Source organism: Lederbergia citri, from assembly GCF_018343625.1.
Taxonomy (GTDB): Bacteria; Bacillota; Bacilli; order Bacillales; family Bacillaceae_C; genus Lederbergia; species Lederbergia citri.
In genome coordinates this window covers 218678-680050 of the sequence record NZ_JAGYPG010000001.1, presented here as the reverse complement: position 1 = coordinate 680050, position 461373 = coordinate 218678, and the positions used below count along the sequence as shown (strand labels likewise).

Below are 461373 nucleotides of genomic sequence, written 5' to 3'. Positions count from 1 at the left end.
ACGATGGAGAGCTTATGAATGGATTACCTGAATGGATTTGGAGACCAGACTCATTGCTTGATCAAACTTTTATTTTGCACGGAATATCCGCTCTCGTTTTGAATCAAACACAGCTTTTGGAAGAAAAAGTGGTCTATGAACAAATTGGTAGAACACCACGACAAAAGGACGCAGAAAGCAAAAAGATTTTACACCAAATAATAGATGAAACATTGTATTAATTTCAGATTGTGAAGGATTGTACTTAAAGTAACGGGGGCGATTGTTGAAGAATTAGGGTTCCTTGCAAACAATATTAAAAAATGATATTCTGAAATTGAATTATTTTTGTTCGGTGTAAAGGATTGTATTAGAAAAAACTTTTCGTCTTGATGATCACTGAGAGCAAGGATAGTAAACATTGGTGTGCTAACACACTAGGAGGCAACAAACATGGAAAAAGGTAAAGTAAAATGGTTTAATGGCGAAAAAGGTTTCGGATTCATCGAACGTGAAGGTGGAGAAGACGTATTCGTTCATTTCTCAGCTATCCAAGGCGAAGGGTACAAAACATTAGAAGAAGGTCAAGAAGTGACTTTTGATGTTGAGCAAGGTCAACGTGGAGCACAAGCAGCTAACGTTCATAAGGCTTAATAATAATGCCAAACATAGACAGACTCTTTTTTAGAGTCTGTTTTTTATTTCTCTTTAAAAACAAAAATCCCCACTCATTTAGGGCCCTGAGGTCCTAGATATCTTAATTGAATAAGAAAAAGTGACCGGATTTGAGTTTCTTGAAATAAAGTACTTCCTTGAAGATATCGGGAAGACATATTGTGCTAGTTTATCTAATAACCATAAATGGATCAAAGCCCATATTAAGAGTAGCTATTTTTTCGTCAATTAAAGTAGACACTTTTATATCATTTTTATATAAGGGATTATCCTAAAGCTATAAAAAAATTCTAGTTGTTATTTTCATGTCAAAAAAGTAGGCAGTTTTGCGTCAACCGTTAGTATCGTCAGAAGAAGAGGTGTATTTATCTTGCTTACTTTCCTTTTCTAGTTTACATAATATAAATTATCATGAGTTGAATTAAAATATTAATTTTTGTTTCATATCAAGAGTATACTTTTAATAGTGAGACGAAATGCGAAATTGTTTAGAATACGTATTTCCAAAAATGTTTCATGAATTTGCATTTAATCTTCAAATTCCTGATTAAATAAATATTTTTATAACTTTATTGTAATTATTATCTTGGATTTTCTATTTCCAATAGCTTCTTTTTCATTTTCAAGCCACCGCGAAACCCAGTCAATGATCCGTTCTTTCCAATTACTCTATGACAAGGAACCAACAATAAAATCGGATTAGCTCCTATTGCAGAACCTACTGCACGAACAGCTGTTTGTTTATTTATAGCACTCGCTATGTCAGAATATGATTTTGTCTCACCATACGGAATTTGGCAAAGTGCATTCCATACATTTTGTTGGAATTCTGTGCCCTTTAAATCAATTGGTAAAGTAAATTTTTGGGTTTTACCTTCTAAGTATTCAGTGATTTCTTTCTTATATTCCTCAAGTTTCCTATCATCCTCGGTCAATTGGCAATCAGGAAAGTGTTTATTAGACCATTTAGTCAACTCAGCAAATGGTTCGTTATTTGTGCCGACGTAAAATAGCCCTATTGATGATGCTGCAATATAAATTTTCCAATCCTCATTCTCTAGTAAAGACCAGTACAGGGTTGGTTTATTAATAGAATCCATATTCTATCTCCTCTCTCATTATTGAATAGAAATAAATACACTACTCATTCCCTAAGGTGAATATGATTCCGTCTCCTTCCCCACTTTTCTTTTTAATACGAAATTAAATTCTGTTCCACCTATTAATATACCATCTTACAGAACTGATTTATAATCCGTTTTATAGTCAGAGTTTGACTATTCAAATCAATATTAATTATAATGGGCTTATTCAGTAATACCTAAAAAGGAGACTTGTCATGGATCATCGATCATTACTTCTTCTCGGCCTGTTAATGACTGATAGTCAGCATGGATACCAAATTCATGATTTTATAGAAAAAAATCTTCCATTTATATCGAATATGAAAAAAGCAACTGCCTATTCCTTACTCGACAAATTGAGTAAGGAAGGTTTAATTGATGTTACCGTAGAGTTTGACGGAAATCGACCGCCAAGAAAGGTTTATTCTATCAATGAGTTGGGTCGAAAACAGTTTTATCAATTACTTGTCAAAAATGTATCCTCTGCAGAGAGTATTTTTTATGAAAGTGATATTGGATTAATGTTTCTTGATTATTTACCATTACAAGAAGCCATTCAATCATTGCAAGAAAAATATGAAATGTTAAAAGACAAATACAATTCTATCACCCATTTATCCATTCACGAATGTAGCAGCGGTGTTATGATTGCCATGAATCATAAGAAAAGAATGCTTGAAGCTGATTTATTATTTATAAAAGAAACCATTCAACAATTATCAGAGCGTTTACAACAAGAAACGGAGTGAGTTCGATGTCTGGCACAAAAAAATCTTTACCTATATTATTTGCCGTCATGTTTTTAGTCATGGTCGGATTTGGGATTATTATCCCCGTACTCCCCTTTTATGCTGAAAATGTTGGAGCCTCCCCTACGCAATTAGGATTTTTGATGGCAGTTTATTCACTAATGCAGCTCATTTTTGCTCCGATGTGGGGTAGAATTTCTGATAGAATTGGACGAAAACCTGTTATTATGATCGGGATTTTCGGCCTTTCCGTTTCATTCTTCTTGATGGGTCTATCATCTCAACTTTGGATGCTTTTTGCAGCAAGAATTATCGGTGGATTTTTATCTTCCGCTAATATGCCTACCGTAATGGCTTATGTTGCTGATATTACAACTCCTGAAGATCGTGGTAAGGGAATGGGAATGGTTGGTGCGGCAGTTGGACTCGGATTTGTGTTCGGTCCTGCGATTGGTGGTATCTTTTCTAAAATTAGCTTAAGTATGCCTTTTTATATTGCTGGGACTTCTTCCTTCATCACCTTTTTTCTCGTCTTGTTCTTACTTCAAGAATCGTTAACAAAGGAAAATAGAAACGAAGTTCATTCGGAAAATGCATCGTTATGGCAATCATTTAGAGGATCGCTTTCCATATTATTTATTTTACAATTATTTATTTCGCTGTCTCTTTCTGGTTTAGAGGCAACATTTGCTTATTATGCTGCAAAAAAAGCAGGATTAGGGACAGTAACTTTAGGATATCTCTTTATGATCATGGGAGTTGCTGGCGCTATTGTTCAAGGCGGCTTAGTTGGAATCTTAACTAAAAAATATGGTGAAGGCGTTGTTATTCAAATAGGAATTATCGTCTCTGCTATCGGTTTTGGTCTAATACTACTCATTGATAGCTTTATGACTGCTGCAATTTTCTTAACTATTTTCGGTATAGGAAATGGCGTAATCCGTCCTAGTATTTCGGCTTTATTAACGAAAAAATCGACATCTGGCCATGGTAGTGCTACCGGATTATTATCTTCGTTTGATTCATTAGGAAGAATAGTAGGTCCTCCACTAGGAGGTTGGCTGTTTTCCGTTGCAATTGGCCTCCCTTACATTTCAGGGATTATTTTATCGATCGTTGCTCTTATTTTGTATCAGATGTACACGTTAAAGTCTAAAAAAATTGCTTCAACGAATTGACAGAAAGTTTTGTTTCACATATAGTAAAATTAATTGAAAACGGAAGGGTGAAATTTTATAACATGTGGAACTAATCCTATTTATTGAAAACAATCGAATGAAGGCATTTTTTATTAACAGAGCGAATTCTGTTTTATTGATGTTGCTTTCATACGAGATTTTTCAGAATAGGATTGGATCTCCATGTTTGCCGTAAAGGGACTATTCTCTTTATTTGGTATGCACCCGTGCCTCCTATTCTGAAAAACAATAGGAGGCATTTTTGTGTCTCCATCTTTATAGAAATGGAGATGTATATGATGTTATTAGAAGTGAATGATCTAAAACTATATATTAAGGATCGCTTGTTAATCGCTATTGATCACTTGATGATCCAAAACCGAGATTGTATAGGACTTGTCGGAAGAAACGGCAGCGGGAAAACGACACTATTAGAGCTTTTTGCCAAAAAACAATTTCCTGATGAAGGTAATGTAAACTCATATGGCGAATATGTACTGCTTCCACAGTTAAAACATACAAATACAACAAAGAGTGGCGGCGAGGTGACTCAGGAATATATAAACCGTGCACTTGCTAAAAGACCTGAAATACTTCTGGCGGATGAACCTACAACGAATTTGGATACCTTTCATATTGAAAAATTAGAGAATCAATTGAAGAGATTTCAAGGAGCAATTGTAATCGTTTCACATGACCGCGCTTTTCTCGATTCTCTCTGTACAAAAATATGGGAAATTGATGATGGAAAAATTAATGAATACAAAGGAAATTACTCAGATTACATCTCACTAAAAGAGTTGGAACGTAAACAACAGGAAAATGCTTATGAGCAGTATGAAAGAAAGAAAAAACAATTAGAAGAAGCATTGATTTTAAAAGAACAGAAAGCCGCTCGTGCTACTAAAACACCAAAAAAGGTCAGCCCATCCGAATCAAGGATTACGGGAGCAAAACCTTATTTTGCAAATAAACAGAAAAAACTAAGAAAAGCTGCTAAAGCAATTGAAACGAGATTGGATAAGTTAGAAAAGGTCGAGAAAATAAAAGAATTACCACCGGTAAAAATGAAGCTTCCGAACGAGGAATCATTTAAAGGGCGTACAGTTTTAAGGTTTGATGATGTATCCGGTTCTTTCCCTAATCGAATACTTTGGGAAAAAACTAGTTTCAACATAAAAGGTGGAGATAAGCTGGCCATCATAGGAAAAAATGGCAGCGGGAAAACCACACTTATCAAGAAAATTATGAACAAGGAAGATGGGATTTCTATCTCACCTTCTATGCAAGTTGGTTATTTTAGCCAAAACTTAGATGTATTAAATACAGAGGAATCGATCCTGAAAAATGTACAGTCGACTTCTACTCAAGATGAATCCTTTATTAGAACAGTACTTGCAAGATTGCGATTTTTTAGGGATGACGTATATAAAAAGGTAAATGTTTTAAGTGGCGGTGAAAGGGTTAAGGTGGCATTCGCAAAATTATTTGTAAGTGACATCAATACGTTAATTTTAGATGAACCGACCAATTTTTTAGACATTGAATCAGTGGAGGCACTAGAATCACTTCTTCAGGAATATGAAGGCACAGTCATTCTTGTTTCACACGATCGAAGGTTCATTCAATCCATCGCCAACAGAATTTTACTAATAGAAAACGAAGAGATTCATGTTTTCGATGGGACATACGAGCAGTTTCAACAATACAGCCCAGCAGAAATACGAAACACTAAAGAAGATGAATTGCTTTTATTAGAAACCAAAATTTCAGACATAATAAGCCGATTAAGCATCGAACCATCGGATGAATTAGAGCAGGAATTTCAAGCGTTAATTGCAGAAAAAAACAAAATCAAGGGATGAGGCATTATCACCTCATCCCTTCTTCTAAACTAAACTTTAAACTGCTCTTAATTTTGAAATGATAAATATTTCCTGGGAGTACCGTAGTTGTTAATGGTTCGTAATTGTTCGAAATTGGATACGTATTCGATGAGGATCGGCGCATCAAGGAGCCACGGAACATGTTTAAAAAGTTCATAATCAGATTTAATGACATGAGAAATCATTTCGGGCAAAAATGAATTTAAGTGATTAAAACGACTTTCCGCTTGTTTTTCATCATATTCCCCACCACTTATATAAACCCTTCCAGTTAATACATATTCACCAAGTTTTGAAATCCATTCGGCAGTAAATATATCTTCACAGTTTTTATATACACTTACATTATATTTTGTACCAATCGTTAAATGTCTGGAATTGCCTGTTTCCGAAGTGCTTAGAGTATATTTTCTTCCTTCTACCGGTCCATAAGAAGTGGCAGGTGGTGTAATCATTACGGTAAACTGATCGGTTTGCAGCTTTTCCATTATGCAGCTCCCCTTTGTACTTAATTATTGCATTATATGGCAAATGCCTATATTAGGTGATTTAACTTCGGTATTTTTTATCGTCTGGTTGTAAAGAACAATAAATTCAAGTATTTCGAAATCAACTTCCAAAATAGATGATTCCACTAGCGTTAAGTGACGTTTATATGAAATTATAAAAACAACATTCGGCTTCGTTAATAATCATTAATCTATCCATTATTTTACAAAACGGAACCAGCCAAAATCAAATGTGCTTCCTGGTAAAAATATAAAAGTTACTTTTTGATTGCCTGTTATTTTTTCTATTTCAAACATCCGTTCTTCATATCCATCAGACTTCTTAAATTCTATAATTTGAATATTTTCTCCTTCTTCACTCGCATATCTTACATGAATAGTATTTTTATCAATAGGAGATCTGCCAGAAATGATCAGTTTCGTCACGCCTTCTTTTGTAAAATCCATTTGTTCAAATTCTAATGAAACATTATTTCCAATTCCTTCAACACGAGTTTCTATTCTTTCAAACGTATCGCCGTATATATTGTCGCATTCTGAAGCATGATTTAGTTCAAATGCTTTATTCTTTTTTTCAAAAGAGAATCCTTTAATATGTACCTTCTGATGAAGCACAAAACATACGGATGTAATACCTCTCAGTTTTCTTCTCAATTTATAGGTTTCCTCTTGATATACATTCCATTTCGAATCTTTTTGATAAATAACATCTGCCAATAGCTCACTTTCGTCCTTATCGGGTATGCCCTCCCAAATTTGCAAAGAGTCCTCTTCATTGGATAATGCAAATATAGGAATGGTAATTGTATCGGAACCATATAAACCAAAATCAATATTGTGAAATCCTACTTGAGTTTCGCCATCTCTACTTGTAGCTACTCCTCTTTCATTTCCGTTTCCAATTTCTCCTTTGCTATAGTCATAGAGTCCTGCAGAAATAAATCCAAATGGATCTTTATAGGCAGTACCAATATTAACTGCAGTAAACTCTAATTCGGATATCAATTTAGTTTTGCTTGTGCCATTCTTGCTTGTACAGCGAACTCGGAATTCTCCATCTCCTAAAGCTATTACCTTCGCGATATGACCATCAGCTTTTATTTTAGCAATATTTGATTCTATCCCAGCATCAGTCACGACACTCCACTCAATAACTTTATAAGAAGTATCTACTGGGTATAATTTAGCCTGTACATCAATCTCTTTTCTAAATTCATTTAATGTTTGTCCGCAATCACTTATGATCTCAATTTTTCGCAGTGGTATTTCATCCTGTTTTCCCATCACACAGGCCGTTTCTTCGTTTTTCGTAGTTGCTGTTATCCCTTTTACCAATTTATCATTACTTGGAATGGACTCAAATTCTACTGTTTGGCCTTGTACACCTAAAGAAGTTACCTCGATTTTTATTTTTCCTGGCTCTAAGGTAGAACCAATAATGGCCATTAATTTACCACTAAATAATCTTCTGCTTATTCCTTTATATGAATCATAATCAGTGCTATCCCCATTATCTAAACCTAATAAGCGCCCCGCTCCCGATACATCGACTGAGATGCGATTATTTGCATTTTCTACTCTTTGTCCATTTTCATCTTCCACATTAATTTCTACAAAAGCTAAATCAATCCCATCAGCAATAAGCTTTTCTTTATCTGCGATTAAGCAGATCTTTTTTGCATCACCAAAAGACTTTCTTATATCTTCTGCAATAATATCTCCTGATTCATTGTAGGCAATGGCCTTTAGTTTCCCTGGTTCATAAGGAACCTTCCACCATCCGAAAAGCTCCGTACCTTTATTGTAATCAATATGATGGGTACCTATAGTGCGGCCATTTAATTGTAATTCTACTTTTGGCGCATTCGAACAAACCCGAACATCAATTATTTGCCCTTCATTAAAATCCCAATAAGGAAAAAGATGAACCATTGGAGCTGTCTTGTAATCTGTCCACGCTGCTTGATATATGTAAAAAGAATCTTTTTTAAATGTAGCTGTATCGATTTGTCCAAAATATGAGTTTTTTGTATGGTAAGGAGTAGGTTCTCCTATGTAATCAAATCCTGTCCATAAAAACTGTCCTAAAGAAAAAGGTGTATCTCTTTCTGCTATAATACATGCTTCTGCTGATTTTGCTCCCCAACTCGTAGAACTGTTTCCAAGAGCGGAACATTGTTCATCATCATCTGCTAGAATGGACTGTTCATATGGAAAATGATATATCCCCCTACTTTGTACAACGGAAGCCGTCTCACTTCCATAAATAATCCAGTCCGGATGTTCCTCGTGATGCTTTTTATAATATTTTTCAGCATAATTATATCCTGCAACTTTTACAATATCTGCACATTTCTGGGCGTTCTCCCATGGCATATAATTAGAACCAATCGTTACAACGGCATTTCCGTTAGGATCATATTCCTGTACGGTATCCATGAGCATTTTGGTTATTTCTTGCCCTCTTTCATCTGCATGAGTATCATAAATCTCGTTTCCGATACACCACTTGATCAAACTCGGATGATTACGATCGCGCAATACCCAGCTTTTTACATCAATTGCTGCCCAATCTTTAAAGAACCTTGCATAATCATAAGGTGTTTTTGATCTCTCCCACATATCAAAGGCTTCTGAAACGATAAAAAATCCCATCTCATCAGCTAAATCCATCAGCTCTTTCGCCGGCATATTATGTGCTGTGCGAATAGCATTTACTCCCATTTCTTTTAGGATCTTAAACCTTCTTTTTAGAGCTGTTTTGTTAAAAGCAGCACCCAATGCTCCTAAATCATGATGCTCGCATACACCATTTAATTTCATTTTTTTACCATTTAATATTAAACCTTTCTCTGAATCAAGAACGATATCCCGGAATCCAATATTTTGTGTTGCTGTTTCAATTATTTCATCTGTACCTTCGTCATTAAAAACTGTTTTTAATTGAGTATGCAGCTGATAAAGATTTGGATGATCCGGACTCCATAAAAAAGGATTCTTTACGATTAGAGTTTGCTGACTTTGGGAATGCGAACTATTTCCAAACATTATCTTCTCTATAGATGACGCCACTTCTTGATCTTTATATGTAATCGTATGTGACAGTTCAACATTACTAGTAGTATTTATGTCCGTATTGACTTCCACCTGCCAATTATTTTTCTTTTGTGTGATGCTGACATAAATGCCATCCGTAATGATATGATTTTCGTCTCTTACTTTTAACCATACGTTCCGATAAATACCAGCACCAGAGTACCATCTACTATTAGGACTTTGATAAACTACTTTTACAAGAATTTCATTTTCTCCATCTATAACAGTATCTGTGATCTCTTGTTCGAATGAAGAATAGCCATATTTCCATTCCCCCACATACTGTTGATTTACATATACAGAAGAATCCATATAAACCCCATCAAAACATAAGAGCACCTGCTCTTTCTCTTTCGTATAAGTAAATCTCTTTCGATACCAGCCAATACTGTTTTCATATAGATTCAATGTATTATAAATTAAATAATCATGGGGGAGGTCAATTGGTGAAAAATCCAAATTTGTAGAATCCGTAACTTTTAAATCACTTTTGGCAAATTCCCAACCATCATTAAATAGTAGTTTTCTATTCATGAGATTATGTACCCACTCTCCATTCGATGAATATGCTTTCACCTTATCATTGCATAATGATGTTTTATCTTACTTTCTATTTTTTATTGGCTATAATATTTCGAAGACTGGCTTTTCCTCGATAAAATGCACGGGTATACTTGGAAAGAGAGTTTGAATTTTTTGGGCTATATATTCCATCCCCGCTTTTTCACTTTCAGCATGGCCGAGGAAAATTAATGCTTTTTTCAAGCCTTGCTGCACTGCATCTCTTACGTATTCTGGCGTTTCCCATTCAGGACCTTCTCCTGAAATAAGTAAATCAATTTTATCTTGATGAAATAAAGGAATGGAATTTTCATTTCCTCCCCTATATCCAACCGAAATCCCAACACGCTTACAACCAAGTGACAAATCACCCGCTACGCGTACATAAGGAATTTGTAACTTATCTTTTACATAACTTACAATTTCTTTTAACGGCATTTTTGGAAGGGCTAGGATCGAAGCGGCTTTATAATCCTTTTCTATATACGTCTCCCAATTTAAACGTTGAATTAATCCCGATGTAATACCATCAGGCTCGTACATATGTATATAATCATGGAAACGAAAAATGGCTATTTCGGATTGTTCTATTAATCTCTTTTTTTCAAGAAAAACCGGATCACTTGTCCATTTACCGGTTCTATCTAAATGACTATAATACAATCCTTCATGAGTAATCAGTAGATTTACACCCAAGTCTATTGCTTGTTGAATCACATCATGGGTTGCCAAAAAAGTTGTTGCAATTCCTTTTACTAACGTTTCTTTGTTTCCTGTTAAAAGGATATCCACTGTTCGAGCTAATTCTGGTACAGGCTCCATTAATTTATCTAATACATTCTGAATAGTAACTTTCATGAGTTATTACCTGCTTTCTTAGGTTATTTCGTATAATTCAATTTGATTTCATCCATCACCTCTCTGCTATTTAAAGTTAGTAGATAACTTACAACGCTTGCTATCAAAAAACAGAGGAAATTAGTTGTTATATGTATTAAAAATAACGATATGATTAAAATCCCAATATTTCCTGTGGTGCTTTTCAACTTTTTAAAACTATAGTAGATCGATAATTTATAAGTATCTCTTATTCTAAATTTATACTTAGCTGTTATTGGGAATACGTACAGTAAAAAACTAATGAGGAAAAAGAGAGCTGCTAAAAATACAATGGTCATAATTTGATTGAACTTCGTATTTTCCTGATAAAAATATTGGAGATCGATGATTAAGATAAAGAATGCGGTAAGCAAGGGTAACCAAACCTTTAATGCATCTTTAAAATTAAGCTTGTATCCAAGGAAAAAGTCTTTTGTTGGAGAAATTTCTCCTTCACGTACTAATTTATCCATCACATAGCACAATGCTGTAATAGCTGGTCCAGTTGGAATAAGTGCTAAGAAAATGAAAATAATATTTGAAATGATAGGTTCCAATGTTATGATGGCAAAGAAAAAAATAATATTGCAAAAAATAAAGTATATATTAGTCAGCGTGAACCAATAAATGTAATTGGAAATAATGAAAAATAATCCTTGACCAAATTCTCTGCGCTTATACATGCTAGTTCACCTTTCTAAAATTCATTTTTAAGTACTACGAATCGATAAAATGCATGTAAACTACCTGCAAAAACAAAACAGGTTTTAGCAGGTAGTTTTAGAAACTTTTATTCTTACTTTTTGTAAACTTTATTCGCTAATTCTACGTAATCTTCCATTCCCATATTCTTTAACTCATTGATATAATCATCCCATTTTGACAAATCGCGGTCACCCAAGATAAATTCATAAGTTGCTGTATTAACAAAGTCTTTTAAAGGTGTACTTAATAAGGTTGATTGTTCAAGTTCCATTTCATTGTACAAAATAGGCGGATCCGGTAAAATAAGCTCTTTTGTCTCATGCATCGCTTCTTGGAATTCGATCTCTTCTTCACTAAACATTGAATGGAGAAGTTCTGTCGTACCACCGTATGCAAAATTTCCTCCCGAGAATCCATAATCAACATTCAGTGCTTTCGTTCCCTTTGGATTTAGACCGACATAATTTACATCATCTGCAAGTACACGTTTTCCATCGGAACCTTTCGTATAAGTAACTCCTTCTACACCCCATTTAGCGAATTCTTGTCCTTCATCGCTGTACCATAACCAGTCAATAAACTGTAATAATGCTTCAAAATTAGGATCATCTTTTGCCTTTGCTGAAATCATAATACCATTTTCTAATTTAGAGCCTCCCATTACTTGTCCAACAGGTCCGCCTGGTACAATTATCTTCTTGATAGCGAAATTGCCTTCACCTAAAATCTCTTTCATATCTTTGCGATAATCAACAATGGTTTGTGAGTTCGTACCAATGACAAAAGACTTTCCATTTACAAATTTCTTTACTGCTTGATCATCATCTTGCGTTACACTTTCTTTATCAAGTAACCCTTTATCAACTAAACCATGGAAATAAGTTAGCATTTGTTTGTATGCTTCTGTTGCTGGCCCAAAAACAAACTCATCATTTGCTTTATCATAATTTAAAGCAGATCCTAATCCCCAACCTGCAGATGTACCAAAACTCGTAGCAGCAATATTTAGTGTACTGCTAAATGTCCAACGATCAGAAAAAGGAATGATATCAGGGTATGCTTGTTTCATTGCAACTAATATTTCTTCAAGCTCATCCCACGTGGTCGGCATATCAAAACCTAGTTCTTCTACAATGTCTGTCCTAATCGCTAAAGTATAATCAGGCCAAACATCCTCATGAAGACCAGGTAACACATAATATTTACCATCATCATGACGGAGCCCTTCTAAGAATGGCTCTATATTCCATTTTTCTACTTTATCCTTATAATTAGGCATTAAATCCACATAATCACTTATTGGAAGAATCGTACCAGAAGCGACAAAAGGAGTTTCTTCACCTGGGTACGTTTTCGGTATAATATAAGGTGCATCTCCACTACTTATTAGCAAACTTCTTTTTTGAGCATAATCACTCATCGGAATGATTGTCATGTCTAGATTTACATTTGTTCTTTTCTTTATTTCCTCTAATAGCAGCCAATCTTTTTTATATGGATAATTTGGATGATCACTAAACGTCATTGTAAAGGTTAATTCATCTTTTGCTTTAAATTGATCTCCTAGTCCATAATTATCTACTGCATTCTCACTTTTTGGCACTTCAGCTTTTTTGTTTCCTCCCGTTTTTTCCGAATTACTACAGGCAACTAATAAAAAACTTAAGATTGTTAAACTAGAAATTAAAAACAAAAACTTCCTTATACGTTTATCCATCACATTCTCCCCCTCGTAATTATTGACACGCTAAAGGAATAAAGCTGGTTAGTTATGAGTGAACGCTCCACCTCCTTAAAAAATGTTAAAACTATTTATTAAATTTTAAAGATCCTTAACCTTTAACAGATCCAAGCATTACGCCGGATACGAAATATTTTTGTACATAAGGGTAAACACATAGTATTGGAAGTACTGTTAAAACCATTGTAACCGCTTTAATATTGGCAGAAATTTGAGTGAGATTATCCGCACTTGTTGCTCCTGATGAAAGACTGCCTTCTGCTCCTTTAATGAGATTACGCAAATAAATTTGTACCGGAAATAGTTCTTTATCATTGAGGTAGATAAAGGCTGGGAACCAAGAATTCCAATTCCCTACAGAATAAAACAGGATCATTGTTGCAATAACAGGTAATGAAAGCGGCAGTACGATTTTTAGCAAAATTCCATACGTACTCGAACCATCCATAATAGCCGCTTCTTCAAGTTCCTCTGGAATGTTTTGAAAAAAGGTTTTCATAATCAGCATATTAAAAACACTGATCGCACCTGGAACGACAATGGCCCACATTGTGTTTCCAAAACCAAGCGATTTAACTAATACATAGTTTGGTATTAGTCCACCACCAAAGAACATCGTAAATACGGCAAACATTGTAAAAAATTCTCTTCCCATAAGACGTTTTTTCGATAAAGCATATGCAAACATTGTAGTCATAACCATCTGAATTGCTGTCCCAACAACCGTATATACAACGGTGTTTTTGTAATTAATCCAGAACATTCTATCTTTGACGATAATTTTATATGTATCGATGTTGAATCCTTTTGGCCAAATATTAACTTTTCCAGCATTAATATTGGCTTCTGAACTAAAGGATTGCGCAACAATATTTAAAAAAGGATAAAAAGTTAAGGCGACAATAAGTATTAATAGAGTGACATTAAAAACTCTAAATATTTTGTACTGAATCGATTCTTTCAATCTATTTCCTCCTTTCTTACCACAGACTATTATCCGTAAGTCTTCTTGAAATATAGTTAGCTGAAAACACTAATATCAGGCCAATTATCCCTTCAAAAAGACCAATGGCGGTTGCATAACTAAAGTTGCTTGATTCTAGACCTACTCGATAAACATACGTTGCAATCACATCAGATGTCTTATAGTTTAATGGATTGTATAAGAGTAATATTTTTTCGAATCCAACCGCTAATAAATTTCCGATATTTAAGATTAATAACGTAATAATTGTGGGCAGAATTCCAGGAATGGTAATATGAATCGTTTGTTTCCATCGATTCGCACCGTCAATTTTAGCCGCTTCGTATAATTCTCCATTAATTCCTGTAAGAGCAGCTAGATAAAGTATTGCCCCCCAACCTAGGCCCTGCCATATTTCAGATCCAATATATATCGTTCGAAACCAGTCAGGTTTTTGAATAAAACTGATTCTTTGTCCCGTAAAAAATTCGATGATATTATTAATCGAGCCATTGACGGCAACCAATTCCAAAATCATACCCGATACAATAACAACTGAAAAAAAATGTGGTAAATAAGATGCCGTTTGTACAAATCTTTTAAATTTCATTGATTTTAGCTCATTCAATAAAAGAGCAAAAATAATGGGGGCCGGAAAAGTGATAAGTAGGGTCAAACTACTAAGGATAAGTGTATTTTTAAACACTTTTAAAAAAGTTGGATCAGCTATGAACATTTTGACGTAGTGTAAACCTACCCAATATTCTCCAAAAATGCTTCCGCCGGGGACAAATTTACGAAAGGCAATAATATTCCCAACCATTGGTCCATATTTAAATACAATTAAATAAATAATTGGGAGTACTAATAATGAATAGAGCTGCCAATCTTTTCTTAGAGTTCTAAGAACAATTACTAATCTACTAGTACTTTTGTTTGGTAAATGAACTTCGGTCTTTCTAGCTATCTCCTGCACATACATCCCTCCAAAACAACACTAAATATGTCCCTATGACCAATCAAGCGCTTTCATAAATTATTTCAATATGTAATTAGATCCTTATAACCCTTCTATATATTTCGTAGTACTAACTTACTAGTATGTTAGTATCACCAAACTTTTCTAACCTACTAGTATGTTAGTAATGAATATCATATCTTTTATCTTGTAAATAATCAATACATTTCATAAAATTTTCTATTCATGTGTTTAAAATTCATCTTTTTTGTTTGACTCCATTATCTAGCGAATCCCATATTCCCCATAGATACATTATCCCTAATGCTCTATCGTATAAACCATATCCTGGCCTGCAATCCTCATCCCAAATATGTCTCCCATGGTCTGGACGAGCATACCCTGTAAACCCATAATCATAATAAGTTTTTACAATATTAACGATATCAATAGAGCCGTCCTTCTTACGATGGGATGTTTCAATAAAATCACCATTTTCATAGACTTTTATGTTTCTAATATGTGCGAATGGAATGCGATCTACAAATTCTCTAATGATTGCTGGTATGTCATTTTTTGGATTCGCTCCTAAAGAGCCGCTACATAATGTCACACAATTAGATGGGCTGTCAACAAGTTTTAGAAACCTTCTAATATTCTCATGTGATGTCATAATTCTCGGCAAACCAAAGATTTCCCATGGTGGATCGTCAGGATGAATAGCCAGTTTAATATCATGAGATTCAGCTGTAGGGATAATTTTTTGTAAAAAATACTCTAAGTTATCCCATAATTGTTCTTTGGATACTTTACTATAAGCCATAAAAAGTTGCTTTAACGATTGTAACCTTTCAGGTTCCCAACCTGGCATCGTATACTCTGAATTAAGAGCAATTTTTTCAACCAATTCTAATGGATCCATACCTTTAACCTTAGCTTTTTCATAAAATAAGGCAGTAGAACCATCTCCCAATTGTTTAAATAAATCAGTTCTTACCCAGTCAAACACCGGCATAAAATTATAGCATATTACTTTTACTCCAACCTTCGCCAAATTTTCTATCGTTTTCTTATAGTTTTCAATATATTGATCTCTTGAGGGCAGTCCAAGCTTTATATCATCGTGAACATTAACACTTTCAACAACATCTAAATGAAATCCTAACTTTTTTACTTGTTGCTGCACCTGCAAAATTCGGTTTAATGGCCACTCTTCACCAGTAGGGATATCATGAAGTGCCCAAACAATTCCTTCAACTCCGGGAATTTGTTTTATATGACGTAAACTTACGCTGTCGTTGCCTTCCCCAAACCACCTAAATACCATCCTCACACATATTCCTCCGTTCGTGCGTCAATCATCAAGCAAAAAATATGCTGAATAAGGGCTTTTTAGCTAGCCCTTATTCAGTGACAATTTTATATCAATATATTTTTCTTTTTTTCTCGTCAGCGATTCCAGATTTTCGATAAAAATAAGTATTTATCTGGTCACGCCAAGCTTTCGCATTATCTAATTGAAGAATTAAACGTTCCTGAACATTTGAATATCTGGCTTCATCAATTTTACCTTTCAACGTGCTCCACTTCTTTATTAATTTATCCACTTGCTCGACTCCCTTAAAGTGAGTGTCATAAATATGTTGAATGACAGTTACTCCTGTTTTTAACTTATGACCATAAGGGACATGATGGAAAAATAACAATAATTCATCTGGACATGTATCCAAGGAATTATATATTTCTTTATTAGGCGAGAAATATTGATTTGCATATCCCGTTCCTGTATCAATTGAACGATCTACGCCAATCCCATCTCGATCAGCAAAATGATAAGTTCCCCAGACAGAATATTCGTACCCATCAATATTTGGTCCGTAATGATGACCAGGATTAACCATCCAGCCTATCCCTAAAGGAGCAGTGTAATTTTCATAAATAGACCATGACTCTAATAACATGGACTTTATTTGTTCAATTATGAATGGATCTTCACCAAAAGTCATACGAATCCATTCTTCAGTAATTGCTTCAGATGAAAGATCTGGATTCCAAATGAGCCGTCCGTAACCATATAAATTTGCTTGAGCAAGCGTATGGCCAGTCCAGTTCTCATCATCTCCAATATTTGACACTGCGCAAATCCCACTATATTTAAAACCGAATAACGAGCCATCAACTATACTTTTAACTTTTGACCCTTTACCTTTTGCATATGTATCATATTCCAACACTTCTTTCCAGAGCGGAACGAGAAAACATAAATCTTTTTGCTGTCCAGTATATTCTTGTGTTATTTGAAACTCCAGCATTTGATTCGTTTTTTCTAGTGCACCAAATAAAGGAGATACCGGTTCCCTAACTTGAAAATCCATTGGACCATTTTTCACTTGTAAAATAACATTATCAAGAAATTCACCATCTAACGGTTTAAAGTGATCGTATGCTGCTTTCGCTCGGTCTGTAGAACGATCACGCCAATCTTGCAAGCAATTATAGACAAAGCACCTCCAAATCACGAGTCCACCATATGGCTTTAGAGCATTAGCCAATAGATTTGCTCCATCAGCATGGTTTCGATTATATGTAAAAGGACCTGGCCGATGTTCTGAATCGGCTTTCACTACAAAACCACCAAAATCGGGAATGAAGTTATATATTTCCTCCGCTTTGTTCTTCCACCATTTTATAACATCGGGATCAAGTGGGTCTGCAGTTTGCAACTGACCAATTTCGATGGGACTAGCGAAATTGATACTCAAAAATATTTTTATTCCATAAGAACGGAAAATATCTGCAATATTAGCCACATCTGGTAAAAACTCGTTCGTAATTAACTTTGTTTCTAACTTCCAAACATTCACATTATTAATGGAAATCGCATTAATTCCAACTGAAGAAAGAAATCTGGCATAATCTTTAATTCTCCCAAGATTTTTTGTAATTCTATTGTTTTCATAAAAAATCGATTTTCCAGAGTAGCCTCTTTCTATGCTGCCATCCATATTATCCCATTGGTTCAACATTCTTAATTGGTTTTTTGGTGATTCGACTATATCTAAATGTTCTATTGGTTCCCTAAGTTGAAGCAATCTTAGTAAATGATGAACAGCATAAAGAACTGCTTTATCAGACTTTCCAACTAATAAAAGGCTTTCATTTTTAATAGTCTTAATGATGTAACTCTCTTCATTCAATTCTTCCATTCTATTAGTATCTAATTCTTTGAATTGATTATGTATTTCATCATAAATCCCAATAATAATTGAAGCTTCCTCAACTCTTTTTTTATAAAGAGTCGGCTCATTATCAAACATAGAGCGAATCCCTAAATTTAGTTCATTGAGTGCAGAGTTTAAAATTGGAGAGTTTCCTATAACTACAATACTTTGAAAACGTGATTTATTGTTTTCAAGCCATTCTCTATCTTCAATTCTTTCATATTGTAGCCAGCATGCATAACTTTTTTCATTAATTATTGTTTCCATCCAATATTCTCCTCCCTGGATTATTTCTAGTGAAAATCAGACTTTGTATGTATTCTAATCAAAATTTCTACTCGAAATTATGGCTATTATAACACTAATTATTCAAAAAGCATACTAGTATGGTAATTTTATCATAAAAAAAGATGCATACTTATTTGCACACATCTTTTTCTATGCTTTAACCCATTAACGCTACCATCAATGCTTTCTGAACATGAAGTCTGTTTTCAGCTTCATCAAACACATATGATTGTGGGCCATCAATTACTTCAGCGGTAACTTCTTCCCCACGTTTTGCAGGTAGGCAGTGAAGGAAAATGGCATCATTTTTAGCAAAAGATATTAATTGACTATTCACTTGATAAGGTTGAAATGCTTGTAACCTTACTTCTTGTTCGTCTTCCCATCCCATACTCGTCCATACATCCGTGTATACCGCATCTGCCCCACTAACTGCTGCTTGTGGATCATTTAGCACTTTAATCGCTGCGCCAGTTTCTTGCGCGATGTCTTGCGCCAGTTTTGTTATTTCTTTTTTAGGTTCATATCCTTCTGGTGAAGCGATTGAACAATCTACACCGAGCTTTGCACAAGCAATCATTAAGGAATGTGCGACATTGTTACCGTCCCCTACATAAGCTAGCTTTTGTCCCGCATAGGTCCCTTTCACTTCGTACAGAGTCATTAAATCTGCTAGCGCCTGGCATGGATGAAAATCATCTGTTAATGCATTAATGACGGGTACACTTGAATTAGCAGCTAATTCTTCAACTGCTTTATGTTCATACGCTCTGATCATGATTCCATCCACATATCTAGAAAGAGTTTTTGCTGTATCCTGAACAGTTTCTCCTCTTCCAAGTTGAATATCAGAACGGCTTAAGAAAAGGGCATGACCGCCAAGTTGGTTCATTCCCACTTCGAAAGAAACACGCGTTCTCGTAGAGGATTTCTCGAAGATCATGGCCATTGTTTTTCCTTTTAAATATGGATGGGGTTCCCCTTGTTTTTGCATTTTTTTTAATCCGATAGCAACATCGATTAATTGAGTGATTTCGTCTGTTGAAAGATCTGATAAAGTCAATAAATGCTTCCCTTTTAAACTATTTGCAGTTGTAGTTACCATCAAATCACCCTCTCTTTTTTAGTTAATTGTAAATGCCATTCCTGCATAGACATTGGTTTTTCAATATTTTGCTTAAAAGCTGATATAGTCGTAAGCAATGTTTCCATTTCAGTTATGACAGGTATTTGCGAGCTAGATGCAGCCATACGTTTCTCTTTTGAATCTCTTTTAGATCCAAGACTTAATAAAATGGCTCCGTTGCTTTGTTTTAACCAATCCGCAAATGAATAGTGTCCATTTGCGACGGTAACACCTTCTCTTGATAATATTTCTTGTATAAGAGGAAGCTCTTTTTCATCTACATCTAAATAAACTTCTAATGTTGGATTACTTTTGTAAGAATTCCACTTGATTGCTTTTGCTAACGCCTCATCAAATGTTTTTCCAAATGCAATCAGTTCTCCTGTTGATTTCATTTCCGGTGTTAAAAGAGGATCGACTCCGTCAAGCTTCCCAGTAGAAAAAACAGGATTTTTTATAGCGAAATATGTTTGGCTAATTGGGTGGCCGTTTACTTTTCCGCCAGTCAAAATGTTGATGCATTCTTCTATGATATTGACACCTGTCATTTTACTAATAATTGGAACAGTACGAGATGCCCTTGGATTAACCTCTAATACGTAAACCGTTCCTTCAAAAATGACAAATTGAACATTAAAAATTCCTTTAAACTGAAGTTTTGTTGCTATTTTTTGCGTATATTCCCGCGCTTTTTGTTGATAAAATTCACTAATGGAAACGGGTGGTGTTACTGCCATGCTATCTCCGGAATGGACTCCAGCTTTTTCTATATGCTCGAAAAAACCTGGAATAAATATATTCTCTCCATCTGATAGTACATCTACCTCCATTTCCGTTCCTTTATAATAAGCATCAATTAATACAGGGTAGGAAATGTTATTAAGATGCACCCGTAGTTGATGCTCGTCTTCAATAATTAACATTCCTTGACCACCTATGACATAGGATGGCCTTAATAGAAGAGGGAAACCAATTTCAGACGATTGTAACATCAACTCGTCTTCACTCAACGCAGTTAATCCAGGAATATGAGGTATATCTAATTCTTTTAAAAGAGTATAAAAACGTTGACGATCTTCAACTATATCAATATGTTCTTGGGATATAGAAAGTAAAGTAACTCCATTATCCTCCAACTCTTTTGCCAGATTAATGGAAGTCTGTCCTCCAAATTGTAGAATAACCCCATCAGGTTTTTCAAACTCCAGTACATTTAACACATCTTCAGCACGGAGAGGCTCGAAATATAGGCGATCCGCAATTTGAAAGTCAGTGCTTACAGTACCAGGATTATTATTGATTAAGATTGCTTCATAGCCAGCTTTTTTTAAGGCAAGAACACCGTGAACTGTACAGTAATCAAACTCAATGCCTTGGCCAATTCGGACTGGACCTGAACCGACAATAGCGATTTTAGGTTTTTTATTGCCTGAAATAAGGTCGCCTTCCCCTTTCCATGTCGAGTAAAAATAAGGTGCTGCTGCAGGAAATTCCCCTGCACAAGAATCAACCATATTATAGACAGGCCTAATGTGATACTCTAGTTGCTTCTCTCGAACACTGTTCAAATCAGTACTCCAAATATAAGCAAGCCACTCATCTGAAAAACCTAATGTTTTTAATTCTTTTAATAAATGAGATGTAATTGTGTCCAGGCTAACGCTTTTTGCTTTTTCTTCATAACTCACCAATAATGCCAACTGATTTAAAAAGAATGGCTGTATTTGGGTTGCATGATGGATTTCTTCTGTAGTTACCCCACGTCTCATTAGTTCTAGTATAGAAAAAAATCGTCTATCATCTGGTAAGGTTATAGAATCCCATAATTGATTGTCACTTAAAGATGAAATTCCATTTAACTCAAGTCCTATTGTATTAATTTCAAGTGATCGGACCGCTTTTTGGAGTGCAGCAGGAAGATGGCGTTCTATTGCCATAATTTCACCTGTTGCCTTCATTTGAGTGCCTAGTTTTCGGTCTGCTTCTATAAACTTATCAAATGGCCATCTTGGCATTTTTACAACTGTATAGTCAACAACTGGTTCCGAGCTTGCAAAGGTTGTACCTGTTACTGGATTAATCAATTCATGCAAATTGTAACCAAGGGCTAGTTTTGCGGCCATTTTTGCAATAGGGTATCCTGTTGCCTTAGAGGCAAGAGCCGACGAGCGGCTTAATCGCGGATTTACCTCGATTAAATAATATTGAGAGCTATTAGGGTCCTGAGCAAATTGAATATTGCAGCCTCCAATAATTTTTAATGCTCTAATTATTTTTATGGCAGAAGCATACAGGGCTTCATATTCTTTATCCGTTAATGTTTGTTGAGGTGCTACAACAATGGAATCACCTGTATGGACTCCGACCGGATCAAAATTTTCCATACTGCATATGGCGATACAAGTATCATTAGCATCACGAATCATTTCAAACTCTAATTCTTTGAATCCAGCAATGCTTTTTTCAATTAAACATTGTGTTATCGGACTTGCTTCAAGCCCCTTTTTAACAACAGAGATCAATTGATCTTCATTTGAAACGATACCACCACCGCCGCCGCCTAACGTGTATGCAGGACGAATGATAACTGGGTAACCAATCTTGTTTGCAAAATCTATTGCTTCCACGACAGTATGGATAATGGAGCTGTCAGGAACTGGTTCACCTAATTTCTGCATTAAAGCTCGAAATGCTTCACGATCTTCCCCTTGCATGATTGATTCCGGCGTCGTACCAAGTACTTTAACGTTGTACTTATCGAGTACGCCTTGCTCATATAATTGAACAGTTAAATTCAAGCCAGTCTGACCGCCAAGAGTACCTAATATAGCATCTGGCCGCTCTTTCTTGATAATTTCTGTAATGGATTGAACAGTCATTGGTTCAAAATAAACAATATCTGCAAATTGTTCATCCGTCATAATGGTTGCTGGGTTATTATTAACAAGTACGACTTCAATCCCTTCTTCTTTCAATGCCATACATGCTTGTGTTCCAGCATAATCAAATTCTGCTGCTTGACCAATGACGATTGGCCCCGAACCAATAACCAAAACTTTTTTTAAACCATTTAGCTTAGGCATATATGTTTTCTCCTTTTGTTAGCTTCAGCTGATTAGTAAATGCGTCTTTGATGATCATTTCAAGTTTTGGATTTTTTCCATCGGGATGGAATTGATATGTCGCTATTGGATAGTTTTTATGGGAAAGTCCTTCAATGGATCGATCTTGAATCGATTGAAACGAAATTGAAAATCCTGAATCCTTAAGACCTTCTTCTGTAACTTCATATCCATGATTTTGATTCGACATATACACTTCATTTGATTCCATATGCATAATAGGATGTTTGAAGCATCTATGTCCCCACTTCATCTTTTCAATTTTGGCACCAAATGCTTCTGCAAGTATTTGATGTCCTAGACCAAACGCCATCGTAGGGTAATGTTTTGATATTTCTTTGTATTCTGGATAAAATTGTTTCCAGTTTGAAGGATTCCCTGTACCACCTGAAAACACGATGCCATCGGGATTCATTGTTTTTATTTTTTCTAAAGTAATATCAGTTGGTACAATCGTAATCTTGTAATCTTCTTTAGAAAACCATTTAATTAAAGAATTTTTCACTGAAAAATCGATTAAAGCAATATGAGTTTTCCCTTTTGGATTAATGATTTCATAACTTAAGGGAGCTATCCCGTTATTTTGTGTAGTCGGATAGCTGACATCAACCTCATTTGCTTTCATCGAAACTGGTGTCTCGCCAACTTTTATGATTTGCTTAATGATTGACCGAGTATCCATTCCCATCATGACCGGTATACATTTTTCTTTAAAGATACTTAACCATTTATTTAATGATGATGAAGATCCCCTATATTCTTGTTGAACCACAAGACCAGCAATCTGTAGATCCTTGCTCTCAAATTTTTCTTGATCCATAAAACTATTTAGGATGCTAGGATATGTTGCTAGAACAATTTTTCCTTTCACAGCTGGATCTGAGATGAATTCTGAAAAGTTCCCCATTCCTGTGAAAAAGATCATTTCTCCAGAGCATTCCGTTTTCTGGCCGTGCCAATGGCCGGTATATGTAACTCCATTAGCCATTGTAATCATACCTTCCATCATGCACCTTCACCTCGTTGTATTTTTATTTCAGTAATCGTATTTTTATACATTGCAGTCAAAAAATTATTAGCATGTTACTGTTTTCGTATTGAGTAAAGTACCTTCTATAATCGCAAGTACAGCATCCATTTCTTCATATGTGACCGTAAGAGGCGGTAAAAACCTCATAACATTTGGGCCAGCAACGAGAGCAAGCAGACCATTTTCCCTTAATAAACTAACCATAGAACCAACTTCATTCGAAAATTCCACTCCAAACATTAAGCCTTTATGGCGAATGCCTTTGAAGTTTTCCAATGAAGATAATATTTCATCAAGCTTCGAAGCGAAGTAATCACTTTTTTCAGTCACTTCATTTAGAAATTCATCTTCAAAAATAAGATTTAATGTCGCATTAGCAGCTGACATAGCAAGTGGATTTCCTCCAAAAGTCGACCCATGGCTGCCTGGATTAAATGCAGTTTTTAAATAGTCCTTACCAATCATCGCACCTGTTGGGAATCCATTTCCAAGACCTTTTGCAGAGGTAATGATATCAGGAGAAAGATTATAATGTTGATAGGCAAATGGCTTGCCTGTACGCCCTATTCCTGTCTGCACCTCGTCAATAATGAGGATGGCCCCATATTCCTTGCATAATTGTTCGACAGTAGTCAGAAATTCCTCATTTGCGATGTGGACCCCACCTTCACCTTGAACAACTTCAAGCATAACCGCAGCAGTTTCGTTATCCATTTCTTTTTTTAGCTCATTTACATCATTAAATGGTAGATGAACAAATGTTTCAAGCATCGATCCAAACCCTTGTTTCACTTTATCTTGACCTGTAGCTGCCATTGTCGCAAATGTTCGTCCGTGAAAGGATTGGAGGAATGTAATGATTTTTGATTTACCTGTAAATTTGCGAGCTAATTTAATTGCAGCTTCATTTGCTTCAGCCCCACTATTACAGAAAAACACGGAGCCTTCTATAGAATTTGAAGAAAGCTTTTCAGCCACTTTTTCTTGAAGTGAGCTTTTAAATAGATTTGATGTATGCCATATTTTATGTAGTTGATTAGTCGTAGACTCTACAACTGCTGGATGACAATGTCCTAGATTACATACACCAATTCCCGATGTAAAATCCAGATATTCTCTTCCATTAGAATCCACTACTTTACATCCAGAACCAGAGACGATTTCAACGTCCCATCTTGCATAGTTTTCGAATAAATGGGTCATTCTATTTCACTGCCTCCAATTCACTTTTAATTGTTGTACCGACTATACTTGCACCATCCACCAACGGCTTATGGCCACTGACAATCATCGCTTCCCTCATTCCGCCTTTAAGACTATGAATAGCAGCCATTACTTTTGGTATCATACCTCCGGAAATGGTGCCATCATCGATAAATCCTAGAATTTCAGAATCAGTCGCTTTTTCAATAATCTCATTATCTTTCAACACACCTGGAACATCCGTTACAAATATGACTTTATCTGCATTAATAGCAACGGCTATTTCGCCGGCAACTGTATCGGCGTTGATATTATAATAATCTTCATGATTCATTCCAATTGCAATTGGAGAAATGACTGGAACCATTCCAATCGACAATAAATTTAATAAAAATTGTTTATTCACAGAAATTATTTCTCCTACTAAACCCAAATTCTCTAAGTCTTGCGGTTTAGCATACATCAATCCACCATCAGAGCCAGTTACACCGATAGATGAAATCCCATGTTTGTGAAGCTTGCGAACTAGTTTATTCGTTATCGTACCGGATAAAACCATTTCGACTACTTCCATAACTTCGTGAGTTGTTTTTCTTAAGCCATTTACAAACTCAGAATTAATTTGTAAATGGTTTAGAAGATCATTAATGGCGGGGCCGCCCCCATGAACGATAATGGGATGGTAACCATTTTCCTGCAAGCTTTTAATTCCTTTAAAAAAGTCATCGGATAAAGTGTCAATCATGCTTCCACCGCACTTAATGACGATGATTTTTTCCATTTATAATGACCTCCCTTTCATTATGTGCGATAGCTGGCATTGATGCGCACATAGTCATACGTCAAATCGCAGCCCCAAGCTTTTCCGTGACCTGAGCCAATATTTAAGTTGATGTTTATAACAACCGTTTCGTTTTTCAAATAATCACTTAACGTTTCTTCAACATAATTAGTAGGTTGACTATTTTCTAAAAGCGAATAAGGTCCGATGGATATATTTATGTTTTCAGGATCTAACGTCATCCCGCTTTTTCCAATCGCCATCATGACTCTCCCCCAGTTGGGATCAGAGCCATAAACCATCGTCTTGACAAGATCGGAGCCAACGACGGTTTTTGCAATCTTCCCTGCTTCATCGTCGGATATCGCTCCATATACATTTACTTCTATTAGTTTTGTTGCACCTTCACCATCCCTGGCAATCATAATGGCAAGGTCTTCACAAACTTTTTCAAGCAGTTGGACAAATTGATCCCATTCTTCATTACTAGGTTCTAGTGGTGTGTTTTCGGCAAAACCGCTTGCCATTACGACAACCATATCATTTGTAGACGTATCACCATCAACAGTTATTCGATTAAATGTTTTATTTGTTACAGCACTTAAAGCGGACTGTAAATGGTCGTGGGAAATATTTGCATCGGTCGTAATGAATCCAAGCATTGTTGCCATATTTGGAGCTATCATACCTGATCCCTTTGCAGAGCCGGCCATCGTAATTTTTACACCATCAATGACAGTTTCATAACATGTAGTTTTCATACACGTATCTGTCGTCAAAATGGCTTCGTTAAAATCAAGGGCAGCTTGTTGGTTTTTTTGCGGGACAAGATGAGCAATACCAGGAATAATTTTCTCCATTGGCATTTTTTCTCCAATCACCCCTGTCGAAGCCACGGCAACATGATGAGGATTAATGGATAACAGATTCGCCACTGCATTTTTCATTGAATGTGCATCAAACAAGCCCTGATTTCCTGTGCATGCATTGGCATTACCACTGTTCACAATGATTGCTTGAAGCTTCCCCTCTTGATCCAAGTTTTCTTTCGTTACTTTTAGAGGAGCCGCCTTGATTTGATTTAATGTATAAACAGCTGCCGCTTCAGCTGGGACTTCGCAATAAATTAAGCCCATATCGTTGCGCTTACGCTTCACCTTCGTATGTATTCCAGCAGCTGAAAAACCAAGTGGAGTAATGATTGTTCCTTCTTCCACTTTTACTATTTGCTCTTTACCCGTTATTTGCACTTTAATCACTCCTCTGTTGATGTTTTTTAATTTTTTTCATGGATATACAGGACTGAATTTTAATCCAGCAGTTTCTTCAAAACCAAATACTAAATTGGCATTTTGCACTGCTTGACCGGCAGCCCCCTTCATCAAATTGTCTATAACTGAAACGATTGTAACTCTTCCCGTACGTTCATCAAACGAAATCCCAATGTCACAATAATTTGACGCAGTTACTTCTTTTGTAGCTGGAAATACGCCAATATCCCTCACACGAACAAAAGGTTTATCCGTATAAAAATCTTTATAAAGCTGCCATATTTCCTCCTCAGTTAAGTTTCCTTCAGCTGTGCCATAAATGGTACTCATTATCCCTCTTGTCATCGGAACTAAATGTGTTTGAAACGTTATTGGAGAGTTGTAGTCAAATTGCTTTAACATTTGCTCAATTTCAGGGATATGCTGGTGATGATTCACTTTATATATTTTTAAATTTTCATTAAGCTCACTATATATATTTCCTAGACTAATAGTTTGACCTGCACCTGATACTCCTGATTTAGCATCTACTATGACAGATCCTTCTTTTAGCATCTTAGCTTTCGCTAATGGAGCGATTCCTAAAAGGGTAGCAGTCGGATAACAACCAGGATTGGAAATAAACTGACTTCCTTCTATAGACGAATCATTTAACTCTGGCAATGAATATACTGCTTTATCAATCCATTCCTTCGAAGCTGCTTTCCGCTTATACCAAAATTCATAGTCTTCAGTATTTTTAATTCGAAAATCACCCGTTAAATCAATAACAATGCATCCTGCAGATAATAATTCAGGCGCCAATTGAGATGCAACACCAGTCGGGACCGCCAAAAAAACAACATCCGTATCTTGTGCCATTTTTATTGGATTAATTTCTTCTAATGTTGAAGGAATAATCCCAGTTAAATGCGCATAGTGCTTATGAATGTCTTTCCCTTGTTGCGAAGATGTGTATAAAGAAGAGATTTCAAAGTGTGGATGGGAATGTATAATGCGCAGCAATTCCGCTCCTCCATACCCTGTTGCACCTACAATACCTACTCTCATTCGTTTCACTCCTAAAGTGTCTGACAAGTTCGCCACTTGCATATTAAAGTATAAAGTTTTACTTATTGATTATGTGAAAGCCGTTGATTCATGAAATATTTAGATGTTTTCTATTATACTGTGAATAAAAATAAATACAATAGTATATTTATAAATTTTTTTATAAAAAATAAGCCTTCTTAAACGAAGGCTTATTTTATTAATTTTGTTCTTCTTGTACCCCGATTTGGACATTTCTAAACAATGCTTTTGCTGATCCACTTTTTGCTTCATCCATTACAAAGGATCCATTGGAATAACGGTCACTATATCTAATATTTGAGCTATTAATGACTTCTTCTTCATCTTTCTCGGTAACGAGTGTTAAATCTTCACGATTGCCTACTAATTTCATCCCGATGATTCGGTGTGGGTTATTTTTCAATTCACGCAATAATACTACTCCTCGTTTTGCGCGGCTTGCTTTTTCAAATTCAGACAACTTCATTTTCTTAACTGCACATCGATGAGTAGCAATAAGGATTCCGATATCAGCTTCATCAGCAGTAAAAATTTCTGCATTAACGACATAATCATGATCCTTTAAGTTAATCGCTTTTACACCAGCTGCTCTTGCGCCAACTTGATTAACTTCATCCTCTGAGAACCATAGACCGTATCCAATATGAGTCGCGATGAATATTTCTTTCGTCCCATCAGAAATATGTACATCTACAACTTGGTCATCGCCTTTCAGGTTAATGGCAACGAGTGGGCGTGAGTATCGCTGGGCTTTATATAAATCCATTGAGCTTTTCTTAACCATCCCTTGTTTAGTAAAGAAAATCAGGAACTCATGTTCATTAAATTCCTTTACCGGAATAGCTTTAATGATTTCTTCGTCACGTGCAATCGGCATAATCGCAGCTACATGCTGTCCTAGATCTTTCCAACGAATATCCGGGAGTTCATGAACAGGCATGTATAAATAATTACCTTTATTCGTAAACAATAGCAGCGTGTCAGTTGTATTGATTTCTTGCATGAATAAAAGCCAGTCCGATTCCTTCATTGCAAGTTCCTGTCCATTTGAAGCGGAATAGGAACGAACGCTCGTTCTCTTGATATACCCTTCTTTCGTCACGGTTACAATGACATCTTCACTAGGAATCATGACTTCTAGATTAATCTTAATTTCAGAAACTTTTTCCTCAATGATTGTGCGCCTTTCGTCTGAGTACTTTTTCTTAATCTCTTTAAGTTCTTTTTTTACTAAGCTTAACAGTTTCTTTTCACTTTCTAAAATTCCTGTTAAATATTCAATCGTATTGATTAACTCAGTTGCCTCTTTCTGGAGCGCGGTAATATCTGTATTCGTCAGGCGATATAATTGGAGGGAAACAATTGCTTCCGCTTGTTTTTCTGTAAAAGCATATTTTTGTATGAGATTATCTTTAGCATCTCGTTTATCTTTTGAAGCGCGTATTGTCGCAATCACTTCGTCAAGGATAGAAAGTGCCTTCATCAATCCTTCTACGATATGATGTCTTTCTTTTGCCTTTTCTAGTTCATACCTCGATCGATTTGTTACAACTTCTTTTTGGTGACCGATGTAAGCATCAAGCAAGTCGAAAAGACCCATTAATTTTGGCCTGCGTTTATCAATCGCTACCATATTGAAATTATACGTTACTTGGAGATCACTATTTTTAAATAAATAGTTCAATACTCCTTCGGCATCTGCTTCTTTCTTCAACTCAACGACAATTCTAAGACCTGTTCTGTCCGTTTCGTCACGTACTTCGGCAATTCCTTCAAGTTTTCGATCTAGACGAAATTCGTCCATTTTTTTTACGAGATTCGCTTTATTCACATCATACGGTATTTCCGTAATGACAATTTGCTGGCGACCTCCACGAATGGTTTCTATTTCTGTTTTTGATCGTACAACTATTTTTCCCCGGCCTGTTTCATAAGCCTTTTTAATACCATCGATACCTTGAATAATCCCGCCAGTAGGAAAATCTGGTCCTTTTAAAACCGTCATTGCATCATCTACATTACAACTAGGGTTTTCAATTCGCATAATAACTGCATCAATTACTTCCCCTAAATGATGGGGAGGAATGTCAGTCGCGTAACCAGCGGATATACCAGTAGAGCCATTTACGAGCAAGTTAGGGAATCTGGCAGGTAATACAGTTGGCTCCGATGATGTATCATCAAAATTCGGAACAAAATCTACAGTCCTTTTATCAATATCTCGCAATAATTCTGAAGCTACCTGTGAAAGACGAGCTTCTGTATAACGCATTGCAGCTGCTGGATCACCATCAACACTTCCATTATTCCCATGCATTTCTACAAGCATTTGTCGTACTTTCCATGGCTGACTCATTCTCACCATTGCATCATATACAGACGTATCACCATGCGGATGATAATTACCTATAACATTACCGACTGTTTTTGCTGATTTACGAAAACCTTTGTCAGCTGTATTTCCTTCCATATGCATGGCATACAGTATACGCCTTTGTACAGGCTTCAGTCCGTCCCTCGCATCAGGGAGCGCCCGATCTTGAATAATATATTTACTGTAACGACCAAAACGGTCTCCGATTACTTCTTCAAGCGGTAAATCTTGAAATTTTTCCTGTGAACTCATGAGAACGGATATCCCCCTTCCGTTGTCAAATTATCATTATCTAATATACTTTGATCTTCTTCTAGCCCAAATTGAACATTACTTTCTATCCATTTCCGACGCGGCTCAACTTTATCTCCCATAAGAGTAGTTACTCTTCTTTCTGCTCTAGCCCCATCATCAATCATGACACGAATTAATGTTCTAGTTTCAGGATTCATTGTCGTCTCCCAAAGCTGGTCGGCATTCATTTCTCCAAGACCTTTATAACGTTGGAGCATGTAGCCTTTCCCAACTTTTTTTGTAACACTACCAAGCTCATCATCTGTCCAAGCATATTCGATCACTTCTTTTTTACCGCTCCCTTTACTCACTTTATAAAGTGGGGGAAGCGCGATATATACTTTGCCTGCCTCGATCAACGGCTTCATATATCGATAGAAAAAGGTTAATAGCAATACTTGAATATGAGCTCCATCCGTATCGGCATCCGTCATAATCACAATTTTGTCGTAATTGACATCTTCCAAGCTAAAATCAGGTCCTACACCAGCACCAATTGTATGAATAATTGTATTTATTTCTTCGTTTTTAAAAATATCTTGAAGCTTAGCTTTTTCTGTATTGATAACTTTACCACGTAAAGGAAGTACCGCCTGAAACTTCCGGTCTCTACCTTGCTTTGCGGATCCTCCGGCAGAGTCACCTTCCACCAAATACAATTCATTTTTCTGGGGATTACGTGATTGCGCAGGAGTTAATTTACCAGATAAAAGAGCGTCTGTTTTCCGGCGTTTTTTCCCACTTCTTGCCTCTTCACGTGCTTTACGGGCAGCTTCACGTACTTGTGCCGCTTTAACTGCTTTTTTGGCGAGCAACGTGCTGACATCATGGTTTTCAGCAAGAAAATAAGTTAAATGCTCTGTAATGACAGTATCAACCGCCGACCTTGCTTCTGCTGTTCCGAGTTTCCCTTTTGTCTGCCCTTCAAATTGAAGAAGTCCTTCTGGAATTCTGACAGAAATAATCGCGGAAAGACCTTCCCTAATATCAGAACCTTCAAGATTTTTGTCTTTTTCTTTTAATAAGCCGGTTTTTCTTGCATATTCATTGAAGATTCTTGTCATTGCCGACCTGGCGCCTACCTCGTGGGTTCCGCCATCTTTTGTTCTGACATTATTAACAAAGGAAAGCATGTTTTCTGAAAAGCCATCGTTAAATTGAAAAGCAAATTCAACTTCTATATCATTTGCTTCCCCTTCAAAAGAAGCAACTGGATGCAAAACATCTTTCTCTTCATTTAAATATTCGACAAATGCTTCAATTCCATTTTCATAATGAAATACGTCTCGTTGATCATGGCGAAGGTCGATTACTTCTATTTTCAGGCCTTTTAGTAGAAAAGCGGATTCCCGTAATCTTTCACATAGTAAATCATAGTTAAAAATAGTTGTACTAAAAATAGATTCATCCGGCTTAAAATGAATTTTAGTGCCTGTTTGCTTAGACGTTCCGATTTTTTCTAGAGTTGTCGCAGGCTTCCCGCCATGATGAAATTTTTGTTCAAAAATAAATCCGTCCCGCTTTATTGTGACGGTTAGCCATTCAGAAAGAGCATTTACTACAGATGCCCCGACACCGTGAAGTCCGCCACTTGTTTTATAGCCGCCTTGTCCAAATTTTCCACCAGCATGTAATACCGTAAAGATTACCTCAGTCGTCGGTTTACCAGTTTGATGCATACCGGTTGGCATTCCACGACCTTTATCTTCTACACTGATACTATTATCTTTATGAATTTTTACAATGATTTCATTTCCGTAGCCGCCTAGTGCTTCATCAACTGAATTATCCACGATTTCGTAAACTAAATGGTGAAGTCCTCGTGAATCGGTTGATCCAATATACATTCCAGGGCGTTTTCTTACGGCTTCTAGTCCTTCTAATACTTGTATGGAATCATCATTGTAATCAATGCTTGTTATATTTTTTGCCACTAATATACCCCTTTCAACAACATAAACAATAACAAAACAGGTGTTCTCCCTTTATTTATTTTATCAAAAATAAGCGCGTATGTCTTATTCTATAACCGTTTAACTGTTTTTTGCAAATGTACTTATTAATAATTCAATAAAAAACAAGCACTTTATAAGTGCTTGCATTAATTAAAATGTTATTTTGTTAATGCATGTTCGACCTTTATACAACGATCCATAATAACGGTATATCCTTTTTCTTTCAAGTACTGATAAGCTTCTTCATTCTCTATCCCTAATTGGGCCCAAAATACGTCTGCATCAATTTCAGAAAATTCCTTTGCGATATCAGGCAGAAATTCCGGTCTTCTAAATACATTTACTATATCTATATGCCCATCTATATCCTTTAAAGAAGCGACAGCTTTTTCTCCGAATACTTCATCGATTTGAGGATTTACTGGAATAATTTCATATCCAGCATTTTTCATTGCCTCAGATACCATATAGGAGGTTCTTTCTGGATTATCACTTATTCCAACGACAGCTATTCTTTTTGCTTTTTTTAAAATTTCACCGATTTCTTGTCGGCTTGGATTTTCAATCGCCATTTAAAATCTCCTCCATTTGGAAATGAGTGTTAATTATATCGTAAATCAGTGGATGATTTGTTGCAAGTCCTATACTCACTAACTCACTATGCAAAAATAGTTTTATCTTTACAGAATCTTCATGGTACAATGAATGAGCAAGATTTAGGATAAAGGAGCAATGTATATGCAATATGCAATCGTACTATTAGCAGCTTATTTAATAGGATCAATACCTTCAGGATTAATTGTAGGCAAGGTATTTTATGGTATAGATATTAGACAACATGGCAGCGGGAATCTCGGAGGTACAAACACTTTTCGTACATTAGGTAAAAAAGCTGGAATAACCGTAACGCTAGCTGATATTTTGAAAGGGACTATCGTTATCTTTCTACCAGCATTATTTGGGATCGATCTGCATCCACTTATCGCAGGGGTTTTCGCGGTATTAGGACATATGTTTCCAATCTTTGCAGGTTTCCGTGGTGGAAAAGCAGTTGCCACTTCAGGTGGTGTTCTTTTAGGATACGAACCACTACTATTTATACTATTAGTTATCGTGTTTCTTATTAGTTTGAAATTTTCAAAATATGTATCGTTATCTTCCATCTTGGCAGGATTGTTTGCAATTATTTATTCCTTATTCACAAGAGATTTACCACTTATTCTAGTAGCTATTGCGCTTGCGTCATTTGTAATAATAAGACACCGGACCAATATAAAACGGATAATGAATAAGACTGAACCTAAAGTTAAGTGGATTTAAAAGTAGATAATAAATTATAGAAAGATTGATTGCCCGTGAGTCGAAAAAGTAAATTCGTAGGAATCGCATTGATTTTTTTATTACTGACTGGGATTATTACTTTACTTATCTTTCAAAAAAATCAATCTACACAATCTATTCATAAGAGCAGTAGTAACCAAAATCAAAGGAATATTCACATTAAACAAAAGGAGTATGAAACAGAAGCCGTTATTGGCGGAATTGGAGATATCTTAATTCACGATTATGTCTATAATGATGCTAAAACTAAAAATGGCTACGATTTTAATCCGATGTTTGAACCCGTAAAATCGCTATTACAACGGCCGGACTTTCTTATCGCTAATCAAGAGTCCATTCCTGGCGGTACGGATATTGGGATCTCTAGCTATCCATCATTCAATAGTCCACATGAAATAGTGGATGCATTAATGAATGCCGGAGTTGATATGGTGACAACTGCCAATAATCACTCACTCGATAAAGGTGAACGAGGCATTTTAAGTGCTATCAAACACTATGAAAAGATGAAATTTCCTTACACAGGGACATTTAAAAGCCCTGAAGATAAGGCAAATATGAGAATTATTACTGTAAATGGAATACAAATTGCAGTACTTGCTTATGCAACCCATTTTAATGGCATTCCAATTCCTCAAAAGAAGGAATACCTTGTTAGTCAGATTGATCCAAAACAAGTTGTTGCAGATATTCATGAAGCTAAAACAAAATCAGACTTAGTTTTATTAGCCCTCCATTGGGGCGATGAATATGTAAGGCAGCCTAATCAAATTCAAAAAGAACAAGCGGCTCTATTTATGAACGCAGGAGCAGACATTATTTTAGGACATCACCCTCATGTACTTGAACCGATGGAATGGTTTAATAAACCCGATGGAAAAAAAGGACTTGTTGTTTATTCTTTAGGAAACTTTTTATCCGGACAAATATGGGATTATAAAGACATTGGAGGAATGGTTGAAATTACCGTAAAGAAGAAAGTTAAAGGGAATGCCTCCAATACTACGATTGAAAAAGCAGTCTTAAACCCAACATTTTCAGCTAGCACGCATTTTCAAACATATCGAGTATACCCACTTGATGTCGCAAATAGCAAAGGGCTTACTGCACATAACAGCGAAGAAATTCAACAGTTTTTCTACAATAAAAAATAACGGCTGGTTCTAATTCAACCGTTATTTTTTTTGTATTCATATAAAGGTTCATCGAGTTTTTCATTGTAATCTACGTATAAATCATGACCATCAAAATACCATGCATCTCGAGACTCGATAAAATAATTTATCCCATCTTTCTCTTCTAAAACCCCTGCATCAATCGGCTCTTCTTTATTTACACCTAAAGAAAAACCTTGTTGAATTGGACTTGATCCACCATATCTCACATAAAAACGGACATAATCTCCTTTTTTCAAAAACATTTCATTATGAAACCATTCCGCAGCCTGACCAGTCAAGTGAATTTGCATAATAAGAACCTCCTAATCCTTTACGATTTATGTAAAAGAGAAAATGATTTCAATTGATCTTCTAAACCTTCCTTAAATAGGATTTCTAACTGCTTCTCACCAAGCAAATCAAAATGGGAATAACCGTCTTTTCTATGATGGATCCATTCTTCTTTCAATCCATATTGTTTGCCCCATTCTGAAAGCATTTGGATATCTTTGCAACCTGCTTTCGTAACGGTGTTCACATCCGGAAACCGATCATCTAGCCAATAATGAGTTAATAATGCAATTTTACCTTGATCAATATCACGTTTCCATTGAAGTAATTCTTTTCTAGAAATCCCAAACGCCATTTACTTCTCCTCAGTTTCGTCAAGCTTTTTAGACTTCATATAGACCTCATGCCAATCTGGATATAACTTACGAAGTGAAATTGGTTTAAAATTTTCCTTTCTAACACAAACATGCTTAGTAAATCCAGTAACTGCCAACTCTCCAGTTGCTGATAAAATTTCATAACCATACGTCGTTCTTAATCCATTATATTCATCAATCCACGTTTTAACTGTTACTTTCTCACCGTATTTAACCGGATGTATATATGTAACTTGAACATCAATTACCGGCGCTAAAATGCCATCCTTCTCCAGATCCGCATACTTAAAACCTAGCTCTTCTATTAATTTTGTACGCCCTATTTCCATCCAAACTAAATAATTTGCATGATATACAATGCCCATTTGGTCAGTTTCGGCGTAACGAACTTCTATTTGCGTTTCTGATATAACCATTGTTCTATCCACCTTAGATGCTTTAATATATGTTCATTTTATCACATTGTATAAAATGGTGGAATTAATATGTTTATATAAGAAAAGCGCATGCGCCTTGATCATCGACGGAAACACGATGAGCCTATAAGGCGCATCGATGTTGACTTATCGTAGGGAGATGGACAGGAAGTTTGTTAGTCGATAGGCGCTCGAGCTGGACAGCACAAGCCTAAGTTTAATAAGAGACTTATAAAAAAACTAATACTTTCCTTACTAATAAAAAAGGAAAACCGGCATATTTGCCGGTTGAATTTAAAAATCTTGATTTTGTTGATCCGCAGCCTCGTCTTTTATTTCTTCACGCATCCCATCGATAGCTTCACGGCGTCTTTCATTTTTTGCTTTAATATGTTCTTCTTGATCATGACTGTCAGAGAATTCCATCGTTGCTTCAGCTTTTTCCATATTTTCTATCGTGTTGTGAACCATTTCTTGAAGTTTTTCAACATTATCACTGCGATCATCAGGTTTTGGTTTGCGATCGAACTCCATAAGTTACATCCCTTCTCTAGATGATTTTTTCTTGGTGATTATTATTCCCCTTTTGTTTGAATAATATTGGGATGCTGCCCAGATTTATCTGCCATTTTTTTACCTTTGTTTGCATCTACGGCAACTGGCTTTTCTCCCAAATGATCTGGAGTAAAATTCTCTTGACCTCTCTTCGGATTACTCATGTATTCTCCTCCCTTCCGTTTTATTATTTCCGGAAAGAAAGGATTTATGATAAATTAAGCTCTTCTCATATGCTTTTCATCTAATCTGTTTTCAATAGTCTCCAATGCTTTCGAATCATTTAACAACGCTTGTTTATTTTCTTGAACAAGATCTAAAAAGGTTTTCTTGCCACGTCTTCTCATTTTTTTCACTCCTAATTAAATTCTATTATTATTATTGTCCAAAAAAGATAAAGATTAAACCAAATTTTCTAACTTTTTTTAAAGTAAAAACACTTTGCCAACTTAGTTAGCAAAGTGTTTTATTAAAGATATTTTTGATTTGGTACTTATATAAACTAGACGCTCATTGCTTTATTCAGCTAACTTACCACGTAGTACCATTTGTAGAATACCACCATTGCGGTAGTAATCAATTTCAACTTCTGAATCAAAGCGTACAAGTACTTCGAATTCCTTCTTAGAACCGTCTTCAGCAACAGCAGTCACTTTAATGATGTCACGAGGTTTTACAGTTTCATCAACATGAACATTGATGACTTCTTTACCTGTTAATCCTAAAACTTCTGCGTTTTCGCCTTTTTTGAATTGTAATGGAAGTACACCCATCATTGCAAGATTTGAACGGTGAATTCTTTCGAAACTCTCAGCGATAACTGTTTTAATGCCTAATAGGTTTGTACCTTTTGCAGCCCAGTCACGTGAAGAGCCCATTCCATAGTCTTTTCCTGCTAGAACAACAAGGCCTGTACCGTCTTCCTTATAACGCATGCATGCATCATAAATTGACGAAACTTCACCTGTTGGCCAGTAAGTAGTAAAACCACCTTCTGTTCCAGGAGCAACTTGATTTCGGATGCGGATATTAGCAAACGTACCACGCATCATTACTTCATGATTACCACGTCGAGAACCATATGAGTTAAAATCACGAGGCTGTACTCCTTTTTCAAGCAAGTATCTACCTGCAGGTGTATCTTTACCGATGGCACCAGCCGGTGAAATATGGTCAGTTGTAACCGAATCACCAAACTTACCTACTACACGTAATCCAGTTAAAGGTTTTACTGTTTCTAATTCATTAGATAAATTTTCGAAGAACGGTGGATTTTGAATATATGTTGAGTCGTTATCCCATTTATAAAGTGGATCATTACTCGTTTTAATTTCATTCCAACGTTTATTATCGTCAAATACGTGTTCGTACTCTTTACGGAATAATTCCGGAGTAACCGTATTGTGAACAGCTTCAACAACTTCTTCTCTTGATGGCCAAATATCTTTCATGAATACATCATTGCCATCTTGATCTTTTCCAAGCGGCTCATTATTCAAATCAATATCGACTGTTCCAGCAAGTGCATATGCAACGACAAGCGGAGGAGAAGCCAAATAGTTACCACGTACGAGTGGATGAATCCTTCCTTCGAAGTTCCTGTTTCCAGAAAGTACTGAAGTGACAAGCAAATCATTTTCCATGATTGATTTTTCTATTTCATCCTTCAAAGGACCAGAGTTACCGATACATGTTGTACAACCATATCCAACAAGGTCGAAACCTAGTTTAGATAAGTATGGCATTAATCCAGCATCACGAAGGTATCCTGTTACAACTTTTGAACCAGGAGCAAGTGATGTTTTTACATATTTCGGTACTTGCAATCCTTTTTCTACCGCTTTTTTCGCGAGTAATCCCGCACCAAGCATTACATAAGGGTTTGAAGTATTTGTACAGCTTGTAATAGCGGCAATTACGACTGCACCAGTCTTCATAACAGCTTCGTCGCCGTTATTAAAGCTAACTTTTACTTCCTTTGTAATTTCTGCAGGTTCTAGACCAAAGCCTTGATTTCCTACAGGTGATTGTAAAGCTTCTTTAAATGCACTTTGCATTTTTGAAAGAGGAATTAAATCTTGTGGACGCTTTGGCCCTGAAAGATTCGCCTCAATTTCTGATAAATTAAGTTCAACAATATCTTTGTATACTGGATCTTCTTTATCAACGCTAAAGAACATATCATTTTCTTTTAAGTATTTTTCTACTAGTTGAATTTGCTCTTCAGGACGTCCAGTTAGACGCAAATAATTTAATGTTTCATCGTCAACCGGGAAGAATCCACAAGTAGCTCCATATTCAGGCGCCATATTGGCAATCGTTGCACGATCTGCAAGTGGCAGGCTTGCAACTCCCGGACCGTAAAATTCAACAAATTTCCCAACAACACCATGGGAACGTAGAACTTGAGTCACTTTAAGAGCCAAGTCTGTAGCCGTAGCACCATTTGGCAATTCACCTGTTAATTTAACCCCTACAACTTCTGGAATTGGGAAATATGATGGCTGACCAAGCATTCCAGCTTCAGCTTCAATACCGCCAACTCCCCATCCTAAAACACCAACACCGTTGATCATTGTTGTATGTGAGTCAGTTCCTACTAATGTATCTGGGTATGCTTCAAAGTCTCCATTTGGAGTTTCAATTGCATGAACAACATTAGCAAGATATTCTAAGTTTACTTGGTGTACAATACCAGTAGCTGGTGGAACTGCACGATAGTTATCAAATGCTTTTTGAGCCCAGCTTAAAAACTCATAACGCTCCGCATTTCTTTCAAATTCAAAATCCATGTTCACTTGCAATGCTTCAGGCGATCCATAAGTATCAACTTGAACAGAGTGATCGATAACTAGATCAACAGGAATTTCAGGATTGATTTTTTCGGCATCTCCGCCAATATCGGACATTGCTTTTCTTAAAGAAGCAAGGTCAACTACTGCTGGAACCCCAGTAAAATCTTGTAGGATTACACGAGATGGTTTAAATGGAACTTCACCATTATTTTCCTCTTCCGATGCCCACTTAGCTAAATCTTCAACGTGTTCCTTTTTAATGACACGTCCATCCATTTGTCTAAGTACAGATTCAAGAAGAACTTTGATGGAATATGGCAAACGTGATACTTTAGCAACTCCTGCTTCTTCGAGTGCAGCTAAACGATAATAATGATAACGTTTGCCAGCAATATCGAAAGAAGAACGAGCACCAAATACATCGTTTTTAGGTTGTGCCATGTAAATTCCCCCTTTTCAAAAAGTAATTTCAAAAATGAAGTATAAAATGAGTCATACTAGCCATACTTTCTTTCATAATAATAATATGACAATTTACCTCATAAGTAAATTATAAGAAAGTTATGGTTTACAATAAGAAAATCTTATCGAGCCTTTCGGACATACAGTAAAACTCCAACATCCATAATACCAAAAATATCAATTAAAGAAAAATATTTATGTTTTCTATCTTTTATAAATCTACTTATAATAAGGAATCTCTCTATTTTTTTCGTGTTCTTATAGGATAAATATGTTTAGCCTTGAATATATCAGGCAATAATATAATCAAGCTCAAAGAAAGTAACAATCCTAAAGGAGATGAATGAACAATGGGCTTTTTATTATACCTTATTGTAGGTGGCATCATTGGTTGGCTTGCGGGATTAATATTAGGCAAGGATATCCCAGGAGGAGTAATTGGAAATATCATCGCAGGTATAATTGGAGCATGGCTTGGTGGAGCAATATTTGGTGATTGGGGACCTGATGTAGCAGGTATCGCGATAGTCCCAGCATTAATTGGATCTTTAGTTCTCGTCTTTGTTCTAAGCCTAATTCTAGGATCTATGGCTAGAGGACGTAGAAACACTTAATAAATTTAATAATAATTGTAAACTCAAAAACGGGAGGCAACTCCCGTTTTTTATTCTTTCATATAAGTAATGCGTATAATTTTTTATCGGGCTGTCTTAAAAACTAAGGTCATCAGTGTCTAACTTCAGCGCCTTGCGACTAGCAAACTTCTTTTCCTTTACTTATCGATAGGCCTTTATATGTCTAACTGCAAGCTCTTCGAGTTCAGAAAACTAGCGTCAATAAAAGTTAAAGAGAGACTTTTGACGTTTGCACTCATCGTGTATCCTTCTCAGTTGATTGTCCTGAAGTTTGTACGTCAAAAGGCAAATCGCTTGCGCTTTCCTCATAATTTTTAAAAATTTCAACATAATACATAACGTCTTCAACATATTGATCACTATGATTATAGGCAAATATGGCTTTACGGATATCTCCGTTCGCAGCCCCACTTTTTGCTAAATAATTTGCCGCACTAAATATTGCGTCTTCTATATTCCAAGGATCGGCTATCCCATCACCATTCGCATCGATTCCGTAGCCATTATATTTCGCAATGGTTTCTGGATTCATTTTTTCTTCATCAGGAATATCCCCTTGTCCAAGATCGGTACAGGTTGGATGTGACCAACCTACAAAAGTGCAAGGCATGAACTGCATATGACCTTCAGCACCAACTGGAGATAACATAGGATCCATGGTAGAGAAGATTGTTTCGACTCTATGGATTGCTGCAAGCAAATACCACGGAACACCAAATTTTTTTTCAGCAGCTTTATAGATCGGCATATATTCTTCAGGAATTAAGGGTTTTTCCGGTTCAGTTTGTTCAGGCTTATTAGAATAAATCCCAACAATAAGGAGAAAAATGATTGGTAAAAAAAATATTAGCAAAACAATTCTTTTTCTTTTTGATTGATTCTTGTTGGTTTTTATTTTTTTACTCATTTTTTTCACCAATTATTTCTCCTTCCAAGAATGTCAACTATCGTTTATAGATTGACTACTATGCAAATAATGGATAGCTTGATATAGATGTGCGAAGGTTTTCATGCGTGAAAAATCTAACCCTAAGCTTATGCTTGTTTGAGCGATTTCGGGCCGCATTCCGGTAATAATCATGGATATATCCAATAATCGAAAAGTTTCTTTAAGCTGGAATATTTGATTTGCTACCATCGTATCAATTACTGGGACTCCCGATAGATCTAGAATTATCCATTCTAACTCCATTTCACTTGCTTTATTCAAACTCGATTCAAGAATTTTAGCTGCTCGATATGTATCAATTTCTCCAACTAAAGGGATTATTCCTATATGTTTATCTATTTTAATAACAGGGGTGCCCAACTCAAGGATTGTTTCTTGTTGTGAGGAAAATATGTATTCATACTCATCCATATATTTTTTAGTGACTAACTGTATTGCTTCGTCAAATTTCCTACTAATCGTACGAACCCAATTAATCACCATTTTACCTGAAACTTCATTTTCATATTCTTCAATAAAACTTTCAATATATGAATAATATATACTTCTAAATATCGATGAGTTAACAATGACATCATAAAGAGGAGTTCCAGTATGTGATCTATTTGAAGCAAGAGAGGATGACCATTCATTTAAAGAAGTTTCTTTTCCAAATAAACTATCCGTCAATGCTATAATAAACTCTTTATTCATTGAGCTTATTTGTTGATATGCTTCTGAATCTTTTGACTCTGCATATATTCCGGTCCCACTGGTATACGCTTGAGCAATCCAATCAGAAGACATGTTCGATACATTAATATTTAAAAATTCATATATTTTTTTCTCAATATGAATATCCATTATGATATTACCTTCCTCTCCTCAAATATTGCTACAAATATAAGTATTATTTTTATTATGAGAAATACATGACTTTTTAGCAAGCTAAAAAGGGATTTGTCTAGTACAAAAACTCGAGCGTCTGGGTTAATAAACGTAGAAAGCTACAGGATATGAGTGATGAACAATGAAATTAGGATACTCGGTGTTTTTTTTAGAACTCTGTCGAGAAAAAGAAACAAAGTGATTACGGGCACGCCAAAATACAATTATTTGTAAAGAAAACTAAATATTTCCCAGAAAAGTACTACAACGCTTCCCTTTTTTATTTTTTCAGAACAAAAGCGCAAGTGCCTGTTAGGCAACGTACAGGCCCACAGGATATGGGTCCGTCGACGTCGCCACAGGACGTGGCGGTTTTTAGTCGACGTTCCTATATAGGGTTCTAACGAGATAAAGGAAACACGATGAGCCACGAAAAGCGGAAGGCGCCTGATCAGCCCCGACAAGCAAATGTTCTGAGTCAAAAAAGTCGCTCTTTGACTTTATTGACTCAGGTTATTTGACCTCGAGGGGTTGGCGCCCGTAGCTGGACATTAAAGGCGAGTCGATGTTGACTTATCGTAGGAAGAAACCGAAAGTTTGCTAGTCGCTGGCTGCTTGCGCTAGACGGGAACTACATTCTTTAAAGTTATTCACAAGGTTCCTATCTATAATTTCCTCGACAAAAAAAAACACCATTGACTTTTTGCCAATGGCACTATTTCTTATTCATCTAAAAAGAGAATAATTTTACCTGCATCCAGCTCTTCAATATAACGATCTGCGAGTTCCTCATTTCCCATTGATAAAAACATATTTCGCAAATCCTCATTATTGCCTACGAGAGCTGAAGCAAAAGGACCTGCTGCGATTAATGGCCCTGTACCAGGGATGGCCATTCCTGGTACAGCTATTCCTCCTCCTATACCAGCAAAGAATCCTCCCAAAACACCAAATGCCCCTTCATTTGCAGGTTGTTGTTCATCAATATCCATTTTTTCCGTCAGGTAATCCGTTTTACCCTCATCTTTTGCCAAAACGGAAAATTTACTTCGGTCTATTCCTTGTGCTTCATATTTTTTTATTTCATTTATTACTTCTTGCTGACTGTCAAAAATCCCAATGATTCTTGTTTCCATAAGTGGATGCCTCCTTATTTGTTATAAATTACCCTTTTTTCAATTTTTAAAACAAGGATAATAATTGTTATCCATTTAGTAAAAACATTTATTTTCACCTCTTGTCTACACAATCTTTTTTTCCAGTCATAGAATATTTACCAAGGAGGTGTTATGATGGGTCTCAAATTTGGTGAAAATAAAGTCTCATTATATCTCGCTTGTATTTTGGCTGCTTACGCTATAATTGGTTTGGTCGTTCTTTCTAGTGTAGCAAGCCTATTAGGTGCCTTAGCCAGCATCTTGCTAACAATTGCAGTTATTGCAGTTGTAATATTCGCCTTAGCAATCATAATAACAGGGATAATTACATTATTTTCTTCTTTTAAGGGGTAATATGAGAGCGGTCAGGATATTCCTGGCCGCTCTATTTTTGAATAAGAAGCTTCATAAAGATTTAACATATGTTTCTTTAAAAACATGGTATGGTTAAATATATATTGTTAGAAACGAGGTATACTATTGGGAGTCACAAGTATTGCAGTATTATTATCAGGTATCATGTTCGTATTGTTCACTGCTGCCGTTATCATTTTTATTGTTTTTCTTAAAAATCAAGAAAAAAATCGTAATAAAGAGTAAAAGACCTGCCAAAAAAGAATCAGGTCTTTTACTCTTTAATTTTTCCATTTTCGAAATAAAACGATATTCATCGAAGCAGATGCTAGGAAAATAAAAGCAAGGATTACTCCGATAATAGGATAGCCCAATTTAAAGGCATAATAGGCAAAGACTGCCAGACTTACTAAAATAAATAAGCCAAAAATAAGAGTTGCTACGAAATATGTGCGTTCCAATACATCACCTTCAACCTATAAATTGAAATTCAGTCTTACTGCCATTATGGTCAGCCATCACTTCAAGTCTTGCATCAATTCTTTCTTTTAACTCTGGAACATGAGAGATAATTCCTACAAGTCTTCCACTGCTTTGGATGTCCATTAAAGCCTCAATCGCTTGATCTAGAGATTCAGGATCCAATGTACCAAAGCCCTCATCTATAAACATTGTTTCAAGTGATACCCCACCCGCATATTCTTGAACAATATCAGAAAGTCCAAGTGCAAGAGCAAGTGCTGATTTAAAACTTTCTCCACCTGAAAGAGTTTTTACATGGCGTTCTTGTCCAGTATATTGGTCATATACTAGTAGTTCTAATCCACTTTGAATATTTCCTTTTGATCTATCTTTCTTACGCAGTAATCGGTATCTACCATTTGTCATTTTAATAAGTCGTACATTTGCAGCATCTAATATTCCATCTAAAAAAGAGGCGAGAACAAAGCGTTCAAAGGAAAGCTTATACGTGTTTTGTCCTCTAGTAATGTCAGATAAGTGACCCACTAGTTCATACTCATTTTCTAAATCTTTTATTTGCTGATTAATAGTTGTAACAGCTAACTGGATTTCTTTATTTTTTTCTTTCTGTACATTTAAATGAGAATGTTGTTCTCCCAATGAATGAAAGAGGCGTTCACATTCTTCTAATTCCATTTGCAGTCGTTCTAAATCAGGTTTTTCCTTCTCTTGCAGTCGCAAATTATAATCAGATAGCCTATCTGTTACTGATCTTAATTCCTCAAAATAATTTCGAATGAAAACCTCAAGTTGGTTTATTTCATCAACATTCCTTTTTGCTTGATTATAATGTTTAAATGAACTGAAGTTCTCCTCTTCTAATTTTTCTAAAAAGATTTTTCGTTCTTTGTTTAATGCTTCTGTTACTGATTTGATATTATCTTCATGGTTTTTAATCGTACCCTTAGAAACAGCTACTTTTTCACTAATTTGCGAAAAATATTCCCTTGCCATTTTTAAAGAATGATCAATTTTTTGGATTTCTGTTTCAATGGAAATAACTTTCTTTTCATATTGATCTATTTCTCTAAGTTCTTCAGGTATAGAACGGCTTACATTTTCAAATTCAAGTACTTGTTCCGAATACAATATAGATAGACTACGTTCCTTTTCTTGTAATTGTTCTACCTTTGCCCTTCCTTCTTCTATTACGATTTTTAAATCCGTAATATTTTTTTCAATAGAAGGTATTTGTTTTATTTTCAATCTTGCTTCATTCAAAGTTTCTTCCGTTTTGGCCACTTCTAGCTCATAATCATGCAAAAAAACATCTTTCTTTTGAAGAGTAAAATCAGGGATCATATTCAAAGTATTTTCAAACGTTTCATTCAATTGATTTGTTAATGACTCTTCTTCTACATTCATTTTCATCCAATCTCGTTCAAGATTAGAATGGTATGAAAGAGCGGACTCAACATTTTCCTTAGCTGAATTAATATCATTTTCATTAAACTGAATATTCGTTTCAACTGCAGGGTTCGGATGATCAGACGAGCCACATACAGGGCAAGGTTGACCATTTACTAACGATGCAGCAAGATGTCCAGCATGCCCTGTCATCCATTGTTTTTCCAATACCTTTAATGATTCCCTCGCATCATCAACAACTTTTTTAGCATGATCAACCTCTGACTTCTTGATTTTTATCTTCTCTTCTAAAGAAGTTTTGTTTTCTATAATACTTGTCAGCTTTCGTAAAGATTGTAATCCTTCTTCTAAATTCCTGACTTTTTTATCAAATTCAAAGGTTTGAATTTGAAGCTTTTCCAGCTCTTTTAACCGGGTTTCTTGCTCTTTTATTTCATCTGCCTTTTTTTCTAAAATCGATTTGTCCTTCGATATTTGAGTTTGGCATTGCTTCAAATCTTCTTCCACTTTTTTAACTTGTGACTTACGAGATGCATAAGATAAAACATGTTCTCGAACATTTTTAAGCATTGTTAATTCAGTAATTAATTGCTCTCTTCTACTACTCTGATTTTCTTCTAAAGTAAGCTGCTCATCAGCTTTTTCAAGCTCAGCTTCAAGTTGGACTAATTGATCTTTCTCTTGAATTAACCTTGAATTGAATTGATCTAAATCACATTTTAATCTTTGACATAAATCTTCTTGATGTTGTAGTTTATTCGCTTTATGAGCCAAATCAATTTCATTTTTCTTTAGGTCAATTTCTTGTTCTTTTTTTAATAGGGTGTTTTTTTGTTCAACAAGTTGATCAAGAATACTTATTTGCATTATTAAATCTTCTGCTGAATCTACATTTAGTTTAGCGTCATCTCGTTTTATTTTTTGCTTCTCCATATTTTTCTTTACAATTTCAAATTCAGCTTCCAATTGTGCTATTAAGTCACCTAATAGAAGTAATATATATGTATCGTTAAGTGGTTCTTCACTTAAAGCTTCGTCTAACAGTTCATTATCTTTGTATACGATATTTTTTAAGTGGCGATTTCTCTCCGCAACCCCAAACTCAACTTCCCTTTTCAGGCTACTAGCATATTCCCTTAATTTTTCCTCGATTTGCTTGAATACTTCCGTATGAAAAAGCTTCTGCAAGATTGCTTCTTTTTCTTTACTATCAGAGATTAACAGTTTACGAAATTCTCCTTGAGGGATCATTAAAATCTGACGGAACTGATTGGCATCTAGTTGAATAATCTCCTTGATTTTCTCATCCGTTTCTCTAACATTTGCTGCTAAAAGCTTGCGTTCACCAGTAGATTCAATGATATATAATTCTGCTTTTGCATTGACGATTGTAAAGCCATCCCCTCGGCTTTTTTTCTTTTCTTGCTGAGGTGATCTCCATATGTAGTACGTATTGCCTTTTAATGAGAATTCGAGTGATACCTCCGTTATGAGATCGTCCTCGGCAAATTGGCTCCGTAAATCGGCTCCAACACGGTCATCTCCACTGGCTCGACCGTATATCGCAAAACTAATCCCATCAAATATCGTCGTTTTGCCTGAACCAGTTTTGCCTGAAATAACGAACATGGTTCGATTTTCAAGCTTTGTAAAATCAATTATTTCAGTATCTGCATATGGGCCGAAAGCTTGCATCATTAATTTTAGCGGTCTCATACAAGAACCATCCCTTTTCTAACATCGTCGATCATTTGTGCCATTAAACGTCTTTTTTCATCCGAAAATTCACTAGTCGTCATTTCATTATAAAAATCATTAAATAAATCCAATTCGGATTTTTTTTCAAATCCTACATTCGTAAGTGAATGTTTTTTTAATAAGTCATATTGTTCAATTCTTTTTTCTAAATGCAACACATTTGGATAAATATGCCTAAGCTTATTTATCGGATCAATCAAAGCACCTTCATCGAGCAACGTTACCTTTAAATAGTCATCTGCTTTTTGATTTTGATAGAAACTAGGGTCCAATAATTCCTCTAAATAGCCGCTAATCTCCCTCATATCTTTCTCAGGGACTAGGTTTTTTGTCTGTAATACATATGATCCATTTTGATTCATTTCAATTACAGATACACTCTTTTGATGGTTCACTTCTGAAAAAGAATATTTTAATAAAGATCCTGAATAGCGTACTGTTTCGTGTTTAATTGCATCCGGACTATGTAAATGTCCTAACGCTGTATAGGAGAAAGGTGAAAAATGTTCAACTGAAACACACCCAGATCCCCCGACTGATAAGGTACGTTCAGAGTCACTTGTTTTTCCCCCTAATACAAAAGCATGTCCAACAAATATATTCGGTTCGTTTGGATTTATAGATTCTTCAATTTCTGAAACAATTCGACGCATCGCCTCGTCATGTGATGAAATGGATTGATCTTGAAAATATTGTTTAATAATTCCTGGCTCAGTATAAGGAACACAATAGAAATTAACTCCGTTTATATGTATTGGTTTGAAGCTATCTTGAATTTTGCCATTTATATAAAGCTTGCTATGTTTATACCATGAAGATCCAAAAGATAGTCTCTCTGCACTATCATGGTTACCTGATATCGCTATAATAGGAGTCTTTAGTTCCACATTTATTTTAAATAACATTTCTTCCAGAAGACTGACTGCTTCCGTTGGAGGCACCGAACGATCATATAGATCTCCAGCAATAATAATCGCTTCAGGTTGTTCTTCTTCAATTAATTGCACAAATTGATTCAGGATATATCTTTGCTCATCGGTCATGTATACGCCATGCACAAGCTTTCCTAAATGCCAGTCGGCAGTATGTATAAATTTCACCTGAATTCCCCCTTTAGCATTTTTCTATTATTATACCAAACTAACAATAGAGGTGGCGTTATACAATTTATATAGTTGAAAATGCTGTTTCTCTATATGAATTCTTTACGAAAACAGGAACTCCCTGTCTCTAAGTTATTAGTAACTTGTCATTATGTTTTTTATTTCGTTATAATGGTTTATATTGGTTCTTTTTTAAAATGAGGTGAAATGAAAAGTGCTTTCCGGTTGGTTTGTATGGTTTATTCTTTTTTGGGTCTTTATTCTTATTTCCTTAATGGCAATAGGCGGTTTTTTTATGTTTCGAAAGTTTTTAAAGAGACTGCCTAAAGAAGATGGAAAATCAGATATGGATTGGGAAGAATTTTACGTTAAAAAAACGCAAAATCTATGGACGCCAGATAAAAAATCGCTTCTAGATGAATTGGTCAGTCCAGTTCCTGAATTATTCAGGGATGTAGCTAGACAAAAGATAGCTGGTAAAATAGGAGAAATTGCACTAAAAGAAAAAGTAAAAAAAATCGACCTCGATGTGTTAATCAGAGGATATATTTTAGCAACTCCTAAACGGGATCATAAGTTTTTAAAGAAAAAATTAGCAGAAATGAATATTGATGTTACACCATATGAACATTTATTTTTATAGAAGCTATAACAGGTGATGAAGATGAAGTATTTGGCAGTAGGAATAGGAGGAATAATCGGGAGTTTATTACGGTTTCTTATCAGTTCTATTCATATCGGATTGCCAAATCACTTTCTGCCATTTGATACTTTAATCGTTAATCTCGTTGGTTCATATTTTCTTGGCTTACTAACAGGATTTTATAGTCGTTTTCCAAAACTTCCTTCTTACCTTCATCTCTCTATAGGAACCGGGCTAATCGGTTCCTTTACCACTTTCTCCACATTTAGTACAGATATCGTTCAATTAGTGATTGAGCATCATTATGTACAACTATTTATTTATTTTGTCAGTAGCTTTATCGGAGGACTCGCATTGGCATTAGTAGGAATAGTTAATGGTTCAGGGAAAACATGGAAGAAGGTATCCAAAACATGATGTTTCTTTACGTGGCGATTGGCGGCTTTTTTGGAGCCATTGCTAGATATGGAGTAAGTCAGCTTATAAAGCAAAATACTTCAAATTTCCCGTTTGCAACCTTTTTTGTAAATACAGTCGGATCTTTTTTACTTGGAATTATAATTGGTTCAGTCTTCCCCTCAAGTATGCGCTTATTTTTTGGAGTAGGATTTTTAGGATCTTTTACTACTTATTCCACCTTAATCGTAGAGAACGTAAAATTGATTTTAGAAGGCAAATATAAAATTATGTTCCTTTATTCTTTTTTAAGTTATATTATCGGATTTGCATTGGCTTTTCTTGGTCTTATCATAGGAATTTCTTTAGAAAAATGAAAAAAGCAGCTTTGCGGCTGCTTTTTCTAAATGGTTACTACAAGTTTTTTATATTGTATTAACATTGCAATGCGCCAAGGAACAATCATTCCAAATGCCAAGATCCAAAACATGCCACTTAATTGGCCAACTTCGATTTGTTGGCTTAATATAGACTTGGCAACTATTCTCACAAGCAATAGCCCGATTAGAATAAAGGCAAATGCTTTAGAGCGTTTAAGATACACCGCATTATCTCTCACTTCAAATTTTGACGTTTTTATTAATAAAATAGAAAATAGCATTCCTACGACAATTGCTTCAACAATCTCCATGCTTGTCACCCGAAAATAAGGGGATATAAACATAAGAGCACCGGTACTCATAAAAACGGGAGGAAGGATAATTTTCTTTGCAGATACCGGTTTATGAGATGCCTTCATTCGTATAAAAATGACTCCTATGCTCATCATTACCGCTAAAATTGAGGGTATTAATATTTTCAATTCCATCATCCCTTAAAACTTCAATATATTTAACGTAAACATTATACACAAAGATTCTTCATGTTGAAATAAAATACTTTTCCATATTTAAAAGCCTACGAAATCACCGAAAAAATAAGAAAAAATACTGATAATCAGCGACAATCCATCAAAGAAAAGCAGGATACCAACAAAAATCATAATGTATCCACCAATCTTAGTGATTTTTACATTATGCTTTCGAATCCAGTTCATGCGCCCTATAAAGAAGGATAGGATAAAAAATGGAATGGCAAATCCTAGTGTGTATGCTAGCATATATAGCACACCAGAGCCTGGGTTAGTAGCCGCTAGTGTAATAACCATCATCAAAATAGGGCCAGTACATGGCGTCCAACCAGCGGCGAATGCCATACCAATTAAGGAAGATCCAACATATCCTGCAGGACGGTGTTTAAATTCAATTCTACGATCCTTCATCAAAAATTTTGGAGAAAAAATACCAGTAACCATTAATCCAAAAAGGACAATAAAAATCGCACCAATTTGTCTAATTAAATTTTGGTAATCCAAAAAAAATTGGCCTATAAATGAGCTTCCAAACCCTAAAAAAATGAAAATCACAGAAAATCCCAATAAGAAGAAAATGGTATGCAACATACTTCTTCTACTCAGCATTGCCTGCTCATTTTTGAGTTCGCTAACAGACATACCTGTTATATAAGATAAAAAAGCTGGATATAACGGTAGGCAGCATGGCGATATGAAGCTTAAAAAGCCCGCTCCGAAAGCCAATAGCAAATTAATATCTCCAGTCATTCATTTACAACTCCTAAACTAATTTGTATCCATTCTACCAAATTTATAACATATAAGTTCACATTAGGATTGTGAATCTTCTGTGTCGAAGAAAAAAATTGTTATAACATTTGAAAATATGTTATTATCTGGTATAATACTTTTAATAATAGTTTTTTGAAACGTTTCTATAAATTAATCGTACTAATGTATACATAGATTATAAAACAACCTTAGATGTATATTTAAACACCTTGGAACTATTAATTAGTCCGAACATGGAAACAAATATCATCATAGAAAGGATAATAGACTATGTCAAATAAACAGCTGCTTGCAAAAATTGAAAATAAGCGCCAACAACTAATTTCAGTCGCTGCTCAAACTGGTTTGACATCGGCATTGTCTCTTCAGTATAGTATGGAACTTGATACTCTGATCAATCAGTACTATCATTTACTATTGAAAAAAGCTACTTGAAACCATTGATGTATCGAATCTTTTAGGATATAAAAACGGATCCCCTTACTGTTGGCATCCGTTTTTATATCCTTCTCATTTTATTTCATTATAGATATAATCTGATCTGTTTTTTCTAGGATGTCTCATACCCATTTGCATCATAGCGTTGATATTTTATAGTTTTACCCATCTGATTTAACTACTTTTTTTATTATGAAAAAATACCTTTAAGGAGTAGGTATTTTAATTTCTCTCATTTGGAACTAAACGACCCATAGAAGAAAATTTTCATTGTTTTAATGAAATATCTTCATCAGTAATTTCATCATTTGGCTAAGAAATAATCTTAATTGATTTAACTTTCCAGTCCATAATTTTTCTAGAAGCCATTCCTATTTCATTCTGTAACCGCTTAATCCTAGCCATTCCAATATTAAACTCCTCAAACCTATTTTTAATTTCATACAACATCTACAATCGCACATATAAAATCTTTCCCATTCATTAAAATATAAAAAGACATCCAAGTTAACGGATGTCTAAGAAAATAACTATTCTTCTTTTAGTTTTAAATCCATAATCTCTGCATATTCTTTTACTTCTGGACTAAGCATTTCAATAGTTGATGCATCAAGAACTAGTTGTGCCATAGGCTCATCATCATTTGTTTTGAAATCAGCTACATTCACTGTATACATAGCAATTTTATTACCGTTTAATATTATATTGATTCCAACTGTCTTAGCACCTTTAATAGCATCTTGTTCTAAAAAGTCATAAGTTTGATTGGTAGCATGCTGAAAAGCTAGTCCAGGTTGTAAGCTGTCATTCATTTCAATAATTAGTGTAATATGTTCATTTACATCGATAGCATCTGTGACATCCACGTTCTTCGCATACTCATACATGCTTGTATCGATTTCTTGTCCTTCTACTGAATCATCAGTTTCCACTGTTTCTTTTTGTGGTTTTTCTTCTGTTTGTTTTAATGCTTTTTGTTTTTGTTCTTGTTCTTTTGGTTGATCATTAGAACACCCAGCTAATACTATTAAAGCTGAGAATAATAATACTATCAGTTTATGCATTTAGTCTCCCCCTAAAAATAGTCACAAAGTACATTATCTAATAACCAAAAAGATTTCGCAAGGATCCAATTCTTACCTAGTCTTAAATAAATTTAAAACATCTCATTAAGGGAGATGTGTTATAAACTAATACCTTCTGAGCAACAGCAGGAATAGCTTTCAGGTAGAAAAATGATATTTTTTAAATTTTAATTCCTTTTTTACTTCAACTTGATTTGCTTTTGGAGTTTATTAGTTATTGTTTCCTTAGTACATTCTGAACAATTATAGTCGTACTCCTTAACTACATCTTCTAATAACAACAAAAAACCACTTTCCTTGGTTTTTCCAACATAAAAAGTGGTTTTAAGAAAATATTAGATTGATAAATCAATGTTAATTATTTCATCTGCTTATTCATTGCAGACATCATCTGATTGATTTTCTTCTGCGATGGTTTCATACCCATTTGCATCATCATCATTTTTAACATTTGTTCATTGATTGGTGGGTTTTTCTTTAAATAATTCATCATATATTTACGGGCAATAAAGAAGCCAAGTGCCACTCCTGCCAATATCCCAATAAATGCCCAGAAAAAATACCAAAACATCCTAGTTTCCTCCTTCAAGTTGTCTACACTTCAGTTTACTAAATACCCGAATATTATACAATAATGTACCACGTTTTCATACGAATTTTCGTTCTTTTATTGGTTTTACCCAACCATATTGATCATTCTCAATATCCATCGCTAAAAATCGGCCATTAAATTTCCTTAATGCTTCAAAAAAAATAGATTCACATGCATAGCTTCCCCATGCTTTTAATTGCAAGCAGTGTTCACCTATCGATAATTCTGCTCCTTCGTAGACACTGGTATTCTCGGTGCAATAAACCTTTCCCTTTATATAAAATTCTTGATTCTCGACTGAGTGTGCTAGATGTCTATGTAGATCTAAATAGGGCAAAGGCTTCGTAATGTATTTTATTTGTTTTTGAACAATTTCTTTCATGTCTCCACGTAATTTTCGTTCGGCTATGAAAAGTTCAACAAACTTACGTTCTCTGCCATAAAAGAATTCCGCAAATTCATCCTCTATTAAATAAATCAGATAGATTCTCATCGTAATAACACTCCTCAGTCACCTTTTTCTCCTATTGTAGACGAGGTATTATAAAATATTTGTCTAAAGTTGTATGAATAATCTAATATAGTATGGTTATTCTTTAATTATTTCATATTTCCTGCATATTGCCATAAAAAAAGAGAGGAAATTTTAGTTCCTCCCTTTTAGAAAATTATTGTTCTAATAATTTTTCCACTTTGCTAACTACATTTTCAACCGTGAATCCATATTCTTCAATCACTTTTTCACCTGGTGCAGAAGCTCCAAATTTATCGATTGCTAAAGTATCTCCTTCATCACCAGTATATCTCTCCCAACCGAATGATGAACCCATCTCTATAGCTAATCGTTTTTTAACAGATTTCGGGAGAACCGATTCTTTGTATTCTTTTGTTTGTGCTTCAAATCGATCCCATGAAGGCATACTCACAACTGACACATTGATTCCTTTTTGGGCAAGGGATTTTTGTGCCTCTACCGCTAGATTCACTTCAGATCCCGTTGCAAGTAAAAGTGCGTCTGCTTTGCCTTCAGTCGGCGAAATAACGTAGGCGCCTTTTTCTACTCCTTCTTTCGCATTTTTAGAAGTTCTAGGCAATGTTGGCAAATTTTGACGAGTTAAAATCAATGCAGTTGGTTTGTGACTTGACTCGATTGCTAGGCGCCAAGCTTCTGCTGTCTCATTTGCATCTGCTGGTCTAATGATCGATAAACCAGGCATAGCTCGTAAGGATGCAAGCTGTTCAATTGGTTCATGTGTAGGACCATCTTCACCAACGGCGATGCTATCATGTGTTAATACATATGTGACTGGAAGTTCCATTAAAGCTGCAAGGCGAATAGCAGGACGTAAATAATCAGAGAAAACAAAAAATGTTCCACCGTAAACTTTCAGACCACCATGTAGAGCAATTCCATTCATAGCGGCTGCCATACCAAATTCCCTTACGCCAAACCAAATATTTTTACCTGAAAAGTTTTCGGCGCTTAAATCTGTTTCACCTTTGATCATTGTATAATTGGAGCCGGCCAAATCTGCAGCTCCGCCAAATAAATGTGGGAAGTTTTTCGCGATACCATTCAAAGCTTCGTTGCTTGACTTCCTCGTTGCAAGGCTAGTGCCTTCTTCGAATACAGGAAGATCTTTATCCCAACCTTCTGGTAGTTTTCCGGATATTGACGTTTCAAGTTGTGAAGCTAGTTCTGGATGGTCATTCCTATACTTAGAAAATAGGGTTTCCCATGCAGCTTCCTTATCTTTACCATTTTGAATAGCCGTTTTTTCAAAAACGTCATAGACTTCAGATGGAACGTAAAAATCCTCCTCAAAAGTCCACTTATAATATTCCTTAGTCAGCTTCATTTCATCTTCACCAAGAGGAGCACCATGAACAGCTGATTTTCCAGATTTATTTGGTGAGCCATATCCAATAATTGTTTTTACTTCAATTAAGCTTGGTTTCGAAGTCTCTGCTTTTGCCGCTTCAATTGCTTTGGCAATTTCCTCCATATTGTTTCCGTCTTCAACCTTAATATAATGCCAGCCATAAGCTTTGAAACGTTCACCTACATTCTCAGAAAATGATTTATCCAACTCTCCATCAAGCGTAATATCGTTGGAATCATATAATAAAATCATTTTTCCAAGCTGTAGATGACCAGCAAGTGATGCGGCTTCTGAAGCTACGCCCTCCATCAAATCTCCGTCGCCACATAATGCATATGTATAATGGTCGACAACATTATAATGATCTTTATTATAAATCGCCGCTAAATGTTTTTCAGCCATAGCCATACCAACAGCCATTGCAATCCCTTGACCTAAAGGTCCTGTAGTTGCTTCTACACCTGGAGTATAGCCATATTCCGGATGTCCTGGTGTTCTGCTTCCCCATTGACGGAAGTTCTTTAAATCTTCAATTTCGACTCCATATCCTGATAAATGGAGCAAACTATACAACAACATAGAACCGTGACCAGCGGAAAGAACAAATCTATCGCGATTAAACCACGCAGGATTTTTAGGGTTATGGTTCATAAAACGTGTCCATAAAGTATATGCCATTGGTGCAGCACCCATTGGTAAACCAGGATGACCAGAATTGGCCTTTTCAATAGCATCAATGGAAAGAGTTCTAATTGTGTTCACTGCCAGTTGATCTACTTTTTCAAACATTGACAACAACCTTTCTATCTAAATTTACATATATCTATAATAATGATAAATGTTTGATTAAACAACTATTATTAAAAAATTGAGAAAGTTGCACTTATCGCTACACATTTTAAGAAAAAGCTCAAGCGGATTGAAGATGAAAGAAGGCTAAGGACGCAACGTCCTGTTACAGGCAAGACATTGCCGTCCTGTAGCTTCGCCTACACATATATACATCGCAACGCATTCCTGACCAACATCCTGCATCCCTCCGACAAGCAAATGTTCGGATACATAATTTTGAAACGTAACCAATTATTTGACCTGAGGGCTAGACGCTTGAGTTATACATTTCATAAAAAAGATTAGTGAAGTTTTTTCCTTGCTTGGATTTCTTTTACTTTATCCGGAGTTACATCTTCACCAGTTACATCAAATACTCGTACATTTTCAATTGTATTCCGCATGGAAGAACGAAAGGTTTTTAAGTATTCAGAGCGCAAACTTGTTTGTTCCTTTGCTTCTTTTTGGGTAAGACCTTGTTCTTTCGCTTTTTTGGCTAATTGATTTATTCTTAAAAGTTTTTCTTTTGACAGCATTAAAAAAACTCCTTATTTAAAGGTTTATTATTTTAGGCTTGATAACCTAAGATTAGCATTATGGTACTAAAAAAAGGGCGAGACTACAAATCATCTGCCCTTTTCGAACTATTTTCACTATGTACAGCATACTCTTTATATCTTCTATGAACAGTAGCTTTAGATACGTCGTAACCAAAGCCTCTCATCGTAGCTGCGATTTCACTGAAAGTCAGTCCATTATTCCTTAACCTGATAATTTCTTGTAAAGGGACCTCTTTTCTTTCCCTTCCTTCAATATTCCCTCTTCTTTTTAAATTCTTTTCTGGACGATATCCTCTTTCGATTGCTTTTTTCATGCCGCGCTTAATTTTAATATTATGTAATTTTCTTTGATACTCTTCCACCATGCTAACTATATTCAAAATCATAGAATCAGTTTCGGACAGTTGCAATTCCCCATTATGTGAAAGATTATATAAAATAACTTTTTCTTTAAATAGTGTGTGTAGTAGTGCAATTTTTGCATTTCCTCTTCCTAGTCTTGTTTCATCTTGAATCAATACTGCATCAATATCATCAGATTTAATTTTCTCTAGCAATGTCATAATGCCTGGCCTATTAAGGTCGTACCCGCTTGATTGATCGCATATAACCGATGCGACTTCAAATCCCCAAGTCTTAGCTGCAGCAAGCAACTCTTCTTCTTGTCTACGTAGTGATGTTTCCTGTGTTTCTTTTTCCGTACTGACTCTGCAATAAATAATTGCTTTCATGTACTCACTGCCTCATTTCTCTTTAAATGCATATTCAACCTTATCATTTGTAAATTTTATATTAGATCCGGAAATGACGAGTAGATCTCCACTTTTGATTGAAGTCGTTTTTAATTGATTTTCCTTCTCTAATAGTTTCATAAAATCAGTCGTGCTCATACCAAAACGTTCACTATTTTTTTGAGAGATGGACCATAGTGTATCTCCTTTTTGAACGGTAATGACGAGATCTGTATGATTCTTTTCAGTACCGCTAAATAATATATAAAATCCCATTAATATTGTAATAATGAAAAATAGAATTGCATAAGAGTATTTCTTCCATAATGAAACCATATATATTACCTTCTTTCGAATGTGCGTTCTTATTTACAATTGATTGTAATACGAACGGATGTTTGTTGTCAACTAAAATTCGAACTTATGTTTGTATACATAGGTAGTCCATGATATAATGAGGTTAAGTTATTATTGAGATAAGGGAGAGTGACAATAATTGATAAAATTATCGAAAAGACAACAAGATATTCTTGACTTTATAAAGCTTGAAGTTAGATCAAAAGGGTATCCACCTTCCGTTCGTGAAATAGGGGAAGCTGTAGGACTAGCCTCTAGTTCTACTGTTCACGGGCATCTTGCTCGACTTGAGAATAAAGGATTAATTCGACGTGATCCTACAAAGCCTAGAGCGATAGAAATCATTCAGCCTGAAGAAGATTCTATTCCTCGTCAAAAAACAGTCAATGTACCATTAGTTGGTAAAGTAACAGCAGGTTTGCCGATTTCTGCAATTGAAAATATTGAAGAATACTTTCCTCTCCCTGAACAACTTGCACCAGCAGACGATCATGTGTTTATGCTAGAAATTGTTGGTGAAAGTATGATTGAAGCAGGTATATTAGATGGCGATTATGTAATCGTACGCCAACAAAGTACAGCAAATAATGGTGAAATCGTAGTAGCTATGACAGATGAAAATGAAGCAACTGTAAAAAGATTTTTTAAAGAAAAAGATTATTTCCGCCTTCAGCCGGAAAATTCGAATATGGAACCGATTATTTTACGAGAGGTTTCTATATTAGGAAAAGTGATTGGACTGTATAGACAAGTAATACATTAATTGTAGAAAAATAGAGCCAGAGTTTTTGGCTCTATTTATTTTTACTAGCTTCCACTGCTTCTCCCCAATAATAATCACTGATTACTTCAGCAAGAGCATCCACTGTTCTATTTAGTTCCTCGAGAGTATTATCAATACCACCAATTTCTACTACTAAATTATGCTCAAATAAATCTTGGTTGTAGATGCCATTTCCTTCAGCTTTCGATTTATCATAGACCCCTCTAGAAATACCAGGATATTTCTTTTCAAGCAATTTATGCAGTTTAGATGCAAATTCAAAATTTTTCCCATAGTTCGGATGTGCCGTGCCAACGACGAAATATAATTTTGCGTATGGCTTTCCATTTATTTCTTTTGTCGTAACATTTTTTCTAGCTGAATCTCGATGAATATCAAACATTAGTTGAAGTTGTTTGTTTTGTCCCATTGCTTCTACAACACTTTCCCTTGCAACTGTATAGGATTGATAATATTTCATTCCTCTTTTCAAGAGCTTTTCTTGGACATCTGACGTATCTACCAAAGTTTTAATTCCTTTTTCTTGAAGCTTTTCCCCTAACCTTTTTCCTAGGATCGTCACATTTTTTTCTTTACTTGATGGATTATTAGATTCTGGAAGTAGTGGAAGAAACGATTCCCACGTATGTGTATGGTAAATAAAGGCGATATAATCATTTGTTAACTCTTTCTTTTCCTCATTAGGTAAAGTTTCCGGTTCATCTGTTACATTCTCTAGTCCAAAATCTTGGGGAGGAGGTGATTCAATCGGTAGATTTGTAAAATCTGTCCCTTGGCCAGCAATAAGGATTTTCGGGCTTGATGCGTGCAACCCAGGAATCTCTGTAAATAAAAATGTTTTCATATCAGCAAGATTAATATTAGTTAATATTTCTAATGCTGCTTTTCCAAGTGATCTATCAGGTTGAGTTGGCAATATGGAATGAAGCGAGTGATTTTCTATGGACATGATGTAAAGAAACGAATCTGTTCGAGATGATTCGGTTCCTCCTAAGGAGAACGAACTAATTTTCAGACTAGAAAAAGCAATTACGGAAATAATAAAAAATACAGCTATAACTGATAGTGAGGATCTTGCCGCAAATTTAATCATCGTCTCATCCTTTTATGAATTGTAACTACACTTCATTTATATGAAAAAAATAATAGACTATGAATAAAAATGGAAAAAAAATGATAGAAGAAAAAATGTTGGTAATAAAGGAAAGACAATAAAAATTAAAGGCAAATTGGTCGTAAGGGGAAAGGACAAGAAGTTTACTAGAATATGGCTACTAACGCTAAATGTATTTCATAAAACAAAATCAAAATGTATAGTTTTTTGGCAAGCAAAAAAACCTTGTGGCTCTAATTAACCACAAGGTTTTTAAAATGATATATCAACCGGTATTAACCAATCCTGCTGCTACTCCATTAATCGTAAGCAGTACTTCCGTAACGAGATCATCTGATGGATTTTCAGTTTCTCGTAATTTCTTAATGAGATCCACTTGTAAAAAGTTTAAAGGATCTACATAAGGATTGCGTCGATGGACGGATTCTTGAATATTTGGCGTATGGGCCAATAATTCTTCGTTACCAGAGATTTGCAAAAGAACTTTTCTCGTTGTGTAATATTCATCAGAGATATTTTCAAATATCCGTTTTGCAATCGCTGGATCCTCAACTAAACTTAAATATTCTTTCGCAGTAGCCATATCTGCTTTCATTAATGCCATTTGCAAATTATTAATTGTAGATCTAAAGAATGGCCAATGTTTATACATCGTTTGCAGCAATTCAAGATTCGACTCATTTAGATTTAAGAATGATTCGAGACCTGTACCCGCCGCATACCACGCAGGAATCATTTGCCTTGATTGTGTCCAAGCAAAAACCCAAGGAATCGCACGGAGATCTTCAAAGCGTTGACTATTTTTTCTACTCATTGGTCTTGAACCAATATTTAAAGCTCCTATCTCCTTTAATGGAGTAGCCTGATTAAAGTAAGTTAAGAAGTCATTATCTCCAAATACGAGAGATTGGTATTTTTCCAATGCATGCTTTGAGATTTCCTCCATCGCAATTTCCCATTCTTTTTTGCGTAAATATGCATGATCGTTTGCAGATGCAACTTTTGAACAAGCTTCTAGCAAGGCAGATGCCGCCTGTTCTAAATTACGATATGCAATATCTCCCAATAAGTATCTGGAAGAAAGAACTTCTCCTTGCTCAGTAATTTTTACGCCATCACCAAGCGTTTCAACAGGCTGAGATAGAATACTTGTATTTAAGGAGCCGCCACCACGACCAAGAGAACCGCCACGACCGTGGAAGAATTTCAAACGAATATTAAACTCTCTTGCCATATTATGAATTTCTTGTTGAGCTTTAAACAGCTTCCAATTCGCCGTTAATGTACCGCCATCTTTACTTCCGTCGGAGTAACCGAGCATAATTTCCTGGTGATTTCCGCGCTTAACTAAGTGATTGCGATAAACATCCATTTCAAACAATGATTTTAATATTTTTGGTCCTGCAACTAAATCATCGATTGTTTCTAGCAGCGGAGCGACATGCAGATCACTTTCCAATCTACCGTCTGAGAAAAGGCGATAAATTCCTGCTTCTTTTGCTAATAAAAGAACTTCCAATAAATCACTTGCAGATTGGGTCATACTAATTAAGTAAACCTCTATAGAACGTTTACCGAATTCCACATGAGCTTTTCTAATAAGTTTAAAGACATTCAATATCGACAGCGTTTCTTTGGAATAGCCCTCTTCTAGCAAAAGTAGAGGCCTTGGATCACTTAAAACTTTCTTAAGGATAGCTATCTTCTCTTCTTCCGGAAGTTCAGAATAATTTTCCGTAATATTAACCGCTTTTAATAATTCATTTACAGCCGCTTCATGTTCACCGCTATGATTTCTTATATCTAAAGTAGCTAAGTGGAAACCAAACAATTGAACTTGCCTAATTAATTTTCTAATCGTTTTCAGCTTTCTATCAGCTGGTTGGTGACTTTCAGCGCTTTCTCTTATTTGAACTAAATCGTTTAATAGTTCATCTGAATTTTTATATCCAAGTTCCGATTTTCCAACTTCATGGAGTCTTTTTAAAATAATTGCAAATTTTCTTCGATAGACTTCAGATTCAATTGGCCATCTTTCATCTTCAGTTAAGTATTTCGGTTCTTCTCGTTCAACAGATGCTATTAATTCATCGCTGACTTGGATTCGTTCGGTGGATTGACTAAATCTTTTCATCAATTCATTGATTGATTCATTATATTTCTTTAAAACAAGACTTCGCTGCATTTGCAAAGTTTCCCAAGTAATCTCTGGAGTTACGTTTGGATTCCCATCACGGTCTCCACCAATCCATGATCCAAAACGAAGAAAGTTAGGTACTTTCCAATGAAAATCCGGGTTATTATTTTGTAGTTGCAATTCTAGTTCTTGATGTACGGAAGGCAATGTATCAAATAAAGTTTCATCGAAATAATAAAGACCATTTTTTACTTCATCTAAAACTTTTGGCTTTCTATGTCGTAACTCATCTGTTTGCCACAAAGCCGTTACTTCATTAAATAAACTATCCTCATAGTTCCTTCGTTCTTTCTTTGTCACCATCGGACTATCAAGTTTCTGTAGAATTGACGAAATTCTCTTTTGAATTTCTAGTACGGTCCTTTTTGTCGCTTCAGTAGGATGTGCCGTAATGATTAGTTCTATCGATAAATCATTTAAAACTTGTTGAAGCTCCTCATTCGATAGATTTAATTCTTTTACTTTGGAAACTGCATTTTCCAATGAAAAGGGTTGTCCGCCTACATCTGACAGCTGGTAATCTCTTCTACGACGTATTCTATGATTTTGTTCAGCTATATTAATGAGATGGAAATAAATAGAGAAAGCCCTGATAACATGCTGACGAGTGGGTGGCTCAAGTCTACTGATCATATTTTTTAATTCTGAATAAGTTTTTTCATCATACTGTTTTCGCAAGCTCTTTGTTAATTCACGTATGTCTTCAACTTTATTAAAAAGTTCTATACCGCCGTGATGAACTAATATTTCGCCTAGGATATTGCCTAGCTTTTTTACATCACTTCGCAATTGAGCGTTATGATCAACTGTGTTGTTCATATTATCTCCTCCTCTTCCCAAAACACGACAATTCAAATTCATTTCTAAAATCCATTAATAAAGGATTTAATAAAACCAAAGACAGTTTATCTCCCCAAGGGGTATAAACTGTCCCTGCCAGATGGATTATGTACCACTTGAAAGTACATAATATTTTATCATACGTAATTCTGCATATCAAATGATACCTGTCGATATTTACAGAAAAATAGGCAGTTAATTTCGGAGCTAATTTCAATTAATACATACTCATATACTGTTCCCTTTCCCAAGGGTGGACTTGCGTACGGAATATGTTTTACGATGACTTATAGTATTTTTGTTTATCCATTTACTTTATATAATGAAGTTTCAAGTTTATTCTTGTCAAACACTTTTATCTCTTATAAAAAATATCGGGGTAAATTTTTTGGTGTTAATTTATCTCATTAAAAGTTAATACCTCCATACTGCAACCTCTTCCGATGAAAGATTAAAGGATCGGCTGCAGCTGATGATTATTTTTAATATCTTTCCACATCTACTTTCTGGGTAAACAAAAAAAGCACCTCTTTAGATGCTGTAAATATATTTTACTTATCTTTTGAACAATCTTCGCAGAAACCCGTCAAGACATTTTCATTTTATAGAGGACCGCCACATTCACGACAAGGTGATATGTTGCTTTTTGCTCCTATTGACTAATTATATTTTCCTGAAAATATTTTATTATTTCCTCTGCAACAATTTTATTACCCAATTCATTGTAGTGGATATTGTCGAACCAACCTTCATTAACTGTTTTTGCTTTATCCTCTGTAGCTCCCCAAATTTTTGACGTTCTGATGCGTGTATCCCAAATACCATTCTCTTTCCATTCTTTTTTAAATCTATCATTAACATCTATTAAGTCCAGATTTAATTCTGTTGCCAATTTCCTTTTAATGTTGTCAAAAGAATCTATTACTTTGTTTCGATCAAAACTAAAATAATCTGGGTATGGAACATAAACGTTTGTCATCAAAATAGGGATTCCTTTTAATTCGTTTTGGATAATATTAATTAACTCTCTTGTATACTTTTCAAAGGTATATTCATTATAATATTTGCTATCATTTAAACCGAAGCAAATAATATAATAATCTCCATCTACCTTTTTCCAACCTTCACCTACCCATCTATCTTTTGTTTTTTCTCGCTTACCACTGGTTAAGATATCTGACGTGCTTCTCCCACCAATCCCGAAATTAGTTACTTTTATATCTAATTCTTTTTCAATAATGTTTGCCCATTTCTTAGTAGGTGTTTCGTCAAAATAGGAAATTCTTGTGTTGCTATCACCTAATAAAATCACACTTATTTGTTGACCATTTACTCCGTTTGAATTGTTAGTTGCTGCATCAACCTTAAAATTGTTAGGCGTCATCTTATTGTTCCAGAAAATGAAACTTATTACTAAAATGCATACGCAAAATAAAGATAAAAGTAATGTCCTGTTGTTTTTTTTCATTTTATTCCCCCTGCATTTTATCATACAAAACATTACTTTATTTTCCAATATTTTCTTGATATTTTAGTGTTTTATTAAGCAATCAATTCAAATTTATTACTGAATAACCGTATCGATTTGCGATATTAAAAGTAACCCCTTCAGTATCAACTATCATTTAGTAAAGTTTTCACTGTCAATAATGGTTACAGACTTATCGATAAAGTCATTCAACTTCACATTTACACCTTTAACAGATTGATGGTAATCGATAAAAACATAAGCATCCTTTTTATCCCTAACTATTTTTGCATTTGTTGCTGGTGTAGGACAAATAGCTTCTATACCCAAAGAAAACTCTACGTTATACACATGCTATCCTACAGAAGCAGTGTAGATATGAAATACATTCAAGAATGTTTAGTTCATGAAAGTATGCAAATAACAGCAGATGTTTATTCTCACGTTTCCAAAAAATCGATAAAATAAATGCTGCCCGATTTAATGAAAACATGGACAGCATTTCATAGTAATTATTTTTTTTACTCATTTTTTGGGGTGAATTCGGAGTGTTAGGTAATATTACAATTAACTGTACGACTCACCCCGAACCTAAACCTTATATACCAAGGTTAATACATCCTCATGTACTGTTCCCTTTCCCAAGGGTGGACTTGGGTACGGAACATATCCCATTCAATTTCTTTCGCCTCGACAAAATTCTCAAAAATATGTTTGCCTAGACCGGCTTTAATGACCTCATCTTGTTTTAGCTGTTCGAGCGCTTCGTGAAGATTTGACGGAAGATCGATAACCCCTTCTTCCATTCTTTCATCTTTATTCATGTTATATATATTTTTATCAACAGAGTGCGGTGGGGTTAATTGATCTTCAATCCCGCTCAATCCCGCTTTTAATAACACCGCCATTGCAAGATACGGATTTGCTGTAGGATCCACACTTCGAACTTCTATACGTGTACTTAAACCCCTTGATGATGGAATTCTCACAAGCGGACTCCTATTTTGTGCAGACCATGCTATATAACATGGGGCTTCATATCCCGGCACTAGCCTTTTATAGGAATTGACAGTTGGATTTGTAATGGCTGTAAAACCTGGTGCATGTTTAAGAACTCCGGCTAAAAACTGATAAGCCGTTTCACTCATTTTCAACTCACCATTTTCATCGAAAAATGCATTTTCTCCATTTTTAAATAAAGACATATTAAAATGCATTCCTGATCCCGCTACACCAAATAAAGGCTTTGGCATAAAGGTTGCATGCAAACCATGTTTTCTGGCGATTGTTTTAACTACGAGTTTAAATGTTTGGATTTGGTCACAAGCTTTTACAGCATCCGCATATTTAAAATCTATTTCATGTTGTCCAGGTGCTTCTTCGTGATGAGATGCTTCTATTTCAAATCCCATTTCCTCTAATTCCAACACGATGTCACGGCGACAGTTTTCACCAAGATCCGTTGGAGCAAGGTCAAAATAACCGCCGTTATCATTCAAATCTAACGTAGGATCGCCATTTTCGTCTAACTTGAATAGAAAGAACTCAGGTTCTGGTCCTAGATTAAAATTAGAAAAACCGAATCTTTCCATTTCCTTTAATACTCTTTTTAAATTGCTGCGAGGATCCCCTGGAAATGGTTTTAAATCAGAACCATATACGTCACAAATCAATCGAGCCACTTTTCCACCTTTTTCTGCAGTCCACGGAAAAATAACCCATGTATCTAGATCAGGATAAAGATACATATCAGATTCTTCAATTCTAACAAATCCTTCAATTGATGATCCGTCAAACATCATTTTATTATCCAATGCTTTTTCCAACTGACTGATCGGAATTTCTACGTTTTTTACGGTGCCTAAAATATCCGTAAATTGCAGCCTAATAAACTTCACGTTTTGTTCTTCTGATAGTTGTAATATACTTTCTTTTGTATACATGCCCATTTTTCCCAGTATCCTCCTAATTGATGAACGTAGTCCATCGTAAAAAATGTACTTAAAAATTTTACAAAAAAAATCTAAAAAAAGACAGCATTTTTTTGCTGTCTTTACTATATATTCCTTATTTAAGATGGATTAAACCTTTTTCGATCAAACGATTTAACGCCATCGTAATGGCAATTTTTACATGTGCATACGTTAATCCACCTTGAACATAAGCTGTATATGGAGGTCTAATGGGGCCATCGGCTGATAATTCGATGCTGGCACCTTGAATAAATGCCCCTGCCGCCATTATGACATCATCTTCATAGCCCGGCATATAACTTGGGTATGGCGTTACATATGAGTCTACTGGTGATGCGTATTGAATGGCTTGACAAAATTCAATCATCATTTGCTCATTATCGAATTGGACAGACTGAATTAAATCCGTTCGTTTTGCATCCCATTTTGGCAACGTAGATAACCCTACTCTCTCCAGCAAAGCGGATGTAAAAACAGCACCTTTTAACGCTTGGCCTGTTATATGAGGAGCTAAGAAAAAGCCTTGATACATTTCAAGTAAACTATATAATGAAGCCCCTGCTTCGGATCCGATACCCGGAGACGTCATACGGTAGGAACAAGCTTCCACCCATTTTTTCTTTCCTACTATATATCCACCTGTTTTAACAATTCCGCCGCCCGGATTTTTAATAAGCGAGCCTGCCATTAAATCAGCACCTACATGGCATGGTTCAAAATCCTCGACAAATTCTCCATAGCAGTTATCAACGAAAACAATTACATCAGGGTTTATCTCTTTCACGAATTGAACCATTTCTTTAATGTTTTCAATCGTGAATGAAGGTCTATTAGCATAGCCTTTTGAACGTTGGATGCCGATTACTTTTGTGTTTGGCTTCATCGCATTCCTAACCGCCGAGAAATCAATTTCCCCTGTTTCCGTTAGCTCGACGCAGCTATAACCAATTCCAAATTCCTTTAAAGATCCATTGTTTTCTCCACGAATACCGACTATCTCTTCTAACGTATCATATGGCTTACCTGTAATATATAAAAGTTCGTCTCCTGGACGTAATACTCCAAACAAAGCAATGGAAATGGCATGCGTTCCAGAAATAATTTGCGGTCGCACTAATCCCGCTTCCGCTCCAAACACGTCTGCATATATTTTTTCCAATGCATCTCTGCCGATATCCCCATAGCCGTAGCCTGTTGAAGGGGTAAAATAAGTATCACTTACCCGATTGTCTTGGAAGCTTTTTAACACTCTGTATTGGTTGATCTCGATCATCCGGTCAATTTCCCGATGGATTGGTAAAATTTGATTTTCTATTTCTTCAATGATGGATTGTAATTCATTGCTATAATGTAATCTATGATTCATGTTGCAATACCCCTTTAAAGCTCAAATAATTTTAAAGATCCCATTACTGGATGATCTTTATGCACATACCCTTTGCACTTATAAGCCTGATCTTCCTCAAGAAATATAAGTTCACGTAAAATTGTATCATTTTTTAATACCGATAGAAGCCTTCCTTCATTGGATGGAATGACAACTTGATAGTAATGCATACTTAAAACAGCCATGTCTTCAATTTTTTTCTTTAAGTGATTTCGATCATTTTCATCAAAGGCACTCATAATAATATACTCACCGGAACTAGGAACAAAATCAGAATGAGTTTCATCTGCTTTATTGTATACGGTAAGTTGAGGTAACTGATCCATTTCTAATTCCTTCAAAAGCCTTTGAACGGTTTTTTCATGGTTTGTGTAATCAGGGTTGGAACTGTCAACTACATGAAGTAATAAATCAGCGCCTTTTACCTCTTCTAAAGTCGACCGGAAGGCGGCAATTAATGAAGTAGGCAAATCCTGAATAAACCCGACTGTATCCGTTATGATTGTAGAATAACCACTTGGAAGAACGAGTTTTCTTGTCATTGGATCTAGAGTAGCAAATAATTGGTTTTCTTCAAGGGATTCCGCCGTTGAAAGACGATTGAACAATGTTGATTTTCCCGCATTTGTATAACCGACAATAGCAATTTGGAATGCCTTATTTCGTTTTCTTCTTTCCCGATATCGCTCCCTCTGTTCCACGACGAGCTGCAATTGCTTTTTAATTTCATTAATTCTACGGCGAATATGGCGCCGATCCGTTTCAAGCTGAGTTTCTCCAGGACCCCTCGTACCAATTCCTCCACCCAGTCTCGAAAGAGCTGTTCCCTGTCCAGCTAATCTCGGCAATAAATACTGAAGCTGTGCATATTCAACTTGTAATTTACCCTCTCTAGAACGTGCCCTCTGTGCAAATATATCTAAAATAAGTTGCGTTCGATCTAAAACTCTCCCTTTTAAACTATTTTGCAGATTACGAAGCTGGCTAGGAGTCAATTCATCGTTAATAATAATAAGATCGGCCTCAAGCTCCGTTTCTAATTGTTGTAGTTCTTCTAATTTTCCTTTGCCAATATACGTAGCAGGATGCGACCTGTCGAGTTTTTGGGAAAGGGTGGCAATGGTCTTACCTTGGGCCGTAGCCACTAAAGAATCAAGCTCTGCCATTGAATATGTAAATCGATCATCATTTTCTTGAAGTTGGCAGCCGACAAGAATTGCCTTTTCTACATTGTTTTCCTGCAAGAAAATCCCTACTTTCTTTCAATTGCCCTAGCCTCATCATATCAAAATGTATTATAGAAAACGAATCAAAAAAACAAAAGCGAAGCGCCTGATCAGCGACGTCCTGTTGCTGAGGCAAAAAAGTCGCTCTTTGACTTTATTTCCGCTGGATTATGACCGCGAGAGATTGAAGCCTGCAGCTAGACACTTGGCGAGCGCGTACGAATAAACCGAAAGTTTGATAGGCGCTGGCTGCTTGAGCTAGACGGGAACTATATTCTTAAAAGCTCACAACAAAGTTTCAATCTATATTTTCTTGGAATAAGAAAGGCTGTTCTAAAAAGAAAGAACAGCTGAATTTATATCATATTGGTCTCAGGAAAAATAAAATCTTCGCTTATGAGAGATGATAAAGCCGTTCGTTCTAAATGATGTTCATTAAGAAGCCGCATTGCTTGTGCTCGTATTGCTTTTTCAATGACATTGCGCACATAACGGCCATTTGAAAAGGTATCGCCTTTTATCCCTCTAACATATAATAGATGATCTTTTAATTTTGTCTCCGCGTCCTTACTGATCGTATATTCTTTTTCATCGAGCATTCTTTTCCCGATTTCCATTAATTCGTTCACTGTATAATCTGGAAAGTGAAAAACGAGTGGAAATCGTGATTGTAGTCCAGGGTTTAAACTAAGAAAATAATCCATTTCTCTAGAATATCCGGCAAGAATTAAAATAAATTCATTTTGTTTGTCTTCCATATGCTTAACTAATGTATCTATCGCTTCTTTTCCAAAATCTTTTTCACCACCGCGACCAAGTGAGTAAGCCTCATCAACAAAGAGAATTCCCCCTGTTGCTTTTTTAATGAGATCTCTCGTTTTTTGGGCGGTATGGCCAATATATTCTCCGACGAGATCAGCGCGTTCCGCTTCAATTAGATGTCCTTTCGGAAGGACATCCATTTTTTGAAATAACTTGCCGATTAACCGTGCCACAGTTGTTTTTCCAGTCCCAGGATTTCCTTTAAACATCATATGAAGGACTTGCTGACCTGCTTTTAAGCCAGCTTCTTCTCTCTTTTTATTGATATATATCCATGCATAAACTTCTTTCATCATTTTTTTTATTTGTTCCATTCCAACGAGCGTATTCATTTCATTTTCAATTTCGTTTAAAACTGCATGTTCATGTGATAATGGTTTAGACGGTATCGGTTTATTTTGAACTTTTATTTTTTCTCTTTTGTTTACGTTTAACATGATGCTGATTTGACCATTATTTTTCATACGTATTGGCTCACTCATCCCCATCACCTCACATTCAAAACCAGTATACGCCCAGAAATGAGATTGGTTCCATTTTTTATTTTTTGCTCATCTAAACTATGTATGTTGATTGGCGCTTCAGACACTTGCTTTCCGCGGGTAACGAAAGGCGAATGGCGCCTGATTAAAAAAGAAAGACTAAGGGCTTAACGTACTGTTGCAGGCTCAGTCAGAGACGTCCTGTCGCTTTACATCCTTGTACGTTACAACGCCTTCCTGACTGCATCCAACCGCCCATTGACAAGCAAATGTTCTGAGTGAAAAAAGTCCGTTTTATGACTATTAATTACACGGGTTTATGACCTCGAGAGTCTGGCTCCTTACAGCTAAACATCAATCGGGAGCCTCATCGGAGCATGTTCGCCTGTAGTGCTCCGGTACTCTTTTTCCCGCAGGATTCTCACGCCATCAGCTCCAACAACTTAGTTGTAAACTCAAGTCCTATCCAATAAAGGGAGCCAAACTATGCGTTCTACATTATATTCAAGATGTGAATAGGAAATGAAATAAACCGCCAATTCTACTATTATGAACATCACATCATCAAAGTGATGTCCATTTTAAGTAGAAAAGACGGTTTCTTTTTACGAAATGGTATTACTCTTCATAATTGATTTGTACGTTCCGTTGAGGAGAAAAAGTAGAAATTGCATGTTTGAAAACAAGCTGCTGCTTGCCCTCGCTTTCAAACAATACAGTAAAATTATCAAAGCCCTTTACATTTCCTCGAAGCTGAAAACCGTTCAATAAGAAAACAGTTACAGGTACTGATTCCTTTCTTAGTTGATTAAGGAATTGATCTTGAATATTAATTGGCTGTTTCATCATTATGGCCTCCTCTTTTATCTCTATACTTATGTATTCGATTTTAATTGCAGCTTTCCTGCAATGAAATCAATAATCTCTCTTGTTTTTTTCAAGTGTTCCCTTTCTTCAGTCAAATCAAACCATGCTATATCCATTTTATTTCGAAACCAAGTAAATTGTCTTTTTGCGTAATGACGTGTGTTCTTTTTTAAAAGAATGATCGCTTCGTCTAAAGATACTTTTCCATCTAAATAATCGTAAATTTCCTTATATCCGATTGCCTTTACAGATTGAGCATCTCTGGAAATGCCATTTTTATAAAAATGTTCGACTTCAGACAAAAGACCTTCTTCCATCATCATGTCTACCCTTTTATTAATTCTTTCGTATAATATTTCTCTATCCATTGTCAGTCCAACTAAAGCTGTATTATATAAAATGGTCTTCTTTTGTTCACTTTGCAAATCCGTCATTGTCTTGCCAGTCTGCTCAAAAATCTCTATAGCTCTTATCACTCTTCTTACATTATTCGGATGAATTTTTCGAGCGCTCTCTGGATCAATGGATTCAAGTTTTTTATGAAGTTCCAATGGTGTTTTGTCTTGCAAATTTATCTGTGGGCGATCACTTTCACTTTCGGAAAAATGATAGTCGAATATAACCGACTGGATATAGAGGCCGGTACCACCTACTATGATTGGTAGTGCATTGCGATTCGTAATCTCAGTAATTTTTTCCCTTACTAATGTTTGAAATTCAGCCACAGAAAAAGTTTCGTCTGGTTCTTTAATATCGATAAGATGGTGGGGTATTCCTTCCATTTCTTCAGTTGTGATTTTTGCAGTGCCAATATCCATTCCTTTGTACACTTGCATGGAATCTCCACTTATAATCTCACCATTAAAACGTTTTGCGATTTCTATACTTAATTTTGTTTTTCCTACTGCTGTAGGGCCTACGATAACGACTAATTTTTGCATTTCTATGCCAACCTCTTCATCATGACTTTTACATACGCATCAGCCTTATCTTACCAATTTCTATTTAAACTTGAAAGCTTGCAGTCGTCAATGCATGATTCAACTCTTCTTCATATTCATTAAACTGATGATCATTCCATTGATATATGTCTGCCATAATATCTAAAACATGCTGTTTCCACTTTTCGATTTCATCGATATTAAAATATAGCCATCCAGTTCTTCTAATGAAGAAATCGACTGGTTTTATCGTCATTTCATAATGAATTGCATACATCAAGCGAGCATAAATGATTGGTGGCAACTGTTTTCCTTCCTCAATAAATGAATAAACATCCTCCACATTTGAACCGTAAAAAGTGGAAAGCTGAACCACTTCGTCTTCCGTAAGACCAAAGGTTTTTGCCTTTTCCTTTTGGTGATTAATAAATGCATCTAGCTTTTCTGAACCACCAACTTTTCCTCCTGAGATTGGCAACGATTTTGTTTTTGAAGGTCCATAGTGACTCGAACCTTTTTTGTTAAGTTCATTGGCAATAAGAGTGACGGTCGTCTCGGCCATTTTTCTGTAGCCTGTCAATTTACCACCGGCAATTGTAATAAGCCCGCTCTCTGAAACCCATATTTCATCTTTTCGAGAAATTTCAGATGGATTTTTTCCGTCTTCGTATATCAGTGGCCTGAGACCAGCCCAACTTGATTCGATGTCTGTATGAACAACGTGAAGCGTTGGAAACATATATTGAATACATTCTATTAAATAATTAATATCTTCTTTAAGGGGCTTCGGATTTTCTATATCCCCATCGTAAAAAGTATCGGTTGTTCCCACATATGTTTTTCTGCCACGTGGAATGGCAAAGATCATTCTTCCATCAGGTGCATCAAAATAAACAGCTTGTTTTAAAGGAAAGATAGATTGATCAAATACAATGTGCACTCCTTTTGATAGCTGTAAATGTTTCCCTTCTTTAGAGTGGTCGAGAGTTCGCAATTGATCGACCCATGGACCTGTTGCATTAATAATAATTTTCGCTCGAATAGTATATTCTTTACCAGAAACTAAATCCTTAATCTCAGCTCCACTTACTTTTCCTTGTTCATCATAAAGGAGCTTTTCGACTTTTGCATAATTCATCAAGTCAGCACCATGCTCACTTGCAGCTTTAATGACTTCTATTGTAAGTCTAGCATCATCTGTACGATATTCTACGTAGTAACCACCGCCTAATAATCCCTCTTTTTTGATCAGCGGTTCCTTCGCTAATGTTTCTTCACTGGATAAAATGGTCCTGCGTTCATCTTTTTTAACTCTTGCTAAAAAATCGTATACTTTCAATCCAATTGAAGTCGTGAACTTTCCAAATGTGCCTTTTTCATAGAAAGGAAGGAGCATCCATTCCGGAGTCGTCACATGTGGACCATTTTCATATACTATTGCTCTTTCTTTTCCGAGATCGGAAACTTCTTTTATTTCAAGTTGTTTTAAATATCGCAACCCGCCATGGACTAGTTTTGTTGAACGACTGGACGTTCCTGCAGCAAAATCTTGCATTTCAACGAGTGCTGTATTCATTCCTCTCGTTGCCGCGTCGAATGCGATTCCTGCTCCTGTTATACCACCGCCAATGACTAATACATCGTACTGTGTTTTCGCTAATTGATCTAATTGCTTTTCCCTATTAAGTCCTGATAATTTATTCACATTCATCCTTCCTTTCAAATGAATTGTGGATGAAAGCATTACTTAACGCTTAAAATGTGTGGCAGCTTTAACAGCTATTTCCCAGCCAGCGTATAAATCAGCTGCAGCTTCCGCATCCATTTTTGGTTGGAAACATTGATCCAACTTCCACTTTTCAGTAATTTCCTCTTTATTTTCCCAGAACCCAACAGCTAAACCTGCTAAATATGCTGAACCAAGAGCTGTCGTTTCATTAATCTCTGGTCGCTCTACAGCTGTTCTCAAAAGATCACTTTGGAACTGCATTAAAAAATTATTCGATACAGCCCCACCATCAACGCGCAAAGTCTTTAAAGATATACCCGAGTCTGCTTCCATCGCCATTAATACGTCTTTCGTTTGATAGGCTAATGACTCTAATGTGGCTCTTATAAAATGCTCTTTCGATGTACCTCGTGTTAGCCCAAAAACCGCACCTCTTACATCACTGTCCCAATAAGGTGTACCTAGACCGACAAATGCAGGCACAACATAAACTCCATCAGAGGAATCGACATTTAATGCGTATTGTTCACTTTCTTTAGCTTCTCTGATTATTCTCAAACCATCTCGCAGCCACTGAATCGCTGAACCTGCAACAAAAATGCTACCTTCTAATGCATATTCAACTTTTCCATCTAAGCCCCACGCTATCGTCGTCAATAATCCATTTTCAGAAACGACAGGTTCTTCTCCAGTATTCATTAACATGAAACAACCTGTTCCATAAGTGTTTTTCGCCATCCCTTTTTCAAAGCATGCTTGACCAAATAAAGCTGATTGTTGATCACCCGCAATACCTGCTATTGGAATTTTTTGGCCAAAAAAATGATATGTTGCAGTATGAGCATATATTTCCGATGATGGCCGCACTTCGGGAAGCATGATTTTGGGAACATCCAATAAATTCAATAATTCTTCGTCCCATTTAAGGTCAAAAATATTATACATTAACGTTCTGCTGGCATTGGAGTAATCAGTCACGTGAGCAGCTCCACCTGACAGCTTCCAAATAATCCACGTATCGATTGTTCCAAATAAAAGATTTCCTTCGTTTGCTTTTTCTCGTGCCCCATCAACGTTGTCAAGAATCCATTTTACTTTTGTTCCAGAAAAATAAGGATCAATGAGCAGCCCAGTTTTTTTTCTAAAGACTTCATCTAAGTTTCTTTCTTTCAAACTTTTACAGATTTTTTCAGTTTGCCTTGACTGCCATACGATGGCACGATAGATCGGCTTTCCTGTTTCTTTATCCCATACAACAGCTGTTTCACGCTGATTTGTTATTCCAATCCCTGCTACTTGGCTTGGTTTAACTCCAGCTTCTGTTAAGCAAGTGGCAATTACAGACAAGACAGATCCCCATATTTCATTCGCGTCATGCTCGACCCAACCAGGATGCGGAAAAAATTGAGTGAATTCTTTCTGAGAAATATGCTTTATTTTTCCTTCTTTAGTAAATAAAATAGCTCTTGTACTCGTTGTCCCTTGATCAAGTGACAATATGTATTTCTCCACCCAGCACCCACTCCTATCATCGTTTAGAATACTATTAGTATAACAAAATTAGGTAATTTATGTTTATATTTACTTTTTGTTTACATAACAATATTATTGTATATTTAATAAAAAAAGACCTTTTAAAGGTCTTTTAAGTCAATATAATAATATTCCTATAGAAACAAATATGACAACAAGAATAAGAACAATATAAATCCATGATAGGGATTTTATATTCACACTGATTGATTTCGATTCATATTCGTGAGATCTTGCAATTTCGTTCTCAAGTGTGTCTCCTTCTGTTTCATATTCTTTCATTTTTGCACTAATATCTTTTCCAACGAGCAATGTTCCAACAAGTGCAGCAATACAAGTAAAAATTACTGCAATAATTAAAAATGTTGTCAACTCTTCTCCACCTTTTACATAATTCTCTTAAACATTTTTTCTATTTCATTTGTTGAAAAATGAATGATGATTGGCCGTCCGTGCGGGCACGTAAATGGATCTTCTGTTCTGCGTAATTCATTTAGTAAAGCTTGTATTTCATCATTTCGCAAATATCGATTCGCTTTTATGGAAGCTTTACAGCTCATCATAATGGCTGCCTCTTCCATTATTTTTTTTATATCTATTTTTTTCATCGTCAATAGCTGTTCTATCATTTCCTCAATTATTTCAGCTTCCTGACCTTTCGGAAACCAGCTCGGATGGGATCTGATCATATAGCTATTCATACCGAAATCTTCTAAGAAAATTCCAATCTGTTCTAATTCCTGCTTGTATTCTTGTATTTTAATAATTTCATCCCGGGAAAACTCTAAGTGTAAGGGGACAAGCATTTCTTGTACTTCTTTATCGACTTCTCCCACTTTTTCTCGGTAAAATTCATACTTAATTCTTTCCTGTGCAGCGTGCTGGTCAATCATATAAAAACCTTGATCGTTTTGAGCAAATATATAAGTACCATGCATTTGTCCAATTGGATATAGCGGAGGAATTCTATTATTGTCCTTTTGAGGAGGACTCTCTATTATTGGTTCCTCTACCTCGATACTGTCTTCAATGTAAGCTTCATTAGCAATAAACCCTGGAGAAATCTTCTTTTCTGCAGGCTCGTATAATTTTTTCATTTCTTCCGTTGGTAATAACGTTTCTTTGTTATATTGCTGCACTTTAGGTTGATTCGGAGTTTTGAAAGTATTTTTTTCAGTAATTTGACTGTTATCCAATTCTAACGTCGTTTGTTCTGAAATAGGTATTGTTCTTTTGATTGATTGAAGATTACTTGACGGTATCAATTCTCGCTTTTTAAAGGCTTCTTTTATTGTTGTAGTAATTAGCTCATTTAGCTCCGTTTCTTTACTTAGCCGCACTTCCATTTTTGCAGGATGGACATTTACATCTACAAGAATCGGATCCATTTCTATTGATAATAAAACGATAGGAAAGCGATTGATAGGCAAGAGTGTATGGTAGCCTTCCAACACTGCTTTAATAAGCGAGTAATTTTTTATAAATCTTCCGTTTAACATCGTAGATAAGTAGTTTCGCGATGCACGTGTGACCTCCGGCAAAGATATGAATCCGGAGACTTTAAAATCTAGGGACTCCGCTTGAACTGGAATCATCTTTTTAGCTATTGATAATCCGTAAATGGCTGCCAGAACTTGACGGACATCTCCATTTCCATTCGTATGAAGTAAAAGCCGTTCATTATGGCGTAATCTGATGGATACCTCTGGATGGGCCAAAGCAATACGATTTACAATATCAGATATATGACCAATTTCAGTATGAATTGTTTTTAAATATTTTAAGCGAGCAGGTGTATTAAAAAATAAATTTGTAACTGAAATATCGGTTCCTTTTCGAGAAGCTGCCTTTTCATGAAGGACCAGCTTGCCGCCTTCAAGAATTACTTTTGTTCCATCTTGACCTGCTTTTGCCGACATTAATTGTAGATTAGACACGGAGGCAATACTTGGCAGTGCTTCTCCTCTAAACCCGAGTGTTCTAATTCGGAACAAATCATTTTCATCTTTTATTTTGCTTGTGGCATGTCTTTTGAAAGCTAGAAGTGCATCTTCTTCACTTATGCCATTTCCATTATCTATTACTCTGATTTTGCTTAAGCCTGCTTCCTCTATATCTATTTCTATTACTGTACTTTTTGCATCAATAGAATTTTCGAGCAATTCCTTAACGACAGAGGCTGGGCGCTCCACTACTTCACCCGCCGCGATTTTATTAGATAAAGAATCATTTAATTCTATTATTTCGTGCATGGCCCACCCTCTCCTTCGTATCTATTATTTTAGTTTCTTTTGTATCTCATACAGGTTATTCATCGCCTGCATCGGATTCATTTCCATAAGGTTTAATTTCCGGATTTCTTCTAGGATTTTACGTTCTTGATCGGAACATTGTCCTTTTACTGGTTCAGCAAAGAACACGAGTTGTTCATTAACATGTTCAGGATTAGTTTCAGTCTTTACGTCCCTTGCCTGTCCATTCTCTAACTCACTTAAAATTTCCGTTGCACGTACAATTAATTCTTTAGGAAGATCCGCAAGTTCCGCAACATGAATACCATAGCTTTTATCAGCAGGACCATGTTTAACTTTATGAAGGAAAACTAATTTTCCTTGCTGCTCTACTGCACTTACATGGATGTTTTTAAGTTGAACTAGTTTTTCTTCAAGAGATGTCAACTCGTGATAGTGCGTGGAAAAAAGAGTTTTAGCTCCAATTCTATCATGGATATATTCGATAATGGCTTGTGCAAGCGCCATCCCATCGTATGTAGATGTACCTCGACCTATCTCATCAAATAAAATCAAGCTATTTTTTGTTGCGTTTGCAATTGCATTTTTTGCTTCTAGCATTTCTACCATAAACGTACTTTGTCCAGAAATTAAATCATCCGCAGCTCCAATTCTCGTAAAGACTTGGTCAAATATTGGAATATCGGCGTTTTCTGCAGGGACAAAGCAGCCAATTTGTGCCATGATCGCTGTCAACGCAATTTGTCTCATAAATGTGCTTTTTCCTGACATGTTCGGGCCAGTAATAAGCAACATTTCACGTTCAGAATCCATCCTACAGTCATTTGGTACGTATTCTTGGGAACCCATTACTTTTTCAACGACAGGATGACGGCCATTCGTAATATGAATAAGACGTTGATCATTAAAGGATGGTCTAACGTAATGCCGAGCCTCACTGACAGTTGCGAAGCTTTGATACACATCTAATTCACTGATGATTTTGGCAGCTTGTTGAATTCTTGGAATATATGTTTTGACTTTTTCACGAATTTCCATAAATAAAGCATACTCAAGTTCAATACACTTTTCCTCAGCTTGGAGAATAAGAGCTTCTTTTTCTTTTAGCTCAGGAGTAATAAAGCGTTCCGCATTTGCTAGAGTCTGCTTGCGCTCATAACGACCTTCTTCAAGCAAGTGTACATTTGCACGAGTCACTTCGATATAATAGCCAAAAATTCGATTGTAGCCAACCTTTAACGATTTGATTCCCGTTTTTTGCCTTTCCTCTTTTTCAAGTTCCGCGATCCATTGTTTTCCGTTTCTACTTGCATCCTTATATGTGTCCAATTCTTCATGAAAACCATCTTTAATGATCCCACCTTCCTTTATGGAAAGAGGAGGCTGGTCAATTATGGATTGTTCTAGAAGGTCGGTCAAATCTTCGCATGGGTCTAATTGGTCAGCTAATTTTTCTGCTTCGCTATGTTCCAGCTGTTTAACTAACGAAACAATCGCAGGAATTTGCATTAACGATTTTTTCAGTTGAATAAAATCTCGTGCATTCGCATTCCCAAACGCTACACGACCAGAGAGCCTTTCAAGATCGTATACACCTTTTAAAAGCTCACGTAGCTCCTGACGTTCAAAATAACGTTGTAAAGTTGTTTCAACTAAATTTAGTCTTCTTAAAATATCAGCTTCGTTTATTAATGGACGATCGACCCATTGTTTCAGCATTCTTCCACCCATCGCCGTTACCGTCTCATCTAATAACCAAAGTAGTGTTCCTTTACTGCCTTTTCCTCTGATTGATTCTGTTAATTCAAGATTTCTTTTTGAATAATAATCAAGTTTCATATATTGATTTACTTCGTATTCAGAAAAAGGCTGCAAGTGGTCCAAACTGCGCTTTTGAGTTTTCTTTAAATAATGTAAGAGTCGGTTTGCAGTTATTTGAAGCTTCTCATTTGAAAGGTTGGCTAATATATCGTTAGATTCATGGTCATTGTCGATATTTTTTTCTATCGAAATAATTGCCTCTATACGTTCCTCTATTTTTTTTCTAAGATTGCTGTCAAAATTTGAATCTACTACAACTTCTTTCGTCCCAATTGTAGCTAACTCATTTAATAAAATTTCTTCGGACCCTGTTAAAATGGTGGCTTTACTTTCACCTGTAGATAAATCATTATAGGCAATCCCGAAAGTTGCTTCATCAAACATCGTAATAGAGGAAATATAATTATTTTCCTTCTCAAGCAACCCTTTTCCTTCCATAACGGTACCAGGTGTAATGAGCTGTACAACTTCACGCCTGACAACACCTTTTGCTTGTTTCGGGTCTTCTGTTTGCTCGCAAATGGCTACTTTATAACCTTTTTGGATTAAAACCTCGATATATCCAGCAGCTGCATGATATGGAACGCCGCACATAGGTATGCGCTCTTCTGTTCCTCCTTCTCTACTAGTTAACGTAATTTCTAATTCCTGAGACGCCTTTAAGGCATCCTCAAAAAACATTTCATAAAAATCACCTAGTCGAAAAAATAAAAAGGCATCTTGGTAATTTGCCTTTACTCGCAAATATTGTTGAATCATTGGCGTATATTGACTCATTTTTACATAATTCCTTTCCGTTCAAACCTCTATCTCGATTAGTATAACATATTCATAGATATCACTTCACGATGAAGTTCAAGGATTTTTACATCTAGGTTGCGAATTAAGACGGATTAACGAATAAATTCAGATTTTTTATTTTTTATCGCAAATGAAGCCGGAATTCGTGATTTCAGTCAGTGTTTTTTCTTTTTGATCGCGAATTAAGCCGGGATTCGCGATTAAACTTAGTGCTTTTCTACTTTGATCGCGAATCAAACCGGGCTTCGCAATTAATCTTCATTGTTTTTTCTATTTATTCGCTAATTAAGCAATAATTCACGATCCCGTAACATTTTTTAAGCACATTCAATGAATTTATGTTTTAAACGATTTCACTATTAGTGGGTGCTTAATCTCCATTTTAAACATTCCGATATTGTTTAAATCCGTTCTTCCATAAAAAAAGCTACCCTCATTGGATAGCATTTTACACCGGTTTTATTTTCCATATATCTGAAGCATATTCCTGAATCGTTCGATCACTTGAAAAATATCCGGAATAGGCGATATTCGTTATACTCATCTCCTGCCATGCCCATTGATTGCGATATGTTTGTTCTACAAGTTTATGGATTTCAATAAATGATTCGAAATCTTTTAGCACAAAATAGGGGTCACTATGGGAAAGAAGATTATAATATATATCCTTAAATTCAATATCATGAGTTCCAAATTCACCATGGTGTAACTGATCTAAAATTTTTCTGACTCTATCATCTTTGTTATAAATATCATTCGGGTTATATCCGCCATTCTGATAAAAATGAATAACCTCTTCGGCTGTCAAACCAAAAATAAACATATTTTCTTTTCCAACTAAATCCATTATTTCAATATTGGCACCGTCTAAAGTGCCTACAGTCAGTGCTCCATTCATCATCATCTTCATGTTGCCGGTACCTGATGCTTCCTTACTTGCAGTAGATATTTGTTCGCTAATATCCGCAGCAGGGATGATTTTTTCTGCAAGGCTTACATTATAATTTTCTAGAAAGATTATCTTTAGCTTCCCTCGAATATCTGGATCGTAATTGACCATCGTCGCTACTTTATTAATCAGTTTTATGACCTCTTTTGCCAGATGATAGCTTCTTGCTGCTTTTGCGCCGAAAATAAAGGTACGCGGTACTATATCCAAATCTGGATTGCTTTTTAAATCATTGTACATGGAAATAATTCGAAAAACATTGAGGAGCTGACGTTTATATTCGTGAAGTCTTTTGATTTGCACATCGAAAACGGATTGATGATCTACTAATAATCCCGTCCGTTCGTATATCAAGTTTGCCAATTGCAGTTTATTTTTCTGTTTCACAGCATACAACTTCTCTAAAATAGAGTGGTCCTTCAAGGATTTTAAAAGACCAATCATCTGTTTCGGACGCTGAATCCACTCAGGACCTATAATCTCTGTTATTAGATTCGCTAACTCTGGATTCACCTTTAGCAACCATCTGCGGTGAGAAATTCCGTTCGTTTTGTTGTTAAATCGATCTGGAAATACAGTGTAAAAATGCTTCATTTCTTTATTTTTCAAGATTTCAGTATGGATTCTTGCAACCCCATTTACACTACAGCTTCCTACAATTGACAATCTAGCCATGTGGATTCGTTCATCAGCAATAATAGCCATATCTGGAATTAGTTCCCGGAGTTTATGATGGTTAAACCAGATATCCCTACAAAACCGTTCGTTAATCTCATTAATAATCATATAAATACGAGGAAGGAGCTGCTTTAGCATTTCCTTCGGCCACGTTTCCAGTGCTTCGCTCATCGTTGTATGATTCGTATAAGCCATTACTTTTGTTGTAATATTCCAAGCCTGCTCCCATCCAAATCCTTGATCATCCATAAGAATTCTCATAAGTTCTGGAATAGCTAGACTAGGGTGAGTATCATTAATTTGAATCGCAACTTTATCCGGCAGATGAATCAATGATAATGACTGGGTCTTTTTAAATTGTTTTATCATATTTTGAATACTCGACGAAACAAGAAAGTATTGTTGTTTTAAACGCAATATCTTTCCATCATAAGTAGAATCATCGGGATACAAATATCCAGAAATTTGTTCAATCGAATGCTCGTGATCTAGATCACGATTAGATTCGCCTTTATAATCATCATTAATAAATGGTTCCGCACTCCAAAGGCGCAATGTGTTAATAACTTTGTTTTGAAAGCCTACAATGGGGATGTCGTAAGGAACTGCCATCACTTTATCAGTATTTTCATATTTAAATTCTAAATTTCCATCACTCTTTTTAAACATATGGACAATTCCACTGAAATGAATGCAGACTGCTTCTTCTTCTTTTCTGGTTTCCCATGCATATCCGTCGTTTAGCCAATAATCAGGAAGTTCTATTTGATTTCCGTGAATAAACCGTTGTTCAAAAAGGCCGTATCGATATCTTATTCCGTAGCCATGCCCTGAATAATGAAGGGATGCTAAGGAATCAAGAAAGCAGGCTGCCAACCTGCCTAATCCTCCGTTGCCTAAACCGGGATCCCGTTCTGTTGCGTATATATGTTCAGGATTGAATCCTAGTTTTTTCAGCGCTTCATTTGTAATGTCTAAAATCCCAAAATTAAGTAGATTATTTTCAAGCAATCTACCGATTAAAAACTCCATCGACAAATAATAAACTTGCTTACCCTGTATCTCTTCATATTTTTCATTCGTTTTATGCCAATGGAGATTGATTTCTTCATTAATTATAGAAGTTAATGCATCATATACTTCTCCATTTGATGCATCTTTTATTTCCTTCTCTTTTCCCATCTGAACTGTATATTGGATTTTTTCTGCCATTTCATCAACAGTAAACTGAGGCAAGGCCTCCTCACCTCCTCATGCATATTGCACGTCTAAACTATCATACAATTTCATGTATTCTTGGGCTGAATTTTTCCAGCTAAATTGACTTTTATTTACATTTCTATTAAGAGCCGCCCATAGCTCTAGATTATGATAAATAGTTAATGAATAACGTAAAACGGTTAATAGTTCATGAGCATTGTAATTGGAAAAACTAAAACCATTTCCTTCAACTGTTATTTCATTGAAAGGCTGTACTGTATCCTTCAATCCTCCAGTTTCTCGGACAATAGGAACCGTTTTATATTGCAAGGCAATAAGCTGAGCTAATCCACAGGGCTCAAACTTAGATGGCATGATAAAAAAATCTGCAGCAGCATACAACTGCCTCGCTAAATCTTCATTAAAAGTCAATAGTGAAACTACTTTTTCAGGATAACGATGAGCCATATCGGCAAAATAGGCTTCAAATCCTTCATCGCCTGTTCCTAATAAGATAAATTGAACGTCCTCTTGAAGAAATTCATCTAAAATATGCATGACAAGGTGGAGCCCTTTTTGTTCATCAAGTCGTGTAATCATTATATATAAAGGACTCTCACCATTAACTGGAAGACCAAGTTTCTCTTGAAGAATTATTTTATTTTCTGTTTTTCTAGCACGAGAAGAACGATATTTTACAGGCAGTGCTGGATCTGTTAATGGATTATATTCTTTATTATCGATTCCATTTAAGATTCCTACCAAATCGGCCGATCTTTCTATTAAAATAGGATCGAGTCCTTCCCCATAATAAGGATCTTTTATTTCTTCTGCATACGCAGGACTTACTGTTGTAATCTTATCAGCATGGAACAGAGCACTTTTTAAACAATTTAACATCCCATGCCATTCCATTCCTCCAATATGCTCTGGTGGCAATTGAAAAAAATCATGAAAGGTTTCAATTGGCATAATACCTTGATATTTTAAATTGTGAATCGTAAATATCGTTTTCAAATCTTTTATTGGCTGTATAATTTTTGCAAGTGCCACAGCCATTCCAGCTTGCCAATCATGCGCATGAAGTATATGTGGTTTTTGTTCAAGATGGTTTAAAGCTTCGATCACCGCTCTACTAAAAAAGACAAAGCGTTCACCATCATCGTAATAGCCGTATACACCTTTGCGAGAAAAATAGTAATCATTTGAAATAAAATAATACGTAATTTGATTATATGTTAACGTATATATCTTCGCTTCTTGATTACGCCAACCTAGCGGAACTCGGATGGAAGTATAAAAATCCATTTTCGTTTTCCACTCATCTAGTATTTCATCATATAAAGGAAGCATTACCTGAACATCGATTCGTTTATTTTCCTTTAATGCTTGAGGCAACGAACCAATTACATCAGCTAATCCACCTGTTTTTATAAATGGAGAACATTCTGAAGCGACAAATAATACATTTTTCATACGTTGACTCCTTCCGCCGGTTGTAGCGACTTACATTTCTATTCTTTTAGCTACGACATATGGTTTATCTTTTGAACCTATTAATCTTTGGTTTGCTTTTACGTGAACATCTTTATCGAGAATGACATTTTCCAAATAAACTCCTGGTTCGATTGTGCAGCGCTGCATGATAATGGAATCCTTTATTTTTGCTCCTTCTTTTATATTCACACCTCGGAAAAGGATGCTGCCCTCCACTTCTCCATCAATAACACACCCGTTTGCAAGGAGCGATCTTGTCACATTTGCTTTATTGCGATACGTGGCAGGAGGTGAACTTCCAACCTTCGTTCGTACAAAAGGTTTTTTGTAAAACAATGCTTTATAGTTTTCTTCATTTAAAAGATTCATATTATGACGATAATAACTTTCAATTGTATTGATAAAAGCGCTATATCCTTTATACTCATACGTTTGAACCTTTAGCTGTGAAAGGTTTTCTTTAATTCCATGAGTAAAAAAGGTATCTCGGTGATGAGCAATACATTGATCGACTATTTTCAGTAACATATCTTTATTGATAATATAAACACCAGTAAACAACATTGGGTTCGATCTATCGTTCGTCATATTTTTGACCCATCCCATGTCGTCGCTATCAACCCGGAAACAAATTTCATGTTCCGGCTGTTCATGATCAATTCTTGTAGTAACAAGAGTTACATCAGCATCGCGCTCTAAGTGATAGGCAAAAGCATCCTTATAATCCATGTTAGCTAGAAATAAACTTCCACTAATCAACACATATGAAGACTTTCCTCTGTTAAAATAGTCTCGGTTATTATGAAAAAATTGTAAATCACCTTTTGAAATATCGGATGGGTCATTCCAATCAGGAGGAAGAATAAATAAGCCACCATTTCTTCGATCTAACTCCCAATTTTCACCAGTGCCCAAATGATCCATTAATGATCTATATTTACTACGAGTAAAAATCGCGACCTCTTCAATATTGGAATTCACCATGTTAGATAGAGCAAAGTCTATTAAGCGATAACGACCCGCGAAAGGAACAGAGGCGCCGTTGCGAAAATAAGTTAGTTCATGAAAAAAATGATGCTCATGTTCCAAGTTTATTAATCCCATCATCGTGTTCATTCTTCTACGCCTCCTTTATTTGTTCAATCACTTTGTATAAATTTTCTGCATCAATGACTATTGGTTCTTCGTTTTTTTCAGTACGTAAATACGTACCTTCTGGAATTTCTGTGTCTTCCATTACTATGACACGCTCTAAAATGGAATTTTTACCTACCGTAACCCCTGGATGTAAAATCGATTGATGAATATAACTACCTTCTTCGATGACAACATGTTGAAATAAGACCGAATGTTCGACAGTCCCATATATCCAGCATCCTGAATTGATCAGTGAATGTTTTACTACTCCTGTGTCTCCAATATACTGTGGTGGGAAGTCGGAATCATTAGAATAGAGCCTTTGGTTTTTATTCGATAACGATAAACTCCAATCTTCATCTAATAAGTCCATATTAGCTTCCCAATAACTTTGTACCGTTCCAACGTCTTTCCAATAACCATTAAAACGAAAAGCATATAGCCTACGTTGATCAGCAAGCATAGCGGGGATAATATCTTTGCCGAAATCGTGACTCGAATATTTATTTTTAGCATCTTCCAATAAATAATTTTTTAAGGTTTTCCAAGTAAACATATAAATTCCCATAGAAGCTAAGTTGCTTTTTGGCTCCTTTGGTTTTTCGTCAAATTCGTATATTCTTAAGTCTTCAGTTGTATTTAATATCCCAAACCGAGAGGCTTCCTCCCAAGGAACCGTAATCACGGAAATGGTTACATCAGCGTTTGATCGTTTATGTTCCTCAAGCAAAGCATTATAATCCATTTGATAAATATGGTCGCCGGAAATGACTAAAACATATTCAGGGTAATGCTGATCGATAAAATGGATATTTTGATAAATAGCATCCGCCGTACCCGAATACCAGTTTCCCCCACTCTGTGCAGTGTAAGGTGAAAGAATCGTCACCCCGCCATCTTGGCGATGTAGGTCCCACGGCTTCCCGCTACCAATATGTTTATTTAATTCAAGTGGTGAATATTGAGTCATAACACCTAAAGTGTCTATTCCCGAATTCGTACAGTTACTCAATGTAAAGTCAATAATGCGATATTTTCCACCAAAGTGTACTGCAGGCTTTGCAACCTCCTTTGTTAACAATCCTAATCGTTTACCTTCTCCACCAGCTAACAGCATCCCTACACATTCCTTCAATTTACGTCCTCCTTAATCGTAGTTATTTCACGTCTAAAAACGGTGATGGCTAAAGGTGGTACTTTTATTTTTATATGATGTGGCAATCCATGCCATTTTTTTGGAAAACTAAAATGATCTCCTTCATTCAATTGTCCCGATCCCCCAAAATCGCTTATATCAGAGTTGAATATTTCTTTATACTTGCCTGGGACCGGAACGCCAACTTTATAGTCGTATAAAACATTAGGTGTAAAGTTACAAATAATAATTAATTCATCTATTGGAGACCTTCCACATCTTCTAAAAGCTATAATGCTTTGATCTATATTATGAGGATCTATCCACTCAAATCCTTTTGACTCATGATCTATTTCGAAAAGAGCAGGATTTTTCAAATAAAAATGATTTAATGCTTTTACATACTCAAACATTCCATGATGCAAAGGATATTCAAGTAAATGCCAGTCTAGCTGCTCTTGATCTTTCCACTCTGCATATTGGGCAAACTCACCCCCCATGAATAACAGCTTTTTACCAGGGTGAGCCATCATATAGCCGTAAAGTAATCTTAAATTTGCAAATTGCTGCCACTGATCCCCTGGCATTTTATCGAGCAATGATTTTTTTCCGTGGACAACTTCGTCATGCGATAACGGAAGCAAGAAATTTTCTGAATGTGTGTACATAAACGAAAATGTCAGTAAATTGTGGTGCCATTTTCGATGGATGGGATCTTTCTTCATAAATGTGAGCATGTCATTCATCCAGCCCATATTCCATTTATAATTAAATCCTAGTCCACCTAAATAAGTTGGTGCTGTGACGAGCGGTAAATCCGAACTATCTTCTGCCATCATTAATACATTTGGATGATAAGAAAATACTATTTCATTCAATTTGCGAATAAACGCGTATGCTTCAAGATTTTCTTCTCCCCCGTAAGAATTATAAATTTTTTCGTCCCCAGCTTCGCGGTCAAAATTGAGATAGAGCATACTTGCTACCGCATCTACACGAATGCCGTCCAAGTGGTATTCTTCAACCCAAAATAATGCATTGGAAATTAAGAAACTTTGAACCTCTGGCCTGCCAAAGTCAAAAGTTAATGTTCCCCATGATCGCTTTTCAGCTTTTCTTGAATCTTTATATTCATAGATAGGCGTACCATCAAATTCTCTTAGACCGAAATCATCTTTGCAAAAATGACCTGGCACCCAATCAATAATTACACCAATCCCGTTTTGATGGCACACATCAATAAAATATTTAAAATCATCACGGGACCCGTATCTTGATGTAACAGAAAAATATCCAGTTATTTGGTATCCCCATGAAAGGTCAAAAGGATGTTCTGCAAGCGGAAGCAGCTCGATATGAGTAAAACCTAGGGACTTTACATAAGGAACCAATTCTTCTGCAAGCTCACAATATGTATAAAATTTCCCATCTTTTTTCTTTTTCCATGATCCTAAATGAACTTCATACACAGAAATCGGAGATGAAAAAGCTTGAAATTCTATTTTTGCCTCTTGCCAATCTAGATCATTCCATTCATAAGTCGAAGATGCAGGTATGACTGACGCATTTGCTGGGCGCAACTCTGATTGGAAAGCGTATGGATCGGATTTTAAAAGAACTTCATCTCTTGCTGAAATGATTTTGTATTTATAAGGAGTTCCGCTTGGAATATTAGTAAAAAAACCAACCCATAAGCCTTTATTTGTTATACGTGTTAATGCGTATTGATTCCCGGTCCATTGATTAAAATCTCCGACAATATAGATGTTTTTTGCATTCGGTGCCCATACGGCAAATCTATAACCTTCTTTTCCTTTCCATACAATTTTGTGGCAACCTAAAATTTGCTGACTATGATAATGAGTCCCCTGGTGAAATAAAAAGATGTCATCCTCGGAAATGTTGAAATACAAAATGCTGTCTCCTTTCAAAGCTTTAACAACTCCATTATAGGAGACAAATGATTGATTTTAACTAAGATTCCTTCGACAGTTCTTTGAGGGAAATAAGTGATTATGTATGTGTTTGTCGATTAAATTATTTAAATATAGTGTTGCAATTGTAGTGGAAAAGTTATGTTATTTTTGGGTACTTTAAACATGTTGCTTACGTGAATAAGGCTTCAACATATACTGCAAATACATAGCTTTGAAGGAGTGTCATAAGTGGAAACAAATATAGCATGGATAGATGATTTACACCTTATTACATTAGAAACGGATAAATTCCTTATGGATAACAAACCACCTGTAATTTATTGGGAAAAAGAAGATAAATATTATCCTTTAAATATAGAATTTGTATCGGACACATCGGCTGTGATTATTCGTTATTCGGAAATACTGCCTATTGGTGAGGTATTGGAATTAAGATGGGGCGAGGAGGTGTTTCCCGTTTATCCAAGAGGAATTGTCCGAACACAATGGTTTGATGAACATTATGCCGCCATTGATGAATTATTAGGGGCTAATTGCCAAAATAACTTCACCTATTTTTCAATATGGACACCTTTAGCTACGTCTGTAACATTATATTTGAATAATATGGCAAAAAAGTTAAATCGACAAAACAAAGGGATATGGACATGCCAAATAGAAGGAAATTGGCATGGTTTTGCTTATGAATATGAAATAAACGTTAACGGAAAGATATTGCGTGTAAACGATCCTTATGCAAAATCGATGCTTGCCAATAGTGGAAAAGGGGTTGTCATAGATTTCTCCAAAACCGATCAAATTACAGCTAAAAGACCTTATATTCCACATTTACAGGATGCGATCATTTATGAATTGCACGTACGAGACGCTACGATCCAAACCGAAAGCGGGACTGAAAATAAAGGGAAATTTCTCGGTTTAAGCGAATCAAGAACAACAAATCAAAATGGATTTTCAACAGGACTTTCCTATATAAAGGAATTAGGATGTACGCATATTCAACTGTTGCCCATTAATGACTTTGCTCGTGTAAACGAACTTGATCCAAATAATGATTATAATTGGGGCTACGATCCACTTTATTTTCAGTCATTGGAAGGAAGTTATTCCACCTCACCCAACAACCCCATTTCTAGAATCAATGAATGTAAAAAGATGATTAATACTTTCCATCAGGCTGGAATTTCGGTCATACTGGATGTCGTTTTTAATCATGTTTTTATAATGGAAGAATCTCCTTTAGAAATGCTTGTTCCGGGCTACTATTTCCGATATCACGAGGATGGAAGTGTAAGTAATGGGACTGGAGTTGGAAATGATTTAGCTACGGAGAGATTTATGGTACGAAAACTAATGCTTGATACGATTGATCTTTTTCTTTCAGAATATCAAGTATCAGGCTTCAGATTTGATTTAATGGGTGCCATTGATATCGATACGATGAAAGTGATCATTTCTCGTTGCGAAAAAGAATTCAGCCCTATAATGCTCTTGGGAGAAGGATGGGAGCTTGCAACAGCGCTGCCTACAGATAAAAGAGCGACTTCGAGGAATTCCCATCAACTACTCGGAATTCGTTTTTTTAATGATTATTTTCGAGATACATTAAAAGGAAGTGTGTTTAACGTAGCTGATACTGGTTTTGTAAACGGATCGGGAAGATATATCGAACGATTACCACATCTTGTAACAGGATCATCGTTAGAAGAAATGGGAGAACCTTTTGTATCTAATGTCCAACAAACAATCAATTATGTAGAATGTCATGATAACCATACTCTTTGGGATAGATTATTATTAACAAACGGAGAGGAAAATGAAAAAACAAGAAAAAAAATGCACCAACTTGCTACTGGCATCGTTTTATTAAGCCAGGGCATTCCTTTTATACACGCTGGTCAAGAATGGTTTAGAACTAAGCAAGGTATTGAAAATAGTTATATCTCTAATGATACAATTAATCACTTAGATTGGAAGAAAAGAGAATTAGAAGAGGAACACATTCATTTTATTAGAAAGCTAATGACATTAAGAAAAAAGTTTGATGTTTTTCGACTTAGGTCGAAAGAAGAGATTAGAAGGAGAATCCATATATTAAATGTGCAAAAACCTGTATTTGGGTTTATCTTATTTGGAATTAACGAAGACCTCTCTATTTATATAAATCCGACTAAGGAAAACTACCCAATACAATTACCTTCACTAGGAATATGGAAAATAGAAGCGACAAATGCTGATGAAAGGTCTGATGATGTTATTACAGGAGAATTTTTCTCTATTCAGCCACATGAGTTAATAGTTTTACGAAAAAATAGAAACATTATATAAAAGAAAAAACCGGGAAGGTTCTCTTCCCGGAAGTTATTCTGTTTCGTTGGCGACAAGGAAATCAGGATTGATTTCTTCAGCTAATTCGCTATCAGTCAATTCTTCAGTCCAATCTTCTTCATCGTCATCATCATCATCACTTGGCCGTTCTTCTGGGTGAACACTCACTACAATTTTTGTTTCTCCAATGACTTCAACTAGAAATTCTCTTTCATTGCTTACGATGATCTTATTTCCTTTTTTAGAAATCACCGCTTCTAAACAATTAGGCTGTTGGAGAACTCGAGCCGACACTATTTTATCATCTAAGAAATCTGGGTCTTGGTAGTGCAGGTCTATCACATCTTTATAATCGACTCTCTCCGTTGCTACTGATGTTTTTGTGTTATCGTGGTGGGAATACCAAACATTCATATCATAAGAACCGCTTACTTCGACTTTTTTGCCGACTTTGCGCGCTTCATATTTATGGTTGATAATCCAGCAGCCTAAAATGCTCGAAGGATGATGCTGCGGCGTAATTGCATTGTTGGAATTTGTATATTTCTTTCCCTTCGCCACGACCGCTTTTGTAATTATTTCTCTATATTCTGCCATTCGAGCGAACCCTCCTCAATTATTTTCCCTTCATCGTATGCATTGCTCTAGACGAATGTGCTAATTACGTGAAGGCTAATTCACTAGGTCGACCTACCATATTGTATGTAAGGGAATAGATTTTGTTTTAATCTTACCTAGTTTTGGGCGCAAAAACTAAAACAGTAGCAGCTGATCAGAGACGTACGCAACTTGTTTGGATTTTGTAAGCAAAGAAAAAGCCATTACCCATGATTGGATAATGGCTTCATAGCTTATGAGCAGCTGGAATCACTATATTTGATTTTTGAACCTGTTTCTCCCGTGAGCAAGTCGCCGCCAGTGGAGACTAAGATTTCATCTGTCACTTTATTGGAGATTGCTGCTGCGACCAATTGCAGTAAATCATTTACATCTATTTGTGATTGTTTAAACTCCTGTACAATTGGTATTTCGTCTAGCTCTGCTTCTAGCTTTTCAAGTTTTTCTTCCGTTAATTGCAATGCTCTTTCTTTACCGTAGTGTTGAAAATTAATCGCTTGTTTTTGTAGACTTTTAATGCTGGCAATCATTTCACGAACGGATTGGTTTTCGTTAATTTGAGCCTCTGCTCGTTTAAAAAAATCTACCTCTTCTGTCTCTGCAATCATTTTTGCCAATTCATGGGCTTGTTTCAATATATCTTCTTTCGTGTATTTCCCCACGTTATATCACCTCTGCTGATTCGAGTTCTTCAACCATCTCTCCGTCTAACGTCCATGTTTTTGATTCGTTAATTTTAACCTTTACTAATTGACCGATTGCTGATTTTGGTCCTTTAAAATTTACTAGTTTACTTTTTCTAGTGTACCCTGAAAGGATTTCGGGATTGTTTTTACTCTCACCTTCAACGAGCACTTCTACGATTTGACCTTCATATTTTTTCATCGCTTCACGAGACAACTCATTTACAAGGTCATTTAACCGCTGAAGACGTGCTTTTTTCACTTCCATGGATACATTATCCTTCATTTTCGCAGCAGGAGTGCCTTCTCTAGGAGAGTAGATAAATGTATAAGCAATTTCAAATCCTACTTCACGATAAAGAGACATTGTTTCTTCAAATTGTTCGTCTGTTTCATTAGGAAAACCGACGATAATATCTGTAGAAAGTGATACATCAGGAATAGCAGCTTTAATTTTTCTTACAAGTTCAAGATACTGTTCTCTCGTATACTTACGTCCCATGATTTTTAATATATCACTTGAGCCGGATTGGACAGGTAAATGAATATGTTCCACCATATTTCCTTTTTTCGCAAGAACTTCAATTAAATGATCGTCAAAATCTCTAGGGTGACTTGTTGTAAAGCGTACTCTAGGAATATTGATTTTTCTCAGATCATCCATTAAATCACCAAATCGATAGTCTCGATCTTCAAAATCTTTTCCATATGCATTTACATTTTGTCCAAGAAGTGTAATTTCTTTATAACCGTGGGCCGCTAATTGGCGAACCTCTTGGATAATATCTTCAGGGAGTCTGCTTCTTTCTTTTCCTCTCGTAAACGGAACGATGCAATATGTGCAAAATTTGTCACAGCCATACATAATATTTACCCAAGCTTTAATATTACCTCTACGGACTTTAGGTAAATTTTCAATGACGTCTCCTTCTTTAGACCATACTTCAACTACCATTTCCTTTGACATATACGCTTCATGTAAAATATCAGGAAGGCGATGGATATTATGAGTTCCGAAGATCATATCGACGAATTGATGCTTCTCTAATATTCTATTTACGACAGACTCTTGCTGGGACATACATCCACAAACACCCAATAATAAATCTGGCTTTTCCAATTTCAAAGATTTCAAATGGCCCAATTCACCGAATACTTTATTCTCAGCGTTTTCTCTGATAGCACAAGTATTTAACAAGATAACATCCGCATCTTCAACGGTCTCAGTAGGCTCATACCCTAGACCCATGAAAATTCCTGCCATTACTTCTGTGTCATGTTCATTCATTTGGCAGCCATAAGTACGAATATAAAATTTTCGTCCTATGCCCATACCTTGAAATTTTTCATCTATTTCAAAATCATTATGATACTTGACTTCTTCTCTTCCACGTCGTCTCGCGTCCTTCAGGGACGGTGGAGTGTATACTGTTTGAAAATATTGACTATAATCCTTTTCCTTTTTCTGAGCAGGATTGTTAGATTGATTAATTTGTTGACTTTCTAAACGTTGTTTCTCGTTCATGAAAATCCCCTTTCCTATTATACAAAATCGATGAACGAAAATGTTTCTATTTAAATGTATCCATTCTATTAGTATATAGCCTTTTATTTTTTAATACAACATAAGGGAATATTTGTTGCATAAAATTCGAAAAGACTTGATTGCAAAAAAGCAATCAAGTCCGATTTAAACATTTTTTCCATTAGTTTTTATCTAGGTTCGACAATGAGCTTGATGGCAGTTCTTTCTTCTCCATCAATAATGATATCTGTAAAAGCAGGGATACAAATTAAGTCAACACCACCTGGGGCGACAAATCCCCTCGCAATCGCTACTGCCTTCACTGCTTGATTCAATGCCCCAGCCCCGATTGCTTGAATTTCTGCACCGCCTCTTTCACGGAGAACACCTGCCAGCGCGCCCGCCACAGAATTTGGATTGGATTTTGCTGAAACTTTTAATATTTCCATTTCTTGTTCCTCCTTGTCATTTCCCCATAGCGATTGCCTTGTCAATCTCAATCGCAGTTAACCTTTCCATTGTTACTATATTCAGGTAATTTATGAACTATTCCGGTTTGTCCAAAACACGTTAAAGGAGAAACAAGATTATTGTTTTTTATTCATTATACATTGGCTGATCATCATTGATTAAGATTGTTTTAATGTTTACTGCCTTACCAGATTGATCATCAATATTAATTATACAAGCGCTTAATTGCTTCCTCCCGCTCTTTGGTACTTCAAAACGAGCAGGCAATGCTGTAATAAATTTTTTTATTACCGCTTCTTTTTCCATTCCAAGAATTCCGTCATACGGTCCTGTCATCCCTACATCTGACATATAAGCAGTCCCGTTTGGCAGAATTCGATTGTCTGCCGTTTGGACATGCGTATGTGTACCGATGACGGCTGACACTTTCCCATCTAAATACCAACCCATTGCTTGTTTTTCGCTCGTTGCTTCGGCATGAAAGTCAACGAAGATAATATTCGTTCGTTTTTTGGCTAACGTAATGAGTTCGTCCGCTTTAGTAAATGGACAATCTAGCGGCGGCATAAATGTCCTTCCTTGCAAGTTAATAACCGCAACTTCAATAGAATTTAATCTTATAAAGATTAAACCTTTCCCAGGGGTATTTTCAGGAAAATTAGCTGGACGTACTAAATACTTTGCTGTATCAATAAATTCAAAAATACCTTTGTTATCCCATGCATGATTTCCAAGAGTTACGACATTGGCACCGGCTTCTAAAAATTGCTTGTAAATTTGCTCTGTAATCCCTCTTCCACCTGCGGCATTTTCTCCGTTTACTATTGTTACATGTGGTCGATATTTTCTTTTTAATAATGGAAGGTAATCTTTAATCATTTCCCTGCCCGGCGATCCAACTACATCGCCAACAAATAATATATCCATATTAATCCCTTTCTAACTTTAAGTTTACTGCCATATATATTCTAGCATTTTTATGAACAAAAGCGTAAGCGCCTGTTTAGCGATGGACAAACTTTTTAAAAGAAACACGGTGAGCCACGAAAAGCGGAAGGCGCTTGATTAGGGGCGACAATCAAATGTTCTTTAGACAGGGACACCTGGTCTCGAGGCTACTTGACCTCGAGTACCTAGCGCTTGAGCAGGACCATAGCGAGCCAATATTGACATACGCAAACAGAAACCGAAAGTTTGCTAGTCGCCGGCTGCCTGCACTAGACGGGAACTATCTTCTTAAAGAATCCACAAAGATTCAATTTTATCATTTCCTAAGAAAGCACAAAAAAGCAGTGTGAGATCACACTGCTTATTTCGCATATTCAACGGCTCTTGTTTCACGAATGACGGTAACTTTGATATGCCCAGGATAATCGAGGTCATCCTCAATTCTTTTACGGATATCACGAGCAAGTCTATGTGCTTCCAAGTCATTAATTTGTTCCGGTTTCACTATAATGCGAACTTCTCTACCTGCTTGAATGGCAAAAGACTTTTCTACACCATCATAAGACTCGGAGATTTCCTCCAGCTTTTCAAGGCGCCTAATATAGTTTTCTAGCGTTTCACTTCTCGCACCTGGTCTAGCAGCTGATAAAGCATCTGCTGCAGCGACAAGAACTGCAATAATAGATGTAGGCTCAGTGTCACCATGGTGAGAAGCAATACTATTAATTACAACTTCATGCTCTTTATACTTTGTGGCAAGCTCAATACCGATTTCAACGTGGCTACCTTCCACTTCATGGTCAATCGCTTTACCGATATCATGAAGAAGGCCTGCACGGCGGGCAAGAGTTTCGTCTTCTCCCAATTCCGCTGCAAGAAGTCCAGATAGGAAGGCTACTTCCATGGAGTGCTTAAGAACATTTTGCCCATAGCTTGTCCGGTATTTCAAGCGTCCGAGAATTTTAATTAAATCAGGATGCAATCCATGAACTCCCACTTCAAAAGTTGTTTGTTCACCGATTTCACGAATATGTTCATCCACTTCCCGTCTTGCTTTATCCACCATTTCTTCAATGCGAGCTGGATGGATCCGGCCATCTTGAACAAGTTTCTCCAAAGCTATCCGAGCAGTTTCACGCCTAATTGGGTCAAAACCGGAAAGAATGACAGCTTCTGGTGTATCATCTATGATGAGATCTATCCCTGTCAATGTTTCAAGTGTTCGAATGTTTCGGCCTTCACGACCAATGATCCGGCCTTTCATTTCATCGTTAGGCAGATTCACGACGGATACAGTTGTTTCCGCAACATGCTCTGCTGCACAACGTTGAATGGCAAGGGAAAGAATATTCTTAGCTTTCTTATCCGCATCTTCCTTTGCTCGCATTTCACTTTCTTTTATCATGAGGGCCGATTCATGTGCTAATTCCTTTTCGACGCCTGATAAAATAATGGATTTTGCATCTTCACGAGTCAAGCCTGAAATGCGTTCTAGCTCACTTTTCTGCTTGCGGATCATCTCATCCACTTTGCTTTCCATCTCTTCAATATGTTGTTGTCTTTCATTAAGAGATTCCTCTTTCTTTTCAAGCATATTTTCACGCTTGTCAAGAGTTTCGTCTTTCCGGTCGAGGTTCTCCTCCTTTTGCAATAAGCGGTTTTCTTGTTTTTGCAATTCGGTTCTTCTATCCCGAAGTTCACGTTCAGTTTCAGTTCGAAGTTTATGATTTTCATCCTTCGCTTCCAACAGGGCTTCTTTTTTCATAGATTCTGCTTCGCGCTTTGCATCTTCTAAAATGAGTTCTGCAGAACCTCTTGCACCTGTTATTTTTGCTTGAGCAAATGTTTTAAAGATGAAATAGCCAACAACTACACCGACGATAAGGCTAAGCAAAATGGAGATGATGAGTATGAGTGTTTCCATAAATTCACCCCCTCTTGCTATTAACTTGTATCATGTTTCTAACATGTCGGCTGGTACATTGTTACATAGGTTTCAATATACAGAGCCAAGCTCAAAATTTTCATGCGAAAAAAATGTAAAATATACAAGTTAATTTTATAGTTGTGGCGTTTCATTGTCAAGGGATGACCGTTTTATTGGATGTTTATTTTAATTCTTAGCATTAAATAAGAGAATTAAAAAGAAAAGCAAAGCCGTTTGAAAGGGCTTCGCTTTTATAAAAACAATTAATCATTTAATAAACTAAATTCTTCTTGAGAGTCATCTTCTTCTGGCGGAGCGATTTTTTCTTCATCCAGACCGTAATGTTCACGAATTTTGAACATAATTTCGTTTCTTAGCTCAGGATTCTCTTTTAAAAATTGCTTAGCATTCTCACGACCTTGTCCAAGTCGTTCTTCATTATACGAATACCATGAACCGCTCTTTTGAACAATATCAAGTTCAGAACCCATATCAATAATTTCGCCTTCACGAGAAATTCCTTCACCATACATAATATCTACTTCTGCCACCCGGAATGGAGGAGCAACTTTATTTTTAACTACTTTTACTTTCGTTTTATTTCCAACGATGTCCTGCCCTAACTTAAGTTGTTCAGCACGACGAACTTCAAGGCGAATGGAGGAGTAGAACTTCAATGCGCGTCCCCCTGGTGTTGTTTCGGGATTTCCGAACATAACTCCAACCTTTTCACGAATCTGGTTAATAAAGATAGCGATTGTATTCGATTTATTTATCGCACCTGAAAGTTTACGAAGGGCCTGGGACATTAAGCGTGCTTGTAATCCTACATGTGAGTCTCCCATTTCCCCTTCTATTTCAGCTTTCGGTACCAACGCTGCTACTGAGTCAATAACAATAATTTCAATTGCACCGCTTCGAACAAGTGCTTCCGCAATTTCGAGGGCCTGCTCACCAGTATCTGGCTGGGAAAGAAGCAACTCATCAATATTAACACCCAGCTTTTGTGCATAAACTGGATCGAGCGCATGTTCTGCATCTATAAATGCGGCTTGTCCTCCATTTGCTTGCACTTCTGCAATTGCGTGAAGGGCAACAGTTGTTTTACCAGAGCTTTCTGGTCCATATATTTCAATGACACGTCCACGTGGATATCCACCAACTCCTAAAGCAACATCAAGAGCTAGAGATCCACTAGGTACAGTGGAAATTCTGCGGTCAGTCTGCTCACCGAGTTTCATAATAGACCCTTTTCCAAATTGCTTTTCAATTTGTTTTAATGCCATATCTAATGCTTTCTGACGATCACTCACTAAATTTCCTCCTTATATACTAATATTCTATCGAATGAAGTGTGTTTCATATCAAAAGCTAACTTAAGTATACAGCTTTTCATTCACTTTGCCAAGCAAAAAGCGAACATTTATTCGATTGTTTTTAAACAAAATAATAGTTCATAATAAAATATTGATTATAGGAAAAACCTATTTTAAAAGAGGTTTCCACTATAAAAACTTTTTTTATTCTTTTGAAAAAAAAATAGAGAGCACATAATGCACTCTCTATTATTATCTATTCTTTTAATTCTTGCAATAAATAATGGCAGCCGTACATAACGGATCTCTTTTGATTGCCATTCCTGGAACCTGCTAAATTAAGCAAAAAAGCTTTTGACGGTTTGTTATCGATGGAAATTCCTATCCATACTGTACCCGCTGGGTGACCTTCTAGTGAATCAGGCCCTGCCACCCCTGTAAAGCTAATACCGATATTGGTTCCAAGAATGCTTCTAACATTTTCCGCTAATTCTATTGCACATTCTTTACTAACAACACCATAATGATCAATGGTCTCTTTTTTTACATTACAAAGTTTCATTTTTGCATCGTTGGAATAGCAGACAATCCCGCCTATTAACATTGTGCTGACCCCAACGACTGATGTCATTTCAGCTTGAAAGAGCCCACCTGTCAAACTCTCTGCACATGCAATAGTCAATTTCTTCTCTTCCAAAACTTTAAGAAGTTCTTTCATAATGGAAGTTTGGTCATACCCATAAAAATACTTTCCTACTCTATCATTAACCTTCTTTTCCATCTCATCAATCATTTTATGAGCTTCGTTTTCTGATTGATGTCTTGCGGTAATCCGTAATGTTACTTCGTTATCTCCGGCCAGTGGTGCCACTGTTGGGTTTGTTTGAGAATCTAGTATATCTTCAATCTCTACTTCAAGCTGCGATTCTCCGATTCCAAAATAGCGTAATACCCTAGATTCAATTCTCTCCCGTGTTTCTAATTGATCCAATATAGCTAGACGTCCGTATTTACGGAACATCGGCTGCATTTCATGAGGCGGGCCAGGAAGGAGCATATATGAATAAGATTGATTATGTAAAAACATACCCGGTGCCATTCCATGTTCATTCGGGAGTACCTTGGCTCCCTCGAGGACGAGTGCTTGCTTTTTATTATTTTCAGTCATCGTGCGACCAGTTTTTTCAAAGTATGAAAGGATTGTTTTCATTGCATCTTCGTCTAGCACAAGACTTTTCCCGATATGTTTAGCAATAGTTTCTTTCGTTAGATCATCTTTTGTTGGACCTAACCCGCCGGTAAATATAATTAAGTCCGCTCTTTCTTCCGCATGTAATATAGCTTTTTCTAGTCGAGATGGGTTATCCCCAACGACAGTATGATAATAAACATTAACACCAATTTCAGCTAGCTGCTCTGAAAGATATTTTGCATTCGTATTTACAATCTGCCCTAATAAAAGCTCTGTTCCAACCGCTATGATTTCTGCGTTCATATAACAAATCCTTCCTAACTATTTTGAATTAATAAATATAGTTCGATTTTTATAGAAGTATTCGTAACCAGACCAAACTGTAAATATTAAAGCTACCCAGAGGGCAATATCATCAAGTGGAATTCCAATGGCCTCAAAAAAAACATTATGCAGCAATAAAAGGGAGATTGCTATAATTTGTGCCCAAGTCTTTATTTTCCCTAGCATTGCAGCTGCTACCACTTCACCCGTCCCAGATAAAATCATCCTAAGTCCAGTCACTGCAAACTCTCGACTAATAATGATAATGACAATCCAAGATGGGGCAAGATGCATTTCAACTAGGACAATTAAAGCAGCAGAAACGAGAAGCTTATCAGCTAAAGGGTCTAAAAATTTCCCTAAATTCGTAACTAGGTTATATTTACGTGCATAATAGCCATCCACCCAATCAGTCACTGAAGCTAATATAAAAATCAGTGCTCCTATAAAATGGGAAAGCTCAAGTTCTGTTCCAGGCAAGCTAATTATCCCCCAGTTAAATGGGACTAGCATTAAAATTAAAAAAATCGGAATTAAAATTACCCTTGCCACTGTAATTTTATTTGGCAAATTCATGTTTGTACCTCCTCAAGCAACATACACTGAATTAGTGAAAAAATTACCGCCAATAAGGCGGTAATTGAATCCTATTCCTTTTTTTGGAATTGGACATAGATGTTTTGTACAACATTCTGTTCAGGAGATAACTCATATTCTAATAATTCTTCGTTAACATAAATCTCAGTTTTAGTTGAATCTCCTGCTCTCACATAAACTTTAGAATCGTTGGTAAGATCAAATTTTTGACTGGCACCATCTCTCAATTCACCTTGGAAAAGAACTTCGTTATTTCCATTGGCTATTTTCACCCAACTTCTACCTGGGTTCGTAGCTTTCACTTCTACTTCAAACTTATCTGCATTTGATAAAGTATAAGTAGTATTATTACCAGATGTGCTGTCCACGCTAATTTCTTGCTTTGCAGGTTCCTCCGTAACAGGCTCCTCTTCCTCTGGAGGCGAAGTTGTATCGTCCTTCTTCTTATCTGGTGGAGTTTTAACATCTTCCGATTCTGTTATATCAACTGCTCCATTACCGTTATTATTATTTACGGAAGATTTTTCACTTGTGTCCAAATATTTAATAACCAAAAACCAGATTAAAACTAAAATAGCCAAAACAAATATAGCCGTTATAATTTTAGGGAACATTTCCATTACTTTGGAACTGTTCGGAGATACTGACCGTCTAGACTGAGTTCGAGAAAGCTGTTCTGTTAAATTATCCTCATATGCTAGAGGAATTTCACTCTTATATTCATCAAAAAGTAAATCGGGCTCAAGTCCCACAGCTTCTGCATATTGTTTAATAAATGCCCTGGCATAAAATTTTCCAGGCAAAGTATCATAATTTCCTTCTTCGATAGCAACTAAGTATCTCTTTTGAATTCTTGTTACATTTTGCAATTGATCTAAAGTAATGCTTTTTTCTTCACGAGCCATACGAAGCCGGCTTCCTAATTCCGTCAATGAAAACACCTGCCAATCCTAAAAATCAAAACCGAAGTTTGGTTCGGAAAATAAGTTATGGTCTTGCACAATTTCATATGTAATTTCTTCCTCATCATTATTTCTTAGTTCAATAATATAATCGAAATCTTCAATGGAAAATTCGGAATGCTGAACAAATATATCAGGATGTTCAATTACTTTTACAGCTGGAAGCTTCATGATTTCCCTAACTAACCGCCAATGTCGTTCATCAGCTCTCCTTCTTGAAACAATTCCATCTAGGATGAATATATTATCAGCATTGTACTCATCTTTTATTAATTCTTTACGTATTGTTTGCTTTAATAATGTTGATGATACAAAAAGCCATTTTTTATTGGCACATACACTTGATGCAACTATAGATTCCGTTTTCCCGACACGTGGCATACCTCTAATACCAATTAATTTATGACCTTCTTGTTTAAATAATTCGGCCATAAAATCAACCAAAAGTCCGAGTTCATCGCGTACGAAACGAAATGTTTTTTTATCATCCATATCACGTTGTATATACCTACCGTGCCTTACTGCGAGACGATCTCTAAGTTTAGGTTCACGAATTTTTGTTATTTTAATCGTTTCAACTGTCTTCAAGATTGATTCAAGTCGTAAAATTTGATTTTTACTACTTGCACGGATTAAAAGTCCACGCCTTCCACTGTCAATCCCGTTAATGCTAACGATATTAATCGAGAGCATCCCTAATAATGATGAAATATCCCCAAGTAAACCTGGACGATCAATCATAATTTCATATTCTAAATACCATTCTTTCCTGTCCATTCAAACATCCCCTTGAATTTGGCGGACTTCATGTCTCTTCATCATAGTTGTCTCGATTATATCATAGCCCATATTAAATAAACATGAAAGAAAAAACATAAAAAAAATCGTCAAATTCTGACATAAAAAAAAGACTGCCTCATTTATAAGGGCAAATCCTTTAGACCCAAGTAGGATTCAAGCCGCTTGTAAGACAGTCTGAACTTATATCTAATGTGTGCTATTATTTTCGACAAGTTTCACCATAATACTTGCAATCGCTCTTTGTTCATCTTCAGAAGCAACAGACCATAAGTCAGCAAGTACTCTTTCTTGTTCATTTTTAGGATCAACTTGCTTTGCAAGATAATCGCCTACTTGGTGTGCCAGTTGATTGATTACTTTATCTGACATCCCTTGTTCTTGAGCATTATCTAAGCGATCGCCAAGGAAGTTCTTCCACTGTTCCCAATTTTCAAGTACTGACATGTCATTTCCTCCTTTGGAATTAACGTTCAAAGTTATTATGCACACGGAAAACTAACATTATTCAGTACTGTTTTTCATTTTTAATCAATTTTTATGTATACCAACCACCATTAACACCAATTACTTGTCCAGTAATATATGAGGATTCTTTCGACAATAAAAAGGCAATAACATCAGAAATTTCTTCTGGTTCTGCCAATCTGCCGACCGGAATTTCAGATGCAAGCACTTCAATTTCTTCCTCGGAAAACCTTTGTAACATATTTGTATTGACAGCTCCTGGTGCTACACAATTTATTCTTGTCCCCGACCTCGCAATTTCCTTGCTAAGTGCTTTCACGAAGGCAATTTGAGCACCTTTTACGGTAGAATATATTACTTCACAAGCTGCACCTGTCTGACCCCAAATAGAGCTAATGAGAACAATACTGCTTTCCGGAGTCTTCATTAATTGTGGCAGGAGCTTCTGTATAATGATTAACGGGCTTTTTACATGTAGCTGTAGCATTTCATCAATAGTATGTTCACTTAAATCGGTAAATAATCCATATGGTGCTGTGCCACTTGAACAAACGATTGCGTTAAGATGGAAAATCGAACTGCAAACAGTTTGGACACCTGCTTCAGTCGAAAGATCGGCGCAAATTGGAATAAGTTCTGTATTGTATGTTTTTAGTTTTTTAAGAAACTCCATCATTTTTTGTTCGTTTTTATAGTAATGTAAATATAAATTCCAACCTTCTCGGGCAAGCTTTATAGCTGTAGCTGCACCTATTCCCCCGCTCGCTCCGGTTATTAACGCAAATTTTTTCATCTTTTGTTTTCTCCCATAAAAACAGCCCGGTTTAATCCGGGCCGATTTCTTTAATTTAATATTGATTCCACTAAATAATAAAATCGGCTTGAAAGGGAATTGAACCCACTTGAAAGGAATGAAAATAACCGACTGTTAGACAATAGAATCAAATTGAACGGCTTGTTGTGACTAAACAATTGATCATTAAATTCGAGGGAAACTATTACGGTTGTCATGTTGCGATTTCTTTCGTCAAGAGGATGAGATTTTACTTCCTTACGATTTTCACTAAAAGCTGTCTCCCAATCACCAATCATTCGAATTGCTCAATCTATTTTTTGGGAACTACTTGGCAAACAGTCATTCGATTCTCATCGATAAATTGATTGGCAGATTCCTTTATATAATCAAAGTGTAATTCTTCCAATACTTGAACCGTATCAAAAAGATCCATGCCATTAAACGCATATCTCGTAAATTGATTTGCAATAAATTCTGGAGAATTCATAGATCGCAAAAATCCCCCAATACGCTTTTTCTTTGCACGTTGTAATGCTTCGTCTGATAAATATTGACCGTTTTTAGCTTCAAGTAAAATCGATTGCAAACGTTCAGTTAATGCGTCTGGATCTTTTGTGTCACTCCCGACATACGCAAAACCAAATCCCCGCTCCAACGTATAGTTATATTGAAATGTATCGTCTATTAATCCGCTTGTAATGAGCTCCTCATAGTTTTCAGAGCTTTTACCAAATAATAATTCAAAAATAATATTGATCGCAAGTTCATGTTTTAGCATTTCCCTGCCATCTAAATCAACTTTCTTTCCTTTTATACCAACATAACATTTCGGTGTTTGGACATTCATTTTTAGCTCTTGTTTTTTATTATGAACAGAGTCTGGTTCTTCCTCGAAATACCTCTGAATTTCTGGAGCGTCGCTATATTTCTTACTAGATTGATTCTCACGGATAAGATTTATCATTTTATCCGGATCCACAGGTCCCACCAAGAAAAGCAACATATTACTTGGATGATAAAAAGTATTGTAGCATTCATAAAGAAGGTCTGCCGTAATATGAGAAATGGATTCAACTGTTCCAGCTATGTCAATCTTTACAGGATGATGATGATACATGTTTTCAATTGTACCAAAGAAAAGCCTCCAGTCGGGATTATCATCATACATTCTAATTTCTTGACCAATGATTCCTTTTTCTTTTTCTACTGACTTTTCCGTAAAATAAGGCTCTTGCACCATATTTAATAGTGTAGTTAGATTCTTTTCCACTTCATTCGTACTGGAAAATAAGTATGCTGTTCTAGTGAAAGAAGTGAAAGCATTTGCCGAAGCTCCTTGTTTACTAAATTGCTGAAATACATCGCCCTGCTCTTTTTCAAACATTTTATGTTCTAAAAAATGGGCTATTCCATCCGGGACGCGAATATATTCGTCTTTATTCAACGGTTTAAATTGATGATCAATGGATCCATAGTTTGTCGTAAAAGTAGCGAAAGTTTTATTGAATCCCATTTTTGGAAGAATGTATACTTGCAATCCATTATCAAGTTTTTCATAAAAAAGCTTTTCTTGAATTTGATCGAATTCAATTGTCTTCATGCCTGTTCACCTTCCATTCCGGAAAGAAAATAAATTGTATCAAGTTCAACTTTATTGGCTACTGCGATAATATCATCATGTGATGTAGAATTCGTTTTTTCAATCCAATCATTCATTTTAACATCAGTTCCGGCAACGATATTATGATAAAAGACCTCTATGACACCTCTGGCTGAGTCAATCGTTTCTAGAAATTGATTTTGTATGACTGCCTTCGTTTGTGAAATTTCCTCTTCAGTAAAACTGCCATCTTTCATTAATTTCAACTGATCTTTTATAATAGTAACTGCTTTTTCATAATTATTGGAGTCAATACCTGACATGATCATTAATAATCCTTTATGGCTTTCCACTCTACTGGCTGCATAATAGGCAAGGCTTTCCTTTTCACGTACATTCATAAAAAGTTTAGAATGCGGAAAACCTCCGAAAATACCATTAAACATTTGCAGTGCAAAATAATCAGAATCCCCATATCTGATATTTGTGCGACAACCCATGTTTAGCTTTCCTTGATTGAGGTCTTGTGTTTCCTTTACTTCTTTCACATTAGAGACTTCATTGTCTTGTACTCTTACGTGTGGTTGAATCGTTCTTTCCTGATATTGAAATACCGAACAAAAACTTTCCACTTCGTTAGGATCAATATCTCCAATAATGTATAGATCCATCTTATCCTCGGCAAATGCTCGTTCATAATATTCGTATAAAGTCGCGCCTGTAATGTCATCTACTTGATCTTCACTACCAGTTGCCTGAATCGAATATGGTTCACCTTTACACATTTCTTCAACTAGGCGAACACTTGCATATCGCATTTTGTCATCATAAACTGATTGAATCCGTCTTTTTAGACTCCTTTTTTCTTTCTGCATTGTTGCTTCATCAAAAACACGATCTGTCACATTAGGATTTTGAATAACTTCTTTTAAAAATTCGATAGCTTTTTGCAGCAGCGGAGTTTTATCTTGTAAAAATTTCTCATTTGCAATCTCTATTGTAAAAGAGATTATATGGTATTCACCTTTTTTAGCTACATCAGTATAAAATGAAGCACCGTAAAGATCATCCAAATAGGAGCGAAATGCGCTCGTAGTGCTATACTTTTTCGAATTGCTTTGAAGTACATTAGGCAGCAATGCCCGAAATGTAGCCGTATCTTTCTGAAGAGGAGCTTTCATTTTCCATACAACGGTATTCGTTTTGTACTTGTCAGTTGGAATAATATGAAGTGTGTATCCAGACTTTTCCACTATGTTTTCCTTAACAAGTTCCATATAGAATCCTCCATTACTCACGAATTTCAAACCAATTTATGAAAGTGGGACAGATTCTTTTGTGAACAGTCCCACTTTACATAATATTATTATAGTTCTTTCCGTAGCTTCCTTATAGTTTATGACTTCATAAGACTCTTTATTCAATAGGAGCTCGCTATCTTTTCCCTTTTATATATGGAGTTCCCGACGCTTTTGGAGCATCTGCTCTTCCGATAAATCCTGCTAATGCCAAAATAGTTAACACATATGGTGCGATAAATAAAAATACGGAAGGTACGTTTTGAAGAATTGGAATTCTTGACCCTACTATACTTAGGCTTTGTGCAAATCCAAAAAATAACGCTCCGCCCATCGCGCCCAGCGGATGCCATTTTCCAAAAATCATCGCTGCCAAAGCCATAAATCCTTGACCAGTAATCGTTGTATGACTAAAATTTCCGGTAAAAGACTGTGCATAAACGGCACCGCCCGCTCCTCCTAATACCCCCGATAGAAATACTCCAATGTATCTAAGCCGTGTCACACTAATCCCCATCGTATCCGCTGCCATTGGATGTTCTCCAACTGTACGGATTCTTAAGCCAAATGGTGTTTTATAAATGACATACCATACTACAAATGACAGAAGAATGGTTACATATGCTACGTAAGAAACATTGGTAAAAAAGATCTTTCCGATAATTGGAATATCACTTAAAAGAGGTATATCAACCTTGCGAATATTCTCTACAATCATTTCGGTCTGGCCTTTGCCAAATATTTTTTTGACGAGAAAAATTGATAGTCCAAGTGCTAAAAAGTTGATTGCTACACCACTTACAACTTGATCGGCTCTAAATGTAATGGATGCAACAGCATGCAATAGTGAAAAAATCCCTCCAAAAAGCATCGCAACAACAATAGCAAGCCATGGGGTTGCTGCACCGAAAATATCGGCCGTATAGTAATTAAAAAGAATACCGCTAAATGCACCTATTACCATTAAACCTTCCAATCCGATATTAACAACACCTGAACGTTCCGAAAAAACTCCACCAAGTGCGGTGAGTATGAGTGGTGCAGCTGCCAATATAGATGAGGAGATAATAAGAGATAGTAATGTTGTGATTTCCACTTATTTCACACCCCTTCGGAAACGCCCTATCAGCCATTTGATCATGTAACTTGATGCTACAAAGAAAATAATAAAGGCAATGACAATTTCCACTAGTTCTTCTGGAACATTTGCATTAGGCATTTGTAGTGCTCCAACTTTCAAACCACCAAATAAAAATGCCGCTAGAACGACTCCGATCCCAGTATTTCCGCCTAATAAGGCAACAGCAATTCCATCAAATCCTACTCCGGAAAAGCCTGTGTGAATAAAAGCATTCCCAAAGGTACCTAATCCTTCCATTGCGCCAGCAAGTCCTGCGAATGCGCCTGAAATGACCATAGATGAAATAATATTTCGATTGACGCTCATTCCAGCATATTCAGCTGCATGATGATTATATCCAACCGCACGAAGTTCAAATCCCGCCTTCGTTTTTTCTAACAGGAACCACATGATAAATGCCGCTATAAATGCAAGGTAAATACCATTATGCAAAGTAGAATAATCTGTTATCCGTTCAAAAAATGGCGAATGAAGTGAAGCAGAATCTGGAATAATCGCTGTCGAATCCTTATGATCTGATAACACATAGCGAATCATATAATTCGTCACATATAAAGCGATATAGTTCATCATTATCGTTACAATAACTTCATGAACCCGGAGTCTAGCTTTTAAGAATCCTGGAATAAATCCCCATACCGCACCTGCTAATGCAGCAACAATGATGGCTAATGGCAAATGGATGATTTTAGGCAGATCAAAAGATAAACCAACCCAAATAGCAGCTACCCAACCAACTAACAATTGTCCTTCAACCCCAATATTAAATAGGCCTGTCCTAAATGCAAAAGCAACAGCAAGTCCTGCAAAAATGTATGGTGTCATCTGTCTTAATGTTTCACCAATTAAATAAGATTCTCCAAATATTCCAGTCCATAAAGCGGCGTATCCAGCAATTGGATTATAGCCACTTACAAGCATAATGATGGCTCCTGTAATAAGACCAAAAATTACTGCAATGACTGGAACTAATATATTTGTTAAACGATTAGACATAAGTATCACCACCTGCTGCTTCTCTTTTCATACCGGCCATTAATAACCCAAGTTCTTGTTCATTCGTTTCGTCAGCATTTACTATTTTAATGATATTCCCTTCGAAAATAACTGCAATTCGATCACTGACGTTTAGTATTTCATCCAATTCAAATGAAACGAGTAATACAGCTTTGCCGCTATCCCGCTGTTCAATAAGGCGCTTATGAATGAACTCAATTGCTCCTACATCAAGACCTCTTGTCGGTTGGGCAGCAATCAAAAGATCGGGATCACGATCTACTTCTCGTCCAATAATGGCTTTTTGTTGATTTCCACCCGAAAGAGCACGGGCATGAGTAAACGCACTCGGAGTTCGAACATCGTACTCTGATATAAGCGTATTTGCTTTCTTATATATTTCTTTGAAGTCCAAAACTCCATATTTTGAAAAAGGTTTCTGATAATACGTTTGTAATACCATGTTTTCACCTATGGAATAATCAAGGACTAGACCGTGTTTATGTCGGTCCTGAGGTATATGCCCTAGACCAGATTCAGTGATTTTTCTAGGTTTGAGGTTCATAATTTCTTTGCTGTTTAATTTAATCGATCCGCTCTCACCCTTACGCAGTCCTGTTATCGCTTCAATAAGCTCGGCCTGACCATTTCCATCTACTCCGGCAATCCCAATGATTTCTCCTGATTTTAGTGACAAATTAAGTCCATTAACTGCAGAAACACCACGATTATCGTTTACGAATAAATCTTTTATTTCAAGAACTGTTTCCTTCGGATTTGCTTTCGTTTTTTCGGTTGTAAATAACACCTCACGGCCAACCATTAAATTAGCAAGTTCATTTGTATTCGTATCTTTTACATCTACAGTGCCAATTCCTTCTCCTTTTCGAATTACGGTTACTCTATCGCAAATTTCCATAATTTCCTTTAACTTATGGGTGATTAAAATAATCGATTTGCCTTCTTTAATTAAGGTTTTCATAATTTGACTTAATTCTTTAATTTCTTGTGGAGTAAGCACTGCAGTAGGTTCATCGAATATTAATATATCCGCACCTCTATATAACGTTTTCAAAATCTCTACTCTTTGCTGCATACCAACAGAGATATCTGCTATTTTAGCTCTTGGATTAACAGATAATCCATATCTTTCAGAGATTTCTTGTACTTGCTTTTCTGCACTTTTTATATCAATTGATATACCTTTTCTTGGTTCTTTACCGAGTATGATATTTTCAGTTACAGTAAATGGTTCAACTAGCATAAAATGTTGATGAACCATTCCAATGCCTAAATCATTCGCAATGAGGGGGCTTGTGATCTCTACTTTTTTGCCATTTACTTTAATTTCTCCCCGCTCAGGTTGATATAATCCAAATAATACGTTCATTAATGTTGATTTTCCCGCACCATTTTCTCCGAGCAATGCATGAATCTCGCCCTTCTTTACTTGTAACGTGATATTATCGTTCGCTACAATGCCTGGAAATTCCTTGCGAATGTTTAACATCTCAATCACATAATCCATCCTGATCCTCCTTATTAGAATAGCGTAAGCGCTTTGCTTATCGACTTTATATACTTCTTAAATTAGAGGGGAAGGGATAAGAAGATTGCCAGTCTACGGCTGCTTGTGCATATCAAATAAGCACCAATTTACATTCTTATTCCCCTAATAAATAGTCATTCTCTTTCGGATAGAATACCACTATTCCCTATAAATCAATCCACTTTTATTCACAAAAATACGGGCTGGCCATAAAAGCCAAGCCCGATAATTGTTAGCTTATTTCTTTTTCTTTTCTAATTTATCAGGAACTGTTACGTCGCCGTTTTTAATTTTCCCTTCATATTCTGCAACTTTAGCCAACACGTCATCAGTTAAATGCTCTTTTGAATCAGAGATTTTGATTCCGTTTTCTTCCATACCATATTCAAGAATTTCTCCACCAGGGAAATTTCCATCTTTTGCTTTTAAAGTAACATCTTTAACAGCAACATCTACACGTTTAACCATCGAAGTTAAGGTGATGTTCTCTGTTTTGTCTCCGATTTTAACATCTCCTTCAGGATGTTGATCGCGGTCTACCCCAATTACCCATACATCTCGATTTGGATCCTTTTGTTTTAGGTTTTTCGCTTCAGTGAAAACACCTAGACCCGCTCCACCAGCAGCATGATAAATGATGTCTGCTCCTGAGCTATATTGTGCAGCAGCAATTGCTTGTGCCTTAGAAGAATCAGTAAATGTTCCAGCGAATTGAATATCCACTGTAGCGTTCGGATTTACTTCTTTTACTCCAGCTTCAAATCCAGTAGCAAACTTATTAATTAGATCACTTTCAATTCCACCTACAAAACCAATTTTATTTGATTTTGTCATCAAACCTGCAACGACACCAACGAGGTAGGATCCTTCATGTTCTTTAAACGTAATGCTAGCAACATTATCCTTATCCGGAACTACTGAATCTACAATAACGAAATGGCTTTCTTTACGCTGATCAGCAATTTTAGCAATTGCATCCGTTAATTTAAATCCTACACCATAAATGATATCAAATTTATCTCTTACTGCAGCATTTAGATTTGTAGAGAAATCAGCTTCATTTTTAGATTGATAATAGTTATAGCCATTTTTCCCTTTTTCTAAATTATTATCTTTACCGTATTCTACAAGTCCTTCCCAGGCAGATTGGTTAAAAGATTTATCATCTACTCCACCTTCATCCGTTACCATTGCAGCTGTAAAATTTTTATTTTCCTGCGCTCCATTGGTCCCTTCGTTTTTCTTGTTGTTATTATTGTTATTGCTGCTCCCACAAGCTCCTAATAACATACCAACTGCTAAAATAAGTGACAGCAATAATCCAATATTTCTCTTCTTCACGTAGAGAACCTCCTAATATTTTGATATTAGCAAAGCGAATAACTATGTATCTTTATAATGCCTGCCAATCGCTCATAATATAACATTTTTTATAGATTAAAGTAAATAAGAAGATGTGTAATCTATAAAAAATTCCATTATTAAAAATACTTAGTTATGAAGTATGTTCTTCTGCGGGTTTTGGCACGAGTACAGCACGAGGCTTACTGCCTTCATAAGGTCCTACTACCCCTCTTGCTTCCATTTCATCTATTAGTCTTGCCGCTCTCGTATATCCAATTCTAAATCTACGTTGAAGCATTGAAACGGAAGCAGTTTGCATTTCAGCAATTAACTGAACAGCTTCTTCATATAGTTCATCTTCTACTTCGGAAGATACTTCGGGAACATCCTCTGGAATCATTTCTTCTTGATAATTAGCCTTTTGCTGAGCAATGACAAAGTCAACAACATTCTCAACTTCATCATCAGATAAAAATGCTCCTTGCACTCGGACAGGCTTAGTAGCACCTACCGGTAAAAATAACATATCTCCCCGTCCAAGTAATTTTTCAGCGCCACCCGAATCCAAGATTGTTCTTGAATCTGTTGAAGATGAAACAGCAAATGCAATTCTTGATGGGATATTTGCTTTTATGACCCCTGTAATAACATCAACTGATGGCCTTTGTGTTGCAATGATTAAATGGATCCCGGCAGCCCTTGCCATCTGTGCAAGCCTTGTAATCGAATCCTCTACATCATTTGATGCAACCATCATTAAATCCGCTAATTCATCCACAATTACGACAATATAAGGAAGTAATGGTCTAATATCTTCTGATTCTAAATTGTACCTTCTCATATGCTCGTTATAGCCTTCAATATTTCTTGTTCCAGTATGGGAGAATAGCTCATATCTTCTCTCCATCTCATTAACCACTTTTTTGAGAGCTTGGGATGCTTTTTTTGGATCTGTTACAACAGGTGCCAATAAATGGGGAATTCCATTATATACATTCAACTCCACCATTTTTGGATCAATCATCATCATTTTTACTTCATGGGGCTTAGCTCTCATTAAAACACTCGTTATGATTCCATTGATACAAACACTTTTCCCGCTGCCAGTAGCACCAGCTACGAGCAAATGCGGCATTTTATTTAATTCGGCAACAACTGCTTGTCCAGTAATATCCCTGCCAAGTCCAATCTGAAGTTTAGCTTCTGGTTTATCATGTTCCTTTGACTCTAGTACTTCCCTAAGGGAAACTACTGCTACCTCTGTATTCGGTACTTCTATTCCGATTGCCGATTTACCAGGAATTGGTGCTTCTATTCGAATTCCTTTGGCGGCAAGCGCCAGTGCGATATCATCACTTAAGCTCACAATTCTACTAACCTTTACTCCTGCTTCCGGGTGAATTTCATATTTTGTCACGGCAGGACCGAGATGAACTTGAGTCACCCTCGCTTTCACGCCAAAGCTTTGGAATGTTTTATTTAGCTTTGTTGTATTTTCATGAATCATTTTATACTCACTGCTTTGATCTGTGATCCCTGGCCTAGATAACAATGATAACGGTGGTAATTTATAGTCTTTGTTTTCATGTTCTGTAAAAACAATCGGTGCTGCCAATTCCACTTCTTCCTCAATATTTTCCTGCATAACGATGTCTTCACTAACATCCGTTTCATCCTCAGGATATGCTCTTTCAGTAAAACTAGATATTATCGGTTCAGCTATATTTTCATGATCATCAAGCGGAGCATGAATTTGAGGACTAGGAATAGGTTCCTGTTGTTTTTCACTCGTATTAACCGCTTTTTTATTTTTCTTTTCCTTTCTTTCCGCTTTCCATTCTTTTAAATCAGTCATAAATATTGACCATTGGGACTTGAAGAAATTTCCGATCCATTTCCCTATGCTTCCCATCACTTCACCAATTGATTTGCCGGTTATAAGAATTAATGATATAAGCATAAGGAAAAAGCTAAATATTTTTGTTCCTAAAGAACCGAAGATGAAATAAGTGACGGTTGTCAAAAGTGCGCCGATCATTCCTCCGCCTAATTCCTTAGTCGACGTATTGCCCTTCATAATTTGGAAAAAATCATTGTACGTATTAGCAATGATACTAAACCCTTTTATTTTTTCATTTTCAATTTTCAAATCAAAAAATTTAATATGGGAAAGCAGTAAAAAACAGGCGATAAACAAGTAAATACCGACTATTCTTTGCCCAAAAATGGGCGGAAGCTCTCTCTTTACGATCATATAAACAGCCATTACTAAAATAGCTAATGGACCAACGATATGCCACTCACCAAATAAAAAATAAAATGGAGAATTAATAATTGAGAGCTTATCACCATTTACAATTATAATTAAGCATAAGGCAACGAGTGCGATTCCAGTTATTTCATATTTAAGAATCCGATTCATTTTTTTAGAAGTACGCCTTCTTCGTTTTTTCTTTACCATTTAATCACCTTGTCTGCGCTATAATATTAGTATATTATACCATATTTTAAACGGTAAAAAGACTGAGGAAACCTCCTCAGTCTTTTTAGAAGATTAAGCCGTTTTTTTATTGGCGCTTTTTAGTCCGACTTTAGAAAAATCTCTTATAAAATATCGAGTCATCATTGTTATTCCGAAAACAGTCAAATAACTATATAAAGCAATCCATGCGCCATAGCTTCCAAAATCAAAAACAAACACCATAATATAGGAAAGTGGTACAAATAAACCCCAAGCATGAATTAAAGATGCTCTTAGTAAAAAGGTCGTATCTCCAATCCCGCGTAAACCTCCTGCAAAAAAGTTAGCAATCGCATCAAATAACTGAAGAAAAGCGGAAATCATTATTAAACTAGCCGAAAGCTTAAAAACCGCCGGTTCATCAGTATAAATTTTCGAGATAGATTCGGCAAAAAAGAATTCAACCGTTCCCAGAAGGAGGATGAACATTGCTCCAATTTTCGCTGTTTCAATTCCTAGTTTTTTTGCCATATGTGGTTGATTTCTTCCAATTTCCTGTCCAACTAAAATGGTAGCTGTTGAACCAAATGCTGCTGCAGGCATAAAACCTAAGCTCATGACACTTAACGATATTTCGTTGGCAGCGAGTGCATTCGTTCCAAGCCTTGTGACGAACGCTGTGAATACAAGCATCGCCATACTTTTAGAAAATTCTTGTGTCCCTAATTTAAAGCTTTCAAAAAATATGAGCTTTGATTCCAATAAGTCAAAGACTGGCTTAAATCGGATGAAAAATCTGTCTTTAAGATTTTTGAAAAAGGCATACGTAATAAGTGAGAAAGCTGAAAGTTCACCTAAAAATAATGCAATACCCGCACCTTTTAGTCCTAGTTCAGGGAACCCTAAATTTCCATAAGTTAATGTATACGTGAAAAAGACCATGACCGCATTTCCTAATATTGATGCATACATAGGTGTTTTAGTATCACCAATTCCTCGAAAAAAGCTAAATAATGTAAAAGTTAAAATTGAAAATAACATCGCATAAAAACGAATTTGTAAATAAGGACTTCCTTCTTTCACCATATTTTCAGGACTTCCCATCAAGCGCAAGATTCCCTCTGCTCCAAAAAATCCAACTATAATCGTGACAATTCCTGCAATGAAACCAAATATTAGTGCCAGAAAGGTTCGATCCAAACCTTTTTTCATCGTATTTGAACCATAATTTTGTGCAACTAAATAATTTACAGTATGACCGATTCCAGAAAACATTGCCCACGCATTATACATAATGACATTTGAAACACCGACTATTGCAATTGCAAGGGCACCGAGATTCCCAACCATAATTAAATTTATCATTCCAGTAACTGTCATCGATGCAAAAGAAGCAATGGACGGAATGGCAAGCAATAATATTCTTTTCCAGTTTTTCATATGAAGTACTCCTATTTCTTTATGTCTATTTCTTCTCAGATTATATAATTTAATCATATAACTATCGAAATGAATAGATGGAAAATTATATTTTTTTGTAAGATAAAATAAACCTTGTTTAAAAAACAGATTGATTCTGGTTCATTTGCGCATTTAATGCTTTACCTTCAGTTGAATCAACCTTGCTCATACTATCCTGATAAAACAACAAAAACACTTTCTGGTTCTGCCAAAAAGTGTTTTTTCTTCAATTAAGACGGTTATTCATATAACGGAATGAAGGTACCAGGTGATAATTCTGCTTTTAGATAATCTGCAGGATCGCTGCTCATGATTCTAATCAGTTTATACATGTGACCACTCTGTTCAACGATCATCGGAATTCCATTTCTTGTAATGGGAATTTGTCCTGAAAAAACTTCATCATTTTCTTGAAATATAAGTTCAGGAGGAACGATTGTATGTAGGATCATTGTATCAACCCTTCTTTCCCTTTTTGGGTAATCAATTCATTTAGTTTTCCCAATGCCTGTCCGATGCCGCCAACTTCATTTATCAGACCGTACTTTACAGCATCTGGACCGATTACATTCGTCCCGATATCTCTCGTTAAATTCCCTTTCGCAAACATTAAGTCTTTAAATACTTCTTCTGTAATATTAGAGTTTTTCGTCACAAATTTCACTACTCTTTCTTGCATTTTATCCATATATTCAAAAGACTGTGGTACACCGATGACTAGCCCGGTTAATCTAATCGGGTGTATGGTCATTGTAGCTGTTTCTGCTATAAAAGAATATGAGCAGGAAACAGCTATAGGAACACCTATTGAATGCCCGCCGCCTAAAACGATGGAAACTGATGGCTTGGATAAAGTAGAAATCATTTCGGAAATGGCTAGCCCTGCCTCCACATCTCCTCCGACTGTATTTAGAACGACGAGCAGTCCTTCAATTTTTGGATTTTGCTCAATAGCTACAAGCTGTGGAATAATGTGCTCATATTTTGTTGTTTTATTTTGCGGCGGTAATTGCATATGCCCTTCAATTTGGCCAATAATCGTTAAACAATGTATATTAGCATCTTGAGACATTTGTGGTACATTCGTTTGCCCCAGCTGTTGGATTTTTTCTAGAATACCCTCCGGTTTTCCGTCTTGTTTTTCGTTAGTATCATCTTCATTTTCGGTTTTAGACATATTTTGATTAAGCATAGCAGCCTCCTACTTTGAATGAATGAATTATCCATAGTATGAACTGCCTATAAGTTTTCAATCCAAAAAAACAGCCCCAGATTTTCTGAGACTGTTTTCCATTTTTTTCTATTGAACTTTAATGTGTTTCCACTCTATTCAAAAATCTTTAACAATAGCTAAAAAAATATCTTATTTAAAAGTTAGATTTCCATAATAATTGGAAGAATCATTGGTCTTCTTTTCGTTTTCTCGTATAAAAAATAATTTAGTCGATCGCGTATGTCTTGTTTAAAGGTTGACCAATCGAATGAATTTCCTGCGATTGCCTCTTCGGCAATAGAACGAACGATTTCACTAGCCTCTTCTAATAATTGTTCTGATTCACGTACATACACAAATCCACGGGAAATAATTTCCGGACCTGATGCAATTTTTTTCTGCTTCTTATTAATCGTCACGACAATCGTGAAAATCCCATCTTGAGATAATAGCTTTCGGTCACGAAGCACGATATTGCCGACATCTCCAACACCGCTGCCATCAATTAAAATATTTCCGGATGGAACTCGATTTCCAGTAGTCATTTTGCCATCTTTATATTCAATGACTTCACCATTTCCTGATATAAATATTTGCTCTTTGCGTAATCCGACTTCTTGAGCTACCTTTGCATGCGAAAACAGCATTCTATATTCGCCTTGAATCGGGATAAAATATTTAGGTTTCATTAGGTTTAACATTAATTTCAAATCTTCTTGGCTTCCGTGGCCAGATACATGGACTTTACGATTGGCCGAACTTACAACAGCTCCGGCACGATAAAGCATGTCCATCGTTTTATAAATACTTGTCTCAAGTCCGGCGGAAGGCGTCGCAGTGATTAAAACAGTATCGCCTTTTTTAATATTAATCTGTTTATGATTTCCTTTAGCCATTTTTTGCAGGGCTTCAATCGGCTCTCCCATGAGTCCAGTAGAAATAATAGCAATTTCGTTATCCTCGTACTTTCCGACTTCTTGAATTGGGATTATTAATTCTGGATCGGCAAGAGAAATATAACCTAGTTTTAGAGCAATTTCAAAGCTTTTCTCTATACTTTTTCCGACTACAGCCACTTTTCTTCCATTTTCGTATGCAGCATCAATCGCTTGTTGGACTCTAATAAAATTTGAAGCAAAACATGCCACAATCATTCGTCCAGGAGCAGTATGAAATGCATTTGAAATTTCTCGGGCGGTTACAGATTCAGAGGTGGTAAAGCCCGGATGTTCTGCTTCTGTACTATCCGATAAAAGGCATAAAACTCCTGAATCACCAATGCTGGCCATTTTACCAATATCGGAACGATATGATCCAGTCGCTGCTTGGTCAAATTTAAAGTCACCCGTATGAACGATTTTGCCTTCCGACGTATGAATACAAATTCCTAAAGAATCAGGGATGCTGTGGGTTGTATGGAAAAAAGTTACGGATGCAAAATCAAAATTAATTTTTGAGTTCGACCTTACAGTGTGAAAATCTGCCTGAGATGTCATATTATGTTCTTTCATTTTTTCTTTTGCTAATGCCACCGTTAATTTCGATCCGTAAATTGGAGCATTTATTTTCCGCAGCACATAAGGCAATGCTCCAATGGCATCTTCATGCCCATGAGTTAAAAATATTGCTTTGATTCGATCTTTTTGTTCTTCTAACCATGAAATATCTGGAATCACTACATCAATTCCTAACATTTCATTTTCTGGAAACATGAGTCCGGCATCGATAATAAAAATCTCCGAGTCTACTTCGATGACATACATGTTCTTGCCGATCTCACCCACACCTCCGAGTGGGATGATCTTGATGACCTCATTTTTTATTTTTGTCAAATCGATGTCCTCCTATTGTTTTTTCCCGATCTACATCAGTCAGTCTCATTATACTTGAATATGAAATCCTTGTTCAACTTTTACAATATATATAAGCAATAAAGAAGCTGATTCCGAAATGGGAACCAGCTTCTTGTTTCGAAAAAGATCCTGCTTATTTTATTTCTTCGACCAAATTTGCTAATACTGCTCTTTCCTGTTCAGTAAGTGGTACTAATGGAAGTCTGACAGAACCTACATCAAACCCAGTCATTTGAAGAGCTGTTTTAACTGGAGTTGGACTAGGTGCAGCAAATAATCCTTTCATTAAAGGAAGTAAACGTCTATGCAAAGAAGCGGCATCTTTATGATTCCCTTCTTCGAATAGTCGTATCATTTCCTGCAATTTAGGTCCAATTACGTGACTGGCAACTGACACAACCCCACTACCACCAATGGCCATTACTGGTAGTGCCAAACTATCGTCACCACTGTAAAGTAGAAAATCATCATCCGTATTGGAAATAATTTCAGCCATTGCATTAAGATCTCCACCTGCTTCTTTAGCAGCAATAATATTATCGACTTTGGCAAGCTCAATCATCGTTTCTGGGGCGATATTTACGGAAGATCTGCTTGGTATATTATAAATCATAACAGGTAATGTAGTAGATCTGGCTATAGAGACGAAGTGTTGATACAACCCGTTTTGATTAGGCCTATTATAATATGGAGCTACTAACATAATCGCATCAACACCTATTTCTTCGGCTTTTTTAGTAAGCTCAATAGATGCATACGTATTATTGCTGCCTGTTCCAGCAATTACAGGCACCCTTCCATCTACGGCATGTAAAATATGCCTAAACAAAGCGAGTTTTTCCTCCGTAGACAAAGTTGGAGATTCACCAGTCGTACCTGCAACTACAAGCGAGTCAGACCCATTAGTAATTAAATGGTTGACTAACTTCGTTGTTTTTTGGAAATCGATATTTCCTTTACTGTCAAATGGCGTAACCATTGCAGTTGAAACTCGGCCAAAATGGACCATTTTTTTACACCTCAATCTTATCGTTCATATTCCAACATATCATAATGCAGTTCAAAAGTATCATGTAATGCGTTAACAGCCACTTCTAGGTCATCTCCATGTACAAGTACCCAAATTGTCGTATGGCTATCGGCAGATTGTAAAATTCGTATGTCTTTTTCAGATAATGCTGAAACAATTTTTGATGTTACCCCAGGAACCCCCGCAATACCTGCACCTACTACCGATACCTTTGCACAGTTTCTAATGACAGATGGTCGATGACCTTGTCTTTCTAATATGGCTATAGCTTTATCGATGGTATTATCAGGTACAGTATAAACTACTCCACTTGGAGAAATATTGATAAAATCTACACTGATATTTTCATTTGCCATTGCTTTAAAAACATCTGATTGCAGATTGTATTGATCTTTTCCGGCTGTTACTTTGATTTGTGAAACATTAGGAACATAAGCAATTCCCGTTACGAGCCTTTCTCGTATTTCAGCCGTTAGATTTTCTCTAGTCAATGTAGTAACAAGAGTTCCAGGTGAATTTGTATAAGTAGACTTTATTCTGATTGGAATTTTTGCTTGCATTGCAATTTCTACCGCACGAGGATGAATGACTTTTGCTCCTTGATAAGCCATATTACATACTTCATTATAAGTAACAATAGATAAAGGGCGAGCTTTTTTGACAATTCTAGGATCAGCCGTCATCATTCCATCAACATCGGTAAAAATATCAATCCATTCTGCTTTAAGAGCTGCTCCAAGTGCCGCTGCAGATGTATCGCTGCCACCTCTTCCGATGGTTGTGATATCACCATTTTTCGTAGCTCCTTGAAAGCCTGCAACTACAATCACATCATGTGTAATTAATTCATCTAGTAATCTTTTGCATTTCATTTCCAATATTTTTGCATTTGTATGGTCATTGTTTGTGACGAAACCAGCTTGTGCCCCCGTCATGGCTATTGCATTTAAACCATTTTCTTTTAATTCTTGAGTGAATACTACGCTTGAAATGGTTTCACCGCAAGAGAGCAAAACATCTTGCTCTCTTTCAGATAATAATGTTTTTTCCCCCCCGATAAGCGACAACAATGTATCGGTGGCATACGGAGAACCTTTTCTTCCCATTGCCGAGACTACGACAACCACTTTATATTCTTCATCAATTGCCTGTTTAATATGAGCTTGTGCCTGGAGTCTCGTTTCTAAACTTTGTACAGAAGTTCCTCCAAATTTTTGGACGATGATTTTCATGCTTCCACCTTGCTAGAAACTAATCCTAATTTTATCAAGCTTTCAGCAATTTGAATCGTATTAAGAGCAGCACCTTTTAATAAATTGTCTGATACGATCCACATATGGAATCCGGTTTCCTCATCTAAATCTTTACGGATTCTGCCGACAAATACATCATCTTTGCCTACTGCCATAGCAGGCATTGGATATACTTGTGACTCAGGCTCATCTTGGAGTGTAACTCCCGGAGCATTTTGTAAAACATGTTTAATATCCGAAACATTTACTTTGTTCGTTCCGATTTCAATATAGACTGATTCTGAATGTCCAGTTTCAACAGGAAGTCTTACACATGTTGCTGCTACTTTTAATTCTGGCATGCCCATTATTTTCTTTGTTTCATTGATCATTTTCATTTCTTCATATGTGTAGCCATTTTCTGTGAATTTGTCGATTTGAGGAATGACATTAAAGGCAATTTGGTAATGCTTATCCAAACTGCTTACTGGTAAAATAGCTGGTTCCACTTCTTCTTTATTAATAATTGCATTTGTTTGTTTGTTAAGTTCATTAATGGCCGCAGCACCTGCACCCGATACAGCTTGATACGTAGATACAACTACTTTATTTAAACCATAAGCTTCCCTGATTGGTTGAAGCGCAGCGACCATTTGAATTGTGGAACAGTTTGGATTTGCAATGATGCCATTATGTCCATGAAGAGCATCCTCATTAACCTCAGGAACGACTAGCGGGACTTCTGGGTTCATTCTAAAGGCACTCGTATTATCGATGACAATTGCACCACGTTTCACTGCTTCAGGTGCAAATTTTTCTGATATACTTCCACCTGCACTAAAAAGGGCAATATCTACACCTTCAAATGATTCAGGCACGGCTTCTTTTACCGTAATGACTTCGTTTTTAAATAAAACTTCTTTTCCCGCTGAACGAGCAGAAGAAAGTAAAGTTAATTTTCGAATAGGAAAATTTCTTTTCTCCAATTGTTTTATGATTTGTTGGCCAACTGCACCGGTAGCACCCATTACAGCTACATGAAAACCGTCTTTATATGACATTTATATAACTCCTTCCAGCCAAAGAAAGTCAATCTTTGTTGTTTTATTATTTTCACTAATTAATACTATCATATTATCACATAAAGCCTTGCTACCGGTAGAATTTTAAATAAAAAAGGCTATGAAAATAACTATCAGGTAAGGTTTCTTACCTGATTCAGTCTTTTATTCTTTACTATACTCTCTAATGACGGGCTGCAATTGGTATCCATCTATTGCAGCTTCAACTGCTTTGGACAGGTATTCCATTTTTGCTACCATGGATGTTGGTTTATTTATTGGGTCATCCTGTCCAAATGGGATGAAATAAATATTCTTAGCAGACATTAGTCTCATTAAATTAATACCATTCAACCCTAATGCATCGTTTGTCGATATTCCTAACACAACTGGATTACGGTTTCTTAAAGTTGCCTTGGCGGCCATTAACACTGGAGAATCTGTCAAAGCATTGGCAAATTTGCTCATTGAATTTCCTGTTAAAGGTGCAATCACCATACAGTCAAGAGGCATTTTCGGACCAAGAGGCTCAGCATCGACCATCGAATCTATAACTTTTCGTCCAGTTATTTCTTCAATTTTTGCTACCCAATCCTCTCCATCTCCAAATTTAGTATTTGTATTTTTTAAAGTAAATGTAACAACTGGGATAACCTCTGCTCCTTGTTCCATTAATCTTTCTAATTCAGGGATAACGGCATCATATGTGCAATGGGAGCCAGTCATTCCAAAACCGATTCTTTTTCCAGCTAAACTCATTTTGATATCTCCTTCCGTTTTTCAAGATCATCCGCAAGCAACTGCGAAAGTACATTGGCAAGTATTTGCCCAGCTGTTTTCGGCGCAACAATTCCGGGCAATCCAGGAGCAAGCAAAGCTTTTATTCCACGTTTTTCAGCATATCTAAAATCAGTTCCTCCAGGTTTGGAAGCTAAATCGATGATCAATGTATTTGTCGGCATATTCGCGATAATTCCTGCATTTAAAATCATGTGAGGCACTGTATTGATACATATATCGAGATCGCTTACTTCGTTTTTCAAATCATTAAAGTGGAATGGTACTAGGCCCATTTCCGTAATTCTTGCTAAGTGAGCGCTCTTTCTAGCACCTACTTTTACCTTTGCGCCTAAAAGCGCAAACGTTCTGGCAACACTCATACCAACACGGCCAAGTCCTAAAACCGCTATGGATGAATTATGAATAGTAATATCTGTGTTTTGAATAGCCATCATAATGGTTCCCTCTACTGTTGGTATTGAATTGTAAATGGCTACATCATCCCGTTCAAATAGCTGCACTAATGTTCTTTTTGAAAGATTCGTTATATGGTCGAGATAGCTATTGCTAATACCGGAGTATATCTTACAGTAAGAAGGCGTTTTATTAAGAATTTGTTCTGTCAAAATAACTTTTTCACTAGAAAAGATTGTTTCGATTTCTCCTTCAAGGCTCGTTCCAGGTACAGGAAGAATTACAGCATCCATTATTGAAAAATCAACATCCTCCAATTTTTCTTTAACTGCTCCTGTAAAAGATTGAGCCAATTGTTCGAAGCCAATTAAATATAATTTTGCATCTAGTTCAGTTAACTTGCGAATGATTTCTAATTGTCTTGCGTCTCCACCTAAAACGGCAATGTGCATATCTGTCAACATCACATTTCTTCACCTTCTTTTTTATGCATGGCAGAATAACACCGCACCATTAGTGTATGTAGGATAAATTCCCATGTGCATGAACATAGAATTCAGAATGAAATTATTATGATAAGGAAGGCGTAAGGCGCCCTCCTATCGACGACAAGCAAATGTTCTGATACGCCAAAAGTTTGTACTTTGGCTTTCAGGTTATTTGACCTCGAGCCGATGGCGCCTAGAGCTAGACAGGACGAACATTTGCACCTAAGTAAAAATTAACACTTTCATATCTTTGAACAAAAAAAATAGGCGATAACATCGCCTATAAAAGATTCAATTATTTTCAGGCACTTCAAGAATAATCATATCCGTACCAATTGTTCTTATATAATGCCAGGGCACTTTAATTTCGTTCGTCCCTTTTCTCATCCCCCATTTGCCCGATGGAATAATTAAATGGTTGATTTCTCCTGTCTTAGAATTGATCTCAAGATCCGTTTGTCCGAGAACACCTAATCGCTTTGCTTTTTTGTAATCTACAATTTCTTTTCCCCCTAGTTCACTTAGACGCATTTATCCTCCTCCTCTAACTAGCCGTTTTAATCATATATAAGTTGTCTATCTCATTTTTAGAACTAGAAAAACCCTTATCTCTTATGACAAGGGTTTAATGAATTCGTTTTGGTATTCGATTATCTGGACTGATTAACGCAATTGTATAATCATCTGTAAAAATTTGTTTTGCTATTTTGTTCACACTGTCTATAGTAACTTGATCGATTTCTTCAATCATTTCATCAAGTGTTCTATGTTTTCCTAATAATAATTCATTTTTACCGTTTCTACTCATCCTGCTATTTGTACTTTCAAGACTAAGCATTAAATTCCCTTTCAATTGTTCCTTGCTGTTTTGCAATTCTTTTGAAGTAATGCCATCTTGCTTTAATAAATCTAGAGTTGAATGAATAGTGCTATATAATTCATCCATTTGATTGGCGGCAGTACCTCCATAAATAGTTACTAAACCACTATCTTTGAATGAAGAATGATAAGAAAATACGGAATAGGCCAAACCTTTTTCTTCACGAACTTCTTGAAATAACCTTGAAGACATACTTCCGCCGAATATGTTATTCATTACAATTAAATCGTATATATCTTTATGTCCAATCGGTAAACCCTTAAACCCAATACATAAATGGGCTTGTTCAGTATCCTTTTGTCTTGTAAATTTATTTGCATAAAATGAAGGTTTAGACTCGGCAGCTTGCTTCTTTCCTCTTTCAAAAGATCCAAAATATCGTTCAACAATATGAATGAAGTCTTCCGTTACATTTCCTGCTATAGAAATCACGACATTTTCAGGTGTATACATATCATGAATATACTCCCTCAATAAATCGCTATTAAATGTTTCAAGCGTTTCCTCTGTTCCAAGAATTGGAAATCCAAGAGGATGTGTATCAAAAGCAGCTTTGCTTAATAAATCATGAACGATGTCATCTGGAGTATCCTCATACATTTTTATTTCTTCTAAAACTACATTCTTTTCTTTGCTTAACTCTTCACTATCAAACGTAGAATTAAAGAACATGTCAGCTAAAGTATCTAATGCATATGGAGCATGGTTATCAAGTACTTTCGCATAATAGCAAGTATATTCTTTAGATGTAAAAGCATTTACCTGCCCGCCTATTGAATCAAATGATTCAGCTATTTCCCTAGCAGTTTTTGTTTCCGTTCCTTTAAAATACATATGTTCTAAAAAATGTGAGATTCCGTTATTATGATGGTTTTCATCTCGTGAACCTGTTCCAATCCAAATTCCTATCGCTACTGACCTTACCGTTGGAATTGTTTCTAGGACAACTCTTACTCCATTTTGGCATATATACTTTTTCATCATAGCAATTCCTCCTAACATGGTGCAAAAACATGCCAAACGCCAATAATTAAATAAAAGGCTTATGGATTCTTTCTCTCTAGTTCCATGTTTTGTGGCCCATTCAATTTTATAATTCTTTCTTCGTCCATTAGTTTGGAAACTGTTCCAATCCTAAGATTACGGGATTTAATTTCTGTAATTAAACTTTGTAAAGCCTGATCGGTTGGTTTTGTTGGATGCATCAATATCATTGCACCCGGGTGTACCTTAGACGTAACTCTTTGAATCAAAACCTCTTTTGGCGGTTTCTGCCAATCAATCGTATCAACGGTCCACATCACGGTCCTTAGCTTCAGGGAGTGCGCAATATCAATCGTTTCTTTTCGAAAAGCCCCCGCTGGCGGACCGAACCATGTTACCTTATTACCCGTTGTTGCCTCAATGATCTCATTTGTCTTTAAAAGTTCTTCCCTTGTTTGTGCTTCACTAATCAATTGCATATTTGGATGGCTGTATGAATGGTTTCCTATTTCATGCCCTCCATCAGCAATCATTTTTGTTAAGTCAGGGTTTTCCTTTGCCCAACGTCCTTCCAAGAAGAAAGTGGCATGCACCTTATTTTTTTTCAAAGTGGCAAGCATAGATGGGATATACTCATTTCCCCAAGCAACATTTATTAAAAAACTGACCATTGGTTTTTCAGGATGTCCTCTATATATTGGAGAGGGGGATAAATCCGAAAGATGGACTTTTGGTGGAATTTGAACGAAAACTAGTTTCCTTTCATCATATTTTTTATCTTTTTTCATGTTTTGATATGATGCTTCAATATCTACCTTTACCCCATTATATCCGGGCATCGCTTTCCAAACTCGATCTATTTTAGCATTTTGCGGTTCAATTTGATAATATTCAGCGGCCTTTAAGATTAAATCATATAATTCTCCTTCTTGCTTACTTACGATAATACTGTCATTCTTTAACTCCCCTATATACATATTAGTATAAGGATTAAATATTGCAGATAATGATAGAATAGCAATCAGCGCAAAGGCTATCAAGTTTTTTGTACTAACCATGTCCCTACCTCCCTCTTTTTAAACTATGAAAGAGATGGACAAGATAGACCTATTGCGCCAATAACAGACGTTTCATGATAATTGAAAGACTATAGTGATTAAACTCAAAGGATTTATTTATAACTATCAGAATCAATTTTAAAAACATAACAACTAGAGCTCCAAGGTTTTTAAAATACAAGTGGAAAACCAAAATTAATTAAAAAGAGAGGGGCCTCTTAAAAGTCATTAACTACGACTTTTGGGACAGCCCCTCCGCATTTTGTTATTCCTTATTTTGTTGTTCTTTTTGCTCTTTCAAGACTGCTTTTCTTGAAATGTTTACTCTGCCTTGGTTATCTATTTCAGTAACTTTAACGAGAATTTCGTCTCCAATGGAAACTACATCTTCAACTTTATTGACACGCTCTTCCGCAAGCTGGGAAATATGAACCAATCCGTCTTTTCCTGGGAATAGTTCAACGAAGGCGCCAAATTTTTCGATTCGTTTTACTTTTCCTAGATAGATCTGTCCTACTTCGACTTCACGAACAAGATCTTCAATGATCTTCTTCGCCTTTACATTCATCTCTTCATCCGCAGAGGCGATAAATATTTTTCCATCTTGTTCAATATCGATTTTTACGCCAGTTTCTTCAATAATTTTATTGATTTGCTTACCGCTTGGACCGATGACATCTCTAATTTTATCTGGATTGATTTGTAATGTAAGAATTTTAGGTGCATATTGAGATAGTTGTTTTCTCGGTTCCTTTATCGTTTCTAGCATTGATTCTAAAATATGCATACGTCCATGTTTTGCTTGCATTAAAGCTTCTTCAAGAATTTCTCGGGATAAACCTTCGATCTTAATATCCATTTGCAAAGCTGTTACACCCTTTTCAGTACCAGCAACTTTGAAATCCATATCACCGAGATGGTCTTCCATTCCTTGAATGTCAGTTAAGACAGTGTAATGTTCACCTGACTTAACGAGACCCATCGCAATTCCTGCAACTGGAGCTTTAATTGGAACTCCCGCATCCATCATAGCAAGCGTACTGGCACAGATGCTCGCTTGTGAAGTGGAACCGTTCGATTCCAATACTTCCGAAACAAGACGAATCGTATATGGGAAATCAACTTCATTAGGTATTACAGGCTCTAATGCACGTTCCCCTAATGCACCATGTCCAATTTCACGACGGCCTGGCGCGCGGATAGGACCTGTTTCACCAACACTAAAGTGTGGGAAATTATAATGGTGCATAAAACGTTTTGATTCCTCTATTCCAAGTCCATCAAGAATTTGCACATCACCGAGAGCACCTAGTGTACAAATACTTAGTGCTTGAGTTTGTCCACGGGTAAATAAACCGGAACCGTGAGTTCTAGCCAATAATCTAACTTCAGAAGAAAGAGGTCGAATTTCATCTGGTTTTCTTCCATCTGGACGAATTTTCTCAACCGTAATTAAACGACGAACTTCTTCTTTAACAAGGTTTCCTAAAATTTGCTTTACTTGTTTGATTGTATCATCTTCAATATTTTCACGTTCAGAGAAATCTTCAATTACTTTATCTTTTACTGCTTGAATTGCATCCTCACGAGCATGTTTTTCTTCTACTTGAATGGCCTCAATAAGTGCTTTTTCACACATATTACGTACTTCTGCGTCAAGATCTGCGTCTACTTCATAAAGTATAACTTCTCTTTTTTCTTTTCCAATTTTACTTACAATCTCTTCTTGAAATTGAATAAGCTTTTTAATTTCCTCATGACCATACATGATTGCCTCTAACATGATTTCTTCTGGAACCTCATTGGCACCTGCTTCAACCATATTAATGGCATCTTTAGTCCCTGCAACTGTTAAATTAATATCACTATTTTCCATTTGCTCAACAGTAGGGTTAATAATAAATTCTCCATCTATTCTACCTACTACTACGCCTGCAATTGGACCTTCAAACGGAATATCGGATACGCTTAATGCAAGAGAAGATCCAAACATAGCTGCCATTTCAGAAGAACAGTTTTGATCAACACTCATGACAATACTAACAACTTGAACTTCATTACGGAAACCATCTGCAAAAAGTGGACGGATTGGACGATCAATTAGACGACTTGCTAAAATAGCTTTTTCACTTGGACGTCCTTCCCTTTTGATGAAACCACCCGGAATTTTACCTACTGCATATAATCTCTCTTCGTAGTTAACCGTTAAAGGGAAAAAGTCAACTGATTTTGCATCTTTAGATGCTGTCGCGGAACTTAAGACAGCAGTATCTCCATATCGAATTAGGGCTGCTCCACTTGCTTGTTTGGCTAATTGGCCAATCTCTACTGTTAGTGGTCTCCCCGCCCAATCCATGCTAAATGTTTGTTTTAATTGTTCCATACATACTTTCCTCACTTTCATACGAATCGATCCATCTCTTATATTGTGGACTTGTACTAATAATTTGTTCTTGTCATTTGTTGGAATCAATGCAGCCGGCCGATTACTGAACATTAGACATAGGCACGAACAAAAGCGCAATCACCTTGCTCACGGACTACAGCCCCACAGGATGTGGGTCCGTCGACGAAGACATAAGGACGTGGGGTTTTTAGTCGACGTTGCTTTTGGGCCTTTGACTTACGCAAAAGAAAGGACAAAAAGTTGGCTAGTCGATAGGCGCTGGAGCTAGACGATTACAAACGAATTCGTACTCATGTCCAATGTTCAGTTCTGCCACGCATTGCTTGACAGTCCTAAGGAGTATTGCCTCGGGCAGCAACAATGAAACCTCAATGAAACCTCTTACTAAAAATTACTAACAAAAAAGCGGGAAAATTCCCGCTTTTTAGATGGCTATACGGATATTATCTACGTAAGCCAAGACTGTTAATTAATTCACGATAGCGTTGCACATCTTTATTACGTAGATACGTTAAAAGATTACGACGACGGCCTACCATTTTCAATAAACCACGACGAGAATGATGATCTTTTTTGTGCACGCGAAGATGATCGTTCAATTTGTTGATTTCTTCAGTTAAAACCGCAATTTGAACTTCCGGAGATCCGGTATCACTTTCATGAATCTTATATTGGTTGATGATTTCATTTTTACGTTCTTGAGAAATCGCCATCCTGTTCACCTCCTGTTTTCCTATCCCCTGTTACCTAGCAAGCGTTGGTGAGTCGCCTTGCCAAGCAAAGGTTCTTGATACTGTATTAGAATACATCTTTCCTAGACAAAAATCAAGTTTATTTGTCCAACTCATAAAAGTATTCGATTGCTGTTTGTACATCCTTCGAAATTTGCAATTTTAATTCTTCGATACCATTAAATTTTTCTTCATTCCTCATGTAAATGTGCCACTCAACCTGTACTTCTTCTCCATAAATAGATTCGTCAAAATCTAAAATATGTACTTCAATAGAAAGCATGGTTTCACCAGGTACTTTGAATGTAGGGTTATATCCTACACTACATACACCGTTATACCACCTTCCTGCAACATTGAAACGTACAGCATAAATTCCTATTTTCGGAACGAGATAATCATTTTCCAATTGAATATTTGCTGTTGGAAATCCTAATGTTCGTCCACGCTTTTCCCCGTGAACAACTGTCCCTTTCGTAACATAAAATCTTCCTAATAAATCTTTCGCTTTGATCATTTCACCATCATGTAAAAGCTGCCGAATTTTCGTGGAACTTACTTTTTCATGATGATCTTCCAATTTATCTACAGTTGTTACATCAAAAAATCCTTTACCATGAATTGGCAATGTTTCCATCGTTCCTTTCCCAAACCTTCCGTATGTATAATCAAATCCGCCTACAACATGCTTTGCATTTAAATTAATTAAATATTCTTTAACAAAAGTTTCGGGCTCCAAGCTTGAAAAAGCAGAAGTAAACCTCACCACAAATAAAAAGTCTATCTCAAGGGTTGAGATTAAATCTATTTTATCCTTAAGAGGAGTAATATATTGAACTGTCTTTCTTTCTTTTCCTAGTACAACGGAGGGGTGTGGATCAAATGTCATCACAGCACTTTTCCATTCATTTTCAATCGCAATTTTGCGTGCGGTAGAAATGACCTCTTGATGTCCTTTATGAACTCCATCAAAAAATCCTAAGGCTATCGCCATAGGGGGGAAATCGTCTTTACTATATTGATGTGGATGATTAATCATAATAACTTTCAATTTTTTCACCTGCTATTCATTTCGTATAACTTTCACTGGCTTTATAAAAGTTTCGTTATCAGGATGTACCTGATAAATTGCATAAGCTTTCTCTTCATACATCATTACAACCTGCCCCTGTGCTGGCCAGTTGCTTGGCCGTGGAAGAACTGCTCCATTTTTAATCTTTACCACTAAATTACTATCTAATGGAAAAAAGGACAAGTGCGAAATACCTTTTTCCAATGGATATATAAAACGAAAGATTTGATCTTCTTGGATCAACTTTTCCAATTGCTCAAAAGATAGACAATCACTTGCTTTTATTGCCGCCGAAGCCGTTCTTGTCAAGGAAGACATATGTGCAGGATAGCCTAATTTTTCGCCTATCATGACAGCTAATGTTCGAATATACGTTCCTTTGCTACAATGAACACGAAATCGAAAAGAAACGGTGCCGTTCCTATTTTCTATCGAATCGTCAAGTAATGCTAACTTATAAATATGCACGGTTCTAGAAGGTCGTTCCACGGTTATACCTTGACGTGCATATTCATACAATCGTTTTCCGTTTACTTTAACAGCTGAAAACATCGGTGGCGTTTGCTTTATTGTTCCGATAAAAGATTGAAGGATTTTTTCGATTTCGTCTATTGAAATATTTCGCTCTATTTTTTTTTCTTCTACTATTTCCCCGGAAGCGTCTTCTGTTGTCGTTGAAAAGCCTACTGTCACTTGTCCTTCATACACTTTACCTGCATCCGTTATGTACTCGGCAATTTTAGTTGCTTTCCCTAAACAAATGGGAAGAACACCATCTACATCTGGATCTAATGTTCCTGTATGTCCCACTTTTTTCATTCGCAGCAGTTTTCGTACTTTAAAGACACAGTCATGAGATGTCATACCTTTCGGCTTCCATAACGGTAATATTCCGTCCATACTCTCGCGTCCCTCCTTTTTGGTTAAGTTAACTTTTTTTCCCTCAATAAATCAACACTGATCTTTAAGATAAAAAAGCCGTCACCAGTTTGAGCTAAGACCAATCACCAAATCTATAAATAGGTAATTCGTACAAAGCGTATATGGGACGGCTGAATAATTTAACTCGCTTTAATCTTCTTTAATTTGTTTAAGTAAAGATTCAATTCGATTTCCATATCCAATAGATTCATCAAATTCAAAGGAGATTTCCGGGGTTTTGCGAAGTCGGATTCGTTGACCAATTTCTGTTCTAATGAATCCTTTCGCTTTATCAAGGCCTTTTAACGTATTGGCTTTTTGCTCTTCATCCCCAAGAACGGATATATAAACAGTTGCTTGCTGAAGATCTCCGGTGACATGTACATCCGTTACTGTAACAAAACCAACACGAGGATCTTTAATTTTTCTACTGATTATTTCTCCCAGTTCTTTTTTCATCTGTTCTCCGACACGATTGGCACGCAAACTCATAAAAAACACCTCTCATTACAGCCACTCAAATGTTGTGCTAATTCTTTCCCATTCTGGAAAAGAATCAAGAAAACTAAGGGCATGATTTAGTTCACGCTCTAAAGCCTGTCTAGAAGATGATACAGTTGTGATGGCAATTTTTGTTAATTGCCATACGTCTTGATGATCAACTTCAGCTGCTGCCACATTGAATTTCTGTCTAAGTCTAGTCAAGGTACGCTTTAAGACGGCCCTTTTATCTTTTAATGAATGGACATGAAATATCCGGTATTCACACTCTACGAAACCGATCAAGTGCGCTCAATTTCTTCCATCAAGAATGCTTCGATAATGTCTTCTTCTTTTACATCATTGAAGTTCTTAATTGTTATACCACATTCGTATCCTTGGCTAACCTCTTTAACATCATCTTTAAAGCGTTTAAGGGCGTCAATTACACCTTCATAAATGACGATGCCGTTTCGGATTAATCTAACTCCACTGTCACGAGTAATCTTACCGTCCGTTACGTAAGAACCAGCAATTGTACCGATTTTCGATACCTTGAATGTTTGTCGAACTTCTGCTTGTCCGATAATTTTTTCCTCAAATTCTGGATCAAGCATTCCTTTCATCGCAGCTTCAATTTCCTCAATTGCTTTATAAATCACTCGATGGAGGCGAACTTCTACTTTTTCTGAATCAGCAGCTCGTTTGGCATTCACATCAGGTCTGACATTGAATCCAATTACAATTGCATTTGAAGCTGCAGCAAGCGTAATATCAGATTCGTTAATCGCACCTACCGCAGTATGAATGATTTTTATATTAACGCCTTCGACATCGATTTGCTTAAGCGCTGCAGCAAGGGCTTCTACAGAGCCTTGTACATCCGCTTTAACGATGACGTTCAGATCTTTCATTTCACCTTGCTTCATTTGTTCGAATAACGTATCAAGGCTGACACGGGAGCTTTCGTTTCTTGAAGCAAGCAATGCTTCCTGAGCACGAATTTCTCCAATTTGACGGGCCGTTTTTTCATCATCAAATACTACAAAACGGTCTCCCGCCTGTGGTACCTCATTTAATCCTGTAATTTCTACCGGTGTAGATGGTGGTGCTTCTTTTACTCTTCTACCGACATCATTTACCATTGCTCTTACACGACCAAACGTGCTTCCAACAACAATCGGATCGCCGACCTTTAAAGTACCGTTTTGTACAAGTAATGTTGCGACGGATCCGCGCCCTTTATCAAGTTGGGCTTCAATAACAGTCCCGATTGCATTTCGGTTAGGATTTGCTTTAAACTCCTCTACTTCACCTACGAGTAAAATCATCTCAAGCAAGCTGTCGATCCCTTCACCCTTTAACGCAGATATAGGAACAAAAATTGTATCTCCGCCCCAGTCTTCAGGAATAAGACCATGCTCAGTCAATTCCTGCATGACACGGTCAGGATTGGCAGTTGGTTTATCCATTTTATTTACTGCTACGATGATAGGAACCTCTGCTGCTTTTGCATGGTTGATAGCCTCAACCGTTTGTGGCATTACACCATCATCCGCTGCAACAACTAGAATAGTGATATCCGTTACTTTAGCACCACGAGCACGCATTGTCGTAAATGCAGCGTGACCAGGAGTATCTAGGAATGTTATTTTCTTCCCGTTGGCAACGATTTGATAAGCACCAATATGCTGAGTAATACCCCCAGCTTCTCCTGCAGTTACTTTTGTATTACGAAGTGAATCCAGTAACGTTGTTTTACCATGGTCAACGTGACCCATAATCGTAACAACAGATGGGCGTTCAACTAAGTTTTCCTCATTATCTTCAGTAAAATACACTTCTAGGTCTGTAGCATCGATTTGGATTTCTTCTTCTACCTCTACCCCATAATCTGTACAGATTAATTCAATCGCATCTTTATCGAGTTCTTGATTAATCGTGGCTATAACACCTAAAAGGAATAATTTCTTAATAAGTTCAGTTGGTTCACGATGAAGCTTCTTTGCAAGCTCTCCAACTGAAAGTGAACCGCTAAACGTAATTTTTTCCGGAAGCTCTTTTTGTTTTTGAGGAGCCGGCTGATGTTGCTGCGGCTTCTGCCTCTGTTTGTTGTTTTTATTATTTATATTTTCTCTGCGATTTTTATTTGTGTTTTTATTATTGTTTTTTTGTTGTTGGTTTCTATTCTGATTATTTCCGGTACCATTTTTCATATTATTATTATTTTGCCCCATCTCGTTATTGCGTTGTTTCCCAGCCGGTCTTTGTTTAGGTGCTGAGTTTGTATGAGTGTTTTCAGAGCGGCGTTGGTGATCATTCGTGTTTTTTGCCTGCTTTGGTTTAAACTCTTTAGACTGTCTCGTTTGATTACTATGAGGTTTCTGAGCGGTTTGCTGGCTATTCGGTTGGACTTTACGCGGTTGACTTTGTTTTTTTGAATCGATTTGTGTATTCTTGCCATTTTGTGTATTCTTGCCATTATAAATAGAATCCAGTTTTCCGACAGTTTCTGCATCAATCATAGACATATGATTAGAAACTTCTATATTCAAACTTTTTAACTTCGAAATTACATCTTTACTTGATGTATTTTGCTTTTTTGCGTATTCATATACACGTATTTTACTCATAGGTTCACCCCCGTTTTATTCATCGAGCATTGAAGATAGCTTTTTTGCAAAGCCTTCTTCCAGGATGGCGACAACTACTCTTTCGTCCTTGCCAATCGCATTTCCAAGTTTTTCTCTTGATTCTACATAATGAAAAGGAATGTCATAATAAGTGCACTTATCCTGTATTTTTTTTGAAGTATTTGAAGAGGCATCTTTGGAAATTAATACAAGCTTTGCTCTTCTGTTTTTGATTTCCTTAACGACCAATTCTTCTCCGGAAATAATTTTCCTCGCTCGATTAGCCAATCCAAGCAGTGACATCCATTTTTCTTGCTTCATTGTTTAGGCTTGCTTTCTTTATCTAATAATGAGAGAAGTTCTTCATAAACAGAATCATTGACTTCCGCATTTAACTGGCTTGCGAAAATGTTTTTCTTTTGTGCCGTGAGTATAGCATCACGGTCTAGGGAAACATAAGCGCCTCTTCCGGATTTTTTACCAGTTAAATCTACGGACACTTCTCCGTCCTTCGAGCGAACAATGCGTATCATTTCTTTTTTCGGTTTCATTTCTCCCGTAGCTAAACATTTTCTCATGGGAATTTTTTTTTGAACCGCCAATCTCATTCACCCCTATTCGATTTCTTCATCATTTAAATCGAATGTGTCACTTGATTCATCTTCATCAAAAAAGAGAAGAGATGCATCACGTGGATATATGCCAGCTGCCCGAGCATCAGATTCACTTTTTATATCAATTTTCCAACCTGTCAGTTTTGCTGCAAGTCTTGCATTTTGTCCACGTTTTCCAATGGCCAATGATAATTGATAATCTGGTACGATGACAGTAGTCGCTTTTTCTTCTTCGTTAATTTCTACATCAAGTACTTTTGAAGGGCTTAGTGCATTTGCTACAAAAACAACTGGATCAGACGACCATTCAACAATATCGATTTTTTCACCTTTTAATTCATTAACAATCGCTTGGACCCTTGCCCCTTTAGGACCGACACAAGAACCTACTGGATCAACCTCAGGATTATCTGTGCTGACTGATATTTTAGAGCGGTCTCCAGCTTCACGAGCTACAGATTTAATTTCAACTGTACCATCATAAATTTCCGGAACTTCAATCTCAAATAATCTTTTCAATAAACCTGGATGTGTTCGAGAAACATATATTTGTGGACCTTTTGTCGTCTTTTCAACTTTCGTAATATAGACTTTAATTCGATCATGAGGTTTATATGTTTCATTTGGCATTTGCTCACTTTGAGGCAATAAAGCTTCTATTTTTCCTAGACTTACATAAATGAATCTCGGATCTTGCCTTTGTACAATCCCTGTCATTATATCGTCTTCTCGGTCAATGAATTCCGAGTAAATAATACCTCTCTCCGCTTCACGTACTCGTTGTGTTACAACTTGTTTCGCAGTCTGAGCTGCAATTCTTCCGAAGTCTTTCGGTGTTACCTCTAGCTCAAGGATGTCCCCTGTTTCATATCCAGGGTTAATCTTTTTAGCTTGATCAATAGATATTTCAAGTCTTGAATCAAATACTTCATCAACGATTTCCTTGCGTGCAAAAACTCGCATTGTTCCGGTTTCCAAATTCAAGTCAACACGGACGTTTTGTGCTTGATTAAAATTCCTTTTGTAAGCTGAAACAAGAGCCGCTTCGATTGCTTCAATCAATACATCACGACTAATTCCTTTTTCTCTTTCCAGAATAATGAGAGCATCCAATAGTTCCGAGCTCATTTAGTGGTCATCCCCTTTAATTCACTTTTTACCTTTGTATGAATCAAACATGTATTTTTGGACTTTGTTAAACTTTGTACGTACATTGATCTCTGTTCCACTCAACATAGTAGAAAAATCAAAAGTGTGGTTTAACTAATCCATTTTTAAAAAACTACGGCTAATCTAGCTTTTGCAACTTTATCAAATGGAATTTCAATCGTTTTAACCCGTGTTTTGATTTTTATTTCTAGTGTAATGACTCCTTCATTAAAATCAATCAGCTTACCTTCAAACGTCTTTTCGCCTTCAATCGGCTCATATGTTTTAAGATGTACGTTCTTACCAATTGAAGATGTAAAATCTGATTCTTTTTTCAACGGGCGTTCTGCACCTGGAGATGATACTTCTAAGAAGTAATTATGAGGTATTGGATCGATTTCATCTAGAATTACACTTAGTCTTTCACTTACAATACCGCATTCTTCGATGTCTACGCCATTTTCCTTATCAATAAATAAGCGGAGGAACCAATTTTTTCCCTCTTTTACATATTCAATATCGACAAGGTCAAGCTTCATATCTTCAATAATGGGAGTTACGAGTTCTTCAACGATTTCTGTTACTTTACTCATAATGACCTCCAAGATGAGAGTTTCAATAGTTTTCATTTTTAGTGTTGAAATCGAAAACCGATACTTGGCTTGCTGTTAGTTCCTACTCTATCTAGCTGCAATGCCTTCCGCTTTTCTTGTTCAGCTGAAGGCGCCAGCCCCTCGAGGTCAAATAACCTGAGTCAATAAAAGTCAAAATACGGACTTTTTTTGACTCAGAACATTTGCTTGTCGGGGCTGATCAGGCGCCTTCCGCTTTTCTTATAACAATACGAAAGAGTGGGGGATGCCCACTCTTTTTGTCAACGGAGAGTTATTCATAGTATTTCCATTAAAAATATACCATATCCATCATGGTTATGCAAATTATACAAATTCACTAAAAAAGAGATAGTTGATTTTGATCAGGCAATGATTCTAGACAACCATGTTTTTCTAGGTATTCAATAATGGTCTTTGAAACCTTTCCTCTTTGCTGCAAGTCTTCTTTCGAAAGGAATTCGCCATTTTCTCTTGCTTTTACGATGTTTAACGCAGCATTCGTTCCTAAACCTGGTATTGAATTAAACGGAGGAATTAAGGCGTCTCCATCAATAATAAACTGTGTGGCACTTGATCGATAAAGATCTACGCGTTTAAATTTAAAATTTCTTTCACACATTTCCAAAGCAAGTTCCAACACAGTTAGTAAGCTTTTTTCTTTTGGAGAAGCGTCTAGACCCTTCATATTAATTTCCTCAATTTTAGCTCGGATTGTTTGCGAACCTCTAACCATTGCTTCTAAATCAAAATCTTCTGCTCTTACGGTGAAATAAGCGGCGTAATAATACAATGGGTGATGCACTTTAAAGTAGGCAATCCTTACAGCCATTAATACATATGCAGCTGCGTGAGCCTTTGGAAACATATATTTTATTTTTTTGCACGAATCGATATACCATTCAGGAACACTGTTCTTCCTCATTTCGTCTTCCCATTCCGGAGTGAGGCCTTTCCCTTTTCGGACTGATTCCATGATTTTAAATGCAAGTGAAGGCTCAAGCCCTTGGTATATTAAATAAACCATAATATCATCACGACAACCAATAACCTCTGATAGTGTACAAGTTTTGTTATGAATGAGTTCCTGTGCGTTACCAAGCCAAACGTCTGTACCATGTGACAAGCCAGAGATTTGCACAAGCTCCGAAAATGTTGTCGGTTTAGTATCTTCTAACATTTGGCGAACAAATCTAGTTCCAAATTCAGGTATACCGAGAGTACCCGTTTTACACATAATTTGTTCCTCTGTTACACCTAGAGATTCCGTCCCGCTAAATATTTTCATTACTTCGGGATCATCGGTTGGTATCGTTTTTGGATCAATCCCGCTTAAATCCTGCAGCATTCTTATAACAGTAGGATCATCGTGACCTAGAATATCAAGTTTTAATAAATTATCGTGGATCGAATGAAAGTCAAAATGGGTTGTTCTCCATTCTGAACCACTATCATCAGCCGGATACTGAATCGGTGAAAAGTCAAAAATTTCCATATCATCCGGAACAACAATAATCCCGCCTGGGTGCTGCCCTGTCGTTCTTTTTACACCAGTACAGCCTTGGACTAAACGATCGATTTCGGCACTTCGCAAGTGAAGATTATTATCTTGCGCGTATCCTTTTACGTAGCCGAAAGCCGTTTTTTCCGCAACGGTTCCAATTGTACCAGCACGATAAACATAATCTTCCCCGAAGAGAACCTTTGTATAATTATGTGCTTGAGGCTGATATTCACCTGAAAAATTCAAATCAATATCCGGTACTTTATCTCCCTTAAAACCAAGAAAAGTTTCAAACGGAATATCGTGGCCATCTTTTTTATATGCTGTTCCACATTGTAGACAATCTTTATCAGGCAAATCAAATCCTGAACCAACCGATCCATCATCAAAAAACTCCGAGTGCTTACAATTCGGACAAACATAATGGGGTGGCAGTGGATTTACTTCGGTTATTTCTGTCATTGTAGCAACGAATGAGGATCCAACTGATCCCCGGGAACCTACTAAGTAGCCATCATCCAATGATTTTTTTACAAGTTTATGAGATATGAGATAAATAACGGCAAACCCATGTCCAATGATGCTGTTTAATTCTTTTTCTAATCTTGCTTCTATAATTTCTGGGAGTTGATCACCATAGATGCTTTTTGCCATCTCATAGCTCATCGTCCGTATTTCCTCTTCAGCACCTTCAATTTTCGGTGTATAAAGATCGTCTTTAATTGGTTTAATGACTTCAATCATATCCGCAATCAAATTCGAATTTTCGACAACTATTTTCTTTGCGTCCGCTTTTCCTAAAAAGGAAAATTCAGAAAGCATCTCGTTTGTCGTTCTAAAATGGACATCTGGTAATTCATGCCTATTTAAAGGATTTGCTCCACCCTGTGAGGAAATTAAGATTTTCCGGTAAATTTTATCTTCTTCATTCAAATAATGGACATTTCCAGTGGCGACGACAGGAATATTTAGTTTATCTCCCATGCTGACCATATTTTTAATAATATCCTCTAGGTCGTTTTCATTTCTTACAAGCTCCATTTCAATCAATGGGGCATAGACAGATTTAGGATGAACTTCAAGATAATCATAAAAGGCTGCTGCTTTCTCTGCTTCAGCTTGACCTTTTTGCATCATTGCTTCGAAGACTTCTCCTTTATCGCACCCAGAACCGATAAGAATCCCCTCGCGATGTTTTTCAAGTACCGATCTTGGGATTCTAGGAACCCGATAAAAGTAGTTCATGTGAGAAATAGATACGAGCTTAAATATGTTTTTCAATCCTATTTCGTTTTTTGCCAACAACGTACAATGGCTTGGTCTTGCCCGCTTATACGCATCGCCTTCACCCATAAAATCGTTGAATTGATCATGATATTCTATGCCCTTTTCCTTGGCATCTTTTAACATTTTTAAAAATAAAAATCCAGTCGCCTCGGCATCATAAATAGCGCGATGATGCTGTGTCAATTCAATATCGAATTTTTTTGCCAACGTATTTAAACGATGATTCTTAAATTCAGGATATAGAAATCTAGCAAGCTCTAACGTGTCGATTACAGGATTTTTTGATTTTCCAATTCCTATTTTTTGGAACCCAGTGTTTAAAAAACCCATATCAAATGTTGCATTATGAGCCACATAGACGGCATCTTCTGACCATTCGTAAAATTTCTGAAGCATATCGTCTACTTCCGGCGCATCTTTAACCATATCATCGGTAATACCAGTTAATTCAATTGTTGTAGCAGATAAAGGATGATGCGGATTAGCAAAGCTTTCGAATTTATCTACAACTTCACCATCTCTGATTTTGACTGCTGCAAGTTCTATAATTGTATCGTAAATGGCTGATAGACCAGTAGTTTCTACGTCAAACACGATATATTCAGCTGTTTCGAGAAGTCGGTGATCACTATTGTAGGCAATCGGAACGCCGTCATCAATTAAATTTGCTTCTAATCCATAAAGGATTTTTATATCATTTTTTTTGCCTGCACTATAAGCCTCGGGAAAAGATTGTACGACGGCATGATCCGTAATCGCAATCGCTTTATGCCCCCATTTCTTTGCTTGGGCAACATAGTTCGATATTGAAGTTACAGCATCCATTTGACTCATAGGAGAATGAAGATGCAATTCAACACGTTTTTCGCTTTCTCCTGCCAAATCTTTACGTGTTTTTGGCTTTACTTCGTTAATATCATTAGCAATCATGACTAAGTCGCGAACAAATGTATCATTTTGTACGCTCCCACGTGCTTTAACCCACATTCCCTTTTTAACCATATTGAGCATCTCTGCATCTTCTTTATCTCTTGAAAACATTTTTACTAATATGGAATCTGTATAATCAGTCATTTTAAACGTTAAAAGGGAACGTCCGCTCCTAAGTTCTCTAATTTCAGCATCAAAAATATATCCTTCTATCGCAATTCTTCTTTCTTCATCAACAATATCTTCAATCTTTTTGATTTCATCATCGTTTTTAATGGTAAGACCAATGATAAGTGGTCCTGAGGATTCACCATTATTTTTTTCTTTTTCCGCATCCGTCCGTTGCATATCAACAATGGCTTGTCTAGCCCTTTCCTCATCTTCTTTTCTATTTGCCTCAATGATTCTTTGGACTTCCTCGGATTGCTGTTCTTCACTTACCTCTGTATCAAATTGGAGTGGAGGAAAGCCAAAACTTTTGTATACATTAAGAATGATTCCACCATATTTTGACTTTAACGTCTCAGCTTCTGTGTGATTTCGTGTGCGGATAATCAATTTGTTCCCATTTATTGTAGGAGTTTGTTCGTTTAATAAGGTTAATAGCATAGGAGAGATGCCGTCTATTTCCTGAACGCATCCATTCCAATAGTCTATAATAAGTTCCTCAGTAGGAACGGTATCTTTTGTTTCAACTACAAAACTAACAGAAGCAATATGTTGAAAAGATTTTTGAAGATGATTAGAAAATGTAGAAAACACATTATGCGGAATGATTTTTTCAAACATGAAGGAAAAATGCCATTGTTTTTTAGATCGATCTATTATAAGCTTTGATATTTCTGCATTATTAAAATATTGAACAAATGCATCATCAGTTAAGCCAAGTTGTTGCAGAAGCAACTGAAATCTCTCTTTTTTTTCGGCGGGATTCATTGCCACATCTGCCTCCCATGAAGGAAGGGCCTGGGTCATAACTATATTAGTCAAAGATAAATCCGAACAATAAGTTAGTTAGTGTATATACCCGCTCCGGAAATATACTTCGCTTAGAAAGATTATTTTTCGGTTTTAGGTTTGTTTGTTTTAGTTATGTCCCGGCCCCTATATTTTTATTAATTTGCTTTTTTAAAACTAGTAAGTTGATTTCCGTTCCAATCAACTGAACGGCTTTTCAAAAACAATTTTACTAAACCAATTATTTTAATAAATTGTTGATTAGTGGCAGCAATTCAGCTTTATCCACTTCAAATGATTCACCTGTTTTTCTTACTTTTACTTCAACGATACCTTCGCTGGCGCGTTTTCCAATCGTAACACGGATTGGCAGACCAATTAAATCTGAATCTTTGAACTTAACACCAGGTCTTTCTGAACGATCATCTAGTAAAACATCATATCGATTTGTTTTACATAATTCATAGAGTTCTTCAGCGAGGGATACCTGGTCTTGGTCTTTCATATTAACAGGGATTACATGAACATGATAAGGTGCAATGTTTGTTGGCCAAACAAGGCCATTTTCATCATTAAACTGTTCTGCAATAGCAGACAATGTACGTGAAACTCCTATACCATAACAACCCATAATATAGTGTTGAGCTCGTCCGTTTTCATCTAAATAATTTGCATCCATTGCTTCGCTATATCTGGTCCCTAGTTTGAAGATATGCCCGACCTCAATTCCGCGAGCAAACCGTATCGTTCCATTTCCGTCTGGTGAAGGATCACCTTCCATGATAAATCTAAAATCGGCATAATTTTCAACTTCGAAATCTCTGCCTGGATTTACATTTACGAAATGGAAGCCATCTTCATTGGCTCCGCAAACAGCATTGACTAATGCCTTTACTGCGTAATCCGCATATACCTTTATTTTACCCTCTAAGCCGCTAGGACCTAGAGAACCAGTAGGACACCCTAATATTTCTTCGGTTTCCTTTTGATCACAAAGTTCAACAGTTTTAGCATTCAATACATTTTTCACTTTAATGTCATTGACATCGTGATCTCCACGAACAAGTATCATTACAGGTTCATCGTCTATTTTAAAAACTAATGACTTTATGCAATTCTGTGGTTCAACATTAAAAAATGATGACACTTCAGCAATCGTTTTTTGATTTGGAGTGGCGATTTTTTCTAACTCTTTTTCTTCCTCTGCAGGTCTTACATACTCAATTACACACTCGGCCATTTCAATATTAGCTGCATAGTCGGATGAATCTGAATAAGCAATTGTATCTTCGCCAATTTCTGAAAGAACCATAAATTCTTGCGTATCCTTTCCGCCAATAGCTCCCGAGTCTGCTAGTACTGCTCTAAAATCCAGACCACATCGCGTAAAAATATTCATGTAAGCTTTATACATTTTATTGTACACATCGTCTAAGCTTTCGGCAGATGTATGGAATGAATATGCGTCCTTCATAATAAACTCACGGCCACGCAATAAGCCGAATCTTGGTCTTTTCTCATCTCTAAACTTCGTTTGAATTTGATAAAGTGTGAGTGGAAGTCGCTTGTACGATGGAACATCATCATTTACAATACTTGTAATAACTTCTTCATGAGTTGCCCCTAATGCAAAGTCTCTTCCATGTCGATCATGCATACGCATTAATTCATCACCATAAGTATACCAACGTCCGGATTCTTGCCAAAGTTCAGCAGGTTGCAATGCAGGCATTAGTAATTCAGCCGCACCTGCATTGTCCATTTCTTCGCGTATAATTCTTTCAATCTTATCCAACGTTCTTTTTGCAAGCGGCATATACGTATAAACTCCACTTGCGGTTTGTCTAATGAAACCCGCTCTAAGGAGGAGCTGATGACTTTTAATGTCCGCATCAGCAGGTACCTCACGAAGAGTAGGGATTAATGTCATACTTTGTCTCAAACTTAGCACCTCATCTTATAACACTATATTTAATTAATAAAAAAGCGCTGAATATCATTCCATGTAACAACAATCATTAATACCATCAATAGTGCGAATCCGATAAAATGAACCATTCCTTCTTTATGACGATCAATAGGCTTCCCTCTTACAGCTTCTACACCGAAAAATAAGAGTCGCCCGCCATCAAGCGCCGGAATCGGCAATAGATTCATAATTCCTAAATTTATGCTTAATAGTCCAGTCCATTTCATTAAATAAAGAATACCTGCTTTTGCAACTTCTTCTGTGGACTTATATATCCCTACTGGCCCCGAAAGCATATCAATGGAAAATTTGCCAATAACTAATTGTCCGAGCAATTCGAAAATTTTTATTGTCCAATGATAAGTCTCTACAAAACCGCTAACAGCAACTTTAGAAAAAGATTTATCCAAATATGATTGGACACCGATTAAACCTATTTCTCCTGTATCTTCATCAATTCGTTTCGGAGTTACAGGGATGTCCAACGTTTTACCGTTACGTTCTACTGTAAAAACAAGCTCCTCATCTGGATGTGCGCGGACAATCGTTGTCATATCTGTAAAAGTATTCACTTCTGCCCCATCGATACTTAATACAAGGTCACCTTGTTTTAATCCAGCTTCTTGTGCGGCGCTATCTGAAAGCACATTACCGAGCTTAGCCTCTTCCAAAGGTACTCCTTGGATAATACCAATCATCGTAAACGCGACAATTGCCAATATAAAATTAAACAATGGACCTGCAAAAATTGTCATAGCTCTTGCACTTAATTTTTTTGAAGCAAATTGACGATCCCATGGAGCAATCTGTGTTTCAACCTGATCTTCAACAACAACCGCTTCTCGAGAAACGGCAAATGTTTGAAGGTGATCCTCATCCCCTTCTTCATATCCTCTAATGAAAAGACGATGTTCTAAATCAGCCTTTTCAACTTCAACCATTTTGACATTTGGATAACGATTTTTACCAGATAAAATAATTTTATTGACCTTCTCACTATGATCAAATTGGATAGCAATCCGATGTCCAGGTTTTATCTCCGGTATATCCGGATCCTCCCCGGCCATTCTTACAAACCCGCCTATAGGCAAAAGACGGATCGTATAAACCGTTTCACCTTTCTTGTATGAAAAGATTTTCGGACCAAACCCAATCGCGAACTCTCTTACAAGTATTCCTGCACGCTTTGCGAAAATAAAATGTCCCAGCTCATGAAAAAATACGAGAGCCCCAAAAATAATGATAAAGGAAATAACGGTATTCAATTACACAACCTCCTTTAAGAAAAATGCTCTTCGTTAAACTAGTGAGTTAACAAAACCCCGTGTTTCTGAATCAACCTCTTGGATCGTGTCAAGGTCGGGGTTATTAATAATAGTATGGCGTGCAAGTGCGTTTTCAATCAAGTCTTCAATAGATAGAAACGATATTTTCCCTGAAAGAAAAGCGTGTACGGCTACTTCATTTGCCGCATTTAAGACTGTAGGCAACGTTCCCCCTGCTTTTCCCGCCTCATATGCAAATTCTAAACACCTAAACCTCTCAAAGTCCATTTCTTCAAAATGAAGCTGTCCAATTTTAGCCAAATCAAGACGATTGTCTGTCTGATAATGGCACCTTTCTGGATACGTAAGAGCATATTGAATGGGGACTCTCATATCAGGTGTTCCTAATTGTGCAATTATACTGCTGTCATCATATTCAACCATAGAATGGATAATGCTTTCACGATGTAAAAGAACATCAATATTTTCGTACGGTTTATCAAATAACCAGTGCGCTTCTATGACTTCTAACCCTTTGTTCATCATTGTAGCAGAGTCTATCGTTATTTTGGAGCCCATCGACCAATTTGGATGATTTAACGCTTGTTCTAATGTAACATTTTTTAGTTCTTCACGCTTATAATCTCGAAAACTTCCGCCTGATGCAGTTATGATAAGGCGCTTTACACTCGTCCACTTTTCCCCTTGCAAACATTGATAAATAGCAGAATGTTCACTATCAACGGGAATAATGGGAACATGATTTTCCTTAGCAAGACTCATAACCAGATGTCCAGCTGTCACTAACGTTTCTTTATTAGCAAGCGCGATTGTCTTTTTTTCTCTAATCGCTTGCAACGTTGGATTGAGTCCCACACTTCCGATTACTGCATTTAAAAGTACATCTGACTTATGATAAACAGCCGTTTCCATTAATCCTGATGAACCATACCCAAAAGTAATCTCTTTTGGATACTCAGTTTTTAATTTATCAAAGTCATCCTTATATTGTACGGAAACAAATTCCGGTTTAAACTCAGCAATTATTTTCCTTACAAGTTCGATATTTTCCCCTGCAGAAATCGCTAATAGCTTAAATTTATCTGGATTATTCCGTATAACATCAAGAGTTTGTATGCCAATCGAACCTGTTGCGCCAAGCAAACTTATGTATTTCATTGTTTCGCTCCCCGAAAATATTATCTGTATTAAAATATTAAGAAATGGAGTAAAGGCAATACAAATAACCAACTATCACAGCGGTCAAGAATGCCTCCATGACCTGGAAATAGATTTCCGGAATCCTTTACCCCATAATGCCGCTTTAATGCAGATTCTGCCAAATCACCCATTTGTCCAAAAATAGAAATGATAATCGTAACAATTATTAATTGCAAAATTGGAATTTGAATATTAGAAAAGAGAATGAATAAAATGGCGACAACTAGTCCAGATACTATCCCGCCAAAAAATCCTTCAACAGTTTTATTAGGACTGATCTCCGGCCATAATTTACGCTTACCAAATCTCCTTCCAGCAAAATAAGCTCCTGAATCTGTTACCCATACAACAAATAGCGCATAAAAAAGATAAACGAGCCCTTCTTCTCGAATTTGAACAAAATAGAAGAACCCAATACCTATATATAAAACGGATAAAAGGATAAATCCTACGTCATCAAATGTAAAATGATTTTTTACAATAACTGTATAGGATAAAAATATTAAGACAGCTGCAAAAGCCAATTCGATTTTTGACAGCCCTGTAATATTAATAGCTTCAAAATATTGATTTGGCAATAAAAAGATCCATAGTAAAAGAATAGATATTAAACCATGGAACGAAAAAATCGAAAGTTTTCGCATTTGAAAAAGTTCATATAATCCGATAGATGCCATTATGTATGCTAGGAATAAGAAAGGAATTCCACCTAGTATAGCAATCGGTAGAAATATAGCAATCAATATCGTTGCTGTAATGATTCGTTGTTTCATTTTTTGGACTCCTCGCTATGTATTCCTCCATATCGTCTTGATCGACGCTGGTATGCTTCAACCGCCTCGATTAAATGCGCTTCTGTAAAATCGGGCCAAAGAACGTCTGTAAACCATAATTCCGAATAAGCTATTTGCCAGAGCATAAAGTTGCTAATACGAAGCTCACCGCTAGTTCGGATTAATAAGTCTGGATCAGAAAGAAAGTGAGTCATCAAATAGTTTGAAAAAGCTTCGTCATTAATATCACTTATATCCAAATTTCCATTCTTCACATCTTTGGAAATTTCTTTGACTGCATCCAGAATTTCTGCTCTTCCTCCATAATTCAATGCAAAATTTAATTTAAGTCCTGTATTAGCGGAAGTTTCTACTATAGCTTTTTCAACAGCCCGCCGTGTATGTTCAGGAATTCTATTATTATTTCCAATCATACAAACTTTTACATTTTCTTCAATCAATTCAGGCAGAAAGTTCCCAAGAAATTCTTCAGGCAACCCCATTAGATAATCCACTTCGTGTTTAGGGCGTTTCCAATTTTCGGTAGAAAATGCATAAAGAGTCAAAGTATCAATGTTTAGCCGATTGGCTAGCATTGTTATCTTCCTTACAATTCTCATACCTTCATGATGTCCTGCTATTCGGGGAAGAGCTCGTTTTTTTGCCCACCTGCCATTCCCATCCATTATGATAGCAATATGTTTTGGAATCGGTAGTTTTAACACCTGTTCTATTCTTTCATCTATAGAAACAGTTTTTCGCGAACTTTTCCAGAAATTAATTTTATTTAACATGAAAAGATCCTCCATCAGAGTTGATCCTTATATTCGAAAGACCATAATTCCTATTATAAAGAAAATATTACTTTTTGGATAGAGAATGATACAGAAAGTATAAATATCATACATTTTTTTACAAAACGATTAGCTTATATTGGCCGAGTCATAAGATTTTATCTAGCCAATTTTATTTTCTTTTATCATAAAAAAAGAAAAATCTCCCTTCATTATAAAGGGAGAGAGTTCTCTTCAATGAAATCTATTATTAAACAGCTAATATTTCTTGCTCTTTTTCTTTCGTAATTTCATCAATTTTCTTAATATGGTCATCTGTCAATTTTTGAATATCGTCAGAATATCCACGTAAGTCATCTTCAGTGATTTCCCCATTTTTTTCTAACTTCTTTAATTCTTCGTTGCCATCACGTCGAATATTGCGAATCGCAATTTTCGCATCTTCGCCTTCTTTTTTAACTACTTTTACTAGTTCTTTTCTACGCTCTTCTGTAAGTTGAGGAATGGTTAGTCTGATTAATGAGCCATCATTTGAAGGTGTAAGGCCAAGATCGGATTTTAATATCGCTTTTTCGATATCTCCGAGAACGGATTTATCATAAGGTTGGATTACAAGCAATCTAGCTTCTGGTACAGAAATGGAAGCCATTTGATTAACAGGTGTTGGAGCTCCATAATAATCGATTGTCAGTTTGTCAAGCAAGGATGCACTTGCTCTACCAGCACGTATACTTGCTAGTTCACGAGAATACACTTGAATTGCTTTTTCCATTTTGTTTTTCGTTTCAGAAATTACTTGCTTTGCCATTATTCCTTCCCCCTCACTAATGTTCCAATTTGTTCACCCATCACTGCACGTTTAACATTTCCTTTTTCTGTGAATGAAAAGACGATCAGTGGTATATCATTGTCCATACATAATGAAGAAGCAGTAGAATCCATTACCCCTAACCCTTCTTTTAGAACATCCAAATATGACAGCTGATCATATTTTACCGCATCTTTATTAATTTTTGGATCATCATTATAGACGCCATCGACATTATTTTTCGCCATAAGTATAACCTCGGCTTCTATTTCAGCTGCTCTTAAAGCTGCTGTAGTATCTGTTGAGAAATACGGATTACCTGTACCTGCAGCAAATATAACGACGCGATTTTTTTCTAAGTGGCGTATTGCTCTTCTACGAATATAGGGTTCCGCAACTTGGCGCATATCAATGGATGTTTGAACACGAGTTTCAATTCCAAGCTGTTCTAAGCTATCTTGTAATGCTAATGAGTTCATGACAGTTGCAAGCATACCCATATAATCCGCTGTTGCTCTGTCCATTCCCATTTCACTGCCTACTTTTCCGCGCCAAATATTACCTCCACCTACGACAACAGCTATTTCAACACCTAATTCTGCTACTTCTTTAACTTGTTCAGCTATTGATTTGATGACTGTAGGATTAATACCGAAGCCTTCGTTTCCAGCCAACGCTTCACCACTAAGTTTAAGTACAACTCGTTTATATTTAGGGTTACTCATAAGAACCTCCGTATATAGTTATGTATTATTTTTCTAGTCATCGTTGAGACAAGCAGTTGATTCCACTCCAGGCACTCACATTCCAGAGTCTATCCCGTTAACCGTTTTTTCCGCAAGAGTCTCGTGCCTTTCACTCCAATCAACAAAACAGATAAGTAAACAACTAGATTTAAAAAGCTTTCACTTAAATGTATCTACTTTTATGGAAGTTTCCATTCCACTATGCAACTAAAATATCTGTAAAAAAAGGGAACACTGAATGTTCCCTCCATTATTACTTCTTAATTTGACTCATAACTTCTTCTGCAAAATTCTCTTGGCGCTTTTCAAGGCCTTCCCCAACTTCAAAACGTACAAATTCTACAACTTTAGCACCATTTGCTTCTACAAATTGGCGAACTTTTTGGTCTGGATTTTTTACGAATGTTTGATCAAGCAAGCAAATATCTTCGAAGAATTTACGTAGACGGCCTTCTACCATTTTTGCGACAATATTTTCTGGCTTTCCTTCATTTAATGCTTGTTGTGTAAGTACTTGACGCTCACGCTCTGTTTCTTCTTCTGATACTTCATCTCTTGAAATATATTTTGGATTGATAGCTGCAATATGCATTGCTACATCTTTTGCAACAGCATCATCTGTAGTTCCTTCTAATACAGTTAGAACTGCAATACGGCCACCCATATGCAAGTATTCACCAAATGCACCATTGTCTGCTTTTGTTTTTAATTCAAAACGACGTAAAGTGATTTTTTCACCAATTTTTGCGATAGCCGCATTCACATATTCTCCAACTGTTTGTCCGTTGCCCATTTTTTGCTCTAAAGCTTCTTCAACAGAGGAAGGCTTATTTGCAAGTAGGTGTTCAGCCAATTCTTTTACTAAGTTTTGGAAATTTTCGTTTTTCGCAACGAAGTCAGTTTCCGCATTTACTTCAAGGATAACAGCGTCGTTACCTTTGCTCATAATAAAAGTAGTTCCTTCGGCAGCAATACGATCTGCTTTTTTCGCAGCAGAAGCAATTCCTTTTTCGCGCAAGAAATCAATAGCTTGTTCCATATTTCCATTTGTTTCTGTCAACGCTTTTTTACAATCCATCATACCTGCGCCTGTTTTTTCACGCAATTCTTTAACCATTTGTGCAGTAATTGCCATTTGTCTTGTCCTCCTAAATGATAGTTTGAAAAAAGGTGATAAGCGTCTAACACTCTTATCACCTTTTATCGCAATGATACAGCTCTGTCAAATCCCAGGGCTATAGCTCTTTAATATGTTAGACGTTTGCAGTTTCAGCTGCTTCTTCTGCTTCTTCATCCTGTTTTGATTCGATTAATGCATCAGCCATTTTAGCAGTCAATAGTTTAACTGCACGAATTGCATCATCGTTAGCAGGAATGACATAGTCGATTTCATCAGGATCACAGTTTGTATCAACGATTCCGACGATAGGAATATTCAATTTGCGTGCTTCTGCAACTGCAATTCTTTCTTTACGAGGATCAATAATGAACATTGCATCCGGAAGAGTTTTCATGTCTTTAATGCCGCCCAAGAATTTTACAAGACGGTCATATTCTTTCTTAAGCATCCCTACTTCTTTCTTAGGCAAGACTTCGAAAGTTCCATCTTCTTCCATTTTCTCGATTGCTTTTAAGCGATCAATTCTTTTTTGAATAGTTTCAAAGTTAGTTAAAGTTCCACCAAGCCAGCGATGGTTAACATAATAATGTCCAGCACGCTCCGCTTCTTCTTTAACAGATTCTTGAGCTTGTTTTTTAGTTCCAACGAAAAGTACTTTTCCGTTGTTATCTCCAAGCTCTCTCATAAAATTATAAGCTTCTTCAACCTTCTTAACAGTCTTTTGAAGGTCGATGATATAAATACCGTTACGCTCCGTAAAAATGTATTTTTTCATTTTTGGATTCCAACGGCGAGTTTGGTGACCAAAATGTACACCAGCTTCAAGCAATTGCTTCATTGAAATTACTGACATAGTGTTTTTTCCTCCTTGGTTTTTTTTCCTCCGCCCCGATCATTTTTTGTGCAGTCTGTCAAAATAAACAGCACCCTGCAACAAAATCACGGAACGTGTGTATTAACACCATCAATCAATATAGCATAAAAAAAGTATGCTATCAAGTATTACCTATGATTTTTATGAAACTTAAGAAGAAGCTCAACTTCTGTTTTTCCTTTTTTTAATTGTCTAGCTATTTCGCTGCTGGACAATCCCTGTTGTGCCAACATTTCCACTTGTTCTGCAAACGTTTTTTCAATATCTTCTTGAACACTCATCTTTTTATTTGAATTTTGGTATGCTTCCGAAGCCAGCATCCTCGAATATGTTTCGGCAGTTAGTGGTTCTTCTTGCTTCACTATTTCTCTAGATTCCTCATTCTGTATATTTACTTGATTCGTTTGCATCTTATCCTGTTGAAATTTTGAAATAAATGACTGATTTTCTTCTTTTAATTCAAAAAGGAATGCTGATAACATTTCTTCTGATTCTTGTTGTATTTTACGTTGGTTTTCTTCCATCTCTTTGAAACGATTTTGACGCTGATATAAAAGAACGACAGCAAAAATCAAGAAAATATTCAACATAAATAAGATAAAGATTAGTATGCCGGTCAATATTATCCCTACCCGTTGTAATCAATTGTTTTTCCTTTATAAGGGTGAGCTTGCTCTACCTTTTTTGCTTTTTTTTCTTTGTTATTTTGAGGTTGGTGGTTTTGGTTATTTTGATGGGAAGAAGAATCATCTCTTAATAACAATTTTTCTTTTCGATCTGTTTCTATTATCCCATGACGCTCTCGGTCAACTTTTTCTTCCATTTCCCTTGTCGCTTGATCTAAGATGATTTGGCCTCTCTGTTGGAGTTGCTCGGAGATTTTTCCCGCTTCTATCGTTCTCGGAAGGGCAACTTGCATTTCGATTGATTTAAGGCTCACTTTTATATACCTCCGTTATTTAAGAAGCACACCTTTTAATTTAACAATCGCCTTTGAATGAATTTGAGAAATTCTTGAAGTTGATAATTGTAGTATTTCTCCAATTTCCGTAAAAGTTAATTCTTCCTTATAAAATAGACTTAAAACAAGCTGCTCTTTTTCATTAAGATTTAGAAGTGCCTCTTCTAGATCCTTTAACCATTCACTTTTCACTAGCTGCTCTTCTGGAGTGAGGGTTTCATCATCCTTAATATTATGGCTTTGGCTTTCATCATCTTGATCGTAAATTTGCTCATCCATTGACAATACACTTGCAAAAAAATGCTCATTTAATGTCCTGTAAACTTCATCTTCAGTAAATCCACTCTCGGATGCTATTTCTTCTATAGAAGCATGACGCATTAATTTTTGCTCTAGCATTTGTGTTGCCGCTTCTATTTTTTTTACCTTTTCTCTCGTACTCCTTGGGAGCCAATCTTCTTTTCGAAGTCCGTCTATAATAGCACCCCTAATTCGAAAAGATGCATATGTATCAAACTTTAGATCTCTAGAAATATCATATTTATTTAAAGCATCTAAGAGTCCCAAAAGCCCTAAGCTTTTAAGTTCTTCTCTACTAACATTTCTTGGCAATCCTACTGATATGCGTTGAACATGATATGAAACTAAAGGCATATATTTTTCTACAAGCATATCTCCTGCTTCAGCATCGCGAGAATGAGTCCAAAGCTCCCAATATTTCTTTTCTTCCATCGTTGGTGAGTTTGACAATTTGCTTCCTCCTCACAGTTACAAGCGATTTTAGTATGCTGATTAGATTTCGATCACTTCTTGATAAACTGTTTTTATTTTCAGCATACATGTTTCTGTATCGAATTCTATCGTCCTGCCACTATGTCCCCCGGTATCCTCGGCAATGAGTTGAATGTTCAATGATTTTAACTCTTTCTTTACCGCCTCTATATTACGTGGACCAATTCTCATCTGATCATTTTGAGATGAAAAATGAAACATTTGCGCTCCACCGGCTATCTTGGCTTTAAGTCTTGTCATACTCGCGCCTTTAGAAATAAGGATACGAGTTAACTCTTTAAGAGCAGTATTAGCAAATTTTGCCTTATTAAATGCCTTATCACCACGAGCAAGAATGGAATCAGGCAACATAATATGGGCGAGTCCTGCAATATTCAATTGCTTATCATACACAACTACTCCGACGCATGATCCTAGCCCAGAAGTTCTTATTTTGTCAGGTGACTTAACTATCTTCATGTCTGCAATTCCTACCCTAACTACCGAATCAATCATTCATGTCGACTCCCAATGTATTAAATATGACCGAAAATGATTCAGGATCAGGAAGCAGGAAAAAATGTCCATTCACACAATCTGAATTTGTATTTTCATCATTTAATGCTGTATCAATTACGATCGCATAATCTTGTGAATGTGACAATTCAATCAATCCATAGCTAATGATAGCACCAGCCATATCAATACTGATCGATGGAACTGAAGGATGTAAGGCCAGACCTGTGAAATCTGATAGCGATGATAAATAAGAACCCGACAATATATTTCCCAATTCTTGCATAGCGGAAAGCCCCATTTCAGAATAAGGAGGATTATCAAAAGAAAATATCGAGTCTCCGGTTAATCTCTGAACGTATTTTGTAGCTTGTTCGATTGGAAGGATAAAAAACATACTACCTGATGCATCACCTTCCACCCGCAAAAATACTGCCGTAACAATCGTATCATGTCCTCCAGCCATTTCTAGCATTTCATCGAATGTAACGATTTTGACTGACGGAACTTTCATATCAATATTTTTTCCTACTAAAACAGAAAGGGCTGTAGCTGCATTCCCAGCCCCAATATTACCAATTTCTTTTAATATATCTAATTGAAAGGGTGTTATAACTTGTTTAAGCTCCATAAATCTCATCCTTAAAAGAAAGGGGATTTACGATATTTTCGAGATTTAACAATAGAACAAGCCGTTTGTCCAAGTTTGCGACCCCACTAATGAATTCAGCCGGTGCTGCTCCGGCAACGTCTGGACATGGTTCAATGACAGACTCCGGAATATCTAAAACATCATTAGCTTCATCTACAATCATGCCTACAGTCATATTTTTATAGGAAACAATTATAATCCTTGTGCGGTCAGTATACTCTGTATCTCCAAGATTAAAATGTCTTTTCAAATCAATAATCGGGATGATAACACCGCGTAAATTTGTTACTCCTTTTATAAACGGAGGGACATTTGGAACCCTAGTAATATGTAACATCTTTTCAATTGCAGTGACATGTTCGACTGAAATAGAATATTCTTTATCGTTTAGTAATAAAACAATTACTTTTCGATCCGCTGCTATCACATTATTCATAGTATCAGCTCCTTACAATTATTTGATTAATGCATTGCAATCAATGATGAGAGCTACTTGTCCATCACCTAAAATGGTCGCGCCTGAAATGGCAAATACTTCTGTTAAATAATTTCCAAGTGACTTAAGCACAATTTCCTGCTGCCCTATAAATGAATCAACGATAAGAGCAGCCATTTTTTCGCCTTTACGAACGATTACGATTGATATAAACTCATCTAAATCATTTTCAATAGGAAGTCCAAAAATTTCCTTCAACGACACAAGTGGAACTACTTTCCCTCTGAAATCGATGACTTGTTGATTATGGGCTACCATAATATCTGATTTTTTAATAATTGCTGTTTCAATAATGGATGATAATGGTATTGCGTATTTTTCAGGTCCAATTTCAATCAGCATAGCGGAAATAATCGATAGCGTTAGTGGTAATTGAATGGAAAATGTTGATCCTTTACCTTCCACTGAATTGATAGACACATTTCCACCCAAGGATTGAATTTTAGATTTTACTACGTCTAATCCTACTCCACGTCCTGAGATGTCGGAAATCGTTTCTGCTGTCGAAAATCCCGGAGCCATAATCAACTCAAATGCTTCTGTATCTGTAAGCTCAGAAGCTTCGTTTTGTGAAATAATACCCTTTGAGATTGCTTTATCAATTATTTTATTTCTATTAATGCCCGCACCGTCATCTTCAATCTCAATGAATACGTGGTTGCCACTATGATAAGCTTTCAATTGAATAGTTCCTGTTTCCGGTTTTCCATTTGCTCTACGTACTTCAGGGCTTTCAATTCCGTGATCAATTGCATTCCTTAATAAATGAACGATAGGATCACCAATTTCATCAATTACCGTTCGGTCCAATTCGGTTTCGGCTCCGCTAATTTCCAATTCGAGCAGTTTGTCCAAATCCTTTGCCAGCTGTCTAACCATCCGTGGAAATCGATTAAATACATTATCAACAGGTACCATTCTCATATTTAAGATAATGCTTTGCAGATCGCCAGAAATACGCGTCATTCTTTCTACCGTTTCAGCTAAATCAGAATTCTCAATATCTTGGGCAATTTGTTCTAAACGCCCTCTATCAATGACAAGCTCTTCAAATAGATTCATTAGCATATCTAGACGCTCTATATTTACCCTAATAGTTTTATTAGATGCTTTATTTTGCTTCTTCTCTGAAGCTTCCGGCTTTTTCGAAGGTGCCGATAAGGAATCCTCTATTTTCGTTTCATTATTATTTGATTCTACTGGAATATCATCGTCCATGTTTTCATTGATTGATAGAGGATCGATTAAATTTGTCTCTACTGAATCAATTTCCGAAATTTTCATGATTTTCTTACGAAGATCTTCCCCGGATTCTTTCGTTATCAATGTTACAGTGAACTCTGAATCAAATTGTTCTTCCTCTAATTGTTCAACTGGCGGGTTAGATTTTATAACCTCGCCACATTTCTCCAATACTTCAAAAACCATAAATACACGGGCAGTTTTTAATAAACAATCAGGGCGCAATGAAATTGTAAGTTCGTAACAATCAAAACCTTGTTCCTTGGATTGCTCGATAACTGTTTTTTCATATTGGTCATATTTATTTTTTAGATATGCAACAGATTCTAATGCAATAGCGATTTCTTTTTTGCCATTTTCATTCATATTCGCTGTTTTTCCTTGTTCTATTTGTTCCAACTTGGAAATAACGGCACTTACATCACGAGTTCCATCACCGCCTGAAGCGATTGATTCTACTATCTCTTCCAAATCGTCTACAGCAAGAAATACTATATCTAGTAAATGGGAAGTTACTTTCATTTTTTCATTTCTAATTCCATCTAAAACATTTTCCATAATATGGGTAAGGTTAGCTAAATCTGTATACCCCATTGTAGCTGACATACCTTTTAACGTATGAGCTGCTCTAAAAATATTATTCACGATCTCAAGATTGTGCGGATCTTTTTCTAATTCAAGCAGATTTTGATTTAGTGTTAATAAATGCTCTTTACTTTCATCGATAAATACATCTAAATATTGATTCATATCCATAAGCTCACGTCCCTTTTTTCATATAATTCAAGATTGAATCGGCTATATCATTAAGTTTCACAATAGCATCGACTTTGCTAGTAGCAATGGCTGCATTTGGCATTCCAAAAACAATGGAACTTTCTTCAGATTCTGCTATCGAGAAAACATTATTGTCTTTCTTCAATTCTACCAAACCAGCAGCACCATCAGCACCCATTCCTGTCATAATTACAGCAATTTTATCGAAATTCGCTAAATTATGAATGGAATTGAACAAGACATCAACGGATGGACGATGTCCATTGACAGGAGGACTGTCTAATATTTTTACTCTTTCCCTTGCCGCTGTTTGTACAATCGTCATATGTCTTCCACCGGGAGCTATGTATGCTGTTCCTTCTTTTAATGTTTCGCCATCTTCTGCTTCTTTGACGTCTATTTCACAAATGGTGTTTAATCTATCTGCCAACGATTTAGTAAATTTCGGCGGCATGTGTTGAACAATAACAATAGATGCATTCAACCCTTTAGGTAATTGTGTTAAAACCGCTTGCAAAGCTCGAGGACCGCCAGTTGATGTCCCAATGCATATAATCTTTTTTTTATTTCGCTCTATACGTGATGTCATACTATTACTTCTCCTCTAAACGGGGTTAAAAGAAGAATCGTCGAAGTCTATTAATAAATGAATCATTTACTCTATTTTCATACTCTATATTATTTTCATTTAAATACGAATGGACGATTTTTTCTAATTTTACCGAAATACTAGATTTAGGGTAAGCAATTGAAAACGCAGTCTGATTAATTACTGCTTTCCTAACGTGACTGTCTTCCGGCAAAATTCCCAACATGATTACCTCTTTATGTAAAAACTTATATACTGTTTGTTTTAATCGCTCCAGTGTTTCCAGTCCTTGCTTTTCAGTATCAGCACGGTTGCAAATCAAGAATAAATTTCCTGTAGCTCCTTCTAGGCATATAAATTTCATCATCGAATATGCATCTGTAATGGCTGTCGGTTCGGGTGTTGAAATGACAAAAATATCATCCACCGCTAGTAAGAGCTTTAATGAAGCTGAAGTTGCACCTGCTCCCATATCAAAAATGATATAGTCATATTGTTGCTGCAGCTCTCTTAAACCGTCGAGAAGTCTGACTAACATCCTTTCGTCAATTTGGATCGTTTCATTTAAGCCATTCCCTGCTGCGATATACGATACCCCTTCATGTGTATCATTTACAATATCATTGAGTGTGGCTTCTTCATGTAAAAATTCCGATAGAGTTAGCCGCGATGGTTGTCCGAGAATAATATTTACGTTTCCCATGCCTAGATCAAAATCAAATAATAACACTCGTTTGTTCATTTTATTTAATAACAAAGCAATATTAATGGAAATATTAGATTTCCCAACACCGCCTTTTCCACTTACGACGGCAATCGTTTTAGCTTGGCTCTTTGCAAGGCTTGTCATTTTCAATCGCAACTTTTCAGCTTGATCTTTCATGATATTTCATCCCTAAGAATATATTCCGTGATTACTTCAGGAGTTGCAGCGATAATATCATCTGGTACGTCTTGTCCTGTCGTTATATAAGCAGCTCCTATTTTGTATTTGCATATTAAGTTATACATAACTCCATAGGTCCTAGTCTCGTCAGCTTTCGTAAAGATAAATTTGCTAAATTTCATATCTAAAAAATTTTCTACGATTTTTTCAATATCCTTTTCTTTCATCGAAATCGACAGTACTAAATATGTTTCAATATACTCTTCATTTCCTAAAAGCTTTTTCAAATCATGGATATATTGTTTTTCTTGATAATTGCGTCCTGCCGTATCAATAAGTACAATGTCATATTCGGAAAATTTATCCACAGCAGAACGAAAATCTTTTTCTTCATAAATGATTTCAACAGGGATATTTAGTAATTGCGCGTACGTTTTTAACTGTTCAATAGCCGCAATTCTATATGTGTCTGTCGTAATAAGAGCAACCTTTTTATGATGTTCAAGCACGGCTTCTGCAGCTAATTTAGCGATTGTCGTCGTTTTCCCAACACCTGTTGGGCCGACTAAATTAATAAATTTCTTCTCATACGATATTCCACCAAAGGGAACGAGACTTAATTGGTCGATCAATTCTGAAGTGCACCATGCAAACAGTTCAAATTCTTTCGGTTCCGATTCTGAGTTGCGCCATTTCTCCAATAAAGCATCACCAATATTCCACAAGTACTCATCTTTTATTTCTTCTTCTTGAAGCATAAACAAATATTTTTGAATGACTTCCGGATATTGATTGTAGCTGTAATGGTTATTTTTCTTCATCGCTTTAATCTCAGATTTTAACTCAGTAATCTCCGATAATACATCTGGTTCCAATTGTTTTGTCTTTTTACTTGTATGAGTTGTTATAGTTTTGTTAGGAATTGGACTTTTTCTGTTTTTGTTTTTTCGCGTTTGTTGAATATGGACTGGCTGTTCATCTAATGCTGCTATCACTTCAATGCTTTTCTTTCGAAAAAGTCCTAGAAAACCACCTGTAAAAATTACCTTTGAATTTAGTATAACGGCATTTTCACCTAACTCAGTTTTCACTTTTTTCATTGCTTCCGGCATAGTCGGAGCAACTATTTTTTTTATATTCATTCAACACTCACCATCCCACTGCTTTGAACTTCTACGTTCGCCTCTAATTCGTTATAGGAAAGGACAGGAACATGCGGAAAGTACCTTTCAGTTAATTGCCTTACATACATTCGAACAGCAGGTGAACAAAGCAAAATAGGCGCTTGTTGCATTAATGATTGCTGTTCAATTTGAGCAGCAGTGGCCTCTAGAATAGATTGGGAATCGTCAGGATCCATCGATAAGTAATTCCCATGTTCTGTTTGCTGTACACTGTCTGCAATTAACTTTTCCACTTTACCGGAAACGGTAATTACCTTTAACGTAGAATTATCGTCTGCATACTGGTTTGTTATTTGTCTAGCTAAACTTTGTCGTACATACTCCGCCAGTAAATCTGTATCTGTACTCATTCTCCCATAATCCGCCAATGTTTCGAATATAATAGGCAAATTTCGAATCGATACATTTTCTTTCAAAAGTTTAGCCAAAACCTTTTGAACCTCACCAATTGTAAGTGGATTTGGAGTGACCTCTTCCACAAGAATTGGAAATGATTCTTTCAGATGGTCGATAAGCTGCTTCGTTTCTTGTCTTCCTAATAGTTCATGCGCATTCGCCTTTAATACTTCCGTTATATGAGTAGAAACAACTGATGGAGGATCAACGACAGTGTAACCTAATATTTCCGCTTGCTCCTTCACTTCTTCCGTTATCCATTTCGCAGGGAGTCCAAATGAAGGTTCAATCGTATCAATCCCTTCCAGCATGTCTTCACCACCGGGACTCATAGCAAGGTAATGATCTAACAGGAGCTCGCCTCTTGCCATTTCACTTCCTTTAATTTTCAAACGGTATGCATTTGGCTCAAGCTGTATATTATCCCGAATTCTTACTACAGGGATAACAATCCCTAACTCCAATGCCAACTGTCGCCTAATCATTACAATACGATCTAGTAAATCCCCACCTTGGTTAACGTCAGCAAGAGGGATTAGACCATAGCCAAATTCAAATTCTATTGCATCAACATTAAGGAGATTGATTACACTTTCAGGACTTTTTAAATCTTCTGTCTCTGTATCTTCGAGTTGATCTAATAGGTCTTCTTCTTGTTTTGCAGGGACTCTGGAAAGAACAAATCCACCAATTCCTAGTGCCGCAGCAATAGGAATTGTTAAAATGTCATTAATTGGCGTTGCCAAGCCTAAAAGGAAGATCGTTCCTGCTGCAACATATAGCATTTTCGGAAAGGCAAACAACTGTCCAATGATATCAGAACCAAGATTTCCTTCAGAAGCTGCTCGTGTAACAACAATACCTGTAGCAGTTGATATGAGGAGTGCAGGTATTTGACTCACAATTCCATCCCCAACCGTAAGCATGGAGTATTTCACCGCAGCTTCTCCAATCGGAAGACCTTGTTGGAGCATACCAATTATAATTCCAAATAAAAGATTAATAATAACGATAATGATTCCGGCTATGGCATCTCCTTTGACGAATTTACTTGCTCCGTCCATCGATCCATAAAAATCAGATTCTCGGGAAACCTTTTCTCTTCGTTCACGAGCCTCATGCTCTGAAATAATTCCAGCATTTAAATCGGCATCAATACTCATTTGTTTTCCAGGCATTGCATCTAATGTAAAACGTGCAGCTACTTCTGATACACGTTCGGCACCTTTCGTGATAACGACAAATTGGATAATGACCAAAATGAAGAACACGACTAATCCGACTAATACGTTTCCACCGACAACAAAAGTCCCGAACGTTTCAACAACACCGCCAGCATCACCTTTTGAAAGGATCGATCTTGTTGTTGAAACATTCAGGCCCAATCTAAAAAGTGTCAAAAGTAATAATAATGAGGGGAATATTGAAAATTGGAGAGGCTCTTGCATATTCATAGATGTTAATAATACTAGAAGAGCAAGCGAAATATTGATGATAATTAATAAGCTTAATAGCCATGGAGGAAAAGGGATAACCAACATAGCAACAATTAATATGACACTTGATAGAATTGCAAGATCTTTCACTTTCATAAATATCTCTCCACTAAAAACTAGATTTTATGTTTAATTCTATAAACGTATGCAAGAATTTCCGCCACTGCCTTGAAAAACTCATCCGGTATTTTTTGCCCAATATCGAGTTGATCATATAAAGCTCGCGCTAACGGGCGGTTTTCAACCATAATAATATTATGTTCACTAGCAATACTCTTTATTTTTTGCGCCATAAAATCTATACCTTTTGCTATGACGACAGGCGCATCGTCTTTTTCGTCATCATATTTCAACGCGATTGCATAATGCGTTGGGTTTGTAATAATTACATCTGCTTTGGGGACTTCCTGCATCATTCGTGACATTGCCATTTCACGTTGCTTTTGTTTCACTTTTGACTTAATTAGCGGGTCCCCTTCAGTATTTTTAAACTCGTCTTTAATGTCTTGTTTCGACATTCGAATATTTTTTTCGTAATCATACCTCTGATACAAATAATCAAAAATAGATAAGAATAATAGTGCGAGCGATGCGGCAATTCCCATTTGCATTGTAAGACTGCCTACTGTTTTTAACGCAGAAGCAACGGATTTATGTGATAGAATAAGAACCTCATCTATGCGAATCCATAAGACAAAAAAAGTAATTGCTCCTACAAATCCAATTTTTAATATTGATTTCAATAATTCTACGATTGCTCTAATTGAAAAAATCCGCTTCATCCCTTTAATCGGGTCTAACTTTTCCAACTTGGGTTGCAATGGCTCGCCCGTTACCATAAAACCGACTTGCATAAGATTGGAGGCAATCCCTGCAACAAGTGCAATCAACATGACTGGGCCAAGTAAAAAGATAAGTTCTTTCAATATATCCAATAAGATCAATTGTATATTGTCTTCCGATACTTCCATCAATAAAAACGTGTTAAAGGAGTGGCGAAATGTATCTACCGCTATTTTCCCCATGCTAGATGAAAAGAATAGTAGAAACAAGAAAACAGCTAGTAATCCTATCGCGGTATTAACATCTTGACTTTTTGCCGTTTGCCCTTTTTTTCGGGCATCCAGTCTCTTTTTCGGAGTTGCCTTTTCTGTCTTTTCTCCTGCAAAAAATTGGAGATCCAGATTAAGTTGTTTCATCCCGCGCCTCCTATAAACCTCATCACATCTCTCATGACAATTAACATCGTTTCAAATAAATTTTGCACAACTCCAAACATAACTCCTAGTACGATAAATAAAATGATGAAACTTACCGCAATTTTGATTGGAAATCCAACGACAAAAATATTTAATTGTGGAACCGTTCTTGCCACAATTCCTAATGCTACATCAACAAGAAAAAGCGAGGCGACAACTGGGATAGACATCTGAAAAGCAATCATGAACATCATGCTGAATGACTTAATGATATATTCTGCCAATGAGCTATTTCCAAACGGGATAAATACTTGATCAATCGGAATAGATTGATAACTGTAAAAAATTCCATCCATAATGAGATGATGACCGTTTACTGCAAGTAAAAAAAGCAAGGAAAACATATATAAATATTGTCCAATAAGAGGACTTTGCGTTCCTGTCTGCGGATCAATTACATTGGCAATGGCAAATCCCATTTGAAAATCAATAAAACCACCTGCAATTTGTATGGCTGAAAGAATCATATACGCTGTAAAACCAATAAGAAGGCCAACCCCTGCTTCTTTCAGAATCAACAAGAAATAGGTTCCTGTAATGTCGATTGATTGCACATCTATGGTGTAATACATCAACAAAGATAAAAAAAAGGCAAAGCCGATCCTATATGTAGCCGGAAGAGTTCTATATGAAAATAATGGCAGCGTAACAAAAAATGTAGAAACCCTCATAAATATAAGCATAAAAACTGAAATATTTGGAACTAAGGCTTCCATTCAATCAACCTACAAACCGAGTTAAATTTTGTAATATTTCAGAGGCATATGAAAGCAGCCTGCTCAACATCCACGGTCCTAAAATGACGACTCCAACTAATACAGCTACAATTTTCGGTATGAATGCCAATGTTTGTTCTTGAATCTGGGTTGTCGCTTGAAAAATACTGACAGCAAGCCCAACGGCCAAAGCAATAAGGAGCAATGGGCCAGCTACAACTAGTATTGTATAAACTCCTCTTTCCGCGAGTGAGATGACAGCTTCAGCACTCATATGATCACTCCATTAATCTACAACTTTACGAATTTCTTACTTTTCTTACCCAAAGCTTTGCAATAATGATTTAACGACTAAATACCACCCATCAACGAGAACGAAAAGTAATATTTTAAAAGGGAGTGAGATCATGACTGGCGGTAGCATCATCATTCCCATTGACATTAAAATACTCGCAACAACCATATCAATAACTAAAAAAGGAATAAATATCATGAAACCAATTTGAAAAGCAGTTTTCAACTCACTTAAGGCGTAGGCGGGTACAAGTACAGTTAATGGTATATCCTGAATAGTTGCTGGCCTTTCCGCTTTTGTATAGGAAAGAAAAAGTTCTAAATCCTTTTGCCTCGTATGCTTACTCATAAATTCTCTAAATGGTATTGCCGCTTTTTCATAAGCCTGTTCTAGGTTTATTTCATCATTAAACAGCGGGGTTAAGGCTTGTTCATTTACTTGACTGAAAGTAGGCGCCATAACAAAAAAAGTTAAGAATAAGGCTAGTCCAACCAAAACTTGGTTAGGCGGCATCTGTTGTGTCGCAAGAGATGTTCTAACAAAAGATAAAACAATAATGATTCTAGTAAATGAAGTCATCAAAATTAAAATACTTGGAGCGATTGATAAAACAGTTAGCAGTAATAATAGCTTGACTGAAGTAGAAACAGTTTCTGATGAGCTATTATTAAAAAACTCCATAAACTCATTCATCTAAATTGGACTCCTTATGATCAAGCTTATTCATTGTCTGCTTGCGCTCCTTTTTGATTTCATCCAGTTGTGTTTTCAAGTGCATATGAAACGGTTGTTGTGAACTGCCATTAGTTTCTTTTGTTGAGTTATTTACTCGTTTTATCCATTTCGTTACCATATCTACTGGTTGAAGACTTTGTTCCAACTGTTCGTCATATTGCTTAATATAATTCTCATATTCCTGCTCGTCTGTTATTTCTTTTAAAAGTTGGACATCTTCCCCAACTCCTAGAATTAAAAGGCGATTACCGACTTTGACAATTTGTATAGAACGATTCCCGCCTAAGGGGGTACCTCCTAAGTTTTGTACTAGTCGATTTTGTTGATACGACTGACTTCTTTTATTAATAAATTTCAAAAGAAAATATAAAATTGCTATAACAAAAATAAGTGCAAAAATCATCTTTAAAAATTCCGAAATCCCTATGCCTAATGACTTTGGTTTTTCGGCATTGTCTAATACCTGGATTTTATCTTTCTCGTCACCACATTTATCTGGATAACAATCCTCCACGTTTCCACCAAGCGGATTGTTTTCAGCAAATACGATTGTCCGATCCGCTTGGATGAGAAGTAAAAACATGATGGAGAAGACCATAAACACTTGTTTAATTAAGGAATTCATTGCTCATTAACCTAATGTTTTTTGGATAGCTTCTATAACTCTATCTGCTTGGAATGGCTTAACGATAAAATCTTTTGCTCCAGCTTGAATAGCATCGATAACCATTGCTTGCTGCCCCATTGCAGAACACATAATGATTTTTGCCGCAGGATCGTTTGCTTTTATTTCTTTTAAAGCTGTGATTCCGTCCATTTCTGGCATCGTTATATCCATTGTGACTAAATCAGGTTTTAATTCATTGTATTTTTCTACAGCTTGAGCGCCATCTACTGCTTCACCGACTACCTCAAAACCATTCTTCACTAAAATATCCTTAATCATCATTCTCATAAATGCGGCGTCATCCACAATCAAAATTCTATTAGCCACGGTATTTCCTCCTCAAACTTTAATTCAATTTTTTAATTCTATCAGATTGGCTGACGATGTCAGTTACTCTTACTCCAAAATTTTCATCGATTACAACTACTTCACCTTTTGCAATCAACCTGCTGTTCACAAGTATATCAACAGGCTCCCCTGCCAGCTTATCCAATTCAATAATTGAACCTGCTCCAAGTTCGAGAATTTCCTTAACTGATTTTTTTGTCTTTCCAAGCTCTACAGTAACTTGCAATGGAATATCAAGAAGCATGTCCAGATTCTTAGTCTCAGTTGCTGTAACATTAGGTTGATTAAAATCCAAAAAGCTTGCTGTTTGAACATTTAATTGACCGTTAGGCTTCTCTGAACTCGCAGCTCTGTCATTTTCCCTTTGATTCATATTTGAATTCATCATTGGTTGATTTTGTGGTTTCTCTACACTTGCTGAAGATTGGACAGTTTCTGTATTTGTATTAGGAGTTTGTTTAGGTTCAGACACTGTATCACTGTTTTTTGACAATAAATCCTCAACAAGCTTTTTGGCAAAGTCGATTGGCAACACTTGCATGATCGCAGAATCTATTAAATTGCCAATAGTCAGACGAAAAGATACTTTTACTAAAAGGTTTTGTTGTGGAATCGTATCTGTACCTTCACCTTCAGAAAAATTTAATAACTCTATAGAAGGCGGGGAAATATCAACCTTCTTCGCAAATATGGAAGACATTGAAGTTGCAGCTGACCCCATCATTTGGTTCATCGCTTCTTGAACTGCACTTAAATGTATCTCATCCAACATGTCAGCAGGAGAAGTTCCATCTCCACCCAGCATTAAATCAGCTATAATGGCTGCATCGCTTTGCTTTATAACAAGTATATTTACTCCAGAAAAGCCAGCTGTATATTTAACTTGTATCGCAACATAAGGATGTGGGAACTCTTCCTCTAGTTTTGCATTATCAATAATAGAAACAGACGGAGTTGTTATTTCAACTTTTTGGTTCAGTAATGTAGATAATGCAGTTGCGGAACTTCCAAATGAAATATTCCCAAGTTCTCCTATTGCATCTTGTTGCATTTCATCTAAATAATCTAATACATTGTGAACTTCTTCTTGTTTATTTGGTTCCTCTGTCACAGGTTCTCCACGTAATAACGCATCAATCTCATCTTGTGAGAGCATTTCACCATTCATAATCTCCTTCGCCCTCCTTTATATTATCGATTATTTGTACAGCCATTTTTTTATTTCGCTTACCAGGCTGTCCAATGAATTTTTGCTTTTCACCAACTTTGATTTTAAGAGGTTCATCGATACGACTATTCAATTCAATGACATCCCCTAAATCTAACGATAAGAAGTCTTGAATTGAAATGGTAGAAAGCCCAAGTTCCACAGTTAAATCAATATGAGCTTCTTTGATTTTCTCTTCCAGCAATGCAACCTCTTCCGGCTTTCTAACTTTTGCGTTTGTTTCCATCCAATAATGTGCCGAAAGCTTTGGAATGATTGGTTCCAACAATACGTGTGGAATGCAAATATTAATCATCCCACTCGTTTCTCCTACACTTGCATTCATCGAGATGACGACGACTGTTTCATTCGGAGTCGCGACTTGCAAAAATTGTGGGTTTACTTCTAACTCGGCCAAATAAGGATCTATTTCTGCAATTCCCGACCAAGCTTCTTGTAAATGTTCCAATGTATGCTCAAACAAATTTGTCATAAGCCTTGTTTCAATTTCAGTTAAGTTATCGATTTTATTTAAGGATGTACCTTTTCCGCCAAGGATACGATCGACCATCGCATAAGCGATATTTGGATGGATTTCCATGATCATTCTACCTTCAAGAGGAGGTACCTCGATGACATTTAAAATCGTCATATTAGGAACAGAGCGAACATACTCTTCATAAGGTATTTGGTCTGCTGATGCTACTGTAATATTTACATAAGTCCTAAGTTGAGCTGAAAAATAGGTTGTCAGCATACGGGCAAAATTTTCATATATTCTCGTTAAACTTCTAACTTGATCTTTAGAAAATCTTAATGCTCGTTTAAAATCATATATTTTAACCTTTTTAACTTCTTCTTCTTTTTTAAAATCTTCTGCAGACATTTCACCCGTTGATATTGCAGATAGCAAGGCATCTATCTCACTCTGGGATAATACATCTTCTGGCATAGCTGCACCCCCGTTTCAAAATAGGATACTAGTAATGTTAAGAAATGACATAGGAGGTGATATACACTCTAACTATCTTTCCATTTTGCATTAAGCTATTTATTTTTTCTTTCACCGTTTCTTCCAGCTTTTGTTTACCTTCTTTACCATCTAAATCAGATGGCTCCAATTCGGAAAGCTCCGATATAATTAAATTTTTTACCTGAAAGTCTCTCTTCTTAAACTCTTGCATTGCTTTTTTTCCATCTGTTTGTACTTTAAAGGAAATCTTGACGTAATCACCATTTTTTACATTTGTCATTATCTCTGGTACATCTACAGATACTTTAACTACTTCATCTATCGTTGGTTCTTTCTTGTTACCTTTATCACCTAGATTCATAATAATGATTAAGGTCAATGTAGCGAGCAGTAAAATTGCCGTTAAAAGAACCATCATCGTTGGAATTAATTTTTTACTCATCTTTTAAATCCTCCAATTCTTTGCGGCCGAGGAGATTAATGGACTGATAGAATTCCAAGATACGCCTTCTTATTAACTCCTCTGATTCTGCTGCTACATATTTGCGTCCATTCGTGAGGGTTATAGTAGTATCTGGAAATGACTCTATTTTTTCAATATATATTGCATTAAGTTGAAAGGTCTTTCCATTTAATCTAGTTATTGTGATCAATGAATGGTCAGAGCCGGTTTATTAGAGCACCCGGCTCTGCTCCCCCCTTACATTATCGTTTTAAATTAACGAGTTCCTGCAAAATTTCATCAGATGTTGTAATGATTCTCGTATTCGCTTGGAAACCACGTTGAGCAACAATCATCTCTGTAAATTCCTCTGAGAGGTCTACGTTAGACATTTCGAGAGCACCGGAAACTAAAATGCCTGCTCCGTCGGTGCCGGGTATTTTATAGGAAGCTTCTCCGGAGTTAACAGTATTGGTATACATATTTTCTCCGACTTTTTCAAGTCCGCCAGGGTTTTTGAAGCGGGCAAGGGCGATTGATATGTCTGAAATAAATAGATCGCTAGTTCCTTCTCTAGTAAAATCGCCTACAGTTGTTATAGTATCTTCAACTGATGCAATATAGGTAATCTTCCCATCCTCTGATATACTCAAATTTTTAATACCTTCAATATCACCATCATTTAATCGAATAGGTGTTTCATTATCTGATAATACATAATGCCCACCAGAAGTTACTAGATACCCCTCACTACTTATATATAAATTTCCAGCTCTTGTATAGTAGGTTGAAGTCGGTGTGAAAGTACTAGGTGTTCCACCAAATGCCCCTTCCGCAACAACTAAATACCCATCACCTTGAATCGCAAGGTCAAGTACTCGGCCTGTTGTTTGCAAGGAGCCTTGCGTATCAATTGTATCAATCGCTGCAAGTTGAGAACCGAGCCCTACTTGTTTCGGGTTAATTCCTCCTTTTCCTTGAGAGGGGCCACTTGCACCTGATATTGTTTGATTGACCATATCTTTGAACGTAACACGACCTTTTTTAAATCCATAAGTGTTAACGTTCGCTATGTTGTTTCCTATTACATCCAGTTTTGTTTGGAAGTTTTTCATTCCGCTTATACCAGAATACATCGAACGAATCATTTTATATGATCTCCTTTCTATGAACCGCGTCTGTCAGTCGGCGGCTCTCAGCTTCCTAAAAAGGTCCAGCTGATTTCCTTATTAGTTGATTTAATCCAAAAGGATAGTTCCATCGATATTCGTAAAAATTTGACTTCCGGCTTCCTGCCTGTCCATTACGGTTACGACCGTATTATTTTTCGCGCTCACAATTAAAGCTGCATTTTTCAACAAAACAAGTGAATCTTTCACACCTTTTTGTTTAGCTTCATTTACTTTTAACCCAATTTGTTCCCATACTTGAGGTTCAATTGAGATTTTTCTCTGACCCATTCTCATTTCGGCATGTTTACTTATCGTAAGTGGATTTTCAAGAGCAACAGCTTGATCTAACAATTGTGAAAATGTTTGGTTACTAGATTTTGCCGTTTTGCTTGAACGAGTATTAGGCTGTATCGTAATTGGCTGCACAGGAAGCTTATGAATCATGTGATTTTTCATTTTCACAACTTCCTTTACTAGCTTATTTTTACAACTTCATTTGTCTTAATTGATTGTCCGTCCTCCGTTTGAAGAAATACTTGATTGTTCTTCATGGAAACCGACGTAACGATTCCACTTTGCTCCTCATCATTTTTCATCCATGTAATACTTTTTCCAATCATGGAAGTGGCGTAAATAAGTGGTGTTTCAGCAGCAATATTATTAACTTGTGAGATGTTCGCAGGAATTAATTCTGTCCCATCCTCCAATGTGAACTTTACAGTATCACCAACAAATTGAACGGAACTTACAATTCCTTTTCCATTTGAAAAAGTTGGTTCTTCCGTTTCAGAAGTTTCATTGATCTTATGCCATGTCACTTCTTTTCCTACGAATTGACTGAGAGCAATTAAACTGGACTGTGATTCATATTGAACCATTTTTTCAATTGATTTGTTCATATTCGTCATTTGCTCTAACGAAGAAAAGGTGGCCATTTGAGCAATGAATTCTTTATCCTGCATCGGGTTCATTGGATCCTGATTTTGCAATTGAACCATTAACAGTTTAAGAAAATCATCTTTCCCTAAAATATCATTACCTGTTTTAGCTTCTCTTTTTTGAACAGACGAATATAACAAGTCAGAGTCGATTGATATTGGCATTTTGCGTACTACACCTCCGTTTCAAATAAAATATTGCTTAAAGCGTCTTTAAAATTACTATCATGTTCTTGACTTGATTCCCTTTGTTCTTGATTCTGTTCTTGTTGGTGCTGTTGATTCCCACGGCCTTCTTGATTTGTATATCTTTGCAGATCAGTTTGGCTGTATGTTACTTCTAACCGGTCTACCGAAATGTTTTGTTGAGTAAAAGCTTGTCTTAAACTACTAAGCTGTAAATCAAGCATTTCTTTTGCTTTATGCGTGGAAGCTAAAATTCTAGCTGTCATTTGCCCATCTTTTTGTAAAAGTTCTACCCTTAATGTTCCTAATTCTTCCGGATGCAGCCTTATTAATAATCTTGTCGTATTAAATCCTTTTGTAAGGCTAGACCTTGCTAATATATTGGAAAACTCTCTTACAAACCCACGCATCGCGGTTTCTTCATTTACAGAATCCCTTACATTCAAAATAAAAGATTCAGTTCGTAAAACCGGATTTGAATTTGTTGACATATCAAGGTTAGCATCAACAATCTGCTTACTTAATCCTCGATCATGAGGAGTCTTTCCTAATAACGACTGCAATACATTCGAGCTGTTGCCTAGTTGTTGGAAATGATTCAGTTCTTTCCCTTTAGAAAATACATTATCTAACGTATGTCTCATATTTTGATGTTTTGTATCCTTCGCCATCTCCTGAAGTCTTTTTAATAAATGCTCCATCGATACTTCCAATTCTTCAAGCTGCTGCATTTCTTTTAGGCTAACAACGTTCTCCTTTGCAACAAAAAGAAATTCTTTAACAGCTTTAATATAAGGTGCCGTTTTCTCTAAAGGTAAACTTTTCAATGTATCATTATTTACTTCATTCATAATGTTAAACAATAAAACCGATGCCGATAAAAAGTCCTCTGGGAGGAGCTCGTCCTGCTTTATTGATTCTGGCAATTGAACGGAATCCACATTCTCTTTTAGCCAATCAACTAATTTTTGGATGGTTTCATCTAAAGATTGTCGTAGATCTTGGTTAAAATTCATTTCATCCGTATCAACATTTTCCATTAAAGCCTCAATCAGACTCGTGATAATATCCATTTCTTGTGCTGATTGTTCCTCTGTAAGGATTTTCCCATTATTTGCAAGTGTTGCCCCTAAGATCATTTGAAAACGTGAGTTATTCGTGGTCATAGAGCTAGTAGCAGATAATGGTTCCTGGAAAAAGGTTGATTCCAATCCGCCTATTTTCATATTTTCACCCCCTTTCAAATGTGAAAAATTACTCTGTTTTCGCAGAAAGCTTTTCTAAATATTTTGCGGCTTGCTCAGGAGGCATTTTTTCTAATATCTTTGCTAAAGATTCAGTGCCAATATTAGACAATACTTTTACAGCTTCATCATCTTTCATTTCTAAAATAATGGGAGCTGCATTTTTTGGCGCCATTGCTTCATAGGTTGAAACAATTTCTTTATAAGCACGTTTATTTTCGTCTCGCATTTGCCTTAATTCATCGATTGTTTGTTCCAGCTGTTCCTTTTCTAGTAAAAAGCGTTCTTTTTCAGTTTCATTTTTATCAATCTGTGATTTAAGCTGATCAATTTGCGCATTTTTATTTTGTATTTCGGCGTCGAGACTAACGATTTTTTCCTCATACTCGAGGAGATTATCCTTTGCCGTACCAGCAATCATACTAGAAATAACAGGAACCTTTTCACCTATCTCTTTTGCCCTTTGGAAAACATTTACCCCAGCTATCGAGGTAATCAGTAAAGTTAAAAAGAGCGCAAATAGAAGCGGAATTAAAACCCAAAAGATAAACCGATGAAAAGTGCTCGGTTCCTTTTCGATATTTTGATTTTTTAAGGTTTTTTCCACTTTCTCACCTAATTTCCGCCTCGATGAAAATATTGAACGGAAGCATATTCATCAAGGTGCATATTTTCTGTTTTATCAAGCATTTGCAAGTAATATTGATAGGTTTTCTCTTTTAATTTTTCATATTTTTTTACTTCGATATTGCTCTCTTTAAGCTTTTCTTCATACCAATTCATCGTATTTCGTGCATTCATAACTAGTCGTTGTACATGATTAATTGTTTTTTCTAAATTACTGATAAATTGTTGATAATGCCGGATTTTATGAATGGAAAGGCCGTTTGCTAGTTCATTTAGTTGATATTGCTCAAGATTTTCTTTCTTCTTCAATAAATCAAATAATTGTTCTGCGACGACTTCAAAATTTTTAACTGAATCTTGGTATAAAGACAATGCCTCGTCCTTTTCCCGTTCTTTTAGCTTTAAAATTTTTTGGAATTTGTACTCGTATTTCAATTCAATTCACCTATTTTCATCAGGTCAATCATACTGTCAATACTTTCTTGAATCGTAAAATGATCATTTGTTTCTTGTTTAAGGAAATTAATAATAGTTGGATATGCTAATATGGCCTCATCTATTTCTTTCGATGCACCACGTTTATATGCGCCAATATTAATTAAGTCCTCGGAGTTAGAATAAATACTCAATAAATCTCTAAGCCTTTCAGCTGCTCTGCGGTGATCTTTTTCAGCAAGGTGATTCATAAGCCGACTTACACTTTTTAAAACGTTTATAGCAGGATACTGACCTTTATTTGCTAATTCGCGATCTAGGACGATATGTCCATCTAATATCCCTCTAACCGCATCAGCAATTGGTTCATTCATATCATCACCGTCTACTAGAACTGTATAAAATGCAGTAATCGACCCATGTTCATTTGTTCCTGTTCGTTCTAAAAGGCGAGGCAATATGGCAAAGACTGAAGGGGTATAACCTTTAGTAGCAGGCGGTTCTCCAACTGCTAGTCCGACTTCTCTCTGTCCCATTGCTACCCTTGTGACGGAATCCATCATGAACATGACATCATTTCCCTTGTCTCGGAAATATTCTGCTATTGCCGTTGCAGTAAATGCGCCTTTAATTCTCATAAGAGCGGGCATATCCGATGTGGCTGCCACGATGATTGTCTTTTTCAAACCTTCAGGGCCAAGATCTCTATCAATAAATTCTCTTACTTCCCTGCCTCGTTCTCCGATGAGTGCAATGACGTTAATATCTGCTGTCGTATTTCTTGCAATCATCCCAAGTAATGTACTTTTTCCGACTCCACTTCCTGCAAATATTCCCATTCTCTGTCCTTTTCCGACTGTTAGCAAACTATCTATTGTTTTTACTCCAACTTCCAGTTTCTCGGAAACAGGCGGCCTGCTCAATGGGTTTGGAGGTGTCTGATCTGTCGGAATAGATTTCATTCGCATCGGCATTGAGAGTCCATCCATTGGGTTGCCTAATGAATCTACTACACGGCCGATTAACTCAGGACCAACCTTAATTTGCAAAGGATTTGAAGTGGCTTCAACTAGGCTGCCCGGTGCAATTTCTTGAATATTTGTATATGGCATCAGGATAATATGCTGCTCCTTAAAACCAACAACCTCTGCCATAATCTTTCTTTTCTTTGCTTTCCCGCCTATATGAATCAAACATACATCGCCGATGGAACATTCAGGACCTTGTGATTCAATCATTAGCCCTACAACTCTACTAACTCGGCCATACCGCTGAAACGTCGGGATGTTTTTTATATATGGAATTAAGTCTTTTGCTTCCATTAATCATCGCCCTTAAGTAATTCCATTAAGTTCTTTTTTAACTCAACAAGCTGGCTAGATACGCTTGCATCAATTCTGCCATTCTCAGATTCTATAAAGCACGAATATTCTTCCAAATCCTCATCTGGATAAATAAAACATTGAATTCCGTGCGGGAATATTGCGTCTAATTCATTTTTTTCCGATAGTAAAAGTTCATACTGCAACGGATGAACATGAATCTGAACTTCTTTAAAATCTTTAGCTTCTTTAAGCGCTCTTTTTACGAGTGGAATAAATCTCTCTTCTTCATCAGCCAAGCTCGTATACATAATTCGTTCCGCAGCTTTTATGGCAATTTCAACAATCGTTGGTTCTGAACTTTCAAGATAGCTTTGAAAAGCTTTTTTCGAAGAATCAACAACATCCTTCGCTTTTTCGATTAAGCTTGCGTATTCGGTGTAGCCATTTTGCCTGCCTTCTTCTATTCCTAGATGGAGACCTTTTTCATACGCTTCACTTGCGAGCCTTTGCTCTTCTTCTTGCCATTCAGTTCGACGCATCTCCACTTGCTCGATCATTTGATCTACTTTTAACTTGGCTTCCTCAAGAAGTTTTTGAGCTTCTAGCTCTGCATTGCGTAGAATTTCTGCTCTTTCTTCCATAAATATGGTTTGATTAATCTGTTCATCGTGTTCTTGATGTAAGGATTCTATTTTTCTAACCTTAATCACTTTTGCATCATTATTAAGTAGTTGTGATGAACTATTTTTTATTAGCTTAGACAATAATATCGTCTCCTCCACCACGCGCCACGATGATTTCGCCTAATTCCTCAAGTCTACGTATAATGCCGACAATTTTTGTCTGAGCTTCCTCTACATCTCTTAATCTTACAGGTCCCATAAATTCCATTTCTTCTTTTATCGTTTCAACCATTCGTGTTGACATATTTCGATAAATGACATCTTTCACTTCATCACTTGAAATCTTAAGCGCTAGCAATAAATCTTCATTGTCACACTCGCGAATAATTCGTTGAATAGATCTATTGTCGAGCGTAACAATATCTTCGAATACAAACATTCGCTTTTTAATTTCTTCCGCTAAAACAGGATCTTCAATTTCAAGAGCATCTAAAATGGTCTTTTCCGTTGCACGGTCGACACCATTTAATACGTCGACGACTGCTTCAATTCCACCTGTTTGAGTGTAATCTTGAGTAACGGTCGCTGACAGCTTTCGCTCTAGAATACTTTCAATCTCACTAATGACTTCAGGTGATGTACGGTCCATTACAGCAATTCGCTTTGCAATATCTGTCTGCTTATCTTGCGGCAACTCAGATAAGATTTGACCTGCTTTCTCAGGATCTAAATAAGATAAAATAAGTGCAATCGTTTGTGGATGTTCATTCTGGATAAAATTTAAAATCTGACCCGCATCAGCCTTTCTGGCAAAGTCAAATGGCCGAACTTGTAAAGAAGAAGTAAGCCTATTAATAATGCTCATGGCTTGTTCAGCTCCAAGTGCTTTTTCCAAAACTGTCTTTGCGTAGCCGATACCACCTTGGGTTATATAATCTTGTGCTATTGCGATATTATGGAACTCATCCATTACATCTTCTTTTGCGGAGGAGTCAACTTTTCTCACACTAGAAATTTCCAATGTTAATTTTTCCATTTCTTCTTCTGTCAAATGCTTATACACAGATGATGCAACATCGGGTCCAAGCGAAATTAAGAGAATGGCTGCCTTTTGCTTTCCAGTCAATCCTTTTCTAGACAATAGTAACTCCTCCTAATCCTCTGCTAACCATGTACGCAATAATTTGGCAAACTCGTCTGGTTTTTCCTTTGCCAATTTTTCAAGCTGTTTTCTTCGCATTCCCGATTCTGTCAATACTTCTTCATTTAATTCAGGAATTTCAATTGGTTCATTAATCATTTCTTCTAAATCCTCGTCTTCGTCCTCTTCACTTCTTCTCTTGCGTAATATTAAGAATAGTAGAACACCAATTACAACGAGTAACAATCCACCTATTACATAAATCCACCATGGAAGCGTAGGGGTTGGATTAGTTTTAACATCTACCTTTCCATTGAACGGCTGGACAGATACAACGATCTTATTTTGGATGGCATCATCCGATAAATCAGTTCCAGTGCCTTTGTCGATAGATGTCCTTATAATGGTAGAGAGTAGCTCTTGGATATCTTGTTTTCGATCTTCAGGAAATGAGTTGATGTCATCCGGATTTGGAGGTTCCACCATCACTTGAATTCCTAGATCTCTAATTTTATATGGACTTTCTACGATCTCTTTTCGAATTCTATTAATCTCGTTGTTAATCGTTTCTTCTGTTTTTTCATAGTCACCGTTGGAGTTACTGCCTGCTAGATATGAATTTCCTACATCGGTGTTATCGCCAGATTCTGTAAGCCCACCCGCTTGATCCCCATTCCCAGTAAATGTTTCCGTAATCCGATGGGCACTTATAGCAATACCTCTCATATTTTCTTCATCAACTGGAGAAACGAGGTTTTCTTCTCGGTTTTCTTGGGTAAAGTCTATATCAGCAGTAACGGATGTTACGACTTTATCAAAGCCCATTAATGTTCCAAGCATATTTTGAACTTGACGTTGGATATCTTTTTCAACCTGACTCTTTATTTGCATTTGTTGAGTATATCCGTTGCTTGCATACTGCTCACTGTCCAAATCAAAATATTCTAGGAATTGATTCCGGATTACGATATTTTCCACCGGTAAGTTCGGTATGCTTTTTGAAACTAGATGATATAGTGATTTAATTTGTTTTTCACTGAACTCGTAACCAGGCTTTGTTTGCAATATGATGGAAGCAGAAGCTTCTGCTTTGGAATCCGTTAAAAATATTCCTTTTTCAGGGAGAGTTATCATGACATTAGCTTGTTCGATTCCATCAATGTTTTTCATCAATTCAGCTAGTTCTGTTTGGGTTGCATCTAGTTTTAGTACATTAAACTCATTATCTGTCATACCAAACCCAGCATTATTACCAAAAAAAGAATAATCGATATTTCCTGATTTCGGGATTCCTTCTGCAGCTAGTTCTACTAACAATGTATCAACTTGATCTTCTGGAACCTTAATTGTTTTTCCACCATCTGTAATTTCCGATTTAATTCCTTTTGCATCGAGACTTTCTTTAATTGAACCTGTCTCTGAAGGTTTTAAATTCGTATACAATGGGACTAATGTGGTTTTAGAGGCAAAATAGAAGATGCCAGCCACTAAAATAAGGGCAGTAAGAATTGAACCAAGTAAAATGAATTTTTGATTGCCTGTTCTGTTCGTCCAGTATTCTTTTAAACTAGCTATTTTCTCGTTTATTGTCTCTTTCATTTATAAGCCCCTTACCATGCAGCAAATCTATAAAGGCAATCCTTATTAGCCCTAAACTTGCATTCTCATCATTTCTTGATATGCTTCAACAGCTTTATTACGAATTTCAAGTGCTGCTTGCATTGTGATCGATGCTTTTTGAGCAGTGATCATTACTTCATGAAGTTCAATATTTTCTCCTCTTGCTAATTTATCTGTAGCAATATCTGATTGTACTTGAGCGTTATTAACCTCATCTATTGCTTTTTTCAACATATCCTTAAAATTTGTACTATTTTGAGCATGAAGTTCATTTTTTGCATTATTATTCACATTATTAAACTGAACGTTTCCTATGTTAACACTATTGATCGGCATAATGGTTTATTGCCTCCTAATTTTACTTTCCTAACTCTAAAGCTTTCATATACATGGATTTGGATGCATTAAAAACGGTAACGTTCGCTTCATATGAACGAGTTGCGCTCATTAAGTCAACCATTTCTTTCAACGGGTCCACATTCGGCATTTGGACATAGCCTTCTTCATTTGCATCCGGATGTTGAGGATCGTACACAAGTCGATATGGCGTATCATCTTCTACAATATTTGAAACTTTCACACCATTCATTTTGTTATTTCCATTACTGCCGAGCGTTTGGTTAAAAATTGATGAAAACGACGATTCTTTCGGCTGCATTACTACCATTTTTCTTGTATATGGCTGCCACTGGCCATCCACGTATTTTCCACGTGTCGTATCGACATTTGCCATATTCGATGAAATAACATCCATCCTTAATCTTTGCGCAGTAAGTGCGGAGGACGTTATTCCCATACTGTGAAACATAGACAAGTTATCTTCCTCCTTTTATTACGTTTTGAAGGGTAGAAAATTTTCCATTTAATCTTTCAATTAAGGCTTGGTAATAGATTTGATTGGCTGCCATGTCAGACATTTCATTGTCAATGTCTACGTTGTTTCCATTGTGATTGTATTCAGTATTATGTTTTGTATAAATTTGAGGTCCTTCACTGCCGACAGTAAATCGAAAGTGGCGCGGATCAGTTCTATTAGCTTCGATTTGACTAGAAGAATCCGCCAATACTTCCTTAAAACTTACTGCTTTTGCTTTATAATTCGGTACGTCTACATTTGCGATATTCTGAGCAATTGTTTTTTGTTTAAGTGACGAATAATTCAAGGCTTTTTCAAGCGTTTGAATATTACCAGAGAATAATTGCAATTTCGACACCACTCTTCTTTTTATCTATTCTGGTTAGTTTTACCATACATACATTGTAATGTTTTTGTCATATTACGTCTACACATGGTACTACAATTTTCCGATAAAATTCCCCAATTCTAGACAAAATAGTTCTTAAGTCTCAAGAATAATTGCGTAATCGCCTGTTCAGCGACGTACAAACTTTATAGGATTTTAACGAGATAAAGGGTACATGGTGAGCTACTATAAGCGGTAACGATTGATTAGGGGTAGATAAGAGGTTGTTCTCCAAACCCAGAAATTGTTCTTCAACTTTTGGTCTGGAGGTTATTTGACCTAGAGCCCCTAGGTGGCTTATCGTTGAAAGAATCCGAAAGATTGTTAGTTGCTTGGAGCTGAAATAGAGTAAACTACCTCCTTAAAAGTAATAATTTCCCAAAAAAAACAATAAAAAAGTTACTAGATAAAAATATCTAGTAACTTTTTTGTGAAATTTAGTTTGATTTAATTTTCTCAAGTTCTTTAAGAAATTTGGAATTTAACACTTTAATATATGTTCCCTTCATACCTAGAGAACGGGATTCAATTACGCCGGCACTTTCAAGCTTTCTCAAAGCATTTACAATGACTGAACGTGTAATTCCTACACGATCGGCAATTTTCGAAGCAACGAGCAGTCCTTCATTCCCATTTAATTCTTCAAAAATATGTTCGATAGCCTCTAGTTCACTGTAAGATAATGAACTGATTGCCATTTGTACGACAGCTTTGCTTCTTGCTTCTTCCTCAATTTCTTCAGATTTTTCTCGTAAAATCTCCATGCCTACAACAGTTGCACCATATTCAGCTAAGATTAGATCATCATCTTGAAACTCATCTTCTAAACGTGCGAGAATCAACGTTCCAAGACGTTCCCCTCCGCCGTTAATTGGTACTATCGTTGTTAAACCATTATTGAACAACTCTTTATTCTCAACTGGAAACGCAGTGTACTCACTATCAACACCAAGGTTAGAAGAAGTTTCAGTAATATTGAATAAGCTTTTTGTATATTCTTCAGGGAATTGTCTATCTTCAAGCATTTTTTTCATTCTTTCATTTTCAATTGCTTGATTGATTGCATAACCTAACAATTTACCTCTGCGACTTAATACGAAAATATTTGCCTGAATAACGGAGCTTAGTGTTTCTGACATTTCTTTAAAATTTACGGGTTTTCCCGCAGCTCTTTGTAGCATTGCATTAATAGTTCTTGTTCTAGATAATAGTTCCAATAGTTTCTCCTCCTAAAATTATTACAATTCTATATAAATTCACTTCAGCAAAATATATAGCCACTATTCATAACATTCCCTGACGGATATTACATAAAACTCTTATAGAATAAACTGGCTTAAGTCCTTATCTTTGGAAATAACAGCAAGTTTTTCATCGACATAATGCTTAGTAATCTTGATCGTTCCCATCGCTACATCAGGTGCCTCAAAAGATAAATCTTCGAGAAGTTTTTCCATTATTGTATGAAGACGTCTTGCCCCAATATTATCCGTTTCTTGATTGACATTGAAGGCAATCTCGGCAAGTCTGTAAATAGCATCGTCAGAAAATTCGATTTGTATACCTTCCGTTTCCAATAATGCAATATATTGTTTAATCAATGCATTATCAGGCTCTGTAAGAATGCTGACAAAATCTTCGACAGAGAGCTTACCTAGTTCCACACGTATAGGAAAACGTCCTTGCAGCTCAGGAATTAAATCAGATGGCTTAGATATATGGAAGGCTCCCGCTCCGATAAACAATATAAAATCAGTTTTAACAGGACCATATTTTGTTACCACTGTCGACCCTTCAACAATAGGTAAAATATCGCGCTGCACACCTTCTCTTGATACATCAACATTCGAGCTGGAGTTTCCTCTACTTGCAATTTTATCGATTTCATCGATAAAAATAATTCCTGTTTGCTCTGCCCTTATTATCGCCGTCTGCGAAACATCATCCATATCAATTAATTTTTGAGCTTCATCATTTGTTAAAACGATGCGCGCGTCTTTCACTGCTAAGTTTCGTTTTTTCTTTTTCTTCGGTATTAAGTTGCTTAGCGCATCCTGCATATTCATGCCCATTTGCTCCATACCGGAACCTTGCAGCATATCAAACATCGACGGCTGTTGTTCTTCTACTTCAACTTGGACCATCTCATTTTCCAATTCACCGTTTGCTAATTTTTGAGCGATGAATCTTCTCTTCTCTCGGATACTCATTTCTTCTTGCTTTTCCAAATCATCATCTTCTGTTTCTTGCTGCCCGCCGCCAAAGATCATTTCAAATGGATTTTTAAATCCTTCTGCTTTTTTCTTCGCTGGTACTAGCAGTTCTACTAACCGATTATTCGCATGCTTTTCAGCTAAATCTTTTACTTCTTCCATTTTTTCTTCTTTTACAATTCTAATCGATGTTTCCATTAAATCACGGACCATCGATTCCACGTCACGACCGACATAACCTACTTCTGTAAACTTTGTTGCCTCTACTTTAACGAATGGCGCACCAACAAGTTTTGCCATGCGTCTAGCAATTTCGGTTTTACCTACACCTGTTGGACCAATCATTAATATATTTTTTGGAATGATTTCGTCTCGCATATCGGGACTCAATAATCCTCTTCGATATCGGTTTCGAAGTGCTACCGCTACAGCTCTCTTCGCTTCTTTCTGACCAATGATAAATTGATCTAGCTTTTCCACGATTTCTCTAGGGGTCATATTAAATCCTTTTTTTTCAGATGCCAAACCGTACCCTCCTTTAAAGCGATGTTTTAAGTTTTTTAAAGTTCTTCCACAATTATATTTCTATTCGTGTAAACACAAATATCTGCTGCAATTTCCAAAGAAGCTTTTGCCATTTCCTTTGCACTTAAGTGATCGGCTCCATAATTTTTTAACGCTCTTCCTGCAGCGAGTGCATAATGGCCACCTGAACCGATAGCAAGAATCCCATCGTCCGGTTCAATAACTTCTCCAGTACCAGACACAAGTAACAGATTCTCTTTATCCATGACAATTAACATCGCTTCAAGTTTGCGCAATACTTTATCGCTTCTCCACTCTTTCGCCAGCTCAACTGCTGCACGTTGAAGGTTTCCGTTATATTCCTGAAGTTTACTTTCGAATTTTTCAAACAATGTGAAGGCATCAGCTACCGAACCTGCAAATCCTGCCAAAACTTTCCCATTAAAAAGTTTACGGACTTTTCTTGCTGTATGTTTCATTACTACTGCATTTCCAAATGTTACTTGACCGTCTCCAGCCATCGCACTTTTTCCATTATGCTGGACGGCAAATATTGTTGTAGCATGAAATTGGTCCATTTTCTTTCCTCCCTCATCTTTTATCATGCTCTGGGATGGTGGTTCATATATGTTTTGCGTAAATGTTCTTTCGTGACATGTGTGTATACTTGAGTGGACGATAAGTGAGAATGTCCTAGTAATTCTTGAACCGTTCTCATATCAGCCCCATTGTTAAGCAAATGAGTTGCAAACGAATGACGAATCATATGAGGATGAATTTTCCCAGTCAATGACGCAGATTCTATCACCTTTTTCAAGATATGACTTATTCCACTCGCTGTAAGGGGACCACCCCGAGAATTGACAAATAAATACTGATGAGTTTCTTGTCCTTTCATCAGTTCATTTCTTGCCCCATGATGTATGTAGGTTTGTAATGCGTCAAAGGCGAAACTCCCAAATGGAACATATCTTTCTTTTCGGCCTTTTCCTTTTACAAGGATGGTTGAAAAATCAAAGTCTAGATCTTTAAGTTGAATATTTGCACATTCACTTACCCTTATACCTGTAGCATACAACAATTCAAGCAATGCAAGATTTCTTATACTTAAAGGTGTCGAATCCATGCAAGCTTCGAAAAGTACATTCATCTCTTCTTCATAAAAAAAATTAGGAATCTTTACTCCCGCTTTCGGTTGAATAACTAGTGCAAATGGATTTTCTTTCACTAATTCTTCCCTCAAAAGAAATTTATAAAAACTTCGAAGGCAGGAAATTTTTCTCGAAGCACTTGCCCGTGCTAATTTCTTGTTATATAGTTCTGTTACAAAAAGTCGGGCATCGACGTACTCTACATCGGAAAAGGACTTTATTCCTTGTGCATTCATGAACAAAGCAAATTGCTCAATATCTTTTTTATAAAAATTAATCGTGTAATCGGAATAGTTGCGTTCAATTTGCAAGTATTCAATAAAAGAGTATACTGATTCATCTGAAAACTTATTCATCGCTTCACCCCTTAAAGGCTACTAAATATTATCACAATTTACCGGACGTTGCAATGAATGTTACAAATTTTTCACAAAGTTTTGAATTGTTTTCACTACTATTACCAATTCATACATTTTATAGAAAATCGTTCTTTGCCGCATTATTCTTTAGATATTTATCTTTATGAATTTTCGAGTTATATACACTTATTGCATTTTACACTATTCACTACATAAAAAACATTTTTAAGCATCAACAAAAGCGGAAGCGCCTGTTTATCAACGTACAGGCCCACAGGATGTGGGTCCGTCGACGTCCACATGACGTGGCGTTTTTAGTCGACGTTCATATCGGTCTTTGACTGAGATAAAGGAAACACGACGAGGTACGAGTCGATGTTGACTTACGCAAAAGAAAAGGCAAAGATGTTTGCTAGTCGATTGGCGCTGTAGCTAGACGGAGTCTATCTTTAATTGGATATACACAACTTTTCTAAATTATTATTTATTAAGCATTGAAAAAGCTATCCCCTTTCTTATGGAGATAGCTTTTAATGTTTTTATTATTGTACATGTTTTTCTTTGTAATCACATTCCGTACATTGAACCTGTATTCCTTTTTTCAGTTTTTTCTCGACTAAAACACCGCTGCATTTTGGACAAGGGCGTTCGAGTGGTTTATCCCATGAAACGAAATCACAGGAAGGGTATCGATCACATCCGTAAAAAATTCGTTTCTTTTTACTTTTTCTTTCTATGATATTTCCTTCTTTACACTTTGGACATTTTACACCAATTTCCTTCACTATGGGTTTCGTATTCCGGCAATCCGGAAAATTACTGCATGCCATAAATTTACCGAAACGTCCCATTTTTATAACCATTGGGTTTCCACAGTTTTCGCAATCCTCGCCTGCGTATTCATCTTTAATTTCTACTTCTTGCATCTCTTTTTCGGCTTTTTTCAAATTCTTCTCGAAGTCTCTATAAAATTCATCAATAATAGAAACCCACTTGATTTTGCCTTCTTCAATTTCATCCAACTCATTTTCCATCTTTGCAGTAAATTCTACATCGATTACTTCAGGGAAAAATTCCATCATTATTTCATGAACAATTTCCCCAAGTTCAGTAGGGACAAATCGTTTATTATCAAGTGCGACATATCCACGTTTTTGAATAGTATCTAGTGTCGGCGCATACGTAGATGGTCTGCCTATTCCAAGTTCTTCAAGTGTTTTTACTAGTCTTGCCTCCGTATACCTTGGAGGTGGTTGTGTAAAATGCTGTTTTGGAACTAGCTTTTCAGCATTAACCTTGTCACCTACAACCAATTCCGGCAGCATGTTTTCTTTCTCTTCTTGTTGGTCGTCCGTTCCCTCAACATATACTTTCATGAAGCCAGGAAATTTTATTTTTGATCCGTTTGCACGAAAATAAACTTCACCATTTTTTAGCGTTACAGCCATTGTATCCATAACCGCAGGTGCCATTTGACTCGCCACAAATCGATCCCATATTAACTTATACAAACGATATTGATCTCTGCTTAAGTATGCTTTAACGGAATCCGGATTTCTTAAAGTACTAGTAGGTCTTATAGCTTCGTGGGCATCTTGAGCATTCGTCTGTTTTTTCTCTTTTTGATTGGAATATTTTAAAAAGTCTTTTCCAAACTTAGCCTCAATATATTCGGCTGTTTCTTTCTGAGCTACTTCTGAGATTCTTGTAGAATCAGTTCTCATATATGTGATAAGGCCGACGGTGCCTTCCTTGCCAATTGCTATTCCCTCGTATAATTGCTGCGCTAGCATCATCGTCTTTTTTGCTCTAAAGTTCAATTTTCTTGCAGCTTCTTGCTGTAATGAAGAAGTAGTAAATGGCAAAGCAGGATTTCTCTTTCTCTCCTTTTTTTCGACCGATTCTACTAGAAAGGTATCGCCATTTAATTTGTTCATGATGGAATCAACATCATCTTTATTACTGAGCTTTGCTTTTTTATCGTTCAACCCATAAAACGAAGCTTGAAAACGTTCTTTATTCTTTTTAAAATCCCCTTCTATTGACCAATATTCCTCAGGGATAAATTTCTTAATTTCATTTTCTCTGTCAATTATTAAACGTACTGCGACAGATTGTACTCTTCCTGCACTTAGTCCCTTTTTTACTTTTTTCCAAAAAAGTGGGCTAATATTATAGCCAACAAGCCTATCTAACACCCTTCTAGCCTGTTGGGCATCGACTAAGTCCATATTAATTGGACGAGGATGCTTAAAAGACTCCTTAATGGCATCTTTAGTTATTTCATTAAATACTACACGGCAATCCGAATTAACATCTACATCCAAGCTATGAGCTAAGTGCCATGCAATGGCTTCACCTTCACGATCAGGGTCAGCTGCGAGAAAAACTTTTTTCGCTTTTTTTGCAGCGGTTTTTAAATCTTTTAATACTGGTCCTTTTCCTCTAATCGTTATATATTTAGGTTCATAATTTTCCTCAACATTTACACCCATTTGGCTTCTTGGCAGGTCTCTAATATGGCCCATGGATGCCTTCACTTTATATTTTTTTCCAAGATATCGTTCTATTGTTTTAGCCTTCGCAGGCGATTCCACAATTACTAAGTAATCCGACATGCACAATCCTCCCTATAAATCAGAGTAAATACTATATGGGAAAGATCATTTTGTCAATGAAGAATATCGAAGTCAGTAAATGATCTTTATCATTTCGTTAAAAATGTTTATGAAAAATCTATCCTACCATAACATTAATTGCAAGCTTTTTATTTTTAAGTTGCAATTCTTCAGTCCTAATTTCCACTCCAAAATCTAACTTTCCATAGGTTTTACGCACCTCTGGTGTCCTCTGTTAAGTGTTTGCCCTCTAAGTCTTGCACCTTCTCCCTCACTAAACTTTGATGTAAAAAAAATAATGTTCTATAACATATCTTAAAAGATTTACCGTGGTTACTCTAAAATTATTTCCTCTAAAATATCATTTCCGGAAGTAATTAACTTTGCTCCCTGCTGAATAAGATGATTCGTTCCTTCAGAAAGAGAATCGTTGATCGGACCGGGAAAGGCAAAAACTTCTCTACCTGCTTCTAATGCCATGTCGGCCGTTATTAATGATCCACTTCTCTTTTTTGCTTGAACAACGATTGTTCCTTTCGCCAGTCCGCTAATAATGCGATTCCTCATCGGAAAATGCCATCTCTCTGGTTTGATTATAGGAGCATATTCAGATAATAGTAAATGGTTTTTTTCGATTTCGGCTGCAAGCGCTTTATTTTCTGGAGGATATAAGTGGAAAAATCCCCCACCGAGGACGGCTATCGTTTTGCCACCACTTTCAATCGTTTTTTCATGGGCGAAAGTATCGGTACCTTTTGCCAACCCACTTACAATAACAATATTATTCCTTATTAGTTCAGGCAAAATCAAGTCAAGAGCAGTTTGTGCATATTTATTAGCTGCACGAGCACCAACAATGGCAATGGCGTGTTTAGTTAACAAGTTTTTGTTTCCCTTAAAAAAAAGAACTAAAGGTGGATCATGAATTTCTTGTAACACTTGAGGGTAGTCAGAATCATGAAAAGTAATATAAGATATGTTCTTTGAGTTATATAGTTTAGTAAGTTTATGCACGTTAATGGAATGGAACTCATATTTAAACTTCTCCATTTTGCTTGAATGAATTTGAAGGAATTGTTGAAGTTTTGCTGGGGGCATTTTGTATAGGTTTTGCAATTGAGGATCTAGTTTTAGAAGATTTCTAATCATTGCATTTGTTATAGATCTGCAATGAACGAGATGAAATAACTTTTCTTTAAAAATTTTGGTTCACTCCTTTAGTATTTTTTAGAACAAAAGCGAAGCGCCTGTTCAGCGACGTACAGGCCCACAGGATGTGGGTCCGTCGACGTCGCCACAGGATGTGGCGGTTTTTAGTCGACGTTCCTCTATAAGGTTCTGACGAGACAATGGAAACACGTTGAGTCTAAAAGGCGAGACGATGTTGACTTAACCACAAGTTTGCTAATCGATGGCTGCTTGAGCTAGACAATAATAATCTTACCTGAAAAATCATACTTATAAAAAAAGTATATTTCTTTACTGTTAAAATAACCCCTCTTTTCGGAGGGGCTATTTTGGTGAAAAACATGTTATTTTAGTGTGTTTTGCACTTTTCGTAAAGACCCTTTTCTTTTATTACGCTAATAAGAGTTTCTCCAATGACAGAAGGTGTATCTGCAACTTGGATGCCACACTCATTCATGACGCGAATTTTTTCGTCAGCGGTACCTTTTCCGCCTGAAATAATCGCTCCAGCATGTCCCATACGTTTCCCTGGAGGTGCTGTACGTCCTCCAATAAATCCAACAACGGGTTTAGTCATATTAGCTTTAACCCATCTTGCAGCTTCTTCCTCAGCTGTACCACCGATTTCACCTATCATGATGACAGCTTCTGTTTCAGGATCATCGTTAAATGCTTTCAATACATCGATGAAATTCGTTCCATTAACAGGGTCTCCGCCGATTCCGACTGCAGTGGATTGACCAACTCCTGCTTGAGTTAATTGATGCACAGCTTCATAAGTTAAAGTACCAGAACGGGAAACTACCCCTACATGGCCTTTCGTATGAATATATCCTGGCATAATACCGATTTTACATTCATCTGGAGTAATGACACCAGGGCAGTTAGGTCCGACAAGACGAGTTTTCTTGCCTTCCATATAACGATTTACATTTACCATATCAAGAACAGGAATATGCTCTGTGATACAAATGACAAGGTCTAATTCAGCGTCTACGGCTTCTAATATCGCATCAGCAGCAAACGGCGCAGGAACATAAATAACGGATGCGTTGGCACCTGTAGCTTTAACTGCTTCTTCAACAGTATTAAAAACAGGAACTCCTTCAACTTCTGTTCCACCTTTTCCAGGTGTTACTCCGCCAACGATTTTCGTGCCGTATTCAAGCATTTGCTTTGTATGAAAAAGTGCAGTAGATCCTGTAATTCCTTGCACGATTACTTTCGTATCTTTATTGACAAAAACACTCATGATTTTCCCTACCTTTCAGTTTTCTGGGGTGCAGACGTTTTATCCTACTAATTTAACAATTTTTTGCGCACCGTCTGCCATTGATTCAGCAGCAATAATGTTTAATCCAGATTCGTTTAAAATTTTCTTTCCTAAATCAACATTCGTACCTTCTAGTCTGACAACAAGCGGTACTTCAAGACCTACTTGTTTAGCTGCTTCAACAACACCAGTTGCAATAACGTCACATTTCATAATTCCTCCGAAAATATTGACGAAAATACCTTTTACATTCTCATCCGAAAGGATTATTTTAAATGCTTCCGTTACTTTCTCTGCTGTCGCACCGCCCCCAACATCAAGGAAGTTTGCCGGATCCCCACCATAATATTTAATGATGTCCATTGTAGCCATCGCAAGTCCGGCACCGTTAACCATACAACCGATGTTTCCATCAAGAGAAATATAGCTTAGGTCATATTTAGATGCTTCAATTTCTTTTGCATCTTCTTCATCAAGGTCACGATATTCAAGAATATCTTTATGTCTGTAAAGAGCGTTAGAATCAAAATTTAATTTAGCATCAAGAGCCATTACATTACCATCACCTGTAACAACTAATGGATTGATTTCAGCAATTGAGCAATCATTGTCTACAAAAGCTTTATATAGACTAATCATGAATTTAGCTGCCTTACCAACAAGCTCTTTTGGAATATTAATATTAAAAGCGATTCTACGTGCTTGGAATCCTGTTAATCCGACAACTGGATCTACAGTTTCATAGAAAATTTTCTCAGGTGTATTTGCTGCTACTTCTTCAATTTCAGTACCGCCTTCTTCAGAAGCCATCAAAACGACGCGGTCAGTAGCACGGTCTACAACTAAACCAACATAATACTCCTTTTTAATATCACAGCCTTCTTCAATCAACAGACGTTTTACTTCTTTTCCAGCAGGACCTGTTTGATGAGTAACAAGTGTTTTCCCTAAAATTTCATTGGCATATGTACGGACTTCATCTAAGTTTTTAGCTACTTTTACTCCACCAGCTTTACCACGGCCACCCGCGTGAATTTGTGCTTTTACTACACTTACTTCGGAACCAAGCTGCTTAGCCGCTTCTACTGCCTCTTCAACGGTGAAAGCTACTTTTCCATTAGGTACGGAAACCCCATATTTTCTGAGGATTTCTTTACCTTGATATTCATGGATATTCATTTTCCATCCTCCAATCACTCTGTCAAAAAATAGATTGCCTTATATATTGTATTAAAACGTTTAACGGATGTCCAATATTATAAATGCCCGTTTCCTTTATGTTTATCTAACTTATATATAAAAGCAAAAACTTCAGCCACAGCATTATACAAATCTTCCGGAATCGTTTCGTTTATATTAAGTTGTCCTAGTAATTCTACAAGGGTAGCATCCTGCTGGACAGGAATATTATGTTCTTCCCCTTTTGCCAAAATATTATCTGCTATAAGCCCTTTTCCCTTTGCAACTACAATCGGCGCCTCATGCAAATCACTCTGATAATGAAGGGCCACAGCTTCTTTTATTGAAATATCATCTTTTCTATTCTTCATATTCGGAAATCAACTCCAGAATAGGACTGTTGGGAGTAATAACGGCTTTTTTTATTATCTTGTTGTTTAAGATTTTCCGGTAATTTAAAATTTACTGATGATAAATGGTACCCTATTTCTTTTAATCCATTTGCTACATCAGGTAGAAGAGACTCTGATAATTTCTGCAAAATATTGCTAGAATTCACAATATTTACTGTTACAATTCGGTTTTGAACGTTCATATCAACTACTGTTTCTTTTAAGTGCTCTAAATCTAAGTAAAAAATAACCCGACAATAATCGGAATTAATCTTCCCTTCACTTGTTCGCTTTCCTGACCATTGCATTAAGATTTCAGATTGGAATTGACCAAGTTTAATGGGGAATTCAAATAACAAATGATGAATTGGCCCATTATCAGATGATACAAGCTGATATCCATTCATCCTAAATAAAAGTTGTTCTACAATATTTTTAGATTCACTAAGATTCGATTGTGACGTTTCCTGTAAAAATCTAACTAATAAAGGTTTTATTGATTCTGTTAACGATTCTCTATTAATTTCTCGATCTAAAAGAGAGTTTTCATAAAACATCCCTGTTCTGTGCAACGATTGTTTCAATTGATTTAACGTTTTTTCACGTCCATATTGCACCATTTCTGCATCTTCGGAATCCCAAGATTGTAATAAATTTACTATTTCCTTTCCCGAATTCGTCGGATTTTTTTCTAAAAGCAAAGATGCACGTAATGAGTGTAATAACTGTGCTGTAGATTCATCTTTTCCGAGAGCAAGGAATGATTTAAATATCCCTTCATTTAATGGCCATTTTCTATCAGACATCATTTTGATTGTTTGTAATCCGTCTTCTACATTATTTGCAAGTGGAAGAAGTTGAGCTGCACGAACAATTTCTTCTTTTGTCAACGGTATATTCTCGTTCCTCAAGAATTGTATAAGTGAATGATTCATTTTATGGCTATGAAGCCCTAACTGCTGTAAAAGGGATGAAGTTGAACTACTCTCGCTTTGCGAAAACGGTGTTGAGGTATTAAGCAGTTTTAATTTGGGAGCGCCATCATTAGATGTGACTTGAAGCCAGTAACCTTTACCATTCGTTAGGGGGACCTCCAGTTTTGCGATTAATTTTTTTGCCCCTACTTGGATTTCCGCATGCTGATTTGGAAATAGTTTTTGAATGACTCCATAAAAAATCTGACCAGGTCGAAATTGAATGGAGCTTGTTGGCTTAGCTTCTTGGTTTTGAAGCAAAGACTTCATGACAGCTTGCATGACCATTAAAATGTCACCTCTATTCAAACAGCTGTTTTATTGGAGCGAAAGATTTTCTATGTATTGTACAAGGGCCGTGAGTATCAAGAGTATCGAGATGTAGTTTTGTGCCGTAGCCCATATGTAAATGAAAACCATATTGCGGATATTGAATGTGATATTCTTCCATCATTCTATCACGTGTTACTTTTGCCACAATAGATGCGGCAGCAATTGATACACTTTTAGCATCACCTTTAATGATAGAGGTTTCAGGATAGATACTATTCAGTTTCATTGCATCTAATAATAAGTAATCCGGTTGAACTTTTAAATTTTGAACAGCTGCCAACATAGATTTTTTAGTTGCCTCATAAATATTAACTCTATCTATTTCTTCAGCTGAAATGATCCCAATTCCAACCGCAATTGCTTCATCCATAATATGTTTGTACAACTCGTTACGCTTTTTTTCTGAAAGTTTTTTCGAGTCATTCAACCCAGGAATATATGCATTTTCTTGAAGAATAACAGCTGCAGACACTACTGGACCTGCTAGAGGACCTCTGCCAACTTCATCAATACCAGCAATTAAATGAAAACCTTCTGTCCTTGCCTTTATTTCATACGTTTGCATAAGTGTATAATGATCTCGATCAGCTTTTTCTTGCTGTTTCGTTTGATGCCACTTATCGAGTAAATCCTTTACTCCTTTTCTAGCATCTGTAGATAGCTGTATCAATAATGGATCATTTTCATCTTGAACATTCTCCATTAATTTTCTAATTTCTTTAATAGATATTTTTTCCATATTCCAGCTCCAAATAAAAATGAAAGACCCCATAATGGGATCTCATTCCGGCTTTATTTCCGGCAAATCAAATGTCAGATTGCCAAATTTCTGCATTCTAAGATCTCTTATGACAATTTCAGCTGTTTTGTCATAATCCACTTTTCCACCGGAAGTAAGACTTCCTCTAAACTGACCAATCCTATCAAATAAAACGGATATTTCTTCTGGAATCTCCGTTAATTGATAACGTTCTAAAAGTCTTTCTGGGTAATAGTCTTGTAAAAATTTTAGTCCAAATACTGCTATGTCTTGCATGTTAAGCAAGGTATCCTTGATGGCTCCCGTTAAAGCAAGCTTATATCCGGTTTCTGGATCTTCAAATTTCGGCCATAGTATTCCAGGAGTATCTAAAAGTTCAAGCTCCTTACCTACTTTAATCCATTGCTGGGCCCTCGTGATGCCAGGAGTATTTCCGGTTTTTGCAATATTACGTTTCGCCAATCTATTGATCAACGTTGATTTACCTACATTTGGTATCCCGATAATCATAGCCCTAATCGCTCTTGGCTTTAGTCCTTTTGCTCTTTGACGCTCAATTTTTTCTTGTAATATTTTTTCTGAAGCTTTCACAATCTCTTTAATACCTGTACCGGCTTGCGAATTGATTGATAAGGCTGTATGTCCTTGATTCGAATAATAATCAATCCATTTATTCGTTAACTTCTGGTCGGCCATATCCGCTTTATTTAATAAAATTAGTCGTGGCTTTTGTTGAATAATCTCCTTTAACATAGGATTAGAGGAAGAATCAGGGATCCTGGCATCAACGAGTTCAAATATAATATCAACTAATTTTAGCTTTTCTGTTACTTCCCTGCGTGCTTTTGCCATATGTCCAGGGAACCATTGAATAGTCATGAATCTATGCCTCCAACCATCTACTTAACATATCTAATATCTTTAAATGGCCAATATACAATATTCGTATCACCAATGACTTTTTCTAACGGGATAGAGCCAATATGTCTACTATCTTTACTAGATCTTCGATTGTCGCCCATCACAAATAATTCACCTTCAGGTACCGTTTTTTGACCAACAGGAGTTTCTTCTAATGTGAAATCTTCCGTTAAAGGCCCTTCGAGAATTTGACTTTTATATGCCTCCAAGTATGGTTCTGCATACGGTTTACCGTTAATATAAAGTGTATCATCCCGATATTCAACTGTATCACCTGGTAATCCAATTACTCGTTTAATATAATCTTTTTGTTCAGGTGCGTGGAAAACGATGATATCAAATCGCTTTGGTTTTCCTAGTTTATTCACGATCATTCGGTCCCCATTGTGTAGGGTGGGCATCATTGAATATCCATCCACTACAATTGGTGCAAATAAAAAATATCTTATAATTGCTGCCAATCCGATTGCTATCAGTAGAGCCTTTGTCCATTCCCATAGTTCATTTTTTTCTTTAGTCATCGTTTCACCATCCAATAGAGATCACTACACTATACAAAATTATAGCTTTTCTTTATGTATACACTATTGTATATGAAAAATAAACTTAATTCATATATTATCTTTTATAATGGGTCTATTTTCTTAGTCTCTTATTCAATAGCAGTATTAATATACTCCATATGAATAAAAGGAGCTTGAAACCAAGCTCCTTTTAACGTTTAAACATAGATTATCGAATTTCTTTGATACGAGCTGCTTTTCCACGTAATTTACGTAGATAGTAAAGTTTCGCACGGCGAACTTTACCGCGACGCACTACTTCAAGTTTCGCAATTCTTGGAGTGTGTACAGGGAATGTACGCTCAACTCCAACACCATAAGAGATTTTACGGACAGTGAATGTTTCACTAATTCCGCCCCCACGGCGCTTAATGACCAACCCTTCGAATAACTGGATTCTCTCACGTGTACCTTCTACTACTTTAACATGGACACGAACAGTATCACCAGGGCGAAAAGCTGGAAGATCATTGCGAAGTTGTTCTTTAGTAATTTCTTCAATAATTTTGTGCATCGTATTCATCTCCTTCCAACCGACGCTCTTGCAAACAGCAAACATGCAGCGGAACACCGTTGTTACAGGCTTAAAAAGGCTAATAAGCCATAGCCACAAAAACTATATTAACATACACATATATTGATTGCAATTGTATCTTTCAGGAATTTTTAATCCGTAGGATCCGCTTTTTTATTTTTTTCTTGTAAATATTTTTCGAGCAAATCAGGGCGTCTGTTTTTTGTTCGTTCCATTGATTCGTTTTCGCGCCACTCATTAATTTTCTGATGGTTCCCAGATAAAAGAACCTCCGGGACTTTCATTCCTCTAAAATCGGCTGGACGTGTATAGTGAGGATGTTCTAATAAACCTGAAGAGAATGAATCATAAATTGGTGATTCATCATTACCTAACACACCTGGAAGCAAACGTACAACTGAATCAATTACAACCATGGCACCAAGCTCGCCGCCAGTCAAAACATAATCACCAATCGATATTTCATCTGTAATAAGGTACTCCCTTATCCGTTCATCGTAACCTTCATAATGTCCACATATAAAAATTAAGTGATCTTCTTTTGCCAATTCTTCTGCTTTTTTCTGATTATAAGTTGCCCCTTGAGGACAAAGCAAAATAATGCGCGGGTTCACTTTACTATCCTTTTTTAAATAATCAACTGCATCAAATATTGGCTGGGGCTTTAAAACCATTCCCGCTCCCCCTCCATAAGGATAGTCATCGACGGTACGATGTTTATCATTTGAGAAATCACGAAAGTTTACGACATTATATGTTACTGCGTCTTTTTCCTCTGCTTTTTTCAAAATAGAAGATCCAAACACTCCTGAAAACATATCCGGAAATAAAGTTAAAATATCAATTTTCATTATTCAAGTAGCCCTTCAATTGGATTAATGATTATTCTTTTATTTTCCACCGAAATATCAATGACTACATCATCAATATAAGGAATAAGCAGCTCTTTGCCATCCTTCCCTTTAACAACCCAAACATCGTTTGCACCTGGAGTGAGAATTTCTTTTACTACGCCTATTTCTTCCTCATCTTCCGTAACGACGGTGCATCCGATAATTTCATAAAAATAGTATTCGCCTTCAGACAAATCATTTAACTGCTCTTCTGAAACTTTTAATATCCCATCTTTAAATGGCTCTACATCATTTATGTTGAAATAATTTTCGAAAGTTAAAAGATCAAAATTTTTATGTGTGCGATGGCTTTTTACAATAAGTTCGATAGGTTCTTTTGTCTTCGGCAAAAAAAGATAAAGTGTGCTACCAGGAGAATATCGTTCTTCCGGAAAATCTGTTTTAGAAATGACTCTCACTTCACCTTTTATCCCGTGAGTGTTTACGATTTTCCCTACATTAAACCAATTCATAACCTCACCTCTCCCGAATTTCTATGATGGTACCATCTTTAATAATAATTGTTTTTCCTTTTGTAACTTCTTCCCAATTATCTCCGACTTTTATATCAATTAGGGCTTGTACGTCTTGATCATTAAGCTCACTTCCGAGTGGTAGCAAATCAAGCTGTTCAATTTGAAAGTCAATCAGCTTTATTTTTTCTTTTCGAATATCAATCTCTTTGTCAAATTGACTTTTCAAACCAGCAGGAGTGTATTTTCGGGTTCTATCTAATTTTTTCATCTCAAAGAGGAGCTGCTCGCATTCCTTTTTCAGCTGTTGTTTATTATCTTTATATTTTTTTAGTAGTTTATACTTGCTCATTTCCGTTAATACCTGTTTAACAGATACGGTTTGGAGAATTCTCATCATTATCATCCTCCGAGAGTCTTTTATATGTAATTAGCCCTTTGATTTGCGTGCGCGGCACTCACTTTACGCTACAATCAACATATCAAGAAATTCATCTATATCTTTATTAAAGTCATATAAGTATAAACAAAAAAGGGAGGTATGCTGCCTCCCTATTCGTCGATTTCCATGTAAACCTTCTTATGTTGTTTTAATCCTGCTGCGGCATAGACTACTGTCCTAATTGCTTTTGCAACTCTACCATGTCTTCCTATTACTTTTCCTATATCTTTTTCGTGAACAGAAAGGTGGTAAGTAATTCGCTGATCTTCTTCTACTTCACGTACCCGAACATCATCGGGATAATCAACAATCGGCTTTACAATCGACAAAATTAGCTTTTTCATGACTATCACAATTACTTACTATTCTTAGCGTTATGGAATTTTTCCAAGATGCCTTGCTTAGAAAATAAGTTGCGGACTGTGTCAGAAGGTTTTGCACCATCTTTAAGCCATTTTAATGCTGTTTCTTCATTAATTGCTACTTGAGCTGGTTGAGAGATTGGATTATATGTTCCAATTTCTTCAATGATGCGTCCGTCACGTGGAGAACGAGCATCAGCTACAACGATACGATAGAAAGGAGATTTTTTTGCTCCCATACGTTTTAAACGAATTTTTACTGCCATTTTAATAGCACCTCCGAATAGTTTCACACAAGATAGTATAATAACAGATGTTATATTTGTTTGTAAAGTATTTTTTCTTAACAGTTACGAAAAGCGTATGCGCCTTGCTCATCGACGTACAAACTTCGGGCCTTAGACTGAGATAAAGGAAACACGATGAGTCCAATAGGACGAATCGAAGTTGACTTATCGTAGGGAGAAGGACAAGAAGTTTGCTAGTCGATAGGCGCTGGAGCTAGACAACGAAAAGCGCAAGGCGCGCGATTATCGGCGACAAGCAAATATTCTAAGAAGCAAAAAGTCTGCTCTTTGAGTTTATTGGCCCAGGTTATTTGACCTCAAGCCGCTGGCGCCTGCAGCTAGACATAAAAATATTACATAAATGGTAGCTTAAAGCCCCCACGCTTTTTCCCTTTTTGCTGCATACCTGTCATTTGTTTCATCATTTTTTTCATTTCATCAAACTGCTTGAGAAGGCGATTTACCTCTTGTACAGTTGTGCCGCTACCTTTGGCAATCCGACGTCTTCTTCCAGCATTTATGATTTCTGGGTGTTCCTTTTCCTTTTTAGTCATGGAACGAATAATTGCTTCGACATGACCAATTTGTTTTTCATCGACTTGCAGATTATTCATACCTTTAATTTTATTAGCACCAGGCATCATTTTCAATAACTCGTCAAGAGGACCCATATTTCTAACTTGGCCTAATTGTTCGAGAAAATCATCCAATGTAAAAGAAGCTGTACGGAACTTTTGTTCCAACTCTTTTGCTTTTTCCTCATCTACATTAGCTTGGGCTTTTTCAATTAAGGTAAGCACATCACCCATTCCGAGAATCCTAGAAGCCATTCGCTCTGGATGGAAAGGCTCTAATGCATCCATTTTTTCGCCCATCCCAACAAACTTTATAGGCTTTTCAGCAACGGAACGAATAGATAATGCCGCACCACCACGTGTATCTCCGTCGAGTTTAGTCAAAACCACTCCGGTAATTTCAAGTTGTTCATTAAAGCTTTGGGCGACATTTACTGCGTCTTGACCAGTCATCGCATCGACTACTAGAAAAATTTCATCAGGTTTTGCAACTTCCTTAATTTCTTTCAGTTCACCCATCAATTCTTCATCAATATGAAGTCTACCCGCAGTATCAATGAGAACATAATCAAGATGATCCTCTTTTGCCTTTTCGATTGCCTGACGTGCAATTTCGACTGGACTTACTTTGTCACCTAAAGAAAAAACAGGTAAGTCCAACTGTTTACCTAATGTCTCCAACTGTTTAATCGCAGCTGGACGGTAAATATCAGCAGCAACAAGAAGCGGCTTTCTATTGAATTTCTTTCGCAATAAGTTGGCCAATTTTCCTGTAGTCGTTGTTTTACCGGCACCTTGAAGTCCTGACATCATAATGACAGTAGGTGGGCGATTGGCAACAGCAATTTTGCTTTGTTCGCCACCCATTAACTCTGTCAGTTCTTCCTTAACGACTTTTATGACTTGTTGGCCGGGTGTGAGGCTTTTCATTACCTCTTGGCCAACAGCCCTCTCGCTTACTTTAGAAATAAATTGCTTAACGACCTTGAAATTAACATCCGCTTCAAGCAATGCAAGACGAACTTCACGCATCATTGCTTTCACGTCAGCTTCCGATACTTTTCCTTTACCCCGGATTTTTTGCATTGTCGCTTGCAACCGGTCGGCTAATCCTTCAAATGCCATTTTGCCGCCCCCTAATCCAATTCCTTAAGCAATACCAAATATTTCCCTAACTTGGTACTGTCTAATTCATTATCTCTCAAACATTTTTCCATTTGCTCGATAATATTACCGCGCTCTAGAAATTTGTGAAACAACTGCAGTTTTTCTTCATATTCCTCCAGCATGGCTTCCGTGCGCTTAATATTGTCGTACACTGCCTGACGGCTTACCTCATACTCATCCGCAATTTCACCAAGTGAAAGATCATCCAAATAATATAGGGACATATAACTGCGTTGCTTAGGAGTCAACAACGCTTGATAAAAATCAAACAAATAATTAATGCGCGTTGTTTTCTCTAGCATTGTCATATTAATCCCCCTTGTTAAGTTAAAATCCTTTACACCCAAATCATACATTTCTATTTTATAAAAGTCAACATTCCTAGTTTTATCACGAGAATTAATCTAGGTCTTCTGAAGATTCTATAGCATCCGAAAAAAGTCCGTATACATATTTTTCCGCATCGAATTCTTGAAGGTCGTCCATTTTTTCCCCAAGTCCAACAAACTTTACAGGAATGTCTAATTCATTTCTAATGGCAAGTACAATTCCGCCTTTTGCTGTACCGTCAAGCTTTGACAATACAATTCCACTTACACGAACAGCTTCTTTAAAGGTTTTCGCTTGTATTAAGGCATTTTGGCCGGTCGTTGCATCGAGAACTAATAACACTTCATGTGGTGCTCCAGGAACTTCTCGCTCAATGACGCGCTTTACCTTCTCTAATTCTTTCATTAAGTTTACTTTATTTTGCAATCTGCCAGCCGTATCGCAGAGCAATACATCTACATTGCGAGATTTCGCCGCTTGTAAAGCATCATACATAACAGCGGCGGGGTCAGAGCCTTCAGCTTGTTTAATGACATCAACTCCAACACGTTCTCCCCATACTTCCAATTGTTCAATGGCACCGGCTCTAAACGTATCCCCAGCTGCAAGCATAACTTTTTTTCCATCTTGTTTCAGCTTATGGGAGAGCTTCCCAATAGTCGTTGTTTTTCCGACTCCATTTACTCCTACAACTAAAATAACAGTTAATCCTTCATCTTGGAGATTTAATTGATTTGACTTTTCATCTCCAGATTCATAAATTTCGACTAATTTTTCAGAGATGACGGATTGAATATCTGCCGGATCTTTTATATTTCTTTTCTTTACCTCAGTTTTTAGTTGTTCCACTATTTCCATTACTGTTTCAAAGCCAACATCAGCTTGAATTAGGATTTCTTCAAGCTCTTCAAAAAATTCTTCATCCACTTTTCGATATCGTGATACGAGATCATTTATTTTCCCTGAGAATTGACTTCTTGTTTTTGCCAGTCCATCTTTAAATTTAGATGAGACTTGATCAGTAGATGAAGTGAATTTTTCTTTTAATTTTTTTAAAAAACTCACGTTACACAACCTCGATTCATTATATTTGTACCATTTCCTTCGTTTTTTCCAGCTTGACCGAAACGATTTTGGATACGCCGGATTCTTGCATCGTTACACCGTATAGAACATCTGCACCCTGCATCGTCCCTTGTCTATGGGTAATAACAATAAACTGTGTTTCCTTGCTAAATTCATTCAAGTAATGGCTAAATCGTTGAACATTTGCTTCATCTAGAGCCGCTTCCACTTCATCAAGTATACAAAAAGGAACGGGACGGATTTTCAAAATCGAAAATAATAGTGCGATTGCAGTCAGAGAGCGTTCTCCTCCGGAAAGAAGACTTAAATTTTGCAGTTTTTTCCCAGGAGGCTGAGCAACGATGTCGACTCCGGTATTTAACATATCGTCTGGATTTGTAAGGGTTAATTCCGCTCTTCCACCGCCGAACAGAGCTTTAAATACACCTTCAAATTCACTTTGAATATCAAAGAATGTCATGCTGAACCTTTTTTCCATTTCACTATCCATTTCGTCCATCACTTGGAATAATTGGTCCTTAGCATTCGTTAAGTCAGATTGCTGCTCTTGAAGAAAATGATATCTTTCATATACCCTGTCATATTCTTCAATCGCTCCCATATTTACAGTTCCTAGTTCTGAGATTTCAATTTTAATAAGCTTTACTTTCGTCCTCGTTTCTTCTACCGGCAAAGATAAGGAATATTTTTCTTTCGCGCCTTCATAAGACAACTCATATTCTTCTCTTAATTTATTTAAGAGATTATCGAGTTCAACATCGAGACGATTACTCTTTACTTCTTCATTTTTAAGCATTACGTTGATGCCACTATATATCCTTTTTAACTCTTTAAGCTCTGCATCGCTCTGTTCAATCGAAATTTGCAATTGAAGTCTTTCTTCACGCTGTTCAGATAATTTTTGTTCTGTTGCTTCTTTTTCTATTTTTGTCTTTTCAGTTTCTTCCACAAGCTCGTCTTCAGTGGAATGATGACCTGTCATTTCATTTTCAAGCCATTGAAGATCATCCACTAAAGCATTCTTTTGAGTTTCCAATTCCGTTAATTCTTGATTTAGTGAATGAAAAGCATTGCGTGAAGATGATAATTGTTCTCTTGCAACTGCCAGCAATGAGGATAAGTCTGTAATTTCTTTTGCCAACGAATCCTTAGATAGTCTTTCATTATTTCTCTGAGCTGTTAATCGTTCAATCCTATCATTTAACGACTGAATTTTATCTTCACAAGTCGAAATAATTTCAGAGAGCGCATTAATTCTTTCGTTAATTTTATTTTTTTCTGTCTTTAGCTCTGATGTTTCAAGATCATAAACGGCAAGTCGATCATCCACATTCTTTTTATTGATCTCGATTTGAACAAGTGCTGACTCGGCTTCCCTTTGTTTAATACGAAGCTCCTCACCTTTTGAACGAATAGATTCTAGTAGATTCTCTTCATCGGTGAGACTTTTTCTCGCTTTGTCCCAAGATTCTTGCAAGACGGCTGTTTTTTCCTTCATCTCTTCTAGCTTATGTTTTAAATCTTCCAGTTCACTTTTACGACCGAGTAATGAGCTGGTTGATTGTTTTGAAGCCCCGCCTGTCATAGAACCGCCCGGATTTACTACATCACCATCTAAGCTGACAATTCTATAACGATGGTGTAATAATTTTGCCATCTGGTTAGCACCTGCTAAATCTCTGGAAATGATAATATTCCCTAGAAGACTATTTATGGCAGGAGCATGGTCACTTTGAAATTTCACAAGATTAGAGGCTATCCCAATAAAAGATGGATGGGCAGCAACAATTGCTTCTTGACTTGGCTGTATGCTCTTTTCCTTAATTGTATTTAAAGGTAAAAAAGTTGCCCTGCCAAACTGTTTTCTTTTCAAAAATTGAATGGCTTCCCTTGCATCTTTTTCTGTTTTGACGACAATGTTTTGCATCGAGCCGCCAAGGGCAATTTCAATTGCTTTAGCATACTCTTTGGGAACTTGTATTAGTTCAAGAATAGCACCTTCAATTCCTTGCAAAGTATTATCTTTGGCTCTCAATACTTCTTTGACACCTTGGAAAAAGCCGGTATAATCATCTTCCATTTCTTCTAATGCTTCTTTTCGAGATTGTGCCTTTTGGATAAACTGATTCGCTTGATTGAGCATAGATGTCTGTTTGTCTAGGTGCTCTTTCAGAGATTCAATGTTTTTCTTTGCTTCATTAAATTGGTCTAATTGTTTTGCAATTTCTGTTTCTAACAATTGCACTTCTTCCATCTTATTTGAAAGTTGGCTGGCAATATGGCTTCTTTCCTCTATAAATTTCTCATTTTCCCCATCTAAACGATTGCTTCGGGCAATTTGCTGATTTAGCTGCTGTTCTAAATATTGCATTTCATTTTTGGCAGAAGCTTGCTCATTAAGAACTTCAATATAATCACTTTTTAAAGATTCAATTGTATCTTCAATCGTGCCGTCTAATTGATTTAACTGTTTTCTTTTCTCTTCCAAATCTTTTTGTAGATTCTGTACTTCTGTTTCTTTTAAACTTACTTCCGCTTTTGTTGTATTACGTTTTTCCGTTATTTGATTCACCTTTAAAATGGCGTCATCAATATTTTTTTTCAGCTGTTCTGTATTTTGAGAAGCATTTCGTTTTCTTTCTTTTAAAACTTCGCGTCTTCCTTCGAGTTTCTCTAAATCTTTCGTCGATGTAAGCAACTCTGATTGTAAGTTCGCAATAGTTTCATCATATTTAGAAAGTTTACTTCTTTCACTTTCGAGTTTTGTTTCATTCGCTTGAATATTGTTGGATAGTTCTGCTTCTTGCCCAATTAATTTATTCAATTCTTGTTTAGAGGCTTCCCAATTTTCATGCAAAACTCCAATCTCATGCACAGTTAGTGCCACTTCATGATTTTCGAGTTCTTTTTTCTTTTCAAGATAATCCTTCGCAATGGAGGCTTGGATTTTCAGTGGTTCAATTTGGCTCTCAAGTTCGTGAAGGATATCGTTCACACGATTTAAATTATCACTAGTTTCTTGCAGCTTGACTTCCGCTTTCTTTTTGCGGGTCTTATATTTTAGTACACCAGCAGCTTCTTCAAAAATAGTCCGTCTATCTTCCGGTTTACTATTTAAAATTTCTTCAACTTTCCCTTGACTAATGATGGAAAAAGCTTCTTTTCCGAGTCCAGAATCCATAAAAAGATCGATAATATCTTTAAGTCTGCAATTTTGTCCATTTAGTAGATACTCGCTATCTCCTGATCTAAACACCCTTCTTGCTACACAAACTTCGTTATAATCTATCGGCAAAGCTTCATCTTCATTATTTAAAGTTAATGCCACTTCAGCAAAATTCAGCGGTTTTCTAGAATCACTGCCGGCAAAAATAATATCTTCCATTTTTCCACCGCGCAGTGATTTTGCTGATTGCTCACCAAGCACCCAACGAATAGCATCTGTAATATTACTTTTTCCACTGCCATTCGGACCAACTACAGCTGTAACACCCGGAACAAATTCAATTGTTACTTTTTCGGCAAAGGATTTAAATCCAATTATATCCAGTTGTTTAAGGTACAAAAGTATCACTTCCTAAAGTACATCTTTGTATTCTTATTCCTCTAATTTTCCTAAAGCCATTTGAGCAGCATGCTGTTCAGCTTCTTTTTTAGATCGTCCTGATCCTTCCCCTAATACCTCATTGTTTAGGGAAACTTGCGATACGAATATTCGATTATGGGCAGGACCATCTTCTTGAAGTATCGTATACTCCAATGTACCAGAACCTTCTCTTTGGACATATTCTTGCAATTGGCTCTTAAAATCCATCACATGAGAAAAAGCACCTAAATCAACCTTTGGAAAAATTACTTTGTCTAAAAATGTAATGACGGTTTCTAGTCCTTGATCAAGAAATAAAGCTCCAATGAACGCTTCAAATGCATCGGCAAGGAGGGCAGGGCGCGTGCGGCCACCAGTCATTTCTTCTCCTTTTCCTAGTAAAACGTATTCTCCAAAATTCAATTCGTTCGCAAAACCCACTAATGCCGGCTCACAAACGATTGCTGCTCTCAGTTTCGTTAGTTCCCCTTCGCTCATCATTGGAAATTTATTGAACAAAAATTGAGAAACTGATAATTCCAATACTGCATCACCTAAAAATTCCAGTCTTTCATTATCTTCATAAGGTTTTTTCCGATGCTCATTCACATAGGATGAATGTGTAAATGCTTGCATTAATAGTGTTTCATCGTTGAAATGGAGCTCAAGTTTAGCTTGAAACTCCTTAAAACTGCGAATAATTTTATTCATTGAATTTTTTTCACGATATGATTTCCGCATATGCTATCCACCTTGCTAAATCTTTTATTTAAAGCTTTTTTCGCAAAAATTGTTATTGTAATTGTATAATACTTAATAAAAACAACAAAATTTAAGAAAAAAGCCTTATATTAAAGTAGAAATGCCCCGTCGACTTCAACGGGACATTTCTTACTCGAGCGACTAGTTATTACTTTCTATGTAATTGACAGCATCGCCTACTGTTGCAATTTTTTCTGCATCATCATCGGAAATTTCCATATCAAATTCATCTTCAAATTCCATGACAAGTTCTACAACATCTAGGGAATCCGCTCCTAAGTCATCTTTAAAAGAAGCTTCAAGCGTTACTTTAGATTCTTCGACGCCTAAACGGTCAACAATAATCTTTGTTACGCGTTCAAGTGTATCTGCCATTTGATTCACCTCCCCTCAAAACATTATATAGGATATCCCAATAAAGATAAACAAGCCTATAAGAAATTTTCCTGTAAAGTGAATCATCTTTTTAAAATGTAAAAAGAATACTGTTTATTAAGTATTTTCACACGTTTACTTTTCAGCTAGTGTTGTCACCTATTACTGTTTTCCTTCCCTAGTGCTTTAATCGATATATCGGGATGGGTCTTGACCCGAGCTTAATCCGCCTATCTTTCATCGCAGGTCCTGAAGTTTATAGGTTGATAATAGGCGCTTTCGCTTTGCTTACATAAACATTCCACCATTGACATGGAGTGTTTGTCCAGTCATATATTTGGCTTCATCGGATGCAAGATAAATGGCAAGTTTTGCTATATCCTCTGCTTCACCAAAACGCCCTAATGGAATTTGCTTGAGCATACCTTCTTTTACATCTTCTGGAAGTTGATCTGTCATATCTGTCGTAATAAATCCTGGAGCTACCGCATTTACAGTTATGCCTCTTGGAGCTAATTCCATTGCGCTTGTTTTCGTCAAACCGATTACACCGGCTTTTGCAGCTACATAATTAGCTTGTCCAGGGTTTCCGCTTACTCCGACAATAGAAGAGATATTAATAATCCTTCCATTTCTTTGCTTCATCATTTGTCTTGTTACTGCTTTCGTGCAAAGGAAAACACCTTTCAAGTTCGTGTTAATTACATCATCCCATTCATCTTCCTTCATTCTCATCAGTAAATTATCACGGGTGATGCCGGCATTGTTTACTAAAATATCTAATTTTCCAAATTGTTGGATCGTTTCCTTAACCATGTCTTGGACAGCTTCGCTATTTGAAATATCACATTGATACGCAAAGGCTTTTCTACCCATTTCAATAATTTCATTAACCGTTTGCTTTGCTCTTTCCTCGCTGCCAGCATAATTGACAACGACATCTGCACCCTCTTCTGCAAATGCTATTGCAATCGCCTTTCCAATGCCTCTTGACGCACCAGTTACAATGGCCGTTTTACCTTCTAGCCTCATTCTCCGTCACCTCTTAACGCTTTTAATGTCACTTCACAGCTTTCTGGATCCTGCACTGAAAAAACACGTACATTTCTATTTACTTTCTTGATGAGTCCAGATAACACTTTCCCCGGACCAATCTCAATAAATGTATCAACCCCAAGGTCAATCATTTTCTCGACTGAATCCTCCCATAAAACAGGTGAATAAAGCTGCTCAATCAGTTTATTTTTTATATCTTCTTTCGTATTGATTGGATTAGCAGTAACGTTGGTAATGACAGGAGTCTCAGCATCTTTAATATTAATTTCATCTAATATTGAAGTGAATTTTTCTGCAGCAGGCTTCATAAGTTCAGAATGGAAAGGTCCACTAACATTTAAAGGCAATACTCTTTTCGCACCTTTTTCCTTCGCTAGCTCACCAGCTTTTTCCACTCCAGCTACTGTTCCGGAAATGACAATTTGACCAGGACAATTTAAATTTGCCAGCTGGACAGAATGTCCACCATTTGTAACTGTATCTGTTATTTCCTTGAGGATGCTTCGATCCAATCCTAAAACAGCTGCCATCGTTCCTTCCCCATTTGGAACTGCCTCTTCCATAAATTCCCCTCGTTTTGAAACAGCATAAACAGCATCTGTAAAATCTATTGCACCGCTTGCCACCAATGCTGAATATTCACCGAGACTATGACCAGCAGTGTAATCAGGTGTAATTCCCGCTTCTTTCAAATATTCCAATAATGCAATACTTGTCGTTAAAAGTGCCGGCTGTGCATTTACCGTCTTAGTGAGCAAATCTTGTGGTCCATTGAAAATAAGCGAGGAAAGCTCCCTGCCTAATCGATTATCAGCCATCTCAAAGATTTCTTTCGAATTCTTATTTTCATTGACAGCAGCTTGTCCCATTCCCACAGTTTGCGAACCTTGTCCCGGAAAAACAAATGCTATTTTCCCCATTTTATGATCTCCCTTCGTCAACAGCATCCTTGATCGTTTCAGATATTTGATGCCTCACCATTTCTCGCGTTTGCCGAATAGCATGATAAATTGCATTGGCATTAGATGAACCATGTGCTTTAATGACAGGCGCATCTAGGCCAAATAAACATGCTCCACCATATTCTGTATAATCCATCATTTTTTTTAAATCTTTCAAATCAGACATTAAAAGTCCCGCAGCCAGTTTATTTTTTAAACTCCCAGTAAGTACATTTTTCAGCATGGAAAAAACAGTAGATGCGGTTCCTTCAATTGATTTTAAAACTACATTTCCTGTAAAACCATCTGTGACAACGACATCTGCATGTCCTTCCAATAGCTCGCGGGATTCGATATTTCCTATAAAATTCAAATTGGCATTCTTTAATAATTCAAATGCTTTTTTAGTCAAGTCATTTCCTTTATTTTCTTCGGAACCAATATTTAGTAAGGCAACTCTTGGGGCTTTAATCCCTCTAACTTTTTGGGCATATATATTTCCCATAATCGCATATTGTAGTAAATGCTCAGGTTTTGCATCAGCATTGGCACCTAAATCCAACATAACAAAACCTTTACCATCTAAAGTAGGCAAAGTAGGGGCTAAAGCAGGGCGGTCTATTCCTTTAATCCGTCCCACAATAAATAAACCGGCCGCCATAAGAGCTCCCGTATTCCCAGCAGAAATACATGCATCAGCCTCACCATTTTTAACAGCTTGTGCCATCATAACCATGGAGGCGTCTCTTTTTCGCCTAATTGCTTTGACCGGTTCATCAGTCGCTTCAATTTTTTCTACAGTATGGATAATTTGAACATTATTATGAGCAGTTAAATATTTTAATATTTGTGCTTCATCACCAAATAATAAAAATTCAGTATCAGAAAAGTCTTGGGAAGCCCTATTGACACCCTGAATGATTTCTTCAGGGGCATGGTCGCCTCCCATTGCATCTATCGCTATTTTCATTTTGGCCCACCTTCTTTAAGACTTGATCGAAACATTTCAAATTCTCCCTTAAAAACCAATTCCTGTCCTACATAACTCATAACATCCACTATCGTCCTATCAGATGGCCAACCTTGCTTACGAACCTTTGCTTTTGCAACTACCCTTTCACCAGCTTTTACCGGTCTTGTAAAATGAATATTCACTTTTACAGTAAGAGCAAGTTCATCATCAATGACCGCAACCGCTAAAGAATTAGCCTGGGCAAATAAATGATGTCCTCTAGCAATTGAATTTCGTTTAAAGACATGTTCTTGTTGTACATCAAAAATGGATATTGCAGTTTGGTCAAGTTGTATATCGATAATTTCACCAATGACTTCGTCAATTGGCAAAGACTTAACCTCATCTGCGACATGCTTTTCAGCTACAGTTTTAATTCTTTCTCGTAATTCGGGTATCGCCAATTCCATTCGGTCAAGCCGAATTGTTTGAACGCTAACTGAAAATTTTTCTGCTAATTCATCGTCTGTAATAAAAGGATTTTCATTGATTGTTTGGCTCAACATTCTTTGGCGATCTTTTTTTGACATTCTCATATTATTCATCACCATTCACGATATTAAGACTAGGTATTAACAGTAGTATATAAAAATAAGGAGTTTAGCGCAACAATAACGCCACTCCTTATAAATATTTCAGTCTAATTTTTCACCAGATAATGCCCCGGATTCTTCAAGATATTTTCGCATAGGAGCATATTCATCACTAGACCAAAATTCTTTAAGTTCAATTAATTTGATTGCATCGTTTCTTGCTGTTTCAAGAGCACGGTAATCATGCACCATATCGGCAACTTTAAATTCTGGCAACCCACTTTGTTTTTTACCGAAAAAGTCACCTGGACCCCTTAGTTCTAAGTCGCGTTCACTAAGAACGAATCCATCATTCGTCTCTGTCATGATTCGCATTCGTTCTTTTCCAACTTCGGTTTTGGGATCGGCCAGTAAAATACAATACGATTGCTCACTTCCACGGCCAACCCTTCCTCTTAGCTGATGGAGTTGGGATAAACCGAACCTTTCTGCATCATATACAATCATGACGGTTGCATTTGGAACATTTACCCCGACTTCTACTACTGTGGTGGAAACTAGCAATTGTATTTTATTATCGCTAAAATCACGCATAATTTCTTCTTTTTCGGATGCAGGAAGCCTGCCATGCATTAAGCCTATTTTGAATTTCCCGTGAAAATAATTAGAGAGCAAATCATATACATCAATCGCATTTTGGAAGTCGAGTTTATCAGATTCTTCTATTAATGGGCAAATGATATAGGCTTGTCTTCCTTTTTTCAATTCCTTTTCAACGAAATCTAATATTCTATCTAACATATTATGCTTAGCCCAATGGGTTTCGATTGTTTTTCGTCCCGATGGCATTTCGTCAATTATGGATACATCCATTTCCCCGAAAACAGTAATGGCAAGCGTCCTAGGAATTGGCGTAGCCGTCATAAAAAGGACATCCGGCCTTTCACCTTTTTCTCGGAGAATCCTCCTCTGTTCCACACCGAATCGATGCTGTTCATCCGTAATGACAAGACCTAGTTTATGAAAATTCACATCGTGTTGGATTAATGCATGTGTCCCTATTAAGATATGAATCTCACCTTGTTTTAGTCTTTCCAATAAATCCTTGCGTTTTTTCCCCTTCACTGAACTAGTAAGAAGTTCAATTTTCACATCAGTTTCCGCTAATAATGATGTTAGTGATTGAAAGTGTTGCTCTGCAAGAATTTCTGTCGGCACCATCAATGCACCTTGATAACCTGTTGTTACACATGCGTATAGGGAAATGGCTGCTACAGCTGTTTTTCCAGAACCGACATCTCCTTGAAGAAGTCGATTCATTTTGATGGGCGATTTTAAGTCCGAACATATTTCGTTTACAACTTTTTTTTGTGCATTTGTCAGCTGGAATGGAAGAGAAGCAATAAAAGTCTTCAATTTCTCTAAATCATAATGTAATGCTACCCCTTTAGATTGCTCTCGTTCCAGCTTACGAAAGGCTTGCATTTTCAACTGAAAATAAAGAAATTCTTCATAAACAAACCTGCGCCTAGCTTGTTTTGCCTCATCTGGCGAATGAGGAAAATGCATAACCCTTAGGGCTTCTTTTCTTCCAGGTAATTTATATTTTTTTAAAATGTGAGCAGGCAATGTTTCTTCTATTTCATCGCCGTACTCATTAAAAGCTTGCACGATAAATCTGCGAAGAGCCTTAACTGTAATAGGGGATTTCACAGGATATACAGGTTCGAAATCTGCCGTTTCTGTCTGGGATCCAATTTTTATATCTTGTCCTGTAATCGTTTGCCGATGTTTGTCCCATTTTCCTGTGACGGTGATGATATCTTGTGGGGATAATTGCCCTTTTAAGTAAGCCCTATTAAAAAATGTAACTTTAATCAAATACCGTTCAACTAATAGATGAATCGTAATCCTATTTTTCTTCCTCCCATAGTACATGACGGTTGGCTCACTGTGGACTTTTCCTTCTACTGTTATTTTTTCATCATGGGAAACTTCCGCTAAATCCCTGAGCCTAACGTCCTCGTATCGAAATGGAAGATATTGCAATAAATCTCCAATATTATTAATACCCATTGCCATTAGATTTTCAGCAGTTTCTTCTCCTACACCCTTTAAAACAGTTGTAGGCAATTCCAATGATTTAGTCACGTTCTACACGCGGGACCCCAAATATTTTCGCTTCAAGCATTCTCCCAGTTGGAGTTGCCGCCAACCCTCCTTCAGCGGTTTCGCGCAAAGACCTAGGCATTTGCTGACCGATTTTAAACATTGCATCGATAACTTCATCACAAGGGATCCGACTCGTTATACCGGCAAGAGCCATGTCTGCTGCAACCATTGCATTAGCCGCACCCATCGCATTTCTTTTTACGCACGGGACTTCAACTAAACCTGCAACAGGATCACAAACGAGGCCGAGCATATTTTTCAAAGTAATGGCCATTGCCTCCGCACATTGAGAAGGAGATCCGCCAGCCATCTCTACTATCGCCGCTGCAGCCATACCAGCGGCCGATCCTACTTCTGCTTGACACCCACCTGCTGCACCAGAAATAGAAGCATTATTTGCAACCACATATCCGAAGGCGCCTGAAGTAAATAAAAACTTTACCATTTGTTCTCTCGTTGGCTGTAATTTATCGCGGACCGCAAATAATGTTCCTGGAACTACACCTGCCGATCCAGCCGTCGGAGTTGCACAAATTGTTCCCATTGCTGCGTTGACTTCATTCGTCGCTACCGCTTTACTTACTGCATCAAGGATTGTTTCTCCAGATAAAAAGGAGCCTTTTTTTATATAGTTTTGTAAAAGAACAGCATCCCCACCAGTAAGCCCCGAATGTGAAGTCACACCCTTGATGCCACGTTCAACCGCTTCTTCCATGACAGTCAAGTTTTTATCCATTTGTGCTATAATTTCCTCACGGCTCCGATTCGTAACTTCCATTTCTTGCTCAATCATAATTTCTGATATCTGTTTTTTTTGCGATTCCGCAAGCTGGACTAATTCCGCAACATTTTTAAACATGAATGCAGCCTCCCTCTATAGCTCTTTGGTGCTTATTTAATCGACTACTCTTGCTACTTGTGTGATATTTGGAAGTTTGCTGATTTCATCAATAATTGACTCATCGATATTTTGATCTACCTCGATCGTCATTAATGCCATTTTCCCTTTTTCTTTTCTGGAAACTTCCATATGACCAATATTAATCTCGTGTGAACCAAGAATATTTGCTACAGCTGCAATAGCTCCAAAACGGTCATCATGCACTACGAGAATGGCAGGATGATGGCCAGATAATTTTAAATGAAATCCATTTAACTCTGTAATTTCTATTTTACCTCCACCGATGGATATTCCTACAAGTTCCAGTTCCCCTTGTTCATCACCGATTTTGATACGAGCAGTGTTAGGGTGATCGGCATTCGCTGATTCTTCTTTAAATTCAATGTTTAAATTTCTTCCTTTAGCAATTTCCAATGAGTTTATAATCCTCTTGTCATCTGTATCAAAATCAAGGAGACCACCTACTATCGCCACATCGGTTCCATGTCCTTTATATGTTTTTGCAAATGATTCATAAAATGAAATTTTCGCCCACTTCGGCTCTCTGCCAAACAAGCTTCGAGCAACTCTCCCAATTCTAGCTGCACCTGCTGTATGTGAACTGGAAGGGCCGATCATAATGGGACCTATGATATCAAAGACACTTTTATACTTCATTGATATCTTCCTCCCTTTGAATAAGGCTTTGTTAATCTTAGATGTTATTTACCCGAGAGCACCCTTTTTAGGCAGCACTCAACTCCTTGTCACTTATGCATGCCTTCTTAATAAGTACAAGGAAATAGAAGGGATTGACCCTTCTATTTTCTATTTGTTCTTATATATTATTCAACTGAAAAAATAAAGTTATATAATGGTTGTTTTCCGTTATGAACTTCAACTTCAATATCTTCAAAATTGTCATTAATGAGATCTAAGAGTTCGTCTAGTTCATTCTGATTTGTATCTTCACCGTATATTACTGTAAGTATTTCAGAATCCTCGTCTATCATTTTTGTAAGCAAATTATAGGCTGTTTTCACAACATCTTTGTTTGTTTCAACTATTTTTCCTTCACTGATTCCCATATAATCATCTTTTGAAATTTTCAAACCATCAATATTTGTATCACGGACAGCAAAGGTAACCTGTCCTGTTTTAATTGCAGACATAGCTTCTGTCATGCCTTGCCCATTTTTCTCAAGTGATTGTGTAGGATTATATGCTAAGACGGCAGCCAAACCTTGTGGAACTGTTTTTGTCGGAACGACGATTACTTCTTCCTCTGCTATTTCGGCAGCTTGTTCAGCGGCCATGATTATATTTTTATTATTAGGAAGGATAATAACCTTCTTGGCATTTGCCGACTTTATTGCCCTCATAATATCTTCCGTACTAGGATTCATTGTTTGCCCGCCTTCAATTACTTCAGCTACACCAATACTTTTAAAAAGGTCGGCAATCCCAGAACCCATTGAAACGGCAATGATGGCATATTCTTGACTTTCCTTTGATGCGGTATGAGTGTTAACACTATGTCCATGTTGATTATGATCTTGACCTACAATGGAACTATGCTGTTCTCTCATATTCTCGATTTTCATATTAATTAAGCTTCCATATTGTTGGCCGTATGATAAAACTTCACCCGGATGCTCAGCATGAATATGAACTTTTACTACATCATCGTCAGAAATAACAAGCAAAGAATCGCCATACTCACTTAAATCATTTCTAAAATCATTTTCGGAAAATTCTTTTTTGTCCTTTTCAAATTTCACCATAAACTCTGTGCAATAACCATATTCAATATCTTCTGTATTCATAAAGCTTTGAACACTTTGATGATGCTGTGCACTTACAAGCTCTTCCATTGATGGAGAAAGCGCTGGAGTGTCAGGAAGCTTTTCGCCTTTTAGAACCGCTAAAAAGCCTTCGTACACACATACCAAGCCTTGTCCTCCACTATCGACAACTCCCACTTCCTTTAAAACCGGAAGCAAGTCAGGAGTCCTCTCTAAGGAAGCTTTTGCTTCTTGCAATGTTTTTTCCATAATTACGACGATATCTGACTCGAATTTAGCCGTGTCGACGGCTTTTTTCGCAGCATCTTTCGCAACAGTCAAAATAGTTCCTTCAACAGGCTTCATGACGGCCTTATAAGCTGTTGTGACTCCCGCTTCAAGGGCATGTGCAAACTCAGAAGCGGAAAGAAAAGGCTTTGATTCAATATCTTTTGCGAATCCACGGAAAAGCTGCGATAAAATAACACCAGAATTACCGCGTGCTCCCATTAATAAGCCTTTTGATAAAGCTGCTGCTACTTTTCCGATATGATCTTGACGATTGTTTTGTACTTCTTTCGATCCTGAAGACATCGAGAGATTCATATTTGTTCCAGTATCACCGTCAGGTACAGGGAATACATTTAATGCATCAACCATTTTAGCATTTGCTGATAAATGATTGGCTCCTAATATGATCATTTCGGCGAACCGATTTCCATCTAATGACGTAATAGACACGTACTTTTTCCTCCTCATTACGGATTCGTTACTCGAACCCCTTGAACAAAAATATTAACTGTGTCGGCTGAAATACCTATTGATTGTTCAAGTGTATATTTTACTTTGGACTGCACATTATGGGCAACCTCTGAAATTTTTGTTCCATAGCTTACAATAATATACATGTCTATGTGTAACGCTTGATCTTCCTGCCGGATTATAATGCCACGGGTAAAGTTTTCCTTGCGTAGTATTTCAGTGATGCCATCTTTTATTTGATTTTTCGAAGCCATCCCAACGATGCCATAGCAATCAATTGCAGCTCCCCCAGCAATTGTCGCAATAACTTCACTGGATATATCAATCTGGCCATACTTAGTCTTCATTTCAACAGACATGTAATTTCCTCCTTTATTGGTCGAAATATCCATGAAAGCTAGAAAAGCACAAGGCGCGTAGCCTTAGGCGACAGCAAATGTTCTGAGACGCAAAAAGTCTGCTCTTTGACTTTTAGTAGCTTAGGTTTATTTCACATAGAGCCGATAAGGCCTGGAGCTAGACAGAAAAGTCTATGTAAAAAATATAGACCTTTTAGCATTCACAAAAATGTTATCGCATTCACAACATAGATACGCCTATTTTACTATACTGAGCGGTTTTTTTAAAGTTTTACCTGATTTTTGAAAGCAGGACGATTTAATGATAATGGTGAAGTATTGCAATCTCATAGGTTGTATGATAAATTATTAAAGTGTATTTTTACTAATGGAATAATCATGAAGTGATGAACCAACTCAAGTCTTACTTCAGTGACGGGAGGGAATATAAATATGGCTAAGCAATGTGTAATTACAGGCCGCAAAACAAGTACTGGCAACAAACGTTCTCACGCTATGAACGCAAACAAACGTACTTGGGGAGCAAATCTTCAAAAGGTACGCATTCTCGTTGATGGTAAACCAAAACGCGCATGGGTATCTGCAAGAGCACTAAAGTCTGGAAAAGTTGAACGCGTATAACCCAAAAGCGAAAGCACCTGGTTATCATCAGACGGAAACAGATTCATAAAGAATTATCCATAAAGTTATCAAAACAAAAAGGCGCCTGTATAAGGTGCCTTTCCCATTTTCATATTAACCTTTTTTAAATGTCCCTAACATCGCTCTTACGATTCCCCCTAAAAATCTAGGGAGTTTAATTGTATAAAACCTCATTAAAATTCCCTCCTAATCTAAGATACCCGCCATTCACCCAATTGTATTATATTCGTCATGTATGGATAAGTACGCGCCCGAACGAAAAATGGGCCAGTTGTCAATCAATACTTCTTATCATCATTAATATGCCTTTTTCAAATGAAAAATTACCAGATTGTTTGATAAGTTCATTACTAATGCATAAGGATGAACCAAAATGTATCGTTCGGTTGATTAAAGGGTATTTAAATCCAGATAATGAGAGATGTTTCACTTCACTTGTAAGAGGGATAAAGGATATGTATTTTTTTGTATAGTCTTTTTCGACTTCATAATTTCCCGGATGAAAAACAGACAAGCAATTTTGTTTGTCTATTATTTCAATTAAAGTAAAGGGATGCTGAATTTGATAGGGACATAGCATAAGGGCATTAGCCATAAAATGGTCTAATCTTCCACCTGTAGCACCGAAAATTTTAATAACATCAGGTTTTTGCTGCAATGCCCACATCATTGCAAGCTCCATATCTGTTTCATCTTTTTCTGGAATATATCTGTTGATTTCTTGAACATTTTCTTTGATGATAGACCATTCTTTATCAGAAACAGAATCAAAGTCTCCCACAGACAAATTCGGTTTGATTCCTTTTTCCAATAAATAATAAACACCTCTATCGACACCAATCCAAATAATGTTTTTAGGAAATTCAGTTATATCAGGTATTAGATCAATAGGGCCTCCTGCCATAATATGAATTATTTTTTTCTGTCCAACCATTCTTCTATTCCAGCTTGGAGCGGATATCTTTTATTGCCGCATGCCGGTCCTTTCTGCCAAAAATGGCGGACCCGGCAACAAATACATTTGCCCCCGCTTCTTGACAAGCTTTTATGGTACCTCCATGGATGCCTCCGTCCACTTCAATATCAATACATAATCCTTTAGCTTCAATCATCGTTCGGACTTCTCTAATCTTTGGAAGGACGGCCTCAATGAAATCCTGACCACCAAAACCCGGATTAACAGTCATTAACAAGACCATGTCCGTTAATTCTAAAACATGTTCAATCGTGGATGCTGGTGTGGCTGGATTTAAAACAACCCCCGATTTAATCCCATGACTTCGTATATATTGTAATGTACGATGCAAATGTCGAGCTGCTTCTACATGCACGGTAATGATGTCAGCTCCTGCTTCCACAAATGCTTTTATATATTGATCAGGATTTTCAATCATGAGGTGAACATCAAGTGGTAAATTCGTTGTTTTCCTTACAGCCTCGACAACGAATGGGCCCATCGAAATATTCGGGACGAAATGGCCATCCATAACATCAATATGGATATAATCCGCTCCCCCTTTTTCAACGTCTTTGACTTCATCAGCCAATTTTGAAAAGTCGGCAGCCAATATGGATGGAGCAATTTTTATCATACTCAATACCTCGGCTTTCTCTCTTTTATTTCCTGTAAAAACTGGAGATAATGATTGTATCGTTCTTTTGAAATCTCATTCTTTTCAACCGCATTTTTCACGGCGCATTTCGGTTCATTATCGTGGAGGCACCCCCGGAACTTACATTCCTCCGCTTTCTTTGAGATTTCAGGAAAAGTATAACCTAAATCCTCTGCTTCAATTTCTGTAAAATCAAGCGAACTAAATCCTGGAGTATCGGCTACAAGTCCTCCACATACTTCAATTAGCTCTACATGTCGGGTAGTATGTCTACCTCTTCCAAGATGGCTTGATATTTCATCTGTTTTTATCTGCAGGGAAGGGTCAAAAGCATTGATTAAAGATGATTTCCCAACACCTGATTGTCCGGCAAAGACGCTCGTTTTTCCATTTAGTAGTGGGTGTAATTCGTTAATACCCTCTTCTGTTTTTGAAGATAATAACAATACTTCATATCCAATCGAACGATAATATTCCAAATAATGGTTTACTTCCGACCGTTCTTGTTCCGATAATAAATCCGCTTTTGTAACGCAAATGATTGGGTGTATTTCACTCGATTCAACAATAACAAGGAAGCGGTCAAGTAATACTGGACTAAAATCCGGTTCAGTAGAAGAAAAAATTAAAATCGCTTGGTCGATGTTCGCAATTGGAGGTCTTACAAGCTCATTTTTACGAGATTTGATCTCCATAATATATCCTTCTTTATCGTTATCAGCTTGAAAAATAACATTATCTCCGACTAGAGGGGTTATTTTGTTCTTGCGAAAAACTCCTCTACCTCTACATTGAATCATCTTACCATCCGATAAAACATAGTAAAATCCACTTAATGCCTTAATAATTTTCCCTTCAGTCATAACACCGTTCCTTTCAAAGCATTTACGGGTATGGATCCGAATCCTGGTAAATGTTAATCACCAGGATACGGAACTACATCCGAGTCTATAACAGTATTATCCCGCAATATTTCATATTTTGCTTCTTTTCCTTTTTCTATCATAAACTGCAATTCTCTCTGTTCAGTCTTCGTAATTTCAAAGGTGTCCGCTGGCTCTGACATTGAATGATTGTAGTCCTCAATTCGTATGACAATTACCTGTGGTTCCCCTTCTTCTGTTGGTTGATATGGAATTGTTACTTTTCTAGTCGCACTTTTTGGAGGGATCTCTTCTTTTCCTTTCGAAATCACTACTGATACTCGATCTCCTTTTGAAAGTTGTGTTCCTGGAGCTGGGTCCTGTGAAATCACAATTCCTTCAGGAACAGTATCGTGATATTCTTCCCGTGACATATCGATGTATAATCCTGTTGATTCTCCATAGTTTTCCAAGCCTTTAGTGTTATAATCACTCAAATCTTTCAATGTTATTTTCTCTTCTCCTAGACTTACAACAAAAGATAAGGTAGTTTCCTCCGGTATAACTTCCGAATTAGGGCTTGGCGATTGTTCGAGGATCTCTCCTTCAGGTGCTTCATCATGTTTTTTTTCTATATTAAATTCAAATCCTTCATCACCTAAAAGATTTTCTACTTCCGAAATTTGTTTTCCAGTATAATCTTCTAAAATGAATTTTTCTTTCCCGCTGCTAATATAAACATCAACCGTATAGCCTTTTTTCACTTCTCTACCCGCTTTAGGATTCGTCTTAATGACTTCACCTTCTAATACTTCATCACTTGCCGTTGGTATTTTTTTGCCGATTTTTAGACCTGCGTCGACAAGAAGAAAGACGGCATCGTCATATTCTTTCCCGCTGACATCAGGAATTTCTACATTTTTCGCATTTTGGATAGCAGGCAATATGTACATCAAGAAACCAAGAGATAAAAGCATTAATGTTAAAAATATCCCAATGATCCACGGCCACTTTTTCTTTCGCTTAGGTTTTTTATCGGGCACAGTCGCATTCTTAGCTTGCTCTTTCTTATGATGTACAGTTTTATCGTTATTACTAGATTCATGTTCTGCCGTAATAATAGGGATTGCTTTTGTTGCATCGATATCTTCCGGTATCATAAATTTTGGCTCGTTCATTCTATCAAAGTCCAACGCTGTTTCAAGATCTCTCTCCATTTCATCTGCACTTTGATATCGAACAAAAGGATCTTTAGCAGTCGCTTTTAAAACTATATTTTCAATACTTTGAGGAATATCCGGATTCCAGCGTCTTGGTGATGGTGTTTCTGATTGCAGATGCTTTAAGGCAATGGATACAGCCGATTCTCCTGAAAATGGGACCCTACCGGTCAAAAGCTCAAACATGACAATACCTAAAGAATAAATATCGGACTTCTTAGTAGCCATTCCGCCACGTGCTTGTTCAGGCGATAAATAATGTACCGAACCTAGTACAGCATTAGTTTGGGTAATAGATGTAGCAGATAAAGCCATGGCTATTCCAAAATCTGTAATCATCACATGCCCATTGTGATCGATTAAAATATTTTGCGGTTTGATATCACGATGAACAATATGATTTTGATGCGCATGAGAAATGGCTGATGTTAATTGTTTCATTATGTCTAGAGTGTGTTCAAGTGGAATTGGATGATAATACTGTATGTATTGCTTTAATGTCATTCCATCGACATATTCCATAACGATATAATAAATATCATTCTCTTCGCCGACATCGTAAATACTTACAATATTTTCGTGCGTTAAGCTCGTTGCTGATTGAGCCTCTCTTTGAAACCTGCGTATAAATTCATCCTCGTGGGCAAAGTCTAACCGCAAAATTTTAATCGCGACGTCGCGATCTAAAATCATATCATGCGCAAGATAGACATTAGCCATTCCGCCTCCGCCAATCATTTGCAGCAATTTATAGCGGCCGCTAATTCTTTTTCCCAATAACATTACTCGCACCCGCTTTCAGGGCAAGCATTGACAATCGCAAGTGAAATATTATCTTCTCCACCATAATGGTTTGCAAGTTGAATTAATGCATCGGCCTTTTCATTTAAATCTGTTTGATCTGTTAAAATCTTTAACATTTCCGCATTGGAAACTTTATTAGATAATCCGTCAGAACATAGAAGAAGTTTATTTCCTTCTTCAAATGTAATCGTTGAAATATCCATTTCAATATTTGCTTCCGTCCCCATCGCATTTAATATTAAATTTTTTCGAGGATGTAATTCTGCATCCTCAGGTGATAGTTGACCCGCTTTAATTAATTCGTTGACAAGGGTATGGTCTTCAGTCAATTGATTAAACCCACTATCATTTAAAAGATAGCAGCGGCTATCCCCAATATTTACTATTGTTGCAAAGGTAGAAGTACATATAGCTGCGACTAATGTAGTACCCATTCCGTAGTATTCTTGATTTTGTTCTGAATGATTGAATATTTCTTTATTCACCAGTGCCACATTTTCAAAGAACCATTTTTCTGCGGATTCAGGTGTAAGTTCATCATCCACTTCTGACCATAACTTCTGAAGCTCCGTAACGGCAATTTGACTTGCGACTTCTCCTGCTTGATGGCCGCCCATTCCGTCCGCAACGATTGCCAAACAGATCCCATGTTTATTATAAAAAATCCCGCCATTGTCTTCGTTATGTGGCCGGACTACGCCTTTGTCCGTTTTAAATAAAGCTTTCATACTCTCGTCCCCTCTTTAAAGCAGCTTCTTTCTAAAACACGAAATAAAAAATCCATCGCCGCCAAAATCCTGCGGAAATATTTGAATTGTATTTGAGTCTCCATCAACTAAATGTGATAGTGCCTCTGGCAATGCTAACGCATGAGGCTCAAAGTCTTTATGCTGTTCTAGAAATTCAGCAGCAGTCCCAAAGTTTTCCTCTAAATCTACTGTACAAGTACTATAAACAAGAAGTCCACCTTTTTTTAATAACGAAGCTGTTTCATCCAATATACGAAGCTGGACTTTCTTAAGTGATTGGATATCTTGATCCGTTTTTGTGTATTTAATATCTGGTTTTCTTCTTAACACACCGAGTCCAGAGCACGGTGCATCAACTAGTATTCGATCAAACGACTCGGATTGAAAAGAATCCCTTGCATGTCTGCTATCCATTACTTTCTCATCTATATTTTCAAGTCCTAGACGCGATGCATTTTCTTTAATGAGCTTAATTTTATGTGGATGAAGGTCCAGCGAAGTTACTTTACCCGATCCATTAAGTAATTCGGCAATATGTCCTGTTTTTCCCCCTGGGGCAGCACAAGCATCCAACACGGTCATATTTGAGGAAATCTCAAGTGCATAGGCAACCGTCATCGAACTTTCATCTTGAATGCTAAAATATCCTTTTTTAAATAAGTCAGAGTTGGCAGCATTCCCTTTTAAAATTCGAATGGATTCTGGAATGATCGGGCTAGCCTCAACAGAAAAACCTTCTATTTCAAGCAACCTACAAACTTCTTCTCTATTAGTCTTCGTCTCGTTTATTCTTATAGTTTGTACAGGGGCCAAAAGATTTTCTTCACACATAGCTTTTGCATTTTCAAAGCCATATTGATTTACCCATCTTTTCACGAGCCAAAGAGGATGGCTTGTCTCTAATGAAAGTTTTTCAACCGGATCCTTAATCGAATCAAGTGATTGGAGTCCTTCTCTTTGCACTGATCTTAAAATACCATTTACAAGACCTACAATCCCTCGATGACCGCGCTTTTTTGCAATTTCTACTGCTTCAAAAATAATAGCTCGGTCTGGAACTTTATCTAAATAAATCATTTGATATAGTGAAAGACGCAGCAAGATACGGACCCAATGTTCAGGCTTTTTTTTGATGAACGGTTGCAAATAATAATCTAACGTCATTTTTCGTTGAATCGTACCATACACGATTTCTGTCAACAAGCCTGTATCTGGACCAGTAATTTGATATTTTTTTATCACTTGATTTAAAAGTAAATTACTATAGGATTGGTGCTTATCAATGGCTTCTAGTACATCTAATGCAGCTTCTCTTACATTCTTTTTCGGTTTATTCATCACTTATGTCCAATCTAGAGCCGAGATTGATTTCATTTCCAGCTCCATGTAAAAATTGCTGAGCGGTCATTTTTTTCTTACCAGCTGGCTGAAGCTCAACTATTTTTATTCCTATATTATTTCCTGTTGAAACAACGAAACCATCCTGCTCTATTAATATGATTTCTCCGGGGGAATGCTCCTCGGCTATTCTCAGTTTCTCCGCTTTCCACACTTTCCAAACTTGGCCATTAAATGTTGTATAAGCGACAGGCCATGGACATAAGCCCCTTATTTGGTTATAAATCGTTTCTCCATCATCATTCCAATTAATCTTTTCTTGTTCGCGTTTAATGTTAGAAGCAAACGTCGCCTTGTCGTGATTTTGTGGCTCAGCCTTAATATTCCCTGCAAGTAGTTTAGGTATCGTATCAATAAGCAATTTAGAGCCTGCTTCGCTTAACTTATCATGCAACGTTCCTACATTATCCTCTTCATTTATAGGTACTTCGATTTGGCTAATAATATCTCCGGCATCAAGTTTATCAACCATATACATGATTGTAATTCCTGTTTTTTCTTTTCCATGTAAAATAGCATAATGAATAGGGGCTCCACCCCTTAATTCAGGTAGTAGTGAAGCATGAACATTTATACAACCATATTTAGGTGCCTCTAGTATAGCTGTTGGTAATATCTGACCATATGCAGCTGTAACAATTAAATCCGGCTGTAACTTAAGGATTTCATTTGCAGATTCTATCTCCCGAATCTTTTCCGGTTGAAGTACACGAATTCCATGCCGCTCTGCTTCGATTTTAACAGGTGGTGGTGTCATGACTTTTTTGCGTCCTACCGGGCGGTCTGGTTGAGTAACAACCGCTAATATATCATATCTATTTTCAACAAGACTTCTAAGCACTGGTACTGAAAAATCTGGTGTACCCATAAATACGATTTTTGTCATTCATCTTCACTACTTTCTAAATCTTCTTCATCAATATAATCGATTATTTTTGAAGTAAAAAGAACTCCATTTAAATGATCCATTTCATGCTGGATCACTCGAGCTAAATACTCATCGGCTGTTAAAGTAAAATCTTCGCCATATCGATTTTTGGCTTTTACCGTAATCGTATAAAACCGTGAGACGGTCCCATAAAGACCTGGAAAACTTAGACATCCTTCAATATCTGTCTGTTCTCCATTACGTCCAACGATTTTAGGATTGATTAGTTCCAGCCTTCCTTCTTCTTCATCAACTTCAATGACTGCAATTTGTTTTCTTATTCCAATTTGGGGAGCAGCAAGACCGACTCCATCTGCTGCTATCATCGTTTCATACATATCATCTAATAATTGATGCAACTCGGTCTCAAATTCAGTAACTTGCTCGCATTTTTGCTCTAATATACCTGAAGGATGTTGTACAATGGTGAGAATCGCCAATATATCCACTCTTTTCTATTCTGTTACATCATCATGTAAGGATTCACATCTATCGATATTGTCAAACCTTCTTTAATAAACTGCTGTTGATAATGTTCCAATACTTTGTGTAATGTTGGTTTTAGATCTGGTTCATGCTTGTATTTTATCAAACATTGATAACGATATCTATTATTGATACGAGGAATCGGAGATGCAACTGGACCTAATATAATCGCTTCATCCGATATTCTTGATTGAATATATTTTGTGATTTTTTCTGTCGTTGAAACAGTCTTCATTAAATCTTCGTGGCTGATCGTAATAAGTGATAAATAATAAAAAGGTGGATAAGATCCTACCTTACGCATAATCATTTCTTGATGATAGAAGCGATCATAGTCTTGCTTACCGGCAAATTGAACACTGTAATGTTCAGGTGTATATGTTTGAATGACTACTTCTCCACTAAGCTCATGTCTTCCTGCTCTGCCGCTCACTTGAGTAAGAAGCTGAAATGTTTTTTCACTTGCCCTAAAATCTGGTAAATGAAGCATCGTATCAGCACTAAGAACTCCCACAAGAGTAATGTTTGGAAAATCAAGTCCTTTAGCTATCATTTGCGTTCCTAGTAAAATATCCGCTTTTCCAGATTGAAAATGTTCCAATAACTTTTCATGTGCTCCCTTTCGTCCCGTTGTATCGACATCCATACGAACAACTCTTGCATCTGGAAAAATTTTATACAATTCTTCTTCCACTTTCTGAGTGCCAGTTCCGAAATAACGTATATGGTTGCTTGAGCATTCAGGACAAGTGTTTGGAACGAAAGTATTAAACCCGCAGTAATGACATTTCATTTCATTCGTATATCGATGAAATGTAAGTGAGATATCACAATGAGGACATTGCATTACATACCCGCAGTCTCTGCACATCATAAATGATGAATGACCTCTTCTATTAAGAAATAAAATCGTTTGTTCTTTTTTTTCTAAACGGTCTGCAAGTTTAGAATGTAATTCCCTAGAGAACATCGAACGATTCCCATCTCTCATTTCCTCACGCATATCCACGATAGAAACATGTGGAAGTTCTTTATTATTCATTCTCCTTGATAAAGTAAGTTGGTGATACACCTTCTTTTGCGCTCTTGCGAATGACTCAAGGGACGGTGTTGCACTTCCGAGAATAACAGGACAATGATGATGCTTCGCTCGATAAATGGCTACATCTCTAGCGTGGTACCTTGGCAGTTCCTCTTGTTTATAGCTTGTCTCATGCTCTTCATCAATAATAATGATACCTAAATTTTCGAAAGGCGCGAATACTGCTGAACGGGCTCCTACGACAACCTTCGCTTCTTTTCTTTGCACCTTTCTCCACTCATCGTATTTCTCTCCAATTGATAGGCCGCTATGCAATACCGCCACATCATCGCCAAATCTACTTTTAAATCGATCGACCATTTGCGGCGTAAGTGAGATTTCAGGTACAAGGACAATTGCTTCCTGTCCCTTGTCTAATACTTTTTGAATGGACTGTAAATAAATTTCTGTTTTTCCACTACCCGTAACACCATATAATAGATAAGTTTCATATTTTTCACATTCAATCGTATCTAATATAGGTGAAATGGCTTCTTGTTGTTCATTCGTTAATGGATGTGGCTCCGTACGAGTAAATTGCTTATGTTCAAATGGATCACGATATACTTCTACACTTTTTTCTGAAAAGACACCTTTTTTTACTAAAGCTTGAATGGAAGACTGGGGTGCTCCTGTTTCCGATAGTTCTTTTGCAGAATATTCATCAGCCTGTTGCTTTAATACGAATTCAAGTATCTTTTTTTGATTGCTGGCATTTGATGGAAGGGAGTTTAATAATGTTAAAATTTCAGCATTAACCATCATAGTTTGATAGACTTTTATCATCTTTTTTCTAGCAAGACTTTTAACATCATATACAACTTCTGCATTTCCAAATTTTATTTCAGCATGGAGGGCAGGAAGAATGTTTCGTTCTTCTGCCTTTTTCCACGAAATCTCTTGTTTTCCGGCGAATAGGTCATCGAGAAAAGGATTATGCTCCTTATTAATCCGTAAAAATCGCTTTTCGTATTTTGCTTTCATTGCGGCGGGGAGCATCGCTTGAAAACATGATATTTTAAAGGAAAGTGTGTCAGTGGCCAGCCATTCTCCAAGTTCAAGCAACTCTTTATTCAGAACAGGTGTTATATCAAGTGGCTCTTTTAATGCCTTTAATTTATTCGAAAAAGGGCTATCACTTTTCACTCCAGTGACAAACCCCTGTATCGTTCTTGGCCCAAAAGGTACTGCCACTCTCATTCCTGGTTCAATAATTCCTATCCATTTTTCAGGAATCAGATAATCAAATTCTTTATCTGTTCCAAGTGTTGGTACGTCTACAATGACTGTAGCAATTTTCATTTTTAGTCATCTCCCATTTTGAGGATGATTTCTCCTAAGATTTCTTTAGCCGTTTCATTCTTACTTAATAAAGGAAGTTTTTTCATCGAATGGTCTTTATGGAAAATAGTAACGATGTTTGTATCCCCTGAAAATCCGGCACCAGCTTCAAGAATATTGTTACCAACGATCATATCTACATTTTTTCTTTCTAGTTTTTGCACTGCATATTTTTCCAAATCATTTGTTTCTGCTGCAAAGCCAACAAGAAATTGATGTTTTTTATTTTTCCCTAATTCCAATAAGATGTCTTTCGTTCTCTTAAACTCTATCATTAAGTTTCCATCTTGTTTTTTCACTTTTTTATCATAAACTTGACTTGGTGTGTAATCTGACACCGCTGCACTTTTAATAATGACATCCATGTGGGTAAAATATTTCATTACCTCATTATACATTTCTTCTGCGCTTTCAATTTTGATATGGGTAACACCATTTGGAGCTGGCATGTTGTCGGCACCTGAAATTAAGACAACTTCTGCACCCATTTTTATTGCTTCTTCAGCAAGAGCATAGCCCATTTTTCCACTGGAGTGGTTCGTTACGTACCGTACAGGATCAATTTTTTCTTTTGTAGGACCTGCCGTTATTAAAAATTTCTTTCCATCTAGTGGTACAGGGGATGGATTAAAATGTGAATGAATTAATTTTACTATCGCTTCTGGTTCTTCCAATCTTCCTTTTCCAACATAGCCGCAAGCTAAGTAACCTTCACCTGGCTCAATAAAACGATGTCCGAATTGATAAAGTGTATCGATGTTTTTTTGCACGGCAGGATGACTGTACATATGAACATTCATAGCTGGTGCAATCCACACAGGCGCCGTAGCTGCGAGCAAGGTAGTGGAAATCATATCGTCCGCAATCCCATTTGCGATCTTCCCAATCATATTTGCTGTCGCAGGAGCAACTATAATAAGATCTGCCCAATCCGCCACATCAATATGAGCAATGACTTTAGGATTATTTTCAATAAACGTATCTGTATATACTTCATTTCTTGATAAAGCTTGGAAGGTAAGCGGAGATACAAATTTCATGGCTGATTCACTCATGATTACTTTTACATTGTATCCGTTTTGAACGAGCTTGCTTGTTAATGTACAAGCTTTATAAACAGCAATTCCTCCACTTACGCATACTAGAATATTTTTTCCGCCCATGTTATAAATCTCCCATCATCAAATCATTTTCATTAATCATATTATTGTCTCATTAGAATAGAAAAGACAACCATTTGTAGGTTGCCTTTAAGAATTTTGTCATTATTTGTCTTCATTTGTTTCTTTAAGCTTTAGCACACCGCCATATATTTCTTCAAGAGCCTTCCCAACAAACTTATGTGAACGATAGTGCTCTAATTTTGGATTTTCTTCATCCTGCATATTTCGGGCACGACGTGAAGCAATTGTTACAAGTGAATATTTCGAGTCAATAACTTTCATTAGCTTATCAATTGATGGATATAACATTTATTTACCCTCCAGCATTTTGATGTATTTCGAAGCCGCCCTCTCACTGCGACAATGCTCAGCGAGTACGATGGCATTTATGCGTTCCACTGCCAAATCGACTTGATCGTTTTCTACAATATAATCATATAAACTCATTAATTCAATTTCTCTTTTCGCTGCTTCCATGCGATTACGAATCAATTCTACTGATTCTGTTCCTCTACCGACAATTCTGCTTTCCAACTCATTAAGATTTGGCGGCATGAGAAAAATGAATAATCCATCTGGAACCTTTTCACGAACTTGCTTAGCCCCCTGCACTTCAATTTCCAGGAAAACATCCTTCCCAGTAGCAAGAGTTTCATTAACATAATCTAGAGGAGTCCCATAATAATTGCCGACATATTCAGCATACTCCAACAACTTGCCTTCTTTAATTAATTGTTCAAATTCTTCACGGCTTCTGAAAAAATAATCAACGCCGTCTATTTCGCCTTCTCGCGGTTTTCTCGTAGTCATTGAAATAGAATACTCAAATTTGGCATCTGGACGAGAAAATATCGCCTGCCTCACTGTTCCTTTTCCAACACCTGAAGGTCCGGAAAGTACAATCAGCAATCCTTTTTCTTTCATTTTACGTTGTTCCTACCCTTCCTCATTGTCATCTTTCCCAAATAAACGCTGGGCAACCGTTTCTGGCTGCACGGCTGAAAGAATGACATGTTCACTATCCATAATGATTACAGCCCTCGTCCGTCTTCCATATGTAGCATCTATTAACGTTGCACGATCCCGAGCATCTTGAATGATTCTTTTTATAGGTGCAGATTCAGGTCGTACAATTGAAATGATTCGATTTGCTGACACGATATTTCCAAAACCTATGTTTAAGAGCTTAATTGACATATTGCTCCCCCAATCCAACTATCGGTTTATTTCTTTATTTCTATACTCTTATTCAAGATTTTTTTATTATACAGCTTTGTTAAAATGATTTGTGCTATTCGCTTCTATACGCTTTTATTGGTAGGAGTATTGCACCTTTACTCCATTAACAAATTATTAATGTATTCTACAAAATCCAACATTAAATAAAAAGGTCATAGAACATCCTCTATCACCTTTAGAATTATATCATAAGTTATTTCTTTTTTCTTATAAAAAATGATCCTGCTAGTAAAAAAGTTGGTAAGGCACTCATTCCGATTATTAATAGCCAATCATTTGCAGCTATAGATACAGTATGGAAAATCGGCTGTAACATTGGTACATAGATGACGGCAATCATAAGTACAGCTGAAGAAATAACGGACCAAACTAAATATTTATTTTCAAATGGGTTTCTTGAAAACACAGAAATTTCACTTCTACAATCGAATACGTGGATTAGCTGTGCTAGAACTAGTGTTGCAAAAGCAACTGTTTGTGCATAGGGGAGATCATTAGGATTTCGATGGTAGATGATGATGAATGCTATCAATGTGGCAATACCAATTAGAAAACCTCTTGAAATGATCTTCCAACCCAATCCTCTAGCAAATACTCCTTCTTTTAAATGTCTCGGTTTTCGTTTCATTACATTTTCTTCAGGTTGATCTAATCCTAGAGCCATTGCTGGCAATCCATCTGTAACCAAGTTTACCCATAGAATTTGAATAGGAACAAGCGGTAATGGCAATGACATTAACATTGCAAACAGCATTACTAAAATTTCCCCTACGTTTGATGCCAGTAAGTAACGGATAAATTTGCGAATATTTTCGTATATATTACGACCTTCTTTAATCGCAACTTTTATTGTCGCAAAATTATCATCAAGAAGAATGAGTGAAGATGCCTCTTTTGCTACATCTGTTCCCGTAATGCCCATCGCAATTCCAATATCGGCTGCTTTTATGGCAGGTGCATCATTAATTCCATCTCCAGTCATTGCGACAACATGTCCTCTATTTTGAAATGCTTTTACTATTTTCAATTTATGTTCTGGAGTAACCCTAGCAAAAACGGAGATATCTTCTACAATATTTTCTAATTCATCAACAGATAATTCATTTAATAGCTTACCATCCATTACTTGATCTTTATGTGTTAAAATTCCTAGCTGTTCAGCGATAGCACAAGCAGTCGCCTTATGGTCCCCTGTAATCATAACCGTTTTGATTCCTGCTGTTTTACATTCAGCAACAGCTGCTTTAACTTCAGGACGTGGTGGATCAATCATTCCTTGCAATCCAATAAAGGTTAAACCTTTTTCTACTTCTTCTTCCTTTTGAGGAGTTTTATGTGAATGTAATGGTTTAAAGGCAATGGCAATTGTCCGCAATGCTTGAGCGGCAAGATTGTCAACCGCACCTTTCGCTTCATTTACAAGCTGAGCATTTAATATCCGTTGCTTCCCTTCCCATAAAATAGATTCGCATTTTTCAATTAATACATCTGGGGCTCCTTTCGTAATCGAAAACCTTTTTCCATTTGCATCTTTTACGATTACAGTCATCATTTTCCGCGATGAATCAAATGGAAATTCTTTTTCTATCGTAAATTGCTTTGTAATTTCCTCCTTATGAAAGCCCGCCTTTAATCCAGCAAATAGAAGAGCCCCTTCGGTAGGATCACCATCTATTGCCATCGTTTTATCTTGAATCACAATTTCCGTATCATTACATAGGACGCCAAAAGTTAGAAGTTGGGAAATTGATTTTTCTTTTTGAGGGTTAATTAGTTTTTCATTTTCATAGAAAGAGCCTTTTACTTCATGCTCGTCACCTTTTACTAACCAAGTTCTTCCTCCACTCCATAAATGAGTGACGGTCATTTTATTTAATGTCATAGTTCCAGTTTTATCTGAACAAATTACAGAAGCGCATCCTAATGTTTCTACCGCAGGAAGTTTCCGGACAATAGCATTCTTTTTGATCATCCTCTGTACTCCAAGTGATAAAGCAACCGTTACTATTGCAGGCAATCCTTCTGGAATAGCTGCTACCGCTAGTGAAACTCCGGCAAGGAACATCGTATACACATCATGTCCATGGACGATACCCGCTGCGACAACAAGCAATGTAAGAAATATAGCCACAGATATTAATATTTTTCCTAATTGCTCCAGTCTTCTTTGTAATGGTGTCATTACAGCAGTAGTCGTTTGAATCATATCGGCAATTCTTCCCATTGCCGTCGACATTCCTGTGGTAGTAACAATCCCAATGCCATTACCACGAGTAATCAATGTACCCATGAAACCCATATTATTCATATCTCCCAAGTTAGGAGACTTTTCTTCTATCGGTGACGTATGTTTTACGGTTGGAATGGATTCTCCGGTTAGAGCTGATTCTTCTATTTCTAAATTGTTTGCGACGATGATTCTAACGTCTGCTCCCATCCGATCCCCGCTTGAAAATTTTAATATATCCCCAGGAACGACTTCACGTGAATTCATTTTTATCCACTTACCGTCTCTTAATACATTTACTTGTGGTGCTGATAAATTTTTCAATGCTTGCAACGATTTTTCCGCTTTTCTTTCCTGAAAAAACCCCAATAATCCATTGATAAGAACGATCGCCATAATAGCGATGGCGTCAACATATTCTCCAAGAAGTCCAGAAAGAAGGGTAGCGCCTAGTAAAACGAGTACCATAAAATCCTTAAACTGACTAAAAAAAAGAAGGAGAGCAGATTGTTTTTCACCTTCTGATAATTCATTCCATCCAAATCGTTTTCTGCGCGCTTCGACTGCTTTTTCCGATAGACCTTTTTTTACGCTTGTATTTAAAGACTGTTCCACTTCGGATTCTTTCATTCCATGATACAACACGCGGCCATCACTCTCTTCCTCCTCGACAAACAGAAGTTGTCCTATTATAGTAGGAAGTTTATTCAGTGTCTTCGCATTTCATGATATAATTTTTGATAACTGAAATTTTAGGAAGAGGATGTTTATAATGCCATTTGATGGTTTTTTTACACGGGCAATGGTGCATGAATTGAAAAATGCACTTACAGGAGGCAGAATTAGTAAAATTCATCAGCCTTATAAAAATGAATTAGTAATGGTCATACGAGCTGGGAGACAAAATCATAAACTCCTACTTTCCGCTCATCCTAGCTATGCAAGAGTGCAAATAACTAATGATACATTTGATAATCCAAATGAGCCTCCGATGTTTTGCATGATTTTAAGAAAACATTTAGAGGGCGCTATCATTCAAGATATAAAACAAGTGGACATGGATCGGATTGTCATTTTTGACATTCGCGGTCGTGATGAACTTGGTGATGAGTCTTATAAACAATTAATCGTTGAAATTATGGGAAGGCATAGCAATATTATTTTAGCTGATAAGGAAAAAGAAAAGATTATTGATAGCATTAAGCATATTCCAACTGCTCTAAATAGTTATCGAACGATTTTGCCTGGTTCTACATATATTTATCCACCAGCTCAAGATAAAGTAAATCCGCTTCCTTTATCCGAAGAGGACGTCCTTAAAGAAATTGATTTTAATAGTGGAAAGCTTGATAAACAAATAGTAGAAAAGTTTGCAGGATTTTCACCAATTTTGGCAAAAGAATTGATCTTTAAGGCTGGTCTTGCGAATAGAGTGACAGTTCCAAAAGCATTTGTCTTGCTGTTGGAGCAGTTGAAAAACAATCGTTACGATCCATCTATTACAGCAGCAGAAGATAAAGAACAATTTTATTTATTCCCTTTTACTCACCTTAACGGGGAATTTAAACAGTTTACCTCTTTAAGTGAGATGCTTGACCGTTTTTATTTCGGCAAAGCTGATCGTGATCGTGTAAAACAGCAAGCTTTCGATCTTGAACGATTAATGAAAAATGAAAAAAATAAGAATGAAACGAAAGTGAAGAAACTGCAGGCGACTTTGGAAGCCGCAGAAAAAGCAGACGAATACCAATTACTTGGTGAATTATTAACGGCAAATATGCATCTCGTTAATAAAGGGATGAAGGATATTTCCGTTATCAATTATTATGATGAAACTGGCGGACAAATGACAATCGAGCTGGATCCGAGAAAAAGCCCATCAGAAAACGCACAGAGCTATTATACTAAGTATCAAAAAGCAAAAAATTCTGTTCAGGTTGTGAAGGAGCAAATTGAAAAAGCAGAAGATGAAATCAACTATTTTGATGGACTCCTGCAACAACTAGCTTCAGCATCGACAAGAGATATTGAAGAAATTCGTGAAGAACTTGCTGAACAAGGTTACTTAAGGCTGCGGCATAAAAAAGGGCAAAGGAAAAATCCAAACGCAAAACCAGTTATCGATCGATACGAAGCTTCAGACGGAACAGAAATACTCGTTGGTAAAAATAATAAACAGAATGATTATTTAACAAATAAGTTAGCTGGTCGAGACGAGATCTGGCTCCATACAAAAGATATACCCGGGTCCCATGTCGTCATCCGCAGTAAAGAGCCGAAGGAGGAAACAATTCTTGAAGCGGCAAAGTTAGCTGCTTATTTCAGTAAAGCCAAAAACTCCGCTTCTGTGCCTGTCGATTTTACTAAAATACGACATGTAAAAAAACCTAGTGGGTCCAAGCCGGGGTTTGTGATTTACGACAATCAACAGACGGTGTATGTTACACCTGATGAGGATAAAGTGAAGGAAATGCAGAGAATGTAAAATTAAATTACGATTAAAGAAACTGTCCTGTATGGTGCTATGGGACAGTTATTTTTTTAAAAGAAATGAAATTATCATTAGAACAGTAATAGATTTTTCCGTTTACTTTAGCATTTTAATTATGGTTTTGAATATAATCCGTTTGATCCAAATAATTGTAGACTTTGTTTAGAAATTGAATGCGAAAGATGTATTATTTATATAGAATTATGTACGCAATTAATAAATAAAAAAACAAGCAGGTTCCAATTGAATCCCCTGCTTGAAAATGTGCAAACGTTGGTTCTCTGAGAAAATGAAAAATTGTTTGCTTACAACGGAAATCAGTGCTAATTCTCGATGAAATAGGAAGTTAAATTGATTTCGTCGAGAATTACTGCTTTATTCTCGACGAAATTGGAAATTATATTGCTTTCATCGAGAATTACCACTTTATTCTCGATGAAATTGGAAATTACATTGGCTTCATCGAGAATTACCGCTTTATTCTCGACCAAATTAAAAGTTAAATTGTTTTCATCGAGAATTACTACATTATTCTCGACGAAATTGGAAATTCAATTGCTTTCATCGAGTATTACTGCTTTTTTCTCGACGAAATTGGAATTTAATTAGCTTTCGTCGAGAATTAGTGTTCGACTTACGATTTAGCATATCTTAATAGGATTGTCACTACTCCTACTTACTCCATGCTTCCGGATTTTCCCTAAAGCTTTCTAAAAGGAATACATCTTTTTCTTCGATAATGCCTTTATTTAATGCCGCTTTAATAAGATTGCTATAATCAGTCAATGAAACAGCTTTTACATTCGCTTCTTCCAATCTCTGTTTTCCTTTGTCCAGTTCATATGTAAAAATGGACAAAATGCCTAGTACATCAATACCAGCAGAACGGAGTGCCTCTGCAGCGGCAATGGCGCTTCCTCCTGTTGAGATCAAATCTTCAATGACAACAGCTTTTTGCCCTTCTGAAATCTTTCCTTCGATTTGATTTCCTTTTCCGTGGCTTTTTGCAGAAGATCTAACGTAGCACATGGGCAATTCTAGAAGGTCGCTAACCCATGCGGCATGAGGAATCCCAGCGGTTGCAGTTCCAGCAATTAATTCGGCTTTAGGGAATTCTTTTTTAATTAACTCTACAAGTCCATTAGCAATTTCTTTTCTTAATGCTGGATATGAAAGCGTCATTCGATTATCACAATAAATTGGTGATTTTAAACCGGAAGACCAAGTGAATGGATCATTTGGTCGTAAAAATACAGCTTCTATTTCTAATAGTTTTTCAGCAATTTTTTCAGAAATCACTTATTTCATCTCCCATTCTAATTTTACCTGTTCATATGCTTGTAAAGGGTCTCCAGCCTGTGTAATAGATCGTCCAACGACTATATGGCTAGCTTCTAGTTTTCTAGCGTCTCTTGGAGTCACAATTCTTGATTGATCATGAGAGCTATCCCCTTCCATACGGATACCTGGGGTCACTTTTAAAAATTCCTGACTCGTTATTTTAGAAATCTCCCGTGCTTCAAGAGCAGAACAGACAACTCCGTCCAATCCAGCTGCAAAAGCAAGCTTTGCATAATGTAAAACGGAATCCTTTAATCCTCGATCAATCAATTGTTCACTTTGCATTTGTTCTTCACTCGTGCTTGTTAATTGAGTAACCGCAATTAATATCGGTCTTTCCATTCCTTTTGGTGTTCCTTCTTCCAAACCCTTTAAAGCCAATTCCATCATCTTGTAGCCTCCTGCAGCATGGACGTTAACCATATCTACACCAAGACCTGCCAATACTTTCATCGCACTATAAACGGTATTCGGGATATCGTGCAATTTTAAATCTAGAAAAATATTATGACCTTGTGATTTTAACCAATTGATAAAAGCTGAACCTTCCTTATAAAATAACTCCATGCCTACTTTTACAAACAGCTGTTCATCTTGAAAGTTTTGTAAAAATTGTTCAGCAGTGCCCCTATCCGGAAAATCAAGAGCAATGATTGGTTTTTGCACCATACTTTTTCCAGCTCCTTCCGGTTAATTCACTAATATGTGAAACTTCCAGTTCGTCTAGTTTGCTAGGAAGTTCCTCGATTAATTTTGGACAAATGAATGGATCAATGAAATTCATGGTTCCAATCGCTACAGCGCTCGCACCAGCATAAAAATATTCAACGATATCGTCAGCAGTTTCTATTCCACCCATTCCGATTATCGGAATGTTTACTTTTTGGCTTACTTCGTAAATCATTCTCACCGCAACTGGCTTAATAGCAGGACCTGATAAGCCACCGCTATTATTGGCTAAAATCGGCTTTCCTGTTTTTATGTCGAGTCGCAAACCAAGTAATGTATTAATCATCGTCAGACCATCTGCTCCAGCCTCTTCGACCGCTTGAGCCATTCCAACAATATCTGAAACATTTGGAGACAACTTTACATATACCGGGACTGACGAAACTTCCTTTACTCTTCTCGTAAGCTCAGCGGCCACTTCAGGGATGGTGCCAAATGCGATGCCACCTTTTTTTACGTTCGGGCAAGAGATGTTTAATTCTAAAGCTTTCACATTTGGGGCGGCAGATATTTTTTCTGCAACTTCCACATAATCTTCGGTTTCTGAACCTGCAACATTCGCAATAATTGGAACATCAAATTGTTCAAGCCATGGAAGCTCATTTGCCAAAACACCTTCTAATCCAGGGTTCTGTAAGCCGATCGCATTCAACATACCTGCTGACGTCTCTGCTACTCGCGGTGTAGGGTTTCCATATCTAGGTTCTAACGTTGTTGCCTTGATCATAATAGCTCCGAGAATGGATAAATCGTAAAACTGGCTATATTCTTTGCCAAAACCGAAACATCCTGATGCAGGCATAACGGGATTTTTCAGTGATAAACCTGGTAATTCAATTTGTAGTCGATTCATGATAAAACCACCTTCCCGATTGGAAAAACAGGACCATCACTACATATTTTTACGTATTTTGAACCAGTTGGATCATCGGCGAGATGACAGACACAGGCAAAACAAGCACCAATTCCACAGCCCATTCTTTGTTCGAGCGATAAATACGCTTTTCTACCATGAAATCTTTCTTCTAAAGCTCTTAACATTGGAGTGGGGCCGCAAGAATAAAGGACATCAAAATTAATTTCCTTTTCATCTATGACACTGGTTACGAATCCACGGGTACCGTGGGATCCATCAACTGTTGCGATAAATGTCTCACTGATTTCAGAAAATTTCTCTTCATAAAAAGCCTTCACAGCTGTTTCAAATCCAAGAACATGAATCGTTTTTATTCCTTGATTGTTTAACTGTTTCGCAAGTTCGTATAATGGCGGAACTCCAATTCCTCCTCCAACGAGTAAGGCTGTTTCACCCGGTTGAATCTCATCAATTGGGAATCCGTTTCCTAGCGGGCCTAATACATCGATCTTGCTACCTTCCACATTCAAGGAAAGCAGTTTTGTCCCTTTCCCTTCTGATCGATAAATGACAGTGAATTGATTTTTTTCTTTTTCAATTGAAGCAATACTTATAGGTCTACGTAAAAGCGGGTCGAGCCCAGGGTTTGTTCTTATATGAACAAATTGCCCCGGCTCCCTCATTTCATTAACGAGATTTCCCTCTAATGTAAGTTCGAAAATGTCTTTGGCAATTTGGTTGTGAGAGACAACGAGCATTTTTTCTTGCTGTATCATTGAAACATCGCCTCTTTCAGCTCAGTTTCTCCTTTTCCCATTGCCTCTGCTGAGAAGACCATTGATTCCAGTACTCCAAGAATCGCTTCGGCAGTATCAAGTGATGTTAAACAAGCCACGCCATTTTCAACAGACTCACGTCTAATTCTGAATCCATCCCGTTCTGGTTGTTTTCCTTTTGTTAGTGTATTAATAACGATCTGAGCTTTTCCTTGCCTAATCACATCTATGAGTGTTGGACCTGTTGAGCCAATTTTATCAACGACCTCAACTTTGATTCCTGCCTTTTGCATCATAGCTGCAGTTCCGCTTGTTGCAATAATTCGATAACCGATCATGGAAAATCTTTTCGCAAGCTCCAGTGCCTCACTTTTGTCTTTATCTGCCACTGTTATCAAAACTGTTCCATATGTTTTAATATTCATGCCTGATGCAACAAGCCCTTTATACAGTGCTTTTTCCATCGTTTTATCCTTACCCATTACCTCACCTGTTGATTTCATTTCAGGTCCTAGTGTGATATCTACTCTTCTTAGTTTGGCAAAGGAGAATACTGGCACTTTCACATATACACCTTTTTGTTCCGGAGCAATTCCAGTTTCGTAACCTAATGATGGTAACGACGAACCAAGGATTACTTTCGTTGCTACATTTGCCATTGGAATACCTGTGATTTTACTTAGGAATGGTACGGTCCGGCTTGAACGAGGGTTTACTTCGATTACATATAATTCATTTTGCGAAATAACATATTGGATGTTTAACAGTCCGACAATTTCTAGACCTCTTGCAAGTCTAATCGTATAATCGACAATTTTTTCTTTCATTTCTTCGCTTATATTTTGTGGAGGGTAAACAGCAATCGAATCTCCTGAATGGACCCCTGCTCTTTCAATATGTTCCATAATTCCTGGAATAAGTACATTTTCTCCATCTGAAATGGCATCTACTTCAATTTCCTTACCAACCAAATAGCGATCGACGAGTACCGGTTGATCTGGATTCACCTTTACAGCATTATCCATATAATGAAGAAGTTCATGCTCTTCGTAGACAATTTCCATCGCACGACCTCCTAGCACATAAGAAGGTCTAACGAGAACTGGATAACCAATTTCTGTAGCGATTTTCACTGCTTCTTCGACCGAGAAAGCCGTTTTTCCTTTTGGCTGAGGAATATCAAGTTCTTGTAACGCGTGTTCAAACTTATCTCTATTTTCAGCTCGATCTAAGCTTTCAAGTGATGTGCCAAGAATTTTAACTCCTCTTTCTTCAAGGGCACCTGCAAGGTTGATTGCAGTTTGTCCGCCAAATTGGACAACTACCCCTTCCGGCTGCTCTAGATCGATGATATGCATAACATCTTCAATTGTTAGTGGCTCAAAATAAAGTTTGTCGGAGATACTGAAGTCTGTTGATACAGTCTCAGGGTTGCTGTTAATGATAATCGCTTCATATCCAGCTTCTTGAATCGCCCATACGCTATGAACAGTCGCATAATCAAATTCAATTCCTTGCCCAATCCTAATTGGTCCAGATCCAATTACGACAACGCTCGTTTTATCCGTTTTAATCGATTCATTTTCAATTTCATATGTTCCGTAAAAATATGGAGTATCAGATTCAAACTCTCCGGCGCAAGTGTCAACTTTTTTATAGACTGGTATAATTCCATTTGTTTTACGCCATTCATACACTGTTTTTTCATCAGTTTCCCATAATTTTGCTATCATTTTATCCGAGAAACTGTACTCTTTTGCTTTTCTTCCAACTTCAATATTAAATCGTTGTTCTCTTAAGATTTCTTCCAGTTTTACGATCTTTTCTAGTTTATATAAGAAGAAAAGATCAATTTTGCTCCACTCATGAATTTCTTCAATGGATATCCCTTGTCTTAAAGCATCTCCGAGATAAAACAAGCGTTCATCTGTTGCTTTTACTATCTGTGCTTGTAAAAAATCTCGATCATAACGATCGCCGTCTGGATGTTCTAAATGGAAGACATTACTTTCAAGCGATCTAACTGCTTTTAATAATGATTCCTCAAAAGTGCGTCCAATCGCCATTACCTCGCCTGTCGCTTTCATTTGTGTTCCGAGCCTGCGATTCGCAGATTCAAATTTATCAAATGGCCATCTTGGAATTTTTGTTACAACATAGTCGATTCCCGGCTCAAAACATGCGTATGTTTTACCTGTTACAGGATTCATAATTTCATCCAGTGTATAACCGGCCGCGATTTTTGCTGCCAGCTTCGCAATTGGAAATCCAGTTGCTTTTGAGGCAAGCGCAGAAGAGCGACTGACACGCGGATTTACTTCAATTAGATAGTAATTAAAGCTATTCGGATCTAAAGCGAGTTGGACGTTACAACCCCCTTCAATTCCAAGTGCGCGAATGATTTTTAGTGATGCATTTCTCATCATCTGAACTTCTCTATCACTCAATGTTTGACATGGAGCTACAACAATAGAGTCACCAGTATGAATTCCGACTGGATCCACGTTTTCCATATTACAAACAACTATTGCATTATCATTGCTATCGCGCATTACTTCAAATTCAATTTCTTTAAATCCTGCAATACTTTTTTCAATTAAACATTGTCCAACAGGACTATATTTTAATCCACTTGTTACAATTTCCTTTAATTCATCTAGATTTTCACAAATTCCTCCGCCTGTTCCCCCTAATGTATAAGCAGGGCGTACGATAATTGGAAAACCTACTTGTTCAGTAAAAGCGATTGCTTCTTCAAGAGTGTGTACAATATCGCTGTCTGGTACAGGCTCATTCAACGTATTCATCAGTTCTCTGAATTGGTCACGGTCTTCCGCTTGTTCGATGGCGGAAAGTCTCGTACCAAGAATTTCAACTTCACATTCTTCTAAGACTCCCGCTTTTGCAAGTTGCATCGCCATATTTAATCCCGTTTGTCCCCCTAATGTAGGAAGAATGGCATCTGGTCTTTCTTTGCGGATAATTCTTGAAACAAACTCAAGAGTGATTGGTTCAATATATACTGCATCTGCAATTTCAGTATCCGTCATTATGGTGGCGGGGTTTGAATTGATTAAGATGACGCGATAACCTTCTTCTTTCAAAGCTAGACATGCCTGCGTTCCAGCGTAATCAAATTCTGCTGCTTGTCCGATGACGATAGGACCTGACCCAATTACTAAAATACTTTCAATATCAGTACGTTTTGGCATGTTGCTCCACCCTTCCATTTTGTTCATTCATGATTTTGATAAATTGATCGAATGCCTTTTTCCCATCCTCTGATCCTGGAGAAGCTTCTGGTTCATATTGGAGTGAGAATGCCTGAACATGCTTATGTTTTATTCCTTCAATTGAACCTCCATTTAACGCTTTGTGTGTAATCTTAAGAACTGAAGGATCAATTGTTGATTCTACTACTTCATAACCGTGATTTTGGGAAGTGAAAATGATTTTGCCGGATTCTAGTTCCTGTACAGGATAACTTGACCCTCTATGTCCGGAAACCATCTTCTCAATCTTGCAGCCATTAGCAAGGGCAAATAATTGATGTCCTAGCCCAATTCCGAATAAAGGAAAATGACGTTGGACTTCTTGAATCATTTTGCAAACTTCTTGAATATGCTCTGGATTTCCCGGTCCATTAGAGAGCAATACTCCATCAGGTTTTATGGAAATGATTTCTTCAGCCGATGTGTGATAAGGGACCACTTTAATATCGCAGCCTCGCTCCGTAAGCTCTCGTAAAATTCCGTGCTTGACTCCGAAATCGACTACGACGACACTTTTCCCACGTCCAGGACTTGGAAAAGGCTTTGTGACAGAAACTTTTGATACTAGATTTTCGGAGTGTGTATCGGATTGTAATTGTGCAAGAATCGATTCTGTATTTTCTTCAAATCCACAAATCGTCCCTTTTAACGTTCCTTTATCCCTTATTAATCTCGTTAGCATTCTAGTGTCTATTCCTGCAATGCCAGGTATATTTTTTAATTGTAAAAATTCACTTAGCGACATATTACTGCGCCAATTGGACGGGAAGTCACTCGCTTCCTTTACGATAACTCCTTTGATGACAGGCTGGATGCTTTCAAAATCATCTCGGTTAATGCCATAATTTCCAATTAACGGATAACTAAATGTTATGATCTGTCCGTAATTTGAAGGATCTGATATTACTTCTTGATAACCAGTCATACCTGTATGAAAAACAACTTCTCCAAATGAATCAATTTCACTTCCGAAAGCTTCGCCTACAAATACAGTTCCATCTTCAAGTACTAGTTTCCGTTTCATTATCATTCATTCCCTTCAGACCAAATTAATTCTCCATTTACAAATGTTGCAGCTGGCCATCCTTTACAATTCCACCCTCCAAAAGGTGTATTTTTTCCTTTTGAAGCGAAATTTTCAGGGTTAATTTCTTTCTCTTGATTTAAGTCAAGCAACGTCATATCAGCATCTTGTCCAATTTCCAATGTTCCATTTTTAAGCCCAAATGTTTTCGATGGAATAACTGTCAGCCAATTAATCAGCTGCTTCAATGTACAAATACCTTTTTCTACAAAATGTGTATATAAAAGCGGGAATGCCGTTTCTAATCCAACGATTCCAAATGGCGCTAATTTCATTCCTTTTGCCTTTTCTTCAGCAGCATGAGGAGCATGATCGGTTGCAATAAAGTCAATTGTTCCATCCAGCAAACCTTCGATTAATGCCTCGCGGTCTTCTGTTCCCCTTAAAGGTGGATTCATTTTAAAGTTTGTATCCTCACCAATGATATCCTCATCAGACAGGAGTAAGTGATGTGGAGAAACTTCTGCCGTTACATGAATGCCTGCTCGTTTCGCATCTCTTACTGCCCTTACAGATTCTTTCGTACTTATATGACATACGTGATAATGGCATCCTGCTGACTCGGCAAGTAATACATCTCTAGCGATATGAACAGACTCGCAAATGGACGGGATTCCCGGGATTCCTGACTGCTTCGAATAAGTTCCTTCGTGAACGGCTCCACCATAAATTAATGAATTATCTTCACAATGAGCGACGATTGCCATATTCAGCTCCGCCGCTTTTTTCATCGCTTCATACATCATGCCAGCCGTTTGAACACCAACTCCATCATCTGTAAAAGCGAAGGCACCAGCTTCTTTCAACGCAGCAAAATCAACAAGCTCGTTACCTTCTTGATTTTTCGTAATCGCAGCATATGGCAAAACTTTTACAGACCCACGTTTTTTACATTCATTTACTAGCCAGTTCATTTGATCCGCGTTATCTGGTACTGGCTTTGTATTCGGCATTGCAGCTACTGTAGTAAAACCACCTTTCGCTGCAGCAAGCGTACCTGTTTCAATCGTCTCTTTATGTTCGCCTCCAGGTTCACGTAAATGAATGTGAAGATCTACAAAGCCAGGTGCTATCGTTAAGCCTGTTGCATCAAACTCTTCTTCACCATTATTTACGAGACTTTCACCTATTTCAGCAATTTTTCCATCTGATATTCTAAGATCAGTTAATCCTCCATCAATCGAAAGTGCGTTTTTAATGAGCCAATTCATCTTGTCATCTCCTATTGTTCTAGTAATTTTCTTAATACAGCCATTCGAACGTACACACCATTTTCCATTTGCTTGAAGATTCTCGAACGTTCACATTCTACAAGACTATCAGCGATTTCTACATTTCTATTGACAGGAGCAGGATGCATAATGATGCTCGATTTTTTCATCCTTCTCTCCCTTTCTTCTGTTAAGCCAAATTTTTGATGATACTGATCAGCTGAGATGGCAGTAAGGCTGAAGTGACGTTCATGTTGGATTCTTAGAAGCATTAAGACATCAACTGTTTCTACTACTTCATCGATATTAAAATTACATTTAGTATCTGCCTCTGAATCGATGAACCATTCCGATGGTCCTGAAAAAACGACTTCTGCACCAAGTGCTGTTAAGGCATCTCGGTTAGATTTTGCGACTCTGCTATGTTGTAAGTCTCCGACAATAGCAACCTTCAACCCTTCAAAAGATCCAAACTCTTCCTTGATCGTATACAGGTCTAAAAGTGATTGGGTCGGATGTTGGCCGCAGCCATCTCCACCATTAATAATTTTGAGGTTCACCTTATGGATGAGCTCATCATAATAATGATCTTGTTCATGTCGAATAACCGCCACATCTATTCCGATCGATTCTAATGTTTTAACAGTATCATATAATGATTCTCCCTTTAACAGGCTAGAAGATCCTGATTCAAAAGGGACAATATCCAATCCAAGCTTTCGCTCCGCTACTTCGAAACTAGTCTTCGTTCTCGTACTAGGTTCAAAAAATAAATTTGCCACAAATGTTTTCTCGTTTGGAGACCAATGATCGCCATTTGCAAATGATTTTGCCAAATTTAATATGTCCATTATTTCATCAGTGCATAAATCATTCATTGACACAAGATGTTGTTTCATGCTTACTGCCCCCATCTCATAGTGTTTTTCTAAATCTCGTCTGTTCTAAAGGCTGTTTTGCTTTATATTAGCTGTCGCGGCGATTCTATTCGCCGTCGAGTTAGTCTCTACTAACAATTAGAAAATCCTATTTGTCGTTCATTTTTTTATTTTAGTCAAATAAAAAGCCCCTCTAAGTCCAATTTTGACAAAGAGGGGTACAATTAAGAAGAAGCTTAGATTAGCTTCATGCATCCTCCCTTTGCCAGCCTCACGGGACTGTATTTAAAAGGGAATTATTCATTTTTGAAAATACTTACTTGATCGCCGCCATCCGATTCTACTAGTTCAACGATTACTCTTTCTTGACTTGATGTAGGAATATTTTTACCAATAAAATCCGCTCGGATTGGTAATTCTCTATGTCCTCTGTCAACTAAAACAGCAAGCTGAATGGCAGCTGGTCTACCGAAGTCTACGAGTGCATCCATAGCAGCCCGTACGGTTCGACCTGTATACAAGACATCGTCTACTAAAATGACTTTTTTATTATTAATATCCGTTGGTAGGCTCGAACCTTTCACTTCTGGCTCTGCATCTTTCGTTTTTATTGTGAGGTCATCCCGATATAATGTAATATCAAGTTCCCCAACTGAAATTGGTTGTCCTTCAATTTTTTCAATCCGCTTTGCCAGTCTATCAGCGAGATATATTCCTCTCGTTTTAATTCCGACGAGGATACAATCGCTAATCCCTTTGTTTCTTTCAATAATTTCATGTGCTATACGGGTAAGTGCTCGTTGAATCGACTTGTCGTCTAGCACAATCGTCTTTTGTACCATTCCTTCCACCTCTTCATAATGGTCAGTAAAAAACCCTCCAGCCTTAAGGCAGGAGGGTACACTAATCCCAATAATAAACTAAATAGTTTAGCTTTGAGCAGTATCCTTCTCAGCCTCTCTGGACTAAGTTAAAGGTGCTTATGAAACTATAAACACTATAATACTTACGTATTCATTTGTCAATTATTATTCCGTAAATTTGCTAATAGGTTAATGAAATAGTCAGGCAGCGGCGCGGAAAATTCCATATATTCATTTGTCCTTGGATGCATAAATCCAAGAATACCAGCATGCAAAACCTGACCATCTGTATTTAATGTTTTTCGAGGACCGTATTTAGGATCTCCAACTAATGGATATCCAATATATTTCATATGGACACGAATTTGATGGGTCCTCCCTGTCTCCAAAACACACTCAATATATGTATACTGATCAAATCTCTCAAGAACATTAAAATGAGTGACAGCATGCTTGCCGCCTTCAATGACTGTCATACTTTGCCTATCATCTTTATCTCTACCTATCGGGGCATCTATCGTTCCATGATCATGCGGAATGACACCATGGACGAGCGCAAAATATTTGCGAGTTACTGATTTATCAACAAGCTGATTAACAAGACTTACATGAGCAGCATCATTTTTGGCAATCATTAATAATCCAGAAGTATCTTTATCAATTCGATGGACGATACCAGGTCGCATAATCCCATTTATTCCAGACAAATCTTTACAATGCGCCATAATCCCATTGACAAGCGTACCCGTATAATGACCTGGTGCAGGATGAACTACCATTCCCTTCGGCTTATTGACAACAAGAACATCAGCATCCTCAAAATATATATCCAGCTCCATATGTTCAGGTTCAATATTTAAAGGTTCCGGATCAGGGATCGTAATCACAATGAGGTCATTTTCGTTGCATTTATAATTTGCTTTTTCTTTTTTCCCATTTACCTCTACGTGCCCATCGCGAATCCATAGTTGGACTTGGGAACGAGACCACTCTGCTTGCAGGCCAGTTATAAGCTTATCGAGTCTTTCGCCATTTTCAGAATGGGTTGTTACGTGTTCAATTATGTCCATTACGTTTCACCTTTTCTTCGCGTCCCTCTTTAATCATTTGGATGAAAATTAATGCTACACCGATTGTTAAAGCAGAATCAGCGACATTGAAAATCGGAAAATCGTACGTAAAAATATACGTATCCAAAAAGTCGACCACTTCTTTTCTAAATAAGCGATCTAAAAAGTTTCCTATGGCTCCCCCTAAAATAAAAGCCAAACTTAGCTGAAATAAAGGTTTTCCCTTCGCATGTTTCTCTAAATAATAAATGACAGCTCCAACTACTATAATTGTAATAATGTAAAATAACCACATTTGATTTTCCAAGATTCCCCACGCAGCTCCACGATTACGATGTGAAGTGATGTAAAATAGATTATCAATAATCGTAATTCTTTCTCCCACGTCCATATTATGTACAATAATCCATTTAGTTAGCTGATCAATAGCGATTACAAATAATGCAATAGCATAATATATCATTATGTTTCCCCCGATTCTAAGAAAGATGTCCTTCGTGCATTTTAGCATAAATGTTAATATTTAGACAGGATTTTAAAAGCCTTCCGCCAAAACGGAAGGCTTTCTATTTTTATCTACCTATCAGGTCTAAGCTGTTATTATTTAATAGATTGCGCTATTGATCAATAATCTGCTTTAACAACTGCTGCACAGCGCGGACAAAGTGTCGGATGGTCGCTGTCCTTACCTACATCAGGAGTCACAACCCAACATCTTTCACAAGTTTCTCCTTCGGCTTTTTCTACGATAATGGCTGCATGATTCAGTTTTAATGCATTAGTAGGAGCTTCTTCGATTGAACCTGCCACTTCAAATCCAGAAACAATGAATAATTGATTCATACTCTCAGAAAGGCTATCTAACAAAGCTTTTACTTCATCATTTACATACAAGATTACTTTTGCTGTTAGAGATTTTCCAATTACTTTTTCGTTTCTAGCTTCTTCTAGTGCTTTTAAAACATCATCTCGTAGCTTTAAGAACTGTGACCATTTTTTCTCAAGTTCTTCAGCACCTTGCAAGTCTTTAAACTCCGGCAAATCAGTAAGCTGAACACTTTCTTCTTGAACACCAGGGATATGCACCCAAACTTCGTCTGCCGTATGAGATAAAATTGGTGAAAGTAATTTTGCAAGTGCTACAACACTCTCATACATAACGGTTTGCATTGCTCTGCGCTCAAAATTGTTTTTGGATTCGATATATAATACATCTTTCGCAAAATCCATATAGAAAGAGCTGAGATCAAGTGTACAGAAATTGTTTACAGCATGGTAAATATTCATGAATTCATATTCTTCATACGAATCCCTTACTTCTTTAATTAAGTTATTTAATCTTACTAAGATAAATTGGTCCACTTCTCTAAGCTTGCCATATTCGATAGCATCAACAGTAGGATTGAAATCTGCAAGATTTCCTAACAAGAAACGGAATGTATTGCGAATTTTTCGGTACACTTCACTTACTTGTTTCAAAATAGAATCGGAAATACGAACATCCGCTTGATAATCTACAGAGGAAACCCATAGGCGAACAATTTCCGCTCCAAGTTGATTCGTTATTTTTGCAGGAACAATTACGTTTCCTAAAGACTTACTCATTTTTCTTCCTTCACCATCTAGAACGAATCCATGGCTCAAAACGCCTTTATAAGGAGCTTTTCCTGTTACCGCCACCGCTGTAGTAAGGGAAGAGTTAAACCATCCTCTATATTGGTCAGAACCTTCTAAGTAAAGATCAGCAGGGCGCTGCAAGTCATCTCTCTCAACTAATACACCTTGATGAGAAGAACCTGAGTCAAACCAAACATCCATAATATCCGTTTCTTTCGTAAAAATGCCATTTGGACTTCCAGGATGTGTAAAACCTTCTGGTAAAAGATCTGCAGCTTCTTTTTCAAACCAAATATTCGAACCTTGTTCCTTAAATAATTTCGCAACATGTGAAATGGTTTCATCTGTAATGATAATATCTCCGTTTTCAGCATAAAACACTGGAATTGGAACTCCCCACACACGTTGTCTAGAAATACACCAGTCTCCACGATCTCTAACCATATTGAAAAGTCTTGTTTCTCCCCAATTTGGAACCCATTTTACTTCTTTGATTGCATCTAGCAATTCAGGACGGAAATCTTTGATGGATGCGAACCATTGAGAAGTAGCTCGGAAAATAACTGGTTTTTTCGTTCTCCAATCATGTGGATACGAGTGAGTAATAAACTCTAGCTTCAGTAATGCTCCAACCTCTTCAAGTTTTTCCGTGATCGGTTTATTTGCAGCATCGTAAAATAACCCTTCAAAACCAGGTGCCTCATCTGTCATATGACCTTTATCGTCAACTGGGCAAAGTACATCTAAATTATATTTTTGCCCAACATAGAAGTCATCTTCCCCGTGTCCTGGAGCCGTATGGACACATCCTGTACCAGAATCAGTCGTAACATGATCACCTAGTACGACAATAGATTCCCTGTCGTAAAACGGATGTTTTGCCACCACTTTTTCCAATTCAGATCCTTTTACAGTTTGAACCGTTTCGGCATTTTCCCATCCTAAAACGGATGTTACACTCTCTAAAAGATCTTTTGCGATTATATATTTTTCTTCGTTAACTCGTACGACAACATAATCCAGATCAGGATGAACAGCAACGGCCAGATTTGCTGGAATTGTCCAAGGAGTTGTCGTCCAAATAATAAATTTATTTCCTTCCTCTACGACACCTTTTCCATCTACCACGTTAAAAGAAACATAAATGGATGGAGAACGTTTATCCTTATATTCAATTTCAGCTTCGGCAAGCGCTGATTCACTGGAAGGAGACCAATATACCGGTTTTTTCCCTTTATAAATATAGCCTTTTTTAGCCATCTCTCCGAAAACTTGAATTTGTTGAGCTTCGTATTCTGGTTTCAATGTGATATAAGGATTTTCCCAATCCCCTCTTACGCCAAGACGCTTAAACTCATTTCTTTGGTTATCAATTTGTTCATAAGCATATTTTGCACAAAGCTCTCTAAACTCTGCAACAGTCATTTCCTTGCGATTGACGCCTTTATTCGTTAATGCCTGTTCAATCGGAAGTCCATGTGTATCCCAGCCTGGAACGTAAGGAGCACAGTAACCGCTCATTGATTTATAACGAACGATAAAATCTTTTAATGTTTTATTTAACGCGTGCCCCATATGAAGATCCCCATTTGCGTAAGGAGGACCATCATGTAATACGAAAAGTGGTCTGCCTTTCGTACGTTCTTGAACCTTTTTATAAATGTCTATTTCATTCCAATGAGCTTGAATTTCAGGCTCTTTTTTTGGTAGATTTCCTCGCATCGGAAATTCTGTTTTCGGCATTAATAATGTATCTTTGTAGTCCATCTTTATAACCTCCATGTAAAATAAATGCGTAAGCGCCTTGTTCATCGACGTACAGGCCTACATGATGTGGTTCCGTCGACGAAGACATAAGGCCGTGGCGTTTTTAGTCGACGTTCCAATTTCGGCCTTCGACTGAGATAAAGGAAACACTATGAGCCATGAAAAGCGGAAGGCGCCTGTTCAGCTCCGACAAGCAAATGTTCTGAGTCAAAAAAGTCCGTATTTTGACTTTATTGACTCAGGTTATTTGACCTCGAGGGGCTGGTGCCTGCAGCTAGACCTGCAAGACGAATCTGGCTTCCTTATTGTAGGGAGTAGGACAAGAAGTTTGCTAGGCGATAGGCGCTGAAGCTGGATAAAATAAAAAACCTTCCCATCCCCATAGGGACGAGAAGGTATAGTTTCCCGCGGTACCACCCAAATAAGCAAGCCATAAAGGCGTTGCCCACTCTATATCCGTATCGTGGATCAGACGCTTTCATCTACTAGCATATGCTTTCGAATTAAGAACTCGAGGGTGATCTTCCATTTCTCTTCTATTCCAGGCTTACACTATCCCTGAATCGCTGTAACATAGGTTTATGAAAAATGTACTGTCCCTGTCATCGCAATAATTTATCAATAAATAGTATTACTAATTATATGTGAACTCAATATAAAACGTCAATATTATTCCTCAACTTCTTGAAGGGATTTTAATTCTGAAGCATTAACTTCGTATTCCATTAAATGATCCCAGTCATCACTGCCAAGAAGATCGAGTTGTGCTTCAATCAATAATTTAAATCTATTTCTAAATACTTTTGATTGTTTTTTTAAATCTTCAATTTCTAGGGCAATTTTACGAGCCTTAGATAAAGACTCATTAACAATTCTATCCGCATTTTTCTCTGCTTCACGTATAATTAGCTTTGCTTCTTTTTGTGCATTTCCTTTTACTTCTTCGGCTGCTTCTTGTGCTACTACAATTGATTTATGCAACGTATCTTCAATTGTATTGAAATGCCCTAAACGTTCATTCATAGATGCTAGTTTATCTTCTAGTTCTTTCTTTTCACGAATAAGCAGTTCAAACTCTTTAATAATTTGATCTAAAAACTCATTTACTTCATCTTCATCATATCCGCGAAATCCTCTGCTGAACTCTTTATTATGTATATCAACTGGCGTTAACGACATTCTGCCACCTCCACTAGGGACTACTAACTATGTATTTGATTATATTATACAAAATTCCGACTAATCTTGCTAGAATCTTTTTACTTTTTAAACATTTATTTCAGTAGTCCTAATTTTATTCGTATTTTGTCTTTTTTCGTCTTACCTTGGATTGAAAGTAATGTACATCTACCATATCCTCTAGCAGAAAGAACGTCTCCTTCATCACATTCAAAGGACGTACGCTCAACAACTTCCCAATTTACCTTAGTATGTCCTTGTTGAATTAATAATTGTGCTTTTTGTCTTGATATATTAAAAGCAGCAGCCAAAACCACATCGAGACGTAAAGAACTTGCGGTCGTCTCCTTTTCTTTCAAATCTTCATCAGAAACGATAGCATTTTGTAAATCTTGTTTAGCCACACTTACCTTTGCTTTACCAATTTGGTTTAATTGATGAACGACAAAATCTTCCACTTCATTAGCCATAAAAAATTGAATTCGATCACCATTAACGATAATATCGCCAAATTTCTCCCTTTTTAAACCGATAGACATGAGGGAACCAAGAACCATTCGATGATCTAGTTTAATAAACTTTTTTGGATAGTCGATTTCAAATAGTGAGATTTGGAAATTATCACTACTAGGGTCTAGATAGTCCGGAAAGATCAATGCTCTTTTTCTTTCACATTTATCAGTGCCCCCGAATAAAAGATACTTAACCTCACTATTCTCTCCAATAATCGATTTAAGTATATATTGTTCGCGAGGATCAAGAAAGTCAGTTAGTTTCTCAGCATATGTATTTTCAACATATTGCTGCCAACTAGTAACCTGATCGATAAATTCTTTTTCCTCTGGTCGAAAATGTTGGTAAATAACAGACATCGTTCACACTCCGTACTTCTATAACCACAAGCTAAGTTGGTTCAACCCTCTTGAAGCAAGATTCAATACAAAAAATGCTACAAGTGGTGAAATATCAATCATTCCGATTGGAGGAACGATTCTTCTAAAAGGTTCAAGATATGGTTCACAAATTTTAGCTAACAGCTGTCCAAAAGAGGTTTCTCGTGAATTTGGGAACCAGCTCATCAGAATATAAATTATTAAAACCCATGAATAAATAGCAATAGCCGTACCGATGATTCCTAGAATCATATTCATTTCCTTATGTCCACCTCGTATCATGATAATCATTTTCATCGATTAGTTCGGATATATTCCCGGAAACTTCAACATTATCCGGTGTACATAAAAATATATCTTTTCCTACTTTTTGAATGTCTCCTCCAATGGAGTAGACGGCCCCACTGAGAAAATCAACAATTCTTATCGCTTGGTCCCGTTGAATACGTTGCAAGTTGACAACGACAGAACGTCGATTTACTAAATGATCGGCAACCTCCTGAGCCTCGGCATATACCCTAGGTTCTATGAGAATCATTTTAGCAGAATTTTGTACGCTTTGGAGGCTAACGACATTTTGTTTGCGAGTTTTTGGAGCAGAGATTTCCTGCTCAGTCACCCTTGGACTCTCTTTTACAACTTTTTCTTCTTCAATATAATCATATTCATCTTCAAGCAGAAAAAAATTTTTAAATTTTGATTTTATTCCCACGACTTAATCCTCCTTCTTATTCCCCGACTAAGGCAGTACCAATACGAATGAATGTTGCACCTTCCTCAATCGCAATCATATAGTCATTCGACATCCCCATCGATAATTCATTGCACGGAGCGTATTCAAGATTCAACCCTTTTACTTCTTTCTGCAATTCTTTTAAACGACGAAAACAGTTTCGAAGAACAGTCTGATTTTCAGTATTGGGGGCCATTGTCATAAGCCCGACGATTTGAATGTTAGTAAATGAGTCTAATTGGCGAATAAAAGAAATGACGTTTTCGGGATCAATCCCGTGTTTTGAATTTTCTCCTGAAACATTGACTTGTACGAAGCATTTAATACTCGTTTTAGCTCGTTTTTGAATCTCTTCAGCTAAAGAAAGCCTGTCCAGCGAGTGAATATATGTAACTTTATCAATGATATTTCTAACCTTGCGTGTTTGAAGAGTTCCAATAAAATGCCATACTGGCCTGTCTCCCAAAACCTCCCACTTGGAAGTCAGGCCATCATCTCTATTTTCTCCTAAATGCTCTATACCTGAATTTAATGCTTCAAGAGCCCTCTCAGTTGATACATATTTTGTAACCGCAATAACGGTAACATCCTCTTGTTTACGATTCGCCCTTTTACATGCAGCTTCAATATTTTCTTTAATAAGAGCGAACTTGTTTTCCACTTTCATGAACGATAGCTCCTACTTTTTCGTTTCGAGATCAACTTTATTGATCATTGTCAAAATTACACGAAATGATATTTTCTTTAGTGTACCATAAAAGAGCTCTGTCGGATAATGAAAAATCAATTTTTAGGTACTTCTAATTGCTGTTGAACATATTGTTGATTTTGATGTCTTACAAGAATAACATCCTCACCAACTTTTACAATATGATTCCAAGGAATGATGATTTCTTCATCTTTTCCAAAAAATCCGAGTAATTTCCCTGAATAACCAATTATGATTGTTTCGATTTTACCTGTCTCTAAATTAATTTCAATATCCCCTATATTTCCAAGCTTGCGGCCATCAGAAATATTTACTACATCTTTCGTTTGAAATTCAGATATTCTAACCATTTCCATTCCTCGCTTCCATTTATTTATTCTATATGTATGCGAGGGAGGTCCTTTTTACAATAAGAAAAGCGCAAGGCGACCGTTCAGCGACGTACAAACTTTTTAAGCTTCTGACGAGATAAAGGAAACACGGCGAGGAACGAGCCGATGTTGACTTATCGTAGGAAGAAGCTGAAAGTTTGCTAGTCGCTGGGCGCCTGGAGCTAGACAGGACGGACACTCATTCCGTAATAATTCTAAGTAAAAATTTATACTTTCTTTAACAATAAAATAAAATTAGAGCATGGTTCCCTATATAGCAGATAAGAAACCATGCTCTGTTCATCATTGTATATTTTTATTCATTTGTTTAATAGCCGCTTTTTCAAGTCGGGACACTTGTGCTTGAGAGATGCCAATTTCTTCTGCAACTTCCATTTGTGTTTTCCCTTGGAAAAATCGTTTGCGGATAATCATTTTTTCCCTATCATTTAAACGTTGCAATCCGTCGTGAAGAGCAATTTCTTCAATCCACTGACTATCTCGGCTTCTCTCATCACTTAATTGATCCATGACAAAAATCGGATCTCCACCATCATTGTAAATTGGTTCAAATAATGATACAGGGTCTTGAATAGCATCTAAAGCAAATACAACTTCTTCATGAGGGATTTCCAACTCTCTTGCGATTTCTTCAGAGGTTGGCTCCCGGGATGTTTTTGCCATCAACTGTTCCCTAACATGCAATGCTTTATAGGCTATGTCTCTTAATGATCGAGAAACTCTTATTGGGTTATTATCTCTTAAATACCTCCGAATCTCTCCAATAATCATGGGAACGGCATATGTTGAAAAACGTACATTTTGGCTAAGGTCAAAGTTATCAATGGATTTCATTAACCCTATACAGCCAACTTGAAAGAGATCATCAACATACTCACCGCGATTATTAAACCTTTGTATGACGCTTAACACAAGTCTTAAATTTCCATTTACCAGCTTCTCTCTTGCAGAACGATCTCCTTGATGCATTTTCCTTAAAAGTTCCCGCATTTCTTCATTTTTTAGGACAGGGAGCTTAGAAGTATCCACACCACATATTTCCACTTTATTTCGCTTCAACTTTTTCCCTCCTAGCAGGAGCTGATGTACAAAAATAAGTATTTCCGTAGGAGGAAAATCTATGCATTACTTTTTTCACAATACCTATGCAAAAAAGAAAAAAAACCAATATAATATTGGCTTTTTCAAATATAAATATTTTTTTATTCGAGTCATTTTTCTTTGCCAATCGACTAGGAAACTTGCCGTGTTTCCTTTATCTCATTCAGAGGACGAAATAAGAACATCGACTAAAACCGCCACGACCTTATGTCTTGGTCGACGGACCCACTTCCAGTGGGCCTGTACGTCGATGAGCAAGGCGCTTACGCTTTTCTTTGTCCAGCTCCAGCGCCTATCGACTAGCAAACTTCCTGTCCCCTTCCCTACGATAAGTCAACATCGGCTCGTCCCTCGCCGTGTTTCCTTTATCTCAGTCAGAGGCCGAAATAAGAACGTCGACTAAAACCGCCACGTCCTGTGGCGACGTCGACGGACCCACTTCCTGTGGGCCTGTACGTCGATGAGCTAGGCGCTTACACTTTTCTTTCATCACACCATTTTATTGAATTCTTTTCGAAGTCTTTTAATGATTCTTTTTTCTAGACGAGAGATATAAGACTGAGATATTCCAAGCATATCTGCTACGTCTTTTTGCGTTTTTTCTTCGCCTCCGGTAAGCCCAAATCTTAATTCCATTATTTGCTTCTCACGGTCTGATAATTTATGGAGTGCTGTAAATAGCAATTTTTTGTCCACATTGGCTTCTAGGTTTTTTGTTATGATATCATCATCTGTTCCCAATACATCCGATAACAATAGTTCGTTTCCATCCCAATCAATATTTAAAGGTTCATCAAATGAAACCTCAGACCTCGTTTTATTATTTCTACGCAAATACATTAAGATTTCATTTTCAATGCATCTGGATGCATATGTAGCTAGTTTTATTTTTTTCTCGGGATTAAATGTATTTACAGCTTTAATTAATCCAATCGTTCCAATGCTTATTAGATCCTCAATATTTATCCCTGTATTTTCAAATTTTCTAGCTATATACACAACTAACCGCAAATTTCTTTCAATTAACAAGGACCTCGCTGTTTTATCGCCCATAGGCAGTTTCTTTAAAAGAATTTCTTCTTCATCTTTTGACAGTGGAGGAGGCAACGCTTCACTTCCACCAATATAGTATATTTCATCTGATTTCAATCCAATTTTAGTAAGCAGGCGATACCAATAGTATTGTATGCGTAATCGGAATAATTTCAAATATTTGTTCCTCCTTTACCTCTATGAAGATGAAGTGTTTAAGATGCTGGATGACTAGCAGCGCCAGAAATCATAAAGGGATGTATAATACATTGAAAGTTCTCATCTTTTGATAATGTTTGTGAGGTAAAAACGACGAGAGCTTTATTTACAGTCGTGCATCCCTTTTCAGAATAAAATTCAATATTATCAGGTTTAAATGCACATAGAAGTTGGTTATTTTTACCCAGCGATTTTGCTGGGATTAATCTCATAATACTGCTCCATTCAGGCGGAAGAGATGAGGCTGTGTCGTAAAAATAATTTTTATCATCGACTAATTCCAAAACTTCTGAAGGGAGCTTTTCTTTAATAGATTGGATAGAAACAATCATCACAGGAGTTTTTGTAATTGGATCATATAATTGGTTCCCACTATCAATTAATCCTTTTAATTGTAAGATGATACCGTTAATGAAAATTGTTACATCCATAAGTACATCGTATTGTATATTTGAAATTGTAATGGCATTTATTCTTTTCTTAGAGAAATGCCATGCAATTGGGAAAGCTCCTAATAAAAATAGCCAGCTAACAGGATCGCCGTATCCACGAATATTTTGAATAATAACAGCGGATTTTAATTCCATATCAAAGGTAAGAAAATAATGGACACCAATCAGTATCCCGCCCATTAAAAATGTTGCAAAATAAAAGGTTAATAAGTTAGATAAAAAAACCGATATGTTTTTATAACCAAATGCTGTTAATATCATCCCTATCGAGACTGCTAATTTTACGAAAGGATTTGCTGCAAATGTTGAAAAGGGAGTTATCGCCATTAGAATAAGCAAAGACCCTAGTATTCCTCCTAATATTATTCGAACGGGACTTACGCTTCTTCTTAAAAAAATGGAGGTAATCCATAGTAAGAGGCTATCTATTAGCAAATTTAACATCCAAATAATATCTAAATATACTACCAAGCATACCTCCTCCTGATTTTCGCCAGTTGGTAAGTTTTCATAAAACAATTAATTTTAGATTTGCGCTTTTATCAAAGTATAGATTAGATATCTTTTGGAATGTGTCAATTTCTGTATAGGAAAAAATAGAAGTTTTCACCAATTCTTTCGAACATTGTCAAAAAAAATCCCGTACAATGACGGGATTTTTTTTGCTTAAGAAATTATTAATTTGAAAGGTTGTTGGTAACTATACAAAGATAGTTTCCTTCTTGCCCAAGCAGCTATCGACTAACAAACTTCTTGCGCTTTTGTTCATAGCTTTAAATATTTATCTTCTTCTATTTCTATTACGAAGGAAGGTCGGAATGTCTAATGTATCTTCAACAGATTGGTTTGATCTTGTTGTTTCCTGTACCTCTTCCCTTCTTGAGTCACGTGTAGCATTTTGTGTTTGTGTATGTGCATGTGTATGCGTATGTTGTTTAACTTGTCCAAAACTTGGTCTTTGTTGAGCAGGTTGAGGAGTTGCTTCGTTAAACCCTGTCGCAATCACTGTAACAATAATTTCGTCTTTTAAATTTTCGTTTATTACTGAACCGAAAATCATATTTACATCTTGGTCAGAAGCAGATGCAACTATATCAGCAGCCTCTTGTACTTCATACAAGCTAATATTTGTGCCTCCTGATATATTCATCAAGACACCTTGAGCACCGTCAATAGATGTTTCAAGCAACGGAGAGGAAATTGCTTTTTTTGCTGCTTCAGCTGCACGGTTTTCACCTGTAGCAACACCAATTCCCATCAAAGCAGAACCTTTATTTGTCATAATCGTTTTAACATCAGCAAAATCAAGGTTAATTAATCCAGGTACAGCGATCAATTCAGAAATACCTTGGACACCTTGTCTAAGAACATTATCTGCTTCACGGAAAGCTTCAAGCATTGGAGTGCTCTTATCAACAATTTCAAGCAATCTATCATTCGGAATAACAATAAGTGTGTCGACAGCTTCTTTCATCGCGCCTATTCCACCACTTGCTTGATTTGCACGCTTCCGTCCTTCAAATGTAAATGGTCTTGTAACAATTCCAACCGTCAAAGCTCCTAAATCCTTTGCAATTTGCGCAATGACAGGTGCAGCACCTGTACCTGTTCCACCGCCCATTCCTGCTGTAACAAATACCATATCCGCACCTCTAAGTGCTTCTTCGATTTGTTCTTTACTTTCCTCAGCAGCTTTCTTCCCAACTTCAGGGTTTGCACCGGCTCCTAATCCTCTTGTTAGTTTTGCTCCAATTTGCATTTTAATTTCAGCTTTTGATAGATTAAGTGCTTGAGCGTCTGTGTTAACTGCAATAAATTCTACACCTTGTACATCGTGTTCAATCATTCTATTCACGGCATTATTTCCACCGCCGCCAACGCCTATCACTTTTATGGTTGCTAAAGAATCTAAATTTGTATCAAAATCCAACATGGCAAGTCCTCCTATTTTGTTTAGTAACCGGGATGCCCTACTCGAAAAAGTTTTCAAAAAACCTTTTTACTTTTGTGGAAATTTTTTCATCCGGATGTTTTTCTTTTCTTTGATTTTGAGATGATGCCTTCACATAGCGTTTTTCATTCTGTTCTTCAGAATACTGATAAGGAACAGCATTTACATTTCTGCCTTGTAATCTAGCATTCTTATATGAATGTTTTATAAGTCCAATAGCTGTTGTATATTGAGGTTCTCGAACCCCAATATAATCGGGAACGGCGACGCGGACTCTATTTTGAAAAATCATTTGCGCCAATTCCATTACTCCAGGCATGGTGGAAACACCACCTGTTAATACAAACCCTCCCGGTAAATCGGATACTCCCATTCTCCTTAATTCCTTTTGGATGAGTTCAAATATTTCTTCCATTCTAGCTTCAATAATATCAGATAATTCAACTTGATTAAACTGTTGATGTTGGTCACTACCAATAATAGGAACACTAAAAACCTCATCTTCAGAAGCATGGTCATAAAAAGCATGTCCATATTTAATTTTAATTTTTTCAGCATCTTCAGTTGCAGTTCTGAGCCCTATCGACAAATCTTTGGTAATATGTTCGCCACCTACAGGGATTACAACGGTATCTAAAATATTTCCCTGATCAAATACGGTCAAAGTTGTGGAACCACCGCCCATATCTATTAGAGCAGTACCAAGATTTTGTTCATCTTTTGATAAGGCGCAAGTAGCTGATGCCAAAGGCTGTAGAACAATGTCGAGAATCTCTAAACCTGCACGCTCAACACAGCGGAGCGTATTATGTAAGACCGTTTTCGATCCAGTGATGAGGATTCCTTCCATTTCAAGACGTACACCAATCATCCCTCTTGGATCAGTGATTTCTTCGAGCCCATCGACAATAAATTGGAGTGGAATAATATTGATAATCTCTCTATCTGGAGGAATAGATATAACTTCTGCTGCATCAATTACCCTTGCAACATCTTCATCGCTAATTTCTCTATTCTCACTGGAAACGGCCACCACTCCGTGGCACGGTTGCAACCCTACATGATTTCCTGCAATACCAACGATACATTGTCTAATTTGCATTCCAATCATTCTTTCAGCCTGCTCAACTGCTTTCTTAATAGAATGAACAGTTTCGTCTATATCAACAATAGATCCTTTTCTAATACCGTGTGCTTTGGCAGTCCCAACTCCAATGATATTAAGAGAATTATTGGACATTTCACCAATAATAACTTTTACAGTGGACGTACCGATATCTAAGCTGACGTATACTTCGTTGTTGTTCATTCATTGGCACCCCCTTTTACCACTCTCTTACTTATAAAATTGCTTTTTATTTTCATTCATATCATCCTTGAATTTACTTATTAAGAATTATTCGTCATCTATTTATATTTTCCTGTTTAATAATAATATTTATTTAGAATTTTCTCTAGTATTTGCCCATTTATTTATCAAAATTCTTCGGATGACAGCTATATTTTGAAATAATCTAACCCCAAATGCAAAAACGGCTGCTAAATACAAGTCTACACCAAGATGGACACCTAGAAAAGCTAAACTTGCAGCAAGTGCAATATTAAAGAAAAATCCTGTTACAAAAACTCGATTATCGTATACATTTTGCAAATATGCTCTAATTCCGCCGAATAATGTATCTAAAGCGGCTAAAACGGCTATGGATAAATAATTTGCATATTCTGCTGGTACCTTCACATCCGTCATTAGGCCTAATAAAACTCCCACTAATAATCCAACGATGGGCAGCCACATATTAGCCATCCCCTTTTTCTTTGACTGGTGTCATTCCATGTATTTTAATTGGATCTACATGGGCAGGAACTTTAATAGATTTGTTTGGTGCGGAAATTTCAACCTTAACATTATCAATAAAAAAATCATCTATGATTGATGAAACTTGCAAACTATTATACATTTTTTCAGCTACTTCCATATTTTCTGTAATGATATGAATACTAAAGGGAAGTGATTTTAGAGAATGGGTGCCTACCTTTGTTTCACCATTAATATCCCGTATCACTGTCGTATTAATGAGTCTTTCTCCATCTATTGAAATATCCTTAGCACCATACATATTCAACTCATTGATAAGTCGCTTTAAATTCATAGGTGAGACGGAAGTCACCCTTTTACCCAAAAGTAACGCTTTATCAATGGAATCAACAGTCAATACAATTCCGGGTCCCCCTACTTTTGTCAGACCTGCTTCTTCCTTTAATTGTTCTAACGTTTGTTTTAATGCTTCCTCTTTGCTTCCCTCAATTTCAGAAGCGTAATCGTTTATTCTTTTATCTTCAATACGAATCTCTTCCAGTAACTTTGATTGCAGCTTCATCTCATTAGATAAGGTTTCTCGAAGCTCCCATATATCCCTCGTATCTCTTGTGGTCGGTTCATGTACAGTTTGAAATTGCACAGCAATCATAAAGCCAATAATGACGGTTATGATTGTTATGTAAACTTTTCCATTATTTATATTCATGAAGATTCTCCTAGTACTGGCTCAAGGATGATTTGCTTCTTCTTTTCTATTGAAAGAATAATGTTATCATTAACAATTTGGTCTCGAACACCACCAGGGATATTAAGTGCAGATACGAGAGTATTCGCATCTCCAATAGCTGTTATTGTAAAAGGTGCTGGATAAGGATTCCCATCAACAGTAATGACAGGACCATTACATACAATATAAGAATTATGATTCAGTCGTTGACCGTTTATCGATATTGCAGTTGCACCTGCTATATATAACTCGTCCACCACTTTGAAAATATGGTGCTCGTGGACAATATAATTGTTGGCATCTTCACTTTGATTATATTCCCCGTCTTCCAAACTGACTTCGATACCTGGGCCTTGCACCTTCATTTTCCCAAGAAACATTCGATATTTTTCAGCATCTTCAGCCCAGCCTGAAAACATCTCTTGTTCCTTAGAAAGTGCTTTTTCGAACTCTCGTACTGATTCTTGTTTCTCATACAAATTTTTTTGAAGTTCTCTATTTTTATCCTGCACCTGAATGATTTGTTCTCTTAAGCTATTTTCCATAATATATTGTTTATTATTTATTTTAAGGGAGTTGGCATCCTCTTTATTTGACTGACTATAAGAAAAGGCAATAATGAAGCCAAACACTAAGAAGACTAAAGAAAAAACAACATATTTACCTTTCTTCTTCCCCTTCATCCGTTTCCTCCTCTTTAAGATCGTACGCTTTAAAATACGAACCAACCTCTAAATTAATGACACCCTTTACGTTAGGATCTAATTGACTGACAATAGAAGGATAATGAACCATTTTTGCAGCGAGAGTTGGTATTGTTGCACTAATTTCAAAGCCATCGTTCATAAATAAATATATATGATACTTGTCCGTTTCTTTCGGATCATAATGTATTTCAGATACTGCATTTAATATTTCAGAAGGAAACTTCTTTAATTGTGCTGCCAAATCTTCTAAAATATCCCCTTTTTTAAAATTAATTAATAGAGGGCCGTTAGGTAGAATCGTATTTTTTTCAAGAATCGTCCCATTTTCTAATACTGGACAAAAATTTTCCTGTGATACAAGGAGTGCGATTGGAGAATATTCCTTAATATTGATCACAATATTATTAGGAAATTTCAGAAGAACTTCTGCACTTTTAATTTCTGGTAAGGATAATAAATTATTCACCGCTCGTTTCTTATTTATTTTCCAAATATTGTCTCCTTTTTTCAATGCAGAAATATCAGTTGCTTCTTTCTTTGTAACTATTCCAATTCCATTCACATCAATTCTATTAATTTGACTTAGTGGAGATTGAATATATACTACAAACGCAATTAGGATAAAGAATAAGGTCAGTAGAAAAATAAGACGTCTATTTGCCTTACGCCTTCGATGTTCTTTAATTTTAGGAATCCTGTCTTCTAGGGATAGGACCTTCCCTTTTTCCATAAACACTACCCCTTTTTTGACTACTTCTCATTGAACATTTTCTCTATTTTTTTTGTTCATTTTCTACTAACTCTAACAATAATTTAAATAATTTATCCGCAGCATCTGGGATTCCAAGTTTTTTTGAGGCTTCTCCCATAGCGATTCTTCTATTATTGTCTAATAAAATTGAATCAAGTGCTTCAACAAGTTTAGTACTTGATAATTCACTTTCTTCAAGCATAATAGCAGCTCCATTATTAACAAGAGCAGATGCATTTTTCACTTGATGATTATCAGTTACGTAAGGACTCGGTACGAGAATAGAAGGAATGCCAAGTGCTGTTATTTCTGCTAGTGATGTCGCACCAGCACGACCTACGACTACATCGATGGAAGCAAGTACCTCTTCCATATTGTGTATAAAAGGAACAATTGCTACATTTTCGTTTGTCCCTAATAAACTTGCTTCTTTCGAAACTTCCTCAAAATGTACTTCTCCAGTAACATAAATAATCTGATATGGTTTACCTGACAGTTGGGAAAGTGACTTAATAACTGCATCGTTGATAGGTCTTGCTCCCCTACTTCCTCCTACAATTAAGGCTGTATTTACATCCTCTTTTAATCCAAAAGATTGCAGGATTCCGTTCGATTTAGTATCCCGTACTTCTTGTGCACGTGGATTTCCTGTCAATTTTACTTTATCGGCCGGAAAAAATGGCCGTACCTCTTCAAAACATATAGCTACTCTATTTACATATCGGCTTAAAAATCTATTGGTCAAGCCTGGGACGCTATTTTGTTCATGGATAACAGTAGGAATTTTTCTTTTTGCTGCCGCATATACAACTGGGCCACATACATAGCCACCCGTTCCAATAACAACATCAGGTTTAAAGTTTTTTAATATTTTTTTACTATCGTGTACACCTTTTAAGAAACGAAATATAGTTTTTATATTTTCAAATGACAAGGCTCGTTTAAACCCCGTAATATTTATTGCTTTAAAAGCAATATCTTCACGTCCGATAATATTGGCCTCAAGTCCTTTTTCTGTTCCAATATATAAAAATTCAACGTTTATATCTTGCTTTTTTATCGTATTAATCAAGGCGAGCGCAGGATAAATATGCCCTCCTGTACCACCGCCGCTTACAACGATCTTCATTTTGCCACCTCTATCAGCACTAATCTTTATGTATTTTAACTTAATTATTATCTTACTATATTTTTCACTAGAAAAAGTATTCTTAACGTAATTGTAATAAAAAAAGCGCAAGAGCCTTTATCATAGACGTACAGGCCCACAGGTAGTGGATCCGTTGACCTCTACAAAGGACTTGGCGTTTAGTAGCCATTCATCATTTGATTTAGTGACTTGGGATATGGAAAGAGTGCGAGGTTGGAAAAGTGGGAAGAGCTCGTTAATGGGAAAAAGCAATTGTAATCCAAAAATGGTAAGTTGCTCTTTATCTTACAGAGATTACTAAATTTCGAACCCCGACCCCTAACTTCAGAAGCTTGATAAGTGGAGTTTATCATATTTACGAAAAGAAAAGCCATACATTTGTTAGTAGCTGGTTGTTTAGCTAAAAAGAACCTACTTCTTAAATATTCTAAAGCAAAAAAAAAGAACCTAACTAGGTTCAATAAAAATTATAGTTTAGAATAACGGCTTATGTTAAGCAGAATTCCAACTGCCATTAACATTAAGGTTAGTGAAGATCCACCATAGCTTAGAAATGGCAAAGTTATTCCAGTTACTGGCATTAGTCCTGTAACTACTCCAATATTAATCATCACTTGTATAGCAATCATCGATATAATCCCAACTGCTAAAAAGCTGCCAAACAAATCTGGTGCGCCTAGTGCTATTCTGATCCCTCTCCATAAAAGTAAGGCAAATAAAAACAGAACAAGACTTCCTCCGATAAATCCAAGTTCCTCCGCCAAAATGGCAAAAATAAAATCTGTTTGAGGTTCTGGCAAATAGAAGAATTTTTGTCTGCTTTCTCCGAGACCAAGACCAAATAATCCACCTGGTCCAATTGCGTATAAAGACTGGATAATTTGAAATCCTGTATTCTGAGGATCTTGCCACGGATCAAGGAATGATGTGATTCTTGCAATTCTGTATGGTGCAGACACAACGAGTCCAACAAACCCTGCAAGTCCCAAAATACCGAGAATAACAAAATGGGAAATTCTTGCACCCGCAATAAATATCATAATAACGCATGTCCCGACCATTACTGTTCCAGTCCCTAAATCAGGCTGAAGCATAATCATGCCGAAAGCTAAAAAAACTAAACCTAATGTAGGAAATAAACCTTTTTTAACCGTCGTGATATAACGTTGTTGTTCAGAAAGAAACTTAGCTAAAAAAGCAATGATTGCTAATTTGATAAATTCAGAAGGCTGAATAGAAAAAGCTCCGACCCCTATCCAACTCCTAGACCCATTCCGTTCAACTCCTATACCTGGGATAAGTACCGCGACCAACAAAACAAAACAAACGATCAATAATGGCTTGGCCCATTTTTTGATAATCCAATAGTCTAAATTCATCACTATGAACATTGCCACAAAACCAAGGCTTGCAAAAAGAAGTTGTCGTTTAGCGAAGAAAAAAGAATCGGCAAATTTATAATTAGCCCATATGGCGCTTGCACTATAAACCATAATAAGACCGATCGCCAATAGTAATAGAGTCGCAAAAATCAATATAAAGTCAGGAGCTGTTTTTTTTACGGGCAACTTGAACACCTCTGCATACTCAATTTTTGAGAGTTATTTGGGCATTTCTACTAGTTTTGTCCAAGTTGCAAGGATTTCCAAATTAACTGCTCTTTTTAAGTTTATGCACTGCCTCGATGAAAATATCACCGCGAACTTCAAATGTTCTATATTGATCCCAGCTTGCACACGCAGGGGAAAGTAAAATAACATCTCCTGCATTAGATATTTCATACGCGGCAGGTACTGCATCCTCTACATTGTTGACATGAAGGATTGTTTGTATTCCTGCCTCAGTTCCGGCTTTTTCAATTTTTTTAGCTGTTTCTCCGAATAAAACGAGAGCCTTTACTCCTTTCAATGAAGGAATTAAGTCATCAAACGAATTTCCGCGGTCAAGTCCACCTGCAAGGAGAATGATCGGCTCATCAAAAGCATTTAAGGCACTTGATGCAGCAAGGATATTCGTCGCTTTCGAATCATTATAAAATTTTCTTCCGTTGATTTCTTCAACGAATTGGGTCCTATGTTTTACACCTGTAAAAGAAGTGAGAACTTTTCGAATGGCCTCATTATCGACTCCCATTAATTTGACCGCTGCTGCGGCTGATAAAATATTTTCTAAATTATGGGCACCGGGCAAAACAATTTCATCCAAGCTAATAATATCCTCTCCCATAAATGTGAGCATACCGTTTCTAATCGAAGCTCCGTCTTGAATGAATTCCTTTGTTGAAAAAGGAATAATTTTTGCTTTCGTAAAGCTAATTAAATCCATTAATTCTTTTTGATCGGCATTAACGATAACATAATCACTTTCGAGTTGATTCTTCGTAATATTCATTTTCGCATTCGCATATTCTTCCCAACTATCATGATAATCGAGATGCGCCTCATATAAATTTGTCACAATAGCAATATGTGGCCTAAATGTTCTTATACCCATTAATTGGAATGAAGATAATTCAACGACCATTGTGTTTTCTGAAGTTGCTTTTTGTGCAACTTCAGAAGCTACGGTACCAATATTTCCAGCAATTAAAGGATTGCGACTAGCTTTATCTAACATTTCATAAATTAATGTCGTTGTAGTTGTTTTACCATTCGTTCCTGTAATTCCTATAATATCTGCTTCTGAGATTTGATAAGCCAGTTCAACTTCTGTAATGATAGGAATCCCAAGTTCTACTGCTCCTTGAACGAGTGGATTAGAATAAGGGATACCTGGGTTTTTAACAATCAATTCAAATCCTTCATCAAGAAGTTCGACAGGATGACTCCCGCAAACTACTTTTATCCCTTGCTCTAAAAGACCTTGAGCATCAGGATTCTCCTCAAATGGTTTATAATCATTAACGGTCACAAAGGCACCTAATTGATGAAGAAGTGATGCAGCGACAACTCCACTTTTCGCAAGACCGAGGACGAGTATTTTTTTATAATGGTAATCATTTACATTTAACATGCTACATCCACACCTCAATATATATTCCTAAAATTGAACAAAGTAGACCTACTGTCCAAAAAGTTACAACTACTCGCCATTCTGACCAGCCAGAAAGCTCATAATGGTGATGCAATGGACTCATTTTAAAAATACGTTTACCCGTAGTTTTAAACGAAGCTACTTGTAAAATAACTGATAACGTTTCAATAACAAATACTCCGCCAATAATAATAAGGATTAATTCCATTTTTAATAATATAGCAATCGCAGCTATAGCTCCTCCAAGAGCGAGGGAGCCAGTATCACCCATAAACACTTTTGCAGGATGAGCATTAAAAACAAGAAAACCTAAAACTGCTCCTACTACTGAGACAGCAAATACAGAAATATCATATTGAGACCCACTCCAAGCTAAAATAGCAAAAGCACCAAAAGCAATGGCAGCCGTACCTGAAAGTAATCCATCAAGTCCATCCGTTAAATTAACTGCATTTGAAAATCCAACTAACCAAAAAATAATAAATAATGGGTAAATCCAACCTAATTCCAATTGAAAATCAGTAAAAGGGATGGAAATGGCCGTAGAGAAATCATTGATTTTTAGAACAATATAAAAAACAACTGCTATTACAATTTGTCCTAGTAGTTTTTGCTTTGATGTCAATCCAAGATTGCGCTTAAGGGCAATTTTAATAAAATCATCTAGAAAACCTAGTAAACCATACCCAATTAAAACGAATAAAAGTAAATAAATTTCAAAACTTGGCTCTGAGTATTTCCACATCATCACGAGCGTAGTAATAATGACGGATAAAACTATAAGTATGCCGCCCATTGTCGGTGTCCCACTCTTTTTTTGATGAGATTGAGGACCCTCGATACGAATGCTTTGACCAAACTTTAGCCTTCTAAGAAATGGTATAAAGAGAGGGGAAAGTAAAACAGTAATCAAAAATGCCATTAATAGTGCAAATAAAATAACTTTTTCCATCATTGCCCCTCATTCCTCATTTCCGTACTATCTTTATAACCATTTAATAAGCAATAAATCTCATAATACATACTGTCTTTTTGTAATTCTTGACTAGAAAATATCATTTTTGTTGCGTCTCCACGTTTTTTCAAAGTAATTTTTTCTGTATATTTGTGGACAAGCTTTACCATTGCTTCTATTGAATCGTCCACAAATATAACTGGAAAATCATTAGGTGTATAAGCAGGTATTGGTATGTTTTTTGGCCATATTACCGAAATAGCCCCATTTCCAATCGCTTTTAAAAGATCACAATCTCTTTGTGAACCAATAAACAACCCTTTTGGTTGGTTAAAAGAGCTGTCAAAAGTTAAACAACTGTATACCAATGTATTTACTTTAACTCCTCTAGTATCGGGATAAAGCGTCACTACATCACTATACGTGAGCATCAATTACCGCTCCTTTATTGCTTTTACTGCGACAAGCCTGTCGTCAAAATCAAATACTTGGTCACCAATAATTTGATATGTTTCATGCCCTTTTCCCGCGATTAATACTATATCACCATTTCTTGCCGCTTGAACAGCTGAGGTAATGGCTTCTGTACGGTCGGGAATGATTTGATAGTTTCCAAATGCTCCTTTTTCCATATCAGCTAAGATTGATAAAGGATTTTCACTTCTTGGATTATCTGATGTAAAAATTGCATTCGTAGAATACTTACAAGCAATTTCAGCCATTAGTGGTCGCTTAGAAGGATCTCTGTCTCCCCCACAACCTACGATGGCGAATATCCGTTTTTTAGCAAATTGTTGTATGGTTTTGAGGACATTTTCTAAACTGTCTGGCGTATGGGCATAATCAACAATAACGGAAAAATCTTGCCCCCCGTTCACTGATTCAAATCTTCCAGGTACCCCTGTTGCCTTTTCTATAGCCTGAACGATAAGGTCAAGAGGGATATTCGACACATATGCTGCTGCAATAGAAGCAAGAGCATTATATATATTAAACCTTCCCATCAATTTAAGTGTAATGTCTATATTCCCTTCAGGAGTATGCAACGTAAAGCTTGTGCCGCCATTTTCAAGATTAATATTACTCGCCATAAAATCCGACGGAGAATCAATTCCATAAGTTACAACATGAGCAGAAGTTTCAACGATAAATTTTTTAGTTGCCTTATCGTCTGCATTTAATACGGCAAACTTCTTATTTTTATGATAAGAGTTTCCCAGCTTTGAAAATAAAAGACTTTTAGCGAGTCTATACTCCTCCATTGTATGATGATAGTCTAGATGATCTTGTGTTAAGTTTGTAAAAACCGCAACATCATAATCACAACCATTAACTCTCCCTTGCACTAAAGCATGAGAGGAAACTTCCATAATAGCAGTATCTACCTTTTCATTTACCATTTCATGAAAAACCGACTGAAGAACTAGACTATCTGGAGTAGTGTTTTTAGTCTCTATTGTCCGATCACCGATTTTCATATAAATAGTCCCAATTAATCCAGTTACCTTTTTATATTCTCTAAATATGGCTTCAATTAAATGACTTGTCGTAGTCTTTCCGTTTGTGCCAGTAATACCAATTAAGTGTAAATTTTGAGTAGGATGCCCATAAAATGCATCAGCAAGTATTGCCATCGCCCTTGTCGTATCTTTTACAACAATGACCGGAACTCCCAGATCCAACTTTCTCTCTGCCAGTATAGCTACTGCACCATGATCAACTGCTTCTTTCGCAAAATTGTGACCATCAAAAACATGTCCGGTAATACAAATAAATAAGCTCCCAGGCTCTACCTTTCTATGGTTATTGACAATATTGGTGACTTCCGGATTATGTTCTGGCATCTTTATAAAAGGAATCGATTGTAAAAGTGTATGTAGGTTCATTCTTGTTCAGTCCTTTCAACGTATCAAATTTAGAGAAGACACGTTTACTACAATAAAAGCATTCTTTTCTATTCTACAAAATTATTGTAACTGAAGCTATCATCGTTTTAAACTTTTTATCAATTTTTCATACAATAGGCGGCGATGATAGACTCATGCCGCCTTCCAGAAGCTATTTCATGTATATTCGGACTACAGATCCTTCTGCAACTTTAACACCAGGTTCTGGAACTTGTTGGACTACTTCCGCCCCTTCGCCACTGACATTTAGCTTTAAGTTATACATTTGCTGCTGAATTTCTTTAATCGTCATCCCTTTTAAATCAGGAACACTTATCATTACGGGATCGTTCCATTTTTTCTCTTTTTCAATTTGGTTTTTTCGCGGCTTAACTCCCATCGCCCTTAAAGAATCTTCCATGATTTTTCCAACGATCGGCGCTGCAACTGTTCCTCCAAATTGAATGGTTCCTTTTGGATTATCAACAGCTGTGTACACAACGATTTGAGGATCATCTGCAGGTGCAAAGCCAATAAATGATACGATATGATTATTTTCCAAATATCTTCCATCCTTTGCCTTTTGCGCAGTCCCTGTTTTCCCCCCTACCCGATACGAATCAATAAAGGCATTTCCACCAGTACCTTGGGCTACGACACTTTCGAGAGCATGGCGTATTTCTTTGGAAGTTGATTCAGATATCACTCTCCTTTTTGCGACAGGAGTCTTTCTCATGACTACTTCTCCTGTAATCGGATCAATCAATTCTTTTGCAATATAGGGCTGATACAATATCCCCCCATTTACTGCTGCTGCTACAGCTGAAACTTGTTGGATAGGGGTAACGGAAACCCCTTGCCCAAATGCCGTTGTTGCTTGTTCAACCGGGCCAACTTGAGCCATTTTAAATAGGATTCCAGTACCTTCACCTGCTAGATCGATTCCTGTTTTCTGACCGAATCCAAAATTTCGGATGTATTGAAATAACTTCTCTTTACCAAGCCTATTTCCAAGCTCAACAAAACCAGGGTTGCAGGAATTTTCTACGACCTCAAGAAATGATTGGCTCCCATGCCCTCCTCTTTTCCAGCATTTTAATGTGGCTCCACCAACTTTTGCAAATCCGGGATCATGAAAATGATCATGCTCAAGATCCACTTTTCCCTCTTCTAAAGCTGCTGCAAGCGTAATGATTTTAAAAGTAGAACCAGGTTCATATGTGCTCCATATCGGTAAATTACGATTATATACTTCTTGAGGAACTTCCCTGAAATCTGCTGGGTTAAAAGATGGTCTACTAGACATGGCTAATATTTCACCAGTTTTTGGATCCATCGCGATTGTAACAATCCCGTCTGGATTATATAACGCTTCGGCATTATCTAATTCTCGTTCGATAATAGATTGAATTTTTGTGTCTATTGTCAACTTCAAGTCATATCCATCAACAGGAGGATCATATTCATCAGACATATCAGGCATCCTTCTTCCTTTTGCATCTGAGAAAAATTGTACTGAACCTTTCTTCCCGCTTAATTCTTTATCATAGTATAGTTCTAGTCCCATCAAGCCTTGATTATCTATTCCAGTAAATCCAAGGACATGTGAAAGATAACTGCCGAAAGGATAATATCGTTTTGAATCTTCCGCAATATAAACACCTTTAATATTTAATTCACGTATTTCCATTGCTTTTTCAAAAGAGATTTTTCTTCCTTCCCGTATTCTTTCGATCGATGAATTTTTTACCATTTGTTTATATAATTTTTCCTTGGACATGTTCAGAGCGGCTGCAAGTTTTTCCGCAGCTTTAGCAGGATCTTCAATTTGCCTTGGAATGACAAAAACGGTCGGTGCACTTTGATTAGTTGCTATTGGTACTCCACTACGATCCACGATTTTACCGCGTTCAGGCTCAAAAGGAATATTTCGGCTCCAGGAATCTCTTGCTCTCTCTGTTAACACACTACTCATTCCAAATTGAACATAGCCTAATCGTACATCAATGATAAAAAAGACGAATAAACCTGCTGCTAGAATGAACGATAGTCTTTTTCTTACGGTAACAGTCGAAACTCGTTTCAAAAAAAGGACCCCCTCATTTTCCGGCTCGTTTAAACTTATGCCTTGTCCCTTACTAGTAGTACAAGAAGAGTATATAAGTGCCTTACTGACAGATGAACATCTGAGCCTACAAGGAGAATTGATGTTAACTTACGTAAAAAAGAAAGCAAAGATGTTTGCTAGTCTCTAGCTACATGCATTAGAAACAAAGTTCTAATCAATAATTTCCTTAATAACAAAAGAAAACAGTGGCTAACTCTTATGAGCAGCCACTGCTTTTCATTTAATCTAAAGGTTTGTCATCATCTTCTTTATTTTTTGCTGATTTTTCACGGTCAATTTTTTGTCTAGGAGTTTCAAAGTTTACGACTAGATGATCCCCTTCATTAACTGGAGAATCAGGCTTGATATTTTGCTTTGATGCAAAGCCATCTCCGACTATATTAACGTTAACATTAGCCAATCGTGCAGCATATAAAACATCACGTTTGGACCAGCCAGTCATATTTGGTAAAGTAAGATTTCCGTCCGTTTTAATAAAAATCTTTTCACCTTCGATTAATGAAGCGCCCGAATTTGGCGATTGGTCGATTATCTTATCTCCATCTCCTATAATAATCGGAACTAATGATTTTTCCTTAATGTATTCAATTGCATCATCCTTCTTCATTTTAGAGAAATCCGGGAGATTGGCAATTTTAGTATCTGGAATTTCTTCAGGTTGAATATTCAAATATTCTAAGCTGCTTTTCATAACTGGATTAAAAATCATCGAAACTGGAACACTGCCGTTTTCAAGATTACCATTCTCATCTTCTTTTAAATTTGGTTGATCGATGACCACATACATGATTAATTTCGGATCATCCGCAGGAGCCATACCGAGGAATGAAAAGACATAGTCATCATACCCTGTTAAATATCCTCCTTTAGGATCAGGAATCTGGGCAGTTCCTGTTTTTCCGGCAACTTTATAGCCTGCAATTTTATATCTTCCCCCAGTCCCATGTTCGGATGTAAGAACTGTTTCAAGTATATTTCTTACTTCTTTTGCGGTTTCTTTACTGATTGGCTGGCCAACTATTTCAGGCTTTGTCTCCTTGGAAGTGCCGTCATTAGGGTTTTCTATTTTTTCTACTACAAAGGGCTTCATCATTTTTCCATCATTTGCAATCGCAGTCATTGCTTGAACCATTTGTATAGCAGTGACAGTCGTACCTTGACCAAAAACACTCGTTACTTTTTCGATTGGCCAATCATATAAAATTTTCCCTGAGACTTCATTTGGAAGATCAATACCTGTAGGTGTTCCAAATTTAAATCTATCCATATATTCGCGCCAAGCTTGAGTACCCATTTTTTCAAGCAAGTAAGCAAATGCTACGTTTGAAGATCGCTGTACACCTTCTAAATAGGTGATGGGTCCCCAGCCTCTTCCGCCGTTATGATCTCCTATATAATCACGTTTATTAACATAATATCTACCTGAGGGATATGTGTCATTTGGATTAAATACTTTTTTCTCGATGGCAGCAGCTAATGAAAATATTTTCATTGTTGATCCAGGTTCGTAGGATGTTTCAATTATTTCATTATGCCACGATTTATCTATGCCCACTCTTGTTTCAGGATGATACGTTGGCCTTTGTGCCATTGCAAGGATTTTACCAGTCTTTGGATCAGCGACAACAGCCATGATTCTCTTTGGCTCATATTGCTCATCAACCTTTTTCATAGAGTCTTCGAGGAAGGTTTGAATTTTTTTATCCAACGTTAAATATATGTCATGCCCATTTATCGGTTCAGTGACATTTTTATGTGAATTCGGCAATACGTAATTCCAAATGTCACCTTCGTACTTTATAGATCCATCCTTACCTTTTAGTAAATTGTTGTAGCTATTTTCCAATCCTGTTATTCCAACAATTTCAGAAGTTTTTTCATCTTTTTGAGCATACCCAATCAAATGAGATGAAAAAATTCCATTTGGATAAGAGCGTTTTGATTCTTTAATAAATGAAATCCCCGGCAATTTTAGGTCTTCAATTTTTTGCTTAACACTATGTGATAAATCTTTTCCTGCAGCTCCAAATTCTACTTGTTTCCGACCCTCTTTAGTAAGTCTCTCATATATTTCCTGCTCACTCATATCAATTTCTGCAGCTAGCTTCGTAGCTGTCATTTGTGGATCAGCAACATGTCTAGGATGTTTAGGGTCAATCGTTAAGTCCTTATCAAGAATAGCAACTAACGTATAAGATGCAGAGTCCTCAGCTATAGCCTCGCCGTTATGATCGAAAATAGTTCCTCTTTTACTAGGTATTTTCTCTTGTCGCAAATAGATTTGAGCCGCTTTTGCTGATAGCACTCTTCCTTCCGCTTCACCGGTGTACTGAATAGTGACGAATCTAACAATCAATACAAAAAAGAGCAGGCCGAAGAAAATAAAGAAAAACGCTGCTCCTATGTTCATATTCTTTTTAGTACTTTTCATTTTTTCTCTATACCCCTGACTTTATTTGGATCTAAATTCAAACCCAATTCTTTCGCCTTATCAAAAAGCTTTTCGGGACTGCTTAGTTCCTTTACCTGCGAACCCAAATCTTCGTTTATTTTTTGTTGCTCATGAATAGCGGTTTTAGCATCTTCAATATTTTTATTCACTTCATATATCTGTGCTTGAGCGGAAATAATTTGAACGGCCATGACGATAACAAAAGCTACAAGCAGAATAGCAAGAAATTTTTCTCCAGGAGTAATTTTTGCATGGCGTTTGATCGTTTTTACTTGAACTTGTGTTTGTTGTTGTGTTTCTACATGTTGTTCATAATGTTTACGAGCTAAATTACTCAAAATGTCTCCCCCTACACCAGAATCCTTTAAAAGTATTTTCCGATATGTTTATATTTTTTCAGCAATTCTTAATTTTGCCGAACGTGCTCGGTTGTTTATGTCTAATTCCTTCTCTGAAGGAGTTATAGGTTTTCGATTGACAAGCTTTAATTTTGGTTCATAGCCTGCTGGTATTACAGGCATTCCAGGGGGCAATGGTGGTCCCTCGCTTGCTTCCTTAAAAACAGATTTACATATTCTATCTTCCAAAGAATGAAACGTAATGACACTGATTCTTCCCGATGGATTAAGTAAATCTATCGCTTGTTGGAGCGAATTTTCAAATGCGTGCAGTTCATCGTTTACAGCGATTCGAATCGCTTGAAAAATCCGTTTTGCAGGATGCCCGCCTTTTCTTCTTGCAGGTGCAGGAATCCCTTCTTTGATTAATTCAACTAATTCACCTGTCGTTTCGATAGGTGCTTTTTCTCTTGCAGCCTCGATTTTACGGGCAATTTGTTTGGAAAATTTCTCTTCACCATAATGGAAAAAAATCCTAACTAAATCCTCATAGGACCACTGATTAATAACATCATAAGCGGAGATTTCACCTTGAAGATCCATTCTCATATCAAGTGGCGCATTGTGGTGGTAACTAAAACCTCTTTCCGGAGTGTCTAGTTGAGGGGAAGAAACTCCCAAATCATATAATATCCCATCCACTTTATGTATTCCAAGGCTGTTTATTTTTTCTTCTATATATTTAAAATTACTTTTAACAAAAATTAAGTTATTTTCGTACTTTGAAAGCTTTTCTTTAGCATGTGAGATAGCTGTTTCATCTTGATCAAAAGCAATTAGCCTGCCTTCACTGGATAGCTTGGATAGAATTAATTCTGAATGCCCCCCACCTCCGAGAGTACAATCCACATATATACCATTAGGATGAACATTCAATCCTTCGACAGTTTCCTTCAATAACACGGTAGTATGATTAAACATGTGATGTCACCTTTCAAAATCATAGACTAGATGTCAAAATCAATCATATTCTCTGCAATTTCAGCAAAAGATTCTTCTGATTCTGCAAAATAGTCTTCCCAACTATCCTTGCTCCAAATCTCAATTCTGTTCGAAACCCCTAAAATCACACATTCTTTTACAAGTTTAGCATAGCCTAGGAGCGGTGTTGGCAAATTTATTCTGCCTTGTTTATCAATTTCACATTCAACGGCTCCGGAGAAAAAAAATCTCGTAAATGCTCGAGCATCTTTCTTTGTCATAGGGAGAGATTTTAGCTTTTCCTCCAAAATTCGCCATTCTTCGAGAGGATAACCAAATAAACATTGATCGAGACCACGGGTTATTACAAATGTTTCCCCGAGATGCTCACGAAATTTTGCTGGGACAATTAAACGGCCCTTCGCATCAATATTGTGTTGGTATTCTCCCATGAACATAAGATATGCCCCCACTTTCTAACTTTACTTTACCACATCCCCCCACTTTCTACCACCTTTTTTTAAAAGGAAAATAAAAAACTATCTAAAAATTGAAGCAAAGCTTCAATCATTAGATAGTCATGATTCATCATATTTTTATTAATTTGTGTGTCCCATCAAAAACAAATGCTTCTTCCATTAATTGATGTATAAACCCTTCTCCCATTTCATTTAAATAGTAAAATATATTCCAAATTCGTTCCTGAGGTGCACCATTCGGCAATAAATGCAGTTCTATTTTGCTATACTTGTCTAAAATTGTCTGATGTTTAATTTCTTGTGACTGATTTGATTTTTGCTCCATGAATTGAAGCTGATTTAAATGTATTGATAGATTCTTTCTAGCGAGCGGTAATAATCCGCGATCACTTTCTTCCAACCTTTTAAATATGGAATCATATTGATCTTCCAAGTATTTTTTTGCATCGTCAAGAATACTTTGCAATTCTTTATCAGCAACATTTTCTAAGAATAATGCTTTATTCCTTGTGACTCCATTTTTAAGTATATCTTCAATAGATAACTGTAAATCATGTATATCTCTTTCAAGTGCCGCTTCAAGAAACGTTATATTTAATCTTGGAATAATAGGAGGCATTTTATTTCCTACTATCTCAAATGCTTTTTTTAATTCACCCCAGTAAGCGATTTCACCTGGTCCTGCTATGAATGCTAGAGTAGGAAATAGCCATTCTTGCATTAGAGGTCTTGTAACTACGTTATTACTGAAGTTTTCAGGTTTTTGCCGCAGCAAGTCCTGCAAGCTGTCATTATCCATTCGAAAATCTGCTTTTTTTGACAAAAAACAATCTTTTTGAGGATCATAATCTAACAAAATTCGTTCATTATGTAAATAATAGAATAAGTTAGCTGCACTTTCTTCCATTTCAATTGCTTTTTTAAAGCCGTAACTTCCAATCTCTTTTTGTTGAGATAATACAGCTTGACTTAACTCAACATTTTGATCAATTAACCTGGAGAAGAAAGGCTCTTCCAAACGACGTAATGCTGGATCGGCCGAATCAATAATAAGCAAACCATAGTCTTTAAAAAGAGACATAACAATATAAGAAAAAAGATCTGTTATCGAATCATATTGCATAATGGCCGAATGAAGTGAAGATAATAATTGTTTCGTATGCACTTTTTCACCAAAATGAGTAAAAACAGTGTTGACCCATTGATGCATTTCGTCTTTATTATAATAAATATGTGAAGTCATTTTCTTCTCATCATTATTGCCAGCAAAGGAAATCTTCTTTAACGATTGTCCAGCTTCGGCATATACATGATTGATTTCAAGAAAATCATGATCTTCCCCAGCAATCCAAAAAATAGGAACGACTGGTCTATCGAGTTTTCTTTCCTGTTCTTCCGCAAGTTTTATAATGGAAATGATTTTATGTATAGAATAAAGTGGACCAGTTAATAGACCTGCTTGCTGCCCTCCAATGACAACAACCGAATGTTCATTGCGCATTTTTTCTAATGACAATATTGTTTTATTAGATTGCGGAAATTTCTCCATGTAATTTTCGATCACTCTTGCAATGCCAGCGCGATCAATATTTCTTGACATAAGATCGCGACAGCGCTTTTCAAATACTGTGTTCTCCGTTATATCGTAATGAAAAAAACCTTTAACAGGCTCTTTTTGTTCTATATAAAGAGAAGCAAAGTCGTTCGTGGCTGGAATGACGATGCTTTCTAATTCCATAAGCCGTACTTCCTTTCTGCGTTTTCTAAGCGTAAGTATAGCAAAAACTTTAAGTAAAAGATATTATGTAATACTGAAAAATTATTTGACCATTACGGCCTCAATTGCTCGAGATGCTGCTCCATATAAAAGTAAGCCTATGTAAATGGCTGAGAACAATAAAAAATTCAGCCTCCAAAATCCTTGGAATACCTTTCCGTAATCAACTTCCTCCTTTACTTTCCAATAGACATATGAAAATAAAATAGCTGTCAATAATACAAATAAGATAATGAGCCATAGCAAGGATTTAGACCATATGACCAAGATTAAATAATGTACTGAAAATATTAATACGAATGTTGTAATATTAATAGCTGCTCCTTTTGCCTTTTTTTGACTATTCGTCAAAAGTTTCACGATGTAGAAAACTAGAGCAAAAAGAAGTACGGGCAGAATAACAAAAATTGCTGCCAATGAGGACAATAAAGCTAACATTATTCTTCGATTCCCCCTTCCAATTCTTTCCCTTTTATCATGGTGAAAATAAATTTTGTGAAGGGTAAAGCATGTCCATTTTTATTTCCTTCCTCAAGGATATAACCTAATATCGCATCTATCTCAGTTTTCTTTCCTTCCTTCAAATCTTTTAACATGGAAGATGTATTATGTTTCGTTTTTTTGCAAATGAGCTCCACATTATGCAATGAATCTTTTTTATTTATTTCTGGAAACAGCTGCATGATTTCAATAAAAAGAGCTATAAAGGCTTCATAATAAAAAGGATTTTCGATTATCCTCCCATTAGGGACATTAAAAACAGCTGTTAAAGGATTGATTACAGCATTCGCAATTAGTTTTGAATAAAGCATATTTTTATAGTTTGATTGAATTTGGAAAGGAAAATATTGATTTTGGATGGCGGGAAAATCTCTAAAATCATCATGTTGCCCACGAAAAATAGCAATATTCGTTTTTCCAATACCAGTATGTTCGATCGTTCCATGCTCAATTCTCACGACACCGTGTTCCACAGTTCCTACATAAATAGAATGATGTGGCAAAGCGTTAAGCAGCTGTAAATGCCCCATTCCATTTTGAATAAAAAGAAGTGGAATATGTTTAGGGATCATTTTTAGAATTTTTTCTAGAGAATGAAGATCATATTGTTTTACTGCTACAACAATAAAATCTTGGAAAGCAATATTTTCATAATCCCCTTGTCCATTTACAGCATATTTGTGTTTCGTATTATCCCGAATTAGAGTAATCCCCTGATTATTCAATAATTTTGCCTGTTTCTTCGTTCTAGTATAGATTGATATTTCGTGATAAGAGCTTAAGTAAGCTCCAAAAAGAAGGCCTACTGCGCCGCCTCCAATAATTCCAATTTTCACATCATCACCCGATATACTTGTTTATATAGGACTATTGTAGCAAAGTTATTATAATCTGGGTATTTAAAATTATCAAACAGGGAAAACCGGATGTTTACGGTTTACTTGAGGAATTTTTTTCGTTTCGTAAAGCTCAAACCTAGAAATAAGGGTTTTCCTTAATTCATTAGCGGCAACAATCTCATCTATGACTAAATCAGAAGCTAGTTTATAAATATCAATATGCTCTTTATATTCCTCCTGCTTTACCTTTATAAATTCTAATCTCTCCTCATGGTTTTCTATTTCAAGAATTTTATTAGAATACACCGCATTAACAGCAGCTTCTGGTCCCATCACAGCTATTTGTGCTGTTGGTAAAGCAATGCAGCAATCAGGATCAAAAGCAGGTCCTGCCATTGCATAAAGGCCAGCACCATATGCCTTCCTTACAATAACAGATATTTTAGGAACAGTTGCTGAGCTCATCGCTGCAATTAATTTTGCTCCATGTCTAATTATTCCTGCCCGCTCAACCTTTGTTCCAATCATAAATCCGGGGACATCGGCAAGAAAAAGCAAAGGAATATGAAAAGCGTCGCATAACTGAATAAACCTTGCACCTTTATCGGCCGAATCAATGAAAAGCACCCCACCTTTTGTTTTTGGCTGATTTGCTATAATGCCAATAACCCTGCCATTTAATCGTGCAAAACCAGTAATGAGTTCAGGTGCAAAAAGCTTCTTTATTTCAAAAAAACTTCCGCCATCGATTAATGAGTCTATCCCTTTATACATATCAAAAGGTATGTTTTGATTCAGAGGAATAATGGCTTCCAGTGACTTCCCACTGTCGGGATCATTCCCCTTTCCTTTATTTACTTCCTCCTCACAATTTGCTGGAAAATAAGAAAGATACGTCTTCGCCGCTTCGATTGCTTTTTCCTCAGTTTCTACTAATATATCTCCACATCCACTGACAGAACAATGCATTCGAGCGCCCCCCATTTCATTTAACTCCACTTTTTCACCGATTACTTTTTCTGCCATTCTTGGGGAACCTAAATACATAGAGGCATTATTCTCAACCATAATGACACAGTCGCAAAATGCTGGAATATAGGCACCGCCCGCTGCGGATGGACCGAATAAGATACAAACCTGAGGAATCATCCCAGATAATTTAACTTGATTATGAAATATCCTTCCTGCTCCACGACGGTTCGGGAACATATCAAGTTGATCTGTTATTCTTGCTCCAGCTGAATCCACCAAATATAAAAGTGGGACTTTTAATTTTTCTGCTGTCTCTTGAATGCGAATAATTTTTTCAACCGTTCTTTCTCCCCACGAACCTGCTTTTACAGTAGAATCATTTGCCATTACGCAAACGGTTTGAGCATTTATTTTGCCGACTGCTGTCACAACACCATCTGCTGGAAGATCTTTTGAATAGAAATTTGCAAACAATCCATCTTCTTCATAAATTCCTCGGTCAAACAGAAGTGATAGTCGCTCTCTTACAAACAGCTTATTTTGAAGCTTCAATTTTTCATGATATTTTTCCTTGCCACCTTTATAAATCGATCTGCGCCTCTCCTCTAGGTTTTCAAAATTAGAAGACAATATATGTGCACCTTCCTTATAAAGATTCTAATACGAGAAGGATATCCCCTTCATTCACAAAATCATCTTGCTTTACTTTGATCTCTAATATTTTTCCTTTGTCTACTGCTTCAATAGGAATTTCCATTTTCATTGATTCGAGAACCATTACAACTTGCCCAGCGGATACTTCTTCACCCACTTTTGAAATGACTCTTAATACTATACCTGTAATAGGCGATTCGATTGTTTTCATTTTGATTACTCCTCCTTAAATACGTAATAGACTCTCGGCATTTACCGAGCGAGTAAGAGCTAGCAACTGTTGATTTCCAAGATAGGGCCTGGTTGATTTCCGCTACAGTTGCTCGCTTTCCGCGGGGCGGGCGGTGAGCCGCCTCGGCGTAAACGCCTGTGGGGTCTCACCTGTCCAGCTGATCCCGCAGGAGTCTCGCACTTTCGCTACAATCAACCTTCAACAGATTTTATTTTAAAAAGCAACAAACCCTTTAAAAAGATTTAGCCATTGAAGAGAAAATATGACCATTAAGAAACAACAGATCGTCTTTTTGATATGCATATTAAGGGAAATAACTGTTAGTAAGGAAATAAATCCCTTCACCGGCGATTATTGTGACGTTTTTGAAAAGTCAAGTGTTTTCGACAAAAGTGGCAACAAAATTTCATTTTATGAATAACGAACTTAAGACTTTCATGATAATCGTATGAAAAGGAAGAAAAAGACTTTGGAACAGGTTATGGCATTATGAGCAAAGGAATATCCTAGTTGATTGGAGTGGAAGGCGGCGACTCCTGGGGGATTTGCGTGACAGGTGAGACACCACAGGGCGCAAAGCGACCGAAGAGTTCACCGCACGCCCCCCGGAAAGCGTCCGCCTGGAACGGAAATCAACGGTGTTTAAAAACAAACATTTTTAAAAATAAATATGGGGCGCATCTTTGGCATGTCTTTTTTAGCTTGAATTTCCGAGAGTCTATCGTATTCTTATCATTACAATCACTGAATAATTTTGCTCTTTGTTATATAATATTGAATATGGTGATACATCATGTTTATTTGGAGAATTTCTATCGAAATAGTTTCAATTGACATATGTCAATAAATAATACGTAAGGGGGACCCTTTAATGCCTGCCAAAGTGGAAAAGTTAAAAATAAACTATAAAACAATGGAAGAGTTTAAAAAGTTTAAAGAATATGGTGCCCAGGAACTATCAATGCTAGAAGATTTACAGGCTAACATGATAGAAGATGATTCTCATTCACCTTTTTACGGTATATATTTTGGTGACAAGCTAGTCGCCCGAATGAGCCTATATCGGAGAGATTCACGTTATGATCAATATTTCAACCCTCCACAAGATTATTTAGAAATATGGAAGCTAGAAGTATTGCCAGGATATCAGAATAAAAGTTATGGAAAAAAACTGATTGAATATGCAAAAAGCTACAATATGCCCATTAAAACAAATCCTCGTATGAATTCTCGTGAGTTTTTTGAGAAAATGGGATTTGAATCAGTGACATATGAAATGGACCGGGACCGGGGAGAAAATCCACTTGTTTGGTACCCACCTGGAGTGTCAGAGCAAAAACATTAAAACAGAACTTTTATCCAATTTGATTAACGTAAAAAATTGAAACTATTGGACAGTTTCATCGTATAATTATTTGAAGCTATTATTTTTTTACATCAGGAGGGTATTTGATTGAAACGAACAGGAGAAATCGTATTAGGTGTTATTGGGATGATTTTAAGTGCTCTGATTGCTTTAATGGGAATGTTATTTATGTTTGCCGGCAAGTCAGAAGACGTCAAACCAATATTGGAAGAATCCTTGAATGACCCTACAATCAATCAAGAAGGTATAGATGCAAATATGATTCTTGATATGATGTCTACTGCTGGATCTGCACTAATTATTGCTGCTATCCTTGGAGTTGTTCTAGGTATAATCGCACTTATTGCTATTAAAGGAAATAAAAAACCGAAACTTGCTGGAACAATGTTTATTATTGGTGCGGTATTAATTGGAGTCATAACCATTGGGTTTGGATTTTTACCCGCTTTGCTATACCTAATTGCTGGAATTATGTGTTTTGCCAGAAAGCCATCATTCCCTGACACAAATGATGGACAAATAGAAAATCTTTAAGCTTCCTCTATTTTAAAGAGTAGTGAATTGAACTGCACCCCAATTGTTAGACACACATAACAATTGGGGTGCAGTTTTTCTGATTATTATAAAGGTACATTGATTTTCTCTGCGTCAGACAATTCCCCTGCCATTTTTCTGGCTTTATCCAAGAGAACAATGAGCGAACGATATTCATCCTTTAATTGAATAAATTCCTTTGTCATCTCTTCTAAAGCTTTTAAAGCTTCTTCTTTATCGGCTTTGTAGACAGCAACTTCATTTTTTAGTATCTCGTTTTCTTGTTTATATCTTTCTGTTGATGCAAGTTCATTCTCAAGCTTTTGAAAAAATTGAATGGCATCAGAGAGAACGATGGAATCATAATCCATACTTATTTTCCTATTGTCAGAATTTTGATATACATATTCTTTTGCTTCAACATTTTTTTCTTTTTTATTTGTATTCCTTTGTTTTTTGGCTAGTTCTATTCCTTCTTTATATTTTTTTCGAATATTAGAATTCCACCGGAAACCACATGCTGCAGCTGTTCTTTTCAGTCTTCTCCCCGCTTCCTCAAATGCTTGCAGCTGAGTGTTGCCCTCTCTTATGTAGGCAAGCACCAATTCCGCAAGCACTAAATCTTCATCAGAAGTCCACGCATCCTGCCGTGCAGCCGTCATTTTATCACCCCTAGTTTTTTTAAAGTATATGCCGATGCAAGGGTAGATAGAATCCAGTTCTAGTAAAAAATATATTAACTAAAGTGCACGCATCTATTTATCTTAGTACGAGCATTCCGGATGGGGATAGTCAACATGCATTAAGAAGGTACATTATTAGTCCAACGTTAGTTTTCGACTCAGTCTTCCGATATAGGAAATAAGCTAAGAAAAACTGAAAGTTTGAAGTCGATAGTCTCTGGAGCTAGACGCGAACTACCTCCTAAAAAGTTATCCACATAGTTCCAATCTATAAATTCTTAAGCAAATAAAAAACGTGAAGAGAATAAGATCTCTTCACGCTTTTATCGCTGGTTAAGAATTAGTTACTTACTACTTCTTTACCTTTATATGTTCCACACTCTTTACATACGCGGTGTGCAAGTTTCATTTCTCCACAGTTAGGGCAAGCAACCATTCCTGGGACCTGAAGTTTAAAATGAGTGCGTCTTTGTCTTTTTACTTTTTTTGAAGTTCTTCTAGCTGGAACTGCCATTCTTCCCACCTCCTTAAAAGAAATCAATCAATAAGTCGCCACAATAAATTAAGTATTTTCGGGTCAATTTATTACTCTTTTTTCTCTTTCAATAATGCTGCGAGACCCGCAAGACGAGGGTCTATTCTTGTTGTTTTTTGTTGTTCACGTTTAAATTGATCCTCTGTCATAACTTCCCAATCCTTACCAGATTGAAGTGATTCCGTATTTTTTGCATCGTCAGAAATGACCTGCAACGGAACTTCCAATAATATTAATTCTTCAATAACTGGAATTAAATCCACGGTACCTTCATTTGGTTCATGGATCTCCTCCTCGTCAATTGGAGAATATTCGACTGGCTTTAATATAAAAGTTTCAGTTGAGTGAATATTGATTGGATACACAACATCGACAAGCGTTCGAGAACATGGCAATATTAAATTACCCGTTAAATGAAGATGAAACTCAGCTTTCTGAGAATCAATCCGTGCTGTACCTGTAACATGAATAGACGATACATCTCTGATTTCGGGATCTTTTTGCTTAAGATCTCGAGAGACATCGACTATTTGATCTATTTCTAGCTCCACATCACGAAATTTTTGTAATTGTAAAACTGTCCATTTCATCACTATCACCTCTAGGCAACAAAAGTAATTATAGCTTTCACTTATATGTTTGTCAATAAATTACGTATATGTCAAAATAAATTCTTAACTATTTTAGGTTTTACCTAGTTTATGCTTTTTATCTATTTTCTCTTTGGATTCTTTTAAAATTGTCAGGCGGGTGCGTAAACCATTAAGACGGAGAATGGCAAATACATAACAAATCCATTATGTAAGGCCAAGTTCTGATGGCTATCCCGTTTACCAAGGAAATCCTAATTATGTTTATCTTGTGAATGTATGATTTAGATCTGGTTATCACGCAGGCTATTATGGTCATTATAGTTTTTGAAAATAAGATTAAAATGAGGGTCATGCCCTATCTATTCCTAAATATTTTCAATCATTGTTTTTTCAAGTATGATGTGAGTAAATTAAGTTAAGGTAGTATATGGAGGATTACTTATGAATAGTGTAGGTATTGTTGCTGAATATAATCCATTTCATAACGGACATGATTTTCAATTCCAATCGGCAAAAAAATTGGCACTATCCGACGTAGCCATTGCGGTCATGAGCGGAAACTTTCTGCAGAGAGGTGAGCCCGCTCTAGTAAACAAATGGTCCCGTACAAAAATGGCGTTGCAAGCGGGTGTCGATATTGTAATTGAATTGCCTTATGCATATGCCGTTCAAAATGCAGAAATATTTGCATATGGAGCTGTATTATTATTAGATGCTATTGGGTGTAGAGATATATGTTTCGGAAGTGAATCAGGGAATATTGATCAGTTTTATGAAACTGTACGTTTTATCAATCATCATAAAGATGAATACGATTACTATATTCGGAAATTTATTAAACAAGGAATAAGCTATCCTTCTGCGTTGTCTGCTGCATTTCAGGAGTTAAAACCGCAAGGAAATATTGTCGATTTGACAAAACCAAATAATATCCTCGGATTTCATTATATGTCAGCAGGAGAAAAGATAAATTCGCGTATTTCTTTTCATACCGTCAAAAGAAGAAACGCAGAACATCATGATGAATCGTTGAGCGGAGCCTCTATAACAAGCGCAACATCTATTCGAAAGTCAATTCATTTTCATTCTGAGCTAAAAGAAATCCGAGAGTATGTTCCAAAAGGAACATATGACGAACTTCTTAATTATCATACTACGTTTGGACAATTTCATTCATGGGAGGATTATTGGTCCTTTCTCCAATATAAAATTTTATCTATGACTAAAGAAGAGTTAGAAGAAATATATGATGTGAGTGAAGGATTAGAAAACCGCTTAATCAAAGCTAGCCGCACTGCCAATAGCTTTGAGGAGTTCATGAAATCAGTCAAAACAAAAAGATACACGTGGACGAGGCTGCAAAGGACATGTATACACATTCTTACAAATACAAAAAAACAAACAATTCATTCTTTAAATAAGGATCCACAATATATTCGACTGCTTGGGATGAATGAACATGGCAGGGAATATTTAAGGAAAATAAAAAAAGAGCTTCAAGTTCCGCTCATCTCAAAAGTATCCAGCTTTCAAAATGACATGCTGCTTCTTGATTTGAAAGCTTCGAATGTTTATGCTCTAGCCTTGCCTGAACCGGAACGCTCAACCTTACTAAAACATGAATTTGCACAGCCGCCAATCTTGTACGAGGAAGAATTTTAGAGAATTATTTTTATTCAATGCCGTGTAATTGAAATTCCTGAATCATTTTTTTGATTTCTGGAATTTTTTTTAATGTTTCCTGTTCACCGGCAATTATAATTTCTTCGATATTTTTAAAGGCTCGTGCACTAAAATGTTCCACTGGAGGGTGAATCATAATATCTGATTCAATCTCTCTTGCTGTACCAATTTCCATTTGTAAAATATCCAAGCTTTGCATTATGACATCGTAGACGGTAGAAATTTCTGCCTCTGTATTTACACCTGCAACGTCAGAACTAATAACGAGATTAGCACCCATCTTTTTTACAGACGAAACAGGCACTCTATCTGCCACCCCTCCATCAACTAAGAGCCTCCCGTTTAGTTTTTCCGGTACAAATATTCCAGGAATAGCTATGCTTGCCCTTACGGCTGATGCAATGTGACCTTTTGTAAATTCTATTTTTTCTCCTGTTTTTAAATCAGTAGCAATCACACAAACAGGTATTTTTAATTCTTCCAGATTTTTACCATGCATAAACAAATCAACCAAGTTTTTCACTCGGTTTCCTGTTATAAAACCCATTTTTGGAACCGTAAAGTCCAAATAATAATTTCGTTTAAAAGCAATAGAAAGTTTTATAATTTGATCTAGGTTATGGCCAAATGCAAAGAAACAGCCAACTAGAGCTCCCATGCTGCTGCCTGCAATCATATGGATTGGTATGGAATGGTCTCTAAGTGCTTTTAATACTCCTAAATGTGCGAAGCCTCTTGCCCCACCGGAACCTAAGGCTAACCCAATTTTCGGCATTTTCACACATATCTCCCCCCACCACATTTTATGGTCTAAAAGCCCATTCTATGAGTATATTGATTATGTGGATGTTGGACAGGGGGTTGAGTCGTTGAATATATCAAAAATTAAAACCATCTTACTCGCAGCTGGAGTTACGATTATGGCTATCTCTATGATTCTTTTCCCTGATGAATCTTTTAGCGCATCTATTCGAGGCTTACATATGTGGTGGGAAATTGTATTTCCCTCTTTGTTTCCTTTTTTCGTTATTTCAGAGTTACTAATAGGATTTGGTGTAGTAAAGTTTATGGGTGTACTTTTGGAGCCTCTAATGAGACCGCTATTTAGAGTCCCTGGTGTAGGAGGCTTTGCATGGGCGATGGGAATGGCTACTGGATTTCCGGCGGGGGCAAAACTTAGTGCAAGATTGAGGCAGGAGAGACAATTATCAAGAGTGGAAGCAGAGCGACTAGTTTCTTTTACGAATTCCTCCAGTCCACTTTTCATCTTCGGGGCAGTTTCTGTAGGATTTTTCAATAACCCAAGATTAGGTATATTTCTAGCTATTGCTCATTACTTAGGAAATTTCTTAGTTGGACTGTGTATGAGATTTTACGGAAAAAAAGAGCCGCGAAAATATAGGGAGAAACGATCTTTATGGATGATTTTCTCACAAGCTTTATCATCCATGCATAGAACAAGACTTAAAAACAAAAAACCGATCGGAAAATTATTAGGTGATGCCGTTCTCTCTTCCATTCAGACTTTGCTAATGATTGGCGGTTTTATTATCTTGTTTTCCGTCGTTAATAAATTGCTATATCATTTAAATATTACGTTATTACTTGCGAATATTACAGAATATGTTTTAATTGCATTTCATTTGCCGAAAGAATTAGGAATTCCAATTATTGCAGGCATTTTTGAAATAACATTAGGCAGCCAAATGACAAGTCAAGTAAACGAAGCAATACTGATGCATCAAGCGATTATAACAAGCTTTATTTTGGGGTTTAGCGGCTTCAGTGTTCAAGCGCAAGTTGCAAGTATATTGGCTGAAACAGATATTAAATTCAAACCATTTTTTATAGCACGCATTCTTCACGGCTTTCTTGCAGCCGGAATTACCTTTATTCTTTGGAAACCCTTCGCTGAAAAGTTTCATATTGTATCGGGTAATAATGCCATTCCAGTCATACTTCAAGAGCATGACTTATGGTGGGAGAATACATTGAATCTTTTTGTTAAGTTCGGACCTATTATCACGATTATATCGTTAATAATATATATATATTTATTTTATAAAAAAATGGATTCTACAAACCCGTAGAATCCATTTTTCTCATTGCTTATGATTTCTGTCTAGCATAAGTCTCATTCCTATAGATTGCGGTCGACAAAAAGATGCTTACGCTTTGTTTGATGTAAACTTTTTTAGTAATGCCCGTTCAACTTCTTTAGGGACTAGTTCAGAAATATTCCCATGGTACTTTGCCACTTCTTTTACGATACTTGAGCTTAAAAATGAATATTGGTTATTCGTCATAATAAAAAACGTCTCAATCTTTTCGTTTAAAACTCTATTCATTGATGTAATTTGCATTTCATATTCAAAATCCGAAACAGCTCTCAGCCCACGTATAATGGCTTTGGCGTTTACACTTTCGGCATATTCAACAAGCAAACCGCCAAATGAGTCAACTTTAACATTTGGCATATCTTTTGTTACTTCTCTAAGTAAGTCCATTCTTTCCTCTACACTAAATAGCGCCTTTTTAGACGAATTGTTTAACACAACGACAAAAACTTCGTCAAATACGTTAGCGCCACGTCTAATAATATCCATATGACCTAATGTAACTGGATCGAAACTGCCTGGACAAACTGCTATATTGGCCATACTTAGACCCCCTTTTCACTCTCAATAAGATGATAGAATGTTAATCCAATACTACCGTAGTCACCTTTTTTCGCTTGTTCCAGATTGCCGATTTTCGGAGGAAGTATAACATCGTTGCTATGTTCACAAATGATTGTTCCTTGTGTAGCGATTAGATTATTATTTTCAATAAAATGCAGCAATCCCTCTAGCTTCTGCTTTCGATATGGGGGGTCTAAAAATATATAATCAAATGTTAAATTTCTTTTTAATATTGCTTTAAGCGCTCGTTCAGCATTATTTCGAAATACTTCAGATTTTTCCTCCATGTTACAAAGCGCTATATTATGATGGATGGTTTGTATTGCGCTAGAATCTCTATCTACAAAGATTACGTGATCTAGACCTCTGCTTAACGCCTCAATCCCAAGGCCTCCGCTTCCAGCAAATAGATCTAAAGCCCTCCCGCCCGAAAAGTACGGACCAATTACGTTAAACATTGTTTCCTTTACTTTATCAGTAGTAGGTCTTGTTTCATTTCCACGAACCGCTTTTAGCGGCCTGCCTTTACACGTTCCTGAAATAACTCTCATATCGTCACCAATTTGTTATAGATTTTTCCTTTACATCCTAACATAGTTTAAATCGGCTTTCCAACTAAAATGAATGCGCCTTCCAAATAGGAAGTGTATAAAAAATACTTTTAAGGCGATAATGACCATAACAGCATCAACTGATGTTGTTGCCAACCGCGGAGAAGACTTACGTTCCCCTTAAGTTCTTCCTCCGGTTTCTCCTCTCCCTTTGCCTTCTATCCGTTTTTTTCGGAAATAGAAGGGCCCTGCATGGAGATGCAGGGTTTTTTTATTGTTTAAGAATATTTCCGTCTATCGCAAGCAGCCAGTGACTAGTAAACTTTCGGTTTCTGTTGCGTAAGTCCACATCCGCTTAATAAGATCGAGCTATAGCAGCGCTTGCGCTTGTGTTCTATGTTTCAATTGATTTCGATTTTAGTTTCATGTTCAGATACATGCACATTTAATAGCGTTTCAATTAATTTTAAGTGGATAAAAGCTTGTCCTTCAATATTAATAATCGGTGCGTAATTCATACCATATCTTTGTTGATTCAATTCAAAAATACGTTTATTTGGATAAAATTGATATTTAATTGCTCTTTTATCTGCTTTTATTTTTTCGTTATCGATATTTACTTCATATTGTAAAGCTTTTAAAAGCGGGACAAACTCTATCATCATTTTTCCGTTTTCGTGAATTATTTTTACATTACTAACCTGGCTGTCTTTAATAAAAAGTTCACGGGAATCCAATAGAGTTAATGGTGCTACCTTCTCATTGTTTTGTGCATTGTCGGAAAAAAATGATGTCCTATATCCGGTAACTTCTTCTAATAACGTATCAAGCAAATTATGGGTCATTTTACGTTTATGGAAATACAACACCTTTTCCCTCAATTTCGTCAACTGCTCATCTGATAGCCTCTCTACCAACTCTTCATACATTTTTTTATACTTACCATCACCTATAGGTTTTTTTAGAACGATAGCCAAAATGAGATTAGTTAGCTCCTCCTCATTGGATGAAATGTTGTATGCTGAACGAATCAATGCCATTGTATATTTTTCCTCAATCTCTAGAGGCTTTCTGTTTGAGTTCAAGATCAAAAGATTATCATTTTCAACTTCTTCATGTAAATTTGTAAGCACTAAATGAATCACTTTCCCATTAACGGGCAACTGTTCCTTATTTTTAAATAATTGATGTTTAGTATTTGAATAGATGATGAGTTTTTTATCCTCTTCCATTTTTTGAAGTGTTTCTTCTTGCCAGTATAAAAATGGTTCGTTTCCCTTATTTTCCATTACATAGTAATCTACTAAGTCCATTTTCCGCATACTTGAAGTTTCCGAGTTGCTTACCCAGTTTCCGTTTCTCCAAGTAGAATCACTTAACTGCACTCTTGTAGAGTCGATGACAACGTCCTGAAGTTTTATACTATAATCTTGCAAAAGGAAACTTTTTACGTTTTCATTAACCGGCAAATCATATTGGAAGGTAACTTTTTCATCTTCAAGTATTAATAAATTGGATTTGTTTATATTGCATTCCGCTTCGTTCATATTGACACAAGTTAAATTGCTTACGTCATCAGGTATTTTAATTGTATAAGAATCTTCTTTCATACCTGTTATTGTCTGTTCAACTTGGAATTTATTTTGCGTATGTTTAATTTTGATTGTTTGAAGTATTGTGTTTACTTTTACACCAGGTGTTGATGAATAACCTATCCATTGGTAAACTAACAATCCTCCACTAAGGATGACTAAAATAAAAAAATAAATACTGATTCTTTTCAAAGATATAACCCCTAATACATTATGTAATAAGAAAAGCTAAAGCGCTTTGCACATCGACGTCCTTGCCCACAGGATATGGATCCATTTATGTCGCACAAAGGACGTGGCTGTTTATTGTGGACGTTCCTTCATCTGCCTTGCGACTGAGATAAAGGAGCCACGAAAAGCGAAAGTCGCCTAATTAAAGTAAGAAGGTTAAGAACGCAGCTTCCTGTTGCAGGCTAAGGCAACGACGTGCTGTCGCTTCGCCTGCACTAGTACATCCGTGTACGTCTCTATACCTTCTTGCCCCGCATCCTGCTGGGCTCCGACAAGCAAATATTCTTAGTTAAAAAAGTCGCTCTTTGACTTTATTGACGCGGGTTTATGACCTCGAGGGGTTGGCGCCTGCAGCTGTACCGATAAGGAGAAACTGGCCCACTTTCGAAAGGAGAACGACAAGAAGTTTGCCAGTTGATGGTTGCTTGCGCAAGACACTGATCGGTTTAGCTTAAAAATACAAATCTATAAAAAAGATGCACTTTCTTTACACTACAATAAAATGGCTGCCCAAAAAATAAAAGGCAGCCTTTATTTGTCTTATTTTCAGAAAGTAAGAATACGTTTTAATAAGTCTTTAGTTAAAAAATAGGCTTGCTCTTTATTAAATCCCTACCCGATAATCGTACTCTTTTGCTTTATCTGGCTTAGCATTTTCAAACTCTGTTTTTAAAAACGGCTTATATGACAATTCTACATTTTTAACAAAAGGCATCGATGATAATTTTTCCGCTAAAGACTCAGCTTCATCTTGCGCACAATATAATACTACATATTTCATTCGCTTAGAAATATAATGAACATTTCCAAATCTCCTAAGTGCCTTGGCATTCTTCAAACTGAAAAGCCAAACAATCAATCCTTGTCTCCCATTAAGCATGCTCTTTCCCCTTTATCATTCCTTCTTTATGCCGAACATCCACATGCACCGCCACTTCCACAACCTCCGCTGCATGAAGATCCTGTATCAAAAAATGGGTTGCCTGTAGGTACCTTAATATGCTCGGATACCGACCTGCCTATAATGAGGCTAATTTCATCTAATAAGGTCTGTAATTCATTTTCTGCACGACGAAAATTAGCGACATTTTCATCGAGATCCATATCTCTTTTTAACTCACGCGTTTTAATCATGATTTCCTTATAATCAGGATGATATCGGCCGAATCTTTGTACATCTGCATATAATTCCTTCATTTTGTTGAATTCGAGAATTTTCCTATTTGTTTCTTTATCGTTTTTTAATTTATTATAAAAAAACCTGTATTTGTCAGCAATCTCTGAAGCAATTACAAGCTCACCTATCATTTCAGCTTTTTCAATTATTTTGACACTTTCGATTGTAGCAAGCATTAGCCCACCTCCAATCGTTATTTTATCATGTTTTTACTATCGGTGCGACATGTATTATTTGATTGTAACCAAAAACTGGCGATTAATACCATAAGATAGCCTATTATGATTCACTACTTCGATTTTGAGTCTATGGGTTCCAGGTTCTAAATTTTTCACGATAAAGGCAGGTGTTGTGTATTCACCATATTGTTTCCCATCTACATAGAGCAAAATCTTACCATTACTTTTATCAGAGCTTACGAAGGAAACACCTGTTACTATACATTCAATTTTTATGTTCCGCCCTTCCACAATGTGGCGAATATTCATTATTTCTGGTCTATTTATTTGATCTGAAGCTTCTGCAATCATGGATTCCGGTTCGGGAAGTTTATTTCTACATCCAGTTAAAAGGACAAAAAGAAATAAGCAAACCATCATTTTTTTCAAGTAGATCACTCCTCTTCTTTAGTTTTCACTAAAGAATGAGGTTCATACGAAAAAGATTTAGTTTGCGTTTAAAGACTGTAACATTCCCATCATCATTGAAGCAATCTGCAAGCCATTTGAAACCCTTTCAACCTGATGTGGTATTGTTTTCTTAAAATAATTCAATGCAGCAATTTCAAACTGTTCCAACGTCTCTGGTTCCCTCGAAAGCTTTCGATACCAATATGGCTGTTCACGAATAAATTCTTTTAGTTCGTTTTTTGAATAAATATACTGCATTACATCTTGACGCAACATCATTCAACCCCTTTCATCTTTAAATATTTTAACTTTTAACACTTAAAAAATCGGAAAAAGCTCTAGTCTTTTTTAAATGAGAAAGGATTATTATTTGTAGTTGGTGGATTTATTGGTGGTGGATTACTTCCCTGAAATTGAGTAAGAACCCCTTGAATTGCACCGATTGCTTGACTCAGTTGATTTATATGATGTTGTACTTGATTAGCATCCATATTTTTTATCATACGTGTTATATGGTTCACCCAATTTTTTTCACGTTCTTTATTTTCAACAGCCTCTAGGGTATTATTTTCTACTTTATACTTAGACCATTTAGGGTCATCCGCTCCAAGCAAAAACCAATCCTCATATAGTTCCTGCCAAGAATGTTCCTTCTTCCTTACTGACTGTAATATTTTTGGATGTTCCTTAACGAAAGCTTTAAATTCTTCTACGGACGGATGCAGACTTTTACTCTCCATCTAAGTCACCTCATCTATGTCATTTATCCTTATATGCAGAATATGGATAAAAGGTGATAATGGTGATAAATACTAATTAGAAAAGCGTAAGGCACCTGAAATATACTCAAAAAACTTTGTTCAAAAATATAAATCTTGTGGGTCCGACGCGAAACCAATTAAAGTTGCATCACTATTCGGACTATCGACTTGACAATTATTCACAAGAAGTTGAAGTTTTTAATTCCTTAAAGCATGAAAAAAGACCTTAGAAAGGTCTATTATCATTTAGGTTGTATGAAATTTTGTGTGTAAAATTTTTGATATACCCCTACCCCTAACCTTGAGTAGTTGTCAGCCAATAGTGCTTTTCGGTGTCCTTCTGAATTTAACCAGCCTTCAACTGCGGCAGGTCCATCTATATATTCGGAAGCTATATTTTCGCCCGCAGATTGATAATCAATATTATCTGCTTCCAGCCTTTCAGCAAGAGTTCCAAATGTAGGAGAATCATGTGAAAAATAGTCGTTATCAAACATATCTTTACTATGTTCATAAGCCACTTGTCCAACTTGTTCATCCCACAATAGCTCTTCTAATCCAAAACGATTGCGAATAACATTCGTAATATCGAGTATTTGCTGTTCACTTCCCTTTTCAATCTCTCGCCATCCTTCTTCGCCAATATCAGATGGTGAAATTAAATCTCCTCGATATGCCAATTCGTAAGGACGCTGTGTAATTAATGTTTTTTTATCAAAAAACCTAATACTGGAAAGTGTACCTGTATATTTATCGATAGACAATTGCGCGAAAATATCTCCCAATTGTATGAGCGGCCGAATATTTAAATCCTCCTCCGAAAGCTCAAATCGATATTTTCCTTTATCTACGGATACCATGATTTCTGTTTCTAGATAGGTCGTCCGGAATATATCTTCAATTGTCTCTCCAATCATATAAGGAGCAATATTTAATTGATTTCCTAGAGCATATATTGTAACTACAGACCCATTCTGTACTCCAACTTGCATATACGTTCCTGAAAAATTATTATATATCCACCATTCATATCCATAGGCTGATGGATCTTTTCTTTGTGGTTCTCCATAATCATTGATTAAGTCTTTTGCCGACTTTCCAATGTATACAGAAAGTCCTTCTTTCGGACGATTCGTTTCATCCATTGTTTCCTTATTAATAAAATGGTCAACTTTTGGAGGAGTAGCATAATTATAGTCTTTCAATGGTTCGTTCGTTCCTGAATCAGAATAAAAATAAATCATTATAAAAAATATAATTGCGGAAATTACCATGGCACGAAATAACGTTCGCAGCACTATTCCTCCTTCCTTAAAGTCTTAACTTATGGTCATTATTGGATGACGATGTTAGATATAACTATTCATCATTATAACATTTAATCTTTCACGTACACATTCATTATATAAAAAAACCCTGAATTTTCAGGGTTCATTCATTAATGATACGCTTGGTTTTCGTCCGGTTCCGAAATTTCTGAAAGGGCAACTTTAGCTTGATTATCCGTTAAATCCCTTACTGCAAAATCAGCTAATGCAACAATTCCAACTAACCTTCCATTTTCAACAACAGGTAATCGGCGGATTTGTTCTTTAGCCATTATTCCTGCTGCTTCTTGGGTTGTTGTATCTGGAGTTACTGTCACAAGATGACTACTCATAATTTCCTCTACTTTTGAAGAAGGAGGATTTTTTTCCGCAATGCAGCGTAGAACAATGTCTCTGTCCGTAAGGACTCCAACGAGTTTATCATTATTGACGATAGGTATAACACCGACATCTTCCTCTTTCATTTTAACCGCTACTTCATATACATTATCATTTAAGGAACATGTTTCAACTTCTTTCGTCATAATATCACGAATTTGTGTCATTTTTTTAAAATTCCTCCTATGAAAATTAATAAGGTTCTCGGTGCTTACACCATTTGTATATTCACCAAATGGGGAAAAATCTATACATCCTCTATATTTTCGGTCAAATTTTTAATCTTATATTTGAAGTCAATTCAGTAACTCCAATTCGTTGCAACATCTTGATTTTTCGACTATTATTAGACGTGAGGAAAACAATGCAAATAGTGAAATGTCGTTTATCGATCTATTATAAGCAGGAGGTTAAAAACGTGAATTTTGAAAATACTGGTATTGAAACATTAACCGTAGATTTAAGTCGTTTGGATGAAGTTATGGAACATAATGGAATGGTTAGAGCAGGCCAATGGGATTACGAGCGAGTTACATACGATCATAAATTCGAAATCAAAGAAGGAACATACTATTTGCGAATTCAAGGATATGCTACTGAAGGAGATGTAGGCTCTTATGATGCTTACGTACAATTAATGACCCCAATCCTTGGGAAACATTATTATCCTCATGGCGTTGAATATGGGGAAGATGAATTTTATCCAGATCATCTAGTAAAACAGTGCAATAAAATTCTAGCAGCAATCTATCAAGAAGCAAAAGTATTTGCTGAATAATTGATTTCAAAGAGCACAGTTCTTCTGTGTTCTTTTTTTATCTCATAAAATTATGGATTGGAACTACGTATGTTAAATTTATAAAGGTAGTTCCTGTCGATCGCAACTATTATCAAGCTTTTGCCCTTCTCTTTTGCGTAAGCCAATATTAGCTCGTCCTTGACCAAATGCAGTCGCTAACACTATAGTTCTTTAATTGTTTATTTCCGTAATAACGACTTATAATGTATAAAAGTACTCAGTGAGGGAAAGGGGTTTTAATTTGTCTGGAATATCAAAAAGATTTGTTATTATCACTATACTCGTAATTTTAACAGCTTTATTTTTTTATTACATCTTACCTATTTCCATCCCCCTCATCATCGCGATAATTACCGCATTAGCGCTAGAACCAGCTGTAAAATTAGTTCAATCAAAAATGAAGCTTAAACGACAATTATCCATCATTATTGTGTTTACACTTTTTACACTTATTTTGGGGTTTGCAATCTTTTTTATCATTACAAAAGCTATTTCACAAGGGATCAAATTAGTAGAGGATGCACCAGGTTATATTCATGAATTAACCGTTATGTGGAATAATTACGAAGAATATTTTAGTAGGGCCGCCCAAGACTTTCCAGATGAATTCGTAACTGCTATTACTGATGAAGTAAATAATTTTTTACAGTCTTTTATGTTAAGCATAAAAACGTATGTAAAGATTGAAAATATAAGTGCATTTTTATCGTATATTCCAAACTATTTAGTTAGCATTTTGGTCTATCTGATCGCATTGTTTTTATTTATGATTGATTTGCCAAGGCTTAAGTCAGGAATATATAAATACATGACCGACAAAACCTCTGAAAAGGTTAAATTTATGGCGTCACGATTATCTTCAGTTATTTTTGGATTTTTTAAAGCTCAGTTTTTAGTCAGCTTAATTATTTTGCTTGTTGCTTTTATCGGACTAATTATTATCGCCCCTAAAGTAGCAATCATCATGACACTTGTCATTTGGATTATTGATTTAATTCCAATTATCGGTTCTATCGTAATATTAGCTCCCTGGTCATTGTATCAATTTTTTACAGGCAATATTGCTTTAGGTACAAAGCTTGCTATTTTAGCAGTCATCTTACTTATAATTAGAAGAACAGTCGAACCGAAAGTAATGGGTCAACACATGGGGCTTTCACCACTTGCTACGTTAATTTCCATGTTTCTCGGTTTAAAATTGCTAGGCGTCTTAGGTTTAATTATTGGACCGACGCTACTTATTGTATTTAAATCAGCTAAAGAGGCGGGATTAATAAAACTGAACTTCAAAATATAAGATTCTACTATACTTTAATGCAAATGTTCTTCGCACCTACTAAAATAATTGAATAATAAAAAGGACGCTAACATGCGTCCTCTTATTTCTGTTAAAGAAAGTATAAATTTTCACTTAGAATTATTACGAAATTTGTGTCCGTCCTGTCTAGCTCCAGGCGCCCAGCGACTAGCAAACTTTCAGCTTCTTCCTACGATAAGTCAACATCGGCTCGTCCCTCGCCGTGTTTCCTTTATCTCGTCAGAAGCTTAAAAAGTTTGTACGTCGCTGAACGGACGCCTTGGGCTTTTCTTACTATAATCCTAATATGGCTTTAATTAGAGAAGTCGTAGTTCCACCTTGATAAATAACGTAAAGCAATAAATATACGATCACACCTGTAAAACCTGTACAGAACCAAACAATGCTAGTAATAGGTCCTAGTTTTCTGTGGAAAGAGAGTTTATCTCTATATCCAGTAACTAAAGATATTATACCTAATACGGCTCCAACAGTAGCAAGAGTTACATGAAAGATTAAAAATATCGTATAAAAAATCTTATATTCATCTGGGCCACCAAAAGATGTATTTCCGATAAAAATGGTTCTACTAGAATAAATGGCAAAAAATATTAAAGCAAATACTCCAGCTAGCGTCATAATTTTTTGATGACCATCGATATCTCTTTTTCTTATTTTCCCCCAGCCTATTGCTACAAGTATCGCACTAATTACGATACAAGCTGTACTAATAGTCGGCAATATTGGAACCATCATATTGTAAATCAATCCCCTAATTCTATTATGTATTTGCTATCTAAAATTTTTAGATAGCGTCCATTATTCAGCAGGATGAGGTTCATTTTGAAGCAACGCCGCTTCATTAATTTTCTCAGCATCCTCTTGTTCTTTTTTAAACCATTCAAAAAATATTTTTATAAGCATAAAGCCTAGAACAATTTCCTGAATAATTTTCATAAGTACTCCACCAAGCTGTTGATCTTCTATCGCTTTCATGTTTGTAAATAATTCTGGTCCACTGATCGATAATCCTGATAATGTACTTCCAGGTACACAAAGAGCCATAGCCTTCAGCCACATGTCCCCATCAGTATAAGTGGCATACATCGCTGCAGGAGCAAAAATGATGAGCCCACATGCTGGTGTTAACAAAACTCCATCACCAATGATATAACCTAACTTCTTAAGACCATGAAGTTGATGATGACCAGGTAATTTATTTATTAATGGCCACCACAAGAAAATGGCAAAAATAAATAAAATAATTGTATAAATGGCATGTAAAAAGAAGTTCATTTTAACATAATCCATTACCAGAGGGATATGGTAAATAGAAAACAATCCATTAAATAATACTAGAGCAATCAATGGCTTAGTGAAAAATTTAAATATTTTTCTAATAAAAGGCAAATCAATGATTCTTTCCCAAAGCCAATTAGGTACACTTGCAATGAGAATCGGCGGAATAATTAAATAAAGGAAAGCCATTTGTACCATATGGAATGTAAACATAATATGAGCAACCAAGTCTACTGGAGAACCCTTAATGATATATAGCAGAATCATAGCTAAAAGAAATAAAACTGCTTGACTTGGCTTTAATGGCTCACTGTCTTTAAATTTATGCCGCTTTTTTATAGTTATATAAAAAAACCCTGCAATCAGTAAAAGTGTAAATAGAAGAAAATAAGGACTCCACAATGCTCGGAATCCAAAAATACTTAAAGGCATTTCTCTGTCACCTCGTTATTTGGATTAAGCCCATATTTATTATACCTTTTTTACATATCACACTTCAACGCAGCCAAATGACAAGTTCATGAACAATCCAAATAGAACAAAAGCGCAAGAGCAATGTTGACTTATCGTAGGAAGAAACCGAAAGTTTGCTAGGCGCTGGAGCTAGACGGAACTACCTCCTTAAAAGTTATCTGCAAAGTTCCAATTAATAAATTCCTAAGAATCGAAAAAAGCCAGCCATAAATTTTGGCTGGCTTCGATATGTTTTTAGATCCAAACAATTGTAAGGAAGGTTAGTATTGCTGCAAAGCCAATAATGACCCCTCCGTAAATAAATAACTGTGGTGCTTCATGCCCCTTATTAGCCATGTGCATAAAGTAATACAACTGAAAAATTACTTGTACGATAGCTAGCATTAAGATAAATGGAACGACGAACCATTTATCAAATCCAGCCAAAACGGAACCGAATGCTACTAGAGTCAAGAATATGGAGATCGCGAAGGAAATAACTTGATGACGCATTTCCTCTGCATTTCTTCTCCGGCGATATTCATAATCTACTCTGGCATTGCCAGAATTAATTTGTTGGTTTTCCATCTTTTATCACACCATCCCCATTAAATATACGACAGTGAAAATAAATACCCATACTACGTCAATAAAGTGCCAGTATAGGCTTGCAATATAAAATTTTGGTGCATTAGCTAAGTTCAAGCCTCTTTTTGAATTTCTCACCATAAGGGCTATAATCCAGCTAAGACCGAAAACTACGTGCCCACCGTGAAATCCAACAAGTGTATAGAATGCAGAGCTGAATGCACTGTGCGTGTAGCCGAATCCTAATCCATGAGTATAATGATAAAATTCATATATTTCAAACCCAAGGAAAGTTAATCCCAATAGTACCGTAATAAGTAACCAAGCCTGCATTTTCTTAAAGTGATAATTTTTCATATGGTAAATAGCATATACGCTTGTGATAGAGCTTGTTAAAAGTACCATAGTCATGATAAAGGCTAATGGCAGTTCAAATAAATCTGTTGAAACTAGATCGCCTTGCTTTGGAACTTTATCCTTTAAAGCCAAATATGTCGCGAAGAAAGACGCGAATAATACAGTTTCTCCTCCAAGGAAGAACCAAAAACCCAAAAATTTGTTTTTACCTTCTAATGTTGCTCTTTCGGGTGCCTCAGGCCATGTTTTTGGTGTAAATTGTTCTTCAACATGCATTATGCCCTTACCCCCTTATCTTTATCATCCGTTAATTCCGATTTTGGAATATGGAAACCATGATCATCTTTTAAAGATCTTAGTAACATAGAGCCAAATGCAACTACAAGTCCGATAATTAACACGGCGAGTCCCCATGGCTTCTCAACACGATAAACACTACCAAATGCAGCGATAAAGAAACCTAGTGAAATAAACACAGGGAGAATCGATCCATTCGGCATATGAATATCTCCTAAAGGCTCAGCAGGTGTGACTCCTTTTTTACCTTCCATCTTTTCGATCCAGTAAGTGTCAATACCACGAACGAATGGTAGTTGTTTGAAATTATAAAAAGGTGGCGGTGACGGCAGCGCCCATTCAAGAGTTCTTCCATCTTCCCAAGGGTCATTTCCAACTTTAACATTTTTAACAGATGTAATCACAATATTGATTAAGAGTACAATAATACCTAAAGCCATTAAACCAGCACCTATTGAACTAACTAAGTTTCCGGTATTTAAACCTTGACCGTCAAGATAAGTAGCAATACGGCGTGGCATTCCCATTAAACCTAAGAAGTGTTGGATAAAGAAAGTTAAATGGAAACCTACTACGAAAAGTGCCCATGTAATTTTTCCAAGAGTCTCATTAAGCATCGTACCAAATGCTTTCGGCCAATAGAAATGTGTAGCTGCTAATATAGCGAATACAACTCCACCTACAATTACATAGTGGAAGTGAGCAACTACGAAATATGTATCATGGAATTGATAATCTGCAGGTGCAGTAGCAACCATGATACCTGTTACCCCACCCATTACAAAGGAAGGAATAAAGGCAGCCGCCCAAAGCATAGGTGTAGTAAATTTAATATTTCCGCCCCACATCGTAAACAACCAGTTAAATATTTTAATACCAGTCGGAACACCGATAGCAAATGATGCAACGGCAAAAATTGCGTTTGCTATATTTCCTAGACCAACAGTAAACATGTGATGAGCCCACACCATGAATCCAAGAAAACCAATTAAGACAGTTGCAAATACCATTGAGGAATACCCGAACAATCTCTTTCTTGAGAATGTGGAGAAAATTTCAGAAAATATACCGAATGCTGGCAGTATTAAAATATATACTTCAGGGTGTCCAAAAATCCAGAAGAGATGCTCCCAGATAATCGTATTACCACCCATAGCCACATTAAAGAAGTTTGCCCCGAACATTCTATCGAATGTAAGAAGGAATAAACCAACTGTTAATGGCGGGAAAGCAAATAGGATTAAAGCAGATGCAACAAAAGTCGTCCAAGAGAACATTGGCATACGCATATATGTCATCCCTGGCGCACGCATATTAATAATGGTTACTAGGAAGTTAATACCACCCATTAACGTACCAAAACCTGATATTTGAAGTCCTAATGCGTAAAAGTCAATTCCATGAGTTTGGGAATTAAGTGATAACGAAGCATATGATGTCCAACCGGCATCTGGCGCTCCCCCTAAGAACCAAGAAAGGTTTAAAAGCAATCCTCCAAAGAAAAATAACCAAAAACCTAATGAATTCAAGAAAGGAAAGGCAACGTCCCGTGCACCAATTTGCAACGGCATGACTAAGTTCATAAAACCAATTAATATCGGCATGGCGGCAAGGAAAATCATCGTTACACCATGCATCGTAATCATTTCATTAAATAATCCAGCACTGACAAAACCACTGTCAGGAACAGCCAATTGAATACGAATAATCATTGCTTCGATTCCACCGAGTAGAAAGAAGAATCCACCTGCCGCGATATAGAGTATGGCAATCTTCTTGTGGTCGACAGTTGTCATATAGTCCCAAACTGTTGCACCGAAGCCTCTTTTTTGAGCAATACTACTCACATTTAAACCTCCTTCGTTTCGGAGCTATTATTTATTTTGTACTTTAAGCTCCATTAAATATGCTGCAAGAGCATCTAAGTCTGCATCACTAATCTGTTCTTTTGAGAAAACAGGCATTTTATTTCCTGGTTTAATCTCATCGGATTCTCTAATCCATCTTTTTAATTCATCTTCATTATGATCTAAGATACCAGCGATTTTTTCTCTCTCTGCAAAGTTTGCAAGATTTGGAGCAATTCTTCCTGCTGCTGGTGCTTCATTACTTGGATCAATTGCGTGACATTGAAGACAGCTGTTGTTGAAGATTTCTTCACCTTTACTCGCTACTTCTGTTGAAGGAGTAGGTGCTTTAGTATTTTGCATGTCTGCGACCCATTGATCAAATTCATTTTTAGGCAACGCCTTCACTTTGAAATCCATATATGCATGGGAAGGTCCACAAAGCTCGGCACATTTACCATAAAAAATTTCTCCCACTTCAGTTGCTTTATCTTGATCTACAGTTAGGAAGAACTTATTAATGTTGTCAGGATTTGTATCAAGTTTTCCACCTAATGGAGGAATCCAGAAAGAGTGTTTAATATCCGCAGAAGTCAAATTAAAATAAACTCTTTCTTCCGTAGGTATAACAAGATCTTGACTCGTGACAATACCTAAATTAGGATATTCAAATTCCCACCAATATAGATGAGCACGAACATTTACTACTAATGCTGTAGGATTACCTTCCTCATCTTTCTCGTCCATTGCAGCTACATCACCTTGACTGAATGTAACGGCAACTGTAGGAACAGCAAGAATTAATAGTAAAATAATAGGAATAATCGTCCAAACAATTTCTAAAGTATGACTTCCTTCAACCTGTTTAGGTATTTTATGTTCATTTTCTTTTGTACGGCGAAAGCGAACGATAACCAAAACGAAAATGACGCATACTACAACAACAACCAAAGTCATGATGCCTAAGCTGAACATTATGAGATCGTATTGCTGTTTAGCAACTTCACCAGCTGGCTTTAGTGCAGACAGGTAAGGCTTGCCGCAACCAGAAAGAACAAGCGCTAATAACGCAAAAACTGACAAAAGACGCCCTTTTTGCAGCCATTGTTTCATAGTTTAATTAAACCCCTCTTTCATATGTGTCTTCGTGGTCATTAAGACCAAGTCTTCAGTATTTGGATTTCTAATGTTAGAAAGAATTCCCTTTAAAAAACCGATAATATTACCATTGCAGTAAACAGAATCGTCAAATAGTTAATCGAATATACAAACATGCGTGTAGCCCATTTTTTTTCATCCTTATTTCTATACCCATTAATCCCCATTACAAGCCAACCAATATTAAGGAGCGTAGCTAGGATGATAAAAGGAATTCCTAGTGAGGACATGAAAAATGGAATTGGCAATAATAAAGCTACCCAAATAAGGATATGTCTCTTTGTAATAGCAAATCCTTTTACAACTGGCAGCATGGGAATAGATGCAGCTCTATATTCGTCTACCCTTCTCATAGCCAATGCGTAAAAATGGGGTGGTTGCCATACAAACATTAGTAGAAAAAGCATCCATGCCATAGGCGGCAATGACGGATCAACAGCTGCCCAACCAATTAAAGGAGGAACTGCGCCAGATATACTACCAATGACTGTATTGCTGACATACAATCTCTTTGACCAGAGACTATATAAGACAACATAGCTAAACACACCGATAATACCAACAATGCCTGTTGTAATATTCGTCATAAACAACATTATCAATCCAAGACCTACGAACGTAAAGCCAAGTGTCAATACTTTTGAACCACTTATTTTACCAGTCACAGTTGGGCGGTTTTTAGTACGCTTCATGATTGGATCAATATCTCGATCTATGTAATTATTCAGTGCACAAGAGCCGGCAATGATAAGTGAAGACCCTAGCAATGTATATATAACAATATCTATTGACTGTAGAAAATGATTCCCAGTAAATAAAAAGGCTAGCCACAGACCAGTAAATGTAGTGATTAAATTTGAATTGACAATTCCAATTTTAATAAGTGCAGTAAAATCTTTCAAGCCAATTTTCGGAGGGCTTGATGTCTCATCCATTGTTGTCAGAATACGACTGTTTCCCATTCTTATTCCTCCTCTCTATAAAAAATATAATTTCATACATAACTATAATGCATTTCTCATTGCTTTTCCCGTTTTTAGTATAAATTTCAGTAAATGTTCATTAATTCTATTATGTATGAAGTACTTAGATTAACCTTTATATTGTAGCATATTTTGGCAAAAATAATGTACTGAAAGCAATGAAAAAAATTACGGTCCAATTACATATTAAATCATAATTTATGACGATATTGTACAATCCTCGTGATTAGAGTATGTCCAAACCATGACAATATATTGACAATTGGTTTATCTGTATCCATTTTTAACAAATTACTCCATGTTAATCAAGTAATCGAATCGATAGATTCCTTTTTGAGACTTCCACGGCTAAAGCCGCAAGCTCTACACCTTACGGTGAACGAGTGGGATTCTTGCATGACTTTCCGTTCGCAATCCATTTCTGTTTTTAAACAGCCTGCAAGTTAAGGGCCTCTAATTTCCCTACTTCGTTCCTTTCTATGTATCTATGCTACACATGTACCGAAATAGGCGGTGCCGCTGTGACCACGACACTAATTTTTTCCGCCACCTTTTCTATTGCGAAACTACTTACCGCTTTTAGCAATGTTGATAGAGGCGTTTACGTCTGCATAGCTTCGGTAGCCACATTATACGTTCCCCTCTATTGTGTGAAAGGTGGTGGAAACGGGTGATTGAATGCTATACTATAAACGGCTAAAAAAGGATTTCAAATGCTTGAAGTGGCACAAACCTTTGTTTTTCTATGCCACTCCGTATTTGACCTCACTTTCATCCCACCACTAAAGGGGTACTATCCTACCGTAGTGGGCTTTCTCGTTCGGAAAATCTGTAACAATATTGTCAGTTGTATTTTTTCATATGTTTATGTAGTATCGGTAATGTTATTACTATTAAAGAATAAAAGCGCAAACTCCTGCAGCTGAACTAAGCCTAGGCGATGTTAACTTATGCAACAGAAACCGAAAGTTTCTACTCACTGTCTGCTTGCGCTAGATGGGAACTCCCTTCTTAAAAGTTATTCAAAATGTCCAATCTATAATTTCCTTAGCACAAAAAATGATAAATATGTAAGAAGGTGATAAATTGCACCGGAAATTAAAATGGTTTTCTGTCACTACTACTATAATCATGTTAGGAGTTTTACTAGGTGGTGCATTGGTGACGAAAACTGATTCAGGTATGGGATGCGGAAGATCATGGCCACTTTGTAATGGAGAATGGTTACCAAAAGAAATAACTTCTGAGTTGATAATTGAATTAGCTCATCGCCTTGTTTCAGGCAGTGCAGCAATTTTCGTATTGACCCTTGCAATATGGTCTTGGAAAGCTATCGGACATAAAAAGGAAACTAAAACTCTTGCTATTCTTTCAATTACTTTCTTAATGCTGCAAGCATTAATAGGTGCTGCAGCTGTTTTATGGCCTCAATCGAAATTTGTTTTGGCACTTCATTTTGGAATATCACTCATTTCTTTCGCAGCTGTTTTTCTTTTAACATTACTTATTTTTGAAGTCGATCAAAAATTCGATACAAATAATCTTGTTATCGATAAAAGAATGAAGAGACATATAATTGGAGTAACCATTTACAGTTATGCAGTCGTATATACTGGAGCCTTAGTGAGACATACCGATGCAAGTCTAGTATGCAGAGACTGGCCAATGTGTATAAATGGGAGTTTCTCTCTTCCTAATAATATGTATGAATGGATCCAAATGGGCCATCGACTTGCTGCAGGAATCATTTTCCTGTGGATTGGTTATATTATGATAATTTCTATGAAACATTATAAACATCAAAAAGTGATGTATTGGGGCTGGATTATTGCATTTATTATCGTTACACTTCAAGTAACGGCTGGAGCCATCGTGGTAATAACAAGTTTGAATATTTACTTTGCACTTGCTCATGCATTGTTTATATCATTTTTATTTGGCTTATTAAGCTATTTCCTCATGTTACTTACACGTAATAATCATATAAATGCAGAAGAATCTGTTGATCATTCTTCAAGTACAAAAGTTAAATCATCAGAAGCAATTATTCATTAAAGAGGGACTGTCCCAAAAGTCGTATTAATTGACTTTTGAGAAGCCCCTCTCTTTTTATTTATTTGTTTCTTCTTATCTGGTCCGTTGATTTCCGCCTTCCGCTTTTCCAGCCTCGCCATGTTTCCATTAACTCAGTGCGTGAAAGTCTCCCTCTCGTACAACGCTGAACAGTCGCCTTCGCTTTTCTAATCTGCGGGATCTCCAATGTCCCGTATTCTCACAGGCGTCTCACACCTTCCGCTCCAATCAACATTGTTCCAAAATCAAGTATGTGCCATCTATTAGAGATAAACGACCCGTTTTTTTCTACATTTGTTTTATTTTTAGTGACTTATTAGACAGCCCCTTTCATATTTCTAGTCAAGTGTTCTGATTTACATAAGAGTGTGAAGTAGGTGGGTTTTTCAAAACTGACTCTGTTTAGTCCTAGTGTTTGTTCGTCTTCGGATTACTCTATTATAAAAAAATAGTAGCACAAACCATGGTCTGGGTCTGTGCTACTAATGTGTTTTTATTGACGGAAATTATATTTTTGTTGAAAAGTCGGTTGTACAATTCGCGAAGGTTGTTCAGGATTACTATTTTTCTTCCCATACCTATCCTCAAAATTTTTAAACATGGCTACATTCGCAAGAATGCCCATTGCTATTGATAAAACTAGGATCGAGGAGCCTCCGTAACTAATGAAAGGAAGTGTTACACCTGTAATAGGGATTAACCCCGATACTCCACCAAGATTTATAAATGACTGTATTCCAATCATAGAAGCGATTCCTATTGCAAGCATGCTACCGAAAGAGTCCCGACTTCGTATACCAATAAAAATGCCTCTCAATACGAGGTACGCTAGTCCTAACAGTACAAAGCCTACACCAAATACTCCAAGTTCTTCAGCAATGATCGCCATAATAAAATCAGTATGTGGTTCTGGTAAATATCCTAGTTTTTGCACACTTTGTCCCAATCCGAGACCTTTTATTCCACCTGAACCTATAGCTAAATAGGAATTGGCCAACTGATTTCCTTCATTTTGATATGTTCCAAAAGGATCTAAGAACCCAACAATCCTGCCCTTATTCCCCTCCGTAAAAAACTTATCAAATTTCATTATAATAAAAGGAGAAAGTACTAATCCAATCATTAGGCAAAGTAATATTAACTTAGAAATAGAACGAAAACTCATCCCGGAGCAAAGTATGATGGACATGCCTATTAAAAGTGTAATAAAAGCTGTTCCATTATCCGGTTCTATTTTTATTAAAAAGCAGACAAATAACAGGAAAAATATCGGTGGGAAAACACCTTTATTGAAATGATCGATATAACGTTGTTTATTTGCGTATACCGCTGAAAGGTATATGATTACACTCAACTTCACAAATTCAGATGGCTGTATTTTTCGAGCACCTACACTAATCCAGCTTTGTGCGTTATTCGTAGTGTGTCCTATTACCGCTACTGCAAATAGACCAAGTATCGCCATTCCAGTCATTAAAATAAGGAATTTTTTGTTACGATATGCTTTATACGGAAAAATAGCAAAGAACAAGAAAACAATAAAACCTATTAGTAAATTGATTTTTTGTTTCTGATAAAAAAAATCGGGAGGATATTCGTACCATTGAACTGCTCTAACCATACTTGAACTATAAACCATCACAAGTCCAAACAAACAAAGTAATATGTATACAGCAATAATGGAATAGTCATAGGATTTGATGATTTTTTTAAACATAAAACTCTTCCAATCTTTGATTGAGTTTCTATATAGGAGAATACATCAGTAATTATAAAACAAACCCAAACAATTGAATTAAACTGTTTGAGTTTTGATACATTACAGTTGCTACATACAACCCTTATTTTTTTAAGGATGCTTCATGAAGAGCTGAAAGTTGTCTTTCCAGCGAACCCATTAACTCTTTTCCATCCTTTTGGTCCACTAATCCAAGACGTACAGCAAAATCTATTTCACGAGATAAACCAAACATTTGCGTGTCCAGTACTTCCTCGTATAAAGGGCATTGCGGCATTGTTAAATTGTCCATTTGCACCTGTATCAAACGCAAAATCTTATCTGCGTCCGCCTTAAGCAGTGCATAGGCTTTCTCCCTATGATCAATTTGAATATCAGACACCACTTTAATCCCCCTTATCATTAGAACAACGCGTCTATCAAAATATTCAAGTTCATATTTTCATGTTGATTTTTATAAACAAACAGACAATACTATCTGTAAATTCTACCTCTAATATGTCCAAAATGCAAGTGGAACGAGTCTTTTTGTCCTATTAGAGTAAGGAGTCATACTTTTATTTTTAAAAATTACAAGTTATACTTTATTAATGAGAAAGGAGTTGTAGAAATGAACACGATAATGTCGATAAAAGGAAAAGTAAAGTTTCCAATTACACTTGATGCCGGCGTTTGGATATTTGATGATCGCCGTATTGACTTAAATACATATTTTATACAAGACAATCAAGAGGAAAATGACGACGAAGAATTTACAGTTGTCTCAAAACATTGGGATCGAGTAATTAAGGAAGGTAATGTTGCTCCGCCAACATTGAAATCAGAGCGTCAATTTGAAAAGGTCAAAGTTTTAACTGGGACATTTGGAATCCTGTTTGATCCCTTTTTAAAAAATGCAGAACCATTTGAAGATGCCAGTGAACTAGTTATTGAAACTGAGACAGAAGATATTCGAATGCCTCTTAAAGAAGGATATAACCTTATCCTTCAATATTCAAAGGAAGGAAAGCCGCTTAGAGATGATGGGCCTGTCCATATATTGTATTCTGACGGTTCTAATCAACATGACCCCATAAAAAATGTAAAAGGGTTTAGAGTGGAATAATACAAATTAAAATAAAAAGATCCGTCACTTCCCGGTGGCGGATCTTTTTTATAATTTTATAATAAGTCTGCAGCTAATTGAGCAAGACTTGATCGCTCTCCTTTTACAAGCTTAACCTGTCCTGCCGTTGGCTCTCTTTTAAAACTTTCTAAAACATATGTGAGGCCATTATTGTATTCGTTTAAATATGGGTGATCGATTTGTTCGGGATCCCCCATGAATACAATTTTACTCCCCTCCCCAACCCTAGTTAAAATCGTTTTGGCTTCATGCTTTGTTAAATTTTGTGCTTCATCTATTATTATAAATTGTTCTGGAATGCTGCGACCCCTAATATACGTAAGGGCTTCTACCTCAATAGAACTCATTCCTGCTAAAATAGCGTCAATTTCACCAGGTTTTTTTGTATTAAATAAATATTCCAAATTATCATATATGGGCTGCATCCACGGCCTAAGCTTCTCTTTTTTCTCGCCGGGTAAGTAGCCAATATCTTTCCCGACAGGTACAATTGGGCGAGCAACAAGCAACTTTTTATAAATGCGTAAATCTTCCGTTTGCATTAAACCAGCAGCAAGTGCCAGTAAGGTTTTCCCTGTCCCTGCTTTTCCTGTCATTGTCACGAGTTGAATATCTTTCCTGACGAGTAGTTCCATAGCCATTGTCTGTTGGGCATTCCTTGGTTTTATTCCCCAAATTGGATCACTATGGTTTATCAACTTCTTTAGAATCGTACCAGATGCATCGATGATTCCTATACCAGAAGCGGAACTTCCAAGTTCGTCTCTTATAATTAAAAACTGATTAGGATAATGCTTCTGATCTCGATGTTCCTGTACAAATATTTCTCCTTTTTCATAAAAATGACCTAATGTATCTAAGCTTACATAGTGCTCCCCTACACCTGAATATATATCATCTATTTCAACCACACGATCATTAGTGAAATCTTCTGCATGTAACCCCAACGCATCCGCTTTAACCCTTAAAAGGGCATCTTTACTTACGAGAATGACTGGTTTACCTTCAGCCTTCGTTTCTTCCTCAAGTGCAATATTTTTAGCAACTGCCAATATTCGATTATCATTTGTTTTTTCGATAAAAATTTCTTGAAGTTGTTGGAAGGAACGATGATTTAGTTCTATACGAAGTGTCCCTCCATTCTCAAGCTGTATTTTTTCATGGAGCTTGCCTTTCGATCTAAAGCTGTCAATCAATTTCGCAATATGCCTTGCATTCCTGCCGATTTCGTTCATATAACGTTTTTTAGAATCTACCTCTTCAAGTACAACAGCGGGAATGACGATATCATTATCTTCAAAAGAAAAGATTGCATTCGGTTCCTGAAGCAAGACATTCGTATCTAACACGTAAATTTTTGTCAAAATTGATGCCTCCTGCTCCTTTTTAATATCTTATGTTCTTGAACGTTGCCCGGTGTCAGGAGAAACAACATTACGGAGGATTCGTCTATTTTATGAAATATATGAAAGTCTGAATAAAGATAGAAGATAAAAGCAAAATAAGTCAAGAAGTTAAGTAAAAAATCGGAGCTAAACAGGAAGTTACTTTTTGGAGGGATACGGATGCGCAAAGTATTAATCATCACATTTCTAATGCTTATTTCTGCATGCAGTACTAATAATGGTCAAACTGGATACAATAATCAATCCGAAGTTATGCCCCGTGGAGTATCCGTTAAAAATAGCCATATTAACATTAATAAAAACAATAACTATTCTGATGAACAGCGTGCTAATCACCTCGCAAATCTTGCTGCAGGAGTTCCAAATGTAAATGGAGCCACCGCTGTGGTTCTAGGTAATATTGCGATTGTGGGAATTGATGTAGATGCTAACGTTGATAGGTCAAAAGTTGGAACCATTAAATATTCGGTTGCCGAAGGATTAAAACACGATCCTCAAGGAGCCGGAGCAGTCGTTGTTGCAGATCCTGATATCAATGCCAGATTAAAAGAAATAAGAAGAGATATGGCAGCTGGTAGACCTATACAAGGCATAATGAATGAATTATCAGACATAGTTGGACGAGTAATCCCTGATGCACCTAATCCAGAAATGGGTAAAAACCCAGAAAATGCAGTTAAGCAGCCGAAAAAGCAAATGAACAACCAAAACGATAGAGAATTAGAAAAAGAGCAACAAAAACAGACTAATGAAAAAAGCAGTTAAATAACAATTCATATCGTGCTATACTAAGAAGAATTAATGTTTATATTCTTCAGAGGTGTTTTACGATGAGAGTAAAATGTGTCCTATGCGATAAAGAATCACAACTAGATGATGATTCTTCATTAGCAAAAAAGTTACGCAATAGACCAATCCATACTTATATGTGTCAAAGCTGCCATGAGCGAATTAAAACAAAAACAGAAGCAAGAATAGCGAGCGGTTCTTTTCAACTGTATAGCTATGATACACAGGATGATGATTTTTAAATAAAAACCCAGTATTTTCCATGAGAGAAAATACTGGGTTTTTCATTAACTTTTATTAAAAGTACCTGCTTTTTTTTCACGATTTAATCTTATTTTATAGATAATAAGTATGAGGGCTGCCACCATAAGTCCTTCTGTAATTGGGAGGAAAATCGCTAAAAAAGTTAGAAACAAGCAGCCGACAATTAAGAAAAGATAAATAATCGCCGATTTCATTAGGGGTAGTTTCTTTGCAAAACCTAGTTTATAGACTAAAATAGCTAATCCTGTAATCGTTAACCATAGCAACCAATTAGCAGCTGATGCACTATTCGTCAGTTCATAAAAAAACCTTAAAGTGGGAGAAAAATTATTTATCGCTCTAAGATCTGAAGTTGTAAGTGCCAGTATAAAATCTCCGATATGTAATAGGTTCATCTTACCTTACCTTTCCTCTCTCTCAAACAATTACCATATATGAAAACTCGACCCCTTTATTGAGGGGCCGAGTATAGCATAGCATATTTATACTATTTGTTCATCTATTGTTCCATTTCGGCATACTTTTTCTTTTTGGCAATTCGTTCACGCTCATTTTTATTTAATATTTTTTTACGTAAACGGATTGATTCTGGGGTTACTTCACAATATTCATCGTCATTTAAATATTCTAGTGCTTCTTCCAGAGACATAATACGAGGTTTTTTGATGACTGCAGTTTGATCTTTCGTTGCGGATCTAACATTCGTCGCATGTTTTGTTTTGGTTATATTGACAGTAATGTCATTTTCCCTCGTATGCTCACCAACAACCATACCTTCATAGATTTCAGTTCCTGGTTCTACAAAAATTGTACCCCGGTCTTCTACTTGTAAAATACCGTAAGTAGTTGCTTTTCCCGTTTCCATCGATACTAGAACACCTTGTCTTCTTCCACCAACCTTTCCTTGTTGCATTGGTTGATAACTGTCAAAGGTGTGATTTAGGATTCCGTAACCTCTGGTTAATGACATAAATTCAGTTGTGTATCCAATTAATCCTCGTGCAGGAACGTGAAATACTAAACGAACTTGTCCATTTCCGTTGTTTATCATATCAAGCATTTCACCTTTTCGAGACCCAAGAGATTCAATGACACCGCCAGTATGTTCTTCTGGAATATCAATTTGAACCCTTTCAATTGGCTCACATTTTACACCGTCTATCTCTTTGACAATGACTTGTGGTTTAGATACTTGTAATTCGAAACCTTCCCGTCTCATATTTTCGATCAAGATAGAAAGATGAAGCTCTCCTCTTCCAGAAACAACCCAAGCATCAGGTGAATCTGTGTTTTCTACACGAAGGCTAACATCTGTTTCGAGCTGACTGCGGAGACGTTCTTCCACTTTTCGTGATGTTAAATATTTGCCTTCCCTTCCAGCAAAAGGACTGTTATTTACTAAAAAGGTCATCTGTAACGTTGGTTCATCAATTCTTAATGCAGGGAGTGCCTCTTGATGCTCGACTGGACAAATGGTATCTCCAACATCAATATTTTCCATTCCTGAAACGGCGATTAGATCTCCTGCAAAAGCCTCATTAATCTCCACTCTTTTTAAACCGAAAAATCCGAACATTTTCGTAACACGAAATTGCTTAGTTGTACCGTCCTGCTTGAGGATAGCAACTTGCTGTCCAACTGTCATAGAACCTCTAAAAATTCTTCCAATCCCGATTCTTCCTACATAATCATTATAATCAAGTAATGAAACCTGGAATTGCAATGGTTCTTCTTTGTTATCAATTGGAGCAGGGATAAAGTCAATGATTGTCTCATATAATGCTTCCATATTTTCTGCAGGCTCGTTCATATCTCTTGTCGCTATTCCTTTAATTCCTGAAGCATATATAACAGGAAATTCCAATTGTTCGTCGCTCGCATCCAATTCTATGAATAGCTCAAGGACTTCATCAATTACTTCTTCTGGGCGCGCAAAATCACGGTCAATTTTGTTCACAACAACAATTGGTGTCAATTTTTGTTCCAATGCTTTTTTTAATACAAAACGTGTTTGAGGCATGCAACCTTCGTAAGCATCTACAACTAATAAAACACCATCAACCATTTTTAAAATCCGCTCGACCTCTCCTCCGAAGTCAGCATGGCCTGGAGTATCAAGTATATTTATTTTGGTATCTTTATACTGAATGGCAGTATTTTTTGCTAGGATTGTAATTCCGCGCTCTCTTTCAATATCATTAGAATCCATAGCGCGCTCTGCCACTTGTTCATTTGATCTAAATGTTCCTGACTGTTTTAAAAGCTGGTCAACCAACGTAGTTTTACCATGGTCGACGTGTGCGATGATAGCAATATTACGTATGTCTTCTCTAAATTTCAAGGTGTTTCCTCCCGCTAATAGAAAAGCTCAAGCGTCTTGCTGATCGACAAATGAACTACGGACACCTCTGACTTATCTATTGGGAATAAGACAAGAAGTTTAACTAGTCGACATTCGCTTGTGCTAAACATTTTAAATTTATTTTTAACTGAAGTATTATATCATATGCTGTAGAAGATTTGGAATTTTTTTTGTAAAATAGATTTTTAAGGAGGCAGAAAAGATGAATGGAATCAAGTGGAATCTTTTATTATTGGCAACAATAGGGGCTTTTTCGATAGTAGGAATTGGAATTTCAGTAGGCACAAACAGTTATATTGGAATGATTATTTGCTTCATCATATTAGTAGCAGTGATGACTTATGGATTTAAAACGAAGAAAAAAATGAGAGATGAGGGGAAATTGTAGATAAAAAAATTGTTCTCCATAAAAGATCATTTTAGTTTTTGATGGTGATTTAAGCGAAAATAGCGAGTTCCCAGCGGAAGAAAAGTTTAAGGGAGCCTTCACTGACCCGCCAAGCGTTTAGTGGAGGCTCCCTAATTTGTCTAGCTCTAAACGGACATCAATCTCATTAGTAGGGAGCCAAAGTATCACTTTAATTGTCTTGAAAATATTCTTCGATTAATTTTGCGTGAAGTCCTGGTTTTGCAACAATTACAGGGCTCTTTTCCAGCAAATTAAGTGATTTGCCTTTTAAATCTGTAACAACACCGCCAACCTCTTCCACGATGATTTTTCCGCCTGCAAAATCCCAAGGTGAAAGCATCTTGCTAATATATGCATCGAGCCGACCAGTTGCAACGTAAGCAAATTCGAGAGCGGCGGAACCGTACGATCTCGTTCCTCTTACATCCTTTACTAAAGGAATCAGTGTGTTTTTTGAGTCATTTGATGTTAATAAAGCAGCACTAAGTCCAATAACAGCTTCACTGACATCTACTTTTTCAAGCATTGGGAGTTTTATGTCATCCCAATAGGCTCCTTCCCCACGCTTAGCGAAATATAGCTCATTATGTACTACATCATACAAATAGCCAAGCTTCCCTTCTCCATTTTCAAATATTCCAATTGAAATAAAAAAGTTCCTCTGTTGATGGATAAAATTCATTGTTCCATCAATCGGATCAATTATCCAGATGACACCATCCATGCTTTTGATTTCATCACCAAATCCTTCCTCTCCTAATATCTTATGAGAGGGGAATCTTCTTCGAATATGGTTTGTAAAAAGCTGTTCTATCTCTTTATCGATATTAGTCACTAAATCATTTGCATCAGCTTTTGTATCTATTTGTAAGGCTGTTTCAAATGAAGCAATAATGTTTTTACCCGCTTCTCTTAGCCATTCCTTAACTTCCGAATCTACTATTGACCAATTGACCATAATAATTCCTCCATGACATTCTATCTAACAATAAGCTTAGAGAAAACCACTTGTAAATTCAAGTTGCAGTATAGAATAAAAACGAACTACCCATTAATTCCATCCATGGGAGTCCGTTTCAATGTTTAATTAAATATCTAGTTATCCTCATTTTTTCATAACTCACAACGCTTCAAGTTTGATTAATTCTGAACGAATTCTTTCCAGTTTACGCTTTGTCTTTGCCTTCATTTCTTCATCATTTTCTTGCAAAGCGTCAAAAAGAACTGCTAACTCATAGTTTAACTCTAAACGTAGTACAGCAAGCTTTTGTTTATCCAAACTCTTTTTCCTATATGCATTCACTACTTGTTTCATGGTAATACACCCCTTCCGAAATGGTTGTAGATTTATTCAACTTTCGGGTTTACTTATTGTATTGTATGTTGCCGCAATATTGCCGGTAACAAAATTGTGTGTTCACCTATCCTGTCTAAAAGATTAAACAAATTAGCAATGATTGCTTTTGCTTTTTTGTACCCGTTTACCAACTTTCATAAACGTAATACACCTGGTATTTAAAGTGGAAATTACCTACTTCCCATTTGAATCATCATCTGATTCTCTGCTTCTTTTGCTTTTTTAATTGTTTTATACGAAGAATATCCACTTACTTCCTCAAATTCCTTATCTATTCTTTTTTCTTCTGCTTTACTCGGGACAATTTCTTTAAACCTCCTATATCTGTTCATGAGTTCTGATTTTTCGATTCCCGTTTCATAGGCTTTTTCAATGGCATGAAAAAAATGAACGACATCAACGATTTCTTCAGTAGTCCAATCTAGCGAAAAGGGATATTGATATTCCATATCTACCGCTCCTTTAAAACATATATTTATTATTCGTTTACTTATAAAGACGTATACCAATATTTTGATTATGCATATATCCCTTTGAAAAACAAAATATTGATGTTATAATTTGTTCTTGTTTCATGATTTTTCTATCTAAACTAAAGGATGTGACGTCAATGTCCCAATATGAAACTCCGTTATTTACGGGACTGGTGCAGCATGCCAAATCCAATCCAATTCAATTCCATATTCCTGGACATAAAAAAGGAGCTGGAATGGATCCAGAATTTAGAAATTATATCGGAGAAAATGCATTATCTATCGATTTAATTAATATAGCACCCTTAGACGATTTGCATTCGCCAAAAGGAATGATAAAAGAGGCACAAAAATTAGCAGCCGAAGCTTTCGGGGCTGACCATACTTTTTTCTCTGTACAAGGGACAAGTGGTGCAATTATGACAATGGTTATGTCTGTTTGTGGGCCTGGGGATAAAATTATTGTACCTCGGAATGTACACAAGTCAGTAATGTCAGCGATTGTCTTTTCTGGGGCTACACCTATTTTCATCCATCCTGAAATCGATTCGAAATTAGGAATTTCCCATGGAATCACGACAGATTCGGTTGAAAAGGCTTTACAAATGCATCCTGATGCAAAAGGATTACTCGTAATAAACCCAACTTATTTTGGAATAGCTGCAGACTTAAAGAAAATAGTCGAAATTGCCCATTCACATCATGTTCCAGTTTTAGTTGACGAGGCTCATGGGGTGCATATTCATTTCCACGAGGGCTTGCCTATTTCCGCAATGGAAGCAGGGGCCGATATGGCAGCAACAAGTGTGCATAAGCTTGGTGGATCTTTAACGCAAAGTTCTGTATTAAATGTTCGCGAAGGACTTGTATCTCCACAAAGGGTACAATCCATTATTAGTATGCTTACAACTACATCAACTTCTTATTTATTACTCGCTTCACTCGATACAGCTAGAAGAAGACTTGCAATAGAAGGAAGAGATCTTATCGGAAGGGCAATCTCCCTTGCTGAATCAATTCGCAAGAAGGTTAATACTATCCCTCATCTATCGTGTCCTGGAAAAGATATTCTTGAGTCTGACGCTGTCTTCGATTATGATCCAACCAAACTAATCATCTCTGTAAAAGACCTTGGTATAAATGGATATGAAGCTGAAAAATGGCTCCGAAATGAGTATCAAATAGAAGTAGAGCTATCTGATTTATATAATATTTTATGTATCATCACCCCTGGAGACTCTGAAGTAGAGGCCGCCGTACTGATTGAAGCATTAGAGAAATTATCCGAGCAATTCGGAAAAGTGGATGATGTTGCAAACCATCATAATGTAATTCTACCTGATATTCCTCTTTTGGCTATGAGTCCAAGGGATGCCTTTTATTCCGAGACAGAAACTGTCCCTCTCGGAGAATCTGCTGGACGGATTAGTGCCGAATTTATTATGGTTTACCCACCAGGTATCCCTATTTTTATACCAGGCGAGATTATTACGGAAGAGAATCTATTGTATATTAGAAAAAATACTGAAGTAGGTTTACCAGTCCAAGGACTTGAAGACGAAACATTAAAGACGATTAGAGTTATCAAAGAATTTGAAGCAATCAAGTAAAATATTTAAGAGAGGCAATGAGCCTCTCTTTTTATTTAGGCGTTTCAATTAAATTTGGATCTAATGTTTCATATCCTTTTTCCCTTAAACCCTTAACAATCTGCTCTAACCCTGCATTAGTCCATTCTCTATCATGCATTAGTAAATTCGCACCGTTTACTAATAAGTTTGTATTAACCATAATATCCGCAATTGCATCCTTTGACATATAGTCCTTTTCCCAATCGTAACCATATGTCCAGTTCATGACAAGCATCTTTTCTTCTGCAGCGATTTGTTTGCTGATATCGGTATTAGCTCCAAATGGTGCACGGAAGAACTTAGGACGTTCCCCAGTTACTTCTTCAACTTTATCACTGACAGTAAGAATTTCTTCTTTTTGCTCTTCTTGAGATAATGTAGTCAAATTTGCATGTGAGAATGTGTGATTACCAATTTCAAATCCGAGATCGTATATTTCCTTTAAAATAGCTTCTTTTTCAGGTGAATTGATGAAATGTCCATTAACGAAAAAAATCGCTGGTGCATTTAATTCTTTTAACGTTTTAGCCATTTCAAGGGCGTATTTATCAGGGGCATCATCAATCGTCAGTAGAACAACTTTCGGATTTGCCTTCTCAATTGGCTCAAGGGCAAAAACTGCATTCATTCTATACTCAGGAACAGTTTCTTCAGCCTGTTGTTCCTCAACTTTTTCTTCTTCAGTATTATCTTCTAGCTTCTGTTCTTCCTCTTTTACTACTGAGTCAGATTTTTTTTCTTCTGTCAGAGACTGATTGTTTTCCTTTTTTTCTTCCTTCTGTGTAGATGTGCTGCTACATGCAGCTAATACAATTGCTGCAATAAATATGGTGACTATAAATCTCATACCGTTCCCCTTTCTAGCTGTAAGTATACGTATAATTATTATAGACTTGTATATTTATAGCGTTCAAGGAATTATAGTAAAAAATGTAGCATTGATTGCAGCAATCCATATGTGAATAAACTTAAAACGGTAATGATAAAGGTATCTTTACTCGAATCAACTATTTTCCTTGCTAATAATATCGCGAGATAACTAAACACGATGAATAATATGACCTTCGATACGAGATGATCCTTTCCAGAAAGCCATTCTGCAAGTGTAAAACCGCTCCAAATGATTAATTGTAGTAGAAGAGCAACATATTTCTTCACCATCTAAATCACCGTCATTTCACATGTTTTTGCACGAATCGTTAAAGTAATATGATTTTATGCAAATACATTCCCGAAAATGAAAGGCTGTCCCCTTTCTGAAAGTAATAGTACTTCAGTTGAGACAGCCTTTTGGCAAATTTATTTTACAATATGAATCGGTGTTCCAAGTGCTACTTCTGCAGCTTCCATTGTAATTTCACCTAATGTTGGATGGGCGTGGATTGTCATCGCAATATCCTCAGCAGTCATTCCTGCTTCAATGGCTAGGCCAAGCTCTGAAATCATATCTGATGCACTTGGACCAGCAATTTGCGCACCAATGACTAAACCATCTTCTTTACGAGTGACAAGTTTAACAAACCCATCAGTGTTATTTAAAGCTAATGCACGGCCATTAGCTGCAAATGGGAATTTAGCAGCATTAATATCAATGCCTTCATCTTTTGCTTGCGCTTCAGTATATCCTACCGTTGCAAGTTCAGGCTCGGAGAATACTACAGCCGGGATGCCTAAATAATCTACTTCAGAAGGATGGCCAGAAATAGCTTCTGCAGCGATTTTCCCTTCATACGATGCCTTATGTGCTAATGGCGGACCAGGAACAATATCACCAATTGCGAAAATATTGCTTACGCTTGTTCTAAGTTGTTTATCTACTTCAATAACTCCACGATCAGTCATTTTAATTCCAACTTGATCAAGTCCAAGCTCATCAGTGTTCGGTTTACGACCCACTGTAACAAGTACATAATCAGCTTCAATTGTTTTTTCTTCACCTTTAGCATCATATGTTACTTTGACGCCATTTTCAGTTTCCTCAACGCCTTTAGCCATTGCTTTAGTTACAATTTCCACATTTTTCTTTTTCAAGTTACGTTTAACAAGTGCAGTCATTTGCTTTTCAAAGCCGCTTAAAATATCATCTGCACCTTCAAGAATTGTCACTTCAGAGCCAAGATTTGCATATGCAGTACCTAATTCAGTACCAACATAACCACCGCCGATTACAACTAGCTTACTTGGGATTTCTTCTAGGCTCAAAGCACCTGTAGAGTCAATAACACGTTTTGAATATTTAAAGCTTGGCAATTCGATTGGACGTGAACCAGTAGCAATAATGGCATTTTTAAAAGTATATGTTTGCGCGGAATTTTCATCCATCACACGAATACTGTGATCATCGACAAAGTACGCTTCACCGCGAACGATTTCTACTTTATTCCCTTTAAGAAGACCTTCTACACCACTTGTTAATTTGTTTACTACGCCGGCTTTCCATTCTTGAACTTTTGTGAAATCAACTGTTACATTTTCAGCTTTTATTCCCATATCGTCTGAATGTTTTGCTGTCTCATATCGATGTGATGCAGCGATTAATGCTTTGGAAGGGATACATCCAACATTCAAGCACACACCGCCTAAGCTTCCTTTTTCTACGATGGTAACTTTTTGTCCAAGTTGTGCTGCACGAATAGCGGCTACATATCCTCCAGGACCTGCACCGATGACGATTGTATCTGTTTCAATAGGGAAATCTCCTACTACCATTTTTTTACGCCTCCATTAATAAAAGTTCAGGATCGTTAAGCAGTCGTTTAATTTGGTTAAGTGCATTCTGAGCTGTTGCACCGTCTACAATTCTATGGTCAAAGCTTAGTGATAATGCCAATACAGGAGCTGCAACAATTTCACCGTTGCGAACGACTGGTTTTTCTGCGATACGTCCAATTCCTAAAATGGCTACTTCAGGATGATTGATGACTGGAGTAAACCACTGTCCGCCAGCAGACCCAATATTTGTGATTGTGCATGAAGCACCTTTCATTTCAGCAGGTGCAAGTTTTCCTGTTCGTGCTTTATCAGCTAATTCGTTAATTTCTTTTGAAATGGCAAAAACAGATTTTGTATCTGCGCGTTTGACAACAGGCACCAACAAACCTTTTTCCGTATCAGCTGCAATACCAATATTATAATAATGCTTATGAATAATCTCATCAGTTGCATCATCTATTGATGTATTAAGCGCAGGGAATTCACGCAATGCACTTACAAGAGCTTTAACGACATATGGCAAGAACGTTAGTTTAATATCCTTTGCTGCAGCTACTTCTTTAAATTTCTTACGGTGAGCCACAAGCTTTTCTACGTCTATTTCATCCATTAAAGTGACGTGTGGTGCTGTATGTTTCGAATTTACCATAGCTTTTGCAATAGCTTTGCGAATTCCACTCATCTTTTCACGAGTTTCTGGATATTCTCCTTCTGGGATAACTGGAGCCGCTGCAGCAGCTGTTTTTTCTTCTTGTGCTGGTGCTGCCGCTTCAGCAGTTTCTGTAACGGATGGACCGCTTATGAACGCATCAATATCTTCTTTTGAAATACGTCCGTTTTTACCAGTTCCTTTAACAAGTTGAATATTGATACCTTTTTCTCTTGCGTATTTTCTTACAGATGGCATCGCAATTACACGACTATTTGGGTCAGCATCTGCTTCAGGCTGTGCACCTGCGCCAGTCGTTTCTGAAGATTTGGCTTCCTCAGCTTTTACTTCTTCTTTCTTAATATCTTGTCCAGCTTCCGCAGTAGACTGTACATTCGCTTCTGTTTTTTCTTCTCCATGATCCCCTTTAAATTGAAGATCTTCATATCCAGGTGCATCGAATTTAATGAGAACATCTCCAACTGTTGCAGTTTGACCTTCATCAACGAGAATTTCTTCAACTGTTCCAGCTACTGGAGATGGAATTTCGACAACAGCCTTGTCATTTTGAACTTCGCAAAGCACATCATCTTCAGCTACTTTGTCACCAGGTTTTACAAACCATTTTACTATATCGCCTTCGTGGATACCTTCACCGATATCAGGCATTTTAAATTGAAATGACAATGGTATTCCCTCCTATTAGATAAAATTGTTTAAAATTCTAATACTTTCTTTGCAGTTTCGATAATATCTTTATGGTTAGGAAGCCATACCGGTTCTGCTTGAGAGAATGGATACACTGTATCAGGAGCTGCGACTCGTAGAACAGGAGCTTCAAGACTTAGAATTGCGCGATCATTAATTTCTGCTACAACATGCGCTGCAATTCCTGCTTGTTTTTGAGCTTCTTGAACAACGATTGCTCGATTTGTTTTTTCAACAGATGCAATAATTGTATCTATATCAATAGGGCTTATTGTACGTAAATCAATGACTTCTACTGAATGGCCTTCTTTTTCAAGCTCTTCAGCAGCTTTCAATGAATCATGAACCATAGCACCATAAGAAATAATCGTTAAATCTGTTCCTTCACGCTTCACTTCAGCTTTTCCTAAAGGAATTGTATATTCTCCCTCTGGAACTTCTTGACGGAAAGAACGGTATAATTTCATATGTTCTAAGAAAATGACCGGGTCATTATCTCTAATGGCTGATATTAAAAGTCCTTTGGCATCATAAGGTGTCGAAGGAATTACTACTTTTAAACCTGGTTGCTGAGCCATTAAGCCCTCAAGACTATCTGCATGCATTTCAGGAGTATGTACTCCTCCTCCGAATGGGGAACGAATTGTAATTGGTGCATGGAAGGTTCCACCAGTACGGTATCTCCAACGAGCCATTTGTCCGCTTACAGAATCCATTACTTCATATACAAAGCCAAAAAATTGTATTTCTGGAACTGGACGGTAGCCTTGTGTCGTTAACCCAATAGCCAAACCACCGATTCCTGACTCTGCAAGTGGTGTATCAAAGACGCGGTCTTCTCCGAATTCTTTTTGCAACCCTTCTGTTGCACGGAAAACACCACCGTTTACCCCGACGTCTTCTCCAAACACGAGAACATTTTCATCGTTGCGCAATTCAGTGCGAAGCGCATCCGTGATAGCTTGAATCATAGTCATTTGCGCCATGGCTTACTTCGACTCCTTCTCTTTATAAATTTCATACTGTTCCTGTAAATTGTTAGGAAGCTCTTCATACATATTTGAAATCAAGTCAGTGACCTTTTGTTTCGGAGTATCGTCCGCTTTTTTGATCGCTACTTTAATATCTTCTTTTGCTTGCTCGATTACTTCATTTTCTTTTTCTTCATTCCAGATTCCTTTATTAACCAAGTAGTTACGGAATCTTACTAGTGGATCCTTTTTCTCCCATTCATTATCAGTATCAGATGTACGGTAACGAGTAGGATCATCTCCAGCCATTGTATGTGGGCCATAACGATAGCACATTGTTTCGATTAATGTTGGGCCACCGCCATTGATGGCTCTGTCACGCGCTTCCTTTACAACTGAATATACGGCTAACGGATCCATACCATCGACTAGAACTCCTGGAATACCTGCTGAGATTGCTTTTTGAGCAATCGTTGTTGCCGCTGTTTGCTTATCGCGTGGAGTCGAAATGGCAAATTGATTATTTTGCACAATAAAGATAGCTGGAGCACCATATGCACCTGCAAAGTTAATTCCTTCGTAAAAATCTCCTTGTGAAGATCCGCCATCACCTGTATATGTAACAGCAACTGATTTTTTACCACGCTTTTTCATTCCAAGAGCAACACCAGCTGCTTGAACATATTGTGCACCGATAATGATTTGTGGTGGAATTACATTAACTCCTTCAGGAATTTGATTTCCTACAAAATGACCACGGGAAAATAGGAAAGCTTGATACAACGGCAGTCCATGCCAAATAATTTGTGGAACATCTCTATATCCTGGTAAGATAAAGTCTTCTTTTTCAAGTGCGAAATGAGATGCAAGCTGTGATGCTTCTTGACCAGCAGTTGGAGCGTAGAAACCAAGGCGACCTTGACGGTTCAATGAAATACTTCGCTGATCCAAAATTCTTGTATAAACCATACGACGCATTAGTTCCGTAAGTTGTTCATCAGATAAATCTGGAACTAGCTCATCATTCACGATTTCTCCTTTTTCATTCAAGATCTGAACCATTTCAAATTGACTTTCAATATTTTCGAGTGTTTTCACAGCATCGAATTGTGTCTTCTTTGTTTTAGAAGCCATTGAAGCCACCTATCCTTTCTAATCATAATATTTGATAACGGACATAATAAATTGCCCAAAGCGGGAGATTATTCATGTACCGGATTTCATACTAGTATAGGTTTTCCACATTTCTTAAGAAGAAAAACAGAAAAACTTTCCTATCTAAAAAAACGAACTGTACTAATCTTTTTCTTAAAAAAATTAATACAAAGTTTTTACCACATTTAGAGTACATGAAAACAGTTAATTCGTCAATGAAATAGCTTTAGTGTATCGTATACCTAAACTTTTGACTGGAACTGTACTATTAAATTTCATTAATCTGTTTTATAAAAAAAGGTTTTATTTTACTTCTGTTATACATTAGATTTTAAATAAATTAAAAAGAAACGGAATTTAACCGTCCCCCTTTTGTTATTTCGATTCTACTTTTATTCCTAAATCTTTATAAAATTGCAATTTAGACTTGTTAAACTTTTCAGTTTGATCATTGAATTGGCTATTCATTTCTACTACATCCTCATAAGCTTTATTGGATGCTTCAATTTGTGTTTGCAAATCTTCAAGCTTTAAATCTTCATTTTTTATCATTTCATAAATTTTTCTATCTTCAGCAAGTCCGTTCATGTATGCTGAATACAATTTTTCATATGATTTGTAACGTGTATTCATTATTTCTTGCAAATCATGAGCTTGATTCTTAAGTTTTTCATCTTTAATACTATTAAATTCATCAGTAGCAAGTTTAAATTCTTCTTTTGCTTTTTCAATGGACTCTTTTTCTTTTTTCAAATGTTCTTCTCTTTGCTTCAAATTTGCTAGTGCATCATCTGCAAGCTTAGAAATTTGATCGAAGTCCTTCATACCCAAATCCAAAATTTGATCAAATAACTCTTTTTCATTAGTTTCTAGTTTAGAAAGAGGCTGTTGCTGTTTTTCAAAATCAGCTTCTTTAGCAGCAGTTGCTTCCAGTGTTTGATAAATATGATCTTCATTAGATGAACAAGCAGATAAAAAGACGGATATTAATAAAACAAATACAATCGTATGTAATTTTTTCATCTAATTCCTCCTAACTGTTTCCCTCATAACTATACTGTGATATGGTCTATTTGACAATAAAGCAAAAAATAAAATAAGATTGATTTGAATCTTTTCTATTTTATACATACTTGCTTAAACAGGAGTGAACATAATGATTTTAATGAAAGACATTATCCGCGAAGATAATCCCGTCTTAAGAGAGGTAGCAAAAGAAGTTCCTTTGCCTCCTTCACAAGAGGATATAAATATTTTAAATAGCATGCAAGAATACTTAAAGAATAGCCAAGATCCAGAGATAAGTGAAAAATATGGGCTCAGAGCTGGTGTTGGGCTTGCTGCACCACAAATCAATGTCTTAAAAAGAATGTTCGCGGTTCGATTAGAAGACGATAACGGAAAAAAATATCACTATTCTCTAATAAACCCAAAAATTATTAGCCATTCTGTAGAAAAGGCATATTTAACAGCTGGTGAAGGGTGTTTATCGGTAGACCGAGTTGTACCGGGTTATGTAATGAGACATGCCCGAATAACAATTAAAGGATACGATATTGAAGGTAAAGAAATAAAACTACGCTTAAAGGGCCTGCCAGCTATCGTCTTCCAACATGAGCTCGATCATTTGAACGGGATTATGTTCTACGATCATATTAATGATAGTAATCCATTTTATATTCCGGAAGGCGCTATTCCTATTGAAAGATAATTTGCTGTCATATTATATTGACAGCTTTTTTTTATTCTCTAGGAAATTATTGATTGGAACTTTATGGATAACTTTTAAGCAGGTGGTTCCCGTCTAGCGCAAGCAGCCGGCGACTTGCAAACTTCCGGTTTCTTCCTACGATAAGTCAACATCGACTCGCCTTTAATGTCCAGCTACGGGCGCCAACCCCTCGAGGTCAAAAACCCGCGTCAATAAAGTCAAAGAGCGACTTTTTTGACTCAGAACATTTGCTTGTCGGATGCCCGCAGGATGCGGGTCAGGAAGGCGTTGCGACGTACATGGATGTACTAGTGCAGGCGAAGCGACAGGACGTCGCTGCTTGAGCCTGCAACAGGACGTTGCGTACTTAGCCTTTCTTCTTTTATTCAGGCGCCTTCCGCTTTTCGTGGCTCATCGTGTTTCCTTTATCTCGTCAGAACCCTAAAAAGTTTGTACGTCGCTAACAGGCGCTTGCGCTTTTGTTTTAATAATTTCAAAATTTTCCTCTAGTAGCCCCACTTTAATTAAACCATTTACTATCCCATTATCATCAACATTGGAAGTAATAAGGTCAGCATGCATTTTTACTGCTTCATGTGCATTTCCCATCGCAATCCCGGTACCAACTGTTTGCAGCATTTCAATATCATTCAAACCATCTCCAAATGCATACACATTTTCCATTTCGAACCCTAGTCTTTCAATAAGTTTTTTTATTCCTTCTGCTTTTGATCCACCTTTCGGCACAACATCCATCGATTCCTCATGCCATCTAATAAAAGTAAGGTTTTTCTCGAACTCTGTAAGATATGAATCCTCACCTTCTTTTGCAAACAATAGCGCTTGATAAATATCGGTTTTTTCGTAAAAGCTTGGGTCATACTCAGGATGAACCATTTGGAGAGTTCCAAGACTTTCTTTCACCCGCTGATCAAATTTTACATTAGATTTTAAAGTAGATTCATTTAAAAATACTAAATGATGAAGATGATCTTCCGCTGATTTTATTAACTTTTTTAGTTCACTTGTATCTAAAGGATTTGCATAAACTACTTCATTCCTAAACACAACATATTGACCATTAAAACTTACAAATGATTCCATATTTAATTCTTCAAGCAGTTTAGTAACCATAAAAGGTGCTCTTCCCGTTGCAATTGCCGTATAGATACCTTTCTCCTGCAGTGTTTTAATTGCTTCTTTAGTAGAAGCAGGTAGATTTTTTTCATCGTCAAGTAATGTCCCGTCAATATCAAAGAAAACTATTTTTTTCATTTAACAAACTCCTCTTGTTGAATTCTTCTATTTCTTTTTAACTTTATGATAGAGAACGTATAGAAAGCATATAATAAAATTAGAAAATTGCAAGGCACCGGCCTATGGCTTTTGAGCTAGAGCAGATTGAGCTTGGAGCTAGACTGAAATAAGTACTAGTCCACTTCCTAGGGCAAGCCAACATTGGTATATTACGTGGAGGTTTTAGTATATTGACACAAGCAATGTTTAAGAATAATGCATTATAAAAACATATCCTATTTATTTTAACAAAAAAAGTTGCATAAATTTACCTCTTCTATTTGCAAGTTGCTTTTACTTTGCACTCGTATCGGTTAAAATAGATAATAAGGAGTGATCCACAATGTTTAAGAAGCTGAGAAAAAAGCTTTTAAAACGGTGGAAAGATTTACTTAGAAAAAAAACAATTGCTTAATGAACAATTAAGGTCCCTCTGTTTTTTTCGGAGGGCTTATTCTTTATTAAATTAAGCTGTTTGCATCTAGTATTAAAATAAAAATAATAATGATTAAGTTGTCCCAAATAATTTTAATAATAGACAACGGAGTTAAGGAGAGATAAAAATGATGTACAAAGTGTATTATCAAGATAGTAAAAGCGAAATGCCAGTTCGCGAAAAAACAAAATCCATGTATATGGAAGCAGACAATGAGCGTGCCGTTCGCAAATTGCTAAAAGACCAACAAATCAATATTGAATTTATTCAATTATTGGAAGGTGCATACCTCGAATACGAGAAAGAAAGTGAGCATTTTAAACTACAGGAGAATGTGTCATCATGAAATTTGTAAAAAATGACCAAACAGCAGTTTTTGCTCTTGGAGGGCTAGGCGAAATTGGAAAAAACACATATGGCGTACAATTTCAAGATGAAATTATATTAATTGACGCTGGCATCAAGTTCCCGGAAGACGAATTGCTAGGGATTGACTATGTCATTCCTGATTATACGTATATTGTTAAAAATGTTGATAAAATAAAAGGATTATTTGTAACGCACGGTCATGAAGATCATATTGGAGGCATTCCTTATTTACTTCGCCAAGTAAATATTCCAATCTATGCAGGAAAATTAGCTATAGGGCTTATTAAAAACAAACTAGAAGAGCACGGTCTTTTACGACAAACGAAATTTTTTGAAATCAAAGAGGACGATGTGATTAAATTCAGAAAAACATCGGTAACGTTCTTCCGCACGACTCACAGCATTCCTGATTCATACGGAATTGTAGTAAAGACGCCTCCAGGAAACATCGTCCATACAGGGGACTTCAAATTTGATTTTACACCTGTTGGCGAGCCTGCAAATTTAACTAAAATGGCTGAAATAGGAAAAGAAGGTGTCCTTTGTCTATTATCAGATAGTACAAATGCAGAAGTTCCAAATTTTACAATGTCTGAAAGACGAGTCGGCGATAGTATTAATGACATTTTTCGTAAAGTAGATGGCCGAATAATTTTCGCAACTTTTGCTTCAAATATTCATCGACTTCAGCAAGTAGCAGATGCTGCAGTTGCAACGGGGAGAAAGATTGCTGTGTTCGGACGCAGTATGGACGCTGCAATTGAAATTGGACAAGAACTCGGATATATTCGTGCTCCAAAAGATACGTTCATATCCACACAGCAACTAAATCGCCTCCCTGCCAATAAAGTGACGATTCTTTGCACAGGTAGTCAAGGTGAACCTATGGCGGCATTATCAAGAATTGCGAATGGAACTCACCGTCAAATTCAAATTCAACCGGGAGATACAGTCGTTTTCTCGTCTTCTCCAATTCCAGGTAATACAATTAGCGTTAATCGAACAATTAACTTATTATATCGTGCCGGCGCTGATGTAATTGCTGGATCCTTAAACGATATCCATACATCCGGTCACGGTAGTCAGGAAGAGCAAAAATTAATGCTCCGATTAATGAAGCCAAAATTTTTCATGCCGATTCACGGAGAGTTTCGCATGCAAAAGACACATGCTCAGTTGGCTATTGATTGTGATGTTCCTGAAGAAAACTGCTTTATTATGGATAATGGGGATGTACTTGCATTGACCGATCAAACTGCGGAGATCGCTGGAAAAATTCCTTCCGGGTCCGTATATATAGATGGCAGTGGAATAGGTGATATCGGAAATATTGTATTGCGTGACAGACGAATTCTTTCTGAAGAGGGTCTAGTTATTGTCGTGGTTTCCATAGATATGGAAAATCATACGATTGCGGCAGGACCGGATATTATTTCACGTGGCTTTGTATATATGCGTGAATCCGGAGATTTGATTAATGAAGCCCAACGAATGATTGGAAAACATCTAAATAAAATTATGGAGCGGAAAACGACTCAATGGTCCGAAATCAAAAATGAAATAACGGATACGTTGACGCCATTTTTATATGAAAAGACTAAGCGTAAACCGATGATTTTACCAATTATTATGGAAGTGTAATGATAAAAAGCTGCTGGCAATTTTACGAATTTGCCAGCAGCTTTTCACTTTATTCCATTACCTTCTTTTCAAATCTGTTTATATCACTATCAGCACCAATTACAATCAAGATATCCTCTTTTTTGAGAGGGTCATCTGCTTGAGGAGATACAATAATTTCTGTTCCCCTTTTAATCGCAACGATGTTCAAGCCATATTTTGCCCTCACATCCAAATCCATTAATGAATGTCCGGCAAGTAAATCATTTACTTTAATTTCAACTATGCTATATTCATCTGATAATTCTAGGTAATCTAATATATTATTAGAAACAATATAGTGAGCAATACGCCTTCCCATATCTCTTTCAGGATGTACGACATAATCTGCTCCAATTTTTAATAGAACTTTCTCATGATAATCGTTTTGCGCTTTAACTGTAATATGATTGACTCCTATTTCCTTTAACATTAGTGTTGTCAATATACTTGATTGAATATCTTCACCTATCGCTACGATAACATGGTCAAAATTTCGAATTCCAAGGCTTTTTAAAATGTTTTCATCTGTGGTATCTGCAATGACTGCATGTGTAGCAATGGAGGCAAATTCATTAACTCGATCCTCGTTTTTATCCATGGCCAATACTTCCATTCCTTGTTCTGCGAGTTCCCTGCAAATACTGCCTCCAAATCTTCCAAGTCCAATAACTGCGAATTGTTTTTTCAACGTTATTTCCTCCGTTTAATCAAATGAAGTATATTATTGATTCACTAGTTGATTTTTAAAAGCATAAATAGCCGCTTGAGTGCGGTCTTGTATTTCAAGCTTGCTCAAAATATTACTTACATGTGTTTTGACAGTCTTTAACCCAATAAATAATTCTTCAGCAATCTCTTGGTTTGTCTTTCCTTCAGCTATTAGCAATAATATTTCATATTCCCGATTTGTTAGGCTTTCATGAAGGACAGGTTTATTTCTCTGTTTCATTCGGGCCATCATCTTTCCTGTAACTTCTGGTTCAAGAACGGATTGTCCTTTATATGTTGCCCTTACAGCATCCGCAATTTCACTGGCAGTTGACGTTTTTAATATGTAACTAGCGGCTCCAGCTTCTAAAGCGGGATACACTTTTTCATCATCCAAAAAGCTGGTGACAATAATAATTTTGGCATCGGGCCATTCCTTAATAATCGCTTTTGTCGCTTCAATACCGTCCATTTGGTCCATTACAAGATCCATTAGAATAATATCTGGTCGTAATTCTAAAGCCATTTCTAAACCTATTGCTCCATTTTCTGCTTCGCCAATTACTTCAATATCCGTCTGAACTGAAAGATATGCCGAGACACCGATGCGCACCATTTCATGATCATCCACAAGTAGTACCTTTATCATTCTCCTCATCCTTTTTTTAATAAATTGGTACTTTCACTTCGATATTTGATCCCTTTCCAATAATACTGATCATTTTTACACTTCCGCCAATTTCAGAAGCCCGTTCTTTTATATTCGTTAACCCATATGAACCAGATTTAGCATTATCAATATCAAACCCTCGCCCGTTATCTAATATTTTTAAGAATATTACTTGATTGATTTGCTTTAAATTGACCTCCAAGAGGCTCGCCCTAGCATGTCTCAAAGTATTCGAAACCGCTTCTTGAACAATCCGGAATAAATGATCTTCAACACCTTTATCCAATTTAATATCTTGAATATTCCATATCACTTCTAAAGGCAACTTAGAAGTAAGTTCAGAAAGCAGCTCTTCTATTCCCGATTTCAAGCTTTTGCCTTCGAGTTGAACAGGTCTAAGGTGTAAAAGCAATGCTCTCATTTCGCTTTGGGCTTCATTAATAATGCTTTCTACGAGCTTTCTTTGCTTTACTGCCGTTTCACTCGTAGGATCTGGGTTTTGATTAATAGCCGATAAAAGCATTGTGGCAGCAAATAATTGTTGACTTACAGAATCATGCAGCTCTCTAGCTAGTCTGTTTCGTTCCTTCGTCAACACTTCTTCTTTTAATTGATTATTCCATTCCACTTTTTCGTTAGCCAATTTTTGTTGTACAATTGCTTGTTCTTTAAGACGTCGTGAAATTCCTTCTATTCTATGCCATATTATTAAAAAATCATCATTATGTTTTCTTTTTTCAGGATTGAACTCATAATTTCCTTGTTCAATTTCTAATAATCTTGCAGCTACTTCATCACTTTTTTGATGAACAGTATATCCAATAATCCAACCCGTGACTGCTCCAAATATAATACAAATAAGTAAAATAAAAATTCCATTAGGCAATAAAAAAATACTTTCTCGGAGCAGTGCAGTATACCAGTCTGCATCAATCAAAAAAATGAGGGCTGAACCTACAAAAATAGAAGCTATAAAGGCTGCTGAAGCAAAGTAAATTGAGAATGTAATTTGAATTCTCATATTCTCCTCACCTCAACATTGCCAACAATAACATTCGTAATAATTTTTATAGTACGCACCGAATTTTCATTACTGTCAGGATGATAAATGATATTAGAATTGAATATTTCAGTTTCTTCATCAAACACTTTCAACTTTCCACTAATTCCTGAATGATTTACAACTACGGAAGCATCAAAAGGAACAAGCAATTGGACATTGCCAATAAAACTTCTAATTACGACGGTGCTCTCACCAGGAGGAAGCATTGTCATTCCAAGATCAACGACAGTATCTCCAAGACCACATTGAATATTTATATCATCCCATTCAAAAACTTCATTAACTACTTTTTGACTTCCTAGAAAGATATTTTTAATAAAGGGTTGTTTTTTCTTCAATACCGACGATTTAGGATCAGGTTCAACTGTTTTAACGACAATATGATTAGTCAGCTTTTTCGTTTTTGAGTACTGCATTAGTCCATATATAACTGCAACTAAAATAAAGAATTTAAGAAAAGCCGAAGATAATATAGAAGTGGCAATTAAAAACAAACCAATGATTAGTCGAACATTGCTTTTTTTTCGAGAGTTTCTTGCTGTATATAAAAGAAAACAGCCTATAACTAGAGGGATAAAAAGCCGCCAATTAAAAAGAATTTCAAATCCCATCCCAATGGCGGAAATTAGCATAAACCAGCCAATTAGACTCGTTTTGCTCATCTTTTTCATTTTATCCTCCTCCTTTCTCCAAAAAACCATAATGAAAGTGGAAAGAAAGGCGACATACTACGCCTTTCTTAAACACTTGTTATTGTACCACGTTTTCTTGTTTCTGGATTTGTTTTTCTGCATTATTTATTTCTTTTGCCAGCTTTTGAATCTTGGCATCGAAAATGGTAATTTCATATTCATCGTCAAAGTTCGATTCTTTTTTCTTCATCTCGGATGCTACTGAATCAAAATTTTCTGCCGCCTGACCGAACTCGGATTCACTTAATAACTTATTCATTTTTTCTTTCATTGAAAGGACATTTTCCTTGCCCATAAGTTCTAATCTCTTAATATGCATATCCTTTACTTTTAATTTCATTTCTTCATGCTTCTGTTCTAGCTCCGACAATTGCTCGATAGCTGTATCATAGGCCTTCTTGAGACGATCTGCTTGCTCTTCTGCTTGCGCCTGATAGAGCAGTGCAGTCTCTGCCAATCCATCCTCACCAGCGTGAATGGCTAAATCCCTTTGTTCTTTACGTTTATTTGCAAGAGCAGTTGCTTGCTTCCATTCTTTATGAAATTCATTCTTTAACAATCTTTGTCTTTCAACTAATTTTCCGGCCTTTTCTAATTCTTTTTCACTATCACGAACATATTTATTTAATTGTGCAATAGGGTTTTGATTTACTTTCACTTCTGTCACACCTTGAAAATCGTCAATAATCGATTGTTTCATTTTTTCAAAAAAGTTTGTCATCGTATGTTCCCTCGTTTCTTTATTTTTGATTTTTTAATTTTGCCCATTCGCGATCAAAACCGGTAAATGGATCTTCACTTTTAACAACTGGTGTCTCTTTTGTTCTGTCCCAATTTTTATATCCTGTGTAAAGGATGTAAATAGCTGCAACTCCCGCTAGAGCAGGCAGACTTCCTAATAATCCCGAAAATCCAATCAACCCGATCAATGCCCAAATGATTTTGCCTACTGTTGAATTTGTAGCCATAAATTGCTTATAGGAAAAGTAAACAATAAACAGGCTGATCGCCATTCCTATCATATGACCTACACTTGATAGTGCGATTATCGCTAAGATAACAGCAGCTGTAATAAGTAAAAACTTTTTCATTATTTTTTCCTCCTTCCGTTCTCTATGACTTAACTTTAATGGAAAACGAAAGAACCATTAACCTGCCAGAGCTTGATTTTTTTCTCGGTCTTGAGGCGGATTTATTAAGAGGCTTTTTTTATTAGGACGTTGTTTACTTCCCCACGAGCTCGCTTTCCACTGCTATCAACTTCTCAGCATAATGACAAAAACGATTAAAAAGCATAAAAAATAGGATGCACCATTGGCATCCCTACTTTTCGTTGTCATTAATATGCGTCCAGCCTTCTTCTTGCCTAACTTTATTTTCCTTCATTAATTTTCCAAGCGCTCTTTTAAAAGCACCTTTGCTCATATTAAATCGTCTCTTTATATCTTCTGGAAGGCTTTTATCCCAATATGGCATTGAGCCGCCACGCCCTTGTAAATATTCAAAGATTTCATTGGCATCATCATCAAGCTGCTCATGTGTTCTAGGAAGTAAAGAAACGTTGATCATACCGTCTTCTTTAACATCGATTATTCGACCTTCCACTTCCTGACCTAATCGTGGTTCTTCCTTCCTTTCGCTTTCATGGATAAATCCCATATAACCTTCCTCGGTCATAATGAAAGATCCGGCAAGGAGTAGCCTGTATACAGTTCCTTTTATATTTTTATTAAAAACCTGGGGTTCAGCTGGAATAGCTATTGCTCTCATTACTTCTTCCGTTCCTAGCTTTCCGTATAAGCGATTTTTATTATCTACTTTTAATGAACAATAAAGCTTGTCTCCAATTGTTGGCCATAGCGAAAAAATTGCTGGCAAGTCATCCATTGACACAAGTATATCTTTCTTCAACCCAATATTTACAAATACACCTAAATTCTTTTTAACCTCTACAACCTCAACCCAATCATACTGTCCGATTTGAACAGTAGGAATTGTTAAAGTTGCAGACAGCCTTCCTTCATGATCCTGATATAAAAATACTTGGACTTCCTGTTCAACCGTTATTGGTTCAGTAACTTCGGAATGATGCAATAACACATCTTCTTCCCCATCGGTTAAAAAGAAGCCAAATGGCACTTCCCTTGCTACACGAAGCTTCACAACTGTTCCGACTTTCATTATCAAATCCCTGCTTTCGACATAACCTATATTAATAGCACAAATTATACCATGTTAAAGGAACAAAACAAAAAGTTAATCAATTTTAGGCATACTGCTTCTCATTTTGAACTTTTCGCTCCCTTAAAAATAATACGACAACGATAAAGGTTCCTATTAACGCCGAAAATGAGCCCAACCTATAAATATAGCTTCCGCCAAAATGTTCCATTAAATAACCACCAGCAGCACTTCCAATGATCGGTGCAAGGCCATTGAATGTCGCAAAATAAGCTGTTTGCCCTGTTGCAATCATTTCTCTTGGAATGATAGAGGCAACATATTGCAGGGAAGCAACCATAAAAATAGCAAATGTAACACTATGCATCGCTTGAGAAGAAACAATCAATACAGGTTCTGAGAGAAGACTATATAAAAACCATCGAATAGTATAAAAGCATCCCGCTATGCTGATTAGTACTAAAAGAGGAATCCTTCTCATCAAAATGTACATGATCCCAACGACAGGAGCTTCACTTAAGGCAGAAAAAGTCCAGGCTAAGCCAATCAGACCCTCTGGAGCCCCCAATGATTTTAAATACAGTGCAAGCATACCGTCGTTCATTCTATGTGGGATAGCGATAAATAAAACTGCAATTAAAAAAATAAAAAACTGTGGATTGCGAAATGCCTTTTTAAACCCTTCTTTTGTAACTGGATTTCTAGGTGCTTTTGAATCTGATAGCTTTAAAGCTATCAAAAAAACGCCAACAATGATAATCGTGTAAATAATCCATAAGTATTGAATGCCTATTTTTCCAATAATAAATCCGATAATAAACGATGCAGTGGCAAAACCAATCGAACCCCATACCCGAATCGATCCATAGCTTCTACCATTTTCTTTTGCGAATGTTGTAGATAGGCTATCTAACAATGGTTGAATCGGAGACATAAAAAAATGAAATACAAGCATACAAATGACTAAAAGTAACATTGTTGGACTAAAAAATATTGCCAAACCAATTACTAAAGTTGCTACTAATAATAGAAGAAGTATTTTTTTAACCGTTTGCTTTTTATCAGAAATAATTCCCCAGAGAGGTTGGGAAAAGATTGCTACAACCGGCCCAACAGCCAAAACAATTCCGATTTGTCCAGGACTAAGTCCCTTGTAACGAAATAATAACGGAAAAAACGCATTTATGATCGACATTGCCCAATAGAAAAAAAAGTTAAACATAGATAATTGCAGCATTCAAGTTCCCCCAAGAAGTTAACCACTTTTTATTTTTCATTTTATCATAAGAAAAGCGCAAGGCGCCCGTTCAGCGGCGTACAAACTTTTTAAGCTTCTGACGAGATAAAGGAAACACGGCGAGGAACGAGCCGTTGTTGACTTATCGTAGGAAGAAGCTGAAAGTTTGCTAGTCGCTGGGCGCCTGGAGCTAGACAGGACGGATACCCGTCCCGTAATATTTTTAAGTAAAAATTTATACTTTCTTTAACATGAACACCATCAAGTCATAAATAATAAGGTGATGATATTCATAAGTCTATGTTAGAATCATATTATATAATCTTTTGAAAATTAGATGAATATCGGAACAAAAGCGAAAGCGCCTGTTTAGCGACGTATAAACTTTTTAGGGTTCTGACGAGATAAAGGAAACACGGGAAGCCTAAAAGGCGAGCCGATGTTGACTTATCGTAGGAAGAAACCGAAAGTTTGCTAGTCGCTAGGCGTTAGAGCTAGACAGGAACTACCTTCATAAAAGTTATCCACAAAGTTCCAATCTATAATTTACTTAGAATCGGGAAATTAAAAAATGAGAAAGGATGATTATAATGGGTAAAACGAAGCATCCTGGACCTATGAAACTACCAAAAATTCCAGATCCAAAACATTGGGTTAGCCCCATTCCATTTGGACTTGGAAAGGTTAAACCAAAACATATTCGAGATACAGTGAAAGTCGTGATGGAAAATCATGACAACCTTCCATATGCCTATCGCATTCTTACGCAAGGAGTTTGCGATGGATGTGCACTAGGTGTTTCCGGACTAAAAGATCAAACATTAAAAGGACCTCATCTTTGTACAACACGCCTCAACGTATTAAGATTAAATACGATGCCTGCGATAAAAGAGGGAATATTGCATAGTGATATTGAAGAACTTCGTAAGATGAAGAGTAAAGACCTCAGGCAATTAGGAAGAATTCCTTATCCCCTTTCAAGGAAACCTGGTGAAAAAAAGTTTAGGAGAATAACTTGGGATGAAGCACTAAACAGAATAGCGGAAAAAATAAAAAGTATTGATCCTAAGCAATTAGCCTTTTTCTTGACCGCTAGAGGAATTACGAATGAAGTTTTTTACACTGCTGGAAAACTGGCGAGGTTTTTAGGAACGAACAATATTGATAACGCTTCCCGTATTTGTCATTCACCTAGTAAAACAGCATTAAAAAGATCGCTAGGAATTGGTGCTTCCAGCTGTAATTACCAAGATTGGATCGGAACGGATGTCCTCATTTTTTGGGGCTCTGTTGCCGCAAACAACCAACCTGTTTCCACAAAGTATATGTATGCCGCAAAAAGAAAAGGAACTAAAATTATTTGCATCAATCCATACAGAGAACCTGCAATGGATGGCTACTGGGTTCCATCCATCCCTGATTCCGCATTATTTGGCACAAAAATAGCTGATGATTTTTACCAGGTCAATATTGGTGGAGACATCGCCTTTATGAATGGAGTCATCAAACATTGGTTTGAAATGGAAAAAGAGCATCCTGGATCTGCTCTAGACCATAAATTTATTCGCGATCATGCAAATGGTTTAGATCGCTTACAAGGGCATGTTGAAAAACTTGATTGGGAAACTCTTGAAAAGTCTTCAGGAATTTCAAAAGAAAGAATGTTCGAGTTTGCAAGCATTCTAGCAAACGCAAAAAGCGGCGTCTTCGTCTGGTCGATGGGCTTAACACAGCATCGCTTTGGCACTGATAATATCTCACAAGTAGCCAATTTAGCCATTTTAAGAGGATTTATCGGACGTAAATATTGTGGAGTCATGCCAATCAGAGGCCATTCAGGAGTTCAGGGTTCTGGCGAAATGGGAGCAGATCCTTTTTCGCTTCCTGGAGGGGATTTTGATAAAGAGAATATTGAGCGCTTAGAAAAATTATGGAATTTTGACATTCCGAAATGGCAAGGTGATATCGTCGGTGTTTCTTTGGAAAATGCGATGTTGCCCGAGAATCACGAACGAAAAATTAAGGTGTTTTATACGTCTGGAGGCAATTTTCTCGAAACGATGCCAGATCCTCATTTTATAGAGAAATGCTTGCAAAATATTGAATTACGTGTTCACCAAGACATTATTCTTAACAGTTCTACCCTTGTAGATGCAAAAGAAGAGGTAATCGTCCTCCCTGCTATGACAAGATATGAACAACGAGGAGGCGGCACCTCTACGTCCACAGAGCGGATGGTTTATTTTTCACCAGAAATTAAAGGTCCGCGAATAGAGGAAGCCCGTAGTGAATGGGAGATCTACGTTGAACTTGCAGGACTGATTAAGCCGGAACAAAAACAACTGCTTCATTTTACAAAAGCGGAACAAATTCGTGCCGAAATTGCGATCGCCAACCCCAATTATGACGGAATCCAACTTTTGAAAGAACGCGGCGACGTTTTCCAATGGGGTGGGGCTTGGCTTTGTGAGGACGGAATTTGTCCAACAGTAGATGGAAAAGCCAATCTTATTCCTATTGAATTGCCTGACGTCAGAAAGCCTGATGGTCAGTTCTATTTAACAACGAGACGAGGTAAACAATTTAATTCTATGATCTACAGTGAAACAGATCCATTTAATGATGCAGAGCGGTATGATGTCCTCATCCATTCAGACGATGCTCAAGCTCTTGGAATATTAGATGGAGAGACGATTGTCGTCCATAACAAATATGGAACCTTCCAAGGAAAAGCAAAATACGCTGATACAAGAAGAGGAAATATTTCTGTTTACTGGCCGGAAGGAAATGTCTTAATTCAGAAAGGTGTTTATGAAAAACATGCAGGAATTCCGGAATACAATGCTAGCGTGACTGTTGAAAAGGCTGATTTATACCTTTCGCAAAAAGATAAGAAATATGTGGAAAAAAGGATTGAAGATCTTGAACAAGATATTAGTTAAGAAGGCGATACGATGAACAATCAAATGAAAGGCGAACTAAACATTTTAAAATACAATGGCGATGAATTACTTGAAACGATTGATATAGCTGCTATTGAGTTTCCATTAACCATTTATGTAGACGATGAGGAGTTTGCTACGATAGTTTGCAGTCCTACAAATATAAATATACTCGTAATCGGCTTTCTTGCTTCAGAAGGGTTAATAAGAAGTGTAGATCAAATATCTTCTATAGAAATTGATGAAAATCGGGGTTTTGCATACGTACATTTAAAAATTAAGCAATCTATTAATAAAGAATTTTTCTCCAAGCGAATGATCGGTTCATGTTGTGGAAAAAGCAGACAGTTTTATTTTTATAATGATGCTAATACCGCTAAAACAATAATGAGCAGACATTCGATTTCTATTAATGAATGCTTTTCGTTAATGAAGCTATTACAGGAAAGCTCGATAGATTTTCAACTAACTGGTGGCGTCCATAATGCTGCCCTCTGTACAAATGATACGATCCTTTTTAATTTTTCCGATATAGGGAGACATAATGCATTAGATAAGCTTTACGGCCAGATTTTACAGCATAACGTTCCAATTAAAGATAAGGTTGTTGCTTTCAGCGGAAGAATTTCTTCTGAAGTGATACTAAAAATATCTAAAATCGGAGTGGGAATATTAATCTCTAAATCTGCCCCTACAACGCTTGGAATTGAACTCGCCAATGATCTCGGAATTACGGTAATTGGATTTGTCAGAAAAGATAAGCTAAATATTTATTCGCATCCGGAAAGGGTTATTGAAGCAAATCATCTACCACTAATAGATTTCAAAACATGAAAAGGATGTGCCAAAGTTGGCACATCCTTTTCATTAGACTCTACTTAATTAGTACGTTGATTTCCGCTATGTGCTCGCTTTCCACGGGCGGAATGGGGAGCCTCCTCAGCGCCTTGCTGTTTTTCTAGCTACGGATTCTGGCGCCTCCGCTTTTCTAAAATGTGGTGTCTCCCCTACCCTGTAATCGATGGAATCTCGCACCTTCCGCGCCAATCAACTGGCAATTAATGAATATATTTAATTTAAAAATTATATAGCATCCATTACTTTAAACTGTGCCTCAATTAGACGGAAGTACTCGCCTCTTTGTGCTATCAGCTCGTCATGATTGCCTTCTTCGATAATATTTCCATGTTCCAACACGAAAATTTTATCCGCATCACGGATTGTAGATAATCTGTGGGCAATAATGATGGACGTTCTTCCTTGCAACAACGTTTTTAAAGCATTTTGGATTTGAATTTCTGTTTCTGTATCAATGCTTGCCGTCGCTTCATCAAGAATAATAATTCGAGGGTCTGCTAGCAATGCTCTTGCAAAAGAAAGTAATTGCCTTTCTCCAACAGATAAAATATTTCCTCGCTCTTCTACTTCTGTGTCAAATCCCATAGGAAGATTTTCAATAAATTTGTCTGCACCAATTGCCCGCGCTGCTTCTTTCACCTGTTCATTCGTCGCTGAAGGATTACCAAATCGAATATTTTCCATAATCGTTCCGGAGAAAATAAATGTATCTTGAAGAACAACACTAATTTGGTGACGTAAACTTCTTAAGGACACATCTCTAAGGTCATGGCCATCGATTTTCACTGCTCCGCCTGTAGGATCGTAGAAGCGTGAAATCAAGTTGGCAATCGTTGATTTCCCTGAGCCTGTATGCCCAACTAACGCGATTGTTTGGCCAGGCAACATTTCCAGAGAAATACCCTTTAATGCTTTACGCTTATCATCATAGGAGAATTCAACTTGATCAAAAACAATGTGTCCAGAAATATTTTCAAGCTCAACCGGATTTTTCTGTTCGTGGACGATCGGACTTTCATCCAAATATTCAAAGATACGTTCAGATGAGGCCATCGCCATTAATAGCTGATTGTACAATTGTCCGAGTCTTGATATTGGCTCCCAGAACATTCCGAGATAAAAGGCAAATGATACAAACTCTCCTAATGTCAATGAGTTTGCTTGGATTAAGTGGGCACCGTACCATATGAGCACACCTGTACCAATCGCATTTGTCAACTCAACTAAAGGACGGAAAAACGCACTTTTCTTCGTCGCTATTTGCCAAGCATCATAGTTCTCTTGATTGACCCCATCGAAAAATGCCATATTTTCCTTTTCTTGAGTAAAGCTTTGTGTAACGCGAATACCTTGAATACTTTCATTCAAATGAGAATTCAATTTTGATTGCTTAATTCTCATAAATTGCCAGGATCTACGAATACTTTTACGTAATGTCGTAGAAATTAAAAACATTAATGGCAGTATGACCAATACAGCCAACGTTAGCTGCGGACTTAGTGTAAATAAAATTACGATTACACCAGCCAGCATTAACATATCCATAAAAATGTTAATAACACCATTCGTAAACAAATCCTGCAATGAATTCGTATCATTCATTATCCTAACAAGTATCGAACCCGCAGACCTTTGATCAAAGAAGGAGTGTGACAGCCCTTGTACGTGAGTAAACACATGTTTACGCAAGTCGTAAATGACCTTTTGACCTAGTTCATTACTCCATTTAATCCTATAAATGTTTGCAACATATGAAATCAAATAAAGTATGGATATAATCGCTACGATCCACATTAATAAAGAAATATTTTTTTCTTCCTTTATGGCTTTATCTAGTGCATACACCCCAATTAAAATTGGGATAATGAGCCGTACAGCCGTTGTGATCAATACAGTAATAATAGATGCTGGCAATAAGTTCTTTGAATAAGGCTTTAAATATTCAAATAGCCGCCCCATCTGTTTCCAGTTAAATGGTTTATCAATTAATTGTTCTGAGGAATAGCGAAATCGTTCCAATACGAGTGGATTTATTTTTTTTGTTTTTTCCATCTTTGCCTCACCCTCTCTGGCCTTGCAATATGGCTCTTTGATCTTGGAACTGGATTTTATAGACTCGCTCGTATTGTCCACCATTATGAATCAACTCATCATGTGTGCCTCTTTCGACAATCTTGCCGTCTTCTAAAACGAGAATTTCATCCGCATGCTTTAAAGAAGAAATTCGGTGAGCAATTATAAAGGTTGTTCTTCCTTTCATTACTTCCCTCATAGCACCTTGGATTTTAAACTCTGTTTCCATATCAACTGCACTTGTAGCATCATCCAGAATGAGTATGCTTGGATTAAGACAAATGGCACGTGCAATGGAAATTCTTTGTTTTTGACCACCTGATAATCCCATCCCACGCTCTCCTAGAATGGTATCGTACCCGTCAGGCAATTCCACGATAAAATTATGTGCATCCGCTCTTTTAGCAGCGTCAATGATTTCATCCATCGTTGCATCTGGTCTTCCGTATGCAATATTTGCTTTAATAGTAGAAGAAAACAAAAAGCTCTCTTGCAATACAAATCCGATGTTGCTTCGCAGTGATTTTAAAGCGTACTCATTTACATTTTTACCATCAATTAACACTTCGCCAGATTCTGGCTCATAAAATCTAGTAATCAATTGAGTAATACTTGTTTTACCTGATCCAGTTGACCCAACAAGACCAATAATCTTTCCTTGTTCAGCTTTAAAACTAATATCCTTTAATGCTGAATTATCATCACCAGCATATCTGAGGTAAACATTTTTAAACTCCACTTCGCCTTTTAGTCGTTCAGGAGCATAAGCGTTTTCTTTATCAACAATATCTTCCTTAGCTTCCAAAATCTCAAGAAGCCTTTCTCCAGAAGCTTTTGATTGAGAAAACATATTGATAGTAAACCCTAAGCTCATAATTGGCCATAAAATATACCCTACTAAACTATAGAAAGCTACAAGTTCACCTGGTTGTAAGGACCCTTTTATAACTAAATAGCCCCCAAATGATAGTAGAGCGACTACACAAACATTTCCGAGAAACTCCATTAATGGAAAATACTTAGCCCAAATATTAGAAGTAAAAATCATATTGTCTTTATAGTCAGCGTTGGAGTCGTTAAACTTTCCAGTTTGAAACTCTTCCCTTGACAAAGATTTTACTGTGTTGATACCTGAAATATTCTCTTGGACATTCGTATTTAGTTTTCCAAATGATTTTCTGATTCCACGGAAAGCAGGATGCACTGCCCTATCAAACTTATACACAACAAAAAATAAAAATGGCAGAGATATCATAGTTGCTAGTGTAAGTGGAACAGAATAATAGAACATGACCCCAAAGGCAACCGTTAACATTAAAATAAAGCGGAATAATTCTGAAAATCCAAAAGATAAAAAGAATCGGAAAGACTCAACGTCGGCAGTTAAACGTGACATGAGATCTCCAGTTTTTGCATTGTCGTAATATCGAAATGGCAAAAACTGCAATTTTTCATACAATGCGTTACGCAAACTGTATACGGATTTAATTCCAAATATTTCTCCCGTATATTGGTGGATAAACGTAACTATTCCTTTAATAATCATAATTCCTAAAAAACCAAATGTTAATGGTGCAATTAAGTTATACTGACCTTTCAATACTACATCATCAATTGTAAGCTGAAGAATGATCGGATAAATTACTGTAACCGCCGTCACAAATAGCAAAAAGAATATTGAAATGAAAAAGTATTGTTTATATGGCCAGTAATATTGCCTTAACTTTTTTAATGTGTTCATACAATTCCCTCCCCTATGGCAATTGGCCGTAATAACTAATATATCGGCTTCCGAAATTTTTTTCCACTGTTTTTTAAATTTTTTTTACCATTCCTCCCAATTTCGCAAATTTCCTACTCCAAAAGTCTGAGATGTGTGTAAAATCTACACAAAAGTCTAGGGGCGGCATGCGACTCCTCGGCACATGTCGGCATTCACACGTATACCGTTTTTTCTGCAATTACATATTCAATAATATTAACCAAGTCATCACACAAAAAAACGCCCAATAAATGCTTTGGACGTCGATTCAAATATAAATATTATTATGCTTTTTCAACTTCATTCAGAACTCGATTAACTCTCTTTTCAAGCATTTTCATGCCGCCACCGCCAGCTTGAAAATGACGAAGCTTTCCTTCTTTGTCAAAGACATAGTAAGCAGGAACATATTGATTTTCTAGAGCATCTGCAAATTTCAATTCACTGTCCACAAAAATCGGTTGAGTGATTTCATGTTCGGAAGCAACCTTCTTTATTTCCTCGAGATCTAGATCATTTTCTGAACGAGGCATATGGACTGCAACTACATTCAATTTATCTTGAAAATCGTCGCGAAATTGATTTACTTGTGGCATAGCTTCCTTGCAAAGATGACAACTGATAGACCAGAAATGGAATAATGTTGGTTTTTCCCCAATCAGCTCATCTTTCGTAACTTGACCGTTTAACCATTCTGTTGCACCTGCAAGCTCAGGCATTGGTTCACGAAGCTTCATAATATGATTCTCCTCTCATTAATCAAATCATTATGAAGGACAGGCATATCGGTTGCCTGTCCAAAAATGTTAAACTGATAATGTTGCTTGTCCAGGTCTCCAGTTCGCTGGGCAAAGACCACCAGTTTGTAATGCTTGAAGAACACGTAATGTTTCGTCAACGTCACGACCAATGTTGTTATGGTTAACAACAGAATACATTAGCTCTCCCTCAGGACTAATAATAAAGAGGCCGCGAAGAGCTATTCCTTCCTCTTCAATCAATACACCGTATTCTTTTGAAATTGTATGATTCGTATCAGCTGCAAGCGGATAGTTTAAATCACCAAGACCATTATCTTTTCGATCAGTTTTAATCCAAGCTAAATGAGTATGAATTGTATCAGTAGAAACACCGATTACTTCTGCATCCAAATCTTCAAATTCGTCATATCTGTCAGAAAGTGCAGTGATTTCTGTCGGACATACGAATGTAAAATCCATTGGATAGAAGAAAAGCACTGTCCATTTATCATTTTTCATGTTTTCTTCTAAGCTTACCTTGCCAAATTCCTTATTAGGCAATACCGCTTCCATTTCAAAGCGTGGTGCCTGCTTACCTACCATACGTTCTGCCATGTTGAAAAAACCTCCGTTTTATTATTATTTCATTGAGAAAATGATAATGAGATTCTCAACTATTAATAAGTCACAAAGTCATTATAGGGTTGTTGTCAAACTTTGTCAAACTTATTTATAATTACTATAAGTAAATAGTGATTTTAAAATTATTTTCACCATTTATAGGAGAATTCATACTATCATTTTCAGCAATTTCACTAATTTAATCCTAACATTAGTAGAAATAATAATAAAATAAAAAGCACTTTGTCGAATTTTATCTGTTGCTCCGTTTTTTCGCTTCAAGAAGTCTTTTCATGCTATCTTCAAGGTTTTGTTTACTTATATTTTCAGTCTTGTTGGTAGATTTCTTTTTATGATGATCCTGCTTTTGCTGGTGATCCTTTTCCAGAGTTTTCTTTGCCACTCGCTTATTAGTTTGCTCCGACTTATTAATCTTTGGAATTTCAATTTCCATTCTAACTTCTTGTCTAGGTTTTACATATTTTCTAGCCCATGATGCTATCGGAAATAAACCGAACCTTCTAATGGCTATTTCAAGAAAAAAGAATAGAAAAGCAATAAATAATAACCAAGTGGAAATTGGCTGTTTTTTAACCGGGTAATGTGGAAGATCATCAAAAGCCATTCTTTCTTTCGTTAATTGTTGTCCCCCAGTAATGCTAGCAGCTTCTTTAAGTAATGAAAAATTATTTCCTTTTAGGAGCAACTCGTCTGAATACGGAACCGTATAGCCTGTTTTATATAGTCTTTCTTCTCCTTCATCTGAATATTGTTTAATTCGAAGGAAATACATGCCGGGATCATGATCCATAACTAGTTCATATTTGCCTGGTGCCATTATTCTCATACTTGTATCAATTTGTTCCCCTGATTGCGATACGACAGCCGTTTCAATTGGACCGAGATCACTATTAGATGATTCCAATTGAATGACGGTTTGACCATTTCTATTTTCAACATGAACTGTGTAGGGTTCACTGCTATAGGATGGCAATGTTCTACTAATCAGTTGATTAATAAATTGTGGCCATTGCTCCCATTTCGCCCAATTCCCTGCCCATTTTCCACTTAAATCTGATGTATACGCGATTGTTCTGCCTAGTCCAAATTGCCATTCTGCGAGTATAGGATCTTCTTTTTCGCTGGAAAGAATCGTTTGCGCAGTTGCTTTAGGTGTGACAGCAATATAGGCATTCATTTCCGGAACTCCATCCTTGAATAAAGAATTCCAATCTACATTCGGATGGATGTTCGGATAAAATGGATCATCTACAATATATGTTCTAGTAAGAACAGCCGTTTCTCTCGATAAAATGCTTGGAATAACTGAATCATCTACAACATCGTAAAATCTCCCAGATCCGTATTCAGCTAAATCCTCCAACAACAGCTTATCAGCATCTTGCCCTAAAGCTACCGTAGAAAGCGTTATATTTGTTTCTTTTCCTTTATCAATGAGGGCGTGATAATCATTATTAGTTGCAGATTGTCCATCCGTCAGCAAAATAATATGTTTTCTCTGAAGCTTTAAAGGTATGAGCTTATTAAAAGCTGCTTCGAGAGCCGAGTAAATTTCCGTTCCCCCTCCTGCAGGCACAGAACGAATTTTTTCAATCGCTTCTTCTTTATTTTGAATTGGTGTTGCTTCGATGATTTCCCAAGGGCGATCATCAAATGCTATGAAGCCTAGCGTATCTTTGTCTCGAAGTAATTCTACCGATCTAGCAGCTGCTTCTTTCGCAAGTGATAGTTTTTCCCCCTCCATACTTCCAGAGCGATCCAATACAATGATTAGTCCGAGCGAAGGAAGCTCCTGTTTCCCTTTTACTTCCATTTCTACAGGGAGTAATTCTTCTATCGGTGTTTTAAAATAACCTCCAAGCCCATAGCTATTTTCGCCTCCAGCCATGACAAAGCCAGTTCCAAAATCTTTTACGGCTTGGCTGATGAGCTTCATTTTCTTTTCGCCAATATCTGTCGCTGATACGTTATTAAAAAGAATAGATTGATATCGTAAATAATTTGAAAGGGATGTTGGCAATTGTTCAGGTGTTATTTGATCTACTATCAGTCCCGATGATTGTAGAATCTGACTAATAAACTCTTCTTGCTCAGTCTGAACAACTAATACTTTAGGAGTTCCTTTTACATTAGAAATCGCCTGCAAATAATTATTTTCCGCAAAAGTATCCCCTTTAGCTAAAATCTCTCCTTTATAGACGTAAAAACCTGTTTCAGAAGCTTCGTGACTAAAGGTTAGTAAATTGGTACCTTCTTTAATCTGGACATTTTTTTCAATAATCTCTTCATCATTCAACGTGATTCGGACTTTAGAATCAGCAGCATAATTACTTTCGACTTTCATCGTTAATATAACTTTTTCCCCTTCGTATAAAGAAGAAGGCACCGAAAATTCCGTAATCGCCATATCTTGTCCAAAATGCCGAGAAATCGGTACATAATCTAAAATAATTCCTCTTTGCTTGAGAAAGCGTGCTGCATCAAGTATATTTCCTGAGGTTTGATTTCCGTCTGAAAATAAAACAATACGACCATTAGAGTCGTTCGGAAAAATGGAACCTCCCAATTGAATACCTTGTTCAAGATTTGTATCATAACGATTTATATTTGAGGAAAATTCTTGAATTACATCTTTATCTACTTGAAATGATTGTTCTATTGCTGCATTTTTTCCTAATGATAAAATCGCAAACGCATCTTTTTCTTTTTTCGACTGAACACTTTTTTCAATCCAAGATAATATTTCGTCTTCAGTTCCAACCATGCTTGCAGATGAATCTGCGAGAAAAACAACATTTCTTTCGTCTGTCTTAAAAACTAGCTGAGGCGTGGCTAGACTTAAAATTAGGAGCGTAAATACAATCCCTCTTATACAAGTGATCCATAATTTGTTTGCCTGTTTAAATCCTTTCATTTGCTTTAAAAAAAGAAATAGCACCACACCAGCTGGTATTAATAATAAAAGTAGAAAAGGATATTTAAGCTCGAGTCCCACGCCTCATCACCTCCCACTCAAGAAACAGAACAATTAATGCAGCAAGAACTAACCAAAACCAAAGCCCTTCATACGGACGATTCACAACATTATGTTCACCTTGTTTAATAGACTGGTTTACGCTAAAAGAAGATGAGTAAGGAATTGATTTTTCCCGTTCATCTAAGTTCACTGCAAAATACATCGTTCTTCCGTTTACTATCGTTTGGTATATTCCTGGCTTTTGCGGAGCGGTGAAGCTTTCATCAAGCAGATTAAAAGATTCAATGAATTGGTTGTTTTCCGTAAATATTTTCCATTCATTCTGATCAGCATCCACGTTCAGCCAGCGCTGCTCACCTGGATGAAAAAATCCAAAAAACTCTTCATTAGCTGCAAGCCATTGAAAGCTTTGGTATAGAAAAATCGGAAAGCCTGTATGCAGAGGCCAGTCGGTATTTTCGATCGTAAATTGTAATACAATAACCGGAAATCCGTTTTCGGTTCCTTTTTGAATTAATGGAATACTACCACTCTTTGCGATTACAGGAAGGTTGATGTTATTTCCTGAAAATGCAGAGTCAATATATGTTTTATTAAATTCAACATATTGAAAAATCGGATCATTTTCCGTTTCAATTTCATTTTGTATTGTGATTTTTTCGACTTTTTCTGGAGTAATTGCAAGTAATGGTCTTTTTGGCCATTTATCCATTGTCATATTTTCCACTACAACGATTCCATCCGATAAATCCCTATCCATATCCTCTTTATTTATTTGAATCGTTTCATATCCGATATTTTCTAAACCTTTCATAATAAAAGGACTAATATCACCGACCAAATAAACTTTTGATATAGAAGGACGTCTCACAGCAATGAGTTCATTATCAATCGAATAGTCATCATCCACCTCGATAAGTGCCTTATAATATTCACTTTCTGGAAGTCTTGGGATTTTGACAAACTTTTGATCTTCCGGCCCTACCGTTACTTTATCCTCGTATAAGATTTTTTCATTCTTAATAATTTTTAGTGTTGCTGTTTTTTCCACTTTACTTTGGTTTTCTATAACAGAAATTCCTGTTATCTGATTATCTTTTTCTCCTATACCGAAGGATTTAAGTGAAATATTTACGCCCTCATTCCCCATATTCATAACTGATATGGGGAGTGTTTCTGACATCCCCTCTATATCTTCAGGCTTAACAGAATCTGAAAAAATAAATAGACTTGTGTCTTTATTTACTGCAAGTGAGTTTGCAAGTCTAATCGCTTTATCCATATCGCAATATTCATAAGACAATTTAAGTCCATCTACAGTCTTACGAATCTTATTCATATCCGTTTCCTTATTGATTAATAGATTCGGTACACTTCCTGCTGAAATGATCGATACTTCCTGATTGTCAATATCCTTTAACAATGTAATAAGGTAATCTTTTGCCTCATCCATCCTTGAAATGCCATTGGAAACGGCAGACATGGAAGCGGAAGTATCAATGACAAAAATAATGTGTTCCCCTTCAATACCTTTTGTCATCCAGTAAGGTCGTGTTAAGGCAGTCATCAATAAAAGTAAAATCAAAAGTTGTAAAAATAGCAATAAATTTCTCTGTAGTTTATCGAGCCAAGGTGAAGCTTGCCACTCATTCATTACTTGTTCCCATAGAAGGTTAGATGGGATTATTTTATTTTCATAGCGTTTTCTAAACATATAAAAAACAATAACAGCTGCCATGAAAAACGATAATAATAAAAATATTGGATTCATTAACCCCATTTCTTCACCTCATTGTACAATTCCATGGGAAACAAAGTCTGTTAAGAGTAATTCTTCGGCAGTCTTATCATCACTTAAAAAGATATAATGGACATTAAGCTTCCGGCATGATTGTTCTAATGTTTCATTATGTTGCTTTAATCTTAATTGGTAAGCAGAAACGAGCTTCGGACTTAAACTGACATTGACTTCTGTTTCCACTTCACTATCAATCAGTTTTGCATCGCCTGTAAACTCAGGTCCAATTTCTTCTTTGCTTAAAATATGAATAAATAATATTTTTGATTTGGAGGAGACAGCCTTTAAAAGTAGTTTTTCATAGTCAGCGATTGCTTCCATTCCATCTGTAAGGATGATAGTTAATTGCTTCCCTTTTTGAAGCTTTTTTTCCATTTCTTTTACAAAGGTGGAAGTTGCTCCATTTAACTCAAGTTGTAAAATCTCATAAAGTACTTGTTTTGCATAATTGCTCCCTTTTCTTTCTACACTCCGAGTATCTAGTGCAGATATAGGAAAAAAGGTTAACCTATCCTCATTGACTAATGTCAAATAACTTAAAGCAGCAGCGATCTTTTTTGCAAGCAGCCATTTAGTTTCAACTGTTCTCATCGAAGTGGTACAGTCTAAATAAATGGCTACTTTTATTTCCTGCTCATCCAAGTATCTTTTTATATAATGGCGTCTCGTCCTTCCGTACACATTCCAATCGACTAGCCTGACTTCATCACCTGGCTGGTATGTTCGAAAATCGGAAAATTCCAAAGAGGAACCGAATTTTTGTGAACGGCGAATTCCTTTATGGACGCCTGGCTGTTTAGCATCCACATCTAAGCGCAACTTTCTTAGTCGTGAAAGAAATTCATGTGATATCATGTTAGGGCTCCTTCATGTTGCACCCATTCGATTGTTTCATCAATTATTCTATCAGAAGAAACGCCTGCAGCTTCCCCTTCAAAATTGAGTAAAATACGATGGCGAAGGATAGGTTTAGCCACTTGTTTAATATCTCCGATCGAAACGTGAAATCTTCCTGAAAAAAGTGCTCGTGCTTTTGCAAGATTAATCATGCTTTGAAGTCCCCTAGGACCTGATCCATATTGAACATACGATTTTACTGATGGGCAAGCTCCTTCGTCGGTAGGATGTGTTCCGGCAATAATATTAACAGCAAAATCGAGAATTTCATCGGAAATAATAATATGTTTGACAAGTTGCTGAATATTAACTACTTCTTCGTTCGTCATGACTTTTTTTAACTTTGGCTTTTCCACCCCAGTTGTTCGGTGGATGATTTCCTTAAGAGACTCTCTATTGGGATAATACACATTTATTTTACAAGTAAAGCGATCGAGTTGGGCTTCTGGCAGTGGATACGTACCTTCCATTTCGATAGGGTTTTGAGTAGCAAGCACAAAAAATGGTTTCGTCATCGCTTTCGTATCACCCATAATGGTTACGGTTTTTTCGCCCATTGCTTCGAGTAATGCACTTTGCGTCTTTGGGGTCGCACGGTTAATTTCATCTGCAAGTACGATATTCGAAAAGATTGGTCCTTCAAAAAATTCAAACTTTTGCTTTCCCGATTCATCGGGCTGAATCATCATCGTTCCCGTTATGTCCGATGGCATTAAATCTGGAGTGAACTGAATTCTCGAAAAAGATAGATCCAGGACCTCTGAGATTGTTTTTACAAGCATTGTTTTTCCGAGTCCCGGCAACCCTTCGAGCAAAGCGTGGCCTTCAGAAAAAATAGTCCAAAGCATTTGATCGATGACTTCATCCTGACCTACGATAAATGCTTGGATTTCACTTTTGATCGTTTTTAGTTTTTCCGCTGCTAGAATAAAATCTTGTTCGCTTATGTTGGTCATCCCACTCACTCCCGCTCTGGTTTTATCTTAGAAAAATAGTTTTTTACGATGGATTCTAGTTCTGATGGAAGCTGCAATCGATTTGTACTTTCACGGGAGGTTTTCTCATATTGATTGTAAACTTCTTCATAAGGTCGAGTGTTCCCTTTTAAAACAAGACCATTGCCTGCGCCTCGTTCTACAGGCTCCCCTTCTCCGATTTTCCCAGTATCTTTTTCAATATTCAATTTTCCATCTACCGTTTCAGGAATCGTTAAATCTCGAGACCCCATCCCAAGCCCGGCTCCACTATTGCCATTTCCATTACCTCCAGAACTGCCTTGTCCTGTACTTTGGCTTTGACCTTGTCCCTGACCTTGTCCTTGGCCCTGTCCCTGACCTTGAACCTGCGGTTCACCTTGGCCTGCACTTTGGCCATTGCTTCCATTTCCAGGGGAATTATTGGTAGCTGTATTATTTTTACTATTTCCTTGTGATTGGGCAATGTTTGTTGAAGGTTGGATATTAATTGAAAGCATTCTTTCTGCAAGTGAATCACTTGCCTGTTGCATGATTTTTTGCGAATCTGCCAGCTGCGATGAATTTGAAGCCCTATCAATCATATTGGTCAACTGATCTTTCAATGAGTTAATATCTTCAGAAGAAACCTGATTAGACTGACTTTGAATAAGTTGTGCCAGTAATTCCTTTTGTTCATTATGTAATTTCGACAATTCTTCTTGTATTTTTTGAATTTCCTTCTCGAGCTTTTCCTTGTTTTGGTCCTTAAGCGCATTTGCTAATTCATTGAGATTTCCAGATTCCAACTTGTCTATAACTTTATTTAATGCAGCCTTGTTTTCATCAGCTTGTGTCTTCTTTAACATAAGCTCATTGCTTTGTTTATCAAGTTTCTTTAAAGCTTCGTCAGCCTGTTTTATATTTTTCAATTCATCTAAGGCTTCTTGGATTGCATTTTTTGTAATTGGATTTGTTTTTTCCTTAGCAAGTTTCTTAAGTTCCTTCTTTGTTTCCTCAACGATCGCCTTTTCTTTTTTAAGCTGCTTTGCCTCCGCCATTTTTTCATTAGGTGATAGGATCATTAAGGAAGTTATTGCAATGAAAAAAAGGGAAAATCCCAATAGTACGGGATAAACATATTTTTTCTTTCTTTTAAGCAAATCATTTTCTGATTTTTTCATGTGAAGTAACGCATCGCTTCTTTGTAAGGAATAGACTGTTTCATCTTTTTCAATAAACTCTAGAGCTGTTGAAACTCTATCCTCTCCACAATATTGATCATATAAGGAGGCTGCAGATTTAAAGCCAGGCCGTGTGGTCCAAAACTTCATAAAGAATACGATGGCTGTAATCGCTACGAACCCCATAACATACGTATTCGCAACGATTATTACGATAAAGCGAGCCAATAAAAATAAGCAAAAAGTAAAAGCACTGCATGCTAAAAGAAAATGCTGAATTTCCTTTGCAGCATGCTCAGTCTGCAATTGTTTTCTCACTCTATTAAGAAGCAAATAAAATGCTTTTCTTGCATCCATAAAAATCATCCTTTTTTCGGATTCATATTAGGCCGCAGCTTTTTAATACTCACCCAAAGTGCTAGAAGCGCCAAAATTGTATAAATAATTAAATAGCTCCAGATAAGGGGAAAAGATATCCCCATCTTATCTGTAAACGCTTGATTGATCCCTTCTTCAAATAATCCGCTAAATACAATTGGTGGATTAAAAGCAGCCAATATATATGGGAGTACTAATGGTGGTTTGACATTGGCAAAATCATAATAGCTAATCGAAATCATAAATAAAAATGCTGCACCGCCTGAGAGGAATAGGGTTATTCCATATGTTGATATCATGGATACAATGGTCCGTCTTATTAATGTAGAAAACAAAATCCCGAAGCTTCCAAATGCAAAAATCGTAAACAAATAAAAGCCCATTACTTTTACGATTGTAACTGGCGATACACCACCAAATAGAAACACCAATGAATAAAACGGGAGGCTCGCAGCTAAAAGCAGCAATAAATATGAAATGGATGAAGTTAGTTTACTTATTATGATACTGGTCGAGCTTTGAGCCGTAGTTAATAGAATGTTCAATGTTTGACGCTCCCGCTCCCCGCTTATGACGCCTGATGTCAGTCCTGGTGTGATAAATAAAATCAGTCCTAGCTGTAAATAAGCCAGTACCATAAACATGACTCTACTTTGAGCCGGGCGGATAAATTGCGCTCCACCGCCTATTGAAGTTTCTAGAACCATATATCCAATCACAACGATACCAATTGCAATTAAATAAGATAGTAACCCTAGGAAAGTACGAAAAGAGCGAAATCTTAGCTTAAATTCTTTATTTAATACAGGGTTGATGAATAAATTTTTCAATTTAAGTCTACTCCTTTCGTAATTTCCATAAACACATCTTCAAGATTGGAATCAAGTGGTTTAAAACCTAAAATTGGCAGATCTGCTAAAATTGCTTTTTTTAGTAATTTCATTTGGGCTTCTTCATTACCAGAGTATTGAAATTGAATTGAATTATTTTCTAATTTTATTATTTTTGAAACAGAAGGATCATCCTCAAAAAAAGAAACGGCTCGATCCATTTGACCATGGAAAGCTACAACTATCACTTTATCGGCTTGAAGTTGTTGTTGAATATCTGCGACAGAGCCATGAGCAACTAATTTCCCTTTATTGATCACACCAATTTGATCACACATTTCAGAAAGCTCAGGTAAAATATGAGATGAAATAAGTATCGTTTTCCCCATATTTTTCAGTTCCTTCAATATTTCTCGCATTTCGACGCGAGCACGAGGATCCAGGCCTGATGCTGGTTCGTCGAGAATCAATACTTCAGGATCATGGATCAAGGATCTAGCGAGACAAAGTCTCTGTTTCATTCCTCGTGAAAGCACATCAACATAGGAGTTTTGTTTCTCTGTTAAATTAACTAAGTCTAGGAGTTGAGGAATGAGTTTTTCTCGATCCTTAGTAGAAATCGAATAACTTGCACCGTAAAAATCTAAATATTCATTTACACGTAAATGATCATATACACCAAAAAAATCTGGCATATATCCGATTTGCTTCCGAACTTTTTCAGGTTCGTGAGTGACACTAGCGCCATTTATAACAGCCGTCCCTGATGTTGGTGAAAGAAGTGTAGCTAATATTGAAAAGGCAGTAGATTTTCCTGCTCCATTATGACCGACAACACCAAAAACAATCCCTCTATCGATATTAATCGTTAAAGAATCAAGTGCCGTAAAGGAGCCGTATTTTTTCGTTAGTCCATTTATTTCTATCATTTTTTTACCGCTCCTTTTACGATAAACTCAGGGAAACTAATATATGGCTCATTATTTGAATTGAATTTTTCTAGTTTAATCGTTATTTGCCCTTTGTCGGAAACAAATTCCTCTAAATGGTCATTTTCTAATTCAGATTTGCCTACATCGATTGCAACATACTCTCCTGTTTTAATATTTAAAAAGGAAAGCTTGAAAGAGCCATATCCGTTCATATTGTATTGAATCGAATTAAATTCTGTCTTTTTTGGGTCAATTTGTTCTGGAAGTCTCAATATAACTTCATATATTCCATCTTCTAATGACATTTCATACTTGCCGAATTTATCATATATATTACCTTCGATTGGATTAATATCAATGCCTAACTGATTATTTTGCAATACAAATGGTCCTGTAATCTTTCCACTTGCAGAAAAAGGCTGATAGATAATCGCAGATCGACTATTTTTTTCCTTTTTATTCGTTACGCTAACATCGACGATTTTGTTTTTTGTATATCCAAAAACGATAGGCATATTTTCTGTGGAAGTTGGATTAGAGATGATAGCCATTTTCATTTCATCTTTTTTCATATCCTCAAGTTCTCGATTATTTTGGTAATTGTATACGCCATAATCAATTGGCGCTGTTAAAATAGCGTCTTTTAGCAAGACGTCCACATCAACGAGAGCTCCTTTTTCGGCTGCTCCCAATTTATAGGCATGACTTCCTGACCATATATATAATTCATCAAAATCATAAGGGAAGTGATTGGTGATTTTTCCTTTCAAGGTACCGTCCTTTATTTCAAGATCAATATCAAAATTCCCACTTACTTGTTTTGATGCATAGCCTACGATAGATCTGGCTGCCCAATACTCTACATCAGCAAAATCGTACTGTAATACATTTCTCGTTTCAGACATAACAGCCTTCCCCAACACACTCTCTCCAGTGAAAGCATCACCGCTAGTGGCAGGAACTCCATAAAACTCCTTTTTCGGTACAGTTAGCTGATAATTTCCACTTCGATTGGAAAAAACCGTAGCTGTATACATCCCACTGATTTGTCCGCCTTTACTAACCTTAAATAATCCCATTTCGGCTAGCTGTGGACTCTTGAGACGATCCTTTGCCCCGACTACAAAAATACCCGCTGACATGATGATGGATATTGTTGGTATAACCCACCATGCATGTTCTCTTTTATCGATTTTCTTTAAAAGTATATATAATATCGGAATAATGATGATCATATACCCTAGCATGATTAACACAATAGTACCGATTGAAAATGTCGAAGCGGAAAATAATTCATTCGTGGAACCAAGCATATTATAAACTGGTTGATAGATCCCTTCTTGATTGATATTACTGTCGTATTTAGAATTCATCATAGAAAAGATGGATTGCATCCAGTCTGAATATCCCTTCCAAGATGATAAAGGCTCCTCGCCTAATGAAAATGCTGTTTGCCAAACTTCACCATCACCTGTCTTCCTCATCACGATGATTGGTATATTCGCTGTTCCTAGTTTGATTTCGGCATCCTGAGTTATTTCCCCATTCCTAATTTCAAGAGAAGTAAAAGATGGTTTTTCATCAATAGATTGAAGAAATGACAGATCATTAATATTTTCTTTATGAGTTGTCTGCATTGGCATATAAGGCTCAAGTTCACCCCATGCATGATGGTCCTTTGCGGTTGCACCAGTAATTAATGCACCCCCACCTGTAATCCACCCTAAGATAGCTTTTTGTTGTTTTTCTGATAATTCAGATAATGGGTAATCATCTAAAACTAAATAATCAAAAAATTGCAATCCTACTTCATCACTAGGAATATCTTCTTTCTTAAGATGAATCATTTTGGGCTGTTTTCCGCTTAATTTTATTAATTGCAATTCCTTTAAACGATCCGGATTTTCACTTAACAGTCCAATGGTTGCTTGGTCATTTTCCACTTGACGATATGTTAATTTAACTTTTCCTAAAATCGAGATCTTTTTTCCTTTTTTCCAGCTTCCTTCATATAATGTAATATTCTCTTTATTTAGATTTGAATTATATAAAGAAGTTCCCGGCATTATGACTTCATATGTTTTTTCACCATTTTTAGGGAGGTTAACTTTAACAGCTTTCGATCCGCCTAGATTATAGTCACTAGAAAAAGATATTAACATGTCCCCAATAAAATCCGGTCCATTATTTATTAACATAATTTTTATCGGAAAACCTCGTCCACTTTTAACCATCCCTTCATAGCCTTCTTGAACGACTACTTCAATTGATCCTTTTGCAGCTGAGGCTGATGGTGTATAGAATATTTGCAAAACTATTAAGAAAAGCAGCAAAGATCTTGGTATTTTTTTTATTATTCTCATGATTGTCCCCCTTAACAAACCCTATATAAAATAGACGAAGAAAACTGAAATAAGTTCTTGTCATATTATGTCAGTGTTAGATATTTTTGTACTATTTCCAAGAAAGCTTTAACCTGCTTTAATTCAAAGGCAGATTCATACCCTAACAGCCACGTATCTCTTTTTATCGGCCGATTTTTTTCGTCCAATAGAGGGATTTTAAACACGTCTTTTTCTGAGCCTGTTAATGTAATTGCAGGTAAGATCGCATACCCAATTCCATTGTAGGTCATTTGTTTACACGTTTCGATTTGATCTACAATAATCGTACGTTTTGGCACTGTTTGGAATTGCCTATGCCACCAGTTTTGAATTTCTTGATAATAATTCGAATCACTCTTAAATTGTATGAATGGGCGATCTGTTTCCATAACATCTTCTATTTTACTAATTTCTCGATCGACGAGATAAAGACTATCTTCGAATAAATGAAACTTTTCCCCCTTCCAGTCGGTCGTACCTCTAATGATCCCTACATGAACTTCCCCTTCATAAAGGCTTTTCAATATCTCACTACTCCACCCTGTAATTAATGAAATTTTCGCGTGAGGATGAGCGCTTACAAATTGTTTTAACACTTTAGGAAGCCAGTTTTGACCAACGATAGATGCACATGCGATTTTCAGCGTCCCATGCACTTTTGCATTAAGCTCTTGTATTTCTTCATAAACACGCTCTCTATCCTCCAACATTTTTCGAGCAAAATTAACCACCATTTCTCCAGAAGGTGTTAAAATTACGCCTTTTTGTGTACGAATAAAAAGTTTGGCCCCCCACTGCTTCTCAATATTTTGCAGTCTTTGGGAGAGGGCTGGCTGTGAAACAAATAACTTTTCTGCAGCTTTTCTCATATTAGATTCTTGGGCGAGGACAACGAGCAGTTCATAATCAGAAAATGACATAATGACTCCTTATTTTCTAAAATAATTTTAAAAAATTCGGCTCCCTTTATGGGAGCCGTCTCAAGTTTATACATGATTGAACTTTCTAATATAATGATTGAGTTCTTTTAAAAGGGCTCTTCTTGTAAAGATCCCCTCAAAATACCCATCCTCATCTGCAACACATAAAAAGGGATGATCAATAAGCAAGGCTAGCGCTTTTTCAAATTTGTCATTTAACCCCACTCTCGGGATTTTTACAGCCATAACATCTTCCACTTTTTTGTCTGTTAATTTTTCAAATTCAATTCGTTCCAAACCAAGCAATGCTTCTGTTATCATGGCAGAACTAATTAAACCGTGCAATTTAAACCGGGCATCCAAAACAGGAATTGCCGAATAACCACTTTTCGTTAAAACAAGTAAAGCATGTTCTAGACTATTTCCAATTTGTACATGAGCTACTTTTTCAGCTGGAATTATATAATCACTGATTTTCGGATCCATAAATTCATGACTTTGTAAGGAAATCATATGAAAACTCCCTCATCTCTTTATTATCTTCTCATTATTTATTTTAACATAAATCATGCAGAGAAAATGAGAATCTTGCATGATTAAATATTCAAATAAAAATGGAGGATTTATAAGCCATTAGGAGGGATTCTTTTCTTCCTGTACAATATCAAAAATTTCAATTGCAGTAATATCAATATCGTCAAATTGATACTTTTGTTTGTTGGAATCCTTATCATATTCCTCAACTTCAAATGTTTTTGTTACAGGAAAATATTTCACTTGGCATAAGGTTTTTCCATTTACTTCAAACAGTCTTTGAGGGACTTCTTCATTTCCTTCCGTTTTTTGCATCGATTGAAGCCGTTGAATAATACTTAATAACTGTGACATTTTTTAACCCCTTTCTTTTGGAAAGACAAAAAGATTATAAACGAGATTGGATGGAGAAAGCAAACCAAAAAAGATATGTAGCAGAATTTTAATAATGACCTTTAGCCATAGCCTTTGCAAATAAAAAGCTTTTTAGACTAAAATGCAAAAAACTGCCCTAAACGGACAGTTCAAGTATAGGATGTGAAAAGAAATATATATCATTCTTCTTTCATATTTATTAAAGATTCGTTGAGTGAAGCCAATGCTTTTATAATGGTTCTTTTTCGATTATACCCTTTAACATTGACAGATAAATCATTCATAGAAGCAGTGACTTGACCCCATGAACCGTAAGGCCTAAAGCCGTAAATATATATTTTAATCATTCCGGTGTTTGTAGGAATAAAAATGTTTTCAAATCTATTATTTTTCCTCATCTTATCATCTCCAGTTCTTTTTAGAGCGTAAAAATGGGCATAGATAAATATAACATTGTTCCTAAGGGAAGTACAAGAGGTTATAGAAATTTTCCATAATTCGAAAGCTTCTTCCCTTGAAGTCATTTCAATGCTATAATATTAATAATTCAGACTTTTATAATGAAGGAAAGGGGTTCCTTGTATGGATAATCGCACCAACAACCTTTTAGAACCAACAATTCAGAATCTTTCACAAGCAATATTCACAGTAAATCGCCATGCTAAAACTGCTATCAACCCCAAATTTTTATACTCTCTAAAAAAAACTGCCTTGAATAAAATGATTCAAGAAAAAAAAGCTACGAAAATTGGACTTCATTTTTCTAGAAATCCCAAATTTAGCCAGCAGCAATCCGATGTTTTAGTTGAATGTGGAGATTATACTTTTCACATTCCGCCAACTAAAGAAGATTTTGAACATTTGCCTCATCTTGGACATCTTGATCAACATTCCCGCAATCCAAAAACCCGCATGTCACTAAATTTGGCAAAACAACTTCTAATTAATTATACCGGATTAAAAGAAGAGAAAAAAAATCAACAAACATTAACCCAAAAACCCGTTTTCAAAAAACTAGGTGATAGTTTTTTTTAATGTTCTCGCAGCGAAAGAAACCCGGATCGAATCCGGGTTTCTTGTTGCTTAGGAAATTATAAATTGGAACTTTGTGGATAACTTTTTAGAAGATAGTTCCCGTCTAGCTCGAGCGCCTAACGACTAGCAAACTTTCAGTTTCTTCCTACGATAAGTTAACATCTGCACGCCATTTATGTCCAGCTACGGGCGCCACCCCCTCGAGGTCAAATAACCTGAGTCATTAAAGTCAAAGAGCGACTTTTTTGACTCAGGTTATTTGCTTGTCGGAGCTGATCAGGCGCCTTCCACTTTTCGTGGCCACCGTGTTTCCTTTATCTAGTCAGAACCCTAAAGAGAAACGTCGACGGACCCACATCCTGTGGGCCTGTACGTTGCTGGACAGGCGCTTGCGCTTTAGTTCTTTATAAAATATGTTGATCGATTTTAATGACTAATTCATTTATTTCAGGCTTGCTTACCTGATCTGCAGCCCCGACTTGTTCACCTTTATGGCGCAAATCTTCTGTTATCAAGGAAGAAAAAATAATAACTGGTAATTTGGATATTCTATGATTCTCTTTAATTCTTTTAGTTAAATGATGGCCATCCATCTGAGGCATTTCAATATCTGTAATAACAAGTTGTACCTCATCATAGATATTTTTTCCTTCATTCACTAAAGATTCAATATAAGAGAGTGCATCCCTTCCATTTTCGAAGAACTCTATGTTCTCATAACCAGCCATAGATAAAGTTTCATTAAGAAGCTTCCTTAGTAATGGTGAATCTTCTGCAGCAATAATTCTCTTACTGGAACGTTCCCTTTCTCCCAGTTTTTTAATTTTTCCTACATGGATTCCTGCCTCAGGATTAATATCGACGATAATTTTTTCAAAGTCTAATAATAAAATCATGCTATCTAGATTATTAATGACCCCTATAATTTGGGAAGAATCAACATCGTAAAGCTCTGTTGGTTTTTCGATTTTGTTCCAAGAAATACGATGAATTTTAGTTACATTATGTACATGAAATACAACTTTCATTAAATTAAATTCCGCTACGATAAACTTTTCTTTCGCAGGGTCATAAGAACCATTCTGGGCTAACCCTAGGGCTTTTTCCAAACTTACGACAGGCATGACTTCCCCACGAAGCTGCATAATTCCTAATATATTTGGATGTGCGTGAGGAATAGATGTAATAGGTAAAGGATTAATAATTTCCTTTACTTTCAGTACATTAATTCCAAAATTATTATTATTAATTTCAAACTCGATAATTTCCAGTTCATTCGTCCCGCTTTCAAGCAGAATTCCAGAATGATCCTCCATATGCTTTCCTACCTTTCAATGCCTTTGATCATATTTAATCCCAATATTTTATCAAGGCTTGTGTTCCATTATTTTCTTCGCCTTGTTCTGCAAGGGAATCATACATTTTTTTCGCTAATTCAAGTCCAGGCAAATGAATTTCCATTTTTTCAGCCTCTTCTAACGCTATTCCCATATCCTTAATAAAGTGTTTAATAAAAAATCCCGGAGAATAATCTTCTTTAAGAACACGTGGAATTAAATTAGACATTGACCAACTTCCTGCAGCACCGCTACTGATTGACTTTAATACAGATTCAGGATTCAGTCCTGCCTTTCTAGCGTAAACAATCGATTCAGTAACCCCTATCATGTTTGAAGCAATAGCAATTTGATTACACATTTTTGTATGTTGACCTGCGCCAGCTTCTCCTTGATATACGATATTTTCCCCTAATATACTAAAAATAGGTTTCATTTCCTCGAAGGTATTAACATCGCCGCCCACCATAATTGAAAGTGTCCCATTTTTCGCGCCAATGTCTCCACCGGAAACCGGAGCATCAAGAGTATGTATTCCTAATTTTTTTCCTTCTTCAAAGATTTTCTTTGCCAATGTCGGAGTTGAAGTAGTCATATCAATAAAAATAGATTCTTTTTTGGCACCTGAAAATAATCCATTTTTTCCGAAATAAGTTTCTTCAACATCATGAGGATAACCAACCATTGTAATAATAATGTCGGCATTTTCTGCAATTTCTTTAGGAGTATTCAACCACTCTGCGCCATTTTCAAGTAATTCTTCTGCTTTTTCTTTAGTTCTACTATATACAAAAAGTCGGTAACCTTCTGACAGCAAATTTTTCGCCATACTTTTTCCCATAACACCTATACCAATAAAACCTATTGCCTTCTTAGTACTCAAAACAATTCCTCCATTAATATCTATATTGATCTTAGTTTTCCGCCATCAACAAAAAAACTGCTTCCAGTCATATAAGTATTTCCTTCTGATGCTAAAAACACGACTACCTTAGCAAACTCTTCAGGCTTTCCATCTCTTCCTAAAGGAATACTTTCTTGCGCTTTTTCTGCTATTTCGTCGACAGAAACATCTTTCTTATCAGCATTTGCTTGGTCTAACTGTTTAATTCTATCAGTATATATTCTACCTGGAGCAACAGTGTTCACCAATATATTGTATGGAGCAAATTCGTCTGCCAATGTTTTTGCCAATCCAACGATTCCGATTCTGAAAGTGTTAGACAAAATCAATCCAGGGATAGGTTCTCGGATTGATGATGAAGCGATATTTATTATCCTTCCCCCATTTTTTTTCAAATAAGGAAGTGCTTCTCTAATAATTCTAATATAAGATAACAAATTCAATTCAAAAGACTTTTGCCAAGCTTCGTCACTCATATCTTCAAATCCTCCGGCTGGAGGACCACCTGCATTATTGACTAATATATCGATTCCACCAAATACTTCAACAGTTGTTTTTACCATTTCTTTAATTTCTTCTGGATTCGTAATATCGCACCGTACCCAGCTTACGTTTCCACCATTTAAACTCTCTAATACTGTATGTACTGACTTTAGTTGCTCTATGTTTCTACTTGCAATCATTACATTTGTACCTTCTTTAACAAACTGCTCTGCTATTGCCTTTCCCAACCCTTGACTGGATGCCACGATCAATGCGTTTTTGCCTTTTAATCCAAGTTCCATTAAAAATCCTCCAATCAATAAGAAATTTATCCCTATTATACCACTTTCTACTTCTTTTCTAATTAAAATACACTGAAGACTGGTTTATTAATATGTATATCAAATTGGGTTTAGAAAAGCTTCATTACGAAATAAAGTTGGGATTTTGCGAATAATTTCGATTTTCATTGAGTTAATCGCAAATTAGCGCGGGATTCACGAGTAATTACAATTTTCGATAGAGTTAATTTCGAATCAACAACCTTTTGCCAAAAAAAAAGAATAAGGCTTTCCTATAATTATAGGAATAAGCCTTAAACCATTAATAAGGTCCTCTAATAAAATCCTTAACCTTTTCATTATAAAATTGACTAAGTCGTTCAAGTTCTTCTGTTGAAAAAGATTTCTCATGAAGCGCGCTTAAATTTTGCTCGATTTGACGCTGATTTTTAAAGCCTGGAATGACACAGCTAATTTCTTTCTGATCCAAAATCCATCTTAAAGAGGCAGTAGCCATTGACGTTCTACCATCCTCAATCCATCTCAATTGATTAGAAAGCTCTACACCCTTTTGGAATCCTAAACCAGCAAACGTTTCGCCGACATTAAATGCTTCACCATTTTCATTAAAATGACGATGGTCATCTTCTTCAAATGTATGAGTATCAGTAAATTTACCTGTCAATAATCCGCTTGCAAGCGGGAGCCTCACTAGTATACCGACTTCTTTCTCTTTTGCTTTCGGGAAGAGTTCTTCTAGCGGCTTTTGCCTAAAAATATTAAAAATTACCTGAAGTGCTTTAACATTCGGATTCTCTAAGCAAAACAATCCTTCTTCAACCGTTTCAACACTTACTCCATAATGGCGTATTTTACCTTCTTTCTGTAAACGATCTAGTACTTCAAACACTTTTCCGTCTTTTAAAATTTCAAATGGCGGACAATGAATTTGGTACAAATCAATAGCCTCTCTATTGAGTCGTTTTAAGCTAGCTTCACAGTAAGTTCGAACAGCATCGTATGTATAATTTTCTTGAGAGTGTATGTCCCCAGCTCGACAAAATTTAGTGGCTATAAAAACTTTATCTTCCTTCCCTTTTGTAGCTTTAGCTAAAAGCTCCTCACTATGTCCATCGCCATATACATCCGCAGTATCAAAAAAGTTAACTCCTTTATCTATTGCATATTCCAATGACCTTAATGATTCATCATCATTCGTTTTACCCCAAGCCCCTCCTATTGCCCATGTGCCCAAACTTACTTCACTTATATTTATGCCCGTATCTCCTAAAGGTCTATAGTTCATCATATCCATCCACTCCTTCCGGTTTTTACATTAATTATTGCTGCTTTAAGAAAAAAACGTCGAGATTTAGTCTTTCTCAATTTAAATACCCTCTTGCTTAAAAATAAACTATGAAAAAACCGGGGTATTCTCGGCGTAAATACAAAATATCACACACCCGAATAAGCCATAAAACCACCATCAACCGGTATACTTATCCCTGTTACAAACCCGCTTGCTTCATCATCCACAAGCCATAATAATGTTCCTAGTAAATCCTCTGGTTTTCCTAAGCGTCTCATAGGAGTATGCGCCAATATTTTCTCAGTGCGTTCTGTATTTGTCCCGTCTGAATTTTTTAATAAAGAATGATTTTGACTCGTTAGAAAAAATCCAGGTGCTATAGCATTAACACGGATGCCTGCTTCTGCCATATGCACAGCCAGCCATTTTGTTAAATTCTCAATGCCTGCTTTTGCGGCACTATACGCCGGCACCTTTGTCATCGGGCTATAGGCGCTCATTGAAGATATATTTATGATATTCCCTTTGCCTTCGACCATTCTTCTCGAAAAAACTTGCGTCGGAAGTAATGTTCCAATAATGTTTAAATTAAAAACAAATTCAAATCCATGTAAAGTCAAATCAAAAAAAGTCTCTATTTCTTCATCTTTCAAATCTTTCATATTAAATATTTCATTTGTCGTCATGCCTTCAGGATGATTTCCGCCGGCTGCATTAATTAAGACATCACAATTACCATACATATGAAGCACTTCTTCTTCAGCTCTTTTAACACTTTCTACATTTACGACATTACATTGAATAGCTATGGCTTGACCGCCTTGGCTAATGATCTCATTCGCTATCTTTTGCCCTTTTTCAAATGTACGATTTAAGATTGCTACCTTCATTCCTTGTCTTGCAAGCTCTTTTGCCATATAGCTTCCTAAAACTCCTCCGCCACCAGTTATCACAGCGGTTTTCCCTTCTAATCTCTCAAATATTGGAAGCATTTAGTTCACCTCTACCTTCTTCATCAAAATATCATATACCGATGAATGACAATCTTTTTATATAAAATAATACGGATACTTCTGCTTTAACATCTCTTTTTCAATAACCGCCATTTTGAGGTGGCGTTCCATCATTTGGCTAGCTTCTTCTGGTTTTTTTTCTAAGATTAACCGATAGATTGATTTATGCTGCGAGATGATACTTTCCCAATTTGAATCTTTAGATAATCTCAATAATCTCAAACGATTAAAATGGCTATTTAATAGCTGCAGCATTTTCCATGTCCGCGCTTTACCTACTCCAGTAAATAAAATTCGGTGAAATTCTTCATCCAGTTCATAAAGCTGATAAAAATTATTTTTCCCACTACAAATTTCTTGTAATGCGAGATTCGTTTCAAGACGAAACATGTAATCATCAGGAAAATCTTCACAAGCTAAAATAACAATTTCTTTCTCAATCTTTTCCCTAATAAATCTCCCTTCTTCTACATAATCAAGATTGATTCGTGAAACGATCGTACCGCTTTGAGGGATAATATCCAATAATTCTTCCTGGGACAATTTCATAAAAGCTTCTCGAACCGGAGTTCGACTAACATTGAACTCATCTGCAATTTCTTTTTCTGAAATTTTCGTACCGGGCTCAAGTTCGAGATTAAGTATTTTCATTTTAAGTTTATTATAGGAATAATCCCTAGTAGATCCCCGATGTTCTTCTTTGTTAATCACATAAAATCCTCCATTCAAATAAACGTAAAACATAACATATTAATTACACTAGTATACTATAATATTTTAAAAAAACTAAGCCGAAAGAACCCCGGCTTTAGTTATATTATTCTTTATCATCTATATTGAGTTCAATAAGATTATTACTCGGATCTAGACAAAAGACTTGGATGAATCCACTTTTACTCCCATGGTTTTCTAACAACGGAACATTATTTTCCATTAAATGCTTAACTGCCGCATCGTAATCTTCTACTCTAATGGCGATATGACCATCCTTCGTATCAACATATTCTTTATTTCTTAAAGTGTTTGATTCAGGATGAACAATTAAATGAAGCTGCTGGTGACCTATTTCATACCATGCACCGTTAAAATCAAAATTAGGACGCTTTATTTCATTTAAACCAAGAATATTCCCATAAAAATGTTTACATTCTTCTAAATTAGTAACTGACAAACTAATATGGTGTAAACCGATTATTTCAATCATTAACTTACCACCTTTCACTTATGAATCATTTGCCCGTCTGTTTGAATTCTCATCGCCTTTTCCTGTGCAATGATACATAATTCAGCAGCTTTAAATGCATGAGACTGTGGCATTGCGTTCTCTGTCCCATTTAAACAATCTAAAATAAATTCTCCAAAAAACGGGAAGCCAACTTTCCCATAGCATTCAAAATGCTTTTCCCCATCTTTATTAACTAAATATACGTGATCGGAAGTCGAATCACGAGCAATATCAATATATTTTCTAGCCTCTATGTATCCTTCCGTACCCAGTATAACCACTCTTCCGTCTCCCCAAGTTCCTAGACCATCTGGAGTGAACCAGTCTACCCGAAAATAAAAGGTTGCCCCATTATCCGCAACTAAAGTAGCGTCTCCAAAGTCTTCAAATTTTTCATATTGGGGATAATGATAATTTCCTACTTTACTATGTAAAACCTCAGCATCCTTAGCTCCCGCATAATATAAAAATTGTTCAACTTGGTGACTGCCTATATCACATAGAATCCCCCCGAAATATTTAGGATCAAAAAACCAATCGGGACGATTTTGAATATTAGCGCGATGCGGACCTGTCCCCATAACTTGGACAACTCTCCCTATAGCCCCTTCTTCAATAAGCTGACCTGCAAAAATTGAACTTTCTACATGTAATCTCTCACTATAATAAATACCCCATTTAAGTCCAGTTTCAGATGTTTTCTTTTTAGCTTTTTCCAATTGTTCTAACGTAGTGAATCCAGGCTTATCGACAAAAAAATGTTTTCCGTGATCCATAGCTTCGAGACCAACATCCGCACGTTCTGAAGGGATGCTTGCACAAGCAATAAGATGAATCGATGGATTGTTTAATATCTCTTCCTTGGAAGCCGCTGCATGTGCGTTAGGATACGCTTCACAAAATTGTTTAACTTTTTCAAGATCCGTATCGTAAACAGCTACAATTTCTCCACCAGCCTCTATAAGCCCGTTTGTCATTCCGTAAATATGTCCATGATCCAAGCCAATCGCCGCGAAAAGGAACTCTCCCTTATCAACAACCTTTTTGATTTTAGTTCCTTTTGGAGCATAGTTCATTCCATCATTTTTGTTCATGTATGAATTCCTCCTTCATTATTGCTTCAGTTAGCTGTTAGAGTATGAGAGTCAATTTCATCAATACCGAAAATAAATATACCAATATGTATAGGTTGTAAATACAATTTGTCTAAACTTCGGAAACTTTTAAAAAACTTTCTTATTGAGATAATATCATAATTTTATAGAAAAAATCCCGATTGAAGGAAGTTATATTAATTTCTTTATCTCGAATGATGATCATCTCGGTAATTTTCATGCAATCATCAAGAAATTCAATAACGGAGGAATTTTAGATATATTATTAATACATTTCTATACCAAGTTTATCTGTAAGGTGGTAGAACGAAAATATGTATAGTAAAATTTAAGCGAGAATCTGTGAGGTTTTTTGATGAAGAACATTATGGCTATACTGATTGAAAATAATCAAATACTGAGATTGATGAATATTTAAGTTAATCCAAAAGATTACTGAAAGAATTTTAGTGAGGTGTTCCATGATGACAAAGAGTAGATTGAATCCTAAGGTTGATGAATTTTTAAGTAAAGCAAAAAAATGGAAAGAAGAATATGAGAGGTTAAGACATATCGTTCTAGATTGTGAGCTGACCGAAGAATTTAAATGGATGCATCCTTGTTACACGTTTGAGAAAAAGAACATCGTTTTAATACATGGATTTAAAGAATATTGTGCACTTTTGTTTCACAAAGGTGCCTTGTTAAACGATACCCATGGGATCCTAATTCAACAAACAGAGAATGTACAGGCCGCACGACAAATACGGTTCACCAATGCTCAAGACATAGTTGAAATGGAGCCCATTTTGAAAGAATACATATATGAAGCCATTGAAGTGGAAAAAGCCGGTTTGGAAGTGAATTTTAAAAAACATACAGATTACATCATTCCTGAAGAACTTCAAAAAAAATTCGACGAAATCCCTCCATTGAAAACTGCTTTTGAAGGTTTGACTCCGGGACGGCAAAGAGCATACATTCTTTATTTTTCTGCCCCCAAACAATCCAAAACGCGAGTGTCAAGAATTGAAAAATATGTTCAGCAAATTTTGAATGGGAAGGGATTAAATGATTAATACGACTTTTTAATTTGTCCATTTAAACAATGAGCTATTTTTAAAATTTGCCGTGCATTCTATTATTCACATATAGTTTAAAATATTGTAAAAGGACTGTAATTGGTCCTTTTCTTTTCTTTATTTTTATTAATTGAATCAATTATTGAAATACAAAAAAGGAATACGTGTACAATTCCCCAAAGTTAGCCTGCAGAGATAAAGGTGCTTAATTTCTTTGTAAAGGTTTATTTATTATTTATTTTAAAGAAATAATTTTTTCTTTGAGAAGTCCGAATACACGTAGACTCCTGCGGGAAGTGATTGATAGGCAAGACCCCGCAGGGCAAAGTACGAGGAGGCTTGCCACTCGCCCGCGGAAAGTGAAGTGTATTCGGACTGTGGGCTATATGCAAGAGATTTTAGTCTTTGATTTTTCAGAAAAAGTTATGATGAGATTGATTCAATAAACGACATAATTCAAAAAAGATTAGCAAGTAAAGAAATAAAAAAAGCCAGACAATCGTCCGGCAAAAAAAGGGGGAAAAATGAGAATGAAATGACTAGGAGATCGTCATATCAATCATGATTATTATTCTATACCACCCTTTTCAAAAATATACACTTAAAAAATATTACAATTATATTACATTATTTTATTATGGATGAGCTCCATTACTTCATTTACTGTTTGTAACCTCAATGCATCCTCAGCTAATTGTTTCATTTCATTTTGATCAAGCTTTTTAATTAGGCTTCTTGCCTTTAATATTGAAGATGCACTCATTGAAAACTCATTTAAACCTAGCCCTAAAAGAATCGGAATCGCGATCTCATCACCAGCCATCTCTCCACACATGCCAGCCCATTTTCCTTCCTTATGTGCAGCATCAATAACCATTTTGACTAAGCGTAAGATAGCAGGATTGTATGGTTGGTATAAATACGAAACGCGTTCATTCATTCGATCAGCTGCCATTGTATATTGAATTAAGTCATTTGTTCCAATACTGAAAAAATCAACTTCTTTCGCGAATTGATCAGCTAATACAGCAGTAGATGGAATTTCAACCATAATACCGATTTCTATTCCATCCGCAACTTCAACGCCGTTTTCTAAAAGAGTTGCTTTTTCTTCCTCTAATAAAGCTTTGGCAGCTCTAAATTCATCAATCGTCGCAATCATTGGGAACATAATTTTCAAGTTCCCAAAAGCACTTGCACGCAATAATGCTCGTAACTGGGTACGGAACATCTCTTGCTCTTCAAGGCAAAGTCGTATCGCTCGAAAGCCAAGAAATGGATTCATTTCACTCGGCAAATTTAAATAAGGGAGCTGTTTATCGCCACCAATATCAAGTGTTCGAACAACGACTGGCTTACCTTTCATTTTTTCTAGAACGGATTTATAAGCTTCAAATTGTTCATCTTCTGTCGGCAACTGACTTCTTTCCATATAAAGAAATTCAGTTCGATAAAGACCTACTCCTTCCCCGCCGTTAGCTAGAACATTATCAACATCTTGAGGAGATCCAATATTCGCAGCTAATTCAACATGCTTGCCATCGCGGGTTTTGGTAGCTTCATCTTTGAGAAGAGCCCATTCAGCTTTTTGTAATTCTAAATTTCTTAAATCATCTTCGTATTTTTTAATGATTTCTGGTGTTGGATTAATATGTACTTCACCGTGCAATCCATCAACGATTACAATATCACCATTTTCAATACTACTCGACGCACTTTTTGTACCTACCACAGCAGGGATTTCCATGGAACGAGCCATGATTGCAGAATGAGAAGTACGTCCACCAATATCAGTGGTAAACCCTTTTACAAATTGCTTATTCAATTGGGCAGTATCTGATGGTGTCAAATCTTCTGCAATGATTACCACTTCTTCAGCAATCAGTCCAGGGTTCGGTATTTTGACCCCTAGCAAATGGGCAAGAACTCGTTTTGAGACATCTTTAATATCCGCAGCTCGTTCTTTCATATATTCATTATCAAGCTGTTCAAACATAGATACGAACATATCGGTTGTTTCTTTCAAAGCAGTTTCTGCATTAGTCATATCTGTATTAATTTTTTCTTCTATGGATGACAATAATTCGGGATCACTTAGTACGAGAAGATGAGCATCAAAAATTGCGGCTTTATCCTCTCCTAAGTCAGCTAATGCTTTTTCCCGAATTATCTCAAGATCCGCTTTTGCAGAATTAATTGCCTTTTGAAACCTGCTGATTTCATCATCAGCATTAGAGATAGCGGTTTTACTAAATGAAAGATCCGGCTCAACAAGCCGATATGCTTTTCCGATGGCAATTCCAGACGATGCAGCTATCCCTTTTAAAATTGTGGACATTACTCAGCAAGTCCTTCTTTTTGGAACAATTCTTCAATGCCCGCCATTGCTTCTTCTTCATCACTGCCATCTGCACTAATTGTAATGTTAACTCCTTTGCCAATTCCAAGTGACATTACACCCATGATGGATTTTAAGTTAACTTTCTTGTCCTTGTATTCTAGTTGTATATCAGATGAAAATCTGCTTGCAGTTTGCACTAACATAGTTGCAGGTCTTGCGTGGATTCCTGTGTCTGATGTTACTGTAAATTGTTTTTCGATCATTCCAATCGTCTCCTTTTCCCAAAGCAATATTATTATCCTACCTAATACAAAAGTAGCCAATTTTGGCTGTTTCGTCAATGGTTGAGCATTAAATTGCAAGAAAAAAATAAAAAACATCGATTTCGACTTTAATCATTCATATTTTTACTCTTTTTTTACCATTTTTTCTTTTATGGTCTTTATTTCTTCCATAAAATTTTTGACCTCTGTACTAGTTGCATTTACACTTCCGTATCGAACACTTTCATAAATATTCATCGAATCTGTAGATATGTTTATATCAATTCTTTTAAACCAGTCTCTAAATGATTCATTTGAATGACGCCCTAATTTTCTCTTACCAGCAAATTTATCGAGTGACTTTATCTCTCTTCTTATTACATTTTCAATATCGCTGTACACAGGACCTATATTATTTCTATCCTGATATGTTGAAACTTTAGTAATAAAGGGGTTAAGGGTTTTATCTTGCACTCCTTGATATGGACGACGAGTTTTATATTTTTTAAAAAAATAAAAGATGATAAAGCATAAGATGATGATACTAATGACTAAGACAATATTATTAGCAACTTGTGATGGTTCAAGATTTAAAATAATTTCTGAATCGTCACTGCCGAATTCATTCCCTTGAATAAATTGATTTGCATTATCTTCCGTTTGATTTAACGATGATGTCGGAAATAATTTTATAATGGGCTCTATAATAAAAAGAAGAAACGTTGCAAACAATGATAACAATTGATCGAGTAACTTTCGTAAATAATGGTTAAAAAGAAATGCTGCTAAAAAAGCAACAGCAAAAATTCCCATCATCCCAACAAATACCTTAAGTAACAATAGATTTTTATCAATTATTCTGCTTTCAAAATACCTTCTCATAAATGTCCCAAATGAAAAAACAAGAAACTGTACTAATAAAAGCAACAGAACAGGATACAAAAATGGTAAAGAAAAAATAGCAGCAATCATCCAAATCACAAATGCCGTAAATACCGTCGCTACTAATATTCCTTCTCCCCCATCTACGGAATCATATATGTCATTCTCTATTTCCCTGCTTAAAACGAAGTAAAGAAATACTGTCGAGAAAAGAAAGATCCAAAAGGGCAATTGGGTAGATACACTTAAAAGAAAAAGAATAGGTGCAGTAAATGCAATAAAGTTAAAAGAAAATCCTTTTGTATTCATACGTTGTAAACCTAATAAGATTACACTGCCCACACAGACTAACAGTAAAAATGGCCAAGCAATCGTATAATAATACGAGTCCATTACATGTATTGGAGAAATAATTAAACTGACTAGAATTGCTTTTAATAAGAAGCTTCTAATTAACCCCCCTTGTGAATATACCTCGCTCATCATACTGCTATATTCTTTTGTTTCCATTGCTTTAATACTCCCTTATTATTTACTTCAAAGATTGAGCGTCCTGTTATAGCAATTTCTTGAAGAACTTTTTGCGTTTCAATTGTTTCCGATCCTAAAAATGTAATCACTGAAGGTAATTCTTCGTTTTTTAGAATACTTAACATCTGTATAGGCGGAAACAAAAGTGATGAAAAAGAAAGAACCGTTAAAAACTCAAAGGCGGCTTGCCTATGCTTTGCTCCGGAACCTTCTTGCAAATAATAAAAAGGGGTGCTCCCAAAAGATCTTACATTAACGGCAAAGGAAAAAGGTATCTCTTCTTTTAAGGCGTAATCAATGATGAATGCTGCTTGAGAAATCATTTCTTCTAGTCTCGCATTTATGGAATAGTGTTCCGATATATTCAAGATAATCAACCATCCACGTGATGCAATGGGTGAAAAAACTTTCGACTGTAAGGTTTGCATTTTTGCGCTTGCTTTCCAGTGGATATGGTGGAAAGGATCTCCCGAAAAATAATCCCGGACACCAATTGGCTGCATCGAATCCACAAATAAAGAGGTTTTGACATCTTGCAATCCTTGTTTATTGTTAATAACAAAATCTGATATATGGACTGGATTTCTTTTCGGATACACGAGAATTTGTGAATTAATTAAATGTTGGTACGTTAGATCCACATACCCACTGCCATATAAGTGTGGAATTCTTACCGTTATCTCCCTTATTTGCGATTTCCCTCGTTTATTTCCAATGACAGGGATCAAAATCTCTTTCTCTTCATTTTTCCATATAATGAAAGGAATAGTTATTTCTACAAGCCCGTGATTTATACGATAAGGAAAACCTTTTGGAAGAACTGACTGATCGAATGTCATGATTATGCTAGCTTTTAAGATAGGCATTCCATTATTAATAATTTTTATTTTCCACTTGCCTTCATTATCAATTACGAGAAAGCTTTTTTGCTTCACATTTACAATATCCAACCCTTTGCCTGCGATTTTAAAATAATACGAATGTAATAGTAAAATAATGAGGCAAGATATAAAGATAAACAAGATGAGTAATAGATTCGCCAAAAAAGCTATTATAATAAGGAACAATAAAATATATGTAGTATAGTAAAGACCCTTATTAGACGAATTTGAAAAACGATACCACTGAATCATGCTTCAGCCTCTACTGGAACGGGAACTGTTTGTAATATCTCCATAAAAATTTCATCTATCGTTTTTGTAAGGGATGCTTCTATTGATAATTGAAGTCTGTGAGCCAAAACAGCTTGTGCAACGGTCATAACATCATCAGGGATTACATAATCTCTACCTTTTAGAAAAGCGGCTCCTTGACTTGCTCGAATCAGTGCTAAAGCTGCTCTCGGACTAGCGCCAAGCTCAATCTCGGCATGTTCCCTCGTTTGCCGAATGATGGCAAGAATGTATTTCTCAATATCCTCGTCAACTTTAGTCTTTTTAACTTGTGCTCTCAGACTAGAAATTTCGTCTGAAGATATAATTGCTTCAACATTAGTATAAGGATCAGTCTCTCGAAATCTTCTAACCATTTGCAATTCCTCTTCATAACTAGGATATTGAACAGCTAACTTCATAAAAAACCGATCCAATTGTGCTGCAGGAAGAGGAAATGTACCTTGCTGTGTATCAACAGGATTTTGAGTTGCGATAACCATAAACGGTTCTGTCATTTTCATTGTTTCACCATCTATGGTCACTTGTTTTTCTTCCATCACTTCCAATAAGCTTGATTGCGTCCTTGGTGTAGCACGATTTATTTCATCAGCCAATAATATATTCGTCATTACTGGTCCAGGTCTTAATTCAAAATCCTTCGTCTTCGGATTGAAATATTGTATTCCAGTCACATCGCTTGGAAGAACATCTGGTGTAAATTGAATTCTCTTGAATTCACCATTAATGCTTTTCGCAAACGTTTTTCCTAGTAAGGTCTTCCCGGTACCGGGCACACTTTCCAATAATACATGTCCCCCCTGTAACAGAGAAATAATTAAAAAATCAATTTCTGTTTCTCTTCCGATTAACACTTTCGAAACTTCGTCTTTTAATTTTTGTAGTTTTGTTAGCAAGGCAATCCCTCTCCTTTAATGACAACATTATAAAATTTCAAAATTTGTCTATTTTTTGTATTCTTCAATTTATATCATAACTTTTTAAATTTGTTTTTCAACTTGCACTTTTATAAAAAATAGTGCAAGATATTACCAAAAGCGTTTTACACCTTGAAATCACACTAGAAATAGATGAAAAAGCAAGGGGGAGTTAGTGTTGAAAATCGCCGAAGTTGGCAATATCATTGAATTTAAGGATGGTCTCAAAGGGATTGTTGAAAAAATAAATGAGAACTCCGTCATTGTAGATCTAACGTATATGGAAAATTTTCGCGATTATGATTTAGAAGAAAAAACGGTTGTTAATCATAAAAATTATAAAATAATTCAAGATTCAGTAAACGTTTGATGCAAGCGATGCCGCTTGCATTTTATTTTCGTTTAAGGAATGATTAATGGGGAAATCTTTGAATAACATTTAAAATCTAGAAATGGATATTTTTACTGGAAAGGAAAGCAAATGAAAAGAAACATAATAGACTGGAAGCTAATAATCGGATTTATTTTGGCATTTTTATTAATTTATTTAACATTTGAAAGCAACCAAGTATTTTGGTATTTATATACAGCAACGATGTTGTTTTTAATCAGTTTTGCCATTATCAATGAAAAACTAGACGATGAAGTTTCGACAAGACACTACATTTCCATTGGAATCCTTTCAGGAGTTGCGCTTTTCTTACTATTTGCAGCTGGAGATTGGATCATTTCTTTTTTACCAAAAACCTTTAGTTCACAAATTACTAAGCTATATAGTCGTTTTTCGCTTGAATGGATATGGCATTATTTTGTTTTATTTTTTATAGTTATTCCTGGTGAAGAAATTTTTTGGAGAGGATTCATCTTAAAAAGACTGATGAGAAAAATGAGAAGTGGAAAAGCTATTTTGGCTTCAGCATTTATCAATGCAATCGCCTTTTCCCTTTCAGGATATTTTATTTTAATGATTGCAGCATTTGTAAGTGGTCTCGTTTGGGGAATCTTATATGCATGGAAAAGAAGCATGCCATTATTAATCGTTTCTCACATCGTTTTTGATTTACTCCTTCTCATCATCTTCCCTCTTTCCTAATTAATAGAATATCAAATTGTAACGTTTTTCTTCAAACATCGTCTAACCTAGCAAACGGATATAAACTAAGGAGGAAATCATCATGTTGAAAACAATAAAAATAGTCGCTGCTTGCGTTTTAGCAATGCTTTTACTAGCAGCATGCGGAACTGGTGGCCGTGAAGCAAACCTATCAAATGGAAACGGTGCTGGTGGGAACCAAGAAGAGAATAATGCACCTGCAACAGAAGAAAAAAAAGCTGATGATGCTGAAAAAGATAATACTGAAACAGACACAGATGAGGAACAAAGTGCAGAAAAAGAAGATTCTTCACAAAAAATAAGATTATTAGAAATGAATATTACGTATGAAGTGAATAAAGAAACGAAAGAAGATACTGCTTTCTTAAAATCCAGCGATAACCAGGACTATTCACTTTATATTTTGCCAGAATTTGAATTGACTGCAGAGGAACCTAATAAAGATGTCCTTTATTTAAAAGAAAATGATCGCCACTTTATGAGGATTGAAATTCTTCCTTCTGAAACAAATATGGATGATGCTGTCGCAACGATGAAAGAACAACTAACTGCTGTTAATTCCGAAGTTACACAACTGGAAGCGAAAGACTCTCAATGGTTGGAAAATGCACACATATATCAAGCAGAAAAAGATGGTGAAATCGTTACAGCCTATTTATTAAAAAAGGATGATCTTCTCCTTAAGTTAACTGTCTTCACTACAAAAGATGAAAATTATTTAGATCCCTTCTTAAAAATGGCAGAAACAATTGAAAAGAAATAATGAAAGCGGCTATTCGTTTAGCCGCTTTTTCCTGTTTTTTAGAAAATTATAAATTGGAACCTAGTCGATAACTTTTAAGAAAGTCGTTCCCGTCTAGCTCCAGAGCCTAGCAAACTTTCGGTTTCTTCCTACGATAATTCAACATCGGCTCCCCTCTTATATCCAGCTACATGCGCCAGCCCCTCGAGGTCATAAACCCACGTCAATAAAGTCAAAGAGCGACCTTTTTGCCTCAGAACATTTGCTTGTCGGAGCCCAGCAGGATGCGGGTCAGGAAGGCGTTGAGACGTACATGGATGTACTAGTGCGGGCGAAGCGACAGGACGTCGCTGCCTGAGACTGCAACAGGACGTTGCGCCATTAGCCTTCCTTCTTTATACAGGCGCCTTACGCTTTTCGTGGCTCACCGTGATTCCTTTATCTAGTCAAACCCTAAAGAGGAACGTCGACTAAAACTGCCACGTCCTTTGGCGACATCGACGGACCCACATCTATTGGACCTGTACGTCGCTGAACAGGCGCTTACGCTTTTGTTCTTACAGGCTTCAACCAAAGGATGAACAAAAATATCAAACTGACGTATCCAAAAAAAGGATATAAGATTCCGAGCAATTCACCGTAATTTACTCTGCTGATCATATAGACGAAAACAATGATTCCTCCGTGTATCCAAATACTCCCAATAGATATGTAGCGATTTATTTGACGCTCCAATCCGTACATATTTCCGATCAACGAAGTAAAAATTTCACCATATATAATGAGTAAATAGATGAAATAGATACTGCTAGCAGCACTTTTTACGATAAAAGCCATCGGAATCTCAAAAAGAATAGCATTCGGAAGTGACGTTAAAATAATATGACTAGAAATTAAAATAATCGTTAATAATGCTCCTCCAATCCAGCCTCCAAGTTTAACAATGACTTTCTCATTAATTTCAACTGCAACGGGTACAAGAACAGCTTGAGCAAGAGCGAGGTTAAATGCAGCATATGAAAAAGCGGCAATGATTGCTTTAATGCTAATAAAACCTTCTGGATTATGAAGTAACGAAGTAAGTATTTGTTTGTTTTCAATAGAATGGTATAAAAGAATAAAGTTAAAAAAAATTAACATGGGCACAACAAAAGTATTTACTGCAAATAACCCTTTTACACCTAATGCCATAACTATCAGGGCAAGAGCAATGGTGACAAATGAGCCAATTGTATGTGAAAAGCCAAGCTGTTCAGTAAAAAGGGCTTCAGCTCCTGACAACATGACTGCGCATACGCCTAATAACATAATCATTATAAACACATTCATAATTTTAGATAATATTTTTCCAAATAAATATTCATTAAATTGCTCGAAAGAAGAAGCTTGAATATCAATGGCTTTAATCATAATCTTCGTCCCGAGAAAAATAAATAAATAGCCTGCTATTAAAATAGATATAAAACCCCAAAAACGATATTGTGTAAAAAACTCAACGATTTCTCTACCTGTTGCAAATCCAGCACCAATTACCGTACCCACATAAACTGCAGCCACTTGTAAAGCGCCTGTCCATTTTTTCAATGCGTTGCCCCTCTTCAACTATTTTTTTATCCTTTTAAACCATATGTAAGAGAACGAAAAAAAATCAAAAAATATTAAAAAAAGCTTGAAAGTCAAAAAAGGTCAGTGTATAATGTAAACATAAGGTCAAAATAGGTCAATACATTTTCCTATTCCGACTTTTTTATTTTTCGTTAATTGGTCAAAGTTAGTCAAAATCAAATTGGAGGATTGATATTTATGTTATGCAGTAAATGCCAAAAAAATCATGCAAACATTCAACTCCACTTAAATATGAATGGTCATAAAAAAACAATGCCTTTATGTTCTGAATGCTATGCAATGGAAAAAGAAAAACTAAATGCTTCTATGAAAGGTCCAAGTGGATTTGAAGATTTGTTCAAAGGTTTTTCTATGCCTGAGAATCAATTTAATAAAGTAAAAACTAAAACTTCTAATGGAAACAATGGGTTTCTAGATCAATTCGGCCGAAATCTTAACGAAGCTGCTAAGACTGGTCTAATCGATCCTGTTATCGGGCGTGAAAAAGAAATTGAAAGAGTCATTGAAATCTTGAACCGCAGGAACAAAAATAATCCTGTCTTAATCGGGGAGCCTGGTGTTGGTAAAACGGCCATTGCCGAAGGACTTGCCCTAAAAATAATTGAAAAAGACGTTCCTGCAAAACTAATGAATAAAGAAGTTTATCTTCTAGATGTTGCTTCTCTTGTAGCGAATACAGGTATCCGTGGACAATTTGAGGAAAAAATGAAGCAACTCATTACTGAATTACAAGAACGTAAAAATATCTTATTGTTTATAGATGAAATTCATCTTATTGTCGGTGCTGGTTCTGCTGAGGGTTCAATGGATGCCGGCAATATTTTGAAACCAGCTCTTGCTAGAGGAGAACTTCAAGTAATCGGGGCCACTACATTAAAAGAATATAGACAAATCGAAAAAGATGCTGCCCTTGAGAGACGTTTTCAACCTGTTCAAGTAGGTGAACCTTCAATTGATAAAGCGATAGAAATTCTAGAAGGCCTAAAAGAAAAATATGAAAACTATCACCAAGTCACATACAGTGACGCTGCGATTAAAGCCTGTGTGGAACTATCAAGCAGATATATCCAAGATCGTTATCTGCCAGATAAAGCAATCGATCTAATGGATGAAGCAGGATCAAAAATAAATTTATCAATGAAATCACCAAAATATGAAGATGTACAACAACGAATGGCCGAAATTGAACAAGAAAAACAAGCAGCACTATCTGAAGAGAACTATGAACTAGCCGCTAAACTTCGTGACGAAGAATTAAGTCTTGAAAAATCACTAAATGATCATTCAGACAATGACAAGCCTACCGTTGAAGTTAGTGACATCCACAATATTGTTGAATCGAAAACCGGTATTCCTGTTGGAAAACTTCAAAGCGATGAGAAGCTAAAAATGAAGCATCTTGAAGAAAACCTTGCTAAAAAAGTGATTGGTCAAGAAGAAGCTGTAAAAAAAGTTTCTAAAGCGATTCGTCGAAGCAGAGCAGGATTAAAAGCTAAAAATCGTCCTATTGGCTCCTTCCTATTTGTCGGTCCAACTGGTGTAGGTAAAACAGAATTGACAAAAAGTTTAGCTGAAGAGCTATTTGGAACGAAAGATGCGTTAATTCGTCTCGATATGAGTGAATACATGGAAAAACATAGTGTATCTAAATTAATCGGCTCTCCCCCTGGCTATGTCGGCCATGAAGAAGCTGGCCAATTAACCGAAAGAGTACGCAGAAATCCTTATAGCATTATTCTTTTGGATGAAATTGAAAAAGCTCATCCTGATGTACTGCATATGTTCCTGCAAATTCTCGAGGATGGACGCCTTACTGATAGCCAAGGAAGAACAGTCAGCTTTAAAGATACTGTCATTATTATGACAAGTAATGCGGGAACAAGCGGAGTGAAGGAAATCCAAGTTGGTTTTGGTAAAAGCGATGTTATGAAAGAAACAAGTATTCTTGACTCCCTCGGTTCTTTCTTTAAACCGGAGTTCTTGAACCGCTTTGACAGTATCATTGAATTTAATAAACTTGAAAAAAATCATTTACTATCTATCATTCAATTACTACTAAATGAGCTTGAGCTAAGTCTGACTGAACAAGAAATGAGTCTTGAAGTAACTGATGAGGTAAAAGAGAAATTAGTTGAACTAGGCTATCATCCAAACTTTGGTGCCCGTGCCCTTCGCAGAGTTATCCAAGAACAATTGGAAGACAATATTGCTGACTATATCCTTGACCATCCAGAAGAAAAGAACTTAAAAGCTGTATTAAGCGATAATGATATTACTTTAATTGCACGTTAATAAAAACAAAAACAGTCCAAGCCTAAAAGGTTCGGACTGTTTTTTTGTTTTGAAAAAGGCTAATAAAGGTTTCTTTAGTCTTTTATTAATACTTAGCTTTTTTACTTCTTGTTCCAGCACCTATCGACTAGAAAATTTCTTGTCCTTCTCTTTGTGTGAGTAAACTTCGTTTCGCTTTTCTCACAACAAGGTCTCAGCCCCATCAATATAGATTTCAGAGCCAGATATATGGCTAGATGCATCGGAAGCTAAAAAGTGAATAAGGTTGGCGACTTGGTAAGGCTTGCCTGGTCGATCCTCAAGTGGATGACTTCCCTCAGGATATTCTACTGGAATTTGCACACTTTTAAGTTTTTCTTCGTTTGGATGTGTATTTTCTCCAATATTAGTTTCAATTGCACCTGGACAAATAATATTTACTCGAATTTTATATTTTGCTAATTCTAGAGCGGCCATTTTTCCAAAAGCCATTTGTCCTGCCTTTGAACTGCTATATGCTGACATACCTATTCCAGAAAATTTACGGTTCCCATTAACAGAACTCGTAATAACGATACTTCCTCCATCTTTTTTTAAATGAGGGATTGCATACTTTACAGTTAAAAATGTACTTTTTAAATTGGTTGAGATTGTTTGATCCCAATCTTCTGGTGCAAAGTCCTCAATTGGTGTAACTACTCCATTTATACCAGCGTTTGCGAACACAATATCGAGACGACCAAATTCTGAAACTACTTGATTAACGGAGCTTTCAACCCGCTCAGGATCAGATAAATCAACATCCATTATGATCGCCTTTCCGCCAAATTGCTCAATCTCTTGTTTTACCTTTTCTGCCTTCTCCTCTTTCAGGTCAAGAAGTCCAACAGATGCACCAGATTTAGCAAGCTTAATAGCTGATGCTGCACCTATACCAGAAGCAGCACCTGTTACGATAGCCACCCTACTATTTAAAGACATTAATGAATCTTCCAAAAGGTAAACCTCCTTCATTTTTCTTTTGGACAGTTTACCCATTTTCGATCATTCTAGTCTTTAATTTCCATACTTATATGTGGCTGATCCTTTTACATTCGTTTTCACTCTAAATAACCCACCTGTATGAGGATACTCATTCAATGTTTCTTGATCCAAGCCAGTTCTAGCAGTTGTTATATATAATTCGTTCATATTATCACCGCCAAAAACACAAGAAGTTACTTGTGGAGCAGGAATTGGAATAGAATCCAGCATCTCACCGGTATTCGGATTCCATTTTGTAACACGATATCCACCCCAATGTGCTACCCAAATATTCCCTTCCTCATCAGATGTCATTCCGTCTGGAACTCCCATTCCATCTGGGACTTGAACAGCAACACGCCGATTTGAAATTTCACCAGTTTCGAGGTCATAATCAAATGCAGCTACTTGCTTTGTAGGTGTATCAATATAATACATAGTCGAAAAATCAGGGTTCCAGGCAATACCATTTGAACAAGTTATATTATCCAATACCTTCTTGACATGACCATTTGAATCAAGTACATAAAAGTTCCCTTTTCCTTTCTCGCCATCATAAGGCATTGTTCCCGCCCAAAACCTTCCTTTAGGATCGCATTTTCCATCATTAAATCGATTTTTTGGTAAATGCGCCTCCGGGTCTGAAATCGCTGTCAATTTCCCCGAAGGTAAGTCAATTTGATAAAACCCACTTTGCAGAACTGCTACAAGTCCTCCCTTCTTTACTGGTACGACCGCTCCAATATGCTCATTTAATTGAATTTTGTCCGTTTTTACCGACATAGGTTCATATGTATGAATACACTTCCCGAGAATATCAACCCAATATAAAACGTTAGAATCTCTGTCCCATGATGGGCCTTCTCCAAGTTCAGCCTTCACATCCAGAATTAATTCCACTTCATAACTCATAGTTCTACAACCTCCAATATGTAATTATGAAAAAGCTCCGACTATAAATAATCGGAGTTATTACAAGAAACTCATTTTTCCATTAACTTTTTTAAGTTCTTTATATTTACTTTTGAACTTTCCATCGGATCTCCATCGAACTGTTCTTGTTCAATGATGAACCATTTCACATCATTTTTGGTTCCGACATTTAGTAAGCTTTCAAGATCTAAGCTTCCTGAACCAATCTCAATACTTCTCTTTTTACCGTTCTCTACTGTCATATCTTTTAGATGAAGGGATACTACCCGATTGCCGTACTGGTTAATAAGGCCAAGTGGATCAAGCTCTGCAAAAGTTGCCCAATAGCAATCAAGCTCAATTTTTACTACTTCAGGATCGGAATTTCCAAACAATAGATCAAACCCAGTTGTACCACCAAATGTTTCAAATTCAAAATTATGATTATGGTAAGCAAATGTGAAGCCTTCTTCTTTACAAGCTTGTCCAATTTTATTGAATTCTTCTGCAGTTCTTTTCCAAGCGTCTTCGCTATCGCGATATTGAGGAGCAATGGCTGGTACAATTAATAGATCATTGCCTATTTCCCTATTATATTTAAACGTTTCAGCTAACTGCTCTTCTTTAAAAGCATCAAGCATGATATGGCTCCCTGCTACAGTAATTCCTTTTTCATCAAGAAGCTGCTTTAATTCATGAGCTGGAGTATTAAAATAGCCGGCAAATTGAATGGCTTCATATCCCATATCAGCTACTTTCCCAACTGTTCCAAGGAAATCTTTTTCTGCGGCTTGTCTAACCGAATATAATTGTAAAGCTGCTTTTCCCAAAAAAATCATCCTCTCAAATTGTAATTTCCATCCACCATACTATTCGACTCTAGATTGCGAATTCCTTTTATGTACAGCAATTATTTTGCATAAGGAAGCGAATACTGCCACACGTAGCTATTTGTAACTGCAATACGATGCGTAGGTATAGATTGTTTCTTCTTAGGCGTCTGAAACATTTGATAATATTCATTTAATAGATAATCAAGCTCTTGGCTGCATTGAATTGTTTTAGGTGAATTTAAACCATAAATTTTTCCAAATAAACACATTTTTTCGCGCTTTTCCTGAATTTTCTTTAAAAATTGTGCTTTTTCTTTACTACTTCTATACATTATTTAGTTCTCCCCCATGTATTGACCTTAAAATTCAACTATGTCATTATCTCAACAATATTTGCAATTGTAAATGGATTCGCAAAATTAGACAATCTTTTTAAAAGTTGTCACTATTTCTTAACAATTGACTAAAATTCATATTAGTCGTCATGCAATCGATATGGAATCGTAATGTTACTTTTCTTCATTTCGGGGTAAAATAACGCAAACAACTATGAAATTGGTGATTATTATGGAGAAAAGAGATTACTATTTTGATAATGCGAAATTTATTTTAATATTTTTAGTCGTCTTTGGTCATTTAATCCAATCTTATATAGATTCTAATTCATTCTTTTCCACACTTTATAAATTACTTTACACCTTCCATATGCCTGCCTTTATTCTAATATCTGGTTTTTTCGCGAAAGGTTTTTATGAAAAAGGCTATATTAAGAAGATTACTATAAAGTTAATCATTCCATATTTAATTTTTCAAGTCATTTACTCCGTTTTTTACTATAACTTATACAGTAAATCAATGCTTGAAATTGATTTACTAAATCCACACTGGTCACTTTGGTTTTTGATTAGTTTATTTTGCTGGAATATAATGCTTATTGGTTTCAATAAATTGAAGCCTGAATATGCTGTTAGTTTAGCATTACTTATTGGATTAATAGTGGGATATGTGGATTGGATTTCTAACTATCTTAGTCTATCAAGAACATTTGTATTTTTCCCCTTTTTTATCGTTGGATATTATTTAAAAAAGGAACATTTCCAATTATTAACGAAGTCTCGAACAAAAGTTTTTATGGCGGGAACAATTGTCATCATTGCTTTAGTTTTTATTATTTTTCCAGGGTTAGATGAAAAGTGGCTGTTAGGTTCAAAACCATATAGTTACTTGGAAACCATTTCGGCTATTGGATTTATTAAAAGGATTGGGATATATTCTATTAATTTTCTCATGGTGGCGGGATTTTTTGCTTTTGTGCCAAAAAGAAAATTCTTTTTTACGAAATTCGGAAGAAATACGCTGTATGTGTATTTACTGCATGGATTTATCATCCGGGCTTTCCGAGGAAGTTCTGTCGAGTCATATATATATGATTCCAAGACACTAATTGTATTGTTGGTTATTACTCTGTTCCTCACTTTCTTCCTATCCAGTAAATTTGTGACTACAGCAACCCAACCAATCATTGAATTAAAATGGTCGCGTTGGAAAAAAACGATTGGACGTTTAAAAGAAAATATGAGTGTACCACGCGGGCAGAGCGAATAAGCTGCCCGCTATTTGTAGTTTTAGGGGAAGTCCTGTAAAATAGTAAGGATTATAGGACAAAGGAGAAAGTTTTTTCAATGAAAATCATCGCAAGTACCTTAAATGCGAAATATATTCATACGAATTTAGCTATTCGCTATTTAAAAGCATACGCAGCACCGGATTTTGACGTCGAGCTTGCAGAATATACGATTAAAGACCCAACATTAAATATTGTTACAGATTTATATAATAAAAAACCTGATGTAATTGGCTTTAGCTGTTATATATGGAATATAGAAGAAACCATTAAAGTCATCGAAATTTTGCGGAAAATTATGCCAGATGTAAAAATTGTTCTCGGTGGGCCAGAGGTCTCCTATGATGTTATTCATTGGCTTAAGCGATTGCCGGAAATTGACTTTATCGTTATCGGCGAAGGTGAAGAAACGTTCAAGCAGCTGTTACATGAGCTAAAAGGTAATATGGAAATGGAAAACGTACTTGGAATTGGATATATGAGAGAAGGAAAACCAGTTATCAATCCTGTACGCACTAAAATTGACTTGAGAGAAATGCCATCTCCTTTTAGATTTAAAGAAGATATCCCCCATTTATCGAAACGAGTCATCTATATTGAGACAAGCCGTGGATGCCCTTTTAGCTGCCAGTTTTGTCTTTCTTCCATCGAGGTTGGAGTCAGATATTTTAATCGCGAAAAAATTAAAGAAGACATAAGATATTTACTGGACAATGGTGCTAAAACAATTAAGTTTGTTGACCGGACTTTTAATATAAGCAGAAGCTATGCGATGGAAATGTTTCAATTTCTAATCGACGAACGAAGACCTGGCACTGTTTTTCAATTTGAAATTACCGGGGATATTATGAGACCAGAAGTCATCGACTTTTTAAATAAAGAAGCACCTGAAGGGCTTTTCCGCTTTGAAATTGGAGTCCAATCCACCAATGATTTAACAAATGAACTCGTAAAAAGAAGGCAAAACTTTGAAAAATTAACAAGGACCGTCCGAATGGTTAAAGAAGGCGGTAAAATTCTGCAGCATTTAGATTTAATCGCAGGATTGCCAGAAGAAGACTATGATTCTTTCCGCAAAACATTTAACGATGTATTCACTCTTGAGCCAGAGGAATTGCAGCTCGGATTTTTAAAAATGCTCCGTGGGACCGGCTTAAGAATTTCTGCGAAACATTTCGGCTATACGTACATGGATTACTCTCCATATGAAATTTTAGGCAATAATGTTATTGACTTTGAAGATATTATTAGGATTAAGCAAGTGGAAGATGTATTAGAAAAATATTGGAATGATCATAGGATGGATCGAACGGTCAAATTCTTGACTACAAAAAGTTTTGAGACTCCATTTGATTTCTTTCAAGAATTTGGTACGTATTGGGAAGAGCAAAATTGGTCACGAATTGGCCACCAGTTAGAGGATTTATTCACTCGACTTAAACAATTTCTTTCCGAAAAGAGCATTGAACATTCCGACTTGGCTGAAGGGTTAATGAAATACGATTATTTAATAAATAGACGGTATAAACCTCGAAAAGCATGGTGGGGTGATATCGTAGAGCGTAAAATCCGTTCTAAACTGTATGAGGCCATTATTGAAGAAGCTCACCTTATGAGGCAACTAAATTTAAATGAAAGAGAGCTTTATAAGCATACCCAAATTGAAATATTTCCTTTTTGCATTCAAACATATCAGCAAGAAGGGAAGATTATGCCTCAATCCTCTTATGCCTTGATCCATTATGAACCAACCGATGGAAGTCCAACAATTTATCCGTTAGATTCGATAAACATACAGAAAAAAACCGGAAGCTGATAAAGCTCCGGTTTTTCTTATCATTATAAAAGTTCTTTTCTTAATTGTTCAGATGATTTTGGTGAAAGCATGCCAATTGGAACATCAAAAACAGTTTTGGCTCCTGACTGTCCCTCTTTGCTAAGTCTATAGGCTGCTCTAGCATAGGCTGTTAACACACTTGCAGTGTATTCTGGGTTGCTATCTAGCTTTAAAGAAAATTCCATGATTTCTTTGTTGCCCTCACCCGTATCTCCACTTCTTATAACAAATCCTCCGTGCATCATTTTAGTATGGTTAGCTTGAAATTCTTCTTCTGAAATAAAGTTAACAATTGTTTCGTATTCAGAAAAATAATGTGGCATTTCCTTAATCGTTTTTTCAATTTCAGAAAGATTTGCCCCTTCTTCAGCTACTACGAAGCATTCCCTTAAATGCTTTTCTCTCGTTGACAATTCAGGGTTTTCACCACTTCTTACGCGATTAACTGCTTCTTCAATCGGGATTGTATATTGAACCGCTGCTTTAACCCCATTGACCCTTCTTACCGCGTCAGAATGTCCTTGACTTAAGCCTTTTCCCCAAAAAGTATATGTTTCTCCTACTGGTAAAATAGCTTCGCCAAATAGACGATTTGTTGAAAACATGCCTGGATCCCATCCAACTGAAATAATACTAACCTTACCTGATTTTTTTGCAACTTCATCTATTGAAGCAAAATACTCCGGTATCTTTGCGTGTGTATCGAAGCTGTCAATTGTATTAAAATGCGCCGCAAACGCTGGTCCTTGCTCAGGTAAATCTGTTGCCGAACCACCACATAATATCATAACATCAATATCATTTTTATAATCCTCGGCAGAAGCAATCGGATAGACTTTTACATTCGGATCTGCAACAGTTACACTTGCTGGGTCACGTCTTGAAAATACAGCTACAAGCTCCATATCTGGATTTTGTTTTATAGCAGCTTCTACTCCTCTTCCTAGATTTCCATAACCTGTGATCCCTATTCTAATTTTGTTTCCCATTATTAACCCTCCTGTTGTCTATATCAAAAATATGATAAACCTTATGAAAGAAAAATCATAGTATTTTTTACCCAATGATGACTCTTTCTGTTGGATAATGGAAGTCAGGCTCTTTTTCATTACTAGCCATGATAAATAAAAACGACAAAATTCCAATTCTTCCTATGAACATGAGCAAGATTAATATAGACTTACCAAAATCCGTTAAATATGGAGTGATCCCCATTGAAGCTCCACACGTACCAAACGCTGATGCCACTTCAAAAATGATGGAAATAAGGCTAGCATCCTCCGTAATAGATAATAATAAGATGGACAAACCAGTCAATATTACTGCTAGCATGAGTACCACTAACGATTTGATTACATCATTTTGATGAATTTCTCGTTGAAAAACTTTAATTGAAGAGCGGCCCCTTGCAAAATGAAAAAGAAAAAGAATATTAAGAGCAAACGTTGTCGTTCTAATACCTCCACCAACAGAACTAGGAGACGCACCAATAAACATTAAAAATGATAAAAAGAGTATGGTGGAAACAGTCAGCTGATTTACATCTAACGTAAGCAAGCCAGCACTTCTCATTGTTGTTGATTGGAATAAGGCATAGAAAAATGATTCATGCCAGGATTTCCCAATAAAAAAATGATTATATTCGATCGCAACGATTACAACTGTTCCTATTAATAAAAGTAAAAAGTAAGTGGATGTCGTAATTTTCGTAAAAAGACTAAAACGAAATCGAATCTTATCATCCTTATGAAGTAAAAACCTTTTCACTTCGATCCAAACAGGAAAACCAATTGCTCCTAAAATAATTAATATCATCGTTACAAATTGAACAAAATAGTCTCGTGCAAACGGAATCAGCGATTGCCCAGTAATATCAAATCCAGCATTTGTTGTGGCGCTTATGGAAGCAAACAATCCTTGCAATAATGCTTCCTGCCAGGTAGGGAAATATTGAATATAATAAGTCCCAAGAACAAGTGCACCAACAAGTTCAATACCCAAAATAATGTAGATAATTTGTTTTAAAAGGGCAACAAGTCCTGATAGATTAATTTGATTTTGATCTGTTCGAATTAATTGTCGATGCATCAGTCCAACTTTTTTCCCTAATAATAACCAGAAAAATGTACTAATAGTCATAATGCCAATTCCACCTATTTGCAAAACAAACATCAATAGAAAAATCCCGGGTACAGTAAAAGTTTCAGCTATATTCACCGTCGATAATCCAGTAACACTAACCGAACTTGCCGCGGTAAAGACTGCATCCATGAAGGACCATTGTGCTCCTGGTTTGCGGGCAAATGGTAAACTTAGTAGGATAGCCGAAAAGGCGACTGTTAAAAAGTAATATGTAACTAGGATCCTAAAAGGCGTTAGCCTAGTCAACGAATGTTTTTTCAAGTGTTTCATGCCTATTATTATCCCCCAATTAACATCATTCTTCTATATTAAAGAAAAAATTCAGCATTGAAAAGAAAAACATCCATTTTTTACATACTATCATGGATTTCCACGAAATACATTTTTCAGTTATAGGAGTTGGATTTACCAGTTATGCTTTTTTTGTTTGAGTCCATACTATGATTACGATGTAAATTAAATTAAAGGAGAGGATCCAAATGGCTAATCGAAACAGTAATCAATTACTCGTACCGGGAATTGAACAATATTTAGATCAAGTCAAATATGAAATTGCCCAAGAATTCGGAGTAACTCTTGGTTCCGATACAGCTTCAAGAGCAAATGGATCAGTGGGTGGAGAAATAACAAAAAGATTAGTACAACAAGCACAAGCTGAATTAAGTGGAAAACAACAATAAAACCTAAAAAGGAAGCCGATTTGGCTTCCTCTTTAGGTTAATTGTATAAATTGGCAGATCGACTTTTATGAACTGCTTTTTTCTTGGATATTAGATATCCGCCTAAGGCAATTCCTATTAACACGATCCAGAATGTTAATTTCCAAGCAGGAGATTCTGGGAAATGCTCATTAAGTATGGCAACATTTGGATGAGATAACGTAAAGATTGATAATTTTACTCCTACCCAGCCGACGATTAAAAAGGCTGCTGTCTCAAGTGTAGGGTATTTTGCTAATAATTTTACGAATGTCGTTGCTGCAAAACGCATAATGACAACACCCACAAGCCCACCTAAAAGCATTACTGTAAATTGCCCTCCGTCAATTCCCCCTACTTGGAACCATCCAGTTGGCTTTAGTGTTACAGCTAGGGCAACTGCTGCGAGCATAGAATCAATCGCAAAAGCGATGTCAGCAATTTCAACTTTTAAAACGGTCATCCAAAATGATTGACCTTTATTATTTTTCACAGTTTTTTTCTTGTTATTTTTAAACATATGGTGAATCGCTAAATATATTAAATAAGCGGCTCCAATTGCTTGAACTTGCCATACATTTACGAGGAAAGTAATGGCAAATAGAGCGGCAAAGCGGAAAATAAACGCTCCTAACAATCCGTAAAACAATGCTTTTTTCTGTAGTTTTTCCGGCAAATGTTTTACCATTACCGCCATCACGACGGCATTATCTGCCGCAAGGATACCTTCTAATCCAACGAGTACCAAAAATACCCATCCATACTCTAAAAACATCGATAATTCCATCAAATTTCCTCCCTTATTCTTTACATCCCCTCAGGCAGGAAATTTTGATTTCAATGAAAACAAAAAGACCTCTGCCATATGGGCAAAGGTCTTGCTGGACATTTTTTATGCCAACAAAGCCGGTGAATTGCTTCACGAAATGACGACTTTGTTTTAGGTGAATCCATCGTTCACCTAACGCTACTCCCCTTTGACTTTACGTCAAATGTATTTTATTTACTTATTATTATAGTATATGAATTCTAGCAAAGCAATATTCTCTATTAATCTTTGACTAATAGAATTAGGTGGTTGTCATGACGTAAGATGTTTCAATACTCTTAAATTTACTCTCAAATAGACGGTTAAATCTACATAATGAATGAAGACAATTCTCTCCTTCATCACTTTAACCACCATAATTCAATTGGATTTAATTCATATTGATTGTTTTCCCTATACATATACTGACACATAATTAGTTCGCGTCTTAATGTTGCATAATCCTCATGAAACTGTTTTAAATACTTATTGATCTCTTTTTCAGGATAAACCCTTCCAAATTCCAATCCTTTTACCATATGGGCTAGCACTACAAGCTTTTTCTTACGTTGTGCAGGATAGTTTTTCAGCTTCCCTTCCTTTGTGAAGAAATTTTGAATTATTTTTAACCGTTCCTCTTCTGTCACAGCCATTTCCATATTGGATCCACCCCCTGTTCCTATAGATAAAATAGCATTAGCATTCATCTCTAAAATCTTTGTATTTAATGAAAAATAAATAGTGTTTTTATCTCGTCGTTCTCTAATTAATCCAACCTCACGCAGCTTCGCTATATGATGCGTGATGGTCGGCGGCTTAAGACCAAGCTTTTCTGCAATCGCCTGACCATGTAACGGTCCTTGCTGAAGCAAGGCAATAATCTTAATTCGTGTAAGGTCGCCTAATGCTTTGTGAAATTCAACTATTTTATTTAACTGCATATGAAAACCCACCTACTTTTATAATCATCTAATTAGATGATAATCGAATTTATTTTATATTTCAAGAAAAAAATAAGAGATGGATCATTCATCTCTTATTTTCATATCATTTTGAATGTGTTCACTTTTTAACTATGTTCCTTTTTCCATCGTTTCTTTTTCCGATTCATTCTCCTTGTTTCAGGGTCAAATAAACTATAAACAACCGGGATGACAAATAACGTTAAAAAGGTACTGCTGATTAATCCACCTATAACAGTGACTCCCATAGGCTGATTCATTTCCGTCCCTTCTCCAATCCCAAGTGCAAGAGGAACCAAACCGAGAATCGTGGTCAAGGCAGTCATTAAAATTGGACGTGCACGATCTTTGACAGATTCAATGAGTGCATCATAGCTAGATAATCCTGCTTGTTTGCGCTGATTAATATAGTCAACAATGACAATCGCATTGTTAACGACAATTCCTGCTAAAATGATAATCCCGATGAAAGCAGGCACACTAATTGGCATCCGGCTTGAAACAAGGGCGACGGCAACACCAATAACCATGAGTGGCACTGTAAACATTATGACAAACGGATATTTAAATGATTCAAACTGTGCTGCCATGACGATATAAATAAGGATGATGGCTAAAATAAATGCCATAATCATATCATCAATTGAATCTTCGAGTAACTCCTTTTCTCCGCTATACGTAATTTCCGTATCGCCAGGAAGATGCAATGAGGCTATCTCAGTATCAACCGCTTTCGATATTGAACCTAAGTTTGTTTCTGTACTATATTTTAATGTAAATTCCACAGAATCTAGCTGGTTAATACGTTGAATTTCTACAGGTCCAGATCCTATTTCAATTTTTGCCAAATCTCCTAACTCTGCATAGGAACCGTCTGGCTTTCTAATTAATAAAGACTTTAATTTGTCGATATCTTTCGTGACGCTTTTTTCATATCCAACATAAACACCAAATACTTCCATATCATCTGTAATGATTTGTGAAGCCTGAACTCCACGTGTAGCGTCATTAAAAATCATGGCGATTTGAGCAGGAGCAAGCCCGGCATCAAATGCTTTTTCTCTATCTACCGTAATATGAACTTCTTCAACTGTATTCGCAGTTGTTGTTGTTAATTCTGTTACGTTTTCTACATCCTTTAATGTGTTGTATATTTTATTTGTACTTTCATCTAATCGCTTTTTATTTGTGTCAGTAACATTAAACGTCATCGTTTGTGGAGCCATTCCTGAAGCCGCTTGTACATTAAAACGGATTTTAGCTTCCGTATTTACTTTTTCAACTTCCTTTTCTATTTTAGGCTTCATGTGATCAACGATTTCGAATAAAGACCTGTCCCTTTTTGCGAGAGACTTTAATTTTACATATACCTCTGCACTATTCGCCATTCCGCCTCCTTGGAAAGTAGACTCTTGTGTTGATCCAATTAAACTAACGTATACATCAACATCTTTGTTTTTCTTAAGCTCATTTTCCATTACACTTATTACTTTTTCCGTCTCAGAAAGTGCTGCTCCATTTTCGAGCTTTACATTCATACTGAAAAAACCTTGATCAGTTGGCGGAAGAAATTGCATTCCTACTGTAGTCATTCCAAAAAGTCCGGCTACAAACAATGCGAAGGAGAAAAATAGTACAAGAAAACGGTGACGCAATGACCAACGAATTGATCGGTCAAGCATATTCATCGATTTGGATCTGCGCCTAATCGATTCATAATCACCTTGAGGCTTTTTTAATAACCTGCTTGCAAGCATTGGAACAACAGTCAATGCGACAAATAAAGAAGCGAATAAACTAAATGAAATCGTGAAGGCAAATTCCTTAAATAATTGTCCTAATAGTCCACTGATGAAAACGACCGGCAAAAATACAGCAACTGTTGTGAGGGTGGATGCTGTAATAGCTCCGGCAACTTCTTTTGCCCCTTCCAACGACGCTTGTTTCGGTTCTTTCCCCATAGATAAATGTCGATATATATTTTCGATTACGACGATGGCATTGTCTACAAGCATTCCTATCCCTAGGGCTAGTCCACCCAGTGTCATAATGTTTAATGCAAAATCTGCAAAAAACATCAAAACAAATGTTACGATGACGGAATAAGGGATAGCAATTCCGATTATGAGAGGGCTTCTTATGTTTCTTAAAAAGAAAAATAAAACAAGCATGGCTAGTGCTCCACCGATGATTAAGGAATTCGAGATATTTCCAATCGCCATCCTTACGTAATCACCTTGATCAAAAAGAATATCCGACTCGATCCCTTTAAATTGCTCCTTCTTTAAAAGAGTTTTTAATTCTTTTTGAAAATCTCTTGAAACATCGGCAGTATTCGCATCAGTTTCTTGAAGTACACTTAGTAACACTGAGGGCTTATCATTAGTTCGTGTAATGCTCTCTGAAGTTTGTTCTTGCTGTTTGACTGTTGCAACATCTTTGATTCTAATTTTTTCGCCATTTAAAGGATTTACATTGATGACAAGATTAGCAATTTCATCCGCAGAATGAACCATACTCATAATGCGTGTCGTAAGCTCTTTTCCTTCAGTGAGAACAGTATCTCCAGGTGTAGAAATATTGTTCGATTGAATAATATTGACGACATCACTCTGTGACAAAGAATATTTTTTCAAATCATCTTGATGGATTGTCACGTTAATCTCTTCTAATAATTTTCCCGTGACGTTGACACTTGCGACTCCTTTTACCTTTGTCAATTCGGTCGTTAACTTGTCCGTTAAATTTCTAAGACCTTTTTCATCTTTCTCGGTTTTCAGCGAAAGTTGAATAACAGGAAACTGGGAAGGATCAAATTTTAAAAATCGTGGTTTTCCAGCGTCCGAAGGGATTGGGGTTTGATCAATACGCTGCAGCACGTCGTTTTGAATATCATCAATAGATGTTGACCAAGAAAACTCTAATAGGATTAAATTTGAGCCTTCTTTTGAAATGGATTGTATATTTTTAATGCCAGGTAATGTGGCCAAACTTGCTTCTAATGGCTTCGTTATTTTTTCTACGACTTCCACCGGGCTTGCACCTTGGTATGATGTAACAACTACCGCTACCGGGGGATTGATATCTGGAATTAACTTCAAAGGTATCTTTAAAAGAGATACGATCCCTAATATAATGACAAGAAACATCGTTACTATCGTAAAAACGGGTCTCTTTATTGAAAATTTACTTAAATTCACTATGTATACCCCTTTCGGCCTCCCTTAACGCTTTAATTATAACAATTTACGAAGTGGAATTATATTCTAATGATGGATTATTTTTGTCATTAGAAAAAGCCGGTTTCCGTAAACCGGCTTATGAATTTTGGTTATTATTACTTAACCTTTCTTGTGCTAGTCGAACCATTTCTTTAACCATATTGCCACCGATAGGGCCGCCAACCTTCCCCGATTCTTCCGCTGACAAGTGTCCATTGTAGCCTTTCTTCAACGGGATGCCTTGTTCTTTTGCAATTTCAAATTTCACTTCATTGGGATTGTTTGGATTTACTTGATACCCTTTTTCGGACATTACTTTTGCTTTAAAATCATCTAAAGCGCCTCTAGCTCCTGGGACAAGCGTCCTATTTCTTCTAGCCATAAACATTCCTCCCTTTAGGTGATAGTATGTCCGAAAAATTGAAAAAGCTTCAGGTGGAAATTCTGGAGATAGCCGGATTGAGGTGTTCAATGGTGATTTTCGCGTTGCTAATGGTCGCAATAACCGGATTGAGGATGTTCAGCGGTGATTTTGACTGGCTAAAGGTCTCAATAACCAGATTGAGGTCGTTCAGCGGTGATTTTGACTGGCTAAAGGTCTCAATACACAGATTGAGGTCGTTCAGCGGTGATTTTGCCTTCTTAAAGGTCTCAATACACAGATTGAGGTCGTTCAGCGGTAGTTTTGCCTTACTAAAGGTCTCAATACGCAGATTTAGGTCGTTCAATGGTGATTTTCTCGTTGCCTAAGGTCTCAATATCCAATAGATACCCTTATGACAGAAATTACAGGTGTTTTAGCTCAATCAAAAAAGTAGTGCCTTATTTAAAAGGACACTACTTTTTTTATTAATCATGCTCATCCATTGGATTGTACAATTTTATATCAGGATTCTTATCTTGGAACCAGCGCAATGCAAAATCATTTTCAAATAAAAATAACGGTTTATCGAAACGATCTTTTACAAGAAGACTTCTTTGGCTGGAAAGAGTTTCATCAATTTTGTCATTTTCAATCCATCTTGCAATTTTTGAACCGATTGATTCCATGATGACATCCGAATTATATTCATTTTTCATCCGATGTTCAAAAACTTCAAATTGTAGTTGACCAACGGCACCGAGAATATAATCTTCCATTCTATATGTTTTATAAAGCTGAATGGCACCTTCTTGAACGAGTTGCTCAACACCTTTATGAAAGCTTTTTTGTTTCATTACATTTTTTGCCGTGACCCTGACAAATAATTCAGGCGTGAATTGAGGTAATTTTTCATAATGTATATTTTTTTTACCTTCTGAAATCGTATCGCCAATTTGGTATGTCCCGGTATCATATAATCCAATAATATCACCGCTCACAGCTGCGTTCACTGTGCTTCTATCATCTGCAAGAAACTGTGTTGATTGGGATAGTTTGAATTGTTTTCCCGTTCGGGCAAGAGTTACATTCATGCCTCGTTCAAATTGCCCAGAGCATATTCTGACAAAAGCTATACGATCACGATGAGCAGGGTTCATATTCGCTTGGATTTTAAAAATAAAACCTGAAAAACCTTCAGAAGCAGGATCAATTTCCCCTTCATTAGTCATCCTTGGTTGCGGAGACGGTGCAAATTTTAAATATGTTTCTAAAAAGGTTTGCACGCCGAAATTAGTTAGTGCACTACCGAAAAATACAGGAGACAATGTCCCGTTATTAATTTTTTCTACTGAAAATTCATTTCCGGCTTCGTCCAGTAACATTATTTCTTCCAAAGCTTGTGTATATAGGCCCGATTCTTTCAAAGGATGATCCCCAAGTATTTCGCCATCCTCACCCAATTCTAAAAATCTTTGATCTTCATCAACACGAAATTGTTCAATTCTATTGTTGTAGCGGTCATAAATACCGTAAAATTCTTTTCCCATTCCAATTGGCCAATTCATCGGATAGGATTCGATACCGAGCACTTCCTCCAACTCAGCAAGCAGCTCAAGCGGGGTTCTTCCTTGGCGATCTAATTTATTTATAAATGTAAAAATTGGGATTCCCCTCATTCTACAAACTTTAAATAATTTTAATGTTTGTTCTTCAATCCCTTTGGCGGAATCGATAATCATGACAGCACTATCCACTGCCATAAGCGTTCGATACGTATCTTCACTAAAGTCCTGGTGTCCAGGAGTGTCCAATATATTTATACGAAAGCCGTCATAATCAAATTGCATGACAGAAGAAGTTACGGAAATCCCTCTTTGTTTTTCGATTTCCATCCAGTCGGATGTGGCATATTTCCCTGTTTTTTTACCTTTTACAGTTCCAGCATCCCTTATGGCTCCTCCAAAATAAAGAAGCTTCTCCGTCATCGTAGTTTTTCCGGCATCTGGGTGAGAAATGATTGCAAAAGTTCTTCGCGATTCTACTTCTGCTTTTAATGTTTTTGCCATACACATAATTCCTTCCGTTGTTCAGTCTTTTTCTATCTTATTCCTTGCAAGAATGAATTTCAACGGTAAGTTTTAAAAAAGCTAAATACTCACTCGAAAAGTTTTTCAAAAAAACTCTTTCTTCCTATTTGATTGAGATAGTCAACTTTTCTTTTTTCGTAAAAATCATTAACATTACCTCTATCAAAATACCAAATACAATCCATTAAAATACTCAATTTATATACATCAAATAAATGCATTTTTTCAATATCTTCTAAAGGTCTATACTTCATATATTCAGAAATTATTTTCTTCGCTTCTTTAAAATTTAGGTATTGATCAACGTCGTGCCGCCATGCTCCATATTCAACTAAAACAACTAAATCAAATAATAGGTATGTATAATTTGCATCATCAAAATCTAATAGTGCACTGCACTTATCATCATTATAAAGGATATTTGTAAAATGAAAGTCGGAATGGCAGATTCCTTTTGGTAAATCTTCCGGAAAAATGAGTTGTTCCAACTCATTTTCTAGCCATAAACATTTTTCTTCCGCATTTTTTGTATTTAATCTTTCTGATTGTTTTCGTGCAAGATCGCGACATGTTTCAATGTTATAATTTAATCTAGCTTCTTTATATATAGGATGATAATTTTTACTAATGTTATGTAACTCTGCTGCTAATTTAATCAGTTGTGCTTTTTGGTTTTCTTTAGGGTCATTAATATGTTCACCTTCCATATATTCGAAAACAACATACGGCTTTTGTTTATAAATTCCTACGTAGCCTCCATTCCTGTTTAAATATGGTTTTGGACAGGGAAAATCATGTTTCTTTAAGTAAGTAAGGAAGCTCGTTTCAAATAATACGGACTGGACCGAACGATTTTCATAATATCTAAAAACAAACTGACCTTCTGTAGTTTGAACTTTAATATTTGTTTGAACGGTTCCATTTGTAAAAGGCTCGGAGGCTATGTAAGTTCCTACAGTATAATTTGAAAGAAGCTCCTTCAATTCATTTTCCGAGAAATTCGTTTTAATGGTATTCTCCTCCTTTACACTTTAAGCGTCCGGACGTTATTACACATTTCAACTGTCCGGACGCATTCTAGAATAAAATCATATTTCAGTTATCGGCGAAAGCACATAAGCCAATAAAAGCTTTTCTGTATTAATTAGTGAAGACTCATGGGTTCTTTCGAATGCATGGGACGATTCAATTCCTGGTCCCACCAAGCCATGGACAATATCGTGGCCTGCATTAATTGCTGCTGACGCATCAGAACCATAATACGGATAAATATCTACTTTATAATCAATATTATTGTCCTTCGCTAATTGAACGAGATGCTTTCTTAAGCCATAATGGTAAGGACCGCTCGAATCCTTCGCGCAGATTGAAACAGTGTATTCATCAGATGCTTGTCCTTCACCAAGTGCTCCCATATCTACTGCTAAATACTCGACCGTTTCAGGCGAGATATTGGCATTTCCACCGTAGCCGATTTCTTCATTATTAGAGATTAGAAAATGAGTTGTATAAGGCAATTCAATATTTGTAGACTTTATATGCTTGATCAGCTGCAAAAGAAGAGCCGTACTTGCCTTATCATCCAAATGCCTTGATTTAATAAAACCGCTTTCCGTTGTCTGAACACGAGGATCAAATGAAACAAAATCGCCGACATTGATACCAAGCTTTCTCGTTTCTTCTTCACTATTCGTGATCTCATCAATTCTTACTTCAATATTTTGCTCATTTCTTTTTGCTTCCCCTGCATCTTTGTATACATGGACAGATGTTTGCTTCATTAAAATCGTACCTGTATATGTTTTTCCTGAATCGGTTTCGATTTCGCAATACTCGCCTTCTACAGAATTCCAGCGGAATCCACCGATCATCGTCAGTTTCAATCTTCCATTAGATTTTATTTCTTTTACCATTGCTCCAAGTGTATCGACATGTGCAGTTAACATGCGGTGTTGGTCTGTATTTTTACCTGGAATCGTAATGAGCAAGCCGCCTTTTCGATTTCTTTTCATTTCCAGATCAAGACCTGTTAAATATTTTTCGCAAAAATCGATTACTTTTCGTGTATTACCGGAAGGGCTCGGAATAGAAACTAATTCCTTAATCAATTGGATTGTATCTTTTACTTGAGGAAATTCACTCATATTACATGCTCCTTTATGTAGTAAGATGTTATAATCATAACACGAGTTTCATGAAACGGAGGATTTTATAGTGGCTTTACATTCATTTTTATTAAAAGCTGATTGGCCAGGCGGACGCAATAGTGTCGGTACGATTGATGCTGGCAACCTGAAAACAGAAGTTTCGATTCCACCAGAAATGGATGGACCTGGAGTTGGAACAAACCCTGATGAAATGCTCTTAGGCGCTGCTGCTACATGTTATATCATCACACTTGCCGCCATGTTGGAACGTGCTTCTATTCCAGTTTCAAAACTTACGATGGAATCCGAGGGCATTGTTGAAGTTGAAAAAGGTGTCATCACTTATAAAACAATCATCCATCGGCCAACTGTCATTCTAGCTAATAATGAACAGATTGAATTAGCTCAAAAACTTGCTGAAAAAGCAGAAAAAAGTTGTATGATATCCAGAGCTGTAAAAGGCAATGTGGAGATTAAACTTGAAGCCGATATAAAATGACCGCCTTTTAAATAAGACGGTCATTTCTATTATTTCCTAAATTCCTGCAATCCTTCATTTAAAGTTTTTGTGCTTAGATAAACATCCTGATATAGCTTAAATAATTTTCTATATGCTTCTACATTCTCTTCTTTTGGCGTAAATGTTTCACTTACTTGAACAAATTTATCAGCACACTCCTTAAGTGAGGAGAACCAACCACAACCATAGGCAGCAAGCATGGCAGCCCCCATTCCAGGTCCTTGTTCACTAGCAAGCTTCATAATCTCTACATTAAAAATATCAGCTTGCATTTGCAGCCATTCTTTATTCTTAGCTCCCCCACCAATCGAAATGACGTTATCAATCTTTTTGCCATTTTCCCTAAAAATTTCGATCGATTCGTTTAACGAGAATGTAATTCCTTCAAGCACGGCCCGGACAAAATCCTTTCTTTCATGGGATGCGTCCATACCGATAAAGCTTCCTCTAATCACAGAATCCGCATGCGGTGTTCTTTCCCCTGCGATATAAGGTGTAAAAATTAATCCATTCGCACCAATCGGCACTTCATCTATACCGTTTAAAAGCTCATCGAAATCAATTTCTTTTGCAAACACATCTTTAAACCAACTCAAGCTATAACCAGCAGCAAGGGTTACTCCCATCGTGTAAAAAGCATTTTCTTCCCCATGGTTAAAATAATGAACTTTCCCTCCAAAATCCAGGTCATTTCTTTGTTCATAGGAAAGAACGACTCCTGATGTTCCTATGCTGCAAAGCGTTTTGCCCTCAGATAAAATGCCAGATCCAATTGCCCCACACGCATTATCTGCTCCACCTGCAAAAACTTTTACATTACCTGATAAGCCTGTTTTATCAGCTACTTCACTTTTAAGTGTGCCAGTTTGTTCATGTGAAGCGACAAGCGGTGGACAAAGGGAAATGTCAATTCCTAACAGGTTACAAATTTCCTTGCTCCATTTTTTCTCCCCGACATCTAGAAGCAATGTTCCAGCCGCGTCTGAAAATTCACTATGTAAGTGCCCTGTTAGTCGATAGCGCAAATAATCTTTCGGAAGTAAAAAAACAGACGCCTTTCCATAAATAGTCGGTTCGTGTTCTTTCACCCATAATATTTTTGGCAGTGTAAAGCCCTCAAGGGCAGGATTTTTTGTTATATCTAGAAGTCTTTCTTTACCGACTATATCCTCTATCTTTCTACATTGCACCGTTGTTCTTGTGTCATTCCAAAGAATGGCGTTTCTAAGAACTTTGTGGTCTTCATCCAATAAAACGAGTCCGTGCATTTGTCCTGAAAAGCTAAGCCCTTCAATGTCTTGAATATCCCCATTGAAATTCTTAACCATTTCGGTTAATCCTTCGATTGTTTTTCCAACCCATTCTTCTGGATTTTGTTCACTATATCCTGATTTTTCTTGAATCAAAGGGTATGACTTCGATACTTCTTGGCATACTTCCCCATCTTGGTTCATTAGTAATATTTTTACCGCGCTCGTTCCTAAGTCAACACCAATCACATACTTCACAAATCTCACCCCTCGTATAGAAAGTGCTGGAATTTTTCAACTCCAGCACGTGTATCACTTATTTTCCAGCAAGCGTTTCAAGCAAGTATTGATTTACGATTGCTTTCAATCTTTCTTGTCTTCCTGAACGGTTTTGAATATTACCTAATTGAAGTGCATATTCTTCAAGCTTATGGAAGTTTGCTTTTCCTTCTACAATATCCAATCCAATTCCTTCAGTGTAACTGCTGTAACGATCAGCGACGAAATCTTCCAAAACACGATCTTCTAAAAGTTTCGCAGCTACTTTTAACCCAATTGCAAAGCTATCCATGCCAGCGATATGCGCGTGGAATAAATCTTCAGGCTCAAAAGAACCTCTGCGTACTTTTGCATCGAAGTTAAGACCGCCTTTTCCTAATCCGCCATTAAGTAAAATTTCATACATTGCAAGAGTTGTAGAATACAAGTCTGTAGGAAATTCATCTGTATCCCATCCTATTAATGTATCACCTTGGTTAGCGTCAACAGAACCGAGCATGCCATTAATACGAGCTACACGCAATTCGTGTTCAAATGTATGACCAGCGAGTGTAGCGTGGTTTGCTTCGATGTTAAATTTAAAATATTGATCTAAATCATATTTTTGTAGGAAAGCATGCCCTGTTGCTACATCAAAATCATATTGATGCTTTGTTGGCTCTTTTGGTTTAGGCTCAATTAAAAATTGACCATCAAATCCTATCTCTTTCGCATAATCTACGGCCATGTGGAAGAAGCGTGCCAAATTATCAAGCTCAAGCTTCATATCTGTATTTAGTAGCGTTTCGTATCCTTCACGACCGCCCCAGAATACATAGTTTTCAGCTCCTAGCTCCTTTCCAATTTCTAAGCCTTTCTTTACTTTCGCAGCAGCAAAAGCAAAAACATCTGCATTACTGGAAGTTGCAGCACCATGTACGTATCTTGGATGTGTAAACATATTAGCTGTGTTCCATAGCAATTTTACTTTACTATCTTTCATGTAATCTTTAATCATGGCGGTAATTACATCAAGATGTTCATATGTTTCCTTCAATGTGTCTGCTTCAGGAGCAATATCAGAATCATGGAAACAGAAGAAAGGCACATTTAATTTCTCAAACAATTCAAATGCCGCCTCAACACGCGCCTTTGCAAGGTCAAGCCCATTTAAATGATCCCATGGACGAATGGCTGTTCCAACGCCAAATGGGTCCGTTCCATCAGCAGTGAACGTATGCCAATAAGCGACTGAAAAACGCAGGATTTCTTCCATTGTCTTTCCATTAACCGTTTCTTCAGGATTGTAATACTTAAATGCGAAAGGATTTTTCGATGATGAGCCTTCATACTGAATTTTGCTGATTTCCTCAAAGTAAGCCATATTTTTCCCTCCAAAAGATATTTTATTGATGGCGTTTACAATACTTAATTATGTATATATACCCATCACTTCTTGCCAATAGTATAGCATCTTCTTTTTATCTTTGTCTATCCAATGGACAAAGTATTTTATGATATGATAGTAGAAACTAAATTGTACATTGTATATGGATATAAGGAGAATGGATTTTATGAGCTCGACTTGGAATCAACAATTAATAAAAAAAGAAAATAAAACAATTGTACTTCATTCGATTATTCAATACGCCCCCATTTCCCGTGCGGACATAGCTCTTAGATCGGGCTTGAATAAAGGTACTGTTTCTACACTCGTTGCAGAATTGATTGACGAACAATTAATTATTGAAACAGGTCCGGGAATTTCCAGTGGCGGCAGGCGCCCTGTCATGCTAGTGTTTAACGAGCAGGCTGGATGTACAATTGGCATTGATTTAGGAGTCAATTATATTTTAGGAATTTTAACAGACCTCCAAGGTAATATCCTTGAGAGAAAAATGCAAACATTTATCCCGACATCCTTTGAGCAAACATTAAAATTAATATGTGAAAATATTGAAGAATTAAGGTCTATAGCGCCTAAAACCCCGTATGGAATTGTTGGAATTGGGATTGGCGCACCAGGGATTGTCGATAATAATAGTTCAGTGGTTCTTGCCCCAAATCTAGGTTGGAAAAATTCTTCCATCAAGGGAGTTATCGAAGAGGCCTTCCAAATACCTGTCGTAATTGAAAATGAAGCAAATGCAGGTGCTTACGGAGAAAAAATGTTTGGACTAGGTAAAAATGTGGATAATCTCGTCTATATTAGTACAGGGATTGGGATCGGTACAGGAATTATCATGAATGAGAAACTGTATAGAGGCTCCTCCGGCTTTTCAGGTGAGTTTGGCCATATGACGATAAAAATGAATGGAGAAACATGCCGTTGCGGAAATATCGGCTGCTGGGAGCTATACGCTTCTGAACAATATGTAATTCAAAATGCTGTAAAGCTACAAATAGTTAAGGAAGACAAAGCAAATATTGAACAAATCATTAAACTTGCACAAGATGAGAACGAGCATGCAGTCCAACTTTTAAAAGAAACAGCTGTACACCTTGGGATAGGTATTGTAAATATAGTACATGCACTAAACCCACAAAAAATAATTATTGGTAATCGCTTATCAGGTGCAAAACCTTGGATGGAAGAAACAGTCCAACATTACGTCAAAAACCGGGCAATGACATCCCATCAAACAGAAGTCAAAGTTCAATTTTCGGAGCCAAGTTTTCCAGCAACTGCTTTAGGGGTCGCGGCTTTTTCAGTCGAACATTTTCTAAAAAAGTCACTAGATAAAATAACTTCTTAGGGATCATTATTTATGAGAAAAAATCCAATTTGAATATCAATTGATATTCAAATTGGATTCTTTTTTAAATCAATCTATATTTTCATAGGTTCACCATTATGTTTTATAAAAAATAATTCATCGTCTATTACCTTTTTCTTCTCTAAAATATCCACTAAATTATTTGCAGTCTCTTCAGGAGAACCTGGTGCCTTTTCCCCACCCATATCCGTTCTAATCCATCCCGGATGTATTGCATAAACATTAATATTTTTATCGGATACATAATGCTTTATTTGTTTCGTGAACATATTGAGGGCTGTTTTAGAAATGGCATATGGATAATCTCCGCCATAAGCAGTAGCAATACTTCCCGCATCAGATGAAATATTAATGATTATTTGATTGGTACCTTTATAAAGCAATGGTAAAAAATGTTTGATGACGCGCATCGGACCATATAGAATTACGTTCATCGTCAGTTCCAGTAAGGAAAAATCCAACTCCTCAATTTTGGCATCCCGCTCGTACAAAACGCCAGCATTATTAATAATGGCATCAATTGATTCCCAATTCTCACTTACTTTTGCTGCTGCCATCTCTACCGATTTTTCATCAGATACGTCAAGTTCTATAAGAAAAATTTGATTAGGATATTGCCTAGAAAGATTCTGTAAACTACCATCCGGTTGAGCTCCATTTCTCGCACATGCCAAAACCGTGTGCCCTCTCTCAAGAGCAGCTTTGGAAAGAGCAAGACCGAGTCCCCTATTTGCCCCTGTAACCAAAACTCTCATTCTTTACCTCATTCCTCTCTATATATTTTTATTTATATATTTAAGAAAACGAGAAATATACTCAGTGTTCTTTGCGTTAGCTGGCACACAAATAATTCTTTCTCCATCCTTAACCATGCCGTTAAATAAGCCTATTGCAGAAATATCAATTCCGGTGATATCTTCGTTATTTTCTTTTGAAAAATGCAGATGTTCATTTGGTACCGACCAATCCGTTATTCCACTTGTTTTCTGGAAAGACATTAATTGATTTTGATCGTTCATATTATCAAAGAAATCTTTATCGACAATGAAAAAATCAATATAACCGGCAGAAAGCTCTGCAGCCATTTTCTGCATATCTACGCCTGCCTTCATATCCAATTGATCACTCGAAGAATTGATTGTTTGAATAATGATATTGGATTTATCTCGTTCTTTATCTGTCAAAAATTCATCATATAACTTATCCTTTAACTGATCGATATAATCTGGATCATATATTCCCGCCATAACAACTACATTCAACACAACTTCTTTTTTCGTTACAATGCTATGTACCATAGAAGCAACTAAAATGATAAGGACGATACCGCCGATTATGATAAATTTATAATAATCCCAAATGTATTTCACCTTTTCCGAGGTGGTCATACCTGAAAGTATTTCTTTAAGAGGTTTTTTCACATTCTTCACTTCTTTCTTGGTGTTAATAGAATATGTCCTAATCTACACTGGACAATAACTACAAATCTTTCTTTTTAGAAAATATGCATAGCAACATAGATGACTAACGTTAAGGTAAAAGAGCTAAATAATGTTGTTGCGATGACAGTTTGCGAAGCAAATTCGGGTTCATTATTATACTCTTGGGCAATAATGGAACTGTTTACTGAAGTGGGCATTGCAGTAGAGATAAGCAATGCTTGGGCTAAAATCCCATCCATTCCCAGTAAAAGTAAACCGACTAGAGCAATGATTGGACCTACGATTAAACGATAAAAAATATTTAAATAAAGTGGGATATATGTAAATGATATATTAATATGTGCAATTTGTGCTCCGACTGTTAGTAACGCCATCGCGATTAAAGCATTGGAAATATATGAAATTGACGTAAGAATGAAATTTGGCATAGGGATGGCAAGCACATTAAATAAAATTCCAATAAACATCGCGTAAAACAATGGCATTTTAAAATAGCCTAACACAGCCTTTAACTTTCCACCGTGGACTGATTTTAGAGCAACGACTCCATAGGAAAAAGTAAGGGTATTTTGAAAAGCCATGACTGCAATTTGGATGGACATCGCAAATGGATCTTGTTTAAAAACTAAATCATTTACAGGTATTCCGTAGTTACCGGAATTATAAAATATTACACTGTTAGAAAAAGAAAGCTTCATTTTGTCATTTAATTTACATAGCTTGGCAGTCGCGATACTTAATACATACAATATCACAACAAATCCAAAACTGAACAATATTACTTTTAAAAATATTGATAGAGAGAAAGAGCTTTCATATAGTTTAATAAAAATAAGGGCAGGACTCAAAAAATAAATGTTTATTTTAGCAAGAGTATACAAGTCCAACTGAAAAATCCGTTGCATAATAAATCCGATAGCAATCAAAATAAAAATCGGCAGTATGATATCAATAAAAATAAATAGTAAATTATTCATTCTAATATCTCTTCTTCCATTTTACAAACGTATTTTATTCTAGTTCGACATTTCTCCCTAGATTCCTTCAAATCAATTAACAAAAAGACGCCCGGAGATAGGCGCCTTCATAATTCAAAGTACTTTACTTAAAAACGATTTCGTCCGTTCATGTTGCGGGTTGGAGAATAGCTCATTTGGAACGTTTTCTTCAACAATATATCCATTATCCATAAAAATGACGCGATCCCCTACTTCACGTGCAAATCCCATTTCATGCGTAACGACAATCATCGTCATTCCTTCTTTAGCTAACTGCTTCATAACTTCCAGCACTTCCCCTACCATTTCAGGGTCCAAAGCAGAAGTCGGTTCATCAAACAACATGATCTTCGGCTCCATTGCCAACGCTCTAGCAATTGCGACACGCTGTTTTTGTCCACCCGAAAGTGAATCAGGATAGGCATCAGCTTTATCGGACAAGCCAACTTTCGCTAAAAGTTCTCTCGCCTTTCTTTCTGCTTCCTCTTTTGAGACACCTTTTACATTAATCGGAGCAAGGGTAATGTTCTGAAGAATGTTTTTGTGAGGAAATAAGTTAAAATGCTGAAAAACCATCCCAACATTTTTACGAATTTCATTTATATTTGTCTTTTTATCCGTTAAATCCTTTCCAGTTACAACAACTTGTCCACCGGAAACAGATTCAAGCAAATTCAAGCAACGGATAAAGGTTGATTTACCGGATCCTGATGGACCAATGACGACGACTACTTCCTGCGGTTTAACTTCAAGTGTTATATCTTTTAACACTTCATTCTGTCCAAAAGATTTCTTTAAATGTTTGACGGAGATCATTCGGTTTTCAGTCTCCTTTCAATATAATTCATTAAATAAGTAAGCGATAATGTTAGTACTAAATAAATGATAGAAACGAAAATATAAGGCTCCCATACTCTCATGTATTGAGAACCTGCAACTCGTCCCCAATACATTAATTCAGGTGCAGCAATAATAGCTGCAATTGACGTTTCTTTTAATAATGTAATAAATTCATTTCCAAGTGGTGGAATCATTCGTTTAATGGCCTGTGGGAGAATGACATGCCTCATTGCTTGTGTATGTGTCATCCCAAGGGAACGAGCTGCTTCCGTTTGTCCTCGATCAATAGACTGAATTCCAGCGCGAAAAATTTCAGCAATATAGGCAGCTGAATTTAAAGCCAAAGCGATGATAGCTGAAACAATTGGATTGGCCGGAGACATAAAAAGAGGGATGATGGCAAAATGCATTAAAAGAATTTGGACAAGGAATGGCGTCCCCCTAAAAAAGTTAATATACCACACAAACGGGAAACGAATGAATGATTTACTTGACATCTTTCCTAAACCGATACCCAATCCTAATAAAAGTCCTAACGAAATTCCGGCAATCGTAAATCCAAGAGTCAGTAATGTTCCTTTTATAAATAATGGTAAATAATCAATGATGATATCAAATCGAATATTCCCCATGACAGAGCTCCTCCCTTCTACTAAAAGGTTTGTTTTTAAAAAAACTTTCAAATTCATGTTATTTCACGAAAAGCGGCTGTCTACTGGCAAAGAGCCTGAGGACAGCCACTAATTTAATAATAGAATCTAATTTCTATATAATCAATTGCTAATTATTAATCTTCTTTTAAAGAATCAATATAACTTTTTGCATCCTTTAAAGAATCAAGATTTGGTTCTTCTTCAAACCATTTTTTATAAATTTCCGCATACTTTCCGTTTTCAAACAATTTGTCTAAAGCTTTATCAAAGTCTTCTTTATAAGGGCTGCCTTTTTGGAAAGCAATCCCGTAGTATTCAGGCTTGAAGCGTTCTTTATCTTCTACTGATTGGATGTTGCTATCTGGATTTTGTTTAATATACTCTTCTGCAACAGGCTTGTCTGTTACAGCAGCATCAACACTTCCGCTAAGCAATGCTTGGAACATTAAGCCAGATGATTCATATTTAGAAATGTTTTTGGCATTACTTCCTACAACGGATTCTGCGGCTTCAGCACCAGTGGTTCCGTTTTGAACTCCAATCTTTAGATTTTTTAAATCCTCAGCATTTTTAACTTCTACATTATCTTTAAATAAAATTAAGAAGCCTTCAGACTCATAATATGGATTAGAAAAATCATATGATTTCAAGCGATCTTTTTTAATGGTAATGCCTGACATCCCGATATCCAAATCCTTGCTATCAAGACCGGCAAGCATTGAATCCCAACCAGTATTTTTTATATCAATCTCATAACCTGCTTCTTCACCGAGAGCTTTCAATAACTCAACATCAAATCCTGTAACTTCCCCTTTATCAACGAATTCGAATGGAGGGAATGTTGCTTCGGTACCAACATGTAATACTTTCTTTTCTTTTTCATTACCGCCACTTTTATTTGAATCGTTTTGCGCTGAGCCACATGCAGCTAATAATAATGCTGAACTGGCAACTACCGCAAATAATGATTTTTTGAATGAAATTTTCATTCTGCCAACCCCTTGTAATGTATTCAATATAAGTATAATAGCTTGTATTACACTATATTACAAGAGTTTTTTATATTTTTATTTATATTAATTGCATATTTATTCATTTCATTACAGGCGATTGATATGAACTTCCTTATATTGTTTTACGATTTCCTTGAATAAAATAGATTCCTGTTTTAATTGAGTGTATTTTTCAATTGCTTTTTCGATTCCATCGAACTTGATTGTTTCTTGAATTTGCATTGCTTCAAGATCATCTTCATAATCGAAATGTAATGCGGCTGCTATACCTTTTATTAAATATGTTGGGGTTTCTCCAAATAGTTCTGTATATTGCCTAGCAGGGCCTACTAATCGATCATTGGCTCCAAGTTTTCGGATCGGTGATCTACCGACTCGAGTTACTTCATCATGTATTAATGGATTGGAGAAACGACCGATTATTTTTTGAATATAGTCCTCATGCAATTTTTTATCGAAATGGTATTTTGCAATTAGCAATTTACCTGTCTCTTGTAAGGTTTGCTCAACGAGTGAATGAATTTGTTTATTTTCAAGTACGTTTGCTATCGTTTGTGCACCAGCTAAATATCCAAAATAAGCTGCAGCTGCATGCCCTGTATTCACAGTAAATAATTTTCGTTCAATAAAGGGTGTTAAATCATCAACAAATATTATTCCTTTTACTGGCGGCTTTTCCCCTACAATATTTGTTTCATCTACAATCCATTCATAGAACGGTTCTACTGACACCATTAATAAATCTTCGTTTACTTGATTTGGAACGATACGATCAACTGCGGCATCTAGAAATCCGAAAGAAGCAGAAAAATGATCTTTTTCGATTTCATTTAACTTTTCATATACTTTTTCTTTTAAAAATGTACTGCCGCCGATCATATTTTCACACGCAATGATATTCAGAGGTTTTTCGGAATCTCCAAGACGCCTCTTTAATCCTTCTGCCAAAAGTCCAGCGATATAGGGCAAAATATTAGGTCCAACTGCTGTTGTCACTATATCTGCATTGGCAATCGCTTCAATAGCTGCCTCCTGATTATTTGCACTGTTTATGGCATGTACGTTTTTAACTATCATTTCGTCATGCGATGGATTTGCCAGTTTGACAATATATTGTTTATTTTGATTTAGAGCATCAACGATTTCATTATTTACGTCAATAAAACATGTTTCGAAACCAGATTGGTATAATAAACTGCCGATAAATCCTCTTCCGATATTACCTGCACCAAAATGAACAGCCTTCATATTAATTCACTCCATTAAATAAGGAAATAATTTCCTCTTTAGAATCAGCATTAACTATTTTCATGACATTTTCCTCTTCAGAACATACGATGGCAATATTGGAAAGAATTTCTAAATGTTCATCACCTTTACCAGCAATCCCAATGAGGAGCTTTGCAATATTTCCTCCCCCAAAATCAACACCATCTGGAACTTGGATGATGACAATCCCCGATTTTTTCACATTTTCTTTTGCGTCGTCTGTCCCATGTGGAATCGCAACAAAATTTCCCATATATGTAGAGGTCAACTTTTCTCTCTCTAACATTTTTTCTATATAATCCGTTTCCACATATCCTCTTTCAACGAGAATTTTTCCAGTTAATCGAATCGCTTCCTCCTTTGAAGAAACTTGTTGTTGTAATAGGATATTTTCTGCAGTTAAAATATTTGTAGTCATTCTAAAATCTCCTTAACTCATTGATTTTTTCTTCGGTAAACTGTGCAAATTTCGTTACCATATAGGATTGAATAGCTGTTTCATTAGCAGTTTCAAAAAGCTCAATACTCTTTTCATCTTCAATTATCATAGCGCTAATGTAACTTAGTACTTCTAAGCCTTGTTCATGTAATGAATCAGGTGCCAATAAAAGAAGGATTCGGTTCACTTTTATATTAGTTTGATCCATGGCCTTGATTAGAAGCGGTACTTTAAGATGATAAATTTGAAATACTGGTTTTAAAATATCAGTGTGGCGTGTATGGAATAAGGCGAGTTTAGTCCCAGGTATACCTAAGCCACCTATAGATTCTCTTATAAACAGCGCGTCATCTACAGTTTGAGCATTTTTAAGAATGCCCTTTTCTGTCAATTCCAAGCAAGCTTTATTGATTAAACTATTTATTGTTTCCCTATCATTAGCAGATGTTAAACAAAACCTAGACAGTAAATCGACAGTTACTTCCATGTATAACTGTATATCAGACATTACTTTTGTTATCTCGCTAGGTGATTTTTGTATTTTTGAAGTTGTATTCTGTTTCAATAACAGCTTTTTCCGTACACAGGATTGAACTTGTTTAATTTCTTCCTCTGTCAACATCGGACTTACTTGAATGTATTCTTTCGGACTTTGTGACAAATAAAGTGTAGAAATGATGAGATCTCGTTCATCAATCTGCATTTTGTTCAATTCAAATATTGATAAATTGATGACCTCTTCAATTTCAGGAATTTCTTGATGGAGTCTCGTTGCGAGCATTTTAGATGTACCAATACCACTCGAACAAATTACATATGCCTTTAATTTGCTTTCTTTCCCTAATTGAAGAATGGCCGCACCAAAATGCATGACAAGATATCCAATTTCTTCATCTGGTATAGATAGCTCTGGAAATGTTTGATTTACAGCTGTTCTTACAGTAAGAAATAAATCTGCATAATCTTCCCGAACTTTTTTCAATAAAGGATTTGTTATTCCCATTCTTTGTTGAATTCTATAAAGAGCTGGTTTTAAATGGGTAACAAGACCACTTAATAGTGAAGCGTTACTTGCTAATTCATAGCCGGTCTCATGTTGAACGTACTGAATTAATTGCTTCGCCTTCAATACTGTTTGTAATTCGGATACTTCTAATATATTCCCTTCATCATGCCTGAGCTTTGCACCTTGTAAATGCATCGTTATAAACCCGACTTCGGCGATAGGGATATCGATTTGGAATTTATCTTTTAATTTATCAATTATTTTTACAGCAATTTTATATTCCGATGCATTCTGCAATTCTTCCAAAAATACTTCATCCATTTTTATATTTTCACCTTGCATGACTCGCTCAACTGCTAAAGCAAGATGAACAATAATACCTATATATGCACTATCCGCGATTGGAAATGAAAGTTCAGATTTTATTTCTTGTATAACCTTTTCTACGATTAACAATTTTTCCTTATCGATAAGTTCTAAAAGACGTTCAGATATCATATCTTGGTCATTCGTCGTTTTTTCCAAAGAATTTGATTTTAAAAGCGACATAAAGTCAGCTTCATGCAAGCTTTCAGCAATTAAATAACTCATCGTTCTCCGCTTTGCTGATTCAGAACCTTCAATTTCAACACCGTAACCTCTTCTTCTTACAAGAGATAAATTGAATAGCTCTAATCGCTCTTCCAAATTTGTTAAATCATTGCTAATGGTAGCGATAGTCACTCTCAAATCGTTCGCCAAAGTGGTAAGTTTCACTGGTCCAGATGATTCAAGTAACATACATAGAATCATCGTTTGTCTCTCTTCTACAGTATAGTCACGAATAGTGCTGTAAAATATATTTGATTTTAATTCCTCTATTTTTTCAAGGCTACCTTGTAAAGAAATACCAACACCCGATTTTTTAATAATTTTTATATCATACTCATTCAATGTATTCTCTAAAATGTTTAAATCTCTATGAATAGTCCTTACACTGACACCAATAATTTTTGCTAATTCCTTAACTGTTATTTCATCTTTTCGATCAAGCAAAATATCCAAAATATTTTTTTCTCGAGCAGTAATATACATTTTCCACCACCCTATAGAAATGCGTATGCGCCTTGCAAATCGACGTACAGACCATAGGACGTGACTGATTTTAGTCGACGTTCCTATTTTGGCTTTTGACTTACCTCAGGGAAAAAGTTTGCTAGTCCAAAGGTGCTGAAGCTAGACATTTCTAATTTTTAGATAAATAAATTAGCTGCAGTATAAAAAGCCTGGTCCATTTCTGGAATCAGGCTCTTCCATATTTATTTTTTCAAATTATTAACGAGTTCATCATATCTCGGGCTATTTAAAAAGTTATCGACTGAAATATGTTGTGCATTCGGCAACTTTTCTTTTGCACGATCAGTTAAATCCTTATGTGTTATAACAATATCGGCATCTGCAGGCAAATTATTAATAGATGTATTAGAAACAGAAACATCAATCCCCGCTTTTTGTATTTTATTTTTTAAGATGGATGCCCCCATTGCACTTGAACCCATTCCTGCATCACAAGCAAAAATTATTTTATTAATTTCAGATGAAGTATTAAGAAATTCTGCAGCTCTACTTTCCTTGCCTTTAAGAGCAGATGTCTTTGCAGTTGCCTCAGCAAGATCATCCTCTTCAGTATTTTTCGCTGTTTTTAATATAATAGCAGAAATTATGAATGATACTGCTGTTGCAACAATCACTCCTGCAAAGACCCCTAGATATCCGCCTCTCGGAGTCATCAATGTTAATGCAATGATACTCCCTGGGGACGGCGCTGCTACAAGTCCTGCACCGAATATTAAAAATGTAAATACTCCTGCTGCACCACCTGCAATCGCTGCAAGTATTAAAAGTGGCCTCATCAATACATAAGGGAAATAAATCTCATGAATCCCTCCGAGGAAATGGATGATAGCCGCACCTGGAGCAGATTGCTTTGCCATTCCTTTTCCAAAGAAAATATAGGCTAATAAAATTCCAAAACCTGGACCAGGGTTTGTTTCCAATAAGAATAAAATTGATTTACCAGCATTTGCTGCTTGCTCTATTCCAATTGGGCCCAAAATCCCATGATTTATAGCATTATTTAAGAATAATATCTTCCCTGGCTCAATAAATATACTTGCTAGCGGCAATAAATTTGCATCAACAATCACTTGCACCGCGTTTGCCAATACTTTATTCAATGACGTAACGACAGGACCTATTCCTATATAAGCAAGTACTGTTAAAATACCGCCAATAATCCCCGCAGAAAAATTATTAACGAGCATTTCGAAACCTGATTTTATTTTCCCTTCGAATAGTTTGTCAAATTTCTTAATTGCCCATCCGCCTAAAGGTCCCATAATCATAGCACCTAAAAACATCGGAATATCCGATCCTACAATAACCCCCATCGTAGCTGTAGCACCGACTACACCACCACGAATATCATACACTAAACGCCCACCTGTGAATCCGATTAAAAGTGGAAGCAAAAATGTAATCATCGGCCCTACAAGTTCCGCTAAACTTTCATTCGGAATCCAACCAGTAGGGATAAATAATGCTGTGATAAGACCCCAAGCAATAAATGCACCGATATTCGGCATTATCATACCACTTAAATAACTGCCAAACCTTTGAATTTTCACCTTAAAATCCGGTTTATTGTTACTTTGTTCCACAATAAAATACCCCTTTCTCACTATGAAATATATATGACTTTAGTATTAAGGATAAAGCGTTTGCAGTGGTACAGCAATCAATACTAAACGTTAATTTGTCAATTGTATTGTTGACATAACTAAATTAAGGACGTCATCAGTATGATTTTCATCATACGATAGCGTCCTATTTCTTCTTATACATCCATTGGAATATTTTCCACACGATTATTAGATAAAGGAAATACCCTATTGAGGAATAGCTATGCTTCCATTTTTCACTATGAAGAAATAAGCCTAAATGTTCCGAAACTTGTTCACCTATAGGGACTAAAAAACAAATCATTATTATTACTATGAATCTTTCTAATCTGTTTATTTTCTTCATTATGAATAAATACAACCATGTGACAGCTGGAAGGATGCACAATGTAAAACCTATATTAATAGAAAATGTATTTGGAAACGGACGGATTGGGAACTCGTAATAATTATTTTTGACAAAATATAAATCTAATGAAGAACCGATTAATATTGCAAAAATGATTATAATGAAATACGCATTATATCTATTTAAAGATAAGATTCTTTGCCATTGCTGCGAGTTCAAGTTTTTCCAAGGCATCACAGTAGTCACCTTCAATTTCACCGTTAAATTTCTGGTCATCTTGTTTCAAATAATGAATCACATTCCAATGTGTAAACCAGTCACCCACTTCTGCTTTGGGGTGCTTAACATTCGCCCACGCTATTTTAAGTACTGGACTATACAATTTCGGCTCACCACTTTTTAATTTGCATTTATTTAGACGCCGTGTGTATTTTCCAGGTACCCCTTCATTAATATCATTAAAGACATCCTTCCAATAATCTTTTCGCGATCCTGTATGTGGATTGGAAATGGCCCAATAGAAAAATTTCTCGAATTGCTCTCTGTCATGAAAAAGGATTCGATATAATCTTTTTCCAAGCATGATTCTTTCATGCAGTGAATCAAATTGTTGGAGAGTCTGCCCCAATAAGGCAATCGTTTTATCATCATAAAAAGGAAATAAAATATGATTAACAGATAAAAAGTCTTGTAATAAAAACTGAAGCGAATTCAATACTTTATCTTTATATTTTGGATTATGGATAATCCGATGCTCCAAATAGCTTTGTTCATTTATAACTTGAGCGATGGCAAGAACGTAGCGATCCTGGAAACTCCAATAAAACTCCCAAATGACTTCCATAAAAACCGATACGTTTAAATACGGTAACAGATAAAATAAATTTTTATTTCTTTTTACACTCTCCGAATACAATAAAAATTGCGGAAATGCATCCTGAAAAATCAACCAATTTCCACGCTCCAAAAATGAAAAAAACACATTTTTTGTTTCATCATTCATAAGTTTGGAAACAATATCTCCTTTTAAATCAGTCATATTCCAGCCGCCATTTCTTGAGACCATATGACCTAGAAATGCCCAATGAATATCTGGGTAGCTACAAAAAAAATCAAGATAAGCTTTTGTTCTCGTTACGTTATTGACATTCCATCGGGCTGTTTGGAGACGAATAGTTTCCAGTATTCCCTTTTCTTCCAACGTCAAGAACTTCTCGTTAACGGGGATCCTCCTTTGCTTTTTGATTAATTCGGATTTTAATAGCATTAGTTTTTCAGGAATACGTTTAGTCTTTTTCAGAAATAAAATAATGGATCACCCCCATAGAGAGTCCTTTCTTTTTTTTGTGGAATATGTATATGGATATAGACCTATAAGGGAGTTGTTATTGTGAAGAAGCATCATGTAAATCAACATCTTAAACATATTGTAAATACACTTCATAATGACCAATTGTCAGATGGATCTTGGGGTTATCCATTTGATACCGGGATATCGACAGATGCTTACATGATTATTTTATTAAGAACATTAGGAATAAATGATGAAGAGTTAATCATGGAATTAACAGAAAGAATTTTAAGCAAGCAAGAAAAAAATGGTTCATGGAAGTTATTTTACGATGAGGATGAGGGAAATGTGACCCCGACCGCAGAGTCCTATTATGCACTTCTTTACTCAGGGTATTATACAAAAAAAGATGAACCACTACGTAAGGCGAAGGAATATATAGTAGCACATGGCGGTATTGAAAAGGCGCATATGTTTACGAAAGTCATGCTTGCATTGACCGGACAAACTCCAAAAACGACTCACTTCCCAATACCTGTAGAATTCATACTTTTACCTCCTTCTTTTCCAATTAACTTTTTTGATATTTCCTCATTTGGAAGGGCTAATTTAGCACCGCTGATGATTTTAGGAGCTAATAAGTATAGTAAAAAAACAAAAAAGAGCCCCGATTTATCAGATTTATATGTTTCAAGATCTGAAGACTTATTCGATTGGACAGAAACTCGAGAATCAAAAAGCTTTTTTTCAACCATTGAACAAGGGATTAAAAGTATAATTGGATTACCTCAGCATATACACTCTCTAGCTATCCAACGGGCAAAACAATATATGCTTGATCGTATAGAACCTGATGGAACTTTTTATAGTTATTTCAGCGCTACGTTTTTAATGATTTTTGCTTTAATGTCGCTAGGACATTCACGGAAAGATCCTCTCATCGTCAAAGCAGTCAGAGGGTTAAAGGCGATGAAATGCAAAATTGACGGGCATACACACATGCAATATACTACAGCCAACGTTTGGAACACTTCATTAATCAGTTTTACTCTGCAAAGAGCCGGGGTTGCTACAGACGATCTAACGTTAGTTAAAGCAAATGAATATTTACTTAGCAGACAGCAAGATAAATATGGAGATTGGGCCATTCATAATCCGGGGATTCCTCCAGGAGGATGGGGCTTTTCAGATATTAATACAATTGAACCAGATGTTGATGATACGACAGCATCGTTAAGAGCTATTTCCCCTTATGTTCAACAGCATTCACGATATCGTCATTCATGGGATAAAGGCGTATATTGGGTGACCTCTATGCAAAATTCAGATGGTGGTTGGCCCGCCTTTGAAAAAAATGTAGACAAAAAAATATTTAACCTATTACCAATTGAAGGAGCAAGATTTTTACTGGCGGACCCGAGCAGTGCCGATTTAACAGGTAGGACACTTGAATTTCTTGGATACTATACGAACATGCCTAAGAATACAAAAATGATAGATAGAGGGAAAGAATGGATATTGAATAATCAAGAAAAAGATGGATCATGGTATGGGCGCTGGGGAATTTGTTATATTTACGGAACATGGGCCGCGATAACGGGTCTAATGGCATTAGGAGAAGATGGGAGTAACCCTACCATTCAAAAAGCTGTAAATTGGCTAAAGTCCATACAAAATAAGGACGGCGGTTGGGGCGAGTCATGCAAAAGCGATACCAACAATACGTATACCCCTTTAAGAGCAAGCAATGTAACGCAATCAGCTTGGGCAGTAGATACATTGATTTCAGTCCACGATAAACCAACTCCTGAAATCCAAGCTGGTATCAGGTATTTAATGGAGGCCATTTATAAAGACGACTGGACTGTTGACTATCCGGTCGGTCAAGGAATGGGTGGTGGATTCTACATTCATTATCATAGCTATAAATACATTTTTCCGCTATTAGCATTGGCTAATTATGAGAGGAAATATTAATTTTGTATACTCGCCTTAACCATTAAGCAAAAAGGCTTAAATATTCTCTAGGCTGACTATAATAAAAAACAGTAAGGGGCTGTCCAAAAACGTATTAATCGACTTTGGTGATGCTCCTTCTTTTTATTTAATTGGCTCTGCTAATCCGGACTGTTGATTTCCGCTACAGGTGTTCGCTTTCCGCGGGCGGTATGGGGAGCTTCCTCGGCGCCTTAGCGCGTTGTCTAGCTCCGGCTCCTAGCGTCTAACGAACGAGTCCTTCCCTCCCCTAAGATAAGTCAACATCGGTTCGTTCCTCACCGTGTTTCCTTTATCTCAGTGCGGGAAAGTCTCCCGTTCGTACGACGCTGAACAGTCGCCTCCGCTTTTCTAATCTGAGGGATTTCCCCTGCCCCGTATTCCCGCGACGGACAGGACGTCCTAGTGTCGGCGTTGGCCACAGGACGTGGCCACCTTTAGCCGACCAGGAGTCTCACACCTTCCGCTACAATCAACATTGTGCCAATATCAATTATGTGCTTTTTAATGGAGAAAAACTACATATTTTTCCTCACTTGAATTATTATTGAGTGTGATTTTTATTAATCTTTAACCAAATAAAATAAATTCAATAGTTTGATAGATTAGATGACTAATCTTTTTAAAAATTCTACAGTAAAGTCTATTCCCTTTTCTCCTAGCTCTCCTTCCCAAACATGAGAGTGCGGCTCAATGCTTAATCCTCCTTCGTATCCTTTAGCATAGAGAATAGCCATAAAAGTATTCCAGTCTGTTTGATCTAAACCTGCTGGTGGATCGTCAAATCTTTTTCCGTCTATAATAACAGACCCTTTAATATGAACATGGTTAAAACGATGTCCCCAATCTCTCATCTCTTTTAAGTAGTCGCGACCTCCGTATCGAGAATGTGATGGGTCAAACTTGATTCTTAATTCTGGTAAATAACCGTGAATAATAGTCCAAGCCATTTCATTATCTACAAAATTATTCCAATCACAATTATATGTAGAGATCTTTACTCCCTTCTCTTTCCCATATGCGATAAGCTTTGAAAAATATGCAATTGCGGCATTAACATTTTCATAATAAGAAATTTCTTTACGATAATTACATCCACAAACAAAATTTTCACAATTTAACTTCTGAGCAGCATCAATCAATTGATATGATTTTTGTAATTCTCCTTCGATTATTTTACCTACAGGATCAATTCGATCTGAACCCCATCTGCCAATAGACTGAACTCCAACATTGTACTTTTGCATCCAATCGGCTATTTTTGGGAGTTCATTCAAAAAATGATCAACATCACTCTCTACATTTATACTAAACTCTACAAATTCCAATCCCTTTTCGCTAGCTTTCTTAAAAGTTTCTTCTATTGGTAATCCCAGCAATCCAATTTTCATAAAAACGCCACCTTTTCATTTTGTTAAATAATATCTGAGTTAAGAGTTTTATTATCACATCATTCTTTATTACCTGTATTTGCAAAACCATCCATAAATTGTCTTTGGAAGATAAAATAAACAATAATCATTGGAATCGTTAAAAACATAGCGCCAGCCATTACTTGGTGAGGGAATGAGTAATACTGATTTGATAATGTAGAAAGACCTACAGGTAAAGTATAAATATCTTGACTTGATGAAAGTAGGCTTGGCCATAAGAAACTATTCCAGTTTCCCATAAAAGTTAGAATAATTAATGTTAATATAGGAGCTTTTGCTAATGGCATAGCAATTTTAAAGAATATTTTAATTCTTGATAATCCGTCTATTTCTGCTGCTTCTTCAATTGAAGTTGGAATTGCTAAAAAAAATTGCCTCATTAAAAAGGTATTGAAACTTGAAAATAAAAATGGAATTGATAAACCGGCTAATGTGTTGACTAAACCTAATTTCGTCAGCAGCATAAATGTCGGTATCATTGTTACTTGCCCTGGAATCATCATAATACCAATTATGGTAAGGAATAATATATTTTTCCCAGGGAAATCAATTCTTGCCAAGGCATACCCTGCCATTGCGTTAATATAAACATTTCCAACCGTAACAACTACTGCAACAATAATACTATTTATATACCATTTCCAAATAGGATGGCTTTGTGCCATTTCTATATAATTATTAAAGCTTAAATTAGAAAAATCTAACGTAAATTTAAAAACGTCACCCGCTGGTCTCAAAGATGCATAAAATGACCAAATGAAAGGAAATATGGAGATTAATGCATATCCAATCGTAATCGTATAAAATATAGCCTTCGCATAAGAGATTTTAAGTTTGGTCTTATTATTTAAATCACTAAGCATAAATAATACTCCTTTTTATCTTGGCGTACCTTCATCAAAAAACTTTTTCTGTAAAACGGTTAATGTGAAAATTAATATAAACAATACAAAAGCAGCAGCCGAAGCATATCCAGCCTGATTCTCTCCGAAAGCTTTATTATATAAATACAAAACAACCGTCATAGTCGAATTTAATGGACCACCTGAACCTCGAGATATAATATACGCTTGGTCAAAGATTTGCAAAGTTCCAATTAACCCAATTATTACAACAAAAAATGTTTTTTCCTTTAAAAGTGGAACGGTTATATAAAAAAATTGCTGAATGGCTGAAGCACCATCAATCCTTGATGATTCATAAACAGAAGTAGGTATATCCTGAAGCCCTGCTAAGTATATAAGCATATTTACGCCTACACCCGCCCAAACGGACAATATGATAATGAGATATAGGGCATAATGGGGATCTGCGAACCAGCTTACAGGATCAAAGCCAAATATTGACAAAAATTTATTAGCAATTCCATTTCGGTTAAATAGAAACATGAATATTGCTGAAATTGCCACCATGGAAGTAATAGAAGGCAAGTAATAGGAGACCCTAAAGAAGGTTCTTCCTTTAATATTTTGATTAGCCACAACAGCTAATAATAATGATAATACTGTTTGGAGCGGAACAACGTAAAAAGAGAACTTAAATGTATTATATAAAGCCTTTCTAAAGACTGGATCTTCAAACAAATTAAAATAATTTTTTAAACCTATAAATTTTGCTTGTTCTGGTTTTAATAGATTATGGTCTTGAAAGCTTAATATAAATGCATATAAAATAGGTCCAATTAAGAATACTAGTAAATAAAAAACAGCAGGAGTAATTAATATATAAGCAGCCATTATCTCTTGTTTTCTTTTATGACTTATAACTTTTGGGTATTTTCGACTCATTTTACCATCCTCTTTGTAATAAAATAGAGGAAACATTCATAAGTTTCCTCTATTTTATTTCTCTTTCTTACTGCCCTATCTTTTCGAGTTCAGCGTCCAGTTCTTTTTGCACTTCATCTAAAACAGTTTGAGTATCTGCTTTATCATCTAATAGTAAACTCTCTGCTGCATCGTTCATTGCTTTAATGACAACTGGACTAATCATCCCGTACGAAAATGCAGAAGATTCCTGAACTGCATCAATAAATGCTTGTTTAACAGGATACTTTTCTAAAAATCCATCTTTTAAAGATTTTCTTGCCGGTATGACTCCGCCATTTCCTTGTTCAACCTTAGCCAATATCCCTCTTTCACTCGCTATAAACTTTAGGAACTCTGTAGCTGCTTCTTTATTTTTTGTACTATTCGAAACAGAAAAACTACCTGTAAATGCCATACTTGCATATTCTTTACTCATTGGAATTTGGGCAATTCCATATTTTAAATTAGGATCTAATTCTTCAATATATCCAGACATCCAGTTTCCTTCAATTGTCATAGCTGCTAACCCTTGGGCAAAAGCGTCTCCATCCCAGCCTACCCCTAAATCTGCTGGAGTAGATGCAATTCCTTTTTTAAATAATGAAATCCAATACTCAAGCGCTTCTACATTTTCTTTCGAGTTAACTTTTGGTTTATCGCCATCCATCATTGAACCACCATTGGAATAAAATAAAGGCTGGAAACGTGGCAATTCATTTTGAAGCACTAAACCTTTAACATTGTCACTAGTCAATTTTGTTGCTGCCTCTACAAGTTCTTCCCAAGTTTTAGGAACCTGAACTCCAGCTTCTTCTAACATTGTTTCATTATAGAAAAGAGCTAATGTATTGTAGTCAATCGGCAATCCATATAATTGATCCTGATATGTAGTTGCCTGAAGTAGATTTTCTTCAAAATCATCAAGGTCATAGTCACCCATAAAATCATCCAGAGGCAACAATTTATTCGCATCTACCATACTCGGAAAAAGTTGTGGATCAAGCGATATAATATCTGGTTCAGTGTTAGAAGCCATTTGAGTTTTTATCGAATCATTATAATCACCAGAAATAGGCTCTCCCTTAATCTTTATATCTTCATGATCATTATTAAATTCATCAATCAATTCCTCCATGAACTTCCCAGCAGCAACATCTCCTGCAGGATAACCGACTCTCACTTCAACAGCTTTATTACCTTCATTTTTTGAAGAATTAGATGAATTGGATGTTGGATTTTTTGAACAACCAATCATAATAATCGATAATGCAACCAAAGATAAAACCATTAATATCGTTCTTTTCAAATTCATTAATAAATTCCCCCTCGTTTTATTTTTAATATCAATATGAACACTAAATATTAAAGTCGACCACCCCCTCCAAAACGTTTCGGATTTTTAATACAGTATTCCGTTACCGTTTATACATACTTAGTAATCTATCTACTCTTAGTTGATTCTCTTACTTTTAACTCTGTATCTAGATAAATCCCATGTACTCCTTCTCTATTTTCCAACATTTCCAATAAAAGCTTAGCAGCTTGATAACCCATCTCAAATTTATCTTGCGCGATTGTGGTTAGTGGTGGTGTTACATAGGAAGCTAATAATATATCGTCAAATCCAATAATAGAAAGCTCATCAGGAACACTAATTCCAAGATTTTTTGCCGCTTTCATAGTCCCAAAAGCCATTAGATCACTAGCACAAAATATAGCTGTAATTTCAGGGTTTTTTGTTAATAAATATGTAGCAACTCTCTCCGCCACACTCTCCTCAAACTCTCCGTTAACAATCCATTCCCAATTAACAGCAATATCTGCTTCGTTCAGTGCTTCTAAATACCCTTCAAGTCTTGATTGGCTTACAAAAGCAAAATTATGCCCATTCATCATCGCGATATTTTTATGTCCTAGGCCAATTAGATATTCTGTAGCCTTTTTAGCTCCCAGAACATTATCAGTTGTTACATATCCTACGGTTGAGGATTTAATGGGAATATCAATCAATACACACGGGATATCGCTTTCAACGACTTCTTTTAAATATGGATCTTCTGTTTTCATTCCCTGTAGTATTACCCCATCTACTTTTCTTTCTCGGATTAGTTGAGAATATGTTTTTTCTCGTTGTTTAGTAGAATTTGTGCTAAACAGTATAAGGTCGTAGTCTGTATAAGCTACATAATCATCAATTCCTGCTAGAATTTCCACCATAAAATCATCTTTAATCATCCCTTTATGGATTCCGGAAATAAGAAGACCTATCGTTTTCGATTTGTTCATCACTAAACTACGTGCAAGGGTATTTGGACTATAGTTCAATTCCTTTGCAATAAGTTCTATTTTTTTTCTTGTTTTTTCACTTACATCCGAATATCCGTTCAATGCCCTCGAGACAGTTGTTACGGATACACCGGCAACTTTTGCTATATCTTTTATAGTAGTCAATTAACTTCCCCCAAAACGTTTCGGTAAATAAACTTTACAACAAAATGAAAACGATTGCAATATATTAAATCATAAAAAAAGAGCTCCTATTCAATAAACATTGCTTAGGAGCTCACAAAATATATCGTAATTAGTGTTAAAAATCTCTTAAGTCCACTACTGGATCAAGTTTATTAAAATCATCACTTTGAATCATTTTAATCAGCTTCTTAGCTGTATTCTCCGGTGAACTTAGCATACCTTCCTTTTTATACTCTATAAACCGTTCAATCAACTCAAAATCCTGTTTATCACTTTGGCGAATTCTCTCCTGCATACCTGTATCGATAATTCCAGGGGCTACGGAAATGACATTAACTCCATTTGGTACCCTTTTTTGTTCCTCGTAAACTACTCTAGTATAATGATCAAGACCTGCTTTACCTGCACAATAACTGCTCCATCCGGAATATGGATGACGTCCTGCTCCCGAAGAAATATTGATTACTTTCTTAGGAATCGAATTGTTATGTAATTGTTTGATAAATGCGGAGGTTAATACCATTGGAGCCGTTAAATTCACCGCTATGCTTTTAATGATGGCTTCAGGGTAGTTATTTTCAGTAGGTCCAATCGGATCGATGACCCCTGCATTATTAACCAACGTAACGGATTGAGGCTGATCTGGGATAAGACGGATCATTTTTTTCATTATTTCCTCTATACCGTCACTCATCGCCAAGTCATATTCAAGAAAATCCAACTTACAGTTACTTTCTTTTGCCATTTGCAAAAGTTCCTTATTTTTCGTTCTTGCTACACACACAATTAAGTGGTTCTCTTGCAGTAATTCCTTACATAGCGCAAAGCCGATTCCTTTTGAAGCACCAGTAACAAAAAACACATGCATGTTGATCTCTCCCGATTAATTATTCTGCTGATTTCTCTAACCCTACAGTATCCCAATTGATAACACCTTCAAGAAAAATAGATATAAGTACTCCCATAATAAATCCATTGCTGATAAGAGGTTGAATTACCGCTGGAAAATTACTGAAAAGTTCTGTACCCACCGTCATCAAACATACGCCAATAAGGACAGGTGCCGCAATTCGATGAATTGTAATTGAGTTAAATGAATATCCTCCTAAACTTTTTAAAGACGTTCCAAACAACTGAAGATACGCTACAAAAAGGACCGCATTTCCTACAGTGATAGGCAATGTCGCAAGTAATGAAGAAAAATACGGAAGAATTCCAAGCAAAGAAATAAGTGCTCCACCAATAATAAAAGGCTTCTTTTTAAAAATTTGAGTACTCTCCAAAAAGCCGATTGATGATGCAAATGGTGCGTACGAAACAAGTCCAAATAACGATGCCGCAAAAGTGTATAGACCCGTCAAAATATAAGAATTACGATATTGGCTCATTTTCGGCTTTTCATTCATTAACTTAGATGCAGCTTGTATAGAGGTAATGGTATTAATTAAGTTGATTAGACAGCCTAAAAATGTTATCGCAATAATTCCAATTTCTAAATTGGGCTTCCCTAGAGGAAATAAGGTAAAAAGATGAGTAGTCCCTGAGTTTACCTGTTGCTCAGTCGGGAAAAGCAAACTATACAAAATCCAACCGCCAATCATTCCTATTAATATTGAAAAATTTCCAACCGTTTTATTTCCTTTTACTTTTATAAGGGCCACTATTATCGCAACACAAAAAGAAAATAAAGTGATAGGCAAATTCAATGTTCCGTCATGATTTACCTTCAACATTCCTTTAAAAAATACAAATACAAGTTGAAAAGTAAGCAGGAATAAATAAACACTTAATACCATCGGACTGAATACCTTTTGAATAAATGGAATGAGTTTAAAAGCAACAATAAGAAGGGTTGCTGCGCCAGCTAGCAGCATTCCAGTCGCAATTCCTCCACCTACTTCTGTTAAACTTAACCCGAGAACTGGAGCAGATAAGCTTAAATTCAAAAGCATTCCCCAAATAACACCAGACGGTCCTTCCATCAAGGGATAGCGATGTCCCCAAAGCCCCTGCAACATACACGCTATTCCTGTTACAATTAACGACGTTCTAAGAATGGAAGCAATATCCGCAGACGTAAGCTCAAAGGCAAAGCCTATAGATACAGGAACGACAACGATATTGGCAAAAATAAAAAATAACCATTGTAAGGAAGCGAACATGGTTGTTAATGAAGATAATTTACGCATTGATTCCCCTCTTTCCTTCATGTTCATCGCTGATGTAACATCGTATTTTACATTTTATCATTTATTACGGTAGGACTTAAAATGTATGAACTGATTTTAGTAAAAAATGTATTTTACATAAATTTACTGTAAAAAAATTTAACAGAATAAAATGAAGGTATTTTTTTAATAGAAAACACCTGATTTTAGTTATCAGATTACTAATGTTGGGACAAGAATTTAGTTAGCAGTCCTTGCAATAATTGTATTCCTTTCATAACATTTATCAGTTCTCTTATGAGAGGACGTTTTCCATTTTGGAAAATCTTCATGAAAAACTACACCTTTATGAAGGTCAGTTGATCCGATTTCGAAATGAAGACGGTAAGTGGAGTATAGGAAAAATCGTAAAGGTTAGAGATGATGGTTTAGAGATTTCTGAAATAAGCTCTAATCCTTTTGGAGGATATGGTTTAGGGTTTTTCGGAGGTGGTGCATTTTTCGGAGCACAATTCTTTGTTCCTTTCGGCTTTGGATTCTTTGATTTCTTTTTTTGGTGAGATTAAGGGCAGCACTTTTAGTGACTGCCCTTTTTCCATTACCCTAAAAAGTAATTCTAGTTAACAAAATTCTTCTTATTCCTCTAAAATATCAGCAAAATATCGCATGAAAATTACCTCAAAATTTGTAAATGGTAGAATCGTTGAACTTCTACCTTCTTTCTTTTCCCATAAATTGCTGCACGACTTTACTAATTGAATTGTCTCCTCACACCATTTAATATATTGTAATTCTTGTTCGTATCCCCGTTTTAAAACTACAGAGCTCATTAAAATCCTTGCTTTCATCACATTCCTTTCTTTTATGCTTTTCAATCTTTCTGACATAATTTTCTTCATCTTTTCTAATCTTTGTGTTCGCTCTTTTTTATACATATTAAGTTTGAATAATACTTCGTCAACTGGAATATTGTCCATAAAGAATGTTTCCATTAGGAAAGCATCTTTAAGTTTCGGAGCTTCAATAGGAGCTAATAACCAATTCATCAGCTCTTCTTTACCTTTTTCAGTAATTGTATATATTTTTTTATCTGGTTTTCCTTCCTGGGCAATATATTTGCTATTAATTAACTTTTCTTTTTCAAGCTTATTTAATTCTGGATAGATTTGTGATAAATGAGAATGCCAGAAAATACTCATGAGATCATCGAATTCCTTCTTAATGTCATATCCACTAGCTTCCCACTCGCTCAACAATCCAAGTATTCCAAAACGCAATGACATAACCTTCATCCTTTCAACTTCTGTCTATTCTCACACGGCTTCATTAAGATTTATCCCTTCTTCCTGACCCTTACCCAGCTTAGGAGTAAAATAGATTCCTAAAATCCCTATTATAAATAAGATTAACGAGATAACTAAGATAGTTTGTAAAACACTGATTTTATTTAATAATAGACCCGCCAAGATTATTCCCGGCAATGCCATTGAACTAGTTATCATATTGTACAAACTAAAGGTCCTCGTATAATTTTCACTTGAAATAACATCTTGCAAATATGTAATGAATGTTACATTAAAACAACCTAGCGCAATTCCCTGGAGAAAGAAAAATGGAAGAATTAAAACCCAGTTTGTAATAAAATAAAGACTGCCTACGCTAAAGCTTAATGCAAATAATGGTGGAATCATAAGCCATTTTCTTTCAGTTTTTTTATAAATTTTAGGAACAATAATAGCCCCAATTGCTATCCCAAGCACCGACGCCGTTCCAATAAAACTTAAATTTTCAACTCCAACTTTTAGTATATCACTCAAAAATGAAATTAAGATTAAATCAACCGACATAGCAAACAACATGGCCAGTGCTAAGAAAAGAAATAATGCCTTTAATTGAGGTTGATTAACAATATACTGTACGCCTTCCATTATTAATTTCCATTGTTTTTGTTTTTCATTTTGCTCCATCTTTACCATCGGTTTTATATTTTTTATAAAAAGTAATGAAATAAAAACAAATCCTATAGAGACGATTACTAATGATGTTGGTGCAAATGAAGCTTTTATCATAGAAGCAGTAAATATTTGTCCAAGTATTTTTACAGCAGTATATCCTAGCTGCAATAAACTATTAGCCTTTGGACGATCCTCATTTCCTACAATATATGGTAAAAGTGCTTGATTAGCAGGTAAAAAAAATAATCCTAAAATACTTATTGCAATCAATAAGAGATAAGCCATCTTATATGATAAATGTGGAATAAATAATAAGAAGAGAATCATCAGAATAATTTGCACTAAATTTGAATACAGCATAACTTTTTGTAATGTTTTATTATTGATCCATGCACCAATCGGTAAGGCAAAAAGAAAAACGGGGAGATAAAAAGCAATATAAAACAGTGTAAAATCGTTACTGGACGTAGAATGAATCTCTAACCATTTTAACAAGGAAAAAAATAGAACTGAATCTGCAAATATACAAAGAACTCTTCCGACAAATAAATTTCGAAACGCACTATTTTCTTTAAGTAACAAAATAACAACTTCCTCTCAGGATATATTCGTTACTTATAGTGTAACTCTTTGTTTTTTATATGTAAATATTTATATATAATTTTTTATATATAAGATGCCGAAAAAATTCCTTTTTCAGATTTCCATGATAAAACTAAAAAAACACAATCCAATAAATGATTGTGTCAGTTGATTAACCCCATTTCTCCGAAATAATACATATTTACAAGTTATTTTTAAAGGGCTTGAGCTTGAGGTCCAGGTATAATATCTGGATCATTTATTTGTCCATCAATTAGATCATTGTCAATAATAACAGTTAAATTATTGATATTTGAAAAAAGTCCAGCCTGGTTACCCGCTCCGTTATTCGTTTTTCTATGGGATGACCAACCAGCTAGCTGGTTTTGACCAAATGAAACGGCGCTATTAGTGTTTAGCATACCTATATTAACTGCTCCAACTGCTACAGGAATAGCCAAGAAAAACACCCCAGTTCCCAAATTTTTTAGCCAATATTGCCGATTTCATTTAAAAATTGCATCAACAACATCATTATCAATAATGATATTTGTATTTAACTTATACTGTGTCAAACCTGTAGCCTTCCCATTGGACTCATTATGTTTTCCATGTGAACTCCAATAGTTTAATATGTTCTCCCCAATTGAAATAGCAGCATTTGTAAATAAAGAATTTACGTTTATTTGTTCAACGTCTATTTTGCCTATTTCTCGCCTTTTTTTCACAGGTCCTACAGTATCATTTTTCCCAGTATCGATTTCACATATTTCATCATTTTTTACTTCTTTATTGGCATGTAAATGTTTTAAAAAATTTTTTTCTACAGGAAAATCAACTAAATCATTATCAAATACTACATTAACATTTCGATAAGCCTGCGAAGAATTTAAAGAACCAAACCCATTGTTATTTTTTGAAAATGATGACCAATTATTTACATTATTTATTCCAATAAAAATACCTGAAGTCGTGTCAACACTTTGAACAGTTATTCCATTTATGATAAAATTATTACTCATCATTAGCCCCCTGTCTAAATCCTATTTATTATTACGACCTTTGGGACTAGTAACGTAAAATAATTATCCCGTTCTCTTAATAACAAAGTATGAATGAAGTATCTTCATCGTTCATTATTTTCAAGAATTGCGTTGAACCAGCACATTTATCCTTCAGCTTTTTAGATTATTGTTTGATATTTGTTGTTCTGAGAGGTTCTCTGTTTGTGCAACTCCAACATTAACTTTGGGCATGATTTCCTTTAAAACTCTAGAAACTAAATCATTAATAACGCTTGTAAAATCTTCCTCTGTCATTTCACGCATATCCTCATTTTCTTCATCATTATGTTCGTTTTCTTCTTCGTATTCGATGTTATCTATTTCCTCGTCGTCATACATGCCTATCTTTTCAAGTTCATCAATAAATTCCAATTCATCATCAATATTTATAAAAGCATCGTCCCCCTCTTCCTCAACAACATCTGCAGTTTCCAAATAAGCGTCTACTTTGGAAAAAACCAAATCCTTTATCTCATTAATCCATATTGCGTCTTCATCGTCCGTATTATGGAACATATCAAAAAGTGATTTGTCACTTAATAAAGTTTTTATTCCATCAAGTGTATTATGACTCCCATTGACAGAGCCAAACCCTTGATTATGTTTTTTGAAACTCGTAAAACCTGTTGGGTGATTGCTCCCAATATTTACACATGAAGCACTTTCGACAACATGTATAGTAAAGTTCTTGATAAAAAAATTGGGAGATAAGCTGTTAGCCATGTATGCCCCCCCTATTTTTGTTCTTCCAGGTCCATTTTTTGATTCTTATATTCCATTTTTTGTACAACATGTCTATTTTTTGATGAGTTGTTGTAATTACCTAACATTGATCCAAAACCTTCATTTATATTTTTATAACACGTCCAACCAACTTGTAAATTTTCTCCAGAAAATACACCCGAAGAATGGTTTATATTTCCTACATTTAAATTCTTTAAGTTAATCTTCAATTCAGCTTCCTCCTAATCATAAAAGGAGTAACAAACTAATTATAGATAAATATATTCTCAAATATTTAATCTATGAAAATGAATTACTCTTAATGTTTGTGTACATGCAAATTGAATCCCTTACAAGGGAAGAAGTGAATCGATAACAATGACAGATTACATTATTCATTGGAACCCAATAAAATAAAATGAATAAAATAAAGTGATGAGCATGTTAGAACTAGGGGGATATACCGTGGACAAAATGTTAGAGGAATTTTTCAGCCGTAATTTTGGGGCTAAAGGGATGACCAATCCATTTAATAATGATGCTTTTACAAATTATATATCTGAACAAATAAAAAATGCGCTCCCTAATAATATGAATTGGCTTCAAGGAAATGGGGAAATGCAAAATAATCCATCGGATCTTACCTTTCAACAACAGCCAGGAGATCATACATTTTCTTCATCGAACAACCAAAGTAAAGAAATGAATTATCATGTTTTTGAAATGCATGAATTTTTAATTGTAAGAATTCAATTTTCAAATACAGATCCATATACAAGAAGAAAAATATTGTTAAATAGCTATGAACTTTTACTAATTGAAGAGGGAAGAGAAAAACCATCACTCTCTATCTCTTTACCAAAGCAAGTTTCACCAAAGAAAACAAAGTTAACTATGTTAGATGGAATATTGGAAATCCAAATGCTGAAAAAAAGTCCCGAAGATTATAGTGAATTCGAGATTATATAATTTATATGATAGGTTCTCATTTTCGGCATAACTATTCAATTCATATAGTTATGCCATCTCGTTTAATCTGAATTAGAATTATATATGACTATTTATTTATTTCTTTTTTCTTGCTGAATCAGTCTCTAAAACGGTATTGTGGTTAATTGTAATTTTTGGAATATTATCCTTATCAGAAACTTTTTTAGAAATAGCTAGAGATTGCTCAGGTTTAAGCACTGATTCGGAGCTGGCGAAAATTTCTTCTGACAAGGAAGTAGTTTGAGGATTTTTTGCAATGTTTTTTTCTTCACTAGATTCCTTTTCTTTGGATGGATGCAATGCATCTTTTTCTTTCAAAACATTTTTTACCCTTTTTCCCGTTTTTTTATGTTTAGGGGCTTTCTTAAAAACTTGTTCTAATTTTTTTTCCATTTTTTCTGCCTTCTCAGAATATGTTTGTACATTAATGTTATTACTAGAATTTTCTTTTGATTTCGGATTTTCATCCTCATTATTCTTTTTTTCTTTAACTTTTAAGCCGGACGGCTTTATTTTGTTATTTTTACCTTCCACGCTTACTCCGAAATTATTGCCTAAGTTTAAGGCCCCGCTTACTTCTTTTACGTCTATCTTATCAAAAATAAATTCCAATGCATCCAATACAGGTCCTTGGAATTCCAATTTTTCAATATTTATAAAATAAACCACTCCGTCCTTTGACATTTTATCAAGAAGTGAAGATAGTTTTTCAACCTGACTTTGTAATTTTTTTAACTTCTCTTCATCATTCATAGATACTCCCCTCCCACACCCCTTGCCAAAAAACCCGTCCCTTATGAATATGATAAATTGAGTTCATTTATTAAATTAAATTATTCTTTATAGATACCTAGATCTATATAGTATGCTTGGCATCGGTAGGAGTATCGATTAGATCATTATCAAAGACAACATTCATATTTTTATTTACTTTATTATTTAGCCCACCTAAAGTTCCGAATCCAGAATTTATAGTTCCATGTGAAATCCAAGTCAATTGGATATTTTTTCCGCAAAAAATACCAGATGAATTTGAAACTGTACCCGCACTTAAATTTTCTAGTTTTATCTTAGCTTTTAAAGCGTTCGCTTCTTTTTCAGATTGCATCGCTGAGTCACCTTGTTTCGTTTTTATCAGTTTTCCCCCTCCTTTCAATATGCTATGAAATGCCTTTAGACATGTTAGACAGTGTTGCAGATATCGAAAATCTTCCCCATCTATATCAGATTCAGTCTATGTAAATAGCCCATTTTAAGTGAAATATATATTTCAAAAATCAATTGCATTTTCTGATTCTACATTAAGAAATAACAAAAAAGACACATTCTAAAAAAGAATATGTCATTTTACTTAATGATCCGAGAGGGATTCGAGCACCCGACCTCATCCTGTAGTTTCCCTAAAACCATTTTTTTATACTGCATAAATTAATTCCATTAAGTCAAGGCTCAGATGATTATTTATGCAAGTTGAAATTGTTATTTCCAATGTCCTAGAAAATCTGATCAATTTTAGTGAAATCTTCATCAAAAATATTATAGAGGTTCCATATTCGAAAGTTTACGCGAAGGCACTTATCCATGGGTAAAGGGGTATTATGGAGAAATAAGATTTAGTATTTGGGTTTAACAAGTAGCAGATGAAGACTAATCTGTTTATTAACAATAAAGTTGCTATATTACTAATAAAATTGTTACGTTTACAATAAAGGTGTTTAAAAATTCTAGTCATATATTCCATTAAGGATCAGATTCTGGAACGTAAGTGTCAAATAATGCCCACCTAGTTGTGAGGTGGGATTTCTTGCATGATATTTAGATATACAAGGAAGTAGCTAATCGAGAGTATTGGACGCGTACTTTCAATTCAATCCAAGTTCTTTCTGCTTAGCGGTGACAGCCTTCATCAGTTCCTCATCATTGACAATGGTGACATCCACGTCCCACTGTTCGCCCTGAGGCAGATCAAACTGGAATTTCTCTGCATACGTCGCCGGACGGTTCATCATATACTCCACGATTTCTTGTTTGATAAACTCCCTTGCTTCTTCCGGTGTTCTTTTGCCTGTCACGATATCATGCATCATGTTGATGGAAAGAGTATTTGCACCTTCATTATCACAATGGACCGATACTTCGCCTTTCGTTCGGTCGATCACTAGACTGCCTTCCAACTGGGCCACGAGTCCCGCTTTGTCAGCAGGCACATGATAATCAATGAATTGTTGGAGCACATCGGTATGCGGTTCCGGGAAATCATGTGGCACTTCATCACGGAATGCGATCGTCCGTTTCCACTGTCCGTTATTAAACCAGATAAGGTAACTCGCTGTTGCTTCATTCGGCGGGCCATAGAAATTAATGGTGTTTTCTGCAGCCATCTTGGACGTTGCGGGCCATTCCTCGATGATACCTTTCACTGAATCTAAATCAATAAAGTTAGTAGTCTCCCTTTCTTCTCTTCCGTTCACATGTAATTTCTTGTTGCCAGCCATGGCGATTGCAGCCAATTCCAAGCGGGCTTCGCCAGGTGCCTGTTCTGCTGCTGTCTTTTCCAGATCTTTTGCCATCGTATCGTCCTCCTTAACTATGGATTATGGCCTTACGCTCTCCTCTACCCTGCCAGGCTTTCTCATAAACTTTGAGAACACCTGTCGGCGTATGTTTCTATTTTATTCGAATATATTAACAATAGGCGATTACCTATCCCTCTTTGTTCATGGTCACATACACTACTTTTGAAGGAATTAAGGAGGGATATAAAAATGGAAAGACAAAGCTTTGGAAGTTCTGGCCAAGGCATGGGCTATAGCGGTTTCCCTAGCCAAGGTATGGGCTACGGCGGTTTCCCTAGCCAAGGCATGGGTTACGGCGGTTTCCCTGGCCAAGGCATGGGTTATGGCGGTTTCCCTGGCCAAGGCATGGGTTATGGCGGTTTCCCTGGCCAAGGCATGGGTTACGGCGGTTTCCCTGGCCAAGGCATGGGTTACGGCGGTTTCCCTGGCCAAGGCATGGGTTACGGCGGTTTCCCTGGCCAAGGTATGGGTTACGGCGGTTTCCCTGGCCAAGGTATGGGTTACGGCGGTTTCCCTAGCCAAGGTATGGGGTATGGCGGGTATCCTAGATAGTTCTTGTCATCCTTTGTTAAAATAGAGACTGCATAAAAACTCCAATTTTTTAGGTAATCAGCGCTTCTTCAAAAGCCGAAAAAGTGGATTCTTCAACGATATATATAAAACTGCATAAACGACAAAAAATGGAAGAGCCAAACTATTGATAATACTTGTTTGGCTCTTTGCTTATTTTCGAAAATGAGTAGTTATGTTATTAGATATGTAATAGGGGTAGTACCAGCAAAGCTGACACCATGCGCAATAAGAGGACGTCAAGATTACAAATAATTGTTGTTGCATTCAATTGCTCCCTTTAATTCAAATAGTAGTGTAAGTTTTGAACATGCAAGAATAGGGATAAAGTTGATATTTACATACACTCAAATCAGGAAATGCAAAGAAAAAAGGGACGCCAGATTCGATAAAAAAATTTTGGACCTAATGGATGAATAAGAAGGTAAATAAACAATGGAGTGGAGAGCCTTCAGCAATGAGATAGTGCAAGAATAATTATTCAAAATAAAATGACAATCATTTTAAAAATAGAAAAACGCCAATCCCTTGTTACATAAAGGATTAACGCTTCATTAATATGGGTGATCTGAGAGGATTCGAACCCCCGCCCCATCCTGTCAAGGTGAAAAAACAAATAACTTGCTGTCATCTCTAGTTAACGATAATGCCTGTAAAACCTTATATATTAAGGAATTGCAAACTTTTTTGTATTCTAGCTTTATCTTTAGTGTTCTTAAATCATTTAGTGTTTCATGCCAATTTCATGCCATAAAAAATAACCATCTCTCAGTAAGTACAGGCTTATTGGGTAATTACTTTTACCAAATTCATGCTGGCGATACTTCTGACAGCTATAGATATATATGAGTGGCATTAAAAATTGTCTTTGGAAACAAAGATGTGCAGATACAATTATAACAGGTCATCCCGCTGTTAGAAAACTTCATGATGCAAAACTATGGGATAACCAAGTATGGGCATGGTGTTTTTGAAATGCTGGAAAATATGAATCTGAACTCAACTATTGAGCATGCAGAAATATAAGGCTGACCTATAAAGCCCTATCCAAATTAGAGGATAAGAAAATGAGAAGTTGGAAATTGGGTGGATAGAAATTTGCAGCACTCATATTGCTTGCTGTGACTATTTAGGGCGCTCACATTGAAAGGAATGGAAAAAATGAACTCCATCATCAATAGTACCAGGTGTAAAAGAAGAAATATTTTGTCCGAAATTCCCACCATCTTCTTTTGCGGATTGTGCTAAGAGAGCAGTTCCTTGACCAAAACCCTTACAACCACTACTTTCAGCAGCAAATGCAGAACCCCCAAACGCCAGCATTAACGCAGACAGCATCAAACCAGCCAAAAGTTTTTTCATCCAAACACCTCCTTTATTCTTTTTTGGGAAAAAATATCTCTAATAAGAATTATAGACCATGACTAACTGTATGAATATATTTTCCCCGCGACAAATATAGACATAATCGAGAACTATTGGTAATTTTTTCCTGTAACAATTATCCGATCCTTCTAATGACATCTATGTATTTTGCTAACGTATTACTGTTTAATATTGAATTAATAAAGAAAAATGTAGCAAAAAAAGCAACACTTTCAAAAGAAAATAAACGAGAAATAAATGTATGGAATGAAGAAGAAGTAAATCGTTTTTTAAAGAATGCAAAAGAGGATAGATTATTTGAGTTCTTTTTTTAGCTTTAATGACAGGAATGAGAAAAGGTGAATTATTAGCATTACGTAGGACGGATTTTAAAAATTAAAAGACTATCAATAAATCAAAATTTAACACAAAGCAAAAGAGAAATAATGGTGCTAAAACAAAAACAAGTAATAGAACCATTCAATTATCTGATTCGACTATTTAAGTACTCAAATCTCACAAAGCTCTAATGGCGGAGGAAAAACTTATTCAAGGTAAGTGGTTATCAAGACCAAGACCTTGTTTTCTGGCACGCCAATAACTGTTTCCAACCTAAGGAACAGAGTTTTTAATAAACTCATAGAAAAAGCAAATATACCTTAAATTAGATTGCATGAACTTAGACATACACACGCAACTCTTCTATTATCACAAGGGATTAATACCAAAGTTATTTCTGAACGTTTAAGCAGTAAGGTAGGTACTACTCTGGATATTTATAGTCACGTTTTACCTACAATGCAAAAAGAAGCTGTTGAAAAATTAGATGACCTAATAGGTTTATAAGGAATCCTTGTACTGTTTTGTAAAATTATACACCATCGTTACTTTTTTAGATAATAAAAGACGCTACTCTTTAAAGTAGCGTCTTTTAATGATGATCCGAGAGGGATTCGAACCCCCGACCCCATCCCTGTCAAAGTAGCGTTTCGGTTTCTTAAGTAATCTCATGTAACCTTGGAAAGCCTTGTGTTTTCCGTGTTTCAGGCATATTTTAATGTCCCAATTTCCCACCTAATCTCATCACTTTACGCCTTTTTATATCTTTTACCCCTCCATAATCCCACCGAATTTTTATGAGTACAACTTCTGAATCCTATTAATTATGCAAAACAATAAATTCATAAAATTTTTCAAGATTAATGGGGAGAACTTCAGTATTATAAATATGCATTGCGTAAATATGATGTATCTCTTTTTCAAGTTCATTAAATTCGAAAGGAAATGGCTCAATTCTCGACTGCCTAGATAATCCACTATTTGAATTATGTAACGTTACCCATTCACCATATAAATCATCTTTATTTTCTAATAATAAGATATTAAAGCCTGTATTATCTGAGCACTTAAGATAGCCCCAAGCCAGTATCTTTTTATCTCTTAATGCTGGTCTTACAATTTGTTTATATTTACGTGAACGATCGAATTGGGAGGGTACTTCCCGTACAAAATCATCATCAAACAATGCTTTAAGGTGAATGGTCAAAGTTTTACCAGAGACTAGATGAATTTTTGTATGGAAATCATTTGATCCTACCTGAGCAAATGAGGTCATTTTAATTTGACCACTAGTATATTTCTTATTAAATTCAGATATAAATTCATTTATTGGAAGATAAATTTCATTTTCATATTGAAAATGTATTGTATTTATATAATGGGCTTTCTCTTGCCTTTCTTGTTCTTTCTTTAATTCTTCCTCCCGAATTGAAGAGTCTCTCTGTAACCGTATATTGACCATATTTTCAACAATGGATGAATTTTTTGTCAATGGCTCATTATCTATAAGAAGGTCGTTCCTGATTTCTTCCCATGTTTTATACCTTTTTAGCGTACTCTTTTCAATCATTTTCATAATTACTTGTGCCATTGTATTTGTCAAAGCCGGATTTATCGTCTGTGGAGACGGCGGGTTCTTAAATGAATGGGCATTTATCCAATCCTGTACCTCTGCATGAGCAGGAAGGTTAAATGGGTGTTGTAGAGTAGCCATTTCATAAAAGGTAATACCCATTGAGTAAATATCCATTTGTATTGTATTTTTTTCTCTTTTCCATCCTTCAGGGGCCATATACCTAATATGCCCGAACCCCTTAAATGTCAATTGTCTAGTTCCGTCATGAACTATTTTTGATAATCCGAAATCAGATATCTTAATGGTCCCATTATTTAAAAGAATATTGTCAGGTTTAATATCTCTATGTATTAGGACACTATTGATGTGTTCCATCCCACTAATTAATTGGTGAAAATAATCATTTAGATTTTCATTAGATAAAAATTTATTTTTTTCAATTGCTTTCCTAATAATATTAAGAATCGTTCCCCCGTTAGCATAATCCATAATAATATACGGTGGTAATTGAGGATAATCATTCCCGTCATGGACAAAAATATAATTTACTGCATTTTCATGCGATACCTTTACGGCCATGGTGCTTTCATTTTGAAAACTTTGAAGTTGCTCACTACTTGGAAAATTTGAAGGCAAAGTTTTTAATGCCCAAATACTTTTATCAGTTTCCTTCTCAATATTGTAAACATAACCGAAACTTCCATTTCCAATTGAATCTATTACCCTAAAACTATTTCCTTCACCGTCGTAAACAATAGAGTTTGGCTGTATTATCATGCTATTTCCCCCAGTGGTTGTATAATTTATTAAGTGACAATCACTCTACTTACCAAATAAAAAATTAATATCTATTTTCCTCGGTATTACTATTGCTTTCTGCAAGTATTCTTGCTTATTCTTATTTCCAGATAACTCACATATACAATCTTTTATAAGTTCTTTATATTTCTCTAGATTATCTTGGTCAAAATATAAATTGGCGATACAAATTAATAATGATACTTCGATTGTTGACGGTAGACTAATATTTTTAACTAAATATCTTTTCTTAAGATACCTCTTAAAAATAGTTTCACAATCTGTTGCACTCCATATCCAATAATCGTCATTAAATAATGCCAAAACCATATTTTCAATATTACAATGTGTCAACAATTCCTTGTTTTGTCTAATTACTTTTTCATAATTATCTCTCTTATCTTCTTTAAGATAAAAATCATTTAATATTATATAGAAAGAAAACATTAAATGTTTTTCTGGCTTTTTAGAAGAATTAATACTTTCTTCAATTAATTCTAAAACACTATTCATATCTGGTAATTTATAATCACCTGAATAAAGTGAGGTTACCGTAAGGTTAAGAAGTGCTTCTAAAGATTTAATTGGTCCATAACTTTCCTTACTTCCAATCCAATACTCTGGTGATAAGTATAAATTTATAGAACCGGGTAGATCTCCATTCCAGTCATATTCTTCTTTTTCTATAGTCTGTTGCTTGTATATAAAATTTTTTATTGTGTGCAAAGTCAAACGAACTAATCCACTATATGTCAAATACACATTATGTTCCCAAGTAAAAACCTCACCATTACTTAAATCTGGAAATGTTAGATGCTTCAGTAATGGCTTTAATTCATGTACATATTTTGACCGCATGTCATAAGAATTAAATAGAACTTGGTCTAATTCTGATTTTTTTAGAGGTCTATTTATATCCACAGCTTCTTCTACAAAGTAACTGTCATTTACATTGTCTTTTATAAATTCTATAAATCTCTTCTGTAATTTTAAGAAGGAATTTTGTAAGAGTACGCTTTTTATTTGTTGAACCGGCCCTTCCTCTATACCTTCAAAAATTTCTTCTAAACCTACCCTAATATTATGACTGTAATCTTCCCATTGGGGCTCATATTCATCAAAGTTTTGCGAAAAGGATTCCAGACAATAAACTAAAGATGCGTATGATGCTTCAATGTTTGTATTAAGGTTTATAAATGAATTAAAAAAGTTATAAAATCCATTAATTACAGCCTTGTAAGTTTCTCTGTTAAGGCCGATGATACTTTTGACTAATTCTATAAAAGAGTTAACTTCTTCTTGATTACCATTAATTTTGGAATCAAAAAATCTATTCAAAAATTTTGATGGTTGATATCTCTCTGTAAAATGACTAGAGCTTGTTCTACATAATCTTTCAACTTCATCTTTATCCGTAGAAAATATTGCTTGCAACCCAAAACTACATAGCAGCATAAACTGCTGTACAATTTCCGGATCACCAACTCTTACCAAGTTAAATCCTGAATGCATATCCTTTTCTATTTGATTATTGTAATGAAAAATATAAGTGTTTATTTCACTCCTATTGTCAATAGGTTCTAATGTTCCAATACATGTTTCAATCTTTAACGGCCAATAGTAGTTTGAGTATAAAACAGCCTTACATGGTGTTGAATAAACTGTATCACTATTAAAAAATTTACCCGAAATAATCTGTAACATGTAATACTCCTTCTGTAATGTACTTTTGTTTACTACCATTATGAATAATATGGAAATAAAGTTCAATCCAATTATGTTTGTTTATTTAATAGAATAATAAAAAAAGACTGCACATTATAATGCAATCTCTTCTCCCTTTGTCAGCCATTTCAAAAACACTGACTTATAAACCCTTAGTTGTTTACCCACTTTGACAACATGAAACTGACCACTATTCATTAACTCGTAGGCAGTAGTTTGCCCAATATTTAAAATGTCCTCTAAATCCTTTACAGTCAATACTAATGGAATTTCGTTTTCATTTTTATACATACTATCAACCTCCTAAATGGAGGCCAGACGTATGATGAATTGTGTTGTGAAAAATATGCTCTGAATTGTGTTATAAATGCTGACCTTTACTTATTTTTAATTATAATTAAAACTTCCAAATCATATTTGAACAATGTAGAAAATCACTGTTTACCTTTGTTTTTATCTGACCCTAAAATGGAAACCTTGAGACAGTTCCACGACTTAACACTTTCACAAAATCAGCATCTACCGTTAGGACGTCCTTAACAACAGGCAGCATTATGACAAAATATATTATGACATCTGGGTCTTCCGGGTCAAATAGTTCCGATAAAACATAAATAAGTTCGCCTTCCTCCAGCCAAACGTCAATGCCTTTAATTTTTTCTTCAAAACCCTCTTTAATTTTTCCAATATGGAATTTGTTCATTTCATAGTACATTAGAATTCCTCCCTTTTTATTGGAAGGGATATGGTATGATTACATATTATATTGGCACCCTTTCATATATTTTTTTGTTATTTTTTAATACGTATGGCGAAACATTGAGAATGTTATTTATTACTATTCCTCATTGAAATGCGGGAATCTCATAACATTCCCATGATTTTTCACATTGACGAAATCTGAGTTTATCCTTAGCACTTCCTTACTAGTAGGCTTCATTATTGCGTACCATAAGATACAATCAGAATCTTCTTCGTCAAATATCTCAGCAAGAACATATACAAGTTCTCCTTCGTCAAACCAAACTTCTTGTCCCCCCACCTTTATTCCAAAACCGCCAGTAATTTCTCCTTTATGATAACTTCTCATTTTTTTATTCATTAAAATTCCTCCTTTTTTATAAGAAGGGATAAGATTTTTATATTGCCTCACCCTTGTCTTTAATTTTTCAAAGCATTTTTTCCGAATCTAATATCGAAAGGTCTATAAGCGTTATTCCCTTCTCTTTAAATATTTTCAAAAGGCAATGAAGTTCCTCAATATCCCTACTCAATTCAAAGAGGTGATGAACAACAATACAATCTGTTTCACCCTTCATAATATAATCAATAAGCATACCTCCACCTATTCTCATTACCAAAGGTGATAGACCACTTGAGCCTCTGTCAACAATAATCTCTTCTATTAATATTGATCGGGTTGTACAATACCTTGAAATCCTCTCTTGCTTTAATCGAACAATATTTTCCACATCTGTTTCTAATGATGCAGTTCTAATGTAGCCTACTGCTAGTTTTAATTGTCTGAACATTTAATCATCCTCCCTTTCGTCATAAAGGGATGTGTTGTAAAGTAATAATATGAATGCCCCCTCTTAATTTGGTTACTTTTATTTCCATATCCGATAACTACTTTCTATTTCACCTTTTGGTGAATTTAAATTTTTGTAGGCCTTCTATTTCCTTTTCGAGTTCATCTCTTAGCCTAAGGTCCATAACTGGCCTTATTTTTTCCCACATGAGCAACTCAACAACTTCGATATTATGCTTTGAAAAGAAGGCTTTTAATTGCTCCCATTCCTCTTCCTCAACACAATCTGTTAAATCGTTTATTAGGAAAAAATCAATTGAATCTGAATTCTTTTCAATGAAGTTCATCATTTCTTTTCCTGCAGAACCCTTTCTGATTGGGTTGTGAAACTTGTAATCTACGATATCCTCAAATAAATTGAGGAGATTGATTTCATAGACCCTGCAAAAATCATGGATTTTATCTTTAAGTCTTTTTCCATGATCAAAACTTGATTGTTGTGTTGCTGTCATTACATAAGCAATTGCATTACTCATTTTGCCACCATCTTTCTTTGTATGCTTCTAGAAATGTCCGTCACTAAAAGTTTCCCAAAGCATACGAGAGTAATAAATCAATGTCATTGCGCCTTGTTAAATCATTGTGCATTTGAATCTGAGCAATTCTTGGTTCTTTTTGGGAAAAGCAAACATACTCATAAACTTTTACTAAATCCCCCATTTTGAACACATAACAACATAACATTGGACAAACTTTTCATGACAAATTTGTGGTACGGATGATTCACCTAATCCCTTTTGACAGTTACATATCCAATAACTTTTTTCATATACCCTCACCACGGTTTATAATTTCAATAAGTTCGTTCAAATGATTATCTAATGGTCCAACATTCTTCCAACGTATTTCCTCTGAATACATAGGCTTATCATGAACTAGAAAAACATTAATACCTAGTTCCTGACTGACGAATGTGATTAATTCTTCAGATGCAAAAGATTCTAGTGTAATAGGGTTATTAATATCATCATCAATAAAGAAGAACCCAATGCATTCCGTTTTCTCTTCCTTACAATGTTTTTTTACCTCATCACATAGTGAGCCTATTAGTTCATTATCGGATTTCTTGAAGTCAGCCAAGACATATCCCACTGCCTTTTTCATTTGATCTCCTCCTTGTATAAATTCTTATTTTATCGCTCTTACCCAAGCCGTCTGAGTAAGAGCTATATAATTGATAGTTTTCTTAAAGTTTTCTTCTACTTCCACTTCACAATGGGTTAACCTTGTGGTAGTATATGTGTAACCAACGTATTACTAATTTGATAATGTTTTTATAGATACTGCAAATATCTATATAATTTCGAGATGACCGTCTGGTGACATGATCATATAATGTCCCAGAGAAAAGTTTATGAGATAATCATACTTATCCTTTACTCTTAAGAGATTGAGAAATTCTTTAGTAGGCTGAGGTGCATTCGCATCAGTAAACCTATCCTCATAAACCTTTACTAGTTTTAGATTTCTTTCTTTACAAACCTTTTCAAATCCTTTAAGGACTTTTTTATAATGCTCATGGTTACTTTCAGCAAATTCTTTTTCAACTAAAACGTAGCCAAATGCTTTTGATTTTTTGTACACATGCATCTCCTCCTTTTTATGGTATTCTACATCCTTAAATAGTTTTTTAAATATCAACCTTTGGATTCATTTGTGAAGTGAATTTCAATTTCGTTGATTTTTTTATGTTTTTTTAACCATTCGTACGCTTGATCATTGTTTAGAAGAATAAGAGTTTCAATCCTCCAAGTTGAATTCCCACTTGATTGACTGTACTTTGTCTTTGCACCACCTTGCGCATGTGCAAAGAATTGACCAGCATTAGTTAAATATAAATCCTCAAATACATATCTAAAATCACTACTAGGTAACCCATTACTATACTCAGCAATAAATGTTGCTTTCTTTGTTTCGTAAATTTTCCCCTTAATAATTTCTCTCATTTTTTTATACACCTCCAATCTTGAAAACTACCTTTTAACAAACCTATAATTTTTGTTTGCTACGGTTGATAAGGAGTATATTACACCTTTTTATTGTTGACAACCCTCGATAATTGTTCGTAGATAAAAATTGGAAATATAAATATTACCATTCCGAATTGAAAATCCATACATATCAACACTTTTATTTTTTTAAAACTTTTTTTAAAAATTTTTTTCCTTCTTGTGCTATTTCGTAGATAAAAATTTGCGCATTATATACATATCCCCCGGCATATTGTTAAATTTGCGACATCAATTTCATAAAGTATCTAACACACCCATCATAATTTGTCATCCATAAATAATTAAGACGCCCCCATGGGTAAACACTTCAATGGATTTAAGCGAGTTTATAAGTATGCCTCCTGTTTTAAGTTGGTATATTGGATTAGAGGATAATGCTCCTTTTCACATTGATGAAGCGGATATACCATTTACTTAATTGAATAGCCACTTAGAAAACGCCCAACTAATTGAAGCTGGGCGTTTTCTAATTTTGACTATTTCATTATTTCTTGTATTTCATTTTGAGAAAAAGATTTGTAATCAGCGCCTAGAACCGGTAAATTACTAAGAATAAGCACTTTGACCGGATATCTATTGACACGTGCCCGTCCTATCGCTTGTATCAATTGACTTTCTATCAGGTAAAACTGAATTTCCCTCAATAAAGACTCACCATTATATGTAGTAAAGTAAAATCGCAAACCATTCCGTTCAACTTGTCTATATTCCATACGGCTTTCTTCCAAACCCATGCGAAAGCCTAGACAAACACCTATTAACAAGTATGCAATAGGATTAATATGTGGTGTACCAATAACCGTAATATTCTTACCTTTCATTGAATCAATTCCTTCAGTATTTCCGAAATAAAGGTTTTCTTCTCTTTCAATTTGGAAGAAATCTTTATATGAAATAATTTCGCTGCAGGGATTATATCGTTGTATAAGATTTTCTGCCAATTTTATTAAGTCTTTTTCATTCTCTTTTATCGTGTACCTGCTAAAACTTTTAGATGTAACTTGTAGTATACTACCCTTTGGCTTTACTTCACCTAAATCATAAAATTGGACATTGTTTCCAAATGCAAGTTTGGAAATTTGTTCATTCGCAGTGGCGCTTAATATAATTATTTTTCTATTTTCAGGAAGCTGGTTCCTGTTTATAAAATAAACCCACTCTTTATCATTTACTCTCTTTTTTATAAAATAATCGCAATTCAAAAATCCTAATATATCAGAATGAATATTTGAATCTTCAATAACGGTATGTTCCATTTCTTTAACTGAAGGAAGCAGAAATGAGGAACGCTCATGTACTACATCTGACGGAGCATCAATTATCATCTTTTGTAGTGCCATGATTACATCTTTATTATCTTGATTTTCCTGTAGTTTTGTAAAAGCATAAACTAAATCGGATTGCCTCATTTGGGAAATAGGAAACAATGAAGGAATTGGGTCTTCATCGAAAATAATGGTTGAATTTGAATCATCATTAGTGTAAATTGCCCTTTGGTGTGTTGTAAGGAGGATCCCACCTTTAGTTTTCTTAATTTTTTCCAACTCCTCAAGGAACATTCTGACTTCATCATTTTCTAATGATAATTTACGCAAATATTTATTAACAGCCTTATATGCACCAATATTGTATAAATGTTCTACTTTATCTCTAAAATGGGCTTCAAGTGTTGGTAATTCCGGAACTTTAAAGTGCTGAACATTTTGCTCTTTAAGTCGTAGAGAGACTTCATCCTTCAATTTGTGAGTAGGAAATGCAACGCTGAAAGTATAATTCTTGGCACTATTGATTATCAATTCCGTTTTTCCAATACCTGTTGGAGCCTTAATGACATAAACTCCCTTCTCATTATTCCTTAGAAGTTCCCCACACAGATCCTCCAAATTTTTATATACTTCATCAACTTCTTGAAAATGTAACTGATTTAGAACTTGAACACTTCCACGCGGTAATTTTCCCTGTTCAATCATGTTTTTGGTATGAGTACATTCATTAGCAAATGGACAAAATGATTCACACCTAGACGGAAGATAGTTCATTTTCTTAATTTGGTTCAACATCAATGACCAATCTTCTTTCTTCTGAAGATACTCACTTCTTGAATTGATAATCTCAACAACTTTAGACTTGCCACCTTCAATGTTAAGTAGGTTAGTCATTAAACCAAACATTTCATGATGGTATAACCAATATTCTCCAGAAACTGCCTCACGATAAAGTTTACATCTATCCTCCAACGTTCCGAATGGAAAGTTCCGAATTAACTTCACGTTTTCTTCCTGCAATAAACCGTTAGAATATTCGCTATTGAATTTTGAATCTTTTTCAAATACTAAATAGTAATCACTATGACTAATTTCTGCACGCGTCCTATAGTAATTAATAGGGTTAGTGCGGTTTTTATTCAACGAGACATAAATTGAACTATTCCCTTCTGGTGCAACACTATCATTAATGACTTTATAGTAGGGATAACCCTTGTATAAACTAAGATTAGTTACCTCACAGAACTTCTTTATTTCCCTTGATGAGTTTGTCCCTGTTTTTAACTTTATTACCACAGCATCTAAAAGTTGGGGAACTGTCAGCATAGAATTGCTAGTAAATTCAATTTTCTTTCCACCAAAAAAGAATCTTGCCTCATCATTTGCATTTGGATCTGCAGCAGGAAACAACGTGGTCAAACTTTTTTGTATTATTTTTCTTACTCTGGTATCTTGGATTTCTTCATTTAATAAAAAAACCATTCGAAATTTATGTTGGTTCTCTAAATGACTAAATGATGAGTAAATAAAAATTGGTTTAACATTTATATCTTCAGAATGTTTAATAGCCTCATCGATTCGTAATCCTCTGTCGATATCTATTGCAAATAATTGCTGACCAGCCCAATTATCATTCAACCTTTTTTCTGTTTGGAAGTAAGCAGGCGTAAATGATTGAGCATTTGGTAACGTAATAGATTTCATTAATTCTTCAATAGTAACCTCTACCCTTTGCTTTGCAATCCTAGAAGAGATATCTATAATATCCTCTTTCTTAGGCTTTTGTATAAATCCTTCCCAGTCTAAGCATACCTTAATTCTGTTCTTAAAAATTGTATCTTCCTTAACCATTGTGATCCCCCCTTTCTATAAGGAGGAGCATGGTATTTAATAGTGTTTTAATGAAATTCTCTTAATTTTGTTTTTATCAACTCCTCTAAATCTTTCTTCAATGGTTACAGCTACATAATATTTGACCTAATTTTTGTTTTCAAATTTTTAGCGTAAGTATTTTATGATATAAGTTTACTTTTTACAGGATTTTGGCCAGTTACATTGAATCATGAAAATGAAAATGCCTTAAAACCCTACAAAAGAAAGGAAAGGAGAATGTCGTGGAAAAACGTCGTGGAATTACTATTCTACGTAATAAAAGATTAATATTTGATTATTTTTTATAACAGAAAGGGCTATTAACTCAAGAAAATTTTGTCGTGGAATAAATTAATCTAAAAAATGGGGTGATTCTATGTTAGACATATATCTCGTAGAAGGACTAAGAGGGAAGTCTAAACAAACGATAAAAACATACACTTTTTGCCTTTCTCAATTCAAAACGTGGCTAGATGGTGCCGGTACTAGTTTAGAAGATTACTCACGAACTGATGTACAATTATATGTTAATTATCTTGTTAGCAAAAGATTTGCAGCTACTACGATTAACAAACATTGGAGTTCGATTAAACATTATAGCCGATGGGCTAAAAAAGAAGAAACGATTGAGGACATATCTGTAATCTCTCCACCTAATATGTTAAATGAAGCACCAAAGTCGCTAAACCGGAATGAAATACACAAGATTATTCGTGAGATTGATCGTTCTGGAAACGTCCGAAACTTTGCAATTGTTCAGTTATTAATAAACACAGGAATCAGACTGAATGAATTAGTACAACTTGATCGTGAAGATATAGAAATAACTGAACGGAAAGGGTCCGTAACCATTAGATATGGAAAAGGTAATAAAGAACGGAAAATTCCTTTATCTTCAGAGACTAGGAGAGCCATTTTAAAATATTTAGAAACCCGAGAGGATCAGCATGAAGCATTGTTTCTTTCGAATAGATATAAACGAATTTCAGAAAGAACTGTTCAACATATTTTTCAAAGATACGATATTAATGTACATGCTTTTAGACACACATTTATTACAAAACTAGTTAGAAACGGTGAAGACTTTAGCATCGTCCAAGCATTATCAGGACATGCAAATGCTGATATGGTTATGAGGTATGCTGCACCGAATGAGGAAGATAAAAATGAGGCAGTCACAAATTTGTGGTTGACTGACTGAAAGTAATAATATCAAAAGAGCTTCAAAATAATGGAGCTCTTTTGATATATGGTAGAAATATTCTGAATGAATACATATTTAAATCAAATTACCTGTAACATATAGCCCAACTCAACTGGAACATCTGAATGCAAATCCTGTCGTAAAATGCTGAACTCTAGTCTGTGCTTAGAGCAAGTATTTTCGAAGATTTTAAAATTTTTAAGCTCCCTAAATTCTTCATAATCATAGATTATTACTCTTTGAATATTATTGTTTTCTTTTTCCATATTAAGAAACTCATTCAATAGCGAAACATCATTTAGACTTATAACCATTGTCTTTTTATAAAATAAATCTCCATGTATTTTAATACTTTCAGCGTATTGATTATACTTTTTTAAATCAAATACTACCCCTAAAAACACGTAATCACCCCAACTAATTTATTAGTACTTACTATATTAACGCGAATCTAATCATCTTCAAGTCTTAATTTTCATTAAAGGTTTTATCATCTAATTAACCGCCAACTAGAAATGATTTCTGTCCTACTGATAAATGCAAAAAGACTCCAAAGTTATTTTATTCTCTTTTTTGCCCCACAAACTGAATAACATGTGACAAACCATTATGAAGTTCTCCTTCATTCCTTACAACCTCGCCCATAAAAAAGTGAACAATCCGCCAATCTGAAAATATGCTTAGAAACTCTTCTGGTTTGTATAGCAATTCTATATTTTGTGGTCCACCACTTTTGTATGGTAGTTGATATACCGAATACACCTCTGAAATAAAATAACCACCTGGCTTAACTGATTCTTTGACACCTTCAAGTGTTTTTGTACGTAATGCCTCTGGAAAGTGACCAAAAATACAAATCAATCCATCCCACTGATCTTTATCCCAGTTAGCTTCATTTAAGTCTACAAGCTTTGTTTGAACTGTTACGTTTCTATCCTTGGCAAGCTTTTCTGTTTTAGCCAGTCCGGATTGCGCATAATCCCATGCAGTTACATTCATTCCTTGTTGCGCCAAGTAGACTGCATTTCTACCTTCTCCTTCAGCAATAGCCAATACATCTCCTGATAGGTTTAATTTTTCATGGACATCCGCAAGAAATACGTTTGGATTAGTTCCATAAACATAATTCTCATTTTTAAATCGATCATTCCAGGAATTCATAGCTTGTTCTCCTTTGGTTTAATTTTTTAGTCGACACTTTTTATTAATTGCTCCATCATTTCCTTATTCATCGGTCCGACAATTTTCTTTCGAACAATCCCCTGCGAATCAATTATATAACTTGTTGGGATCGTAAAAGCTTGATATGTTTCTCCTGTATCGCCTTTAGTATCAAGCAGTATTGGAAAAGTTAATCCATAATCTTTTACAAATTTTCCAATATCGTTTGTGTTCTTTTCTGCAGTCGTTAAATTAACTGCTAGGATTTCTACATTTTCTTTTTGTTGATCTAGATAAAACTCTTGCATATGAGGCATTTCAGCTTTACAAGGAGGACACCAAGTAGCCCAAAAATTTAAAATGACTTTCTTTCCTTTATAGTCAGACAGTTTTACTTCTCTTCCTTCAAAAGTCTGGAGTTGAAATTCAGGTGCCAAATTCCCTTCTTTTATTCCACTAATTAAATCATTATTTTCTATTCGATTGTTAAGGGAGGTTTCATCCATATTGTCTTTTTCTGAAAATGCATAGTCATATACTCCCCAACCTAAAAGACCAATCAAACCTACTAAGACGAGTATTTGTTTGTTCATAATCCCACTCCTTTAAAAATCGTGAATGTAGAGAGATAAGCACTGATTTTTTCCATTTGACCAGTGAATAATAAAAACCCCATTATGATAAGAATTACTCCATTAACTAACGAAAGCTTTGGTAACACCTTATTGATTCTTTTAATCACATTTAAAGAGTATGTCACAAGAAAAGATAACAAAAGAAAAGGAATACCTAGTCCTAAGGCGTATATCCATAATAAAAACATACCAGAATAAATCGTTTCTGTTGAACTAGCCAGTAATAAAATGGACGATAAAGCAAGTCCTACACAAGGTGTCCACCCTGATCCAAATGCTAAACCAAGGATAAATGATTTTAGAGAACTAGCTTTGGACTTCCTACTATAATCAAACCGTTTTTCAGTCATTAAAAGCTTTATTTTAAATACACCAAGCATCTGCAATCCAAAAATAATGATGAGGAATCCCCCTATCATTTGAATCAATTTCTTATTATCTAAAAATATTTGTCCTACAACACTTGCTGAAGCTCCTAATAACACAAATACAATACTAAATCCAAAAATAAAACTTATTGAACGAGACAATAGGACACTCTTCTGGGTATTTACTTTTCCATCTTTTACTGACCCATTGGTTAAATGGGCAACATATGCAGGAATTAATGGAAACACACAAGGTGAAAAAAATGAAAGTACCCCTGCAGTTAATGCAAAAAATATTGTGATATTCTCCAATTCTTACCCACCTTTCTTTCTACTGTAGTTTTCTGTCCCAAAGGTAAAGAGACAAGATTATTAATCCTATAAAAAACCACTGCTCCATCGAGAAAATAAAGACAGTATTTTCATTGATTAGAACCAATGAGAGTATTATTTTGTAGAATGAAAATAAGACGATGACAGAAAAAAATGACTTATATGAGGATAGAATCCTTTTAACTAGAATGAGTATCAAATTAGTCAACGAATAAATGCCAATAAGAACATGATAAATGAAATTATCCTCTACAAAGGTGGCGAATAAAAAGTGATAGACAGACAGCACTGAAAAACTAAATAGTAAGCCGTATTTCAAAGTAACTAGCATTGAAATATCTAATTTCCTTGCTCTATAAATAAAGTAGTAGATTGAAAAAATAATAGCTAAAATTAAGCCACTTCTTCCTCCTGTAAAATACAACAACGACAAAGGACTTTTTATGACTAATGAAGGCTCCGTAAGAAGTAAGCTACCTTTCCAAATAAAAAAGCCTAAAAACACGCTATTAGTTAATAAGTCAAATATTGCCTTATTTTGTTCCCTATTCGGTAAGCGTAGGAGCAATACTTTTATAAGAACTATTCCAAATAGAATTGCCACTCCAAGAAGAAACCATTTAAAGAGAATCGTAAAAGAACCGATTTGAATGATATCCATGGGTACCTCCTAAAAAATTGCTTGATGTTTACACAAAAAGGGGCTGTTTAGCCCCTTTTCTTAAAACATTCTTTGAATCAAGACGATGACTCCTACCAGGAGCCAAACTAAAATCCCTGGTCATATCGGTGGAAAAAATGACCGTGATTTTTTGTTAGGAATTCCTCAACTACCTTTTCCACAGTTGTTATGATCTTTATTCATATTATCAGTCTACTCCATTACTTATTTTATAATTTCTCCCTGCCATTCTTGAATACCGCCACTTACACTTACAACATTCCCATAACCAATATCTTTTAAAATGTTTGCAGCTTGAAGACTTCGTTTCCCACTCCTACACAATAGAACGATTTCCGCATCTTTAGACAGACCTTTATAATCGGATTTTAATGTGCTTAGTGGAATGTTTTTCATCCCTTTAATATGACCTGCTTCATATTCATGGGGTTCACGCACATCAACAAAGATTATGTTACTTGATTTGGGATCCTGTAATTTTTGCTCCAACTCATTAATTGAAATTGTTTTAATACTTTTATTTTCAAACTGGGTATAGACAAAATATAATACTAAAATGACAATGGGTAGATATAATGCTATTGTTTTAATCTTCAAAGAAACTCCTGCTTTCAGATGTACTTATAGTGTAAGGACAATAAATTGCCCGCCACCCAATATGGTCTTGGTATAATCAATTTTGACATTATTAAAATATGGTTTACTTGTTTCATGTACTAAAAAACTTATGCCGTCTTGTTCAATGATTTCATCATTTTCTAAAGCTGACTCTTCCAGAGCCAGGCGAAGCTGAGGTCCCCCTCAACCAATGCCCATTGCAAGACGAATAACCGGTTTTTTTACATCTTTAACTTCTTGTCTTATTTTTGATATCGCAGCATCTGTAATTTTAATCAACGTTATTCCTCCTATATATTTAAAAATGTACAAATAAATCCGCTGAAACTGCCTCATTTAAAACCCATTTAATGGGGACTTGCTCAGCTGGATACTTAAATTGCGTATGGTCCTTTATATCTAAGTCCACCACATAAAATTTAACACCAGATTCAACAGCTATCTCAAGTAAATCGTTAATTGAAGGTGCGTTAAAATCAGATAGCGCATTAGACAAGTATTCAATTCCATCCGATGGAATAGGAATGTATTTATGGTCTAAAATGTTTACTCCTTTTCGTGAGAAGGCTAAGATCACATCAGCCCCGGATGAAGCAGCTCCAACGGCAACATTTAAGGGTGGGTAAGCAGACTCTAATTCATCATGAAGTGCTAATACTACAACCTTTTTCTTATTCATGTTTAGTCCCCCTCTTAATAGCTTAAAACAGCATCAGCTTGGTAGGCTGCTTCTAAAAAGGTAACAACGCCTGCAAGCTCTGCTCCATCTATTAATTCCAAACCATCTGCAATTAACACGTTCATTTGACAACCATACAATTTAATCCCTGCCTCTAAAGCTATTTTAAAAAGTGAGACTAGATCCACTCCATGCGTTCTCGTCACTTTTTTTAAATAACGTTTATCTAAAACACGGGCTCCATCAAGATCAAAAAATATGGTGACTTCATTTTTTGGGTTGACCATTTCAATCGATTTCTTTAGTACATAGGGAACATTTGAACTTAACGATACAAAATAGATGTATTTCTTATTTGTCATTTTTAGCCCTTCTTTCAGATAAGCTAATTTTATGTTTTATTTTCCCCTATTTTTATAAGATATCTAACCAAATCTTAACAGCAGTAGCTCCAATTAATAACGCCAAAATAATTTGTAGTATTTTTGTATTCACTTTTTTTCCAGCTATTGCTCCTAATGGGGAAGCAAGTAAACTTGCAACGACCATAATAAAAGCAGGGAAATAATCAATCTGTCCAGTTGTAATTTTACCGACAGTTGCACCTATTGATGATATAAACGTAATTGCTAGTGATGATGCGATTGTCATTCTTGTTGGAATTTTTAATACCACTAACATGATTGGCACTAATAAAAAGGCTCCTGCTGCCCCGACGATTCCAGCACCTACACCAACAATAAGGGCTAAGATTGCTGCGAGCCATTTATTAAATTTCACCTGATCTAAAGGGATATCATCTATCCCCTTTTTCGGAATAAACATCATCACAGCTGCAATTAAAGCTAGTATCCCATAAATTAAATTAATGCCTCCTTCTGACATTAACTTTGATCCAAATCCTCCAACAAAACTACCTACTAAAATACTAGCACCCATATACATGATTAACGTTTTATTTAAATATCCACCTTTTCGGTATGCCCAAACTCCACCAATGGTTGCAAAGAATACTTGAATCGCACTTATACCAGAAACCTCATGAGCACTAAAAGCGGCTAAGCCAAATAATGGTGGAATATATAATAACATTGGGTATTTAATAATTGACCCACCAATACCTAACATTCCAGAAATGTATGATCCGATAAATCCGATTAAAAATATTGTAATAATAAATCCAAAATCCATCTTGTTACCTCCTTTTGAAAAAAGGGAACCCTACATAGGCTCCCCCTTATTTTTCAACCTTTTTTAATCCAAAATTTAAATACATCATTTTCTTCTTCATGTTTAATTAATTCATGACCACCAGATGTTGCCCAAGCTGTCAGGTCGTTTTTAGCACCCTTATCTGTTGCATGAATTTCTAGAACTTCTCCTGTTGCTAAGTCATTCATAGCTTTTTTTGTTTTTACAATTGGCATTGGACATGCTAATCCTTTTGCGTCTAAAACTTTAGTTGATTCCATTGTTTATTCCTCCTAAAATTAATTTTTATCTAACCGCACAACGGTTTGGTCCGATTTCCATTTCACGTTGTTTTTCTTCATCAGGGTTGATTTTCCCCATGTTTGTTTCACGAATTTCTTGATACGCATTTGGTTGTGGTGGTAGGTTTTCTGTTACTAGTTTTCTGAACTCATTTTCGTCTTCAATGTTTAAACCGTGATTTTTTGCAAACAGTGTTCCTAATTTTTCTGATACACTACCATCGTCATTCAATTCATCAATGATCATAAAGTGTGCTGGCAGAACAACTAAATCTTCTGATAGCTCTCTGTAGCGTAAGTACAGACTTTCTCTTAAATCTGCTACCCAATCCTCTGCCATACCAGCAAGGTCTGGTCTTCCAATTGAATCGATGAATAATATATCTCCTGAAAGAAGGAACTTTTCATCAACAACAAAAGATGTAGAACCGATCGTATGACCTGGAGAGTATAGCGCATGAATATCAATCGCCGTATTTCCGATTGTCACTACATTTCCACCTTCTAGAGCCTCGTACTCAAATGTTACTTCTGTCGCATCTTTTGGAGGTAACCAATATGTTGCACCTGTTCTCTCAGCAATCACTCTTCCTCCTGAAATATGGTCAGCATGAAGGTGTGTATCAAAAACATGCGTAATTTTTGCTCCAATTTCATTTGCAAAATCAAGATAAATGTCAGTCATACGAGTTGCATCGATAATCGCAGCTTCACCGTTTGAAGTAACCATGTATGATAGACATCCTTTTCCGATACGAACGAACTGATACACTTTGCCTCCATCTCTTAATTCCCCAACTTTAACTGGTTCTAAGTGTTCACTCCATGCTTTCATGCCACCTTGTAAGTAGGAAACTGTTAATCCTTCTTCAGAAAGCATCTCTGCCACCATAACAGATGACCCTTCTTTAGCACATACAACCACTATTTCTCTATCAGAAGGAAGCTTCTCTAAGATTTCTTCCACTCCATCCAGTAATTCAAAATACGGGATATTTAGATAGTCAAAGTTTTCACCTTCAATTTTCCAATCTTGAAAATCACTTTCGTTACGAACGTCTAGAATAAACAATTCTTCTTTATTAAATACTTTTTGAGTTACTTCTTTTGAAGTCATAGCTTTTACAGTCATATATTTTTACCCCCTACGGTATAATTTAATTTAAAAAAATATTTAAGATTAAAAAGTAAGTGTTACATCTGCATCCTTTGCATATTCTAAAAAGGTTACTGCTCCACCAACTTGAATTCCATCAATAAATGAGTCTTTTTCTAATCCCATAACATCCATTGTCATTTGACAACCAATGAACTTAACACCCATTTCTTGTGCCATTGCTACCAATTCTGGAATGGCTGGAACATTTGCATTAGCAAAACCTTCGGCAAAGTGTTCTTTTCCCTCCGGCATTGGAAGCTGTTTGTATGACTCTTTATGGATTAAGTTTAATCCTTCAAATGTAAAGAAAATCGCTACTTCCTGATCCGATGCTGCTGCAGCTGTTGCAATATTAAACACTTTATATGCATCAAATAATCCACCATTACTTGCTATAATTGCTACTTTATTCATTCTTAATTCCTCCTAGTTTCTTAATGCTAGCATTATATTATTTGGATCATAACCAACAACCCACTTACCATTTACCTCTGTTTGAGGAACTCCCATTTGACCCGTCTTCGCGACTATTTGGTTCATAATCTCTAGATTTCCTTCAACATTTATCTCTCTAAAAGGTATATTTTGATCTTCCAAAAAGTTCTTTAACATAACACAATACGGACAGCGTGTGGTTGTGTATACCGTTACTGTGCTCATATCAATTTTCCCTCCTTATTTATTTACACTATTGGTTTTGCCTGACCAAGCACTCATCCCTGGCACAACATTAATTACATTAGAAAAACCTTTTTCAGCTAACTTTTGAGCTGCAAGATCACTACGGTTTCCTGTTCGGCAAACCACATAAATCTCATCTCCTGTATTTAATTCTGAGAATCGATTTTCTAACTCTCCTAAAGGAATTGAAATTGCATTAGGAATATGGTTAAAAGCATACTCTGCTGCTTCTCTCACATCTAAAACTACAATATTCTCATTTGCTAAAAGCTTCTTTTCAAGCTCTTCATTACTTGTAACATTAGGATGTTTTCTTTCAATTGTTCCATCATTGGAAGATTTTCTAAGGTAATGCTTTAACACATCTCCTTGTTCAATTGTGCCTAGATACTGATGTCCAGCGCTTTTTGCCCATGCTTCCAGGTCAGCTTTTGACCCTTTATCTGTTGCTTGAACCTCTAAGACTTGACCAGCTTGTAACTCATTCATTGCCTTTTTTGTTTTTACGATAGGCATTGGGCAAGCTAAGCCCTTTGCATCTAATAAAAGATCTGTTTTTAATGAATTCATAATATAAAAACCTCCTATTTATTACCCTTATGGGTATATTAACTTCTAAAAAAAATCACCTTATTTTGTTTCGCCTTCCCATGCAAGCATTCCGCCTGTCATGTTGGTTACCTTAAACCCATGACTTTCAAGAAATTGACAGGCGCGCCCACTACGTGCACCAGAACGACAAACCATGATATAGTCTTGTGACTTATCTAATTCATGCAAACGGAATTCTAATAACCCTAGTGGAATGTGGATCGCTCCTGGGATTTTCCCAGTTTCCACTTCTTCCACTTCACGAACATCAATTAGGTTTAATGGTTGACCTTCTACTAATAATGTTTCTACTTCTTTAGCGGATAACTGCTTCATTTTTTCTCCTCCTTTTTATCTCCAGGCACTCATACCACCTTTTACATTTGTCACGTTCGTAAATCCTAATTTTTTTAATATTTTAGTAGCATTTTGACTTCTCATTCCACTTTGACATATAACAACTACTTCTTTGTCTTTTGATAGTTCCTTCTCCGCTTTTTGCGCAAGTTGTTGGAGCGGAAGGTTTTTAAACCCTTTGATGTTATTTCCCTTAAACTCCCCAGGAGTACGAACGTCAACAAATTGTTTATTCTTATCTTTTAATTCATTTTTTAAATCTGTTGTTGAAATTTGTCTAACACCTTTAACCGGGATGATTCGTTTAATGATAAATAACAGAAAGAGTCCAATAATTATATAATTTAGATATTCCAAACTTACTCCCTCCTTTTTATGTAGGGGAGAATCCCCCTAACGTGTTTAGATAAATAGATTTACATTTCCATCTTCTGCATCTGCTAAATACGCAGCTACACCTGCATATTCAATATTATCTAAAAGTTCTTCTTTTTGAAGTCCTAATAAATCCATTGTCATCGTACATGCAACGAGCTTTACATCTTGTTCTTTTGCCATTTCAATTAAATCTGGAAGTGGCATTGCATTATGCTTTTTCATCACATCTTTAATCATTTTAGGACCGAAACCTGCGAAATGCATTTTTGACAGACCCATTTTGTCAGCACCTCTTGGCATCATTTTGCCAAACATCTTTTCCATGAATCCCTTTTTAACTTGAATATTTTCATCTTTTCGAAGAGCATTTAACCCCCAAAATGTGTGGAAAATTGTTACTTCATGATCATAGGCAGCTGCACCATTTGCAATAATATAAGCTGCCATTGCTTTATCATAATCACCACTAAATAATACGATTGTGGTTTTTTTCTTTTCTGTCATGCTTGTTCCTCCTCTTTGTTGTTACCCATTAGGGTATTTATCTGTATAATTTTTTTACACTTATCTCTACCCCCATGGGTATTATATTATTAAAAATAAAAGAGAGTCAACCTCTTTATTTCTATCTACTTCTTACAAGCAGATTGACAGCTTCTTTTAGTAGTTCTTCTGTATTTCTCTCACCAGTTTCTTCGGCGTTTCGAACACATTCCACTAAATTTGAACTGACGACAACTCCAATTGTCCGATCAATTGCTGTTCTTGCTGCAGATAACTGAGTGATAACATCTTTACAGTCTTTATTTTCTTCCATCATTCTTAAGATTCCTCTAAGTTGTCCTTCAATGCGCTTTACTCTGTTTTTCATTTGATCGTTGTATTCCATCTGTTTTCCCCCCTTAACAATAAGTTTCTTTATTTAATTGATTTCCCTTTGATACAGTTTGTTCTTCATTAGTAATTGTGTATCCAACCACCTTAAATCCCTTTGTACGTAAGAATCGAATACCAACATTCTTTTCAAGGCGATTCGAAGCAACTACTATCAGATTTTTACTTGGTATTTCCAAGTAGTACCTTTTCAGGTATGCAACTGGAACATTGATTGCTCCCTTTACGGGATTTTTATAGGACTCATTATAGTCCCTAACATCTACTTTAATCAATGTTGTTAAATCTAGTTCTTTCTTATTATCTATATAATTTAGTCCTATGATTGGAAAATATCTTATAGCTATCAGGTAACCGACAACTATTAATAAAACAAACATTACAATCGCCATGTTGACTGTCCTCCTAACTTTCAGCGGCTGACAAGACTTATAATATACCGTACTGGGTATATTGTCAACACTCTAAAAACAAATATATAAAATGAGCCCATGAATAATATCTCATGAGCTTTTATAGGCATTTATCCTAAGGATGAATTTCTTCATTTTAAAGATTTAAGCTTTCTTAAAGCTTCCTTTTCCTTCGTAATTTCCACTGCTGTCCTTATTCCCATTCTTCTAATAATCGGTAAAGGTGGGCACCATCCCTGTAAAGAATGTTGGATCATAAACACACTTGTAATTCCAGACAATGCCATCCATTTTTTATTGCCTAATAATCCAAGTAAAGATGATATCAATACAATTGATGCAAAGTTAAGTTCTAAAACTCTTTCGGTATCCCATTCATAATTTAATTCTTTAATACGTCTATCTATTTCTTCTTCAGTTTTTCGGTAGTATTTGTTGATATTATGGGCAGTTTTTCGTTCTATTTCATTATTGATTCCATCATCAGTGTTTAACTTTACTTTAATTGTAGTTGGTGGAAATAGATCTCTCACGTATTCCCATCCTCTCGTTGATTGGTATATAAACCCATTGAGTTTTTAAAATAAATCTTCTATAATACCTAGTATAATTATAGGAATTAAAGGATATAGGAGGAACCTTATATGAAACGTTTTTTAAAATCTCTTTTCAATGAGAAATGTCCTACTTGTAATAAAAATTTAGTCAGCGATAAAACGAACTCATTACTCTCAATTGTAATTAAATCATGTCCAGATAATCATTTCCAAAGGGAATATCATCCTGCACTTGAGACATACGTTGAAAGTAATAAGGTGTTTTAAAATAAAATATCAGACCAAATTTTAATTGAAGTAGCTAATATGAGTAGTGCCAAAATCCATTGTAGGATTTTGGTATTAATTTTTTTCCCAAAATTAGCACCAAGTGGTGAAGCGATTAGGCTTGCAACAACCATGATTAACGCTGGATAATATTCAACTTGACCCGTTGTAATTTTCCCAACAGTTGCACCAATTGACGAAATAAACGTAATAGCCAAAGAAGTCGCTATCGTCATTCTAGTTGGAATTTTTAGCACTACGAGCATGATAGGAACTAAAATGAATGCACCAGCAGCACCAACAATTCCCGCACCAATCCCAACTATTAAAGCTAGAACAGCTGCGAGCCATTTATTAAACTTCACCTGATCAAGAGGGATCTCGTCGATTCCTTTTTTAGGCAAGAACATCATCACAACGGCGATTAAAGCTAGAATTCCATATACAAAGTTAATTCCACTTTCGGTCATGAGCTTTGAGCCATATCCACCAATAAAACTACCAATTAATATGGCAACACCCATGTATATAATTAACGTTTTATTCAAGTACCCGCCTTTTCTATAAGCCCATACTCCCCCTATTGTGGCGAAGAAAACTTGTACGGCGCTAATTCCAGACACCTCATGTGCACTAAATGCAGCTAATCCAAACAGTGGCGGAATGTATAGAAGCATGGGATACTTAATAATCGATCCACCAATTCCAACCATTCCGGATATGAAGGATCCAATAAAACCGATAAGGAATATAACCACGATAAATGCAATATCCACTTTCTTTTTCCTCCAATCAAAGGGGGAGGGTAACCGTTTAAAGGTACCTTCCCCTAAATTCTATCCTTTTTTTAACCAGAACTTATAAACACCATTTTCTTCTTCATCTTTTAGCAATTCGTGTCCACCCGATTGTGCCCATGCGGTCAAGTCATTTTTTGCCCCTTTATCTGTTGCATGAATCTCAAGGACCTCCCCTGAACTTAATGCATCCATTTCTTTTTTTGTTTTTACAATTGGCATAGGACAAGCTAGCCCTTTTGCATCTAACACTTTATTAGCTTCCATGGTATTACCTCCTTATCTAACGGCACATCGGTTAGGACCGATTTCCATTTCTCTTTGTTGTTCTTCCTCAGGTTTGATTTTACCCATATTTGTTTCACGAATTTCTTGGTATGAATTTGGCTGTGGCGGAAGATTTTCTGTCACCGTTTTTCTGAATTCAGCTTCATCATTAATATTTAATCCATGATTTTGTTGATAAAGCACACCAAGTTTTTCTGAAATACTTCCATCATCATTCATTTCGTTAATTCCCATGTAATGGGCAGGTAGCACTAGAAGATTATCAGCTAGCTCTTTGTAACGTTGATAAAGGGTATTTCTTAAATCTCCTACCCAGTCTTCAGCTTTACCAGCTAGATCAGGGCGACCAATGGAATCAATAAATAAAATGTCACCAGTTAACAAATATTGATCATCAACGACAAAAGATGTACTACCAATGGTATGCCCAGGAGAGTAAATGGCTTTTATGGTTGTCTGTCCAACCTTGTATTCATCGCCATCATTAATTTGTGAATAGTTATATGTGACTTCTGTAGCATCCTTTGGTGGTAAATAATAGGTTGCACCATGTTTTTCAGCAAGTTCTCTACCACCAGAAATATGGTCAGCATGCAAATGAGTATCTAAAACGTGTGTTAACGTAATATTATGTTCCTTTATCATCTCTTCATATGGAGACAACATTCTGTTAGTATCAATTATTGCCCCTTTCCCGTCAGACTCAATTAAGTAGGAAAGGCAGCCTTTTCCAATACGTACAAATTGATAGATGCTTCCTCCATTTTTTAAACTACCTATTTTTATTGGCTCAAGGTGTTCACTCCAGGCTTTCATACCACCTTCAACCGAATAAACATCTGTAAATCCAGCTCCCATAATTTGTTCTGCAACGAATTCAGAAGATCCACCTTTTGCACAGATGACATAAATTTCTTTATTTTTTGGTAACTTCTCTAATATTGAATCTACCCCTTCTAAAAGATCAAAGTATGGCTTATTTATGACCTCTATATTTCGTCCCTCGATTTTCCAATCGTCAAAATCATCTGTATTTCGTGCATCAAGAATGAAAAGGTCTTCATGATTAATTACTTTCCGAGCTAAATCTTTAACAGATATTGTTTTCACAGATGTTGTTGTTCCCATGTGTCTCCTCCTTTTACTTTTCTAAAAGTTGAGTAACCGTTTCGGTATCATACCCTAAAACCCACTCACCACTGATTTCAATTTGAGGGACTCCCATCTGACCTGTTGTTTCAACCAATTTATCTCCTGCAGCAGGATCTTCTTGCACATTTACTTCTTTAAATGCCACACCTTGCTCATTTAAAAAGTTTTTTATCATTACACAATAGGGACAAGTGTGTTTGTGGTATAGACAGTAACATTCTTACTCATCATTCTTCACTCCTTTAGAACGTAAGGGTCACGTCTGCATCTTTAGCAAAGGATAGGAATGTAACTGCACCGCCAACATCAATCCCTTCTACAAAATGCTCTTTTTCTAAACTCATAACATCCATTGTCATTTGGCACGCAATCATTTTTACACCCATCTCACTCGCCATTGCAACTAGCTCTTCAACTGGTGGAACATTCGCTTTTTTAAATCCTTCTTGAAAATGTTCTGTTCCTTTAGGCATTGGCAAATTTTTATGACCTTCTTTATGAATGAGATTTAAGCCTTCAAATGTAAAAAAGATTCCCACTTCAGCATCAGTAGCAGCTGCAGCCGTTGCAATATTGAATACTTTATAGGCATCAAACATCCCACCGTTTGAGGCAATGATAGCTACTTTCATTTTTATTCCTCCTTGTTTAATGATTTTTATCGACCGGACCTGTCCAGTCTTTCATTCCAGGAACTACATTTTTAACGTTTCTAAAACCTTTTTCGGTTAACTTTTGTGAAGCAAAATCACTCCGACTCCCCGTCCTACAAATGACATGTAGATTGTCTACATTGTTAAGTTCTTCAAACCGATTTTCTAATTCACCAAGAGGGATATTTATGGCGCCTGGAACATGACCGAATGCATATTCAGCCGGTTCTCTCACATCTAAAACAGTTACTTTTTCATTACCATCTAATTTATTTAATAATTCATCTAAATGAACCACATCCGGATGTTTTGCTTCAGGTTTTTCTTCTTCTGAACGAGCTTTTCGAAGATAATGTTTTAATGTCTCGCCCTCTTCTACAGTTCCTAAATATTGATGACCGGTACTAGAAGCCCAAGCCTTTAAATCAGCTGTTGAACCTTTATCGGTAGCTTGAATTTCCATCACTTCACCTGGTTCAAGGGTGTTCATTTCTTTTTTTGTTTTTACAATTGGCATCGGGCAAGCTAGTCCCTTTGCATCTAACACCCTGTTAACTGTAACTTCCATTGAGATTCCTCCTTCTTGGGTTACGGTTTTTCAACTTCATCTTCCCAATTTAGCATTCCACCAACCATATTTTTCACTTTATACCCCTTATCTTGCAAAAACTCAGCAGCCATCCCACTCCGACTCCCCGATCGACATACCATAAAATGCTCCTTGTCTTTGTCAATTTCATGTAATCTATTTTCAAGCTCTCCTAAAGGGATATGGTAAGCACCAGGTATTTTCCCTTGTACAACTTCTTCATGTTCACGAACATCGATAATACTTTGCGCTTTTCCTTGCCTAACTTTTTCAGATACTTCTTTTGGTAAAATCTCAGCAACTTTTGACTTAGTATTCATTTCGTCACTCCTTATGTTGAAGTATACAAGTCATACTTAGAATTCTCTTTTTTCTGGTAAATATGTTTATTAACACCCC

The 461373-nt window shown here is 36.2% G+C and carries 449 protein-coding genes, 4 pseudogenes, 1 riboswitch and 1 other annotated feature (1 of these 455 running past the window's edge); of the genes and pseudogenes, 53 read left to right on the top strand and 400 right to left on the bottom strand.

Translation table 11 applies throughout. The annotated features are described in order from the left end of the window. Both KHA97_RS03480 and KHA97_RS03475 read left to right on the top strand, forming a co-directional pair. On the top strand, positions 1-221 hold the 3' end of the coding sequence (locus tag KHA97_RS03480; RefSeq protein WP_213123354.1) for a nucleotidyltransferase domain-containing protein. The gene continues 316 nt to the left of window position 1, outside the view; 221 of the gene's 537 nt are visible here — the last part of the coding sequence; the start codon falls outside the window, past its left edge; it ends in the stop codon at positions 219-221. Positions 222-432: 211 nt separating this feature from the next. Next, positions 433-633 carry a cold-shock protein gene (locus KHA97_RS03475; RefSeq protein ID WP_057775982.1) on the top strand — a complete coding sequence of 67 codons (201 nt, stop codon included), beginning with the start codon at positions 433-435 and terminating at the stop codon, positions 631-633. Between the two features lie 602 nt (positions 634-1235). Here the strand turns inward: KHA97_RS03475 and KHA97_RS03470 are convergent. Beyond that, entirely contained in the window at positions 1236-1754 is a 519-nt protein-coding gene (locus KHA97_RS03470) for a methylated-DNA--[protein]-cysteine S-methyltransferase (RefSeq protein ID WP_213123353.1), read from the bottom strand. A 239-nt stretch (positions 1755-1993) separates the two neighbouring features. On the opposite strand from KHA97_RS03470, the gene KHA97_RS03465 reads away from it, so the two are divergent. The 3 genes from KHA97_RS03465 to KHA97_RS03455 all read left to right on the top strand — a co-directional run bounded on the left by KHA97_RS03465 (position 1994) and on the right by KHA97_RS03455 (position 5570). After that, positions 1994-2527: a PadR family transcriptional regulator gene (locus KHA97_RS03465; RefSeq protein WP_213123352.1), complete on the top strand. Its 534-nt coding sequence runs from the start codon at positions 1994-1996 to the stop codon at positions 2525-2527. A 5-nt stretch (positions 2528-2532) separates the two neighbouring features. Then, positions 2533-3705 (top strand): MFS transporter, encoded by a 1173-nt coding sequence (locus KHA97_RS03460; protein ID WP_213123351.1) that lies wholly within the window; start codon positions 2533-2535, stop codon positions 3703-3705. Positions 3706-4001: 296 nt separating this feature from the next. Beyond that, positions 4002-5570 (top strand): Vga family ABC-F type ribosomal protection protein, encoded by a 1569-nt coding sequence (locus KHA97_RS03455; RefSeq protein WP_213123350.1) that lies wholly within the window; start codon positions 4002-4004, stop codon positions 5568-5570. Between the two features lie 47 nt (positions 5571-5617). On the opposite strand, the gene KHA97_RS03450 is transcribed toward KHA97_RS03455, so the two are convergent. The 19 genes from KHA97_RS03450 to KHA97_RS03360 all read right to left on the bottom strand — a co-directional run bounded on the left by KHA97_RS03450 (position 5618) and on the right by KHA97_RS03360 (position 33312). Continuing rightward, positions 5618-6079 (bottom strand): staygreen family protein, encoded by a 462-nt coding sequence (locus tag KHA97_RS03450; protein WP_213123349.1) that lies wholly within the window; start codon positions 6077-6079, stop codon positions 5618-5620. 219 nt (positions 6080-6298) lie between these two features. After that, positions 6299-9772 (bottom strand): glycoside hydrolase family 2 TIM barrel-domain containing protein, encoded by a 3474-nt coding sequence (locus tag KHA97_RS03445; RefSeq protein WP_325167400.1) that lies wholly within the window; start codon positions 9770-9772, stop codon positions 6299-6301. 48 nt (positions 9773-9820) lie between these two features. Beyond that, complete coding sequence (locus KHA97_RS03440) at positions 9821-10615, bottom strand: Nif3-like dinuclear metal center hexameric protein (RefSeq protein ID WP_213123347.1); 795 nt, start codon at positions 10613-10615, stop codon at positions 9821-9823. Positions 10616-10638: 23 nt separating this feature from the next. Beyond that, a complete protein-coding gene (locus KHA97_RS03435; protein ID WP_213123346.1) occupies positions 10639-11319 on the bottom strand; it encodes a YesL family protein in 681 nt (226 codons plus the stop codon). A gap of 113 nt (positions 11320-11432) precedes the next feature. After that, complete coding sequence (locus tag KHA97_RS03430) at positions 11433-13058, bottom strand: ABC transporter substrate-binding protein (protein WP_213123345.1); 1626 nt, start codon at positions 13056-13058, stop codon at positions 11433-11435. 115 nt (positions 13059-13173) lie between these two features. Continuing rightward, positions 13174-14046 (bottom strand): carbohydrate ABC transporter permease, encoded by an 873-nt coding sequence (locus KHA97_RS03425; protein ID WP_213123344.1) that lies wholly within the window; start codon positions 14044-14046, stop codon positions 13174-13176. Between the two features lie 16 nt (positions 14047-14062). Beyond that, positions 14063-15028 (bottom strand): ABC transporter permease, encoded by a 966-nt coding sequence (locus tag KHA97_RS03420; protein ID WP_213123343.1) that lies wholly within the window; start codon positions 15026-15028, stop codon positions 14063-14065. Between the two features lie 235 nt (positions 15029-15263). Next, the gene (gene uxuA / locus KHA97_RS03415; protein WP_213123342.1) at positions 15264-16337 is read right to left on the bottom strand and encodes a mannonate dehydratase; all 1074 of its coding nucleotides are present in this window, start codon (positions 16335-16337) and stop codon (positions 15264-15266) included. A gap of 91 nt (positions 16338-16428) precedes the next feature. Next, on the bottom strand, positions 16429-18492 hold the full coding sequence (locus KHA97_RS03410) for an alpha-glucuronidase family glycosyl hydrolase (protein ID WP_213123341.1): 2064 nt from the start codon (positions 18490-18492) through the stop codon (positions 16429-16431). A gap of 178 nt (positions 18493-18670) precedes the next feature. Beyond that, the gene (argF, locus tag KHA97_RS03405; protein WP_213123340.1) at positions 18671-19618 is read right to left on the bottom strand and encodes an ornithine carbamoyltransferase; all 948 of its coding nucleotides are present in this window, start codon (positions 19616-19618) and stop codon (positions 18671-18673) included. Further along, positions 19618-22722, bottom strand: coding sequence for a carbamoyl phosphate synthase large subunit (locus KHA97_RS03400; protein ID WP_213123339.1), 3105 nt, complete (start codon positions 22720-22722; stop codon positions 19618-19620). The genes argF and KHA97_RS03400 overlap by 1 nt, the downstream gene beginning before the upstream one ends. Continuing rightward, positions 22715-23770 (bottom strand): carbamoyl phosphate synthase small subunit, encoded by a 1056-nt coding sequence (locus KHA97_RS03395; protein ID WP_213123338.1) that lies wholly within the window; start codon positions 23768-23770, stop codon positions 22715-22717. Before KHA97_RS03395 ends, KHA97_RS03400 begins: the two co-directional genes overlap by 8 nt. Before the next feature lie 66 nt (positions 23771-23836). Then, the gene (locus KHA97_RS03390; RefSeq protein ID WP_213123337.1) at positions 23837-24994 is read right to left on the bottom strand and encodes an acetylornithine transaminase; all 1158 of its coding nucleotides are present in this window, start codon (positions 24992-24994) and stop codon (positions 23837-23839) included. Between the two features lies 1 nt (position 24995). Further along, positions 24996-25775, bottom strand: coding sequence for an acetylglutamate kinase (argB, locus tag KHA97_RS03385; protein ID WP_213123336.1), 780 nt, complete (start codon positions 25773-25775; stop codon positions 24996-24998). A 20-nt stretch (positions 25776-25795) separates the two neighbouring features. Continuing rightward, the gene (gene argJ, locus KHA97_RS03380) at positions 25796-27034 is read right to left on the bottom strand and encodes a bifunctional glutamate N-acetyltransferase/amino-acid acetyltransferase ArgJ (protein ID WP_213123335.1); all 1239 of its coding nucleotides are present in this window, start codon (positions 27032-27034) and stop codon (positions 25796-25798) included. A gap of 27 nt (positions 27035-27061) precedes the next feature. Next, positions 27062-28096: an N-acetyl-gamma-glutamyl-phosphate reductase gene (argC, locus tag KHA97_RS03375; protein ID WP_213123334.1), complete on the bottom strand. Its 1035-nt coding sequence runs from the start codon at positions 28094-28096 to the stop codon at positions 27062-27064. Positions 28097-28295: 199 nt separating this feature from the next. Continuing rightward, the gene (gene parC / locus KHA97_RS03370) at positions 28296-30743 is read right to left on the bottom strand and encodes a DNA topoisomerase IV subunit A (RefSeq protein ID WP_213123333.1); all 2448 of its coding nucleotides are present in this window, start codon (positions 30741-30743) and stop codon (positions 28296-28298) included. Next, a complete protein-coding gene (parE, locus tag KHA97_RS03365) occupies positions 30740-32719 on the bottom strand; it encodes a DNA topoisomerase IV subunit B (RefSeq protein WP_213123332.1) in 1980 nt (659 codons plus the stop codon). The genes parC and parE overlap by 4 nt, the downstream gene beginning before the upstream one ends. A 179-nt stretch (positions 32720-32898) precedes the next feature. Further along, positions 32899-33312, bottom strand: coding sequence for a CoA-binding protein (locus KHA97_RS03360; RefSeq protein WP_213123331.1), 414 nt, complete (start codon positions 33310-33312; stop codon positions 32899-32901). Between the two features lie 166 nt (positions 33313-33478). Here KHA97_RS03360 and plsY point away from each other — a divergent pair, with 166 nt between their 5' ends. Beyond that, positions 33479-34060 carry a glycerol-3-phosphate 1-O-acyltransferase PlsY gene (gene plsY, locus KHA97_RS03355; protein WP_213123330.1) on the top strand — a complete coding sequence of 194 codons (582 nt, stop codon included), beginning with the start codon at positions 33479-33481 and terminating at the stop codon, positions 34058-34060. 35 nt (positions 34061-34095) lie between these two features. Beyond that, positions 34096-35235: a CapA family protein gene (locus KHA97_RS03350; protein WP_325167399.1), complete on the top strand. Its 1140-nt coding sequence runs from the start codon at positions 34096-34098 to the stop codon at positions 35233-35235. A gap of 14 nt (positions 35236-35249) precedes the next feature. Here the strand turns inward: KHA97_RS03350 and KHA97_RS03345 are convergent, their stop codons facing one another. The 7 genes from KHA97_RS03345 to acnA form a co-directional block, all read right to left on the bottom strand. Continuing rightward, on the bottom strand, positions 35250-35549 hold the full coding sequence (locus KHA97_RS03345) for a HesB/YadR/YfhF family protein (protein ID WP_213123329.1): 300 nt from the start codon (positions 35547-35549) through the stop codon (positions 35250-35252). Positions 35550-35569: 20 nt separating this feature from the next. Then, the gene (locus tag KHA97_RS03340; protein ID WP_213123328.1) at positions 35570-35884 is read right to left on the bottom strand and encodes a hypothetical protein; all 315 of its coding nucleotides are present in this window, start codon (positions 35882-35884) and stop codon (positions 35570-35572) included. Next, on the bottom strand, positions 35885-36322 hold the full coding sequence (locus KHA97_RS03335) for an acyl-CoA thioesterase (RefSeq protein WP_213123327.1): 438 nt from the start codon (positions 36320-36322) through the stop codon (positions 35885-35887). Positions 36323-36616: 294 nt separating this feature from the next. After that, positions 36617-36856 carry a small acid-soluble spore protein Tlp gene (gene tlp / locus KHA97_RS03330; RefSeq protein ID WP_213123326.1) on the bottom strand — a complete coding sequence of 80 codons (240 nt, stop codon included), beginning with the start codon at positions 36854-36856 and terminating at the stop codon, positions 36617-36619. A gap of 41 nt (positions 36857-36897) precedes the next feature. After that, entirely contained in the window at positions 36898-37041 is a 144-nt protein-coding gene (locus KHA97_RS03325) for an acid-soluble spore protein N (RefSeq protein WP_213123325.1), read from the bottom strand. A gap of 54 nt (positions 37042-37095) precedes the next feature. Next, a complete protein-coding gene (locus KHA97_RS03320) occupies positions 37096-37224 on the bottom strand; it encodes an FbpB family small basic protein (RefSeq protein WP_213123324.1) in 129 nt (42 codons plus the stop codon). Positions 37225-37395: 171 nt separating this feature from the next. Further along, positions 37396-40113: an aconitate hydratase AcnA gene (acnA, locus tag KHA97_RS03315; protein WP_213123323.1), complete on the bottom strand. Its 2718-nt coding sequence runs from the start codon at positions 40111-40113 to the stop codon at positions 37396-37398. Positions 40114-40484: 371 nt separating this feature from the next. On the opposite strand from acnA, the gene KHA97_RS03310 reads away from it, so the two are divergent. Beyond that, the gene (locus KHA97_RS03310) at positions 40485-40748 is read left to right on the top strand and encodes a GlsB/YeaQ/YmgE family stress response membrane protein (RefSeq protein WP_213123322.1); all 264 of its coding nucleotides are present in this window, start codon (positions 40485-40487) and stop codon (positions 40746-40748) included. 256 nt (positions 40749-41004) lie between these two features. On the opposite strand, the gene KHA97_RS03305 is transcribed toward KHA97_RS03310, so the two are convergent. The 3 genes from KHA97_RS03305 to KHA97_RS03295 form a co-directional block, all read right to left on the bottom strand. Further along, positions 41005-41676 carry a lytic transglycosylase domain-containing protein gene (locus KHA97_RS03305; RefSeq protein WP_213124289.1) on the bottom strand — a complete coding sequence of 224 codons (672 nt, stop codon included), beginning with the start codon at positions 41674-41676 and terminating at the stop codon, positions 41005-41007. 33 nt (positions 41677-41709) lie between these two features. Then, positions 41710-42561 (bottom strand): STAS domain-containing protein, encoded by an 852-nt coding sequence (locus tag KHA97_RS03300; RefSeq protein WP_213123321.1) that lies wholly within the window; start codon positions 42559-42561, stop codon positions 41710-41712. Between the two features lie 746 nt (positions 42562-43307). Next, positions 43308-43721, bottom strand: coding sequence for a general stress protein (locus KHA97_RS03295; protein WP_213123320.1), 414 nt, complete (start codon positions 43719-43721; stop codon positions 43308-43310). A gap of 153 nt (positions 43722-43874) precedes the next feature. Between KHA97_RS03295 and KHA97_RS03290 the strand changes: the two genes are divergently transcribed. Then, a complete protein-coding gene (locus tag KHA97_RS03290) occupies positions 43875-44096 on the top strand; it encodes a hypothetical protein (RefSeq protein WP_213123319.1) in 222 nt (73 codons plus the stop codon). A 281-nt stretch (positions 44097-44377) separates the two neighbouring features. On the opposite strand, the gene KHA97_RS03285 is transcribed toward KHA97_RS03290, so the two are convergent. The 3 genes from KHA97_RS03285 to KHA97_RS03275 are packed head-to-tail and all read right to left on the bottom strand — an operon-like array spanning position 44378 to position 48844. Then, complete coding sequence (locus KHA97_RS03285) at positions 44378-44557, bottom strand: hypothetical protein (protein ID WP_213123318.1); 180 nt, start codon at positions 44555-44557, stop codon at positions 44378-44380. 10 nt (positions 44558-44567) lie between these two features. Continuing rightward, positions 44568-47702: an AAA family ATPase gene (locus KHA97_RS03280; RefSeq protein ID WP_213123317.1), complete on the bottom strand. Its 3135-nt coding sequence runs from the start codon at positions 47700-47702 to the stop codon at positions 44568-44570. Next, the gene (locus KHA97_RS03275) at positions 47699-48844 is read right to left on the bottom strand and encodes an exonuclease SbcCD subunit D (RefSeq protein WP_213123316.1); all 1146 of its coding nucleotides are present in this window, start codon (positions 48842-48844) and stop codon (positions 47699-47701) included. The genes KHA97_RS03280 and KHA97_RS03275 overlap by 4 nt, the downstream gene beginning before the upstream one ends. Before the next feature lie 217 nt (positions 48845-49061). On the opposite strand from KHA97_RS03275, the gene KHA97_RS03270 reads away from it, so the two are divergent. The 3 genes from KHA97_RS03270 to KHA97_RS03260 are packed head-to-tail and all read left to right on the top strand — an operon-like array spanning position 49062 to position 50263. Then, entirely contained in the window at positions 49062-49490 is a 429-nt protein-coding gene (locus KHA97_RS03270; protein ID WP_213123315.1) for a DUF2621 domain-containing protein, read from the top strand. A 15-nt stretch (positions 49491-49505) separates the two neighbouring features. After that, positions 49506-49907, top strand: coding sequence for a fluoride efflux transporter CrcB (crcB, locus tag KHA97_RS03265; protein WP_233713377.1), 402 nt, complete (start codon positions 49506-49508; stop codon positions 49905-49907). Further along, entirely contained in the window at positions 49904-50263 is a 360-nt protein-coding gene (locus KHA97_RS03260) for a fluoride efflux transporter FluC (protein ID WP_213123313.1), read from the top strand. The genes crcB and KHA97_RS03260 overlap by 4 nt, the downstream gene beginning before the upstream one ends. A 26-nt stretch (positions 50264-50289) precedes the next feature. Here the strand turns inward: KHA97_RS03260 and KHA97_RS03255 are convergent, their stop codons facing one another. Together KHA97_RS03255 and KHA97_RS03250 are read right to left on the bottom strand one after the other, a co-directional pair. Then, positions 50290-50748: a CcdC family protein gene (locus KHA97_RS03255; protein ID WP_407657976.1), complete on the bottom strand. Its 459-nt coding sequence runs from the start codon at positions 50746-50748 to the stop codon at positions 50290-50292. An 87-nt stretch (positions 50749-50835) separates the two neighbouring features. Further along, entirely contained in the window at positions 50836-51546 is a 711-nt protein-coding gene (locus KHA97_RS03250; protein ID WP_213123312.1) for a cytochrome c biogenesis CcdA family protein, read from the bottom strand. 294 nt (positions 51547-51840) lie between these two features. Between KHA97_RS03250 and KHA97_RS03245 the strand changes: the two genes are divergently transcribed. Next, positions 51841-52005, top strand: a complete 165-nt coding sequence (locus KHA97_RS03245; protein ID WP_213123311.1) for an aspartyl-phosphate phosphatase Spo0E family protein — start codon at positions 51841-51843, stop codon at positions 52003-52005. Positions 52006-52538: 533 nt separating this feature from the next. Here KHA97_RS03245 and KHA97_RS03240 read toward each other — a convergent pair. The 7 genes from KHA97_RS03240 to yneA form a co-directional block, all read right to left on the bottom strand. Continuing rightward, complete coding sequence (locus tag KHA97_RS03240) at positions 52539-53072, bottom strand: hypothetical protein (RefSeq protein WP_213123310.1); 534 nt, start codon at positions 53070-53072, stop codon at positions 52539-52541. Positions 53073-53451: 379 nt separating this feature from the next. Further along, positions 53452-53664, bottom strand: a complete 213-nt coding sequence (locus KHA97_RS03235; RefSeq protein WP_213109772.1) for a YneF family protein — start codon at positions 53662-53664, stop codon at positions 53452-53454. 76 nt (positions 53665-53740) lie between these two features. Further along, a complete protein-coding gene (gene sirA / locus KHA97_RS03230) occupies positions 53741-54178 on the bottom strand; it encodes a sporulation inhibitor of replication protein SirA (protein WP_213123309.1) in 438 nt (145 codons plus the stop codon). Positions 54179-54353: 175 nt separating this feature from the next. After that, entirely contained in the window at positions 54354-56357 is a 2004-nt protein-coding gene (gene tkt / locus KHA97_RS03225) for a transketolase (protein WP_213123308.1), read from the bottom strand. Positions 56358-56701: 344 nt separating this feature from the next. Continuing rightward, a complete protein-coding gene (locus KHA97_RS03220) occupies positions 56702-56935 on the bottom strand; it encodes a DUF896 domain-containing protein (protein ID WP_213123307.1) in 234 nt (77 codons plus the stop codon). 83 nt (positions 56936-57018) lie between these two features. Then, positions 57019-57690: a YneB family resolvase-like protein gene (locus KHA97_RS03215; RefSeq protein ID WP_213123306.1), complete on the bottom strand. Its 672-nt coding sequence runs from the start codon at positions 57688-57690 to the stop codon at positions 57019-57021. Positions 57691-57702: 12 nt separating this feature from the next. Continuing rightward, complete coding sequence (gene yneA / locus KHA97_RS03210; RefSeq protein ID WP_213123305.1) at positions 57703-58026, bottom strand: cell division suppressor protein YneA; 324 nt, start codon at positions 58024-58026, stop codon at positions 57703-57705. A gap of 160 nt (positions 58027-58186) precedes the next feature. On the opposite strand from yneA, the gene lexA reads away from it, so the two are divergent. After that, positions 58187-58810, top strand: coding sequence for a transcriptional repressor LexA (gene lexA, locus KHA97_RS03205; protein ID WP_213123304.1), 624 nt, complete (start codon positions 58187-58189; stop codon positions 58808-58810). A 31-nt stretch (positions 58811-58841) separates the two neighbouring features. Here lexA and spoIIP read toward each other — a convergent pair whose 3' ends face one another. From spoIIP to KHA97_RS03185, 4 genes are all read right to left on the bottom strand, one after another. Next, positions 58842-59924, bottom strand: a complete 1083-nt coding sequence (gene spoIIP, locus KHA97_RS03200; protein ID WP_213123303.1) for a stage II sporulation protein P — start codon at positions 59922-59924, stop codon at positions 58842-58844. Positions 59925-60210: 286 nt separating this feature from the next. Beyond that, on the bottom strand, positions 60211-62961 hold the full coding sequence (ppc, locus tag KHA97_RS03195) for a phosphoenolpyruvate carboxylase (protein WP_213123302.1): 2751 nt from the start codon (positions 62959-62961) through the stop codon (positions 60211-60213). 673 nt (positions 62962-63634) lie between these two features. Next, positions 63635-64450: an SGNH/GDSL hydrolase family protein gene (locus tag KHA97_RS03190; RefSeq protein ID WP_213123301.1), complete on the bottom strand. Its 816-nt coding sequence runs from the start codon at positions 64448-64450 to the stop codon at positions 63635-63637. A 153-nt stretch (positions 64451-64603) separates the two neighbouring features. Next, complete coding sequence (locus KHA97_RS03185) at positions 64604-64801, bottom strand: hypothetical protein (protein ID WP_213123300.1); 198 nt, start codon at positions 64799-64801, stop codon at positions 64604-64606. Between KHA97_RS03185 and KHA97_RS24710 the strand changes: the two are divergent. After that, a pseudogene (locus tag KHA97_RS24710) lies at positions 64777-64918 on the top strand (site-specific integrase); the annotation flags it as partial. The gene KHA97_RS03185 and the pseudogene KHA97_RS24710 overlap by 25 nt on opposite strands. Before the next feature lie 143 nt (positions 64919-65061). Here KHA97_RS24710 and glnA read toward each other — a convergent pair. The 16 genes from glnA to glgB form a co-directional block, all read right to left on the bottom strand. Beyond that, a complete protein-coding gene (gene glnA / locus KHA97_RS03180) occupies positions 65062-66399 on the bottom strand; it encodes a type I glutamate--ammonia ligase (RefSeq protein ID WP_213123299.1) in 1338 nt (445 codons plus the stop codon). A 118-nt stretch (positions 66400-66517) separates the two neighbouring features. After that, positions 66518-67789, bottom strand: a complete 1272-nt coding sequence (locus tag KHA97_RS03175; RefSeq protein ID WP_213123298.1) for a methionine gamma-lyase family protein — start codon at positions 67787-67789, stop codon at positions 66518-66520. A 14-nt stretch (positions 67790-67803) separates the two neighbouring features. Further along, positions 67804-69060, bottom strand: coding sequence for a GTPase HflX (gene hflX, locus KHA97_RS03170; protein WP_213124287.1), 1257 nt, complete (start codon positions 69058-69060; stop codon positions 67804-67806). Positions 69061-69392: 332 nt separating this feature from the next. Further along, positions 69393-70340 (bottom strand): stage V sporulation protein K, encoded by a 948-nt coding sequence (gene spoVK, locus KHA97_RS03165; RefSeq protein ID WP_213123297.1) that lies wholly within the window; start codon positions 70338-70340, stop codon positions 69393-69395. Positions 70341-70958: 618 nt separating this feature from the next. Further along, positions 70959-71186, bottom strand: a complete 228-nt coding sequence (gene hfq / locus KHA97_RS03160; RefSeq protein ID WP_213123296.1) for an RNA chaperone Hfq — start codon at positions 71184-71186, stop codon at positions 70959-70961. 29 nt (positions 71187-71215) lie between these two features. Next, positions 71216-72148, bottom strand: coding sequence for a tRNA (adenosine(37)-N6)-dimethylallyltransferase MiaA (miaA, locus tag KHA97_RS03155; protein WP_213123295.1), 933 nt, complete (start codon positions 72146-72148; stop codon positions 71216-71218). Between the two features lie 64 nt (positions 72149-72212). Next, entirely contained in the window at positions 72213-73859 is a 1647-nt protein-coding gene (locus tag KHA97_RS03150; RefSeq protein WP_213123294.1) for a glycerol-3-phosphate dehydrogenase/oxidase, read from the bottom strand. 36 nt (positions 73860-73895) lie between these two features. Then, on the bottom strand, positions 73896-75389 hold the full coding sequence (gene glpK, locus KHA97_RS03145; RefSeq protein ID WP_213123293.1) for a glycerol kinase GlpK: 1494 nt from the start codon (positions 75387-75389) through the stop codon (positions 73896-73898). Between the two features lie 138 nt (positions 75390-75527). Then, complete coding sequence (locus KHA97_RS03140; RefSeq protein WP_213123292.1) at positions 75528-75782, bottom strand: hypothetical protein; 255 nt, start codon at positions 75780-75782, stop codon at positions 75528-75530. Between the two features lie 14 nt (positions 75783-75796). Beyond that, positions 75797-77662 carry a DNA mismatch repair endonuclease MutL gene (gene mutL / locus KHA97_RS03135; protein WP_213123291.1) on the bottom strand — a complete coding sequence of 622 codons (1866 nt, stop codon included), beginning with the start codon at positions 77660-77662 and terminating at the stop codon, positions 75797-75799. A 24-nt stretch (positions 77663-77686) separates the two neighbouring features. Continuing rightward, positions 77687-80260: a DNA mismatch repair protein MutS gene (gene mutS / locus KHA97_RS03130; protein ID WP_213123290.1), complete on the bottom strand. Its 2574-nt coding sequence runs from the start codon at positions 80258-80260 to the stop codon at positions 77687-77689. Between the two features lie 472 nt (positions 80261-80732). Continuing rightward, positions 80733-83147, bottom strand: coding sequence for a glycogen/starch/alpha-glucan phosphorylase (locus KHA97_RS03125; protein WP_325167398.1), 2415 nt, complete (start codon positions 83145-83147; stop codon positions 80733-80735). Between the two features lie 15 nt (positions 83148-83162). Beyond that, complete coding sequence (locus KHA97_RS03120; RefSeq protein ID WP_213123289.1) at positions 83163-84587, bottom strand: glycogen synthase; 1425 nt, start codon at positions 84585-84587, stop codon at positions 83163-83165. 30 nt (positions 84588-84617) lie between these two features. After that, on the bottom strand, positions 84618-85724 hold the full coding sequence (gene glgD / locus KHA97_RS03115; protein ID WP_213123288.1) for a glucose-1-phosphate adenylyltransferase subunit GlgD: 1107 nt from the start codon (positions 85722-85724) through the stop codon (positions 84618-84620). Between the two features lie 4 nt (positions 85725-85728). Beyond that, complete coding sequence (locus KHA97_RS03110) at positions 85729-86880, bottom strand: glucose-1-phosphate adenylyltransferase (RefSeq protein WP_267912404.1); 1152 nt, start codon at positions 86878-86880, stop codon at positions 85729-85731. Next, a complete protein-coding gene (gene glgB, locus KHA97_RS03105) occupies positions 86877-88793 on the bottom strand; it encodes a 1,4-alpha-glucan branching protein GlgB (protein WP_213123287.1) in 1917 nt (638 codons plus the stop codon). The genes KHA97_RS03110 and glgB overlap by 4 nt, the downstream gene beginning before the upstream one ends. Before the next feature lie 252 nt (positions 88794-89045). Here glgB and pulA point away from each other — a divergent pair, with 252 nt between their 5' ends. Then, positions 89046-91145: a type I pullulanase gene (gene pulA / locus KHA97_RS03100; protein WP_213123286.1), complete on the top strand. Its 2100-nt coding sequence runs from the start codon at positions 89046-89048 to the stop codon at positions 91143-91145. A 33-nt stretch (positions 91146-91178) separates the two neighbouring features. Here pulA and cotE read toward each other — a convergent pair whose 3' ends face one another. From cotE to KHA97_RS02495, 121 genes are all read right to left on the bottom strand, one after another. Continuing rightward, entirely contained in the window at positions 91179-91742 is a 564-nt protein-coding gene (gene cotE / locus KHA97_RS03095) for an outer spore coat protein CotE (protein WP_213123285.1), read from the bottom strand. Positions 91743-91996: 254 nt separating this feature from the next. Next, positions 91997-92425: a RicAFT regulatory complex protein RicA family protein gene (locus KHA97_RS03090; protein WP_213123284.1), complete on the bottom strand. Its 429-nt coding sequence runs from the start codon at positions 92423-92425 to the stop codon at positions 91997-91999. Position 92426: 1 nt separating this feature from the next. Continuing rightward, positions 92427-93971 (bottom strand): tRNA (N6-isopentenyl adenosine(37)-C2)-methylthiotransferase MiaB, encoded by a 1545-nt coding sequence (gene miaB / locus KHA97_RS03085; RefSeq protein WP_213123283.1) that lies wholly within the window; start codon positions 93969-93971, stop codon positions 92427-92429. A 188-nt stretch (positions 93972-94159) separates the two neighbouring features. Beyond that, complete coding sequence (spoVS, locus tag KHA97_RS03080) at positions 94160-94420, bottom strand: stage V sporulation protein S (protein ID WP_213123282.1); 261 nt, start codon at positions 94418-94420, stop codon at positions 94160-94162. A gap of 148 nt (positions 94421-94568) precedes the next feature. Next, positions 94569-95369: a TIGR00282 family metallophosphoesterase gene (locus KHA97_RS03075; RefSeq protein WP_213123281.1), complete on the bottom strand. Its 801-nt coding sequence runs from the start codon at positions 95367-95369 to the stop codon at positions 94569-94571. Between the two features lie 382 nt (positions 95370-95751). Then, the gene (gene rny / locus KHA97_RS03070; protein WP_213123280.1) at positions 95752-97314 is read right to left on the bottom strand and encodes a ribonuclease Y; all 1563 of its coding nucleotides are present in this window, start codon (positions 97312-97314) and stop codon (positions 95752-95754) included. Positions 97315-97580: 266 nt separating this feature from the next. After that, positions 97581-98630 (bottom strand): recombinase RecA, encoded by a 1050-nt coding sequence (gene recA / locus KHA97_RS03065; RefSeq protein ID WP_213123279.1) that lies wholly within the window; start codon positions 98628-98630, stop codon positions 97581-97583. Between the two features lie 259 nt (positions 98631-98889). Continuing rightward, the gene (locus KHA97_RS03060; RefSeq protein ID WP_213123278.1) at positions 98890-100128 is read right to left on the bottom strand and encodes a competence/damage-inducible protein A; all 1239 of its coding nucleotides are present in this window, start codon (positions 100126-100128) and stop codon (positions 98890-98892) included. Between the two features lie 18 nt (positions 100129-100146). Beyond that, positions 100147-100725, bottom strand: a complete 579-nt coding sequence (pgsA, locus tag KHA97_RS03055; RefSeq protein WP_213123277.1) for a CDP-diacylglycerol--glycerol-3-phosphate 3-phosphatidyltransferase — start codon at positions 100723-100725, stop codon at positions 100147-100149. 71 nt (positions 100726-100796) lie between these two features. Further along, on the bottom strand, positions 100797-101678 hold the full coding sequence (locus KHA97_RS03050) for a helix-turn-helix domain-containing protein (RefSeq protein WP_213123276.1): 882 nt from the start codon (positions 101676-101678) through the stop codon (positions 100797-100799). 18 nt (positions 101679-101696) lie between these two features. Further along, the gene (locus KHA97_RS03045) at positions 101697-102485 is read right to left on the bottom strand and encodes a YmfK family protein (protein ID WP_213123275.1); all 789 of its coding nucleotides are present in this window, start codon (positions 102483-102485) and stop codon (positions 101697-101699) included. 210 nt (positions 102486-102695) lie between these two features. After that, entirely contained in the window at positions 102696-102953 is a 258-nt protein-coding gene (locus tag KHA97_RS03040; protein WP_213123274.1) for a DUF3243 domain-containing protein, read from the bottom strand. 91 nt (positions 102954-103044) lie between these two features. Then, a complete protein-coding gene (gene ymfI / locus KHA97_RS03035) occupies positions 103045-103767 on the bottom strand; it encodes an elongation factor P 5-aminopentanone reductase (RefSeq protein ID WP_213123273.1) in 723 nt (240 codons plus the stop codon). A 313-nt stretch (positions 103768-104080) separates the two neighbouring features. Next, positions 104081-105370 (bottom strand): EF-P 5-aminopentanol modification-associated protein YfmH, encoded by a 1290-nt coding sequence (gene yfmH / locus KHA97_RS03030; RefSeq protein ID WP_213123272.1) that lies wholly within the window; start codon positions 105368-105370, stop codon positions 104081-104083. Further along, on the bottom strand, positions 105367-106647 hold the full coding sequence (gene yfmF / locus KHA97_RS03025) for an EF-P 5-aminopentanol modification-associated protein YfmF (RefSeq protein WP_213123271.1): 1281 nt from the start codon (positions 106645-106647) through the stop codon (positions 105367-105369). Before yfmF ends, yfmH begins: the two co-directional genes overlap by 4 nt. A gap of 157 nt (positions 106648-106804) precedes the next feature. Beyond that, positions 106805-107764: an ABC transporter permease gene (locus KHA97_RS03020; RefSeq protein ID WP_213123270.1), complete on the bottom strand. Its 960-nt coding sequence runs from the start codon at positions 107762-107764 to the stop codon at positions 106805-106807. Beyond that, positions 107765-108805 carry an ABC transporter permease gene (locus tag KHA97_RS03015; protein WP_213123269.1) on the bottom strand — a complete coding sequence of 347 codons (1041 nt, stop codon included), beginning with the start codon at positions 108803-108805 and terminating at the stop codon, positions 107765-107767. Continuing rightward, positions 108798-110333: an ABC transporter ATP-binding protein gene (locus KHA97_RS03010; RefSeq protein ID WP_213123268.1), complete on the bottom strand. Its 1536-nt coding sequence runs from the start codon at positions 110331-110333 to the stop codon at positions 108798-108800. The genes KHA97_RS03015 and KHA97_RS03010 overlap by 8 nt, the downstream gene beginning before the upstream one ends. 258 nt (positions 110334-110591) lie before the next feature. Continuing rightward, positions 110592-111695, bottom strand: a complete 1104-nt coding sequence (locus KHA97_RS03005) for a BMP family lipoprotein (protein ID WP_213123267.1) — start codon at positions 111693-111695, stop codon at positions 110592-110594. 154 nt (positions 111696-111849) lie between these two features. Further along, a complete protein-coding gene (locus tag KHA97_RS03000; protein ID WP_213123266.1) occupies positions 111850-114159 on the bottom strand; it encodes an FtsK/SpoIIIE family DNA translocase in 2310 nt (769 codons plus the stop codon). 93 nt (positions 114160-114252) lie between these two features. Further along, on the bottom strand, positions 114253-115599 hold the full coding sequence (locus KHA97_RS02995) for an MATE family efflux transporter (protein WP_213123265.1): 1347 nt from the start codon (positions 115597-115599) through the stop codon (positions 114253-114255). 260 nt (positions 115600-115859) lie between these two features. Then, complete coding sequence (locus KHA97_RS02990) at positions 115860-116072, bottom strand: YlzJ-like family protein (protein ID WP_213123264.1); 213 nt, start codon at positions 116070-116072, stop codon at positions 115860-115862. After that, positions 116069-116797, bottom strand: a complete 729-nt coding sequence (locus KHA97_RS02985) for a ClpP family protease (RefSeq protein ID WP_213124284.1) — start codon at positions 116795-116797, stop codon at positions 116069-116071. The genes KHA97_RS02990 and KHA97_RS02985 overlap by 4 nt, the downstream gene beginning before the upstream one ends. Positions 116798-116994: 197 nt before the next feature. Next, positions 116995-118665 carry a ribonuclease J gene (locus KHA97_RS02980; RefSeq protein ID WP_213123263.1) on the bottom strand — a complete coding sequence of 557 codons (1671 nt, stop codon included), beginning with the start codon at positions 118663-118665 and terminating at the stop codon, positions 116995-116997. A 154-nt stretch (positions 118666-118819) separates the two neighbouring features. Then, positions 118820-119695 (bottom strand): 4-hydroxy-tetrahydrodipicolinate synthase, encoded by an 876-nt coding sequence (dapA, locus tag KHA97_RS02975; protein ID WP_213123262.1) that lies wholly within the window; start codon positions 119693-119695, stop codon positions 118820-118822. Between the two features lie 17 nt (positions 119696-119712). Next, on the bottom strand, positions 119713-120948 hold the full coding sequence (gene dapG, locus KHA97_RS02970; protein ID WP_213123261.1) for an aspartate kinase: 1236 nt from the start codon (positions 120946-120948) through the stop codon (positions 119713-119715). Next, positions 120945-122009 carry an aspartate-semialdehyde dehydrogenase gene (gene asd, locus KHA97_RS02965; RefSeq protein WP_213123260.1) on the bottom strand — a complete coding sequence of 355 codons (1065 nt, stop codon included), beginning with the start codon at positions 122007-122009 and terminating at the stop codon, positions 120945-120947. Before asd ends, dapG begins: the two co-directional genes overlap by 4 nt. Positions 122010-122174: 165 nt before the next feature. Further along, positions 122175-122768, bottom strand: a complete 594-nt coding sequence (gene dpaB, locus KHA97_RS02960; protein ID WP_213123259.1) for a dipicolinate synthase subunit B — start codon at positions 122766-122768, stop codon at positions 122175-122177. After that, a complete protein-coding gene (dpaA, locus tag KHA97_RS02955) occupies positions 122765-123667 on the bottom strand; it encodes a dipicolinic acid synthetase subunit A (protein ID WP_213123258.1) in 903 nt (300 codons plus the stop codon). Before dpaA ends, dpaB begins: the two co-directional genes overlap by 4 nt. A 315-nt stretch (positions 123668-123982) precedes the next feature. Then, a complete protein-coding gene (locus tag KHA97_RS02950) occupies positions 123983-124222 on the bottom strand; it encodes a YlmC/YmxH family sporulation protein (protein ID WP_213123257.1) in 240 nt (79 codons plus the stop codon). Between the two features lie 94 nt (positions 124223-124316). Further along, on the bottom strand, positions 124317-125555 hold the full coding sequence (locus tag KHA97_RS02945; RefSeq protein WP_213123256.1) for a M16 family metallopeptidase: 1239 nt from the start codon (positions 125553-125555) through the stop codon (positions 124317-124319). Between the two features lie 59 nt (positions 125556-125614). Then, entirely contained in the window at positions 125615-126613 is a 999-nt protein-coding gene (locus tag KHA97_RS02940; RefSeq protein ID WP_213123255.1) for a polysaccharide deacetylase family protein, read from the bottom strand. Positions 126614-126878: 265 nt separating this feature from the next. Beyond that, positions 126879-128996, bottom strand: coding sequence for a polyribonucleotide nucleotidyltransferase (gene pnp, locus KHA97_RS02935; protein ID WP_213123254.1), 2118 nt, complete (start codon positions 128994-128996; stop codon positions 126879-126881). Positions 128997-129463: 467 nt separating this feature from the next. Then, the gene (rpsO, locus tag KHA97_RS02930; RefSeq protein ID WP_213123253.1) at positions 129464-129733 is read right to left on the bottom strand and encodes a 30S ribosomal protein S15; all 270 of its coding nucleotides are present in this window, start codon (positions 129731-129733) and stop codon (positions 129464-129466) included. 118 nt (positions 129734-129851) lie between these two features. Continuing rightward, a complete protein-coding gene (gene ribF / locus KHA97_RS02925) occupies positions 129852-130802 on the bottom strand; it encodes a bifunctional riboflavin kinase/FAD synthetase (RefSeq protein ID WP_213123252.1) in 951 nt (316 codons plus the stop codon). A gap of 12 nt (positions 130803-130814) precedes the next feature. Continuing rightward, complete coding sequence (gene truB / locus KHA97_RS02920; RefSeq protein WP_213123251.1) at positions 130815-131723, bottom strand: tRNA pseudouridine(55) synthase TruB; 909 nt, start codon at positions 131721-131723, stop codon at positions 130815-130817. A 171-nt stretch (positions 131724-131894) separates the two neighbouring features. Further along, complete coding sequence (gene rbfA, locus KHA97_RS02915) at positions 131895-132236, bottom strand: 30S ribosome-binding factor RbfA (protein ID WP_213123250.1); 342 nt, start codon at positions 132234-132236, stop codon at positions 131895-131897. Between the two features lie 15 nt (positions 132237-132251). Beyond that, on the bottom strand, positions 132252-132530 hold the full coding sequence (locus tag KHA97_RS02910; RefSeq protein WP_213123249.1) for a DUF503 domain-containing protein: 279 nt from the start codon (positions 132528-132530) through the stop codon (positions 132252-132254). After that, on the bottom strand, positions 132527-134857 hold the full coding sequence (gene infB / locus KHA97_RS02905; RefSeq protein WP_213123248.1) for a translation initiation factor IF-2: 2331 nt from the start codon (positions 134855-134857) through the stop codon (positions 132527-132529). Before infB ends, KHA97_RS02910 begins: the two co-directional genes overlap by 4 nt. 15 nt (positions 134858-134872) lie before the next feature. Next, positions 134873-135178: a YlxQ family RNA-binding protein gene (locus tag KHA97_RS02900; RefSeq protein WP_213123247.1), complete on the bottom strand. Its 306-nt coding sequence runs from the start codon at positions 135176-135178 to the stop codon at positions 134873-134875. Further along, the gene (gene rnpM / locus KHA97_RS02895; RefSeq protein WP_213123246.1) at positions 135175-135459 is read right to left on the bottom strand and encodes an RNase P modulator RnpM; all 285 of its coding nucleotides are present in this window, start codon (positions 135457-135459) and stop codon (positions 135175-135177) included. The genes KHA97_RS02900 and rnpM overlap by 4 nt, the downstream gene beginning before the upstream one ends. A 12-nt stretch (positions 135460-135471) precedes the next feature. Next, positions 135472-136599: a transcription termination factor NusA gene (gene nusA, locus KHA97_RS02890; protein WP_213123245.1), complete on the bottom strand. Its 1128-nt coding sequence runs from the start codon at positions 136597-136599 to the stop codon at positions 135472-135474. A 146-nt stretch (positions 136600-136745) separates the two neighbouring features. Next, complete coding sequence (gene rimP / locus KHA97_RS02885; RefSeq protein ID WP_213123244.1) at positions 136746-137213, bottom strand: ribosome maturation factor RimP; 468 nt, start codon at positions 137211-137213, stop codon at positions 136746-136748. 358 nt (positions 137214-137571) lie between these two features. After that, entirely contained in the window at positions 137572-141888 is a 4317-nt protein-coding gene (locus KHA97_RS02880; RefSeq protein WP_213124283.1) for a PolC-type DNA polymerase III, read from the bottom strand. 262 nt (positions 141889-142150) lie between these two features. Then, positions 142151-143851 carry a proline--tRNA ligase gene (locus tag KHA97_RS02875; protein WP_213123243.1) on the bottom strand — a complete coding sequence of 567 codons (1701 nt, stop codon included), beginning with the start codon at positions 143849-143851 and terminating at the stop codon, positions 142151-142153. Positions 143852-143880: 29 nt separating this feature from the next. Then, positions 143881-145143, bottom strand: a complete 1263-nt coding sequence (rseP, locus tag KHA97_RS02870; protein WP_213123242.1) for an RIP metalloprotease RseP — start codon at positions 145141-145143, stop codon at positions 143881-143883. A 33-nt stretch (positions 145144-145176) separates the two neighbouring features. Further along, positions 145177-146322: a 1-deoxy-D-xylulose-5-phosphate reductoisomerase gene (gene dxr / locus KHA97_RS02865; protein ID WP_213123241.1), complete on the bottom strand. Its 1146-nt coding sequence runs from the start codon at positions 146320-146322 to the stop codon at positions 145177-145179. Positions 146323-146351: 29 nt separating this feature from the next. After that, positions 146352-147137, bottom strand: a complete 786-nt coding sequence (locus tag KHA97_RS02860) for a phosphatidate cytidylyltransferase (protein ID WP_213123240.1) — start codon at positions 147135-147137, stop codon at positions 146352-146354. Further along, a complete protein-coding gene (locus KHA97_RS02855) occupies positions 147134-147931 on the bottom strand; it encodes an isoprenyl transferase (protein ID WP_213123239.1) in 798 nt (265 codons plus the stop codon). The genes KHA97_RS02860 and KHA97_RS02855 overlap by 4 nt, the downstream gene beginning before the upstream one ends. A 250-nt stretch (positions 147932-148181) precedes the next feature. Beyond that, a complete protein-coding gene (frr, locus tag KHA97_RS02850; protein ID WP_213123238.1) occupies positions 148182-148739 on the bottom strand; it encodes a ribosome recycling factor in 558 nt (185 codons plus the stop codon). Continuing rightward, positions 148739-149464: a UMP kinase gene (gene pyrH / locus KHA97_RS02845; RefSeq protein ID WP_213123237.1), complete on the bottom strand. Its 726-nt coding sequence runs from the start codon at positions 149462-149464 to the stop codon at positions 148739-148741. Before pyrH ends, frr begins: the two co-directional genes overlap by 1 nt. A gap of 274 nt (positions 149465-149738) precedes the next feature. After that, positions 149739-150620: a translation elongation factor Ts gene (gene tsf, locus KHA97_RS02840; RefSeq protein WP_213123236.1), complete on the bottom strand. Its 882-nt coding sequence runs from the start codon at positions 150618-150620 to the stop codon at positions 149739-149741. Positions 150621-150738: 118 nt separating this feature from the next. Next, complete coding sequence (gene rpsB, locus KHA97_RS02835) at positions 150739-151458, bottom strand: 30S ribosomal protein S2 (protein ID WP_213123235.1); 720 nt, start codon at positions 151456-151458, stop codon at positions 150739-150741. Positions 151459-151607: 149 nt separating this feature from the next. After that, entirely contained in the window at positions 151608-152099 is a 492-nt protein-coding gene (locus KHA97_RS02830; protein WP_213123234.1) for a DUF6115 domain-containing protein, read from the bottom strand. Positions 152100-152107: 8 nt separating this feature from the next. Next, positions 152108-152419 carry a hypothetical protein gene (locus KHA97_RS02825; RefSeq protein ID WP_213123233.1) on the bottom strand — a complete coding sequence of 104 codons (312 nt, stop codon included), beginning with the start codon at positions 152417-152419 and terminating at the stop codon, positions 152108-152110. A 15-nt stretch (positions 152420-152434) separates the two neighbouring features. Next, a complete protein-coding gene (locus KHA97_RS02820) occupies positions 152435-153190 on the bottom strand; it encodes a FliA/WhiG family RNA polymerase sigma factor (RefSeq protein WP_407657971.1) in 756 nt (251 codons plus the stop codon). A gap of 42 nt (positions 153191-153232) precedes the next feature. Then, positions 153233-153727, bottom strand: a complete 495-nt coding sequence (locus KHA97_RS02815; protein ID WP_213123232.1) for a chemotaxis protein CheD — start codon at positions 153725-153727, stop codon at positions 153233-153235. Beyond that, positions 153720-154358, bottom strand: coding sequence for a chemotaxis protein CheC (locus KHA97_RS02810; protein WP_233713277.1), 639 nt, complete (start codon positions 154356-154358; stop codon positions 153720-153722). The genes KHA97_RS02815 and KHA97_RS02810 overlap by 8 nt, the downstream gene beginning before the upstream one ends. Further along, the gene (locus KHA97_RS02805; RefSeq protein ID WP_213123230.1) at positions 154348-154815 is read right to left on the bottom strand and encodes a chemotaxis protein CheW; all 468 of its coding nucleotides are present in this window, start codon (positions 154813-154815) and stop codon (positions 154348-154350) included. The genes KHA97_RS02810 and KHA97_RS02805 overlap by 11 nt, the downstream gene beginning before the upstream one ends. An 18-nt stretch (positions 154816-154833) precedes the next feature. After that, a complete protein-coding gene (locus tag KHA97_RS02800; RefSeq protein ID WP_213123229.1) occupies positions 154834-156873 on the bottom strand; it encodes a chemotaxis protein CheA in 2040 nt (679 codons plus the stop codon). A gap of 4 nt (positions 156874-156877) precedes the next feature. Next, positions 156878-157483, bottom strand: coding sequence for a CheB methylesterase domain-containing protein (locus tag KHA97_RS02795; RefSeq protein ID WP_213123228.1), 606 nt, complete (start codon positions 157481-157483; stop codon positions 156878-156880). Between the two features lie 25 nt (positions 157484-157508). Further along, positions 157509-158366 (bottom strand): MinD/ParA family protein, encoded by an 858-nt coding sequence (locus KHA97_RS02790; RefSeq protein ID WP_213123227.1) that lies wholly within the window; start codon positions 158364-158366, stop codon positions 157509-157511. Further along, positions 158363-159511 carry a flagellar biosynthesis protein FlhF gene (gene flhF, locus KHA97_RS02785; protein WP_213123226.1) on the bottom strand — a complete coding sequence of 383 codons (1149 nt, stop codon included), beginning with the start codon at positions 159509-159511 and terminating at the stop codon, positions 158363-158365. The genes KHA97_RS02790 and flhF overlap by 4 nt, the downstream gene beginning before the upstream one ends. Beyond that, entirely contained in the window at positions 159508-161541 is a 2034-nt protein-coding gene (gene flhA / locus KHA97_RS02780) for a flagellar biosynthesis protein FlhA (protein WP_213123225.1), read from the bottom strand. Before flhA ends, flhF begins: the two co-directional genes overlap by 4 nt. A gap of 20 nt (positions 161542-161561) precedes the next feature. Further along, positions 161562-162644, bottom strand: coding sequence for a flagellar biosynthesis protein FlhB (flhB, locus tag KHA97_RS02775; protein WP_213123224.1), 1083 nt, complete (start codon positions 162642-162644; stop codon positions 161562-161564). Beyond that, positions 162641-163420, bottom strand: coding sequence for a flagellar biosynthetic protein FliR (gene fliR / locus KHA97_RS02770; RefSeq protein WP_213123223.1), 780 nt, complete (start codon positions 163418-163420; stop codon positions 162641-162643). The genes flhB and fliR overlap by 4 nt, the downstream gene beginning before the upstream one ends. A 4-nt stretch (positions 163421-163424) precedes the next feature. Beyond that, entirely contained in the window at positions 163425-163694 is a 270-nt protein-coding gene (gene fliQ, locus KHA97_RS02765) for a flagellar biosynthesis protein FliQ (RefSeq protein WP_213123222.1), read from the bottom strand. Positions 163695-163739: 45 nt separating this feature from the next. Next, the gene (gene fliP, locus KHA97_RS02760) at positions 163740-164408 is read right to left on the bottom strand and encodes a flagellar type III secretion system pore protein FliP (protein WP_213123221.1); all 669 of its coding nucleotides are present in this window, start codon (positions 164406-164408) and stop codon (positions 163740-163742) included. Then, positions 164401-165075: a flagellar biosynthetic protein FliO gene (locus tag KHA97_RS02755; RefSeq protein WP_213123220.1), complete on the bottom strand. Its 675-nt coding sequence runs from the start codon at positions 165073-165075 to the stop codon at positions 164401-164403. Before KHA97_RS02755 ends, fliP begins: the two co-directional genes overlap by 8 nt. A 6-nt stretch (positions 165076-165081) precedes the next feature. Next, positions 165082-165444, bottom strand: coding sequence for a response regulator (locus KHA97_RS02750; protein ID WP_213123219.1), 363 nt, complete (start codon positions 165442-165444; stop codon positions 165082-165084). A gap of 19 nt (positions 165445-165463) precedes the next feature. Beyond that, positions 165464-166633 (bottom strand): flagellar motor switch phosphatase FliY, encoded by a 1170-nt coding sequence (fliY, locus tag KHA97_RS02745; protein WP_213123218.1) that lies wholly within the window; start codon positions 166631-166633, stop codon positions 165464-165466. After that, complete coding sequence (gene fliM, locus KHA97_RS02740) at positions 166623-167624, bottom strand: flagellar motor switch protein FliM (protein ID WP_213123217.1); 1002 nt, start codon at positions 167622-167624, stop codon at positions 166623-166625. Before fliM ends, fliY begins: the two co-directional genes overlap by 11 nt. A 37-nt stretch (positions 167625-167661) precedes the next feature. Beyond that, entirely contained in the window at positions 167662-168087 is a 426-nt protein-coding gene (fliL, locus tag KHA97_RS02735; RefSeq protein WP_213123216.1) for a flagellar basal body-associated protein FliL, read from the bottom strand. Continuing rightward, the gene (locus KHA97_RS02730; RefSeq protein ID WP_213123215.1) at positions 168080-168298 is read right to left on the bottom strand and encodes a flagellar FlbD family protein; all 219 of its coding nucleotides are present in this window, start codon (positions 168296-168298) and stop codon (positions 168080-168082) included. The genes fliL and KHA97_RS02730 overlap by 8 nt, the downstream gene beginning before the upstream one ends. A gap of 52 nt (positions 168299-168350) precedes the next feature. After that, complete coding sequence (gene flgG, locus KHA97_RS02725; RefSeq protein WP_213123214.1) at positions 168351-169235, bottom strand: flagellar basal body rod protein FlgG; 885 nt, start codon at positions 169233-169235, stop codon at positions 168351-168353. Positions 169236-169325: 90 nt separating this feature from the next. After that, positions 169326-169715: a TIGR02530 family flagellar biosynthesis protein gene (locus KHA97_RS02720; protein WP_213123213.1), complete on the bottom strand. Its 390-nt coding sequence runs from the start codon at positions 169713-169715 to the stop codon at positions 169326-169328. Positions 169716-169732: 17 nt separating this feature from the next. Next, positions 169733-170362 carry a flagellar hook assembly protein FlgD gene (gene flgD, locus KHA97_RS02715; protein ID WP_213123212.1) on the bottom strand — a complete coding sequence of 210 codons (630 nt, stop codon included), beginning with the start codon at positions 170360-170362 and terminating at the stop codon, positions 169733-169735. 8 nt (positions 170363-170370) lie between these two features. Continuing rightward, a complete protein-coding gene (locus KHA97_RS02710; protein WP_213123211.1) occupies positions 170371-171609 on the bottom strand; it encodes a flagellar hook-length control protein FliK in 1239 nt (412 codons plus the stop codon). Positions 171610-171637: 28 nt separating this feature from the next. Next, on the bottom strand, positions 171638-172234 hold the full coding sequence (locus KHA97_RS24360; protein WP_325167397.1) for a MotE family protein: 597 nt from the start codon (positions 172232-172234) through the stop codon (positions 171638-171640). An 8-nt stretch (positions 172235-172242) separates the two neighbouring features. Beyond that, positions 172243-172689, bottom strand: a complete 447-nt coding sequence (gene fliJ, locus KHA97_RS02700; protein ID WP_213123210.1) for a flagellar export protein FliJ — start codon at positions 172687-172689, stop codon at positions 172243-172245. Further along, positions 172686-174011, bottom strand: a complete 1326-nt coding sequence (fliI, locus tag KHA97_RS02695; RefSeq protein WP_213123209.1) for a flagellar protein export ATPase FliI — start codon at positions 174009-174011, stop codon at positions 172686-172688. The genes fliJ and fliI overlap by 4 nt, the downstream gene beginning before the upstream one ends. Further along, on the bottom strand, positions 174011-174778 hold the full coding sequence (gene fliH / locus KHA97_RS02690) for a flagellar assembly protein FliH (RefSeq protein WP_213123208.1): 768 nt from the start codon (positions 174776-174778) through the stop codon (positions 174011-174013). Before fliH ends, fliI begins: the two co-directional genes overlap by 1 nt. Next, on the bottom strand, positions 174771-175778 hold the full coding sequence (gene fliG / locus KHA97_RS02685) for a flagellar motor switch protein FliG (RefSeq protein ID WP_213123207.1): 1008 nt from the start codon (positions 175776-175778) through the stop codon (positions 174771-174773). Before fliG ends, fliH begins: the two co-directional genes overlap by 8 nt. A gap of 12 nt (positions 175779-175790) precedes the next feature. Further along, positions 175791-177377 carry a flagellar basal-body MS-ring/collar protein FliF gene (fliF, locus tag KHA97_RS02680; RefSeq protein WP_213123206.1) on the bottom strand — a complete coding sequence of 529 codons (1587 nt, stop codon included), beginning with the start codon at positions 177375-177377 and terminating at the stop codon, positions 175791-175793. Between the two features lie 51 nt (positions 177378-177428). Beyond that, the gene (gene fliE, locus KHA97_RS02675) at positions 177429-177734 is read right to left on the bottom strand and encodes a flagellar hook-basal body complex protein FliE (protein WP_213123205.1); all 306 of its coding nucleotides are present in this window, start codon (positions 177732-177734) and stop codon (positions 177429-177431) included. 22 nt (positions 177735-177756) lie between these two features. Next, positions 177757-178206, bottom strand: a complete 450-nt coding sequence (flgC, locus tag KHA97_RS02670) for a flagellar basal body rod protein FlgC (protein ID WP_213124280.1) — start codon at positions 178204-178206, stop codon at positions 177757-177759. Positions 178207-178213: 7 nt separating this feature from the next. After that, complete coding sequence (gene flgB, locus KHA97_RS02665) at positions 178214-178603, bottom strand: flagellar basal body rod protein FlgB (RefSeq protein ID WP_213123204.1); 390 nt, start codon at positions 178601-178603, stop codon at positions 178214-178216. Between the two features lie 476 nt (positions 178604-179079). Continuing rightward, positions 179080-179859, bottom strand: a complete 780-nt coding sequence (codY, locus tag KHA97_RS02660; protein WP_213123203.1) for a GTP-sensing pleiotropic transcriptional regulator CodY — start codon at positions 179857-179859, stop codon at positions 179080-179082. A gap of 102 nt (positions 179860-179961) precedes the next feature. Continuing rightward, complete coding sequence (hslU, locus tag KHA97_RS02655) at positions 179962-181353, bottom strand: HslU--HslV peptidase ATPase subunit (protein WP_213124279.1); 1392 nt, start codon at positions 181351-181353, stop codon at positions 179962-179964. Between the two features lie 62 nt (positions 181354-181415). Beyond that, positions 181416-181958, bottom strand: a complete 543-nt coding sequence (gene hslV, locus KHA97_RS02650; protein ID WP_213123202.1) for an ATP-dependent protease subunit HslV — start codon at positions 181956-181958, stop codon at positions 181416-181418. Between the two features lie 23 nt (positions 181959-181981). Continuing rightward, positions 181982-182887, bottom strand: coding sequence for a tyrosine recombinase XerC (xerC, locus tag KHA97_RS02645; RefSeq protein ID WP_213123201.1), 906 nt, complete (start codon positions 182885-182887; stop codon positions 181982-181984). A 545-nt stretch (positions 182888-183432) separates the two neighbouring features. After that, the gene (gene topA, locus KHA97_RS02640; RefSeq protein WP_213123200.1) at positions 183433-185508 is read right to left on the bottom strand and encodes a type I DNA topoisomerase; all 2076 of its coding nucleotides are present in this window, start codon (positions 185506-185508) and stop codon (positions 183433-183435) included. Between the two features lie 333 nt (positions 185509-185841). After that, a complete protein-coding gene (gene dprA / locus KHA97_RS02635; RefSeq protein ID WP_233713368.1) occupies positions 185842-186558 on the bottom strand; it encodes a DNA-processing protein DprA in 717 nt (238 codons plus the stop codon). A 487-nt stretch (positions 186559-187045) separates the two neighbouring features. Further along, positions 187046-187948, bottom strand: a complete 903-nt coding sequence (gene sucD / locus KHA97_RS02630) for a succinate--CoA ligase subunit alpha (protein WP_213123198.1) — start codon at positions 187946-187948, stop codon at positions 187046-187048. Positions 187949-187987: 39 nt separating this feature from the next. Next, complete coding sequence (gene sucC, locus KHA97_RS02625) at positions 187988-189148, bottom strand: ADP-forming succinate--CoA ligase subunit beta (protein ID WP_213123197.1); 1161 nt, start codon at positions 189146-189148, stop codon at positions 187988-187990. Between the two features lie 77 nt (positions 189149-189225). Continuing rightward, positions 189226-189519: an EscU/YscU/HrcU family type III secretion system export apparatus switch protein gene (locus KHA97_RS02620; protein WP_213123196.1), complete on the bottom strand. Its 294-nt coding sequence runs from the start codon at positions 189517-189519 to the stop codon at positions 189226-189228. Further along, positions 189516-190802 carry a hypothetical protein gene (locus KHA97_RS02615; RefSeq protein WP_213123195.1) on the bottom strand — a complete coding sequence of 429 codons (1287 nt, stop codon included), beginning with the start codon at positions 190800-190802 and terminating at the stop codon, positions 189516-189518. Before KHA97_RS02615 ends, KHA97_RS02620 begins: the two co-directional genes overlap by 4 nt. A gap of 13 nt (positions 190803-190815) precedes the next feature. Continuing rightward, a complete protein-coding gene (locus tag KHA97_RS02610; protein WP_213123194.1) occupies positions 190816-191586 on the bottom strand; it encodes a ribonuclease HII in 771 nt (256 codons plus the stop codon). Positions 191587-191628: 42 nt separating this feature from the next. Continuing rightward, entirely contained in the window at positions 191629-192486 is an 858-nt protein-coding gene (gene ylqF, locus KHA97_RS02605) for a ribosome biogenesis GTPase YlqF (RefSeq protein ID WP_213123193.1), read from the bottom strand. Between the two features lie 20 nt (positions 192487-192506). Then, entirely contained in the window at positions 192507-193049 is a 543-nt protein-coding gene (gene lepB / locus KHA97_RS02600) for a signal peptidase I (protein WP_213123192.1), read from the bottom strand. Positions 193050-193260: 211 nt separating this feature from the next. Continuing rightward, the gene (gene rplS / locus KHA97_RS02595; protein WP_213123191.1) at positions 193261-193605 is read right to left on the bottom strand and encodes a 50S ribosomal protein L19; all 345 of its coding nucleotides are present in this window, start codon (positions 193603-193605) and stop codon (positions 193261-193263) included. Between the two features lie 152 nt (positions 193606-193757). Then, on the bottom strand, positions 193758-194477 hold the full coding sequence (gene trmD / locus KHA97_RS02590; RefSeq protein WP_213123190.1) for a tRNA (guanosine(37)-N1)-methyltransferase TrmD: 720 nt from the start codon (positions 194475-194477) through the stop codon (positions 193758-193760). Continuing rightward, a complete protein-coding gene (gene rimM / locus KHA97_RS02585; RefSeq protein ID WP_213123189.1) occupies positions 194477-194992 on the bottom strand; it encodes a ribosome maturation factor RimM in 516 nt (171 codons plus the stop codon). Before rimM ends, trmD begins: the two co-directional genes overlap by 1 nt. A 4-nt stretch (positions 194993-194996) precedes the next feature. Continuing rightward, complete coding sequence (locus KHA97_RS02580; RefSeq protein ID WP_213124278.1) at positions 194997-195389, bottom strand: YlqD family protein; 393 nt, start codon at positions 195387-195389, stop codon at positions 194997-194999. A 155-nt stretch (positions 195390-195544) separates the two neighbouring features. Then, positions 195545-195778 (bottom strand): KH domain-containing protein, encoded by a 234-nt coding sequence (locus KHA97_RS02575; protein WP_213123188.1) that lies wholly within the window; start codon positions 195776-195778, stop codon positions 195545-195547. A gap of 11 nt (positions 195779-195789) precedes the next feature. Further along, the gene (gene rpsP / locus KHA97_RS02570; RefSeq protein ID WP_213123187.1) at positions 195790-196062 is read right to left on the bottom strand and encodes a 30S ribosomal protein S16; all 273 of its coding nucleotides are present in this window, start codon (positions 196060-196062) and stop codon (positions 195790-195792) included. Positions 196063-196436: 374 nt separating this feature from the next. Beyond that, positions 196437-197783, bottom strand: a complete 1347-nt coding sequence (ffh, locus tag KHA97_RS02565; protein WP_213123186.1) for a signal recognition particle protein — start codon at positions 197781-197783, stop codon at positions 196437-196439. 11 nt (positions 197784-197794) lie between these two features. Then, on the bottom strand, positions 197795-198127 hold the full coding sequence (locus KHA97_RS02560) for a putative DNA-binding protein (protein WP_213124277.1): 333 nt from the start codon (positions 198125-198127) through the stop codon (positions 197795-197797). A gap of 97 nt (positions 198128-198224) precedes the next feature. Further along, the gene (gene ftsY, locus KHA97_RS02555; protein WP_213123185.1) at positions 198225-199220 is read right to left on the bottom strand and encodes a signal recognition particle-docking protein FtsY; all 996 of its coding nucleotides are present in this window, start codon (positions 199218-199220) and stop codon (positions 198225-198227) included. A 19-nt stretch (positions 199221-199239) separates the two neighbouring features. Continuing rightward, positions 199240-202806: a chromosome segregation protein SMC gene (smc, locus tag KHA97_RS02550; RefSeq protein ID WP_213123184.1), complete on the bottom strand. Its 3567-nt coding sequence runs from the start codon at positions 202804-202806 to the stop codon at positions 199240-199242. Between the two features lie 33 nt (positions 202807-202839). Beyond that, a complete protein-coding gene (rnc, locus tag KHA97_RS02545) occupies positions 202840-203568 on the bottom strand; it encodes a ribonuclease III (RefSeq protein WP_213123183.1) in 729 nt (242 codons plus the stop codon). A gap of 162 nt (positions 203569-203730) precedes the next feature. Beyond that, entirely contained in the window at positions 203731-203964 is a 234-nt protein-coding gene (locus KHA97_RS02540; protein ID WP_213123182.1) for an acyl carrier protein, read from the bottom strand. Between the two features lie 288 nt (positions 203965-204252). Further along, positions 204253-204996 carry a 3-oxoacyl-[acyl-carrier-protein] reductase gene (gene fabG / locus KHA97_RS02535; protein WP_213123181.1) on the bottom strand — a complete coding sequence of 248 codons (744 nt, stop codon included), beginning with the start codon at positions 204994-204996 and terminating at the stop codon, positions 204253-204255. Beyond that, the gene (gene fabD, locus KHA97_RS02530; protein ID WP_213123180.1) at positions 204993-205940 is read right to left on the bottom strand and encodes an ACP S-malonyltransferase; all 948 of its coding nucleotides are present in this window, start codon (positions 205938-205940) and stop codon (positions 204993-204995) included. Before fabD ends, fabG begins: the two co-directional genes overlap by 4 nt. Before the next feature lies 1 nt (position 205941). Beyond that, the gene (gene plsX / locus KHA97_RS02525; RefSeq protein WP_213123179.1) at positions 205942-206931 is read right to left on the bottom strand and encodes a phosphate acyltransferase PlsX; all 990 of its coding nucleotides are present in this window, start codon (positions 206929-206931) and stop codon (positions 205942-205944) included. Further along, the gene (fapR, locus tag KHA97_RS02520) at positions 206928-207509 is read right to left on the bottom strand and encodes a transcription factor FapR (protein WP_213123178.1); all 582 of its coding nucleotides are present in this window, start codon (positions 207507-207509) and stop codon (positions 206928-206930) included. Before fapR ends, plsX begins: the two co-directional genes overlap by 4 nt. Positions 207510-207608: 99 nt before the next feature. Then, positions 207609-209657 (bottom strand): ATP-dependent DNA helicase RecG, encoded by a 2049-nt coding sequence (gene recG / locus KHA97_RS02515; protein WP_213123177.1) that lies wholly within the window; start codon positions 209655-209657, stop codon positions 207609-207611. Then, positions 209650-210537: an L-serine ammonia-lyase, iron-sulfur-dependent, subunit alpha gene (gene sdaAA, locus KHA97_RS02510; RefSeq protein ID WP_213123176.1), complete on the bottom strand. Its 888-nt coding sequence runs from the start codon at positions 210535-210537 to the stop codon at positions 209650-209652. The genes recG and sdaAA overlap by 8 nt, the downstream gene beginning before the upstream one ends. 36 nt (positions 210538-210573) lie before the next feature. Continuing rightward, positions 210574-211236, bottom strand: a complete 663-nt coding sequence (gene sdaAB, locus KHA97_RS02505) for an L-serine ammonia-lyase, iron-sulfur-dependent subunit beta (RefSeq protein ID WP_213123175.1) — start codon at positions 211234-211236, stop codon at positions 210574-210576. A gap of 167 nt (positions 211237-211403) precedes the next feature. After that, positions 211404-213083 (bottom strand): DAK2 domain-containing protein, encoded by a 1680-nt coding sequence (locus KHA97_RS02500; RefSeq protein WP_213123174.1) that lies wholly within the window; start codon positions 213081-213083, stop codon positions 211404-211406. A 17-nt stretch (positions 213084-213100) separates the two neighbouring features. After that, positions 213101-213463 (bottom strand): Asp23/Gls24 family envelope stress response protein, encoded by a 363-nt coding sequence (locus tag KHA97_RS02495; RefSeq protein WP_213123173.1) that lies wholly within the window; start codon positions 213461-213463, stop codon positions 213101-213103. Between the two features lie 432 nt (positions 213464-213895). On the opposite strand from KHA97_RS02495, the gene rpmB reads away from it, so the two are divergent. After that, a complete protein-coding gene (gene rpmB / locus KHA97_RS02490) occupies positions 213896-214084 on the top strand; it encodes a 50S ribosomal protein L28 (protein ID WP_213123172.1) in 189 nt (62 codons plus the stop codon). A gap of 114 nt (positions 214085-214198) precedes the next feature. Here rpmB and spoVM read toward each other — a convergent pair whose 3' ends face one another. From spoVM to KHA97_RS02415, 15 genes are all read right to left on the bottom strand, one after another. Further along, positions 214199-214279: a stage V sporulation protein SpoVM gene (spoVM, locus tag KHA97_RS02485; protein WP_144920313.1), complete on the bottom strand. Its 81-nt coding sequence runs from the start codon at positions 214277-214279 to the stop codon at positions 214199-214201. Between the two features lie 100 nt (positions 214280-214379). Beyond that, the gene (locus tag KHA97_RS02480) at positions 214380-215039 is read right to left on the bottom strand and encodes a thiamine diphosphokinase (RefSeq protein WP_213123171.1); all 660 of its coding nucleotides are present in this window, start codon (positions 215037-215039) and stop codon (positions 214380-214382) included. Between the two features lie 4 nt (positions 215040-215043). Continuing rightward, positions 215044-215697 (bottom strand): ribulose-phosphate 3-epimerase, encoded by a 654-nt coding sequence (gene rpe / locus KHA97_RS02475; protein ID WP_213123170.1) that lies wholly within the window; start codon positions 215695-215697, stop codon positions 215044-215046. A gap of 2 nt (positions 215698-215699) precedes the next feature. Then, positions 215700-216581: a ribosome small subunit-dependent GTPase A gene (gene rsgA, locus KHA97_RS02470; RefSeq protein ID WP_213123169.1), complete on the bottom strand. Its 882-nt coding sequence runs from the start codon at positions 216579-216581 to the stop codon at positions 215700-215702. 53 nt (positions 216582-216634) lie between these two features. Further along, positions 216635-218584 carry a Stk1 family PASTA domain-containing Ser/Thr kinase gene (gene pknB / locus KHA97_RS02465; RefSeq protein WP_213123168.1) on the bottom strand — a complete coding sequence of 650 codons (1950 nt, stop codon included), beginning with the start codon at positions 218582-218584 and terminating at the stop codon, positions 216635-216637. Then, complete coding sequence (locus KHA97_RS02460) at positions 218584-219333, bottom strand: Stp1/IreP family PP2C-type Ser/Thr phosphatase (RefSeq protein ID WP_213123167.1); 750 nt, start codon at positions 219331-219333, stop codon at positions 218584-218586. Before KHA97_RS02460 ends, pknB begins: the two co-directional genes overlap by 1 nt. A gap of 15 nt (positions 219334-219348) precedes the next feature. After that, on the bottom strand, positions 219349-220692 hold the full coding sequence (gene rsmB / locus KHA97_RS02455) for a 16S rRNA (cytosine(967)-C(5))-methyltransferase RsmB (protein ID WP_213123166.1): 1344 nt from the start codon (positions 220690-220692) through the stop codon (positions 219349-219351). Continuing rightward, positions 220685-221638: a methionyl-tRNA formyltransferase gene (gene fmt / locus KHA97_RS02450; RefSeq protein ID WP_213123165.1), complete on the bottom strand. Its 954-nt coding sequence runs from the start codon at positions 221636-221638 to the stop codon at positions 220685-220687. The genes rsmB and fmt overlap by 8 nt, the downstream gene beginning before the upstream one ends. Further along, positions 221635-222120, bottom strand: coding sequence for a peptide deformylase (gene def / locus KHA97_RS02445; RefSeq protein WP_213123164.1), 486 nt, complete (start codon positions 222118-222120; stop codon positions 221635-221637). The genes fmt and def (KHA97_RS02445) overlap by 4 nt, the downstream gene beginning before the upstream one ends. A gap of 23 nt (positions 222121-222143) precedes the next feature. Beyond that, positions 222144-224549 carry a primosomal protein N' gene (gene priA, locus KHA97_RS02440; RefSeq protein WP_213123163.1) on the bottom strand — a complete coding sequence of 802 codons (2406 nt, stop codon included), beginning with the start codon at positions 224547-224549 and terminating at the stop codon, positions 222144-222146. A gap of 2 nt (positions 224550-224551) precedes the next feature. After that, positions 224552-225751, bottom strand: a complete 1200-nt coding sequence (gene coaBC, locus KHA97_RS02435; RefSeq protein ID WP_213123162.1) for a bifunctional phosphopantothenoylcysteine decarboxylase/phosphopantothenate--cysteine ligase CoaBC — start codon at positions 225749-225751, stop codon at positions 224552-224554. A gap of 102 nt (positions 225752-225853) precedes the next feature. After that, positions 225854-226060 (bottom strand): DNA-directed RNA polymerase subunit omega, encoded by a 207-nt coding sequence (gene rpoZ / locus KHA97_RS02430; protein WP_213123161.1) that lies wholly within the window; start codon positions 226058-226060, stop codon positions 225854-225856. Beyond that, positions 226061-226675 carry a guanylate kinase gene (gene gmk, locus KHA97_RS02425; protein WP_213123160.1) on the bottom strand — a complete coding sequence of 205 codons (615 nt, stop codon included), beginning with the start codon at positions 226673-226675 and terminating at the stop codon, positions 226061-226063. A 12-nt stretch (positions 226676-226687) separates the two neighbouring features. Continuing rightward, positions 226688-226948 (bottom strand): extracellular matrix/biofilm regulator RemA, encoded by a 261-nt coding sequence (gene remA / locus KHA97_RS02420; protein ID WP_213123159.1) that lies wholly within the window; start codon positions 226946-226948, stop codon positions 226688-226690. A gap of 235 nt (positions 226949-227183) precedes the next feature. Beyond that, entirely contained in the window at positions 227184-229862 is a 2679-nt protein-coding gene (locus KHA97_RS02415) for a calcium-translocating P-type ATPase, PMCA-type (RefSeq protein ID WP_213123158.1), read from the bottom strand. Positions 229863-229989: 127 nt separating this feature from the next. On the opposite strand from KHA97_RS02415, the gene KHA97_RS02410 reads away from it, so the two are divergent. Beyond that, positions 229990-231702, top strand: coding sequence for an Rqc2 family fibronectin-binding protein (locus tag KHA97_RS02410; protein WP_213123157.1), 1713 nt, complete (start codon positions 229990-229992; stop codon positions 231700-231702). A gap of 678 nt (positions 231703-232380) precedes the next feature. On the opposite strand, the gene pyrE is transcribed toward KHA97_RS02410, so the two are convergent. The 43 genes from pyrE to KHA97_RS02195 all read right to left on the bottom strand — a co-directional run bounded on the left by pyrE (position 232381) and on the right by KHA97_RS02195 (position 278193). After that, positions 232381-233004 (bottom strand): orotate phosphoribosyltransferase, encoded by a 624-nt coding sequence (gene pyrE / locus KHA97_RS02405; RefSeq protein ID WP_213124276.1) that lies wholly within the window; start codon positions 233002-233004, stop codon positions 232381-232383. 3 nt (positions 233005-233007) lie between these two features. Further along, a complete protein-coding gene (pyrF, locus tag KHA97_RS02400; RefSeq protein ID WP_213123156.1) occupies positions 233008-233718 on the bottom strand; it encodes an orotidine-5'-phosphate decarboxylase in 711 nt (236 codons plus the stop codon). Next, positions 233690-234631 (bottom strand): dihydroorotate dehydrogenase, encoded by a 942-nt coding sequence (locus tag KHA97_RS02395; RefSeq protein ID WP_213123155.1) that lies wholly within the window; start codon positions 234629-234631, stop codon positions 233690-233692. The genes pyrF and KHA97_RS02395 overlap by 29 nt, the downstream gene beginning before the upstream one ends. Then, on the bottom strand, positions 234628-235410 hold the full coding sequence (locus KHA97_RS02390) for a dihydroorotate dehydrogenase electron transfer subunit (protein ID WP_213123154.1): 783 nt from the start codon (positions 235408-235410) through the stop codon (positions 234628-234630). The genes KHA97_RS02395 and KHA97_RS02390 overlap by 4 nt, the downstream gene beginning before the upstream one ends. Further along, a complete protein-coding gene (gene carB, locus KHA97_RS02385; RefSeq protein ID WP_213123153.1) occupies positions 235407-238622 on the bottom strand; it encodes a carbamoyl-phosphate synthase large subunit in 3216 nt (1071 codons plus the stop codon). The genes KHA97_RS02390 and carB overlap by 4 nt, the downstream gene beginning before the upstream one ends. After that, positions 238606-239706, bottom strand: coding sequence for a carbamoyl phosphate synthase small subunit (locus KHA97_RS02380; protein WP_213123152.1), 1101 nt, complete (start codon positions 239704-239706; stop codon positions 238606-238608). The genes carB and KHA97_RS02380 overlap by 17 nt, the downstream gene beginning before the upstream one ends. A gap of 2 nt (positions 239707-239708) precedes the next feature. Then, positions 239709-240977 carry a dihydroorotase gene (locus tag KHA97_RS02375; RefSeq protein WP_213123151.1) on the bottom strand — a complete coding sequence of 423 codons (1269 nt, stop codon included), beginning with the start codon at positions 240975-240977 and terminating at the stop codon, positions 239709-239711. Between the two features lie 11 nt (positions 240978-240988). Next, complete coding sequence (locus tag KHA97_RS02370; RefSeq protein ID WP_213123150.1) at positions 240989-241876, bottom strand: aspartate carbamoyltransferase catalytic subunit; 888 nt, start codon at positions 241874-241876, stop codon at positions 240989-240991. A gap of 275 nt (positions 241877-242151) precedes the next feature. Next, positions 242152-242697, bottom strand: a complete 546-nt coding sequence (gene pyrR / locus KHA97_RS02365) for a bifunctional pyr operon transcriptional regulator/uracil phosphoribosyltransferase PyrR (RefSeq protein WP_213123149.1) — start codon at positions 242695-242697, stop codon at positions 242152-242154. A 179-nt stretch (positions 242698-242876) separates the two neighbouring features. Beyond that, on the bottom strand, positions 242877-243788 hold the full coding sequence (locus KHA97_RS02360) for an RluA family pseudouridine synthase (RefSeq protein ID WP_213123148.1): 912 nt from the start codon (positions 243786-243788) through the stop codon (positions 242877-242879). Further along, a complete protein-coding gene (gene lspA, locus KHA97_RS02355; RefSeq protein WP_213123147.1) occupies positions 243775-244251 on the bottom strand; it encodes a signal peptidase II in 477 nt (158 codons plus the stop codon). Before lspA ends, KHA97_RS02360 begins: the two co-directional genes overlap by 14 nt. A gap of 161 nt (positions 244252-244412) precedes the next feature. Then, positions 244413-247172, bottom strand: a complete 2760-nt coding sequence (gene ileS, locus KHA97_RS02350; RefSeq protein ID WP_213123146.1) for an isoleucine--tRNA ligase — start codon at positions 247170-247172, stop codon at positions 244413-244415. A gap of 380 nt (positions 247173-247552) precedes the next feature. Beyond that, positions 247553-247787: a binding site (T-box leader), on the bottom strand. Positions 247788-247841: 54 nt separating this feature from the next. Next, positions 247842-248351 (bottom strand): DivIVA domain-containing protein, encoded by a 510-nt coding sequence (locus KHA97_RS02345; protein ID WP_213123145.1) that lies wholly within the window; start codon positions 248349-248351, stop codon positions 247842-247844. 95 nt (positions 248352-248446) lie between these two features. After that, positions 248447-249223: a YlmH family RNA-binding protein gene (locus tag KHA97_RS02340; protein WP_213123144.1), complete on the bottom strand. Its 777-nt coding sequence runs from the start codon at positions 249221-249223 to the stop codon at positions 248447-248449. A gap of 18 nt (positions 249224-249241) precedes the next feature. Beyond that, positions 249242-249502 carry a YggT family protein gene (locus KHA97_RS02335; protein ID WP_213123143.1) on the bottom strand — a complete coding sequence of 87 codons (261 nt, stop codon included), beginning with the start codon at positions 249500-249502 and terminating at the stop codon, positions 249242-249244. Between the two features lie 4 nt (positions 249503-249506). Then, positions 249507-249956: a cell division protein SepF gene (locus tag KHA97_RS02330; RefSeq protein WP_213123142.1), complete on the bottom strand. Its 450-nt coding sequence runs from the start codon at positions 249954-249956 to the stop codon at positions 249507-249509. A 16-nt stretch (positions 249957-249972) separates the two neighbouring features. Beyond that, positions 249973-250644 carry a YggS family pyridoxal phosphate-dependent enzyme gene (locus tag KHA97_RS02325; protein ID WP_213123141.1) on the bottom strand — a complete coding sequence of 224 codons (672 nt, stop codon included), beginning with the start codon at positions 250642-250644 and terminating at the stop codon, positions 249973-249975. Between the two features lie 116 nt (positions 250645-250760). After that, positions 250761-251036, bottom strand: coding sequence for a YlmC/YmxH family sporulation protein (locus tag KHA97_RS02320; protein WP_213123140.1), 276 nt, complete (start codon positions 251034-251036; stop codon positions 250761-250763). A gap of 324 nt (positions 251037-251360) precedes the next feature. Continuing rightward, on the bottom strand, positions 251361-252179 hold the full coding sequence (gene sigG / locus KHA97_RS02315; RefSeq protein ID WP_407658003.1) for an RNA polymerase sporulation sigma factor SigG: 819 nt from the start codon (positions 252177-252179) through the stop codon (positions 251361-251363). A gap of 489 nt (positions 252180-252668) precedes the next feature. Then, a complete protein-coding gene (gene sigE / locus KHA97_RS02310; protein WP_213123138.1) occupies positions 252669-253388 on the bottom strand; it encodes an RNA polymerase sporulation sigma factor SigE in 720 nt (239 codons plus the stop codon). A gap of 38 nt (positions 253389-253426) precedes the next feature. Continuing rightward, the gene (gene spoIIGA, locus KHA97_RS02305) at positions 253427-254353 is read right to left on the bottom strand and encodes a sigma-E processing peptidase SpoIIGA (RefSeq protein WP_213123137.1); all 927 of its coding nucleotides are present in this window, start codon (positions 254351-254353) and stop codon (positions 253427-253429) included. Positions 254354-254663: 310 nt separating this feature from the next. Further along, a complete protein-coding gene (ftsZ, locus tag KHA97_RS02300; protein WP_213123136.1) occupies positions 254664-255815 on the bottom strand; it encodes a cell division protein FtsZ in 1152 nt (383 codons plus the stop codon). 37 nt (positions 255816-255852) lie between these two features. Further along, a complete protein-coding gene (gene ftsA / locus KHA97_RS02295; RefSeq protein WP_213123135.1) occupies positions 255853-257142 on the bottom strand; it encodes a cell division protein FtsA in 1290 nt (429 codons plus the stop codon). A gap of 129 nt (positions 257143-257271) precedes the next feature. Next, positions 257272-257628 carry a small basic family protein gene (locus KHA97_RS02290; protein ID WP_213123134.1) on the bottom strand — a complete coding sequence of 119 codons (357 nt, stop codon included), beginning with the start codon at positions 257626-257628 and terminating at the stop codon, positions 257272-257274. Between the two features lies 1 nt (position 257629). Next, positions 257630-258358: a DUF881 domain-containing protein gene (locus KHA97_RS02285; protein ID WP_213123133.1), complete on the bottom strand. Its 729-nt coding sequence runs from the start codon at positions 258356-258358 to the stop codon at positions 257630-257632. After that, complete coding sequence (locus KHA97_RS02280) at positions 258355-259062, bottom strand: DUF881 domain-containing protein (RefSeq protein ID WP_213123132.1); 708 nt, start codon at positions 259060-259062, stop codon at positions 258355-258357. Before KHA97_RS02280 ends, KHA97_RS02285 begins: the two co-directional genes overlap by 4 nt. After that, complete coding sequence (locus KHA97_RS02275; protein ID WP_213123131.1) at positions 259040-259816, bottom strand: cell division protein FtsQ/DivIB; 777 nt, start codon at positions 259814-259816, stop codon at positions 259040-259042. The genes KHA97_RS02280 and KHA97_RS02275 overlap by 23 nt, the downstream gene beginning before the upstream one ends. Before the next feature lie 43 nt (positions 259817-259859). Further along, positions 259860-260966 (bottom strand): undecaprenyldiphospho-muramoylpentapeptide beta-N-acetylglucosaminyltransferase, encoded by a 1107-nt coding sequence (gene murG / locus KHA97_RS02270; RefSeq protein WP_213123130.1) that lies wholly within the window; start codon positions 260964-260966, stop codon positions 259860-259862. A gap of 488 nt (positions 260967-261454) precedes the next feature. Beyond that, positions 261455-262555, bottom strand: a complete 1101-nt coding sequence (spoVE, locus tag KHA97_RS02265; RefSeq protein WP_213123129.1) for a stage V sporulation protein E — start codon at positions 262553-262555, stop codon at positions 261455-261457. Between the two features lie 82 nt (positions 262556-262637). Next, the gene (gene murD / locus KHA97_RS02260) at positions 262638-263999 is read right to left on the bottom strand and encodes a UDP-N-acetylmuramoyl-L-alanine--D-glutamate ligase (RefSeq protein ID WP_213123128.1); all 1362 of its coding nucleotides are present in this window, start codon (positions 263997-263999) and stop codon (positions 262638-262640) included. 1 nt (position 264000) lies between these two features. Next, positions 264001-264975 carry a phospho-N-acetylmuramoyl-pentapeptide-transferase gene (gene mraY / locus KHA97_RS02255; protein ID WP_213123127.1) on the bottom strand — a complete coding sequence of 325 codons (975 nt, stop codon included), beginning with the start codon at positions 264973-264975 and terminating at the stop codon, positions 264001-264003. Next, positions 264972-265406 carry a hypothetical protein gene (locus KHA97_RS02250; RefSeq protein WP_213123126.1) on the bottom strand — a complete coding sequence of 145 codons (435 nt, stop codon included), beginning with the start codon at positions 265404-265406 and terminating at the stop codon, positions 264972-264974. The genes mraY and KHA97_RS02250 overlap by 4 nt, the downstream gene beginning before the upstream one ends. 3 nt (positions 265407-265409) lie before the next feature. Continuing rightward, positions 265410-266861, bottom strand: a complete 1452-nt coding sequence (locus KHA97_RS02245) for a UDP-N-acetylmuramoyl-L-alanyl-D-glutamate--2,6-diaminopimelate ligase (protein WP_213123125.1) — start codon at positions 266859-266861, stop codon at positions 265410-265412. Between the two features lie 172 nt (positions 266862-267033). Next, entirely contained in the window at positions 267034-268947 is a 1914-nt protein-coding gene (locus KHA97_RS02240) for a stage V sporulation protein D (protein WP_213123124.1), read from the bottom strand. A gap of 262 nt (positions 268948-269209) precedes the next feature. Further along, a complete protein-coding gene (locus KHA97_RS02235; protein ID WP_213123123.1) occupies positions 269210-271420 on the bottom strand; it encodes a penicillin-binding transpeptidase domain-containing protein in 2211 nt (736 codons plus the stop codon). After that, positions 271417-271779, bottom strand: coding sequence for a cell division protein FtsL (ftsL, locus tag KHA97_RS02230; RefSeq protein ID WP_213123122.1), 363 nt, complete (start codon positions 271777-271779; stop codon positions 271417-271419). The genes KHA97_RS02235 and ftsL overlap by 4 nt, the downstream gene beginning before the upstream one ends. Before the next feature lie 48 nt (positions 271780-271827). Then, entirely contained in the window at positions 271828-272760 is a 933-nt protein-coding gene (rsmH, locus tag KHA97_RS02225; RefSeq protein ID WP_213123121.1) for a 16S rRNA (cytosine(1402)-N(4))-methyltransferase RsmH, read from the bottom strand. 26 nt (positions 272761-272786) lie between these two features. Beyond that, positions 272787-273218: a division/cell wall cluster transcriptional repressor MraZ gene (mraZ, locus tag KHA97_RS02220; RefSeq protein WP_213123120.1), complete on the bottom strand. Its 432-nt coding sequence runs from the start codon at positions 273216-273218 to the stop codon at positions 272787-272789. Between the two features lie 130 nt (positions 273219-273348). Beyond that, positions 273349-274977 (bottom strand): bacillithiol biosynthesis cysteine-adding enzyme BshC, encoded by a 1629-nt coding sequence (gene bshC, locus KHA97_RS02215; protein WP_213123119.1) that lies wholly within the window; start codon positions 274975-274977, stop codon positions 273349-273351. 81 nt (positions 274978-275058) lie between these two features. Further along, positions 275059-275454 (bottom strand): DUF3397 domain-containing protein, encoded by a 396-nt coding sequence (locus KHA97_RS02210; RefSeq protein WP_213123118.1) that lies wholly within the window; start codon positions 275452-275454, stop codon positions 275059-275061. Next, positions 275454-276353, bottom strand: a complete 900-nt coding sequence (locus KHA97_RS02205; protein WP_213123117.1) for a 2-dehydropantoate 2-reductase — start codon at positions 276351-276353, stop codon at positions 275454-275456. Before KHA97_RS02205 ends, KHA97_RS02210 begins: the two co-directional genes overlap by 1 nt. A 72-nt stretch (positions 276354-276425) precedes the next feature. Further along, complete coding sequence (locus KHA97_RS02200) at positions 276426-277958, bottom strand: acyl-CoA carboxylase subunit beta (protein WP_233713274.1); 1533 nt, start codon at positions 277956-277958, stop codon at positions 276426-276428. 16 nt (positions 277959-277974) lie between these two features. Then, positions 277975-278193 carry an acetyl-CoA carboxylase biotin carboxyl carrier protein subunit gene (locus KHA97_RS02195; protein ID WP_213123116.1) on the bottom strand — a complete coding sequence of 73 codons (219 nt, stop codon included), beginning with the start codon at positions 278191-278193 and terminating at the stop codon, positions 277975-277977. Positions 278194-279085: 892 nt separating this feature from the next. Here KHA97_RS02195 and KHA97_RS02190 point away from each other — a divergent pair. Both KHA97_RS02190 and KHA97_RS02185 read left to right on the top strand, forming a co-directional pair. Beyond that, positions 279086-279559 carry an N-acetyltransferase gene (locus tag KHA97_RS02190; protein ID WP_213123115.1) on the top strand — a complete coding sequence of 158 codons (474 nt, stop codon included), beginning with the start codon at positions 279086-279088 and terminating at the stop codon, positions 279557-279559. Between the two features lie 108 nt (positions 279560-279667). Continuing rightward, positions 279668-280114: a DUF4064 domain-containing protein gene (locus KHA97_RS02185; RefSeq protein ID WP_213123114.1), complete on the top strand. Its 447-nt coding sequence runs from the start codon at positions 279668-279670 to the stop codon at positions 280112-280114. 86 nt (positions 280115-280200) lie between these two features. Here the strand turns inward: KHA97_RS02185 and KHA97_RS24235 are convergent, their stop codons facing one another. The 3 genes from KHA97_RS24235 to KHA97_RS02170 all read right to left on the bottom strand — a co-directional run bounded on the left by KHA97_RS24235 (position 280201) and on the right by KHA97_RS02170 (position 281922). Continuing rightward, positions 280201-280776 (bottom strand): RsfA family transcriptional regulator, encoded by a 576-nt coding sequence (locus KHA97_RS24235; protein WP_213123113.1) that lies wholly within the window; start codon positions 280774-280776, stop codon positions 280201-280203. Between the two features lie 361 nt (positions 280777-281137). Then, on the bottom strand, positions 281138-281311 hold the full coding sequence (rpmF, locus tag KHA97_RS02175; protein ID WP_213123112.1) for a 50S ribosomal protein L32: 174 nt from the start codon (positions 281309-281311) through the stop codon (positions 281138-281140). Positions 281312-281382: 71 nt separating this feature from the next. Continuing rightward, entirely contained in the window at positions 281383-281922 is a 540-nt protein-coding gene (locus tag KHA97_RS02170; RefSeq protein ID WP_213123111.1) for a YceD family protein, read from the bottom strand. A gap of 444 nt (positions 281923-282366) precedes the next feature. Between KHA97_RS02170 and KHA97_RS02165 the strand changes: the two genes are divergently transcribed. Continuing rightward, positions 282367-283587 (top strand): nucleotidyltransferase, encoded by a 1221-nt coding sequence (locus KHA97_RS02165; protein ID WP_213123110.1) that lies wholly within the window; start codon positions 282367-282369, stop codon positions 283585-283587. Positions 283588-283597: 10 nt separating this feature from the next. Here KHA97_RS02165 and KHA97_RS02160 read toward each other — a convergent pair whose 3' ends face one another. Then, positions 283598-284389 (bottom strand): patatin-like phospholipase family protein, encoded by a 792-nt coding sequence (locus KHA97_RS02160; RefSeq protein ID WP_213123109.1) that lies wholly within the window; start codon positions 284387-284389, stop codon positions 283598-283600. Between the two features lie 88 nt (positions 284390-284477). Here KHA97_RS02160 and ylbJ point away from each other — a divergent pair, with 88 nt between their 5' ends. Continuing rightward, on the top strand, positions 284478-285698 hold the full coding sequence (gene ylbJ / locus KHA97_RS02155; RefSeq protein WP_213123108.1) for a sporulation integral membrane protein YlbJ: 1221 nt from the start codon (positions 284478-284480) through the stop codon (positions 285696-285698). A gap of 78 nt (positions 285699-285776) precedes the next feature. On the opposite strand, the gene coaD is transcribed toward ylbJ, so the two are convergent. From coaD to KHA97_RS02105, 10 genes are all read right to left on the bottom strand, one after another. Then, positions 285777-286268 carry a pantetheine-phosphate adenylyltransferase gene (gene coaD, locus KHA97_RS02150; RefSeq protein WP_213123107.1) on the bottom strand — a complete coding sequence of 164 codons (492 nt, stop codon included), beginning with the start codon at positions 286266-286268 and terminating at the stop codon, positions 285777-285779. 2 nt (positions 286269-286270) lie between these two features. Next, the gene (rsmD, locus tag KHA97_RS02145) at positions 286271-286840 is read right to left on the bottom strand and encodes a 16S rRNA (guanine(966)-N(2))-methyltransferase RsmD (RefSeq protein WP_213123106.1); all 570 of its coding nucleotides are present in this window, start codon (positions 286838-286840) and stop codon (positions 286271-286273) included. 401 nt (positions 286841-287241) lie between these two features. Then, positions 287242-288624: a stalk domain-containing protein gene (locus tag KHA97_RS02140; protein ID WP_213123105.1), complete on the bottom strand. Its 1383-nt coding sequence runs from the start codon at positions 288622-288624 to the stop codon at positions 287242-287244. Positions 288625-289267: 643 nt separating this feature from the next. Beyond that, entirely contained in the window at positions 289268-289543 is a 276-nt protein-coding gene (locus KHA97_RS02135) for a YlbG family protein (RefSeq protein ID WP_213123104.1), read from the bottom strand. A 26-nt stretch (positions 289544-289569) separates the two neighbouring features. Then, entirely contained in the window at positions 289570-290016 is a 447-nt protein-coding gene (locus tag KHA97_RS02130) for a YlbF family regulator (RefSeq protein WP_213123103.1), read from the bottom strand. Positions 290017-290070: 54 nt separating this feature from the next. Next, on the bottom strand, positions 290071-290448 hold the full coding sequence (locus tag KHA97_RS02125; RefSeq protein ID WP_213123102.1) for a carbohydrate-binding protein: 378 nt from the start codon (positions 290446-290448) through the stop codon (positions 290071-290073). A 57-nt stretch (positions 290449-290505) separates the two neighbouring features. Beyond that, positions 290506-290742, bottom strand: coding sequence for a YlbE-like family protein (locus KHA97_RS02120; RefSeq protein ID WP_213124274.1), 237 nt, complete (start codon positions 290740-290742; stop codon positions 290506-290508). Positions 290743-290807: 65 nt separating this feature from the next. Continuing rightward, positions 290808-291209 carry a YlbD family protein gene (gene ylbD / locus KHA97_RS02115; protein WP_213123101.1) on the bottom strand — a complete coding sequence of 134 codons (402 nt, stop codon included), beginning with the start codon at positions 291207-291209 and terminating at the stop codon, positions 290808-290810. A gap of 263 nt (positions 291210-291472) precedes the next feature. Further along, positions 291473-292525, bottom strand: a complete 1053-nt coding sequence (locus KHA97_RS02110) for a CAP domain-containing protein (RefSeq protein WP_213124273.1) — start codon at positions 292523-292525, stop codon at positions 291473-291475. Between the two features lie 143 nt (positions 292526-292668). Then, on the bottom strand, positions 292669-293103 hold the full coding sequence (locus KHA97_RS02105) for a CBS domain-containing protein (RefSeq protein WP_213123100.1): 435 nt from the start codon (positions 293101-293103) through the stop codon (positions 292669-292671). Positions 293104-293354: 251 nt separating this feature from the next. Here KHA97_RS02105 and KHA97_RS02100 point away from each other — a divergent pair, with 251 nt between their 5' ends. Together KHA97_RS02100 and ytvI are read left to right on the top strand one after the other, a co-directional pair. Beyond that, positions 293355-293714: a YugN family protein gene (locus tag KHA97_RS02100; protein ID WP_213123099.1), complete on the top strand. Its 360-nt coding sequence runs from the start codon at positions 293355-293357 to the stop codon at positions 293712-293714. Between the two features lie 262 nt (positions 293715-293976). Beyond that, positions 293977-295032 carry a sporulation integral membrane protein YtvI gene (ytvI, locus tag KHA97_RS02095; protein ID WP_213123098.1) on the top strand — a complete coding sequence of 352 codons (1056 nt, stop codon included), beginning with the start codon at positions 293977-293979 and terminating at the stop codon, positions 295030-295032. Between the two features lie 294 nt (positions 295033-295326). On the opposite strand, the gene KHA97_RS02090 is transcribed toward ytvI, so the two are convergent. From KHA97_RS02090 to cyoE, 7 genes are all read right to left on the bottom strand, one after another. Then, positions 295327-295788 carry a DUF420 domain-containing protein gene (locus tag KHA97_RS02090; protein WP_213123097.1) on the bottom strand — a complete coding sequence of 154 codons (462 nt, stop codon included), beginning with the start codon at positions 295786-295788 and terminating at the stop codon, positions 295327-295329. 63 nt (positions 295789-295851) lie between these two features. Then, positions 295852-296763 carry a cytochrome c oxidase assembly factor CtaG gene (ctaG, locus tag KHA97_RS02085; RefSeq protein WP_213123096.1) on the bottom strand — a complete coding sequence of 304 codons (912 nt, stop codon included), beginning with the start codon at positions 296761-296763 and terminating at the stop codon, positions 295852-295854. Between the two features lie 276 nt (positions 296764-297039). Beyond that, a complete protein-coding gene (ctaF, locus tag KHA97_RS02080; protein ID WP_213123095.1) occupies positions 297040-297372 on the bottom strand; it encodes a cytochrome c oxidase subunit IVB in 333 nt (110 codons plus the stop codon). 6 nt (positions 297373-297378) lie between these two features. Continuing rightward, positions 297379-298005 (bottom strand): cytochrome (ubi)quinol oxidase subunit III, encoded by a 627-nt coding sequence (locus tag KHA97_RS02075; protein WP_213123094.1) that lies wholly within the window; start codon positions 298003-298005, stop codon positions 297379-297381. Further along, entirely contained in the window at positions 298005-299873 is a 1869-nt protein-coding gene (locus tag KHA97_RS02070; RefSeq protein ID WP_213123093.1) for a cytochrome c oxidase subunit I, read from the bottom strand. Before KHA97_RS02070 ends, KHA97_RS02075 begins: the two co-directional genes overlap by 1 nt. A 27-nt stretch (positions 299874-299900) precedes the next feature. Beyond that, complete coding sequence (gene coxB, locus KHA97_RS02065) at positions 299901-300986, bottom strand: cytochrome c oxidase subunit II (protein ID WP_213123092.1); 1086 nt, start codon at positions 300984-300986, stop codon at positions 299901-299903. Between the two features lie 92 nt (positions 300987-301078). Next, a complete protein-coding gene (gene cyoE / locus KHA97_RS02060) occupies positions 301079-301993 on the bottom strand; it encodes a heme o synthase (RefSeq protein ID WP_213123091.1) in 915 nt (304 codons plus the stop codon). Positions 301994-303100: 1107 nt separating this feature from the next. On the opposite strand from cyoE, the gene KHA97_RS02055 reads away from it, so the two are divergent. After that, a complete protein-coding gene (locus KHA97_RS02055) occupies positions 303101-304069 on the top strand; it encodes a COX15/CtaA family protein (protein WP_213123090.1) in 969 nt (322 codons plus the stop codon). A gap of 511 nt (positions 304070-304580) precedes the next feature. Here the strand turns inward: KHA97_RS02055 and KHA97_RS02050 are convergent. Together KHA97_RS02050 and KHA97_RS02045 are read right to left on the bottom strand one after the other, a co-directional pair. After that, complete coding sequence (locus KHA97_RS02050; RefSeq protein ID WP_213123089.1) at positions 304581-305804, bottom strand: FtsW/RodA/SpoVE family cell cycle protein; 1224 nt, start codon at positions 305802-305804, stop codon at positions 304581-304583. Positions 305805-305928: 124 nt separating this feature from the next. Continuing rightward, positions 305929-306228: a YlaN family protein gene (locus KHA97_RS02045; protein WP_233711038.1), complete on the bottom strand. Its 300-nt coding sequence runs from the start codon at positions 306226-306228 to the stop codon at positions 305929-305931. A gap of 207 nt (positions 306229-306435) precedes the next feature. Here KHA97_RS02045 and KHA97_RS02040 point away from each other — a divergent pair, with 207 nt between their 5' ends. Then, positions 306436-306930: a peptidyl-prolyl cis-trans isomerase gene (locus KHA97_RS02040; RefSeq protein ID WP_213123088.1), complete on the top strand. Its 495-nt coding sequence runs from the start codon at positions 306436-306438 to the stop codon at positions 306928-306930. A gap of 56 nt (positions 306931-306986) precedes the next feature. Here KHA97_RS02040 and KHA97_RS02035 read toward each other — a convergent pair whose 3' ends face one another. Next, on the bottom strand, positions 306987-308315 hold the full coding sequence (locus KHA97_RS02035) for a PhoH family protein (protein ID WP_213123087.1): 1329 nt from the start codon (positions 308313-308315) through the stop codon (positions 306987-306989). Positions 308316-308516: 201 nt separating this feature from the next. Between KHA97_RS02035 and KHA97_RS02030 the strand changes: the two genes are divergently transcribed. Both KHA97_RS02030 and KHA97_RS02025 read left to right on the top strand, forming a co-directional pair. Next, on the top strand, positions 308517-309122 hold the full coding sequence (locus KHA97_RS02030) for a YhcN/YlaJ family sporulation lipoprotein (protein ID WP_213123086.1): 606 nt from the start codon (positions 308517-308519) through the stop codon (positions 309120-309122). A 65-nt stretch (positions 309123-309187) separates the two neighbouring features. Beyond that, the gene (locus KHA97_RS02025) at positions 309188-309388 is read left to right on the top strand and encodes a YlaI family protein (RefSeq protein WP_213123085.1); all 201 of its coding nucleotides are present in this window, start codon (positions 309188-309190) and stop codon (positions 309386-309388) included. A 45-nt stretch (positions 309389-309433) separates the two neighbouring features. On the opposite strand, the gene KHA97_RS02020 is transcribed toward KHA97_RS02025, so the two are convergent. Both KHA97_RS02020 and typA read right to left on the bottom strand, forming a co-directional pair. Then, positions 309434-309805, bottom strand: a complete 372-nt coding sequence (locus KHA97_RS02020; protein ID WP_213123084.1) for a YlaH-like family protein — start codon at positions 309803-309805, stop codon at positions 309434-309436. A gap of 104 nt (positions 309806-309909) precedes the next feature. Then, positions 309910-311751 (bottom strand): translational GTPase TypA, encoded by a 1842-nt coding sequence (gene typA / locus KHA97_RS02015; RefSeq protein ID WP_213123083.1) that lies wholly within the window; start codon positions 311749-311751, stop codon positions 309910-309912. A gap of 223 nt (positions 311752-311974) precedes the next feature. Between typA and KHA97_RS02010 the strand changes: the two genes are divergently transcribed. Beyond that, positions 311975-312160 carry a YlaF family protein gene (locus KHA97_RS02010; protein ID WP_213123082.1) on the top strand — a complete coding sequence of 62 codons (186 nt, stop codon included), beginning with the start codon at positions 311975-311977 and terminating at the stop codon, positions 312158-312160. A 190-nt stretch (positions 312161-312350) separates the two neighbouring features. Here KHA97_RS02010 and KHA97_RS02005 read toward each other — a convergent pair whose 3' ends face one another. The 3 genes from KHA97_RS02005 to KHA97_RS01995 all read right to left on the bottom strand — a co-directional run bounded on the left by KHA97_RS02005 (position 312351) and on the right by KHA97_RS01995 (position 313987). After that, on the bottom strand, positions 312351-313139 hold the full coding sequence (locus tag KHA97_RS02005) for an inositol monophosphatase family protein (RefSeq protein WP_213123081.1): 789 nt from the start codon (positions 313137-313139) through the stop codon (positions 312351-312353). Positions 313140-313301: 162 nt separating this feature from the next. Further along, positions 313302-313496, bottom strand: a complete 195-nt coding sequence (locus tag KHA97_RS02000) for a hypothetical protein (protein WP_213123080.1) — start codon at positions 313494-313496, stop codon at positions 313302-313304. A gap of 212 nt (positions 313497-313708) precedes the next feature. After that, a complete protein-coding gene (locus KHA97_RS01995; protein WP_213123079.1) occupies positions 313709-313987 on the bottom strand; it encodes a UPF0223 family protein in 279 nt (92 codons plus the stop codon). A 161-nt stretch (positions 313988-314148) separates the two neighbouring features. Here KHA97_RS01995 and KHA97_RS01990 point away from each other — a divergent pair, with 161 nt between their 5' ends. After that, positions 314149-315621, top strand: coding sequence for an aminotransferase class I/II-fold pyridoxal phosphate-dependent enzyme (locus tag KHA97_RS01990; protein ID WP_213123078.1), 1473 nt, complete (start codon positions 314149-314151; stop codon positions 315619-315621). A gap of 31 nt (positions 315622-315652) precedes the next feature. Here KHA97_RS01990 and KHA97_RS01985 read toward each other — a convergent pair whose 3' ends face one another. The 7 genes from KHA97_RS01985 to KHA97_RS01955 form a co-directional block, all read right to left on the bottom strand. Next, positions 315653-316489 (bottom strand): polysaccharide deacetylase family protein, encoded by an 837-nt coding sequence (locus KHA97_RS01985; RefSeq protein WP_213123077.1) that lies wholly within the window; start codon positions 316487-316489, stop codon positions 315653-315655. A gap of 71 nt (positions 316490-316560) precedes the next feature. Continuing rightward, on the bottom strand, positions 316561-316803 hold the full coding sequence (locus tag KHA97_RS01980) for a hypothetical protein (protein WP_233713273.1): 243 nt from the start codon (positions 316801-316803) through the stop codon (positions 316561-316563). Between the two features lie 138 nt (positions 316804-316941). Continuing rightward, positions 316942-318351: a dihydrolipoyl dehydrogenase gene (lpdA, locus tag KHA97_RS01975; RefSeq protein WP_213123076.1), complete on the bottom strand. Its 1410-nt coding sequence runs from the start codon at positions 318349-318351 to the stop codon at positions 316942-316944. A 4-nt stretch (positions 318352-318355) separates the two neighbouring features. After that, entirely contained in the window at positions 318356-319690 is a 1335-nt protein-coding gene (locus KHA97_RS01970; protein ID WP_213123075.1) for a dihydrolipoamide acetyltransferase family protein, read from the bottom strand. A gap of 29 nt (positions 319691-319719) precedes the next feature. Beyond that, complete coding sequence (locus tag KHA97_RS01965) at positions 319720-320697, bottom strand: alpha-ketoacid dehydrogenase subunit beta (protein ID WP_213123074.1); 978 nt, start codon at positions 320695-320697, stop codon at positions 319720-319722. Positions 320698-320700: 3 nt separating this feature from the next. Further along, entirely contained in the window at positions 320701-321816 is a 1116-nt protein-coding gene (gene pdhA / locus KHA97_RS01960; RefSeq protein WP_213123073.1) for a pyruvate dehydrogenase (acetyl-transferring) E1 component subunit alpha, read from the bottom strand. 396 nt (positions 321817-322212) lie between these two features. Next, positions 322213-322860 (bottom strand): YkyA family protein, encoded by a 648-nt coding sequence (locus tag KHA97_RS01955; protein ID WP_213123072.1) that lies wholly within the window; start codon positions 322858-322860, stop codon positions 322213-322215. A 133-nt stretch (positions 322861-322993) separates the two neighbouring features. Here KHA97_RS01955 and def (KHA97_RS01950) point away from each other — a divergent pair, with 133 nt between their 5' ends. After that, a complete protein-coding gene (gene def / locus KHA97_RS01950) occupies positions 322994-323548 on the top strand; it encodes a peptide deformylase (protein ID WP_213123071.1) in 555 nt (184 codons plus the stop codon). Between the two features lie 441 nt (positions 323549-323989). Here the strand turns inward: def (KHA97_RS01950) and KHA97_RS01945 are convergent, their stop codons facing one another. Beyond that, the gene (locus KHA97_RS01945) at positions 323990-324823 is read right to left on the bottom strand and encodes a Cof-type HAD-IIB family hydrolase (RefSeq protein WP_213123070.1); all 834 of its coding nucleotides are present in this window, start codon (positions 324821-324823) and stop codon (positions 323990-323992) included. Positions 324824-325407: 584 nt separating this feature from the next. On the opposite strand from KHA97_RS01945, the gene KHA97_RS01940 reads away from it, so the two are divergent. Further along, positions 325408-325626 (top strand): DNA-dependent RNA polymerase subunit epsilon, encoded by a 219-nt coding sequence (locus KHA97_RS01940; RefSeq protein WP_213123069.1) that lies wholly within the window; start codon positions 325408-325410, stop codon positions 325624-325626. Further along, on the top strand, positions 325623-327290 hold the full coding sequence (gene rnjA, locus KHA97_RS01935) for a ribonuclease J1 (RefSeq protein ID WP_213123068.1): 1668 nt from the start codon (positions 325623-325625) through the stop codon (positions 327288-327290). The genes KHA97_RS01940 and rnjA overlap by 4 nt, the downstream gene beginning before the upstream one ends. A gap of 49 nt (positions 327291-327339) precedes the next feature. Here rnjA and KHA97_RS01930 read toward each other — a convergent pair whose 3' ends face one another. From KHA97_RS01930 to KHA97_RS01895, 8 genes are all read right to left on the bottom strand, one after another. After that, positions 327340-327999 carry a potassium channel family protein gene (locus KHA97_RS01930; protein ID WP_213123067.1) on the bottom strand — a complete coding sequence of 220 codons (660 nt, stop codon included), beginning with the start codon at positions 327997-327999 and terminating at the stop codon, positions 327340-327342. 33 nt (positions 328000-328032) lie between these two features. Then, on the bottom strand, positions 328033-328668 hold the full coding sequence (locus KHA97_RS01925; RefSeq protein ID WP_213123066.1) for a response regulator: 636 nt from the start codon (positions 328666-328668) through the stop codon (positions 328033-328035). 16 nt (positions 328669-328684) lie between these two features. Beyond that, positions 328685-329710, bottom strand: a complete 1026-nt coding sequence (locus KHA97_RS01920) for a sensor histidine kinase (RefSeq protein WP_213123065.1) — start codon at positions 329708-329710, stop codon at positions 328685-328687. Next, on the bottom strand, positions 329707-330423 hold the full coding sequence (liaF, locus tag KHA97_RS01915) for a cell wall-active antibiotics response protein LiaF (RefSeq protein WP_213123064.1): 717 nt from the start codon (positions 330421-330423) through the stop codon (positions 329707-329709). The genes KHA97_RS01920 and liaF overlap by 4 nt, the downstream gene beginning before the upstream one ends. A 79-nt stretch (positions 330424-330502) precedes the next feature. Beyond that, positions 330503-331165, bottom strand: coding sequence for a PspA/IM30 family protein (locus KHA97_RS01910; protein WP_213123063.1), 663 nt, complete (start codon positions 331163-331165; stop codon positions 330503-330505). Between the two features lie 19 nt (positions 331166-331184). Further along, entirely contained in the window at positions 331185-331535 is a 351-nt protein-coding gene (locus KHA97_RS01905) for a lmo0954 family membrane protein (RefSeq protein WP_213123062.1), read from the bottom strand. Between the two features lie 232 nt (positions 331536-331767). Further along, complete coding sequence (locus KHA97_RS01900; RefSeq protein ID WP_213123061.1) at positions 331768-332625, bottom strand: CvfB family protein; 858 nt, start codon at positions 332623-332625, stop codon at positions 331768-331770. A gap of 85 nt (positions 332626-332710) precedes the next feature. After that, positions 332711-333862: an MFS transporter gene (locus KHA97_RS01895; protein WP_213123060.1), complete on the bottom strand. Its 1152-nt coding sequence runs from the start codon at positions 333860-333862 to the stop codon at positions 332711-332713. Positions 333863-334452: 590 nt separating this feature from the next. Here KHA97_RS01895 and KHA97_RS01890 point away from each other — a divergent pair. Together KHA97_RS01890 and fdhD are read left to right on the top strand one after the other, a co-directional pair. Beyond that, entirely contained in the window at positions 334453-336804 is a 2352-nt protein-coding gene (locus tag KHA97_RS01890; RefSeq protein WP_213123059.1) for an FdhF/YdeP family oxidoreductase, read from the top strand. Positions 336805-336816: 12 nt separating this feature from the next. Then, complete coding sequence (gene fdhD, locus KHA97_RS01885) at positions 336817-337638, top strand: formate dehydrogenase accessory sulfurtransferase FdhD (protein ID WP_213123058.1); 822 nt, start codon at positions 336817-336819, stop codon at positions 337636-337638. Positions 337639-337887: 249 nt separating this feature from the next. Here the strand turns inward: fdhD and KHA97_RS01880 are convergent, their stop codons facing one another. From KHA97_RS01880 to KHA97_RS01805, 17 genes and pseudogenes are all read right to left on the bottom strand, one after another. Then, on the bottom strand, positions 337888-339714 hold the full coding sequence (locus tag KHA97_RS01880; RefSeq protein WP_213123057.1) for an ABC transporter ATP-binding protein: 1827 nt from the start codon (positions 339712-339714) through the stop codon (positions 337888-337890). A 7-nt stretch (positions 339715-339721) separates the two neighbouring features. Next, positions 339722-340384: pseudogene (locus KHA97_RS24565) on the bottom strand (ABC transporter ATP-binding protein); the annotation flags it as partial. Positions 340385-340672: 288 nt separating this feature from the next. Further along, positions 340673-341476, bottom strand: a pseudogene (locus KHA97_RS24560) (ABC transporter transmembrane domain-containing protein); the annotation flags it as partial. 305 nt (positions 341477-341781) lie between these two features. Next, a complete protein-coding gene (locus KHA97_RS01870) occupies positions 341782-342234 on the bottom strand; it encodes a TlpA family protein disulfide reductase (protein ID WP_213123055.1) in 453 nt (150 codons plus the stop codon). 69 nt (positions 342235-342303) lie between these two features. Then, positions 342304-342852 (bottom strand): peroxiredoxin, encoded by a 549-nt coding sequence (locus KHA97_RS01865; protein ID WP_213123054.1) that lies wholly within the window; start codon positions 342850-342852, stop codon positions 342304-342306. A 259-nt stretch (positions 342853-343111) separates the two neighbouring features. Beyond that, positions 343112-345874: a VWA domain-containing protein gene (locus tag KHA97_RS01860; protein ID WP_213123053.1), complete on the bottom strand. Its 2763-nt coding sequence runs from the start codon at positions 345872-345874 to the stop codon at positions 343112-343114. Continuing rightward, positions 345858-347636, bottom strand: coding sequence for a vWA domain-containing protein (locus KHA97_RS01855; protein WP_213123052.1), 1779 nt, complete (start codon positions 347634-347636; stop codon positions 345858-345860). The genes KHA97_RS01860 and KHA97_RS01855 overlap by 17 nt, the downstream gene beginning before the upstream one ends. A 9-nt stretch (positions 347637-347645) precedes the next feature. Further along, complete coding sequence (locus KHA97_RS01850) at positions 347646-348509, bottom strand: DUF58 domain-containing protein (RefSeq protein ID WP_213123051.1); 864 nt, start codon at positions 348507-348509, stop codon at positions 347646-347648. Further along, a complete protein-coding gene (locus tag KHA97_RS01845; protein WP_213123050.1) occupies positions 348506-349507 on the bottom strand; it encodes an AAA family ATPase in 1002 nt (333 codons plus the stop codon). The genes KHA97_RS01850 and KHA97_RS01845 overlap by 4 nt, the downstream gene beginning before the upstream one ends. A gap of 5 nt (positions 349508-349512) precedes the next feature. After that, the gene (locus KHA97_RS01840) at positions 349513-351045 is read right to left on the bottom strand and encodes a hypothetical protein (protein ID WP_213123049.1); all 1533 of its coding nucleotides are present in this window, start codon (positions 351043-351045) and stop codon (positions 349513-349515) included. Between the two features lie 5 nt (positions 351046-351050). Continuing rightward, positions 351051-351896, bottom strand: a complete 846-nt coding sequence (locus KHA97_RS01835) for an ABC transporter permease (protein ID WP_213123048.1) — start codon at positions 351894-351896, stop codon at positions 351051-351053. Next, a complete protein-coding gene (locus KHA97_RS01830) occupies positions 351893-352825 on the bottom strand; it encodes an ABC transporter ATP-binding protein (RefSeq protein WP_213123047.1) in 933 nt (310 codons plus the stop codon). The genes KHA97_RS01835 and KHA97_RS01830 overlap by 4 nt, the downstream gene beginning before the upstream one ends. Then, the gene (locus tag KHA97_RS01825) at positions 352822-355191 is read right to left on the bottom strand and encodes a hypothetical protein (RefSeq protein WP_213123046.1); all 2370 of its coding nucleotides are present in this window, start codon (positions 355189-355191) and stop codon (positions 352822-352824) included. The genes KHA97_RS01830 and KHA97_RS01825 overlap by 4 nt, the downstream gene beginning before the upstream one ends. Before the next feature lie 65 nt (positions 355192-355256). Then, a complete protein-coding gene (locus KHA97_RS01820) occupies positions 355257-356132 on the bottom strand; it encodes a LysR family transcriptional regulator (protein ID WP_213123045.1) in 876 nt (291 codons plus the stop codon). Between the two features lie 66 nt (positions 356133-356198). Continuing rightward, positions 356199-356645: a cyclic-di-AMP-binding protein CbpB gene (cbpB, locus tag KHA97_RS01815; protein ID WP_213123044.1), complete on the bottom strand. Its 447-nt coding sequence runs from the start codon at positions 356643-356645 to the stop codon at positions 356199-356201. 120 nt (positions 356646-356765) lie between these two features. Beyond that, positions 356766-357020 carry a YkuJ family protein gene (locus KHA97_RS01810; RefSeq protein WP_213123043.1) on the bottom strand — a complete coding sequence of 85 codons (255 nt, stop codon included), beginning with the start codon at positions 357018-357020 and terminating at the stop codon, positions 356766-356768. 200 nt (positions 357021-357220) lie between these two features. Next, a complete protein-coding gene (locus tag KHA97_RS01805; RefSeq protein ID WP_213123042.1) occupies positions 357221-357439 on the bottom strand; it encodes a hypothetical protein in 219 nt (72 codons plus the stop codon). A 184-nt stretch (positions 357440-357623) separates the two neighbouring features. Between KHA97_RS01805 and KHA97_RS01800 the strand changes: the two genes are divergently transcribed. Then, positions 357624-358076 (top strand): YkyB family protein, encoded by a 453-nt coding sequence (locus tag KHA97_RS01800; protein WP_213123041.1) that lies wholly within the window; start codon positions 357624-357626, stop codon positions 358074-358076. Between the two features lie 404 nt (positions 358077-358480). Here KHA97_RS01800 and KHA97_RS01795 read toward each other — a convergent pair whose 3' ends face one another. From KHA97_RS01795 to KHA97_RS01760, 8 genes are all read right to left on the bottom strand, one after another. Then, positions 358481-359392, bottom strand: a complete 912-nt coding sequence (locus KHA97_RS01795) for a chemotaxis protein (protein WP_213123040.1) — start codon at positions 359390-359392, stop codon at positions 358481-358483. 34 nt (positions 359393-359426) lie between these two features. Further along, complete coding sequence (locus KHA97_RS01790; protein WP_213124271.1) at positions 359427-360302, bottom strand: NAD(P)-dependent oxidoreductase; 876 nt, start codon at positions 360300-360302, stop codon at positions 359427-359429. A gap of 14 nt (positions 360303-360316) precedes the next feature. Continuing rightward, positions 360317-361102 (bottom strand): SDR family oxidoreductase, encoded by a 786-nt coding sequence (locus KHA97_RS01785; protein WP_213123039.1) that lies wholly within the window; start codon positions 361100-361102, stop codon positions 360317-360319. 301 nt (positions 361103-361403) lie between these two features. Further along, a complete protein-coding gene (locus KHA97_RS01780) occupies positions 361404-362387 on the bottom strand; it encodes an aldo/keto reductase (RefSeq protein WP_213124270.1) in 984 nt (327 codons plus the stop codon). A gap of 149 nt (positions 362388-362536) precedes the next feature. Beyond that, on the bottom strand, positions 362537-363382 hold the full coding sequence (locus KHA97_RS01775) for an SDR family oxidoreductase (RefSeq protein ID WP_213123038.1): 846 nt from the start codon (positions 363380-363382) through the stop codon (positions 362537-362539). A 57-nt stretch (positions 363383-363439) separates the two neighbouring features. Further along, positions 363440-364147 carry a GntR family transcriptional regulator gene (locus KHA97_RS01770; RefSeq protein ID WP_213123037.1) on the bottom strand — a complete coding sequence of 236 codons (708 nt, stop codon included), beginning with the start codon at positions 364145-364147 and terminating at the stop codon, positions 363440-363442. Positions 364148-364220: 73 nt separating this feature from the next. Then, complete coding sequence (locus tag KHA97_RS01765; RefSeq protein ID WP_213123036.1) at positions 364221-364607, bottom strand: VOC family protein; 387 nt, start codon at positions 364605-364607, stop codon at positions 364221-364223. A 14-nt stretch (positions 364608-364621) separates the two neighbouring features. Then, positions 364622-365722 (bottom strand): Gfo/Idh/MocA family protein, encoded by a 1101-nt coding sequence (locus tag KHA97_RS01760; protein WP_213123035.1) that lies wholly within the window; start codon positions 365720-365722, stop codon positions 364622-364624. Between the two features lie 485 nt (positions 365723-366207). Here KHA97_RS01760 and KHA97_RS01755 point away from each other — a divergent pair, with 485 nt between their 5' ends. Continuing rightward, positions 366208-366801, top strand: coding sequence for a YdeI/OmpD-associated family protein (locus KHA97_RS01755; RefSeq protein ID WP_213124269.1), 594 nt, complete (start codon positions 366208-366210; stop codon positions 366799-366801). Positions 366802-367426: 625 nt separating this feature from the next. On the opposite strand, the gene ptsP is transcribed toward KHA97_RS01755, so the two are convergent. The 5 genes from ptsP to KHA97_RS01730 all read right to left on the bottom strand — a co-directional run bounded on the left by ptsP (position 367427) and on the right by KHA97_RS01730 (position 372895). After that, positions 367427-369142 carry a phosphoenolpyruvate--protein phosphotransferase gene (ptsP, locus tag KHA97_RS01750; protein ID WP_213123034.1) on the bottom strand — a complete coding sequence of 572 codons (1716 nt, stop codon included), beginning with the start codon at positions 369140-369142 and terminating at the stop codon, positions 367427-367429. Beyond that, positions 369142-369408, bottom strand: a complete 267-nt coding sequence (locus tag KHA97_RS01745; RefSeq protein ID WP_233711037.1) for a phosphocarrier protein HPr — start codon at positions 369406-369408, stop codon at positions 369142-369144. Before KHA97_RS01745 ends, ptsP begins: the two co-directional genes overlap by 1 nt. Before the next feature lie 144 nt (positions 369409-369552). Continuing rightward, a complete protein-coding gene (locus tag KHA97_RS01740; protein WP_213123033.1) occupies positions 369553-370800 on the bottom strand; it encodes a hypothetical protein in 1248 nt (415 codons plus the stop codon). Further along, the gene (locus KHA97_RS01735; protein ID WP_213123032.1) at positions 370773-371954 is read right to left on the bottom strand and encodes a DUF58 domain-containing protein; all 1182 of its coding nucleotides are present in this window, start codon (positions 371952-371954) and stop codon (positions 370773-370775) included. Before KHA97_RS01735 ends, KHA97_RS01740 begins: the two co-directional genes overlap by 28 nt. After that, on the bottom strand, positions 371951-372895 hold the full coding sequence (locus KHA97_RS01730; RefSeq protein ID WP_407658002.1) for an AAA family ATPase: 945 nt from the start codon (positions 372893-372895) through the stop codon (positions 371951-371953). Before KHA97_RS01730 ends, KHA97_RS01735 begins: the two co-directional genes overlap by 4 nt. A gap of 193 nt (positions 372896-373088) precedes the next feature. Here KHA97_RS01730 and KHA97_RS01725 point away from each other — a divergent pair, with 193 nt between their 5' ends. The 3 genes from KHA97_RS01725 (at position 373089) to KHA97_RS01715 (ending at position 374787) form a co-directional block, all read left to right on the top strand. Then, a complete protein-coding gene (locus KHA97_RS01725; protein WP_213123030.1) occupies positions 373089-373280 on the top strand; it encodes a YkvS family protein in 192 nt (63 codons plus the stop codon). A gap of 111 nt (positions 373281-373391) precedes the next feature. After that, complete coding sequence (locus tag KHA97_RS01720) at positions 373392-374003, top strand: CPBP family intramembrane glutamic endopeptidase (protein ID WP_213123029.1); 612 nt, start codon at positions 373392-373394, stop codon at positions 374001-374003. An 82-nt stretch (positions 374004-374085) separates the two neighbouring features. Then, positions 374086-374787 (top strand): hypothetical protein, encoded by a 702-nt coding sequence (locus KHA97_RS01715; protein WP_213123028.1) that lies wholly within the window; start codon positions 374086-374088, stop codon positions 374785-374787. Positions 374788-375309: 522 nt separating this feature from the next. Here the strand turns inward: KHA97_RS01715 and KHA97_RS01710 are convergent. Next, complete coding sequence (locus tag KHA97_RS01710; RefSeq protein WP_213123027.1) at positions 375310-376350, bottom strand: YkvI family membrane protein; 1041 nt, start codon at positions 376348-376350, stop codon at positions 375310-375312. Positions 376351-376569: 219 nt separating this feature from the next. Between KHA97_RS01710 and KHA97_RS01705 the strand changes: the two genes are divergently transcribed. Then, positions 376570-378684: an ATP-dependent Clp protease ATP-binding subunit gene (locus KHA97_RS01705; protein ID WP_213123026.1), complete on the top strand. Its 2115-nt coding sequence runs from the start codon at positions 376570-376572 to the stop codon at positions 378682-378684. Positions 378685-378864: 180 nt separating this feature from the next. Here the strand turns inward: KHA97_RS01705 and KHA97_RS01700 are convergent, their stop codons facing one another. The 4 genes from KHA97_RS01700 to KHA97_RS01685 all read right to left on the bottom strand — a co-directional run bounded on the left by KHA97_RS01700 (position 378865) and on the right by KHA97_RS01685 (position 381763). Further along, entirely contained in the window at positions 378865-379644 is a 780-nt protein-coding gene (locus KHA97_RS01700; protein ID WP_213124268.1) for an SDR family oxidoreductase, read from the bottom strand. A 75-nt stretch (positions 379645-379719) separates the two neighbouring features. Then, a complete protein-coding gene (locus tag KHA97_RS01695; protein WP_213123025.1) occupies positions 379720-380598 on the bottom strand; it encodes an SMP-30/gluconolactonase/LRE family protein in 879 nt (292 codons plus the stop codon). Positions 380599-380669: 71 nt separating this feature from the next. Beyond that, the gene (locus tag KHA97_RS01690; RefSeq protein ID WP_213123024.1) at positions 380670-381428 is read right to left on the bottom strand and encodes a sugar phosphate isomerase/epimerase family protein; all 759 of its coding nucleotides are present in this window, start codon (positions 381426-381428) and stop codon (positions 380670-380672) included. 80 nt (positions 381429-381508) lie between these two features. After that, complete coding sequence (locus tag KHA97_RS01685) at positions 381509-381763, bottom strand: aspartyl-phosphate phosphatase Spo0E family protein (protein WP_213123023.1); 255 nt, start codon at positions 381761-381763, stop codon at positions 381509-381511. A 235-nt stretch (positions 381764-381998) separates the two neighbouring features. Between KHA97_RS01685 and KHA97_RS01680 the strand changes: the two genes are divergently transcribed. Next, positions 381999-383036 (top strand): acyltransferase family protein, encoded by a 1038-nt coding sequence (locus KHA97_RS01680; protein WP_213123022.1) that lies wholly within the window; start codon positions 381999-382001, stop codon positions 383034-383036. A 77-nt stretch (positions 383037-383113) separates the two neighbouring features. Further along, positions 383114-384871 carry a B12-binding domain-containing radical SAM protein gene (locus KHA97_RS01675; RefSeq protein ID WP_213123021.1) on the top strand — a complete coding sequence of 586 codons (1758 nt, stop codon included), beginning with the start codon at positions 383114-383116 and terminating at the stop codon, positions 384869-384871. Between the two features lie 23 nt (positions 384872-384894). Here KHA97_RS01675 and KHA97_RS01670 read toward each other — a convergent pair whose 3' ends face one another. After that, positions 384895-385881: a diaminopimelate dehydrogenase gene (locus KHA97_RS01670; RefSeq protein ID WP_213123020.1), complete on the bottom strand. Its 987-nt coding sequence runs from the start codon at positions 385879-385881 to the stop codon at positions 384895-384897. A 67-nt stretch (positions 385882-385948) separates the two neighbouring features. After that, entirely contained in the window at positions 385949-387304 is a 1356-nt protein-coding gene (locus KHA97_RS01665; RefSeq protein WP_213123019.1) for a TrkH family potassium uptake protein, read from the bottom strand. Positions 387305-387513: 209 nt separating this feature from the next. Here KHA97_RS01665 and KHA97_RS01660 point away from each other — a divergent pair, with 209 nt between their 5' ends. Continuing rightward, on the top strand, positions 387514-387714 hold the full coding sequence (locus KHA97_RS01660) for an alpha/beta-type small acid-soluble spore protein (protein WP_213123018.1): 201 nt from the start codon (positions 387514-387516) through the stop codon (positions 387712-387714). Positions 387715-387751: 37 nt separating this feature from the next. Here the strand turns inward: KHA97_RS01660 and KHA97_RS01655 are convergent, their stop codons facing one another. The 8 genes from KHA97_RS01655 to KHA97_RS01620 form a co-directional block, all read right to left on the bottom strand. Further along, entirely contained in the window at positions 387752-388519 is a 768-nt protein-coding gene (locus KHA97_RS01655) for a TerC family protein (RefSeq protein WP_213123017.1), read from the bottom strand. 32 nt (positions 388520-388551) lie between these two features. Beyond that, a riboswitch (yybP-ykoY riboswitch) is annotated at positions 388552-388720 on the bottom strand. 182 nt (positions 388721-388902) lie between these two features. Then, a complete protein-coding gene (locus tag KHA97_RS01650) occupies positions 388903-389481 on the bottom strand; it encodes a DUF2087 domain-containing protein (RefSeq protein ID WP_213123016.1) in 579 nt (192 codons plus the stop codon). 128 nt (positions 389482-389609) lie between these two features. Beyond that, complete coding sequence (locus tag KHA97_RS01645) at positions 389610-392702, bottom strand: efflux RND transporter permease subunit (protein ID WP_213123015.1); 3093 nt, start codon at positions 392700-392702, stop codon at positions 389610-389612. Between the two features lie 118 nt (positions 392703-392820). Next, positions 392821-393105, bottom strand: coding sequence for an alpha/beta-type small acid-soluble spore protein (locus tag KHA97_RS01640; protein ID WP_213123014.1), 285 nt, complete (start codon positions 393103-393105; stop codon positions 392821-392823). Between the two features lie 49 nt (positions 393106-393154). Further along, entirely contained in the window at positions 393155-393451 is a 297-nt protein-coding gene (locus KHA97_RS01635; protein WP_213123013.1) for a hypothetical protein, read from the bottom strand. Between the two features lie 121 nt (positions 393452-393572). Then, positions 393573-395153, bottom strand: coding sequence for a peptide chain release factor 3 (locus tag KHA97_RS01630; protein ID WP_213123012.1), 1581 nt, complete (start codon positions 395151-395153; stop codon positions 393573-393575). A gap of 89 nt (positions 395154-395242) precedes the next feature. After that, positions 395243-396157 (bottom strand): homoserine kinase, encoded by a 915-nt coding sequence (locus tag KHA97_RS01625; RefSeq protein ID WP_213123011.1) that lies wholly within the window; start codon positions 396155-396157, stop codon positions 395243-395245. 105 nt (positions 396158-396262) lie between these two features. Further along, positions 396263-397318 (bottom strand): M42 family metallopeptidase, encoded by a 1056-nt coding sequence (locus tag KHA97_RS01620; RefSeq protein WP_213123010.1) that lies wholly within the window; start codon positions 397316-397318, stop codon positions 396263-396265. Between the two features lie 70 nt (positions 397319-397388). Between KHA97_RS01620 and KHA97_RS01615 the strand changes: the two genes are divergently transcribed. Next, a complete protein-coding gene (locus KHA97_RS01615; RefSeq protein ID WP_213123009.1) occupies positions 397389-397820 on the top strand; it encodes an OsmC family protein in 432 nt (143 codons plus the stop codon). Between the two features lie 29 nt (positions 397821-397849). Here the strand turns inward: KHA97_RS01615 and xylB are convergent, their stop codons facing one another. After that, on the bottom strand, positions 397850-399349 hold the full coding sequence (gene xylB / locus KHA97_RS01610; RefSeq protein ID WP_213123008.1) for a xylulokinase: 1500 nt from the start codon (positions 399347-399349) through the stop codon (positions 397850-397852). A gap of 58 nt (positions 399350-399407) precedes the next feature. Then, positions 399408-400733: a xylose isomerase gene (gene xylA / locus KHA97_RS01605; protein ID WP_213123007.1), complete on the bottom strand. Its 1326-nt coding sequence runs from the start codon at positions 400731-400733 to the stop codon at positions 399408-399410. Positions 400734-400923: 190 nt separating this feature from the next. On the opposite strand from xylA, the gene KHA97_RS01600 reads away from it, so the two are divergent. Next, a complete protein-coding gene (locus KHA97_RS01600; RefSeq protein ID WP_213123006.1) occupies positions 400924-402105 on the top strand; it encodes an ROK family transcriptional regulator in 1182 nt (393 codons plus the stop codon). Between the two features lie 74 nt (positions 402106-402179). On the opposite strand, the gene KHA97_RS01595 is transcribed toward KHA97_RS01600, so the two are convergent. From KHA97_RS01595 to KHA97_RS01545, 12 genes are all read right to left on the bottom strand, one after another. Next, positions 402180-402881, bottom strand: coding sequence for an SDR family oxidoreductase (locus KHA97_RS01595; RefSeq protein WP_213123005.1), 702 nt, complete (start codon positions 402879-402881; stop codon positions 402180-402182). A gap of 18 nt (positions 402882-402899) precedes the next feature. Next, positions 402900-403547 carry a hypothetical protein gene (locus KHA97_RS01590; protein ID WP_213123004.1) on the bottom strand — a complete coding sequence of 216 codons (648 nt, stop codon included), beginning with the start codon at positions 403545-403547 and terminating at the stop codon, positions 402900-402902. Between the two features lie 74 nt (positions 403548-403621). Continuing rightward, entirely contained in the window at positions 403622-404545 is a 924-nt protein-coding gene (locus KHA97_RS01585) for an AEC family transporter (RefSeq protein WP_213123003.1), read from the bottom strand. A gap of 114 nt (positions 404546-404659) precedes the next feature. Next, positions 404660-405382 (bottom strand): amino acid ABC transporter ATP-binding protein, encoded by a 723-nt coding sequence (locus KHA97_RS01580; RefSeq protein WP_213123002.1) that lies wholly within the window; start codon positions 405380-405382, stop codon positions 404660-404662. After that, positions 405379-406038 carry an amino acid ABC transporter permease gene (locus tag KHA97_RS01575; RefSeq protein WP_213123001.1) on the bottom strand — a complete coding sequence of 220 codons (660 nt, stop codon included), beginning with the start codon at positions 406036-406038 and terminating at the stop codon, positions 405379-405381. Before KHA97_RS01575 ends, KHA97_RS01580 begins: the two co-directional genes overlap by 4 nt. A gap of 155 nt (positions 406039-406193) precedes the next feature. After that, positions 406194-407048 (bottom strand): basic amino acid ABC transporter substrate-binding protein, encoded by an 855-nt coding sequence (locus KHA97_RS01570; RefSeq protein ID WP_213123000.1) that lies wholly within the window; start codon positions 407046-407048, stop codon positions 406194-406196. Positions 407049-407159: 111 nt separating this feature from the next. Continuing rightward, positions 407160-408320 carry a mannitol-1-phosphate 5-dehydrogenase gene (locus KHA97_RS01565; protein WP_213122999.1) on the bottom strand — a complete coding sequence of 387 codons (1161 nt, stop codon included), beginning with the start codon at positions 408318-408320 and terminating at the stop codon, positions 407160-407162. Position 408321: 1 nt separating this feature from the next. Next, positions 408322-408759, bottom strand: a complete 438-nt coding sequence (locus KHA97_RS01560) for a PTS sugar transporter subunit IIA (protein ID WP_213122998.1) — start codon at positions 408757-408759, stop codon at positions 408322-408324. A 1-nt stretch (position 408760) separates the two neighbouring features. Beyond that, a complete protein-coding gene (locus tag KHA97_RS01555; RefSeq protein ID WP_213122997.1) occupies positions 408761-410860 on the bottom strand; it encodes a BglG family transcription antiterminator in 2100 nt (699 codons plus the stop codon). 224 nt (positions 410861-411084) lie between these two features. Beyond that, entirely contained in the window at positions 411085-412416 is a 1332-nt protein-coding gene (locus KHA97_RS01550) for a PTS mannitol transporter subunit IICB (RefSeq protein ID WP_233713357.1), read from the bottom strand. Between the two features lie 235 nt (positions 412417-412651). Next, positions 412652-413089, bottom strand: a complete 438-nt coding sequence (locus tag KHA97_RS24555; RefSeq protein ID WP_407657969.1) for a CBO0543 family protein — start codon at positions 413087-413089, stop codon at positions 412652-412654. Next, the gene (locus tag KHA97_RS01545) at positions 413034-414122 is read right to left on the bottom strand and encodes a DUF2515 family protein (protein WP_213122996.1); all 1089 of its coding nucleotides are present in this window, start codon (positions 414120-414122) and stop codon (positions 413034-413036) included. The genes KHA97_RS24555 and KHA97_RS01545 overlap by 56 nt, the downstream gene beginning before the upstream one ends. Positions 414123-414245: 123 nt before the next feature. On the opposite strand from KHA97_RS01545, the gene shc reads away from it, so the two are divergent. Further along, the gene (gene shc, locus KHA97_RS01540) at positions 414246-416123 is read left to right on the top strand and encodes a squalene--hopene cyclase (RefSeq protein WP_213122995.1); all 1878 of its coding nucleotides are present in this window, start codon (positions 414246-414248) and stop codon (positions 416121-416123) included. A gap of 623 nt (positions 416124-416746) precedes the next feature. Here the strand turns inward: shc and KHA97_RS01535 are convergent. The 7 genes from KHA97_RS01535 to KHA97_RS01505 form a co-directional block, all read right to left on the bottom strand. Continuing rightward, complete coding sequence (locus tag KHA97_RS01535; protein WP_213122994.1) at positions 416747-417532, bottom strand: sugar phosphate isomerase/epimerase family protein; 786 nt, start codon at positions 417530-417532, stop codon at positions 416747-416749. 59 nt (positions 417533-417591) lie between these two features. Beyond that, positions 417592-418437 (bottom strand): carbohydrate ABC transporter permease, encoded by an 846-nt coding sequence (locus tag KHA97_RS01530; protein ID WP_213122993.1) that lies wholly within the window; start codon positions 418435-418437, stop codon positions 417592-417594. Positions 418438-418452: 15 nt separating this feature from the next. Further along, on the bottom strand, positions 418453-419361 hold the full coding sequence (locus KHA97_RS01525) for a carbohydrate ABC transporter permease (protein ID WP_213122992.1): 909 nt from the start codon (positions 419359-419361) through the stop codon (positions 418453-418455). 67 nt (positions 419362-419428) lie between these two features. Further along, positions 419429-420694 (bottom strand): ABC transporter substrate-binding protein, encoded by a 1266-nt coding sequence (locus KHA97_RS01520; protein ID WP_213122991.1) that lies wholly within the window; start codon positions 420692-420694, stop codon positions 419429-419431. A 128-nt stretch (positions 420695-420822) separates the two neighbouring features. Next, the gene (locus tag KHA97_RS01515; protein WP_213122990.1) at positions 420823-421833 is read right to left on the bottom strand and encodes a LacI family DNA-binding transcriptional regulator; all 1011 of its coding nucleotides are present in this window, start codon (positions 421831-421833) and stop codon (positions 420823-420825) included. Positions 421834-421969: 136 nt separating this feature from the next. Next, the gene (locus KHA97_RS01510; RefSeq protein ID WP_213122989.1) at positions 421970-422722 is read right to left on the bottom strand and encodes a (S)-benzoin forming benzil reductase; all 753 of its coding nucleotides are present in this window, start codon (positions 422720-422722) and stop codon (positions 421970-421972) included. Positions 422723-422741: 19 nt separating this feature from the next. Beyond that, positions 422742-424043 carry a uracil/xanthine transporter gene (locus KHA97_RS01505; protein WP_213122988.1) on the bottom strand — a complete coding sequence of 434 codons (1302 nt, stop codon included), beginning with the start codon at positions 424041-424043 and terminating at the stop codon, positions 422742-422744. 296 nt (positions 424044-424339) lie between these two features. On the opposite strand from KHA97_RS01505, the gene KHA97_RS01500 reads away from it, so the two are divergent. Beyond that, positions 424340-424582 carry a hypothetical protein gene (locus tag KHA97_RS01500; protein WP_213122987.1) on the top strand — a complete coding sequence of 81 codons (243 nt, stop codon included), beginning with the start codon at positions 424340-424342 and terminating at the stop codon, positions 424580-424582. 75 nt (positions 424583-424657) lie between these two features. Here KHA97_RS01500 and KHA97_RS01495 read toward each other — a convergent pair whose 3' ends face one another. The 6 genes from KHA97_RS01495 to KHA97_RS01470 all read right to left on the bottom strand — a co-directional run bounded on the left by KHA97_RS01495 (position 424658) and on the right by KHA97_RS01470 (position 428576). Next, positions 424658-425305 carry a PadR family transcriptional regulator gene (locus KHA97_RS01495; RefSeq protein WP_213122986.1) on the bottom strand — a complete coding sequence of 216 codons (648 nt, stop codon included), beginning with the start codon at positions 425303-425305 and terminating at the stop codon, positions 424658-424660. A 30-nt stretch (positions 425306-425335) separates the two neighbouring features. Then, positions 425336-426559: an MFS transporter gene (locus KHA97_RS01490; RefSeq protein ID WP_213122985.1), complete on the bottom strand. Its 1224-nt coding sequence runs from the start codon at positions 426557-426559 to the stop codon at positions 425336-425338. Between the two features lie 215 nt (positions 426560-426774). Next, complete coding sequence (locus tag KHA97_RS01485; RefSeq protein WP_213122984.1) at positions 426775-427020, bottom strand: hypothetical protein; 246 nt, start codon at positions 427018-427020, stop codon at positions 426775-426777. Positions 427021-427065: 45 nt separating this feature from the next. Further along, positions 427066-427581: a hypothetical protein gene (locus KHA97_RS01480; RefSeq protein ID WP_213122983.1), complete on the bottom strand. Its 516-nt coding sequence runs from the start codon at positions 427579-427581 to the stop codon at positions 427066-427068. Positions 427582-427734: 153 nt separating this feature from the next. After that, complete coding sequence (locus KHA97_RS01475; RefSeq protein ID WP_213122982.1) at positions 427735-428346, bottom strand: hypothetical protein; 612 nt, start codon at positions 428344-428346, stop codon at positions 427735-427737. Between the two features lie 11 nt (positions 428347-428357). Then, on the bottom strand, positions 428358-428576 hold the full coding sequence (locus KHA97_RS01470) for a hypothetical protein (RefSeq protein ID WP_213122981.1): 219 nt from the start codon (positions 428574-428576) through the stop codon (positions 428358-428360). A gap of 235 nt (positions 428577-428811) precedes the next feature. On the opposite strand from KHA97_RS01470, the gene KHA97_RS01465 reads away from it, so the two are divergent. Then, on the top strand, positions 428812-429315 hold the full coding sequence (locus tag KHA97_RS01465) for a hypothetical protein (protein ID WP_213122980.1): 504 nt from the start codon (positions 428812-428814) through the stop codon (positions 429313-429315). 96 nt (positions 429316-429411) lie between these two features. Here KHA97_RS01465 and KHA97_RS01460 read toward each other — a convergent pair whose 3' ends face one another. The 3 genes from KHA97_RS01460 to KHA97_RS01450 form a co-directional block, all read right to left on the bottom strand. Continuing rightward, on the bottom strand, positions 429412-430089 hold the full coding sequence (locus KHA97_RS01460; protein WP_213122979.1) for a hypothetical protein: 678 nt from the start codon (positions 430087-430089) through the stop codon (positions 429412-429414). 103 nt (positions 430090-430192) lie between these two features. After that, a complete protein-coding gene (locus KHA97_RS01455; RefSeq protein ID WP_213122978.1) occupies positions 430193-430444 on the bottom strand; it encodes a hypothetical protein in 252 nt (83 codons plus the stop codon). 754 nt (positions 430445-431198) lie between these two features. Continuing rightward, entirely contained in the window at positions 431199-431906 is a 708-nt protein-coding gene (locus tag KHA97_RS01450; RefSeq protein WP_213122977.1) for a hypothetical protein, read from the bottom strand. Positions 431907-432101: 195 nt separating this feature from the next. Between KHA97_RS01450 and KHA97_RS01445 the strand changes: the two genes are divergently transcribed. Next, positions 432102-432464, top strand: coding sequence for a hypothetical protein (locus KHA97_RS01445; protein WP_213122976.1), 363 nt, complete (start codon positions 432102-432104; stop codon positions 432462-432464). A gap of 1143 nt (positions 432465-433607) precedes the next feature. Here KHA97_RS01445 and KHA97_RS01440 read toward each other — a convergent pair. Next, a complete protein-coding gene (locus tag KHA97_RS01440) occupies positions 433608-433844 on the bottom strand; it encodes a hypothetical protein (RefSeq protein ID WP_213122975.1) in 237 nt (78 codons plus the stop codon). Positions 433845-433999: 155 nt separating this feature from the next. On the opposite strand from KHA97_RS01440, the gene KHA97_RS01435 reads away from it, so the two are divergent. Beyond that, positions 434000-434182 (top strand): DNA integration/recombination/inversion protein, encoded by a 183-nt coding sequence (locus tag KHA97_RS01435; protein WP_233713272.1) that lies wholly within the window; start codon positions 434000-434002, stop codon positions 434180-434182. 824 nt (positions 434183-435006) lie between these two features. Here KHA97_RS01435 and KHA97_RS01430 read toward each other — a convergent pair. The 11 genes from KHA97_RS01430 to KHA97_RS01380 form a co-directional block, all read right to left on the bottom strand. After that, on the bottom strand, positions 435007-436539 hold the full coding sequence (locus tag KHA97_RS01430) for a serine/threonine-protein kinase (RefSeq protein ID WP_066290034.1): 1533 nt from the start codon (positions 436537-436539) through the stop codon (positions 435007-435009). A gap of 45 nt (positions 436540-436584) precedes the next feature. Then, positions 436585-438264 (bottom strand): hypothetical protein, encoded by a 1680-nt coding sequence (locus tag KHA97_RS01425; RefSeq protein WP_213122974.1) that lies wholly within the window; start codon positions 438262-438264, stop codon positions 436585-436587. Between the two features lie 114 nt (positions 438265-438378). Then, a complete protein-coding gene (locus tag KHA97_RS01420; RefSeq protein ID WP_066294715.1) occupies positions 438379-438576 on the bottom strand; it encodes a helix-turn-helix domain-containing protein in 198 nt (65 codons plus the stop codon). 172 nt (positions 438577-438748) lie between these two features. Then, positions 438749-439000 (bottom strand): hypothetical protein, encoded by a 252-nt coding sequence (locus tag KHA97_RS01415; RefSeq protein WP_066294716.1) that lies wholly within the window; start codon positions 438998-439000, stop codon positions 438749-438751. Positions 439001-439123: 123 nt separating this feature from the next. After that, positions 439124-439387: a hypothetical protein gene (locus KHA97_RS01410; protein WP_066294717.1), complete on the bottom strand. Its 264-nt coding sequence runs from the start codon at positions 439385-439387 to the stop codon at positions 439124-439126. A 67-nt stretch (positions 439388-439454) separates the two neighbouring features. Continuing rightward, on the bottom strand, positions 439455-439817 hold the full coding sequence (locus KHA97_RS01405) for a recombinase family protein (RefSeq protein WP_066294721.1): 363 nt from the start codon (positions 439815-439817) through the stop codon (positions 439455-439457). A gap of 109 nt (positions 439818-439926) precedes the next feature. Beyond that, on the bottom strand, positions 439927-440352 hold the full coding sequence (locus KHA97_RS01400; protein WP_066294722.1) for a hypothetical protein: 426 nt from the start codon (positions 440350-440352) through the stop codon (positions 439927-439929). A gap of 289 nt (positions 440353-440641) precedes the next feature. Then, on the bottom strand, positions 440642-440980 hold the full coding sequence (locus tag KHA97_RS01395) for a hypothetical protein (RefSeq protein ID WP_066294726.1): 339 nt from the start codon (positions 440978-440980) through the stop codon (positions 440642-440644). Positions 440981-441169: 189 nt separating this feature from the next. Then, positions 441170-441460, bottom strand: a complete 291-nt coding sequence (locus KHA97_RS01390) for a hypothetical protein (RefSeq protein ID WP_066294727.1) — start codon at positions 441458-441460, stop codon at positions 441170-441172. Between the two features lie 53 nt (positions 441461-441513). Next, entirely contained in the window at positions 441514-441822 is a 309-nt protein-coding gene (locus tag KHA97_RS01385) for a hypothetical protein (protein WP_066294732.1), read from the bottom strand. 542 nt (positions 441823-442364) lie between these two features. Then, positions 442365-445004 carry a hypothetical protein gene (locus tag KHA97_RS01380; RefSeq protein WP_066294734.1) on the bottom strand — a complete coding sequence of 880 codons (2640 nt, stop codon included), beginning with the start codon at positions 445002-445004 and terminating at the stop codon, positions 442365-442367. A gap of 397 nt (positions 445005-445401) precedes the next feature. Between KHA97_RS01380 and KHA97_RS01375 the strand changes: the two genes are divergently transcribed. Next, complete coding sequence (locus KHA97_RS01375; protein ID WP_066294739.1) at positions 445402-446226, top strand: tyrosine-type recombinase/integrase; 825 nt, start codon at positions 445402-445404, stop codon at positions 446224-446226. Positions 446227-446309: 83 nt separating this feature from the next. Here the strand turns inward: KHA97_RS01375 and KHA97_RS01370 are convergent, their stop codons facing one another. The 20 genes from KHA97_RS01370 to KHA97_RS01275 form a co-directional block, all read right to left on the bottom strand. After that, complete coding sequence (locus KHA97_RS01370) at positions 446310-446633, bottom strand: hypothetical protein (protein WP_066294742.1); 324 nt, start codon at positions 446631-446633, stop codon at positions 446310-446312. 157 nt (positions 446634-446790) lie between these two features. Then, the gene (locus KHA97_RS01365) at positions 446791-447390 is read right to left on the bottom strand and encodes an SAM-dependent methyltransferase (protein WP_066294746.1); all 600 of its coding nucleotides are present in this window, start codon (positions 447388-447390) and stop codon (positions 446791-446793) included. 26 nt (positions 447391-447416) lie between these two features. Next, positions 447417-447983 carry a peroxiredoxin family protein gene (locus KHA97_RS01360; protein WP_066294748.1) on the bottom strand — a complete coding sequence of 189 codons (567 nt, stop codon included), beginning with the start codon at positions 447981-447983 and terminating at the stop codon, positions 447417-447419. Further along, a complete protein-coding gene (locus tag KHA97_RS01355) occupies positions 447980-448705 on the bottom strand; it encodes a cytochrome c biogenesis CcdA family protein (protein ID WP_082677184.1) in 726 nt (241 codons plus the stop codon). The genes KHA97_RS01360 and KHA97_RS01355 overlap by 4 nt, the downstream gene beginning before the upstream one ends. Before the next feature lie 19 nt (positions 448706-448724). Next, positions 448725-449387, bottom strand: coding sequence for a hypothetical protein (locus KHA97_RS01350; protein WP_066294749.1), 663 nt, complete (start codon positions 449385-449387; stop codon positions 448725-448727). Positions 449388-449612: 225 nt separating this feature from the next. Next, entirely contained in the window at positions 449613-450005 is a 393-nt protein-coding gene (locus KHA97_RS01345) for a rhodanese-like domain-containing protein (RefSeq protein ID WP_066294751.1), read from the bottom strand. Positions 450006-450324: 319 nt separating this feature from the next. Then, complete coding sequence (locus KHA97_RS01340; protein WP_066294753.1) at positions 450325-450705, bottom strand: peroxiredoxin family protein; 381 nt, start codon at positions 450703-450705, stop codon at positions 450325-450327. Between the two features lie 14 nt (positions 450706-450719). After that, positions 450720-451067 (bottom strand): DsrE/DsrF/DrsH-like family protein, encoded by a 348-nt coding sequence (locus tag KHA97_RS01335; protein WP_066294754.1) that lies wholly within the window; start codon positions 451065-451067, stop codon positions 450720-450722. Positions 451068-451119: 52 nt separating this feature from the next. Continuing rightward, positions 451120-451896, bottom strand: coding sequence for a sulfite exporter TauE/SafE family protein (locus KHA97_RS01330; RefSeq protein WP_066294755.1), 777 nt, complete (start codon positions 451894-451896; stop codon positions 451120-451122). A 53-nt stretch (positions 451897-451949) separates the two neighbouring features. Then, a complete protein-coding gene (locus KHA97_RS01325) occupies positions 451950-452177 on the bottom strand; it encodes a sulfurtransferase TusA family protein (protein WP_066294756.1) in 228 nt (75 codons plus the stop codon). Between the two features lie 25 nt (positions 452178-452202). Next, positions 452203-453330 (bottom strand): MBL fold metallo-hydrolase, encoded by a 1128-nt coding sequence (locus KHA97_RS01320; RefSeq protein ID WP_066294758.1) that lies wholly within the window; start codon positions 453328-453330, stop codon positions 452203-452205. A 48-nt stretch (positions 453331-453378) separates the two neighbouring features. Continuing rightward, positions 453379-453771, bottom strand: a complete 393-nt coding sequence (locus KHA97_RS01315; protein WP_066294760.1) for a DsrE/DsrF/DrsH-like family protein — start codon at positions 453769-453771, stop codon at positions 453379-453381. Between the two features lie 12 nt (positions 453772-453783). Next, positions 453784-454017: a glutaredoxin family protein gene (locus KHA97_RS01310; protein WP_066294762.1), complete on the bottom strand. Its 234-nt coding sequence runs from the start codon at positions 454015-454017 to the stop codon at positions 453784-453786. Between the two features lie 15 nt (positions 454018-454032). After that, on the bottom strand, positions 454033-454608 hold the full coding sequence (locus KHA97_RS01305) for a sulfurtransferase TusA family protein (RefSeq protein WP_066294764.1): 576 nt from the start codon (positions 454606-454608) through the stop codon (positions 454033-454035). A 60-nt stretch (positions 454609-454668) separates the two neighbouring features. Then, positions 454669-454965: a rhodanese-like domain-containing protein gene (locus KHA97_RS01300; protein ID WP_066294766.1), complete on the bottom strand. Its 297-nt coding sequence runs from the start codon at positions 454963-454965 to the stop codon at positions 454669-454671. 15 nt (positions 454966-454980) lie between these two features. Further along, entirely contained in the window at positions 454981-455343 is a 363-nt protein-coding gene (locus tag KHA97_RS01295; protein WP_066294769.1) for a rhodanese-like domain-containing protein, read from the bottom strand. Positions 455344-455388: 45 nt separating this feature from the next. Further along, on the bottom strand, positions 455389-455868 hold the full coding sequence (locus KHA97_RS01290) for a DsrE/DsrF/DrsH-like family protein (protein WP_066294773.1): 480 nt from the start codon (positions 455866-455868) through the stop codon (positions 455389-455391). Positions 455869-455989: 121 nt separating this feature from the next. Beyond that, positions 455990-456253, bottom strand: a complete 264-nt coding sequence (locus tag KHA97_RS01285) for a metal-sensitive transcriptional regulator (protein ID WP_066294775.1) — start codon at positions 456251-456253, stop codon at positions 455990-455992. 13 nt (positions 456254-456266) lie between these two features. Continuing rightward, entirely contained in the window at positions 456267-456650 is a 384-nt protein-coding gene (locus KHA97_RS01280) for a rhodanese-like domain-containing protein (RefSeq protein ID WP_231734798.1), read from the bottom strand. Between the two features lie 152 nt (positions 456651-456802). After that, on the bottom strand, positions 456803-457204 hold the full coding sequence (locus KHA97_RS01275) for a DUF2892 domain-containing protein (RefSeq protein ID WP_066294778.1): 402 nt from the start codon (positions 457202-457204) through the stop codon (positions 456803-456805). Positions 457205-457315: 111 nt separating this feature from the next. Here KHA97_RS01275 and KHA97_RS23805 point away from each other — a divergent pair, with 111 nt between their 5' ends. Further along, on the top strand, positions 457316-457495 hold the full coding sequence (locus KHA97_RS23805) for a hypothetical protein (protein WP_066294780.1): 180 nt from the start codon (positions 457316-457318) through the stop codon (positions 457493-457495). Here KHA97_RS23805 and KHA97_RS01270 read toward each other — a convergent pair. The 7 genes and pseudogenes from KHA97_RS01270 to KHA97_RS01240 all read right to left on the bottom strand — a co-directional run bounded on the left by KHA97_RS01270 (position 457492) and on the right by KHA97_RS01240 (position 461294). Beyond that, on the bottom strand, positions 457492-458271 hold the full coding sequence (locus KHA97_RS01270; protein ID WP_066294783.1) for a sulfite exporter TauE/SafE family protein: 780 nt from the start codon (positions 458269-458271) through the stop codon (positions 457492-457494). The two genes, KHA97_RS23805 and KHA97_RS01270, sit on opposite strands and share 4 nt — an antisense overlap. 60 nt (positions 458272-458331) lie before the next feature. Continuing rightward, positions 458332-458559, bottom strand: a complete 228-nt coding sequence (locus KHA97_RS01265) for a sulfurtransferase TusA family protein (RefSeq protein ID WP_066294785.1) — start codon at positions 458557-458559, stop codon at positions 458332-458334. A gap of 12 nt (positions 458560-458571) precedes the next feature. Further along, a complete protein-coding gene (locus tag KHA97_RS01260) occupies positions 458572-459708 on the bottom strand; it encodes an MBL fold metallo-hydrolase (RefSeq protein WP_066294787.1) in 1137 nt (378 codons plus the stop codon). Between the two features lie 13 nt (positions 459709-459721). Continuing rightward, positions 459722-459960, bottom strand: a pseudogene (locus KHA97_RS01255) (glutaredoxin family protein). A gap of 14 nt (positions 459961-459974) precedes the next feature. Continuing rightward, entirely contained in the window at positions 459975-460364 is a 390-nt protein-coding gene (locus tag KHA97_RS01250; protein WP_066294792.1) for a DsrE/DsrF/DrsH-like family protein, read from the bottom strand. 16 nt (positions 460365-460380) lie between these two features. Beyond that, complete coding sequence (locus KHA97_RS01245) at positions 460381-460953, bottom strand: sulfurtransferase TusA family protein (protein WP_066294795.1); 573 nt, start codon at positions 460951-460953, stop codon at positions 460381-460383. A 20-nt stretch (positions 460954-460973) separates the two neighbouring features. Continuing rightward, positions 460974-461294 carry a rhodanese-like domain-containing protein gene (locus tag KHA97_RS01240; RefSeq protein WP_066294797.1) on the bottom strand — a complete coding sequence of 107 codons (321 nt, stop codon included), beginning with the start codon at positions 461292-461294 and terminating at the stop codon, positions 460974-460976. Positions 461295-461373: the final 79 nt, after the last annotated feature.

Bases quoted from the DNA above. Each gene is read 5' to 3' on its own strand.
- KHA97_RS03235 (WP_213109772.1), bottom strand. From the start codon at position 53,664: ATGTTTTGGTATTTTTTCTGGGCATTTATTGGGATATTGGCAGGAGTG.
- KHA97_RS01740 (WP_213123033.1), bottom strand. From the start codon at position 370,800: ATGGAAACAAAAGAATATAGCAGTATGATGAGCGAGGTATATTCACAA.
- frr (WP_213123238.1), bottom strand. From the start codon at position 148,739: ATGGCAAAGCAAGTAATTTCTGAAACGAAAAACAAAATGGAAAAAGCA.
- KHA97_RS03440 (WP_213123347.1), bottom strand. From the start codon at position 10,615: ATGAAAGTTACTATTCAGAATGTATTAGATAAATTAATGGAGCCTGTA.
- KHA97_RS24555 (WP_407657969.1), bottom strand. From the start codon at position 413,089: ATGCCTTGGAAAAACTTGAACTCGCAGCAATGGCAAAGAATCTTATCT.
- KHA97_RS01520 (WP_213122991.1), bottom strand. From the start codon at position 420,694: ATGAATTTGAAAAGAACGATATTAATGGTTTTATCTTTGGTTGCATTA.
- KHA97_RS02855 (WP_213123239.1), bottom strand. From the start codon at position 147,931: ATGTTAAATAAAATTAATTTCTGGAAAAGTTCGCGAAAAACTGTTTCT.
- ymfI (WP_213123273.1), bottom strand. From the start codon at position 103,767: ATGAAAAAATTTGCGTTAATAACCGGAGCGAGCGGGGGAATAGGTGCA.
- KHA97_RS01260 (WP_066294787.1), bottom strand. From the start codon at position 459,708: ATGGGAACAACAACATCTGTGAAAACAATATCTGTTAAAGATTTAGCT.
- KHA97_RS01530 (WP_213122993.1), bottom strand. From the start codon at position 418,437: ATGCTTAGTGATTTAAATAATAAGACCAAACTTAAAATCTCTTATGCG.
- KHA97_RS01300 (WP_066294766.1), bottom strand. From the start codon at position 454,965: ATGAAGCAGTTATCCGCTAAAGAAGTAGAAACATTATTAGTAGAAGGT.
- KHA97_RS02940 (WP_213123255.1), bottom strand. From the start codon at position 126,613: ATGGTTAGTACAAAAAACTTGATAGCCTTTGCGCTGATTGCTATTCTA.
- KHA97_RS01830 (WP_213123047.1), bottom strand. From the start codon at position 352,825: ATGATAGAAATAAATGGACTAACGAAAAAATACGGCTCCTTTACGGCA.
- argC (WP_213123334.1), bottom strand. From the start codon at position 28,096: ATGAGAGTAGGTATTGTAGGTGCAACAGGGTATGGAGGAGCGGAATTG.
- KHA97_RS01375 (WP_066294739.1), top strand. From the start codon at position 445,402: ATGTTAGACATATATCTCGTAGAAGGACTAAGAGGGAAGTCTAAACAA.
- yneA (WP_213123305.1), bottom strand. From the start codon at position 58,026: ATGGTTTCATTATGGAAGAAATACTCTTATGCAATTCTATTTTTCATT.
- KHA97_RS01755 (WP_213124269.1), top strand. From the start codon at position 366,208: ATGACAAAGAGTAGATTGAATCCTAAGGTTGATGAATTTTTAAGTAAA.
- KHA97_RS03320 (WP_213123324.1), bottom strand. From the start codon at position 37,224: ATGAGAAGACGTGGCAAGAAAACCTTTTTAGATCTTGTTCAAGAAAAT.
- KHA97_RS01240 (WP_066294797.1), bottom strand. From the start codon at position 461,294: ATGAATACTAAGTCAAAAGTTGCTGAGATTTTACCAAAAGAAGTATCT.
- KHA97_RS01695 (WP_213123025.1), bottom strand. From the start codon at position 380,598: ATGAGTTATGAAGTGGAATTAATTCTGGATGTGAAGGCTGAACTTGGA.
- KHA97_RS01925 (WP_213123066.1), bottom strand. From the start codon at position 328,668: ATGATAAAGGTACTACTTGTGGATGATCATGAAATGGTGCGCATCGGT.
- flhA (WP_213123225.1), bottom strand. From the start codon at position 161,541: ATGAAAGTGAAAGATCTTGCAATTCTATCAAGTGTCATATTAATTGTT.
- KHA97_RS01545 (WP_213122996.1), bottom strand. From the start codon at position 414,122: ATGCTATTAAAATCCGAATTAATCAAAAAGCAAAGGAGGATCCCCGTT.
- KHA97_RS01510 (WP_213122989.1), bottom strand. From the start codon at position 422,722: ATGCATGTGTTTTTTGTTACTGGTGCTTCAAAAGGAATCGGCTTTGCG.
- KHA97_RS01455 (WP_213122978.1), bottom strand. From the start codon at position 430,444: ATGCAATCTGAAAAAGAAGCGAACGCTTTAAAAGCTAAGATAAAACTA.
- rsmD (WP_213123106.1), bottom strand. From the start codon at position 286,840: ATGAGAGTTATTTCAGGAACGTGTAAAGGCAGGCCGCTAAAAGCGGTT.
- KHA97_RS01585 (WP_213123003.1), bottom strand. From the start codon at position 404,545: ATGAATAATTTACTATTTATTTTTATTGATATCATACTGCCGATTTTT.
- KHA97_RS03345 (WP_213123329.1), bottom strand. From the start codon at position 35,549: ATGCAAATTCACTTGACTGGTCAGGCTGCGGAATGGTTTCATAATGAA.
- KHA97_RS02135 (WP_213123104.1), bottom strand. From the start codon at position 289,543: ATGCTTAATGGGAGACAAGGATTGATTGTTTGGCTTTTCAGTTTGAAG.
- KHA97_RS01385 (WP_066294732.1), bottom strand. From the start codon at position 441,822: ATGAGAGAAATTATTAAGGGGAAAATTTACGAAACAAAGAAAGCAACA.
- KHA97_RS01640 (WP_213123014.1), bottom strand. From the start codon at position 393,105: ATGGCTAGAAGAAATAGGACGCTTGTCCCAGGAGCTAGAGGCGCTTTA.
- KHA97_RS01810 (WP_213123043.1), bottom strand. From the start codon at position 357,020: ATGTCACAGTTATTAAGTATTATTCAACGGCTTCAATCGATGCAAAAA.
- bshC (WP_213123119.1), bottom strand. From the start codon at position 274,977: ATGGAATTAGAAAGCATCGTCATTCCAGCCACGAACGACTTTGCTTCT.
- KHA97_RS01395 (WP_066294726.1), bottom strand. From the start codon at position 440,980: ATGAAAAAGGCAGTGGGATATGTCTTGGCTGACTTCAAGAAATCCGAT.
- xerC (WP_213123201.1), bottom strand. From the start codon at position 182,887: ATGAATAAGTTTTCAGATGAATCAGTATACTCTTTTATTGAATACTTG.
- lpdA (WP_213123076.1), bottom strand. From the start codon at position 318,351: ATGGTAGTAGGAGATTTCCCTATTGAAACAGATACAATCGTCATCGGT.
- dapG (WP_213123261.1), bottom strand. From the start codon at position 120,948: ATGAAAATCATCGTCCAAAAATTTGGAGGAACTTCTGTACAAAGTTTA.
- spoVK (WP_213123297.1), bottom strand. From the start codon at position 70,340: ATGAGTGAGCCAATACGTATGAAAAATAATGGTCAAATCAGCATCATG.
- fliF (WP_213123206.1), bottom strand. From the start codon at position 177,377: ATGAAAGAGACAATAAACGAGAAAATAGCTAGTTTAAAAGAATACTGG.
- KHA97_RS02540 (WP_213123182.1), bottom strand. From the start codon at position 203,964: ATGGCAGATACACTTGAACGCGTAACAAAGATTATTGTTGACCGTTTA.
- KHA97_RS03410 (WP_213123341.1), bottom strand. From the start codon at position 18,492: ATGGAAACAATAATTAATGAAAAAAGTTATGCATGCTGGCTACAATAT.
- KHA97_RS03450 (WP_213123349.1), bottom strand. From the start codon at position 6,079: ATGGAAAAGCTGCAAACCGATCAGTTTACCGTAATGATTACACCACCT.
- KHA97_RS02990 (WP_213123264.1), bottom strand. From the start codon at position 116,072: ATGATCCTACATACAATCGTTCCTCCTGAACTTATATTTCAAGAAAAT.
- asd (WP_213123260.1), bottom strand. From the start codon at position 122,009: ATGTCATATAAAGACGGTTTTCATGTAGCTGTAATGGGTGCTACCGGT.
- flgD (WP_213123212.1), bottom strand. From the start codon at position 170,362: ATGCCAATATCAATCGACTCTGACTTGTTATATTCGTCTGTTCAAAAA.
- KHA97_RS01420 (WP_066294715.1), bottom strand. From the start codon at position 438,576: ATGTATAAAAATGAAAACGAAATTCCATTAGTATTGACTGTAAAGGAT.
- KHA97_RS01495 (WP_213122986.1), bottom strand. From the start codon at position 425,305: ATGTCATTGCGTTTTGGAATACTTGGATTGTTGAGCGAGTGGGAAGCT.
- def (WP_213123071.1), top strand. From the start codon at position 322,994: ATGATTTTAATGAAAGACATTATCCGCGAAGATAATCCCGTCTTAAGA.
- pyrF (WP_213123156.1), bottom strand. From the start codon at position 233,718: ATGGTGCAAAAACCAATCATTGCTCTTGATTTTCCGGATAGGGGCACT.
- rpoZ (WP_213123161.1), bottom strand. From the start codon at position 226,060: ATGTTATATCCATCAATTGATAAGCTAATGAAAGTTATTGACTCGAAA.
- KHA97_RS01360 (WP_066294748.1), bottom strand. From the start codon at position 447,983: ATGAACAAACAAATACTCGTCTTAGTAGGTTTGATTGGTCTTTTAGGT.
- rpmB (WP_213123172.1), top strand. From the start codon at position 213,896: ATGGCTAAGCAATGTGTAATTACAGGCCGCAAAACAAGTACTGGCAAC.
- yfmH (WP_213123272.1), bottom strand. From the start codon at position 105,370: ATGAAGACAATTGAATTCGATCAAATTCAAGAAAAGCTTTTTTATGAA.
- KHA97_RS02460 (WP_213123167.1), bottom strand. From the start codon at position 219,333: ATGAAAGCTTTATTTAAAACGGACAAAGGCGTAGTCCGGCCACATAAC.
- KHA97_RS01895 (WP_213123060.1), bottom strand. From the start codon at position 333,862: ATGCTGCAATTATCTATGTTTAACTTTTTTTTCTATTGGGCAATGTCG.
- KHA97_RS01870 (WP_213123055.1), bottom strand. From the start codon at position 342,234: ATGAAGCTTCGTGAACCAATGCCTGAGCTTGCAGGTGCAACAGAATGG.
- KHA97_RS01480 (WP_213122983.1), bottom strand. From the start codon at position 427,581: ATGAGTAATAATTTTATCATAAATGGAATAACTGTTCAAAGTGTTGAC.
- KHA97_RS01965 (WP_213123074.1), bottom strand. From the start codon at position 320,697: ATGGCGCAAATGACTATGATTCAAGCTATCACGGATGCGCTTCGCACT.
- KHA97_RS01505 (WP_213122988.1), bottom strand. From the start codon at position 424,043: ATGCGTAAATTATCTTCATTAACAACCATGTTCGCTTCCTTACAATGG.
- KHA97_RS02755 (WP_213123220.1), bottom strand. From the start codon at position 165,075: ATGAATTCCTTAATTAAACAAGTGTTTATGGTCTTCTCCATCATGTTT.
- KHA97_RS02000 (WP_213123080.1), bottom strand. From the start codon at position 313,496: ATGAAACAAGTAGTGAATGCATATAGGAAAAAGAGTTTGGATAAACAA.
- rnc (WP_213123183.1), bottom strand. From the start codon at position 203,568: ATGCGGAAATCATATCGTGAAAAAAATTCAATGAATAAAATTATTCGC.
- ptsP (WP_213123034.1), bottom strand. From the start codon at position 369,142: ATGTCCACAATTTTAAAAGGGATAGCTGCATCGTCTGGAATTGCCATC.
- KHA97_RS02615 (WP_213123195.1), bottom strand. From the start codon at position 190,802: ATGGTCATGCAAGCTGTCATGAAGTCTTTGCTTCAAAACCAAGAAGCT.
- KHA97_RS02045 (WP_233711038.1), bottom strand. From the start codon at position 306,228: ATGATAAGGGGGATTAAAGTGGTGTCTGATATTCAAATTGATCATAGG.
- KHA97_RS02090 (WP_213123097.1), bottom strand. From the start codon at position 295,788: ATGATGGTTCCAATATTGCCGACTATTAGTACAGCTTGTATCGTAATT.
- KHA97_RS01415 (WP_066294716.1), bottom strand. From the start codon at position 439,000: ATGTACTATGAAATGAACAAATTCCATATTGGAAAAATTAAAGAGGGT.
- KHA97_RS03390 (WP_213123337.1), bottom strand. From the start codon at position 24,994: ATGACCCATTTATTCGAAAACTATGCAAGATGGGACGTTGAAATCGTC.
- KHA97_RS02195 (WP_213123116.1), bottom strand. From the start codon at position 278,193: ATGAAAACAATCGAATCGCCTATTACAGGTATAGTATTAAGAGTCATT.
- KHA97_RS02375 (WP_213123151.1), bottom strand. From the start codon at position 240,977: ATGAATTGGCTCATTAAAAACGCACTTTCGATTGATGGAGGATTAACT.
- KHA97_RS01265 (WP_066294785.1), bottom strand. From the start codon at position 458,559: ATGGAAGCTAATAAAGTGTTAGATGCAAAAGGGCTAGCTTGTCCTATG.
- KHA97_RS01325 (WP_066294756.1), bottom strand. From the start codon at position 452,177: ATGGAATCAACTAAAGTTTTAGACGCAAAAGGATTAGCATGTCCAATG.
- KHA97_RS02945 (WP_213123256.1), bottom strand. From the start codon at position 125,555: ATGATGAAAAAGTATATATGCCAAAATGGAGTAAGAGTTGTCCTAGAA.
- sdaAB (WP_213123175.1), bottom strand. From the start codon at position 211,236: ATGAAGTATAAAAGTGTCTTTGATATCATAGGTCCCATTATGATCGGC.
- murG (WP_213123130.1), bottom strand. From the start codon at position 260,966: ATGAAGATCGTTGTAAGCGGCGGTGGTACAGGAGGGCATATTTATCCT.
- mraY (WP_213123127.1), bottom strand. From the start codon at position 264,975: ATGATGGAAAAAGTTATTTTATTTGCACTATTAATGGCATTTTTGATT.
- flgC (WP_213124280.1), bottom strand. From the start codon at position 178,206: ATGTTTCACAGTATGGGAATAACGTCCTCCGCACTTACTGCGCAAAGA.
- spoVS (WP_213123282.1), bottom strand. From the start codon at position 94,420: ATGGAAATATTAAAAGTTTCAGCAAAATCCAATCCAAATTCTGTGGCG.
- KHA97_RS01775 (WP_213123038.1), bottom strand. From the start codon at position 363,382: ATGCTTCCAATATTTGAGAGATTAGAAGGGAAAACCGCTGTGATAACT.
- nusA (WP_213123245.1), bottom strand. From the start codon at position 136,599: ATGAGCTCGGAACTATTGGATGCTCTCATTATTCTGGAAAGAGAAAAA.
- fapR (WP_213123178.1), bottom strand. From the start codon at position 207,509: ATGAGAATGTCAAAAAAAGATCGCCAAAGAATGTTGAGCCAAACAATC.
- KHA97_RS02275 (WP_213123131.1), bottom strand. From the start codon at position 259,816: ATGGAAAAAGGGAAGGTCCTATCCCTAGAAGACAGGATTCCTAAAATT.
- spoIIP (WP_213123303.1), bottom strand. From the start codon at position 59,924: ATGATTAAATTTGCGGCAAGATCCTCACTATCAGTTATAGCTGTATTT.
- KHA97_RS03295 (WP_213123320.1), bottom strand. From the start codon at position 43,721: ATGGAAACAAGAATCATTGGGATTTTTGACAGTCAGCAAGAAGTAATA.
- KHA97_RS01980 (WP_233713273.1), bottom strand. From the start codon at position 316,803: ATGGTGAAGAAATATGTTGCTCTTCTACTACAATTAATCATTTGGAGC.
- mutS (WP_213123290.1), bottom strand. From the start codon at position 80,260: ATGAGTCAATATACGCCAATGATTCAACAATATTTGCGAGTAAAGGCA.
- KHA97_RS02985 (WP_213124284.1), bottom strand. From the start codon at position 116,797: ATGTCTAAAACCGAAAATGAAGATGATACTAACGAAAAACAAGACGGA.
- ftsA (WP_213123135.1), bottom strand. From the start codon at position 257,142: ATGAACAACAACGAAGTATACGTCAGCTTAGATATCGGTACGTCCACT.
- KHA97_RS01670 (WP_213123020.1), bottom strand. From the start codon at position 385,881: ATGGGAAACAAAATTAGAATAGGGATCACAGGTTATGGAAATCTAGGA.
- KHA97_RS01460 (WP_213122979.1), bottom strand. From the start codon at position 430,089: ATGAATGATGAAGAGAAGTTAAAAAAATTACAAAGTCAGGTTGAAAAA.
- KHA97_RS02790 (WP_213123227.1), bottom strand. From the start codon at position 158,366: ATGAAAGATCAAGCTGAAAAGTTGCGATTGAAAATGACAAGCCTTGCA.
- KHA97_RS01680 (WP_213123022.1), top strand. From the start codon at position 381,999: ATGGAGAAAAGAGATTACTATTTTGATAATGCGAAATTTATTTTAATA.
- lepB (WP_213123192.1), bottom strand. From the start codon at position 193,049: ATGACTAAAGAAAAAAATGAACTATGGGAATGGACAAAGGCTCTACTG.
- crcB (WP_233713377.1), top strand. From the start codon at position 49,506: ATGAAGATGAAGTATTTGGCAGTAGGAATAGGAGGAATAATCGGGAGT.
- KHA97_RS03340 (WP_213123328.1), bottom strand. From the start codon at position 35,884: ATGGCGTTTGGGATTTCTAGAAAAGAATTACTTCAATGGAAACGTGAT.
- dpaB (WP_213123259.1), bottom strand. From the start codon at position 122,768: ATGAGTTTAGCTGGAAAAAGAATCGGTTTTGGAATGACTGGCTCCCAT.
- hslV (WP_213123202.1), bottom strand. From the start codon at position 181,958: ATGGACCAATTTCATGCTACAACAATATTTGCCGTCCAGCATAATGGA.
- KHA97_RS03335 (WP_213123327.1), bottom strand. From the start codon at position 36,322: ATGGTTATATCAGAAACGCAAATAGAAGTTCGTTACGCCGAAACTGAC.
- rimP (WP_213123244.1), bottom strand. From the start codon at position 137,213: ATGAGTAAAGTAACAGAAATCGTTGAAGAACTCGTAACTCCCATTATT.
- KHA97_RS03240 (WP_213123310.1), bottom strand. From the start codon at position 53,072: ATGCATAAACTGATAGTATTATTATTCTCAGCTTTAATAGTATTAGCT.
- rsgA (WP_213123169.1), bottom strand. From the start codon at position 216,581: ATGACTGAAGGGAAAATTATTAAGGCATTAAGTGGATTTTACTATGTT.
- rplS (WP_213123191.1), bottom strand. From the start codon at position 193,605: ATGCACAAAATTATTGAAGAAATTACTAAAGAACAACTTCGCAATGAT.
- hfq (WP_213123296.1), bottom strand. From the start codon at position 71,186: ATGAAACAGCCAATTAATATTCAAGATCAATTCCTTAATCAACTAAGA.
- dxr (WP_213123241.1), bottom strand. From the start codon at position 146,322: ATGAAATACATAAGTTTGCTTGGCGCAACAGGTTCGATTGGCATACAA.
- KHA97_RS03460 (WP_213123351.1), top strand. From the start codon at position 2,533: ATGTCTGGCACAAAAAAATCTTTACCTATATTATTTGCCGTCATGTTT.
- KHA97_RS02900 (WP_213123247.1), bottom strand. From the start codon at position 135,178: ATGAAGCAAGAAAAATGGATGTCACTGCTTGGATTGGCTAATCGAGCG.
- pnp (WP_213123254.1), bottom strand. From the start codon at position 128,996: ATGGAACAATTAAAACAAACATTTAGCATGGATTGGGCGGGGAGACCA.
- tlp (WP_213123326.1), bottom strand. From the start codon at position 36,856: ATGGAGTTCGATCGCAAACCAAAACCTGATGATCGCAGTGATAATGTT.
- KHA97_RS01720 (WP_213123029.1), top strand. From the start codon at position 373,392: ATGAAAAGAAACATAATAGACTGGAAGCTAATAATCGGATTTATTTTG.
- KHA97_RS01675 (WP_213123021.1), top strand. From the start codon at position 383,114: ATGAAAATCATCGCAAGTACCTTAAATGCGAAATATATTCATACGAAT.
- fliM (WP_213123217.1), bottom strand. From the start codon at position 167,624: ATGCCAGAAGATGTATTATCCCAGAGTGAGATAGATGCCTTGCTATCT.
- fliP (WP_213123221.1), bottom strand. From the start codon at position 164,408: ATGAATGAGTTTATGGAGTTTTTTAATAATAGCTCATCAGAAACTGTT.
- KHA97_RS01335 (WP_066294754.1), bottom strand. From the start codon at position 451,067: ATGACAAATAAGAAATACATCTATTTTGTATCGTTAAGTTCAAATGTT.
- tkt (WP_213123308.1), bottom strand. From the start codon at position 56,357: ATGTTTGAAAAAGTAGATCAACTGGCAGTGAACACAATTAGAACTCTT.
- KHA97_RS01560 (WP_213122998.1), bottom strand. From the start codon at position 408,759: ATGACTACAAATATTTTAACTGCAGAAAATATCCTATTACAACAACAA.
- KHA97_RS02560 (WP_213124277.1), bottom strand. From the start codon at position 198,127: ATGCTAGAGAAAACAACGCGCATTAATTATTTGTTTGATTTTTATCAA.
- KHA97_RS02320 (WP_213123140.1), bottom strand. From the start codon at position 251,036: ATGGTTAGAATATCTGAATTTCAAACGAAAGATGTAGTAAATATTTCT.
- KHA97_RS01365 (WP_066294746.1), bottom strand. From the start codon at position 447,390: ATGAATTCCTGGAATGATCGATTTAAAAATGAGAATTATGTTTATGGA.
- miaB (WP_213123283.1), bottom strand. From the start codon at position 93,971: ATGAACGAGAAACAACGTTTAGAAAGTCAACAAATTAATCAATCTAAC.
- KHA97_RS02380 (WP_213123152.1), bottom strand. From the start codon at position 239,706: ATGAAACGGAAACTAGTACTTGAAGATGGAACTGTATTTGTAGGCGAA.
- KHA97_RS01580 (WP_213123002.1), bottom strand. From the start codon at position 405,382: ATGATCTCCGTCAAACATTTAAAGAAATCTTTTGGACAGAATGAAGTG.
- coaBC (WP_213123162.1), bottom strand. From the start codon at position 225,751: ATGGGCGGAAAAAATATTCTAGTATGCGTAAGTGGAGGAATTGCTGTT.
- KHA97_RS03455 (WP_213123350.1), top strand. From the start codon at position 4,002: ATGATGTTATTAGAAGTGAATGATCTAAAACTATATATTAAGGATCGC.
- KHA97_RS03015 (WP_213123269.1), bottom strand. From the start codon at position 108,805: ATGTCTAATCGTTTAACAAATATATTAGTTCCAGTCATTGCAGTAATT.
- KHA97_RS01440 (WP_213122975.1), bottom strand. From the start codon at position 433,844: ATGAAAAAACTTTTGGCTGGTTTGATGCTGTCTGCGTTAATGCTGGCG.
- KHA97_RS02290 (WP_213123134.1), bottom strand. From the start codon at position 257,628: ATGTGGCTGCCCATCGTTGGATTATTAGTGGGAGTTTTATTAGGCCTA.
- ftsZ (WP_213123136.1), bottom strand. From the start codon at position 255,815: ATGTTGGATTTTGATACAAATTTAGATTCTTTAGCAACCATAAAAGTG.
- mutL (WP_213123291.1), bottom strand. From the start codon at position 77,662: ATGCACGAAATAATAGAATTAAATGATTCTTTATCTAATAAAATCGCG.
- KHA97_RS03305 (WP_213124289.1), bottom strand. From the start codon at position 41,676: ATGAGTAAAAAAATAAAAACCAACAAGAATCAATCAAAAAGAAAAAGA.
- KHA97_RS01340 (WP_066294753.1), bottom strand. From the start codon at position 450,705: ATGAATAAGAAAAAGGTTGTAGTATTAGCACTTCATGATGAATTAGAG.
- KHA97_RS01880 (WP_213123057.1), bottom strand. From the start codon at position 339,714: ATGGAAAAAACAAAAAAAATAAATCCACTCGTATTGGAACGATTTCGC.
- KHA97_RS01985 (WP_213123077.1), bottom strand. From the start codon at position 316,489: ATGAGATTTATAGTCACCATATTTATTGCAGCAATTGTATTAGCTGCA.
- KHA97_RS02390 (WP_213123154.1), bottom strand. From the start codon at position 235,410: ATGATACAGCAAGAAAAAATGCTCGTTGTCTCTCACAACCAAATTGCC.
- hslU (WP_213124279.1), bottom strand. From the start codon at position 181,353: ATGACCCCTAGAGAAATCGTGGAAAAGCTAGATCAATTTATCATTGGT.
- KHA97_RS01595 (WP_213123005.1), bottom strand. From the start codon at position 402,881: ATGAGAGTTTTGGTTACAGGGGCAAATAGGGGACTCGGTCTTGCTCTT.
- KHA97_RS01955 (WP_213123072.1), bottom strand. From the start codon at position 322,860: ATGAAAAAATTACATACGATTGTATTTGTTTTATTAATATCCGTCTTT.
- KHA97_RS02210 (WP_213123118.1), bottom strand. From the start codon at position 275,454: ATGTTAGCTTTATTGTCCTCATTGGCAGCAATTTTTGTTATTCTGCCC.
- KHA97_RS02610 (WP_213123194.1), bottom strand. From the start codon at position 191,586: ATGGAAAAAATATCTATTAAAGAAATTAGAAAATTAATGGAGAATGTT.
- KHA97_RS01700 (WP_213124268.1), bottom strand. From the start codon at position 379,644: ATGTCTTTAAATAGTAGGGTGGCTATCGTAACAGGTGCTGCTTCTGGT.
- KHA97_RS01905 (WP_213123062.1), bottom strand. From the start codon at position 331,535: ATGAAAAAGTTTTTACTTATTACAGCTGCTGTTATCTTAGCGATAATC.
- fliE (WP_213123205.1), bottom strand. From the start codon at position 177,734: ATGCCGATCAATAGTGTTAACATAGGAAACGTTCAGTTTAATAATGTG.
- KHA97_RS02040 (WP_213123088.1), top strand. From the start codon at position 306,436: ATGAACACGATAATGTCGATAAAAGGAAAAGTAAAGTTTCCAATTACA.
- rpmF (WP_213123112.1), bottom strand. From the start codon at position 281,311: ATGGCAGTTCCAGCTAGAAGAACTTCAAAAAAAGTAAAAAGACAAAGA.
- argF (WP_213123340.1), bottom strand. From the start codon at position 19,618: ATGGTAACTACAACTGCAAATAGTTTAAAAGGGAAGCATTTATTGACT.
- KHA97_RS01840 (WP_213123049.1), bottom strand. From the start codon at position 351,045: ATGGATGCAAGAAAAGCATTTTATTTGCTTCTTAATAGAGTGAGAAAA.
- KHA97_RS01575 (WP_213123001.1), bottom strand. From the start codon at position 406,038: ATGGGGAATATTCGATTTGATATCATCATTGATTATTTACCATTATTT.
- KHA97_RS03120 (WP_213123289.1), bottom strand. From the start codon at position 84,587: ATGAAAAATGTATTATTTGTCGCTTCAGAATGTTCTCCATTTATAAAA.
- KHA97_RS02105 (WP_213123100.1), bottom strand. From the start codon at position 293,103: ATGACACAAATTCGTGATATTATGACGAAAGAAGTTGAAACATGTTCC.
- KHA97_RS01350 (WP_066294749.1), bottom strand. From the start codon at position 449,387: ATGGATATCATTCAAATCGGTTCTTTTACGATTCTCTTTAAATGGTTT.
- KHA97_RS03465 (WP_213123352.1), top strand. From the start codon at position 1,994: ATGGATCATCGATCATTACTTCTTCTCGGCCTGTTAATGACTGATAGT.
- flgG (WP_213123214.1), bottom strand. From the start codon at position 169,235: ATGATTCGTTCGATGTATTCTGGTATAAGCGGAATGAAAAACTTCCAA.
- KHA97_RS02170 (WP_213123111.1), bottom strand. From the start codon at position 281,922: ATGAAATGGACAGTTTTACAATTACAAAAATTTCGTGATGTGGAGCTA.
- KHA97_RS03245 (WP_213123311.1), top strand. From the start codon at position 51,841: ATGTCAAATAAACAGCTGCTTGCAAAAATTGAAAATAAGCGCCAACAA.
- KHA97_RS02370 (WP_213123150.1), bottom strand. From the start codon at position 241,876: ATGAAACAACATCTTGTGTCAATGAATGATTTATGCACTGATGAAATA.
- KHA97_RS01570 (WP_213123000.1), bottom strand. From the start codon at position 407,048: ATGAAAATTTCATTCAAAAAATCATTATTTGCGGTAGTTGCCAGTTCA.
- pgsA (WP_213123277.1), bottom strand. From the start codon at position 100,725: ATGAATTTGCCAAATAAAATTACAGTGGCAAGGGTAATTTTAATTCCG.
- KHA97_RS01735 (WP_213123032.1), bottom strand. From the start codon at position 371,954: ATGATTCAGTGGTATCGTTTTTCAAATTCGTCTAATAAGGGTCTTTAC.
- KHA97_RS03175 (WP_213123298.1), bottom strand. From the start codon at position 67,789: ATGAATCATAGATTACATTATAGCAATGAATTACAATCCATCATTGAA.
- KHA97_RS01760 (WP_213123035.1), bottom strand. From the start codon at position 365,722: ATGAACAAAAATGATGGAATGAACTATGCTCCAAAAGGAACTAAAATC.
- sirA (WP_213123309.1), bottom strand. From the start codon at position 54,178: ATGAGAATCTATCTGATTTATTTAATAGAGGATGAATTTGCGGAATTC.
- KHA97_RS01555 (WP_213122997.1), bottom strand. From the start codon at position 410,860: ATGTATATTACTGCTCGAGAAAAAAATATTTTGGATATTTTGCTTGAT.
- dpaA (WP_213123258.1), bottom strand. From the start codon at position 123,667: ATGTTGACAGATATGCACATTGCCGTTTTAGGTGGAGACGCAAGACAA.
- KHA97_RS02020 (WP_213123084.1), bottom strand. From the start codon at position 309,805: ATGAACCTATTACATATCGGAGATTTTATACTGGCACTTACAACTTCA.
- KHA97_RS02050 (WP_213123089.1), bottom strand. From the start codon at position 305,804: ATGTTTAAAAAAATCATCAAATCCTATGACTATTCCATTATTGCTGTA.
- KHA97_RS02860 (WP_213123240.1), bottom strand. From the start codon at position 147,137: ATGAAACAACGAATCATTACAGCAACGATATTGATTGCTATATTTCTA.
- fliQ (WP_213123222.1), bottom strand. From the start codon at position 163,694: ATGAGTGCTGAAGCTGTCATCTCACTCGCGGAAAGAGGAGTTTATACA.
- KHA97_RS01825 (WP_213123046.1), bottom strand. From the start codon at position 355,191: ATGAGAATAATAAAAAAAATACCAAGATCTTTGCTGCTTTTCTTAATA.
- KHA97_RS01430 (WP_066290034.1), bottom strand. From the start codon at position 436,539: ATGATAATACAGCCAAACTCTATTGTTTACGACGGTGAAGGAAATAGT.
- fabD (WP_213123180.1), bottom strand. From the start codon at position 205,940: ATGGGGAAAATAGCATTTGTTTTTCCGGGACAAGGTTCGCAAACTGTG.
- KHA97_RS01435 (WP_233713272.1), top strand. From the start codon at position 434,000: ATGACATCTATGTATTTTGCTAACGTATTACTGTTTAATATTGAATTA.
- KHA97_RS01800 (WP_213123041.1), top strand. From the start codon at position 357,624: ATGGATAATCGCACCAACAACCTTTTAGAACCAACAATTCAGAATCTT.
- pyrR (WP_213123149.1), bottom strand. From the start codon at position 242,697: ATGGTACAAAAGACGATTGTGCTAGACGACAAGTCGATTCAACGAGCA.
- KHA97_RS01425 (WP_213122974.1), bottom strand. From the start codon at position 438,264: ATGTTACAGATTATTTCGGGTAAATTTTTTAATAGTGATACAGTTTAT.
- pdhA (WP_213123073.1), bottom strand. From the start codon at position 321,816: ATGGCTTCTAAAACAAAGAAGACACAATTCGATGCTGTGAAAACACTC.
- rimM (WP_213123189.1), bottom strand. From the start codon at position 194,992: ATGAATTGGTTTAATGTAGGGAAAATCGTAAACACTCACGGGATAAAA.
- rpsP (WP_213123187.1), bottom strand. From the start codon at position 196,062: ATGGCAGTAAAAATTCGTTTAAAACGTATGGGAGCAAAAAAATCTCCT.
- fliI (WP_213123209.1), bottom strand. From the start codon at position 174,011: ATGGAAGCAAAAGACTTAATTCCATATATAAAAAACATCCCGACGTTT.
- KHA97_RS23805 (WP_066294780.1), top strand. From the start codon at position 457,316: ATGAAACGTTTTTTAAAATCTCTTTTCAATGAGAAATGTCCTACTTGT.
- KHA97_RS03300 (WP_213123321.1), bottom strand. From the start codon at position 42,561: ATGGATATTCATATTGAGAAAAAAATATATGAATTTTTAAATATTAAT.
- ylqF (WP_213123193.1), bottom strand. From the start codon at position 192,486: ATGACTATTCAATGGTTCCCTGGACATATGGCAAAAGCACGCAGGGAA.
- KHA97_RS02950 (WP_213123257.1), bottom strand. From the start codon at position 124,222: ATGCGTCTAAGTGAACTAGGGGGAAAAGAAATTGTAGATTACAAAAAA.
- KHA97_RS01685 (WP_213123023.1), bottom strand. From the start codon at position 381,763: ATGTATAGAAGTAGTAAAGAAAAAGCACAATTTTTAAAGAAAATTCAG.
- KHA97_RS02810 (WP_233713277.1), bottom strand. From the start codon at position 154,358: ATGGAGCTTAAACAAGTTATAACACCCTTTCAATTAGATATATTAAAA.
- KHA97_RS01665 (WP_213123019.1), bottom strand. From the start codon at position 387,304: ATGAAACACTTGAAAAAACATTCGTTGACTAGGCTAACGCCTTTTAGG.
- KHA97_RS03360 (WP_213123331.1), bottom strand. From the start codon at position 33,312: ATGGCGATTGAAAATCCAAGCCGACAAGAAATCGGTGAAATTTTAAAA.
- xylA (WP_213123007.1), bottom strand. From the start codon at position 400,733: ATGGCTTACTTTGAGGAAATCAGCAAAATTCAGTATGAAGGCTCATCA.
- glnA (WP_213123299.1), bottom strand. From the start codon at position 66,399: ATGGGCATGTATACAAAAGAAAGTATATTACAACTATCAGAAGAACAA.
- KHA97_RS01290 (WP_066294773.1), bottom strand. From the start codon at position 455,868: ATGACAGAAAAGAAAAAAACCACAATCGTATTATTTAGTGGTGATTAT.
- KHA97_RS02005 (WP_213123081.1), bottom strand. From the start codon at position 313,139: ATGGTCAATTGGTCAATAGTAGATTCGGAAGTTAAGGAATGGCTAAGA.
- KHA97_RS01400 (WP_066294722.1), bottom strand. From the start codon at position 440,352: ATGAGTAATGCAATTGCTTATGTAATGACAGCAACACAACAATCAAGT.
- KHA97_RS01850 (WP_213123051.1), bottom strand. From the start codon at position 348,509: ATGATATCACATGAATTTCTTTCACGACTAAGAAAGTTGCGCTTAGAT.
- KHA97_RS02130 (WP_213123103.1), bottom strand. From the start codon at position 290,016: ATGCTTGCTACAATCGAAAGTGTCAAAATAATTGAAAAAGCTGAAATG.
- KHA97_RS02575 (WP_213123188.1), bottom strand. From the start codon at position 195,778: ATGAAAAAGCTAATTTTGTCGATTGTAAAGCCGATTGTTGATTATCCC.
- KHA97_RS01920 (WP_213123065.1), bottom strand. From the start codon at position 329,710: ATGAGAATTCAAATTACATTCTCAATTTACTTTGCTTCAGCAGCCTTT.
- trmD (WP_213123190.1), bottom strand. From the start codon at position 194,477: ATGAAAATTGATATTTTAACTTTATTTCCGGATATGTTTTCAGGAGTG.
- KHA97_RS02325 (WP_213123141.1), bottom strand. From the start codon at position 250,644: ATGAAAGTGGAAAACAAGTTCGCTCTTATTAAAGAAAATATTGAAGCT.
- KHA97_RS03420 (WP_213123343.1), bottom strand. From the start codon at position 15,028: ATGTATGTGCAGGAGATAGCTAGAAAGACCGAAGTTCATTTACCAAAC.
- KHA97_RS01855 (WP_213123052.1), bottom strand. From the start codon at position 347,636: ATGGGGTTAATGAATCCAATATTTTTATTATTATCGTTTTTCATGGCA.
- KHA97_RS03470 (WP_213123353.1), bottom strand. From the start codon at position 1,754: ATGGATTCTATTAATAAACCAACCCTGTACTGGTCTTTACTAGAGAAT.
- KHA97_RS01410 (WP_066294717.1), bottom strand. From the start codon at position 439,387: ATGAATAAAAAAATGAGAAGTTATCATAAAGGAGAAATTACTGGCGGT.
- KHA97_RS01765 (WP_213123036.1), bottom strand. From the start codon at position 364,607: ATGATTGAAATAATCGGTTTACACCATATTAGTTTGTCAGTTACTAAT.
- rsmB (WP_213123166.1), bottom strand. From the start codon at position 220,692: ATGAATAAACCGAAAAAGAATGTAAGAGAAGCTGCATTAGATGTACTA.
- KHA97_RS01445 (WP_213122976.1), top strand. From the start codon at position 432,102: ATGGAAAGACAAAGCTTTGGAAGTTCTGGCCAAGGCATGGGCTATAGC.
- KHA97_RS01525 (WP_213122992.1), bottom strand. From the start codon at position 419,361: ATGAGTCGAAAATACCCAAAAGTTATAAGTCATAAAAGAAAACAAGAG.
- KHA97_RS02360 (WP_213123148.1), bottom strand. From the start codon at position 243,788: ATGGACATAATTGAACACGTAACAACCCATTCTGAAAATGGCGAAAGA.
- KHA97_RS01380 (WP_066294734.1), bottom strand. From the start codon at position 445,004: ATGGTTAAGGAAGATACAATTTTTAAGAACAGAATTAAGGTATGCTTA.
- KHA97_RS01945 (WP_213123070.1), bottom strand. From the start codon at position 324,823: ATGAAAAAAATAGTTTTCTTTGATATTGACGGGACATTACTTGACGAT.
- KHA97_RS01405 (WP_066294721.1), bottom strand. From the start codon at position 439,817: ATGTTCAGACAATTAAAACTAGCAGTAGGCTACATTAGAACTGCATCA.
- KHA97_RS02710 (WP_213123211.1), bottom strand. From the start codon at position 171,609: ATGAAAATAGGCGGATTGGAATCAACCTTTTTCCAGGAACCATTATCT.
- KHA97_RS01660 (WP_213123018.1), top strand. From the start codon at position 387,514: ATGGCTAATCGAAACAGTAATCAATTACTCGTACCGGGAATTGAACAA.
- KHA97_RS02995 (WP_213123265.1), bottom strand. From the start codon at position 115,599: ATGAAAAACTGGAAAAGAATATTATTGCTTGCCATTCCGTCCATTGCT.
- ctaG (WP_213123096.1), bottom strand. From the start codon at position 296,763: ATGCCTTTAAGTATTTTTGGATTCCGAGCATTGTGGAGTCCTTATTTT.
- coxB (WP_213123092.1), bottom strand. From the start codon at position 300,986: ATGAAACAATGGCTGCAAAAAGGGCGTCTTTTGTCAGTTTTTGCGTTA.
- tsf (WP_213123236.1), bottom strand. From the start codon at position 150,620: ATGGCAATTACTGCACAAATGGTTAAAGAATTGCGTGAAAAAACAGGC.
- KHA97_RS01795 (WP_213123040.1), bottom strand. From the start codon at position 359,392: ATGGAGGATCATTCTGGAATTCTGCTTGAAAGCGGGACGAATGAACTG.
- KHA97_RS01865 (WP_213123054.1), bottom strand. From the start codon at position 342,852: ATGGCAGAACGTATGGTAGGTAAGCAGGCACCACGCTTTGAAATGGAA.
- rpsB (WP_213123235.1), bottom strand. From the start codon at position 151,458: ATGTCAGTAATTTCAATGAAGCAATTGCTTGAAGCTGGTGTACATTTT.
- KHA97_RS03435 (WP_213123346.1), bottom strand. From the start codon at position 11,319: ATGTATAAGCGCAGAGAATTTGGTCAAGGATTATTTTTCATTATTTCC.
- KHA97_RS01285 (WP_066294775.1), bottom strand. From the start codon at position 456,253: ATGGAATACAACGATCAAATGAAAAACAGAGTAAAGCGCATTGAAGGA.
- KHA97_RS02495 (WP_213123173.1), bottom strand. From the start codon at position 213,463: ATGTCTGTTGAAATGAAGACTAAGTATGGCCAGATTGATATATCCAGT.
- ffh (WP_213123186.1), bottom strand. From the start codon at position 197,783: ATGGCATTTGAAGGATTAGCCGACCGGTTGCAAGCGACAATGCAAAAA.
- KHA97_RS02010 (WP_213123082.1), top strand. From the start codon at position 311,975: ATGAATGGAATCAAGTGGAATCTTTTATTATTGGCAACAATAGGGGCT.
- pyrH (WP_213123237.1), bottom strand. From the start codon at position 149,464: ATGAGTAACCCTAAATATAAACGAGTTGTACTTAAACTTAGTGGTGAA.
- KHA97_RS02250 (WP_213123126.1), bottom strand. From the start codon at position 265,406: ATGCTCACGTATAGTGATGTAGTGACGCTTTATCCCGATACTAGAGGA.
- cbpB (WP_213123044.1), bottom strand. From the start codon at position 356,645: ATGATTTCCTTACAAAGTCATGAATTTATGGATCCGAAAATCAGTGAT.
- rpsO (WP_213123253.1), bottom strand. From the start codon at position 129,733: ATGGCGATTTCTCAAGAACGTAAAAATGAAATCATCAACCAATATAAG.
- KHA97_RS02280 (WP_213123132.1), bottom strand. From the start codon at position 259,062: ATGAAGGGGAAGAAGAAAGGTAAATATGTTGTTTTTTCTTTAGTCTTC.
- KHA97_RS01565 (WP_213122999.1), bottom strand. From the start codon at position 408,320: ATGAAGGCTGTTCATTTTGGTGCAGGTAATATCGGAAGAGGATTTATC.
- KHA97_RS01600 (WP_213123006.1), top strand. From the start codon at position 400,924: ATGAGCTCGACTTGGAATCAACAATTAATAAAAAAAGAAAATAAAACA.
- KHA97_RS01550 (WP_233713357.1), bottom strand. From the start codon at position 412,416: ATGATAATGCCGAATATCGGTGCATTTATTGCTTGGGGTCTTATCACA.
- KHA97_RS03060 (WP_213123278.1), bottom strand. From the start codon at position 100,128: ATGAACGCAGAAATCATAGCGGTTGGAACAGAGCTTTTATTAGGGCAG.
- plsY (WP_213123330.1), top strand. From the start codon at position 33,479: ATGCAATATGCAATCGTACTATTAGCAGCTTATTTAATAGGATCAATA.
- gmk (WP_213123160.1), bottom strand. From the start codon at position 226,675: ATGAAAGAAAAAGGATTGCTGATTGTACTTTCCGGACCTTCAGGTGTT.
- pknB (WP_213123168.1), bottom strand. From the start codon at position 218,584: ATGTTATTGGGAAAAAGAATTAGCGGCCGCTATAAATTGCTGCAAATG.
- glgD (WP_213123288.1), bottom strand. From the start codon at position 85,724: ATGAACACGATGATGGGATTAATAAACTTGGAACATGAGCATCATTTT.
- KHA97_RS01745 (WP_233711037.1), bottom strand. From the start codon at position 369,408: ATGATCGAAAAACAATTTACAGTAACATCAGACACAGGAATCCACGCA.
- ileS (WP_213123146.1), bottom strand. From the start codon at position 247,172: ATGGACTACAAAGATACATTATTAATGCCGAAAACAGAATTTCCGATG.
- remA (WP_213123159.1), bottom strand. From the start codon at position 226,948: ATGTCAATTAAGCTCTTAAACATAGGTTTTGGAAATATCGTGTCAGCA.
- miaA (WP_213123295.1), bottom strand. From the start codon at position 72,148: ATGCAAAAATTAGTCGTTATCGTAGGCCCTACAGCAGTAGGAAAAACA.
- KHA97_RS03040 (WP_213123274.1), bottom strand. From the start codon at position 102,953: ATGTCAGTACTTGAAAATTGGGAACAGTGGAAGAACTTCCTTGGCGAT.
- KHA97_RS01630 (WP_213123012.1), bottom strand. From the start codon at position 395,153: ATGGCAAAAACATTAAAAGCAGAAGTAGAATCGCGAAGAACTTTTGCA.
- KHA97_RS01280 (WP_231734798.1), bottom strand. From the start codon at position 456,650: ATGGCGATTGTAATGTTTGTTTTATTAATAGTTGTCGGTTACCTGATA.
- KHA97_RS03325 (WP_213123325.1), bottom strand. From the start codon at position 37,041: ATGAGTAATCCGAAGAGAGGTCAAGAGAATTTTACTCCAGATCATTTG.
- flhF (WP_213123226.1), bottom strand. From the start codon at position 159,511: ATGAATATAAAAAAAATAGTTGCTCCGACTATGCCGGAAGCAATGAAA.
- KHA97_RS01995 (WP_213123079.1), bottom strand. From the start codon at position 313,987: ATGGAATATCAATATCCCTTTTCGCTAGATTGGACTACTGAAGAAATC.
- KHA97_RS03310 (WP_213123322.1), top strand. From the start codon at position 40,485: ATGGGCTTTTTATTATACCTTATTGTAGGTGGCATCATTGGTTGGCTT.
- fdhD (WP_213123058.1), top strand. From the start codon at position 336,817: ATGAACAATCAAATGAAAGGCGAACTAAACATTTTAAAATACAATGGC.
- KHA97_RS02395 (WP_213123155.1), bottom strand. From the start codon at position 234,631: ATGAATCGACTACAAATTGAATTACCAGGTTTATCACTGAAAAATCCC.
- KHA97_RS03075 (WP_213123281.1), bottom strand. From the start codon at position 95,369: ATGGATATATTATTTGTTGGCGATGTAGTTGGATCGCCGGGCAGGGAA.
- KHA97_RS03475 (WP_057775982.1), top strand. From the start codon at position 433: ATGGAAAAAGGTAAAGTAAAATGGTTTAATGGCGAAAAAGGTTTCGGA.
- murD (WP_213123128.1), bottom strand. From the start codon at position 263,999: ATGTTAAATGTAAATGATTACCATTATAAAAAAATACTCGTCCTCGGT.
- priA (WP_213123163.1), bottom strand. From the start codon at position 224,549: ATGAAAATTGCTACAGTCATTGTAGACGTACCAACACTTGGAACAGAT.
- acnA (WP_213123323.1), bottom strand. From the start codon at position 40,113: ATGGCACAACCTAAAAACGATGTATTTGGTGCTCGTTCTTCTTTCGAT.
- KHA97_RS01715 (WP_213123028.1), top strand. From the start codon at position 374,086: ATGTTGAAAACAATAAAAATAGTCGCTGCTTGCGTTTTAGCAATGCTT.
- KHA97_RS02795 (WP_213123228.1), bottom strand. From the start codon at position 157,483: ATGACATCACGTATAGAGCGAAATAAAAAAAAGATTATATGCATTGGG.
- rpe (WP_213123170.1), bottom strand. From the start codon at position 215,697: ATGATAAAAATTGCTCCATCCATATTGGCTGCCGACTTTTCAAAATTG.
- KHA97_RS01910 (WP_213123063.1), bottom strand. From the start codon at position 331,165: ATGACAAACTTTTTTGAAAAAATGAAACAATCGATTATTGACGATTTT.
- KHA97_RS03260 (WP_213123313.1), top strand. From the start codon at position 49,904: ATGATGTTTCTTTACGTGGCGATTGGCGGCTTTTTTGGAGCCATTGCT.
- KHA97_RS01315 (WP_066294760.1), bottom strand. From the start codon at position 453,771: ATGAATAAAGTAGCAATTATAGCAAGTAATGGTGGATTATTTGATGCA.
- KHA97_RS02880 (WP_213124283.1), bottom strand. From the start codon at position 141,888: ATGAATCCCGCCGAAAAAAAAGAGAGATTTCAGTTGCTTCTGCAACAA.
- sdaAA (WP_213123176.1), bottom strand. From the start codon at position 210,537: ATGTTTAAAAATGTTGCGGAATTAGTCCAGCTTGCGGAATCGCAAAAA.
- KHA97_RS03000 (WP_213123266.1), bottom strand. From the start codon at position 114,159: ATGGTAAAGAAAAAACGAAGAAGGCGTACTTCTAAAAAAATGAATCGG.
- sucD (WP_213123198.1), bottom strand. From the start codon at position 187,948: ATGAGTGTTTTTGTCAATAAAGATACGAAAGTAATCGTGCAAGGAATT.
- fabG (WP_213123181.1), bottom strand. From the start codon at position 204,996: ATGAGGCTAGAAGGTAAAACGGCCATTGTAACTGGTGCGTCAAGAGGC.
- KHA97_RS03430 (WP_213123345.1), bottom strand. From the start codon at position 13,058: ATGGATAAACGTATAAGGAAGTTTTTGTTTTTAATTTCTAGTTTAACA.
- KHA97_RS01890 (WP_213123059.1), top strand. From the start codon at position 334,453: ATGGGTAAAACGAAGCATCCTGGACCTATGAAACTACCAAAAATTCCA.
- rsmH (WP_213123121.1), bottom strand. From the start codon at position 272,760: ATGTTTAATCATACTACCGTGTTATTGAAGGAAACTGTCGAAGGATTG.
- cotE (WP_213123285.1), bottom strand. From the start codon at position 91,742: ATGGCAGAATATAGAGAAATAATTACAAAAGCGGTCGTGGCGAAGGGA.
- fliL (WP_213123216.1), bottom strand. From the start codon at position 168,087: ATGAGTAAAAAATTAATTCCAACGATGATGGTTCTTTTAACGGCAATT.
- KHA97_RS03045 (WP_213123275.1), bottom strand. From the start codon at position 102,485: ATGGACAGGAAAGAATGGTATTTAGAATATGAAATTATGATTGATCGT.
- KHA97_RS02620 (WP_213123196.1), bottom strand. From the start codon at position 189,519: ATGAAGAATAGAAAAGATGATATTTCAATAAAAGAAGCTGTGGCCCTT.
- KHA97_RS01535 (WP_213122994.1), bottom strand. From the start codon at position 417,532: ATGAAAATTGGATTGCTGGGATTACCAATAGAAGAAACTTTTAAGAAA.
- rny (WP_213123280.1), bottom strand. From the start codon at position 97,314: ATGGAAACACTCATACTCATCATCTCCATTTTGCTTAGCCTTATCGTC.
- KHA97_RS02340 (WP_213123144.1), bottom strand. From the start codon at position 249,223: ATGTCTGTTATTTACCAACATTTTCGACCAGAGGAAAAAGAATTTATC.
- yfmF (WP_213123271.1), bottom strand. From the start codon at position 106,647: ATGGAACTTGTTAAGGAAAACATAGTGGAAAAGTCTGGATACACACTT.
- KHA97_RS02345 (WP_213123145.1), bottom strand. From the start codon at position 248,351: ATGTCGTTAACGCCAGTTGATATACATAATAAAGAGTTCAGCAGAGGA.
- KHA97_RS02335 (WP_213123143.1), bottom strand. From the start codon at position 249,502: ATGAATATGATTCTAGGAATCATCGGTACGGCTATTGCTATTTATTCA.
- rnjA (WP_213123068.1), top strand. From the start codon at position 325,623: ATGAAATTTGTAAAAAATGACCAAACAGCAGTTTTTGCTCTTGGAGGG.
- KHA97_RS01450 (WP_213122977.1), bottom strand. From the start codon at position 431,906: ATGGCAAAAGATCTGGAAAAGACAGCAGCAGAACAGGCACCTGGCGAA.
- KHA97_RS02800 (WP_213123229.1), bottom strand. From the start codon at position 156,873: ATGGATATGAATCAATATTTAGATGTATTTATCGATGAAAGTAAAGAG.
- KHA97_RS02805 (WP_213123230.1), bottom strand. From the start codon at position 154,815: ATGAATAATGTGATAGCAGCGGATCGAAAAGTAATTGTTTTATTACTA.
- KHA97_RS01845 (WP_213123050.1), bottom strand. From the start codon at position 349,507: ATGACCAACATAAGCGAACAAGATTTTATTCTAGCAGCGGAAAAACTA.
- KHA97_RS01310 (WP_066294762.1), bottom strand. From the start codon at position 454,017: ATGAGCACAGTAACGGTATACACAACCACACGCTGTCCGTATTGTGTT.
- KHA97_RS02190 (WP_213123115.1), top strand. From the start codon at position 279,086: ATGCCTGCCAAAGTGGAAAAGTTAAAAATAAACTATAAAACAATGGAA.
- KHA97_RS24235 (WP_213123113.1), bottom strand. From the start codon at position 280,776: ATGACGGCTGCACGGCAGGATGCGTGGACTTCTGATGAAGATTTAGTG.
- KHA97_RS01705 (WP_213123026.1), top strand. From the start codon at position 376,570: ATGTTATGCAGTAAATGCCAAAAAAATCATGCAAACATTCAACTCCAC.
- KHA97_RS02720 (WP_213123213.1), bottom strand. From the start codon at position 169,715: ATGAAAAATCACATGATTCATAAGCTTCCTGTGCAGCCAATTACGATA.
- lspA (WP_213123147.1), bottom strand. From the start codon at position 244,251: ATGATATATTATGCTATTGCATTATTTGTAATCGCTATTGATCAGCTA.
- liaF (WP_213123064.1), bottom strand. From the start codon at position 330,423: ATGAAAAAGATGAGCAAAACGAGTCTAATTGGCTGGTTTATGCTAATT.
- fliY (WP_213123218.1), bottom strand. From the start codon at position 166,633: ATGAATGGTGAAATGCTCTCACAAGATGAGATTGATGCGTTATTACGT.
- KHA97_RS03010 (WP_213123268.1), bottom strand. From the start codon at position 110,333: ATGGATTATGTGATTGAGATGTTAAACATTCGCAAGGAATTTCCAGGC.
- plsX (WP_213123179.1), bottom strand. From the start codon at position 206,931: ATGAAAATAGCGATAGATGCAATGGGAGGCGACCATGCCCCTGAAGAA.
- spoVM (WP_144920313.1), bottom strand. From the start codon at position 214,279: ATGAGGTTTTATACAATTAAACTCCCTAGATTTTTAGGGGGAATCGTA.
- KHA97_RS01650 (WP_213123016.1), bottom strand. From the start codon at position 389,481: ATGCAGTTAAATAAAATAGTTGAATTTCACAAAGCATTAGGCGACCTT.
- KHA97_RS02235 (WP_213123123.1), bottom strand. From the start codon at position 271,420: ATGAAAAGTACTAAAAAGAATATGAACATAGGAGCAGCGTTTTTCTTT.
- flhB (WP_213123224.1), bottom strand. From the start codon at position 162,644: ATGAAACAACTTAATCTGGATCTCCAATTTTTTGCAGGAGAAAAGACA.
- KHA97_RS03400 (WP_213123339.1), bottom strand. From the start codon at position 22,722: ATGCCTAAGCTAAATGGTTTAAAAAAAGTTTTGGTTATTGGTTCGGGG.
- KHA97_RS02580 (WP_213124278.1), bottom strand. From the start codon at position 195,389: ATGAGAATTCTCCAAACCGTATCTGTTAAACAGGTATTAACGGAAATG.
- ylbD (WP_213123101.1), bottom strand. From the start codon at position 291,209: ATGGAGAGTAAAAGTCTGCATCCGTCCGTAGAAGAATTTAAAGCTTTC.
- KHA97_RS02030 (WP_213123086.1), top strand. From the start codon at position 308,517: ATGCGCAAAGTATTAATCATCACATTTCTAATGCTTATTTCTGCATGC.
- KHA97_RS01770 (WP_213123037.1), bottom strand. From the start codon at position 364,147: ATGTTTTACGTTTATTTGAATGGAGGATTTTATGTGATTAACAAAGAA.
- KHA97_RS02025 (WP_213123085.1), top strand. From the start codon at position 309,188: ATGAGAGTAAAATGTGTCCTATGCGATAAAGAATCACAACTAGATGAT.
- KHA97_RS03290 (WP_213123319.1), top strand. From the start codon at position 43,875: ATGATGGGTCTCAAATTTGGTGAAAATAAAGTCTCATTATATCTCGCT.
- KHA97_RS01990 (WP_213123078.1), top strand. From the start codon at position 314,149: ATGTCCCAATATGAAACTCCGTTATTTACGGGACTGGTGCAGCATGCC.
- carB (WP_213123153.1), bottom strand. From the start codon at position 238,622: ATGCCAAAACGTACTGATATTGAAAGTATTTTAGTAATTGGGTCAGGT.
- KHA97_RS01780 (WP_213124270.1), bottom strand. From the start codon at position 362,387: ATGAACTATAGACCTTTAGGAGATACGGGCATAAATATAAGTGAAGTA.
- rbfA (WP_213123250.1), bottom strand. From the start codon at position 132,236: ATGAGTTTGCGTGCCAATCGTGTCGGAGAACAGATGAAAAAAGAACTG.
- fliR (WP_213123223.1), bottom strand. From the start codon at position 163,420: ATGGAAGCCTTAGTTCCAAATATTTCAGTTTTTATGCTTATATTTATG.
- KHA97_RS01620 (WP_213123010.1), bottom strand. From the start codon at position 397,318: ATGAGTGAATTTCCTCAAGTAAAAGATACAATCCAATTGATTAAGGAA.
- mraZ (WP_213123120.1), bottom strand. From the start codon at position 273,218: ATGTTCATGGGAGAATACCAACACAATATTGATGCGAAGGGCCGTTTA.
- KHA97_RS01820 (WP_213123045.1), bottom strand. From the start codon at position 356,132: ATGTCATTTTCTGATTATGAACTGCTCGTTGTCCTCGCCCAAGAATCT.
- KHA97_RS02480 (WP_213123171.1), bottom strand. From the start codon at position 215,039: ATGGTTGGACAGAAAAAAATAATTCATATTATGGCAGGAGGCCCTATT.
- KHA97_RS01805 (WP_213123042.1), bottom strand. From the start codon at position 357,439: ATGAGGAAAAATAATAGATTTGAAAACATTTTTATTCCTACAAACACC.
- KHA97_RS03190 (WP_213123301.1), bottom strand. From the start codon at position 64,450: ATGAAAAAAAACAACAGGACATTACTTTTATCTTTATTTTGCGTATGC.
- KHA97_RS01320 (WP_066294758.1), bottom strand. From the start codon at position 453,330: ATGACTGTAAAAGCTATGACTTCAAAAGAAGTAACTCAAAAAGTATTT.
- KHA97_RS01475 (WP_213122982.1), bottom strand. From the start codon at position 428,346: ATGGCTAACAGCTTATCTCCCAATTTTTTTATCAAGAACTTTACTATA.
- dprA (WP_233713368.1), bottom strand. From the start codon at position 186,558: ATGGAGAAGTTTAAATATGAGTTCCATTCCATTAACGTGCATAAACTT.
- KHA97_RS03280 (WP_213123317.1), bottom strand. From the start codon at position 47,702: ATGAGACCGCTAAAATTAATGATGCAAGCTTTCGGCCCATATGCAGAT.
- ppc (WP_213123302.1), bottom strand. From the start codon at position 62,961: ATGAACAACACAGTTGATCATAACGCTCAATTGCGAAGTGATGTAAAA.
- sucC (WP_213123197.1), bottom strand. From the start codon at position 189,148: ATGAATATCCATGAATATCAAGGTAAAGAAATCCTCAGAAAATATGGG.
- KHA97_RS03215 (WP_213123306.1), bottom strand. From the start codon at position 57,690: ATGAAAGCAATTATTTATTGCAGAGTCAGTACGGAAAAAGAAACACAG.
- dapA (WP_213123262.1), bottom strand. From the start codon at position 119,695: ATGGTCCATTTTGGCCGAGTTTCAACTGCAATGGTTACGCCATTTGAC.
- truB (WP_213123251.1), bottom strand. From the start codon at position 131,723: ATGGACGGAATATTACCGTTATGGAAGCCGAAAGGTATGACATCTCAT.
- fmt (WP_213123165.1), bottom strand. From the start codon at position 221,638: ATGACAAAAATCGTATTTATGGGTACACCAGATTTTTCAGTACCAGTG.
- KHA97_RS03220 (WP_213123307.1), bottom strand. From the start codon at position 56,935: ATGCTGTCAAAAGAAAAACTTTTAAGAATAAATCAATTAGCCAAAAAA.
- KHA97_RS01250 (WP_066294792.1), bottom strand. From the start codon at position 460,364: ATGAAAGTAGCTATCATTGCCTCAAACGGTGGGATGTTTGATGCCTAT.
- KHA97_RS02165 (WP_213123110.1), top strand. From the start codon at position 282,367: ATGAATAGTGTAGGTATTGTTGCTGAATATAATCCATTTCATAACGGA.
- KHA97_RS01785 (WP_213123039.1), bottom strand. From the start codon at position 361,102: ATGGAACTTGGATTAAAAGGCAAAAACGCATTGATCGTGGCATCCAGT.
- KHA97_RS01655 (WP_213123017.1), bottom strand. From the start codon at position 388,519: ATGGAATTATCGATGTTTTTAGAGTATGGATGGGTATTTTTGGTACTC.
- KHA97_RS03395 (WP_213123338.1), bottom strand. From the start codon at position 23,770: ATGATGGAAGGTATGATTACAATGGCTAATGGAGTTACATATACCGGC.
- KHA97_RS03250 (WP_213123312.1), bottom strand. From the start codon at position 51,546: ATGACTGGAGATATTAATTTGCTATTGGCTTTCGGAGCGGGCTTTTTA.
- topA (WP_213123200.1), bottom strand. From the start codon at position 185,508: ATGTCGGATTACTTAGTAATTGTGGAATCGCCTGCGAAGGCTAAAACA.
- KHA97_RS02075 (WP_213123094.1), bottom strand. From the start codon at position 298,005: ATGCATGTTGAAGAACAATTTACACCAAAAACATGGCCTGAGGCACCC.
- KHA97_RS01330 (WP_066294755.1), bottom strand. From the start codon at position 451,896: ATGGATTTTGGATTTATTATTACAATATTTTTAATCGGATTTATCGGA.
- KHA97_RS02245 (WP_213123125.1), bottom strand. From the start codon at position 266,861: ATGAACCTACATACACTTTTACAATCGATTCCTTTTATAAAGATGCCA.
- KHA97_RS02815 (WP_213123232.1), bottom strand. From the start codon at position 153,727: ATGATTGATTCGGTAGTTAGGGTAGGAATTGCAGACATGAAGATAGTT.
- KHA97_RS01245 (WP_066294795.1), bottom strand. From the start codon at position 460,953: ATGGAAGTTACAGTTAACAGGGTGTTAGATGCAAAGGGACTAGCTTGC.
- ctaF (WP_213123095.1), bottom strand. From the start codon at position 297,372: ATGGAAAACCAACAAATTAATTCTGGCAATGCCAGAGTAGATTATGAA.
- parC (WP_213123333.1), bottom strand. From the start codon at position 30,743: ATGAGTTCACAGGAAAAATTTCAAGATTTACCGCTTGAAGAAGTAATC.
- cyoE (WP_213123091.1), bottom strand. From the start codon at position 301,993: ATGGGAAACAGTCGTATTCTGACAACAATGGATGAGACATCAAGCCCT.
- argB (WP_213123336.1), bottom strand. From the start codon at position 25,775: ATGGAAAAAATCATCGTCATTAAGTGCGGTGGAAGCATGATTGACACT.
- coaD (WP_213123107.1), bottom strand. From the start codon at position 286,268: ATGGCCAATATAGCAGTTTGTCCAGGCAGTTTCGATCCAGTTACATTA.
- KHA97_RS01900 (WP_213123061.1), bottom strand. From the start codon at position 332,625: ATGAAAGTCGGAACAGTTGTGAAGCTTCGTGTAGCAAGGGAAGTGCCA.
- KHA97_RS02410 (WP_213123157.1), top strand. From the start codon at position 229,990: ATGCCATTTGATGGTTTTTTTACACGGGCAATGGTGCATGAATTGAAA.
- KHA97_RS01940 (WP_213123069.1), top strand. From the start codon at position 325,408: ATGATGTACAAAGTGTATTATCAAGATAGTAAAAGCGAAATGCCAGTT.
- KHA97_RS01305 (WP_066294764.1), bottom strand. From the start codon at position 454,608: ATGAATTCATTAAAAACAGATCTTTTATTAGATGCAAAGGGCTTAGCT.
- infB (WP_213123248.1), bottom strand. From the start codon at position 134,857: ATGAGTAAAATACGTGTATATGAATACGCAAAAAAGCAAAATACATCA.
- KHA97_RS02285 (WP_213123133.1), bottom strand. From the start codon at position 258,358: ATGAATATAAATAATGGAAAAGTTTACATAACAATCATAACCGTCATT.
- KHA97_RS03150 (WP_213123294.1), bottom strand. From the start codon at position 73,859: ATGAATGTGAATAAATTATCAGGACTTAATAGGGAAAAGCAATTAGAT.